Here is a 461,373-nt window from a genome sequence, read left to right on the forward strand (position 1 = left end):
ATCTCGTTGTGTCGCCTTCCGGACTGCGCACGCTCGAAGAAGAAACTGGCATCGGACTCGCGCGCTTGCGTGAGCTCGCCGATGCAACGCATAGCTACAAGGATATTGGCGCTTCACTGTCCAGCGGTTCATTTCACACCTGCGGCATGCTGGTTGCGCCGTGTTCGATTCGCGCACTGAGCGGCATCGCGAACTGTTATGACGCGGACCTCATTACGCGCGCGGCTGACGTTTGTCTGAAAGAGCGTCGGCGCGTCGTGCTGATGCTGCGCGAAACACCTCTTCACGCAGGTCATATCGAACTGATGGCACAAGCGACACGCAATGGCGCAATCATCATGCCGCCGGTTCCCGCGTTCTACGCTCAACCCCAAACACTTGACGACATGGTCAATCAAACCGTATCGAGAGCACTCGATCTGTTCGATATCGATGTCGGTATTGCAAAGCGTTGGCATGGTGGAAATAAGTCCGCCGTGCGATGCGAAGCAACAATGTAAAGCACCAATTGGAGACGGATGATGAGTGCATCAACTACCACTGTCGAACAGTGGCTCGCCGAGCGTCGCCTCGGCGTATTCCAGATCTTTGTGACGGTGCTCTGCGGCCTCGCGGTCTTTCTCGACGGCATTAGTACTCAATTGATCGGCTACGTAGCACCCGCTATTCACAATGCACTGCATCTGGATCACAAGCAGATGGGCGCGGCGTTCGCCGCGGGCCTGATCGGATTGCTGATCGGCGGCCTCGTATGCAGTGTCGTCGCCGACGTGTTCGGCCGGCGCCGCATCCTGGTTGCGTCGACGTTGATTTTCGGCATCTTTACGCTCGTCACCGGCACGGCGACGTCGGGAACGGAATTGCTCGCGTGGCGTTTTCTCGCCGGACTCGGTTTGGGCGGTGCAATGCCGATTGCGATCACGCTGACCGCGGAAATTTCGCCGGCTCGCGCGCGTAGCGCACTGGTGATGGCCATGTTCTGCGGCTTCCCGTTCGGCAGCGCGATTGCCGGTGTGATTGCGTCGGCAATCATGCCGTCTTACGGATGGGGCGCGGTGTTCTACACAGCCGGCGTGATATCGCTGCTCGTGGCCGCGGCGTTGATCATTGCGCTGCCGGAATCGCTGGTGTTCCTCGTGAATCACGACGCCGATCTTTCTCGTATCAACCGGGTACAGCAGCGCATTGCGCCGAATTCCGCGGCTGTCACGTTCATCAAGGACGAAGCAAAGAGCAAAACGCCGATCGCGGGCCTGTTCCGCGACGGACGCGCAGTCGGCACGCTAATCATGTGGGTCATCTATTTCATCAGCCTGATGGAAATCTATTTCCTCGCCAGCTGGTTGCCGACCGTGCTCAACCAGGGAGGACGCTCGCTCGCGAATGCCGCGCTCGGCACATCGCTGCTTCAATTCGGCGGTGTCGCCGGCACGCTGTTCTTCGGCCGCTTTATGGACCGCTTGAATCCGCACCGTGTGCTGTTCGTCGGTTATCTGTGCGCGTGCCTGTTGATCGGGATCATCGGCTACCTGTACAGGAGCGACATCATCCTGCCGATTCTGTTCCTCGCCGGTATGTGCCTGATTGGCTGTCAATCGGGTCTGAGCGCCGTTGCGTCGGTGTTTTATCCGACGAGTGCTCGCGCGACCGGCGTAGGCTGGAATTTGAGTATCGGTCGGCTCGGCTCGATTTCGGGGCCGGTGCTGGGTGCTGTTTTGCTGACGGCGAACTTCGGCGTGCAAGCGATGTTCATGTGGGTCGCCGCGCCGACGTTTATCGCCGGAATTCTTGCCATCGTTCTGCAATACGTTAGCCCGAAGAATGGCTGATCGCATTCGAATTCAACTCAAACGAGGCGCACAGGCTGCGCCACGTACTCTGTCATAAGGAAACTACATGTCCGATACGGCAAACCAGGCCCCTCACGCAGATCTGCGTGAATTTATCGAACGCTGCGAAGCAGCGGGCGAACTCGTGCGCATGAAGGGCGTGCACTGGAATCTGGAAATGGGCGCGCTCGCGGAAATCGTCAACCACAAGCGCGCGGAAGCTCCCGCGATCCTGTTCGAAAATATTCCAGGCTATCCGGCCGGTATGCGCGTGCTGTCCGGCGCGACCAATTCGTCGAAGCGTCTGGCGCTGACGCTCGGTTTTCCGGAGCCGAAACATCCGCTCGACGTCGTGCGCGCGTACCGCAACCGCATGAAGACGTTCGCGCCGATTGCGCCGCGTGAAGTCGAAAGCGGTCCGATCTTCGACGTGATCGATCGGGATGACGATGTGAACGTGCTGAAATTTCCGGTGCCGTTTCTGCATGAGCTGGACGGTGGACGCTATATCGGTACGCACGATCAGGTCATCATGCGCGAGCCGGACGAAGGCTGGATCAACCTCGGCACGTATCGCGTGATGGTGCACGACGAAAAGAGCGTTGGTCTGTGGATGTCGCCAGGCAAGCAAGGCCGGCAGATTCGCCAGAAGCACGCGGATCGCGGCGAGCCGACACCGGTTCTGATCTGCTGCGGCATGGACCCGCTGATGTTCCTCGCTTCCGGCAATGAATTGAAATGGGGGCTGTCCGAATACGACTATGCAGGCGGTCATCGTGGCGCACCGTTCGAAACGGTGAAGAGCGAACTGTACGGCCTGCCGATGCCGGCACACGCGGAAATCGTACTCGAAGGCGAAATCCTGCCGGGCGACGACAAACTGGAAGGTCCGTTCGGTGAGTTCACCGGCTATTACGCAAGCGAGCCGAGCAATCAGCCGGTCGTGCGCATTCGCCGCGTCTACCATCGCAAGGACCCGATTCTGACGATGGCTTCGCCGATGCGCCCGCCGTCGGATTTCAACTTCAGCAAATGCGTGACGAAGTCCGGCATGATCTGGGACGAGGTCGAACGCGCGGGCCTGTCGGGCGTGCAGGGCGTGTGGTGCCATGAAGCGGGCGCCGCGCGCATGTTCAACGTGATCTCCATCAAGCAGGCCTTCGCCGGGCACGCGAAGCAGGCGGGTTTGCTCGCTGCCGGTTGCCAGTCGGGTTCGTACCTGGGGCGCTATGTCGTGGTTGTCGATGACGACGTCGATCCTAGCGATATGTTCGACGTGCTGTGGGCGATCAGCACGCGCGCCGATCCCGCGCAGGACATCGACATTATTCGCCGTGCGTGGAGCGGTCCGCTCGATCCGATTGTCGATTCGGCTTCGTCCACGAATTCCCGCGCGATCATCGATGCATGTCGTCCGTTCGAACGCATCAAGAACAAATCTTTCCCGCCGGTCGCACGTGGCAGCAAGGAGCTGATCGCGCAAGTGGAAGCGAAATTCGCGGATGTGCTGAAGAATATCTAAACCTTCTTCCGCGTTGAAACAAAAACGCCTGCTGGTTTAGCAGGCGTTCTTTTGTCCATTGAGCGCTTGAATCGCTCATTGATCACGCGGCAAATCAGGCACACACGTCGGGCACACACGTGGCCGCTTTTTCGACAGCCCGGTGCAGCGCATACCGGTGCATCGGCCATGGTTCAACAGGCAATGGGGTGGGAGATGGGGTTTAGTCTTAACGGCATGCGCATCGGCGCGCGGCTAGGCGCGGGTTTTGGCGTGCTGCTCGTGTTGCTGTGTCTGCTCGGCGGCTTCGGTGCGTATCAGGCGTCGTCGATCAATGCCAGCACGGTCGATATCGCGGATAACTGGCTCGTCGCATTGCGTACGCTCGGCGAAGTTCGCGCGGCCGCGAATTCGGTGCGTAGCGCCACCTTGCATTCGGTACTCGAAAGCAGCGCCGACGGTAAGCAGCGGCAACATGCGGAGCACGACCGGCAACTCGCTCTGTTCGATGTCTCGATGGGCAAATACGAAAAGGCGGTCACGACCTCTGACGAGGCCGCGATCTTGCAAAGCATCAAGGCGGCCTGGACCGGCAATCAGGTGTTCGACAAGCAATTGCTCGCGTTGTCCGAGGCGAACAGCGATGCGGATGCTCACACATTGGCCGTGGGTGAGTCGGCCGCCGCGTTCGCGAAAGTGATGGATGCAATCACCAAAGATATCGTATTTCAGCTGAAAGGCTCACAGGCCGCCCGACGCACGGCCGCGTCGAACTATCATGCCGCGCTGTGGGCTACCGGGGCGCTGATCGGTTTGTCGATCGTGCTGGGTATCGGCACGGCGATCGTTATCACCCGGTCGATTACGGAACCGTTGAATAAAGCGGTGTCGGTTGCACAAACGGTTGCCGGCGGCGACCTGACATCGCGGATCGTCGTGCAAGGCCGTGACGAGCCGGCGCAACTACTCGATGCGTTGCGCACGATGAACGAAAACCTGGCCGCGCTGATCGGCCGCGTGCGCAGCAGCGGTGACAGCATCGCGACGGGGGCTTCGCAGATTGCCGCGGGCAACACCGATCTGAGCGCGCGGACCGAAGAGCAGGCTGCATCGCTCGAGCAAACCGCGTCGAGCATGGAAGAGCTGAACGCCACCGTGCGCCAGAATGCGGATAGCGCGAAGCAGGGCAACATGCTGGCCGCGAATGCATCGGAAGTCGCGGTTCGCGGCGGAGAGGCGGTCGGGCGCGTCGTGCACACGATGCAGGAAATCTCCGAGAGTTCGGTGAAGGTAGCCGACATCATCGGGACGATCGAAAGCATTGCATTCCAGACCAATATCCTCGCGCTCAATGCCGCGGTCGAAGCGGCTCGCGCGGGCGAGCAGGGGCGCGGTTTCGCGGTGGTCGCGAGCGAGGTGCGCGCGCTGGCGCAGCGCTCGGCGACGGCCGCGAAAGAGATCAAGGATCTGATCGGCGAGTCGGTGGATCGCGTGCGAACGGGCACGGCCCAGGTCGATGAAGCGGGGCAGACGATTCAGGAAGTGGTGTCGGCGGTGCGTCGCGTGACGGATTTGATGGGCGAAATTTCCGCGGCGTCGCAGGAACAGCACGACGGTATCGAACAGGTCGGGCGCGCCGTCGTACAGATCGATCAGGTGACGCAGCAGAACGCGGCGCTAGTCGAGCAGGCGACGGCTGCCGCGCAATCGATGGCCGAACAGGCGCACGGGCTGCGCGATGCCGTTTCCGTGTTCAAGATCGCGGATGAACATGTTGCGGGAGCGTTGGCACGTTGATGGTCGTGCCGGGTTGACCGCGGCGCAGCAGATCATTTACCTGCCGCATTCGCCCCCGGTTGATCCTCGTAGTGCGCGCGCTTTTCCTCGTACATCAGCAGGTCGGCGCGCTGCACACCTGCTTCCAGTCGCTCGCCACGCTGGCAGGTTGCCGCGCCCATCGAAAAGCTCAGCGGCGAGCCCGGATAAAACTGGTTGTTCATCTCCACCAGTTGGCGGATCGCGTCGATCATCGCGGCGCCGCCGCGCTCGTCGGTGTCCGGCATCAGGACCGCGAATTCGTCGCCGCCGATACGCGCGGCGTGGAACGGCGTTTCCATCGCCTTCGCGAGCACTTCGCCGGCGCGGCGCAGCAGCGCGTCGCCGGCCGCGTGGCCGAGTTGATCGTTGACGCGCTTCAGCCCGTTCAGATCGGCCATGATGATCGTCACCGGCCACGGGCCCTTGCGTTCGAGGCGGTTCAGTTCATCCACATAGAACGAGCGGTTGCGCAGCTTGGTCAGCACGTCGTGCTTGCCGAGGAATTCGAGGTACGCCTCGGCTTTCTTGCGCGCGGTGATGTCGGTGAGCGCGACCAGGACCAGGTCCCAATTGTCTTCGTGACCGGGCAACACGGAGAACTGCAGGTGCACATACACCTCGTTGCCGTCGAGCGAATAGTTGAGTACCTCGCGCTGCTGGAACAGCTTGTTGTCCCACAGATCGATCAACTGCTCGCGGAAATGCGGGCGCATATCGTCGCGGAATACGTCGGGCAGGCGCGCGAGCAGCGTTTTCTTGTCTTTCGCGGCGAACATCCCGAGCGTGTGATGGTTCACGTCGAGTACGTGAATTTCCGCCATGCAGCGTTCGACGAACTCGGGGTGCACATCGGTAAACACGCGGAAATCGTTGATACCCGCCGCGCGCGCGCCGTCGAGCAGGCGTTTGACCGCGCTGAAATCCTCGACCCACAGCGATACCGGCGAATGCTCGAACAGGCCGCGCGCGTATTGCTCCGCGAGCGTGACGCGGTGCCGCGCGCCTTCGAGTTCGGTAATGTCTTCGGTCGATACCAGCACGCGGTCCCAGCGCTCTTCGTGGCCGGGCAGCACCGAGCCCTTGAGCAGCACGTCGAGCCGCCTGCCGCCGAGCGTGTAGTTGACCGTATGGCTGGTGAAGTTCGATTGCCCCGCCCACAACTGGCACAACTCCTCCAGATGCGTCTTCAGCATGTCGTCGCGGAACACGGAGGCGAGGTTGTTCGTCAGCGTATCGAAGTCGGCGGCTTCGAACTGCGCGAGCGTCTGGCGATTGACCTTGATCACGCGGATGCTGTGCGCGCACTCGGCCACCCGGTTCAAATCTTCGGCGAACCAGGCGCGCAGATCGGTCACGCCTTCGGCCCGCCACGTGTCGAATAGCGCGCGGACGCCGCTGAAGTCCTCGAGCCACAGCGAAACGGGCGCGAGTTCGAACATCCCGGAATCGTCGTTGATAGGGGTTGAGCCGCTCTTCAGGGTATCCAGCATGAGGTTCTCAGGGGCGAAGTTGTGGCTATTTTATGACGGGTTGCCGCCGTCCGAAAATGAAAGACTTTTGGCGTGTGGTTTTTGCGCAGGCACGGCGGATCAAGCAGCGGCCGTGTACGGGTCGCATCGAGCGCGGCTTTCTGCGTGGAATGCGCAGCCTTGCTACACTCGATCGCCGAACATTTCGTCCAGAACCCTTTCATTGATGCCATCGGGCACAACGCCTTTATGAAGCCATCCCTGCTGGTCCTGATTCATCTGAGCGACGCAAGCCGCGCGAGTGTCGATGCCGCTTTCGACGTGATTTACGCGCCCGATCCGTCGCGGCGCGAAGCCGCAATCGCCACGCACGGCGCGGCGATCCGCGCCGTGCTGACCAATGGCACGACCGGTCTGACGGCCGCCGAAATCGACCGTATGCCGCAGCTCGAACTGGTCAGCGCACTTGGCGCCGGCTATGAAAACCTGCCGCTCGATCACGCGCGCTCGCGCGGTATCGTGCTCGTCAACGGCGCGGGCACCAACGATCAGTGCGTCGCCGATCACGCGTTCGCGTTGCTGCTGGCCGTGGTGCGCGACGTGCCGCAACTCGACCGCGCGACGCGCGAGGGCGTGTGGCGCGATCACTTGCCGTTTCAACCGCAAGTGTCGAACAAGCGTCTGGGAATCGTCGGGCTCGGCCATATCGGCATGCAGGTTGCGCGGCGCGCGGCCGGCTTCGACATGGAAGTCGGCTATCACAACCGTAAGCCGCGTGAAGATGCGCCGCTGCTGCGCTATTTCGATGGCGTCGAAGCACTCGCGCGCTGGAGCGACTTTCTCGTCGTCGCAACGCCGGGCGGCGCGGGCACCCGGCATCTGATCGATGAAAAGGTGCTGGCGGCGCTCGGCCCGCACGGATTCGTGGTCAACGTGTCGCGCGGCAGTGTCGTCGATACCGCCGCGCTGGCTCGTGCACTGGCGGCAGGAACGATCGCGGGCGCCGCGCTCGACGTCTACGAAGGCGAACCGGAACCGCCGCAAGCGCTGCTCGAACTGCGCAACGTGGTGTTGACGCCGCACGTGGGCGGCCGCTCGCCGGAGGCGATCACCGCGTCGGTCGATAACTTCCTCGACAACGCACGCCGGCATTTCGCCGGCGAGGCGGTGCTGACACCGATCTGAAGCGCTGAAACAGTGAGACAGTGAAGCAGCGCAACGCTGTTTCACCGTCACTTTTCCCCATCGCGCACCGCGCGTGCGCCGATGTACTCGTATTCCTCGGTATTGAGCCGCGAGATCCGCAGTTCGACCGTGCTGCGGTGGTACGAATACGCAATGCGGCGAATCTCGAGCAACGGCGCGCCTGCTTCGACGCCGAGCTGCTCGCTTTCGAGTTGATTCGCGAGCGCGACGTGCACGCGCTCGTCGGTATCGACGACGTTGATGCCGAAACCGTCCTGATAGAAGTTGTATAGCGTATTCGGCCGATTGCGCAGTTTGCTTTCCGTCAGGCCAGGAAACAGCGCTTCGGGCACGGTGATATGTTCGATCAGCACCGTCTTGCCGTGCAGCGCGAGTCCGTTGACGAATTGCAGTACGCGCGCGCCGGTCTCGATGCCGAGCGCGGCGGCGACCTCGCGCGACGCCCGCGCTTTGCGGAATTCGATCAGCGTGACGACCGGGTAGGCCTTGTCGCCGTCGCGCCGCACGACCCGGAAGAAGCGAAAGAAGTGCCGGTCGCGCTGATGCATTGCCACGAACGTGCCGAGGCCCTGATGACGGATCAGGATGTTCTCCGCGCATAGTTCGTCGATGGCCTTGCGCAGCGTGCCGATCGATACGCCGAAACGCTCGGCCAGGCGCTTTTCCGACGGAATGCATTCGCCGCCTTTCCATTCGCCGGCCGCGAGCGCGGCAAGAATTGCGCTCTTGACCTCCTTGTAGCGAGTGCCGCCCAGCGAGGGCGCATTGATCGCGAGCGTGCTCATGAAAACCTCTGCGATACGCGGGCATCCTGCCCGCGATGGTTGAACCTGGCCCGATTCTAAACGACTGGATCATCTGGCACATCTGGATGAATCCCGATGCGTCGGCTCGACGCGACAGCACATACGAGTCTTCTAACACATATAGATGACCTAGTTGACATTGGAAAAATCGCCGCCTAATATCAGTTCACCGCGGCGCACTTCGCTGCGCTGCCCCGGCGGCCCCACGCCGCATTCAAAATCATGAACGGAGACGCGAATGAGCAATCCCACGGCAGACATTAACGACACCGCAGCAGGCGCGTCGGCTGAGCGCAGGACGATCCACATCGTTTTGCACGAGGCGAAAGACACGGTCGGCGTGGCGGTCGTCGAGGGCATCAAGGCGGGCACGCTACTGAACGCATGGATCATGGACGACGACGAAATCGTCACCGTGCCGGCGAAGCAGGACATCCCGATCGGCCACAAGGTCGCGCTGAAAGACATGGCCGTCGGCGACACGGTGTTCAAGTACGGCGTCGACATCGGCAAGGTGGTCGCGTCGATCAAGGCGGGTGAGCACGCTCACGTGCACAACATCAAGACGAAGCGCTGGTAAGCCACGGCACCGCACAACGGCAACGCGCAATGCGCGCTTTTGCGTGCACCACCGCATGCTTGCACGCGCATCCCAGCTTCGCGGCACCGAGCCGCCCCTCACTGCACTATTCGAACGAGAGAGACACCATGAGCGTGATTGACCTGGATACGACTTTCCGCGGCTATCGTCGCGACAACGGCCGCGTCGGCGTACGCAACCACGTGATCATCCTGCCGGTCGACGACCTGTCCAATGCCGCGGCGCAGGCAGTCGAACACAACATCAAAGGCACGATGGCGCTGCCCCATCCGTATGGGCGGCTGCAGTTCGGCGCCGACCTGGATCTGCATTTCCGCACGTTGATCGGCGCGGGCAGCAATCCGAACGTCGCGGCGGTCGTCGTGATCGGCATCGAGGAAGGCTGGACCAAGCGCGTGGTCGACGGTATTGCGAAAACCGGCAAGCCGGTGATGGGCTTCGGCATCGAGCTGCACGGCGATCACGACACGATCATGCGGGCATCGAAGGCGGCGAGAGAAATGGTGCAGTACGCGACGTCGCTCGACCGCGAAGAATGCCCGATCTCGGATCTGTGGGTGTCCACCAAGTGCGGCGAATCGGATACCACGTCGGGCTGCGGCGCGAATCCGACCGTCGGCAACGCCTTCGACAAGCTCTATGGGCTCGGCACCACGCTCGTATTCGGCGAGACCTCCGAGCTGACCGGCGGCGAGCAGATCGTTGCCGCGCGCTGCGCGAACGATGGCGTGCGCGAGCGCTTCCAGTTCATGTTCGATCGCTATCAGGACATGATCAATCGCTGGAAAACGGATGACCTTTCCGAGTCGCAGCCGACCAAGGGCAATATCGCGGGCGGTCTGACCACGATCGAGGAGAAGGCGCTCGGCAATATCCAGAAGATCGGCAAGAAGTGCATGGTCGACGGTGTGCTCGATAAAGCCGAGGAGCCGACGCATGCGGGCCTGTGGTTTATGGACTCGTCGTCGGCGGCCGCGGAGATGGTCACGTTATGCGCGGCCTCCGGCTTCGCGGTGCATTTCTTTCCGACGGGCCAGGGCAACGTAATCGGCAATCCGATCGTGCCGGTCATCAAGATCTGCGCGAATCCGCGCACGGTGCGCACGATGGGCGAGCATATCGACGTCGACGTGACCGGCATTCTGCAGCGCGAGCAGAATCTCGACCAGAGCGGCGACAAGCTGCTGCAATGCATGATGGCGACGATCAACGGCCGTTTCACCGCGGCCGAAGTGCTCGGTCATCGCGAGTTCGTGCTGACGCGTCTGTTCGAAAGCGCCTGACGCAAGCGGCTCGACCGCTCCGCCAGCCCACGCGGCGCGCGGAGCGGTTCTCACATTCCCGGCGCATGCCGGCACGGACAGGCAGCTCGAAGAAGCGGCCGAGACACCCACCGTGACCGGCACATCATGCGGCAGGGCGCCGGCTCGACATCTGGCAGCAGCGAGTGGAGGAGACACCATCTTGCGCGTGCTCAAACATCTCTACGTGCAGGTCCTGATCGGACTTGCGGCTGGCATTATCGTTGGTCATTTCGCGCCCGCGTTCGGCGTGCAGATGAAACCGCTGGGCGATACCTTCATCCGCCTCATCAAGATGCTGATCACGCTGGTGATCTTCTGCACGGTTTCCGTGGGCATCGCGCGGATGGAGAGCCTGAAACAGGTCGGCCGCGTCGGCTTCAAGACGTTGCTGTACTTCGAGGTCGTGACGACGATCGCGCTCGTGCTCGGACTCGTCGTTGCGAACCTGCTGCGTCCTGGCGCGGGGCTGAATATCGACCCCGCGTCGCTCGACGCGCATGCGGTCACGCATTACGTCGAGACCGCGCACAGTGCGTCGTCGAGTTTCATCGACATGATCGTGCCGAACTCGGTGGTCGGCGCGTTCGCGCGCGGCGATCTGTTGCAGGTGCTGCTGTTCTCGGTGTTGTTCGGCATTGCGCTGTCGATCATGTCGCAGCGCAGCCGGCTGTTGATGCGCGGCATCGAGCAGTTCGGCGACACGCTGATGCGCATCGTCGAAATGATCATGCGGCTTGCGCCGCTCGGCGCGTTCGGCGCGATCGCCTTCACGGTCGGCAAATACGGAATCGGTACGTTGCAGCAGCTCGGTCTGTTGATCCTGTGCTTTTACATCACGAGCATCCTGTTCGTCGCGATCGTGCTCGGCTCGGCCGCGCGTTGGGCAGGGGTCGGGCTGTGGCCGCTGCTCAAGTATTTCCGCGAAGAACTGCTGATCGTGCTCGGCACGTCCACCACCGAATCCGTGCTGCCGCGTCTGATGGAAAAGCTCGAACGCATGGGTTGCCCGCGCGCGATCGTCGGGCTCGTGCTGCCCACCGGCTATTCGTTCAACCTCGACGGCGCGGCGATCTATCTGACGATGACGTCGCTGTTCATCGCGCAGGCCACCAATATCCATTTGACGCTGATGCAACAACTGGGTTTGCTGGCGATCCTGATGCTGACGTCGAAGGGTGGAGCGGGAGTGGCGGGCGCCGCGCTGGTGGCGCTGACGGCGACGCTGTCGACGCACAACATCATTCCGGTCGCGGGCATCACGCTGATTCTCGGCGTCGACCGGGTGTTGAACGAAATCCGCGCGCTGACCAATATGATCGGCAACGTGGTCGCGACACTGGTGGTCGCGCGCTGGGAAGGCGCGTTCGATGCGAAAGCGGCGCGTGAATTCCTTGCCGCGCCGCGCGAGGTGCAGGAACAGGTGGCGGCACAGCCGGCGCGCAAACCGCAACCGGCGCAAACGGGTGAGCCCGGTCTCGAAGAACGCGGCACGCCGGTCATGACAAAGTGATGCGCTGACTGATGTGCCGACTGATGCGCTGACAACGACACAACCCGAGGAATGTAGATGGCTCGACTGTATCCCGACGCACTCACCACGCTAGCGATCGACGCGCTGCGCCGCGCGGGCGCGTTGCCGGCGACCGCCGCATCGACCGCGCGCGCGCTCGTCTATGCGGACGTGCGCGGCTTGTCGTCTCACGGCGTATCGCGTCTGCCGATGTATTGCGCGCAGTTGCGCAACGGCCGCGTCGATCCCGCCGCGCAACCGGTGATCGTTGCGGATCGCGGCGCGGCGGTGTTGATCGACGGCGCGGACGGCCTCGCGTTTCCGGCCTGCGATCTCGCGATCGAGACACTTGCCGGGCGAGCGCGGCAATTCGGCAGCGCGGTCGCCGGGATCCGGCGCAGCCATCATTTCGGTGCCGGCGCCGCGCATCTGGCTGCGCTCGGCGAAGCGGGGATGGTCGCACTCGCGTTCAGCAATTCGCCGGCCGCGATGCCCGCCTGGGGCGGGCGCCGCGCGCTGTTCGGCACGAACCCGATTGCGGCCGTGTTTCCGCGGCGCAACGGCGCGCCGCTCGTGATCGACCTCGCGTTGTCGCAGATCGCGCGCGGCAAGATCGCACTCGCCGCGCGTGACGGCAAACCGATTCCGCAAGGCTGGGCGACCACGGCCGACGGCACGCCGACGACCGACGCGCGCGCCGCGCTGGACGGAATGATGCTGCCGTTCGGCGGCGCGAAAGGCGCGATGCTCGCGCTGGTCGTCGAACTGCTCGCTGCCGCGCTGACGGGCGCGAACTTCGGCTACGAAGCGGGTTCGTTTCTCACCGAGGACGGCGAGCGCTCGCGCATCGGCCATCTGTTCTGGGCGATCGATCCGGGTGCGCTCGCGGGTGACGATGCGTATCTGTCGCGCGTCGAAGCGTTGATCGAGATGATGCTGATGGACGACGACGTGCGTCTGCCCGGCTATCGGCGAGACCATCTCGCGCAAATGGCGGGCAAGGAGGGCGTCGAGATTCCGGATGCGTTGATCGCACAACTCGAAGGACCCGTTCGGGTAAACGCTTGAGCAAGGCGATTGGGTAAGCCCCACCAACTGTAACGAAGCACACACAACGAATCACGCGCCACTAGACACGCGCGCGACAAAAGCGCATAGCTGAAAGCCAAACGGAAACTATCGGAAGGCCAGATAGTTTCTGTCGAAAATCGCGATTTCCCTTGTGACGCCGACGCGCATACGATGGTCGATAGCGCATGACCAGTGCGCATGACCAGCGCGTATCGACAGCGGGCATCGGCAACGTGCATCGAGCACCGCGTTGCGCGCGCGTCGGTCCAACCGCAGCAGCGACGGAGATTGCCCATGGAGCACCGCGCCCGCACGCAGAACGAACGGCTCGACGTCAAAACCACCACCTGCTACATGTGCGCGTGCCGGTGCGGCATCCGCGTGCATCTGCGCGACGGCGAGGTCCGCTATATCGATGGCAATCCGGAACATCCGCTGAACCAGGGCGTGATCTGCGCGAAGGGCGCGTCCGGCATCATGAAGCAGTACTCGCCCGCGCGTCTGACCCAGCCGCTGATGCGCAAGGCCGGCGCGGAGCGCGGCAGCGCGCAGTTCGAGCCGGTATCGTGGGAAGTCGCGTTCGACGTGCTCGAAAAGCGCCTCGCGGCGATTCGCTCGACCGACCCGAAGAAGTTCGCGCTCTTCACCGGCCGCGACCAGATGCAGGCGCTCACCGGGCTCTTCGCGAAGCAGTTCGGTACCCCCAACTACGCGGCGCATGGCGGCTTCTGCTCGGCGAATATGGCGGCCGGCATGATCTATACGATCGGCGGCTCGTTCTGGGAATTCGGCGGCCCCGATCTCGACAACGCCAAGCTGTTCTTCATGATCGGCACCGCCGAAGATCATCATTCGAATCCGCTGAAAATCGCGATCTCGAAGTTCAAACGCGCGGGCGGGCGCTTCATCGCGATCAATCCGATTCGCACCGGCTACGCGGCGATTGCCGACGAATGGGTGCCGATCAAGCCCGGCACCGATGGCGCGCTCTTCATGGCGTTCCTGCACGAACTGATCGCCGCCGATGCGTGGGATCACGAATTCGTGCAGCGCTACACGAATGCGGCGGAATTAATCGATCTCGCCGAAGGCAGCGAAACCTTCGGCCTGTTCGTGCAAGATCCCGATCGGCCCGTCGGCAATCCGCTGTTTCCGCAGAATCATCTGTGGTGGGATTCGCGGGCCGCGCGCGCGGTGCCGCATCACACACCGGACGTGACACCGGCGCTCGACGGCCGCTATACGCTCGCTAACGGCAAGCCGGTCACGCCGTCGTTTGCGTTGCTGCGCGAGCGCGTGGCCGCCTGCACGCCCGAATGGGCGGCGGCGATCACCGGTATCGCCGCCGGCACGATTCGCCGCCTCGCCGCCGAGATGATCGATACGAACCGCCGGCATCGCATCACGTTGCCGGTGCGCTGGACCGATGCGTGGGGCGAGACGCACGACACGGTCACCGGCAATCCGGTCGCCTTCCATGCGATGCGCGGCCTCGCCGCGCATTCGAACGGCTTCCAGTCGATTCGTGCGCTGGCCGTGCTGATGTCGCTGCTCGGCACGATCGACCGTCCCGGCGGTTTCCGTCACAAGTCGCCGTTTCCGCGCGCGGTGCCGCCGTCGGCGAAACCGCCGAATAGTCCCGACGCGGTCAAGCCGAATACGCCGCTCGCAACCGGCCCGCTAGGCTGGCCCGCCGCGCCCGAGGATCTGTTTATCGACGAACACGGCGGCCCGGTGCGCATCGACAAAGCGTTCTCGTGGGAATACCCGCTCGCGGTGCACGGCGTCATGCACAGCGTGATTACCAACGCGTGGCGCGGCGATCCGTATCCGATCGACACGTTGATGATTTTCATGGCCAACATGGCGTGGAATTCGTCGATGAATACGATGAAGGTGCGCGAGATGCTTGCCGACAAGCATCCGAACGGCGAGTACAAGATTCCGTTTCTCGTTGTGTGCGATGCGTTCCAGTCGGAGATGACCGCGTTTGCCGATCTGATCCTGCCCGATACGACCTATCTCGAACGCCATGACGCGATGTCGATGCTCGACCGGCCGATCTCCGAGTTCGATGGTCCGGTCGATTCGGTGCGGGTGCCGGTCGTGCCGCCAACCGGCGAATGCAAGCCGTTCCAGGAAGTGCTGATCGAACTGGCGTCGCGCCTGAAGTTTCCCGCGTTCACGAGCGCCGACGGCACGCGGCGCTTTCGCGACTATCCGGACTTCATCGTCAATCACACGACGACACCCGATTCCGGCGTCGGCTTTCTGATCGGCTGGCGCGGCAAGGATGGCGACAAGGCGCTGGTTGGCGAGCCGAATCCGAAGCAGTGGGAGCAGTACGCGCAAAACAACTGCGTGTTCCATTACCGCCTGCCCGAGACCCTGCAGTACATGCGCAACTGCAACGGGCCGTATCTCGACTGGGCGGTCAAGAACGGCTTTCGCAAGTTCAGCGAGCCGATCCTGATCCAGCTTTACTCGGACGTGATGCAGAAATTCCGGCTTGCCGCGCAAGGGCGCAGCAGCGGCAGACAGCCGCCCGAACATCTGCGCGCGCGGGTCGAACGGTATTTCGATCCGCTGCCGTTCTGGTATGCGCCGCTCGAAAGCACGGCGACGGATCTGCAGCAATTTCCGCTTGCCGCGGTCACGCAACGGCCGATGGCGATGTATCACTCGTGGGATTCGCAGAACGCGTGGCTGCGGCAGATTCACGGCGAGAACTATCTGTATGTGAATCCGCAAACGGCGCTCGCGAGCGGAATTGAAGACGGCGGCTGGATCTACATCGAATCGCAATGGGGCAAGGTGCGTTGCCTCGCGCGTTTCAGCGAAACCGTTGAGCCCGGAACGGTATGGACGTGGAACGCGATCGGCAAGGCGGCGGGCGCGTGGAATCTCGGTCCGAACGCGAACGAATCGCAGCGCGGCTTCCTGCTCAATCACCTGATCACCGACGAACTGCCCGGCCACGACGAAGCGGATGCGCGTCTGTCGAACTCCGATCCGGTCACGGGGCAGGCCGCGTGGTACGACGTGCGGGTACGCATTTATCCGGCTGAAGCCGATGCGCGGCACACGCTGCCGCAATTCGCCGCGATGCCCGCATTGCCGGGCGCGCTCGCGCAGCAGGGCATCGTGTCGCGCGTCGTGCAGACCTATTTCGCGGGGCGCGGTGAATTCGCGGCACGCCTGCGCGGCGCGGCCCGGCGCAAGTCGCGTGACGGTAACGATGGCTAAAGCAACGGCGAGGAGCTGGCGATGACCCAGATGGCGTTGGTGATCGATCTGAACGTATGCGTGGGATGCCAGGCGTGCGTGACGAGCTGCAAGGAATGGAATACGTCGGGCGAATCGGGCAGTCTCGCCGACTTCAATCCGTACGATGCAGACCCGTCCGGCACGTTCTTCAACCGCGTGCAGAGTTTCGAGGCCGGCAGTTTCCCCGACACGGAGATGATCCATTTTCCGAAGTCGTGTCTGCACTGCGAGGACCCGCCGTGCGTGCCGGTCTGTCCGACCGGCGCGAGCTATAAGCGCAAGGAAGATGGCCTCGTGCTGGTCGACTTCGATCGCTGTATCGGCTGCAAGTATTGCGCGTGGGCGTGTCCGTACGGCGCGCGCGAGCTCGACGAAGGGCGCAAGGAGATGACCAAGTGCACGTTGTGCGTCGATCGCATCCATGACGAGAATCTGTCGGAGCGCGATCGCCAGCCGGCCTGTGTGCTCGCCTGTCCGACTTCGGCGCGGCTCTTTGGCGACATCCACGATCCCGAATCGGTGGTGTCGCGCGCGATCAAGGAGCGCGGCGGCTATCAGCTGATGCCCGAATGGAACACGCGGCCGGCCAATCACTATCTGCCGCGCGTGCCGACGACGACCACTGGTTGCGGCGGCGATAGCTGTTCATGCAAATCGGCCGGCTCGGGCGCTGATGATTTTGCTGGCGATGCGGCGCAATCCTCTGGCTCGCCGGATTCGCGGCTCGAAGCGCAGCTCGAACGCGGCGAACTGCATCTCGCGTCGATCGCGACGCGTGTTTAAACGAGCAGCGTGAACAGGTAGCGTGAGCAACCAGTGAGCAACCGATCACCGACCCAGCACGGAGCCTCGCGATGAATCCGGCATTTTCCGTAGTGTTCTTGACGACGTTGAGCGGCGCCGCGCAAGGCTTGCTGATTGCGCTCGTCGGTGTGGAGAGCGCGGCGCGGCTCGGCTTCGTTACGCCGCCCACGGCTGCGTTTTATGTGGTGGGTGCCGTGCTCGCGCTGGTGCTCGGCGGGCTTGGCCTGATCGCGTCGTTTTTCCATCTCGGCCATCCGGAACGCGCATGGCGCGCGATCGCGATGTGGCGGACTTCGTGGCTGTCGCGCGAATGTCTGTGCCTGCCCGCGTTTCTTGCCTGCACGTTCCTGTACGGCATCGCGCATTGGTTCGGCTCGCCGTGGTCGCTCGCGCTCGGCTGGCTCGGCATCCTGGCGAGCGCCGCGCTGTTCGTCTGTACCGCAATGATCTATGCGTGCCTGCGCTTTTTGCAGGAATGGGCGACGCCGCTGACGCTCGTGAACTTCGTGCTGCTCGGCTGCGCGTCGGGCTTCACGCTGGCGACCGCACTGAGTGCGTGGCTGGTCCCGGCGCTGACCGGAGGACTCGCGATCTGCGCCTGCGTGCTGACGCTCGCCGGTTGCGCGAGCCGTTGCGCGTCGCTCGTGCGCAATGCGCGCTTGCGGCCGAAGTCGACCGTGCAAAGCGCGACCGGTATCCGCAATCCGAAGCTCGTGCAGGTGACGCGTGGTTTCACCGCGGGCGCGTTCAATCTGCGCGAGTTCTTTCACGGCAAATCGGCGCGCACGTTGCGCGGCGTCAAGTGGGGGTTTCTCGCGGCGGCGTTCGTCGCGCCGGTCGTGTTGATCGTGCTCGGCGCGGGGCTGCAGCCTATCGGCGCATCGTTCGCGTTGCTGGCGGTGGCGTGTCTGGTGCAGTATGCGGGGCTTGTCGCCGAGCGCTGGTTTTTCTTCGCGGAAGCGAAGCATCCGCAGAACCTTTATTACGCGCGAGTGGGGTGACGTCCTGCTGGCTATCGCAGGTCCTTTCCGCGCGTGGCAGCGAGATGGACCGTCGCGGCTTTGCGGTGCGCACGGCGCAGAGCGAGCCTGTTACTCGCTGCAAAAACGGCCTCGGAATGCGAAAGCGGCGGCTCGTGACCAAGGCCACGAAGCCGCCGCTAGAACTGCCTTTAGTGCGGTTACGTCAGCGCACCGACACCCAGCGCGAGCCGATACCGTCGATGATCTGCTGCGCGTCGAAGCGGTACGCCATCAATGCGGCCAGGCCGCGCCGTCCGTCGATCGATGCCGGCGCGCTCGTGAAGCCATGTTTGGCGATCAATGCGGCTTCGATCGCATCGGCGGCGGCCTTGCCGGTTTCCAGCGCGCCCATCGCGTGCGATACGTTGTGCGCGAGACCCGCAGCCTGCGTGGCCGCGACGCCGAGCGCATGACGCGCCTGCGTCGCATCGAGCCGGTACAGGCGCGCGGCGGCCAGCACCGCGCCGACCACACCGATCGCAGAAGCCACGTTCCAGCGCGCGCGGAATTCGCTGCTGTCGACGGCGGCGAGCAGCCGCGCCGCCGCTTCGATACCGATCGCCGCGGCTTGCGCGATTTCGTCATCGGAGGCGCCGATTGCCGCGCCGATCGTCACGGCGGCGGCCAGTACCGGTGCATCGGGCGTTGCGGTGGCGGCGTCGCTGGCGAGCGCAGCGCCGAGCGTCCATGCGCGCACGCGCGCATCGCCCGACGAACTGCCTTGCGATTGCAGCAGCGCGGCCAGTTGCGAGGCGACAGCGTGATCGCCCTGCGCCAGCGCGCGCGCATCGGCCACGCGGGCGCGGACCGCATCGACCGCGACGGCGGCGGACGCGTCGAGCGGACCGCACGCGAAGGCGGTCAGCGCGTCGGAGACAGCGGAATGTTGAGCGGTTTCATGCATGGTTCTATTACTCCTGCGGCGCGCACAGCGCGAACAGCGTGTCGAGCGAAGGCGCGCTATCGATCGATTCGACGGCGGCGGCAAGTTGGGCGGTGCGTCCGTCGCCGAGCAGCGGGTCGATCAGCAGGCGCATTTTTTCCATCAGTTCGGCGTCCGTGAGCGGCCGCGCGAGGCTGCCGCGCGCATGTTCGACGTGATGTTCGAGTGTTGAGCCGTCCTTCAGCGTCACGCTGATGAACACCTCGTCGCGATTGACCGTTGCATCCGGCACGAGCCTGGTCAGCGCGCGAAGCTGGCGCACATCGTCCTGCACCACGCGCGCGTCTTCGTACTGCGCGAGTCCGACACGCTTGTCGCACAGCGCCGCGGCCACGCCGTGGATCGCGCTGAAGCGTGCCTGCAGGCCGTCTTTCGGTTGCGGATTGCCCATCAGTTCAGGCACCAGCGGGTGGCAGCGCAGCGCAATCGATTCGATCGCCGCGACATCGGTGACGCGCGGCGCGATCGCAAGGCCCGCGTCGATCGCCGGATGCGCGACGATACCGCACGGGTACGGCTTGTACGTGTTGAACAGCAATTCCCAGCGCTCGCCCATCGCGCCGTTCATCTGCTCGAAGTCGACGCGCGTGGACATCGAATGCGAATAGCCGCCTTGCGCTTCGAAGATATCGGCGGCGGCCTGCTGACCCGCGAGCGCGAGACGCGCGGCCGCAATGCCGTTCGATGCCGCCTTGCCCGGGTGATACGGCTTGGTCATCGTGCCGAACGCTTCGCGCTGGCCGACGAACATCGATGCCGCGATCGCCACCGTTTGTGCGAGTTGCGCTTCGTTCAGACCGAGCAGCAGCGCGGCGGTCGTCGCGCAGCCGATCACGCCGCAGGTGCCGGTGATGTGCCAGCCGCGGTCGTAGTGTTCCGGCGAGATCGACACGCCCACGCGCAATTGCGCTTCGCAGCCGAGCGCGAAAGCGCTGAGTGCCGCGTGGCCCGACGGTTTCGTTTCGGGCGCGAGCGCCGTGATGACCGCGAGAATCGATGCGGCCGGATGGATCACCGTGGCCAGATGCGTGTCGTCGAAATCGTCGAGATGGCCGGCGAAGCCGGTAGCGAGCGCGGAAAAATGCACGTCCACGCGTTCGGCGCGGCCCGGCACCGGCGCGAGTGCCGCGACGCCGAGTTCTTGCGCGGCGGCGAGAATCGCGTCCACGCCCGGGTGACGCGACGCACCGATCGACGTGCCGATCACATTGATGAACGAACGTTGCGCTTCCCGCGCAACGTTTTCGGGCAGCGGACGCTGCGCGAGGGCATACAGGCCGTGCGCGAAGGCGGCGGCAATCGAACTCATTGAGACAACTCCTCAAGGCGAACGCCGTTGGTGCGCGGCCCAAGCACACCCACCATAACGACGATAACCAGCATCGCTGACGAAATCAGCATGAACACGGCAGGCACGCCCGAATACTTGAGCAGTGCCGCCACCCAGAAGCCGACGAAGATCGAACTCACGCGGCTCCAGCTAAACACAAAACCGACCGCCCGTGCACGGATACGCGTCGGATACAGCTCGGCCTGATAGGTATGGAAAATACCGATCAGCCAGTTGTTGGCGATCGTCACGGCTGCGCCGCACAGCAGAATCGGCAGCGGCTCGCGCGCTGCGCCGAACAGCAAGCCCGCCACCGCGACGACCAGCGCGCAGCCCACCAGCTGCCATTTGCGCTGCACGCGCTCCGCGAAATACATCGCGCCGATCGCGCCGAGCGGCGTCGTGAACGCGATGACCATCGTATAGAGCAGCGAATGCGTGAGCGTGATGCCTTTCGTGTACAGCAGTACCGGCACCCACGCACCGAAGCCATAGACGCCGAAGGTCTGAAAGAAGTTGAAGCACGACAGCATGATCGTGCGCGACAGATAGCGGCCTTGCCACATTTCGAACCACGAGCCCGAGCCTTCGCCGGCGGCGCGCGGCGTGCCCAGCGCGGGCGCGGCGAGCGGCTGGCCGGTCTCGGCAATCACACGCCGCTCGATCTCGTCGACGATCGCGCGCGCCTCCGCATCACGGCCTTTGCTTTCGAGCCAGCGCGGCGATTCAGGCAGCCCGCGGCGCATGAACCAGATCAGCACGGCGCCCGCCGAGCCGATGATCATCACCCAGCGCCAGCCTTCGATACCGAAGATCGTCTGCGGCACCAGCAGATAGGACAGCACGGCGACCGTCGGCACCGACGTCAGGATCACCAGCATGCTGAAGGCCGAATAACGGCCGCGCGCATGGTTCGGTGTCAGCTCGGAGATGTAGGTGTCGACAGTGATCAGTTGCACGCCGATGCCCAAGCCCGCGACGAAACGCCAGGCGTTCATGCCGACCGGCGTAACCTGCAGCGCCGCGGCGAACGTCGCGACCGAATAGATCAGCATCGCCGCGGTGAACACCGCGCGGCGGCCGAGTCGATCGGTGAAGCCGCCCAACGCGACCGTGCCGACGAACATCCCGGCGAAGAACGAGCCGAGAAAGCTCGCGAAGCCGTTGACGTCGAACATGCTCGCCGTGGTGGCGCGGTACAGGCCGCTATGAATCAGGCCGAGCGAAATATAGGCCGCCATGAACATTTCATAAAACTCGAACCAGCCGCCGATCGCGATGCGCGCGACAAGGCCGCGGAAATAGCGCGTGGGCGGCAGCCGGTCCAGCCGGGCTGACACGGTCGGCTCGACAGCGTTTGCCGTCGCGACCTCTTTCTCCAGATACATCGACGTCTCCTGTAGTTTGTATATGTACCGCTGTAGTGTCGACACTTTGCGTAGTGTATGCCTTGAAAAGTGCTTGAATCAAGTAAACTGAACAGAAGTGGACACACTTCATTCGTCGACTCGTGTTTTGCGGTTTGGGCGGGAAGGGTGCTTGGTAGAATCGCCGCGGTGCGCGAACAGCGCTTTTCGGGCAGATCGAAGGAAGCGGAATGAAGGACAGTGACGCGGTGCCGATGGACGCCGAGGACGTGGAAGACGCAGGCAGCGAAGGGTCGCGAGTCGCGGAGATCGTGGACTGGGTGGCGCGCAGCATCATCGAGGGCCGGCTGCAGCCTGGGGCCGACCTCAATTCGGTCGAGCTTGCGCGGCGCTTCAACGTCAGCCGCACGCCGGTGCGCGAGGCGCTGTTCGTGCTGCATCGCGAACGTATGATCGACTGGTCGCCGCGGCGGCGCCCGCGCGTCGCGGCGATGAGCCTGAAGGATGCGCAGGAGATCTATCACCTGCGTGCGCTGCTCTATGCGCAGGTGTCGCTGGCTATCGTCGAGCATGCGACGCAGCAGGACATCGCATCGCTGTGGGCGCTCTATGAAACGCTGGCTCAAGCGGCCGCGCGGGGTGACGTCGATGCGTACTTCTGGGCCAATGTCGCGTTTCGCGACGAAGAGTTACGCGTGAGCCGCAATGCGATCTTCAAGGAAGTGCTGGACTCGCTGCGCATGCGCACCAACCGCATGCGGCATCTGAGCACGTCGCTGCCGGGCCGGATGCAGCGCTCGTGCACCGATCATCGACGCCTGTGCGAGGCCTATGAGGAGCGTGACGGCACGCTCGCGGCGGCGCTCAACCGGTCGATCGTGATGGGGGCGTTGAAGTCGATCGAGAGTGTGTGGCCTGCGTGATTTATGGCTGTAGCACACCCCGGTCACCGATGCGGTGACCGGGGTGTGCTACAGCCGCCGTGCTTCTTCAAGCGTCTTCAGTAAGCATCGGCGGCTGCCGCATAACCGCCGGCTTCTTCCGTCGTCGTTTCCGGTTCGCCGAGATACGGACGGTCCGGGCGAATCCAGTTGGCCGCGATCGGGCCGAGCACGAGGAACACCATCGACAGCCCGAACACCGGCTGCCATGAGTGCGTCGTGTCGACGAGCCAGCCGACCAGCGGCGGCGACACCGACGCGGCAATACCGAGCCCTGTGTTCATGATGCTGCTCGACGTCGCCGCATGATTCGGCGCGAGATCCATCGCGACCGCCCACAACGGCGCGGTCACCAGTTCGGACAGAAACAGCGCGGCAGCAAGGGAGAGCGCGGCCATCGTCGACGACACGTGCATGAACATCGGCACGAAGAACACGATCGGCGCGAGAAAACCGACCGTGATCAGCGTTTGACGCGAGCGGCGGATGTCGCCGGTTTTCTTCAGCATCAGATCGCTGAGCGAACCGCCGAGCGTCGTGCCCACCACACCGCTCAGAAAAATCCCCGAGCTGAAAATCGCGGAATGCCGGATGTTCAGGTGATAGGCCTGGGCGAAGAACGACGGCATCCAGTTCAGAAAGAACCACAGAATCCAGCCGTGGCAAAAGCTCACGACGGTGGCGGGCCACAGTGCCCGCAGCAACGGCCGCCAGCGCATCGGTATGCGTGCCTTGCCGGCCTTGACGGGCAGGCGGGCGATTTCCTCAGGCGTGATGCGCGGATGATCGGTTGGATTGTCGCGGTAGTACCAGAGCCACAATCCGACCCACGCGAGACTCGCCGCGCCGAGCACGATAAACGCGATGTGCCATGAAAACGCGGCAATCAGGCCGGCGACGAGTAGCGGCGTCGACGCGTTGCCGAGTCTTGCGCACGCATGCGTGATGCCTTGTGAAAAGCCGCGCCGCTCCGGTTCCATCCACGCGGTCAGCGCGCGTGCCGAGGCCGGCACGATCGGACTTTCACCGAGTCCGACGACAAAGCGCGCAAGCAGCAATGTCGCGATGCCGCCAGCAAGGCCGGTCAACAGCGTGCCTACGCCCCACAGCACGCCGCACAGCGCGAGCATCTTGCGCGCGCCGAGCCGGTCGCCGATAAAGCCGCCGGGGATCATCGCCAGCGCGTAGGTCATCGCGAACGCGGAAAACACGAGCCCAAGCTGCGAATTGTTCAGATTCAGATCGCGGCGGATCGCAAGCGCCGCGGTGGAAATATTCGTCCGGTCCACGTACATCAGGAACGACATGATGCACAGGATGACCAGTACGCCTGTCGTCGCGGAAAAACGGCTCTGACCGCGGGTCGATACCATCGTGTCTCCTCCAGGCGACGACGCAACGGCAGCGGCCGTTGCGTTCGAGGTCGCGGCATTGGCGGCGCGAAGCAGATCGCGCCGGCAACGCCTAGGTCGAACAGCTCGTTATGAATAAGTAGAGTGCGAGCTGACGCGTATTACTCGAGTACTTCTCCGTGCACGCCGGCGGCGAGCGTGTCTTTCTCCCAGCGCTGCATCGGCACGACTTCCGCGACCGGGCCGTTCGGCGAACGGAATTTAACTGGCAGATGACCCGGTGCCGTCAGGATTTCACCACCGTTTTCCTTGATCTGCGCGATGAACGCGTCGAGGTCTTCCACTTCCATGCCGATGTGATGGATACACGGCGCGGGACCCGCGAAATCGGCTTCATCCGAATTGGACGACTCGTAATGGATCAGCGTCAGGTCCATGTAACCGTCGGTCAGGTGATGCGAAATATGATCGCCGTTCTTGCCTTTACGACGCACCGTGTTCACGTGCTTGTAGCCGAACACGTTTTCATAGAACGCGCGTTCCTTCTCGACGTCTTCAACCTTGAATGCAATGTGCTTGATGAAATTCGGCATGGGGTTATCTCCTCGGACGTTAGTGCGCGTCGTTGCGCAATGGAGAAGAGTCTATGCGGGCATGTCGTCACCGTCAATCGAATCATTCGAATGATTCGATTGGTCGATAGGTTAGGGTTGGTCCGCATCGCATTGCTTCGTGTCGCGTGATGTTGGGCGATGTTGGGTGATGTAGGCGGTTGTCGCGATCGCCATGGTCGCGGTAACGTATCGGGGTACCGATCCTGTATCCTTCGGGCAATTTCATTTCTTTCAGACACAGACCAGAATGCCAGGACTTCGTATTCAGGGAGAGCAGCCGCTCTATGAGATCGTCCGTGCCGGTATTCTCGAGCGCCTTCGCACCGGCCATTGGTCCGCGGGCGACAAGATTCCGACCGAGCCGCAACTGGCTCAGGAATTCGGCGTGGGCATCGGCACGATTCGCCGCGCCGTTGAAGAACTCGTGGCCGAGCGTCTGCTGATTCGTCGCGCGGGGCGCGGCACGATCGTCGCGAAGTTCGCCGACGAACACGCGTTCGACCACTACTTCAGCTTCGTCGATAGCAACGGCGAATTATTGAAAGTGACCGCGCGCCTGCTGAAGTTCGGCAAGGAACGCGCGAGTCCGGAACTCGCGTCGACGCTGAGGCTCGCGCGCGGCGCGCGCGTCGCGACCGCGGACAATCTGCGCCTCTCTGGCGATGTTCCGGTGATGCTCGATCGTTTGTGGTTTCCACTCGATGTGTTCCCCGATCTCGATGCCGACACGTTCAAGGCACGGCGCGGTTCCATCTACGGCTTTTACCAGGAGCACTTCGGGATTTCGGTGGTGCGCGTGGTGGAAGATCTGGGTGGCGCGGTCGCCGATGAAGAGGTGGCGGCCGCGCTCAATATCGAAACCGGTGCGCCGGTCCTGCGTATCGAGCGCACGGCTTATACGTTCAAGGACCAGCCCGTGGAATTTCGCGTGCGCTTCGTCGATACGAGCCGCTGTTCCTACCGGAACGTGCTCGGTTTGCAGGACTGACCGGCGCGGCGCACGCGCCGGTTCGTCTTATTGACGGAACTGCGTGAGCGCGCCGAGGGCCGGCTCGTCGAACACGGTTTCGCACCATGTGCGCGCCTGTTCGGCGAGCGTGGCGTTCCAGCCGCCGTGCAATGCGTTGTCGGTGAACTTGGCCGCGAGTTCGGCATGCGACAGCGGTTCACGCGCGCCACCGCGCATATGCGGCTGACGCACTTCCTCGACCGTGCCGTCGACGAGCGTGGCGCGCAGATGGCCGGTGAAATTGCTCGGGTACTCGTTGTCCGGATCGATCACGTAGCGGATCTTGCCGGCCAGCGCGAGCACGGCCGGATCGTGGATGCGCTCTTCGGTGAACTGGCTGAAGCCGGCTTTGCGATCGAAGAAACCCACGGCCATGCAGAACGGCGTGCTGAATTTAGCCGCATACGCGGTCGGCGGCCGATGCTTGACGGCCAGCTCTTCCCACAGACGATGCACGGTGCCTTCGCCGACTTCACAGACGATGTCGCGAATCTGCTCCGCTTGTACGCCACGTTCCGCGAGCGCGATCGCGCAGTCGATAAACGGTTGGGTCATCGTGCCGCACGCATACGGCTTGAACGCGATCGTCTCCATGATCCACGCGTTGCCGAGCGTATCGAGCACCGGCGAAAAATCAGGCGCGCGCGACGGTGCGAACGCCTTGAAGAAACCATGCTTGCCTTCGAGCACGGTGCGCGGGCCATCGAAGCCGCCGCGCGCCATCAACGCCGCGCGAATGCCGGACTGCGCCGACCAGCCGGCGTGCATGCGCTTGGTCGACGTGCCTTCGGCCAGATACTCGATGATCCCGGCCGCCATGCTGCCCGCGATGCCGAGTGCCGACGTGGCCTGCTGCGCGTTCAGCCGCAGCGCGGCCGCGACGCCGCCGGCCGCGGCGAGTGCGCCGATCACGGCGGTCGGGTGGAAGCCGGCGCTGTGAATCGCGCGCGGCGCGACGAGGCTGAGCCGGCACATCAGTTCGGTACCGACCGCGATGCCGCGCAACAGCGCATCGCCACCGAGACCTTCACGCTCGCACGCCGCGAGTACCGCGGGGACGACGACCGCGCCCGAATGCACGGGGCCGCCCTCGAAGGTGTCGTCGTAATCTTCGCCATGCGCGGCCGTGCCGTTGATCAGCGCCGCGTCGAACGCACTAAAGCTGCCCGCGTGACCGAGCGCGGTGCAGGCGGCGCCTGCATCGGTGGCTTGCAGCGTCGCGCGGATATAGTTTTCCGAGCGACCGGCGATGCACAAGCCGGTCACATCGAGCAACAGCAGACGGGCAATATCGACGGTCCGTTCGGGCAACGCCGATGCGTTCGTATCGGCAATCCAGGCACCGAGCTTCTCGGCAACGATTCCGTATCCTTCGGGTTTTGCAACGCTCATACGAGGTGACCACTCCAAGTCAGTGATGAAATGCGGACGCCGTCGTACCGCGCTTGCAAAGCCCAAGGCTTGCTAGTGCGGATCGTCGGCGAGGGTAGAGGGGGTTGTTTTGCCGGCGGGCACGCCCGCTGCCAGCGCGGCTTCTTCGGCGGCATGCGCGCTGATCGCGCGCTGGAAACCGGCCTGCACGTGCTGGCGCATCGCGAGCGCGACCGCTTCGGGGTCGCGGCTCGCGAGCGCGGCGAGAATCGCGCGGTGTTCGTTATGCGATGCCTGCGAGCTGCCGGCAATCGAAAAGCCGCGCCGCCGCAGCAGATGCATGCGGTTGACCACCTGACGGTAGAACTGCAGCATCGTCGCGTTGCCCGACAGTTCGACCAGCCGGTCATGGAACGCAATGTTCAGCGTGAAGTAATTGTTCAGCTCGCCGTGGATCGAACTGGCTTCGAGCTGGTCGAGCATCGCGTGCAGTTCCTGCAACTGCGCCTCGGTGATTTTCGATGCGAGGCGGCGACCGGCCATCTCGTCGAGTCCCGCGCGCACTTCATATAGCTCGGCGGTCTCGGCATCGGAAATCTCGCGAATATAGACGCCGCGATTCTTTTCCAGCACCACGAGACCCGCTTCCTCGAGCGCGCGAAATGCCTCGCGCACCGGACTTCGGCTGATTTTCAGATGCTCGGCGAGATCCATCTCGTTGAGCTTGGCGCCCGCCTCGAACTCGCCGGTTCGGATGCGCCGCAGGATTTCCTCCTGCACCAGACCGGATAGCGTGACGGAACGAAGCAGTTCGAGCGAAGTAGTAGGGCGGGCCATAACAGACTTATGTTTTGAAAATCAGCAGTCTACTACGTGAATCGTGCATTGAGGATTGTCGACAAAATACTATGTTCGCGATCGAGGTGCAATCAGCGTTTGCATTAATTTGCGTATTGTCGACAATATGTAGAATCGTAACCCTGTCTCAACCAGCGCGTTTTCACTCTTACTTATTGCCTACGATCCGATGAGCCAAGCCGACCGCGTCACCCAAACCCTCGCGCACTATCTCGTGAACGCGCGCGCCGACAGCCTGCCGCAAGCGGTTCGCGACCACGCTGTGCGTACCTTCGTCAACTGGATGGGATGTGCCGTCGGTGCATCGCGGCATGAGGCGGTCGAGATCGCGATCTCGGCGCTGGCGCCGTTCGGCGGCCCGCAACAGGCGACCGTGCTCGGCCGCGCGCAAAAGGTCGACGTGCTGAACGCGGCGCTCTTCAACGGCATCAGCTCGCATGTGTTCGATTTCGACGATACGCATCTGAAGACGGTGATTCATCCGGCGGGTCCGGTCGCGTCGGCGATTCTTGCGCTCGCCGAATATCGTCCGGTCAGCGGCAAGGAGTTCATTCATGCGCTCGCGCTCGGTATCGAAACCGAATGCCGGATCGGTAATGCGGTCTATCCGGACCACTACGACATCGGCTGGCACATCACCGGTACGGCGGGCGTGTTCGGCGCCGCCGCGGCAGCGGGCAAGCTGCTCGGTCTCGACGAGCAGCAGATGATCTGGGCACTCGGCCTCGCGGCCACGCAGCCGGTCGGTCTGCGCGAGATGTTCGGCACGATGACCAAGAGCTTCCATCCGGGGCGCGCCGCGCAAAATGGTTTGCTGTCCGCGTTGCTGGCGGCGCGCGGCTACACGAGTTCGGAGCAGGCGATCGAAGCCAAGCGCGGGTGGGCGAACGTGACCAGCACGCATCGCAACTACGCTGAAATCACCGAAGGCCTCGGCGAGCGTCATGAAAGCCTGCTCAATTCGTACAAGCCGTTTGCATGCGGCATCGTGATTCATCCGGCCATCGACGGCTGCATCCAGCTGCGCAACGAACATGCGCTGAAGGCGGATGCGATCGAGTCGGTGCTGCTGAAGGTGCATCCGCTGGTGCTCGAACTGACCGGCAAGCGCACGCCGCAAACCGGCCTCGACGGCAAATTCAGCGTCTATCACTCGGCGGCGGTCGCGATCATCGACGGACGGGCCGGCGAGCATCAGTACAGCGATGCCGCCGTACACGACGCCGCGACCGTGCGTCTGCGCGACAAGGTGAGCGCCGAGATCGATCCGGCGATGCCGGCCGACGCGGTGCACATCACGATCACGCTGACGAACGGCGAGCGTCTCGAGAAGCACGTCGAGCACGCGATCGGCAGCGTCGCGCGGCCGATGAACAACGACGACCTGGCCGCCAAGTTCATCGATCTCGTCGAACCGATTCTGGGCGGCGCGCAGACCGCGAAGCTGCTCGACGCGGGATGGCGGATGGAGTCGCTGGACAACGTCGCGACGCTGGTCGAGTTGACGCGCCCGGCCGACAACGCGGCATAAGCACCATAAGCACCATAAGCACCACTTGCAGTACCGACGACGCGCGCGCCGTGCAAGCGGCGCGCGACCGACGTCACCGTAAGCAGCAGGCAACGAAGCCAACGAGCGCGCCGACAGCCAACCGGCGCACCTCACCGCTCACGTTGCCGCGATAAAACAAGCCGCGATATCCCTACACGCGGCGGATGGTGGATTCAGGAGCAGACATGTCGAGTACCGCCGGTGTGGTAAGCACAGCAGCGCGCCCGTCTCGCGTTTTTATCGCGACATGGGCGGGCTGGATGCTGGACGGTTTCGACAACGCGATCTACATCTACGTGATCGTGCCCGCGCTGACGGAGTTGCTGCCGAAGAGCGGTTTCGTCGCCGATCACGCGCATATCGCGCGGATCGGCGGTCTGATGTTCAGCCTCTTCATGCTGGGCTGGGCCTGTTCGATGTTCTGGGGCTGGTGCGCGGACCGCTTCGGCCGCGTGCCGACGATGTGCGCGACGATCCTGATCTACTCGATCTTCACGGGCGCTTGTGGACTTGCGCCCGGCATCGTGTCGTTTGCGATTTTCCGTTTTCTGACGGGGTTCGGCATCGGCGGCGAATGGGCTGCCGGCGCGCCGCTGTTGCAGGAGTCCGTCCCCGAGCATTTGCGTGAGCGTCTGTCCGGCTGGCTGCACACCGGCACGCCGATCGGCTTTCTGCTCGCTTCCGTGGCCGCGCTCGTGATCCTGCCGCTCGCCGGCTGGCGCGTGCTGTTTCTGATCGGCAGCGCCCCCGCATTGCTGACGATCTGGCTGCGGCTCGGCGTGCCCGAGTCGCGCCGCTGGCAGGAACAGAAGCGCCTCAGCGGCCCGCGCGCACGCGTGCGTGACCTGTTCGCACGCGGCCAGGCGAGGACCACATGGTCGGCCGCGCTGATGATGACGTGCCTGATTTTCGGCCTGTGGTCATCGACATTCTGGATTCCGACGCTCGTCAATACCTGGCAGCGCACGGGCGGCGCGTCGGTTGCGCATGCCCAGTATCTCGGCTCGCTGAGCGGGCTGATCCTGAGTCTCGGCACGCTGGCCGGATGTGGACTGATGCCATGGATCGTGCGCTGGATTCCGCGCCGCAAGTCCGTCGCCGCCGTGTTCTTTTCCGGCGCGCTGATCTGCAATCTCGCCGCGTACCTCGGCATCGTGGTGCTGCTCAAAAGCCTGCCTCTATTTCTGCTCACGCTGCCGCTATTGGGCTTTTTCACCAGCGGCGTGTTTTCGCTGTTCACGATCTGGCTGCCTGAAATGTTTCCGACGCTACAGCGCGCGCTCGGCTCCGGCTTCGCGTTCAGTTTTGGCCGCGTGCTCGGCGCGGCGGGGCCGTCGATCGTCGGCGCGCTCGCGGCGATGTTCGGCTCGTATCCGCTCGCCATCAGCGCCGTCTCGCTGATCTATCTGGCCGGTCTGTTGTGCGTGAGCTGGGCGCCGGAAACCGCGAACCAGGCGCTGCAGACATAAAGCTACGTATTCCGGATCTATTCGCCGCGTGCTGTGCGCGTATCGCGGCAGCGCATCGGCGGTAATCGCAACCCAAGGAGAGAACCATGCAGCAACGTAACCGGCAGAGTGCTCCACGATGAAGTCGATAGCAGGCATGTTCAGGGGCACAACGGGCAGAGTTTTTCTGCTGATCTGCGCGATGTACTTCATCGAGTACATCGACCGGGTCAACCTTTCCATCGCGGCGCCGCTGCTGAAATCGGAGATGCATCTTTCGAATACGCAGCTCGGCCTCGCACTGTCCGCGTTCGGCTATTGCTACGCGATCTTCCAGGTGATCAACGGCTATCTGGGCGACCGCATCGGACCGCGCCGGATGCTGGCGATCTCGGGCGTGCTGTGGGCGCTCGGCACGCTGACGACCGGCGTGACAGGCGGCCTGATGACGTTGATCATGTCGCGCGCGCTGGTCGGTCTCGGCGAAGCCGGCACGATTCCGAACGCGACGCGGGCGATGACCAACTGGGTGCCGGTCGCGAAGCGCGGTTTCGCGCAGGGCTTTACGCACTCGTCGGCGCGTGCCGCCGCGGCCATCACGCCGCCGTTGATCGTGCTGATGATTCCGCTGCTCGGCTGGCGCGGCGCGTTTATCGCGCTCGGTTGCGTGAGCGCGGTCTGGGTGGCTGTGTGGCTGCTGTATTTCCGCGACGATCCGCGCAAGCATCCTTCGATCACCGCTGCCGAAGTCGAATCGCTGCCTGCATATGCAGGGCCGAGCCATCGCACGGCGGTGCCGTGGTCGCCGCTGATCCGGCGCATTCTGCCGGTCACGCTGGTGTTCTTCTGCCACGCATGGACGTTGTGGCTGTATCTGAGCTGGCTGCCCAGTTTCTTCGTTGGCGTGTACGGCATCGATCTGAAGAGCACCGCGCTGTTCACATCGGGCGTGTTTCTCGCGGGCGTGGTCGGCGATACGGCCGGCGGCTTGTTGACTGATGCGCTGTACCGGCGCACCGGCAATCTGAACACCGCGCGCCGCAACGTGATCATCATGGGCTTCGGCGGCTCGCTGCTGTTTCTCTCCTGCGTGCTGTTTGTGCACGACCGCACGACGATCGCGTTGTGTCTGGCCGCGGCGCTGTTTTGCCTCGAATCGACCGAAGGTCCGATCTGGGCGGTGCCGATGGACGTCGCGCCCGCCTATGCCGGTGTCGCGAGCGGCTTCATCAGCACGGCGGCGGGTATCGCGGCGGTCGTCTCGCCGATCGCATTCGGCGTGATCACCGACTGGACGGGCAGCTATCGCGTGCCATTCGTGATGTCGATTGCGCTGTTGCTGGTCGGCATCGTGCTGTCGTTCTGGATTCGCCCGGACCGGCCGCTGCAAAGCAATACGAAAACGAATCTATCAACGAACTCAATCGAGGTGCATTCATGAACGCGCAAGTCAGCGGGGTCGCTGTCGTCACCGGGGCAGCCCGCAATATCGGTCGCGAAATTGCGCTGGAACTGGCGGCGGCCGGCAATGCGGTGGTCGTCAATGCGCGTAGCTCCGCCGCCGAGGCGGCCGAGGTCGTACGCGCGATCGAAGCGGCGGGTGGGCGCGCGGTCGCGCATCTGGCCGACGTCGGCGAACCGGCCGGCGCGCAGAGTCTGATGGAAGCCGCGGTTCATCATTTCGGGCAGATCGACATTCTCGTCAACAACGCCGCCGTGCGTCGCGAAGTGCCGTTTGCGGAACTGGATTTCGCGCGCTGGCGCGAAGTGATGTCGGTGATTCTCGATGGCGCCTATCTGTGCGCGCACGCGGCATTGCCGTATCTGCGGCAATCGAAGGCCGGCGCGATCGTCAATATCGGCGGCATGTCGGCTCACTCGGGTTCGGCGGGACGCGCGCATGTGATCGCCGCGAAAGCGGGGCTCGTCGGTTTGACGCGCGCGCTCGCACACGACCTCGGCCCGGACGGCATCACCGTCAATTGCGTGGTACCCGGCCTGATCGCAACGGTGCGCGGCGGCGCGGCCGGTCATACGACACCGGCGCATCACGCGGAACGGACCACCTTGCTCGGCAGACGCGGCCAGCCCGATGAAGTCGCAAGCCTCGTGCAATTTCTGTGCGGCCCGACCGCGCGCTATCTGACCGGGCAGACCATTCACGCCAATGGCGGTGCTTTTCTAGGCTAGCCGTTGCAGCAGCGGCACGTGGACGAGGTCCGCGTGCCGCTGTCGACCCCCATCGAACTCGAACCGGATGCCTCGGTGCCGATAGGAGGAGTGCATATGCACGTATAAAAGAAACGACAACTGGTAGTCCCATCCTTGCAATTCGAGAAATGAACAAAGAGAACTGGTGGAGATAAGGAATGAGGAGGTTTTTCGTTGCAGTTTCAATCCTGGGCACCGTCGCCGGAACGGCGCATGCGCAAAGCTCAGTGACGTTGTACGGTCTTCTTGATGAAGGCCTGCTGTTCAATACGAACGCCAAGAACATCGTGAATGGCAAGAACGTCGGCGGCCGGCAATGGTCGGTCGATTCCAACACAGGCACGCTGGGCAGCCGCTGGGGCATCCGGGTCATCGAGGATCTCGGCGGCGGGATGAACGCTGTTGCGGTGCTGGAGTCCGGTATCAACGTCAGCACGGGTCAGTTCGGCCAGGGCGGTACGGCATTCGGCCGGCAAGCTTATGTGGGTCTTGGCAGCAAGAGTTACGGCACGGTCACGTTGGGTCGCCAGTACGACAGTGTCAACGATTACGTCGGCCGCTATGGTTTCGCCGCGGCGTTCGGCGGTTCGGCAACCGAGCATCCGGGCGACATCGATAACGTGAACCACACGTATCGCCTGAACAACACGATCAAATATACGAGCCCGAATTTCAGCGGCCTGACCTTCGGCGGTACCGCGAGCCTCGGCGGCGTGGCAGGCAACATTTCGCAATCGAGCGGCTACACGTTCGGCGGCAACTACGCACGCGGTCCGCTCGGCATTGCCGTTGCGTACGTGTTCTTCAAGGATCCGGCCGCGCTGGGCTCGATCCTGAACAGCAATGCAAGCGCGTCGACATTCGGCTCGCTGAACTCGGGCTATCTGGGCGCGAAGCCGGCGAACTCGCTGCAGATCATTACGGCGGGCGGCTCGTACCAGATCGGCAGTGCGCTGATCGGCGCGGTGTATTCGAACACGAAGTACATGAATATCGGCGCGTTCAACGGTGCGACCGCAACCTTCAACAGTTTCGAGTTGAACGCGATGTATCGCATTACGCCGTCGTTCGCGATTGCCGGCGAATACAACTACACGAAGGGCAATGCGGTGAAGGGCGACATCGGCGATCAGACTTACAACCAGTACTCGCTGCTGTTCGACTACACGTTGTCCAAGCGCACCGATCTGCTTCTGCTCGGCACGTTCCAGAGCGCAAGCGGTATCAACTCGACGGGCACGGCGGCGGTTGCCAATATCGGCAATCTCGGCGATTCGTCGAACAATCATCAGGCCGTGGCACGCGTCGAGATCCGCCACAAGTTCTAGACGCACCGCCTGGGTTGGGTGAAGGCGAGGACATCGGCCGATGTCCTCGCCTTTTTTACTTCGGGGTCGCAGGCCGCGGAGTACCGGCATCGGACACACAACGACGATTTCCGGACGATCGGCGATAGCTGCTACTCCCTATAGCTCGTATCCAGCCGATCAAGCATCCGCAGCATGGCCGGCCATTCGAGCTCCCCGTAACGCCGCGTGACGTTCGGTTGCCATTGCGCATTGGCTTTCGCGACGATCTCAGGCGAGGGAATCACGAGTTCCGTGTTGCATGCCATCGCATCGATCTGTGTTTTGCACGCCAGTTCCAGCCGGTACATGGAATTGAACGCCTCTGGAATCGACGGCCCGACCGCGAGCAGGCCGTGGTTGCGCAACACCATGACTTCCGCGTCGCCCAGATCGTCGACCAGACTCTGTTGCTCGGCGAGATCGATCGAAATGCCTTCGAAGTCGTGATAGGCAACGCGCGCGAAGCGGGTCGCCGTTTGTGTGAGCGGCAGCAATCCGCACTTCAATGCCGACAGTGCCATTCCCGCGCGCGAATGCGTATGGATGACGCACTTCGCGTCTGGCCGGCCCCGATGAATCGCGCCGTGAATGACAAAACCCGGCCGGTTGAACCCGTATTCGAGTTCCGGTTTCGCGAGCACATTGCCGTCGAGATCGATCTTCATCAGATTCGACGCGGTGATTTCCGGATACAGGAGGCCATACGCGTTGATCAGAAAGTGATGCGGCTCATCGGGCACCGCTACCGAAATATGGTTGGCAATCATGTCCGTCATTCCATACACCGCGACCAGCCTGTAGCAGGCGGCCAACTCGACGCGCGCGTCCCACTCGGCACCTGAAACCTTGTCTCTCACCGAAGCGACCGTCACACCCGTTCTCAGCATCATGTTCTCCTGTCTGGCGATCCACCGCGTTGTGAGTGCGCAAAACTCACATCGCATTCAAAAAAATGCTGCCCGATCGAACTCGCGAGGCCGTTCTGCAGATAGACGCATTTCTTCAGTTTCGTGATTTAGCTGCTTCTGCGTCCGTCCTCTTGCGTGTCAGCGAGGCGACGCCGCAATCAATGACGCGTCGACTTCGTCGAACGAACACCGCCCGACGAGCGCCAACGTACGATCTATCTCATCCCGAAACACGCTGAGCGCGTGGCTCACGCCCGCCTCACCGCCAGCACCGAGGCCATAGAGCGCCGCCTTGCCGATGATGACCGCGTCGGCGCCAAGCGCGATCGCCTTGACGACATCCGAGCCACGCCGGATCCCGCTATCGACGATTAGCGTGGTGGACTTCGACAGCGCAGCCCTGAATTCGGGCAACAGATCGATTGGCGCCATCGCCGAATCGAGATTGCGTCCGCCATGATTCGACAGCACCACGCCATCGACGCCATGTTGCTGCGCTGTCACCGCGTCCTGTGCGGACAGCAGACCTTTGACCAGAAGCTTGCGCGGCCAGCGCTCACGCAATACCTCGACGTCGCGCCAGGTGACCGATGCCGCATTGGCGAGCCGCACGGGCGCGCCGGTAATCTTGCCGCCCATTCCGTCGGGATAGTTCGCGTAGCGTGGTACGCCGCCGTTCAGCATGTAGCGCCCCATCACACCGAACAGCCAGCGCGGATGCACGGCGATGTCGCGCGTCATACGCGGTGTCAGCCGGAACGGATTCGTAAAGCCATTGCGGGCATTGAATTCGCGGTTCGGCATCACCGCAGTGTCGACCGTCAGCATCAGCGTTTCGACGCCGGCCTCGCGCGCGCGTTCGATAACCGCATATGACAACTCGCGCTGTTCCCACAGATACGTTTGCATCCACATCGTGCCGTTGGTCGCATCGAATATCTTCTCGAGCGGTGTGGTCGAACTGGTGGAGAGCGTGAATGGAATGCCGGCCCGAGTCGCTGCTTTTGCCAATGAGAGTTCGCCCTCGTACCACAGGATATCGGCGACACCCGTCGGTCCGATGATCAACGGCATGCTTTGCTGGTGACCGAATACGGTCCGTTGCAAATTCCGGTTCGACACGTCCACCAGATGACATGGCCTCAACTTGATGCGCTGGTAGCGTTCCAGATTGTTGGCGAGCGCAACGTCATCTTCGGTGCCGCGGTCGATGAAATCGAATACACCGCGCGGCAGACGACGCTTCGCCAGTTCACGGAGATCGTTGATGTTATAGGCACGGTGCTGCACGTTGGTCATAGGGTGCATCCGACGTTCTACGATCCTGATCGATTTTGAAAGTATGAATAACTGCAGTGCACGTATCGCAATCAGTATCGACAATGCAGATCGGCGCGCTCCAGGCACAACGGGGTGTCCCGCTATTCGATCGTGGCCGACGCAAAGCGCGCCTGACCTTCATCGGCGAAAATCCGACCGATATCGCCGGGCGCGTTGCCGAACGCATCGACGAGTTCGGCTCCGCCGCGCGCGAGTGCGCCGGTCTGCGTCGCTGCGTCCGCAGGCCTGCATGTTCATGGTGTAGTGCGTATCCATGATGGTCTTCCGGGCCTATAGATGCACGAGGTTGAGGAGCGGCTCTTCCGCCTGAAGACGCCGAAGATTTTCCCGGCAAAGCAAAGCCAGCTTTTCGAAGGCGGGGCCATCGTCGAAGGCGGCGAGGTGGGGCGACATGATGACCTGTTCGATGCCCCAGAGCGGATGATTCGCCGGCAGCGGCTCCGGCTCCGTCACGTCGAGGCCGGCGCCGGCCAGCTTGCCGGCAGTCAAGGCCAGGATAAGTGCTGCCTGGTCGATCACCTCGCCACGGGAGACGTTGACGAGGACCGCGGTCGGCTTCATTGCCGCGAGAGCCGCCGTGTCGATCAGATGCCGGGTGTCTGGTGTGAGCGGCACGCACAGGACGACGACATCCGCCTCGGCGAGAGCAGTCTTCAGCCGGCCGACAGGTTCTATGCGTTCCACAGGCAGGCTGTCCGCACCGGAAGGCAGTGTCCGGCAGACAGCGATGACGCGCATGTCGAAGGCCCTGGCTCGACGCGCTACCGCTCGTCCGATATTGCCGAGCCCGACAACGAGGATCGTGCGACCGGAAATGCCGCCAAGGGCTTGCACCGCGTAATTCCGGTCCCATCGTGCGTACTGGCGCAGACGCTCATAGGTCGGCAAAGCTCGCAAAAGTCCCAATAGCAGGGCCATCGCGTGATCCGCGACGGAGGCCGCCCAAACGTCACCGGCACTTGTCAGGACGACATTCTTCGGCACACCGAGAGCCCGGAATGCGTCGATGCCAGCCGCGCTGGCCTGCACCAGTTGCATCCGCGGGGAGCGGGCGATCGCGGCCACCATCTCGGGTGTGTAGGAGCCGTTCTGCATGATCGCCACATTCAGATCGCCGACCGCGTCAGCGAGTGCGGCTGCGTTGTGAAATGCCCTGGCCTCGACACCTTCCAGTGCGTTGCAGATTTCTACGACCGTTGCCATACCGTTGGTGAGATAGACACCGACATTCAACATCGCGACGACCCTCAAGGAAAAATGCGAACCACCGCGTTCGGCGACACCGAGTCGATATCGCCGACGCCCAGCAGTGCCATATCCCGGTCTACCTCCTCCCTCAGTAGTCCAATCGCGTGCCGGACGAAGGGATCGCCGCCTGCGACGGCCGCATAGAGAAACGGCCGGCCGACCAGCACGAAGTCGGCACCCAGTGCCAACGCTTTGAGGACATCGGTGCCGCGTCGGATGCCGCCGTCGAGGATCACCTTCATTGCTTTTGCCTCGGCGACAATCTGCGGTAGAACGCGCAGCGCCGCCGTGGCCGTGTCGAGCTGCCGGCCGCCGTGATTGGACACGATGATGCCGTCCACACCGGATTCGCGGGCGATTCGCGCGTCCTCGCTCGACAGGATGCCTTTCAGAAGGAAGTTGCCGTTCCAGCGCCGCCGTATCAGTTCCACGCTTTTCCAGCTGAGCGCATCGCGCCGGCCCAGTACGCGGGTCGAAAGACGCGAGAAGAACGGCGGGCCAGGGGTCGCGTCCATGTTTTCGAAATGCGGCATGCCGTGATTTGCGACCGTCCTCAGCGCCGTGCCGAACAACCAGGCCGGATGGGTCGCGCCTTGCCATACCAGCCTGACACTGGGACGGACCGGGATGCTGAAGCCGCTGCGAATATAGTGTTCACGATTGGAGCCGACCGGCACGTCGGCGGTCAGAATCAGCGTGCGGAAATTGGCGGCGGCGACACGATCGACCATGGGCTCGATGCGCTCGTGATCGGCCGGCAGATAGGCCTGGAACCAGGCGTGTGGGCAGGCTCGCTGAATGTCCTCGAGCGGAATGACGGACGCGGCACTGACCACCATCGGGATGTTGGCCGCGGCGGCGGCACGTCCTAGCGCCAGATCTCCGCGATAGGCACAGACGGCAGCGCCCCCCATCGGGGCGATCCCGAAGGGGGACGCATAGCGATGTTCAAACAGTGTCACGGCCTGGCTGCGCGCCGACACGTCCGTCAATACGCGAGGCACCAACGCGTAGTCGGAGAACACCGTCCGATTGTGTCGCAGCGACGCGTTGGTCTCGACCCCCTCGCGGATGTAGCTGTAGAGCATCGGCGGCAACCGGCGACGCGCCGCCGCTTCGAAGTCATTCAACGACAGGTAGCGCCGGCGTTCCGCGGCGCTCAGCTGTTTTACGGCCGGCATCTCAACAGGATTCGACGAAATCTCGGTGGTCGACATCTAAACGTCCTTTAAGGTCGGTCGGGGCGGATCAGGCACGCGCCTGGGTACCCAGGCTGCGTCGATGACGATCGCAATCGCCCGGCAAGACTTCTGGATTCGGGAGGCTCGCGGATCTCTCTCAACCCGGGATTCCGGGCATCCGCTCACCGGCGATGCAGGCTATGTCGTCCAGCATTCACCGGTGACGACGGCCATATGCGGACAGCCCTCACGTTATGGCGCGCCATCAGACGATGATCGTGCGGCGAGGGCGTCGCGGTCTGTCCGTCAGTGCAGTCGGCCGGCGCCGCGGCGGCTTGTGCAGATGCGTTGCCGCAGTCATGTCCTCGTTTCGATGCCGGCCGTGAGCGGCGGCCGGCGATACTGCGAGACGCGTATCTGCGAAGCGAACGCCGCGGCGACCAGCAGACATAAGCCCATCACCCACAGCCCGGCTGAGAATGATCCGGTGGCGCTTCGAGCGACGCCCACGATATAGGGGCCGAGGAACGAGCCAATCGAACTGATCCCGTTCATGGCGCCCATCACGGCGCCCGCCACGCTTCCCGGCAGCATGTCCGCCGGGATCGACCACAACACCGGCTGTGACGCGTACAACAACGATCCGGCAACGATCATCAAGGCGACGTTGACCAGTAGTGAATTCGTCTCGAACGTGAGGCCGCCGATCACGAGCGACAAGCCGCAGATCGTGATTGCACAGGCCGCGAGCGTCCGGCGATTCTGCGTCTTGTCGGAAATGAACGTCATGCATTGCATCACCACGATTGCCACCACGAACGGGGCGGCGCTGAGCCAGCCGACCGAGGCGGGACTCAGCGACCGCCCCTGGGCCAGCACGCTCGGCAACCAGATGGAGAAGCCCAGGAAGCCGATGTTCCACAACACGACGACGATCGAGAAGAAGATCACCGGCAAACGGCGCATCTGTGCACCCAGCGTGGCTTTACCTTTGCTGGTGTCGTTGGGCGAAGGTGCTTGCAATGCCAGATGATGGACCAGTTCCCTTCGGTCCTCCGGCGTCAGCCATTTCGCCACGGCTGGCGAGTCGGCGGCGCCCCAGTACCAGACCGCGGCCCAGGCGATGGGGACGATGCCCTCGATAATGAAGAGGTCGTGCCAGCTGCCGAAGGTCAGGATATAGCCGGCGGCGGGGCCGCTCAGAATGGCCGCAAGCGGATAGCAAAGCTGCCACACGCCGTTCGCGCGTGCCCGTTCTTCCGCCCCGAACCAGTTCCTCACGAATAGCAGGAAGGTAGGAAAGATACCGCCTTCGAGCACGCCGAGGAAAAAACGTATCACGACGAGCTGTGTGGCCGTGGTCACGAAGGCCTGGAGCAGTTCTGTGATGCCCCAGAGCACGAGTAGCCAGGTAATGAGAACGCGGCCGTACCCCTTATCGGCAAAGCGGCCGCCGAAGACCTGGGATACGCCGTAGCCGAGAAAAAGAGCCCCGGAAGCGAAGCCGAGTACGGATGCACTGAGGGCGAGCTCGGTGCCCATCGTGGGGATGGCGAAACTGATGTTCGTGCGATCCATGAAAGCGATGATGAACGTGATCATCATCAGCGGCAGCAATCTGTACCATCTCTTGTGCATGATCATCTCCTCCTATGTAGGTTCTATTTTTTTGTCGTTGTCTGCTTCATGCCCGGGTTCATGGCGAGCCCGGGCGTCACCTTTCGAAGAACGGCTCAGGAGCATCGGATTGGTTGAGCATCGCCGGTGCTTCGAATATGCCGTGGCGGCGCATGCGCCGCGCGATATCGTCTGCTGTCGTGACCTGTTCCGGACTGCCGGTCATCGCCATTAACTGCTTCCAGCAGACCAGGTCCAGCAGACGAATACTTTTGAATGCTCCCGCGGCGCACGGGCAGACAAACTTAAGCGGCCCATGATTACGCAGGCTCACGCGCTTCACATTCATCACGCCACCGAGCGGCACCCACCGATACGCGGTCGGCAAAACAATGCGCGCCTGCCATTCATCAGGCGTTATCTGATCGCGCATTGGGCTTTGGTGTTTCGAGCTCGACAGTGACATCGCATTACTCCTCTTTCGTCAGGGGTTGGGTCTGCAAACCGTTCTCGAAAGGGCCTGATTTCTGTCGTTCAATATAGATGAGGCGCCGCAAGCCGAACGCTTCCAATTTGCGCCAATCGAGTTTCCAATCGCGAAACAATCCTCGAAAGTCCCCGGTGGTAACGTTCGCACAATATGTTACGGTCTGGACATACCAGCTTTGGGTACGCTACCTCCAGACCGGAACGAGCAGATGAACACGGCAAAGACCGTGTTCCAGCCAATCGTGCCTGGATGAACTGGAGGGAACAGGACCATGTCTACGCAACCACACCCGCGTGGCTTCGCGGAACTTCTCGCCTGGCAAGCCTCCCGCGTCGAGGACGTATTGGATCCGGAGCTTCCGGTTATCGACGCGCACCATCATCTGTGGCGACGGCCGCCTCATACGTATCTCTCGGACGCTTTTGCAGAAGATATTGGGAGCGGGCACAACATACGCGCGACGGTCTTCATCGAGTGCGACGCGATGTACAAGCCATCGGGTCCACCCGAATTACGTTCGCTCGGCGAAACGGAATTTGCGAATGGTGTCGCGGCGATGAGTCTTGCTGGAGCCTTCGATGGCCGGCAGGTTTGCGCCGGCATCGTCGGCAGGGTTGAACTGGCGCTGGGCGATGCCGTTCGCCCGCTTCTGGAAGCGCATATCGTTGCGGGTGGAGGGCGTTTCCGTGGCGTGCGGAACCACGCCAACTACGCACCCGGCGTCACGATCGGCGCCCGGCAAGCACCGGCGGGTGTTCTTCTGGCAAAGGATTTCCGCCGGGGTTTCGCTCATTTAGCCCCGCTTGGGCTGAGCTACGACTCCTGGCAATTCTTCGAACAGATTCCTGACCTGACAGACTTGGCGCGCGCCTTTCCCGATACGCGGATCATTCTTAACCACGTGGGCGGCATTCTCGGCATTGGACCTTACCGGCGCGAAAACTATTTCGGCGCCTGGCGCAAGATGGTCGCAGAACTCGCGACTTGTCCGAACGTCTTCATGAAGCTCGGCGGGTTGGGCATGGAGACCAGCGGTTTCGATCATTTTCACCGGGATGCTCCGGTATCCTCAGCGGAACTCGCCGCGGACTGGCAGCCTTATATCGACACATGCATCGAAATGTTCGGAACGGCGCGCTGCCTTTTCGAAAGCAATTTTCCCGCTGACAAGCAGTGCGGCAGTTATCGCACTCTGTGGAACGCTTTCAAACGCGTGGCCGCGGGTTATTCGTCCACCGAAAAACACGATCTTTTCTACGGAACAGCCGCATCGGCTTATCGGCTGGAGATTTGATACTGTCATGGACCGGCTCAAGCAGATCAGGATATTTACGGAGGTCGCCCGCGCCCAGAGCTTTTCCGCGACGGCGAGGCGGTTCGGTATGTCGCGCGCAAGTGTGACCAAGCATATCGCCGCGTTGGAGCAGGCCTTTTCCGTACTGCTGCTGAACCGGACGACGCAGCACGTCGTCCTGACCGAGACGGGGCGGCAGCTGATGGAGGGCGGTACGCGGCTTCTCGATGATTTCGATCTTCTCGAAGCACGGATCCGCAATGCGGAGAGCGAACCCCGTGGGACCATCCGCGTCGGCACGCCGCCCACTTTCGGCGCCACCCGTCTGATGCCAGCCGTCGTCGCTTTTACGAAGAAATATCCAGACATTCGCGTGGCTCTGCACCTCGACGACGGATCCGCCGATCTCGTTCGCGATAGTCTCGACGTCTCCCTGCGCATTACGAATTTCTTGAGGGATTCGAGCCATGTTGCCCGGTTCCTGGTCCATGTCCCCCAGGTGCTGGTTGCCGCGCAATCCTACATAGACGCTCACGGCTCACCACAGGTGCCGTCTGATCTGCTGCAGCACAATTGCCTGGTTCATCGTATGAACGCTCCCGTTGACACCTGGCGATTCGGTAAAGATGGCGGCGGCCAGATTGCCATCCAGGTCTCTGGCTCGATCAGCTCCAATTTCGGCGAGGTTCTCCGGACATCGGCATTGCTCGGTGCCGGAATTTCTTTGCATGCGAGCTACATGGTCGAGGAAGACATCCGCTTGGGGCGGTTGAAGGTCGTGATGCCGGATTTCGAGCCGCTTGGCTTCGTTGTCAATGCCATCTATTCGCGCCGGAATCCTCCCGCCAGGGTGTCGATGTTTCTCGACTTCCTGCGGGAATGGTTTCCGTGTAACGCGAGCGGCCCGGATAAAAACAGGATGGCTGGCGGGGCGGATGACCCCGGTCTTTCCACTATCGATAGCAGCGGTCTGGCGCCGGTTCGTCCGGAAGATCGCGATCGTGAATGCTAGTTGTGCACGCGCTTCACTACCCGCAAGCCCCGACCTCTCCACACGCGGTGCAAAAATCGCAACCATCCTTGCGAATCACCGCATTCGCGCCGCACGAACCGCATTTGCGGCCGAGCATCGTATGCAGCCCTTGCGTGGTATTGGGTTGCATCAACGTGTCCGCATGGTCGTCGGGATTCGGACGGATGCCAAAGTCAGCCGATAACGCCGTTTCCGTTTTCATCTGCCCGCGCGGCAGACGCGCGAGCATCCGCGACGCGACCTGATTGCCTTCGGCATCGAGAAAACCGCGCCGATACAGAATCTGCTGGATCGCGAACGCGAGCGCCGCGACTTCCGAATCGTGCCAGCGCGGTGCGCGATGACCATCGAGCCGCTGCACGTCACCAAGACGCACCTGGCCGCGATCCCACGACACCTTGCGCATGTCCTGCAGATTGCGCGCGACGAAGCCGCCGCGCGCGGCAAGCGACAGCGAACGCATCGTCGCGGTGATCCACTGCTGCGATTCGTCGCGCTGACCGGTGGGGATAAAGAACTCGATCGGCCGCTCGATCGTCACATCCTCGCCGTTAAGACGTCCGGTTACTTCGATGAACGACGCCGCCACATACAGCGATTTCTTGCCCGCCTGGGTCAGATACTCGACCTTCTCGATGATCGCCGGCAGTTCGCCTCTCGGCCGATGATCGATCGCGATACGCAGCGGATCCAGGTCCGCGTCGGCGAGCGTGTCGTCGGCCTGCGCCGGTGTCACGCTCAGCACCGCGCCGAGCGTGTCGTTCGGCCGGTAGGTGGCGAGACCCTTCAGGCCGCTTTTCCATGCATCGAAATAGAGGCTTTCGAACGCGTCGAACGGATAGTCGGCCGGCACGTTGACGGTCTTCGAAATCGACGTATCGACGTAGGGCTGCACCGCCGCCATCATGTCGAGATGATCGCGCGCCGACATCTGCAGCGCGCTGACGAAATAGTCCGGCAAGCGGTTCACGTCGCCGCCCATCTCGCGATAGAGCCGGTATGCGTAGTCCTCGACGTCGAACGATTCGCGCCCGCCGTCGGCCATCATCTTCATGCGCTTGTAGGTCCACGAGAACGCCGGCTCGATGCCGTTCGACGCGTTGTCCGCGAATGCGAGGCTCACGGTGCCGGTCGGCGCGATCGACAGCAGATGGCTATTGCGGATGCCGTCGCGGCGGATCGCCTGCTGGATGTCGTCGGGCAGCCGCGACGCGAACGTGCCGGCCTCCAGATAGCGCGCGGCGTCGAATAGCGCGAATGCACCGCGCTCCTTCGCGAGTTCGACCGAAGCGCGATACGCTTCGTCGCGCATCAGCCGCGCGATGCGCACCGCGAAGTCGCGGCCTTCCTGCGAGTTGTAGCGCAGTCCCAGCATCACGAGCGTGTCGCCGAGGCCGGTGAAGCCAACGCCGATGCGCCGTTTCGCGCGCGATTCGTCGTATTGCTGCGGCAGCGGCCACAGCGTGACGTCGAGCACGTTGTCGAGGAAACGCACCTGGGTACGCGTGCGTTGCGCGAGCGCATCCCAGTCGAACGATGGCTTGCGGCCCTGTAGCTGCGCGAACGGATCGATCACGAAGCGCGTCAGATTCAGCGGGCCGAGATTGCAGCAGCCGTACGCGGGCAGCGGCTGCTCGCCGCATGGATTGGTCGCGCGGATCGTTTCGACCGCGCGCAGATTGTTGTCCTCGTTCATCCGCGAGATGAACACGATGCCGGGCTCGGCGATGTCGTACGTCGAGCGCATGATGCGGTCCCAGATCGCGCGCGCCGGATGTTCGCTGTAGACCCACAGACCATCGTCACGCTGCTGCACGTCGCCGGCCGCGCGCAACGCGGGCGATGGTTCCGCGCGATGCACCAGTTGCCATGGCTCGTCGTTTTCGACCGCGCGCATGAATTCGTCGGTGACGCCGACCGATACATTGAAGTTGTTCCAGCGCCCCTTCGAATGCTTGGCCTCGATGAATTCGAGCAGGTCGGGGTGGTTGCAGTCGAGCACGGCCATCTGCGCGCCGCGCCGCGAGCCCGCGCTTTCGACGGTACGGCACGATGCGTCGAACACGTCCATATAGCTGCAGGGCCCCGACGCCGACGAACTGGTCGTGTGAACCCGGGCGCCTTTTGGCCGGATCGCGGAGAAGTTGTAGCCGACGCCGCCGCCGCGGCGCATCGTTTCGGCAGCCTGCAGCAGCGCGACGTAGATGCCCGGCAGTCCTTGCTCGTCGACACCTTGTATCGAGTCGCCGACCGGCTGCACGAAGCAGTTGATCAGCGTCGCGGCGATGCCGCTTCCCGCCGCGCTCATGATGCGGCCCGCGCCGAGCGCGCCGTGCCGCAGGTTGTCGACGAACAGCGCCTCGACCGACGCGCGCAGCTCCGGCGGCTCGGCTTCGGCGACGCCGCGCGCGACGCGCCGGAATACGTCGTCGGCCGACTGTTCGTCGCCCTTCGCGTATTTCTCGAGCAGCACGTCGAGCGAGAATTGCTGCGGCGCGATTAGCGGGGCAGGCGGTGTGGAAGAAATGGGGGAAGCTGAGGATGCGGAGGTGGCGCGGGTTTGCGGCGTGTCTTCTGCCATGATGGGCCCTCAAACGGCGTCGCGGCGGGCGCGGCGCGGTGGATGGGCGCGGCGCTCTTATGCCGGGTGGTACGCGGGCGGGTAGCGGGCCTCCCGGCATAAGAGCGGGCGCAACGAGTCCACCTTAGCGCACGGAGAGAGGGGCGGCAACCGGCGCGCTCGGCTGGCGGTGTCGTGCGTCGGGCGAGGCCGGAGAGCGGCATACCTGTGCCGCGGCGGGGCGCGCGGGTGATCAGAAAATCAAGGCGGGATCAACGCGGGGTCAAAAGCGGTATCGAGGCGGCAACACGAGCGCGAATCGCAACGCGCAACGACGGGTAACAACAAACAACGACCCGCGTGGAACATCACGGCGGACGGGACCGGCCCGTCAGCGTCAGGCGGCTTCGAGAAGCGGTTCAAGGATTTCAGCGCAGATCATCGCGGATGCATTCGATGGCGCCGGGCGTTCCGCCGGCTTGAACACCGCGTCGCCGCGGCGGATCTTGCGGCGCGATACCGCGCAGGTGCCCGACGTATGCGCCGAGCGGCGGCGCCAGCGCTGCTCGCCATAGTGACAGCGGCCGGGCTCGACCCAGCGGATCACCAGCGTCGTGTCGGAGCGCTCGAGAATTTCGATGCGTACACCATTGGTACCGTCGAGTGGGATGGACTCCAGGGTCATCATCATCGGCTCCGTATTGTGGACAGCCGAATTTAGTACCGCGCGCGACGAAGTGCCATTGTGCCGCCGTTGAAACACTGTTCTGCAAACAGCAATAATCACGCGCGCCGCGTGCGATTGGCTGAAATGGCGACGGATGAGCGCTTTTTATGTGATTTTTTAATAAGGCGCATTTTTGCAACGCTGTGTTGCCGGCAGTGAGACAAGGAGTGCCGCCTATAAAGGGTTCCGGCGCTTCCTTTAAGATGTGTCGATCGCAAACCGAAGCGCAAGTGTAGCGGGTTTGATATTTTCAGGTCGGCTCGCGCGCACCTTCTCGAAGAATCAAGGCTTTATATGATTTCACGCCCTCCGTCCGTTCCTCCCGCGGCTCCGCCGCCGTCCGCCGCGGCGGAGCGCCTGACCAAACAGAAAGCGGCGTCGCTCGCGCTGTATATCGGGCTCGTGCTGCTCGCGCTGTGGGTGGTGCGCGATTTCATCGTGGTGGTCGCGTGGGCGGGCGTCGTCGCGATCGCCTTGTGGCCGCTGTTGCACAAGGTGGAGGGCGTGCGCTGGTTCAACGGTCGCACGACCTTGATCGCCGCGGTGTTCACGTTGCTGATCGCGCTGCTGGTCGTGCTGCCGGTCGCGCTCGGCATCGCACAGGCGCTGCATGAGGCACACGAGCTCAACGACTGGTTCAGGAGCGCGCAGGAAAACGGTATTGCGCTGCCGGGCTTTATCGAGCGTCTGCCGTTCGGCGTGCCGCAGATCAGCGCATGGTGGCAGGCCAATCTCGCGCAGCCGCTGCGCGATTCGGCGGCGATCAAGGGCTTGCATAGCGAGACCGTGATGACGCTCGGCCGCCATTTCGGCGCGCGGGCAGCGCGCGCGGCGGTGGTGTTCGCGTTCATGCTGGTCACGCTGTTCGTGATTTTCCAGGCGGGCCCGCGCCTGTCCGGCTCGCTGCTGCGTGCCGCACGGCGCGGTTTCGGCGACAGCGGCGCGGAACTGGTTCAGCGTATGGCGGTGGCGGTGCGCGGCACGGTGTCCGGACTGGTCGTGGTCGGTGTCGGCGAGGGCGTGCTGCTCGGCATTGCCTATGTCGTGACCGGCTTGCCGCATGCGGCGCTGCTTGGCCTCGTTACGGCGATCGCCGCGATGCTGCCGTTCTGCGCGCCGATCACGTTTGGTCTCGCGGCACTGTGGCTGCTCGCGCAGGGCTCGGTGGCCGCGGCGATCGGGCTCGTGGTGTTCGGCTCGATCGTCGTGTTTGTCGCCGAGCATTTCGTGCGGCCGGTGTTGATCGGCAACTCGACGCGCCTGCCGTTTCTGCTCGTGCTGTTCGGTATCCTCGGCGGCGCGGAGACGTTCGGCCTGCTCGGCATCTTCATTGGCCCGGCGCTGATGACCGTGCTGATGGTGCTGTGGACCGATCTCGTGCGGTAGCGCGCCCCTAGTCCCGCGATGCGAGCGGGTTCGCGACCGGCGCGCGAGGTGCCGGTCAGTCAGATCACGGCCGCTGATTCGACGGATGCTCCTGCGCCGGCGGCTTCACGCAGCCGAGCGTGTATTTGAGCGCGGCGGGCAGCAGCGCGCTCCACACGTCCCACGTATGGCCGCCATCGATAATGCGCAGCGCCGCCGGATTGCCCGCGAGCCGCAGATGCGTGTACAGCAGTGACGCGTCGGCCTGGATATCGAGGTCGTCGTCGCCGGATGCGATGAACATCGGCAAGCGATACGGCCCGCTCATATAGCGATCCCACTGCGCCGGATAGTTGAGTTCGTGCCAGACGCGCGGATCGAACTGGCGCTCGCCGAATACGCCGACGCGCCGCGCCGCCGACGCGCGCGGCGGCTCGTTCGCGTAGATCGCCGGGCTCAGCAGCAGCGCGCCGCAGAACAGATCCGGCTGGGTCAGCGCATAGCGCAGCGCACCGAAGCCGCCCATCGACACTCCGCCGATCATCCGGCCGCCACGTTGCGTCGCCACCGCGTAGTGCGCTTCGATCTCGGGCAGCAGATCGTCGAAGAACGCGGTCTCCATCTTTTCCTTGCGGTCGACGTACCAGTCCGTGCCGCCTTGCGGCATCACGATCACGACGGGCGGGATTTCCTTGCGCTCGATCAGCGCGTCGGCGGTGCTTTGCAGATGGCCTTGCGTGATCCAGTCGTTGGCGTCGCCGTTATTGCCGTGCAGCAGGTAGAGCACCGGCAGGCGCGGGCCGTCCGGGCGGTAGCCGTTTGGCAGATAGATCGTGTAATTCCAGTCGCGGCCAAGCGCATCGGAATGAAAGCCGCGGCTTGCGACCGTGCTTGCGAACGCGGGCGCGCCAGCGGCGACGGCGAGCAGAACCAGGGCGAATTGGAGGAATCGACGCATGTCAGTATGGAAGGCCGGCGCGGGGTTCGCGCGCGGCCGTCATGCTATCAGTATTGGTGCCGGATTTGACTCGGGTGGAGGCCGGAGCGGGTGGGGTTTGCTGCCGTTCACGTCGGCTTATGGGGAAGAAGCCGCGCGTGAAGCCTCCGACATGCTTGAGCGCGCTTCGACTTCAGCGCGCTTCAACTTCACCTTCAACGTCAATGCGCGTCACGCACTCCGACGCATTCGGCGTACTCAGGCCGACGTCCCAAGCCGCGCGGTCACGAAGCGCCCGACGAAGCGTTTGCACGGCTCGACGCCGAGCGCAACCGCGAACAACGCGCCGACTGCCGCCGCATCCGCGAGCAGCCCGAGCGGATAGTTCAGGTAACCGTCGGTGGCCGCGTACAGCACCGAATCGATCACCAGCGAAATGACCGCGCCGGCGATAAAGCACAGCAGCCCCTGACGCCCGATCAGTCCAACCCACGGCAGCCGCCGCGCGATTTTCTTCGCCCAGCCGAGTTCGATCAGATTCGCGGTCAGCCACGCGATCGCGAGGAAGTTGCCCGCGCGCAGATACGACAGATTCTGCTTGAGGTCCGGGGCCAGCGGCGCATGCATCAGAACCAGCTTGTAGTACGCGGCGCTTGCGACCACCGCGAACGCGAGCACGCTGACGAGCCAGCCGAGCCGATGCGCGCTGATGCGCTGATAAACCGGCTGACAGCGCGCGAGCACGCCGAGCACGAACAGCAACTGCCATGCGAACGGGTTGAAGTCCCAGTGCATGTCCGGCGCGGCGGGCAGATAGCTGCCGATCGCCGGCGCGCCCGCCCACAGCGCGACGCTGCCGGCAAGCAGCAGCCACGGCTTGCGGCGCGCGAGCGGCAGGATCGCCGGCACCAGCAGTGCGAAGAATGCGTACATCGGCAGCACCGACGCGAGATACGGCTGGCGGCGCAACAGCACGATGTCGCGCAGCGCGGCAAGCGGCGTGTCGAGCAGATCGTCGAGATCGGTGGTGGCGAGATTCGGCCCGTCGATGCTGAGTGCCGTCAGCACCGCGCTGACCAGCAGCATCAGGCCGGCAGTCACGAGAAACGCGCGGTAGATTTCGAACGAACGCCGCAGGAAGCGGCTGCGCGCGATGGTTTCGTTGCGCCGTTCGGCGAGCGCCGCGTAGGCGGTGGCGGTCGCGAAGCCGCCGAGGAACACGAAGACTTCGGCGGCATCGCACAGCGCGTACGCATGCAGCGTGACGCGCGACAGAATGCTGCCGCCGATGTGATCGACAACGATGATCAACAGAACCAGTCCGCGAAAAAAGTCGAGTTCGATCAGACGGGAAGACGATTGTTGCATTGTTCGAGCCAAAAGAAAGCCATGTGTGACGGCGCGCTGATCCAGCGCGGCGGGCGTCTCACAAGGCTTTTTTATAGGGGATTGGGTGCTGCCGCGGGCAGGCGATCCGTGCTGGCATCGTCCGCGCCTCGCGTCGCCGCATTCGGCCGGCTGTGCAACACGCGGCGTCAACGGGTGTAAAGATGACCCTTTGGGTGATGCGGAGTTCCGTTGCATCGCAGCAAAGGGCGCACGATTATATTTCTTTTTGTGACGAATCCGCTGCGGGCGTCGCAGCGCCGTGGCCCGTTTACCCGAAGCCGGCCTGCGAAAGAAGGGGGAGCTGCACGCAGTGGAGAATTAGCAACATTCTGGATGATCGGCGCATCCTCTCATGGACGGCCAGCCGATGGCGTGTGACGATTTCTGGAACACGGAACGGCAACGAAGCAGTCTCCAGAACTGCGGAAAATGTCGACAAGAAAGCGCATCAAGAACAAAACGGCAGGATCGAGTTATCGAACTACTCGAGGTGCAGGGAGATCATCATGAACAAGCAAGTGTTCGCGCTGGCTGTCTCCGTTGCTGCGTCCGCCGTTCTGGTCGTGCCTGCCCGCGCGCAGACCAGCGTCACGCTGTATGGCGTGATCGATGAAGGGATCAACTATACGAACAATGTCGGCCGCGGCCATGTGTATGAACTCGCCAGCGGTCTCGCGCAAGGCAGCCGCTGGGGCCTGAAAGGCTCGGAAGATCTGGGCGGCGGGCTCAAGGCGATCTTCCAGCTCGAAAGCGGCTTCGATGTCAATTCCGGACGGCTCGCGCAGGGCGGGCGCCTGTTCGGCCGCCAGGCGTTCGTCGGTCTCAGTTCGCAACCGTATGGCACGCTGACGTTCGGGCGTCAGTACGATTCGGTCGTCGACTATCTGGCGCAGACCACCGCCAACGGCAGTTGGGGCGGCGAGCTGCTCTCGCATCCGTACGACAACGACAACACCGACAACACGTTCCGCCTCGACAACACGGTCAAGTACGCGAGCCCGTCGATCTCGGGCTTCCAGTTCGGCGGCACTTACAGCTTCAGCAACGACACCAGCTTCGCGAACAATCGAGCGTACAGCTTCGGCGCACAGTACGCGTACGGCGGACTGCTGGTCGCCGCCGCCTATCTGCAGGCCGACAATCCGGGCAACGGTTCGAACGGCGCGATCACCGCGAACGACGCCGGCTTCGTCGCGACCCGCATGCGCGTATTCGGCGGCGGCATCACCTATACGATCGGGCCGGCGACGGCCGGCTTCGTCTACAGCAACTCGAACTATCTGCAGCCGACCGCCAACGGCTACCTCGGCATCGAGCCGCTGGTGCCGCTCGTGCCGGCCACCCCGCCCGGCATATTGCTGAATTCGCTGAAGTATCAGAACTTCGAGGTGAACGGCAAATATCAGATTTCGCCGGTGCTGTTCGTCGGCGCGCAGTATGTGTACACGATGGAAACCTACGATGCGTCGAACGGCGGCGTAAAGCCGCGCATTCATACGTTCGGGCTGATGGCGGATTACAACCTGTCCAAGCGCACCGACGTCTATCTGCAGGGCGCGTATCAGCAGGTCACTGGTGACTCGACGCTGTCGATTCTCGACTACGCGTTTATCCCCGGCACGCAGTCGCCTTCGTCGACGTCGAAGCAGGTCGTGGTGCGCGCGGCGATCCGGCATAAGTTTTAGTTTTTCGCGCGCGCTGGTGCTTGTCGGTTAGCGCTGGTGTGGCCGGTTCGACGCTAGCTCAGGCGTCCTGCTCCATACGCTTGCCGGTGCTCCAGGCTGACGTTCGCTTCACGCGCTTCCCCAGCGCGGCTGTCTTTCCCGCACTCCCATCCCGATTCAACACCAGGCGGCCCGCCGGCCAAGCCGCGACGCCGCGCGGATAGACGTCGGGCGCTCGCCAGCTCCTGACGCCGCGTCCTTAACCTCGCCCTTCGCCGTTATTGCCACCTACCGCATCCCACCGCGATTCAAGTTCCGCTGGTGTTTGCCGATAAGGCAATGGTCAATGATTGTGAATTGTCATCGGAATGCAACGTTTTTGCCGCTTTTCGCGTCGGCAACCCGCTGTGCCGTAACCGCTGAAATGCGGTTGGTAAGGTTTGTATCAGTGTGTGTGGCGCGAGATTTTTTTATTAAAGGGCACTTTACAATTCCGCGAGATTTTTGATCAGTCATCTGGCCTTCATCCGGCCAGTCCATGAATACAAGCAGGAGTCGAACAGGATGAGAAAACGCTTCGACAAAAAGATGCAGGCCAGTCTCGCCGGCGTGTGGCTCGCGCTGGCACTCGGCGGTTGCGCGAACTTCGGGCAACAGAACGCGCAGAATGGTGCGGCAACGGGCACCACCGCCACAGCGGGCGTGCCGGCGACGGATACGGACGCCGCGACCGACGCCACCGCGGCATCCGCGCAACTGACGATCGATGCCCACCAGCACGGGTCGCTGAAGAAGTCGCCGCCGCTCGTCTATCGCGTCAGGCGCGGCGACACGCTTGCGCGCGTCGCGCAGCGTCATCACTGCAGCGTCAAACAGTTGCAGGCATGGAATGGGCTGAAGGCATCGGCGCGGCTCAAGCCAGGACAGGTACTGCATGTCGTGTCGCCGGAAACGGCGCGGCAGGTGAAGCTGGCCAATGCCAATGCAGCGGCCGCCGCGAAAGCCGCGGTGGGTTCCACGCCGACGCCGGCGCCAGCATCGGCGGCACCACAGACGCCGGCCCAGGCTTCGTCACAAGCCGCGCCAGCGCCCAACGCCGCCACGGTCCACGAAGTGACGCAGGAAACCAACCGGCACGCGAACAGCGTGACGCTCGCGTGGCCCGCGTCGGGCAGCGTGGTCGAAGCATTCCAGCCGGGCGAAACACGCGGTATCGAAATCGGCGGCAAGCCCGGCGATCCGGTGCGGGCCGCCGCCGACGGCAAGGTGATGTACGCGGGCACCGGTCTGAATGGTTACGGCAGCCTGATCATCGTGCAGCACAACAAGGATTTTCTGACCGCGTATTCGCATAACCGCAAGCTGCTGGTCAAGATGGGCGACGTCGTGCGTCAAGGGCAGCAGATCGCGGAGATGGGCGACGAAAATAACTCGCGCGTGTCGGTCGGCTTCGAGGTCCGTCGCGACGGCAAGCCGGTCGATCCGATGCCGTATCTGCCGCAGGGGCGTGGCTAGTTCCGGCGTCGCCCAGTCCTTTCCTCCAAACATCCCGCAAAAGCTCACCGTTGTTTTAATCAGCAAAGCCAGGAGATCCGTTCGGCGACGCATTCGCGTCGCCGTTCTATCGATGAAAGCGCAACGCCGCGCGCCCGCATTCTTACGAACCAGGTACGAAATACCTTCAAATAAGGGGGATTCGTGCTGACGACGAAAGTAAAGCTCAGCGATTGCCACGCAATTCATCGATCGTGAGAAATAAAGCTTGCGTCGATCAATCGCGTATCGCGGCGTGAAGCCGCTTTCTGAACGGTGAGGAGATTCGGGAGCCGGCGGCGTATCTATCGATCGTTCAGCCGAACGATTCGAACATACGCCGCCTCGCCGCGATTCGTGTGCGCTTCCGACTACACCGCCTGCGCACCGCGCAACAGCCGCGATACTTCGCCGTGGTAATGCAGGATCGCGGGGTCGGCCTGCAACAGCGGCAGATAACGCGGCAGGAAACTATTGTTCGGCTGATCCGCCGAAAACAGCCCGACGACGGCCTCTGCGGTCGCGAGCCGATCGCCGGCATCGGCTTCCGCATCGTCGAGAATTTCGTCGACGCTCGCGATCACCGTCGATAGCGGCGCGAGCCAGCGAAATCCCGAACCGTTGATCAACACCTGCAGAAACGCCGCCGGCGTCACCGGGCCGAATTCCTTTTCGTACGACGCGCGCTCGTGATCGAGAATCGCCTTGTGCAGTGCGAGCAGTGGTCTGCGAATGTCCGAGAGGAATTGAGTACATTGCGGGTCGTTCATCGGCGGCTCCTGCGGCTGAGGTGACTCGACGTAATCGTGCGTCGCAATGCGATGCCTTGCGCGATGCATGGCGGCGTATCGACCGGCGTCCGTCACGCTGACGGGTCGATGCGTCGATGGTAACGCATAGATTCGCGTCCAGGTTCGATGGACTATGCGGCGAGCATCGGCGGCGGCCACGGTCCTTTTTTCTTCCGTCGTTGCGCTGCATCGCGTGCTGCGCAGCCGCACGGCGAAGTTTCTTTTCCACGACTACAATCGGCCGGTCTATCAGCGACGCCTGCTCAGCCGCTGCCCGCCTTGCGCCGCGCATTAGCGCGACGTGCCGAACAAACAGGGTGAGTTCTCGCGATCTGGCGCGGCGTTGCGATCTAAAACCGCCTGACCACAATCCACCTCGACCGGAGCCGCCCATGACAACGTTCAATATCAACGGCCAAACCCACACCGTCGACGCGCCGCCCGACATGCCCCTGTTATGGGTGCTGCGCGATCTCGTCGGCCTCACCGGCACCAAGTTCGGTTGCGGCATCGCTCAATGCGGCGCCTGCACCGTGCATCTCGACGGCGTCGCGGTGCGCTCGTGCGTACTGCCCGCGGCAGCCGTCGGCGAGCGCAAGATCGTCACGATCGAAGCGGTCGGCGACACGCCCACGGGGCAGAAAGTGCAGCAGGCATGGCGCGAACTCGACGTCGTGCAATGTGGCTACTGTCAGTCCGGGCAGGTGATGTCGGCGGCCTCGCTGCTTGCGCGCAACCCCGATCCGAGCGACGCGGACATCGATGCCGCGATGGCCGGCAACATCTGCCGCTGCGGCACCTACAACCGCATTCGCGTGGCGATCAAGCATGCCGCGAAGGGGGCCTGACATGTCCCAGCGATGGTTCGATACAGACAACGGCACGCGGCGCCCGAACGCGCGGCTGCATGACGACACACTCAGCGACCCGCACAACGCCCCCGGTATCTCGCGGCGCGGCTTCCTGAAGCTCGGCGTCGCGGTGGGTACGGCGGCGAGCGGCGCTCTGCTGCTCGGCTTCAGCGTGCCTGCCGTGAGTCAGGACCAGAAGACCGGCAAGACCGTGATCGGCGGCGATGCGAACGAGGCGCCGCAAAGCGGCGTGTTCGAACCGAATGCGTTCATCCAGATCGATACCGCCGGCAAGGTCACGCTGGTGATGCCGAAGGTCGAAATGGGCCAGGGCGTGTACACGTCGATTCCGATGCTGATCGCCGAAGAACTCGAAGTGCCGCTCGATGCGGTCACGCTTGATCACGCGCCGCCGAACGAAAAGCTCTTCAAGGATCCGCTGCTCGGCGGCCAGTTGACCGGCGGCTCGACATCGATCCGCTACGCGTGGGAGCCGATGCGTCGCGCGGGCGCGACCGCGCGCGCGATGCTGATCAATGCGGCCGCCGCGCAATGGCAGGTCGATCCGGCCAGTTGTCACGCGCAGGCCGGGCAGGTGATTCACGCGGCCAGCAACCGCACGGCGAGCTACGGTCAACTCGTGCAGGCCGCGGCGACGCAGACGGTGCCGCAGAACGTGCCGCTGAAAGACCCGAAGGATTTCAAGCTGATCGGCACGCCCGCGAAGCGTCTCGATTCGCCGGAAAAAGTGGACGGCACCGCGATGTTCGGGCTCGACGTGCGTCTGCCCGACATGGTCTACGCGGCGATCTCGACCTGTCCGGTATTCGGCGGCACGCTCGCGAGCGTCGACGATACGCATGCGAAAACGATCCCCGGCGTGCGCCAGATCATCAAGGCCGACAACGCGGTTGCGGTGATCGGCGATCACACCTGGGCCGCGAAACGCGGCTTGCAGGCGCTCGATATCAAATGGAACGAAGGAGCGGGCGCGCAGGTATCGATGAAGACGATCGTCGACGATCTCGCCGCCGCGTCACAACGCAACGGCGCGGTCGCGCGCAAGGAAGGCGACGTGCAACGCGCGTTCGGCGACGCGAAGACGCGCGTCGACGCGGTGTACCAGCAGCCGTTCCTCGCGCACGCGACGATGGAGCCGGTCAACTGCACGGTCCATGTGCGCGCCGACGCGTGCGAAGTGTGGCTCGGCTCGCAGGTGCCGACGCGCGTCGTCGATGCGGCCGCGGCGGTCACGGGCCTGCCAGCGGACAAGATCATCGTGCACAACCATCTGCTCGGCGGCGGCTTTGGCCGGCGGCTCGAAATCGATATGGTCACACAGGCGGTCAAGGTCGCCAAACAGCTGTCGACGCCGGTCAAGGTGGTCTGGACGCGCGAGGAAGACATCCAGCACGACATGTACCGGCCGTACTACTACGACACGATCTCCGCCGGGCTCGACGCGAACGGCAAGCCGATCGCGTGGCAGCATCGGATCGCCGGTTCGTCGATCCTCGCGCGCTTCGCGCCGCCCGCGTTCCAGAACGGGCTCGACCGCGACGCGGTGGAAGTGGCCTCCGATCTGCCGTACGACCTGCCGAACCAGTTGGTCGATTACGTACGCCAGGAGCCGCGCACGATTCCGACCGCGTTCTGGCGCGGCGTCGGGCCGACGCGCGGCACGTTCGTTGTCGAGAGCTTCGTCGACGAACTCGCCGCGCACGCGAAGATCGATCCGGTGCAATACCGGCGCAGTCTGCTCGGCAAATCGCCGCGCGCGCTGAACGTACTCAACGTGGCCGCGCAGGCCGGCAACTGGGGCAGCGCGCTGCCGCAGGGGCAGGGGCGCGGCGTATCGGTGATGCACGCGTTCGGCAGCTTCTTCGCGATCGTGCTCGACGTGGCGGTCGAAGACGGCGAGGTGACGGTCAAGCGCATCAACTGCGCGGTCGATTGCGGGATGGTCGTCAATCCGAACACGATCGAGGCGCAAGTGCAGGGCGGCATCATCTTCGGCATCACGGCGGCGCTTTATAGCGAGATCACGATCAAGGACGGCCGCGTGCAGCAGAACAATTTCACCGACTACCGGATGCTGCGTATCAACCAGACGCCGCCGATCGACGTGCATATCGTGAAGAGCGGCGAGGCGCCGGGCGGCATCGGCGAGCCGGGCACCGCGGCGCTCGCGCCCGCGTTGACCAATGCGATCTACGCGGCGACCGGCAAGCGGCTGCGGCAATTGCCGGTCGGTCGTCAACTGCACACCGCATGACGCGAAGGAGCCCTGCGATGAAAAACACTCTGAAGGGGTTGGGCGCGGCGCTGGCCGTCGCGTTACCGTTGTTCGTGCAAACACCGGCCAATGCGGCAACCTCGGCGGCAACGCCGGCAGCGGCTGGCGCTGCCGATCAGGCGCTCGTGCAACGCGGCGCCTATCTCGCCCAGCTCGGCGATTGCGCGGCCTGTCACACGGTGCCCAAAGGCAGGCCGTTCGCCGGTGGCCTGCCGATGAACACGCCGCTCGGCCGCATCTACGTGACCAACATCACGCCGGATGTGCAAACCGGCATCGGCGGCTATACGGAGCAGGACTTCGCGCGGGCACTGCGCGAAGGCGTCGCGAAAGACGGCCACAACCTGTACCCGGCGATGCCGTATCCGTCCTACGCGAAGGTTAGCGACGACGACATGAAGGCGCTCTACGCGTTCTTCATGCATGGCGTCGCGCCGGTGCCGCAGGCGAATCGCGAGTCCGATATCAAATGGCCGATGAACATGCGCTGGCCGCTCAAGTTCTGGAACATGGCGTTCCTCGACAACGGCGCGTATCGCGACAAGCCGGGCAAGGATGTCGCCTGGAATCGCGGCGCGTATCTGGTGCAGGGACTCGGCCATTGCGGCTCGTGCCATACGCCGCGCGGCGTCGCGTTTCAGGAGAGCGCGCTCGATGAAAGCGGCAGTGGCTTCCTGAGCGGCGCGCTGCTCGACGGCTGGTTCGCATCGAATCTGACCGGCGAACACAATGCCGGGCTCGGCCGATGGAGCGAGCAGGATCTGCAGGCGTTCCTGAAGACCGGTGCGAACCGTCATGCGTCGGCGTTCGGCTCGATGACCGACGTGATCAACAACAGCACGCAGCACATGAGCGACGCGGACGTCGCGGCGGTGTCGACGTATCTGAAGTCGCTGGCGCCGGTGGGCGGCAACGGCGCGCAGCCCTATACGTACGATCCGCAGGCGACCAGGGTCTCGCTCGATCGCCCCGCGAACGATGCCGGCGCGCGCCTCTATGCCGCGTATTGCATGCACTGCCACGGCGTCGACGGACGCGGTTTCGCGCCGATGCTCGCGCCGCTCGCCGGCAATCCGAACGTGCTCGCGAAGAATCCGGCGTCGCTGATCAACGTGACGCTGAACGGTACCGGTGATCTGGTAATCAACGGTGTGCCGTCGCCGTTCCCGATGCCGGGCTTCGCGGCGGTGCTCGACGACCGGCAGATCGCCGATGTGTTGAGCTTCGTGCGCGCGGGCTGGAACAACGGCGCGCCGGCGGTGGGCGCAGCGGAAGTCGCGAAGTTGCGCAAGTCGACCGAGGCGGCGCGGTAGGCGCGCCCGTTCAGGGTGGGACGGCAGTTACCGGTGTTGTCCCACCTTCTGCCGCTTCTCCAGCACCCGCGCATACCAGGTCAGCGGAAAGCACATCGCGAAGTAGATCAGCGCGACCATCCCGTAGATCGGAAACGGCCGGAACGCGGCATTGGTGATCATCGTGCCGGTCTTCGTCAGTTCGACGAAGCCGATGATCGACGCGAGCGCGGTGCTTTTGACGACCTGCACGAGAAAACCGACCGTCGGCGCGACCGCGATTTTCAGCGCCTGCGGCCACACGATATAGCGCAACTGCTGGCCGAAGGTCATGCCGAGACTTGCGCCCGCCGACCACTGGCCGCGCGGCACCGCCTCGACGCAGCCGCGCCAGATATCGACCAGATACGCGCTCGTATAGAGCGTCAGCGTGACTGCCGCCGCGGCCCATGGCGACACGTCGACGCCAAGCAACGGCAAACCGAAGAACGTCAGAAACAGCTGCATCAGCAGCGGTGTGCCCTGAAACAGCTCGACGTACAGCACGACGATGCGGCGCAGCCAGCCGATCGGCGACACGCGCATCGCGAGCAGCAGCAAGCCGACGATGCCGCCGCCGACGAATGCGATCACCGACAGCAGCACGGTCCAGCGCGCGGCGATCAGCAGATTGCGGGCAATGTCCCACAGCGTGAATTCGACCATGATCAGCGCTCCGTTGGCAGTGTGCGCGCGCCGCGCCAGAACAGTCGGCCGCGCCCGTTGCCGGGCTTGCCGCCGCTATCGTTGCGGCTGCCGCGCGCGGCGCGGCCCGCGAACAGGTTGCGGCCGAAACGGTTCAGCAGTTGCCGCAACGCGATCGACATCAGCAGATAAGTCGCGGTGATGATCAGATAGCTCTCGAACGAGCGGAAGTTGCGCGACTGGATGAAGTTCGCCGCGTAGGTCAGGTCCGGCACCGAGATCTGCGATACGACGGCCGAGCCGAGCATCACGATCAGCACCTGGCCGAGTAGCGCGGGAAACACATTGGCGAGCGCCTGCGGCAGCACTACGTGACGGAACACCTGGCGTGAGCGCAGACCGAGCGCCTCTGCCGCCTGCACCTGGCCACGCGAAATCGAATCGATGCCGGCGCGCACGATCTCGGTGGCGTACGCGCCGAGATTGACGGTCATCGCCAGCACGGCGGCCTGCATTTCGTCGATATGCAAGCCGAGACTGGGCAAGCCGAAGAACACGAAGAACAGTTGCACGAGAAATGGCGTATTGCGGATCAGCTCGACGTAGCTCGCGACCAGCCAGCGCGCCCATTTGGGCCCGGCCGCCGCGATGCTCGCGCCGGCGACGCCGACGAGTCCGCCGAGCACCGTCGACACGGCCGTGAGCCCGAGTGTCACGGCGGCGCCGCGAACGAGCATGTCGGCATAGAGGCCGAAGCCGCTGAAATCGAACGCATAAGTCATCGCTTGATACTCGTCGTTGATCAGAATCCAATCGCTGCCGGGTTCACGACGCAAGGCCCCGTGAGAGGCCCAGCGTCAACGCGGCTCAGCGCGAGTCAGCACAGGCAAGTCAGAACTCGGCCGGCAGCGGCGCGCGCAGCCACTTCTCGGAAATCGCGTTCATCGTGCCGTCCTTGCGAGCCTTCGCAATCGTTTCGTCGACCTTGGCCTTCAGGCGCGGCTCGTTCTTGTTCAGCCCGACGTGATCGGGCGAGCTGAACAGCGAAAACTTCTGCTCCGGATCGTTGGCCGGATGACGCGCGAGAATCGTTGCACCAACGTCGTTGCCGACCACCATCAACTGCGCCTGGCCGGACAGAAACGCCGAGATGGCGCCGTTCGGATCGTCGAAACGCTTGATGTTCGCGCTGGGCGGCGCGATCTTCGTGACGCTCAGGTCTTCGAGCGTGCCGCGCGCGACCGCGATCGACTTGCCGGCGAGATCGGCGGCGTTTTTCACATGCAGCGATTTCGGGCCGAACACCGCGAGGTAGTACGGCGCGTACGGCATCGAGAAATCGATGACCTTCTCGCGCTCCGGCGTCTGGCCGACCGACAGCAGCATGTCGGCTTTGCGGTCGGCGAGATAGGCCATGCGGTTGTCGCCGGTCACCGCGACCAGTTCGACCTTCGCGTTGAGTGCCTTGCCGATCAGATTGGCGACGTCGATGTCATAGCCGACCGGCTTCATATCCGGGCCGATCGAGCCGAATGGCGGATAGTCCTCGAACACGCCGATGCGTACGGTGCCCGATTTGGCGATGTCGTCGAGTGCATCGGCATGCGCGGCCGACGGCAGCGCGCACAACACGCCGAGTGCGGTCATCGCCAGCGTCGCGACGAGTGTGGCGAACACGCGGCGCGGCTGCGCGCGGCGGGGCGATTGCGGAGCGGAGTGCTGATTCATGGTCTCTTCCTTTGTCGAAAAACGTCGTTATTGAATGGATTCGGGCGCGTGCGGCGACTCAGATGGCTCACGCGGCGCGTGCGGCGATCAGCTTGCACGCATGTGGCGGCAGTTCGGCGAGCACCGGCATGCCGAGCGCGAGTCCCGGCGTTTCGCGTGGCGTGGTCGCGGCGGTCAGCGTGAAGCCGCTGCAATCGATCGTCGCTTCCAGCGAAGCACCCACGTCGCGAATGAACGTAACGGTGCCCGGCAGCCGGTTCGGACCGGCGGTGTCGGAAGCCGCCTTCGCCGTCTTCAGGCAGATGTCCTCGGGCCGGATCAATAGACGGATCGCGTCGCCGGCCCGCGCGTTCGCGGCGAGCGGCGCGCGTGGGTTCGGCGCGACCGTGATGGACTGACCGCCCGGCAGGCTCACGCCGCCTGCGCCATCGTGCTGAACCGGCAGGATATTGCCGAGGCCGATGAAGTCCGCGACGAATTCGCTGACCGGATCGCGATAGATATCGAGCGGCTTGCCGACCTGTGCAATGCGGCCTTTTTCCATCACGACGATTTCGTCGGCCATCGTCATCGCTTCGCGCTGATCGTGCGTGACCATGATCGTCGTGATGCCGAGGCGTTGCTGCAGCAGACGGATCTCGACCTGCATCGCTTCGCGCAGCTTCGCGTCGAGCGCGGACAGCGGTTCGTCGAGCAGCAGCAGTTGCGGCTCCGATGCGATCGCGCGCGCAATCGCGACGCGCTGGCGCTGACCGCCCGACAATTGCGTGACCGGCCGGTTCGCCATGTGCGGCAACTGGATCAGTTCCAGCAGTTCGGCGACGCGGCGGCTCTGCTGGTCTTTCGCGACCCGGCGCAGCTTCAGCGGATACGCGATGTTTTGCGCGACCGTCATATGCGGAAACAGCGCGAGCGACTGGAACACCATGCCGAAGTCGCGCCGGTTCGCGCTCAGATGCGTGATGTCGCGGCCGGCGAAATGCAGGCTGCCCGAGGTGGGCGTCTCCAGCCCGGCAATCATGCGCAGCAGCGTGGTCTTGCCGCAGCCGGACGGGCCGAGAAAGCACACGAGCTTGCCGTCGGGCACGCTCAGATCGACGTTGTCGACGGCATGCACCGCGCCGAAGCGCCGCGTCACGGCCTGCAAGGTCAGATGGGTCATCGAAGGCTCCAGCGCGGGGGAACTCAAAGTGCAACCCCTTCGTCGCCGATCAGCTTTTCGAGCAGCCAGATCAGCGCGAAGTCGATCGCGACGATAAATACGGCGAAACAGAACACGGTCGGATCGAGCGACGACACCGTGCGGCTATACAGCCAGACCGGCAGCGTCATCGTGTCGATGCTGTACAGGAAGAATGTGACGGTGAACTCGTTGAACGACACGATGAACGCGAACAGCATGCCGGCGAGAATGCCGGGGCGCATCAGCGGCAGCACCACGTCGATCAGCGCGCGGGTGGGGCTCGCGCCCATCACGCAGGCCGCTTCCTCGAACTCCGGGCCGATCGACGCGACCGACGCCGCGCAGTTCTTCACGGTGAACGGCAGCGCCAGAATCACGTGCGCGATGATCAGCCGGCCGACGCCGAGTTCGACCGGCAGCACGTTGAACACCAGCAGCAGCGACAGGCCGAGCATCACGAGCGGATAGACGAGCGGCAGCGCGACCAGTTGCTCGACCGCCGGCTTGCCGCGAAAGCGGTAGCGCGACAGCGCATAGGCGGCGGGCACCGACACCAGCGTCGCGATCAGCATCGTCGAGAACGCGACGATGAGGCTGGTGGTAAGCGCCGCGCCCATCGACAGCGTATCGGTCGCCTCGGGCGACACGAAGCTTTGCCAGGCGGCGCGATACCAGTGCAGGCTGTACGCGTGCGGCGGAAATTCGAGCGTGTCCGCCGCGCTGAACGACATCACGATCATCGTCAGGATCGGCAGCGCGGCCAGAAACAGCACGACGCCGGCGGTGAGCGCAGTCGCGCGCCCGAGCTGGCCAGGCATCGTGTGCGGCAGGCGCAGCCAGCGCGGCGTGGATCCAGGCAGACCCGAAGTGGGCAGTGGCGTGCTCATGCGTGAGACTCTCCGCTCAGACGTTGGGTGCGGCGCACCAGACGTTGCGATAGCGCCATCACGGTCAGCGTCGTGATCATCAGTACGACGCCGGAAGCGGACGCGGCCGGCCAGTTCAGCAGCGGCGCGACCTGATCGTGGACCAGCACCGCGAGCATCGGCACGCGCCGGCCGCCGAGCAGCAACGGCACCGCGAACGCGCTCGCGTTGTAAGCGAACACCAGCAACGCGCCCGACACGAGGCCGGGCATCGCGAGCGGCAACAGCACATGACGCAGCGTTTGCCAGCGCGTCGCACCGAGCGTCGCGGCGGCTTCCTCGTACGAGATCGACACCGCGCGCATCGCACTGGCGAGCGGCAGCACCGCGAGCGGAAACGCGGTCTGGATCAGCCCGAGCAGCACGCCATGCTCGCGATACAGCCACATCACCGGACGCTCGACGAGGCCACTGCCGAGCAGCGCGTGATTGAGCAGCCCGGCCGGGCCGAGAATCACGAGCCAGCCGTAGCCTTGCAGCAGCAGATTGACGAGCAGCGGCAGCAGCACGCCTGCAAGCAGCAGCCGCCGCGCGAGCCGCGACTTCGTGCGCGCCATCGCCAGCGCGACCGGAATCGCCAGCAGCACCGCGAAGATCATGCTCTGGAATGCGAGCCGCAGCGTTAGCCACAACGATCTGATGAAGTAGCCGTCGACGAGGTCCGCGTAGTTCTGCAGCGTATAGCTGCGCCATTCGTTGCCGGCGCTGCCGAAGCTCATGCGCAGCACGACCAGCGCCGCCGCGCCGAGCACCGCGAGAAACAGCAGGATCGGCGCGAGCAGCAACCAGGGGCGCGCGTTGGCGAGCATGCTCGCGGCGGCGGGTTCAGTCACGGCGGCAGCGGCGCCGGATGCCGGACCCGGTGCCGCCTCGTCCGGCACCATCGCGGCACGTCGTGAGAAGCGCGCGAGCATCGTGTTCATGCCGAGAAGATTTCGGTGTAGCGCTTGATCCATGCCGGCTGCACGACGGCGAGCGCCTTGTCGTCATGCAGCACCGCTTTCTCGGCGATCTGCTGCGGGCTCGGCACGAACGCGCGGCTCTCGGCCGGGATCACCGCTTTCGAATTGACCGGGCCGTTCAGCACGTCGGCGGCCATGCGGCCTTGCACGCCCGCATCGAGCGAATGGTTGATGAATGCGTGGATCAGATCGGCATCGCCCGGATGCGCTTTCGGGATCACCGTGAACATCAGCTGCGTCGCGAAGCCTTCCTTCATGCCGTAGGTCACGCCCATCTTGTACTCGGGCTTGCGGATCTGGTCGGGGAAAAACGCTGGCGAGTAGATGCCGCCGATATCGAGCGAGCCGGTGCGGAACAGATCGGCCACCTGGTTCGGGTTCTCGCCGAGCGTCATCACGTGGTCCTTCAGTTGCGCGAGTTTCTTGAAGCCGGGCTCGATGTTCTGCTGCGAGCCGCCGTTCATCTTCGCGGCGATGATCGCGAGGTCGACCGCCTCGGCCCATTCGGGCGGCGGCAGGAACACGCGGCCCGAGTACTTCGGGTCCCACAGTGCTTCGTAAGACGACGGCGGCGTTTTCACCGTCGCGGTGTTGTAGATCAGTCCGTCCGACCACAGCAGATAGCCGACGCCGAAGCCGTTCGCGCCGGTGCGGTATTGCGGCGCGACGTCCTTCAGGTTCGGCAGGCGGTCCAGATCCGGCTTCATCAGCAGGCCGGCGTCCGCGAGCCCCGACGCGCCGACGCCCGCGAGCGTGATCACATCGTAGGTCGGACGGTCGCCGCTCGCCTTCAGCTTGGCGACCATGCCCGAGGTGCCGTCGGCGCGATCGGCGACCACTTTGGCGCCGGTCTTCGCGGTAAACGTCGCAGCGATGTTGCGCAGCGCGGCCGTGCCGGTATCGTCCGACCACGTCAGGATGCGCAGCGTCTTGCCGCTGAAGTTGTGTTCCTGCGCGCGCAGATTGAGGAACGGCATCGGCAGCGCGGATGCCGCGAGCGCCGTGCCGAGCGTCTTGATGACCTGTCTTCTACCCCGTTTGATCTGTTGCATGGCGGTCTCCTGTGTTGAACGCCTGTTGCCGATGAATCGCCGTGACCGCAGCGGGATATAACCGCGCGTGAATGCACTGTAGGTTTGCCAAAATCCATCAACAATCGAAATATGCGCATGGACGGCATGACGTACGCTCATGGCACCGGGTGCGAGGATGCAGCGACGCGCGCCGCGGCGATTCGGCCGGAACCGGCGGATGAGCGCGCCTCCGGGTTAACGTCCATATCCGGTGGGTTGGCGTGTGGCGGCGTCGCGGTATGAGGAAAGCTGGGTGCTGGCGCACCGGTTGGCGGCTTTTGCGCACCATGCCGGTGCGGCACGGTGTGAACGGCGCCGTTTCGCGGCGTGCATGAGCCGAACGCATACGGATTTGCCTGTGGTCCGGCTCGTGCAGAGACAGCCGATCGCGTATTCTGTCGGCATGACGGGCACGGCGGCGAAGGGCGCCGCCGCGGCCGCGCATGATTTTTTCTGATCGTGGATACACCGATGCGACGCCTTCCGCCGCTCAACGCGCTGCACATTTTTGAGACCGTCGCACGCCATCGCAGCTTCACGCGCGCCGCCGACCACCTATGCCTGACGCAAGGCGCGGTCAGCCGGCAGATCATCGCGCTCGAGGAGTATTACAAGTTCCCGCTGTTCAAGCGGCACGCGAAGGGCCTGACGCTGACCGCCGAAGGCGAAATGCTGCTGCCGGCCGTCAAGGAGAGCTTTGCGCGCATCGAGGAAATGTCGCTGCGGCTGACGAGACAACGCACCGATCTCGCGCTGAAGGTGCCGACCTGCGTGATGCGCTGGATGCTGCCGAAAATCATGCGCTTCCAGTCCGAATATCCGGATCTGCATGTGCAGATCACAACGACGTGGCAGCACGACATCGACTTTCAGAGCGAACCGTTCGATGCGGCGATCATCTACGGACCGTCGCCGGGCGCGGACGTGCAGGCGGTGTCGCTGTTCGAGGAGCGTCTGACGCCGGTCTGCACGCCCGAGCTGCTGAAAAGCAAGCCGCTCGATCAGGTGGGCGACCTCGTGCGCCATACGCTGCTGCATCCGACGCGCGATCATCGGGACTGGAAGAGCTGGCTCGCGAAAGTGGCGGAAACGGATGCCGCCGGCGCGGGCGCGATCGATGCCGAACTCGGGCCCAGCTTCGACACGCTCGACATGGCGACCAATGCGGCCGCGCAGGGCTTCGGCGTGGCGATCAGCGATCTCGCGCTGATCGACGAGGACGTTGCGGCGAGGCGTCTGGTGCGGCCATTCGATACGGTGCTGAAAACCGGCTGGCGATACTACTTCGTCTATCCGGATTCAGTCGCGCAGCAGCAGAAGCTGAATCTGTTTCGCGACTGGATCGTCGAGCATTGGGAAGAGTGACGCCTTCTGTGGCGTTCTACGTATCGCCTAACGTGAGCCGTTAAGGCGCAAACGACAGAAACAGATACGCGGCGAACAGCGACAGATGCACCGCGCCTTGCAGGATCGTCGTGCGTCCGGTGCTGAGCGTCAGCGTGCCGACCACCAGCGTGAGCGCGAGCAGCACCATCTCCTTGCCGTTGATGCCGAGCACGATCGGCTGGCCGATATACAGGAACACGCCGGCGACGGTAGGAATGGTCAGGCCGATACTGGCGAGTGCCGAGCCGAGCGCGAGATTGAGGCTGGTCTGCAGCCGGTTGCCGCGCGCGGCGCGCAACGCGGCGAGCCCTTCGGGCAACAGCACCAGCGCCGCAATGATGATACCGACCACCGCCGGCGGCGCGCCCGCGTTCAGCACCGCGCTTTCGACCACCGGCGACAACACTTTCGCGAGCAGCACCACCGCGACGAGGCTCACCAGCAGCAGCGCGCCGCTGATCATCGCATCGCGGCTGCTGGGCGGATCGGCGTGAACGTCTTCATCGGGCACATCGGCGAGAAAGTAATCGCGATGGCGCACGGTCTGCACGAACACGAACACGCAATACAGCACCAGCGATGAAATCCCCGCGAATGCCAGTTGCGAGCTCGACAGGATCGGGCCGGCGTTGGTGGTGGTGAAGTTCGGCATCACGAGCGTCAGCACCGACAGCGACGCGAGCACCGCCAGCGCCGCCGCCGCGCCGCGACTCTGAAAATCCTGTTCGAGATGGTGGATGCCGCCCACCAGCAGACACAGCCCGACGATCCCGTTACAGACGATCATCACCGCGGCGAACACGGTGTCGCGCGCGAGACCGGCTTTTTCGGGACCGGACGTCAGCATCACCGAGACGATCAGCGCGACCTCGATGACCGTGACGGCGACCGCGAGCACCAGCGTGCCGAACGGCTCGCCGATGCGATGCGCGACCACTTCCGCATGGTGGACGGCGGCGAACACCACCGCGCACAGCGCCACGCCGACCAGCGAAAGCAGTAGCGCGTTGCCCGGCACCGCGTAGCCGGCGGCGAGCACGATCCAGCCGACGAACGGCACGGCGAGAGTCCAGCGGGGTAATACGGCCGTGGTCGAGGTCATTCGGAGATCCTTTGCATGCGTGGGGATGACGGGACGAAGCCGCCGGTTTTCGAAAGTGTGTGAATCTGCGTGTTCACTTTAAGAACCAATGCTAAATATTTAAATTATAAGAAATAAATGTGACACGAAAAGGGCGCTACCGGATCTTTTCAACAGACGCAACACGCGGCGCGAAGCCGTGGGCTCGAGATATTGAGGGCTCGTCCGGTGGGGAATCATTGTGCAACGGAAGGATCGGTGATGCGCGGGGCGACGTGCCCGCTGCGTTTAAAACTCGTAGTGCCGGTGCGCCGGCATGCGGCACGGGTTCTGGCGCAGTGCCTGCTCTCGTATGAAGCCATCGACTGGCGCCGCTATCGTTTATCCGGATACCGGCGCCAGCCTGTTTCCCTACAGCAACTTCAGCGGCCGATTTACTGGCCGATCGCGCGGATCGTCAGCGCATTGCGCACCGACGTCACGCCCTGCACGTTCTGTGCGGCCGTGGTCGCGAGTTCGATCATCTGCTGTTCCGGCACCGAGCCAGCCAGCGTCACGGCGCCATCGCGCGCGCGCACGGTGATGTTCGAGACCGTCAGGCCCTTCGTCTTCGAGAGTGCGCCGCGCACCTTGCGCTGCAGTGCGCGGTTAGCCGCGCGGACCTGCTTGGCGTTCGGTGCGGAGGCCGCCGGCGCAGCCGTGGTGGCCGCATCGTTGTTTTGCGCGTACGCGTTCAGGGATGCGAAAACGATCAGAGCGCCGCCGATCATCTTGATTGCCGGGAATGCTTTCATTCGACTTCTCCTGTTGTCATAGGTACATCAGTTCCCCGGATGGGGCCGATGGTCACACCAGCGGGTACAGCGGGATTCGATACGAATGTTACGGGTATAGCAGCCCTGCGAATACGCCTGGAATCGATCCAGCCATGCGACGCGAGGCTGGAAAGCCGAGCGGCCACAGGGCACATGTTGGGACGTGTTGCGGGCCGGTGACACACAATACAACAATTAGTGCCATGTCGACCCGGGGTGGCATGAAAGTGAGGCTTCGGTACAACGCAATAGGCTGGATGAGACCGGGCGATGGCGTCGAATCACGATGCCCGGGACCACGACACGAAAAAAGCGGATGACGTATGAGAAATGAGCTTCTTCCGATCCGGCCGCTGCGCCGCGACGATCTGCCGGTCGACACTGTCGAGCTGGCGCGTTTCATGGTAGGCAAATACCTCGTGCACGATTTGCCCGAAGGCCGTATCAGTGGACGTATCGTCGAGACCGAGGCATATCCGCTCGGCGATTCGACGAGCCATGCGTTTATTGGCCGCCGCCCGTACAACGGTTCGATGTTTCTCGCACCTGGGCACGCGTATGTGCGGCTGACCTATGGCGTGTCGTACATGCTGAACATGTCGGCCGAAGCGGAGGAGGTCGGCGCCGGTATTCTGCTGCGCGCGGTCGAGCCGCTCGAAGGACTTCCATTGATCGAAGCGCGCCGCCCCGGCGTGCCGCTGCGCGATCTCGCGCGCGGGCCGGGCCGGTTGACGGTCGCGTTCGGTATCGATCAGGCGTTCGATGGGCGCGATCTGTGCACCGGCCGCGGACTCTGGATCGGTGTGATCGAGACCGGCGACGCGCCGCTCGGCGTGACCACGCGGATTGGTCTGTCGCGTGAGATGCATCAGCCGCTGCGTTTTTTCGAGCCGGGCAGTGTCTTCGTCAGCGGGCCGCGCAAGCTGTTGCTGATTCCGCCGTCGGAGGCGTGAAAGTGTGAAGGCTCAGCGGGTTGCAAGGGCATCGATCAAGGCAATTATCACTACATGCTTCATGCATTACGGCAGGCCTCTATTTATTCCCATTCATTATTGCGACGAAAACAATTATCTATCTCGAAATTAAGGGTTTTCCCTTGAAGGGACGATGACTAGACTGAATTCAATCGCTTACGCAACAGTGCGAAAAGCGATGCAACAGACAAAATCAGATTGGAGGTAAGTCATCATGAAATCGCTCTTCAAGGCAGTTGCCATTGCAGCAGTTCTCGCCGCACCGGTCGTCTCCTTCGCGCAGTCGAGCCAGCAGCCTGTCACCCGCGCGGAAGTGCGCAATCAATTGATCCAGCTCGAACAGGCCGGCTATAGCCCGGCGACGTCGAGCGACGCGGATTACCCGGGTAACCTCCAGGCCGCGCAACGCCGCGTGGACGCGCAGAACTCCGCCGTCGCGCAGACCAATCCCGTTGCTGATACGAGCGGCTACGGCGCGCCGATGGGCGGCACCTCGCAGTCCGGTGGCGTGGTCCAGCCGATGAGCGGCGCACACGGCGTCTATTTCGGTAACTGATCCGCGGCGTGCAGCGTATGGAAGCGGTGCGTGCGATGACTATCCGCACGCATCGCTTCAGATCACCTGACGAACCCATCCGGCGCGACGCGCGAATGCGCTGTCAGCGTGTCGTCCGCGCGCGCGTTGTGTTCCTGTTTAAAGGAACCTCCGCTGCCGCAAGGTGGCTTGGCCCAAGCTTTTCGAGGTTTGGGCTTTTTTTGCTTCGATTGACTGGCGCCGCTGCGGAGCGCGTGCGCGCTAAGGCCGTTCGCCGTGAATATAGAACTCGAGTTGTTGAATGGTGAACTGCTGTTCCGCGATGATGTTCTTCACGAGGTCCCCGATCGATACCATGCCGACAAGCCGCTCGTTTTCGATGACCGGCAGATGACGCATGCGCCGCTCGGTCATCAGCGCCATGCAGTCTTCAGTGGTCTGGTCGGGGCGAACGAAGCGCACCGCCTTGCTCATGATGTCGCGCACGGGCGTCGCTTTCGACGAGCGGTCCATCAGCACCACCTTGCGCGCATAGTCGCGTTCGGTGACGATCCCGGCAATGCTGTCGCCGTCCGTGACCACCAGCGCGCCGATGCCTTTTTCGGCCATCAGCCGGATAGCCTCGTACACGGAATCATCGGCGCCGATCGTGTAGACGCCGGACGGGTTCGGTTTTGTTTTGAGAAGCTGCGCAACGCTTGTCATGGAGCGGCTCCGTTTCGCAATGCAGCACGCCGACATGGCGCGCCGTCGTGAGGGACAGGACAGGCCATTGCAGTATAGGCGTGCGATGGCCCGCCGGTACACCCGAATACGTGCGGCGCTGCACACGCCCGGCATCGATCGGCAGGCCGCGCCGATGCGTGTGTCCGCGCGTTTTGAGGCACACGAAGTTTTGCGCCGCTTTCCGTAGCCACGAAGGGGCATCCGCGTGCGGCACGCGGATTAGCGGTAAACTCGCAGTCCACACCTTATCCCCGGCTTGACCGGGTTCATGTCAGCACCACTGTTTAACGCCATGCTCACGTCTCAGGATTCATCGCCCGCAGCGGACGGCGCCGTCACCGGCGAATGCGTCGCACTCGACGCCACCGCCACACTCCCCACGCGCTACGGCACGTTCACCTCTTATGTGTTTCGCGTGGTCGACAGCGGCGCCGAACATCTCGCGCTCGTGATGGGCGATGTCGCCAACCAGTCGTCCGTGCTGACCCGCCTGCACTCGGAGTGCCTGACGGGCGACGTGCTCGGTTCGTATCGCTGCGACTGCGGCGAACAACTCGATCTCGCGCTGCGCTATATCGCGGCCGAAGGCTGCGGCGTGCTGCTCTATCTGCGCGGGCACGAGGGGCGCGGTATCGGCCTGTCGAACAAGATTCGCGCCTATGCGCTGCAGGAGCAGGGGCGCGATACCGTCGAGGCCAATCTCGATCTCGGTCTGCCCGACGATTCACGCGAATACGATTCGGCCGCGGGCATTTTGCGCACGCTCAAAGTGACATCGGTGCGGCTGATGAGCAACAACCCGGAGAAGTTTCATACGCTGTCGAAGCACGGTATTCCGGTGTGCGAGCGCGTCGCGCTCGCGATTCCGATGCGCGAGGAAAACGAGCGCTATATCCGTACCAAACAGGTCAAGTTCGGGCACTACTTCGACGAGAACGAGTAGGCCCTTCTAAACGCTCAGAACAGCCCGAAATCGTCATTGCTATCGGGAATCGCATCGAGCAGACGAGTTAGCGCGTGATAGCCGAGCGGGCTCGAAAGTGTGGTCGCGATATGCAGGCAGCGGCGGGCACTATCGTTCGCGTGTGTTTGCGGCGCTAATTCGGTTGCTGGTGTTTCCGGCGTTGCCGGCGTTTGTGATGTTCGGCGAGACGGGCAGGGTTGCGAGCGAGGCTCGCCGAATGCGCGCCGCAATGGGCAGGTGTACATGCTCTCTCCTGTGTCGAATATCCGGTGACGCGCACGAGCGATTTGTGCGTGTGCCGTCGATCAACCGGTACGGTTCAATGCGCCGCGACCTGCGCGCCGGTCACGCGCGGCAACAACTCCGCCAACACTTCCTTCAACGTCGTTGCGCCGAAGCGTCGCTCGCTGACATTCGCTTCGACGTCGATACGGCCCGCGTTGTGCGCGTCGTACAGATCGACGATCAGCCGCGCATGCCGCTCACCGATCCCGGCACCGTGCATCACCGCAGGCCAGTCGTCGCGCGGCACTTCCCAGTCCACTACCGGCCGTCCCGAGAGCTGCTCCAGGGTACGCGCCACATCGAGTGCGCTGACCCTCTCACTCGCTTCTACACTGACGATTCGCGGCATCGCGCGCGATGGCTGAGTGTCGAGCAACAACTCGGCCGCGAACTGGCCGACGTCCCGCGCGGCCACAGTCGGGAACAGCTTGTCGAGCGGATGATGCAAGCTTGGCAGCACGCCCCGCTCAAGCGCGGCCGGCAACACGCGTGCCCAGTTGTGCATGTGTTCCGCGCTGCGCAGAAACGTCAGCGACGAATCGATCGAGCGCAGTTGCGTTTCGAAGTAGTGGAACAGCGTCGTGATGCCCGTGCCGTCCGCGTGCTCGGCGCCATAGTCGGAAAGCACGAGCACATGTGGTGGAGGAGCCTCGCGTAACGCAGCAACGCTTGCGTCGATCGTGCGCCGCATCCCGGCCTCTGGATCGTCATGCGCGCGCGGCACCGGACACAGCACCTGCACCGCTTGCGCGCCTTTGATCGCGCGTGCGACCGATTCCGCGTCGTTCAGATCCGCGAGCGCAATTTCACAGCCGATTGCCGCGAGCGCTTCGCCTTGTTTTGCGTCGCGAAACACCGCGCGTACCTCGCGTCCCGCGCGACGCAATGCGCTTGCACATGCATGGCCGACCGGACCCGCTGCTCCAAAAATAACGAACACGTTGCGCTCCTTTGAGATCGATACAGGCTCGATCGTACGGACGTGTTGCCAGCAAAGCGCGCAGATATGGATGATGTTGCGCGGATCCGGATGATTTCTTGCAGCGACATAGCGCGATACCGCCGTATGGAGAACCGCCAGCGAATCGCATCGCCACCGTCCAGCACACGAAATCCCGTCGCCTCAGCGAAATCGCGGAAAACGCCGCACAATGCACGAACCTCGCCGCCACTCAGGAGAACCGCGATGAACGCCGTCACCCCGATCCCCGCGCTCGCGCCGCACAGTGGCTCGCGCATGACCTTGCGCTCGAGCCGCGCGCTTGGCTGGCAGGATTTCGGCGCGGAACTGGTCGGCGTGTCGGCTGGTTTGCATCGGATACCCGCGTTCCGGCATCACCGCGTGGGCGTGCATGTCGGCGCGCCGGTGACGGCGCACTGCCGGACCGACTCGCGCCGTCTGTCGCGGATTCAGGCGCACGGCGACGCCGATGTGATCCCCGCGGGGCTCGAAGGTCAGTGGACCGATGAAGCCGCCTGCACGATCTTCAGCGTATGGTTCGCCGCCGAATTCGCGCAGCGGACCGTCGAGCAACTGGCGCTGAAATCGTCCGATGCGCAATTGCGGCCGCGCTTCCAGATGCGCGATCCGCGCTTTCAGCATCTCGCGTGGGCGCTGCAAGCTGAACTCGAAGCGGACGACGCGTCCGATCCGCTGTATGCCGAGAGTCTGTGCACGGCGATGGTGGTGCGGCTGATCGGCGGCTCGCCGGAATCAGGCAAGCTGCGGCGCACACTTGCGCCACGCACGGCGGCGCGCGTGATCGAATTCATCGACGCGCATCTGGACCAGCGTCTGACGCTCGACGATCTTGCCGCGCAGGCGCAACTCAGCGTGCCGCATTTCAAGCTACTGTTTCGCGAAACGCTGGGCGTGCCCGTGCATCAGTACGTGGTGCGGCGACGGGTGGAGCGCGCGAAGGCGCTATTGCTGGAAGGCCGGCTTAGCGCGAGCCAGATTGCGCTTGATGCCGGCTTTGCGCATCAGAGCCATATGGCTCACTGGATCGGGCGTTTGCTGGGCGTGACGCCGCGCGAGCTGCGCGGCGCCGCACGGGATGAGGCGGTGTCAGTGGAGCAGCGGAACTCCGGGCATTAATGCGGTCAGCGGTGCCGCGATCAGCCCGGCCCGACCCCGGTCAACTGCGCATACACATCATGCGCGAGCTGCAATAGCTGCTTGCGATCGATGCCGCCCGACACCGCATAGCCGAAATCGCCGTCGATCCAGTAGAACACATTGACGGGCCCCGACTGATACAGCTTGAACGCGGTCGTGTTCGCGTTCTCCTTGCGATGCGAGATGCACAGCGTCACGCGCTCGCCGTTCGGACCGCGATACATGAACTGCGCGGTCGGGCCGTCGGTGCCCGGCAGCAGACGGCCGCCCGATAGCATGAAGCCGCTCTTCGACAGCATCGGCGGATGCACCTGGGTGCCGAGCCGGTTCGCGAGCCATTGCACGAATTCCTGCTCGTGCTCGGCGCTCATATCGCTTGGCCGGTCGATCGCCGGCATGTAGACCACGTGCGCGAGCGCCGCCTGGCGCGCGAAACCTTCGGCGCTATCCGCGCTGACCGCACGCACGCTGGTGTGATCGAGCGCGACCGGCGGGATCAGATCGCCGCGATGCATGCCGATGCCGAGCCCCAGCACCAGCGCCGCCGCCATGCCGCCGAACTGCGCGGCGTAGCGCGGCCAGTTCGCGGCCACTCGCGAGTGGCGCGGCGCGGGCGCCTGCAGCCGCTTCGGCACCGGCTCGCTGAGCACGCGGTCGTAGCGCTCATGAAACATGCTGTTGAGCGAAAAATAATCGCTGATACGCGCGGCCAGCTCCGGGTTCTGTTCGAGCGCGCGTTCCACCTCGACACGGCGCTCGCCCGACAGCGTGCCGTCCACGTACGCGTGCAAATCTTCTTCGCCGATCGGCATTTGCGGCTCGCTCATCGCACCACCTGTAATTTCGCACCGGGCTGGCTGCCCGCCATCAATGCCCGCAGCCGTTCGCGGCCGCGCGACAGCCGCGACATCACCGTGCCGATCGGGATGTTTAACGCCAGCGCGACATCGGCATAGCTCATTTCTTCGAGACCGACCAGCAGCACCACCTCGCGCTGCTCGAGCGGCAGCCGCTGCAAGGCGTAATCGAGATCGCGCATTTCCAGTGAACGGGTCTGCGACGACGGCACGGCGAGTTCGCTTTCGGGGATGCTGTCGTCGTCGACCGCGACGTGGACCGCGCGCGCCGACGCCTTGCGCGCCTGGTTCGCAAACACGTTGTGCATGATCGTAAACAGCCACGCGCGCAGATCGGTGCCCGGCTGGAACAGGCCGGTGCGGCCGAGCGCGCGTTCGAGCGTGTCCTGCACGAGATCGTCGGCGAGTTCGCGATTGTTGATCAGCGCTCGCGCATAGCGCCGCAGACGCGGCACATGCTCCATCAGCTCGTCACGGACATCCATGATGGGTCACAGTTGTGGGGCTTGGGGTCGGCATCGGATTCACCTGCTTCGGTATCGGTGCGCGCCGCATCGTTCGCGGTTGCTTTCGGCGCCTTGCGGGCACCACGCGCATTCGATCTGTAAACAGCCATGGGCGGATTTTATTCCGCTGGCTTCGTGGTGTTGATGTTTCGTTCGCACGCGGGGCTGCGTTGTGTGGGCATGGTGGGGCGTGCAGGGGGGCGTCGCACATTTATCGCGGCGCTCGCCGGGCGCTGGCATCCATCAGTGCCCATCAACGCGCAGTCATCACATCGGCGACGCGCATCAGCCCGTGAGCGCGCGCGTTGCCCGCCACGACGAAGCGCTGCCGCTGCGCGGTCCACGTCAACAGCCGCATCTCGCCGACCCGGCGCGCGGACCACTGCGGCTGCTCGCGCGCAAACGGTGCCGCGGCCGTCAGTATCACGACCGGCTGCTGGTCGCCGTTCAGGTAGACGAATTCGTTGGCGCGCTGCAACGGACCGAGCTGCAACACGCGTTGTTCGACGACGCGCATGCCGAGCGCGCTCAGGTCCGGCGCGCTTGCGTCCGTGCTTGCATCCGCGCGGGTCGGCGACGCGGCCGAAAAGCCTTGCGCGGTGGCTTCGGCCAACGCCATCACCGCCGCGTTATCTAGTGCCTGCGCGGACACCTGGGCCGCCGCGAGCCAGCCGCTGACGATCGCCAGCGTCACCACCAGCGCCGCGAGCACGTTGAGCGTGCGGCGCACGGAGCGGCGCGCTCGCGTGCGCGCGAACGACGCGCGCAAACCGCTGGGGCGCGGCGGCACGGGCTCGTCGGTGGCCCGAAACGCCGCCTGGATCTGCGCGTTCAGCCGGTCGTAAAACGCGACGCGGCGCGCTTCCGCCGGATGCTTGCTCAGATAGTCGCGCAGCGCCGCCGTGCGTTCGGGCGTCAGCGTGCCGTCGGCATAGGCCTGAATGTCGGCTTCGGACGGCGGCGTGCTGTGCCGGTTGTCGGTCGAGGTCATGGCAGTGATGCAAAGGTGGCGTGAGATTGCGGCTATCGGAAGGTGAACACGGATGCTTACGCATTTATTCCGCGCGGTCCACATTGGCTTGCGATGCGCAGCCAAATCGTCGTTTGAATCGTCGCTTGAATAGTCGCCTGATCAGCGAGCGGGAATGCAGGCAAACCGCGCCGCGCCGCCGTTTATTCCCTTCGCCGACGATCTTTTTGTCGAGGCTGAAACTCAGGAATAAAAGCTCGTCACCTGTGGTTTCCCCTGATGCGAACCCGCACAATTCTCCACAGGAGTCGATCATGAAAAAGCTTTCTTTGGCTGTTTTGTCCGTTGTCGTGCTTGCCGTTTCGTCGAGCGCGTTTGCCGAGGGTAAGACTCGTGCGCAGGTGTATCAGGAGCTGATCGAGGCACAGCAGAACGGCCTCGATTACATCACCGATTCGTCGTACCCCGACGTCAATCCCGCGTTCGTGCGTCAGGTCGAGCAGCGCAAGCAGGCGCTCGCCGCCGCCAAAGCGGCGGCTGCCGCGAGCAGCGTCGCGAATGCCGGCGCAGCGAGCATGGGCGCTCATTGAACGTGGCCGTTGAAGCCGTGCAGGCAACCGGCGCGCGAACTGAACGGACGCGCGCCGGTTGCCGGATGGAATAGATCATCGCGTGGCGTGTTAGCCACTGCATCGACCCCATCCGGCAAGGAGTTTTCGTGACCCAACCTTCCGTTCCCAATCCCCGGCCCGGACCTCGGCCGATCTGCGTGCCGTGCCGGCTCGCCGCGATCGGCGCGGCCGTGCTCGCGCTCGCGGGCGGCTTCGCCTATACGGCCGGCTGGCTCACGCCCTCGCGTTTGAGCGCACCGCGCATCATCAACACGTTCGAGGCCGTGGCGGGCCAGCATCCCGGCTATCGACGCAATCACGCGAAAGGCCTGTGCGTCGAAGGCTATTTCGATAGCAACGGCAACGGCGCGGCGCTTTCTCGCGCGGCCGTGTTCGCGCCCGGCCGCACGCCGGTGTCCGGACGCTTCGCGGTGCCGGGCGGCAATCCGTCGGCGCCGGATACGAGCTCGCCAGTGCGCAGCTTCGCATTGCAATTCAGGCTGGCCGACGGCGAGCAGTGGCGCACCGGCATGAATTCGACGCCGGTGTTCGCCGTGCATACGCCCGAACAGTTCTATCAGCAACTGCTGGCCGCGAAGCCCGATCCTACGACCGGCAAACCGGATCCGGCGAAACTGAAGGCGTTTTACGCGGCCAATCCCGAGACGCAGCCGTTCCAGAACTGGGTCAAAGCGCATCCGCCGTCGTCGAGTCTCGCCAACGCCGCGTACTACAGCATCAACGCGTTTCTGTTTACCGACGCGAGCGGCACGACGCGCGCGGTCCGCTGGGCCGTCGAGCCCGACATGCCGTACGCGCCGATCACCGCCGCGCAGCAGGCCGAGAAGAATTTCCTCGCCGCCGATCTGAACGAGCGTCTGCAACAGGGACCGTTGCGCTGGCATCTGATTCTGAACGTTGCGCAGCCGGGCGATCCGGTCGACGACGCCACGCTGCAATGGCCCGCTGATCGCCAACGCGTCGATGCCGGCACGCTGGTGATCGAGCGCGCGACATCGCAGGAAAACGGCGAGTGCCGCGATATCAACTTCGATCCGACGATCCTGCCCGCGGGCATCGCGCCTTCGGACGATCCGCTGCTGGCCGCGCGTTCGGCCGCGTATGCGTTGTCGTTCAAGCGCCGCACGCGCGAGGAAGCGCTGCATCCCGACGTGCATCAAGCGCAGCCGAGCCCGCAACAGGCCCCACAACAGGGCTCGCAGCAGGGCGAGCAAAAAGGAGAGCATTCATGACGCGCGCACGTACTCATTTCAGTCCGCTCGCGCGGCTGCTGCATTGGACGATGGCGCCGCTGATCATCGCGATGCTGTTTATCGGCGTGGGGATGGTTGCGACGGTGTCGCACGCGCATGACACGTTGATCGCGCTGCATCGGCCGCTCGGCATCGCGTTGCTGGTGCTGGTGGTGTTGCGGCTCGCGGTGCGGATCACGCACGGCGCTCCGCCGTTGCCGGAGAACATGTCGAACGCGCAGCGCTTCGCGGCCAAGGCTTCGCACATCGTGCTGTACGCGCTGATGGCGGCGATGCCGCTGATCGGCTGGGCGATGGTGTCCGCGGCGGGCTATCCGGTCACGCCGGCCGGCTCGCTGCATCTGCCGCCGATCGCGCCGCACGACGCCGCGCTGTTCGCGCTGCTGCGCGCGCTGCATACGTGGCTCGCGTTGGCGCTGTTCGCGACCGTGCTGCTGCATCTGGCGGCGGCGCTGTTGCATGCGCTGATTCTGCGCGATGGCGTGTGGCAGAGCATGACGCGCGGCGGGCGCTGAGTCAGCGCCGTTTGCACGACCTGTGCGTTCGGTCTCGTAGCAGCGTAACGGGGTAGCCCCGTAGCCCCGGAGCGAGGCACGACAGTGCCGCCTCACTCGGTGTGCCTGCCTCGCGCGAAGCATCCACGCACAGCCTCAATCCTGTCCTCTGCCGCCGGCACAGCCATTTTCGTCCAACGCGTAAAATGGCCGGTTATCACAGGCAGATCGAAGCCGGACAGAATGCGCCGGGCGTCGCGACAGCGCGGCGTCCGGCGCGCCGTTTTGTCCGCGCGCAACTGCCTTCGCCGGTTTGAACAGGAATGCACGCGGATGTCGTCAGTTTTCTTCGATCGGGACAGGATTACGGAATGGCTCGGTGAGTGGGCCGTCGCCAAAGCGCGCTCGGTGGGCGCGGTCAGCAACGTGAAATGGCAGGGCGCGACGCTGTCCGGCGACGTGCAGGGCTCGCGGCCGCAACCGTACCGAACGCGCGTGCGTTTCCGTACCGATGGCGGTTTGCCATGGGCGCAAAGCGACTGCACCTGTCCGGTCGGCCGCGATTGCAAGCACGTCGCGGCGCTACTGCTCGCGGAACTCGACTACCACGACGAGATGGACCACATCACGCCCGTGGACGACGAGGACGGCACGCAAAGGCCGGACATTTCCGGCGCGCGACCGGCGCTGTCACCCCTTACGCAACCTCCGCCGCCGTCGCCGGGCGTACGCCCGGAACTGGTCAGCTGGCTTGAACGCTTTCGCGCCCGCGCGGCGGATGCCGCCGACGCGACGGCCAACCAGGCCGCTGCGCGCAACGCCGGCGCCGCTCGTGGCGAAACGCTCGCGTATCGGCTCACCTGGTCGAGTTTCCATTTGCGCCACGAAGTCGTGCTGCACCGCGCGCGCTGCGATGCGAACGGCGCGATCGTCGAAGTCGGGCAGAGCTGGGGCGATGTCGAAGCGGCGCTGCTGAAGCAGCCTCGCTTCGTTTCCGACGCGGATCTGTCGATCCTGCGCGGGCTGTGGCTCGGACGCTCGCGCGAGGATTTCGGCCAGTTCGTGCTGCGCGGTACGAGTGGCGCCGAGACCTTGCAGAAGCTGATCGCCACCGGGCGCCTGTTCTTCGGCTTCAACACCGCGCCCGGCAAGGCGGGGCCGACACCGTTGACGCGCGCCGCCGACCGGCCCGGCAGCATCGAATGGGAACCGCTCGCCGACCAGCGTTTGCGTCCGGTGCTGCGTACCGAACCGCGCGCAAGCATGGTGCTGCCGACCGAGCCCGTCTGGTATGTCGACGGCGTCGCGAACGAGGCCGGCATCGTGCCGCTTTCGCTGCCGTTCCAGCAATTGCCCGACTACCTCGCGATGCCGCCGATCTCGCTCGCCGAGGCGCCGCTCGTCGCATCGGTGTTGCGCGAGATCGCGCCCGAGCTGCCGCCGCCGCCCACTCACGACGCGTCCGCGATCCGCGTGATCGATGTCGATCCGGTGCCGGTGCTGCTGCTCAACAGCCACGCGCCGGCCAACGCGGCGCGGGGCGCCGGCAGGGTCGCGAAGGCCGCGAAGCCGGCGGAGCGCAAGGCCATCGCGATCGAACTGGCGGCCGTGAGCTTCGACTACGACGGTGTCAGCATCAATGCCGACAGCAGCGTGACGCTGGTGCCGCTGCCGGGCGGCGACGTGATCCATATCCGCCGCCGCTACGACGTCGAGAAAAGGCGTCTGCTCGAATTGCGCAAGACGGGGCTGCAGAAAGTGCCGACGCACAGCGTCCACGCGTCGCGGCTCGTGCCCGACACGATGCTCGGCCTGCCTGACGCCGAAGCATGGTCCGAGTTCGTCAACGACGCGGTGCCGAAGCTCGTCGCCAACGGCTGGCGCGTGACGATGGCGCCGGAGTTCCGCTACAACGTGATCGAAATCGATGCGATCGACGGCACCGCGCATCAGGCCGGCGACGGCTGGTTCGATCTGGAAATGGGCATCCGCGTCGGCGAGCGCAACGTGCGGCTCGAACCGCTGCTCGCCGATCTGTTCCGGCGCGACCGGCGCTGGCTGTCGGGCGCGCTCGACAGCATCGGCGACAACGAGCCGATCGAGCTGAAGACCGAGGAAAACAAGCGGCTGCGGTTGCGCGCCGATCGTCTGAAGCCGGTCGTGCGCGTGCTGGTCGATCTGTTCGATTCGCTCGGCGGAGCGCTCGCCGATGGCGCGCCGCTGCGCGTGGCGGCGCTCGATGCCGGCCGTCTCGACGCGCTCAACGACACCGGCCGCTGGCAATTCAGCGGCGATGCGTCGATCCGCGAGCTGGCGCGCCGTCTGCAGGCCGGTCCCGGCTTGCGCGAGGTGCCGGTGCCGCGCGGGCTGACGGCCGAGCTGCGCGCCTATCAGCAGCAAGGTTTGAACTGGATGCAATTCCTGCGTGAGCAGGATCTGGCGGGCGTGCTCGCCGACGATATGGGGCTCGGCAAGACCGTGCAGACGCTCGCGCATATTCTTGCCGAGAAGGAAGCGGGGCGGCTCGTGCGTCCCGCGCTGATCGTCGTGCCGACCACGCTGGTGCACAACTGGCGCGAGGAAGCCCGCCGTTTCGCGCCGGAACTGAAAGTGCTGGTGCTGAACGGACCGCAGCGCAAGGAGCGGTTCGAGCTGATCGGCGCGCATGAGCTGGTGCTGACGACTTATGCGCTGCTGTGGCGCGATCAGAAGGTGCTCGCCGAACACGATTACCACCTGCTGATCCTCGACGAGGCGCAGTACGTGAAGAACGCGAGCACCAAGGCCGCGCAGGCGATCCGCAATTTGCGCGCGCGGCATCGGCTGTGTCTGACCGGCACGCCGCTCGAAAATCACCTCGGCGAGCTGTGGTCGCAATTCGATTTTCTGCTGCCGGGCTTTCTCGGCAACCAGAAGGATTTCACGCGCCGCTGGCGCAATCCGATCGAGAAGAACGGCGACGACGTGCGCCGCGCGCTGCTCGCGCGCCGCATCCGGCCGTTCATGCTGCGCCGTCGCAAGGACGAAGTCGCGAAAGAGTTGCCGCCGAAGACGACGATCATGTGTCCGGTCGATCTCGAAGGCGCGCAGCGCGATCTGTACGAAACGGTGCGCACCGCGATGCAGGCGAAGGTGCGCGCGGCGATCAGCGCGCAGGGGCTCGCGCGCAGTCATATCGTCGTGCTCGACGCGCTGTTGAAACTGCGTCAGGTGTGTTGCGATCCGCGGCTGGTCAGGACGCATGGCGCGCGCGAGGAATCTGACGACGACGCGCATGGGCAGCCGCCGACCGATTTGCAGGCTGGTGTGCCGCGCGCTGACGCGCCGAAGCCCGACAAGGACAAGCCCGCGAAAGCCGAGCGGACGATGCGCTCGGCCAAGCTCGATCTGTTGCTGTCGATGCTGCCCGAACTGATCGAGGAAGGACGCCGTGTGCTGCTGTTCTCGCAGTTCACCGGCATGCTCGCGCTGATCGCCGAGGCGCTCGACGAAGCCGCGATTCCGTATCTGATGCTGACCGGCGACACCACCGATCGCGTGACGCCGGTCGAGCGCTTCCAGCGCGGCGAGGTGCCGCTGTTCCTGATCAGCCTGAAGGCGGGCGGCGTGGGTCTGAATCTGACCGCGGCCGACACGGTGATCCACTACGACCCGTGGTGGAACCCGGCCGCCGAGAATCAGGCCACCGACCGCGCGCACCGGCTGGGGCAGGACAAGCCGGTGTTCGTCTACAAGCTGATCGCCGCGGGCAGCATCGAGGAAAAGATCGTCGAATTGCAGGAGCAGAAGGCTGGCCTCGCCGACAGCATCCTTGCGGAAGACGCCGCGGGTGCGACGAAGTTTTCCGACGACGATCTCGATGCGCTGTTCGCGCCGATGCCGGCGCTCGAAGGCACGCGCTGAGCAGGCGACCTGGTAGCCTGGGAACACGAACAGGAATCGTGGAAGACGTGTAACAAAACGTCGCGTGTGTAAATCGCCGCGCGAGGCGGCGCCACCTCATACCAATTGGGGACATAGATGGCGCGGGACTTGTGCGCTAACGGCTTATGCATGGCGCGTAAGAACTACCTCGGTAACCGTTACAAACGAAGTTCTTTCATCTTGAGCGAGTGTGGCGTCCCGGCTAACGTGTCACTACTCGTGTGGCTAGACCCCGGCGAGTGTGTGTAGTGTTTTTGAGCGGCGTTGCCCTGAACGGGGCAACGCCATTTTTTTTTTGCGCTCTTCCTGCATCCTCGTCCCACATTTTGAAATCGCCGGGAAGGTGGGCATCCGCACCGACAACGCCGCGAGTTCATGCAAAGCGCATCAAGTGACAAAAATGTTGCTTTGAAATCTGACAATGTTTAAACGATTTATTTTGAGACTATTCCTATACTAGCCTCCAATTGTTAAATCAGAGTTCTCCTGGGAACTTCCTGAAACGGGATGCGCAGATGGAGCCAAACGCCATCCCGGCAACAAATCGCCATTTGAAATACGACTGGCTCCAAGGCCGCCCAGCAAGGCTCGCGGACCTCGGAGAGCCTAAGAAAACGCGTAAGCCGCTTTCAGACAGGGTTGCTCGCGACGGATTGCCGAACACGGCAACCGGGAGAAAAGAATGTTTTCGATTATGATGATCTGCCCCGCATAATCGTTTATGTCAATTTAAGATGTGCGCTGATTTCGAGATGACGCGAAAGCAGCGTGAAACGGGGTAAGGCGAGGGACCATCAGCAAAATAGCAGCCGCAGTTTTATGGGAAACCGGATCGACGGTCGAGGCCGTCTCATCCCGGTGGTTAGTCGGTTCATCGGCGGCCAGTTACAAAATGCGCAGTTGCGTTGTGGGGTGTTATGAGAATTGCAGTCCTGGATGACGATTCGGCGCAGGCCGATCTTGTTTGTCAAACGCTGTCGGCAGCGGGGCATGTCTGTCACGCATACGGCGCTGGGCGAGAACTGGTGCGCCAGTTGCGGCGCCAGACCTTCGATCTGCTCGTGCTCGACTGGAACGTTCCCGACATGTCAGGCGAAGAGGTGCTGCGCTGGGTGCGCGAAAGCCTCTCCGAGCGTCTGCCGGTGCTATTCATGACGAGCCGGGGTCGCGAAACCGACATCACCTCGATCCTGAATACCGGCGCGGACGACTATCTCGTCAAGCCCGTGTCCGCCGCGGTGCTGCTCGCGCGCGTCGGCTCGCTGCTGCGCCGCGCCTATTACCTGAAGCCGCCCGCCACGAAGGAAGTGTTCGGCGAGTTCGAGTTCGATCTGAGCGCGAAGCACGTCGTCGTGCGCGGCACCGCAGTCGCGGTCACGCAGAAGGAATTCGAACTCGCACTGCTGCTGTTCCAGCATCTGAGCCGGCCGCTGTCGCGCGCGCATATTCTCGACGTGATCTGGAAGCAGGCCACCGACATCCCGTCGCGCACGATGGACACGCATGTGTCGATGCTGCGCAGCAAGCTCGGTCTGCGCCCCGAGCAGGGCTACCGGCTCACGCCGATCTACGGCTACGGCTACCGTCTGGAACGGATCGAGTCGGATACGCCGCCGTCCGCTGCCGACGAACCTTCCGAAGCGGGTGAGGCGTGACGGTGCGCGTGGATGTGGCAATGCGCGGCCGCGCTTCGGTACCCGGCCGCAAGGCCGCTGCATGGCTCACGATGGCCTGCCTGATTACCACGGCCGCCACGAGCTGGAACACGGCGGCGCTTGCGCAGGCGGCTCGCCCCAAACACGGCGCGAAAGCGCAGCCGGTCTACGTTTCGTATACGACGCGCGATGGCGACACGCTGTACGACATCGCCGGCCGCTATATGGCCGATCCTACTGACTGGGCGCTTCTGAGCCGTCTGAATCACGTGCCCGCGCCGCGCCGTATGCCGGCCGGCATCGTGCTGCGTCTGCCGTCCGACAAGCTCAGGCAGGACCAGGACGCGGCCCGCGTGGTCGCGACGAGCGGTCCGGTCGAGCATGCGTTCGGCACCAGCCCTTATCTGCCGCTGAAGACCGGCGAGACGCTGGTCGAAGGCGATCGCGTGCGAACCGGTCCGAATGGCTTTGCGACGCTGGAGCTGCCAGACGGCTCGTATGTGACGATCGCACAGGACGGCGAACTCGATATCGACAAACTGCGGCACGTCGTGCTGACCGGCGTCGGAGATCGCGTGTTCGATCTGCGTCACGGTGAGGTCGAGAGTCAGGTCACGCATGCGCCGCGGCGCGACGATCGCTTCCAGATCCGCTCGCCGTCGGTGGTCGCGGGCGTGCGCGGTACGCGTTTTCGCGTCGACTACGACGGCGGCACGCAGACCACCGCGGTGGCGGTGCTCGACGGCGCGGTCGGCGTCGATCCGGCCATCGAGGCTAACGGAGGCGGTCGGCGCGCTGCGCCGGCGCCGGGCGTGCCGCTGCAGGCCTCCGAGCAACTGGTCAAGGCAAGTTTCGGCAACGTCACGCGTTCGGGCGGCTCGGTCGGCAGTCCGGTCGAGCTGCTGCCGGCACCGGCGCTCGCGCAACCGGCGCGGGTGCAGGACGGCAAGACGGTCGCATTCGACATCAAGCCGGCCAGCGACGCAGTCGGCTATCGGCTGCAAATCTCGCACGATGCCGACCAGCTCGATCTCGTGCGCGACATGCGGGTGAGCACGCCGCGCGCGGACTTCGGCGATCTGCCCGACGGCACCTATTTCGTACGGGTTGCATCGACCGACAGCCACGGCCTCGACGGCCTGCCGAACGTGTACGCATTCGAGCGTCGTCAGCTCGGGCTCGACGCGTCGGCGTCACAGCGCGCCGGTAGCCGCGACTACGACTTCCGCTGGTTCGTCAGTCACAGCAAGGTGCCGACGAGCTTCCGCTTCGTGCTGGGCCGAACCGCCGATCTGAGCCATCCGGTCGTCGATCGCACCGATCTGCCGGGCGGTGAGCTGGTAATCAGCGATCTGCCCGCGGGCGTCTACTACTGGACGATCGTCGCCGAGCAGTTCGAAAACGGCCGCTTCTATGAAAAGAGCAGCCCGGTGCGCTCCTTTACTCTGGCGCGCTGACGCTGGTAGATTCTCCGGGCCGGTCCATGGGCTGCTCCATCGGCCGGCCCATCTTCCCATTCCGGATTACATCCTCTCTTGCTCAACACTTCTACGCGACTGAGCCTCGATCCGCGCGCGCGTCTCGGACGGCGTGCCGGCCGGCGCTTTCTGATCGAGTGGATGGGCGTGGGCTGCCTCGGCATCGTGGTGATCCTGCTGAGTTCGTTCGGGCGCTTTAGCGCCGGCATCGATCAACTCGTGTACGACCGCTTCCTGAACCAGCGCGAGCAGCCTTTGCTGTCCGATATCGTCGTGGTCGAGATCGACAACGCGAGCATCGCGCAGATCGGCCGCTGGCCGTGGCCGCGCAGCGTGCATGCGCGGCTGCTCGAACAGATCGCGGTGGCCAAGCCCGCGGCGGTCGTGTTCGACGTGCTGTTCACCGAGCCGAGCGCGGACGACGCGCAACTCGCCCATGCGATCGCACTGAGCCCGACCTATCTGCCCGTGCTGCTGACGCCGCCCGACGACACCGGGCGGCGCGTCGCGGTCCAGCCGGTCGCGCCGCTCGCGCAAGCCGCGGCCGGACTCGGCCATATCAACTTCGAAGTGGATAGCGACGGCATCGCGCGCAGCGTCGCGCGTTTCCAGAGCGATGGAGGCGCACGCTGGCCGCAGTTGATGGTGGGCGTCGCCGACGCGGTCGAACACGGCAAGCTGCATCTGCGCAACGGGTTGCCGGCGCGGCATTCGAACGTGCCCGCGCGCGGTGACGACGAACCTGACGAAGACCGCGGCGCAGACCACAGCGAAGACCGCTTCCTGATCCCGTTCGGCCGTGACGCCGAAGACTACACAAGATTCAGCTACGCCGACGTGCTCGCGGGCAAGGTGCCGGCCGATCAGTTGCGCGGACGCATCGTCGTGATCGGCGTGACCGCGTCGGGCCTCTACGACCGCTTCGCGACGCCGGTGTCGGGTGAGCTGGGGCCGCTGCCCGGCGTCTATATCCACGCGAACGTGCTCGACACGCTGTTGACCGGCCGCGAGATTCAACCGCTCGCGCGCTGGGTCATGTTCGTGTCGTCGCTCGCGCCGCTCGCCGCGCTGCTGGCCGGCTTCCTCGTGTTGTCGCCGCGTCGCTCGCTGCTACTGACCGGCGCGCTGGTACTGCTCGCGGCGGCCGGCAGCGCGGCGCTGCTATACGTCGGGCGGCTGTGGATGTCGCCGGTGCCGGCGATTCTCGGCCTCGTGATCGTGTATCCGATCTGGAACTGGCGCCGCCTCGAAATGACGATGGCGTATTTGCGCGGCGAGCTGCAGCGCCTAGCCGACGAACCGCATCTGTTGCCGGAAGCGCCGCAGCGCCGCCGCGAGTTCGGCGGCGACGTGCTGGAGCAGCATATGGCGCTGATGGCCCAGGCCGCGCAGCGCGTGCAGGACATGAAGCGCTTCGTGTGGGACAGCCTCGACAGCGTGCCGGAGCCGATTCTCGTCAGCGATCTGCGCGGTGTCGTGCTGATCGCGAACCATGCGGCCAAGGCGCACTTCGCGCGGCTGCGCGCGCCGATGCCCGAGGGCCAGCCGATGCAGACCGTGCTCGGCGGTCTGACGCTCGTGAAGACGATCGATAGCGACGCCGCGTCCGATCCCGAACGCAACCTGTTCGCGCGCGCGCATTGGCCGGCGCTGCTCGATCCGACGCGCGACGAGTTTGCCGCCTTGATCGCGCAGGGCGTCGAAGTGCGCGATGCCAACGAGCGCGATCATCTGCTGCGCTACGCGACCTGTACCAACGCGCAAGGCGAAACGACCGGCTGGATCGCGGGCCTCGTCGACGTGTCCGCATTGCATGCGGCCGAGGCGCAGCGCGAGGACGCGCTGCGGCTGCTGTCGCACGACATGCGTTCGCCGCAGGCGTCGATTCTGGCGCTGGTCGAGATCGAACGCGCACGCACCGAGCCGGTGCTCGCGCGCAGCCTGCTCGAACGCATCGAGCGCTACGCGCAACGCGCGCTGACGCTCGCCGACGATTTCGTGCAGCTCGCGCGCGCCGAATCGCAGGTGTACGTGCTCGAACCGCTGAGTCTGACCGAGCTGGTGATCGACGCAACCGACGAGGTCTGGCCGCAGGCCCACGCGAAGCGCATCGCGCTGCACACGGAGACCGGCGACGACGCCGACGAAGGCCACTGGATTTGCGCCGACCGCTCGCTGGTCACGCGCGCACTGGTCAACATCCTGAACAACGCGGTCAAGTACAGCCCGCCGGATACACGTATCGTGTGCAGCTTCGCGAGCCAGCCCGCCGCGTCGCGCTCGGTGGCGCGCGTGTCGTGCACGATCCGCGATCAGGGCTACGGCATTCCGAAGGAGCAGCAGGCGGGGCTGTTCGAGCGCTTCAGGCGCTTTCACGAGGCCGAGCGGCCGGAAGTCGGCGGCGCGGGCCTCGGCATGGCATTCGTGAAAACGGTGGTGACGCGGCACGGCGGCGATGTCGATGTCGTCAGCGCGCCGGGCGAGGGCACTGCATTTACGATCTGGCTGCCCGCGCTTGATGATGCGCAGTCGGAGGAGCCGGTCGCGCCGCGCTTCTGAGCAGAGGGTTCAGCGTTGCGCCGCGCAGTTCGAAGCCGTGCAGTTCGAAGCCGTGCAGGTGCGTGTGGATGTGCGTGTGTGGTTTTACGCGCCCGTCCGGATTGCCGGAGCGGGCACGTACACGCTGCTCACTGCTTCGCGTTGGCGGCAACCAGCACCGGTGCCGCGCTTACTTTAGCCAGCTCATCGCTCGACCATCCACCGCCTAATGCGTGCAGCAGTTGCACATTCGCGCTCAACTGGCGCGTCTGGACATCGAGTACGCCGCGCTGTGCATCGAGTTCGGCGGTCTGTGCCTGCACCACGTCGAGATAGCTGACGGTGCCCTGCTTGTACTGGCTCGTCGACAGATCGACAGCTTCTTTGGCCGCCGTGGCCGCGTCGCGTTGCTGATCGAGCGCGGTACCCAGATACGACAGCAGCGCGAGATTGTCTTCGACCTGCTGGAACGCGGACAGCACCACGCCGCGATAAAGCTCGCCGGCTTCGTCGGTCGCCGCCTTCGCGGAATCGAGCGTGGCGCGACGATAGCCGCCGTCGAACAGGTATTGCACCAGTTGCGGCCCGATCGCCCAGAACGTATTGGGCGCGCTAATCAGCCCCGCGTAGGCCGCGCTTTCCACGCCACCCGTCACGCCGAGCACGATGTCCGGGAAGTAGGCGGCGCGTGCTACGCCGATTTTGGCATTGGCCTCGGCGACCCGGCGCTCGGCCGCGGCGACGTCGGGCCGACGCTGCAACAGCGTGGAGGGCACACCGGTGGGAATGGCCGGCAATGCCAGGTTCGCGGTCTGCTGCGGCAGACTGAATGTCGACGCGGACGCACCTACCAGCACCGCGATCGCGTGTTCGAGCAACGCCCGTTGCGCGAGGTTCTGCGACAACTGCGATTGCGTCGACGACAACTGCGTGCGCGCACGCGACACGTCGAGGCCGGACACGATGCCGCTATCGTGCAGCGTCTGCGTGAGTCGCAGCGCCTTCGTATAGGCCGCGACGGTGTCGTTCAGCAGCGCGGTCTGCTGGTCGAGCCCGCGCAGACGGATGTAGCTGTCCGCGAGCTGGACTTCCAGGCTGAGCCGCACGGATGCCAGATCGGCTTTGGTTGCCTGCGCTTCGTCTTTGCCGGCTCCGACCGAGTCGCGCACGCGGCCCCACAGATCGACGTCGTATTTGACGGTGGCGCCGAGCGTGATCGAGTTGTAGTTGCTCGGACCGTTGCCGCGCAACGGTGCCGTGTCGGACTGGCGCTGCCGCAACGGCACCGCGCTCGCGGTCACGGTCGGATATAGCTCCGACTGAACCTGCGCGACGAACGCCTGCGCTTCGCGGTAGTGATCGTAGGCCGCGCGCAGATCCGTATTGCTGGCGAGCAGGCGGGCTTCCAGATCGTCGAGCTGCGGGTCGCCATACATCGTCCACCAGCCGTTACGATCGATCTGGTCGGCGGGTTTGGCATTGGTCCACGGCCCGAGCGTCTTGTACTGCGCCGCGATCGGCATGGCGGGCACGTGGTAGTCCGGCGCGAGCGAGCACGCCGATAGCACGGCGACGCACGGCAGCAGAGCCGCGGCAAATCCAGACTTAGCCATGGGCCGCCGCCTTCGCGCCAGTTGTCGTGGCGACTTCGACGTGGTCGCCGTCCGCGAGCCCGTCGGGCGGCGTGTCGATCACGCGATCGGTCGGCGACAGTCCCGCGCCAATCTCCACCGAGTCGCCGAAGTCGCGGCTGATCTTCACCTGCTTGAACAGCACCTGACCGTTCGCGCCGAGCGTGGCGACCACCGTGCCGCGGCTGTCGAACACCAGCGCGCTCGCCGGAATCCTGATCGCGTTGGCGGAGACCGGCAGGTTGAATTTCAGACTCGCATAGCCGCCGGGCAGCAGCTTGCCGTTGGCGTTGTCGACCAGCAACTGGACCAGCGTCGTGCCGGAACTCGAATTGACCGAATCGGCCGCCGCGATCACGCGCGCGGTGAACTGCTGATCGGGGTACGCGGGCACGCTCAGCGTCGCGTTGGTGCCGTCGTGAATGGCCGGCGCGTAATTCTGCGGGACCTGCACGTAGACGCGCAGTTGCTTGACGTCGGACACTTCGAACAGCTCCTGGCCGACGCCGCCGGCGCCGGCATTGACCAGCGCGCCGACGTCGGTATCGCGGGCCGTCACCACGCCGTTGAACGGCGCGACGATCCGCGCGAACGCCTTGGTCGCGATCAGCCGGTCGACATTGGCCTTCGCCGCGGCGGCGATGGCGGCTTTCGCGGTGTAGTCCGCGGTGCGCTGATCGACGTCCTGCTGGGCGACGGAATCGCTGCCGCGCAGCGCCTCCCAGCGCTTCGCCGTGGTGCCGGCCACCAGCGCATTGGCCTGCGCGCTTTGCAGATCGGCGCGCGCCTGGACCAGCTGCTGATCGAGTTCGGGCGTTTCGATTTCAGCGAGCACCTGGCCTGCTTTGACGCGCGCGCCGATATCGACATTCCACGACTTCAGATAGCCGCTCACCTGCGCGAAGATCGGCGCGCGCGTATAGGCTTCGAGCCGTCCCGGCAGTTGCAGAGCCGGGCCTTGGGTATCGCGCATCGGCTGGATCAGGCTGACGGTCTGCACCGACTGGGCGTCGGTCCAGGCTTTCAGTTTGCGGGCTTCCATCGCGCGCAGCGTGATCCCGGTGGCGACGATGCCGAGGACGATCAGCAGGCCGACGATGCCGGCGGTGCGCAGCGGACGGCGCGAGGGCGGATTAGCGGGGAAAGTGGATTCAGACGACATGAGCGGGACCTCCCGAGACGGATGCCGGGGTAGCCGCGCGCCCGGGGCGCGCGTGGACGATGCAGAAAATAGCGGGGACGAGGAACAGCGAGGCCGTGGTGGCGAACATCAGGCCGCCGATCACGGCGCGGCCAAGCGGCGCGTTCTGCTCGCCGCCTTCGCCGAGAGCAAGCGCCATCGGCGCCATGCCGATGATCATCGACAGCGCCGTCATCAGAACCGGACGGAAGCGCGTGAAGCCCGCTTCGAGCGCCGCCTTGAACGGATCGCCGTGAACCGCGAGACGCTCGCGGCAGAAGCTGACCACCAGAATCGAGTTGGCCGTCGCCACCCCCATGCACATGATCGCGCCGGTCAGCGCCGGCACCGACAGGGTCGTCTGGGTCGCGAACAGCATCCACACGATGCCGGCCAACGCGGCGGGCAATGCGCTGACGATCACGAACGGATCGGCCCACGACTGGAAGTTGACCACGATCAGCAGATAGATCAGCACGACCGCGCCGAGCAGGCCGAACAGCATGCCGGAAAACGCGCTGTTCATCGTCTGAACCTGGCCCAGCAGCGCCACGGTCGAGCCCTTCGGCAACGCATGGGCGTTGTCGTGCACGATGCGCTGGATGTCGGATGCCACCGCGCCCAGGTCGCGGCCTTGCGTGGTCGCGAAGATCTCGACCATCGGCTGGATGTTGTACTGGCTGACCACCTCATTGCTGCTTACGCGCTGTGTTGTTGCCAGCCCGCCGAGGATTTGCGGGGTGTGGCTGCCGCTCGCGGTAATCGGCAGGTTCTGCAGCGCCGACAGCGAATCGAGCGAGTACTGCGGCGTTTGCATCACGATCGGATAGGACACGCCATTGGCATTGTTCAGCCAGAACGTCGGCGCGACCTGGCTCGAACCCGCCAGATTGACCACCAGACTGTTCGTCACATCGCGCTCGGTGATGCCCAGCAATTGCGCGCGCGTGCGGTCGACGTCGACGTTGAAAGTCGGGTTGGCGTGCGACTGCGCGATTCGCGCGTCGACCACGCCGGGCACGTCGCGCACCTGGCGCAGCAGACGATCCGCGTATGCGTAATTGGCCGTCAGGTTGTTGCCGCGGACCTGCAGGTCGATCGGCGCGGGCGAGCCGAAGTTCAGGATCTGACTGATGATGTCGGCCGGCGGGAACGAGAACGTCACGCCCGGAAACTTGCGCGGCAACTGTTCGCGCATCTCGCGCACGTACTCGGCGGTCGGGCGATGGCCTTCGTTCAGCGCGATCTGGATGTCGCCGTCCTGTGAACCGACCGTGCCGGTATTGTTGTACGCGGTGTTGATGCCGCTCACCGGCAAGCCCATGTTGTCCACCACGGTGCCGAGGTCGGCTGGCGGAATGATCTCGCGAATCGCGCCTTCCACGTTTGCGAAGATCTGCGCGGTCTTCTCGACGCGAACCCCGACCGGTGCGCGCACATGCATCAGGATCTGGCCGGCGTCGACCGCCGGAAAGAAGTCGCGGCCGAGGAACGGCACCAGTGCGAACGACAGCAGGACGAAACCGAGAAAGCCGGTGACGAACACGCGCCGGCGCGTCAGCGCCAGTTCGAGCAGATCGCGATACCCGGCGCGGACTTTTTCGAAACGCGCTTCGAAACCGCGTTGAAAGCGTCCGAGCGGTCCTGGGGATTTACTGTCGTGCGCGTGTCCGGGTTCGCTCGGTGCATGTGCTTTCAGCAGGAACTTGGCCATCGTCGGCACGAGGGTTCTCGACAGGATGAACGACGAGATCATCGCGAAGATCACCGCTTCGGCCATCGGTACGAACAGGAAGCGTGCGACACCGTCGAGGAAGAACATCGGCACGAACACGATACAGATACACAGCAGCGACACGAACGCCGGTGTGACGATCTGCGCGGCGCCGTCGAGAATCGCGTCCTCCACCTGCTTGCCGTGCTCCAGGTGCCAGTTGATGTTTTCGATCGTGACCGTCGCGTCGTCCACCAGAATCCCCACCGCGAGCGCGAGGCCGCCCAGCGTCATGATGTTCAGCGTCTCGCCGAGCGCGGACAGTGTCGCGATCGAGCCGAGAATCGCCAACGGGATCGACGTGGCGATGATGATGGTCGAGCGCCAGCTACCGAGGAACAGCAGGATCATCAGGCTGGTCAGCACGGCCGCGATCACGCCTTCGCGGGCCACGCCGGTAATCGCGGCGCGCACGAACAGCGACTGGTCGCCGATCGGCTTGATCTCGAGATTGTCGGGCCATGAGGCTTTCGCGGCGGCGATACGATCCTTGACGCCGGAAATGATGCCGAGCGTCGATACCGAGCCGTTCTTCAGCACCGACATCAGCACCGAGCGCTTACCGTCGACGTGCACGATATTGGTTTGAGGCGCGCTGCCGTCGCGGACGTTGGCGATGTCGCGGATATAGACGGTCGTGCCGTTGGCCGCCTTGATCGGCAGATCGCCGAGCGCCTTGATCTGCGACGGCGCATCGTTCAGTTGCAGCGTGTACTCGTAGTCGCCGATCTTTTCCGTGCCGACCGGCGTGATCAGGTTCTGGCCCGCCAGCGCGTTGGCGACGTCCTGCGCGGACAGACCGCGCGCCTGCATGGCCGCCGGGTCGACGTCGATCTGCACCTGGCGCGACTTGCCGCCGAACGGATAGGGGATGGATGCGCCGGCAACCGTCGTCAGAACTGGCCGCACCGCGTTCAACCCGAGGTCGCCGAGGTTCTGCTCGGAGAGCCCCTTGCCGGACAACGCCAGCTGGATGATCGGCACCGTCGACGCGTTGTAGTTCAGGATCAGCGGCGGCGTCGTTCCCGGCGGCAACTGCTTCAACTGGGTTTGCGAGACCGCGGTCACCTGCGCGTTGGCGTTACTGATGTTGACGCCCGGCTGGAAGAAGATCTTGATGATCCCGAAGCCGGCCACCGACTCGGCCTCGATATGTTCGACGTCATTGACGGTCGTGGTCAGCGAGCGTTCGAACGGCGACGTGATGCGGCCGACCATCTGGTCCGGCGGCAGTCCCGTGTACTGCCACACCACGCTGATGACTGGAATCTTGATGTCGGGAAAGATGTCGGTCGGCGTTCTGACCGCGGACAGCGGACCGATGATGAGGATGAAGATCGCCAGAACGACGAAGGTGTAGGGTCGCCGGAGGGCTATACGGACTAGGCCAAGCATGACGGTTCCAGGGCTTTGATGAGAACGTGGCGCGCGTGCCGCGCACAAGGGGCCATGCGGCGAACGTTAGCGATGTGCCTGTTCCATCCAGGCGCGGTGGTGGATTGACAATCGGGGCAGCCTGCATCGAGCGCCTGAATGCGGCTGGCTTGTTTCCACGACGGAATTCACAACGCTTACGCTGAACTTGCAAATGGCGAGCATCAGCCAGATGTAAAGTCGAAGTCGTTGTTTTAGCCACGTCGCATCGGAGCGACGGAGAATAGCGGGGGGGGACGCTTTGGGAAAAGTGGCTTTTGCACAATACTGTTGTGTGGAAACAAAATATGAATCCGTCTCTGAGAGAAAACAGAACAATGGCAAGAATCTTTCACCTCTGTACCGCGCTGGCCGCGGCGAGCCTCGCCGGTTGCACGGGCCTGAGCGCCGATGTGCACACCGGCCAGACCGACCATGCCGCCGTCGCGCTGCAAGGCGAGCAAACCTATGCGATCGCGCGCACGCAGCCGCAGCAGGACAGCGCCGATTTTCCGCAAGCCGAGAAGCTGCTGCGCGATGAGCTGACCCAACACGGTTTCGTCGATACGGCGGGCAAGCCCGCGCATTACCTGGTGTCGATGGCGTATAGCACGCGGCCGGCGTCGATCGGCATCGGCGGCAGCGAATGCGCGCCGGCCGATTGCGCGCGCGGCAGTGACGGGCTCGGTGCGATGCTGTTCGGGCGCGAGTATCAGCATGCGCTGACGCTGCGCTTCTTCGAAAACGCGAGCGGCGCGGAGCGCTACAAGGTCAGCTCGGTGTTCGTCGATCGCAACGCGGACCCGGTGCATGCGATCCCATTGCTGGTGAAGACTGCGCTGGCCAAATTACCGTTTGATGAACCGGCCGACTGGCGTGTGAAGTTCAGTGTCGACAAGGTGAGCGGCGCGACCAATGTCGAATCGATGAAGCCGCTGCAACGTTAGAACGGAACTCCGGGGTGGTCACGCGGGCGTTAGCCGTCGTCCCGTGGCCAGTGGTTTTCGAACACGCAATCGGCGAGCGGCAGACGGCTCGCCCAGCGCTCGGTTTCAAGCATCGGCTCGCTATAGAACTGGTCGACGTGGCCGAGGCACAGAATCGCGACCGGCCGCGCGCCTTCCGGCATATGCAGTAACTGGCGCACCGCGTCGACGTCGAACAGCGAGACCCAGCCGAGCCCGAGACCTTCCGCGCGCGCGGCGAGCCACATGTTCTGGATCGCGCACGCGACCGACGCCAGATCCATCTCCGGCAGCGTGCGGCGTCCGAATACATGCCGTTCGCGGCCGTCCATCAGCGCGATCACCAGCAGCTCCGCGCATTCGAGCATGCCTTCCACTTTCAGCTTCATGAACTCGTCGCGGCGCTTGCCGAGCGCATCGGCGGTGGCGAGCCGTTCGCGTTCGACGATCTCGTGTAAGACCGTGCGCAGCGCCGCCTCGGTGATGCGTACGATGCGCCACGGCTGCATATAGCCGACGCTCGGTGCATGGTGCGCCGCGTCGAGCAGACGCCGCAGCACCGCGGGATCGACCGGATCGGACACGAAATGCCGCATGTCGCGCCGTTCGTAGATCGCGCGATAGACCGCGTCGCGCTCGGAGTCGTCAAAAGGCTTCGCCATGGAAGAGTGCGGCCGTGAAAGCCGGGTTGGAGGGCCAATAAGCGTGCATATAGGTTGCCACAATCGGGCCCACGCGATAAACCGCTTCGCCGGGTGTGTCACTGTGTGCGCGCGTGGCCGAGCGCAGCGGCGTGAGTGGCGTGTCGAGCTTCGAGTAATGAAACGTATGGCCGGTCAGCGGCCCATGCGGGCCGTCGATCTGTTGCATGCCGAGCGACGTGAAGCGCCTTTGCATCGTCGCGTGACCGGGCACCAGACCGAGCATCGGTGTGCTCGCGCCGTGCGCGTCGGTCAGCGTGTCGAGCAGATACAGCATGCCGCCGCATTCGGCGACGACCGGTTTGCCGGCCGCCACGTGCGCGCGGATCGACGCGGCGCTTTGTGAGTTATTCGCGAGTGTCGCTGCATGCAGTTCGGGGTAGCCGCCCGGCAGATAGAGCGCGTCCGTCGCGTCGGGCAACGGCTCGTCGGCGAGCGGTGAGAACTCGTGCACCCCGGCGCCGAGCGCTTCGAGCAATGCGACGTTGGCCGGATAGATGAACGAGAACGCGGCATCGCGGGCCATCGCAATGCGCTTGCCTTGCAGCAGTTGCGGCAAAACTTCGGGCGACGGTGCACCGAATTCGACCGTGGGCGGCAATTCGGCAAGAGATGTGGTCGCGAGCGTATCGGCGGCACGTTCGAGCCGCGCTTCGAGATCGCCGATTTCGTCGGCCTGGTGCAGGCCGAGGTGACGATCGGGCAACGCGATTTCGTCGCTCGCGGCGATGTGTCCGCACCAGCGCAGATCGGCCGGTAACGCTTGTTCGAGCATCTGTGCATGGCGTGCCGAACCGGCGCGGTTCGCGAGCACGCCGTGAAACGGCAACTCCGGTTTGAAGTGCGCGAGGCCGAACGCGAGCGCGCCGAAGGTCTGCGCCATCGCCTGCGCGGAAATCACCGCGAGCACCGGCACGCCAAAAACGGTCGCGAGATCGGCGCTGCTCGGCGTGCCGTCGAACAGACCCATCACGCCTTCGATCAGGATCAGATCCGCTTCGGCCGCCGCCTGCGCGAGCAGGTTGCGACACGCGGTCTCACCGACCATCCATAGGTCGAGCGACAGCACCGGCGCGCCGCTCGCGCGCGCGAGGATCATCGGATCGAGAAAGTCCGGACCGGTCTTGAACACGCGCACACGCCGGCCGAGCCGCCGGTGATAGCGCGCGAGACCCGCGGTGATCGTGGTCTTGCCCTGACCCGACGCCGGGGCGCTAATAAATAGCGCGGGGCACGCGGACATTGCTCAGAACTCCACGCCGCGTTGCGCCTTCACGCCCTGCTCGCGATACGGATGCTTGATCGCGCGCATTTCGGTGACGAGGTCGGCGGCTTCGATCAGCGCATCGGGCGCATGGCGGCCGGTGACGACGACGTGCAGCATCGGCGCGCGTGCATTGATCACCGACAGCACTTCGTCGAGCGGCAGATATTCGTACTTCAACACGGTGTTCAGCTCGTCGAGGATCACCATCTGGTAATCGCCGCTTTCGATCATCCGGCGCGCTTCGTCCCAGCCTTTGCGCGCGGTCGCCATATCGGCTTCGCGGTTCTGCGTATTCCACGTGTAGCCGTCGCCCATCGTGACGAAATCGCACTGCGCGATGGCGCCGAGAAAGTCACGCTCCGACGTATGCAGCGCGCCCTTGATGAACTGCACGACGCCCAGGCGCATGCCGTGGCCGAGCACCCGCACGGCCATGCCGAACGCGGCCGTGCTTTTGCCCTTGCCGGTGCCGGTGTTGACGATCAGCAGGCCTTTTTCGACGGTCGCGCCGGCCTGCTTTTTCTCATGGCCTTCACGGCGGCGTTCGGTCATGCGCTGATGCGATTCGGGATCGGTTTTCATCGAAGGTCCTGATTGTTGGAAGCTGTTGATATAGAGGCTGCGTGAGTATCGGCATCGTCACCGGACGATGCGATCGCGACGGTGACGCCGGCGTGCACGGTCTTGCGTACGACGAGCCGGGCGAGCTGCGATGCAGTGGCAGGGTTGAGGGTTTGCGCTGCCAGCAGCGCGCAAGGCTCGCAGACGCCGTCCACGCCGAGATGCATCTGCGTGGCCGCCGACACTGAATACAGCGGCACCGCGGCGATCTGCTCGCGAGTGAATAGCCGCAGCGGCAGCGCATGACGCGCGCAGAAATCGAGCAGGCCGGCTTCGTTCGCCTTGATGTCAATCGTCGCGATCGCGCCGATCTGTTCGAACGCATGCGGCCCGAGCGCGTGGCGTACGGCGGCTTCGATATCCGCTGCGGGGGTGTGCAGGCGGCAACCGATGCCTACGCTTAGCGTTTTTGTTGAACGCTGGTGTTGTTGGGTTGGGTCGCTGAGATGACCTGCTGCTGGATCACTGGCGTCAGCAGCATGCTCGCGTTGAGCGACATCGCGTGCGAGCGCGAGCGACGCCACTGCGCCGATCACGACGATCGCAGGCGAGCCGAGCCCCGCGCGTTCGACCACGTCGGCAAGCTCACCGAGTGAAGCGAGCGCGTGACGCTGCTCGGGCCGCGTTGCCGCTTCGATCGCCGCGCAGCGCGTATCGGCGCCCATGCCGGCCGCCAGCAACGCGTCGGCGATCTCGCCGAGACGCCGCATCCCCATATAGATCACGAGTGTCATGCGCGTCGCGGCGAGCGCGGCCCAGTCCGGCTCGTCGCTGCCGGCGCCGTGGCCGGTGACGAACACCACACCCTGCGAATAGCCGCGCTGCGTGACTGGAATACCGAGCGCCGCGGGCGCGGCGATGCCCGCGGTGATGCCGTTGATCACTTCGGCATCGATACCGGCGGCCTGCAGCGCCTGCAATTCCTCGCCGCCGCGTCCGAATACGAACGGGTCGCCGCCTTTGAGGCGCGCGACGTTGCGCCCGGCCCGCAGATGCGCGAGCATTTGCGCGACGATATCGGCCTGCGGCGTCGACGGATGCCCGCCGCGCTTGCCGACATGCACGACCAGCGCATCGGCGTGCGCGAACTGCAATACGTCCGGATTCACGAGGTCGTCGACGAGCACGACATCGGCTTGCGCGAGCGCGCGGGTCGCCTTCAGCGTCATCAGTTCGACGTCGCCGGGGCCGGCGCCGATCAGCCAGGCGCGGGTCATCGCAGCGAGCATGGCGTGCGCCATGCGATGGTGGGACGAGAGAAGCGCTGCGCGATAGCGCGCGCGATGGTGCAGATCGAGTTCATGCGGTACTGCGAATCCGGGCGCGGCAACACACGTGATGGGCGGCGCTTTCCTCTGAAGTTCGGAAAACGCCACGGACGCGCGATGCCATGCTTGAACGCCTTCACATCCGTTCCCCGCGGATTCCGGCGGCCGGCGGCGCGATCGGTGCAGGTGCTGCACGCGGCGCCGCCACCGCGTCTGGCCGGTATCCGGGCTGGCGACCTCACGCGCTTTGCCTTCCCGTCCTTGACGTGGAATGACGAAGATACGCGCGAGATCGCGCGGATTCGTCGATTCACAGGACAGTGGCATCAAAAAACGCATGCGCGGCGCGCCAGAATCGAGGCGCGCGCCGCAGGTTGCTTACCGTTGCGGGGACAGCACAGGTTGAACGCATGATGCGTTGCCTGTTTCCCGTTTAACTGCACATGCGAGCGCATATGCGGGCACCAAACGCGCGCATACGATAGCACACGGGGCCTTGCCGGATAAGCGTCGGCGGCGGTTTTCATCGCGCGTGCTTTCTTGACTGGGCAAGGCTGCGGGCCTACACTCGCACGCACTTCTGGTGCTCGCCCGCGCGCTCGTGCGCGGGCAGTTAAACGGGAAACAGGGGGCCCATCTGCTCTGGAGCGGGCTAACCTGTGCTGTCCCCGCAACGGTAAGCGAAAAGCGGTGCAGGCCTTACGGCCGTGCGCCGCGGAGCCGGCTTCGATGTCCACGCGCAAGGCCGCGTCGGCATATCACCACTGGGCGAGAAACCACTCGGCCGGGAAGGGGAAGCGGCGCTTTCGCCAGCCCGGATACCGGCCCGAAGATGCAGGACGTACGCCGCGGGGATGCGGCGGCGCGTTCATGACTTCACTTTGCTTTCTGTGTTTCCGGGCGTTTTTGCGCGTGTCGTGTCTCCGGGCGTTTTCCGTGCGCTTTCCATGTCGCGGACAACGCCGTTGCTGCTGGACCGACACGCGAACCGACCGGCGCACCCATGCAACGTCTACCGATGGACCTCACGATGCAAACTCAATTGCGCAAGATTCCCGTCACGATCGTCACGGGCTTTCTCGGCAGCGGCAAGACCACGCTGTTGCGGCACATTCTTCAGCATGCGGAGGGCAAGCGCATTGCGGTGATCGTCAACGAGTTCGGCGAACTCGGCATCGACGGCGAGATCCTGAAGGGCTGCGGTATCGGCTGCGATGAAAACGGCGTCGAAACCGAAGGGCAATTGTATGAACTGGCGAACGGATGCCTGTGCTGCACCGTGCAGGAAGAGTTTTTCCCGGTGATGGAAAAGCTCGCCGAGCGTCGCGGCGAGATCGATCACGTGCTGATCGAAACATCCGGCCTCGCATTGCCGAAGCCGCTGGTGCAGGCATTCAACTGGCCGCAGATCAGAAACGGCTTCACCGTCGACGCGGTGGTAACCGTGGTCGATGGACCGGCCACCGCCAGCGGCCAATTCGCCGACAATCCGCTCGAAGTCGATGCGCAGCGCAAGGCCGATCCGAATCTCGATCATGAATCGCCGTTGCATGAGCTGTTCGAAGACCAGTTATCCGCCGCGGATCTGGTGATTCTGAACAAGACCGACCTGCTCGACGATGCGCAGCAAAGCGCCGTGGAAACGTTGATCCGTGACGAGATTCCGCCGCAGGTCAAGATCGTGCGCGCGCATAGGGGTGAGCTGGATCTGCACACGCTGCTGGGTCTCGAAGCCGCGTCCGAGGAAACCATCCATCTGCGCCACGATCATCACGGTTCCGCCGACGATCCCGATCATCATCACGACGAGTTCGATTCGGTCGTCGTGCAAGCGAGCGTGCCGTCGCGCGAAGCCGCACTCGCCGCGTTGCAGACGCTGGTCGAAAACCACACGATCTACCGCGTCAAAGGTTTTGCGGCGTTGCCGGGCGCGGCGATGCGGCTCGTGATCCAGGGCGTGGGCCGCCGTTTCGACAGCTATTTCGACCGGCGCTGGCAGGCCGGCGAAGGCGGCGACGGCTATTCGAGCCGCTTCGTGCTGATCGGCGAAGACCTCGATCAGTCCACCTTGCAGCAGGCATTCGACGCGGCGCTCGGCGCGACGTCGAACGCTGCCGCGTAACGGGCGCGCGACCATGCATCTGTTGCGCACGACGCCGGGCGGCTTCGTCGACGATACGCAGGGCGTGATCCGTATCGATCAGCAGCCCGCCGATATCGTCGTGCTCAGTTCCGCGGATACCACACTGTCGCTGCTCGCGAGCGTCGTGCCGCGTCTCGGGGATGGTTTCCCGAGCGTGCGGCTCGCGAACGTCACGTATCTGCGGCAGCCGGCCTCGGTCGATTTCTATGTCGACGACGTGCTGCAGCATGCGCGCGTCGTGGTGGTCGATCATCTTGGCGGCGAAGCGTACTGGCCGTACGGCATCGAGCAGGTCGTCGCGCTCGCGCAGCGCAAGCAGCAAACGCTCGCGATGTTTTCCGGCGACTTGCAGGAAGATCCGAATCTGCTCGCGCGCAGCACCGCGAGCGCGGAGTTGTGCCAGCAGTTGTGGCGTTATCTGCGCGAGGGCGGCCCGCAAAATGCGGAGGCATTCCTGCGCTGCATCGCGTATCGCGCGCTCGACTGGGGACGCGAGCCGGAGCCGCCGCGCGCATTGCCCGCCGCGTCGCTATATCACCCCGAGCGCGATATGCCGACCATCGCTGACTGGCAGGCGCGCTGGCGGCAGGATGCGCCGGTGGTCGCGATTCTTTTCTACAAGGCCCATCTTCAGGCCGCCAATACCGCGGTGTTCGATGCGTTGATCGACGCACTCGATGCGCAAGGGCTCAATCCGCTGCCGCTCGCGATTACGTCGCTCAAAGATGCGATGAGCCGCGAAGTCGTGCAATCGCTGTGCGCGCAACATCAGGCGGCGTTGGTGCTCAATACGACCGCGTTCGCGGCGTCCGCGATCGATGACCCGGAACCGCTCGCGCTGGCCGGCGACGCGCCGGTGCTGCAGGTGATCCTGAGCGGCGGCAATCGCGAAGACTGGCTCAAGGACAACCACGGCCTCAATTCGCGCGACATCGCGATGCATATCGCGCTGCCGGAGGTGGATGGCCGCATCATCACGCGCGCGATCAGCTTCAAGGGGCTTGCGTATCGTTGTCCGCACACCGAGGTCGACGTGGTGCGCTATCAGCCGGACCTCGAACGTGTGCGTTTTCTCGCCGAGCTGAGCGGCCGCTGGTGCCGTCTGCGTTCGCTCGATAACGCGGACAAGAAACTCGCGCTGATCCTCGCGAACTATCCGATGAGCGAGGGTCGTATCGGCAATGGTGTCGGGCTCGATACACCGGCGTCGGTGGTCGGCATTCTGTCGATGCTGCGCGACGAAGGCTATCGCGTGGCCGAGTTGCCTGAAGACAGCGATGCGCTGCTGAAGAAGCTCACCGAGGGCGTGACCAACGACCCCGTCGTGCGCGATCTGCGGCCGGCGTTGCAAAGCCTCGCGCTCGACGACTATCTCGCTCATTTCAATGCATTGCCCGCGAGCGTGCGCGATGCGCTGAACGCGCGTTGGGGCCGTCCCGAGCAGGAACCGACGCTGCGACGCGGCCGCTTCATGATCGCGGGCTGGCGCTGCGGGCAGGTGTTCGTCGGGATTCAGCCTTCGCGTTCGCGCGAGCAGGGCGATTACGCGAGCTATCACGACGCGGAACTGGTGCCGCCGCATGCGTATCTGGCGTTTTACTTCTGGCTGCGTCACCAGTTCGGTATCGACGCGGTCGTGCACGTCGGCAAACACGGCAATCTCGAATGGCTGCCGGGCAAGAGCGTCGCGTTGAGCGACACATGCTGGCCCGATCTGATTCTGGGACCGCTGCCGCATCTGTATCCGTTCATCGTCAACGATCCGGGCGAGGGCAGCCAGGCCAAGCGGCGCGCGCAGGCGGTCATCATCGATCATCTGATGCCGCCGCTGACGCGCGCCGAAAACTATGGGCCGTTGCAGGACCTCGAATGCCAGGTCGACGAATATTACGAAGCGCTGATGGTCGATCCGCGTCGCGCGAAGTTGCTGCGTCGCACGATCCTCGCGACGATCGTCGAGCATCGCTTGCACGAGGAACTGAGCCTCGCGGCGCCGAACGGTCAGGACGACGAGGACGCGCTGCTCACGCGCGTCGATGCATGGCTGTGCGAGCTGAAGGAAGCGCAGATTCGCGATGGGCTGCATACGTTCGGGCAGTCGCCGCGCGGCGTGCAGCGGCGCGATACGCTGCTCGCGCTCGGCCGCTTTCCGATCGGCGACGGACAGGGCGGCAGAGCCGGTTTGACCGATGCGCTGGCGCGCGATCTGCGCCTCGACTATCTGTTCGATCCGTTGACCGTGGATTGGGCGGCGCCGTGGGATGGGCCGCGTCCCGACGTGCTACAGCAGGTGAGCGATGCGCCGTGGCGGCACTATGGCGATACGCGTGAGCGGCTGGAACTGCTCGCGGCGCGGCTGTTGGTCGGTGTGTGCGGTGAAGACATGGATGGTGTGGACAGCGTGCAAGCGTCGCCGGGGTGGGTCGATAATCTGCTGCAAGCAGAACAGGTGATCGCGCGTTTGCGTGACGACGTGTTGCCGCGTCTCGACGCCTGCGGTCCGCAGGAAATCACGCAACTGAAACGCGGTCTCGAAGGACGCTTCGTGCCACCGGGACCGAGTGGTTCGCCGTCGCGCGGACGGCCCGACGTGCTGCCTACCGGGCGCAACTTCTATTCGGTCGACACGCGCGCGGTGCCCACGCAAGCCGCGTGGGCACTCGGCTTGAAATCGGCGCAGCAACTGATCGAGCGGCATCTGCAGGAGCACGGCGACTATCCGCGTGCGATCGGCCTGTCGGTCTGGGGCACGGCGACAATGCGCACCGGCGGCGACGATATCGCGCAGGCGCTCGCGCTGCTCGGCGTGCGGCCGAAGTGGGCGCCGGGCAGCCATCGCGTGACGGATTTCGAAATCATGCCGATCGAAGTTTTCGATCGCCCGCGTATCGACGTCACGCTGCGCGTGTCCGGCTTCTTCCGCGATGCGTTCGCCAACGTGATGCATCTGTTCGATGCGGCGGTGCAGGCCGTCGCCGAACTCGACGAACCCGCCGATCTGAATCCGATCCGCGCGCGCGTGCTGCGCGAACGCGATGCGCTGATCGCGCGCGGGATGGACCCCGCCGAAGCGCGCAAGCGCGCCGGCTGGCGCGTGTTCAGCGCGCGGCCCGGCGCGTACGGCGCGGGTCTGCAGCAGATGATCGACTCGCGCCAATGGCAGACCGACGCCGATCTCGCGAACGCCTATCAAGCGTGGGGCGGCTACGCATACGCGCAGAAGAGCGCGGGCGAGGAAGCGCATCACGCGTTTGGCGCGCGTCTGGCCGCGATGGACGTGGTGCTGCAGAACCAGGACAACCGCGAGCACGACCTGCTCGATTCGAACGACTACTACCAGTTTCAGGGCGGCATGGTCGCGGCAGTGCGACATCTGGGCGGCGAGCAGCCACGCGTTTATCACGCCGATCACAGCAATCCGGCCGCGCCTCGCGTACGTACGCTGCAGGAGGAGATCGCGCGCGTGATCCGCTCGCGCGTGGTCAATCCGAAGTGGCTCGATGGTGTAAAGCGCCATGGCTACAAGGGCGCGGCCGAGATCGCGGCGACCGTCGATTATCTCTACGGCTACGACGCGACCGCGCGCGTGATCGCGGATCATCAATATGCGCTCGTCGCCGATGCTTATCTGAATGACGCCGATACCCGCGCGTTCATGCAGCGGCACAACGTGCACGCGCTGCATTCGATCTGCGAGCGCCTGCTCGAAGCGATGCAGCGCGGGCTGTGGCAGGAGCCGGGCGACTATCGCGCGCAGGTTGAGCAGCATCTGCTCGCGAGTGAACAGCAGATCGAAGGAACACGGACATGAATGGCGCGACGCGAGAAGCGGGCGATTTGAACGGCGGCGAAGCAGGCGTGCGCGCGAGTTCGGGCACGGCTTCGCGGCCGGTTTTTCCATTCGCCGCGCTAATCGGCCAGGCGCCGTTGCAGCAGGCGCTGCTGCTCGCCGCGATCGATCCGGGTCTCGGCGGCGTGCTGATCAGCGGGCCGCGCGGCACCGCGAAGTCGACCGCGGCGCGCGCGCTCGCCGAGTTGCTACCGGAAGGGCAACTGGTCAATCTGCCGCTCGGCGCCAGCGAGGATCGTCTGATCGGCACGCTCGATATCGAAACCGTGCTGCGCGACGGCTCGGTGCGCTTTTCGCCGGGGCTGCTCGCAAAGGCGCATCGCGGTGTGCTGTATGTCGACGAGGTCAATCTGCTACCCGACGCGCTCGTCGATGCGCTGCTCGACGCGGCGGCGAGCGGTGTCAATACCGTCGAACGCGATGGCGTTTCTCATAGTCATGACGCGAGCTTCGTGCTGATCGGCACGATGAATCCCGAGGAGGGAGAGTTGCGGCCGCAACTGATCGACCGCTTCGGGCTGATGGTCGAGTTGGAGAATGCGTTCGAGCCGCGCACGCGCGAGGCGATCGTCAAGGCCCGGCTCGCGTTCGATCATGATCCGGTTGGCTTTCGCGCGGCCTATGTTCAACAACAGACTGCTTACGCGCAGCGGATTCGCGCGGCACGCGCGACGCTCCCACAACTGGCATTCGACGATGCCGTGCATGCGCACGTTAGCGCGCTGTGCATCGCCGCCGCTGTCGATGGACTGCGCGCCGATCTGGTGATGCTGCGCGCGGCGCGTGCGCTGGCTGCGCTCGAACAGGCCTCCGAGGTGACGACGCGACATGTGGATCGTGTGGCGGAGTCGGTGCTGATTCATCGGCGACGGCAGCGTGATCCGCAAGCTTCGTCTTCGGGGCAGTCCGAGAGTGCGGCGCCGCCGTCGCAGCAAGGCGCTGGCAATGAAGCGCCTCAGGCGTCCGCGTCGCCACCATCTTCTACCGACACCGATTGGGGCTACCTGCCGCCTGAGCCGACTGCGACGGTGCAGGTCAAAAGCGTCATCCCGCTCGGCGCAAAAAAACGCTGAGCCATCGGAAGGGTGCCGCCGCTGACTCGCACAGCGGTTTTCGATGGCGACAAGGCATGCACGCAAGTTCGCAAGGCGCTTTGCGCGGCGAGCGAGGCACACGCATTGCCTGGCCACCGACGCTCGCCGCGATGCGCGAGCGCGGGCTACGTCGCGAGCATCTGCGCTTCGTGCGCGAGACACCGCGTGGCGGCGTGCTGCATTGCTTCGTGCTCGATTGTTCGGGATCGATGCTCGCGGGGCAGCGTCTTGCGCTGGCGAAAGGCTTGCTCATTGCACTGTTCGACCATGCCAGCGCGCAACGCGCCGAGGCCGCGCTGATCTGTTTCGGCGGTGCGGGCGCGGACCTGCGCTTCGGTCCGGCCGTGCCGCGTTGGTGGAACGAACGCTGGCTGCAGCCGGTGGGCGGCGGCGGAGGCTCGCCGCTTGAGTCAGGGGTGCGGCGCGCGGCGGAATTGCTCGGGCGCAGCGCGCGCCGGCGTCCGGCGCAACAACGCTGGCTGTGGATTCTGACCGATGGCCGCACGCGTGATATACCGGCACGCCCGCTCGATGCCGATGAAGTGGTGGTTGTCGATTTCGAACGCGGTGCGCTGCGGCTTGGGCGCTGCGAGGCGCTCGCCGACGCGTGGGGCGCGCGGTGTGTGGCGCCGGAAGAATTGATCGGCTGACCGTTGTGCGGCGACGCCGCGCGTCCACTTCGATGCGGGCGCGAGGCGTGCCGCCGTGCCGCTTACTTGAAACCGTTCGACCAGTACAGCACGTCGTCGTGACGATCGAACACGAAGACTTTCATTGCCATCTGCTGCGCGGCGTCGAGCTGATCGAGCTCTAGTCCATGATTGGTCGGCTCGCCGGGCGCGCTGCCTTTCTGCACGTTGCGGATGATGGCAGTGGTCTCGATTTCCGTGTCGAGTTCCGCGGACCGCAGGCGAAACGCAATACGCAGGCGATCGCCGACGGCGCCGAGCGTCCACGATGCGCTCAACGACATGCCGAGCGCGCTGACGCCCTTCGCGAGTCCCAGACCTTCATAGGCCTCACCCGTTTCGCCGATGCCGAACCGCACCGGCAGATGCGCATGCACGCGAATCGATTTGCGCTCGCGCAGGCGGCGAATGACGCCGGGCTTCGACAGCACGATGTAGTCGAATGGCTGGCGGCAGACCGCCTCGATCGTGCAGACGAAGCGGAACACGGCCTGGCTGGCGATCGCGACGAGTTCGACGTTTTCGCCGGGCGTGAGTGGCATCGGCCGGCCGTCTTGCAACGGCGGCGTGACGAAGATCGAATGATTCGGCGCGAAGCCGATGATGCGGCACGGGTGCATCGGCGAGCCGCTGCCGACCAGCGAGCGCATGCCGATCAATGCACCGATCTCCAGATGCATATCCTTGACCGTCAACTCGACGGGGGATTCGGCGTGCGGCGCGGGCTTCGGCGGCTGCTCCGCGTTCAGATCCAGCAGATCGCCACGTTGCGGAGAAAAGTGAGTGAACAGGAACGTGCGCTCGTCCGTGGTCGCGAGGATCGTACCGCTCGCGAAGAGCAGCGTGCCGTCGGCATCGACGATCGACCAGGGAAGCGGCGTGCCGACTGGCACGGCATCCAGGACGAGCGACGACGATGAGGAAGGGGCGTTGTTTGCGTCGATGTGTTCCTCGACAGGTTGGTCCATGGTCGGTGGCTAGTTTGGGTTGCGAGATTATCGGATGACGGCGACGGACGGTAGAAGTTTTAATTGAATCTTATAGGGAGAGCGCGTCGCTGCGGCATGGCGTGAAGGCATTTGTATTCACACTGAATTGAACTCGTTAGGACGAGATAATCAGGTTGGTTTTGTTCGGATTTTTTTGCGTTCTCAATCAGTGTATTCGTGTTGGTGATCTTTAGAAATGCCGCGTTGTAGCGGACGTTGCTGTCGCAAGAAAAATTCGCGGCGGGGGGTTGACGCGATGTCACCCGCTCTCCATAATCTCGCTTCTCTGCTGCAGACGCAGCGACGTGAAACGAAGCGGTGCCGGAGGTTGCGGTGCTGTGATTCACGAACGATCTTTAAAAACTAACAGCCGATAAGTGTGGGCGCTTGATGCGGAATGCGCAGCCGGTTCTTCGGAGCCGGTATGGCAAAAGTATCAGAAGCCTCACACAGTAATTGAAGGAAGGTTTGCCTGTTGAAAGACAGGCTGATCATCGTCAGTACGTTGAGTGAGCGACCGGGTTCGAGAGAACCCGAAAACAGTAACAGGTTTGAACTGAAGAGTTTGATCCTGGCTCAGATTGAACGCTGGCGGCATGCCTTACACATGCAAGTCGGACGGCAGCACGGGGGCAACCCTGGTGGCGAGTGGCGAACGGGTGAGTAATACATCGGAACGTGTCCTGGAGTGGGGGATAGCCCGGCGAAAGCCGGATTAATACCGCATACGCTCTGTGGAGGAAAGCGGGGGATCTTCGGACCTCGCGCTCAAGGGGCGGCCGATGGCAGATTAGGTAGTTGGTGGGGTAAAGGCCTACCAAGCCGACGATCTGTAGCTGGTCTGAGAGGACGACCAGCCACACTGGGACTGAGACACGGCCCAGACTCCTACGGGAGGCAGCAGTGGGGAATTTTGGACAATGGGGGCAACCCTGATCCAGCAATGCCGCGTGTGTGAAGAAGGCCTTCGGGTTGTAAAGCACTTTTGTCCGGAAAGAAAACTTCGGGGTTAATACCTCTGGAGGATGACGGTACCGGAAGAATAAGCACCGGCTAACTACGTGCCAGCAGCCGCGGTAATACGTAGGGTGCGAGCGTTAATCGGAATTACTGGGCGTAAAGCGTGCGCAGGCGGTTCGTTAAGACAGATGTGAAATCCCCGGGCTTAACCTGGGAACTGCATTTGTGACTGGCGGGCTTGAGTATGGCAGAGGGGGGTAGAATTCCACGTGTAGCAGTGAAATGCGTAGAGATGTGGAGGAATACCGATGGCGAAGGCAGCCCCCTGGGCCAATACTGACGCTCATGCACGAAAGCGTGGGGAGCAAACAGGATTAGATACCCTGGTAGTCCACGCCCTAAACGATGTCAACTGGTTGTCGGGCCTTCATTGGCTTGGTAACGTAGCTAACGCGTGAAGTTGACCGCCTGGGGAGTACGGTCGCAAGATTAAAACTCAAAGGAATTGACGGGGACCCGCACAAGCGGTGGATGATGTGGATTAATTCGATGCAACGCGAAAAACCTTACCTACCCTTGACATGTACGGAAGTCCGCTGAGAGGTGGATGTGCCCGAAAGGGAGCCGTAACACAGGTGCTGCATGGCTGTCGTCAGCTCGTGTCGTGAGATGTTGGGTTAAGTCCCGCAACGAGCGCAACCCTTGTCCCTAGTTGCTACGCAAGAGCACTCCAGGGAGACTGCCGGTGACAAACCGGAGGAAGGTGGGGATGACGTCAAGTCCTCATGGCCCTTATGGGTAGGGCTTCACACGTCATACAATGGTCGGAACAGAGGGTTGCCAAGCCGCGAGGTGGAGCCAATCCCAGAAAACCGATCGTAGTCCGGATCGCACTCTGCAACTCGAGTGCGTGAAGCTGGAATCGCTAGTAATCGCGGATCAGCATGCCGCGGTGAATACGTTCCCGGGTCTTGTACACACCGCCCGTCACACCATGGGAGTGGGTTTTACCAGAAGTGGCTAGTCTAACCGCAAGGAGGACGGTCACCACGGTAGGATTCATGACTGGGGTGAAGTCGTAACAAGGTAGCCGTATCGGAAGGTGCGGCTGGATCACCTCCTTTCCAGAGCCCGCGTGTTCTGACATCGAAGCGCTCACGCTTATCGGCTGTAGTTAGAAGAAGATCAGACAGACTCAGGGGTCTGTAGCTCAGTCGGTTAGAGCACCGTCTTGATAAGGCGGGGGTCGATGGTTCGAATCCATCCAGACCCACCAGTGCCTGTCTGTGGTGCTGGCTGAAGACCCGCTGGGGCTGAACGGATGAGGTATCTGTCTGTTGCATGACTGGGGGATTAGCTCAGCTGGGAGAGCACCTGCTTTGCAAGCAGGGGGTCGTCGGTTCGATCCCGTCATCCTCCACCAATCCTCAATGCCAAGGGTTCAGCATGAAGCGATGCTGAGTACTTCGCATTGGCGATTGAGCCAGTCAGAGCGATATGAGGCAACTCATAATCGGCTGTCGTTCTTTAACAATCAGGAAGAAGTAGTAAAGAGATTCACGAAAGCGTACTTAGAGATGGGTGCGTGAGTAGGTGAATCAGGGTTGTGATTGTATCGATGTATTTTTAAGTGATCGAAAGATCGCTTTGGAATACGGCGCAACACGAATACTCAACCTGTAGCGAGTGCGTCTCGAGATGAGACATACCCGTTATAGGGTCAAGCGAACAAGTGCATGTGGTGGATGCCTTGGCGATCACAGGCGATGAAGGACGCGGTAGCCTGCGAAAAGCTCCGGGGAGCTGGCAAACGAGCATTGATCCGGAGATGTCCGAATGGGGAAACCCACCTCTTATGAGGTATCCGTAGCTGAATACATAGGCTACGTGAAGCGAACGCGGTGAACTGAAACATCTAAGTAACCGCAGGAAAAGAAATCAACCGAGATTCCCAAAGTAGTGGCGAGCGAAATGGGATCAGCCTGTACTCTTTATTCTCATTGTTAGTCGAACGCTCTGGAAAGTGCGGCCATAGCAGGTGATAGCCCTGTAGACGAAAACAGCGGGAAAGAACTGGGTGTACGACAAGTAGGGCGGGACACGTGAAATCCTGTCTGAAGATGGGGGGACCATCCTCCAAGGCTAAATACTCGTGATCGACCGATAGTGAACCAGTACCGTGAGGGAAAGGCGAAAAGAACCCCGGGAGGGGAGTGAAACAGATCCTGAAACCGCATGCATACAAACAGTCGGAGCCTCGCAAGGGGTGACGGCGTACCTTTTGTATAATGGGTCAGCGACTTACATTCAGTGGCAAGCTTAACCGATTAGGGCAGGCGTAGCGAAAGCGAGTCCGAACAGGGCGTCCAGTCGCTGGGTGTAGACCCGAAACCAGGTGATCTATCCATGGCCAGGTTGAAGGCACGGTAACACGTGCTGGAGGACCGAACCCACTAACGTTGAAAAGTTAGGGGATGAGCTGTGGATAGGGGTGAAAGGCTAAACAAACCTGGAAATAGCTGGTTCTCTCCGAAAACTATTTAGGTAGTGCCTCGTGTATCACCTTCGGGGGTAGAGCACTGTCATGGTTGTGGGGTCCATTGCGGATTACTACGCCATAGCAAACTCCGAATACCGAAGAGTGCAATCACGGGAGACAGACATCGGGTGCTAACGTCCGGTGTCAAGAGGGAAACAACCCAGACCGCCAGCTAAGGTCCCCAAATATGACTAAGTGGGAAACGAAGTGGGAAGGCTAAAACAGTCAGGAGGTTGGCTTAGAAGCAGCCATCCTTTAAAGAAAGCGTAATAGCTCACTGATCGAGTCGTCCTGCGCGGAAGATGTAACGGGGCTAAGTCATATACCGAAGCTGCGGATGCATATTTATATGCATGGTAGGAGAGCGTTCCGTAAGCCTGCGAAGGTGCACTGGAAAGTGTGCTGGAGGTATCGGAAGTGCGAATGCTGACATGAGTAGCGATAAAGGGGGTGAAAGGCCCCCTCGCCGTAAGCCCAAGGTTTCCTACGCAACGTTCATCGGCGTAGGGTGAGTCGGCCCCTAAGGCGAGGCAGAAATGCGTAGCTGATGGGAAGCAGATTAATATTTCTGCACCATTGTGAAATGCGATGGGGGGACGGATCGCGGAAGGTTGTCCGGGTGTTGGAAGTCCCGGTCGCTGCATTGGAGAAGGCGCTTTGGCAAATCCGGGCGCAGGATTCAAGGGTGTGGCGCGAGCGACTTAGGTCGCGAAGCAACTGGAAGGGGTTCCAGGAAAAGCCTCTAAGCTTCAGTTTCACAGTGACCGTACCGCAAACCGACACAGGTGGGCGAGATGAGTATTCTAAGGCGCTTGAGAGAACTCGGGAGAAGGAACTCGGCAAATTGGTACCGTAACTTCGGGATAAGGTACGCCCTTGTAGCTTGACTGGCCTGCGCCAGAAGGGTGAAAGGGTTGCAATAAACTGGTGGCTGCGACTGTTTAATAAAAACACAGCACTCTGCAAACACGAAAGTGGACGTATAGGGTGTGACGCCTGCCCGGTGCCGGAAGATTAAATGATGGGGTGCAAGCTCCTGATTGAAGTCCCGGTAAACGGCGGCCGTAACTATAACGGTCCTAAGGTAGCGAAATTCCTTGTCGGGTAAGTTCCGACCTGCACGAATGGCGTAACGATGGCCACACTGTCTCCTCCCGAGACTCAGCGAAGTTGAAGTGTTTGTGATGATGCAATCTCCCCGCGGCTAGACGGAAAGACCCCATGAACCTTTACTGTAGCTTTGCATTGGACTTTGAACCGGTCTGTGTAGGATAGGTGGGAGGCTTTGAAGCTGGGACGCTAGTCTCAGTGGAGCCGTCCTTGAAATACCACCCTGATCTGTTTGAGGTTCTAACCTTGGTCCGTAATCCGGATCGGGGACAGTGCATGGTAGGCAGTTTGACTGGGGCGGTCTCCTCCCAAAGTGTAACGGAGGAGTACGAAGGTACGCTAGGTACGGTCGGAAATCGTGCTGATAGTGCAATGGCATAAGCGTGCTTGACTGTGAGACTGACAAGTCGAACAGGTGCGAAAGCAGGTCATAGTGATCCGGTGGTTCTGTATGGAAGGGCCATCGCTCAACGGATAAAAGGTACTCTGGGGATAACAGGCTGATACCGCCCAAGAGTTCATATCGACGGCGGTGTTTGGCACCTCGATGTCGGCTCATCTCATCCTGGGGCTGTAGCCGGTCCCAAGGGTATGGCTGTTCGCCATTTAAAGAGGTACGTGAGCTGGGTTTAAAACGTCGTGAGACAGTTTGGTCCCTATCTGCCGTGGGCGCTGGATATTTGAAGGGACCTGCTCCTAGTACGAGAGGACCGGAGTGGACGAACCTCTGGTGTACCGGTTGTCACGCCAGTGGCATCGCCGGGTAGCTATGTTCGGAAGAGATAACCGCTGAAAGCATCTAAGCGGGAAACTCGCCTTGAGATGAGATATCCCCGGGGCTTTAAGCCCCTTGAAGGGTCGTTCAAGACCAGGACGTTGATAGGTCAGGTGTGCACGTACAGTAATGTACTGAGCTAACTGATACTAATTGCCCGTAAGGCTTGATCCTATAACAGGTGTGTCTCGACAACCGTTAGTGCTTCAGCACTTACGGATGTCCGATCCCCGAAGGGGATACGAACCTCCACAGGAGGTGACAGGACGCACGGTTGAGATCAGTGTTGTGCCAGAACCAACACAACCCCCCAACACGATTCACACACGAATCCTTTACGCTTCTTCCCGATTGGCTGTGGCGCTCACCGGTTGACTCCAACCCCCAGCGACGCAGCAACCCGTCATGCCTGATGACCATAGCGAGTCGGTCCCACCCCTTCCCATCCCGAACAGGACCGTGAAACGACTCCACGCCGATGATAGTGCGGATTGCCCGTGTGAAAGTAGGTAATCGTCAGGCTCCCCTCAAGACAGAAACCCCACCCAATGCGGTGGGGTTTCTGCGTTTACGGGCCACTACTCAGTTCCTCCCTTCATCTCTTCCCGTGCGCAGCGCGTCCGCATATCCCGTCAGCTCCAGATAGGCTCGGCCGACGTCCGCACCCGCACGGCTTACCCGCGCCGCGCCTTCCCAATACACCGCGCCGGTCGATTGCCGTGAATCGAGTTCCTGGTCATCCATCAGTGGTTCGACTTGCCACGTCACAGTCCCTGTCCTGACCGTCATCGAAACCGGATAGGATGCACCTGTGCGAGGTGAGCGCCACGTGCGAACCGGCGTGAATTCCACCTGATCGCGGTCGAAATTCGTCACCTGTCCATCGGCATTGCGTAGCGTCGCGTGTGCCCATACTGCCTGGCCATCGCTGCGACGTACCTTGAATGCCATTAGCGCCGAGCCGTCCTTCAAATTAGCGCCGAGCCAGTCCCATCCGACAGCGTCAGCATCGAGCAACGTGCTCGACCATTCGTGATCCAGCCACGCGATACCCGTTACGGCAGCAGTGCGCTGCGCCGTGCGTTCGGCCGTCGCCGGCCGCACCACGGTACCCGTGACGCGCAGTTGCGGTTCGCTGTAGTAATAGCTCGCCTGTTCTGGTCGCGGCCCTTTGCGTGAATAGCCGCGCTCGCCCTGGAGCAACGGCGCTTGTGTCGGCGTCAACGTGAGATGTAGCGAGAACCCGGCAGCGTCGACAGTAACGTCATAGTGTCCATCCGCGTTACGAATCATTTTCCACGCGTCGAGTTTGACATTGGTATTGGCCAGCTTCGCATACGCGAGTCCGAAGCCTTCGCGGGCGATGCGCTGGTCGTGAACGAGATGTCCGACTGTCGGATCGCTCAACGCGGCGTGCGCGATGATCAACTGCGAAGGCGCGAAAGCGCTCGGGTCGGCGGCATCGTGACCCGTCGCTGAGCGAAAAAACGTAATCTGAAATCCGAGAGGCTGCTTATCCGGTGTATTGAGCCAGCCTGTCGCGTACCACCACTCGGTACGAAAAGCGGGGTGCGCACCGCTGTCTTGCGACAGCGCGATTGGATGATCCGGGGTGACAGCTGAGAACGAGGCCGGCACGGCAGCCGGCAAATCGACGCCCGCGGCAAACGCCGGCGACACCGTGGTCATACCGATACATAGCCAGCCTCGCAAGCGAAGAAAAAGAGAGCAGGGGTATCGTCGCCTCACGTTACATCGGCCAGTAATAACGGTCGATATCCGGAACACCGTTGCATACGCACAAATCATCGCGCGCATAACAGCTGGCCGCATCGATACACCCCACATGCGTGCGATCCGCGTTGCCCATCCACGCAACGCGGCGCAACGCTCACGAATGGACTCTGCGCTCATCGCCCGCTCCACATCGAGCGCTGATTCCGCTCACACCGCACGGCCTGCATCACCAGTCCTCCTTCACCGCGCGCAGCGCATCCACGGAAACCGCGCCGCGGCCGGCGACTACCGCTGTCGAACACGACAGAATCAGCATCACCAGCGCGACGGTGTTCAATATCGTCCACGGTACGTGCAGCGACATGCTCCAATGAAACGACTGCGGATTGACGACGAACACGAGAATCAGGCTAATCGCAAAGCCGAGAGCGAAACCGAATGCAATGCCGCAAGCCGTAAGCAGCCCACCTTCGGACGCGAAGATGCCGAGGATCTGCGCACGCGTCGCGCCGACGTGCCGCAGCATCCCGAACTCGCGGGCTCGCGCGAGCGTCTGCGCGGAAAACGTTGCAGCGACACCGAACAGTCCGATCACGATCGCGACCGCCTCGAGCAGATAAGTGACCGCGAAGCTGCGATCGAAGATCATCAGCGTGCGCGCACGGATCTCACCGGGTTGCGACATCTGCAGCGCTGCACCGAAGGGCAGTGTCCGCAATTCGTCGATCACGTGTTCGACACTGACACCTCGCTCGACGCTCACCGCGACATCGGTCGCATTGGTGTCGCCGCTCAGACGTCGGTAGTCGGCAAGCCGCATCTGAATCGCGCCGCTCTGTCGTGCGTAATCGCGCCATACGCCGGCGACGACGAAAACCTGGCCGGCCTCGCCAAGCGGCAGATGCACGCGCTGCCCCGCCTTGTACCCGTATATATCGACCATCGCCTCGGACACCCACACGGGTATTTCTTCAGCGCGAAACGCGGACGGCGCCAGCACTGTGCCGGTCATTTGCAGAGTCGCGCCTGGATCGGCCGCGTCGATGTCGCGCGCGAGCACTGCGACGTCCGGCCGAGCGGGATCGAGCGTCAGATGTGTGCTCCGTGCAAACGCGGCGCGCCTGATACCGGGGAGCGCCGCAATCCGCGCCTGTTCGTCCGGCCGCAGGCCGCCCGCGTCGCCGCTATTGCCAGCCGATGTCGCGCGCACGTACAGATCGGCGGACAGCAGATGCATGAGCCAGTCGTCGACCGACACGCGGAAGCTGGCCACCATGATTGCCATCGCAACGATGAGCGCGAAGCTCGACAGCACGCCTCCCATCGCAATCGATGCCTGGCCCGGCGCGTTCGCGAGACGTGCGAGCGCGAGCGTACCGGTCACGCCCGGATGCCGTCGCATCGCGCAGACGCGGCTCGCGATGCCGAAGATGAACGCCGTCACGCGCGGCATCAGCGCGATGCCGCCGACGAGCAACAACGCAACGGCGAGATAGCCGGCAATCGGTGCATCGAACCACGGCGGCAAGCGCGTGAGAACGGCAGCGGCCAGCAGGCAACCCAACGCGGGCCATGGCGTCGCGAGCCGCGCCAACGCGCCTTCCTCGGCCCCCGCCTTGAGCGCCACCGCCGGCCGCGCGCGCGCCGCATCGAGCGCGGGCGCCATGCTGCCCAGCACCGCTACCGCAACACCGAGCACCAGAAACACCGCGCTTGCCAGTGGCTGGAAATTCGCACGCGGCTGCACGCCTGGAAAATAGCCGCCGCCCAGATCGCTGCCAAACAGATGCAACACAGCGCTCGCCATCGCATAGCCGAGCGCAAGACCGCATAACGAACCGATCAGTCCGAGCAACGCGCCTTCGACGAGGATCTGTCGCATCAACTGAGTCCGAGTGAGACCGAGCACGCGCAGCATCGCGAACTGCGCGCGCCGTCGCACGACGCCGAGCGCCTGTGTCGAGAACACGAGGAATGCGCCGGTGAAAAGCGCCACCAGTGCGAGCACGTTCATATTGATTCGATACGCGCGCGAAAGGCGATCGGTGCGGCTGTCGGTGTCGCGCGCCTCGGCGATGACCCACATGTTGCCCAGCCGCGCCTGCAGATCGTGCTTGAAGCGTTGCCGGTCGACCCCGCGCTCGAGTCGGACGTCGACACGTGACAGCTTGCCCACCTTGCCGAACCTCCACTGCGCGGCGGCGATATCCATGACAGCGAGCCGCTGACCCGGCCGCGTTCGCACGAGCCCGCCCGCAACGCGCAGACGCACGCTCGACGTGCCATTGAGAAACGTCACGTGGTCGCCGGTCTTGACGTTCAACCATTGCTGCGCGGCGGCCGACAGAAACACCGCATCGGACGCGAGCGTATCGAGTTGCCGGTCCGGCGCCGGCACGCCGATCAGATCAGGGGTGATCCGGCTGGCCTGAAATACATCGATACCGAGCATCGGCAACGCACTATTGCGCTCCCGGACAGCGACATCGAATGCGAGCACCGGGCTCGCGAGTGACACGCCGGGCTCGTTCGCCAGACGCGGATAGATGGCCTCGTCGACGAAAGGCTGCGCGCCGCGCACCTGCAGATCGGCTTCGCCGGACAGGCTGCGCGTGGCCGCGGAGAATTCATTGAAGGCCGCGCCGTTGATCAGTTGCACCGCGTAGCCAAGCGCGACACCGAGCGCGATCGTTGCAATGGCGACCAGCGCCCGCCCGCGATGACTGCGCCATTCCGCGCCCAGCAGCCAGCGCGCGAGAACGCGATGTCCGGGCGCGCGCGCGTGGGGACGAGGGTCAGTGCGCATCGTCATTCGAGCGTGGGGAGGAGGCTCGCGCAGGTGGGTCGACACAGCGCGAAGCATTCGCTGCATCCGCAACTTTCTCCGCCTTCGCGGCTGCAGCATGCAGCCCGCCATCACTCAGGATCAGCACGCGATCGGCCACGGCGGCCGCGGCTTCGGAATGCGTGACCATGATCGTCGCCGCGCCAGTCGCCTTGCTTTGCGCGCGAAACAGGCCGAGCACATCATGCGCGGTCGCGGGGTCGAGGTTGCCGGTCGGTTCGTCGGCGAGAATCAGCGTCGGCCGATGCACGAGCGCACGCGCGATCGCGACGCGTTGCAGTTCACCGCCGGAGAGATCGCGCGGAAAGTCGCCGCCGCGCCCATCCAGTCCGACCGCCGCGAGCATGTCGAGCGCGCCGGCGGGCGGCAGATCGTTGAGCAGCAGCGGCAGCGCGACGTTCTGCACGAGCGTCAGATGCGGCAGCACGTGAAACGCCTGAAAGACGAAGCCGAGCTTTTGCCGCCGCAAGCGGGTTGCCGCCTTGTCGTCGAGTTGTTCGATCGCACGACCGTCGAGCATCACGCTACCGCTATCCGCGCGATCGAGCCCGGCGATCAGGTTGAGCAGCGTCGACTTGCCGACGCCCGAGTCGCCCATGATCGCGACGAACTCACCCGCCGCGAGCGTGAAATCGAGCTGCGCGAGCACGATGCGGCCGGCGCCATACCGTTTGCTCAGTCCGCGGCATTCGAGAGCGGGAACGACGGCATCGTGACGAAGCGCCATGCGGGAAGATCCGGAAAAATAGATGGGCGGCAACGGCGCCGTCGATGAAATCAGTGTGCCTTGCCGCGCGAATTTTCGCAGCGATTCGCGCGATATCCGTGTCGCGCTGTAAGGAGTATGGAGGCTTCGCGAAGTCTTTCGCAGGCGGTTTGGGCATTCGAACAGCGGGTCGTATCGTGCATGGGCGGACCTAACCCAGAGAAAAATTCAGAGCCGCACACAAAATATTTTTTTGCCTGTTATTACGCAAAATTCTTCGCTTCGATGTGGCCCCGCGCAGGTTGAGCGACGCAGCGCAGCACGATCCATTCCAGCCGCACTCGCGCTCAAAAAAGTAAACGCTTAAAAGCTGCCAACTCACCTCTAATTGCCAGCTTTTGCGGGCAAGTTTTCAGTGCCTTCGCCGCGATCTGTAACAATGTGCAAGCGCACATTTTCATGCGTTTTGCAAGGGCACGCCCGGTAACAATTAATTGTGGCGAGGATTTCGCCGCTGCTGCGATGCAAAATTATTCTTTACTTGGTAATCTCCCACCCTTGGTCAGCCGACTGCGGGTAAACGTGTAGCGGAAAACCCGCTCCGCACGCCAATTCCAGCGAAGAAAGCTTACATATCGGTTTCATTGTCAGTTGTTCTGGCGGCGTTGACGCGGCGTTTCGTACTCATGTTTTGACAGCACATGCCATTGCCTCTTCTTAGTCTTCTCATCTGGATTCCCATCGTCGCCGGATTCGTGGTTCTGCGAGTCGGATCGGACGCAGCGCGCAATCGCACGCGCTGGCTTGCGCTGATCGGCGCGGTCGCGGGTTTCCTGCCGGTGATTCCGCTCGTGGCAAACTTCCGTAACGACGTGACTTCGATGCAGTTCGTCGAAAACGTCCGCTGGTCGCCGACGTTCGATATCGCATGGCATGTGGGCATCGACGGGATTTCGCTGTGGCTCGTCGCGCTGACCGCGCTGACGACGATCATCATCGTGATCGCGTCGTGGGAGTCGATCACACAGCGCACCGCGCAGTACTTCGGCGCGTTCCTGCTGCTGTCAGGCTTCATGCAGGGCGTGTTCACGTCGCTCGACGGCATGATGTTCTTTATCGCGTTCGAGGCGACGCTGATTCCGTTGTATCTGCTGATCGGCACTTACGGAAACAGGAACCGCACGTATGCAGCGGTGAAGTTCTTCTTCGTGTCGTTCCTCGGCTCGCTGATGATGCTGATGTCGCTGCTCTATCTGTATAGCCAGACACACAGCTTCGATCTTGCCGTGTGGCGCGACACGCATCTCGACATGGTCCCGCAGGCACTGATCTTCCTCGGCTTTCTCGCCGCGTTCGGCGTGAAGGTGCCGATGTGGCCGCTGCATACGTGGCTGCCCGATGTCCACCTCGATGGCCCCACGGGTGCAGCCGTGATGATCGGCATGCTGAAAATCGGCGGCTATGGCCTGCTGCGTTTCGCGCTGCCGATTGCGCCGCAAGCGAGCCACTTCTTCGCGCCGATGATGATCACGCTGTCGCTCGTCGCGGTGATCTACTCGAGCCTGCTCGCGCTCGTGCAAACCGATATGCGCCGTCTGCTCGCGTATTCGACGGTTGCGCACATGGGCCTCGTTACGCTCGGTCTGTTCGTGTTCAACCGCTTCGGCCAGTCCGGCGCGATCGTGCAGATGATCTCGTACGGCGTGGTGTCCGGCGCGATGCTGTTGTGCACCGGCATGCTGTACGACCGCACGAAGAGCGCGTCGATCGCCGAATACGGCGGCGTCGCCAACACGATGCCGCGCTTCGCCGCCTTCGTGATGCTGTTCTCGATGGCCAATATCGGCTTGCCCGGCACGTCGGGATTCGTCGGCGAATTCATGGTGCTGATGGGCGCGATCCGCTTCAACTTCTGGATCGGCGCGCTCGCCGCGAGCACGCTGATCCTGAGCGCGGCCTACACGTTGTGGATGTATAAGCGCGTGATTTTCGGCGCGATCGCCAATGCACGCGTCGCCAAACTGAAAGACCTGGGCAAGCGCGAATTCGTGCTGCTCGGCGCGATGTCGCTGCTGGTGCTCGCGATCGGTCTCGATCCGAAGCCGTTCACCGATGCAATCGATCCGTCGGTCGGCACGCTGCTCGCGCAGTCGGAACGTTCCGCGCTGCCTTCGGATTCGGCGCCGGCGGGCGGCCACGAACATCTGCAAGCCGCGGCACCGACGCCGGCATCCGCAGCGGTACGCACTCCGGGCTGACAGAACGAAGCGCATCAAGTGTTGTGGCATCCACGCATCAGCGGTGCCGCAATGTTGATGCGCTTTTGCGCGTCGCCATCGATCCCTTGCGAACCGCACACGCGATGTAGTTCAGTCAAGCCGCACCGTGTCCAGCGAATTTCGAGTGCTTTTTTCAGGGGCTTTTGTGATGCGTCAACTTTTCGATGCTTCGTCAGGGAGCATTGCAAATGCCGCTGATTGATAGGGCGCGCGACAGTATGCGGCAACGTGCCGCACTGTGTCGCGACGCAATAGATCGTTGTGAAATCGAGTGTTTATCGGCACTCGATGCGCCCCTATGATCCGTGCGCTTATTAATGGAGAGCCGTCGAATGACGTTCGTTGAAGTCAAAAAGAAGAGGCAGGGCATATGAAAGGACGGGCTCTGACCAGGCCGGCAAGTTTTCTTTCAGCCGGCCTCATGTTGCTGCTGTCGGGTTGCAGCAACCTCGATATTCTGAATCCGAAGGGGAGTGTGGGACTCGCGGAGCGTGATCTGATCGCGACGTCCACGTGGGCCATGCTGATCGTGGTGGTTCCCGTCATCGCGCTGACGCTGTTTTTCGCCTGGCGTTATCGCGCGTCGAACCGGAACGCCGAATACCGCCCGGGATGGACGCATTCGACCGGTGTCGAAATCGCTGTGTGGACGATTCCGACGCTGATCATTCTGTTCCTCGCCGTGTTGACGTGGAAGAGCACGCATGAGCTCGATCCGTATCGTCCGCTCGAATCGCAGGTCAAGCCGATCAACGTCGAAGTCGTCGCACTCGACTGGAAGTGGCTCTTCATCTATCCGGATCTCGGCATTGCTTCGGTGAACCAGCTCGCGATCCCGGTCGGCACGCCGGTGAACTTCCTGATCACGTCCGACACGGTGATGAATTCGTTCTTCATCCCGCAGCTCGGCGGCCAGATCTACGCGATGGCAGGCATGCAAACGCGCCTGCATCTGATCGCCGATCACGCCGGCGACTACGCGGGCCTCGCGGCGAATTTCAGCGGCAAAGGCTTCTCGGACATGAAGTTCCGTACGCTCGCGACCTCGCCTGAAGAGTTCAACGCATGGGTTGCGAAGGTGCGCGCGTCGTCGGATCGGCTCGATATGGACCGCTACCACGCGGTGTCCACGCCGAGCGAGAAGGATCCGGTGCGCTACTTCTCGACCGTCGATCCGAAGCTCTTCAACAACATCATTGCGCGATACAACAACGGCAACGTCCTCGACAACATGAAGGACGCCAACTGTGCGCCTAAGGGGTAACGCATGTTCGGAAAACTAACGCTCGATGCGATTCCGTATCACGAGCCAATCATCGTTGTCGCGGGCGCCGGCATGGTGCTCGCCGCGCTGGCGGTGCTCGGCGGAATCACGTATCTCGGCAAATGGCGCTACCTGTGGAGCGAGTGGCTGACGTCCGTCGACCACAAGAAGATCGGCGTGATGTACATCGTCGTCGCGTTCATCATGCTGCTGCGCGGCTTCGCCGACGCAATCATGATGCGCATGCAACTGGCGCTGTCGTATCTGAGCCCGGGCTTCCTGCCGCCGCATCATTACGACCAGATCTTCACCGCGCACGGCGTCATCATGATCTTCTTCATGGCGATGACGTTCATGGTCGGTCTGATGAACCTCGTCGTGCCGCTGCAGATCGGCGCGCGCGACGTCGCGTTCCCGTTCATCAACTCGCTGAGCTTCTGGATGACGGCGGTCAGTGCGATCCTGATCAACATCTCGCTGGTGGTCGGTGAATTCGGGCAGACCGGTTGGCTCGCTTATCCGCCGCTGTCCGAACTGCAATTCAGCCCAGGCGTCGGCGTCGACTATTACCTGTGGAGCTTGCAGCTCTCCGGTATCGGCACGTTGCTGACTGGCGTGAACTTCTTCGTAACGATCGTGAAGATGCGCGCTCCGGGCATGTCGTTCATGAAGATGCCGGTGTTCACGTGGACCGCGCTGTGCACGAACGTGCTGATCATGGCGTCGTTCCCGATCCTGACCGTCACGCTCGCGCTGCTCGGTCTGGACCGCTACCTCGGCATGCACTTCTTCACGAACGAAGCCGGCGGCAACGCGATGCTGTACCTGAACCTGATCTGGGCATGGGGTCACCCCGAGGTGTACATCCTGATCCTGCCGGCGTTCGGTATCTTCTCGGAAGTGGTCGCGACGTTTGCGAAGAAGCCGCTGTTCGGCTACAAGACGATGGTGTGGGCGACCTGCGCGATCATGGTGCTGTCGTTCCTCGTGTGGCTGCACCACTTCTTCACGATGGGTTCGGGCGCTGACGTGAATGCGTTCTTCGGTATCGCGACGATGGTGATTGCGATTCCGACCGGCGTCAAAGTGTTCAACTGGCTGTTCACGATCTACAAGGGCCGTCTGCAGTTCACGACGCCGATTCTGTGGACGCTCGGCTTCATGGTCACGTTCACGATCGGCGGTATGACCGGCGTGATGATGGCGATTCCGGGCGCGGACTTCGTGCTGCACAACAGCCTGTTCCTGATCGCTCACTTCCACAACGTGATTATCGGTGGCGTGCTGTTCGGCTATCTGGCCGGCTTCAACTACTGGTTCCCGAAGGCGTTCGGCTTCAAGCTGAACGAGAAGCTCGGCAAGGCTGCGTTCTGGTTCTGGCAGATCGGCTTCTGGGTTGCGTTCACGCCGCTGTACGTGCTCGGCTTCATGGGCATGACGCGCCGTCTGAATCACTATGACAACCCGGCATGGCATCCGTGGCTGATCGCCGCCGCGTTCGGCGCGGTGCTGATCGCAATCGGTATCGCTTTCCAGTTGCTGCAGCTGTTCGTCAGCATTCGCGATCGCAATTTGCCGGAAAACCGCGACCTCACGGGCGATCCGTGGGATGGTCATACGCTGGAATGGGCGACCAGCTCGCCGCCGCCGGCGTACAACTTCGCGCACATTCCGACGGTCCGCAAGCTGGATGCGTTCGCCGACATGAAGTCGCAGAAGGGCGCGCAGGTCGTGCCGCCGTATCGCGACATTCATATGCCGTCGAATACGTCCGCCGGTTTGCTGGTGGGTCTGTTCTCGCTGGTGCTCGGTTTTGCTGGTGTGTGGCACATCTGGTGGCTTGCGATCGTCGGCTTCGTCGGCGCGATTGGTACCGTGATCGTCTACAGCTTCCAGGACAACGACGGCTATTACATCCCGGCCGACACTGTCGCGCTGATTGAAGAGAAACGCAGCGGCGGTGCTGCCGCCGTGGCCGACGCCGGCGCGCGTGCTGGCGCACAGGCCGCGCTGGAGGTGGACTGATGTTACAGAAGACTATTGCGGTTGACCCGCAACTCGCGCCGGACCACGTGCCGTCGCACTCGGTGTTCGGTTTCTGGCTGTATCTGATGACCGACTGCATCATCTTCGCGGCGCTGTTCGCCGTGTTCGCGGTGATGAGCCACCAGTTCGCGGGCGGTCCGAGCGGCAAGGACCTGTTCGAGATTCCGGGCGTCGCGCTCGAAACGGCGATGCTGCTGCTGTCGAGCATCACGTATGGTTTCGCGATGCTCGGCGCGCACAAGAACCGCAAGGGCGTGCTGCAGTCGTGGCTCGCCGTGACGTTCCTGCTCGGCGTCGCGTTCCTGGTGCTGGAAATGCGTGAGTTTTCGCATCTGATCGCCGAAGGCGCGGGTCCGGGCCGCAGCGCGTTCCTGTCGTCGTTCTTCACGCTGGTCGGCACGCACGGTTTGCACGTGACGTTCGGCCTGATCTGGATGATCGTGCTGTCCATCCAGGTGATGCGTCATCGCGATCTGACCGAGCGCGACATGATCCGCCTGACGTGCCTGAGCCTGTTCTGGCACTTCCTCGACGTCGTGTGGATCGGCGTCTTCACCTTTGTCTATCTTGCGAGCGTGATCTAAATGGACCATAGCCATAGCCATCATGGACACTCGGGCGAAAGCCATGGCAGCTTCGGCAGCTATACGATTGGCTTCGTGCTCGCCGTCATCCTGACCGTCGCGGCGTTCGCGCTCGTGATGACCGGAACGCTGACAGGCTCGAACGCGCTGTTTGCGATCTCGGGTCTCGCGCTCGTGCAGATCATCGTGCACCTCGTTTTCTTCCTGCACATGAACGGATCGTCGGCGCAGCGCTGGAACGTCACGGCGTTTGCATTTACCGTGCTGACCGCGGTTATCGTGGTTGGCGGCACGTTGTGGGTGATGCACAACGTGAGCATGCATATGATGTCGCGCTAAGCGGATAACGCGTTAGCTGGAATAAAAGCCCCGTGGGATGGAAGTCTCGCGGGGCTTTTTTATGTGCTGCCGGTTGCGGTGACGCGTGCCGCGGCTCACGTTGACAAGAAGGCTGAGCGGGCCAGCTCGGTTCGTGTGCGTCACGACTCGTGGCCTGAATTTTGCGACTTCCGCGAGTGTGCGAGCGTCGGCGAGGTACCTTCGCTTCGTTCGACCTAATTTCGTGCTGTTCGGTGGGATATCATCCAGAACTTTGGCGGGCATTGGCGCCAAGCGCATTGGAACCGGCAGGTGGCCGGGAAATCGCCGTCACGGGCTGGGCGAGACCGGTGTAGCTAGGAATATCGCTTGATGTACAAGGAGAATTTGCGGATGACTGCTTTACTCGACTGGTTCGCGGCGGCGAGATGGCGAATGTCTTTGTCTCACTGCCTTGAAGGATTGCTGATCCAGGTGCCGGTCGGGCTGCTGTTCAATTTTCGAATTGGTGCTCTTGCTGTAATCGTTTGGTATTGGTCGCGTAAGAAACTCGAATGCGAGCTTGAAACCCTGGATGCCGGAGAAGTGCTCGCTTTCGAGAAGCATGCTTATACATGGGCGATCGGCTGGCTCCCATGGCATTGGGATATCTACAAAGTACTGGATCTGGTGCTGCCGGCGCTGTCTGCAATACTGATCGCGATGCTCGCGCACGGATACAAAGCGCCATTCCCCGTATTTTAGCGGCGGCACCAAGAAGAATTTGTGACGCAGTACTGCGAGTCGAGCGTGGATCTCCGCAGCGAGCTGTTCAGGCAGACATGGGGAACGCTTCCCGGCCGGCGCGGAGTTCCGACTGCTTCAATCGTCGAACGGCTCATCCTCTTTTAGTCGAACTCCGTATTTATTTTTTAACCTGCTATTTGCGTAGGCACAGAGCATTGGCGCTCTGCTTTCGGATGACGTATTAAATCGATACACCGACCTTTGTGTGGGAAATATCACTCAACCCGGTTGTCCATCGATTTCACGAATTGTGATATTTCCCCATTCATTCTGCATATGAACTGTAATGTCTAGCATATCGTGAGTTAAAAAAGTAAAAAAACATCATGAAAAAAATTCGCTAGACCATAAGTATTTTCATACTCACGAAAAAAGCGGAAATTGAATGGCTCGCGTACGCGCCCACGGTGCGCAGAGCCTGGCCGAGTCTATCCAGAAGATCTGTGCAGGTTCTTGCAAATGTGGTTTTGATGTTTATTGGCACGGAGCGTATAGAAGGGTAACTTCCCGCGTGTCGCATTGCGTGCACAGCGTCGTTCTGCCGTGGCGATGTTACGGCGCGTCTGAACATGGAAGGAGGGCGCAGCGCAACCCTGGCTCTTTGCGCGATGAGGCTACGCGCCAGACAGGACGAAGTAACGGGCGACCAATCGCTTCGATCTACCGCTGTGTCCGGCTGGTTCACGAGCGCTGTAGATGATCGATCTCTGCGGCGACGTACACGCGAAATCCTTGCCTCGCGCGCACCGCGTCGCCATGGTTTGTTCCAGCGATACCCGGTGAGGGTATTCGGCTGTCAACAAATGTCACGATTCAGATATTTTGTCTTTAGGGATAAACCATTGTGATGCAAGCGTGGTTAACGGCAAATACCCGGCATCACTTTAAAGAATAACTTCTGACTCAACCGCTTCCCGCCGCTGACGCTCAACCACGCGGAAGCGAACAAAAGCAGAAGAAACCCTGGTTCCCTTGCAATGGCGGCGATTGTGCATGTAATAGTTGGTAAATTGGCCGGCTGTTGCGAAAGCGCGAATCTCATAAAATTTGCCCGTTGTAATGACCTGAAAGAATTCTCTTGCGGTATCATTGCCCCGGCCCTGAGCAGGCTTATCATTTCGCCTCTCTCAGCGCGTCTTATGTGCGGGACTAGTCGTATTGCGCTGGATTCCTTGTTCCCCGCCTTGACCGAAGACCCTGAAGGACCGGCGCTGCAAGCGCGAACTTTGCGACTTCAAAGCTTTGATCGATGCAAATCGATGTTAGCGGTAGCAGCGGATGCTGCTACCTTTGCATGTTTTTCACTGGCAGCCGCGCGTCTTATTTGACATTTGACGTGTAGCTGCTGCGAAAGAAACGAATAACTTTATTTACAGGCCATGCAAAAAATGACATCGCTTGAGTTCGGGGGGGGATTGAGCGTGAATGGCCCGCGTGTAGTGGTTATTACTGGTGGTAGTGCCGGACTCGGGCGTGCGCTCGCGTTAAGCTATTGCGCGCCTGGTATCACGTTGGGTTTAATCGGAAGAAACACCGAGCGCCTCGAGTCGGTTGCAGCGGAGTGCCGCGAGCGTGGCGCCGAAATCGTGATCGGTTGTATGGACGTGCGCGATGCGGCGGCGCTTCGGGCATGGATTCTCGATTTCGACACGCAACACCCGATCGACCTGTTGATAGCCAATGCCGGCGTGGCCAGCACGCTGCGCTCGTCGGATGACTGGGAAGGCGTCGAGCGCACGGCCGAAGTCGTCGATATCAATCTCTACGGTGCGCTGCACGCGGTGCTGCCTGCCATCGACTGCATGCGCAATCGGCGGCGTGGGCAGATCGCGGTCGTCAGCTCGCTGGCCGGCTTGCGGGGGATGGCCATCTCGCCGGCCTACTGCGTAAGCAAGGCCGCGCTCGTCGCGTACTGCGACTCCGTGCGTCCGGTTCTCGCACGCGACCATATCGGCATTTCAGTGGTGATGCCCGGTTTCGTGCGAACCGCGATGAGCGACGTTTTTCCTGGTAACAAGCCGTTCATGTGGAGCGCCGAAAAGGCCGCCTCGTTTATCAAGCAGCGCCTGAACCGGCGCCGTGTGGAAATCGCGTTTCCCTTCAGTTTGACGCTCGGCCTCAAATTGCTACGTCTGTTGCCCGCGGCGATTGCCGACGCAATTCTGGGTCTCCTGTTTCAGATACCTCGCCGGAATATGTGAAGTGCTGCTCGGTTTTACAATCGCGGTCGCCATGGTCGCATGCTCCTTCGTCGTTGAAGCGATCGCTGTTACGCGATCGTCGCTGCGTCGACCACCCGTTGCGCTGATGTTGCATCTGGCGGCGCTCGCGGTCGTGACGACGGTTTGCGGCGCACTGACGGGACGGCCATTGTTTTCGGCGGGCGTCGCGCTGGTGCTGATTGGTCTGCTCGCGGTTATCGGCAACGCCAAGTACGCGTCGTTGCGCGAACCGCTGGTGTTCAGCGACCTGAGTCTTTTCAGTCAGGTCTTCTCGCATCCACGCCTGTATTTGCCGTTCCTCGGTCTCGGCAAGCTGATCATCGTGCTCGCCGGCATCACGGCAGCGGCGGCAGCGTTCATTGCCGAAAGGTCCGAGGCACCCGCACCGCGATTTGCTGAAGCCGTCGTTGCATTGATTTGCCTGCCGGTGTGCATCGCGCTTTCGCGTCGCGTGCCGGTTACGCTGCAACCGTTTTCCGACCAACGCCGGCTCGGTTTCTTCTCCGCGTTCGTTGCCTATCTGGTCAACGGGTTGAGCCGTGCGCAACGGCGTGCATTCGATCGCGCCACCGCCGCCGGCCCGTTTTCGGCCGGTCGGCCTGACGTTCATCCGGACGTCATCGTCATCCAGAGCGAGTCGTACTTCGACGCCCGCCGCCTCGGCGAATGCGTGTCCGGCGCACCCTATGCGCATTTCGATCAGGCCAGACGCGAGTCGTTCGAGCAAGGCGAGTTGGCCGTGCCGGCCTGGGGCGCCAATACGATGCGCAGCGAATTCGCGATGCTCACCGGCATGAGTTCCGCCGAACTGGGCTATGCGCGCTTTTATCCGTATATGTTCGTGCGCCGCGCGTGCGCGTCGCTGGCGGCTTATTTCAGCCGCGGCGGATATCGCACGGTTGCCGTGCACCCGTACGACGCGAGCTTCTTCGGCCGTCGCCGGGCATTTGCGCACATGCATTTCGACCGCTTTCTGGACATCGACGATTTCGCCGATGCGTCTCGCGTGGGACCGTACGTTGGGGATCTCGCGGTTGCGGACAAGCTCATCGCGCTGCTGCGGGCGAGCGATGACAAGCCGATGTTCGCGTTTGCGATCACGATGGAAAACCACGGCCCTCTGCATCTGGAGACTGTTGCCAGCGGGGAATCCACATCGCGGCACACGCTGGGAGACGACGCGCGCTGGCGCGACCTGACGGCTTATCTGCGGCATGTGGAAAACGCGGACGCGATGATCGGCAGACTGACCAGCTATCTGCGCGAGCGTAGCCGGCCCACGGTTCTGTGTTTTTACGGTGACCACGTTCCCGCGATGTCATCCGTATTCAATGCGCTCGACACGGAACCGACTCACAGTGATTACTTTATTTGGCGTAATTTCGGCAGCGACATTGGCACGCGCCGGGACGTTGGCGTGGAGGCCCTCGGCTCCACGCTACAGCGCGCGATGATCGATGCGGATGTCGCCGCCGATTCGCGAAACGATTTGCAGCAAATGCCGGCATGAAGATGGAAAGGAAAATCGCAATTATCGGGATGGCGTGTCGCTTTCCCGGCGGGGTGACTGGGCCCGAGGAATTCTGGCAACTGCTGTGTGACGAGCGTGACGCGGTAACCGTCGTGCCGGCCGATCGATTCGGCACGGCCTTCTACCAGCATCCGTCCAAAAAAGAAGCAGGGAAGAGCTACACGTTCTCGGCCGGCGTGCTCGATGACGTGGCCGGTTTCGATGCCGCGTTCTTCGGCATTTCGCCGCGCGAGGCGAGCCAGATGGACCCGCAGCAGCGCCTGATGCTCGAACTCGCATGGGAGGCGTTCGAGGACGCGGGCGTGCGTCCGACCCAGATGCGCGGCCGCAACTGCGGCGTGTACGTCGGTGCGGCGAGCATGGACTACGGCAACCGCAGCATGGACGATCTGAACTGGATCGATCCCTATTCGGCCACGGGCAACGCGCTCAGCATCGCGTCGAACCGCGTGTCCTATCTGTTCGATCTGCGCGGTCCGAGCATGTCGGTGGATACCGCGTGCTCGTCGTCGATCGTCGCGCTGCATCAGGCAGTGCAGGCACTGCAGTCCGGTGAAACCGAAATGGCGCTCGCGGGCGGCGTCAATCTGCTGCTCCATCCGTTTGGTTTCGTCAGCTTTGCGAAGGCGTCGATGCTGTCGCCGCGCGGCCGCTGCCGTGCCTTCGATGCAACCGGCGACGGCTACGTGCGCGCCGAAGGCGGCGCTTTCGTGTTGCTCAAGCCGCTCGAGCGCGCACTCGCGGACGGCGACACCATTCACGCGGTGATCGCCGGCACGGGCGTGAACTCCGACGGCCATTCGCACGGTGGTATCAGTGTGCCGACGGCGACCATGCAGGCCGAACTGCTGCGTTCGGTGTATCGCCGCGCGGGTGTCGACCCGCGCTCGCTTGCGTATCTCGAAGCTCACGGCACCGGTACCGCGGTCGGCGATCCGATCGAGGCGCGCGCGCTGATGGAAGCAGTTTCGAGCGGCCGTGCGACCGACGATCCGCTGCTGATCGGCTCGGTCAAAACCAACCTCGGCCACCTCGAAACTGCGTCGGGTATGGCAGGTCTGTTCAAGGCGATCCTGTGCCTGAAGCACGGCGCGGTGCCGCGCTCGTTGCATTTTCAAACGCCTAATCCGGCCATCGATTTCGAAGGCGGTCGTCTGCGCGTCGTCGACCGCTTCACGCCGCTGTCGCGCCGCGAAGGCGCGCCGCTGACGATCGGCGTCAATTCGTTCGGCTTCGGCGGCACGAACGCCCACGTCGTACTCGCCGAAGCGGAGTGTGCGACCGCGCCGGTGGCAGCGGTCACGGCTCATGCGCCGTCTGCGGACGCCGGCCTCGCGCCGCTCGTGCTGACGGCGCGCTCGCAGGCCGCGCTTGCCGCACTCGCGCAGCGTTACCACGCGCTGCTGCAGAACGGCGCCGATTGGGGCGTGCTCGCGGCCAGCGCCGCGCGCCGTCGCGAATGGCTCGAACAGCGCGCGGTTATCGCACCGCCAGATTTGCAAGCAGGCTGCGCCGCGCTTCTGATGCTTGCGGATACACCCGATCACGCGTTGCCGGCTTACGTCGCACGCGGCGAAGCGCTGGCGGCAGGCATCAAGGTGGCGTTCGTCTATGCGGGCAACGGCTGCCAGTGGGCCGGCATGGGCAAGCAACTGTATGCGGAAGATGCAGTGTTCCGCGCGGCGCTCGACGAAGTCGACGCGCTGTGGCGCGCCGACGGCAGCGGTTCGCTCGTCGACGTGCTGTACGCCGGCGCGAGCGCCGAATGGCTCGCGGCAACCGAGAACGCGCAGCCGCTGTTGTTCGCGATTCAGGTTGGCATCACGCGCGTACTCGAAGCGCGCGGCATCGGTTTCGATGCGGCGGTCGGCCATAGCGTCGGCGAAATCGCGGCCGCTTGGGCGTCTGGCGCGCTGACGCTTGCCGAAGCCGTGCGCGTGATCCGCATTCGTAGCGGCGCGCAGGGCCTCACGCGCGGCACCGGCAAGATGGCCGCGGTCGGCATCGGCGAAGCCGATGCGCGGGAGTTGATCGCACGTCTCGGTCTCGCGGAGACCGTCGAGCTGGCCGGCACCAACAGCCCCGAAGCCGTCACGCTCGCCGGGTCGCCCGAAGGGCTCGAAGCAATCGGCGCGTCGCTCGCCGCGAGCGGCAGCTTTTTCCAGCTACTCGATCTCGATTACGCGTTCCATAGCAGCCGCATGGACGCGATCGAGCCGGTCGTACGTACAGGTTTGGCCGATCTGGCGCCGCGCGAAGGCACGAAGCGCTACGTGTCGACCGTCACCGGCGACACGCTTTCCGGCACCGCACTCGACGCCGGCTACTGGTGGCGCAACATCCGCGAGCCGGTGCGGTTCGATGCAGCGCTTGCGCGTCTCGCCGAGAGCGGCGTGCGCATGTTCATCGAAATCGCGCCGCACTCGATTCTGCGCCACTACGTGAAGCAGACGCTCGCGAGTCTGAATCTGGCCGGTGCCGTCGTGCCGACGCTGAAGCGCCATCACGACAGCGCGCAGATGCTGGCCCATTCGATACTGTCGGCAGTCGCGCACGGCGCGCGCGTCGATCTCGATCGCTTCGTGCCATTCGCATCGCAGCACTCGAATACGACACTGCCGACTTATCCGTGGCAGCGCGAACGGCACTGGCAAACGGCCACCGTCGAGGGCTACAACCTGGTAAATCGCCGCGTCGATCATCCGCTGCTCGGCTACCGTCTGCATGAACATGCGTTCGGCTGGGAAAACCAGCTCGATCCGCAACGCGTGCCGATGCTTGCTGATCACGTCGTCGATGGCGGTGTTGCGTTCCCGGGCGCGGGCTATGTGGAAATGGCGCTGGCCGCGGCACGTGTGTTCTTTCGCACATCGGATGTCGCGATCGAGAACCTCGAGATCCGGATGCCGGTCGTGTTCCAGCCACAGCACGCGAAGCTGTTCCGCTTCGTGATCGACGCACGCACTGCATCGTTCACGATCGAGACGCGCGAGCGTATGAGCGACGGCGCGTGGAATCTCAACGTGACCGGCCGTTTGCTCGAAAGCGGTGCGACGCTAGACGCGCGCAGCGCGGCCGACGAGTCGGTGCTGGCGCGCCTCGAAGCGAGCCCGGTGATGCATGGAGACGACCTCTATGCCAGCGCGACCGCGATCGGTTTGAGCTACGGTCCGGCGTTCCGCTGGGTGCGTACGGTACAGGTGCAAGGCGATGCCGCGCTTGCCTACTTCGAAGTGCCGCAGGCGCTCGGCGGTGCGCAGGCGCTGGCCGGCTGGCTGCTGCATCCGGCGCTGATGGACAGCGGTTTTCATCCGCTTTTCGCCGTGCTCGGTCAGGCGGGTGCCGCGGCTGGTGATGCGCGTGCGGCTTTCGTGCCGGTGCAGATCGGCCGCGTCGATTTTCTGCGTGGCGACTCGGTGCGCCGCGTGCTTGCGCGCGTGCTGCGCCGCAGCCCACATTCGATCGTTGCATCGTTCGAATTCCTCGATGCCGACAATGCGATCGTCGCGCGTCTTTCAGCGTGCCGTTTCCGCCGCGTCGATCTGACGAACCGACGCCACGCCGCACCGGCGCGCTTTGTCTACGCGCTCGAAGCGCGTCCGCTGCCGGCGGGCTTCACTGCCGCCGCGCTGCCCGCGCCGGCGGTGCTCGTCGAACGCGCGAGCGCGCGTGTCGCCTCGCATGAGGACGGCGCGCAACGCACGCTTCATTTGACTGAAACGCTGCCGTTGCTCGACGTGCTGGCTGGCCTGTACGCAGTGAGTGCGCTGGAAGCGATCGGTGCGTTCGCGCAGCCGCGGCTGCCGATGTCTGCTGCCAATGCGCAACTGTTCGAGCGCCTCGTGCAGATCGTCGTTGAGGACGGTCTCGCACGCTTCGAGGGCGAACGTCTCGTGCGCGACGATGCGGCCTGTGCAGCAATGCCTGCGCTCGACGAGTTGTGGCGTGATGTGTTGGCGGGTTCGCCGGCGCACGTCGCAGAACTGACGCTGCTTGCCCACATCGGCGCGGCGCTGCCGCGCGCGCTGCGCGACGGAGCATCTGTCGATGCGCCCGCGCTGCTGTCGCCGACAGGACGAAGCCTCGTCGAGCAGTTTTTCGATGCGTCGCCCACGTGGTCGCATGCCCGCGCCATGCTCGCTGCCTGCGCGAAGGAAGCGTTGGCCGCGTGGCCGCGCACACGCCGCCTGCGCGTGCTGGAAATCGGTGCGACGCGTGGTGAAGTGCTTCAGCCGCTCGACCTCGGCATGCTGGCGTCGCAATGCGAGCACGTGCTTGCGGGCACCCAGCAGCAACTCGCCGCACTCGATGCGGAAACCTACGCGCACGTTCAGACGCTGCTGCTCGGAGAAAACGAAGCGCTGTTCACGCATTGCCGTGACAGCGCACCGTTCGACGTGATCGTCGTCAACCGCATGATCGGTGAACAGGCCGATCCGTTCGTCGCGCTGCAAGCGCTTGCCGAACGGCTTGCACCGAGCGGCATCGTCGTGCTCGCCGATGCTCGCGGCAGCCGTTTCGCCGACATCGTGTTCGGCGCGGCAGGTCATGAGGTGGCCGCACAAACATATGGCGCGCTCACGCCGGCCGCGCTTCACTCGCTTTGCGAACGCGCCGGTTTGCAGGACATCACGCGTCACACGGAGCAGGGCCTCGATCTCGAAGGTGCGCCGACGCTGTTGATCGCGCGCAAGGCCGCGGCCGCGCAGCAGATGCCGTCCGGTCTGATCGACGCACCGCGTTGCCTGATCGTGCAGACCGGCAATGACGCGTTCGGCTTCGCGCTCGCGCAAGAACTCGCGCGTGATGACTGCGAAGTCGAATTAACGAGCGTGCACGAAGTGGCTGCATCGCTCAAACGCAACAACGCGCCAGCGCAGATCGTGTTCGTCGCACCGGCCGCACGACTCGCCGACGCCAGCGGCGCCGATGTGATGCAAGCGCAGCGGCGCGGTGTGCTCGCACTCGCGACGCTCGCTCGCGAACTCGACGCAGCCGGCGTGGCCGCGCAGGCGCGCTTGTGCGTCGTGACGCGCGGCGGCGCACCGTTCAGTCACGGCGCGGTCACGGCGGCGCAACCCGAGCAGTCGAGCCTATGGGGTCTCGTCCGCGTCATGGCGAACGAATATCCGGCGCTTGCATTGCGTCTGATCGACTTCACGTGCGCCGATGACAAAGCTGTATCGCAACTGGTGCGCGAGCTTATCGACAGCGACAGCGAAGAAGAGGTGCTGCTGACGACGCAAGGCCGCTACGTGCCGCGCATGCTGCCGGCGCACACCGCAGAACAGCAGACGCCGCTCGACGAATCCACGGCCCAGCAGGTAGCGGCTCCCGCGCCCGCCGTACTCGCATTCGACATGCCCGGCTCGCTGCGCAACCTCGAATGGTTTGCGTTGCCCGCGCGCGAATTGAAGCCTGGTGAAGTCGAGATCGCACCGGTGGCGACCGGTCTGAATTTCCGCGACGTGATGTATTCGATGGGCCTGCTCTCCGACGAGGCAGTCGAGACCGGCTTTGCGGGCGCGACGATCGGCATGGAACTCGCCGGCCGCATCGTGCGCGTCGGCGCAGACGTCGAAGGCTGGGCGCCCGGCGATGCGGTGCTCGGCTTCGCACCGGCTTCGTTCGCGACGCACGTGGTCACGCGTGCGAGCGCGATCGCGCGCAAACCCGAAACGATTTCCTTCGAAGCAGCCGCGACGATTCCCACCACGTTCTTCACCGCGTACTACGCGCTGTGTGAACTCGCACGGCTGCGCCGCGGCGAACGCGTATTGATTCACGGTGGTGCGGGTGGTGTCGGCATCGCGGCGATCCAGATCGCTCGCCATCTCGGCGCCGAAGTGTTCGCCACCGCGGGTGCCGACGAGAAGCGCGAATTCGTGCGCCTGCTTGGCGTCGATCGTGTGTTCGACTCGCGCAGCCTCGCGTTCGCCGACGACGTGCGTGCCTGCACGAACGGCGAGGGCGTCGATATCGTGCTCAACTCGCTCGCGGGCGAGGCAATGGTGCGCGGCATCGATACGCTGCGCCCGTTCGGCCGCTTCCTCGAACTGGGCAAGCGCGACTTCTACGAAAACAGCCAGATCGGCTTGCGGCCGTTCCGCAACAACATCAGCTATTTCGGCATCGACGCCGATCAACTGATGGGTGTGCTGCCGGAACTCACCACGCGCCTGTTCGAGGAAGTGATGGCGCTGTTCGTCAGCGGCGTGCTGCACCCGCTGCCGTATCGCGCGTTCCCCGCCGCGCGCGCGGAAGAGGCGTTCCGCTACATGCAGCAGGCGCGTCAGATCGGCAAGGTGCTGATCACCTATGCGTCGGGGACGCCCGCGCCCGCGCGCGTTGAAGCGCAGCCCGCGCTGAGTCTCGATCCGAACGCGGCGTATCTGATCGTCGGTGGCACCGGTGGTCTCGGTTACGCAAGCGCACGCTGGATGATCGCGCGCGGCGCGCGGCATCTGACGCTCGCGAGCCGCGGTGGTGCGCTCGACGCCGCGAAGCAGGCAGAGCTCGAACGCCTGCAAGCCGAGCATGGCGTGAGCGTGACCGTAGCGCGGTGCGACGTGACGGATGCCGCGGCGCTCGATCGCCTGGTCGACGCTATCGAGGCGCGCGGTACGCCGCTCAAGGGTGTGCTGCACTCGGCGATGCGCATCGCCGACGGCCTGCTGCGCAATATCGACGACGCGCGGATGCTCGCCGTGCTCGAACCGAAGATCGGCGGCGCATGGAACCTGCATCGCGCGACGCGGCGCTGCACGCTCGACTTCTTCGTGCTGTATTCGTCGGCCACGACCTATCTCGGCAATCCGGGCCAGGGCGCCTATGTAGCGGCCAACAGCTTCCTCGAAGCGCTCGTCGCGCATCGTCGCGCCAGCGGATTGCCCGGCACGTTCATGGCGTGGGGGCCGATCGAGGACGTCGGTTTCCTCGCCCGCAACAACGCGACGCGTGAAGCGCTGCAGGCCCGCATCGGCGGTGCGTCGATTACCTCCGACGAGGCGATGACCGCACTCGAGCGCGCGCTCGCAAACGGCGCGGCCGGCGAGGCGCTGGTGCGTCTCGACTGGGCCGCCATCGCGCGCGGCATGCCGGCGGCGCAGGCGCGGCGCTACATGGCGCTGCAAGGCGGCGCGGCAACCGAGACGACGACTGAAGACGGCGCCTTGCTCGAACAGTTGCGCGCACTGCCGAGAGCAGAAGCGATCGCGCTGGTCGAGACCGCGCTGCGCGGCCATATCGCGCGCATTCTGCACATGTCGCCGGAGCGCGTCGCGCTCGACCGCTCCGTGCTCGACCTCGGCATGGACTCGCTGATGGGCATGGAACTCGGCATGGCGGTCGAGGAATCGTTTGGCGTGAAGCTGTCGATCATGGCGATCGCCGAAGGCGCCACCGTGCCGATGCTCGCCGCGCGCATCGTCGACATGCTCGATAACGAGAGTCGCAAAAGCGCACCTGGTGCGCAGTGCGCGGCGAACGGCGCGCAACAGGAACTCGCGGCACTAGCCGAACGACACGCGCTCGACGAGAACGAGGCGCGCGCGCTGCTCGAACGCAATCGAAACACGAGCGGCAACGATCAGGATCAACAGGGAGACGAGCCATGTCAGTCGACGCCGGCATTAGCGGAGTGAAGCTCCCCGCGGGCTGGCAGGCGAGCGAAGGGACGCTCGCGCGTCCGCTCGAACTGTCGGGACACGGCTTGCACACCGGGCGGCGCGTGAACGTGCGCATCCTGCCTGTTGCAAACGCGGAGAGCGCGGGCGAGCGGCACGGCATCGTGTTTCGCCGCATGCACAAGGGGCGCGCGCTCGGCACGGTGGCCGCCGATCCTGCGTTGCGCCGCGGTCAGCCGCTGTGCACGATGCTGAACGGCAACGATGGGCTCGGCGTACGGACGGTCGAGCATCTGCTGGCGTCGCTGCTCGCGTGCGAGATCGATCACGCGATCGTCGAACTCGACGCTGAAGAGGTGCCGATTCTCGATGGCAGCGCCCAGCCGTGGATCGACGCGATCCTCGCGTGCGGGCGCACTGCGCTGCCACGGCCGAAGCGCTTCCTGCGCGTGCTGAAGACCGTCAGCGTCGCCGACGGCGAAGGCGCCGCAAGGCGCGAAATGCGTGTGGAACCCGCCGACGAGTATGCTCTCAGCGTTCACAACAACGACCTGAAGGGTTTCGGCGATATGGAGTGGCACGGCAAGCTTACGCCGCGCGCGTTCGCCGAAGAGATCGCGTCGTCGCGTTCGTATGGGCAGATCAAGTGGGCGGTGCCCGCAATCGTTGTCGGCTATCTGCGCGGCTGGCCGATTCTGCGCGGCGCGCGGCTGTCGTGCACGGCGGCGGTCGTCGGCAAGCGGGTGGTCGGCGGACTGCGTCAGCCCGACGAGTTCGTCCGGCATCGCGTGCTCGATATGGTCGGCGACCTTGCGCTCGCCGGTGCGCCGTTGCTCGGTCACGTGAGCGCGCGACGGCCAACGCATGAAATGAATTACAGACTGCTCGCGGCGCTGCTCGGCACGCCGGGTGGGTACGAGTGGGTCGACGCGCACGCGTAGAGCGGAGCGCGCAGGACAGAAAGGCTAGATCGGATACATGGGACTCGGGGAAACATTACGGCAGCAGTTGGCGGCCAAGGCATTGAAGCGGCAACTGGAGCGTGTGACCGATGCGGTCGCGGCGCCCGGCATGCCGGATGGTCAGGAGGTACAGGCCGCGCAGACGTTGTCCGCGCGCAGCCGCTTCGAAGCAATGCCGCAATTCCAGCAGGTCAAGCTGATGCGCGCGATGGGCGAGACGCTGCGCGTCGAATCGCCGTTCTTTCGCGTGCACGACGGTATGGCGGGCGCGACGACGCAGATTGGTGGCCGCGAGTATGTCAATTTCGCGAATTACAGCTATCTGGGTTTGGCGGGAGATCCGATCGTCGCAGAGCGCGCGAAGGCGGCGATCGATCGTTACGGCACGTCGACTTCGGCAAGCCGCATCGTGGCCGGAGAGCGGCCCGTGCATCGCGCGCTGGAGCGGGCGCTTGCCGAGTTCTATGAGACCGACGACTGCGTCGCGTTCGTCAGCGGTCATGCGACCAACGTGACGGTGATCGGCTCGTTGTTCGGACCGGGGGATTTGGTCGTGCACGATGCGCTCGCGCACAACAGCATCGTGCAAGGTGCGCAGCTGAGTGGCGCGAAGCGCTTGAGTTTCGCCCACAACGACTGGCAGGCGCTCGACGAACTGCTGACGCGTGTGCGTCGCGAATACCGCAACGTGCTGGTCGCGATTGAAGGTCTGTACAGCATGGATGGTGACCTTCCAGACCTGGAGCGTTTTTGCGAGGTGAAGGAACGGCACGGTGCGTTTCTGCTGGTCGACGAAGCGCATTCGCTGGGTGTGCTCGGCGCGACAGGTAGGGGCATTCGCGAGCACTGTGGTGTGGCGTCGGACCGTGTCGATTTGTGGATGGGCACGATGAGCAAGACGTTGGCGGGCTGCGGTGGCTTTATCGCGGGCTGTCAGCCGCTTGCGGATATGTTGCGCAATCTCGCGCCAGGGTTTCTGTATAGCGTGGGGCTTGCGCCGGCACTTGCGGAGGCTTCGCTTGCTGCGCTGGAGTGTTTGATTGCGCAGCCGGAGCGAGTTGCGAAGTTGCAGGCGCGGGGGCAGCAGTTTTTGAGTGAGGCGCGTGCGGCGGGGCTTGATGTTGGGACGAGTGCTGGGTATGCGGTTGTGCCTGTGATCACTGGCAGTTCACTGAAAGCCGCGCAGTGGGCGAATGCGCTGTTCGAGGAAGGTATCAACGTGCAGCCGATTTTTTATCCTGCTGTTGAAGAGAAAGCGGCGCGGTTGCGGTTTTTTATTTGTTCGACGCATGAGGCGGAGCAGGTTAGTCGGACGGTGGCGGCGGTGGCGAGGTTGGCGGGTAATTCGTGATCGGATTTGAGCATTCATGAAGAAGAAATTTTTGGCAGTTTGCCTTCCTGCAGTTTTGATGCTTACTGGATGCGGGACGTTTCCGGACTGGTTGCCGACATCGGGTCCGAGCCGTCAACAGGTTCGGGAGCAGAGTGATTCGGAGCGCGTCAAGGGTATCCAGGTGGTGGATGTCGACGACGGACTGGCGCGCAAGCTCGCCGACGCAAAACGGCTGGACCAGTTCTCGAGCACCTTTACGAGCAAGAAGACCAGCAACTACGTGATCGGACCTGGCGACGTCATCGAAGTGACGATCTGGGAGACGCCACCCGCCATGCTGTTCAACGCGGGCGTGCCGGTTTCCCTGCCGTCGCTCGGCTCGGGCTCATCGAGCAGTGTTACTCTGCCGACGCAAATGGTGGCCGCTGACGGTACCGTCTCCATTCCCTTCGCGGGCCGCATCTCAGTGGCTGATCACACCACTGAGCAGATCGAAACTAGTATCGTCAACCATCTCAAGGGCAAAGCGAACCAGCCGCAGGTGCTCGTGAGCGTGGTGAAGAACAACGCTTCAAACGTCACGGTCGTTGGCGAAGTCAACACCAGCACAATGATGCCGCTCACGCCGAAGGGCGAGCGCCTTCTGGACGCGCTCGCCTTTGCAGGCGGGTTTAAACAGCCGGTCAGCCATATGGCGGTGCAATTGTCCCGGGGTGATACGACAGCCACCATGTCACTCGAATCTGTGATTCGCGACCCGAAGCAGAACGTGCTGCTCAAGCCGGGGGATGTGGTCACGGCGCTTTTCCAGCCGCTGACGTATTCGGTGCTCGGTGCGACAGGCAAGAACGACGAAATTCCGTTTGAGGCGCAAGGAATTTCGCTCGCCCAGGCGCTGGCTCGATCGGGCGGTTTGAATGACAGCCGTGCGGATGCGCGCGGTATCTTCGTGTTCCGCTTTGAAGACGCGAAGCTGGTGAGCGACATGGACCCGTCGGTCAAGGTTAGCAACGGCAAAGTGCCGGTGGTGTACGAAATCAATTTGCGTGATCCTGCTGCGTTCTTTGTTACGCAGAATTTTCCGATTCAAAACCACGACGTGATCTATGTTTCGAACTCGCCCGGTGCGGAATTCCGTAAGTTCCTTACGTATATCGTGATGGTGGCGGATCCGACGGTGGCCTTTACTCATGATTTTCAGTAGCGTGCTATGACGAAAAGAATTCGTACGCCATTTGAGATCACATTCTCTGTCTGGTGCGCGATGTTTCTGCGCGAGGCGCTTGATCGACTGTTCGAAGCCCGTGCTGCGTGGCTATGGCTTTTGGCTGAGCCCGTAATTTACATATCGGTGCATGCGTTCGGCTATGAGACTTTTCGCATCCATGAAGTGAATGGGATGGCGATCAATATGTGGATCATTGCTGGATTCATTGGGTTCCTACTTTGGCGTCGCACTTGGATACAGGTGCTGCACGGAATCGATAGTAATAAGGCATTTTTCGCATATCGACAGGTCAAGCCCTTCGATGTTGCCATCGTAAGAGCAACTCTGGAGCTGTTTCTGATGGTGCCGATATCCATTGTCATCGTGGGAGTTGCCATTGCGACAGGGCATGCGATGACACCTGATGTTGTGGATCCCCGCTGGTTTCCGGCGGACCCTCTCCTGGTGATGGCAGGCATCATTGGGCTATGGCTGTTTGGACTGGGGTTAGGGCTTATTACATCTGTTGCCATGTGCTTTATTCCCGAGCTAGATCATATTTTCAAGCTGTTATATTTGCCGCTCTATTACCTTTCGGGGGCATTGCTTCCCATCGCACTTTTTGTGCCTATACCTTATCAGTATCTTTTCGTCGCGAATCCAGTGGTTAATGGGATAGAGTTGGTAAGAATCGGTTTTCTGCCTGAGTACCATTCTTTAGATGGAGTGAGGCTTAGTTTTCTTTACGCGTGCGCACTGGGATCTATATTTGTGGGGCTCGTACTGTACAAACGTTTTTCGAGAAAGCTGGTGATGCGATGATACTGGTTGAGGATGTCCACAAGCGATACATGACGGAGCATGGCGTTGGTAAGTGGATCCTGCGCGGCGTCACCATGAAGATTCCGACGGACAGGAGCATCGCTTTAATTGGTCATAACGGGGCCGGAAAATCAACTCTGTTACGGATTATCGGTGGGATCGATTTTCCAACTAAAGGCCGAGTGGAGCGACGTTGCCGGGTTTCATGGCCAATGGGCGGGGGCGGACTGGAAGGGACTTTGACGGGCCGTCAGAATGCGAAATTTGTCTGCCGGGTACATGGCCATCAGGATGAACTCGACGAACGCCTTGACTTCATTCAAGGATTTGCCGAGATCGGCGAAGCTTTTGACGAGCCCATTGAAACCTACTCATCGGGCATGCGGTCTCGGCTGCAGTTCGCACTATCATTGGCCTTTGATTTTGACGTTTACATCTCCGATGAGGTCACTTCTGCTGGGGATGTCAAATTCAGGAAAAAGGCTGCGGATGCCTTTAAAAGTAAAGCAAACGATGCAAGCGTAATCATGGTCTCTCATGATGAAGGCACACTTAGGCAATTTTGTCAGTGTGGAATATGGATTGATGAAGGTAAGGCGCACTGGTTCGACGAACTTGAAGATGCGCTAACGGCATATAAAAGCAAAATTCTGGTATGAAAGACCTGTCAGCAAGCAAAAAATGGCGTATGGCTGCGAGAGTCGGGGTGGCGTACGAATGGGGGAGGGACACCGTTCTTTCCATTAAGGCGTTTAATCTGGTTGTCCGATTGGTTATCGTGTGGATGGTGCTATCAATTCCATATTGGTCGCTGATTGCTTCCGATCGTTACGTTTCCCAGGCCACGGTCGTCATCCAGCGAACAGACCAGGTAGACGGGCCAAGTGCGGGTATCACTGCAGCGCTCGTGGGCGCTGCAGGACCCAATAGTGCTGATCAGCTCCTGTTGCGCGAGTACCTCCTTTCGCTTGACATGCTCAAGAAGCTCGACGCGGCGCTCGATCTGCGTTCGCATTTTAGCAACTGGCATCGGGATCCGATCTCGCGCATGTGGTTCAAGAACGCACCGATCGAATGGTTTTATCAATTCTGGTTGTCTCGCGTCGATGTCGAATACGACAGCTATAGCGGGGTGCTTCGCATCCAGGTTGAGGCCTATGATCCAGAAACTGCCCAAACCATAGTCAAACTGATGGTTCAAGACGGCGAAGCGCATATGAACCAGATGGGGCACGAGCTAGCACAGTCACAAGTTGATTTTCTGGCAAAGCAAGTCACGCTGTCGCATGATCGCCTTCTGGATGCGACTCGCACACTCATTGACTACCAAAACGCGAAAGGGCTGTTGGCCCCGCAGACGACTGCGGATAGCCTCAACGTTTTGATAGCGAAACTTGAGGCCCAAAAGACCGATATCCAGACACAGTTGGCTTCGCTGCCTTTGACGCTGAGCCCGAATCAACCCACAATTGTCATGCTTAAAAGCAGTCTTAAAGCTATAGAGCAACAGATTGCCCAGAAGCGTGCGGAGTTGGCCTCGCCATCCAGCGGCACACTCAACTACGTGGTCGAGGAGTTTCAACGTCTGCAGATGCAGGTCGGCTTTGCGCAGGACTTGTACAAAACGGCCTTGTCCGCACTGGAAACCGGCCGCATGGATGCCGCTCGCACCCTGAAGATGGTTTCGATTATTCAGGCACCAACGAAGCCGAGCTATCCAGTGGAACCGCAGCGGTTCTATAACATCATCGTAACCCTGTTGATTGGCTCTGCCCTTGTTGGTGTCTTGAAGCTTCTCGAAAGTATCATTCGCGATCATGTGGATTGAATCGATTAGAGTTCTGACAGTCTTTGGCAGCAGGCCGGCAGTGGCATATATGGCGCCCTTGGTTCGCGCCTTCAAAAGCAAATCCAAGATTGAGGCGCAGGCTTACGTGACAGTGCAGCGCGAGGTTGGCCTGTACACACGAGATCATTTCGCTCGCTGGCTTAAAGAAGGCCGCTGCTGGTGAAGCGGGCCATACTGTTGATTACGGATTCAGGCGGGAATATAGGAAGAAGGTGCTGCCCTTGCAGGCCGGTGCTCTCGGCGCGTGAAAGGACTGAACGATCGGAAGCCGTTGCCGCGGGTACGGTTCGGCTTGTTGGTACAGATCAGGCAACGATCATTTGCGAAGCGGCTTGGCTTCGCAATGGTCCGTCAGTCCGCACAGAGACGTCCCGGGCCGCAAACCCTTATGGAGACGGGACTGCTACCCTAAGAATCCGCGATATTCTGGTGAATGCATGTTGAATAAAATTTCGATAGTTGGTCTTGGCTATATAGGCTTGCCCACTGCGACGCTGTTTGCTTCACGCAAGCGGCGAGTAATTGGTGTTGATGTGTCGTCTCGTGTTGTCGATACGATCAACCGCGGAGAAATCCACATTGTCGAACCGGAGTTGGACATTCTTGTCCAGGCAGCCGTTGGTGCTGGCTATTTGCGAGCAACGACTCGTGCGGAACCCGCCGATGCCTTTGTCATTGCAGTGCCGACACCACTGACGGATGAGCGGAAGCCGGATTTGAGTTATATCGACTCTGCGATTATGTCGATAGCCCCAGTGCTTGCTAAGGGCAACCTGGTCGTTCTCGAATCTACTTCGCCCGTTGGTACCACGGAACTGTTAGCGAAGCGACTGGCTGAGGTCCGACCAGACTTGAGCTTCCCTCAGCAGGCAGGTGACGCATCCGATATCCGGATTGCTTATTGTCCAGAGCGTGTTCTTCCCGGACGCATTGTTCATGAGTTGGTTGCCAACGATCGCGTAATTGGCGGCATGACGCCTAGGTGCTCTGAGGCCGCAGTTGCGCTCTATCGCTTGTTCGTTCAGGGGAATTGTATAGTCACGCAGGTGCGCACCGCCGAGATGTGCAAGCTTGCCGAAAACAGTTTTCGTGATGTTAACATCGCTTTCGCTAACGAACTTTCGATGATTTGCGACAAGCAAGGTATCAACGTGTGGGAATTGATTGGTCTAGCTAATCGACATCCACGCGTCGATATTCTGGAGCCGGGTTGCGGCGTTGGTGGGCACTGCCTCGCTGTCGATCCGTGGTTTATAGTAGATCGCGCACCTGAAGAAGCAAAGTTGATCCGAACTGCGCGTAACGTCAATGACGCGAAGCCAAATTGGATAGTCCAACAGGTCGATCAAGCTATAGCCGAGGTCTCCGGATCAGGAGTGCCCGTTGACGAAATTTGTATCGCGTGTTTGGGCATTACATACAAGGCCGATATTGACGACCTGCGTGAAAGTCCTGCACTTCAAATAGCGCAAACTCTAGCGTTGCGTCGTCAAGGCAAAGTCTTGATAGTTGAACCTAACTTTCAAACTTTGCCTGAGGAAATCGACGGTGCCGCACAAATGACGCAGATGACATTAGACGAAGCAGTTGCTCAAGCGCACATACTTGTGCTTCTTGTCGGACATGCGGAATTCCGAGACGTTAAGCCCGAGCTCAATAGCAGGCAGGTACTCATCGACACACGTGGTGTCTGGAAAGGCGCGAAATGATTCTAGATCTAGAAAATCAGCCAGATATGGCATCTCGTCTCAAGGAAATGAGCGAGGAAAACGAACTGCTGATCAATCAGCTGCTTCAAGTGCAGGACGAGCTCGAACGCTACCATATAGAGAGTCAACGACCTATTGAAAGCGGGCAGCCGGCAATTTCATCGGATAACGTCAGTCTCAACAAGGGTTGGGTGGACGATGAACTATGTGGCGTTCTCGCAGAGAATCAACGTTTACGTGCGTTGGTAGCAGTTCAACGGCGCAATCGTCAGATTGAGATGGAAAGCGCGCTGAATGTGAAGCTTGGGAATGTGTTGATTGATGGAACGGATTCACCTAAAGCGTTACTGCTCATCCCGAGCAAGCTCGGCCGGATATGGCGCAGCTATAGTCGGCAGACCCCGCCGCCAGCGCTTGGCGGTAAGAAGTTTGACAAAGTCATCGCGTCGTATGGTGAAGGCGGATTCGACGCGATAGAAAAGTTGATGGAGCCAACTTCGATTTCGCCCACCATGCGAGCCAACGCGTACACCGCGCTGGCTAGGCATATGATGAAAAGCGATCGCACCAACGCGTCCGAAGCGGCGCGGCGCGCGTACGCAGTAGATCCTAAGCCGTACCGGCTGAAATGGCTCGCCTTTCGCTTGCACGAGGCTGGTGAGGTGATCGAGGCGGAAGCGATGTTGGAAATTCTGCCGGTGGGAACGCAGTTCAGTGAGTCTGAGGCTCGTCAGGCGAGCCAAGTGCGCTATGAATCGAAGCAGGCACGACAACGGGAAGCGAAGCAGGAAGCGCAATTGTCGGGATGGCGTGCGGGGATTGAAAAGCAATTGAACCATTTAGCGCAGCAACGGGATGAGCAATCGCGGTTAGCCTCTGAATATGGCACGGAGATCGCCGTCCTAAGTCAGACTAGGGCACAACTGGAAGGGCGAAATTTGGCACTGACGGAACAGCTTCACGAAGCGGAAAAGCGGCTCTCGGAGTGCGTCCGTGAGATCGAAGCGCTGAAGGAGGGACGTACGCAGACGGAGAAGGAAAAAATTGCGATTGTGCAGCAATATGAAGAGCTTACGATGCTCGTTGTTGATCGTAACCGTGATGTCGAAGCGCTAACGCAAGCGAAAGTTGAATTGGAACGGGAAAAGCTGTCGCAGTTAGGCCAATACGACGACACGATCAAACTGCTAGCCGATCGCACCCATGAGATCGAAACGCTAAAACAGAACTCGATGCAGCTTGAGCAAGACATGCGCGCGCTAGCAGAGCAGCACGGGGAAGCGATGAGACGGATATCTCATTACACAGATGAGGTCGAAACACTGACGCAAGCCCGGGCTTTATTCGAGCAGCAAAACCTGGCACTCGAGGAACAGCGCGATGATGTCGCGAAGCGGCTTGCCGAGTGCACCCGTGATGTCGACTCCTTAAAGCAGGCGGAAGCGCAACTTAAACAGGAAAAGCAGGCGCTGAATGAGAGACACGACGAAGTCGTCGCGCAAATGTCCGATAGCGTTCGCGAGATCGACGCTCTGAGACAGGCTAAGAATACAGCAGAGCAAGAGAGGCTTACGTTGGCGGAGAAGTTTGGTGCCTCCACTAAACTGTCCGCAGTCTATCTTGAACAAATAAGCGCGTTGAAACAGCAAATCGAAACGGCTCAAATTCGGGATACGGAGTTGGGAACTCGTCAGAAAGTTATGCAAGAGGAAATGATGCGGGCTGAAGCTCAACTCGACCTGATTAAGGACCTCCTCCTGCGAGAGTTCGAGCGATGAATAGAAAGCCATCTAACCTCCTTCGCGGTGTTGCTTTTGAAAGCCTGAATCGGTCCGTCGGTTTAGGGGGGGGCGATACAGGGAAACTCGTCGTCCCTGAGGACGAAACATTGCTTGAGCGCACCATTACGCAATGGCAATTTGGCGATTGGCATAGCCTCGTGCGGCTCCAACGCTCTAGTCTGCAGGATCACTCGGAGCGTGCCACGCTGTCCCTGTTTGCAGCCGCGGGTAGACTGCAAGTCGGCATGGTCCACGAAGCTAAAGAATTTATTCAATGTGCACGAGATTGGGGGGCGAACGACAAGCTCATTTGTCGGATACTGGCCTCGAATGTTCACAACAGTTTGGCTCGTGCTGCCGCAATTACGGGCGACATCCCTCGAGCACTTGAGCATTTCGAGTCCGCCGTTGAGTTGGCTGCTCCTCCCGCGTGTACGCCGCTTCTGCTAAGGGCGCGTCTCAATCACCAACTCAGCGAACTAGGCTTGAACCCAACCCATTTCGAAAATGTATTGAGCGTCGCGTCTTCGGTTCGAGCTCATCGTTCAGCTCGGGGTTTCAGTGTTGCAAAATTGGCGGATATTCATCTTGGTGATGCTTGGGCAGGCAACACGATTAATACCGTTATCTTTCGTCACCACGGTATTCTTACTTGCCAAGGCAAACAAATCACTGCTTTTTATGTAGATAAGCATACTCTGCGACTTGCGCGGCGTGAGCTGGATACCAATGTCGTCCAAACATATGACATGATGGGTGAGTACAACCTTGTTGACGCCCATAACAGCATTAGTCTTGGCATTGATCGCGAAAACTATATACATATCTGTTACGACCATCATGCCACGCAACTCCGTTATCGGCGGAGCGCCTTACCGGATGACATTACGAAGTGGACTGATGAACTACCCATGACCGGTAACGCAGAACAGAGGGTGACGTATCCGACGTTCATTTTACCGCACCATGGGTTTCCACTTACTTTGCTTTATCGCGATGGCGTGCACGACAAGGGGGTCGCACGTATCAAAACGTACGACGAAGCTCTCGAAGGTTGGAAGGATCATCCGCGGCCGACGCTCAGTGGCAGCGAATCAAGGCCTTGGACGAGTAACGCGTACTGGAATCATCCGGTAACTGATAAAAAAGGCGATCTTCACCTTAGTTTCGTCTGGCGTACTCATACGCTGGGAGCAGGTGCGGACGGTCTCATCAATAACATCAACATCGGATACGCTTGCTCGCCGGACAATGGAAGCAATTGGGTAACCTCTAGGGGGAGGGAGTACCAACTTCCGATTACTCAAGTGAATGCTGAAACTGTACATGCCGTTTCACCGGGAAGCAATCTCATCAATCAATGCAGCATGGCGGTTGATAGCGCTAATCGACCACATATTGTGTTTTACTCCGATGATCCAAACGGAGTGCCACAATATCAGCACCTTCGTTACGACGGCCAACAGTGGCATCATCAAATTGTGTCGAGGCGTGCGGAGTCGTTTTCCTTGCGAGGCGCCGGGACGCTGCAGATTCCAATAAGCAGGCCGGAGATCGTAGTCGATCGGCAGGATAACGTTTACATAATCAGCCGCGGGGACCACAGTGATGGAAGAATGGTTGCGACCCTGCTTGCCGCACCTGACTATAGATACCGCTCTCACAATACCCAGATCCTCTGGGACGAGGACGTCGGCTTCGCTGAGCCAGTAATCGACCGAGTAAGGTGGGAGCAGGAAAATATACTTAGCCTGCTGTTGCAACATAATCAGCAACCCAATTCCGACATTGGCCATCGGGCAGTAATTGCGCCGATCAGGGTGGTGGACATTCAGTTCCTTTTGAAATATTAAGATTAATGCAGAATACATCGAACACGCCAATTGCGCTTGGCAACGCATCTATGCGTGCGGGAAGTTACGAGGACGCTATTCGTAGCTACGCCAGCGTGTTAGTCAAGAGTCCGCGGTTGGCCAGAATCATCTCGGCAAACCTTGTTTTGGCAAAAAAAAAATATGTAAAGAGTCGTCGGGGTTTAGATCGAAAGCGTGTGGGTGTTTGTTGCTGGGAACTCGCTCACAATCCTGCAGGCCGTGCGTACACTCTGGCAACGCTGTACCAGACATTTGCTGACGTAGAAATAATCGGCAGTTTTTTCCCTAAATTTGGAAAGGAAATTTGGGAGCCAATTAGGGGGACGTCAATTTCCAAGCACGGCTTCGTAGTGAGTGATGAGTCACGCTTTGTCGAGCAAGCGATCGAGCTCGTTGCAGCGCATCCTTACGATATCGTTCATCTCTCTAAGCCACGCGCTCCAAATATTTTATTCGGTATTCTGTACAAGCTATTATGGGGCGCAAAAGTCATCGTCGATATCGATGACGAGGAACTTGCGATCGTTGATGCAGATTCGCCAATCAGTATTAGCGAATTTCTACAGAAAAATCAACGTCTGCCAGATCTCCACGATCTTCCAGGCAAGAGCTGGACGCGCATCGCCGTGGGCATGGCTGACGCCTTTGACGGAATTACCGTTTCAAACCCGGCGCTCCGCCGACGTTATGGTGGCGAAATCATCCGTCATGCACGTGATGAGAAGGCTTTCGTTCCATCTACCGGACTAAAGGAAAGGAACCGCGCACGTTACGACCTGCCACGAGACGACAAGATTGTGCTCTTCTTCGGTACCCCGCGAGCACACAAGGGATTGATTGAGGTCGCTGAAACGATCGCTGCGCTCGAGCGCAGTGACGTGCTTTTCGTTGTCGTTGGTGATTTTTCCGATATGGAGCTCAAGAAGAAGTTGCAGCAGGTTCGTGGTTGCCGAACCGTCTTCTTGCCCAATCAGCCGTTTAGGGATGCGCCTCAGGTCGTTTCGATCGCAGATGTCTGCGTCTTGCTCCAAGATGGAGGTGCTGTCTCGAACTTCCAGGTGCCGGCCAAATTGTCGGATGCTTTGGGAATGCGCGTGCCGGTGCTGGCGAACTTTTCGCCAGCAATCGAGGACCTTATTGCCTGTGGAGCAGTCGAAGAAGCATCGTCTAGTGCACTGAAGCAACAGCTTGAGGCTCTGCTTTCTTCCACAGTTCAAGACGAGCAGAAGGCTGCAAAGCGCAACTCCGCATTCTTGGATTTGCTGTCAGTGAAGGCATGTGCCCAGAACTTGAAAGACTGGCTGGACAAGCTACCGACGGGTCATCGAGAACTGGAAACACGCATCTACGATAGTTTTGTATTTTCTGCAGTCACTTCGAAGGCCAATTATGTTGGCGCTACGCGTGCGGTCGGGCAGACGGAACACGCTTTGTTGGAAGAGTACCGCTCGGGCCAACGATTCAAGCCGTTATTTAGGCTGGGAGCCGATGCATTTATGCTGCGCGGTCTACGGCCAACTGCTCCGATCGCCGTGGTGGTAAATGCCATAAACGAGGAATCGTGGGAGAAGGCACTGCGCCTCTTGGTTCAACTGGGACAGCGTCATGACTTGTTCATCCTCGGCTCTGTGGACGTGGAACATACGCGGTTTCATGAGTCGACAGTCTCCGTCACTAACGTTGGTGCGGCTGATAGCGAGGGTAACGCTCAGAATTTCCTCCGAGTGGCGAGTTCTCATGTCTTCGACGAATACCAAGCGGTCTTGTGGCTAACCCCGGGATTGGCGCACGGTAAAACGCTCCAGACGACGATCGGCTTTGCAGCGGCGTTCTTGGAAGATCCGGCGTGGGGTATCTGTGCGAGTACCGTCGATCCTTTGACGGATGACGGCGCTCAACCAGGGCTCACCAACGGAGTAAAAGTTGCACTGTCCCGACTCGGCGTGAATTGGCCGTCTGCGGGTGTGCAATTGCCGATAGGCGGTGAAGTATGGATCAAGCCGCTCTTGATGCGAGCGCTGGCTTCGACGCTTTGGGCGAACGAGTTGACGGGCAAAAGTAACAGCAACGGATTCCCGGGCCGGCCCACCGTACTGGGTTTGATGTCAGCTATGGCGGAACTCGGAGGCTTTTCTGTCCGCAATAAACCCATTGAGCCGCCCCTCGAACCAGCGGATGCGCGGCGTCGAGTAGTGAAGACAATTGCCTTTTATTTGCCTCAATTCCATCCGATACCAGAGAACGACTTGTGGTGGGGGAAAGGTTTTACGGAATGGAGTAACGTTACACGTGCTCGCCAGTTGTTCCGAGGCCACTATCAGCCTCGCGTGCCGAGTGAACTGGGATACTACGATTTGCGGCTCGAAGATACGCAGATTGCCCAAGCTCATTTGGCGAGCGAGTTTGGAATCCATGGTTTCTGTTACTACTATTATTGGTTCGATGGGAAGAAACTGCTCAATCAACCGATAGAGCAAATGGCCCGCTCGACGAAGATTGATACAGGCTTCTGTGTTTGCTGGGCCAACGAGAACTGGTCACGGAACTGGGATGGTCAGAACCGCCACATTCTGATGGAGCAAACATATACCCTTGAAAGCAACATCGCCTTGATTCGGGAATTAATTCCCATGATGAAGGATCCGCGCTGGATTCGTCATGCTGGCAAGCCAGTGATGATGGTGTATCGCATTTCGATCATCCCAAATTGGCTGGAAACGGCGGCTGCCTGGCGCGAAGAATGCCGCAGAGCCGGTGTCGGCGAGATTCACCTGTGCGCGGTGCGATTTGGCCTCGAAACGTTGCAGGGATCCCCACAGGAGCACGCGCTGGACAGCTACGTGTTGTTTCCACCACATGAAGCCGAAAGGGTCGACCTACGTGACAAGGTACATGATCTCAACAAGAACTTCGGTGGTCAGATTTTCGACTATACGTCGGTGATTGACGCGGATCTCGAAAGGTTCAAGGACGGTTACGAATCCCGAATCCATCGCGGTGCGATGCTTGGGTGGGACAATACCGCTCGCCGTCTGACCGATGCAAGGGTGTTCCATGGCGCCACACCATATGGCTTCCGTCGCTGGATGAACGGGATTCTCGAACAGGAGCAGCGTTTCAACGACGGTGACGAGTCTCTCGTTTTCGTGAACGCATGGAACGAGTGGGCAGAGGGCACTTATCTTGAGCCGGATCAGCGCTGGGGGCGTGCATATCTAAAAGCATTCGCATCGGCAGTAGGATCCACTCCCGGAGTAACAGCCGCGATTCTGCCTGAGGGCGTAGCGTCGCAACCTCGCGTATTGACTGCAGTCGCGCAACCGGAAGTATTATTCGATGACAAGATAGTTTCCGCGAGTGTCGACTGGCACAGTGGAGAGAAAGAATCGAATCCGGCTTGGCCGACGATCATGATCTGTGCCCACGTTTCCGGGCATCAATTGTTCGGCGGTGAGCGAAGCCTGCTGGACGTCCTGAGTGCCTTGACTGAAATGAATGTCAACGTCGTGACGACGTTGCCTTCCGGGCGAAACGCGGCCTATATCCGCGAGGTTTGTGCGCGTAGCCTCGGAGTCTATGCGTTTCCCTATACTCAATGGAAGAACAATCGAGGCGTTGATACTTGGCTGGTTGCCACCTTTTCCGACATCATTGCCCGACATGCGGTTGACGTGGTGCATGCCAATACGATCGTTTTGATGGAGCCTCTGGAGGCGGCTGCACGAATGCGTCGCGTTCGAGTGGTTCACGCTCGTGAGTTGATCTCTCTGGACGATAACCTGCGGCAACAGATTGGGCTTGACGTCGGTGAGATTATCAGTCGGGTCTTTGAGCGCTCAGATTGGGTAATCGGAAACAGCGTCGCCACCTGTCAGTTGTTCTCTCGCCCGGAGAAGACGCTCTACGTCCCAAACGCAGTAACGATTGAGGATTTCGACTTAGGAAACAAATTTGGCAACACAATCAAGTTCGGCATTGTCAGTTCCAACCTCCCCAAAAAAGGCGTGACGGATTTTGTTGAGGTGGCGCGGCGTGTTGCGGATCGGGCGCCAAGGGCGCGCTTCGTCATTGTTGGACCAGTAACCAAACAGGTAACGCAGTGGCAGGAGGAGGTGGCTTCGGGCCGGCGTCCGAATAACCTGATCATTGCTGGATATGCCGAGCATCCCCGTAAAGCGATGTCGGAATTAAACGTGTTGCTTAACCTTTCACATTTTGCCGAAAGCTTCGGACGAACAGTCGCGGAGGGAATGGCGGCACGCCGACCGATTATCGCCTATGACTGGGGCGCGCTCACTGAGTTGATTCAGCACGGCGAAACTGGCTTTCTCGTTCCCTATAGGAACGTCGAAGCTGTCGCGGATGCTGTTGTGCAGATCTGTGAAGATGACACACTGATTTCTCGGATGGGCGAGGCAGGGCGCGAATACGTCAGTCGGAAATTTACGCAGGACACGCTGCGCAGCGGGCTCTCGGATGCGTATGGCAAGATTCTTCACGGCTCTAATCTGCTACCAAGCGAAAATGCGCCTGCGCCAACCGCCGCTCAAGTCATTGGCTATGCGCCTCGGACTAGTATCATCGTCCCGGTTTATAACGCAGCGTCGGCCGTGCGCGATTGTCTGGAATCTGTGCTAAAGCACACTGATTTGAAGCGCGATCGTCTGATTGTGATTGATGACGGTAGTACCGATCCGTCCATCGCGCCGTTGCTGGCGGAATTTAAAGACATCCTAGGGGTGACCATTCAAAAAAACGATTCAAACTTGGGCTACACCAAGACGATTAATCGAGGAATACGTTTGGCGGAAAACGACGATGTGGTCCTTTTGAATTCCGACACTGTCGTGACTCCGCGCTGGCTTGAAGGGCTCCGTGCCGCAGCATATGCTCGCGCTAAGGTGGCCACGGTTACCGCCATGAGTGACAACGCCGGAGCATTTTCCTTTCCGACGTTCAATGAATACTGCCCACGCCCGTCTTATCTGAGCCACGAGGAATATGCCTTGCGCGTTACGCGAGAGACGTGGAACTGTAACGCGCCAGAAGTCCCGACAGGATCTGGGTTCTGCATGTATATCCGCCGCCTGATGATGGAAGAATGCGGGCTCTTTGACGAGGAGGGCTTTCCGCGCGGCTACGGAGAGGAGAATGACTTTTGCATGCGAGCCGTCAAAGCCGGTTGGCGAAATGTCATTTCGCCATGGTCGTTCGTCTACCACATCCGAACAGCAAGCTTCAAGGGTGAGAAGGCGGCGCTAGTTAGCGCTGGGGTTGACGTCGTGACCCGACGGTATCCGGACTATTCGGGGCTTGTGAAGGCTGCATTTGCAGGAGCGGACATGAAGTGCCTACGCGAGGCAGCGGCACGGGCGCTAAACGATTGAGGGAGTGAGCAATCAAGAGTCGGGAACCGTCCCGCTCTTGACTCAGTCTGTATTCCGATTAGTCGCTTGCGTCGTGAGTTCGTCTTATGCAGATGCTAGTGGCTAGCCGAATCTTGCATTTTCGATGCGCGATAAGCCCACCGAGGGATTACCGTACCATCCGGAAGAAAAAGTTGTGCATGCCAGACCTATCGATTGTCGACGGAGTCATGTTGCCACCTTCGGACCGCGTCTCTGTATGCAATCAGTGTATGCGCAGAGCTGCACTAGAAATTACGAACTTTGTAAGCTCTTAAGAATCCATCGATTTCTGTTGAGAGGCAATGGCATTGAAAATTCGAACTCACCTTTTTAGCTATCTTGCCCTCCTCGGTGCTTTCATATCTCCTCACGCGAGCGCCAGGGTGACCGACATAGGTCTAAAATGCAATGATATTCCTAAGGCATTGACAGTCGACCATGTTTGGGGCGGAACTCGAGTAGCGTTTGATGCATTGGAAAACAAGGGCTTTATCTATATCGCGTACTACGACGCTGACCGCTGGCTGTCGGTGGCGCAAGTTGATAAGTGCTCTGGAACGGAGAAGAAGATACGAATTCCATCGCGCTTTGAGGGCTGGGATGCGCACAACTCAATTACTCTAGCTTTCGATAATTTAAATCGCCTGCATGTTTCTGGAAATATGCATGTGTCCCCCTTGGTGTATGCGCGCATGGATACGTCAGATCAACTGTCCGGTCTTGATCGGGTGCGCTCTATGGTGGGACAGGATGAGACGCAAGCCACCTATCCCTATTTTTTCCGCTTTGGCGACGGATCCCTTGGATTTGCATACAGATCGGGGCACAGCGGCGACGGTGTAGAGCTCATCAATCGTCTGGTTGGATCGGGCTGGGTTCGCTGGACGAGTACGCCAGTGTTTGCACCGGCATCGGAAAAGAATCATGTAAATGCATACCATACTGAGTTTCTGCTAGGGCCGGATGGGTTCTTTCATGTTGCATGGGTTTGGCGAGAAGATTACGCGGTCGAAACGAATTTCAACGTAAATTACGCAAAGAGTAAAGATTTGAGGACGTGGGAGAATAGTTCTGGAAAAATACTTCCGCTTCCGATTACGCCTAAATCTGCCGAGGTGGTCGATTTTATTCCTGAGCGAAGTGGGCTGCTCAATAATATTCGGCTAGGCTTTGACGGGGCAGGTCGTCCTGTCATTTCTTATTTGAAATTTGATGCGTCGGGCGCGACCCAGCTATTTCATGCGCGTCGGGATGAAGCCGGATGGAAGTCAGTTGCCGCCACTCGTTGGACTTATCGTTGGGATCCAAGAGGCGGTGGGACGATTGTCGGTGAAATCGGCTTCTCGGGAGTGAGGCAGCACGACGGCCAGTTGATTGAACAGGTCCATCAACCTGAAATCAATTCGAAGACTTTCGTATATGATACCGACTCGCTAAAGCTGATGGAAGTACGTGATCCGGTTCACGATGACGTTACATCAACTATCGCACACCGCCAGGGGCCTGCCGGAATGGTGCTGAGCCTACGAAACGTCCGAACTGGCGGCACGGCCGCCGGTCCCAGTGATAGCCATGTGATTTCATGGTTCAGTCGCCCAGCCGATAACAGGGATAAATCCCGAAAGTGCACGACAGCAGCGGAACCATGCAACTACGTATCGGAGCTTATTCTGAGTACCATTCGAAGTTCATCCGAAAGTCGAAACTAGAAAGGTACGCAAATATTTTGAACGGGACGTAAGCCGTCGTATAGAGTCGTTACGTGTAGTGTATACGTTCCGTTTTCCTGGGAATAGAGCTGTCGATAAGAGCGGGCGCGATTGCGATACCGCAATTCGAATTCCGTTATCTGTTTTGAGGCATTTGCATGAAAATCGCCATTGCGGGTACTGGCTACGTTGGCCTATCCAATGCTTTACTACTGTCTCAGCACAATGAGGTTGTCGCCGTCGACATAGTCGCTGAAAAAGTCGCAATGCTCAACCGCAAACAATCCCCGATCGAAGACGCCGAGATCGAGGAATTCCTTACGCACAAGCGGCTCAACTTCCGCGCCACGCTCGACAAGTTCGAAGCCTACGCGAACGCCGACTACGTGATCATCGCCACACCGACCGACTACGACCCGGAAACGAACTATTTCAATACCCGTTCGATCGAAAGCGTTATTCGCGACGTGAAGGAAATTAATCCGCAAGCGGTAATGGTCATCAAGTCAACCATCCCGGTGGGCTACACGGAGCGCACGCGCGAAACGTTAGTCACGCAAAACCTCATCTTTTCGCCAGAATTCCTGCGTGAAGGTAAGGCGCTGTACGATAACCTGTACCCGTCACGTATCGTTGTCGGCGAGCGCTCGGAGCGCGCTGAAGTCTTTGCCGAACTGCTGACACAAGGCGCCGTCAAGCGGGACATCCCAACGCTCTTCACCGGCAGCACCGAGGCCGAGGCGATCAAACTTTTCGCGAATACATATCTCGCGATGCGGGTCGCGTATTTCAATGAACTCGATACGTATGCTGCGCAGCACGGCCTCGATACTCATCAGATCATCGAAGGCGTATGCCTCGACCCCCGCATCGGCGCGCACTACAACAATCCAAGCTTCGGCTACGGCGGCTATTGCCTGCCGAAGGACACAAAGCAGTTGCTCGCAAATTACCGCGATGTACCGCAAAATCTGATTCACGCGATCGTCGAGTCGAACGGAACGCGCAAGGATTTCATTGCAGACAGCGTGCTTGCAAGCAAGCCTAAAACCGTCGGTATTTACCGGCTGGTTATGAAGGCTGGCTCCGACAATTTCCGCGCGTCGAGCATTCAGGGTGTCATGAAACGCATCAAGGCAAAGGGCGTGGAAGTGATCGTCTATGAACCCGCGATGCACGAGACGATTTTTTTCAATTCGGCGGTCGTAAGCGATCTAGCTGAATTCAAACGCTGCGCGGACGTGATCGTCGCTAATCGCATGACGGCCGATCTGGAGGACGTTGTGCAGAAGGTATACACGCGGGATTTATTCGGCGGCGACGCATGAGTGATCCGAAGCGATCTCGCGACGATTCGTCCGATTCGCAGCTTCCTCGCATCGTGTTCTTCAACGTGAATGGCTCAGGCATGGGCCATCTGAACCGCTGCATTGCGTACGCACGTCGATTGCGCGGGCGCGCTCGGCCGGTGTTCTTTTCATTGGCGTCCGCGATCGAACTCATTGAGGAAATGGGTTTCGAGGCGGACTATTTCGTTTCGCCATACTGGTCAACGAGTTCTACTTTCGCCTGGAACAGCGAATTGGCTGTGCGCTTTGGCATGTTGCTTGAACGCGTACGGCCCGATGTGATCGTCTTCGACGGCACGTGGCCTTTTCAGGGTTTTCTCGCTGCGTGCAAAGAATACGGATCGCCCGCGCTCGTGTGGTCCAATCGTGGATTGCTGAAAGAAGGCGGCAAGACTGTAACGGTAGATGAGACGTTGTTCGATCTCGTCATTCAACCGGGGGAGCTTGGCGCACGCGAAAGCGAAACTATGCTTGACGGAGGAGGAACGCGTGCAGTCGTTCCGCCAGTCTGTGTGCTGGAATATGATGAGTTGCTCGATCGCGCTGCAGCGCGAGAAGCACTAGGTCTCCCGCAGGAGGAGCGCATTGTTCTATTCGCGCTCGGTCCGGGCAATCTGAAGGACGTTGCCGGAATCGGGCATGGTCTGATTCGTGTTTTTGAAGCGGCTGGCTTCAGGATTGTATGGGCGCGTGCGCCTATTTCGGTTCGTGACGTGGAATTGCCGCAGAGCGTAACGCCGCTCACGGTTTATCCATTGGCGCGCTACTTACGCGCTTTTGACGTTTTTGTCGGTGCTGCCGGTTATAACACCTGCTGCGAACTGGTCCAGGCGAATGTTCCGGCACTATTGGTACCGAATACGCAATTGGCTGACGACCAGGTTCGTCGGGCGAATATGGTGGCCGAGGCAATCCCCGCAGTCGTTTGTGCATGCGAAACGGAAGAAGAGCGCCAAACTGCGGTTGCGCAATTGCTCGAGATGATGGGCGCGACATCTGAAAGGCGGGTGGATATCCCCATGAACGGCGCATCGCTAGCGGCAGAGAAAATCCTCGCTTTAGCGGAGCTGAAGGGGGCACAGCGATGAACGTAATCGCTGAAACGAAAATGTTGCGTCGGCGGTTGAAGGCTGTTGCTCGCAGACCTGAATGGAGTTTGTTGCAACGCTACGATTTGTTAGGGAAAAAGCCGCCAGCTTCCACGAAAGAGCGCGTATGGCGCTGCGTGCGGCATCTGCTGGCGTCGGTGAAACTAATTTCACCTCACGTCACGCAATATCCTTGGCTTACCACCCTCAAGCATAGGCCGAGTTCGGCCGAAGTACAGACTGTAATGATCTGGGCTGTGGGAACGGATCTCCATCAGGTACGTCGTGCTTGCGAGGGTTTTTCGAACAAGCTACAAGACAGGGAAGACGTAGCGCCCGTTCTTGTCACGGACATCGCCGACTTCGCCTTTTACTCCCGCCTTGGCTGGCTCGTCGAATATGTGCCGTCCTTAAGCGGAGAAGGCCCATCATTGCATGAAAGAAAGCAGGCGTATCTCGCATGGCGTTATCGCGATGCATGCATCGTGCCGTTGAGCGCTGGATTGGCCAGCGATCCGGAGTGGCATGCATTGTTGAAATTGGATTGAGAACAATGGACAGAAATCGCTACGCGATGTTGACGGTCGATACGGAGGCGCTTCCCAAGCGCGCGCCGCACGATCACGTCAAGCGGCTCATGTGGGGTGTGCACGACCGTGGTACGGCGGGGATTCGTGAGATGGCCGAGATCGGCGATGAGTTCGGCGTCAAGCACGTCTACTTCGTCGATCAATGCGGCCCCTGGTCGTATCTCGACGAAACGCGCGAGGTCGTACGCTGGCTCGACTCGGTTGGGCAGGACGTGCAACTGCACACGCATCCGGAGTATTTGCCCGATTCGTTCTGGGCCGAGCACGGGCTAGATCGTCGGCCGCAATACATGAACCAATATACCGACGATGCGCGCGCCGAATTCGTCATCAAGTATTTTGGCAATCTGATTTCCGAACAGACTGGCAAGCCGGTGCTCGCGCATCGCGCAGGTTCATTCCGGTGGAATGCGTGCACGATACGTGCGCTGGAGGCAGCGGGCATACCGTTGTCGTTCAATAACTCGATGTGCGCTGTTCATGCGACTCAGTGCTTATTCAGCGAGCCCACGAATCATCCGTTTGCCTGGTCCAATGGTGTCATCGAAGTACCGATGACGGAAAAGAAGATTTTGCCAAAGGTGGCGGCCAAGCAGGAGTGGTGGGCGCGCCTCACGTATCCGGAATCACCGTATTTCCGGTTTCGTCCGTGGTGGGGGAAATTGCTTCTCGATGCATTCAGCGGCAGCCCGACGTTCTCGATTTTCCTGCTGCATTCGTGGTCGCTGCTCTACTGGGACGAAAAAGGCTACGCGACGTATCGCGATGACCAGCGCGTCGAGGGCTACCGCAAACTGGTTGCGCGCCTGACGAAAGACTACGACGTAATTACGACCGCCGAGTTTCTCGATCTGCATGCACGCGGTCGCATCAAAACGGCGAAGACGGTCGATCTCGCTCATGCAGAGCCCAAGCTGCAAGGGAAAGCGCGGGCATGAACGGCGTACTCGATTCTCTGCAAACGCTCGTGACCGAGCCGTATCTCGGTTTGAGCCGATGGCTCACCGTGCGAGCGCTGGAGCACAAACTCAAGCGCCCCACCCGTACACAGGCATTCCAGGTTGCTTCGCCAAACCTGCTGTACGTGGCCGCAAGCGCGTTGCCGTATCACACGAGCGGTTACACCACGCGTACGCACGAGATCATCCGCGCAATGCGATCGGCTGGCGGCAGCGTGCATGCGTTGACGCGGCCGGGCTATCCGTTTGATCGTATCGACCGTTTGCGCGATGCCGAGGGCGACGAAACACAGGTCGGAGAAGTGCGCTATCGGCACGCGGCCGGACCGGCCAACAATCGTCCGGTGCTGTTTTATGCGTTGCAAGCCGCACGCGTGATTGCGCAGTGGGCGAAACACCATCGAGTGTCGGTGATTCACGCGGCGTCGAATCACGTCAATGCGTTGCCTGCACTATTGGCGGCGCGGCAACTGGGCATCCCATTCCAATACGAAATGCGTGGCTTGTGGGAACTCACGCGTATTTCGCGTCTGCCTCATTTCGAGGGGCGTCAGGGCTTCAGGCAAGGCCTGGAACTGGAAGGCCTGGTCGCACGGCACGCTGATCGTGTTTTCGTGATTTCAGAGCAACTGGGCCGCTTCGCGCGCGAGCGTTGGGGCATTGCCGAAGAACGCATGTTTCTGCTGCCCAATTGCGTGGAGCCCGAGCGGTTTGCAATGATTACGCCACGCGAAATCGAACCGAACACGATAGGCTATGCGGGTTCGTTGATGGGCTACGAAGGCCTCGATACGCTGATCGACGCAGTAGCGCAACTACGTGCACGCGGCACGCAACCGAACGTGATGATCATCGGGCACGGCGAAGCGCATGCTGCACTCGAAGCACAGGTGCAGCGCCTTGGTCTGTCGGAGCAGATCCGCTTTTTGGGCCGCATGTCGCCGCAACAGGCGCATGAGACCTTGAGCCGTTGCGCACTCGTATGCATCCCACGCAAGCCGTTCAAGGTTTGCGAGATCGTGCCGCCTATCAAACTCGTCGAAGCGATGGCGATGGGCAAGCCGGTCATCGTGCCCGACCTGCCGGTGTTTCGCGACGAAATGGGCACACGCCCCGCAGGCTGGTTCTTCAAAGCAGCCGACTCGGAGGATCTCGCGCGCGTAATCGAAACGGCATTGGCCGATCGCACGGCGCTCGCCGCGCTCGGCGAGCGAGCAAAAGAATACGCGACCACGCAACGCAGCTGGAGCGATTTTGTCATCGAGGCACTACCCAAAAGTGCGAGGTGAGGGGAATGGTTGGCAGGGTCATTAGAAGACTGGGTTCACTGGTCTACGACTATCCGAAAGTTTCGGAAGATGTCGAAAGTGCCGGACGCTTTGGCCGGCTGAAGATTGCGCTCGTCACGGATTACTTCACGGCGGACTGTCTGTCCGCCGAATGCCGTGTGCGCGTGATGACGCCCTCGAACTATCGCGACATCATCAGCCACTGGAAGCCGGATCTGGTGCTCGCCGAATCGGCTTTTCACGGCGTGGATGGAAGCTGGCGCTATGAATTGGCGAAGCAGCCAAAGATGCTGCGCCTTACGAAGCCGAAAGCGATTTTTCGTCTGGTCGACTTTGCGCGCAAGGCCGGGATTCCCACGGTGTTCTGGAACAAGGATGACGGTCCGTTTTTCGAAGCGTTCATCGATGTAGCGAAGGCGTTCGATTACGTCTTCACGACAGACGAGGAATGCGTCGAGCGCTATCGCCAGCAAGTGCCCGCGCACGTGCCCGTGAACACGCTGATCATGCCGTTTCAACCGGCTTTTCACAGCTTCACGGGTTTCAATTTCACGCGCAACGAAGTGTGTTTTACGGGCAGCTATTACCGCCGCATTCTGAATGAGCGGCGCCGTTTTCTCGACATGGTGTTCGAGATTTGCGAACACAACCAGATGCCGCTCAACGTGTTCGATCGGAACCACGATCGCCTGTCGCGCCATCTCGAGTTCCGCTTTCCGAAGACGAGTCAGATGCGCCTGCACGGCAAGGTGCCGCACCATGAAACAGCGAACGTCTACAAGTCGCACACAGTTTCCCTCAACGTGAATTCGGTCACGAGTTCGGAAACGATGTTTTCTCGCCGTCTGCTCGAGATTCTTGCGTGCGGGGGCATTGCGGTGACGAATCCGAGCCGGGCGGTGGATCGCCATTTCCGCGACTTCTGCCACGTCGTGAATACTTACGAAGAGACGCGTGATCTATTCGCGCGGCTGCGTCACGGACCTTCGCGGGAAGATCTGGATCGTGCCGAAGCCGGTGCGAAATATGTGCGAGAGCACCACACCTGGGGGCAGAGGTTGGAGCAAATCGGTGCGGTCGTGAACCTGTGAGGAATTGATCACGATGCCCGCGTTGCTGTCCTGGCTTTGCCAGGCCATATTCCTCCTCGTAGTCGGCTACTTCGCGCTGTACGTGCTCCTTGAATTGCGGGTCTTTCTGATTTCGCGCAAGGTGGAACGGCGCAAACTCACCGAACTCGCGAATTCAGCGGCCGAAGCCGAGGTCGAGCGCTGGCCGTTGGTGAGCGTGCTGCTGCCGATCTACAACGAGTCCGAGGTGGTGGAGCGGCTGATCGACGCTGCCTGCCGTCTGCGCTATCCGTCGGAACTGATCGAGATTCTGGTGCTGGACGATTCGTCGGATAGCACCACCGAACTCGCGCGCGCGAAAGTCGAGCGTTACGCTGCGCAAGGCGTCGATATTCGCCTGCTTAGGCGACGCAATCGCAAGGGCTACAAGGCCGGCAATCTGGTCAGCGGTATTCAGCAGTCGCGTGGTGAATTCTTCGCCATTTTCGACGCGGATTTCGTGCCGCCCGATGACTTCCTACTGAAGACGATTCCGTGTTTCAGAGATCCCGGCTTGGGATTTTTGCAAACGGGCATCGGTTACGAAAATCACGACGTGTCATTTCTCACACGCTTCCAGGCGATGGAGATGGGGCATCAGCAATACGTGACGGTCGGCCTGAGTGAAGATGGTGACATGGCATCGCTTAGCGGCAGTTCGTGCGTATGGCGCAAGGCGTGTGTTGATGCGCTGGGTGGCTGGAATGCGTCGACGGTGACGGAAGATGTCGATCTCGGCTACCGCGCGCAATTCGGCGAATGGAAGTACGCTTATTTGCGCGATGTAGTGTCGATGTCGGTACTGCCCGAGACCATCAGCGCATATCGCATTCAGCGCGAGCGTTGGGGGCGCGGCCTGATTCATAGTGCGTTCAAACACCTCAAGCAGATGCTGTTGCAGCGTATGCCGTTGATGAAGCGCATGCATGCGGTTTCTGTGATGTTTTCGTCGGTGTTGCTTGCATCGATCTATGTGCTGATCCTGCTGAGCTTGCCGCTCATGTACCTCGCGCATTTCGACAGTATGAGCATGCGTTGGGGCGCAATCGCGTTCTTCAGCCTCGTTGCGCTCTGGGGGCTGGAAAACGCGTTTGCCGCGCGCAAAGGCGCGCGACTGGATAGCAAGCCGAATCTCCTGAAAGCACTGTGGGATACCTACCGGTACATCGCGATGTTCCTGCCGATGGCTTGGTATTACTTTGTCGGCGGCGTGCGCGCAATGCTTGGCGTACACGGTGATTTTCACCGTACGCCGAAGGGCAAGGATGGTTATCGCGCCATCGTGCCGCGCATCAACTCCGTGTTGATTGTGGGCGAGATGTTCACGTTCCTCTACTCGGCATTCGCGGTTTGGGTGGGATTTCAACGGGGGAATTACTTCCTCATTCCACTGAACGTGACCGTGTGCGTTGGCTTTGGGATGGTGATCTATTGGTCGTGGCAGGAGAGACAGGCGCACGAGCGCATGTAGGCGGGCAAAGTCCCATATCACTACGGTCGACGTGACGCGAAGGCGGCGCGGTCGAATAGGCATATCAAATATGACGATGAATTCCGTCCCCGCAAATACGAAACCGGACGCAATGCTGGGCGCGGTGACGACCGCCGTCGGCCTGTCGTTTCGACCCGCGCGCGCGAGTGATGCTGCCGCGTGCGCTCCGCTCGTGTTCGCGTCGGGGGAGCATGAGTTCGAGTTTTTTCTCGGCGTACCGGCTCGTGAATGCACTGCGTTTCTGGAGCACGCGTTTGCGCTATCAGGCGGACGCTTTTCGTGGCGGCGCCACGAAGTCGCCGTTGACGCGCATGGCCGGATCGTTGCGGTTCTCGCGGCCCACGATGGGCGGCGCATTTTGAGTGACGATCCGCACATCGTCTGGACACTGCTTCGCTATTTTGGCCCGTTGCGCACGGTACCGATGCTGTTGCGCGGACTCGTGCTCGAAACCGAACTGCCGAAGCCGAAGCGTGCGCAGACGCTCATTGCACATTGCGCGACGTTAGACGAAGCGCGCGGCACGGGCGTTTTCTCCGCGTTGTTCGAGCATGCGATCCGCGGTGAAAACGCACAGCAGCGAGGGCTGAAAACGGGAGATCGCGAGATCGTGCTCGACGTGCTCGTGAGCAATCCGCGTGCGGCAGCGCTTTATCGTCGGCTTGGCTTTGTCGATTTGCCGCGCCGCAAGCCGCGTGCGTGGCGCCTGCCTGCGGACCTCGAATCGGTGCGCATGCGTTTCGATGCGGGCGCACAGATAGCGCGCATCGCGGCACCCGGCGGGAAGTCAACAGCGTCGTGATCGCGATGCGGCCCGATCGTATCAACCCGGGCCGCACACCTGCTTGACCCGCTCACAGCGGCACAATATGCCCCGGCTGCGGATAACACCCCGGCGGCGTATACACCGGCCCGCACCCAAAATGCAGCGGCGGCCACGGCGTGTAGTGCGGCGGCTCGCAACCCGACGGTTTGCCGCCATGGCACGACGGCGGGAATCCGCGCTTAAGACAATCGCTACCGCCGCGCACGGACAGCGCATCGGCATGTTCAAGTTCGTCGCAGCGCGACAGGTCACTAAGGATGAGGCTGGTCATGATGGATCTCCGGCAAGGGTGGAAGGCAACGAACACGCTTATATGGCGCGCTCGTGCGTTTCAGTTGCACGCACCATGCCATCTGCCGTCAAACGGCGTGCAGTCGGGATAGAGCGGAAATTCACCGCATCGGCGAACTCGCAAACTGACCGCCATCGACCAACTCCTGCCCGCCGAGTGGCGTTCAACCGCCAACACCTCTGCATATCAGCCAGTCAGCCGCGAACCCACTCCGCCAACACCCCCGGCAACTCCGCCATCTCCCGAAACACCTTAACGACTCCCGCGCCATGCAACGCAGTCGCGCTGCTATGCCCCAGATGCGCCGGGCAATACCCAAACACCGTCGCACCCGCCGCGACACCCGCCGTCGCGCCCGTCACCGTATCCTCGATCACCGCGCAGCGTCGAGGGTCCACGCCGAGCCCCGCGGCCGCGGCCAGATAAACATCGGGAAACGGCTTGCTGCGCGGCATCTCATGACCGCTGAAAATGCGTCCATCGAAGCAGTCGAGCATGCCGGCTTTCACCAGTTGCAATTCGATCTTGACTCGATCGGCGCCCGACGCGACCGCAATGCGTCCGTTCAGCGTTCGATGGAGCGCGCGCACCGCGGCGGACGCCCCATCGATCGCCGTCAGTTCGCTATCGAGCGCGATATTGCGCCGCTCGCGAAACTTCGTGAGCCACTCGTCGGTGATTGCAAAACCGGTGCGCGCTTCGATCAGCGCAGCTTCGTCCTTGACCATCTTGCCGACGAAAATGCGCATCGTCTCTTCGACGCTCAAATGCCAGCCAAGCTCGCCGAGCATGTCGGTGAGCACGCGGTTCGTGATGGGTTCGGAGTCGACGAGCACGCCGTCGCAATCGAAGAGCACGGCGTCGAAAGGAAGATCAGCCATTGTTGGGCAAAGGTACAGATAAGGTTCGCGAAGCGAAACAGCATACCGCATCGGGCTGAACCGTCATCGGAAGGAAATCGAACGGAAATCGGGAGGAGGCCGGCAATGCGCTCGTGCATTTTTTTTCTCCAACCCAGCGCCGGATTTTTCCCGCTGCCGCGTTCAAGTAGAAACGGCGCCGTTCGAGGCGCCGATTCGTTGCGGCTTTAAAGGGAGAATCCGATATGAGCAACAGCAACAACCGCGTGATTCGTCTGCTGGGTTCCACGCTTGCCGCCGCGCTGTGCTGCGCGGCCACGTTGACATCCGCGCCGGCCTCCGCGCAGGTGGTGATTGCGCCGATGGCGCCGCCGCCACCGCGCGTCGAGGTGGTGCCCGCGCCGAGGCCCGGCTATGTGTGGGACCAGGGCCGCTGGCGTTGGGACCATGGGCGCTACGTATGGGTGGGGGGCCACTGGCAGCCGGTGCGTGTCGGCTATCACTGGGTGCCCGGGCACTGGGCGCAACGCGGCCCGCACTGGCGCTGGATCGAAGGCCATTGGGCTTGAACGGGGGGCGCAATGAAAACACTCGTGATGATTTTGCTGGCGGCGTCGCTCGCCGGCTGTGTGGTCTATCCGGCACGTCCGGCCGTCTACCGGCCGGCGGTCGTCGTATATTGATCGCGTACGTGATATCCGGGCGGACAGCGGCGCGAAATCACAACGACAGCACAACACCACCACGGCCTAAGGAGCGGCGGCAAGTGAACGACGTTGATCTCGTGATGCAGTCTTCTCGCACACGCACGCATACGCACCCGATGCCCCATCGGAGCCGCGCGCCTTGAGCGACCCGCCACCCGATCCGGACGCCGAACTGATCGCGCGGGTGGGCCGCGAGGAGCCCGGCGCGATCCGTTCGCTGGTCGCGCGCAAACTGCCGCGGCTGCTCGCGCTCGCCACGCGCATGCTCGGCGACCGGATGGAAGCGGAAGACGTCGCGCAGGAGGTGTTCGTGCGAATCTGGAAACAGGCCGCGCGCTGGCGCGAAGGCGAAGCGAAGTTCGACACGTGGATGCATCGGGTCGCGCTCAACCTTTGCTATGACCGTCTGCGCGGCCAACGCGAAGACACGAGCGACGATCCTCCCGATTCGATCGATCCCGCCGCGCTACCGGACGCGCGGCTCGAAGCGCGCGCCGACGAGGCACGCCTGCGCGCGGCGCTCGCCGCGTTGCCGTCGCGACAGCGCGAAGCGCTCGTGCTGAGCTATTACCAGGAGATGTCGAACGTCGACGCTGCCGCCCTGATGGGCGTCAGCGTCGACGCGCTTGAAAGTCTGCTGACCCGCGCGCGCCGCAATCTGCGCGCTCAACTGGCCGGCAGCGGCCTTAGCAAGGACAAGTCATGACGCCCGAAAGATTCCATCAGATCGTTGCAGCTTACGGCGCCGATGCGCGTCGCTGGCCGGAGCGCGAACGCGAGGCCGCGCAGGCGTGGGCGCGCGCGCATCGGGGCGAAGCCGATGCGGCGCTAGACGACGCGGCCGGCCTCGACGCATGGCTCGCCGCCAGCCAGCTCGAGCCGCCGAGCCTCGAGCTGCAATGCCGCGTCATCGATGCGGCGCCTGACGAGAACAGACGCCGGCGCCCGGCAGCGCGTCGGCGTTTGTGGTGGTCGGGCGCGGCGGTCGCCGGTGTCGGGCTGCTCGGCGGCGTGGCAGGCGCGTTCGCGGTGTCGTTCTTCGTGCTGACCGAAAACCCGCCGCCGATCGTGCACGACTCCTCTTACCTGACTTCGAGCTTCGGCGGCAGCACCGCCGATTGGAGCGGCGAATGAACGGACGCTCGTGGAAGTTTGCGCTGCTGGGTTCCGCGGTGCTCAACGTGTTCCTGCTCGGCGCGATTGCCGGCGGCGCGTATCAATGGTTCGCCGCGCACGGTGCGAATCGGCCGGCAGCGCAGGAGCCGCGCGCGCTGCGTTTTGCCGCCGAGCCGCTGTCGGCCGAGCAGCGCCAGGCATTCGTGGACGGCCTGAAGAACGCGCGTCGCGAAGGGCGCGAGTATGCGCGCGAGGGGCGCGAAGGGCGTCGCGACGTGCTGCGTTTGCTGGCGGCGCCGCAGCTCGATCGCGCGGCGCTCGATGCCGCGCTCGCACGCACGCGCGCGGCCGACAGCAGCCTGCGCGCGATGGTCGAAGCCAGTGTCGCCGATTTCGCGGCGACGCTGACGCCCGAGCAGCGCATCGAGTTCGCCAACAGTCTGAGGCTACGCGGGCAATGGCGCGAAGCGCAGCCGGCGCCGAACGCGAAGAAGCCGGCTGCCAATGCCGGCTCGGGCGAATAAAAAATACGCGTGACGGCGCCGGGTTTCGACGTATCGGCCGTTTAAAGAACAGGCAAGTGTCTGACACGCCGATGAGGATCGTATGGCCAATTCACCGAACCTGAATGCCGCGGCGATCGCGCTGAATCGCTTCGGCCTCGGCGCGCGCGCCGACGAAACACCGCCCGCCGATCCGAAGGGTTGGCTGCTCGCGCAATTCGAGCAGTATCAGCCGCGACCGGCTGCGTGGGCGAACCAGCCCGATTCGATTGCGTTGTCTGCGGAGTTATTGCAGCAGCGCATGCAGTTGCAACAGCATGCGAAACAGACGGCGGGCGAGGGGACGAACGCAAGTCCGCGTGCGCTCAACAACGCGATCAACAGCGGGCTCAACGCATCAACCAACGCAACGGCTAATGCAACAACCAACGCCGCCAGCCAGCCCATCGCTCAAACCGCGAAGCAAGCAGAACGCAAAGCACTGCGCGTCGAAGTCCGCGACATGTACCGCGCGTCGGTCAATGCGCGCGTCGCGAGCGCGCTGACCACGCCGACACCGTTCATCGAACGGCTCGTGCATTTTTGGGCGAATCATTTCGCGGTGTCGAGCGAAAAGCCCGGTGTCGCGGCGCTCGCCGGATCGTTCGAAGCGGAGGCGATCCGCCCGCACGTGCTCGGCCGCTTCGAGGACATGCTGGTAGCTGTCGAGCGTCATCCGGCGATGCAGCTGTTTCTCGATCAGACGCGCTCGGTCGGACCTGACAGCATGGCCGCGTTGCGCGCTGCGCAGCGCAATCCGGACAACAAGCGCGGGCTCAACGAGAACCTCGCGCGCGAGATCATGGAGCTGCATACGCTCGGTGTGCGCAGCGGCTATAGCCAGGACGACGTGACCGAGTTCGCGCGCGCGTTGACCGGCTGGAGCCTCGTCGGCAATCCGGGTAATGGTGGCGGCAACGCGAACCGCCGCGCGTTGGAGCCGGGCGGCGAACCGGGCAGCTTTGTGTTTCGCCCCGCCCTGCACGAGCCCGGCGCGCGCACGATCATCGGACATCGCTACGATCAGGCCGGCGAACAGCAGGCGCTCGCGGTATTGCACGATCTCGCGCACGCGCCGGCCACTGCGCAGCATATCGGCACGAAGCTCGCCCGTCATTTCGTCGCCGACGATCCGCCTGCCGGTGTCAGCGAACATCTTGCCGATGCATTCACACGCAGCGGCGGTGATCTGCCGACCGTCTATCGCGCGTTGATCGATACGCCGCAAGCGTGGTCGTCGACTGCGGTGAAGTTCAAGACGCCGTGGGAGTGGACCATTTCATCGATGCGCGGGCTCGGCTGGCACGACCTCGGCAATCTGCAGAGCGCGCCGATTCTCACGCAGCTCGGCCAGCCCGTCTGGCGCCCCGGTTCGCCCGCCGGCTATGACGATATCGCCGCGAGCTGGGCCGCGCCCGATGCGCTCGTGCGCCGCGTCGAAGTCGCGCAACGTTTCGCATCGCGCGTCGGCGACCGGCTCGATGCGCGCTCGCTCGGCCAGACCTTGCTGGCCGGTTCGCTCAGCGAGCCGACGGCGAGCGCGGTGTCGCGCGCGGAAAGCGCGTCGACGGCGATCGCGCTGCTGCTGGTATCGCCCGATTTTCAACGCAGATGATTGACGCAAATAATCAACGGAGATGACTGCCATGCTGTCACGCCGCCAGTTTCTGAGTGTCGCCGCCGCGGGTGCCGGCGCGCTGCTCGTGTCGCCGCGTATTGCGTTCGCGCATGTCGCGACCGAGCGCCGCTTCGTGTTCGTGATCCAGCGTGGCGCGGCCGATGGCCTGAACATCGTCGTGCCATACGCGGACCCCGCGTATGCGACGCTGCGCGGGTCGCTCGCGATCGATGCGTCGAACGCGCCGCATCTGGACGGCACCTTTGCGTTGCATCCGTCGCTCGCGCAGATCGCGAAGCTGTACGCGAATCGCGAGGCGCTATTCGTGCACGCGATCGCGTCGCCGTATCGCGACCGCTCGCATTTCGACGGACAGAACGTGCTGGAGACGGGCGGCACGTCGCCGTATCAGATCAAGGACGGCTGGCTCAACCGGCTCGCCGCGCAATTGCCCGCCGCGCGCGAAAACGCGATTGCGTTCGCGCCGACCGTGCCGATGGCGCTGCGCGGTTCGGCCGAGGTCACGTCGTACGCGCCGTCGGCTTTGCCGCAAGCTCCCGACGATCTGCTCACCCGCGTTTCCCAACTCTATGAGCAGGACGCGCAGTTGCGCCCGCTATGGGAATCGGCGATGGCGGCACGCGGCCTCGCGAGCGATGCCGGCGCGCGTCAGGATCCAGCGAGCGTCGGCAAGCTCGCCGCGAGTTTTCTGGTGCGCGACGACGGTCCGCGCATCGCAATGATCGAGACCGGCGGCTGGGACACGCACAGCGCGCAGAACGCGCGGCTGGCGAATCAGCTGAAGGCGCTCGACACGATGCTCGCAGCGTTGAAGGAGGGCATGGGATCGTCGTGGACCAACACTACGGTGTTGGTTGCAACGGAGTTCGGCAGGACCGCGGCCGCGAACGGCACCGGCGGCACCGATCACGGCACCGGCTCGGTCGCGATGGTATTGGGCGGGTCGGTGCAGGGCGGACGTGTGATCGCGGATTGGCCGGGCCTCGCGCCGCATCAGCTGTATCAGGCACGTGACCTGAGGCCGACCGCTTCGCTCGACGCGTTGATTACCGGTACCGCGAGTGAAGCTCTCGGTCTCGATCCCGAACGCACGGCGGCCGCGCTGTTTGGCAAGAATGTGGCGGGCAGACCGATGACGGGCATCGTGCGGGCGTGATGTGCCAATCGAATACACGCGCCGAATAACGACGGCGTGGCGCGGGGGTATCGCGCTCCGTCCCGAATGCACGGCGGCTGCGCGATTCTTTAGGCCGATCGGGACACGGTTGCTAGCGGGATAGTGCGGGGTTGGTGAAACGAATGACGGCCGTCGTAATGACGTCCGCCGATCTCAGGCAGTGCGGACCCGGCGCAGCGGGGCCGGCGCTTCGCACTGGCTCGCCGCCTCTGCATGCGCTGCATGTGCCTCATGAACCGAGCCCTCGCCGACACAGTGATAGCGCCGGCCATAGTAGATCAATGCATCACCCGCGCCGCGCGTGCGCGCTGCTTTGACCGCGCAGAAGAACACCGTGTGCGTGCCGACTTCGGTAATCGACTCGATCTCGCAATCGAGCGAGGCAAGCGCGCCGCGCAACACCGGCGCACCGGTCTCGAGATAGTCCCATTGCGCGGCGGCGAAGCGCTCGACGAGCGCGAGCGTGCTGGTCGAGAAATGCGCGGCGAGTGCCTGCTGCTCCGCGCTCAGCACGTTCACGCACAGCTTGCCGTTCGCGCGGAATGCCGCGTTGTTGCGGCTGCTGCGATTGATGCACACGAGCAGCGTGGGCGGTTCGTCGCTGACGCCGCAGACCGCCGACGCGGTGCAGCCCGCGAGGCCGGCTTCGCCGTCGCTGGTGATGATGTTGACGGCGGCGCCAAGGCCGGCCATCGCGTCGCGGTAGGTGCTCTTGTCAAGCATGGGTGCCTCTGTTGTAAATCCGCGCGCCGCCGTATCAGTGTGGGCGGCGCGCAATCAAACCTTGCTTGCCGAGCAGGCGTTCATTAACGTCGCTCAGCTTTGCGCGTCGCCTGCCGGCGCCGCCGCGCAAGCGGGCGACCGGAAGCGCGCCGCCGTGTGGCGGTCGGGCAGGCGTGCATGGCCGAACAGCTTTTCGCGCAACGTGCCGTCGCGATACGCGCGCTTGTACGCGCCGCGCTCCTGCAACAACGGCACGACCAGTTCGATGAAGTCATCGAAGCACTCGGGCACGACGGTGCGCGACAGATTGAACCCATCGACGCCGGCTTCCTCAGTCCACGCAATCAACTCGTTGGCGACCTTGTCGGCCGAACCGACGAGCGGCTGCTGGCGGCTGCCGAGCACCATCTGTTCGAGCAGCTTGCGCTTGGTCCATTGCGGGCCGGCCGCGCGCGTCATCGCTTCGACGTTCGATACGATCGCCTGGCTCTTGCCGGGTTCGATCGGCTCGTCGAGATCGTAGCGCGCGAAGTCGATACCGAGCGACGCCGCCGCATGCACGAGCGCCGCCTCCGAACTCACATAGCGACGGTACTCGTCGTACTTTTCCTCGGCTTCGCGATCGGTGCGGCCCGTGATGATGGTCTGGCCGAGCAGCACCTTGATGTCGTCCGCGCGACGGCCACCGGCTACCGCGTGCGCGCGAATATCGTCGACGATCGCCTTGACCGCGGGCTTCGCCTGGCCGTTGACGAACACGCATTCCGCGTGCGCCGCCGCGAACTGCTTGCCGCGCGCGGACGAGCCGGCCTGATACAGCACCGGCGTGCGCTGCGGCGACGGCTCGGCGAGATGCATCGCATCGACGCGATACTGCTTGCCGTGGTGATGGATCACATGGACCTTCGACGCATCCGCATAGACACCACGCTCGCGGTCGCGCAGCACCGAATCGTCTTGCCAGCTGCATTCCCACAGCTTGTAGACCAGTTCCATATATTCGTCGGCGAGGTCGTAGCGGTCGTCGTGCGCCATCTGGCCGGTCAGACCGATCGCGCGCGACGCGCTGTCCAGATAGCCGGTCACGATGTTCCAGCCGACCCGGCCGCGCGTCAGATGATCGAGCGTCGACATGCGCCGCGCGAACAGATACGGCTGCTCGACCGACAGATTCGACGTGACGCCGAACGACAGATGGCGGGTGACCGCGGCCATCGCCGGAATCAGCAGCGTCGGGTCGTTGACCGGCACCTGCACGGCGCCGCGGATCGCCGCGTCGGGATTGCCGCCGTAGACGTCGTAGACGCCCACCACGTCGGCGAAAAAGATGCCGTCGAACAGGCCCGCTTCGAGCTTGCGCGCATAGTCGGTCCAGTACTGCAGATCGGTGTAGCGCGTGGACTGGTCGCGCGGATGCGTCCATAGGCCTTGCTGGATGTGGCCTACGCAGTTCATGTCAAAAGCGTTGAGAACGATTTCCTTCGGCATGGCGGGTTCCGGCTGATGGGGGGGCAAAAAAGGCGTTCGAGCGATGCAGGCAGGCATGGGCGAGAATTCGCGAACCCTGCTGCAGCCGATTTTGTTCAATATAGTGGACGAAGAATTACTATGCAAGACATTCCCGGCCGCTGGTGTGGGGCGGTGCCCGGATGCCGGCCACGGCGGCGCGTCGATATAATTTCGCGAATCTCCACTTCCACCCATACGAATCCGCCATGTCCGAATCCACCGCCATCGATCTGACCCAGGCGATTTCCGCGCGCGTGAAGACCGAACGCGAGGCGCGCAACTGGTCGCTGAGCGAGCTGGCGGAACGCTCCGGCGTATCGAAGGCGATGATCAGCAAGATCGAGCGCGGCGAGGCCAGCCCCACGGCCACCGTGCTCGGACGGCTATCGGGCGCATTCGGTCTGACGCTATCGACCTTGCTCGCGCTGGCCGAGCAGACCGGCGAGCGGCTGGTGCGCCGCGCCGATCAGGCGCTCTGGCAGGACCCCGAAACCGGCTATACGCGGCGGCGCGTGTCCCCGCCGACCGGCGGCGTGCTGGAATTGCTCGAGATCGAACTGCCGGCGGGCGTCAGGGTGCCTTATCCATCGGATGCGTTCGTGTTTCAGCATCAGCAGATCTGGGTCACGCAAGGGGTGCTGACGTTCCGCGAGGGGACGCAGACTTACCGGCTCGAAGCGGGGGATTGTCTGCAGCTTGGCGCGCCGGTCGAGTGTGAGTTCTTTAACGCCGGCGATGACGTGTGCCGCTATGTGGTGGGGCTGGTGCGGCGCTGAGCGTTGCCGATAGAAGACAACGGGGGCGCCGCGTGCTGGTTGCGCGCGGCGCCCCTTAGGTCAGTCGAATGGATTTCGCACCGGCAGTTACGCGAAGCGAATGAACTGAGCAAAGTGCGAACCATGCCGCCGTCGACTGGTGGTCAACTCCCGCCGCCGCCACCGCCCCGCACGCCGAGCGTGATTTTGTTGCTCACCGAGGTGACACCCGGTACGCCTTTCGCGACATCCGCGGCCTGCTGGATCATGCTGCCCTGAGGCACCGTACCGGTCAGCGTCACCGCGCCGCTGCGCGCCCGCACGAATACGTTCGACACGTTGAAGCCCTGCGCTCTGCCGAGCGCGCGCCGCACATCGCGGCCGAGCTTGCGATCCGCCTGATGCATGGACTTGCTGTTCGCGGCGGGGGCCGCTGCCGTGTCGGCGGGCGCCATCGCATCGCTCGCCTGCGCATAGGCGCTGGATGCGGTTGCCACGCAGACGGCAATACCGAGCGCCTTCAAGAGATTGACTGTTTTCACGTTTTCACCATCCTCGATAAGTTGATTGATGTCGCTTCGTTGCATGTCAAAAATGGTGCGCTTTGTCGAGCAGGTCCGGACTCATTGAGAAACGCCTGTCTTATAGAAGAGTGGCTGCAGTGGCGCTTCCGGCGCGCTTAAACAATAGTTCAGTCGCCGCAGCTATGCTGAAAAAAGTGATGCGAAGAGACATCGTATAATTTCGCATCCCGGATCGCCCCCGATCCATTTCACGCTGGTTTGTTCGCCTGTTCGTCAGATATCCAGCCGTTCGCGGGAGCCTGTTTCGTCTTGAGCAAAATCAATTACAACCCGGCTGACGATTCCGCCGACGACCTCGGCGCAGGCGATCCGGCCTCTCTATCCAGTTCCGCCGCGAAAGCCCCTGTATCGCTCGCGATGCGCACCGCGCATGAATTGCACAAGGACGACCGCCACTTCGTCACGGCGCTCGCGCGGGGACTCGAAGTACTCGCGTGTTTCCGTTCCGGCGATAAATCGCTGAGCAATCAGGAGCTGGCTGCGCGTTGCCGGCTGCCCAAATCGACGGTGTCGCGTCTGACGCATACGCTGACCTTGCTCGGCTATCTGATCCATCTGAAGGAGAGCGGCAAGTATCGGCTCGGCACCGCGTCGCTCGCACTCGGCAGCGCGATGCTCGCGCGTCTGGACGTGCGCAAGATCGCGCGGCCCGTGATGCAGGAACTCGCCGACGTATCCGGCGCGACCGTTTCGCTCGGCACACGCGACCGGCTGTCGATGATCTACGTCGAAAACTGCCGTGGTTCGGTCGCACTGACGCTGACGCTCGAAGTCGGCTCGCGCATTCCGGTCGCGACCTCCGCGATCGGCCGCGCATGGTTGGCGGCGATTCCCGAGCACGACCGCCTCAGCTTCATGGAGCAGGTGCGCGAACTCGATCACGTCGCATGGCCGAAAACACGCCGTGGTATCGAGAAAGCGCTCGACGATTACCACACGCTCGGTGTGACCACATCGTTCGGCGACTGGCAGAAGGATGTGAATGGCATCGCGCGCGCGTTTCAGCCGGGCGGCGAATTGCCGATCATGGCGATCAACGTGGGCGGGCCGTCGTTCAAGCTATCGAAAGAGTTTCTGCTCGAAGAGGTACGGCCGCGTCTGATCGATGTGGTCATGCAACTGGAAATCGCGCTGTCGCATTGAACGGCGGCGCGACTTATTGTTCGTACGCGTTTGTCGCTGTGTTGGATTAGAACCACGTCGGCGACATGCTGAGCGTCGTATCGTCGAGCGTGCGCAACGGCGCCAGCATCGACGCGACGCGCGGCAATTCACAGCGGAAGAACCACTGGCACGCGTGCAGCTTGCCGCGATAGAAATCCTGATCCGCTTCGCTGCTTGCACGAGGCAGCGCGGCCTGCGCGACGATCGCCTGGCGCAGCCATGTCCACGCAACCACGAGATGGCCGAATGCTTCCAGAAACGCGTTCGCATTGGCGAGCGCGAGTTCGGTATCGCCTGTCAGCACGGGCAATAATGCGTCGAGCGTGCCGCTGACATCGCACCATGCGATGTCGAGTGCGTTGGCATGAGCCTGTAGCGGCGCGTACTCGCGCGCGCTATCGATGGTTCGTTGCAGCTCGCGAGCAAACAGCTTCAACGCGGCACCCTGTTTCATCGTGACCTTGCGGCCGAGCAGATCGATCGCCTGAATGCCGTGCGTGCCTTCGTGAATCATGTTCAGGCGATTGTCGCGATAGAACTGCTCGACCGGATATTCGCGCGTATAGCCGTAGCCGCCGTGAATCTGGATCGCGAGGCTGTTCGCTTCGAGACACCATTGCGACGGCCACGACTTGACGATTGGCGTCAGCAGATCGAGCAACAGCGCCGCTTCCGCGCGCGCGGTGTCGTTCTCGCCGGTGTTCTGTTCGTCGACGAGGCGCGCCGCGTACAGGCACAGTGCGTAAGCACCTTCTACATAGGCCTTTTGCGCGAGCAGCATGCGGCGCACGTCCGCGTGTTCGATCAGCGGCAATTGAGGATCGAGCGGATTCTTGTTGCTGGGGTGACGTCCTTGCGGCCGTTCACGCGCGTAGTCGAGCGAGGCCAGATAGCCGCGATAGCCAAGCATCACCGCGCCGAGTCCAACGCCGATGCGCGCCTCGTTCATCATATGGAACATAGTGGCGAGCCCGTGATGCGGCTCGCCGACCAGTTCGCCGATGCATTCGCCGTGCTCGCCGAACGACAGCATCGTCGACGTCGTGCCGCGCCAGCCCATCTTGTGAATCAGACCCGCGAGCGCGACATCGTTGCGCGCGCCTCGACTGCCGTCGTCGTTGACGTGGAATTTCGGCACCGTGAACAGCGAAATGCCTTTGACGCCGGGCGGCGCGCCTGGAATGCGCGCGAGCACCAGGTGCACGATGTTCTCGCTCAATTCATGGTCGCCGCCTGAAATAAAGATCTTGTTGCCGCGCAGCGAGTAGGTGCCGTCCGCATTCGGCGTCGCGGTGGTGGCGAGATCGGACAGGCTCGAACCCGCCTGCGGTTCGGTCAGCGCCATCGTGCCGAATGCGCGGCCTTCGAGCAGTGCGCGCAGATATTTGCGCTTCTGCGCATCGGAGCCGAAGCGCTCGATGACGTTTGCATTCGCGCTGGTCAGCATCGCGTACGACGAGGTCGCGATGTTCGCGCTCTTGAACAACGACAGACACGCGAACGAAATCACCGCCGGCAATTGCATGCCGCCCCATTCGTAATCTTTGCCCGCGGCGAGAAAGCCGGTCGCGCGCAATGCGTCGAGCGCGTCTTTCACTTCGTGCGGGATCGTCACGCGCTGGCCGTCGAATTGCGGCTCGTGCTCATCGGAGAGCCGGTTGTGCGGCGCGAATTTCTCGACGGCGACCGCATGCGCTGTATCGAGCGCCGCGTTGAAGGTCTCGCGGCTGTGATCCGCGTAGCGCGCGCGATGGGTCAGCGTCTCGGCTTCGAGTACCTCGAATAGCTGGAATTCCAGATCCCGCGTATTGATGATCAGTGCATCCTGCATCGATGAGAGCCCTTCTCAGGTTAAGCCACTGTGCGGAACAACATCGACAAACGCCGGCTTCGACGCTCGACTATGCATGCCGCTTCGACGGCCAGAATCGATTGAAGATTGCGGTATGCGGGTAAGTCCCGAGGAACCGCCGATCGTTGATGCACGCCAGTTTATAACTTAAAAAGAATGATCGTGCTTTTATTTACATGCCGAATTTCGGCACGTATGATGGTCGGAAAAATCCGGAATCAAAATCCGCATAGCAGAACAATTGGAGGAGCGACGCATGTCAGTGAAGGACCTGTTTCAACTCGACGGCAAGGTTGCCTTGATCACCGGCGGCTCGCGCGGGCTCGGTCTGCAAATGGCCGAAGCGCTGGGCGAGATGGGTTGCCGTGTCGCGATCACCGCTCGCAAGGCCGATGAACTTGCCGAGGCGAAAGCCCATCTGCAAGGCCGCGGTATCGATGTGCGCACCGTCGTCAACGATCTGCAGCAGTTCGACGGCATTCCGGGCCTCGTCGATGACGTGATCAGCGCGCATGGCCGCATCGATATTCTCGTCAACAACGCGGGCGCGACGTGGGGCGCACCGGCCGAGGACTATCCCGACGAAGCGTGGAACAAGGTGATGAACTTGAACGTCAATGCGCCGTTCTTTCTGGCGCGTGAAGTCGGCAAACGCAGCATGATTCCCCGGCGCGCGGGCAAGATCATCAATGTCGCATCGGTGGCCGGGCTGAAGGGCTCGCCACCGGGCATGAATACGATTGCGTACAACACGTCGAAGGCTGCGGCGATCAATTTCACGCGCGCGCTCGCGGCCGAATGGGGCAAGTACAACATCAACGTCAACGCGATCTGTCCGGGCTTCTTCCCATCGAAGATGTCGGCGGGATTGCTCGACCGGCTCGAAGATTCGATCGTTGCACGCACACCGTTGCGGCGCCTGGGCGGCGACGAGGATCTGATGGGACCGGTCGTGTTTCTCGCGAGCGAAGCATCGCGGCACGTCACCGGCCAGTATCTGGCGGTGGACGGCGGGTCGATCATCGTCTGAAGTCAATGCAGCGTTTCAACGCACTGTTTCGCGGATGCCGCGAGCGGTGCGTGCGCACGAAACCCTATGGAGGCGTTGCATGGATTTCCAGTACTCGCACAAGGTCAGGGATTTGCAGCAGCGTCTGACCGCGTTCATGGACGAATACGTCTATCCCGCCGAGGCGGTGTTCGAAGCGCAGATGGATGCGGCGCGCGATGCGGGCAATCGCTGGCAGCCGGCGCCGGTCATCGAGGACTTGAAGCACAAGGCGAAAGCGGCCGGCTTGTGGAATCTGTTCCTGCCCGAATCGAAATATGGTGCAGGGCTCACGAATCTCGAATACGCGCCGCTGTGCGAAATCATGGGGCGCTCGCATATCGGCGCGGAGCCGTTCAATTGCTCGGCGCCCGACACCGGCAATATGGAAACGCTGGTGCGCTATGCGACGCCCGAGCAGCAACAGCAATGGCTGCTGCCGCTGCTCGACGGCACGATCCGTTCCGCGTTCGCGATGACGGAGCCGGACGTGGCGTCTTCGGATGCGACCAATATCGAGGCGAGCATCGAGCGCGACGGCGATCACTACGTGCTGAACGGCCGCAAATGGTGGACGTCGGGCGCGAACGATCCGCGCTGCAAGATCCTGATCTTCATGGGCAAGTCGAATCCCGATCACACGAACCGGCATCAGCAGCAGTCGATGATTCTCGTGCCGCGGGACACGCCCGGCGTCAACGTGCTGCGTCATCTGCCGGTGTTCGGTTACGACGACGCGCCACACGGTCACGCCGAAATCCTGTTCGATAACGTGCGCGTGCCGGCGAGCAATATGCTGCTCGGCGAAGGGCGCGGTTTCGAAATCGCGCAGGGCCGTCTCGGGCCGGGCCGCATTCATCACTGCATGCGGCTGATTGGGCGCGCCGAACGCGCGCTCGAAGCAATGTGCCGACGCTCGCTCGATCGCGTTGCGTTCGGCAAGCCGATCGCGGAGCAGGGCGTCACGCGCGAACGGATCGCCAATGCACGCATCATGATCGATCAGACGCGTTTTCTCGTGCTCAATGCCGCGCACAAGATGGACACGGTCGGCAACAAGGACGCGCGTCAGGAGATTGCGATGATCAAAGTCGCCGCGCCGAGCATGGCCTGCCAGGTGATCGACTGGGCGATGCAGGCGCATGGCGGCGGCGCGGTCAGCGACGACTTCGGCCTCGCGCGCGCGTACGCCAGTTCGCGCACGCTGCGATTCGCCGATGGCCCCGACGAAGTGCATCGCAATGCAATCGCGAGTATGGAGCTTGGGCGCTATCTCGCGTGCTGAGCGCGGACTTGCCTCCAAACTCGTCGCTTCGAAACCCGTCGCCTCTAAAAAATCCGGAGACGCCTATGAACGAACGCCATTACCCGCATTGGCCGCCGCAAGTGCCGTTGCATCTGACGCTGCCGCAAACCAACCTGTTCTATAACGCCGAAGTCGCGGCGGCGCGGTTTCCCGACAAGCCGTTCATCATCTATTACGGCACGCCGGTCACGTTCGCGCGCTTCAAGGACGAAGCGGAGCGCGTTGCGGGCTATTTGCAGCACGAGTGCGGTGTGAAAGCAGGGGACCGCGTGCTGCTCTATATGCAGAACAGTCCGCAATGGATCATCGCGTACTACGGCATTCTGCGCGCGAATGCGGTGGTGGTGCCCGTCAATCCGATGAACATGAGCGCGGAACTCGCGCACTATGTCGAGGACAGCGAGGCGCGCACGATCATCGCGCCGCAGTGTCTGTTCGATAACGTCGCGCCGCTGATCGGCGCTGGTCCAGGGCAGGGCATCGAGCATGTGATCGTTGCGACGTATAGCGATTATTTGCAGCAAGCGTCGCCGGTGACGGTGCCCGAATTCGTCGCCGCGCCGCGCAGAGCATTCGATTGCGTGGGTGTCACGTCATGGCAGAACGTGCTCGATCGGCATCTGATGCCGGGGCCGCTCACCATGGGTCCCGACGATCTGTGCGTGATGCCGTACACGTCCGGCACGACCGGTCGCCCGAAAGGCTGCATGCATACGCATCGCAGCGTGATGAGTACGTTGCTCGGCGGCTGCGTGTGGTTCGGTTCGGCGGCCGACGGCGTGCATCTGTCGGTGCTGCCGTTCTTTCACGTGACCGGCATGCAGGGCGGTATGAATAGCGCGGTGTTCTCGGGCGCAACGATCGTCGTGATGTCGCGCTGGGATCGAGATGCGGCCGCGCAGAGCATGCAGAAATACCGCATCAGCGCATGGCAGTCGATCTCGACGATGATGGTCGATTTCCTGTCGAACCCGCGGCTCGGCGAATACGATCTGTCGAGCCTCACCGGCACGCGCGGCGGCGGCGCGGCGATGCCCGATGCGATCGCGAAGAAGCTGAAGGCGCTGACCGGGCTCGATTATGTCGAAGGCTATGGGATGTCGGAGACGATCGCGGGTACGCATATTAATCCGCCGCATCGGCCGAAGCCGCAATGCCTCGGCATTCCGGTGTTCGATGTCGACTCGCGCGTGATCGATCCGGTCACGTTGCGGGAGTTGCCGCAAGGCGAGACCGGCGAGATCGTCGTCAACGCGCCGCAGGTGATGCGCGGCTACTGGCGCAATCAGAAGGCCACCGACGAGGCCTTTATCGAACTCGACGGCAAGCGTTTCCTGCGCACCGGCGACCTCGGGCATATCGACGCGGACGGCTATTTCTTCATGACCGACCGGCTCAAGCGCATGATCAATGCGTCGGGCTACAAGGTGTGGCCGGCCGAAGTCGAAGCGCTGATGTATCGCCATCCGGCGATTCACGAGGTGTGCGTGATCGGCGTGAAAGACGAAAAGCGTGGTGAGAGCGTCAAGGCTCTGGTGGTGCTGGACGCCGCGCATATGGGCAAGATTAGCGAGCAGGAAATCATCGACTGGGCGCGTGAACAGATGGCTGTGTACAAGGCACCGCGTATCGTCGAATTCGTCGCGTCGTTGCCGAAGTCGGGTAGCGGGAAGATTCTGTGGCGCAAGTTGCAGGAAGAGGACGCGGCGCGTGCGAGGACCGACGTATGAAGCGTTTCGCGGCATAGGTCTCAACGCATAAAAAAAGCGCCGTCAAAACTCACGGCGCTTCTCCTCATACCAAGCTCTTAGCGAATCACTTCGACGCAGTCAGTGAACTCAGCGTCGCCTCCTTCAACTGCCCACCCTGAATCACCGCCGCGAGCGGATTGCCGATCACGAAGCCGCCATGATCGTCGACACCCGTCACGCTTTGCGGATTGTTCTGCGGCGGCAGCGCCTTGACGGCCTTGTCGAACTGATTGCGAATCGCGGTGGCATCGCTGGTGGTGCCGGCGAGTTTCATCGCGAGCGCGGTCGCATAGACGGCCGTGTAGTTCAGCGACACTTCCTGGCTCGGATCACGCCCGCCGTGGGTCTTGCGGAACCGCTCGACGAAGGCCTTTGCGTTAGGCGTCGAATCGTCGGCGAGCGGTAGCACGCCGATGGCGCCATTCAGCGGCGCATAGCCGTTGGTGACCTTCGCGACTTCGTCGAGCTTGGCCTGATCCATCACGATGAAGCCGCCCTTGAAGCCCAGCTCGCGCGCCTGCTGCGCGACCAGACCGGTCGGCTCCGACGGCCCGCCGATAAACATCACGTCCGGCTTCGCGGCGAGCACGCGGCTCACGCCGCTGTAGAAATCGGTCGCACGGTTATACGACATGGCGTTGTCGGCGACGATCGTGCCGCCGGCCGCTTCCCACGCGGGCTTGAACGCGGCGACCCAGACCTTGCCGTAATCGGTGTCGGTCGCGGCCAGCGCGACCTTCTTGCCATAGGTCTTCATTTCATACTGGATGAACGAGTCCAGATACGACGTGAACGCGGGCGGGATACGCACGGTCAGCTTGTTGCCGCGATCGCTGATCTGCGGAACGCTGGTGTACGACAGCAGCAACAGCTTCTGCTGCTCGTTGCTGGTCTGCACCGCGAAGCCGCCGCCCGAATGCGGGACCAGCACGACCACCGCCTGCTGTTCCTGCGCGAGACGCCGCGCGTTGATCGCGGTTTCGCTCGGGTTGTATTTGTCGTCGAGCGGGACGATCTCCAGTTTGATCTTCTTGCCGGCCACCTCGATGCCGGCCTGGTTCGCATCGGCGGCGGCCATCTGCATGCCGTCCAGTACTTCCTGCCCGTATTTCGCCGCACCGCCGCTGAGCGGACCGGAAAAGCCGATATGCACGACCTGCTGCGCGAACGTGCTACCGGTGCCGAGTAAAGCGGTGGCGGCGGCGATCGCAAGCAAGCCGGCGCGGGCGCGCGAGCGTGTGTTCGTCATACCTGTCTCCTTGTGAATGTTGTTGGTGATGGCGGAATAGGGCCGTACTCAACCGCGGCAATAGCGGCAATAGCGGCAACTGAAGCAACAGCAACGCTAGGCGCCGACATACGCGCGCCGCACCGCCTCGTTGTTCATCAGACTCGCGTGATCGCCTTCGAGCACGATGCGGCCGTTTTCGATCACATACGCGCGATGCGCGATCTTCAGCGCCGCGAACGCGTTCTGTTCAGCGAGCAGCACCGTCGTGCCCGCGCGGTTGATCTGCTGGATCACGTCGAAGACCTGCCTGACGACGAGCGGTGCGAGTCCGAGCGACGGTTCGTCGAGCAACAGTACCTTGGGCCGCGCCATCAACGCGCGGCCGATCGCGACCATCTGCTGCTGACCGCCAGAGAGCGAACCGGCCAGATGATCCTTGCGCTCGGCAAGCAGTGGAAACAGGCTGAATACGTGCTCAAGATTGCGCCGGTTGCCGGCCTTGTCGCCGCGATGCACGTACGCGCCAAGCGTCAGGTTTTTCAGCACCGACATGCCCGGAAACAGCTTGCGTCCCTCCGGGCACTGGATCACCCCGCTGCGCACGATCTGCGCGGGCCTCATGCCGAGCAGCTCGCGATTGCCGAAGCGCAGGCTGCCGCCGGCCGCGCGCCGCAGTCCGCTGGTGGCGAGAAAGATCGAGCTTTTACCCGCGCCGTTCGCGCCGAGCAGCACGACGAGTTCGCCGTCGTCCGCATGCAGGTTGATGCCGTCGAGCGCGCGAAAGCCGCCGTAATCGAGCGACACGTTGTCAAACTTCAGCATGCTCGCTCCCGAGGTAGGCATCGATCACGGCCGGGTTCGCGCGGATTTCCGCGGGCGTGCCTTCGGCGATCTTGCGGCCGTAGTTCAGCACCATGATGTGGTCCGCGAGCTTCATGATCATGTTCATCTTGTGTTCGACGAGGCACACCGTGATGCCGTGCTTCACGAGCTTGCGGATCAATTCGGCGAGACCTTCGGTTTCCTCCGGATTCACGCCGCCGGCGGGTTCGTCGAGCAGCATCAGGCTCGGTTCGGTGGCGAGCGCCAGCGCGAACGCGACGCGCTTGCGCTCCTCCTGCGAGATATCGCCCGCAAGGCGATCGGCCAGCGCGGAGAGGCCGACGAAATCGAGTGCCGCGCGCGCCTTGTCGCGGCACAGGCGTTCCTCGTGCTTCAGGCGCCGCGAATGCAGCAGCACGTCCCACAGCCCCGACTGCGTGCGCAGACGATGGCCGACGATCAGGTTGTCGAGCACGCTCGCGCGATCGAACAGCGCGGTCGACTGGAACGTGCGCGCGATGCCGAGCCGCGCCATCCGATCGGCGCCGAGCTTCGTCACGTCGTCGCCGTTGAATACGATGCGTCCCGAACTCGGCAGATGCGTGCCGCTGATCAGATTGAAGAACGTGGTTTTGCCCGCGCCGTTCGGCCCGATGATCGCGTTGATCTTGCCCGCTTCGATGCGCGTGTTTACGCTGTCGACCGCGACGAGACCGCCGAAGCGTTTGCTCAGCGACACGATTTCAAGCATGGCCATCTCCGTGCGAAGCCTGCGGATGACGTGCCGATTGCGCGGTGTTGCTATCGCCGCTGCCCACCAGCAGCGCACGCCGCCGCGCGCGTCGATGCTTGCGCGACAGATACAGACCGACCACGCCGTCCGGCAGAAAGATCACCAGCAGAATCAGAATCGGGCCGAACACGACGAAGCGATACTCCTGCAGGAATTGCAGATACTGCGTGAGCCATGGAACGATCAGCGCGCCGAGCAGCGGACCCGCGAGCGTGCCGATGCCGCCCACCAGCATGTACATCGTCATATCGAACGTATGCTCGACGCCCGCGAGATCCGGGCCGAGAAAACGCACGGCGCCCGCATAGAGACCACCGGCAAGCCCCGCGTAAATCACCGACAGCACGAACGCGAGCACCTTGTTGCGCATCAGGTTGATACCGAGCGATTGCGCAAGACCGTCGCTATTGCGAATCGCCATGAACGTGCGGCCGAGCAGCGAGTTGACGATGCGATGCATCAGCCACACGCCGAGCAGCAGGAAGGCGAACGTCAAGTAGTAGAGCGCGCGCGGACTCTCGAACGACACCAGCCCGAAACCCGACGGCGCCGGAATGCCGATGATGTCGGTCACACCATGCGTCAGCGAATCCCATTTCTCGATCACGAGAAACATGATGTAGCCAACGCACAGCGTGAAAATCGAAAAGTAATGGCCGCGCAGACGCAGCGAGACGAAGCCGATCAATGCGCCCACGATTGCAACCACGATGCCGGCCGCGATGAACGCAAGCCAGAACGGCACCTGATGATCGACGGTCAGAATGCCCACCGTATACGCGCCGAGCGCCATGAAGCTGCCGTGCGCGAGATTGAACTGGCCGGTGTAGCCGGTGATCAGATTCAGCCCGACGGTGGCCAGCGCGAAGATATACGCGGTGGACATCACGGTCAGCATGTAGTCGTTGCTCGCGGCGAACGGGAAGATCACGCCGAGTGCGAACAGCAACGTCCAGCCGGTCCTGCCTTCGAAAACTCTCATGATGCGCGCAGTTCCCTCGAAAAAATCCCCTGCGGACGTACCGACAGAATCACCACGAGCAGCACGAACGCGATGATGTCCTTGTAGTCGGTCGAGATATAGAAAGCGCCGAAGCTCTCCGCCATGCCGATGATCAGTCCGCCCGCGATCGCGCCCGGCACGCTGCCCATGCCGCCGAGAATGATGATCACGAACGCCTTCAGGATCACCAGTTGACCCATCGCCGGATAGACGAGATTGATCGGCGCATACAGCGTCGCGGCAACGGCCGCGAGCAGGCCCGAGATGCCGAACGTGAGCATCGTCACGCGGTTCGCGTCGATACCCATCAGCGATGCACCTTCGCGGTCCTGCGCCATCGCGACGATGCTCGAGCCGATCACGGTGAAGCGTAAAAACAGTTGCAGCAGCACGACGAGTGCGAACGCGGCGCCGATGATCAGCAGCCGCTGCAGCGGCGCGCTGACGCCGCCGATGTCGATGATGCCGGTATAAGGCGTCGGCATCCGATGAAAATCCGCGCCCCACAATGCCTGCGCGCCGGCTTCGAGAAACAGCAGCAGGCCGATCGCGGCGATCATCGGATGCAGTTCGGAGGACTTGCGCAGCGGATCAAACACGAGCCGTTCGGCGAGAATCGCGAGTACCGCGACCGCGAGACCGGAGCCGATCATCGCGAGCCAGTAGTTCAGGCCGAGCCGGCTCATCAGATAGAACGACACGAATGCGCCGACCATATAGAACGCGCCGTGCGCGAAGTTCGGCACCGCGAGAATGCCGTAGACCAGCGTGAGCCCGAGTGCTACGAGGCTATACACACCGCCTAACGTCAAGCCGTTGAGGACCTGCTGCAAGAACATATCCACGCTTCGACATCCTCCGATTGAACACACGGGGTGCGGTTTGCATTGGCTTTGGCGCATGTCGCGCCGCGAGAGAAATTTGGCACGAGCGTTCGCTTTGCGTCAACCGCTTTTTGGGGCTGCTTGTTCTGCATTGCGGATTCTTAGGGAAGTCACTTAGGCTTGCTCGCAGACTCGGTTGCCGCCTTGCTTGAGGCCCTTGCTAAGGCCGTTGAATTCCTGTTGCACGAAGCGATGTCGCGGCGATAAACGACTATGCTTGTGGTGACTTTTGTCACGCTGCAATTCTGCAATGCAGATGGCGTCACGTGCGATCGCATCGACGATACTTCGCGTATTCAACTCTGCCCGGAGAGCCCTGATGAACCCCACGCTCGAGATTCCCAGCATCCGTCACAAGGTGTCGCCAGAAGAGTGGCAGGTCCGCGTCGATCTCGCGGCCGCGTATCGGCTCGTTGCGTTGTTCGACTGGGACGATCTGGTGTTCACGCATATTTCAGCGCGCGTGCCGGGACATCACGATGAGTTTCTGATCAATCCGTATGGGCTGTTCTTCGATGAAATCACTGCATCGAGTCTCGTCAAGGTGAACCATCTGGGGCAGCCGGTGATGTCGACGCCATTCGACGTCAATCCCGCCGGCTTCGTGATTCATAGCGCCGTGCACGAGGCTAGGCCCAACGTCAATTGCGTGCTTCATACGCATTCACCGTATGGCGTCGCGGTTGCCGTGCAGCAGGACGGTCTGCGTCCGCTATCGCAGCAAGCGGGCTTCGTGCTGACGAGCCTCGCGTATCACGACTACGAAGGCGTTGCATTGCGCGACGACGAGAAAGCGCGTCTCACCGCCGATCTCGGCAACGCCAATTACCTGATGCTGCGCAACCATGGACTGCTGACTTGCGGCCGTTCGGTTGCCGAAGCATTCGAGGCGATGTATCTGTTCGAAACGTCATGCCGTATCCAGATACTCGCGCAGGCAGGCGGCAAGCTGATCGAGGTGCCGCAATCGATCATCGCGACGATGGACGAGCAGGCACGCGAAGTCACCAAAGGCAAGGGCGCCAGCCTCGTGTGGCCGGGACTGCTGCGCCGGCTCGCGCGGCGTAGTCCCGGCTACGACATGTAGGCGTGCGTGACGATGTCTGTCGCTCCGCGGTGCGCGGCGCAGCCACTTGAGGCTCTTAAACTACGTGAACCGCTTAAGCCGCGCACCGATCTCATCCCACTTCGTCTAGAACGTATGGCGGATCCCAACGTTCGCGCCGGCCGTCGTGCCGGTCGGCAGATTTAGCGCGTTATTGACCGACAGCCCGGTATGCATCGCGCCGTGATTGGTCACGAAGCCGGCCTGTGCATACGCAACGGTCGCCTTCGACAGCGAATACTCGAGCCCGGCCGACGCGAGAATTGAATTGTTCGACGAGTCGTTGCCATCGCGCGTGACCCAGACACCGGCGTCTACATTCAAGGCCGGTGTGATGCCATAACTCGCGCCGCCCGCGTACACGCGATTGTTGAATGAGCCCGCAACCTTGTATTGCGTGTATGACAGCTTCACGGTCAGATTGCTGAACGTATAGCGCGCGCCGATCGCGCGGCCCATGAATTCGACCGCGCTTGGAATCGCAATCGTGCCGGCGCTGCCGCCCGCATTGCCGCTGTATAACGCAGCGTCGACAGTCAGGCCGCCGAGGTGATAACGCAGACTCGCCGAATACTGACGCCCCGCCTGGAAGTCGCCCGCGGCGCCGCCGAGCGCCAGCATGCCGCTCGCCTGCAAGCCGGCGATTTCCGGCGACGTGTATGAAATGCCGTTGGGATTGAACAGACCCGTGACGAACACGTTATTCAGATAGGTGACGAGACCGCTGCCGAAGTAATCCATCTCGCGCGGATCGAAGTCGTACACCGCGAGGAAAAACGGCGAAAACTGCAGGCCCGCCTTCACCGTACCGAAGCGGCTGTCGACGCCGACCCACGCCTGGCGGCCGAACAGATTGCCGTTCGAATTGTTCAGCGAACCATTGGCGACGCTAAAGCCGCTTTCGAGCTGGAAGATCGCCCGCATGCCGCCGCCGAGATCTTCGACGCCGCGCATCCCGAAGCGCGAGCCGGAGAGGCCGCTGTCGGTGAACGAATATTGATGACCGGCGTTCTGGCCGGTGGCGGGGTCGAGTGTCTTGCTGGTATAGAGCAGCGACGCATCGACGATACCGTATAGCGTGACGCTGCTTTGCGCGTGAGCGGCGGGCGCCGCACCGAGCGCGCATGCGCCCATCAACCCGAGAACGACTCCCACCCTGTTGCGATGACTTGCCGGCATGCTGCGTGTCTCCTTGTTTTACGTTATCGAATGAACGGCGAACAGATGGTGAAACAGGCGCTGAAGCGAATTCGTGCGGCGTAATCCGGTTTCGACGGGCAATAGCACGCCCTTGCAGTCCGATAAGGAATGCGCGGATATAAAAAAGACAGGGCTTGGACTGAAGTCCGGATTGGAACGAATCGGATGTGCTTGTTGCTGTTTTTTGCTGATCTCCTGATAGCGGACTATTCAAGCGCGACGAAAAAACCGCATCGATCTGATTGTCTTGCACACACAATGCACGCGAAATTTCGCACGATCGTTCGCACTATGTCAACGTGGTAAACCGTCAGATGTTCTGCATAGCAGTTCAAAATAGGGAAAACACCTGGCGTTTTTCACATGTTTATCATGCGTCGTAAGTGCCTGTAATAAAGGACTAATTGTTAAACAGGTGGATTTGATCCCTTTGCTAAGGCGGATTTTATGGTTCTGCATTGCAGAATTATGAAATGGCCAGGAAGGCAGGGCGTCGAATGTGAAATCGCGGCCGGTATAACAGCGGCTGCGGCCATCGGCTGGCGCGGTCCCAGTATTTGCTGTTTGCCTGTAAGCTGTGCCGACGGGTGCATGAAGGCTTATGCATCCGTGTTGGTGAATCAGGATTCGCAGATGGGCTTCAACACTATTGCCAATTCTCAGGAGGGGATGTCAGTTATGAAGAGCTTCGCCATTAAACGAATCATGCTCGGGGTCTCGGCCGCCGCCATGCTGGCCGGCAGCATTCCACTCGCGCTCGCGCAGGACAACAACAACGCCGCCGCCACTACCACCCAGCCGGACACCAGCACCGCGAAGCCGACCAAGGCCGAGCGCAAGGCGGCCCGCAAACAGGCTCGTGCAAAGAAGAATGCCGAGCTGAAGAAGCTCGAGGACGCGGGTTATCAGCCTGGCAGGAACGACCCGAACTATCCGACCAATCTGCAGAACGCTCAGAAAAAGGCTGGCATTGGCACGGGGGCCAGCCAGTAACTGACGTTGGATACGCCCGGCGCGAAATATCGGTGACGATTAAAAGCGCGTTGGGCGTTTGTTTGTCATGTGGTCATTACCGAAGCGTGAAAACGGGCCCCCGTGTCTTGTCGAAACGGAGCGACACAGAGCGACACGAAGGCCCATCGTGTTCAGGCTCGCGCCATGTTGACCAGTTGGCTGCCGAAGGTGGCCGCCTCCACATGGCTTTGACGCTCCTTGTTGAGACCCTGGGCGTGGACCAGGTAACCGGCCATGACCTTGTCGCCGGGCGTCATCAACTTGCCGGACTCGAGGTGGGTGATCTTGAACCCGCTCTTCTTCATATAGGTGGCCGAATACCGCTTCAGGCGAGTGAAGTAGTCGTTGCCGATATCGAATTCGTTGCGCTTGCCCGACATCGCGGTGGACTGCGCGCCGTTGGCATCGAACAGGTCGATCATCGTCATCAGGCTGCCGCCAAGCCCGGAGTTGAGCGTCACCATGGGGATCAGCGGGCTGGCCTTGCAGCCTTCGATGAAGAAGTCGGTGAAAGCCTTGGTGTCCGTGATCAGCGAGCCCTTTTCGGTGTTGGGTTGATATACCCCGTCGATCAGGCGTGAGCGCTGCTGTTCGGCCTTGTAGAAGTGACGTGCTCGTTCGAGGAACTGGTCGATCGCGATCTTTTCGCTGAGGCGGCTCAAAAACCGGATCAGCCAGTCGATCACCGACATCGCCACCGTCACGAGGCTGCCGAGCCCCGGCAGGAACACGCTCACCGCCATCTTGCCGACGCCCTTCAGAATATCGACCAGTCCCTGGCAGAAGCCCGTCACCATCTGATGCTCGATCGCTTTGGCAATCTCTTGCGGATGGCCGGCCCGGATGCGGATGTGGCGCCGATCGGACCACGAGGCGACGCGGCTGCAGGCCTCGCCGACCGTGCGCGCGAGACCCGTGCCGACATCGATGGCGCCGCCGAGGAAGGGCACGGCGTTTTTCATGATCATGTCGACCGCGACGGTCGTGGCTTTCTTGAGAACCTGGGCCAGGATCCCCATCGTGGTCACGTCGTAGCGCAGGCGCCAGGCTCGCATGAGCAGATCACCCAGTGCCTCGAACGCGGGCTTCAACGTCTGCCACAGCTTCTGCGCCGCCTGCATGATCACGGGTATCGGCGTTCCGGCGGCAAAGGCAGTCGCGACCGTACCGATGTAACTGAGCGCATTCCCGTGTGCCGGCAATTTGACCGCGGCAATCTCGAGCGCCTCCAGCGTGACGGGCAACGTGTATGGCGCTGGACGAGGGAGGGGCGGCGGCGGTGGTGGTGGCGGCGCGGGAGCCCGGGGACGAGGAGGCAGCGGGGGCGCGGCAGCGCGGGCCTGAGCCTGGGCCGCGGTGGCGGCGGCCTGCAGGCGGGCGATCCGCGCGGTCGGGGATTCGGCCGCGATCTTTTGAACGATCTTCGGCACGAGGGCGCCCCCGGATGCGATCGCAGGTGCCGTGATGCCCTTGCCCGAGATGGTCACGACGTTGCGCACCGCGTCCGCGCTGCCGAGATTGCTGTAGTCGGTCGTCATGCCAGCCCCGATCACGCCGCCGACCGCGCCGGCGCCCGTGATGAACGTCGTCATCGCATCGATCTCGATCTTGATGCCGGAGAGCAGATAGAGCACACCGAAACGGGCATGGGGAATCTCCACGTCGCGAATCTGTTTGGCCGCTTTCTGGTCCATCGTGAGCGCTGCCGACGGACTCAAGGCTCCGGGGGCGAGCGAATTGTGGAGATACTCGAGCAGGCCGCCGCTTACTGTATTGCGGTCGCATTTGCTCCACGCGTTGCCGTGATCTGCCCGGTATTGGGTGAGCCACGCATACAGCAAGCGGGCGGCATCGGGTGTGCGGTTGGCGTAGTAGTTGTCGTAAGCGGCATCCATTGCCAGCGTGGAGCCGCTGCGACTGCTCATCGTCAGCGACGTGCGCTTTCTGAATTCGGCCGGTGTGACGATCCCCAGCGGTCCTTTGTAGCCCATACCCGTTCCTTTTTTATCGTGTTTCGGGCCGGCGTTGGTCTGTCGCTGCTGTTTCCCGAGACAACTGCGAAGCATCGCATCGTTTTCTCCGACGACTTGTCTGGGTGTCTCACTTTGGTGAAGAAATCACGGATCTGCGCGCCCGCGCGAGGCAAACTGGCCGACAGCCTCAGCTTCAGATCGCCTGCGCGCGACCCGGAAAGATTTCGTCGTAGCCCGAGCCGTCGTCGGCTTGCGCGGCCGTGCCGCGCTGCTCGCGATACATCATCGGCGGCAGGCCGAACTGCTTGCGGAATTCGCGGCCCAGATGCGACGCATCGGAAAAGCCGCAGCTCGATGCGATATCGGCGACGGTCTTGTCCGAACTCGTCAGCAGCCAGGCGGCGGTACGTAGCCGTACCTGCTTCGCGTAGGCGAGCGGCGCCTTGCCGGTCTGTGCCTTGAACAGCCGTTCGAGCTGACGCGGCGACAGGTCGAGCTTGCGCGCGAGTTCGTCGAGCGGCAGCGCACGGCCGATGTGCTGCTCCATCAGCAGGATCGCGCGCTTGACCTTCGGATGCGCGGCGGGCGCGAGGCCCGGCGGATGCGGCTGCGGCGCGTTGCCCTTTTGCAGGTCGTCGACCAGCAGGATGCGCAGCGCTTTTTGCACCGTCGCGGTTTCGAAATGACGCAAAAGGATCGCGGCGGCGACATCGATCGATGCGCGGCCGCCGGAGCACGTAATGCGCCGGCGGTCGATCGTGAACAGCCGATCGGCGACCAGCATCTGTTCGTCGACCGACGGAAAACGTTCGATGAAATCCCAGTAGTGAAACCAGCTTACGCAGATCCGATGGCCGTCGAGCACGCCCGCGCGCATCAGCGAAAACACGCCGGTACACATGCCCACCAGCGTTGCGTCGGTCGCGGCGGCGCGGCGGATGAACGCGAGCGTCGCCTCGCTCGCGGCCGGCCCCGAGTGCAGCAGCCCGCCGACCACCACCACGTAATCGAACGGCGCGGCCTGCTCGAAGGTTTCCCATGGCGTGATCTGAATCCCGCAACTGGCGCGCACCGGAGCGAGGGTTTCCCCGATTACGCTCCACGAACAGCGCACCGGCTTGCTGAAATCACCTTCGTCGGCGGACAGGCGCAGCAGGTCGACGAAACCCGAGAACGCGGTCAGCGTGAAGTTCGGCAGCAGGATGATGCCGAAGCGGATGCGCTGCTTCGACGCGCCGTCGAGCGATGAACGGCAAGGAGGGGTGGGGGATTTCATGCGCGCGGCGAGTCGGTGCAAAAGAGTCGAACGAAGCGGAATAAAGCGGCCTTGAAACGAAATGGAAAGCTTCGCCGCCAGCATAGCACCGCGGTTTCGCGGCACTTTCAGCGCTTCCTTAAGTGCCTATGGTGCCAGCGGCGGCCGCGCTGACGCAGCCATCCTGGTGCGATGCCGTTTTTATTCTATCGGTTGGCGCGTCACCTAAGATGCAATAGCGGTGCGTGCATCCAGTCGTGTGACCGGATCGACACGCAAGCAACGAAACATCAGGGACCGACGATGAGCCGCTATTCGATATTCAGCCTGCTGCGCAACGGAATGTCGTATCACGAGAACTGGGAGCGGCAGTGGCGAAGTCCGGAGCCTAGCAGCGAATACGACGTCGTGATCGTCGGCGGCGGCGGGCATGGCCTCGCGACCGCGTACTACCTCGCGAAAGAGCACGGCGTGCGCAATGTCGCGGTGCTCGAGAAAGGCTGGATCGGCGGCGGCAATACCGCGCGCAATACGACGATCGTGCGCTCGAACTATCTGTGGGACGAGTCCGCCGCGCTGTACGAAAAAGCGATGAAGCTGTGGGAAGGGCTCGCGCAGGATCTGAACTACAACGTGATGTTCAGCCAGCGCGGTGTGATGAATCTCGCGCATACGTTGCAGGACGTGCGCGACACGCAACGCCGCGTGAATGCGAACCGCCTGAACGGCGTCGACGCCGAATTTCTCACGCCCGCGCAGATCAAGGAAATCGAACCGACCATCAATCTGAACTGCCGCTACCCGGTGCTCGGCGCATCGATCCAGCGGCGCGGCGGCGTGGCCCGGCATGATGCGGTGGCCTGGGGCTTCGCGCGTGGCGCGGATCAGGCGGGTGTCGATATCGTGCAGAACTGCCAGGTCGTCGGCATTCGGCGCAACGGCAGCCAGGTGACCGGCGTCGATACGACGAAGGGCTTTATCCGGGCGAAGAAAGTCGCGATCGTGACGGCGGGCAATACGTCGACGCTCGCCGATATGGCCGGCGTGCGCTTGCCGCTCGAAAGCCATCCGTTGCAGGCGCTGGTGTCCGAGCCGATCAAGCCGGTCGTCAATACGGTCGTGATGTCGAACGCGGTGCATGCGTATATCAGCCAGTCCGATAAGGGCGATCTGGTGATCGGCGCGGGCATCGATCAGTACACCGGCTTCGGCCAGCGCGGCAGCTTTCAGATCATCGAAAGCACGCTGCAGGCGATCGTCGAAATGTTCCCGGTGTTCTCGCGCGTGCGGATGAACCGGCAGTGGGGTGGCATCGTCGATGTATCGCCGGATGCCTGTCCGATCATCAGCAAGACCGATGTAAAGGGGCTGTATTTCAACTGCGGCTGGGGCACCGGCGGCTTCAAGGCGACGCCTGGCTCGGGCTGGGTGTTTGCGCACACGATCGCGAGGGACGAGCCGCATCCGTTGAATGCGCCTTTCTCGCTGGACCGTTTCTATTCCGGGCACCTGATCGACGAGCATGGTGCGGCCGCGGTGGCTCACTAAGGCTACACGGCGCAACGAGAGGAGACACACAACATGCTATTGATCGAATGCCCGTGGTGCGGTCCGCGCGCCGAAACGGAATTCGCCTGCGGCGGCGAAGCGGGTATCGCCCGTCCGTTCGATACCGACACGCTCACCGATGAAGCATGGGGCGACTATCTGTTCATGCGCAAGAACCCGCGCGGTGTGCACCATGAGCAGTGGTTGCACGCGCAAGGTTGCCGCCGCTGGTTCAAGGCGCAACGCGACACGGTCAGCTACGCGTTTCAGGGCTACGAGACGTTCGAACGTCCGTTGCTGTCGCTGAGCACCGACAGCAAAGATAGCAACTTAGGCACTCAGCCGGACGGCAGCACACGCGAGGGCAACGCATCATGAGCCAGCAAGACCGACTCCCGACCGGCGGCCGCATCAACCGCTCGATCGTGCTGAGCTTCACATTCAACGGCGTCAGATATCAGGGCTACCAGGGCGATACGCTCGCGTCCGCATTGCTCGCGAACGGCGTGCATTTCGTCGCGCGTAGCTGGAAATATCACCGGCCGCGCGGCGTCGTGACCGCGGGTGTCGAAGAGCCGAACGCGGTCGTGCAACTCGAAACCGGCGCGTACACGGTGCCGAACGCGCGGGCCACCGAGGTCGAACTGTACGAGGGACTCGTTGCCAGCAGCGTGAACGCGAAGCCGAGCATCGAGAAAGACCGCATGGCGATCAACCAGAAGTTCGCGCGCTTCATTCCGGCGGGCTTCTACTACAAGACCTTCATGTGGCCGCGCAAATTCTGGCCGAAGTACGAGGAAGTGATCCGCGACGCGGCCGGTCTCGGCAAGGCGCCCGAGCAGCGCGACGCGGATCGCTACGACAAGTGCTTCGCGCATTGCGACGTGCTGGTGGTCGGCGGCGGCCCGACCGGGCTCGCGGCCGCGCATGCGGCGGCCTTGTCCGGCGCGCGGGTCACGCTGGTCGACGATCAGCCGGAACTGGGCGGCTCGCTGCTGTCGTGCCGCGCGGAAATCGACGGCAAGCCCGGGCTGCAATGGGTATGGAAAATCGAGGACGAATTGCGGCGGATGCCCGACGTGACGATCCTGAACCGCAGCACCGCGTTCGGCTATCAGGACCATAACCTCGTCACAGTGACGCAGCGTCTGACCGATCATCTGCCGCTGTCGCAACGCCGGGGCACGCGCGAGCTGCTGTGGAAAATCCGCGCGAAACGCGTGATTCTCGCGACCGGCGCGCACGAGCGGCCGATCGTGTTCGGCAACAACGATCTGCCCGGCGTGATGCTGGCTTCGGCGGTGTCGACCTATCTGCATCGCTATGCGGTGCTGCCTGGGCGCAACGCAATCGTGTTCACGAATAACGACGACGGCTATCAATGCGCGCTCGATCTGAAGTCGGCCGGCGCGCAGGTGACGCTCGTCGATCCGCGCGCTGGCGAGTCGAGGGGCACGCTGCCCGCGCTCGCGCGCCGCCTCGGCATCAAGGTGTTGAACGGCACTGTCGTGACCGCGGCGCACGGCAAGCTGCGCGTCGCGTCGGTGGAGATTGCTTCTTACGCGCAAGGACAGGGCGGCGCGAAGCAGGGCGAGCTGCCGTGCGATCTGCTCGCGATGTCGGGTGGCTGGAGCCCGGTGCTGCATCTGTTCGCACAGTCGGGCGGCAAGGCGCACTGGCACGACGACAAGGCCTGCTTCGTGCCCGGCAAGGCGATGCAGCCGGAGACGAGCGTCGGTGCTTGCGCGGGTGACTTCGCGCTCGGCCGGGGCATCCGCTTTGCGGTCGATGCCGGCATCGAGGCGGCGCGCGCGTGCGGCTATCTGGTCGCGCGGCCGAATCCGCTGCAGGTCGCCGAGCTGACCGAGACGAAGCTGCAGCCGCTGTGGCTGGTCGGAGGACGCGAGCTGGCCACACGCGGACCGAAGCAGTTCGTCGACTTCCAGAACGATGTGTCGGCGGCCGATATCTTCCTTGCCGCGCGCGAAGGCTTCGAATCGGTCGAACACGTGAAGCGCTATACCGCAATGGGCTTCGGCACCGATCAGGGCAAGCTCGGCAATATCAACGGCATGGCGATTCTCGCGCAGGCGCTCGGCAAGACGATCGCCGAAACCGGCACGACGACGTTCCGGCCGAACTACACCCCGGTCACGTTCGGCACGTTTGCCGGCCGCGAACTCGGTGAATTTCTCGACCCGGTGCGCAAGACCGCGGTGCACGAGTGGCACGTCGAACACGGCGCGGCATTCGAGGACGTCGGCAACTGGAAGCGTCCGTGGTATTACCCGAAGGCGGGTGAGGACATGCATGCGGCGGTCGCGCGCGAAGCGCTCGCGGTGCGCACGAGCGTCGGCATTCTCGATGCGTCGACGCTCGGCAAGATCGATCTACAGGGCCCCGACGCGGCGAAGCTGCTGAACTGGGTCTATACGAATCCGTGGAGCAAGCTCGAAGTCGGCAAATGCCGCTACGGGCTGATGCTCGACGAAAACGGCATGATCTTCGACGACGGCGTGACCGTGCGTCTCGCCGAGCATCACTACCTGATGACGACCACCACCGGCGGCGCCGCGCGCGTGCTCACCTGGCTCGAACGCTGGCTGCAAACCGAGTGGCCGGATCTGCGGGTGCGGCTCGCGTCGGTCACCGATCACTGGGCGACCTTCGCGGTGGTTGGGCCGAACAGTCGCAAGGTGTTGCAGAAAGTGTGCGGCGGCATCGACGTCGCGAATGCGGCGTTCCCGTTTATGACGTATCGCGAAGGCACCGTTGCGGGCGTGGCGGCGCGCGTGATGCGCATCAGCTTCTCGGGCGAACTCGCGTATGAGGTGAACGTGCCGGCGAATATCGGGCGCGCGGTGTGGGAAGCGTTGATGGCCGCGGGCGCGGAGTTCGACATTACGCCATACGGCACCGAGACGATGCACGTGCTGCGCGCGGAGAAGGGCTACATCATCGTCGGTCAGGATACCGACGGTTCTATGACGCCGCACGACATCGGCATGGGCGGGCTGGTCGCGAAGTCGAAAGACTTTCTCGGCAAGCGTTCGCTCAGCCGCTCTGACACCGCGAAGGCCGATCGCAAGCAACTGGTCGGACTGTTGGCGGAGGATGCGTCGTTCGTGATACCCGAAGGTTCGCAGATCGTCGCCGGTCCGTTCCACGGTAATGTCGAGGGCAATGTCGCGCCGATGCTCGGACACGTGACGTCGAGCTATTTCAGCCCTATCCTGAAGCGTTCGATCGCAATGGCGGTCGTCAAGGGCGGCCTCGACCGGATCGGCGACACGATCACGATTGCGCTCGCGAACGGCAGGCAGGTTGCGGCGAAGATCGCGAGTCCGGTGTTCTACGACAGCGAAGGAGCACGTCAACATGTGGAATGAAAGTGGTGCAACGGTGTCGATCGTGGACCGCACGGTGGGCCGGCCGACCGGCGTATGGCAGGAGTCGCCGCTCGTCGGCGTGGACGCGCTGCTCAGGCAGCATCAGGCCAGCGCGAGTGCCGCGTTCAGGCTCGGCGAGCGGCCCTTTCTCGAACTCGTGAACGTGCGCGGCGATACGCGCGAGCCGGTGTTTATCCGCGCGGTCGAAGCGGTGATCGGTTGCAGGCCGCCGGAGCGGCCGAATACCGTCGCGCGCGGCAACGGTTACGACATGGTGTGGCTCGGCCCGGACGAGTGGCTGGTGCGCTCGGCGAGCGCCCATGACGCGACGCGCAGCGCGCCGCTGCAGGCTGCGCTCGGCACGGCGTTCGGTGGCGTGTTCGCGTCGGCGGTCGATATCGGTAGCGGTTATACGGTGCTTGAAATCAGCGGTACGCGCACGCGCGATGTGCTCGCGCGCGGTTGTCCGCTCGATTTGCATCCGAAGCTGTTCGGCGCGGGGCAGTGCGCGCAGAGCCACTATTTCAAGGCTCCGATCACGTTGCTGAAGGCATCGGTCACGTTGCTGCCGACCGGCGCGGACAGCTTCGAGATCATCGTGCGGCGTAGCTTCGCGGACTATCTCGTTAGGATCATGCTCGATGCTGCCGAGCCGTTGATGTACTGAGCGTGATTTCAACTTGCGGTGGACGGTGGTTGGCTGCAGTGCCTGCTGTTGCACTGTTTCGCTGTTCCACCGTTTTCATCGCGCGATGCGTAGTGGCCTATTGCGTCCCGCTAGCCAGCGCCGTCACGATCTGATGCGCGGCGCTCACGCGCGCTTCGTTCGGAAAATTGCGATTCGCGAGCATCACGACCCCGATCCGCTGTGCCGGCACGAACGCGACATACGCGCCGAATCCGTTGGTCGAACCGGTCTTGTTGATCCACACGTTTTGCTGCGGTGGCAGCGGCGGTTTGATCTCGGTCGCGGGCGTCGCGTTCAGAACCATCTGCGCCGAATTGCCGTTAAGCAGCGTCTTCAGCTCGACCGGATACGGGTACTGCTCCCAGATCAGATCCTGCGTCAGCACGCCGGCCTGAAAGTAGCCGGTGTGCGTCGCGGTGATCGCGCGCTGGAACGTGTCGTCGATCGGGATCAGGTTCATGTTCTCCTGCACGAAGCGCAGCATGTCGGCGGCGGTCGTCCTGACACCGTACGCCTCGGCGGACAGCACGCCGGGGCTCACGCGGATCGGCGCGCCGTCTTTCGTATAGCCCTGCGCGTAATCCGGCATCTTCGCCGCGGGCACCTCGAGATAGGTGTTCTTCAGGCCGAGCGCGGGAAATACGCGTTGCTGCATCAACGCGGTGAAATCCTGCCCCATGCTCTTCGCGGTGATCAGCCCGAGTGTGCCGATGCCCGGGTTCGCATACGTGCGGTACGTGCCGGGCGGATGCGCGGGCTGCCAGTCGCGGAAGTACTGCAGCAATTGCGCGTTGTCATGGATTTCATCAGGAACCTGCAGCGGCAGGCCGCCGGGTGTGTGCGTGCCGAGGTTCAGCAGACTGACCTTGCCGAACGGATGACCGCGCAGCGTCGGCAGATACTGCGCGGTGCCGTCCGCGAGCGACAGCTTGCCGTTCAGTTGCGCATACGACGCGAGCGTCGCCGTGAAGGTCTTGCTGACCGAGCCGATTTCGAACAGCGTGTCGCGCGTGACCGGCTTGCCGGTCTGCGTCGACGCGACGCCGTAGTCGAACACATACGGCTTGCCGTCGACGATCACACCGACTGCCATGCCGGCCACGTGATATTTCGCGATCAGCGGCTGGATCGCGGCATTGACGGTGGATTTGATACGCGCGGGGTTGTCGCCGGCCGCATCGCTCGCAGGTGAAATCGCGCACAGCGTGAACAGGGCGAATGCGGCGGTCGTAAAGCGTGTGAGCGTGTTGCGTTTCATCGGCAATGGGTCCTCGTTCATGGTTCAGTTTATCGTTCAGCTCATGGTCCAGCCGGTGTCGGCAGGCTGGGTCCGCGGCTTGGCTGAGGCCGAACTATCCGGCTTTTGCGCAGCGCTGACAAACGAGGATAAATTGCGTGAGGGTAAAGAAAAAGTTGTGGGACGGTACGCGCAGCGCTTCTGCAATGCGCGATTAGCGGTGACGTGCGCGTTGCCGCTTCAAGTCAGGCTTGTTTCTGTGCGGCGCGAATGTTCGTTCGCGCGGACGCAAGCTAGCCTGCAACGCGCGGCAAACGAAAAGTACCGCCGAATATAAAACCGCCGCGCGGTTACAGCCTATTCCACCTTGTCCACGGCGAGCCGGCGCTTCAGCGTATCGATCAACGCGCGCACTTTCGCCGGCGGATGGCTGGTCGGCGGAAACACCGCCTGAATGTTCGCGGGCGGCCCAGCCCATTGCGGCAACAACCGGATCAGCCGGCCGGCCGCGACGTCGTCGCCGATCGAAAAGTCCGTCAACAGACCGAAGCCGCCGCCGGCGAGCGTCGCGGCGCGGCACGCATCGGCGGTGTTGACGAGCAACGCGGCTTCGCAACGCACGCTGGCGCTCTTGCCGTCGGCGTGCCGCAGATCGAGCCTGAGTGGGTGCGGCAACACCGACAACGCGCAGTAGGGCAGCGCGGCGAGATCGGCCGGCGCGCGCGGCATGCCCCACGTCTGCACGAATTCCGGACTCGCGACGAGCCACTTGCCGAAGCTGCCGAGCTTGACCGCGCGATAGTTGGAATCCGCGAGACGCCCGAGCCGGATCGCGACGTCGATGCCATCGGCAATCAGATCGACGAGCTGGTCGCTGCTGATCAGTTCGATGTCGAGTTGCGGATGCGCGCGCCGCAATTCGACCAGCGCGGGCGCGACGACGAGCGCGCCGTAATCGATCGGTGTGCTGACGCGCAGCGTGCCGCGTACCGGCGAGGTTTCGCCGCTGAGCGCATTGAGCGCTTCCTCGGTGGCATGCAGGATTTTCACGCTCGCTTCGTAAAACGCGCGGCCCGCTTCGGTCACGCCGAGCCGCCGCGTCGTGCGCACCAGCAGGCTCGCGCCGACTTCGGCCTCGAGCCGCTGCATATGCGTGCTGACCATCGTCTTAGCGAGCCCGAGCCGCGCCGCGGCGGCGCTCAGCGAGCCCGCGTCGACGACCGCGACGAACACTGCGAGGCGATTCAGATTGACGTTGCGCACATCGGCCATGGTCGATTGTCCATCCTTGCTTGACTGTGTTTCCCGGATTATCGGGCTTCCGGGCCAATGCGCCTACGCCTATGCTGGCGATGTCCGGAATCGCCATTTCATTGCGCATTCCATTATTTACGGAGCCACGACATGCCAGCCGCCCAACCCGCCCAGCCCATCAAGCTGTTTACGTCGCTACTGTCAGGGCACGGTCATCGCGTGAGGCTGTTTTTGACCTTGCTCGATCTGCCGTTCGAAATCGTCGCGCTGAACATGAAAGCTGGTGACAATCGCCAGCCCGAATACTTGGAACTGAATCCGTTCGGACAAGTGCCGACGATTCAGGACGGCGACGTGACGCTGTTCGATTCGAACGCGATCCTGGTCTATCTGGCCAAGCGCTACGGCGACCCGTCGTGGCTGCCGGACGATCCGCTCGGCGCCGCCGCGGTGCAGCGCTGGTTGTCGCTGTGCGCCGGCCAGATCGCGTACGGGCCGTGCGCCGCGCGGCTCGTGACGGTATTCGGCGCGCCGCTCGATCATCAGACCGCTAAGAACATCGCCGTGAAGCTGTTCGACGTGATCGACCGCGAACTCGCCGGCAAGCAGTTCGTCGCCGGCGAGCACGTGACGATCGCCGATATCGCCGCGCACACGTATATCGCCCACGCGCCGGAAGGCGGTGTGTCGCTGGAGCCGTATCCGCACATTCGCGCGTGGCTGCGCCGGGTCGAGGCATTGCCGCGTTTCATCGCGATGCAGTCGACGAAAGCAGGGCTGTTGGCCGACTGAGGGTTGGCTTGCCGTCTAGTGGCGACGTCTTTGCACGAGGAGTCCGATCATGTCCGAATTTGTTCCGTTCAATGGCTGGGGCCTCGATGCTTCGCCGTTTCATGCCGGCGAGCAGGCCGTGCAGGAGCGCGCCGGCGTAAGCGGCGTGGCGGATTCGATGGGGCGTCGTGGGATTCGCCGCTTCATGCCCGAGCAGCATCGCGAGTTCTTTGCCGCGCAGCCGTTTTTCGTGATCGGCGGCGTGGACGCGAGTGGTCAGCCGTGGGCGACGCTGCGGGTCGGGGCGGCGGGATTCGTGTCGTCGCCGGATGACCATACGCTGCGTATCGAAGGCGGCGCGTTACCCGCCGATCCGCTTGCCGATAGCTGGCACGAAGGCGCCATGTTCGGCGGCCTCGGCATCGAGCCGCGCGTGCGGCGGCGCAATCGCGTCAATGGCGTGGTCAAGGCGATGGAAGGCGACGCGCTGCTGATCGAGGTGACGCAGAGCTTCGGCAACTGCCCGAAGTACATTCAGAGCCGCACGCCATTCGCGATTGCACCGGACGTTGCCGCGCCGCATGCGCAGCCTGAGATTGCGACGCAGTTTGGTAGCGCCGATCGCGAGCTGATTGCAGGCGCGGACACGTTTTTTATCGCCAGCGCGAATCTGAGCGATGATGCGGCGCTTGCGCGCGGCGTCGACGTATCGCATCGCGGCGGTGCGCCGGGCTTTGTGCGTGTCGATGATGCGAACACGCTGACCGCGCCCGACTATAGCGGCAATCGCTTTTTCAATACGATCGGCAACCTCGTGCAGGATCCGCGCGCGGGGCTGCTGTTTATCGACTTCGCAACGGGCGATCTGCTGTATGTTGCGGCGCGGGCGGAAATCATCTGGGAAGGCGACGAGTTGGCCGCGTTTGCCGGCGCGCAACGACTGGTGCGGTTTCATGTGGATGAAGTGCGGCGCAGTCGTGGTGTGTTGCCGTTGCGGTGGTCGGAAGCTGAACTGGCGCCGCAGTTTCTGCCGAAGGTGAAGGAGGGTGTATGAGCATGTATGAGCGTGTGTGAAAGCTAATCCTCATTGAATGGCTTCCAACCAGCACGTCTTTGCTACCCATTCCTGATGAGCCGGTAAGACACGCCAAGCCGCGTCGCGAGTTGCCACGCGTAGACTCGCGAATACGAAATACCGAACTGCCGGTTTATCAGCTCCCGCATCCTCGCATTGCTCCAGCCGTCGGCATCGAAGCCGTAGTCGCGCGGCGAGCCTCTCAGCGCTTGCGCGATCCATTCGAGATCGCTCAGATCGAGCGCGGAATGCCGGCCGCCGACACTCATGTTTCTCAGCGCTTCGAGCCCACCTTCGTCCAGTAACTTGCGATAGCGCTCGACTGTCGTTTTCGCCATGCCCATTTCCTGGGCGACCTGCGCGGGCGGCACGCCGTCGAGCAACTTCCGTCCGGCAGCGACGCGCCGTGCGACGGTCGGCAAATCGTCATTCGGTCGAGACATTGCAGAACTCCGCGGTTGGGTTCGCTTACCGGTATGCAATGGATTTCAGCGGTCTATCGAGCGTTGTCGAGCAACTTACAGATAATCGAAAAAGCCTGAATTGTGGCCGGGATAATGAAAAATCAATCGAATCTTTCGTGTGATAGAAAATTACGGGATTTTAGATTTGAACGGCATCAGCAAAGGGCGGCAATTTTTTATTGCCGGGTCGTTGAAGATTTTCTTGCGATAGTAAATAACGTTTGCTAACCTCGTTAGAGCAATTTAAACATTGATATACCGAGCTTGCCGCGATTGCACCGGTATGTTCGCTGCCGGCAAGTAGCGTGGATCCCTGCGTATGGCGCTTTTGCAGCCTCGCAGCAAAACTGGCATCAGGCCGCGTCAACGCCTTGCTTTCTGATTTGCGAATTTCTTCGAATGTGTTTTCGATCCGGAACCATATTGCCTGATGGCTTGCATAAAGGTACGGAACATGAAAAAGCATTTTAGTGTGTTTGCTGTTCTGGAATCTTCGCTAATCCGGGTGCGCTCGTGGTGCGCAGGCGAAAATAGTCTGCAGAGTAACAAACAGCTTAATTTAATCTCGTTAATTGATATCCAAAACTACTGTAAATCAGGCATTTTTAAATTCGAAACGCATATTAACGGGTTCCTGTTGCGTTTCAACTCGCCGCCTGATCCGAATACGCGGATTTCCTCTCTAAACGCGATGATCGGTTTTCCTGCCCGCGCGCCGTCAGAGGCACCGAAACGCGGGACGGGATACGTCGCTTTGCATCGCCTGATCGGCCGCCATTGGGGCGCTAATCGTACGGCAAGGATAACGACATGAACATCGACAGGACACGGAATATCGCTGCGATGCTGTTGCGTGCCGCGCGGCGCAGGAAGCTCGTTACCTATCAGGAACTGCACGCGCTTTTCGGTCCCGGCGAGCCGTTGGATTGCCGCTATCGCGCATTGGAAGACGCCGCGCGCTCGCTGAGCGATTGCGCGGCGCTCGACTATGGTTGCCTGATGCGGCTCGACAACGGGCTGCCAGGCGACGATTTTTTCAACCGCTTCAGACGCGGCCGGCCGGGTGAATACGAAAAGGTCATGGGCTTCGCGTCGGCGGGGCGCTCGACGACGAAGAAACGTCTGATTGCCGAAGCGGAGCGCGAACGCGTTTTCGAACATGCGTCGCGGACGGCGCCAAGCGTGAACCCCCGCGACTGGACTGGCGAGAGGGCCGATGGTTTACGTGCTGCCGCTACCCGCTTTGGCGCTATTGATACGTCATCGTGAAAGTCATTACCGCGTTCGCCGTACCCGGCATGACCGACGCCGCGGTCTGGTAGTACGCGGCTTTCAGCGGAACCGTGTACGAACCACTGGAGAGCGCCGCATCTGTGCGGACGAAAAGATCCGCGGGCAGTTGTGCCTGCCGCAGCAGTGCTTCGGACGAGATACCCATGTCCACCAGCAGAATTCTCCAGCCTGGATCGATAGCGAACGGGTTCATCGGCGCGCGTGTGTCGTTTCCACGTATTGCTGGAAAAAGTCGTTCATCGACTCCTGCAGCGAACGATAGTGCATTCCCAATTCGTTTCGGCTGCGGCTATTGTCGGCTCGCCACGGACGATTGACGTTCAACCGCACCATTTTTCGAGTGACCGATTTATCGGCCACAGGCCCCGCCAGCCAGACCAGCCACTTAGGCAGCGTGCGCCGCGGAATAGGGTGGGTTTTGCCATATCGGTCCAGCAATGCCGCTGCCATTTCCAGCAGGCTCGAGTTATGGCCCGACGTAATGTAGCGGCCATTGGCTTCAGCGGTGAATGCCGCGCGCAAATGCGCTTCGGCGACGTCGCGCACATCGACCACGCCGAGTCCCATATCGGGCAAACCGGCCTTCGCGGTGCCGTCGCCCATGCGGCGAATGATATTGAAGCTCTCGGACGTACCATTCGGATTGATGCCGGGGCCAATCACCAGCGACGGATTGATGGTGATCAGATCCCAGCGATCCTGTGCCGCCGCGATTTTCCAGGCCTCTCTCTCCGCAAGCGTCTTCGAGTACGAGTACGGTTGATGCTCCAGCGACGAGGTGGTGTTCCAGATCGCCTCGGTGATTATCCCGCCTGGCGTATCGTCGAGATCCGCATTGTCACCGTAGATTGCCGCGCAACTGCTCGTGAGCACAACGCGTGTGACCGACGGTGTTCTATTGACCGTTTCAAGAACGTTTCGGGTACCGGATAGCGCGGGTTCAATCAGCTCGCTCTGTGCATCCGTGACGTTGAGGATGAACGGCGATGCGGTATGGAAAACGACCTGGCAACCGGCAATGGCTTCCTGATAGGAGCCGGGATGCATCAAGTCCGCGCGAAAGTACCGGATTTTCCCCGGTGCTTTTGCCGCGATTTCATTCAGGTATTTGAGTTTGACCGGATCATCCGGATCTCTGACCGCTGCGTGAACGGTGAAACCTTCTTCCAGAAGTCGCCTGACCAGCCAGCCGGCCACGTAGCCCGTCGCGCCGCTCACCATGACTGGACGGCTGGTGTCTATATGCATGTGTTCTCAACCTTCGGTGATAGCAAAGTGACGAGCATGATCGCACCAGAATCACGCTGTGTAACTAGCAAAGGGTGCCAATAGGTATTCCGTGCGCGTCATCGGAAGTTGAGGCGGCGGGAAACTTACTGCATCAAACGCTGATACCGATCGGTTCAACGACGGCCGCCATACGCTTGATGACAGGATCGTCACTGAGCGCGAAATTGATCCGTTCCTCTTCGAAGCATTCGAGAAAAATCTGCGCCGGCTTGCTCAATATGTCGTCTTTGCGCGTGACCAGACATTGTGTAATGGGCGCTTCGTCTTCGTGGAGATTCAGCGCGAACACGATCGCTCGCACACCGGGCATCTCGACGACCGGCCACGGAGCCAACGTGAGCATGTCGGTCGTGCGGAGCATCGACAGGCAGCACAGTCCCGAATCGGCATAGTGAATTCGCTGCACGCCATCATCCTGACTCTCGATCAACTGCTTGAGCAGCGGTGACATGTCACGATATTCGATCGTCATGATCCAGTCATAACCGCGTAACTCGTCCCACGTTGTCGCGTTTTCGGCCGGATGCCCTTTGCGGCCCATCACCGCATGGGTCTGAAAATAGATGGGTGTCGCCTCCACGTATTGCAGTTCTTCGGCGCTCGGCATCGGCCCAAACGACAGATCGACCTGCCCTTCGCGCAATGGCCGATAGACGTGCCCCAGATGCTCGTCCATATGAATCTGCACGCCCGGGCAGCGCTTGCGAAAACGCGACAGGGCAGGGCCGATAATCGAGCCTGTCATCCACGGAGTGACCGTCAGTCCAAGCCGACCGTTTTTGGCATCGTTGATTTCGACGAGATCGTTTTTGGCCTGCTCCATCTGGTGGATGATCAGGCGGGCGTGTGCCGCGAACGCTCGTCCGGCATCCGTCAGGATGACGCCATCCGGCGTTCGATCGATCAGTGCGCAGCCGAGTTCGCGTTCGAGTTCACGCAGCGCATTGCTGACGGCCGTTGGGGATCGCCCGAGTTTCAATGCGGCCATGCGCACGCTGCCGTGTTCGGCAGCCGCCACGAGGCAGCTCAATTGTTGGGTCTTCATGGTTCTTCTTTATTCGTAGACGTCAATCAAACATCGATTTCAATCGGGTCGACGAGCACGGCAATACGCTTTGCGATGGGGTCATCCGTCGTGCCGAATTCCGCGCGTACGGCGTCGAAACATTCGAGAAAGTCCGTCGATGCAGTGCTCAGCACATCGTCCTTGCGCGTGATGAGGCACATTTCCGTGGTGCCGGGATGATTGATCTGCAATGCGGTGAATGTCATCCGCACGCCGGGGATTTCGACGACCGGCCATGGAACGATCGCCAGCATGTCGGTCGATCGGAGCATCGAAAGAAGGCTGAACGTCGAGCCTGCGCGATGTACGCGCTGCACGCCCGACTTGATGTCGCGGTTGATCGCATCCGATAGCGCCGCCGGCACGCCGAGAAATTCGTTTGTCGCTATCCAGTCGTACGGAGCGAGTTCGGCCCATGTGGTTGCATGCTCAGCCGGATGACCGTTGCGCGCAAGCACCGCGCATTCATGGGAAAACAGCGGTGTGATGTCGAAGTACTGCGCTTCATCGTTGGCGGGCGTGGGTCCAAACGCCAGATCCGCGCGGCCATCGCGTAGAGCAGGGTAGCGGTCGCCAAGATGTTCGGTGATCGAGATCTGTACATCGGGCCGCTTGACGTTTAGCCGACGCAACGCCGGGCCAATGAGCGGTGCGACCAGCCAGGGCGTCGAAACGATCGCGACATGGCCGCCGATCATGCCGTGCTGGATGACGGCCAGTTCATCGCGCGCCGTCTGCACGCTGCGCATGATCAGACGCGCGTGTTCCGCGAGCTTCTTTCCGGCCTCATTGAGCAATACGCCGTCGCGCGTGCGCTCGAGCAGTACCGAGCCAACCTCGCGCTCGAGTTCGCGCAGGGTCTTGCTGATGGCGGTGGCCGATCTTCCCAGCCTGATTGCCGCCGTGCGAATGCTGCCCGATTCGGCGATCGCAACGAGGCAATTTAATTGATGAATCTTCATGAGGCACTCTGTTGCCACCTGCGCAGCGATGATGGTTGAAGCGGGCTACCCATTCCAGCGTTCAGCTGAAAACTCGTTCGACTTGTTCATGGCGCCATTCTCTCAAGAGTCGGAGCCGCCACCAAACTCCGGGCGGTTCATCACGATGCCGGCGCTATGCGGAAATCGTCATTGTGATTGGGTCGCTGGCATCACAGGGCGCCTGACGTAGGTGCTTCTGTTTATTTATCGCAAGTGCAAAGAAGACGCTAAACAGATAGATCGGCCCGCTCCCCGTCAGGCAAAGGATGACGCGCGTCGAAGACTATGCAGATTTCTGCTTCGTAGCTGTCGATTTTCCTCAAGACCCTTCGATTTTTGGAATCTTATATTGCTGCAGCCAGGCACCGGTTAAACCGAGAACGCGAAAGGCAGGTGGCCGTCGGTCCAGCAAGGACGCGGGCACCGCAGTAATCCACTATCGAGGAGCACGAGAACAATGCATTTCCAGAGAACGGCCATCTCCACCGCTTTAGTCATGGGCCTGGCTGTAGCCGGCGCACAAAGTTCGTATGCCGCGGCGCCGGTTGACGTCAAGATCGGCTTTGCCGCGCCTCTTACCGGCGGTCAGGCTCACTATGGCGCGGATTTCCGCAGCGGCGTGCAGCTCGCGATCGACGATATGAACGCCACGAATCCGGTCATCGGCGGCAAGTCCGTACATTTCGTGCTCGACGCGCAGGATGATCAGGCCGATCCCCGCACCGGCACCACAGTCGCGCAAAAGCTGGTGGACGACGGCGTAGTCGCCGTGATCGGCCACTACAACTCGGGCACCAGCATTCCGGCCGCGCCGATCTACGCCAAAGCGGGCATCCCGGAAATCGCGATGGCCACGGCGCCGAACTACACGCGCCTCGGCCTGCCTACCACGTTCCGTCTGCTGACTTCGGACACTCAGCTGGGCAGTGTGCTCGGCGACTACGCTGTGAAGGGACTCAAGTTCAAGCGCCTTGCGATCGTCGACGACCGTACCGCGTACGGGCAGGGCGTGGCCGAAGAGTTCAGCAAGGCCGCGAAGGCGGCGGGCGCGACGGTGGTCGATGAGGAATACACGAACGACAAGGCCGTGGACTTCCGCGCGATCCTCACCAAGATCAAGCAGGCGAATGTCGATGCGGTGTTCTACGGCGGTGCCGATACTCAGGCTGCGCCGATGCTGAAGCAGATGCGTTCGCTCGCGATCAAGTCGTCACTGCTCGGTCCCGACATGCTCCAGTCGGATAACCTGATCAAGATCGCCGGCGAGGCGTCCGAAGGCACGCTGGCCGCGTCGGAGGGCAGCCCGCTCGCGCAGATGCCGGGCGGCAAGGCATTTGCCGAGCATTACACGAAGCGCTTCAACCAGCCGGTGGAGCTGTACGCACCGTATGCCTACGACGGCACGATGGCCGTGTTCAACGCGATGAAGAAAGCGGATTCGACCGATCCGCATGTGTTCCTTGCCGCGCTGAAGGCTACGAATATGAAGGGCGTCACGACCAGTGAACTCTCCTACGATCAGTATGGCGATCTGAAGTATGGCGGAGTGACGGTGTACAAGGTGGTCAACGGCGCGTGGAAGCCGTTGCAAACGGTGGGTACGAAGTAAGTCACCTAAAAGATCGAAGGTGCCGTGAGGCACTGCTCACGCATATTGTTCACTAGAGGAGCGGTATGCGTGAGCGCTTTCTGTTCTGATATTTTGACCGGCGCTCACCGGGATTTTTCTGCGAATTCCTCTTCGCGCCGGGCTCGCGTGGCTGAGTTTCTGCGTGCACTTGCTGAAGGAACGCCAGCCTGGCGATCGAAGGTGCGATCGGTCACGACAACAGTGACGATGACGACTGAAAACTACTGTGCGCTTCAATCGAGGCGCATGGATACAAGAACGTAGTAATGGCGGTGTCGAAACCGCCTGGTTCTGATCTCTACCAGCGTCTGGCCTCGGAGCGCAAACTTCAGCTGCCGAGAGCCGTGCCGGCGACCAAAGGGCTGGCGCGGTCGTCGCCTACGACATCCCCATCAAGACGACTCGCGACGGCCAGCAGGACGTACTCCGCCTCGTTGTATCCGCTTTGCCTCAATGAGCAAGGCGTCGATGCGCCTCGTCCCGTACTGCCGCAGCCTCGACGATCAGTTCAGCAATCCAGCGTAGCGCACTTCTGACCATCGAAAATGCGCGAACAACAAGGGGGGCTGGCTCAGCGGCGAAAGTGTTGGGGGCAGCAGACATTATTGACTCCGGGTTTATTTCTAAGTGAAAACCCTAATATCGTACCATTTTTGTCTGGCGCTTGCCAACGCTGCGATCCTCAAAATGTCAGTGCATGAGGCCGTGAGGGATGTTGCGATCCGACTCGCTCTGGAAGATGAACTTTCTCGGGTGCGGTCTGGTAAGCGGGTCGCGGTATTGCCGTCTGTTGTCATCACTGCTCGTGCTTCGATGAGCGTGCGATGCCTGGAACAAATCGCAAAATAGGTCGGCGCACTTAGGTCGCAAGTTGCGGCGCCGGTTGGATTTTCACGGTGGTCTGCGACGAGGGCGTCGTCCGGTCCGTCTCGCGCCGGATTGCTTGAGTCCAAACCCTGAAGCAGGCTCGCGTTGCTCCGGGAATTCCGGGCTAACTATATTTGACATAATATAAATTATCAACAGTTTGTCTGTAGTGGCTATATCCTAATGTCGTGTTCTGGCCATTTAGAAATGTCGTGTTTTGACCTCGGTATGCTTGCCGGTTCCTCATGGCGCTATGGAGACGGCGATGCATCCCGCGACCCTGGTGACATTGAACATGCGCGAACTCGACCGGCTGAAGGTCATTGAGGCCGTTGCCGACATGGGCCTCAAGCCTGGTCGCGCGGCCGAACGCCTGGGCTTGACCGTACGTCAGGTTGAGCGCCTTGTGATCCGCTACTAGGAATCCGGTGCAGCGGGACTGGCCTCGCGCAGACGTGGCCAGTCCGGCAACCGGAAGCTGGACGAAGGACTGGCCCAGCAGGCGCTGGCGATCATCCGTGAACGCTACGCCGATTTTGGGCCGACACTGACCTGCGAGAAGCTGCGGGAATGCCACGGCATCCGGATGGCCAGGGAAACGGTCAGGCGGCTGATGACAGACGCCGCTCTGTGGATACCACGCCGGCAGCGGCCGCCGAAGATCTATCAGCCGCGGGCGCGTCGTGCGTGTCTGGGCGAACTGATCCAGATTGATGGCAGCGATCACCGGTGGTTCGAGGAACGGGCGCCGGCCTGCACACTGCTGGTTTACGTCGACGATGCGGCCAGCCGGCTGATGCATCTGCACTTCACGGCGAGCGAATCGACCTTCAGCTATTTCGAGGCGACGCGGGCGTACATCGAATGCCACGGCAAGCCTGGCGCGTTTTACAGCGACAAGGCGAGCGTGTTTCGCAGTGGCAAGGCCCATGAAACGGGAAGCAGCTTGACACATTTCGGCCGGGCGATGTTCGAGCTGAACATTGACACGTTCTGCGCGAACAGCAGCTCAGCGAAGGGTCGCGTCGAGCGCGCCCACCTGACGCTGCAGGACCGACTGGTGAAGGAATTGCGACTGCGCGCAATCAGCACGATCGTCGAAGCCAATGCGTATGCGCCCTCCTTCGTGGCGGCCTACAACGCACGCTTCGCGAAGCCGCCGAAGAACGATTTCGACGCGCACCGGCTGCTGCGGGGTGACGAGAATCTCGACCTGCTGATGACGTGGCGCGAGACGCGACGTGTGACGAAATCACTGACCATTCAGTACGACCGCGTAATGTACCTGCTGGATGACACGCCGGAGAACCGGAAACTGATCCACCGCTACATCGACGTGTGGGAGTACGCGGACGGGCGCATCGAGATCCGCGCAGATGGCCGGGTGTTGCCGAACCGGCAATACGACAGGCTGGCCGAAATCGACCAGGGCGCGATCGTTGAACATAAACACCTGAGTCACGCGCTGCAGGTCGCGCAGGCGATCCAGGCGCAACGCGATAACCGGCGTATCTCCGGCTCGCCCTCGCGCACGAACCAGGGACAACCGGTTCGGGCAACGGAACGCGCGCAAGGCACGAAGAAGCAGCGTGAATTCACCCAGGACGACATCAACGGCGTGATCACGGAACTGGCACAACGAAGGCAGCCGAACCAGACACGCAAACCTGGCGGTCGGTCGGCAGGACCTGTCTGAACGGACTGACACGCCCTGCCCGTTCACGCGCTGTCCTTCAACACTACGTGAGATTCAAACCGTTAAAGACTGAGTCAAACTCAACGTCAAAACCCGACATTTCTAAATAGCTGCCGCTACGACATCTTGAAATGGCCCCGACATTGTCTGTAGCGGCTATTTAGATGGAATGGTCGCCTCCCGCCTTAACAGGCTAGCCGACGCCGCAGGATCGCGTCCGGGACATGCGACATTGCTGGTTCGGCATTCCTGCCGTCAAGGAGAACCAGATGGAACCCACGATCATTGCCATCGACCTGGCCAAGCGCGTTTCCAGCTTCACTATGTCGAACCTGAAACCGGCGCGATTCACAGCAAGGTGCTCAAACGCGCGCAGCTTGTGCCGTTCTTTGCTAACCGGTCATCGAGCCGTGTCGTCATGCTCTGCACTGCGGACGAACCGGTCCCGACGATTCCGATGCGTTTGCCGCTCAGGGAAAGCTCAAGATCCCATTGGGCGGAGTGCACGACAGGGCCGGCGAACTCGTCTAGCCCTTCGATCACAGGGAAGCGTGGGACGCGCAATCGCTCAACCGCCCCAATAACAATATCTGCGTGAATTTCCTCGCCATCCGCTGTGTTGAGCAGCCACTCCCTTCCGACCAATTCCGCAGCGATGACGTCAACCCCTAACCGAATGTGATTGTCGATCTCGAATCGCGTCGCGATGTTCCGGAAGTAGTCCGACGGCTGAGCACCTGTCGCGAAGGTGCTCGTCACAGTGGTGTTAGGAGCAAAAGGATAGCAATAATATTGCGTCGGCACGTCGCACGCTACGCCGGGATATCGATTGTCCCGCCAGATCCCGTCGACGGACTGCGCTTTCTCCAAAATCTGAAACGTCGAAATGCCCATTTTCCCTGAGCCGGATGCCCATCCGGATCCCGGCTGCCCCTGAGCCAATGATGACAATTCTCTTGTTAGTCATTCGATTTGTTTTGCTAATAGTATGTGAAGAGAATATTCGTTTAACTAAGGGTTGTGCAACGGCTTCAGTTCTTCTCAATGCTGATAGCCCACACCAGCGCAGACCGATAGCATGGGTGCGAGAACGGGACTGCCACAAACGCTTTGCAGGGGTCCTGCAGCTCATCCCGGAGAAAGTTTTGATGCCTTAAGCGATGCGTAGAACAATTTTTCCGACGTGTTTGCCTGCATCCATTCGGACATGGGCTTTCGCGGCTTCCGATAACGGGAAAGTCGTGTCGACAATCGGCCTCAATCGCCCTTCGATCAAGTGAAGCCAGACACGGTCCAGCAGCGTGTCTGCAACATGCGCCTTAAAAGCGGCCGACCGAGCTCGCAGTGTCGAGCCTGTGAGCGTGAGTCGCCGAGTCATCACCGACGCCATGTTGATCTCGGCTTGCATGCCGCCCTGAACGGCGATGGTGACATGTCGGCCGCCCTCAGCGAGGCACTGTAGATTGCGCGACACATAGCTACCCGCGACCATGTCAAGAACCACGTTGACGCCCCGACCATCCGTGATGCGCTTCACTTCTTCGACAAAATCGTGAGTCCTGTAGTTGATCGCGTGGGCAGCTCCGATCTCCAGCGCACGCGCACACTTTTGATCCGACCCACAGGTGACAATTACAGTCAGACCGAACACGCGACCAAGCGAAATAGCCATTGTCCCGATGCCAGACGTACCGCCGTGTACTAGCACAACGCTGCCTTCGGTCACATGCGCGCTATCGAACAGGTTGCTCCATACGGTGAATAGTGTTTCGGGCAAAGCCGCTGCTTCGATCATGGAAAGTCCCGCGGGCACGGGCAAGCATTGGCCAGAGGGGGCACAACAATATTCGGCGTAAGCGCCGCCCGCGACAAGCGCGCAAACTGTCTGCCCTACGCGCACCGGGTCGGCGCCTGCGCCCGCCCCGACGATCTTCCCGGAAAGCTCCAGGCCGAGAATACGCGGCGCGCCAGCGGGTGGTGGATATTGGCCGAGGCGCTGAATCACGTCCGGGCGATTGACGCCGGCCGCAGCGACCTGGATAAGATATTCTCCAGGCCCCGGTGTGGGTATCGGGCGGGCGACGGGCTTCAAGACCTCGGGGCCGCCCGGTTCGTCCGGGTCGATCGCTATCATGGTCTTGGGCAAGGTGGTTACAAACTGTTCATTCATCGTTTTCTGGCCGCTGGCTTATTGATCTGCCCGATGCTTGATGAGAAACGCGTCGATCGCTGTATTGACAGCCGCAGGGTTCTCGCGCGCAGCAAGATGTCCTGTGTCTGGCAGAAGAATCAATTCGCTGCCAGCGATCGCATCGACCATTCTCTGCGTCTGCACGGTATCGAAGACGCGATCCTCGGCGCCTGCGATAACCAGAACCGGCACGTCGCGGATCCGTCGCATCGTTTCATGAAGATCCTCGCGGGCGAGCAGGATGCCTTTTATCGCAAAAGCGAGCGAGACGGGATCTTCGCGCAACACCTGGCCAAGATAGGCGAGAAATTCAGGATTGCGGGCTTCGGCGGCATGGCTTCCGAAGCCCTGTTGTACTGCCGGCAGTAGCCAGTCGGGAGCGGTTTCGCATTGTTCCAGGCCGGCGGCGACCCCGGTCATCTGCTCGATCAGCTCTGGTGTCGATGGCGAAGCCGTGCCATTGGTGATGATTGCCGCGAGAATCCGCTCAGGCAAGTCGGCTGCGGCAACACCCGCTACCAGGGAGCCCCAGGAGTTGCCAACGACAATGCACTTTTCGATGCTGAGGGTGTCGAGAATCGCCTTGAGGCACGCAACAGATTCTTCAACGGAAATCGGGCGCCGCAAAGCATCCGACTCACCGATCCCCGGCGGATTGATCAATACGACTCGGTAATCGGGTGCAAAATGATCGAACTGGTAGCTCCACATGGACGCATCCAGCATGAGACTGGGCCAGAAAATCATGTCTCGACCGTTTTCGTTACCTCCAGTACGAATACTAACCTGACCGAATTCGGTGAGTACCTTCCGCTCCTGAGTTTGAGTCTTCCAGTTATCCGTCGGTGGGTTCGGTTTTTCGTAGTTGGTAGTACTCACAGTATGGCTCGACATTTAAAGCTCCAATTCGGTTCGCAGTGGTGTTGCCAACCGGAAAGTAGGTTGGCATGGGTGAAATCAGTTTTCGCCCGGGACCATTCATAGGCTGGCCGGAATGGCTGATGGTGCCGCTCCGTCAGCCCGCTCCCAGGCTGTCTCCAGACGCCGGCTGCTGTCGTGTGCAAAAGAATCGCGCCTCTAGCCAAACAATCTGAACAACGATAAGATTCGATTCTATGCCACCATCTTAACAGCGTCAAGATGATTTCTGATCGACCTGCATTAGTCCCGCCAAAGGGTTCTTACCATCACGGCGATCTCCGTTCCGCTCTTGTCGGAGCTGGCGAAGCTGTGCTCGAAGAGCAAGGCGTCGGCGGTTTTACGCTGGCCGAATGTGCCCGGCGTGCCGGCGTCTCCAAGGCCGCGCCGGCACACCACTTCGGAAATGTGCACGGTCTGCTCGCCGCGATCGCCAAGAAAGGTGTGGACGAGCTTGCCGAGCGCCTTGAGGAAGCTCTCGCGCTGGTCAAAGAAGGGCCCGCGCAGCGATTGCGCTGCGTCGCACGGGTATATGTAGATTTCGCCTTGGAGCGCCCAGAGCGGTTCCGGCTTATGTTCGGCCCGGCACGCCCAAACGATCAGCGTGGCGAAACGCTTGTCGCCTCAACGGACTGTGCCCTGTTTATTCTCGAGCGAGAGGTTGCTGCTGTGCGTCCGGATTTGAAGAATCGCCGGGCCATCACCGTGTTCACATGGTCGTTCGTACATGGCCTTGCAATGCTGTTGCTCGATCGCCGACTCGCCAGGTTGATGGATGGCGACCATGCAGATCGCGAGGCGTTAATCTCCGACGCCGTGCGACTGCTATCCTTTTAGAGGCGTTAACACAATGAGTTCTGCAGTTTTCGCAAACAGATAGTGCAGCAGGCGAGTTTCATAAAGGCTTCGTGGATAAACGCAAGGCGTTCGAAGCGGATGCGCAGTCGTCGGCAGTTGTGAAGCCACGAAATGGTTCACTCGACGACCAAGCGGGTTTTGCCAAGGCCGCTGCCATGGGGCTGGCCACGTCGGGCGATTTCGGCGGACGGCGGTATTTGTCGTGATCGTAGTATCGATCGCCCTGAACGATGCGGGGTTTGGAAAGCGACCGGCCGCGCATGCCGCCAATGGGCAGGGTCGCATCAGGTAATCCTCACGGGCGCCAACCGCCACGATGTCACCCCGCTTCACGCGCCGGTTGGAGCGGAATGCCCTGCGCATCGGTAGTCAGGTGGCGCTTTGAACCAGGTCGCGCGCGGTCGGTGGGATTCGGTCCCGTTTTTGACCTGCACCCACCGCGCGGAACGAAAAGGAATCGACGACGAGACGGGGCCAGTCAATCCGGTCGGACTCGCGTAGCTTCGCGAATTAGAGGGTAGCCACGTTCCCTTCCGGAAACGCGGCCCCCGAAGAACCGTACGCCCCGCATACGGCTCGAGCACGGCAAGAAGTATCCCACTGATGCCGGTTCTGCCTGCAGCGACGCAACATTCGCTGACGTCGGATCGTCGATTCATCCCGCTAACGCGGGATAAGGGCGCTGAACCGTAGTGCCACCTGTCTCTCTCAAGCCCCCCTTTCGCGAACCTTTGATGCAGGCCAACGACCGCCGCACCACGCGCACGTCAGCACTCTTTCAGGCTGAGGCAAATATTGAACCCCTATGCACTCCCGGGCCTATCCGTTTAGCACCTGTCTATTCCCCGACGTCGCTTCGACGACGTGCATCCATAACAAAGGGATGCAACCGGCCGTTCACCATTTTGTTCAGAGCCTCTCAGCAGCTTTGGCTCTTTGAAGCTGACGAAGTTTGCAACAGTTCACTTACGTTGCGCATGCGGATCTTGCCTGGCCCCCACACCGCACGGCTGCTGGCCGTGTCGCCCGCTTTCCGGTCACCCGGATGAGTCGTCCATAAGGAGGGTACGTTGTCCCCGAAGCTTCGAACCCGACCGTTACCGGTCGCGTGTTCAGGTAGGCAACTGCTGGTCGTACAGCAGGTCACGGCTTCACATCTCCGATGTTCCAGGTAGCTTAATGTGACAAGGCACAGAAGAGCTTTGCCATCCACTACTTACCGATTTACGTCCGGCGGACGGCGACACGCGTCGCACTTGTTAAGGCTTCTTAGTCTGGATCGAGCTTTCGCAACACCGCGCGTTGTTTAACGCATGACTCATGCGGAAAGTCGCGGACGAATTGACAGTCACGAGTCGCAGATAATTCGCTATCTGTACTCATTCCGTCAAACGGTAGTCAATGAATATCTAACCGAGGCCGTCAGACTGTCGCAATCGGCGTGACCGGAGAGCCCATTGCGCCTGAAAGTCTCAAAGGAGGCGCAGTCAACATGAAACGAGATCGCCCATGCCCTCGCAACCACTCTGCCAGATCGCGCAGATACCAGAGCTCGCCGAGCGGCAGCCCGAGCTTAAAAAGACAGTGATGATGCAGTGGCATCAGTGGCGATTCACCTGACTTCGGCGGGGTGCGAGCTGGATAGCGTTCAACCGCGTAGTTGTCAGCAGCAAGGGCTGCGATACCCGAGTCCGTGATCCATTGAAGGAGCCTTTGGTCCCGGCCGTCCAGCGCTCCACAGTGACTGTCCAGTACGGCTTGGTCCGGTCGTCGGTTCATCTGCATGATGAGATCGGAAAAGCCCGTGCGAAGTAGCAGCATGTCACCGCGCTCGACCTCGATCCTGTCTTTGTCAAGGATGCGCATAAGCGCGTCGTACCCGATATCGATGCGGTCGTATTCGTGATGCTCGACAAAGTCCACTAGGATCCCGCGACCTTGCATACCCTTGACCGCCAGGTTCTCGATGCCAAGGGCATGGGCGTGGCTATGGAAGCCGTCACAGGGACGGGCCGTTAGACCGTCTTGGTTCGAGTAAATAACGGGCCCGACGATGTCGTGATCTGCCCTGTAGCCGTTGTAATACACGCTTTCCGCGATACCGTCACCGTCGGCGTCAAACTTCGCACCCACATGCGCGAGAGAGTCCCACTGGGTCGAATACTGCAGCGAAAGAAGCACCTGATCGTCGCTCACGACGTCCGTCGCATGTTCGTCGTTTCGCGAGAACGGGAAGTTCACATAGGGAAGTCCGTCGCCAAAAGTCGGGCGCAACACCGGCGGATGTCGTCTCGAGTTGAGCTTGCTCTCCCCCGGATAGTCCAGGGGCATCGATAGCGAGAAGCTCAGTCCCGCTTGCACCTCAAACGCACCTTTGCGTACCTGCTCGGGGCCAATGAGGTTGACCCTTCCCAACTGGTCGTCTTCTCCGAATTCACCCCAGTTGGAGCCTTCCGGTCTGTGCATCCACCGCATCGCTATACCTCTATTTCTGATGAACTGCGTACCATTGTCCTGAGCATGTTCCACAAGGTTAGCCCGCGAGACCGCACCTGATCTATAGCCGGTGAGCGCTGGACCGCGGCCCTGGGTTGGGACCGATCGCTATGCGCAGCGACCGTCGGCTGACGAGCGGACCTCTAGTCGAGTTACCGCAGAAATGAGCGCGCCATCTCGAGGTGATCAAGCAGGTCGACGACGTTGCCGCACGACGTCTGACTGGAATGCGAATTCGCCGGCGGTATGACTGCTCGTGCCCATCGTGTCGTACGGCAATAAACGATACCGCCAGGAGAATGCTCCGCTCCGGGCATCCCACATCGACAGGTCGGGGGCAATCGATTTGGAAAGAATTATTTTGTCAGATCCCCAGCGACCCGGTAGCGGACTTGGGTTTGCTTCAAGGCAGCGTATTGCACGGTTGTACCCTTTTGTACTAGCAAAGTTAAGACAGTCAGAGCCGTTGCGCACGATCAGAGAAAGCAGACGTTCGCAAGGTATGCCTTACGCCACCTGACGATACTTATATGCTCGAAGAGTCCCGCTTTGAAAAACGGATCGGCTTCGATGAAAGCGGTCGCTTCGTTTCGTGAATCGGTATCCACGATATAGATTCCGCCACCGACATCCTTTCCATCATCATTGAGCTTCGCACCCGAAGCCAGCAGCAGGCTCGCGTTGTTCGCGAGGTACTCGAGGTGATCCGGCCGATGCTTCATGCGAAGCGGAATACTGTCCGGCTTATCCCAAGTTTCGATCAGGTAAGGAATTTTCGTCTCCGGTTAGAGCGCACGACGCGCAGCCGACAGGGCATGAGACGAACGTCTGCTCGTCACTTGATGGTTACGCGTCATGCAGATGGCTCACATGCACGACTCAACGTGGCCGTGCGCAAAAAATAATGTGGGAGACCGCTCGCCGTAAGCGCTGGCGTTATGGCCGGTTCTGGTCACTCTGCCAGGGTTAGAGTTTCACCAGTGAGATCGGCTATCAGGCCCGTCTTCATGCTGCAGAGGCACGCAAGTTCGTCTCCCTGTAGACCTCCATCTCGAACTCCATAAAAGTGTCGACGACAGCCGTATCGAAAAATGGGAGCAACTGCGTCATTAATACGCCGCCAACTCCCTTTTTACGGTCCATCCAGAAGTAAGAGTTGAAAACGCCCGCCCAATCGGCAGACTTGGCGCTGCGCAGCCCTGGGATATCAGCTAGCGTCAGGTGAAAACCAAGACCCCAGCCCTGCTCCACGGGTGCGGCCGGCACGTCGTTCGACAGGATCGGAGCCGACGATTGCATAAGATCTGGCAGCGTGACTGAGCCCAGATGGTTCTCCAATGCCAAGTCAAGCGTTGCAGGCTCGAGGACACCTGGCGTTATGGCCAGCCATGCCTGAACCAGACGTCCGAAATCCTGCACGGTTCCGTAGGAACCATGCCCCCCTGCATCCCATTCAGGTGCAGGCGCGAGGTCAACTTCGGAGGGCGCGAGAGCACCATCCGTCCGACGCTGCATCACGCGCAGCAACTGCGCGCGCTGTACGTCGCTAGGCGCGAAGGTGGTGTCTTTCATGCCAAGCGGCCCGTAGACGTTTTCCTGCAAGTATTCGCTAAGGCGCTTTCCTGTGATGTTTTCGATAACGAGCCCGAGCCAGTCGGTGCTGACGCCGTAGGTCCACGCCGTACCGGGGTCGTTCACGAGCGGAGACATCAGACTGCGTCGTAGGCCCGTCATCGGTGTGGGCTCGCCCGTCACACCGTGATAATGCAGAAGCTTCTCGTTGAAGAAGAAGTACGCGAGGCCCGCGGTGTGCGTCATCAGATGGCGCACAGTGGCGGCGATCGCCGGATCGCGCAGGCGTGGCTTGTCACCGTCAAAGCCGTCCAAAACCTGCAACTTGCCAAACTCCGGAAGGATGGATTCAACGGTCGTATCAAGTGCGAGAAGTCCTCGCTCCACAAGTTGCAGGGCACCCATCGTCACTGACGCCTTTGTCAGCGACGCGTTGCGAAACATCGAGCGCTCGCTTGCTTCGCCAGCGGCATGGTGAAAGATCTGACCATTACGGTCAACGACGACTGCCGCTATGCCGTGCACCGATCCGTTTGATGCGACTCTGTCGAGCAGGTTTCTGATTTTTGATCCGTCAAATGCCATGATGTCTCCTATTGCCTTCCGCAGTGCGCTGAGCGTAAATCTGCGGTATTGGCCTTGCGAGCCCACGAACCGACGATTGATCCGAGAGGTCATCGCCCGATGTGGTCGGCGGTCGCCCATCTAACAGGGAGTACCTGACAAACCTACGGGAAGGTCAGGGGCCGTTAATGGCAAAGCTACGTTGGATGAAAGCGGGGCGGACATATCCACGTGCTGATATGCCCGGCCCAACCTTGGCAGCAACTATTCAATGGCAGCTGCAACAACCCGATACAACGAGAGTGCCTCTTTATCGCCATGCAAGGCGACCAGCTCAACCGCGCCTCTTCCCGGTGATATCGAAACCTCTATAGTTTGCCTCGACGACATCCGCGCAAATCTTGCGGTACGCTGGCGCGCCACCGACGTAGATCATCAGTACGCGTGGTTTGCCAGGAATGTTTGCGCCGTTGTATGCAGACTGCGTCGTCGGGAAAAGGGTGTGGCTTGCCACTTCCTGGATGTGCGCACCCCACTCCGCTTCCGCATTAGCACTCACTTCGAATGTCGTGAAGGCGTTCTTCTGCATGTGCTCGATCAGGTCCGATGCAAACTCAACGTGATCCTCGATCGCAAGCGGGTTGTTGTAGATTGCAGCTGCGCTCTGAGGGCCCATCAGCATGAAGAGGTTCGGGAAACCATGGGCGGCCAATCCCAAATAGGTCTTCGGGCCATCCGACCAGCGCTCCGACAGTTTCAGGCCGTCTCGCCCTTCAATACCCAGGTTCAGCAGCGGACCCGTGAAGGCGTCGAACCCGGTCGCCAGGACGATGACGTCGAACTCGTACTCCGCGTCTTCCGTGCAAACGCCCTTTTCCGTGATGCATTGGATCGGGTTTTTCTTGACGTCGACGAGCTTGACGTTGTCACGGTTGAATGCCTCGTAGTAGTTGCTTTCGAACGGCGGGCGCTTCGTGCCGTAGGCATGGTCACGTGGCGAGAGGAGTTCCGCAACCGCCGGATCCTGTACGCGCTCGGCGATGCGCTCGCGAAGGTAGTCCGCCACCGTGTCGTTGGCTGCGCGATCAATGAGCAGATCTTGGAAGGTCGACGCGAGCATGCGGAAGCCGCCACCATCGTAGTAACGGTCGTAGACCGCACGACGCTCCTCAGCGCTCAGGGCCATCGCGGACTCCTGGGGCGGCTCATACGGTGCACCGATGAAGTTGTTGCGTGAAGCGTCGCGCAGTTCGTCGTAGCGACTGCGCACGTCGTCCATTTCCTCGTCGGTCATCGGAACGTTGCGCAGCGGCGCGGCAAAGTTCGGCGTGCGCTGGAACACGGTCAGATGCTTCGCCCGCTTGGCGATCATCGGAATCGCCTGAATGCCGCTTGCGCCGGTGCCAATGATGCCCACGCGCTTGCCAGTGAAGTCCACCGGGGTATGCGGCCAGCGGCCGGTGTTGTATATATCTCCCTTGAATACTTCGGCACCCGGGAAGTCCTGCTCCTTCGGTACGGAGAGATTGCCCACACCTGAGATCACGAAGCGCGCCGTGCAGGTCTTCCCGTCGTCCGTCTCGACCGTCCAGTAATTGTTGACGTCGTTCCAGCGCATCGCGGTAACCTGTGTATTGAACTGGAAGCTGCGCTCCAGATCGAAGCGGGTCGCAACGTGCTGCAGATACTCCAGAATTTCCGGCTGCGAAGCGAAGCGCTCGCTCCACTTCCATTCCTGCTGAAGTTCCTTGGAGAACGAAAACGAATAATGAATGCTCTCGAAGTCACAGCGTGCGCCCGGGTAACGATTCCAGAACCACGTGCCGCCGACGCCCGAACCTGATTCGAAGGCCTGAACACGCATGTTCAGCTTGTCGCGCAACCGGTGGACGGCGTACAGCCCCGTAAATCCCGCGCCAATGATCACGACATCGTGATCGGTTGCGGCCGAGCGCGAAGCGCTCTTTGTGTTGAATTCGCTGCCCATCATGTCTCCTTGCGTTACTGAGAATTAGCGTCCGGCGGACCGTTTGCTGAGTTTGTCCTTGCGGAATCGTTGGAGATACCGTGACGGGATTCTGCCTCGGCAGTCGGCTTTTAGATTGACTTAAGGCGCAATAAGGTTGACATTACGCGCAACTCGCTGCCGATGGCTTTGGTTCAGATTGAGGTTGGAAGAGAGACCCGTAGGGAATGCGAGCTATCTGAAGTGAGAACGCACGGACCGCCTGATAAATCGGTCAGCCGGCGCCAGAAATGCCGCTCCAGATTTATCCGGTGTCGAGGGGAAACAAAGATGCACAACAGATGCAACTAGAACTTCATGGATGTGAGTTTGGGCCGAACCCAGACCTATACTCTTAGGCCACGTGTTTTCCAACGATCGAACAGTTGTGCGTGCGACACATAGAGCCCGCGCGGCAGCCCGTAAATTACGTGTACCTGCTGGTCAGCGCTCTTCAAAGGGGTTGTCTCGATGTCATCGAGGTCGGGTGTCTGTCATCACCAACGCGCCCGTCAGTAGACGGTTCAGCTTGCGAGGCAACGCGTTCGATCTTTGTGTCACTGTAACTCTCACTTAGGTGAGCAGCTATGCAGCAGGCTAACGCGTTTCACTCATATCAAGATCGAAAGAAAACTCTCGATTGTCTCGCCGCGAATGAACGGATCGCCAATGTCGATCACGTCATCCTTATCCGGAGGTGGTCCCCGCTGACAACCCAAACCCAAAGCTTCTTGATCTCAACCTAAGCGGCCCTGAGACAGAGCGGAAACCGATTCTGACGCCATCTATCTGACACTCGTTGGCGACTTTCCGTACCAACGACGAAACGAACGACTCAGCGCACTTGTCTCCGAATAACCCAGGATCTCTGCAATCTCAGACACGTCGAGGCTCGAATCCCGCAGATACTTCATTGCCAGATCCGCGCGCACGGCATCCTTGAGCTCCTTGAAACCCGCGCCAAGAGACTGCAGATGCAACTGCAACGTACGTGGCGCCATGCCCATGGCCTGACTAACGTCTGCCAACGTGCACGGCCCGTATGGAATCATTACCCGCATAGTGGCGTCGACCTGATCGATGAGCCCGGCATCGGGAGATCCCTCCTCGCTTCGAAGGATACGGGCCAGCAGAGTGCGTGTTCGAGACCCCGCGGAGCGTAGCCGAGTGTCAAGAACCGCATTTTCAAGGAAGATCCCGTTGAACTCCTGATCGAACAGAACATTCGGGCCGAATACCTTCTGATGTGTCTTGATATCCCGCGGCTTGGAATGCCGAAAGTAGACCCGCTTGGGCTCCCACTGGCTCGGTGCATGCGACCTGAGATCCGTGCATGTCACCGCGAGTGAGTACTCCGCAACCTGAACGTCACGGCCTCCTGCTCCTGGCAACGCTGTCCACGTCAGCAACTGACCGCCCGGCTGCCGAGTGAGCGACATATCGACATCTCGCGTGTAGATGTTGAAGTGGTTCACCAGGTCTTCAACCATCTGCCCGATCGTCTGCGCCTGCCGAAGCAGGATCCACAAGGGGCCAAGCACGGCCATGTTCGCCCGGCTTGCCATGAGTAGCCCGAAATTTCGACATCGGAACTCCGCGGCAACATACTCATAGAACTCGAATATCTGTGAAACGAGTACGGGCAGATCGGGATCAGTCAATGTGCGGAAATCGAGTCCGACAGCGTTCGCCACTTCTTTCGCGTCGCCGCCGAGACCCTCGATCAGAGGAATTGACCCCACAAGGGCTGAACTTCTGACGTAGTGACCGGGCATGACGCTCTCCGCAGGAATTGCGCGTAATGTCAACAAAAATGCGCGTAAAGTCAATCCGTAATTTTACGATCGATGCAGAATCCAGCCCAGAGTACCCTTGTCATGCAGTGACTTCGGGCTTTATATCTTTCCGAAATCGCCCGCACTTGCCATTGCTGCCCTAGTCCGCGCACTCGTGTACTACGCGGTGATGGTCATGTACGCGACACGGCCTGCCATTAAAAGCACATTGCGGGTTTGGAACCAGGAGATCTATGCCGTTCGTCCATGCTTCAGCCTGGCGCTGTGAGCCTCCGGCTCGTTATCTGAATTCTCGTCGATTCACCGCTTGCCGTCTGATCCTGTCGATTCAACGAGGTGGCTGCATCCTAACGTCCGGTATGCGCACGAGCAAATGCTTTGCGAGCAGAGTCCGTGACACGAGATGCCCAAGCTATCTACAGTCAAACGGTTTCTCCAAAATTCGCCATCTTATTAACGTCATGCCATCGAGCACTGGACCATGTTCAAGAACAACCTGAAAGCTGTCATGACGCACCTTCCGGGTCTCAGTCTGAAGCAGCGATTGAGCTTGGTGTTTGTGCTGCTCGCATTGATGACAATCGTCACAGCAGGGATTGGAATCCAGGGGATCCTGCAGGCAAATGAGCACAGCCAGTACACGTTCGAGAAACTTACGAAGCCAGGTCAGGCGATCGAAAGCTCGTACATCACGACGCTGGTCGAGGTAATCCAGTTGATGGAGGCCATCAGTGCTTCGGATGCGGCGACGCGCAATGATCGACTCGATCTCATTGAAAAACTCCAGAAGGACAGTGATGAAGAATTCAACCGATTCGTTGCGAACGAGAAGGCGATCACCATCCAGCCAATTGTCAATGATGTACTACGTGATCACGAGAAATTCCGGCAGGCTTTCCTGAAAGCAGTGCAACTGTTTCAGGCGGGCAATGTAGATGCAGCGCTGTCCGCTGAAACGGATGAGGTCCGCCCGTACGGTGTCTCGCTCTTCCAAAGTGTCGTGAAGCTAAGTGCGATGCTCCGCTCCGAGGCCGAGATTGCCAACGAACGCAACGTGCAGTCGTACTATCGTATGATGACGATGATGGTGTCCGTTGTTGTCGGCGGCCTTCTGATCGTGGGTACATATGGTTGGAAGCAGCTGCAGACGACCGGTCGAAACATATCCGGCATCGAGGACACCCTTCAATCCATCGCCCATACGCTTGATCTAACCAAACGCGCGCCAGTTGAGCGTATGGACGAAATCGGCCGCGCGGCCACGGCATTCAACGAGTTGATCCACCAGTTCACCGGATTGATCTCACAGGTCAAAACGACTGCAAGCGCGGTGGGCACTGCCACGCAGGAAATTGCGACTGGTAACCTCGATCTATCTGCACGCACCGAACAGCAAGCGGCGTCGCTCGAAGAAACGTCGGCAAGTATGCGCGAACTGCTCGATCGCGTGAAACAGAATACAGAGAACGCACAACAGGCCAACGAACTTGCAATCACGGCGTCTGAGGTCGCGATGAAAGGCGGACAGGCTGTGTTCCAGGTCGTAAGCACGATGTCGGCGATCACCGCTTCGTCCGGCAAAGTTGTGAACATCATTAGCCTGATCGAGAGCATTGCCTTCCAGACTAACATCCTCGCGCTGAATGCAGCAGTCGAAGCCGCTAGAGCCGGCGAACATGGCAGAGGTTTCGCCGTTGTGGCGGGAGAAGTGCGCTCGCTCGCGCAGCGCTGTGCCACTGCTGCGAAAGACATCAAAACGCTCATCGATGATTCGGCCGAGCAGGTCGGCCGCGGAAGTGCTCTCGTGGACAATGCAGGAAAGACTATCGACGAAGTTGTGTCACGCGTTCGACACGTCGCTTCGATTATGGGTGAGATCAGTCTTTCGTCCCAAGAGCAAACATTAAGCCTCGATCAAATCGGCACAGCAATGTCACAGATCGATGGCGTCACACAACAGAACGCGGCATTGGTTGAAGAAGCAGCCGCCGCAGCGAACGCGCTGAACGATCAGGTCACCGAGCTTGATCATGCAGTGGAAGTATTTAGATTGACATAGGTGACGGTTGACTATCAGCAGCAGCACTCGCACCGAATCACTCGTAGTCAACGGATCTCCTGGATTTTTTTCTCAGATCGAGATTTTTTGGAGTTACAGACACATTTACAGATTAAGTGCCCCCCAAATATCCCGCGCTCGCGGCGGAATTTAGCGATCTTTCATCTGGATAGGCCCAGCCCACATCATGTATTTCGGGTCGCCCGACAGTACACGTACTCATCAGGAAGCATGCCACACGCGTGCCACGGCGGCCAGAAGCTCAGGAAGGCCGCTGTTAAAGCAGGTGATCGTACGCGTAATCTGCGAGACGGGGCACACGGGTGAGCCGGTCATCCGGAATGCTGTTTGTGAAATGCAATCGCGGACATGCACGGTGAACTTCCACCAGTTGATCTACCTGTATTCCTGGCATTGACTTACTGCGATAACTGCGAATCTTACCTAAATTGAAAATATTCGAAATTTATTAAGGATGCCAAATGTTATTGATAAATTGCTCTGCGATTTTTCATCCGAACGTCTGGCATCCCCAGCTACGGGGACCGTTCACGCATCCAATGAAGAGCAGACACGACACGGGTTCTGCGCCACGGGATCGCCGACAGATCACGCTCGCTTTTAGACGACGCGCTCGCCCCTACAGGTAAATCAGCACAACCGCTTTTATTGAAAAACCTTAGTAGAAAAAGCTTTTATCACATAGTTTCACACATAGGAGGATGACATGAAGAAGTACTGTATATTTGCAATCCCGGCTTTCATCTCGATGAGCGCCATCGCCCAAAGTAGTGTCACCCTCTATGGGCTGATCGACGAAGGGATCGGTTATACGAACAACGCAAGCGGCAAGTCGTCCTGGAATACGCAGAACGGCTGGGTCGCAGGTGATCGGTGGGGCCTGCTGGGATCGGAAGATCTCGGTGGCGGCATGAAGGCAATTTTCCGCCTGGAAACCGGCTTCCTGCTTGATAACGGACGATCGCTCGTCTCGGGTGAAATGTTTGCGCGTCAGTCGTACGTGGGTCTGCAAAGTGATACGCTTGGTACCCTGACGTTTGGGCGGCAATATGACACCGTCGCGGACATGATTGGACCGCTGACCATGAATGGCTCGTACGCCGGCTGGCCCTTCTCCCACCCGTTTGACAACGACAACACCGATGACACGTTTCGCGTCAACAACTCAGTAAAGTACTTGAGTCCGAGGTTCAATGGGCTTCAATTCAGCGGTCTCTACGGTTTCAGCAATCAGGCCGGCGGATTCGCCAACAATCGTGCCTTCAGCGCGGGCATCACCTATACCACAGGAGCGTTAGACCTCGGCGCAGCGTACTTCCAGGCGAACAATGGGGGGGCGAACCAAGGGGGGGCCATGCCGGGTCTCAATGGCGTAGGTGCGTATGGCGACGTGAACTTTATCGCGAAACGTCAGCGCGTCTATGGAGCAGGTGCGAAATACACATTTAATTCCGTTGCGCTCGGCGTGGTGTACACGCACTCGTCCTTTGACGATCCAGTGTCGTCAATCTATACCGGGCCGTTCGGCGCTAGCGCCCAGTCTCTGAAGTTCGACAATTTCGAAGTCAACGCGAAATACCAGTTCAACCCTGCCCTGTTTGCCGTCGCAATGTATACGTTCACCCGAGGACACTATAGCGCGGGCGCGACGAATGCAAAGCCCGACTGGAACCAGGGCGCTCTCATGCTGAACTATTCCCTCTCGCGGCGCACCAGTGTGTATACGCAAGTAGCCTATCAGCACGTGAGCGGCGGAACGACGGGTACAGGACTCGACAATGCCTTCGTGCTCGGTGCCGCAGGTCCGTCCTCGACCCGTTCACAGGTGCTCACACGCATCGGCCTTTTCCATACGTTCTGACCGAACGCGCCGCCGGGTTTACCCATCGTCGTGTGAAAAATCGTGTGACCGGACAGGAAGCCAACTCCCGTTCGGTCACTTTTCTATTTCCGCTGCTCTGCGCGTCAATCAAAGAAGATGTGCTCGTCACATAAGGCTGCGATTCTCAACTCCTTGCTCCGCCATCATCTTTGGCTGGGCAAGCATCAACTGAGATCAGGCGATCCTTCTCTCGCGCAATCACCCAGCAAAGCCATGGTGCACCGCGTTGTCTGCGCGAAGGTATGGCCCTCGGGGGCACTCGAACGCCGCGCCAATCTGCACCTAAAGCTTGCATGCAATTCGGTCTCGATCACAGTGGCACAAGGATTCTGCGACGAGCGATGTCATATCAACTTTGCGTTGATCCTCTTCCGCTAAATTGAAATGTCGTGTTCGCGGGTTCATGCTGCTTGACCGGCTGAAGGCATCAAAGTGGTAGCCGATCACGCCTGATGAGCTGGCGCGCCGCGGAACGGTTGGGTCTGAGTCCGCGCAGGTCGAATGGCTCGTGATCCGCTACCGCGAAGAAGGCGCCGCCGGCCTCGTTTCTCAGCGGCGCGGTGCACGCAGCAATCACCAGTTGCTGCAGACGCTGCTTGAGCGGGCACCTGATGACGGACGCAGGTCTGTGGGTGCCGCGCCGGCAGCAGCCACCGAAGGTCTACCAGCCGCGCGCGGCGCGCGTTTTTGTGGATATATGTGCTATTTTGTGGCTTTGTGGCAATGGCGATCCGTCCTGCTGTCGCGTGCCGCGCGACATGGCAGCGCGATAACCTCTCCCTGCTTTTTCACCCAACTCACCATGCACCCGTTGCTACGCCGCGCCGAAATCCTGCGGATTGCCCAGTCACCAGGCATCACGTCGACCAGCCGGTTCGCACAACCATCTAGCGTCATTGCACGCGCCTGCGTCGAACATAGCCGCGAAATCACCATCCGCCGGTCACCACAATTAGCATGACGATGACACTGCCGGTCTTTTTCGCGGTGCTGTCGGCTGCACTGCTGCATGCGGGCTGGAACGCGTTGCTCAAGCTGCGGCTCGATCCTTTTCTGGCGATGACCTTGCTATGCATCGCGTGCGGCTTGATAGCGCTGCCGTCGCTGCTGTTCACCGGGCTCGCGCGCCCTGCCGCGTGGCCTTGGGTAGCGGCATCGGTCGCGCTTCATTTCGGCTACTACGTGTGTCTGAGCGAAGCGTACCGTCGCGCCGACATGAGCCAGATCTACCCGATTGCGCGCGGCTGCGCTCCGTTGATGACCACGTTCGTGTCGCTGACGATACTGCGCGAGACGATGAGCGCCGGCAGCATTGCAGGCGTCGTGTTACTCGGCAGCGGCGTGTTGCTGCTGTCACTCCGCGGCCATCATCACAGCGCGGCGGAAAATCGCGTCGCGCTCGGCTTCGCGCTGCTGACGGCGATGACGATTGCGGGATACACGGTCGTCGATGGCGTGGGCGCGCGGGCGGCCGGCAGCCCGAATGCCTATGCGGCGACTCTGTTCGTCTTCGATGCCTTGCCGATGCTGGCGCTGTGTCTGTACCGCCATGGACTCGCCGGCATGGCGCCGATGCGGCGTTTCCTGCTGCCGGGTTTCGCGGGCGGCGCGATGTCGCTGGCGGCCTACTGGATCGTGATCTGGGCGATGACGCTCGCGCCGATCGCGCTCGTCGCAGCGGTCCGCGAGACGAGTGTGGTGTTCGCCGGCTTCATCGCCGTGTACGTGCTGAAGGAGCCTTTCAGCCGCGTGCGTGCCGCGGCTGCCACATTGACGGTGGCCGGCCTCGCGCTGATGCGGCTTTTCTGAGCGCAGGCGCGGGCCTTCGCGACGGCAGTGCGGTCCTCGTCCGCGCTGAGCGGGGCCGCGGGCGGCCGACCCGCTCACCGCTCACCCGCTCCCAGCCGCTCGCCTCCCCCTCCTCCACGCCTGCCCTGAGCAGATTTATCCCAATCACAGACGCCGCTGCCATAACAGTCGCAGCCTTCACCACCACATCGAGCCACCATCTCACAGCCTTCACATATGTGGCAAATAATGGCGTATTGACTGTATTTGTTGCGACCCGTAAAGTGAGCAAAGTGGCTTCAAGCACCGCAAAGCACCCGCACAGCACCAGAATCGCCCTCCAGGAGACATCGATGACCGGTTCCCCCCACGCCTCGCCGGCTAGTTCCGAAACCGGCGATCCGCTATTGCTCACGCCAGGCCCGCTCACGACCTCGCGCACAGTCAAGACCGCGATGATTCACGATTGGGGCTCCCGGGATGCCAACTTCATCGAGATCAATCGCTCCGTGCTGGCGCGCCTCACCGCGATCGCCAATGGCGCGGACGACTGGGTGAGCGTGCCGATGCAAGGCTCGGGTACCTTCGCGGTCGAAGCGATGCTCACGACCCTCGTGCCGCCCGGCGGCGAAGTGCTGGTGCTGATCAACGGCGCCTACGGCAAGCGTGCCAAACGCATTCTCGAGATCGCCGGACGCAAGACCGTTGTGCACGAAACTGCCGAAGATACGCCGCCCGACCTCGCCCATATCGAGAAGGTGCTGGCCGCCACGCCGTCGATCACGCATGTGTTCGTGGTCCACTGCGAAACCACCTCGGGCATCCTGAATCCGATTGCGCAGATCGGCGCAATCGCGGCCCGCCACGGCAAGAGCTATCTGGTCGATTCGATGAGCGCATTCGGCGCGTTGCCTATCGACGTGCGGGCCATGCATATCGATGCCATCGCCGCTTCATCGAACAAATGCATCGAAGGCGTGCCGGGTTTGGGCTTCGTGATCTGCCGGCGCGAAGCGCTGTCGCTCGCCAAGGGCAATGCGACGACGCTCGTGCTCGATCTTCACGACCAATGGACCAACCTCGAAAACACCAGCCAGTACCGCTTCACGCCGCCCACCCACGTGATCGTCGCGTTCCATCAGGCACTGCAGGAATTCGATGCCGAAGGTGGCGTCGCCGGACGTGGTGCGCGCTATCGCAACAACTGCGGGATTCTCGTCGAAGGGATGCGCGCGCTCGGCTTCAAGCCGTTGCTGCCCGAAGCGTTGCAAGCGCCGATCATCGTGACCTTCCACATGCCGGAGGACCCACGCTTCGAATTCCAGCGCTTTTACGACAGCCTGAAAGCGCGCGGCTATGTGATCTATCCGGGCAAGCTGACGGTGGCCGACTCGTTTCGTATCGGCTGCATCGGCCATCTCGGCGAGCGCGAAATGCGCGCCGCGCTCGGCGCGATCGGCGAAGTGCTCGATGAGATGGGCGTGAGCCGGCCCGTCGCCCGAACCGCTTGAAGGGGCAAAGGAGGATCCGATGAGCACGCTGCACGATACCGAACTGAGCGTCAACGGTCGCGATTACCGGTTTCCTTCGGTGCCAGTCGTCGTTATCTGCCTCGACGGTTCGGAGCCCGCCTATATCGAGGAAGCCGCGAAGGCCGGGCGCGCGCCCAATCTCGCGAAACTGCTGCGCACCGGCACGAGCCGCATCGCGCAGTGCGTGATTCCGAGCTTCACGAACCCGAACAATCTATCGATCGTCACGGGCCGGCCGCCGAACGTGCATGGCATCGCCGGCAACTACTTCTACGACCGCGCGAGCGGCGAAGAAGTGATGATGAACGACGCGCGCTTCCTGCGCGCGCCGACACTGTTCGCGGTGTTCCACGATGCCGGTGCCAGGGTCGCGGTGGTCACCGCGAAAGACAAACTGCGTACGCTGCTCGGCAAGGGGCTCGACTTCGCGAGCGGGCACGCGATCGCCTTCTCGGCCGAAAAAGCCAACGAGGCAACGCGCGAGCGCAACGGTCTGGGCGACGTGCTCGCGTATGTCGGCAGGCCGCTGCCCGATGTGTATTCGGCGGACCTGTCCGAGTTCGTATTCGCGGCGGGCGTGAAGCTACTCGACAGCTTCCGGCCCGACCTGATGTACCTGTCGACGACCGATTACGTGCAGCACAAGGCCGCGCCGGGTTCACCGAAAGCCAACGCGTTCTATGCGATGTTCGACCGTTATGTCGGTGCACTTGATGCGGCGGGCTGCGTGCTCGCCATTACCGCCGATCACGGCATGAACGACAAACATCGCGCGGATGGCGCCCCCGACGTGCTGTACCTGCAGGATCTGTTCGACGAATGGACAGGCACCGGACGCTCGCGCGTGATTCTGCCGATCACCGATCCGTACGTCGCGCATCACGGCGCGCTGGGTTCTTTCGCGACGATCTATCTGCCCGACGGTGTCGACGCAGCGCAAGCATCGGAGCTGCTCGAACGGCTGCGCCGGACCGACGGTATCCAGCTCGCGTTGACGAGCGCCGAGGCTTGCGAGCGCTTCGAGTTGCCGCCCGACCGGATCGGCGACATCGTCGTGATCGGCACCCGCGCCAAAGTGTTCGGCACCAGCGCGAAACGTCATGACCTGTCGGGGCTGACCGAACCGCTGCGCTCGCACGGCGGCGTCTCGGAAGAAAACGTGCCGCTGATCGTCAACCGCAAAACCGACTGGCCGGCGGACCGCGCGTTGCGCAACTTCGACATTTTCGACGTTGCGCTGAACCACGTGCTGCAGACCACCGAATAGCACCCTGCTCGCAACGGCCCGTGCGTGTCGCGCGTGTCGCATTAGCACGGCGCCGCGCGGCCCCTACCGTATCACTGGACGAGGTATTCGATGAACGTGATGAGCAAACCCGCAGTCAGGCAGGAAGCGATGCGCATCGCCGGCCGGCACGTGAGCACCGACGAACTGATCGACGTATTGAACCCGTACACCAACGAAGTCGTGGGGACCGTGCCCGCAGGCCGTCCCGAGCATGTACAGGAGGCATTTGCGAAAGCGCACGCATTCAAGCCGCGGCTCTCGCGTTTCGAGCGCCAGCGCATCCTGCAGCGCACGGCCGAATTGCTGAGCGAGCGCAAGGAAGACTTCGCGCGCCTGATCACCGCGGAATCGGGGCTGTGTTGGAAGGATGGTCTCTATGAGGCGAGCCGGGCCTTCGACGTGTGGTCGTTCGCGGCGCAACTCACCTGCAGGGACGACGGTGAGATCTATTCCTGCGATATCAGTCCAAACGGCAAGAACCGCAAGATCTTCACGACGCGGCTGCCGCTGCTCGGCGTGATCTCGGCGATTACGCCGTTCAATCATCCGTTGAACATGGTGAGCCACAAGCTTGCGCCCGCCATCGCGACCAACAACCGCGTCGTGCTCAAGCCCACCGAACTCACACCGCTTACCGCGCTTGCGCTGGCCGACGTGCTCTACGAAGCGGGCCTGCCGCCCGAGATGCTGAGCGTCGTCACCGGCAATCCGCGCACGATGGGCGACGCGATGATCACCGATCCGCACGCGGATCTGATCACGTTCACGGGTTCCGTGCGGGTCGGCAAATACATCGCGCAACACGCCGGCTATCGCCGCACGGTACTGGAACTCGGCGGCAACGATCCGCTGATCGTGATGGAGGATGCCGACCTCGACAAGGCCGCGCAGCTTGCGGTGACCGGTGCAACGAAGAACTCCGGGCAGCGCTGCACGGCGGTCAAGCGGATTCTCGTCGTGCAAAGCGTCGCCGATGAATTCGTCGAACGCGTGCTCGTGCATGCGAAGAAACTGAAGTGCGGCGATCCGATGGACCCATCCGTCGACGTCGGCACCGTGATCAACGAGGCGGCCGCGCAACTGTTCGAGCGTCGGGTTGCCGACGCACAGGCGCGCGGCGCGCGCGTGCTGTACGGCGCGCCGCGCCAGGGCGCGCTGTTTCATCCGACCGTGGTCGACCACGTGCCATACGACTGCGAACTGGTGCACGAAGAGACCTTCGGCCCGGTGATCCCCATCATTCGCGTGCCGGACGTGCTCGATGAAGTGATCCGGATTTCGAACTCGACCGACTATGGTCTTTCGTCGGGCGTCTGCACGAACCGGCTCGACTACATCACGCGCTTCGTGAAGGAACTGGAGGTCGGCACCGTGAACGTGTGGGAAGTGCCCGGCTATCGCACGGAGATGTCGCCGTTCGGCGGCATCAAGGATTCGGGCAATGGCTACAAGGAGGGCATGGTCGAGGCCATGAAAAGCTATACGAACGTGCGGACCTGGTCGATGCCCTGGGAGTGAGCAGCGGGAGAACCGACTGAAGAGCCACGCACGTTGCAATCCGGCGCAAGGGGAGATCCACTGGGCTCAGGCGCTGCTCGTTTCGGGCTCGCCACATGCCGCCGTGCCCTACTCTCGCGGATCGAACAGACTCAGATAAAGCGCTTCGATCGCCCGCCTGCCCGGCATCGCCGGATGCAGCAGCGACGCATCCAGCCATGCTCCGGGCGTGCCGAAACGATAGTCTTCGACATGGCCGAACAGCGGTTGAAGATCGACATGCGCGAGCCCTTCTTCGATTGCAGGCGAACGGTCGGCATCTCGACGAAGATGCTGATCGAGAAGATCCGCAATGGGCGGCTCGATTTCGCGCTGTGCCCGATTGCGCCGCAAGTCAGCGACGTTGATCTGAATATCGAGCGCTTGTACCGCTCGGAAGCCAGCATCATCGCGCGCAAGGGACATCCGCTCGCGCATGTCACGTCCGTGCGCAAGCTGGCGGATTGCGAATGGGTCAGCATCCGTCCGGCGAGGATCGTCGGCGGCGCGGAAAACCGGCTGATCAGCCGCCGTTCATCGCCGTTGACCATGGTCGCGCAGGAACTGGGCAGCATGCTGATTTCGTACTCGCGTCTGTTGCATGGTGCCGGATCGGTGCGAAGCCAAGCCGAAAAAAGCCGAGCGCGGCGGTTCGCTCAAGCATCTGGCTGCATTGGGTGGACCTGTGCCTGTCGTGGTCCGCCCTCGCCTCGATCAGTCCGACAGCGTGCCGTTCAGATCCTCGTGACGCAGCGCGCCGCCGTTGATGTTCACTTCCCGCCGGAACACGAGCCGCGTGCCGTCGAATTCGGCGATGACAGTGTCGCGAAACGCGGTTTCGGCAAAAATCCACGTCATCTGCAAGCGCCGTTCGTCGACCCAGCACGCGCGCGCGACGACCGGGCTGTGGACCAGGTGATAACCGTGATGCAGATCGCTGCCGGGCATGTCGGTACGCGTTTCGATCCAACGGTCGAAGCCCGCGACGATCGTGTGAGGCCCGTGCGCATCGATGAGTCTGAATGTGCAGCGATCGTCCGCGAAACCGAATTCGAGCGTTTGCACGCCGTGCGGGTTCGACGCGATCGTGAAACGCCGCGCGCCGGAATTCATCGGCGCGCGCACCGCGCGATCCGCGAGCTTCCACGGCGCGGGCGCATCGGGGCTCTGCCATGCGGCGAGTCTGGCCGTGAGACGCGCATCGGCCGCGGCGGCTTCGCGTGCGGCGGTGCTGTCCGCCTTCGGATCACGAAATGCCACCGGAAAATAACGGTCGATATGCGGAAACAATCGTCCACTGCCCTTGATTGCGCCGGTGACGGCAAGCGCCGCCCCATGCGCGGGGAACACCGTGACCATCTGCACGAACCGGCCAATTGCGCTGAAGTTGCCGTCGCCGCGGGTCCACCAGTGATAGCCATATTTGAACGGCTCGCCATGCGGCTGGGTCGCCTGCTTCACCCATTGTTCAGGCAACAGACGGCGCCCTTCCCAAACACCGTTTTGCGCGTGCAGAAGGCCGAGCTTCAGCATATCGGCCATCGTGGCCGTCAGACCGTTGCCGCCCGGATTGATGCCGTCGGGCCCGATGTCCCACTTTTCGCCGTGGATGCCGAGCGGCTCGAAGATGCGCGGTTTCAGATAGTCGTGCAGCGTCTCGCCGGTCACGCGGCTCAGGATCGCCGACAGCACGTAGCTCGCCGCGCTGGTGTACATGAACGCGCTGCCCGGTTGATGCACGAGTGGGATCCTGAAAAACTCGGCGATCCAGCTCGACTGCAACGAACGCCATGCCGCGCCGGAGGTCTCCCCTTCGTGACCGGTGCGCATCGTCAGCAGATCTTCGATCGTCATTTGCGCGAGCCAGTCCTGGCCATTGCCGGCTGAGGCGTCCGGCGCGGGACGCGCCTCGGGGAAAAAGTCCACGACCTTGTCGTCGAGCCGGAACAGCCCGTCGGCCAGCGCCAGACCGATCGCGCACGCTGTGAAGCTCTTCGCCACCGAGTGCAGGATGCGCGGGCGGTCCGCGCGATACGGCCAGCGCCATGCCTCGGCGACGACATGGCCGCGGTGATACAGCATCAACGAATGCAGGTCGAGGCCGGCCGCGTCGACGTCGTCGAGAAAAGCGCCGATCGCATCGGCATCGGCGCCGGTAGTGGACGGCGCGGCGCGCGTCAGCCCATCTCGATGCGGCGCGGTGGCCAGGACCGCGGTCGATGTGGTGGCTGGATCGACGGCACGGTCGGACATGAATTCTCCCTATGGAACGCTGGATCGACGATAACGGCGGCAAACAACGCCGGGCACCGCATGCGGCGCCCGGCGCAATGATCGTAGACTGCCCCGCCTTACGAAGGAAGCCAGTTCAACCAGTCATTATCCGGAAATCGGATCGGCGTGAAGCAGGCGCGAGCCGAGCGCGTCGGCGACCCGCGCGCCGAATGCGCGGCAGCTCATCGTGCCGCCCAGATCCGCGGTGCGGGTTGCGCGATCGGCCAGCCCCGTGTCGACGGCGGCGTCGATCGCGTCCGCGGCGGCAATCAAAGCGGCTTGCGCGCGATGTTTGCCGATCCAACGCATCAGCATGCCGACGGACAGGATCATCGAGGTCGGATTGGCCTTGTCCTGATGCTGGATATCCGGCGCCGAGCCGTGTTGCGCCTGCGCGCAGGCCGATTTTTGTCACCAGGCGAGCGGGTACGGCGCGGTCGTTGTCCTTGTTGTTGGTTCGCCGTTGCCGGATTGAACAGCACGGCACGCCCGCCAGCCCTTTTTTCTGACAGGCACGCTTCTTTGATTGCATTTTTCCAGATACAAATGCAAAAATAGCGCAATGGAAAACAACTATTCCCCAACCCAGGCGCGGCTCGTGGTCGACGGCGCCAGCTTTCGCTATGTCGATCTGCCCGGCCTATTCGGCGACACGTTGCGCAAGCTGCCGGTCGTGCTGCGTCTGCTGCTGGAAAACGTGGTCCGCAACACGGATGGCGACGAGCGGCGCGCAGCCGTCGAAGGCATTCTCGGCTGGACCGCGCGCGCGACCAGCGAGACGGAGATCGCATTCCAGCCGAGTCGGGTGCTGATGCACGACACGACCAGCACTCCCGCGCTCGTCGACATCGCCGCGATGCGCGACGCGCTCGCCGAAGCCGGCGTCGATCCCGCAGTGCTCAATCCCGTGCTGCCGGTCGACTCGTCGGTCGACCACTCGCTCGCGGTCGAACATTTCGCGAGGCCGGACGCGGCGCCGCTCAATCTGCAGCTCGAACTTCGCCGCAACGCTGAGCGCTACCGGTTTCTGCGCTGGGCGTCCGGTGCGCTCAAGGGTGTGCGGATCCATCCGCCGGGCACCGGGATCATGCATACGATCAACCTGGAGCAGCTCGCGAGCGTGGTGTCGGTCGTCGATCACGCCGGCGAAACCTGGGCCGTGCCCGATACGCTGATCGGTACGGACAGTCACACGCCGATGATCAACGGCATCGGCGTACTCGGCTGGGGCGTGGGCGGACTCGAAGCGCAGACGGTGATGTTCGGCATGCCGGTGATGCAACGTATTCCCGACGTCATCGGCGTCCGTCTGAGCGGCGCGCTGCGCGCGGGCGTGCTGGCCACCGACCTCGCACTGACCGTCACGCACCGGCTCCGCGAGATCGGCGTGTCGGGCGAGTTCGTCGAGTTCTTCGGGCCGGGCGTCGCGACGCTAAGCGCGGGAGAACGCTCGGTCGTCGCGAACATGGCGCCGGAATACGGCGCGTCGACAGGATTCTTTCCGGTCGATCGGCACACGCTGACTTACCTGCGCTCGACGAATCGTTCCGCCGACGCGATCCGGCTGGTCGAAGCGTTCACCAGACAGACCGGCCTGTGGTTCGATCCGGCCAACGAGCCGCGCTATACGAAAACCATCAGCATCGATCTCGCGAGCATCGGCATGCACGTGGCAGGACCGCGCCGCCCGCAGGATCTGCTCGATTATTCGCAGATGCCGGCCGCGCTGGCGAAGCTCGCATTCCAACCCGCGCGCGTGCACCCCGCGATGCCGCCGCATCCCGTGGCAATCGCCGCGATCACGAGTTGCACGAACACATCCGATCCGGCCTTGCTGATCGCTGCCGGGCTGGTTGCGCGCAACGCGCGCGCGCTGGGGCTCAAGGTGCCCGCATGGATCAAGACCTCGCTCGGCCCCGGTTCGCCTGCTGCCGCCGCGTATCTCGAACGCGCGGGTCTGCTCGACGAACTGGCCGCGGTCGGCTTCGATATCGTCGGATACGGCTGCACGACATGCATCGGCAATTCCGGCGCGCTGACGGAACCGATACGCGCGGCAATGGCCGACCAATCGGTTTATCCGGTGGCGGTGCTGTCGGGCAACCGGAACTTCCCCGGCCGCATCCATCCGGACATGGACCTCGGTTTCATCATGTCGCCGCCGCTCGTGATCGCGTTTGCACTGGCGGGCAACGCGGCGATGGATTTGAGCAGCGAGCCGCTTCAAACAACAGCCGACGGCAAGCCGGTCTATCTCAGCGATCTGTGGCCGACGACGCAGCAAGTTGCGGAACTCGTCAGCGCGGCGGCCGATCCGCTCGACTACCCGCGCGCGTTCGCGCTGGCGAGCCGCAATCCGTCATGGCACGAGCTCGATGCACCCAGCGGCGCGCGGTTTCCGTGGAGTCCGACGTCGACCGCGCTGCGCCGGCCGCCGTTTGCGTCGGTCGCCGAAGGCAGTCAGCTCGGCCGCTACCGTGCTTATCCGTTGCTGGTACTCGGCGACGACATCACGACCGATCACATCTCGCCTGCCAGCGGCATTCCGAAAGACAGCTTCGTCGCCGACTTTCTGGTCTCGCGCGGAGACGACCGCGACGATCTCAACGTGTTCGCGTCGCGCCGTGGCAACTGGGAAGTGATGATGCGTGCGGCGTTCTACAACCGCACGCTGGTGAACCGGCTGCGGGCCGGCATGCCGGTCGCTCATACGTTGCATGTGCCGAGCGGCGACGTGCTGCCGATTTTCGAGGCCGCCACGCGCTATCGGCAAGACGGCGACGCGGTAGTGCTGGTCGCGGGCGAGCGGTACGGCACCGGTTCGTCGCGCGACTGGGCTGCCAAGGGGCAGCGCCTGCTCGGCATTCGCGCGGTACTGGCGGTGAGCTTCGAGCGGATTCATCGCTCGAATCTGATCGGCATGGGTATTCTGCCGATACGCTTCGCACCTGGCATCAGCCCGAACACACTCGATCTGCAAGCTGGCGATATGCTCGAAGTCGATGCAACTGCCGATGCGCTGTCGCCCCGCTGCGCGATTGCCGTGCGTGTCGTGCGCGCGGATGGGCGCGTCGAACCGGTGGCGGCGACTGCCGCTGTCGAGACGCAACTGGAGTGTCGGCTGCTGCGTTCCGGCGGCGTAATTCCTCTGATATTGCAGAACACGCTGGCTGCACAAAAGGCTTGACCGTGACCACCATTGCGCTTGCACGCCGGCAAAAAGGACCATTCCGATGATCGAGCGTTCCATTGCGACCCAGATCATCGAGTTGATCAAGACCGAAGGACTGCAGGCCGGCAGCCATCTGCCCGCGCAGATGCTGGCCGACCGCTTGCGGGTGTCGCGCTCGCCGGTCAATGAGGCGCTCGCGCTGCTGCACGAAAAAGGCATGTTGACGCGCGAAAAGAATCGCGGCTTCTTCGTCGCAAAGCCGGTTGTCGAACCGCTTGCCGAGGTGGTTGGAGAACTGGGCCTCGATGAAACGGACCCCGTCACCCGCGTGTATTTCCAGATCGCCGACGACCTGCTGACGGGCAAGCTGTCCAATGAATTCCCGGAGCAACTGATCCGCAGCCGCTACAGCCTCACGAGCGCGCAACTGGGCGCCGTACTGGGGCGCATCGCTAACGAGGGCTGGGCCGAGCGCAAGCCCGGCTACGGCTGGCGATTCTCGCCGATGCTGACAACCACGGACAGTCTTCTGCAGTCGTACCGTCTGCGCCTCGCACTGGAACCGGCGGCGCTGCTCGAACCCGGCTATCACCTTGCGCCCAGGATTCTGCAGCGCTGCCGTGCCGTCGAACTTCATCTGCTCGCCGGTGGAATCGAAACCGATACCGCGGATCAACTGCACGATCGTGGCGTGCGTTTTCATGAATCGCTAGTCGAAGCGTCGGGCAACAGCTTCTTTATCGACGCGATCAAACGCGTCAACCGGGTTCGCCGGTTGCTGTCCTATCGATCGATGCAGCACCGCGAACGTTATGTGGAACACTGCAAGCAGCATCTGCATGTGCTCGATCTGCTCGAACGCGAGCGCAACGAAGAGGCATCCGAAACGCTCCGTCAGCATCTGTTGCATACGCTCGAGGCGCTGTCGCGCATCAGCGGAATTCTCAAACCTTGAACCGCGCTCGCCGAATGCGGCCAACCCGGAGTATCCATGAACATCGATCAAGCTGTCGTCACCGCGTTCACGCCGACTGGGAAGCTGCGCGCGTCGATCAATCTCGGCAACCCGATTCTCGCCAACCGGGATCCAGTTTCGGGCGAGCCTGTCGGCGTATCGATCGATCTCGCGCGCGCGTTTGCCGAACGCCTCGCGGTCGAACTGGAACTGGTGGTGTTCGACGCGGCGGGCAAATCCGTTGAAGCCGTGGGCGACGAGCGCGCCGATATCGGTTTTTTCGCGGTCGATCCGCTGCGCGGCCAGGCGATCGCCTTTACCGCGCCTTATGTGCTGATAGAGGGCTTCTACCTCGTTCGCGAGAACTCACCGATTCTCTCCAACCAGGATGTCGATCATTCGCACAATCGCGTCGCGGTTGGCAAAGGCAGCGCGTACGACCTGTATCTGTCGCGCGAGCTGAAAGCCGCGCAGATTGTCCGTGCGCCAACCTCACCGACCGTCGTGCAGACTTTCGTCGAACAGAACCTCGAAGTCGCGGCGGGCGTGAAGCAGCAACTCGAGGCGGACGCGCGCAAGCTGCCGGGATTGCGGCTTCTCGATCAGCGCTTCATGGTGATCCAGCAGGCGATGGGCACGCCCAAAACACGCGGTGACGCGGCAGCGGCGGTTCTGCGGCAATTCGTCGAAGAGATGAAAAAGTCCGGCTTCGTTTCGGCCTCGCTCGCGCGGCATGGCATTGCCGGCGCGTCGGTTGCACCTGCTGCCTGATCACCAGGCCCTACCGCGCCATCACCATCCCGAACGTTTTCAGCCTGGCCGCTCGCACCGATCGGCCAGGCTGGCTCATTGTCTGAACGTATCGTTGCATGCACGCATCGACGTGCGAGCCGGATATCGAAATAGTCGATCGCGATCGCTGGATTTGCCCTTCCAGGACGAATTCTGAATAACTACATTCTCCTTATCGATGAGGAAATAAACAGATAACAAGCGGATTTCCACATCAGTGCCCGAGCCACGTCGCGCCATTCAGCGATGCTCCCGGCAACTCGGCCAGTGACCCCTCTCGCCGATCGCATTTTCAGCATCATCTGACGTTCGGTTTGATGTAAAACGACCGCTATCAGAACAATCCGCCGGTGCAGTCGGTCAGTACGCCGCAGAACCTGTTCAACCGAGTCGTGCTGCCCGCACCGGTGCGTACCACGCCGATCGTCGAACTGCCGCAGGACAGCCGGGACACCGGCGTCTATATTTACGGCGCGGTGACGATCGCCAATCGCCTGACGGCCATCGGCGTAACTTTTCTGTTGCGCCCCGATACCTTGATCTACGCGAGTTATATGACTGGGCTGCAGGAAACCGGGCTCGCGCCGACCACGGCCGTCAACGCATTCCAGACGCTGTTGCCGACCACTGCGAAGCAGAAGGAAATCGGTATCCGTTCGACCGCTCTTTACGGCCTCAGTACGACCCTCGCGTACTTCGACATCAACCGCGGTACCGAGCAGCTCAACGAGCAGAATGTGTTCTGGTCGACGGCCGCTCGATCTACTAGGGGGTTGAGGCGTCGCTTGGCGGTGAAGTCAACCGGGGGTGGTCATTCAACGTCGCTGGTCAGTATCTGCATGCAGGCACTTCGGGTGCGTCGAATCCGGCGCTGTCGGGCACCCAACCCGAGAACACGCCCAACTTCACGCTGAGCATGAGCGTTACCTATCACCCGTGTATCCTGCCCGGCAGCAGTCTGAGCGCGGGCATGTTCCGCACCGGCGCGCAAGCGGTCAATAACGCGAATCAGGCGTTCATCCCCGCTTACACGGTGTACACGCTCTGCGCCGGCTACGCAACGCGTATCGCGGGCCATCGCACGACGTTTGCGCTGAACGTCAATCGCCTCACCAACGACCGGCATTATTCCGCCGCAGGTAACGGGTTGCTGATCGTCGGGCCGGCGCGCTCGATCCGCTTTTCGGCCCGGACCGAGTTTTAAGCAAAGGGTTGCGGCGGAGCTTGCCGGATCTGTCTGGCGCGGAGCGGGTCTGCGCGGGTTGGCGGCTGGCTGGCTCCGCGCCGCTTCACTGCGACAAACTCCCCGCGTAAACACTCAAATCCCGATTCTCGCGAAGCACCTGCTGATACAAGCCCTGAAAACCGAGCCACGCGACATAGTCCGACGCCAGATGCCGACGCGTCGCGCGCGCTTCGTCGGCGCTGAGCGGCTGCAACGGTCCGGCTGCCTCGGCGAGCAGTTGCACCTGCGCACAACGCTCCATCGCAATGAAACGGTACAGCGCGGCATCGACGCTCGAGCCGATCGTCAGCAACCCGTGGTTCAACAGGATTGCGGCCTTGCAATCGCCCATCGTCCGCGCGATCCGTTCGCCTTCGTCCGTGGCCAGCACGACGATGTCGCCGCGGAACACCACGTGGTTTTCATAGAACTGGCAGGCCTCCTGGTTGATCGGTTCGAGTAGTCTTTCGCGCGCGGCGAATGCCCGGCCATAGGTCGTATGCGTATGCACCGCCGCCGTCACCGAATGATTGACGCGATGAATGCCGCAATGAATCGCCACCGCCGCCGCGTTGATCGGCCCCGTCCCATAGTGCACGCCGCCATCGCTGTCGATACACATCAGGTCGTCCGGATGAATGGTCGAGAAGTGCTGCGCGTATTGATTGACCCAGTAACGGTCGGCGTGCTCCGGGTCGCGCACCGTCACGTGACCGGCAATACCTTCGGTCAGCCCGAAACGCGCGAGCAGCCGGAACCCGGCCGCGAGCTTCAGCTTGCAGTGACGCCGTTCGTCCTCGATGTTTTCATAGACGCGCGGCACCGGCAGTTTGCCGCCGATGGGAGTCGGGATCTGATAGTCGTCGTTCAAATCGGTCACGCACATACGACACCTTTGCAATGAGAGAAAAAATGCGCTGCTGCCGCGCTCGCGGACAGCGCGCTTTCAGTGCTCATTGTGTGGCGTTGGAATACCGGCGTCGATGGCGGTTTGCTCAATGTCCTGTGAGCTTTTGTCAATGGACTTCCTAAATGTCACAGGAGAGATACTTTTCGTGGATTGCCACGGAAATTCGGCGAGTGCTAAATGTTCTCCTGAACCACGCCCTCCTCTCTTCGTACGACCGGACTTCCGATGCCGAATCCCGCTACCGAGAACGCACTGCCGCCTGACCTGATGAAGCGCATCGTATGGCGCCTCGCCCCACTGATGGTGCTGATGTACGTGGCCAATCAACTCGATCGCGCCAACGTCGGTTACGCGTCGTTGACGATGAACGCGGAACTGGGCATGAACGCCGCGCAATACGGACTGTCGGCGAGTCTGTTCTTTCTCGGCTACATCCTGTGCGAGGTGCCGAGCAATCTGTGCATGCATCGTTACGGCGCGCGGCGCTGGATGACCCGCATCCTCGTGAGCTGGGGGATCATGTCGTCGCTGACGAGTCTCGTGCCCGACGTTCACTGGCTGTACGCGGCGCGCTTCATGCTAGGCGTGCTGGAAGCCGGCCTGTATCCGGGCATGGTGTACTACCTGACGCTGTGGATGCCCGCGCGCAACCGCGTATGGATGATGTCGTTGTTCACGATGTCGATTCCGCTGACCGGCATGCTGGGCGCACCGGTGTCGACGTGGATCATGCAGCACGTGAGCGTGTTTGGCGTCACCGGCTGGCGCGCGATGCTGATGCTCGAAGGGCTGCCGGCCGTCGTGCTCGGCGCCGTCGCGTGGTTCTATCTGCCCGATGGCCCGCATGCGTGGCGAGGTTTGAGCGACGCCGACCGCCAGGCGATTCGCACGGCTTTGTCGCAAGAGCAGCAAGGCGCCGCGACGACGGTGCAACCGCACAACGTGCGCGCCGCGCTGACGAACCCGAAGGTCTGGGGGCTCGGCTTCGTGTACTTCGGCATCAACTCGGGAATCATCGGGCTGCTGTACTTCCTGCCGCAAGTGGTGAAGACGTTCAACGGCGGCGCGCACTATTCGCTGACGCAAATCGGACTGATCACGTCGGCGCCGTTTGCCGTCGCCGTGGTCAGCGTGATCGTGTGGGGCAGGATCGTCAGCCGCACGCGCGTGCATGCGCTCTATGTGGCGGGTCCGCTGCTGGTCTGCGCGGCGGCGCTCGCGAGCGCGCTCTATCTGGGTTCGCCGCTCGTCACGGTGGCGGTGCTAGCCGTCGGCACCTCTGCGTGTTTCTGCAGCATCAGCACGTTCTGGCAGATGCCGAGCCGCATCCTGACCGATCGTGCGGCGGCGGCCGGTATTGCGCTGATCACCAGCATCGGCGTGTCGTCGGGCTTTTTCATGCCGTATCTGATCGGCTGGGTGCGCGATGAAACCGGCTCGTTCCAGTTGGCGTTCATCGGCATTGCGGTCGCGATGATCATCGGCGCGGCGCTCGCGCTGATGCTCGACCCCGAGCGGCGCCGCGCACCGGTGGCGGGCATGGCACTAAAATGACCGGTTTGTCCGTGGAGGGCCAGCCGTGTCATTGCGCCGAGGAATCCCCAGTCTGAGCACGTTGCAGGCATTCGAAGCATCCGCCCGTCATCAAAGCTTTTCGAAGGCCGCCGCCGAATTGAATCAGACGCACGGCGCGGTCTGCAAAAAGGTCAACGAACTCGAAGCGAGCCTCGGCGTCGCGCTATTCGAGCGGGTCAAGCAGCGTCTGGTGCTGACCGAAGCCGGCGCCGACTACGCGCATCGGATCCGTATCAATCTGGAGCAGATCCGCCAGGACACTCATCAACTGCTCGCCGCGAACCGCGAAAGTTCGACGTTGCGCGTCGCCGTCGGCGTCACGTATGGCGCGCAGTGGCTGGTGCCGCGGCTGCCCGGATTTCAGCGCCTCTATCCAGACATCCATGTGCGCCTGACCGGTCGCGATCAGCCCACCTACTTCCATGATCTGAGCTTCGACGTCGCGATTCACTTCGAACAGTCGCCGCTGCCGGGGCTCGCCAGCAAACTTCTGCTGGCGGACGACGAAGTATGGATGGTGGCGGCGCCCGCCGTTGCCGACGAACTTGCGACGCGTGATATCGCGTCGATGCCGTGGATTCACACGCGCGATCTGCCGACGGTATGGATGGCATGGAGCGAAACCGCGGGGCTTGAAGAAACCCGGCACCTGCTGCGCGATGGCAGCGATCATTTCTTCGATTTCTTCATCATGGCGATTCGCGCGGCGGTCGCCGGCCTCGGCGTGGCGCTGCTGCCGCGCGTGCTGATCGAGCAGGAACTGGCGACGCGCCAACTGGTTCGCGTCAGCGACTACGCGGCGATCAACTCGCAGAAGACCTATCTGATGTTTCCGGAGCAGAAGCGCGACTGGGCTCCGCTTGCTGCGTTCGCCGCGTGGATCGAAGCGGAGATGACGCGTTATCGGGCGACGGCCTCATTGCCTCTTAACGCGGCACATCCCCTTTGAGCGTGATCCGCTGCATGACCCGCCTGAAGCCGTGATAGTCGTTGACCGGATTGTGCTGCGCCGAGCGATTGTCCCAGAACGCCAGCGCATTCGGCGTCCACACGAAACGGCAGGTGAACTCCGGCTTCACCTGATGCCGGAACAGAAACTCCAGCAGCGGTGCGCTCTCATCGTTCGTCATGCCGTCGATACCGACCGTATGCGCGATATTCACGTACAGGCTCTTGCGCCCGCTCTCCGGATGCGTGCGCACGATCGGATGCAGCGCGACCAGATCCTCGACCTTGGTGTCCTTGCCATCGGTGCGGATGCGATCCTCGCGCGTGCGCGACACGTCCGCCTTCGCCGACGAATTGATGCCCTTCAAGCCTTCGAGCAACCGCTTCATCGTATCGGACAGCGCCTCGTACGCGAGCTGCTGATTCGCGAACATCGTGTCGCCGCCATAAGGCGGAATTTCGCGCGACAACAGCATCGAGCCCATCGGCGGCACTTGCAGATACGTGGTGTCCGAGTGCCAGATACCGCCAAAATTGCTCCGCTCGTCTTCGAGCTTCTTCACTTCGATGATCGTCGGATAGCCGTCGATGCCCTTCACGAACGGATATTCGATCGGCTCGCCCATCGCGGTGGCGAAGTCGAGAAACTGCCGCGCGTTCAAATCCTGATCGCGCAGGAAGATAACCAGATGATCGTTTAGCGCGCCGCGCAGTTCGGCGGCCAGATCGCGCGATACACCTTTGGACAGATCGACGCCGGAGATTTCCGCGCCCAGCGCGCCGGCCACTTTTCGTATTTGCATGTGAGCTCCTTGATTCGTGGCGCGCGGCTTAGCTCGCGCCGAGCAGCATCGTCGATAGTGAGGGGAACACGCCGATCAGCGCGAGTACGGCCATCATGATGAACACGTACGGCAGCGTGCCGAGCACGATACGCCGCAACGGCACGTCGGGCGCCACGCTCTGAACGACGAACAGGTTCAGGCCGACCGGCGGATGAATCAGCGCCATCTCCATGTTGATCACGACCACCACGCCGAACCAGATCAGATTCCAGTGATACGCCTGCACCACGGGCACCAGCACAGGCATCGTCACGACGATGATCGCGATGGTCTCCATGAAGCAGCCGAGAAAAATCAGCAGCACGTTGATGCAGATAAACAGCACCCACGGCTGCACATGCGCGGCCGCGACGGTCTGCGTCAGCGACTGCGCGACCTGGCTCGTCGTCATCACATAGCCGAACACGATCGCCGATGAGATCACCGCGAGAATCATCACGCTGCTTTGCGCGGCGTTGACGAGAATCTGCCGGAACTTGGTCCACGACAGTTCGCGATATACGACACCCGCGAGCACCAGACTCGCGACGATGCCGAGCGATGCAGCTTCCTGCGGCGTTGCGAGTCCGCGATACAGCGAGCCGAGAATGATCAGGATCAACAGCGCGAACGGGCCGATGTCTTTCAGCGCGACGATCCGTTCACGTACGCTCGCGAGCGGCCGCGTGCGCTGCTTTTTGCCCGCCGCGCCTGCCGCGCCGCCGTGCTCGCGGTCGCGAATCGCGAGAATCATCTGATAGGCACCGAACGAGGCCGCCATGATCGCGCCAGGCACCAGCGTCGCGATGAACAGCTTGCCGATCGATTGCTCGGCGATCACGCTATAGATGATCAGCGGGATGCTCGGCGGCAGCAGGATGCCGAGCGTGCCGCCGGCCGCCACCGCGCCGCACGCGCGTCCTTGCGGCACGCCGTGGCGGCGCATTTCGGCGACCGCGAAGCCGCCGATGGCCGCCGCCGTCGCCACGCTCGATCCGGACACCGCCGCCATCACGCCGCAGGCGAGTGTCGTCGCGACCGCGAGGCCGCCGGGCACGCCGTCGAGAATCTTCGCGAGCGCCGAGTACAGGCGCGCGCCCATGCCCGATGCGGACACGATTGCCCCCATGAACATGAACATCGGCACCGACGTCAGCGCCAGCGTCGCGACCGAGCCCCAGTACGTGCTCGGAATCAGACTGAGCGCGTCCCAGCCGCCGCCCGTGATGTACAGCGACGCGAGCGCGACGAACAACAGCGCGAACGCGATCGGCACGCCGAGCGACAGCGTCGCGAGCAACCCGCCGAACATGCCCGCGCCGATCAGGATCTGGTTCATTCCTTTCTCCCGAGCAGCATGTCGTCCATTGCGACTTCGCGGCCCTTCGGCTCGCTGGCGAAGACGATCGTCAGCAGGCGCGTGATCTGCGCGACGCACAGCAGCAGCATGCCGGCCACGAAGCCGGTGTACGGGATCCACAGCGGCAACGAGAACATCCCCCACGAGCGCTCGCCGCTCGTCCAGGCGTCCCACCAGAAATCGATCGCGAGGCGGGTCATCGCGAGCGCGACCGCCGTCACGATCAACGTCGAGATACACGCGAGCACCTGCTTGCCGCGCTCGCCCAGATGCGCGCTGAGCACATCGACCTTCAGATGCCTTCCCTGCCATGCGAGCGCCGCCATGCCGACGAAGGTCATGTAAGCCATCAGGTAGGTGGTGACTTCGGAGACCCACACGTCGGATAGACGCAGCACCTCGCGCGCGAGCACGCCGTAGGAAATCACGAGCACGGTGACGATCACCGCGGCGCCGACGGACAGCGCGACGCCACGGCAGAGCGCATCGAATGCACGTGAAAAGCGATCGATTACGGCGCGCATCACAGCCTCATTACTTGTAGAGCGCAAGGCTCTGGTCGAGCAGACGGCCGCCGTCCGGCACTTCCGCGCGGAACTTCGGGAAGCTGACTTTCTGGAACAGCGCCTGCCACTGATTCCATTCGTCGAGCGTCATCTTGTGGATCGTCACGCCGTGGCTCGCGAACAGTTGCGCGACACGCTTGTCGTCGGCCTTCGCGCCTTCGAATGCCTGCTGTTCGAGGCTCTGCCCGACGTCCGTCAGAATCTTCTGCTGCGCGGGCGTGAGCTTGTTCCACGTTTTCATGCTGATCGCGATCGGCTCGATCGTGTAGTAGATGCTGTAGTTCTCCGGCGAGTTGTAGTACTTCGCCACTTCGTACATGCGGAACGAGCCGAACGTACCCGACGAGGTCCACAGGCCATCGAGTAGGCCCAACTGCATCGCGCTATAGGTTTCGGACGAGGCCATCGACACCGTGCTCGCGCCCGCGCTTTGCAACGCGGCTTCCATCATCTTGCCGGCGCCGCGCACTTTCATTTTGTCCAGATCGGCGGGCAGATTGATCGGTTTGGATTTCGATGCGGCGCCGCCGGAAATCTGGATCCAGCACAGCGTCTTGAAACCGTACGCTTCGATCTTCGCTTCGAGCTCCTTCCACACCGGCGAGGTGCGGAACTTGTAGACGTCGTCGTGCGTTTTCCACAGACCCGGCAGCAGGATCAGGTTCAACTGCGGAATCGCGCCCGCCGCGTAGATGTACGGATAGATCGCGAGATCCGTGCTGCCGCTGCGCAGCGCGGTGTGCATGTTCAACGACTTGACCAGCGACTCCGCCGGAAAGATGTTGATATGAATCTTGCCGCCCGATTTCTGCTCCACTTCCTGCGCGAATTTCTTGCCGGTCTGTACGACGTAGTCGTTCGGGTCGTCAGGCCATTGATGCGCCATTTTTAGCGTAATGGTGTCGTCCGCGTGAGCAACATTCATCATGCCTGCCAGTGCTCCGGCAGCGATCAGCAGGCTGGCGAGTCGTTGAATCCGCCACTTTCGGGTCAAGCGCAATCCTTGCATCAGCGTCTCCGTGGGTTGTGTCCTTATACGTATTGCTTGTCGTGCGTTGCCTATCTTCTGCTTGCTACGGTGTGCCGCGGCGCGCGTCGGTTTCGATCTGCGCGAGCGCCGCGTGCATTTGCGCCGCGATGTTGTCCAGCGCGTTTTCCATCCGGTAGCGAGGTCCGGCCACTGCAATGCCGAGTACTTCGCGATTCAGGTGCACCGGCATCGCGACGGCGAACACGTCGCTGACGCTCTCGCCGCGCGTCAGGAAGTAACCGCGCCGCTTCGATTCGGCGATGTCGTTCGCGATCGCATCGGCCGCCGTCAGCGTGTGTCCGGTGATCGCATTGAGTTCGGCGCTCGCGAGCCATGCGGCGAGGCTCGCGTCGTCGAGTTCGCCGAGCATCGCCTTGCCGATCGAGGTCGAATGCAGCGGCTTTCTCGCCCCTGCCGGCGCGCTGTAGCGAATCGTCTGCGGCCCCTCGTACACGACCAGATAGACGATCTGATCGCCCTGCCGCTTGCCGACGATCACCGTTTCCGACGTCGCCTCGCGCAGTGCGAGCAGTTGCGGTTCGATCCGTTCGAGAAACGGATCGTGCGCGGCGATCGTCAGCGCCATGTCGACGAGGCGGCGAGTCGGATACAGCTCTTTGCGGCGGCCCGTCACATACAGATAGCCGCGCTCGATCATCACCCGCACGACGCCGTGGCTCGTGCTGACCGGCATATCCGACGCCTCGGCCAGCTCCGACAGCGCGAGCGGCCGGCAGGCGGCTTCAAACGCCTCGAAGATGCTCAGTGCGCGGTCGGTCGGCTTCAATTTCGTAGTTTCGAAAAGTATTTTGGATAGGCGAAACGAGTATAAGAGACAACGCGGCGCGTGCGGGCACCGATTCGATCGGGGAAAACCCTTTGGGAAAGCCGCGGAGCGCGTGAAATCCGCAAGCGGGCAACAGGCCGATGACCGGCCGATAACGGGCAGATAACGGGCAGATCGCACACCCTCTTATTCACTTTGCTTTTGATCCGGCCTAGACTGAATTCAGACTTCCGTCCGCCAATCAAGCTTTTACGCATGACCGTTGCCGTTGCGCGGCAACGGATGCTGTCGCTGTCGTGCTTCGCGAGCCGACGCAATGCGAGCCGGTTCGTGCCCAATCAACAATCGAACGGGACGACTCATCATGGCTGATACGGGTTATATGGCGCGGAAGACAGTTGCCGATATCGTCGGCAGTGCCGACGCGGACGAAGGTCACAAGCTGTCGAAAACGCTTGGCGCGGCCAGCATCACCGCGATGGGCATCGGCGCGATCATCGGTGCCGGCATCTTCGTGCTGACCGGTACGGCCGCCGCGCAGTTCGCGGGACCGAGCATCATGTTGTCGTTCGTGCTGGGCGGTATCGCGTGCGCGTTCGTCGGCCTGTGCTATTCGGAACTCGCGGCGATGCTGCCGGTGTGCGGCAGCAGCTACACGTACACGTATGCGACGCTCGGCGAAATCTTCGCGTGGATCATCGGCTGGGACCTGATCCTCGAATACGCGATGGGCGCGGCGACCGTCGCGGTCGGCTGGTCCGGCTATATCGTGAGCCTGCTGCGCAACGTCGGCATCGACATTCCCGCTACCCTCTCCGCGGCGCCCGGCACGGTCGTCAAGCTCGCCGATGGCAGCACGGTGACCGGCCTTATCAATCTGCCGGCGATCTTTATCGTCGCGGTGCTGACCACGATGCTCGTGCTCGGCACCAAGGAATCGGCGCGGATCAACAACGTGATGGTCGCGGTCAAGCTGGTCGTGGTAGTCGCATTCATCGCGATCGGCTTCTTCTTTATCAAGCCGGAAAACTGGCATCCGTTTATCCCGGCCAATACCGGGGAGTTCGGCAACTACGGCATGAGCGGGATTCTGCGCGGCTCGGCGGTGGTGTTTTTCGCGTTCATCGGTTTCGATGCGGTGTCCACCGCCGCGCAGGAAGCGCGCAAGCCGCAGCGCGACATGCCGATCGGCATTCTCGGCTCGCTCGTGATCTGCACGGTGCTGTATATCCTCGTCGCGGGTGTGCTGACCGGGCTCGTGCCGTACGGCGAACTGAACGTGCCCGATCCGATTGCGAAAGGCGTCGATGCGATCGGGATGAACTGGTTCTCGATTCTGATCAAGATCGGCGCGCTGACCGGGCTAACCACGGTGATTCTCGTGCTGTTGTACGGACAGAGCCGGATCTTCTTCACGATGTCGCAGGACGGCTTGCTACCGCCGTTTTTCGCGCGCGTGCATGACCGTTTGCATACGCCTTATCTGAGCCAGATGCTGATCGGCACGGTCGTTGCCATCGTCGCCGCGTTGACGCCGATCGGCGTGCTTGGCGAGATGGTCAGCATCGGCACGCTGTTCGCGTTCGTGCTCGTGTGCGGCGCGGTGATGTATCTGCGCCGCAGCGATTCCGATGCGATGCGGCCGTTCCGCGTGCCCGGCGTGCCGATCGTGCCGATCCTCGGCATCCTGTTCTGTCTGCTGCTGATGGTCGGCCTGCCGCTCGTCACGTGGCTGCGGCTCGTCGTGTGGCTCGTGATCGGCATGGCGATTTATCTGTCGTATGGCCGCCATCATTCGGTGCTGCGTTATCCGGAGCGCCACAAGAGATGAGCCGAACATGAGCAAAGCGGCAACGCCTTCCGTTACGCGCCCGTCTTCAGCAGCACCGGATCGGTCAGATACAGCTTCGGGTACATGCGCTGCAGTTCCCGCACCTTCGGCAGATCGTTGACGACGATATACGGGTAGTCCGGATGCAGCACGAGGAAATTCTGGTGATAGTTCTCGGCCGGATAAAAGCCCTTGAAGTCCTCCACGCGTGTGACGATCGGCGCTGAAAACACATGCGCGTTGTTCAACTGCGTGATGTAAGACTGCGCGATGCCGCGTTGCTGCGCATTAGCCGGAAAAATCGCCGAGCGATACTGCGTGCCGTGGTCCGGGCCCTGGTAGTTCAGCTCGGTCGGATCCTGCACGACCGAGAAGAAAACCTGCAATAGCTGGCCGTAGCTGATCTGCGTCGGGTCGTACGTGATCTGCACCGACTCGGCGTGACCGGTATCGCCCTCGCTGACGGTCTCGTATTGCGCGGTGCCGGCCGCCCCGCCCGAATAACCGGCGGCAACCTGTTTGACGCCGCGCACGTGTTCGAACACGCCTTGAACTCCCCAGAAGCAGCCGCCGGCGAATACGGCGGTCTCGCTATGGCTTGCGCCGACTTTTTCGTCCTGCGTGGGCGCCGGAATCTTGACCGCCGCTTCGGCCGAGTTCGCGAAGCGCTGCGCGGCGAACACGCTCGCCGCGACAGCGATGCATCCAGCCAGTTTCACGAGGTTTGAACGCCTGCTGCGAGCCGCGTTACGGACAGAGTTCGATTGCATGATCTGATTCCTTGAAAATGATTGAGTCATGACGTCCGGCACGGATCAGCCGAACGTGAACGAGTACGCTTGCACGCCGGGGTCCAGAAACTCGATCGAGAACGTGTGGTCCGCGATATCGCCGCTCTGGCGCACGAGCTGATACAGACGCTGTTCGGTCACGGTGCCGCTGCCGTCGGCGGCGACATCGGTGCCGTGCGCGGCGCCTGGTGCCGCACCATCCACGCTGACGCGGAAACGCACCGGCTTGCCGTCCTTACCCGGACCCAGCACGAGGTGCAGATCGCGCGCATGAAAGCGGTAGACGATGCGTCCCGATGGCGCTTCAAGCGTCGCCGATTCAGCGCCCACCTTCCATGCACCCGCCAGCCCCCAGGCGTTGACGCCGGGCTGTGACGGCGCTGCATAGGTGTGCACCTTGTCTTGCGCTTCGCCGCCGGGCGACGCGAAATTCTCCGCGCGCTCGTAGCCGATATAGGTTTCCGGCGACTGGATGTCGGCATTGTCGGCGGCCGCCTCGACGCCTTGCGCGCTGGCTTTATCGATACCGATCGCGATCTTCGAAGCATCGGCATGGCCTGCTTCGGCGAGCAGTTGTTGGATCACCTTTTCCGACTCCGCGTAGTCGCCCTCACCGAAATGGTGATAACGGATCTGCCCTTTGCCGTCGACGAAGTAATGCGCCGGCCAATACTGATTGTTCAGCGAGCGCCAGATCGCGTAGTTGTTGTCGATCGCGACCGGATAGTCGACCCCGAGGTCGTGCGTGGCCTTCTTCACGTTGTCGATATTGCGTTCGAACGCGAACTCCGGCGCATGCACGCCGATCACCACGAGCCCCTGATCCTTGTATTTCTGCGCCCATGCTTTGACATACGGCAGCGAGCGCAGGCAGTTGATGCACGAATAGGTCCAGAAATCGATCAGCACGACTTTGCCCTTCAGGTCCTGCATCGTCAGCGGCGGCGAATTCAGCCATTGGACGGCGCCGTTGAGCGGCGGCAATACGCCCTCGACCGGCAACGCGGCGGCGGCATCCGGCGTGGGTTGCGCCGCGCGCATCATCGCGCCGTTTGCGGCAGGTTGCGCCGACATCATCATGTCGTTGCCCGCGCCGCTAGCTGCGGCGTCGGCCGTCGCTACCGCGTTGCCGGGTGCCGCATGAGGCGCGAACCTGTCCACCAGTTTTTGCTCGATGCCGCCGGTCGCGACCGTCGATATCCGCGTCAACAGACCGGTATCCAGACCGAGTGCAATCGCCACCACGCCACACAGCATCGCCGCGCCGATGCCGCGGCGAATCCATTCGCCCGCGCCCAGCGAGCGCTTCATCGCCGTAAATACCCGCCCGCCGATCAGCAGCGCGATGGCGAGCGACGTCGCGGCACCCGCCGCATACGCGAGCAGCAACAGCGTGGTGCCGATGCTGGCGCCTTGCAAGGCCGCGCCGGTCAGCACGAGGCCGAGAATCGGACCAGCGCACGGCGCCCACAGCAGACCGGTCGCGATGCCCAGCAGAAACGACGAACCGATGCGAGTCTCGCGGCCGTCCGCCTGCGCGAAGTTCGAAAGGCGATTTCCGACGTTGACCAGCGGACGCATCAAGTGGTCCGCGAAACGTGGAAACAGCAGCGTCAGGCCGAAGATCGCCAGCAACGCGACCGCGAGCCAGCGGCCATACTGGTTAGCCTGGGTGACCCAGCCGCCGCCTACCGCGGCGAGCGTGGCGACGAGCGCGAAAGTCAGCGCCATGCCCGCGAGCAGCGGCAAGCCGCTGCGCACGAAGGGCTGATCGGCGCGCGCGAAAACAAACGGCAGCACGGGCAGAATGCACGGACTGAGAATCGTCAGGGCACCGCCGAGATAGGCGAGAACGATGAGTAGCATGTGGGTTCCGGACGTTGTTGGAAGCGATTCGTTGTATTCGTTGTCATTGCGCCGGCTCAGGCCGCAGCCGGTGTGAAGGTCAAGGCGACGCCATTCATGCAATAGCGCAGGCCAGTCGGCCGCGGACCATCGTCGAACACGTGACCGAGATGGCCGCCGCAGCGCCGGCAGTGAACCTCGGTGCGCGACACGCCGAACGAATGATCCGCGCGCGTGACCACCGCATGGTCGAGCGGCGCCCAGAAGCTCGGCCAGCCGGTGTGGCTGTCGAACTTCCTGCTCGACGCGAAAAGATCCAGCCGGCAGCCGGCGCAGCCGAATACGCCGGTCCGATGTTCGTCGTTCAACGGACTGCTGTAAGGGCGCTCGGTGCCTTCGCGGCGCAGTACCGCATACTGCGACGGGCTCAGCAGCGCCTGCCACTGCTCGTCCGTATGGACGACGTCAAAGTGCTCGCCCGTCTCGCTGGCTTCGACCGGTGCGGCCTCCCCGACACGCCAGCGGCTCGCGGCCGCCAGCGCCGCCACCGCGGCCGCGCCACCCAACAGGAACTGTCTTCTGCCTTTCATGATGTGCGCTCCTTGCGCCGAATTCACGGCAACTGCGGCTATGCTAGGGCGACAGCGGTATCGAAGTCCTCACGAAAAGTTAAATTAAATGTGATAACTCGGCGGCCGGAAATTTTGCACAATGGCGCTACGGCCGGCTTCGTCGCGAAGTCCGCTTTTTTCGACCGCTTTCTTAACTTTTTCCAACCGCATCGACCCCGCCCCCGCGCGCGTCTGAACGCTTCCATGGACCACCCGAAACGTATCCTGATCGTCGAAGACGACGTCGACATCGCCACCGTGCTGAGTATTCATCTGCGCGACGAGCGCTATGAGGTCGTGCATAGCGCCGACGGCAACGAAGGACTTCGACTGCTGGAGCAAGGCGGCTGGGACGCGCTGATCCTCGACCTGATGCTGCCCGCCGTCGACGGCCTCGAAATCTGCCGGCGCGCCCGCGCGATGACCCGCTACACGCCGATCATCATCACCAGCGCGCGGTCGAGCGAAGTGCACCGGATTCTCGGCCTCGAACTGGGCGCCGACGACTATCTGGCGAAGCCGTTCTCGGTACTCGAACTGGTCGCGCGCGTGAAAGCCCTGCTGCGGCGCGTCGAAGCGCTGGCCAGAGATTCGCGGATCGACGCGGGCAGCCTGCGCGTCGCGGGTCTGACGATCGATCCGCTGACACGTGAAGCCACGGTGGACGGCAAGTCTCTCGAACTGACGCCGCGTGAATTCGATCTGCTGTATTTCTTCGCGCGGCATCCCGGCAAGGTGTTTTCGCGGATCGACCTGCTCGACGCGGTGTGGGGCTATCAGCACGAGGGCTACGAGCATACGGTCAACACGCACATCAACCGGCTGCGAGCGAAGATCGAAATCGATCCCGCGCAACCGGAGCGCATCCTGACCGTGTGGGGACGCGGTTACAAACTGGCGGCACCAGGCGACACGCCCGCGCCCGCCGACGCACACAAGGACACCCCGTGAACCTGACCCTGACGCAGCGGCTCTCGCTGGTGTTTTCCGCGCTGCTGCTGGCATGCTGCGGCGCGTCGGCGTGGCTGCAGATCCGCTCCAGCGATCTGCACGAAATGGAAGTCGTGCAAAACCTGTCGCGCGACCTCGCCGATCACATCGCTCATCGCACCACGCTGATGGACGCGAATGGTCTGCGACCCGACGCGGTGCGTCAGTTGTTCGGTCAGTTGATGCGGGTCAATCCGAGCGTCGAGGTGTATCTGCTCGACAGTCAGGGGCATATCCAGGGAGACGATGCGCCCGTGGGCCATGTGAAGCGCGACAAGGTCGATCTCGCGCCGATCCGGCAATTCATTTCCGGCCACGCGTTGCCGATTCTCGGCGACGATCCGCGCAGCGTCGACGGCAAAAAGGTGTTCAGCGCCGCGCCGTTACGGCTGACCGGCGAGCAGCCGTCCGGCTATATCTATGTCGTGCTGCTCGGCGAAGAACACGACGCGCTCGCCGCGCGCGTGGCCGCCAGTTCGGTGCTGCGCACCACGCTGTGGTCGATGGCGCTGGTCGCGCTGCTCGGCCTCGTCGCGGGCCTGTTCGCGTTCGATCTGATCACGCGGCCGCTGCGCAGACTGACCGAAGCGATGCGCCGCTTCGACGCCGATGGTGAGCCCGATACGCAGCCGGCGGTACCGCGTTCGGCAGCGGCCGGCCGGCGTGACGATATCGCGGTGCTCGAAACTACCTTCGCGCAGATGGCGAGCCGCATCGGCGAACAATGGCGCGCACTGACCCGACAGGACCAGCAGCGGCGCGAACTGATCGCCAATATCTCGCACGACCTGCGCACGCCGCTGACCTCGCTGCACGGCTATCTGGAGATGCTGTCGCTGAAGGCGGACACGCTCGGCGAAACGGAACGCAAGCGCTATCTGGCGATCGCGCTCGCGCAAAGCATCAAAGTCGGGCGACTCGCGCAGGCCTTATTCGAACTGGCGCGGCTCGAACACGGCAGCGTACAGCTCGCGCTCGAACAGTTCTCGCTGGCCGATCTGGTGCAGGACGTGTTCCAGAAATTCGAGCTGCCGGCCGCGGCGCGACATATCCGGCTGCGCGCCAACATCCCTGCCCGGCTGCCGAACGTCAGCGCTGACCTCGGCATGATCGAGCGCGTGCTGACGAACCTGCTCGATAACGCGGTTCGCCACACGCCGGCGAACGGTGAGATCACCGTCGATCTCGTGGCTCAGGACGGCAAGGTGTCGGTGACGGTCAGCGACACCGGCCCGGGCATTCCCGCAACACAGCGCGACGGACTGTTCGAACGCCCGCTCAGTTCGGGCGGCGCGCAAGGCGGCGGTCTTGGATTGCTGATCGTGCAGCGCATGCTGCAGTTGCATCACTGCCAGATCCGCCTGCTCGATCGCGCGGAAACCGGCGCCGCATTCCGCTTCGATCTGCCGGCCGCGGAGAAGCTGACGGTTGCGAGTATTGCGCAGTGAGCCGCTGCCCGCTCAACTGAGATGCACGCTTAAACCCGCGCTCAAACCTCATCGGCGAGACACGGCACGAGACTGCGGTCCGGCAACTCGCCAATCCCCTTCAACCGCTGCGCCATGAACTCGCGCAGCACACGAACCTTGGTCGAAAAGCGCCGGTTCGGCAGATACGCCATGTAGATCTGCCGGCCGGTCAACGCGTTGGCGAGCCGGTAATCGGGCAGCACGACTTCGAGTTCGCCAGCGACCAGCAGATCGCGAATCAGCCAGATCTCGAACTCGGCGATGCCGAGCCCCGCGCGGGTCGTTTCGAGCAGCAGTTCCGAGTGATCGGATTGCAGATTGCCCGAAGGCAGAATCGACTGCGCGCTCTGGCCGTTTTTCTTCAGATGCCAACGCGGATCGCCCTCCGGATGCAGATAGCGCAAGCAGTTGTGTTGCGCGAGATCGGCCGGCGTGCGCGGCCGTCCGCGTCGCGCGAGGTACGCGGGCGATGCGCACAGGATGCTGTCGTTGCGCGATAACGGCTGCACGATCAGGTTGTCCAGATAGTTCTCTCCCTCGTGGATATCGAGGTCGAAGCCGCCCATCACCATGTCGTTGTGGTTGTCGGTCAGGCGCAGATCGAGCTGCACGGCCGGATAGAGTTCGAGGAACGGCGCCACCAGCGGCGCCAGATAGCGCCGCCCGAACGCGACCGGCGCGGTCAGCTTCAGCGGCCCGCTCGGCGCCGCATCGAGTTCGGCCACCACGCGCAGCGTGTCGTCGAGGTCCGCGATCATCGATACCGCGCGCGCGTGATACAGGCTGCCGGCCTCGGTCAGCGCGACGTGATGCGTCGAGCGATGCAGCAGCGGCACGCCGAGCATCGCCTCCAGCGCGCCGATCTTGCGCGCGATCGTCGAAGTGGCCACCTTCAGCTCGCGTGCGGCCGCGGAAAAGCTGCCCAGTTCGACGATCCGCACGAGCGCGCGCATCGCGCTCAGATGGTCCAGGCCGACTTCTTTCGCATTTTTCGAAGGCATGTTTGTGTTGCGTCCAGTGCAAAACCATTTTCGAAATTACGTCTAAATGCTTTTTTTTGCAATAATTAAACTCGCCGTTATCTGCTCCAAATCCAAACCAATGCAATGACCTTCCCTTCGCACGTCCCGCTCGTCGTCGCCACCCGTAACGCTCATGTGGAGCGGATCCACTGGGGATCGGTGGCGGTGGTCGATGCCTCCGGCACGTTGCTGGCCCATGCGGGCGATCCGCACGCATGGGTGTTTTCCCGCTCGACGTTAAAGCCCTTCCAGGCGCTGCCGTTCGTACGCGACGGCGGCCCGAATCATTTCGGGTTCACTGCGGCCGAATTGGCGCTGAGCTGCGCGAGCCACGGCGGCGAAGACATTCACGTCGACGCGGTCACGTCGATGCTCGCGAAGATCGGCGTCGCCGAATCCGACCTACGCTGCGGCGTGCATATGCCCGACCACTACGGCGAAAACGATTTGCCGCCGCGCGGCAGCGTATTCGACCAGCGCCATCACAACTGCTCGGGCAAGCATGCGGGTTTTCTCGGCTACTGCTGCATGCACGGCTATGCGCGCGAGAGCTATCTCGAACGCGATCACGAACTGCAGCAGCAGATCAGCGGCGAAGTCGCGCGGCTCGCCGGATTGCCCGCGTCCGAGCTGTGGTTCGGTATCGACGGATGCAGCGCGCCGAATATCGGCATGCCGCTGTCGCGTCTCGCGATGATGTGGGGCAAGCTCGCCACCGGCGTATCCGGCGCCGACGCGCCAACCGACGCGGCGCTCGAACGCATTTTCTCGGCGATGGCCGCGCATCCGAAGATGGTGTCGGGCACCGGCCGCTGCGATCTCGCGCTTGCCGAAGCATCGAACGGCGACTGGGTCGCCAAGGTCGGCGCCGACGGTGTGCACACGATCGGTGTGCGCAGCAGCGGTATCGGCGTCGCGGTGAAGATGGCCGACGGCGACTTCAGCGCGGTGTACGCCACCACGATCGCCGTGCTGCAGCAGCTCGGCCTGCCGCTCGAAACCGAAGGCACGGCGCTCGCGAAATGGGCCGACCCGGTGCTGCGCAACGTGCGCGGCGCGGCGGTCGGCCAACTGAAGGCCACCGTGCAACTGACATGGGCATGAACCGATGGGCATGAACGACAGCGCGAAGCTCGCCAGCGCCGCGGCACTCGTGTCGCTGCGCGGCGTGAACAAATCGTTCGGCGCGCAGCAGGTGCTGTTCGACGTCGATCTCGATGTCGCGCCGGGCGAAGTGGTCGTCGTGATCGGCCCGTCGGGCTCGGGCAAGTCGACGCTGTGTCGCTGCATCAACCGGCTGGAGACGATCGACTCCGGCGAGATTCTGCTGGCGGGCGAACGGCTGCCCGAAGAAGGCCGAGCGCTCGCCGCAATGCGCGCGCAGATCGGCATGGTGTTCCAGTCGTTCAACCTGTTCTCGCACCGCACGGTGCTGGAGAACGTCGCGATGGGGCCGCGCAAGGTGCTGCGCCAGTCGCGCGGCGAAGCCGAGGCGATCGCGCGCCGGCTGCTCGCGCGCGTCGGTCTCGCGCACAAGGCCGATGCGGTGCCGGCCGAGCTATCGGGCGGCCAGCAGCAGCGCGTCGCGTTGGCGCGCGCGCTGGCGATGCAGCCGAAGGTGATGCTGTTCGACGAACCCACCTCCGCGCTCGACCCGGAGATGGTCAGCGAAGTGCTCGCCGTGATGCTCGAACTCGCGCAAAGCGGCATGACGATGGTCGTCGTCACGCATGAGATGGGTTTTGCGCGCCAGGCGGCAGACCGCATCGTCTTTATGGACGGCGGGCGCATCGTCGAAATCGCCGAGCCCGATGCTTTCTTCAGCGCGCCTCGCTCGGAGCGGGCGCGCGATTTTCTGTCCAGGATTCTGGAACACTGATTTTTATCGACAGGCAGAACCACGCTGCCCGTATAACAGAGGAGATACCACCATGCGTTTGAAATCGATTGCGGTGCTGGCTTCGTGCGTCGCCGGCACGCTCTTCGCGGCGATCGCGCCGGCCCACGCGGAAACCTTCCCGGCCGATTCGACGATGGCGAAGATCCAGAAGAAAGGCAAGCTGGTGGTGGGCACGTCGCTCAATACGCTGATGTTCTCGGTGCGCAATCCGATGACCGGGCAGACCGAGGGCTTCGAAGGCGATCTCGCGCGCCTGCTCGCGAAGAAGCTGACCGGCTCGGAGGACAACGTCGAATGGGTCAAGACGACCACTGAAAACCGCTTGCCGTTCGTGCAGAACGGCCGCGTCGACGTGGTGATCGCGACGCTGACGATCAACGACGCGCGCAAGAAGGTGATCGGCTTCGCGGGCCCCTACTACATCGCCGGCCAGGACATCCTGACCCAACGCTCGAACACGTCGATCCGGAGCGTGACCGATCTGAACGGCAAGACTGCCTGCGTGCTGAACGGCACGACTGTCCAGGACAACGTGACGAAGCTCGCGCCGCAGACCAAATTCGTGACGTTCAACGACACGGCCGCGTGCGTCGAAGGTGTCGCCGATGGCCGCTTCGATGCGTACGTCGACGATGGCGCGACACTCGCGGGCGAATCGCTGCGTCAGCCGAACAAATTCCGTATCGTCGGCAAGCCGTTCACGCAGGAGCCGTACGGGATCGGTGTCGCGAAGGATGACGCGGTATTCCGTCAATGGATCGACACGCAGCTCGAGCAGTCGCTCAAGGACGGCACGTGGAACAAGCTGTACGCGAAGGACCTCGAAGGCACGTTCGGCAAGCCGCAAGTGCCGACGATCGAGCGTTGATCCCTGGTTGATTGCCGAGCCGCTGCCTGCATGGACTTTCTGCTTCCGCTGCTACCGTTCGCGTGGCGCTTCATCGAAGCGATGGGCGTCACGATTGAGCTGACCGCGCTGTCGTTCGCGATGGCCTTCGTGCTCGGCATCGCGCTGACCGTGATGGCCGTCGGCCCGCTCGCGCCGTTGCGCTGGTTCGCCGCGACGTATGTCGAGATCATGCGCATGACGCCGCTGCTTGCGTTGCTGCTGCTGTTCGTGTTCGGCTTGCCGAAGCTCGGCTTCATGTATTCGCTGACCACGTCGTCGGTGCTCGTGCTCGGTTTCTACACCGGCGCGTGGGTCGCGGAAGTGCTGAAGGCCGGCGTCAACGCGGTGCCGGCCGGCCAGGTCGAAGCGGCGCGCAGCATCGGGATGCGCTTTGACCAGGTGCTGTCGAACGTAGTGATTCCGCAGGCGATGCGCACGGTGATTCCGCCGCTCGGCAACCTGTTCGTCAATCAGATCAAGGCGTCGTCGATCGCGGCGGCAATCGGCGTGTTCGACATCACCTATACGGCGCAGCGTATCAACTTCGAAACCGCGCAGGCGGTGCCGACTTTCGCCGCCGCGATGGTCGCGTATATGGCGCTGACGATTCCGCTCGGTCTGTTGATGCGGCGGGTCGAACAGAAAATGGCGGTGGCGCGATGAACCGCTCGCATACGCTTTACGAACCGCCGGGGCCGCTCGGACGCAAACGGCAGCGCGTCTTTTCGATCGTCAGCGCGTTGACCGTGTTCGGCCTGCTGATCGCGATCGGCAGGCGGCTCGAAACAACTGGGCAGTTCGACGCCGACAAGTGGGCGATCTTCCTGCATTGGGGCACCGTCAAGTTTCTGTTCGACGGGCTCGTGTCGACGATTACCGCGGCGGCCTGCGCGGCGCTCGCGGCCTTTGCGCTGGCGCTGCCGCTTGCGTTGTGGCGGCTGTCCGCGTGCGGCTGGGTCAGCCGGCTCGCCGGCGCGTACATCGAATTCTTCCGCGCGATTCCGCTACTGCTGCTGATTCTGTTCATGGTGATCGAGCTGCCCGCGCTCGGCTTCGACTGGCCGGCGCTCGGTTTTCTGGTGTTCGCGATGGCGCTGCATCATTCGGCACTGACGGCCGAGGTGGTGCGCGCGGGCATCCTGTCGCTACCGCGCGGCCAGCACGACGCGGCGCGTGCGCTCGGCATGCGGCCATCGCAGGCGATGCTGTATGTGGTGCTGCCGCAGGCGCTGCGCAGCATGCTGCCGGCGCTGATCAGCTCGGTGCTCGCGATCGTGCAGGACACGTCGCTCGGTTATGTGATCCCGTACGACGAGCTGCTGCATCGCTCGCAGGACGTGTCGAGCTATGCGCCGCAGTCGCTGCTGCAGGCGGCGTTTATCGTCACGATGATGTATGGGGTGGTGAGCGCGGCGCTGTTGTATCTGAAGCGCCGGGTGGTGAAGCGGCAGGCGCGGGGCACGGCGAAGCGTGTGGGGGCCGGAGAAGCGGCCGCGGATATCGCGGAAGATGTACCGGATGCGATTGCCGGAGTCGTTCCGCGCAAGTAATGGCTATGCGGGTGCCCGCTACAGCGTGCCGAGTCCTGGATTACTAAAGCACAATGAAAAGAACCGCCATACGGATTCTGATCGTTGTAATCTTCATTGCGATACCCGTGATGAGCGGCTGGCAACTGACCTCTGTCATCGAGATGTTGCCTTTCAATATGCCGGCACCGGTCGAGATGCTTATTCGCCTCTGTTTGTCGGTAACAGGAAATGGCGACCTGGAGAATCCCGACGATATGGAAGTATTTGCGCTGCTTTTCTACTGGATACTGTCCGCGCTGCTGATTAGCGTGCTTCTGTGCGCGAGTGCTCGCCGGCTGCACCCGCTTCACATCAGAAAAAATTCACAAATTTGATTTAAGGCCGTGTTTTGCGCGATACCTCGACTATTACGCGGCTTGCGCCTGTGCTTGCGTTTATTCCACCCGCAACGGCCAAGAACGAATTGACAAGCCTGCCAGACACGGTACGATCAACGGAAATCTTTTCTGGCTATTATTACGCCGTCCATTCAATTTTCATTCAGACCGCAAACCGAAAAACCGTAGACGATCTCACACGCAATTAAGAGTGCCTTGACCAAGGAGTTTCTCTTGCTCTGCTCCGCATCCCGCCTGCGTAGTCGTGCCGTATTGCTTCTGATCACTGGTTTGCCGCTTCTCGTCGCCGCCTGTCACGACCGGCAGGAGACTCCCACCGTGGCATCGATGCCGCCGGTTCCCGTACTGGTCGAAACGGTCTCCACCACGGCCGTGCCCGATGTGGTCGAATTGCCGGGCCGTATCGAGGCCGTGCGTAGCGCGGAGATTCGCGCGCGCGTCGACGGCATCGTCGAGCGCACGCTGTATCAGGAAGGCACCGACCTGCCCGCCAACGCCCCGCTATTCCAGATCGACGCCAGCGACTATCGCGCGCAATTGCAGCAGGCGCAGGCCGCGCTCGCGCGCGCGACCGCGGTGCGCGACAACGCGGCCTCGGTCGTCGAGCGCTTCAAACCGCTGGTCGGCCGCCACGCGGTCAGCGCGCAGGAATACGACGCCGCGCTCGCGACGATGCAGCAGGCCCAGGCCAATGTTGCCGATGCGCACGCCGCCGTGTCGCTCGCGCAGTTGCGGCTCGATCGCTGCATCGTGCGCACGCCGATCGCCGGCCGCGCGGGCCGCGCGCTCGTCACCGAAGGCGCGCTGGTCAGCGCCGGCGCCGCCACGCTGCTCACGCAGGTCAATCAGCTGACGCCGATCAACGCGGTGTTCACGCAGTCGAACACCGCGATGCTCGATGTCGAACAGCAGATCCAGTCGGGTACGCGCAAGCCGACCAGCATGAAGCACGTCGAGGTTCAGCTGATTCTCTCTAACGGTCAGGTCTATAACGAGCGCGGCTTTCTCGATTTCGCGGACCTCGTCGTCGATCCGTCCACCGGTACGCAAACAGTGCGGGCGCAATTCGCAAATCCGGACCGCACGCTGCTGCCGGGACAGTTCGTGCGCGGGCGCATCATCGCGGCCGGCAATCTGCAAGGTATCCGTATTCCGGAGCGCGCCGTGCAGCTCGATAACGGCGTGGCGAGCGTCGCGCTGGTCGCCGACGACGGCACCGTGGTCCACCGCAATATCGATCTCGGCGAGCAAGGCGAAGGACGTTGGACCGTGCGCGATGGCCTGAAGGCCGGCGAGCGCGTGATCGTCGATGGCTGGCAGAAGGTGCAGCCCGGTCAGCGGGTCGACGCGCGGCCAGCGCCTGAAGGGGCGACTGCGGGAGCATCCGCGGAGTCACCTGCAGGCGCATCCGCTGCACCGGCCGCGCCGTCGCAGTCCGCCGCGGCGCAAAGCCCGGCCCCGGCTTCGGCCGCCCGCTGACAGGCTCGCCGATGAATCGCTTTTTCGTCGCCCGTCCGGTCTTTGCGTGGGTCATCGCCCTCTTCACGGTGCTGTTCGGCGCGATCGCGGTCGCGCTGCTGCCGGTCGAACAGTATCCCGATGTCGCGCCGCCGTCGCTCAGTATCACCGCGGCCTTTAGCGGCGCCGACGCGCGCACGCTGGAGCGCACCGTCACGTCGATCATCGAAGACGAGATGAACGGCATCGAGAATTTTCTGTACATGTCGTCGGTGAGCCGCTCGAACGGCACGATGCAGATCACCGTGGTGCTGAAGCCCGGCACCAATCTCGACATCGCGCGCACCCAGGTGCAGGACCGCCTGAGCCGCGTCGAACCGCGCCTGCCGCTCGAAGTGCGGCAGATCGGCGTGCGCGTGACGAAGGCATCGTCCGGCTTTCTGATGCTGCTCGCGCTGCAGGCGACCGACGGCACCACCAACGCGGTCGCGATGGGCAACTTCGCGTCCAACAATATCGTCAACGAGTTGCGCCGGATCGACGGCGTCGGCGACGTGCAACTGTTCGGCTCGTCGTACGCGATGCGGATCTGGCTCGACCCGCGCAAGCTCGCGGGCTTCGGGCTGTCGGCGAGCGAGGTGTTGCAGGCGGTGCAGGAGCAGAACAGCCAGACCGCCGGTGGCGGCCTCGGCGACCAGCCGATTGCGCCGGGCTCCGAATTCACCGCGCAGATCGTCACGCAAAGCCGCTTCTCGACCCCGGAGCAGTTCCGAGAAATCATCGTGCGCGCGAATCCGGACGGCTCGACCGTGCGCCTCGGCGATGTCGCGCGCGTCGAACTCGGCAACGACAGCTACGGCAACCGGCTCACCGTCAACGGCAAGGCATCGGCCGGTATCGCGATCCAACTCGCGAGCGGCGCGAACGCGCTCGCGGTTGCCAGCGCGGTGCGCCAGCGCATGACCGAATTGCAACCGACCTTCCCGCGCGGTGTCACGTGGACCGTGCCGTTCGACACCACGCCGTTCATCACGACGTCGGTGCACGGCGTGATCCAGACGATGATCGAGGCGTTGCTGCTCGTCACGGTCGTCGTGTTCCTGTTCCTTCAGGACTGGCGCGCGACGGTGATCCCCACCATCGTCGTGCCGATCGCGCTGATCGGCACCTGCGCGGGGCTCTATCTGTTCGGGCTATCGATCAACATCCTGTCGCTGTTCGGCATGGTGGTCGCGATCGGTATCCTCAACGACGACGCGATCGTCGTGGTGGAGAACGTCGCGCGGATCATGCGCGAGGAAGGACTCAGCGCGCCGCGCGCGACCGTCAAGGCGGTCGGCCAGATTGCCGGCGCGGCGATCGCGAGTACGCTGGTGCTGGTCGCGGTGTTCATTCCGATGGCGTTCTTCCCCGGCTCGACGGGCGGTATCTACCGGCAGTTCTCGGTCACGCTGGCGGTATCGATCCTGCTGTCGACGCTGCTTGCGCTGACGCTCGGCGCGGCCTTGTGCGCGACGATGCTCAAAAGCGAAAGCGCCGAGCGCAAACAACCTCGGAATGCGGCGTCGCGTCTGATGCATCGCGTGTTCGACGGTTTCAACAACGGGCTCAACGCGGGCACCACGCGTTATATCGGCGGCGTCGATGCGATGCTGCGCTCGCCGCTGCGCTGGCTGCTCGCGTTCGCCGCGGCCTGCGCGATCACGGTGTTTTTCTTCATGCGTCTGCCGAGCGGCTTTCTGCCGACCGAGGACCAGGGGCATATCTTCATCACGTATACCGGCGCGCCCGGTTCGACGGACCAACGCACGCAACATGCGATCGATCAGGTCGAAGCGTTCTTACGGCAGCAGCCGCAGGTGCGCAATGTGGCGTCGGTCACCGGCTTCAGCTTCTTTGGCCAGGGACAATCGGCGGCGCTGTCGTTCGTCGATCTGAAGCCGTGGAACGAACGGCCCGGTGAGGCGAATTCGGCGAGCGCGCTGGTGCGCCGCGCGAATGCCGCCTTCCGGCAGATTCCCGAAGCGTTTATTTTTGCGCTCGATCCGCCGGCGATTCCATCGCTCGGCAACGCGACCGGCTTCACGATGAAGATCCAGGATCGCAGCGGCGTCGGTGGCGAAGCGCTACAACAGGCCGCGCGCCGCATGATGATCGAGGCGTCGCAAAGTCCGGTGCTTGCGGGCGTGCGGGCTGAGGGCATGCCGGAGGCGCCGCAACTCTACGTAGAGATCGACCGCGTGAAGGCGCGCGCGCTGGGCTTGCAGATCGGCCAGGTGAATCAGGCGCTCGCGCTGACGTTCGGCTCGAACTATGTGAACGATTTCGTGTTCGAGGGCAACGTGCTGCGCGTATTGCTGCAAGCCGACGCCGAACAACGGATGCGAGCCGAGGACGTGACCTCGCTGCGGCTGCGCAACAACCGCGGCGAGATGGTGCCGTTCTCGGCATTCACGCGGGTACGCTGGATTTCCGGTCCGCAGCAGCTCGAACGCTATAACGGCTTTCCGTCCGCGACCTTGTCGGGCCAGGCGGCGCCCGGCCGTTCAAGCGGCGCGGCAATCGCGGAGATGGAGCGGATTGCGTCGCACGTGCTGACCGGCAACCTCACCTACGAATGGACCGGTACCGCGTTCGAGGAAAAGCAGGCAAGCGGCCAGATCGGTATGTTGCTTGGGCTTTCGCTGGTGGTCGTGTTCCTGCTGCTCGCCGCGCTGTATGAGAGCTGGGCGATTCCGGTCGCGGTGCTGCTGATCATTCCATTCGGCGTGATCGGCGCGGTGCTGCTGACGATGCTGCGTGGCCTGTCCGCCGACGTGTACTTCAACATCGGCCTCGTGACGATCATCGGGCTTGCGGCAAAGAACGCGATCCTGATCGTTGAATTTGCAATCAAGGAAGAGTCCGAAGGCAAGGACGCGATCACCGCCGCGAAGAACGGCGCGCAGCAACGCCTGCGCCCTATTCTGATGACCAGCGTAACCTTCGTGCTCGGCATGCTGCCGCTGGTGCTCGCCACCGGCGCGGGCGCGGCGAGCCGGCGCGCGGTCGGCACGGGCGTGATGGGCAGTATGCTGACCGCGACGCTGTTCGGGGTCTTCTTTACGCCGCTGTTCTATGTCGCCGCGCGCCGCTGGCTGAGCCGCAAGAAACGCAGCATCGATCTCGACGATCTGCCGCCGCTCGCTCCCGAAGCCGGCGAAACGGGCGGAGGACGGCACGATGCGTAAGCACCTGTTGATTCCGCTGCTCTGCTGTTCGCTCGCCGCGTGCAATTTCGCGCCGCCCTATCGTCAGCCCGAACTGCCGGTCGCCGATCACTTCGATATGACCGAGGCCGGTAATCCGGCGGCCGCGTATCTCGCCAGCGAAATCGACTGGCAGACCTTCTTCGCCGATCCGCAACTGAAATTGCTGATCGAAACGGCGCTCGCGCACAACCGCGATCTTGCGGCGTCGATCGCGCGCATCGAACAGGCTCGCGCGTTCTATCGCATCCAGAACGCCGCGCGTTTTCCGCAGGTCAATGTGAACGCTGGCGCGGCGCGCACCAAGGCGCCGCTCGGCTCGATCGATCCGGAATTCGACAACACCGATATCTCGGTTCAGTTCAACCAGTACAACGTACAGGCCGCGGTGACGTCGTTCGAACTGGATTTCTGGGGCCGGGTGCGCAATACGAGCGAAGCCGCGCGGCGCCGCTATCTCGCGAGCGTCGACGCGCAGCGCGCCTTCCGTTTGTCGCTGATCGGTAATGTCGCGTCGAACTACTACGCGATCCGTTCGGGCGACGAAGGCATCGAACTCGCGCAGCGCACGCTGGAGAGCCGCCGCTATGCACTCGGCGTCGCGAAGGACCGGCTCGACGCGGGTGTTACGTCGATGGTCGATTACGAGCAGGCCGCGATTCTCGTCACGCAGGCGCAGACGCAGCTTGCCGAGTTGAAACGCACGACCGCGCAACAGCGCAATCTGCTGGAGGTGTTGATCGGCGGACCGGCCGACGAGTCGCTGCGGGACACGCTGCATCAGGCGCCGCCGATCGCCGACGCCGCGCAGTTCGGCGCGCTGGACCCCGGCCTGCCGTCCGCGTTGCTGATCAACCGGCCGGATATCCAGCAGGCCGAGCAGCAACTGCGCGCAGCGGATGCCGATATCGGCGCCGCGCGCGCGGACTTCTTTCCGCGCATCGCGCTGACGGGCAGCTTCGGTTATATCTCGCCGGAACTCGGCGATCTGTTCGTGCCGGGCAAGCAGGCGTGGTCGGTTGGCGCGTTGGTTGGCATGCCGATTTTCGATGGCGGTCAGCGACTCGCGCAGCTTGCGCAGGCGCGCGCGCGGCGTGACGAACTGGTCGCCAGTTATCAAAGCACCGTGCAGAACGCGTTTCGTGAAGTGTCCGACGGCCTGGTCGCACGACAACGCTACAAGGAGCAGATCACCGCGCAGGAACAGGCGGTCGAAGCGCAACGGCAGCTCGCCGAAACAGCCGAGCTGCGCTACGAAAACGGGATCTCGATCTATCTGGAAGTGGTGGACGCGCGGCGCAATCTGTTTGCCGCCGAGCAGCAACTGATCCAGTTGCGTGCGACGGCATTGCAGAACGGAGTATCGCTTTATCTCGCGCTAGGTGGCGGACCCGATGTGCCGGACGCGATGTCGCAGAAGACATCGCAAACTACGTCACAGGCAAACGGCGCGCACCCTTCGAATTAAAACGGGGCGCAACATTCGTTGCGCCCCGCTTGCCGCCGGCATTTACACCGGCGAGTTCGACTGATCAACCGAGCGTCACGTCGACCGATGCCCGTTCGCCATCGCGCACCACGGTGACGGACACACTGTCGTCGGCCTGAGCGATCATGCGGCGCAGTTGCTCGACGCCGTGAATCACCTTGCCGTCGACTGCCACGATGATGTCGCCGGGCTGGATACCTGCTTCGGCGGCCGGACCGGTGGCCTGCTGCACGACCACGCCGCCCGGCAGCGATGCTTCCTGCTGCTCGTCCTGGGTCAGCGGACGCACCGCGACGCCGAGACGCGGACGGTTCTGCTGCTGCGGTTGTTCCTGCTGTTGCTCGCGCGGCGAGATCGATGCGACATCGGACGATTGCTGCGCGCCGACCGTGATCGACAGCTTGCGTTCGCCGCCATCGCGCCACACGCTGATCGTCGCTTCGCTGCCCGGCGCCAGTTGCGCGACCTGCCCGACCAGTTCCGTGGCGCTGTTGATGTGCTTGCCGTTCACGCCGACGATCACGTCGCCCTGACGCAAACCGGCTGCTTTTGCGGGGCCGTTCGGATCGACCGAACCGACCAGCGCGCCGTTTGCGGAGTCGAGGCCGAGTGCCTTCGCCTTGTCGGCGCTGACCGGTTGCACGCCCACGCCGATACGGCCGCGAGTCACATGGCCGGTGCGCACCAGTTGGTCTTTTACATGCATGGCTGCGTCGATAGGAATCGCGAACGACAGGCCCTGGAAGCCGCCGGTGCGCGAATAGATCATCGAGTTGATGCCGATCACTTCGCCGTTCAGATTGAACAGCGGGCCGCCGGAATTGCCGGGATTCACCGGCACGTCCGTCTGGATGAACGGGATCGGGCTATCGTCGGAAAACGAGCGCGATTTCGCGCTGATGATGCCCGACGTCACCGTGCTGTCGAAGCCGTACGGCGAGCCGATTGCCACGACCCATTCACCCACTTTGCTGCTGTCGGGATTGCCGATCTTCACGGTCGGCAGATTCGACGCGTCAATCTTTACCACCGCGACGTCGGTGGTCTTGTCCTTGCCGATCACGCGCGCGTGGAATTCGCGGCCGTCGGTGAGCTTGACGCTCACGCTGCTCGCGCCATCGACGACGTGATTGTTGGTCAGAATGTACCCGTCCTGACTGATGATGAAGCCCGAGCCGAGCGCTTCGCCGCCGCTCTTGCGCTGACCGTTTTCATCGACCGACGCGGCTTCTTTCACGCCGATATGCACGACCGCCGGACCATAGCGCGACACGATGCCGGAGAAGTCCGGCGCCGACGAACGCGTGCCGGTGATATCGGCTGTCGCGTGCAGCGCGGATACGGAACCTTGTGATTCGCTCACGGACGCATCGGCGGTGCGGTGGCTGAGCGCGTAAGCGCCGCCGATTGCGATGACAACGCAGGCGGCAGCGCTGCCGCGCCAATATTTTTTGATGGTCATAGTCAGGACTCGTTGCGCAGGTTACGTGATGGATGCGTAATGTAGAGGCCGCCACTTAAAGCACGCTTAAAGAAGGTGTGCGATCAGAAAGTTCATACGAGCCCCTGTTTATAGGGGTTTTCCGCATTGCGCGCGTTGTTCGGGATGTTTGCGCGCGCATCTTTCGCGCCGCTCGATGGTGAACACACCAAGTGCGTCGAGCGTGTATCCGGTGACAGAATGGCAGAGCGAGAGCCATCCAGAAACAACACGGAAGCCACCCCGCGAGCATTCAATCCTCCGTGCCAGGCCGAAACTGCTATTCTTCTTTTCGCGCGGTCGACAAGGCCTCCGCCCCGCCGCGAGCAAGCGGCAGACCCCGACAGCATCGCGCGGCGCTCGCGCGCCCGACTTCCCCCACAACAGGAATACGCATGTTCGGTTTTCTGCGCGGCTACTTCTCCAACGACCTCGCGATCGACCTCGGCACGTCGAATACGCTGATCTACATGCGCGGCAAGGGCATCGTGCTCGACGAGCCGTCAGTGGTGTCGATTCGCCAGGAAGGCGGCCCGAACGGCAAACGGGTCATCCTCGCGGTCGGCCACGAGGCGAAGCAGATGCTCGGCAAGGTGCCGGGCAATATCGACGCGATCCGCCCGATGAAAGACGGCGTGATCGCCGATTTCAACATCACCCAGCAGATGATCAAGCGCTTTATCCAGATGGCGCACGAGTCGCGGCTGTTCGCGCCGTCGCCGCGCATCATCATCTGCGTGCCGTGCGGCTCGACTCAGGTCGAGCGCCGCGCGATCAAGGAAGCCGCGCATAGCGCGGGCGCGTCGCAGGTCTATCTGATCGAGGAACCGATGGCCGCCGCTACCGGCGCCGGCTTGCCGGTCTCGGACCCGACCGGCTCGATGGTCGTCGATATCGGCGGCGGCACCACCGAGGTCGGCGTGATCTCGCTCGGCGGCATCGTGTACAAAGGTTCGGTGCGCGTCGGCGGCGACAAGTTCGACGATGCGATCGTCAACTACATCCGCCGCAACTACGGGATGCTGATCGGCGAGCAGACAGCCGAGGCGATCAAGAAGGAAATCGGCTCCGCATTTCCGGGCTCCGAAGTCAAGGAGATGGAAGTCAAAGGCCGCAACATGTCCGAGGGCATTCCGCGCAGCTTTACGGTGTCGAGCAACGAGATTCTCGAAGCGCTGACCGATCCGCTGAATCAGATCGTGTCGGCGGTGAAGATCGCACTCGAACAGACGCCGCCGGAACTCGGCGCCGATATCGCCGAGCGCGGCATCATGCTCGCCGGCGGCGGTGCGCTGCTACGCGATCTGGACCGCCTGCTCGCCGAGGAAACCGGCCTGCCGGTGTTCGTCGCCGAGGCGCCGCTGACTTGCGTCGTGCGCGGCTCGGGCATGGCGCTCGAACGCATCGAGAAATTCGGCAGCTCGTTTTCCTACGACTAATTCGCGCCGGCCGCATCCGGCTGCACCGAGCGCACCCTGACCCCTGACGAAACCAACGGACCCAACGCGGACAGCCCGCGCAAGCGCCATGACGACCCAGCCTGCCTACGAGCCCCCAGTCGACGAAAACGAACTGCTGCTGAAATGGATTCGCCGCGCGCGCGAATCGCAGATGAGCCATTACGACATGGCGGATCTGCTGTCGGCGCGCGAGCGTCAGATGGGCTGGCTCACGACCGTGTTGACCGCATTCGTCGGCACCGCGGTGTTCGCGTCGCTGAGCATGCCGCCGGTATCGATCGAGATGCACATTTTTGTCGGGCTCGTCAGCGTGGCGGCCACGGTTTCGGCCGCGTTGCACGTGTTTCTGCGCTATGCCGAGCGCGCCGAGAAACATCGCGCAGCGGGCGCGCGTTATGGCGCGGTGCGGCGCCACCTCGAAGCGGTGTTTGCCGGCGATCCGGATGCTCGCGAAGGACACTACCTGAGCACGCTGCGCACCGAACTCGACCGGCTCGGCGAGGATTCGCCGAACGTGCCGCCGCGCGTGTTCTATCGCACGCAGCGGGCGTTGTTCGCGGACACGCCGCGCCGGCGGGATGCGTGAAAACGCTGAATGCGGCGGGTGAAATGCCGCTCTTTGCCTGATCAGCCGGGTGGCGCGGCCCCGCCGCCACTCACACGGCTCACCGCGTTGCCCGCATCACAGATCGTCCGCGCTGATACCCAACTCCGCCGCCATACGCCGCACCACCGTCTGCAAGCGGCTCACCTCGTCTGAGAGCCGCTTCTGCTCTGCCTTCAGCGCTTCGAAGGCGGACAGCGGCACGCTGTCGTCGGTGTCGGCCGCCGGTTGCGCGGACTCGCTGACGCTCACCTCGCCGCACAGCAGATGCATCCAGCGATGCTCGCGCTCGCCCGGCATGCGCGGCAATCTGACGACGCGCGGCGGCTCGTTGGCGGCCAGTTCGTCGAGAAATGCCTCGACCGACGAGATGTCGGCAAAGCCATGCAAACGCGCGCTGTTCAGCCGCAATTCGGCGGCGGTTTGCGGGCCGCGCAGCAACAGCGTGGTCAGCAGCGCGACCGACTGCCCCGGCAGCCCGAGCACGCGGTTCATGTTGTGCTCGAAACGCGGCACGCGGCTGCTGCTGCCTTCCAGCACGAGGCTCAGGCGCTTCAGTCCGTCGACGGCGGTCAGCACCTCGGCCTCGGTCGCGTTGATGACCGGCGCGCGGCCGGTCTTCTGATTGCAGCCAAGCGTCAGCGCGTTCAGCGACAACGGATAACTGTCGGGCACGGTGTGCTGTTTTTCAACGAGCACGCTGAGCACGCGTCCTTCAAGCAACGTCAGTTCGCGGATCGAGGGGCGGGAGGAAGCGTCGGCAATGGTGTTCATGGACGATGAATGCGAGAGGTCTCGTGGATCATGCGCGCGCCGTTTGCGGTCGGACGATCGGACGGCGCGTCGTTCTGTTGTTGGATGGCCACTATGATAAACGGCCCGGCTTGCTACGACGCAACGCGACGCGTCAAATCATGCGTGCTTCGATGCACTACCCGCGCGCCGCTTCTTCACACTCGCACGCGCACTATCCGCGTCATGCGCTCTTCACATACTTGAACGTGCCCTGCGCGCTTGCGATCAACAGTTTGCCGTCCACCCATGCTTCGGCCCGGGAAAAGAAAATCGAGCGGCCCGAGCGTTCGAGAAAGCCCTTCGCGGTCACCGAGCCGCCGAGCCCCTTGTCGAGATAGTTGGTGGTCAACGACAACGTAAAGCCGTGTCGCGCCGGCTGTCCGGCGGGCGCATAGAGGCCCGCGTAGCCGGCGGCCGCGTCGAGCAATGTCGCGATCGCGCCGCCTTGCAGCACGCCCTGGCGATTGAGCTTGCTCGCGTCGATCAGCATCAGCAGTTCCGCGTAGCCGTCGCGCCATTGCGTCAGACGCACGCCGAGCGATTCGAGAAACGGGTTGTCGATGGGAAGGTCGGACATGATTCGGGCTCTCGCTGTTCTGGATGACACGTGAGCATACCCGTGATCACCACGCGGCAGCGGCCAAGCTCGTTTGAATCGTGCTTTTCGCGCACGGTCGTGCGCCTGTGACGCGCTGCACAGCCGTGCGCAAAATTCGCGGCATCTGCTAGTGTTGTCTGCATCGGCATCTGTCACGGAGGATTCATGCGCTCGAAACGCCGGAGGCCACAACACCACGCCGCGCGCCCGGCCGCGCGTTTGAGCGACGCGCAACTCGCCGCCGAAGCCACCCGCCGTCTCGCGTGGGATGCGGCCGTGCCGCCGCACGCCGTCAGCGTGAAAGTCGCGCGCGGCCGTATCACGTTGTCGGGCGAGTTGCAGCGCGAGCAGCAGCGCATCGCGATGCTCGAAGACGTGACCCGGCTGTTCGGCGTGACCGGCGTCTCCGACCACACCGTCATCGGCACGGCCTGACACCGGTTCGCGTCAGCTCACGACGCTTTGCATCAACGCCCGGCAATGCCGCGCGATCTGCTTTTCCTCCTCGGTATGCAGCACCCTCACCTTGCGCGCCGGAAGCCCGAGAAACTCGAGCCCGTCGCATACGAGCCGCCTTATCTGCTCGCTGTTCTCGCCAATGCCGCCGGTTAGCACCAGCAGATCGATCCCACCGAGCAACGCCGCATAGCCGCCGATCGTCTTGCGCACCGCGCTCGCGAATGCATCGAGCGCGAGCGATGCCTGCGCGTCGCCGGCCGCCGCGCGTTTTTCGAGCGCCTGCATGTCGCTTTCGCCATCGGCATAACCAGCAAGACCGCTGTGGCGATTGAGCAGCGTTTCGAGCGCATCGGCATCGAGCCGTTCCGCGCGCATCAGATACAGCAGCACGCCGGGATCGAGGTCGCCAGAGCGTGTGCCCATCGGAATGCCGCCGGTCGGCGTCAATCCCATCGACGTATCGACCGACCGGCCGTCGCGCAGCGCGCACACGCTCGAACCGTTGCCGAGATGCGCAAACACCGCGCGCGGCGGCAACGCGGCGCCCAGTTGCCTGACCAGCGATTCGTACGACAGCCCATGAAAACCGTAGCGAATCACACCGGTTTGCGCGTACCGATGCGGCAATGCGAACTGCGCGGCGCGCGGCGGCAGCGTCGCGTGAAACGCGGTGTCGAAGCACGCGAAGTGCGGCGCGTCGCCGAAGATCTGCACGGCTTCGTCGATCAGCGCGAGCGCGGGCGGGATATGCAGCGGCGCGAAGTGCAGCGCGTCGTGCAACTGGCGCCGCACGTCGTCGGTGATGCGCTGATGCACGCGCAGATGCGGACCGCCATGCACGATTCGATGCCCGATCGCCGCCGGCCGCGCGTGATGCTGTTGCGCCAACACCTGCGAGAGTTTTTGCAGCGCATCGGTCTGCGATTCGAGCGCGTGCGTCCGCTGCAACAGCACGCGGCCATCGGGCGCGCGAATACGCAGGCTGCCGTCGTCGCGGCCGATGCCCTCCGCCGCGCCGGAGAGCAGCAGTGCTTCATCGTCGCCTGAGCTGTCGCTTGCGCTGTCGTTCCCGTCGCCACCCTTCGGCGCAAACAGCCCGAACTTCAGCGACGACGAGCCGCTGTTCAACACCAGAATCGTCTCTTCGTGAGCGTCGTTATGCATGGCGTCCTCGCTCAGCCTTTCCACGTCCAGTTGCGGATTTCCTCCTTGTCGATCCCTTCGGCGTGCGCATACGCGAGGTGCTCGATGATCTGCCCGCGCAGCCATTCCTTCGTATGATCGCCGACGCCGCGCAGCGACGGCACGCGGTCGATCACGTCGATGGCGAGCGTAAAGCGGTCGACGCCGTTGACGATCGCGAGTTCGAGCGGCGTGTTGATATTGCCCTTCTCGCGATAGCCATGCACATGGATGTTCTCGTGATTCTTGCGGTTGTACGTGAGCTTGTGCACGAGCGCTCCATACGCGTGGAAGTTGAAGATCACCGGCTTGCTGGTCGTAAACAGCGAATCGAAATCGCGATCGGACAAGCCATGCGGATGCGCGCGCTCGGGCATCAGCCGGAACAGATCGACCACGTTGACGAAGCGGATCTTCAGGTTCGCGCAGCGCTCCTTCAGGATCTGCACCGCGGCGAGCGCCTCCATCGTCGCGATATCGCCGGCGCACGCAATCACGACGTCCGGCTCGACGCCCTGGTCAGTCGACGCCCAGTCCCAGATGCCGATGCCCTTCGTGCAATGGATGACGGCCGCGTCCATGTCGAGATAGTCCAGGTGCGGCTGCTTGTCGGACACGATCACGTTCACGTAGTCGCGCGAGCGCAGGCAGTGATCGGCGACGCTCAGCAGGCAGTTGCCGTCGGGCGGCAGATAGATGCGCACGACGTCGGGGCTCTTGTTCGTGACCACATCGAGAAAACCGGGGTCCTGATGCGTGAAACCGTTGTGATCCTGGCGCCACACCAGCGACGAAATCAGCAGATTCAGCGACGGCACCGGTTGCCGCCAGCCGAGTTCGCGCTTGGATTTTTCGAGCCATTTCGCGTGCTGGTTGAACATCGAGTCGATCACGTGGACGAACGCTTCGTAGGTCGCGAACAGACCGTGCCGGCCGGTCAGCACATAGCCTTCGAGCCAGCCTTCGAGCGTGTGTTCGCTGAGGATCTCCATCACCCGGCCGTCGGGCGACAGTTCGCCGCCGTCGGCGTCATCCGGTTCGATTTCAGCGAGCCAGGTTTTCGGCGACGCTTCATAGACCGCCTGCAGCTTGTTGCTCGCGGTTTCATCGGGGCCGAACAGGCGGAAGTTCGTCATATTCCGGCGCATCACGTCGCGCAGGAAGGTGCCGAGCACCCCGGTCGGCGACGTGTACGACACCGCCGGCTTCTTCACCGCGACCGCATAGTCGCGAAACGGCGGCATATCGAGCGCCTTGCACAGCAGCCCGCCGTTCGCGTGCGGATTCGCGCTGATGCGGCGCGCGCCTTCGGGTGCGAGCGCGCGTAGTTCGCCGACGAGCCGGCCGTTCGCGTCGAACAGCGTCTCGGGCCCATAACCGCGCAGCCAGTCTTCGACGATCTTCAGGCTCTTGCGATTGGTCGCCGGGTCGAGCACCGGTACCTGATGCGCGCGCCACGAGCCTTCCACTTTGTGACCGTCGACCTCCTTCGGCCCGGTCCAGCCTTTCGGCGAGCGCAGCACGATCATCGGCCAGCGCGGCCGCGTGGTGTCCTTGTTCTTGCGCGCATGCTGCTGGATCGCGCGGATTTCGCCGATGCACTGATCGAGCGTCGCGGCCATCTGCTGATGCATCGTGTTGGGATCGTCGCCCTCGACGAAGTACGGCTTGTGGCCGTAGCCGACCATCAGCGCTTCGAGCTCCTCACGCGGAATGCGCGCGAGCAGCGTCGGATTGGCGATCTTGTAGCCGTTCAGATGCAGCACTGGCAGCACCGCGCCGTCGCGGATCGGATTGAGGAATTTGTTCGAATGCCATGAGGTGGCGAGCGGCCCGGTTTCAGCTTCGCCGTCGCCGATCATCACCGTCACGATCAGGTCGGGATTGTCGAACGCGGCGCCGTAGCCGTGCGACAGGCTGTAGCCGAGTTCCCCGCCTTCGTGAATCGATCCTGGCGTCTCCGGCGTGCAATGCGAACCGATGCCACCCGGGAACGAGAATTGCCGGAAGAAGCGCTGCATGCCGGCTTCGTCCTCGCTGCGGTCGGGATAGACCTCCGAGTAGTGACCTTCCAGATAGCAGTGCGCGAGGCTTGCCGGCGCACCATGCCCCGGTCCGGACAGATAGATCATGTCGAGATCGAGCTTGCGAATCAGCCGGTTCAGATGCACGAGCATGAAGCTCTGCCCGGCGTCCGATCCCCAATGGCCGAGCAGCCGGTTCTTGATGTGCTCGGGCTTCAGCGGTTCGCGCAGCAGCGGGTTGTCGCGCAGATAGATCATGCCGACGGACAGGTAGTTACACGCGCGCCAGTAGCGGTCCATGTTGCGCAGCGTGTCGGGGTCGAGAATTTGCGGCGGGGTGGGATGCGAGGTTGATTCGGCCATGGCTTCACTCCTCGGAAAAAACGGTCAGACAGGTTGGCGGATGCGGCGGATGTCGGGGCGGCGGATGCCGCGGGTGTTGCAGATATTGCGATCGATGACCGGCGGGCGGCCGGCGCGGAATCGGGCGCGAACTCGCGCGAATCGGTGCTGCGGTAAAGCGGCTGCGAGGATGCGGGTGCTGCGGTGGATCGTCGTCATACGCGGGACATGCATGCGGTGACGATGCACGATTACCGCGCGACTACAACGGCTCGCGATGCGGCGCGAGTCGATTCGTGCTGCGGCGCCTGCGTCCGTCAGCGGTTGTGACAGGCCCGGCGTCGCATGGTTCGGTGCAATCGCAGCAATCGATGCAACCGATGCAATCGCGATGTAATCGATATGAAACTGCGGCCCAAACCGGTCGACGCGAAACCGCGTCGCCTACCGCGAATGTATTAAGCTGCTCAAAACTGGATGTGCGTCAGCGAGTCGGCGCCGCTCTTTGCATCGCGACTCATGATGCCTTGCCGCTGGCTCGGCGCCGCATCCGGTGTTCCCTTTTTCGTGTTTCCTTGCCTCAGGTCAACGGCCGCCATGTCGACATCTTCCAGCCCGCTCAAAGTACTCGTGATTGTGATTCTTGCGGCCGTGTTGCCGTGCGCGGCGATTGCCGTGCTGATCGGCGTGTTCGGGTTGCTGGTTAAGCTGTTCGGTCATGGATGACGGGCCGGCGCGTATCGGAATACATCGGCGCATGGCGGTCGCGTCGCGCGCTGGCTGCGCAAAATATCGGTATGCTGGATGAAAGCTGCGGCACGCTTGCCGTGCGCGCGTCGTCCACGTTCCCCTATCCATTGCAAGGAGCTTCCATTGACCGATCACGCCGATAACGCGACACCGTCGCAACCCGATCCCGAACTGCAGGCGCTCGCGCAGGAAGTCTTCGATCTCGCGCGGCGCGGCGACGCGACGATGCTCGCGGCGGTGATCGAAAAAGGCGTGCCGCCGAATCTGCGCAACGAGCGCGGCGACAGCCTCGTGATGCTCGCGAGCTACCACGGTCACGCCGACGCGGTGCGCACGCTGCTCGAACAGGGCGCCGATCCGAACCTGCGCAACGACGCCGGGCAAACGCCGCTCGCGGGCGCCGCATTCAAGGGCTTCGACAACGTGATCGAGACGCTGCTCGCGCACGGCGCGGACGTCGAAGGCGCATCGCCCGATGGCCGCACCGCGTTGATGATCGCGGCGATGTTCAACCGCACCGCGATCGTCGATCTGCTGATCGCGCACGGTGCCGATCCGCACGCGCGCGATGCGAACGGCGTCAGCGCGGCCGACGCCGCCGCGCGCATGGGCGCTGGGGATACGCTGGCGCGGCTGAAAACGCTGGGAAACTGACACCGACGCGCGAGCCGCGCGCCGGTCCGGTGGACTGCCGGATCACTGGGCTGCCGGGCTGGCGGTGGCAGGCCTACGGCACGCTGGGCTTACGGCACGCTGGGCTGCCAGGCTGCGCAGCCGTCAAGCCTACGGCAATCCAGCGGCGGTTCAGCCCAACATCCATCCAACACCCGCCACTACCCCTTCGCGCTGCGCAGCAGCGTATCGATGTCAATATCAGCCAGCTCGCCGATCCGCTCGACCGTCACGTCGGCGGGCGGATTGCTGGCGATCTCCTTGGGATCGAACGCATAGTGGCCCTGGCGCGGAAACACGGTCGTCAACTTCGCGCCCCACACTTTTTTCATCGCGGTCAGAATCCGCAGCTTGTCGTCGACCATCACGTAATGGCGCGCCGGATAGCAGTCCATCACCTGATCGAGCATCAGTTCCTTGTGGATGTAGATCAGCACGCGCCCGTCGACCTCATCCCATAGCCCGGAGCGCGAGATCTTGCGCGGCTGGAACACGACGTCGCCATCGGACAGGATCACCGTCGGTCCGCGCGTTCCAAGGTGCCGCAGCGCATCGAGCGCGCCCGGATAGGCCCGGTTGGCAAACGGGTACTCGATCAGGAACGACGACATCAGCAGCAGCCCCGTGTCGCGCGGATGCTCGGTCCGGTAGCGTTGCAGCGCGCCGAGATAGTCGGCATAGCCGAGTTCGGTGCGCAGGTTCTCGAAAATCTCCCAGTAGCGCGCGCTGTTCTGCTCGCCGAACGCGTGCTCCATGTGCTTGCGCAGATCCTGCAACACGTGATCGTTATCGAGCAGCGTGTTGTCGCAATCGAATAGAAACACGACGTCGTGTGGCGTGGCGGGGGTGGCTGGCATCGTGGCTCCTTATGGCTTGTGGTGGCGGCGCGCGACGGCTTGCCACCACGTGTGGCTCGGTTCGAGTGGGAAGTTTGCCCGATTGACGTGACTTTTAGTGGTGTCCGGCTTTCAGTTCTATCCGCGCGTGGAGAGCCCGCGCAACGCAACGCCGCCATCGTCATATCGTGCCGGCGCGCCCGGCGTATGTCGTCCGCGCTGCGACCGCCGCGCCCGCCTGTCGCAGCGCCTGGCGCCTAGCCCTTCTGCCCACCGTCCGGCGTGGCCGGCTTCTCGGCGTGGCCACCGAAGTCGTACCGCATCGCCGACAGCACGCGGTTCGCGAAATCGGCGTCTCCGCGCGAACTGAAGCGCGCGAACAGCGCCGCGCTCAGCACCGGCGTCGGCACGCCTTCGTCGATCGCCGCGGCGACGGTCCAGCGTCCCTCACCCGAATCCGATACGCGACCCGTGTAGTTCGCCAGTTGCTCATCGCGCGCAAGCGAACCGGCGATCAGATCGAGCAGCCACGAGCCGATCACGCTGCCGCGGCGCCAGACTTCGGCGACATCGGCGAGATTCAGATCGTATTGGTAAAGCTCGGGACGGCGCAGCGGCGAGGTCTCCGCATCGACTTCGCGCGCATGCCGGCCGGCGTCCGCGTGGCGCAGCACGTTCAGCCCCTCGGCGTAGGCCGCCATCAGGCCGTATTCGATGCCGTTGTGGACCATCTTCACGAAATGCCCGGCGCCTTGCGGACCGCAATGCAGGAAGCCCTGCTCGGCGGTGCTTGCGCCGGCGGCGCGGCCGGGCGTCGGCACTGCCGTGCCCGCGCCCGGCGCGAGCGTCGCGAAAACCGGTTCGAGGTGTTTCACGACCTCGGGCTCGCCGCCGATCATCAGGCAGTAGCCGCGCTCGCGGCCCGCGACGCCGCCGCTCGTGCCGACGTCCACATAGTGAAGCTGGCGCGCGCCGAGCTGCTGGCCGCGGCGGATGTCGTCGTGATAGTAGGAATTGCCGCCGTCGATCACGATATCGCCCGGTTCCAGCAGCGGCACGAGTTTGTCGAGCGTCGCGTCGACCACCGCCGCGGGCACCATCAGCCACACGGCGCGCGGTTTCGTGAGTTGCGCGACGAAGTCCTCGAGCGACGCGGCACCCGCCACGCCCTCCTGCTTGAGCCGGTCGACGGCCGCCGGCTGGACGTCATAGACGACGCATTGCTGACCGCCCTTCGTCAGGCGCCGCACCATGTCGGCGCCCATCCGTCCCAATCCAATCATGCCTAGCTGCATAGCTCGCTCCGGAAGATGCTGCGTTGCGCTGCCCGATGCTCGGGTCGTGATGTGGCGGCCGTGGTGGCGAATGCCTGCCCGCTACTGCGTGGCTGCCTTTAAGCATAGGCGCTGTGAAGCGGGGTTCGAGGCACGCGCCGAAAAACACCGCACTCTTTTGCAGAGGCGCGGCGGGCCGTGAAGTTCCGCGCGAGCACGCAGGTTGGGTCGATCGCGCGAGGTTATGTCGGCGCGGAGCGGTTTGTGCTACCTATCGTGCCAGGTGATGGTGCTGCACTGCGGGTGTTGCACCGCGATGTTGACCTCGGTCATGCGCCGCGCGCGCATCCGATGCGCCGGCCTCGTTGCGTTGACCGGGATTCACGTCATTCGCTCCGCTCGGGCATGCGCGCGCCGCGCCTCGCCTGCAGCTTCGCGTATTGCGCAGCCGTGAAACGTTTGAGCGCGGCCCACATCAGCGGATAGCGATACCCCGGCACCGCGAACAGCACCAGCGCGCACAGCGCCAGCAGGCCGCAGAACAGAAACGTGCCGCGAAAGCTGAATGCTTGCACGAGCAGCCCCGACAGCACGCCCGACAGAATCGAGCCGACCCGCGCCGCGTTGAAGAACAGCGCGGTCGCGCGTCCGGGCGAATGCGGCATCAGATCCTGCACATAGGTCATGCCGAGACACGAAGTCACCGCGACCACAAATGCATTGAGCATCTGCATCGGGATCAGCACGCCGACATTGCCCGCCATCGACATCGCGACGAAATACACCGCATGCACCGCCGCGCACGCGGCCAGCCAGTTCGGCTTGTGCAGCGACGACGACTTCGCGCCGAGCGCAAGCATCATCGGAATTTCGGTCAGTGCGCCGAGGCCGAGCATCACCGACACGTCCAGATGCGAGCCGTTCAACCCATGCACGATATACAGCGGCAACACGATCATCGTCGCGTTGGCGGCAAGGCCGAGCAGCGTGAGCGCGGCGACCGCGCGCATGATGTCGTTGGCCGACGCGACCGGCAGCGTTTCGTGCGCGTCCTCGCCGGGTTGCCGCAGCGGCGGCACCGTGATCGACGCGGACGGCTCGGAGGCCGTATCTTCGACCGTGTGATCGCCGAGGTGGCCCTGCGGCTCGCGCATGCGCCAAACGATAAAACCGCAGGTCGCGAAACTCGCGGCCGCGAACAGGAACAATCCATAGAAACTGCTGGCCGCGAGCACCAGCGCACCGACCGACGGCCCGAACACCCACGCCGCCGACAGGATCGTACGCAGCGTCGCGCTGGCGAACACGCGCTCGGCGGGATCGGACGCCGGCAGCGCCGCGCGGCTGAACGAGAACACCATCGAGATCGCCGAACCGCCCGCGCCGATAAAGACGATACCGACCACGAGCAGCAGCCGGTAATCACGCACCACGCATAAAGACAGATAACCGAGCGCGGCCGCGACCAGCGCGGCGAGCAGCAACGGCCGATGCCGGCCGCTTGCGTCGCTCCAACGGCCGGCGAGCGTGCTGGCGACCACGCCGCTGGTGGCGATCAACGTCATGAACACACCGAGCCGCAGCGGCGTCATGCCGGCGCGTTCGATGCCGAACAGCGACAGATAGGGAGCGGTGAACGACATCGCCACACCGAGCATCAGGGTGGCGGCGGCCAGCGGCTTGAAGCCAGGGATGTGAAGCAGGCTGAAAAATCGTGAGGTTTTCAACACGGGGCGGGTCGGTCGGGTCGGGGCCTTCACCTGGTGGGAAGACGCTTTGCGGTTCGGTGCTGCCGGTGGGTTGTTATGCGCTGACGCGCGCGCTCGGAACCATCGGGGGATTATCGACTGCCGTTGGGGGATGCGTAAAGCCGCTGTGCGGTGTCCCAGATTTTTGTCGTTGTTCCGGAGATCCGGGCTTGACGGACGTTGAAGAATCGGCCGCGCTGCCCGAACAAAAACGCCAGCACCAATGAAGCTTGTTCATACCTGCTATGCAAGATAGTGGGTTGTTCGCGATTACCTGTCTCTTTATTGTCACATCAGCCGTTACCTGTGCTGCATATGAACAAAAGGAGATCAAATTGGACATTGAGTCCGCAGTCCTCGACGAGTGGTATCCCGTCGCGATCGCAGAGGATGTCAGAACAGGCGTGGCCTACCGCACGCAAGTTCTCGGCATGGACATCACGTACGGTTGCGCCGACGACGGCGTGTTCAGCGCCAGTTTTGCCGACGGACGTGAACATCCCTGCCATACCCGGACCTCGTTCCACACGCATTGGGTTTGTCTCGGCACACCGCGGGAAGGCTTCTTTGCTATTCCCGAGTTCGACGAAGCGGATCGGCGGATCTTAGGTGCCGGCTCGATGAAGGTGCACGTGTCGGGCTTGCGTGCGATCGAAAACTTTCTCGACATGGCTCACTTCCCCTACGTGCACACGGGGCTATTGGGTGAGGAGCCCCATACGAACGTCGCGCCGTACAGCGTGGAGATCGACGCCGAGCATGACGAGATCTACGCGCGCGATTGCCGGTTCTATCAGCCGGTGTCGTCGTCGGTCGCGACCGACGCTATCGATGCCGAGTATGTCTATCGTGTGCTGCGGCCTTTCTCCGCGATCCTCTACAAGACCAGCGCGCCGCAACCCGCGCGGCGCGATGCCATCTGCCTCTTCATCCAGCCGTTGAATGAAGAGTGGTGCATTGCGCACACCGTACTCGCCTATATCGACGAGACAAGCAGCGCGCGGGATCTACGTTTATTCCAGCAGACCATCTTCGGCCAGGACCTGATGATCCTCGCGAACCATGTTCCGCGAACCCTACCGCTCGATCCGTCGTTCGAGGTGCCGACGCGTGCGGACGCGATGTCGATTGCGTACCGCCGATGGCTGCGCAACAAGGGCATCGCCTACGGAACTCACAAGCCGGTCTGACTGCTGCGCTCGCAACGAGGAGAACACAATGATTGCAGTAAAGAACTCGTGGCATCCGGTCGCGCACGCCGTCGACCTGCCGATGCGCCACGTTTTTCACGGAGAACTACACGGGGTCGAGCTTGCGTTATGGCGCGCGGATGACGGCCGCGTCAATGCGTGGGAGAACCGTTGCCCGCACCGAAGCGTCCGCCTCACGCTCGGCGTCAATACCGGCGGCCAGTTACGGTGCCAATATCACGGCTGGCAATATCGAAGCGACGACGGCCGCTGCACGGTTATTCCGGCCTCCTCGCACATGGCGCCGCCGAATAGCCTGTGTGCCCGTCCGTTCGCGACGGCTGAGGCAGATGGCTTCGTGTGGGTCAGCCTGTTCGATGAACATGTTGGCACCGAGGCGATACCGCGAGTGACGAGGCTGCCCGTATCGCTACGCTGCATGCCGATCAATGCGCCTCTCACGGATGTCAAAGCCGGGTTGATGGAATGCACCGAATACGATCGGACCACTACTGCTGCTGGAGATCGCGACGAGCACGACGGTAATGGCATCGCCCTCGCCTTGCGCTCATCTGGCGGCGTAAGCAACGTCCATTTCTGGCTCCAACCCGCGAACGGGAATCGCACCATCGTTCATGGGTCGGCTGAGCCTGGCGGCATGACGGAGATTGAAGTACAGCGTACGCACAACCGCCTGCTCAATCAGCTGCGTGCACGGATAGAAAACCGTATCGCTTCGATATCGGGTTCTTCCCATACCGCGCCTGTTCGACAACCGGCAATTATTCCGGTTATTCCGGTGCGCTCCAGCGCGTCGTTCAACCATGCACTGTTCCAGGCAACCGTCACACGGCGATGGACCGCAGCACAGGATATCGTCGCGTTCAGCCTCGCTCCGCCTGCCGGGCGACCCATTGCTTTCGACGCGGGCGCACACATCGATGTCTGTACACCGAGCGGTCTGACGCGCCAGTACTCGCTCGTCAACACGCCGGACGAACGCGACCAGTTCGTGATCGGCGTCAAGCTCGAGCCCTCGTCACGCGGAGGATCTCAATCGTTGCACGACTCGGTGCGCGTTGGCGATGTGCTGACCGTGTCCGCACCCAAAAACCACTTCAGGCTGATTCAAGGCAAAGGCGGCATTCTCATTGCGGGCGGAATCGGCATCACGCCTATCCTGGCAATGGGTTCAGCGTTGCAGCATGCTCACCTGCGCTACGCGCTTCATTATTTCGCGCGAGGTGACGAGCACATTGCTTTTCGCGATCGCCTGAGCAACTTGTCCTCTGCACATATCCACACCGGCCTGGATGTGGATGGAACGCGTAACGCGGTCGACGTCGCGCTGAGCAAGGCCACGCCAGGCGCCGACATCTATGTATGCGGCCCCCGGCCGCTCATCGATCTGGTCCGCGAGCGCGCGGCCTGTAACGACGCGTTGGGCCTCAAAGTCCACTTCGAACTGTTCGCCAATCAGGTATCGCACAGCACGGATAAAGCCTTCAAGGTCCGCCTGCGGCGCTCCGCGATGGAGTTCACCGTGCCCGCCGGCGTCACGCTCGCCGACGCGTTGAAAGCCCGTGGCATCCCCACATCGACGTCGTGCGAACAGGGTGTGTGCGGCACGTGTCGCACGGCCGTGTGCGATGGCGAGCCTGATCATCGCGATGTCTATCTCTCCGACCAGGAGCGCAACAGCGGCACGTGCCTGATGCCATGCGTATCCCGCAGCCGTTCCGAGCTGCTCGTTCTCGATCTCTAGGAAAGTACGCATGATCACCCTGTACGACTATGAACTGTCCGGCAACTGCTACAAGCTGCGACTTTTGATGAACATGCTGGGCGTCGAATACCGCAAGGTCGGCGTTGAATTCTTCCCAGCTAAAGAACATAGAAGCGACGCTTTCCTTGCACTCAATCCACTCGGGCAGCTTCCCGTCCTCGACGACGACGGCTTTGTGATTCGCGATGCACAGGCCATCTTGAGCTACGTTGCCGCGCGCTACGACGAGAGCGGTCAGTGGTATCCGACAACGGACCCTCGACGGCTCGCCGAGGTCAACATGTGGCTTGCTTTCGCGGATGGCATGACGGGCACCGCATCCGCCGCGCGATTAGCCGACGTTTTCAATTACGACATCGACGTCGCCAGGGCGCGCGCCGGTGCTCATGTGCTGTTCCGCATTCTGGACGAGCATCTGTGGTTTTCGCTGCGGCACGGCGGGGGTTGGATATGTGGTGGCAATCATCCGACTGTTGCCGACATCGCCTGTTTTCCGTATGTCGCGCTGTCCGATGAGGGCGGGATATCGCTGATCGACTATCCGTCGCTTAGACAATGGACTGACCGCGTCAAGCGCCTGCCGGGATTCATCGTGATGGCCGGCGTATTCGAAGCATCCCCGCTGCAGAAAAATTCGTAAATTCAGGAGGAGACATCGATGTACTCGAAACGCTATATCCCAGCCGATTCCCGTGCTGCTGTCGACGAACTACTGCCGGTCGGCCGGCTGACCTTGCTCGGCATGCAACATGTGATGGTGATGTATGCCGGCGCGATCGCCGTCCCGTTGATCATGGGCATGGCATTGAAGCTGCCTAGAGAACAAGTGGCCTATCTGATCAGCGTCGACCTGTTTGTCTCCGGCCTGATTACGCTGGTTCAGTCCATTGGCGTACGCTGGTTCGGGATAAAGCTGCCGATCATGATGGGCGTGTCCTTCACCGGGGTCGGGCCGATGATTGCGATTGCGACCAATCCGAATCTGGGTCTGTTGGGCATCTATGGATCAATGATCTTTTCCGGCATTTTCGGCATTCTGATGGCACCGGTGATGGCGAAGCTGCTGCGCTTTTTCCCACCCGTTGTGATCGGTACCGAAATTCTGGTCGTCGGTCTGTGCCTGATGGGCGTGAGCGCGAACTGGGCCGCCGGCGGATTGGGTAATCCGCATTTCGGAAGTCCGGACCAGATCGGCATGTCCTTTCTCGTGCTCGCGGTGATTCTCGCGATTACCAAATACTTCAGCGGCTTCGTGCGCAACATCGCGGTGCTTCTGGGTATCGTGTTCGGTATGACGATCGCGGCAACGACAGGCACGATAGATTTTTCATCCGTGCGGGGCGCCGCGTGGTTCGGTGTCGTACTGCCTTTTCACTTCGGCGTTCCGAAGTTCGACTTCTGGGCAATCGCCACGATGTCGATCGTGATGCTGGTGACGTTCATCGAAGCGACGGGCATGTTCGTCGCGGTCGGGGAGATGGTCGGCAAGGAGATCGACGAAAAGCAGATGATCAAGGGTTTCCGCGCGGATGGGCTGGGCACGCTGCTGGGCGCCATTTTCAATATCTTCCCCTACACCTCGTATGCGGAAAACGTCGGGCTCGTCAGTATCACCGGTGTGCGGAGCCGCTGGGTGTGTGCGATGGGCGGCGGCATTCTGATGCTGCTCGGTCTGTTTCCGAAGCTGTCCGCGCTGGTTGCATCGGTACCCGCCAGCGTGCTCGGCGGTGCGGGGCTGATCATGTTCGGCATGATTACCGCGTGCGGCGTGAGGATGCTGGCCAATGTCGATTTTGCGCATAACCATTTCAATGCGTACATCGTCGCCATCAGCGTCAGCGTCGGGATGCTGCCCGTCGTCAATCCCGATTTCTTTGCCAGGTTTCCGTCCCAATTGGCGCCGCTATTGCACAGCAGTATCCTGCTCGCTGCCGTGACTGCCGTGATCCTGAATCTGTTCTTCAATATATTGGCCGGCTCGAAAGCGGAGAAGTCCGCGCTACCCGGTCTCGAAGGATTGCAGCAGTAGCTGCCGACACGCCATCCGTGGTTTCCACCCGCCCCGTGCAATGCGCTCGTCGGGGAAAAGGACAGACTTTGCACAATCTCGATTTGAAATCACTGATGGTGTTTTCGACGTTGCTGAAAGAATGCAACGTTACCCGTGCGGCCGAACAGCTGAACATGACGCAGTCAGCGGTGAGCCACACGCTGGCGAGGCTGCGGGAAATTTTCCGGGACCCGCTGTTCGTACCGATGGGCCGAGGTATTACGCCGACACCTCGTGCCCTCGAACTGGCGGAACCCTTGCAACATGCTCTGCGTGCCATGGACGTGCTGGTGCAACCGGCGGCCGCTTTCAACCCGAAAGATTTCGTGGGTACGTTTCACATCGCCACGACCGACTACATCGGTTTCATTCTTTTGCCGCTGCTGGTCAAACGTCTGGAAGAAGTGGCACCCGGTGTCGAGATGAATATCCGGCCCTTGAAGCCTCACGACGACCTGGAGTTGCTGAAGAGCGGCGAACTCGATCTGATTTTGTGGAACGAGGGAACGGCGCCCGATAACTACTACGTGCAGAAGCTGTTTTCGGACCGCCTGAAGTCGATCGTGCGGGTTGGCCACCCTGCGATCAACGGGAGCCTGTCACTCGAACAGTTCCGCGCCGGCCGGCATCTACGAGTTAACAGCAGCTACGGCGCGGTGAAAGAGGCCATCGATCAACACTACGAAGGCGCCAGTGCAAAAATGGCAGTGACGATTCCGCACTTTTTGCTCGCGCACATTCTCGTGTCGCAGACCAATCTGATCGGGATGATCGCCGAGTTGACGGCCCAGCGCATTGTCGGCGAAATACCGCTGCAGGTGCTCGAACCACCGGTCGACATGAAGCCGTTCACCGTGTCTCAGGTATGGCACGCCCGTCGCAATTCGTCGCCTTCCCATCGCTGGGTGCGCGGCGAGATTGTAGCGATCGCCAGCGAAATCCGCAGTACGCAGCAGACACCGTGAAATTGCGGGGGAACAAAGAGAGCCCCCTATTCCACCCGATAACCCCGCCGCTCCAACGTCAACCGATGCCACCGGTTGCCATAAGCGCCGCAGGCCACGCCAAACACGATAGTCAGCACGAACCCAAGCAGATCGGCCGTCTCGCCCCAAAAGCCGATACCGAACAGAATCAGATTGACCCCGAGCATCACGAATGCGGCAAACCACATCCGCTTCGACAAAGCCCAGATAAAACCCAATAAAAGCGCGCCCCAACTAAAGCCGGTCGCAACAGCAACGGCTTCAGCATCGCCGGGATGCCGCAAATAGATAGGTGCTCCCATTTCTCTTACCGAATCCTTTTCAAGCCAGAAACGCGTCGTCCGCGCAAAAAAACTACCCGCAGCATCAAAACCGTTTGTACCACGCCAGCACGACAATTTCCGTCAAGCCGGGCGCACGGCGCCGGCTGCCATGACGACCCGCATCATAGCTGCTACTCTTGCGAAATCCCGCGCGAGAAACGCCGTGAAAGCAAACGCGGCGCGCGAACCGTCACGATTCGTCACGTATAGCTCCGGAGCACGCATGGCTTCCCCCACCGCCTATTCCTCGCAAGCCCCATCGCGCGCCGAAGTCGATGCGCTAGCCGGTGCCACCGTGGTCGAGTTTGGTACCGACTGGTGCGGTTATTGCCAGGGCGCGCAGGCCTCGATTGCCCAGGCGCTCGCGCCGCACGCCGGGCTGCGGCATCTGAAGATCGAGGATGGCCCCGGCCGGCCGCTCGGCCGGTCATTCAAGGTCAAGCTATGGCCGACGCTGGTGCTGATGCGCGACGGCGCCGAAGTCGCGCGCGTGGTGCGGCCGCGCAGCGCCGAAGATATCGAGGATGCGTTCGCTTCGCTTTGATGCGCCAGGCCATCCATCATCTGATTGTTCGGGCCCGCAATCGCGGGCTGGTCGAATTTACCGACGACGTGCGCCGTTTCGTCGCCGCTCAGGGCATCCGTACCGGGCTGCTGACGCTGTTCTGCCGCCATACCTCGGCGTCGCTGCTGATTCAGGAGAATGCCGACCCGTCGGTGCGCCGCGACCTGGAACACTACTTCGCGAGCATCGCGCCCGAAGACGCCGAACGCTACGAGCACGACACCGAGGGCCTCGACGACATGCCCGCGCATCTGCGCACCGCGCTCACGCAGGTGCAGTTGTCGGTGCCGGTCGAAGACGGGCGGATGGTGCTCGGCACCTGGCAGGGGTTGTACCTGTTCGAGCATCGCCGGCACACGCAGCCTCGCGATATCGTGCTGCATCTGCTTGGCGAATGATCGCGCGCGCACGGTCCCATCGTGACGCACGCCCACACAATCATCGAATCGCGGCGCGGCCCTCGCGCCGCGGCAAAGGCAACAACGAAGCGCCCTTTTCCGCCAACACGTCAACACGCCAACGCTTCAACGCACGAACACGTCACGCAAAGTCACGCCAAGGAACCTGTCACCGAGTCTTCACCGCACACCGGATCGAAGGAAGCCAACCACGGAGCAACCGAAGGGAGCACATCTCATGGACACCCGTAGCGAGCTGCAAGCCACCGTCACCGCGATGGTTCAACCCGGCAAGGGTCTTCTCGCCGCCGACGAAAGCGGCCCGACCATCGCCAAACGCTTCAAGACGATCGGCCTCGAATCGAGTGAGGAAAACCGCCGCGCCTATCGCAATCTGTTGCTGTCGACGCCCGGTCTCGGCGAATTCGTCAGCGGCGTGATCCTGTACGAGGAAACGCTCGGCCAGAAAGCGGACGACGGCACGCCGTTCCCGCAACTCGCCGCCGCCAACGGCGTCGTGCCGGGCATCAAGGTCGACCTCGGCAAGGTGCCGCTCGCGCTGTCGCCCGGCGATGAAATCACCGAAGGGCTCGACGGCCTCGCCAAACGCTTCGTCGATTACAAACGCCAGGGCGCGCGTTTCGCGAAATGGCGAGCGGTGTACAACATCACCGCCAGTCTGCCGGGCTGGGCCGCGATCGAAGCGAACGCCGAATCGCTGGCGCGCTACGCGGCGATCAGCCAGGAAGCCGGCATCGTGCCGATCGTCGAACCGGAGGTGCTGATGGACGGCGAGCACACGATCGGGCGCTGCGCGGAAGTGACCGAGGCGGTGCTGCACGAGGTATTTCACGCGCTGCATCGGCATCGCGTGGTACTCGAACATATTCTGCTGAAGCCGAGCATGGTGCTGGCCGGATCGGAACATCAGCAGCAGTCGACCACCGCCGACATCGCCGCAGCAACCGTGCGGGTGCTGAAGCGCACCGTGCCCGCCGCGGTGCCGGGCATCGTATTTCTGTCCGGCGGACAGTCGCCCGAGGAAGCGACCGCGAATCTCGACGCGATGAACCGGCTCGGCGCGCTGCCGTGGAATCTGAGCTTCTCGTACGGCCGTGCGTTGCAGGAGCCGCCGTTGCAGGCCTGGCGCGGTCAGGCAGGTAACGTGAAGGAAGCGCAGCAGGCGCTGTTGAAGCGCGCGCGGCTCAATGGCGCGGCGGCCTTGGGCAAGTATGAAGCGCAGATGGAGAAAGGCTGATCTGACGGCAACCGCGCGCGGCGTGCGATCACGATGATCGACGCGTCGCGCGGGCTGAGTTGCTGCTGCGTTGATTGCGCTTGCCTTGCGGCAGCTTTCGTGTAGCGCGCTTTCCCCACTCGCTTTACCGCGCTTTTATTACCGCGCCTCCGTCACTGCCCCTTCGTATCACTACTCGCATTAGCTCCCGGCATATTCGTCGTATCGGTCGCGGGTTTCGCCGTCTTCGAATGCTTCTTCATATGGTGCTTGCTCGAATGCGCCATCGCGCCCGACGCTCCCATGTTGCCGCCCTCGCGCGTCGAAGCGCTGGTGCCAGTGCCCGTGCTCGGGTCGTTGCCGGCCGGACCGCCGCCTCCTCCGCCACCCGCGCCTTGGGCCATCGCAAGCGACGAAGCCGCGAGCAACGTGGAAACCAACACTGCGTGTCTGATCTTCATCGTGATTCTCCCGTGTGTCGAACCTATCGAATCTGCCAAAATCGTTGAAAGGAAGCGCGCGTGCGGTCGCGGCCGCACGCGCGTACCCCATACTCTTTTCAGCAAGGGCTATGCCGCGGGAGATCGGGGAGTCTGAATCAGGCATGCGACGCAAGCGCCGCGCGTACAAAGAGTTTCACTGCGAGCTTCACGGCGCGCAAACAACCAGCGCGTGCAACTCATCGATATTGAAAGGCTTCGCGAGAATCGCAATGCCGAGGCGGCGCGCGCGTTCGAGTTCGTCGGCGTAGCCGGTCATCAACGCGATCTTCTGCGACGGCCACGCGCTGCGGACTTTTTCGGCGAGATCGATGCCATTGAGCTTGCCCGGCATCTGGATGTCCGACAGTACGAGTTCGAAGCGTGCGCCGCCGGTGAGCACATCGAGCGCCTGGTCGGCGGTCGGCTCGTGGCGCACTTCGCAGCCGAACGTTTCGAGCACCGCGGCAACGCCGGCCGCGACGTCCTCGTTGTCCTCGACGAGCAGCACCATGCCGGACGATACCGGCGTGGCCGGCAGCGCATCCGTCGCCGCCGCCTCCGCGCCGCGCGCGCGATAACGCGGCAGATAAAGCCGCACCGTCGTGCCGCTGCCGGGCACGCTGTCGATCTTCGCGGTGCCGCCGGCCTGCTCGCACATCGACAGCACCTGCGCGAGGCCGAGCCCGGTGCCCGAGCCGCGCAGCTTGGTCGTGAACAGCGGCTCGAACGCGCGCCGCGCGACCGCCTCGGTCATCCCTTCGCCATCGTCGGAGCAGGCGATCAACACGTATTCGCCGTCGGGCAACTCGGTGTCGCTGCCGACCAGCCGGTTGTTCTGGCAACGGATCACGAAGCGGCCGCCGTGCGGCATCGCATCGCGCGCGTTCATCGCGAGGTTCATGATCGCGAATTCGAGGTCGGTCGGATCGGCCAGCACTTGCCACAGGTTCTCGGCGACGTTCACCGACAGTTCGACGGTGTCGCCGAGCCCGCTGTCGATCAGCGGCGCGGCGGCGGGCAGCCAGCGCGCCAGATCGATCGGCTCCTGCTTCAGCGGCTGCTTGCGCGCGACGCTTAGCAGCCGCCGCGTCAGCGCTTCGGCGCTGGCCGTCGCGCGCTCGACCGCCTGCACTTCCTTCTGGAGGCCGTTGTAATGCTTGAGCCGTGCAAGCTCGACGTTCGCGGAGACCACCATCAGCAGGTTGTTGAAATCGTGCGCGACGTTCGCGACCAGATTGCCGAGCGCGCCCATGCGCTGCAATTGCCGGGTCGACGCTTCGGCCGACAGCCGCATCGCCACTTCGCCCTGCCAGCGCTCCCACGCACGGCGCTCGGCATCGAGCCGGCGCAGCGAATAGAACACCAGCAGCCAGATCGCCACGCACGGCACCGCGGTCAGCAGCACGATCGCCACGAAATGATTGCGCCACGCGGCCGCGATCGCCGATACCGTGTACGCGCTCATCACATAGAGCGGATAGTCGCCGACGCGGCGAAATGCGAGCAGCCGCTCCGCGCCGTCGATGACCGATCTCTGCCGCACGAAGCCGAACAGCTGCTTGTCGCGCAATGCCGCGGCGAACGCGCTGTGCGACGACGGCCGCTTGTTGCCCGGCCACGGCGGATAGCGCACCAGCATCTCGCCGTCCTGGCGAAACAGTGCAAGCGCAACGTCCGGGTCACCGCCGGTCAGCTCGCGATAGAAGCGCGAAAAGTATTCGGTGCGCAATGCGACCGTGACAACGCCGAGAAACTCGCCATTGGTACCCGACCGCCCGATCGCGGTTGTGAATACATTGTTTTTCGATAACGGGCCCATCATCGGCTGCGAGAAATAGGCATGCGGGCGCATTATTTTCGCGGCGCGGAAATCTTCCCGCTCCGCGATCGACATTGCCGGCGCCGGATACGCAAGCGTCGATACCAGCAGGTCGCCGTCCACACCGAGCAGCGCGATCGACGACACTTGCGGGAAATCGCCGTCGATCTCGCGCAGCCGCTGATACAGCTCCGCCTCGCGCGCTCGAATCTGCGCGTCATCCGAATCGCCGAGCAACTCGATGATGCGCGAGCCCATCTGCCGGTTCAGATCGAGTACCTTGACGGCCTGCTCGTCCGCCACGCGCGAGAGCCGCTCGATGGAGTCGTTCGCGTCGGTGATGCGGCGCTGATAGTCGAAATAGCCATAGCCCGTCAGGCACGCGAGCGGAAACAGAATCGACACCGCGAGCACGATCAGCAGCATGCGCCGCGTCGCCGCGAAATCGCGCGACGGCACCGGCAAATCGACTGCGATACGTTCCGCACGATGCACGGTCCGCACTCCATGAAATTGACGTTCGGTCCTGGAAGCCACTGCACGCACGCGCATCCGCGAGGGCGAATTCGCGCACGGCTGTTCGCGTGCTAATTCCCTTATTCCAGAAATTTACCCCAAGTTCGTGCGACTTCCCAACAGTGCTAATAGCACGGTCGATCGGGTCTGCATGATGCCCATGCTCAGGCACGTGGATTGCTCGTTAACCTGCGGCTTTAGCACGGCCTGCGAGCCTGCAATGCGCGCCCGCTTCTGTTACGGCTTCTTACCGGTCGAGCCCATCGACAGAGTCCATCCCTTCGCGAGGAATCATCATGTCCACGACTGCCCGCTGCGTCGCCCGGCTTTCGGAATTGCACGCGGACCACGCGGTTCGCGTGAAGGTGGACGACACATCGATCCTGCTGGTGCGCGACGGCGACACCGTCCACGCATATTCCGCCGATTGCCCGCATGCGGGCGGCCCGCTCGATGAAGGCGCGCTATGCCGTGGCCGCATCATCTGTCCGTGGCACAAGGGCACGTTCGACGCGGCGACCGGCAGCGTGCTCGAACCGCCGGCGCTGATGCCGCTCGATCGCTATCCGGTCACGCTCGACGGCGACGACGTGCTGGTCACGCCACAAAAGATGCCTCCACGCGAGCCCGACACACGCACGCAACCGGCGGATGCCGCGCCCCCGCGGCACTACGTGGTGATCGGCGCGGGCGCAGCCGGCGGCGCCGCCTGCGTCGCGTTGCGCGAAGCCGGCTTCGACGGCCGTATCACGCTGATCGGCGACGAAGCGCACGCGCCGTACGACCGCACCGTGCTCAGCAAATTCGTGCCGTCGTTCGAGATGCCGCCGGCCGACGTGCCACCGCTCGTCGAGCCCGACTGGATGCAGACGCATCGTATCGAGCGCATCGTCGCGAAGGTCGCGCGGCTCGACGTGCCCGCGCGGATGATCCATTTCGAAGCCGGCGCGCAAGGTCATGATCAAAGTATCGAAGCGCTGAAATACGACACCGCGCTGCTCGCCACCGGCAGCACGCCGAGAGTGCCCGACATCCCCGGCTGCGAACTCGGCGGCGTACACGTGCTGCGTCATCTCGACGACGCGGCCGCGTTCGTCGATGCGCTCGGCGAGGATGCTTCGCACACGCGCGTCGCGATTCTCGGCAGCAGCTTTATCGGTCTCGAAGTGGCATCGGCGCTGCGCAAGCACGGCGTAGCGGTCACCGTGATTTCGCCCGACAAGGTGCCGTTCGCGAAGCAGTTCGGTGAGCGCGTGGGTCAGATGTTCCGCGCGCTGCACGAAAGCAACGGTGTGAAGTTTCATCTCGACTCGAAGGTCGCCTCGCTCGAAGGCGAAGAAGGCAGCGTGCACGCGGTGATGCTGGAAAGCGGCGAGCACATCGCGGCCGACCTCGTGCTGTTGGGCACGGGAGTAACGCCCGCCACCGGTTTTATCGAAGGCCTGCCGTTGCAGAAGGACGGCGGTGTCGTCGTCAATGCGGGCATGCAGGCTGCGTGCGGTCTGTATGCGGCGGGCGATATCGCGGTGTTTTCGTTGCACGAGAATCAGGAGCCGGTGCGTATCGAACATTGGCGCGTCGCGCAGCAGCATGCGCGTATCGCCGCGCAAAACATGTGCGGCGCGCGCAATCGCTACACGGGCGTGCCGTTTTTCTGGACCTATCACTATGGCAAGAACTTTGAATATCTCGGCCATGCGAGCGAGTGGGACGAAATCGTCGTCGACGGCAATCTCGACGAGCAACAGTTCATCGCGCTCTATGTGCGCGACGGCAACGTCGACGCGGTGCTTGCCTGCGAGCGCGACGCATTGACCGCGCATCTGATCGACGCGATGCGCGACGGGCTGTCGCGCGCCGACGCGTTGCGGATCATCGGCAGCGCGGCGCGGACAGCGCCCGAGCCGGCCACGCCGGGGGCCTCGCCGGGGGCCTGATACGCGCGTCGAATCCCGCGCCGTGTGTGCAGTTTCGCCCGGCGCGTTGCTTCATGGATCAACCTGGAGGATCGCCATCATGACGACACACAAGGAAAAGCATCCGCACTCTGACAAGAGCGAAAAGCAGATCGACACGCAGGTCGAAGACAGCTTTCCGGCGAGCGATCCGCCGTCCACCGGCGGCACCACGAAGATCGTCCCCGATAAGGACAACGCGAAGAGCGGGCATAAGAGCGGCCACGACAAACCGGCGCAGCGCTAGCCGCGCCGCTTGAGTTTCGAATCACATAACGCCCTCGCCCACGGATATTCGCCGCGATGTCCGTGGGCGGCTTTTCCCTCTGCGTGCATCCGCACGCAAGCGGTACGAAAGAAACGAATCGCCATGTCAGACGAGTCCTGCTTCGTCAGCGACGAGCAGGAAGTCCGTGAATGCGATGCGACGCAAGGCGACGTCCGCTAGTGGAGCGATCAGATGCGGCTATGCCGGCGGCGCGCCACCCGCACGTACATGACCAGAATGAACCTGAGCCGCCCCACTTCACCCCCCTTCCAACGCCGGCTCGCCGAGTTCGGTCCGCGCCGCATCGATGCGCCGGCACGCGGCCAGCATTTCCTGCAACGACGTCGCGTAGCACTCGGCTTCCATCGTGCCTTGCAGATCCGAACTCCATTGCCGCGCATCGTCGGGCGTCCATAACCCGACGACCACCGACGCGTTCGGCAGCCGCGCGCGAATCCGTCTGATCAGATAGCGCAGATGCGACGGAATGCCGTCGATCTGCAGATAGAGAATGCAGACGATGCCGATGTCGTCCGCGTCGAGACGGTCGATCGCCGCCCGCGACACCGACTCGTGCGGCAGCGAACGCGCGGCAAAGCCGTGCTTGCCGAGCAGTTGCAACAGGATCATCGTGCCGAGCGCATCGAGCGGCCCGCGCCCAGGGATGCACAGCGCCCGGCTCGTCGGCGCATGCCATACGGTCACCGGCGCCACCGTTTCATGCAGCGGTATGGCCGGTTGCGGCCCGGCATCGTGGATCTCATCGAACCCTCTGGATTCGCCGGCCGTGGCCAGCGTATTCACACTCGCAGCCACTTCTCGCGGCGTCGCGTGCGCGGCCTCGTTTTCGTCGGGCGGCGTCATCGGTCCCACCGCGGCCCAGTTTTCCTGTTGCGCGAGCGGCTCGGGCTCACGATCCTCGTAAGCTTCGAGGCCGTCGACGAGATCATTGGTCGTCGACTCGATGCGCGCCAGTTGCATGCTCGTGACGCTGCCGCGCGTGACATCCGCGGCGGCAAGCTGCAAGCCCTTGATCGCGACTTCGTCGTAGTAGGCCGATAGCGAGCGTTCCTGCAGCCATAGCTCGGCCTGTTCGAGCGCTTCGTCGGGATCGCCGGCCAGCGCGCGCTGATAAAAGTTCTGGATGGGCGTCAGCGCGGGCTGGTCGCCGAGCATCACATCGAGAAATTCGAGCCGCCGCACGTTGCGGCCGAGCACCAGCAAACACAGCGTCAGCGGCGTGGACAGGATCAACCCGATCGGCCCCCAGATCCAGCTCCAGAAGATCGCCGCCACCACCACCGAAAACGGCGACAAGCCGGTACTGCGACCGTACAACAGCGGCTCGACGACCTGCCCGACCAGCAGCTCGACGATCGCGAACAGCGCGAGCGTCCACAGCGCCATCGGCCAGCCAGGACTGACGGCGGCCGCGAACACGGCCGGCAGCGCCGCGGCGATCCAGATGCCGACATACGGCACGAGCCGCAGCAGCGCAGCGAGAATGCCCCACAGGATCGGATTGGGCACGCCGATCAGGAACAGCCCGGCGCCGATCACGACGCCCATGCCGGTATTCAGGCCGAGCTGCGACACGAAATAGCGGCTCAGGCGCCGCGCAGTTTCGTCCATCACGGTGGTCGTGCGGTGCAGATCACGCGAGCCGAACAGCCGGATCGCGCGGTCGCGCAGATCGTCGCGTTGCAGCAGGATCACGATCGTCACGACGAACACGATGAACGCGGTGGCGAGTGGGCTGATTGCCGGCGACAGCACGCGCCTCGCGAGTTCGATCGGCGTCGGCACCGGTTCGCGCACCTCGACCGGCACCGCCGCCGATGCGTGCGCGCTCGGCGACGCGGCGCCGCTACTCGGCGCCTCCGGCTGCGGCGGTTCGACCGTCGCGCGCTGCAGCGCCTGCCCCGCCGCGGTCGCAATGCGGTTCAGCCTGCCGATCGTCAGGCTGTGCACCGTCTCGAGCTTGTGTTCGATCGTCACCTGATAGCGCGGCATGCCGGCCGCGAGATCGGTCAGTTGCGTGCCGATCAGCGCGCCGAGCAGCGCGATTACCGACACCGAGATCAGCACCGCCGCGAACACCGACGCAACGTGACCGAGCCGCAGCCGCGCCAACGCATCGACGAGCGGCGCAACGAGAAAGCTGAGCAGAATCGCGAGCGTGATCGGAATCAGCACGGCGCTCGCGAAGTACAGGCAGGCGACCGCCGTCACGCCCACGATGAGCGTGACGAGCCCTTCGACACCGAATGCGCCAACCGCTGCCGGAATGCGCGCGGCAGGGCTCGCGCCGCGCGGCTCGGGTGTGTCTTTCATGTCATAGGTCGAGCCTCGGGCCGACGCGGTGCGCGCCGGCTCGACGTTCGATTTCGCTCCGAGGAGGGAGAAGCGGTTATTTCATGGTGTCCCCGGACACCGGCCCGCTTTCGACCGGTGGGGCTTCCTTTTCGATCTCGTCACGCGCCTGCTCCCAGTACTGCTCAGGCGTGCCTTTTGGTTCCGGCGCCTGTTGCCACAGGTAGTAGGCACGCGTGCGGATCTGTTCGTCGACGCTGGATTCCTGTTCCATTTGATCGCCCCCAATTCGAATCGTGAAGGCCGCTGAAGGCCTGATCAGGCTGCATCCGTGCGCGCGTGGCCGGGCCGCAAACGCAAGGCCAGAACGTGCATCGTCGTTCAGTGTCGAGCAAGCGTCATACCCGGGTGGCAGCGCTTCCGATCGATGCCGTGCAAGCGAATAAAGCCGCTCCAGCCAATGCGCGGCATTCAATCGGCATATTAATAATCGTTAAAGAATGTATAAAGAAATGCCGTTATTAAGCAGATCGCTTTAATTTCGGTATGCGGGTGGCAACGTGGTCACCATTCATAAATCCGCCGCCAGGATAATGAATCGTTTTCCGGTCAATTCTGTGCCAATTGCATCAACTCCAGAACCAGAAAGGGGCGAGGTCCATGATTACCCAAAACGCGCTGAATACCATACAGGTTTATAACGATCTATTGCACAATCCTTTAACCGTGCTTAGTCAGTACCACCTGACAGTCAACATACTTCCCGCTGTCAACGGAGCAACGACACGGAATGTCTGGATAGCGGCCTACGGGACCGATATCGGGATCGACCAGTCCGCGGGGATGGCTGCCGCAATACCTGCCGGGCCGCCAGATTGCGCGGTACAGAGGTCGATGATCGTGTCGCCGATGAGAGGTCACCAGTTGCCCGTCGGCGCCGGTATCGGCGGTCGGCATCGTGCCGCCGAGATATTCAACGCGGGGGCGGCGGCCGGAGCGAATCTGTGGGTGACTGAACTTCAAAGTGGATGCACGGTACTCGTGCTCGATTGGGGGGCAAGCCGCTATTCGCTCGTCCATCTGCAACCCAGCACCGATGCGCAATTCAATCCGCTCGGACAGGCCATCGTGCAGTCGAGCTACACCGGCCTCAACGCCTACAAGAACCTGTGGCTCAAACAGGAAATGACCACCGTGGTCAACAATACGGGACTCGGCTCTCCGCAGCGTTACATCATGATTCAGTCGATGTTCGAAACATACCGTGGCGCCGTTACACAGGTGATCGGGATTCGCCAGGGAACCGCATTTCGTTTTTATCGGCAGCGCCAGAATGGCAACGCATTGAGGGCGGAAGAACTTGATTGGAGCACGTGGTATTCGTATGTGCCGTATATGTCCTATTAGCTAGCGGCTCTATTGGCGCGCATTGGATACGCGGGTAAAAAGCAGAAGACTTTTACCCGCGATTTATCGCCGTCGCCGTGATTGCCGCAGTCATGGAGCCTGCCCGCCCCGCTCCGTTCATCATCCGGCCCCGACTTCGCCTTCATCGGACGTCAGCTGTTCTTCGAGGCGGTCGAACACGCGCTGCGTCGCGCGGCTCGGCGCTTCGAGCGCGAACAGCAGCAGCGAGCGGCCAGTCACCTGATACGCGTCGCCCGCGCTGAACTGCGGCAACTCCGCGCGCACCGGCATATTGGTGTCGACGAGGCAGGTCCAGCGCTCGGCCTCCGGAATATCGGGCAGCGTGAAATTGACCATGTCGTGATGCGCGTTTAGTACCAGCAGCAACGTTGCATCGGACGCGAGCCGGCGAATGCCGCTCGCCTGCGCGCGGCCGTCGATCACGAGGCCGAAGCAGCGCATCAACGAGTCGTCCCACTGCTCACCGGAAATGTCGGTGCCGTCCGGCGAGATCCAGCGCGTGTCGGTTACGTCGAGCGCTTCGTTGTATTCGCCGGTCAGAAAGCGGCCGCGCCGCAGCACCGGCAAACGATGCCGCAGCGTGGTCAGATTGCGCACGAACTCGGTCAGCGCACGGCCGTCGTCGTCGATCGCCTGCCAGTCGACCCAGCTGATCTCATTGTCCTGACAGTACGCATTGTTGTTGCCCTGCTGCGTGCGGCCGAATTCGTCGCCGGCCAGCAGCATCGGCGTGCCTTGCGCGAGCAGCAAGGTCGCCAGCAGATTGCGCTTCTGGCGCTCGCGCTGTTGATGGATTTGTGGATCATCGGTCGGTCCTTCGACGCCCATGTTCCATGACTTGTTGTCCGAGTGGCCGTCGCGGTTGTCCTCGCCGTTCGCGTCGTTATGCTTGTCGTTGTACGACACCAGATCGTTCAGCGTGAAGCCGTCGTGCGCGGCGATGAAGTTCACACTCGCCCACGGCCGCCGGCCACGATGATTGAAGCGGTCGCCCGACGCGGTGAGGCGCGTCGCGAGATCGGCGGCCTTGCCCTCGTCGCCCTTCCAGAATTCGCGCACCGTGTCGCGAAAGCGGTCGTTCCACTCGGCCCAGCCCGGCGGAAAACCGCCCACCTGGTAGCCGCCGGGACCGCAATCCCACGGCTCGGCAATCAGCCGCACGCTGGAGAGCACCGGGTCCTGGCGGCAACTGTCGAGAAAGCCGCCGCCTTCGTCGAAGCCGTGATCCTCGCGGCCCAGGATCGTCGCGAGATCGAAGCGAAAGCCGTCCACCTTCATCTCGGTGACCCAGTAGCGCAAGCTGTCGGTCACCATCTGCAGTACGCGCGGATGCGACAGGTTCAGCGTATTGCCGGTGCCGGTGTCGTTGATGTAGTAGCGCGCGTCGTCGGGCATCAGCCGGTAGTACGACGCGTTGTCGATGCCCTTGAACGAGATCGTCGGGCCGCGTTCGTTGCCTTCGGCCGTGTGGTTGTACACGACGTCGAGAATCACTTCGAGATCCGCCAGATGAAAGCGATCGACCATCTCCTTGAATTCGCCGACCGAATCGTTCGACGACGCGAAATATCGCGGATCGGCCGCAAAAAAACCGATCGTGTTGTAGCCCCAGTAGTTCGTCAGGCCCTTGTCGAGCAGATAGCTGTCGTTGACGAAAGTCTGGATCGGCAGCAGTTCGACCGAGGTCACGCCAAGGCTGCGGATATAGTCGACCACCGGCTTCTGGCCGAGCCCCGCGAAGGTGCCGCGCAACCGTGCGGGCACATCAGGATGACACTTCGTAAAACCGCGCACATGGGTCTCGTAGAAAATCACGCGTTCCCACGGCAGCGCATTGCGCTCGGGATGGGTCCACGAAAAGTTTGCGTCGACCACCTTGCATTTCGGCACGAACGCCGCGCTGTCGCGTTCGTCGAACGACAGATCACCCTCTTCCGAATCGAGCGTATAGCCGAAAATTTCCGGCGCCCATTTCAGTTCGCCGATATGGGCTTTCGCGTACGGGTCCAGCAGCAGCTTGTTCGGATTGAAACGATGACCGTTGCCGGGCTCGTATGGACCATGCACACGGTATCCATAGACCGCGCCCGGTTTCAGGTTCGGCACGAACACATGCCATACCTCGTCGGTGTATTCGGGCAATTCGATTCGCTCGATTTCGTGCTCGCCGGTTTCGTCGAACAGACACAGTTCGACCTTGGTCGCATGCGCGGAGAACAGTGCGAAATTGACGCCGTTGCCGTTCCATGTCGCGCCAAGCGGAAACGGCGTGCCTTCCGAAATACGCGTCGAATAATGGGTCTGCGATGACATAGCGGTTCCTGTAGGCGCAACAGAGGTTGGCATGCGTATTCCAGCGTTTTCCAGTGTATGCAGCGAATGCCGGCGATGCGGACTTTCCGCCGCGCGGCGCTCGCAAGCCCGCTGAATTAGCAAATTACGGACCCGGGTTTTCGAACATCGCTGCAAAGGCACCGGCGCGTGCCGCGTTACTTCAGATGAAAAACACGCGGCATGGCTTTTGCAGCCGTACATAGAGCCGCAGTCCGCGCGCGGACGCCGCAACCATCACGGACATAACAGGCACATCTATCAGGGAGAAAACATCATGCACAATATGCAGATCAAACCGCTCGCGGCGGGCGCATCGCTTCTGGCCGCCATTACCTTGACGTCGGCATTAGCGGTATCGGGCGGCGCGTACGCGCAAGGCGCACCGCAAGCGGTTACGGAAAAGCGTACGGACGTGGTGCAACTGGCGAGCGGCTATCGCGCATCGAAGTTGACGGGCGTCAGCGTGTACAACCGCAACAAGGACAGCATCGGCACGCTCGACGACCTGATCGTGTCGCCCGGTGCGGAGCGCACCACGTATGCGATTCTGTCGGTTGGCGGCTTCCTCGGCATGGGCAAGCATCTGGTCGCGGTGCCGTTCAACGATCTGCAAATTGAGAACCGTCGCGTCGTGTTGCCCGATGCGACGAAGCAGTCGCTCGAGACGCTGCCGGAATTCAAGTACGCGCCGGATTGATTCGAGCGAGATTGAATCGATAAGGCGCGCTGGCATCGTCTTTCAAGACGACGCCTTTGACGCTGAGCGGATCGACGATGTCGTCGCGTCGGGCTCGTCGACGAACGGCACGTCGATCGTATGGATGTCGGCATCCACCGGCGTGGGGTATTCGGCGAGATTGTGATTTGTCTAGTGTGCCAGGAGCATGATCGAACTATCCGTGCGAATGGCGCTCACCGCACCGCTTCAGGACGGCCCCACCGCATGCAATGCCGCGGCCGATTCCAGCACGCGCAACAACCGCTCCGGTGTCAACGGCTTCGCGCAGTGCGCGTCAAAACCGGCATCTCTGGCAAGCGCACGGTCCTCACTCGACGCAAACGCAGTACACGCAACCAGCAACATATGGGAAGTCAGTGGATGCGCGCGTAGACGGCGCGCCAGTTCGAGTCCGTCCAGGCCCGGCATCTTGATATCGAGCACCACCGCGAACGGCTGCCATTCGCGCGCCATGTCGCACACGGCAAATGGATCGTCGAGCGCGCGACAGTCGAAGCCATCGGCAATCAGTAGCATTTGCAGCGCTTCGGCCGCTTCGTGGTAATCGTCGACCACCAGCACGCGACGATGCGCGGCCATCGCGTAACGGATCGGCCGCCACACGAGCACGTCGTCGTTGCTGTCAACGTTGTCGTTGAACATCGTCATTTTTCTCGCCTTTTTCCATTTCGCCCTGAAGGGCATCCCGCGCCACGCGCGCAAGATCTGCTCCTATTACGCTTTTTTTAGCGCTTTTTTTTAAAACGTGCTTCATCTGCATCATTTGTTTTGCAATGGGAACGGCACCGCCGGCGCGCGAACGCCGACGTCTCGACTCATATCAACATTCAGCTGGCCCAGTTGCGGCAACGCTTCAATAACAGCGCCCGCGATAGTCGCGTGCGCGGCGTCGCTCCAATACACTGCGGTCGTGCAGCCCGTCCCGCTTAGTGGACGTTGCACGATGTGAGTTTTTAAACGGCGCGGGGGATTTCGAAATGCATGCCGCTTGCGCTTTGATTGGCGCGTCTCGTATGCGCGGTCATAACGACAGGATAAGCGACGATGCCGATAAAGAAACGTCCCGCGTGTTAGGGGTTTGTGCTCTGCGGGTTATCCCGCACGGTTGTCGATAAAGCCTTTGAGCATCGCCAGCGTGTCGGCATCGTCGATATGTTTGTCGGTACGCCAGCGCAGCATGCGTGGAAAACGTACCGCTACGCCGGACTTGTGGCGTGAGCTGCCCTGGATGCCTTCGAAGCCGATTTCGAATACGAGCGTCGGGTTCACGCTGCGCACCGGGCCGAACTTGTCGACGGTGGTCTTGCGCACGATAGCGTCGACCTCGCGCATCTCTTCATCGGTTAGTCCTGAATAAGCCTTCGCAAACGGCACGAGCGTACGCACGCCATCGGCTTCGTCCCACACTGCGAACGTGAAGTCCGTATAAAGACTCGCGCGGCGGCCATGACCGCGCTGCGCGTAAACGAGTACGGCATCGACCGCATAAGGTTCGATCTTCCATTTCCACCACGTGCCCGATGCTTTCGTACGGCCGACGCCATACATCGACGCACGCTCCTTCAGCATCAGCCCTTCGACGCCACGCGCGCGGCTTTCATCGCGTAAGGCGGCAAGCGCCGGCCAGTCCGCGCCGCTGACGAGCGGCGACACGCGCAATAGCCCACGTGCGAGCGTATCGTCGACCGACATCGCCAATGCATCGAGCCGCGCGCGCCGCTCGGCGAGCGGTGTCATGCGCAAATCCTGGCCGTGATATTCGAGCAGGTCGTAAGCAAGCAGCGCGGCCGGCGAATCCGCGAGAATCTTGCGCGTGAGTGTCTTGCGCGCGATGCGCGGTTGCAGCCGCGCGAACGGCAATGGCGCCGCCGCGCCAGGCTCCCACGCGAGAATTTCGCCATCGATCACCGAGCCGTCCGGCAATGCGTCGCCTAATGCCGCGACCTCGGGAAAGCGATCGGTAATCAGATCCTCGCCACGCGACCACAGCCACACGCGGCCGCTGCGTTTGACGAGTTGCGCGCGAATGCCATCCCACTTCCATTCGATCAACCATTGCGATGGTTCGCCGAGCGTCGCCGGATCGGCCTGCAATGGATGCGCGAGAAAGAACGGGTACGGCAGGCCCAGATCGCTGTCGTGCGGCTCGCCGGGCTTCGTGTCGTCGTCGCTGTGAGGTGCGATCAGACGCAGATAACGCGCCGCGTCGGGCTTCTGTTGCGAATCGGTCCAGCCGACCATCCGTTGCGCGATCCGCTTATGGTCCACGCCGGCCACCTGCGCGAGTGCCCTGACCACCAGCTGTCGCGCGACGCCGACGCGAAAGCCGCCGCCAATCAGCTTGGCCAGCAGAAAACGTCCGCTCCAGTCGAGGTCGTCCCAGTAATCGATGAGACGTGTGCGCAACTCGTCGGGCGGCAGGCCACGCAAGGTCAGTATGCGTTGCTCGATCCATTGGGTCAGACCAAGTTCGGAACTGCGTTGCGGCGGCGGCAGGATATGCGCGATCGTCTCCGCGAGATCGCCGACTGCGTGATACGACTCGTCGAACAACCATTCGGGCAGACCCGCGCGCTCGCGTGCGATCTCGGTTAGCACACGTGTCGGCACCAGTTGACGCGGCTTGCCGCCCGCGAGGAAATACGAGGCCCACGCCGCGTCTTCGGGCTCGGCCGCCGCGAAATAACTGGTGAGTGCCGCGAGCTTGTCGTGCGTCGAGGTCGTCGCATCGAGCGCGGTATAGAGGGCCGCGAAGCGTTTCATCGCGCGCTCACGATGGGTCCGGCGCGCGCGGCTCGTCCGGCTGCGCGGATAGTTCAGCGGGTTGTTCCGCCGAGGGTTGCACCGATGCGTCGCCAGCGTTGCCTTCCAGGCTCGCGGCATCCGCTTCGACCGTATCGTCGCCGTATTGCGTGGCGAACTCGCCCGCCTGCAAACCCTGCTCGTTCAGCCAGCGCACCATCGGTTCGACCGATCCATGCGTGACGATCACGCGCGTCGCGCCGCTCTCGCGCACAGCGGTTTGCAAGCTGGGCCAATCCGCGTGATCAGACAGTACGAAGCCGCGATCGACGCCACGCCTGCGGCGCGCGCCGCGCAAACGCATCCAGCCCGACGCGAACGCATCGCTATAGTCGCCGAAGCGCTTGAGCCATGCGCTGCTCTGCGCGGACGGCGGTGCGATCACCAGCGCCTGTTTGAATACCGATTTGTCTTTCGCGGGGATGTCGCCAACCAGGCCGACCGGCGGCAAGCGCACACCCGCGTCGCGATACGCGCGATTCAGCGGTTCGACCGCGCCATGACAGAACAGCGGCCCGATCGCCGCATCGATGCTCGCAAGCACGCGCTGCGCCTTGCCGAACGAATAGCAGAACAGCACCGACGCGCGCCCTTCCGACGCGTTATGGCGCCACCATGAATCGATCGAATCGAACACCGTTTGCGGCGGATCCCAGCGGTAGATCGGCAGCCCGAACGTCGATTCGGTGATGAAGGTATCGCAGCGCACCGGTTCGAATGCCGCGCAGGTCGGATCGGCATCGAGCTTGTAGTCGCCCGACGCGACCCACACGCGCCCCGCATGCTCGATACGCACCTGCGCCGAACCGAGCACATGTCCGGCCGGATGCAAGGACACGCGCACGTCGCCGATCGTCAGCGGCTCGCCATATTCGAGCGTCTGCAACGTGATGCCGGGCAAGCGCGAGTACAGCACGTTCGCGCCCGCGCGCGTCGCCAGATAGTGCCGGTGGCCAAAGCGCGCATGATCGGAATGCGCATGCGTGATCACCGCGCGCTCGACCGGCTGCCACGGGTCGATATAGAAATCGCCCGGCGGGCAATACAGTCCCTCCGGCCGCGCGACGACCAGATCGGCGGCCTGCGTTGCGATATTCACCTGAGTCACCTGAGCTTGCGGCTGATCCATCCGCCCTTTCCTTGCACGATTTGGGACGCGCGATTCAACGTGCGATTTGCAACGTGATTCGTGAAGTGCTTTGCAACGCCGCTAACCAATGCCGCCAACAACACCGCTTGCAATCCCTTCAAACGCGAAAGCTTCCAATGCGCGGCCAAGCAAACTGCATTCCCGGCGCGCGCAGACCAATAGACACAGCCCGCCGAGCGCTCGTACCTGCTATGGCCGCGTTCCTGCTTACGGTATATAAAGCAGACACGCGTGTCGAGGCCGGCCGCCCTCCGGCGGCACCCGGCGCGCACCGCGAGGACTCATGCAGATCACGCTCGACCCGCAGGCGCTATACATCGCGAGGCACCCCGGCCGCTTCGTGCTGCAGACGCTGAAGGCGTTCCGCGCGAACCAGGGCCTGCTGCTGGCCGGCGCGGTCGCGTATTACGCGTTGCTGTCGATCGTGCCGCTGTTGATCCTGATCGTCATCGTGCTGTCGCGCGTGGTGCCGCAGCAACTGGTGCTCGACGCGCTCGCGCATCTGCTGCGCTGGCTCGTGCCGGGACAATCGAATGCGCTGGTGCGCGAGCTGTCCAACTTTCTCGCCCATCGCGCGGTGATCAGCACAGTGCTGCTGCTCACGATGATCTTCTTCAGTTCGCTCGCGTTTACCGTGCTGGAAAACGCGATGTCGTTGATCTTCGTGCATCGCGTCGTCGTCAAGCGACGGCATTTTCTCGTGTCCGCGCTGCTGCCTTATTGCTACATCCTGTTTCTCGGTATCGGGCTGCTGGTCGTCACCGTCGTGTCGAGCGCGCTCGATGCGATCGGCGCCGAGGGTGTCGAACTGTTCGGTCTGCATGTGTCGTTGCATGGCCTGTCGCGCGTGCTGCTGTATCTGCTCGGGCTTGCCGGCGAGATCTTCGTGCTGACGTCGGTTTATCTGGTGATGCCGGTCGGGCGTCCGTCGCTGAAGCATGCGCTGATCGGCGGTGTGGTGGCCGGCGTGCTGTGGGAGATCACGCGGCATGTTCTGGTCTGGTATTTCGCCACGCTGTCGCAGGTCAGCGTCGTGTATGGATCGCTGACGATGGCGATCGTGATCCTGCTGAGCTTCGAATGGCTCGCCACGTTGCTGCTGTTCGGCGCCCAGGTGATTTCGCAATACGAGCGCTTCGGCCACGAACCGCTCGATGCGCCGCAGCCGAAAATCGAAACCGGCTAGCCTGTGGATCCAATCGCAAGGGATAGCCGTTGCTCGCTCGTTTTCCGATGATGCTGTCCACGATGACGGCCGGCCGATCGGCACGCGGGCGTGCAACGGTCTTGCGCTTGAACGTGGCTGCTAAAATGGCGCGCTGATAGCACGCGCCTGTGTTGCTGTTACAGGCCATTCATTGCACGTTCTCACGTCGGCCCGTCATTCGATGCTCGCACCCGCCCTCTCCACCCACGCCACGCCGTCCGTCAGCGGCGCTCGCGCCGATGTCTGATCCCGCCCGTATCACGCGCGCATTGGCCTCGCGTGGCATCACGCCCGATGCCCGTCAACGCGAGGCCATCGATGCACTCGCGGCGCTGCTCGGCTCGCAGCAACGCGCGCGGCACGCATGGTCGAGCGCGGCGTTCGCATCGCAAGGCGTCTACTGCCATGGGCTGCCGGGGCGCGGCAAAAGCCTCGTCGTCGATACCGTATTCGAGCTTGCGTCATGCCGCAAACGTCGGCTGCACTTTCACGAATTTCTGCGCGAGATGAATCGCCGGCTCGTCAACGCGCCGCGCAGCGACGACCGGCTTGGCGACGTAGCGCGGCAATGGCTCGATGGCGTCGAACTGCTGTGCTTCGACGAGTTTCATGTTCACGACATTGCGGATGCGTTTCTGATGGGACGCTTTCTCGATACCGCGATCGGACTCGGCACACGCATCGTGCTGACCTCGAACTACGCACCCGACGATCTGCTGCCCGACCCCGAGTTTCACGAGCGTTTCCTGCCGACCATCGCGCAGATCAAACGCTGCTTTACGGTGATTCATTTCGATGGCGCGCGCGATTACCGTTTCGGCGGTGAGGCGGCCGAGGTGCCGCGCTTTTTCGCGCCGCTCGATACATCGAGCCAGCACGCGCTGCGCGACATCTTCACGAGCCACGAACGCGGCGCGTGCATCGAAGCGCTGACGCTCAGCGCCGCCGGCCGGCCGCTGGCGGCACGCGCGGCCGGCAATGCGCTGCTGTGGGCGGATTTCGAGCCGCTTTGCGTAGCGAGCCGCTCGCATCTCGACTACCTCGATCTCGCCGAGCAATGGCAAGGGCTGATCATCGATAACCTGCATACGTCGGCACTCCAGCAGTCGCATACGCTGCAGCGGCTGATATGGTTGATCGATATCTTCTATGACCGCAAACGCGCGCTGTTCATCGCGTCCGATCAGCCGATCGAGACCGCGTTGATCGGACTCGAAGGCGCGCACGATCTGTCGCGCACGTTGAGCCGGCTGGCGGAGATGCAGTCGCGCGCGTATCGCAGCGCGCTCGATGCGAGTGGCGGCGAACGGGCTGGTGAGACTGAACAGGCTGAAAAAACCGAGGGTTCTTCGTAAGCGCGCTGTAGCGATACGGTTGCATCGTCGCGTCTTCGTACGTCGTCTCTGACTGGGCTATGTGATGAGCACGTTTCGTCACTGCGCCGCGATGTCCCGATGCTGTGCCCCACTCCGCCGCGCGAAAGACCTGATGCAAATCTTGCAAGCCGGCGGCAAATCCTGCCAGCGGCGGCAGGCATTCGAATAAACGCGCAAAGCCGTTCGCCATCGACACAAACACTGTAATTAGCAACCAATGAGCGGCCGATAAACGGACAATAAGCCGCCAACAACCTCACCAACACCACCGCATCCCGCCTGCACGGGAATAGGTCCTGCTACCGCCGACGGCAACTTCGATTCTTCTGCGGATTACACGCCGCTTGCGCCCGTTGCCATGTTCAGAACCGCTCCCCTCGCCGCCGTGCTGTGCGCGGCCTGTCTCGCCACCGGCTGCGCGCATATCGGACCGACGCGCCTGAAAGCCGATCAGGTCGATTACGCGCGTGCGCTCGGCGACGCGAAGAAGCGCGCGATTCTTGCCGCCGTGATCGGTCTGCGCTACGGCGACGCGCCGGCTTTCCTGACCGTCAGCAGCATCATCGCCGCGTATACGTTCGACACGACCGGAGGCGCAACGCTCAACGCCGGTTCGGGCTCGATGCCGAACTATGCGCAGGCAACCGGCACCGTGTCCTACTCGAACCGCCCGACCTTCACGTTCACGCCGACCACCGGCGAGGCGTTCGCATCCGCGTATATTCGCCCGCTCGCGCCATCGCTGGTACTGCCGCTCGCCGAAGGTGGCGTGCCGATCGATCTGTTGTTGCGGATCACCGCGCAATCGATCGGCGGGCTGCAGAACGGCAATGCGCTCGGCGGCGAAAACAGCGCGGGCGCGCCGGGCTTCTTCGAGTTGTTGCAGGCGTTGCGGCGCTTGCAACTGGCCGGAGAGCTGAACATCGAATCGCGCCAGTTCGATACCCAGGCAGGCAATAAGGCTGCGGATAATGCCGCCAGCAAAAGCGGCAACAGCGCAGCCAACACCGCGCAGATGGGCGTGTTCCTCGTGATCGGCGCGACCACCAGCGGTGAGTCGCCGCGCACGGCCGCCGATGTCGCGCTCGTGCGCAAACTGCTGCATCTGTCGGCGAAAACGCGCAGCTACGAGATCGTGTACGGTCCGTCGTCGACGTATCGAACCGGCGACCGGATACCGATGGTCACGCGCTCGGTGCTCGGCATTCTCAGCGATCTCGGCGCACAGGTGCAGGTGCCGCTCGAACGCATCGCCGACGGCTCGACGAAGCCGACGGTCGGCCTGATCGGCGGCGAAACGCGGCCGACGATCATCGTGCATTCGGGCAAGACCGCGCCCGTCGATGCGTATGTATCGATCGCGTACGGACCGTCGATGTATTGGGTCGAGCGCAACGACTTCGATTCGAAATACGCGTTCACGGTGGTGCAGAATCTGATGGCACTCGCCGAGGCCGACACCAGCAACAAGGCGCCAGTGGTGACGATTCCGGCGAATTGAGTGACGCGCAAATGGAAGCGGCGGCCTCAGTGGGCCGCCGCCTTTTGATGGACTGATCGTTTGAGTTGATCGCCCGGTGTCCCCATCAGGCGCGCGTCAGACCCACGCCACTATTCCCCCGCGCCCTTCGCCTTCACCCGCTCGATCTGCTGCTTCGCCGCCTCGTACACGCGATCCGGCGTAAAGCCGAACTTCTTCTTCAGATCGGCGAGCGGCGCCGACGCGCCGAACGTATGCATGACGACCTGCGCGCCGAGCCGCCCGGTATAGCGGTCCCAACCAAGCGACGCAGCCTGCTCGACCGCGACGCGCGCCGCGACATCCGCGGGCAGCACCGACTCCTGATACGCACTGTCCTCGCGCTCGAAGATGTCCCACGACGGCATCGACACGACACGCGCCGCGATGCCCTCGCTCTTCAGCTTCTCGTACACGTCGACGCAGATCGACAACTCGCTGCCGGTCGCCATCAGAATCACCTGCGGCTTCTGGCCCGATGGTGCATCGGCCAGCACATAGGCGCCATGTTTGACGCCGCTAGCGGACGCATAGCGCTTGCGATCGAGCGTCGGCAGCGGCTGGCGCGACACGACGATGCAGGCCGGCCGATGCGGCTGTGTCAGCGCGACGCGCCATGCCTCGGCCGCTTCGTTCGCATCGCCGGGACGCAGCACGGTGAGCCCCGGCACGCCGCGTAGCGACGCAAGCTGCTCGATCGGCTGATGCGTCGGGCCATCCTCGCCGACACCGATCGAATCGTGCGTGAACACGTAAATGGCGGGCACTTCCATGATCGCCGACAGCCGGATCGGCGGCTTCATATAGTCGCTGAAGATCAGGAACGTCGAGCCATACGCGCGCAGATTCGATAATGCGAGCCCGTTGACGACCGCGCCCATCGCATGTTCGCGAATGCCGAAGTGCAGATTGCGGCCGCCATAGCTGTCCGCTTCGAAACTGCCCGCGCCTTCGAACTTCAGATTGGTTTTGGTCGACGGTGACAGGTCCGCCGCGCCGCCGATCATCCATGGCACGCGCGCGGCAATCGCGTTCAGCACCTTGCCCGACGATTCGCGCGTTGCGATGCCCTTCGGGTCCGCGTCGAAGTTCGGGATATCGCTGTCCCAGCCCTGCGGCAACTCATGAGCTTCGATCTGCGCGAATTCACGCGCGAGTTCCGGATACTGCTTCTGATAAGCGTCGAATTTCGTCTGCCATTGCTCGCGCGCAGCCTTGCCGCGCGCGCCGATGCCTTGTGCGAAGCGTTCGTGCACACCGTCCGGCACGTAGAAGAATTTGTCCTCGGGCCAACCGTAGGCCTTTTTCGCCAGCGCGACTTCATCGGCGCCGAGCGGCTCGCCATGCGCGGACGAGGTGTCCTGCTTATGCGGCGCACCCCAGCCGATGATGCTGTGAACCACGATCAGCGTCGGCCGGTCCGTCACGCTCTTCGCTTCGACCAGCGCCTTTTCGAGCGCGGCCGCGTCGTTCGCATCGTCGACGTGCAGCGTATGCCAGTTGTAGCCGCGAAAACGGGTCTCGACATCGTCGCTATACGCGAGGTCCGTATGGCCTTCGATCGTCACGCGATTGCTGTCGTAAATCCAGATCAGATTCGACAGCTTCAGATGGCCCGCTAGCGACGCCGCTTCGTGCGAGATCCCTTCCATCATGTCGCCGTCGCCGCACAGCGTGTAGACGCGGTAATCGAACAGCGGCGCGTCCGCCTGATTGAACCGGCTTTCGTACCAGCGCGCGGCCATCGCCATGCCGACACTGTTGCCGAGCCCCTGGCCGAGCGGCCCGGTGGTGGTCTCGACGCCGGTCGTCATCCGGTATTCGGGGTGGCCCGGCGTCTTGCTGTCGATCTGACGGAAATGCTCGATGTCGTCGAGCGAGACCGCGGGCGCGCCGGTCGGCTTGCCGTGCGCGTCGACGGCCTTTACGTTGGCCAGATGCAGCAGCGAATACAGCAGCATCGACGCATGCCCGACCGACAGCACGAAGCGGTCGCGATTCGGCCATAGCGGCTCATCAGGGTCGTAGCGCAGATGGTTTTGCCACAGGTGATACGCGACCGGCGCGAGCGCCATCGGCGTGCCGGGGTGACCGGAATTGGCTTTCTGCACGGCGTCCATCGACAGCGTGCGGATCGTGTTGATGCACAACTGATCGAGGGCGGGATCGTTTTGCATGAGACGCTCCTTGTTCGGCAATTCGGAAGATAGCCGGGACGCACTGCGCGGCGTTCGCGAGGCGCCGCGCATCGGATCGGCATGGCGTCGCGCGCGGCCATGTACGCGAGCGGCCGCACCGGCACTTCAGCAAGGCGGCAGGTCGGCGGTACAGGAAGCGCGCTGGGGAAATCGCGGCGAAGCCCACAGATGATGCGCCTATCCACGCCACTCTGCACGTCACGGCGCGGTGCTTGGGCAACTGAAGGCAACTGAAGGCGGCTGAAGACGGCCGAAGACAGCTAGCGTCCTTCGGCGTGCAGCCAATGTTCGATCAGCGGACCATGCTTGCCGTCGATCGGGTCGAGCGGCGGAAACGGCAAGGCTTCCATCTGCGCGAGTTCGGCGGGCGTCAGCGCCTCGCGGCGAATATCCCACTGCTGGCCGCGCGGATAGCCGGCCACCACCTGAAAATGCCGCTCGAACGATTGCAGACAATGGCCGGTGCCGGCCGGCAACAGCAGCACGTCGCCCGCATCCAGCGTGACGACGCGCCCGCCTGGCCCACCGACGATCACCTCGGCGCGCGCATCGGTCACGCCGAGCACTTCATGCGCGGTCGCATGGAAGTGATGAAAGTCGAAGACGCTGTCGCGCCATTGCGCCGGCCACGCGTTGCGCTCGAACAGTACTTCGAACGCGGCGGCCAGATTGCCGCCTGCCGGCGACAGCGCGCGCCGGTAGATCACGACCGGCAGCTTGCGATTGTTCGGCACCCAGTCGTGCGGCTCGAGCATGAACGCTTCGTACTCGGTCTGTGCGATGTCGAAACCGTGCTTCGACTCGTTGAACATGGTTGACTCCTGCTTTTCGATGCGGGTAAGGGCTGGTTCGGAGGCTCGCTTGCCGTCGGGTGACCGGCTAGCCGCCGCCAATGCCCTGTTGCACCTTGCCGGTGCCGCTGCACAGCGTGCAGCGTTTGCCTTCGGCCTGGCCGGTGCCGTGGCACGCGCGGCACGCATCCTCGCCGGCACCTGGCGTGTTGGGCGGCACTTCGTCGCCGGGACTCATCGGCTGGGGTTGATTGTCCTGAACCATCGGCTTTCTCCTGTGCTTGCTCCGGCGTGTTGCTGACGGATTGCATACGCATACGGGATTTCCTGGCGGAAGCGGCGCTAAGGGTCTCTGCGCCGCGTGCTCTATCAATGCTCGCCCGGCTCCTTGTGATGCGACGCGCGTCCGCCGCCGCCCGCCGGCTCCGCGTGCTCGCCGGTGCCGAGCGGCACTTCGGCGGTCTGACGAGGCACTTCGTTCGAGCGCGGCGGATTGGTCTGCCGGTCCACACCGGTCTGTTCTACCGGCTCGATACCGAGCGGGCTCGGCTCGACATAGTGGGTACCGCTCGGCTTGTTGCGCGCTTTGACTTCATCGGACATCGCCGATGAATCGCGCTTTTCGCGGCCTTCAGGCTGCTGGCCCGCTGACGCGGCGGTCGGCTCCTGCATCGGTGCGTCGGTCGACTCTCGATCCTGCATGATGCCCTCCTCGTTCTTTCATCCACGTTCTGCCGTTCGGACAGATACCTGCTTTGTGCAGCAACAACCGCGCCTTACGGTACGAGACGTGAGCAGCGTTGAATGCAGTGCATCTCCGTGAAAACAGGCACGGCCATTGCGGCAGCAAACAGAGCAGCATCACACGATCGCTTTGTAAAAAGGAGCACATCAAAGGAGCACGTCATGAGCATCACGACCATCCGCGTATCCGACACCGAACTGCAAGTCGAGCGCACGCTATACACGTTCGCGCAAAAGAGCGACGCCGACGCCTTTCAGTCCTGTCTCGTCAATGGCTCCATCGACACCTGCTATCGCGAGCATCCACCGCTGTCCGCATCCCCGACGGTGCCCGATCAGCATCCGGACGATCCCGCGCGCGGCAGCACGATTTCGCCGTCGCTCGGCGGCATGCCCTGATGGCGAACGCCTTCGCGCAGGCTGTGCGCTTGCTGTCACGCTCAAGCCTCCGGCGCGGCGCGATCGGCCGCGACGATTTCGCGGCCGTAGTCGATCGCCGCACGCCGTGCCTCGTCGGCGGTCGCATACGGTCCGATCTGCGGCGCGCCATCGAACGGGAACAGGATGCGCCGGTCCGCTTTCCTGACCACCTTGAGTCCGCCGATGTAGCGGCCGTCGCCGGTGCCGTGATAGCTGGCGAAAATCTCGAAGTCGTCGTCAGCCACATCGGCCTTGTGTCGCGCCATGTGCGTTCCTTGTCCTGTGCTTTGGGTCATTCATGCAGCGGCAAACGGCGCGCGCTGTCGCCGCTTGCAGCGTCTTCATCGAGCGATCGTTGTGTCGCGCGTGTGATCGCTTCGAGCAATACACGTTCCTCATGCGGTGACGTTCGCCTGCAAGGGAAAGACGGCACCCCTGTGTGACCTGTATGCGACGTGTTGTTCGACGTCGGGGCATGCGCATTGCGCGCCGCATTGTGCGTACTAGCCACAACCTCCAGGGAGACCACGATGTTTTTACCGCACGCCACGCTTCACGCTCGCCGCTTACCGAACCCGTTCAACGCGTCGCCATTGCACGCGCTATCGAGCGCCGCGCACCTGCATACGCAGATACCGCCCGTCAGCGATCCTCAGAAGCCGCCCAAGGGCCCGCCGCCGAGCATCGATCCGGACCCGTTGCCCGATGATCCGATCGACGATTCGCGCGAGGCGCCTGAAGGCGATCCGCCGGACAGGCAGCCGCCCTTGCATACATCGGCCACGCGCCGCTCGATGGCGATGACCGCGCAACGGCAACGACCGCCGCACACAACGGCTGATCACATCCACGCATCCCGCGAACCCAAACCCGGCTTCAGCCGCAGCCTATAGCGACGATCGAAAGGCGCGCAGGATAAGATAAGCGGCAATTTGGCTTCAGCCAGATCGAAGCGCATCGTGCGATTCGATCGTCGACCTTTCTGCCATGAGCGCGCCTGACCCGATTGAACACGAAGACGGAAACACGGACGAGAACCTCGGCCTCTATCGACGCGCGACGCAAAGCGGCGCGCAGTGGTGGCGCGTCAGCGTCGGCGACCGGCCCGAGACCTATCGCCTCGAACATGGCGCCGACGATGAAAACGGCGTCGGTGCGGTCGATATCGATCTGATCGTCGACGCCGAGAATTTGCGTGCGAAGCTGAAGAAGTGGCGCCGCGAAGGCTTTGCGATCGACGGCGGCGACGCGCACGAAGACGATGCGCGCACGCGCGTCGCGTTCATGCCCGAGTTGCAGCGAGCATCGGCGAGCATGCTTGAGCACAAACAGCGGGAGCGCGCCAGCTCAAATGACACCACGCAGGAAGAACCGAACGGGACGGTCCGCATCGGCACAGTCGATGTACCGTGCGGCTCGCCGCATCCGCTCATGCCGCCCATCAACGCCGCTTATCTGTTTTCACCGCGCTTTAACGACATCGTCGAAGACATCGTCGAGAACCGCCGCGTGATGCTGATCGGCCACACAGGTGCCGGCAAGACCAGTCTGATCGAGCAGGTTGCCGCGCGCTCGCGGCATGGTGTGTTGCGCTCGAACATGAACGGCCAGACCACGGTCGGCGATTTCGTCGGCTTCTGGACCGTCAAGGGCGGCGAAACGCTGTGGGTCGACGGCGTGCTGCCGACCGCAATGCGCGAGGGCCTATGGCTGATCGTCGACGAGATCGACTTCGCGGAGCCGTCGATTCTCGCCGCGCTGACCGCCGTGCTCGAACCGCATGGCCGGCTCGTGCTGAAGGAAAAAGGCAACGAAATTGTCGCGCCTCATCCGGCGTTCCGTCTGTTCGCGACGGCGAACGCGGTCGGCGCGATGAGCCAGTTCCGCCATCTGTACCAGGGGGCGAATCTGATGAACGAGGCGTTTCTCGATCGCTGGCGTGTGTATCTGCTCGACTATCTGACGCCCGCCGAGGAAACCGACGTGCTGATGCGCACGCTCGCGCCGCACATGACGCACGCGCTCGCGGCGACGCTCGCCGCGATTGCCGCCGACTGCCGCGCGGCCTTCGCGCGCGAGGATCTGGCGAGCGCGTTCTCGACGAGGCGGCTGCTCGACTGGGCCGAACTGATGCTGCGCACCGGCGACCCGGAACGGGCGGCGAGCCCGGCCATCTACGCGAAGGTGAGCCCGGAAGACGCCGCGCTGATTCGCGGCATCATCCGCCATCACATCGCGCCGGTGGGCTAACGGCATTAACGGAACGATCCGACGAAAAGCCGCGATGAACGCCCGCCACCCCGCTCACCTGCAACGCGACACGCAGGGCTTCGCATTCGAATCGACGCTCGGCAAGGTCGCGCGCGTGCTGACCGGCCAGTACGGCGTGACGGTCGTATTCAGCCCCGATGGCCCACGTGTCGAACCCGGCCGTATCGTGATTCCCGACTATGAAGCGGATGGCGGCGTCGATCGCGACGTGCTGATCGGCTATCTGGATCTGCTGGTCGCGCGCGCGAAGCATGCGTCGCTTGCACAGCTCGATGCGTTGCCACAGGGACCCCATGCGGGCATCACCGCGAAGCTCGCGCAGGTCATCGACGATCGGCGCGTGTGCGCGCAACTGCTCGACGAATATCCCGGCGCGCGCTGGTTTATCGGCAAGCTGCGCGCGCACGCGGCCGAGCGCGTCCGGCAACGCTGGTCGAAGCTGCATTGGCGCGACCGGCTCGCGTGGCTGGTCGAGCGCACGCTGTGGGACGAGACGCCGGCTCGCAACGAAGCGAGTCATTCGCTGCTCGCCGCGTTGCATGCAGCGCAGGATCTGCTGCACAAAGCACGCGCGAGCGATTCGACCGCGCGCAGCATCGCGGTGGCGGCGGAGCTGGTCGCGCGCGTGCGGGCGTTGTCGGCCGGTGACGCGAACAACATGATGTTCACCGCCGGGCCGGCCGAAGATATCGATACGGAAACGGCGGCCGCGTCGTTTGGTGACGACGACACCGCGTTGCCCGCTCGGGATGACGCCGCTGCGGCCTCACCGCCGTCGGAAAAAGACGGCGGTGCACCGTCGGACGACGCGGTCGGCATGGGGCAAACGCTGGCCGATTCCGCCTCGGCATCCACTCGCGATGCAGGTCAACCGGGCGCGGCCGGCACATCGCCGCCACCGATGCGGCTATCGATTCCGCTCGCGACCGAATTCGACGAAATCACCGATGTGACCGGCCACGGCGACAGCGCCGCATGGCGCGCGCTGCGCGCGCAAGCCCGCGCGGACACGGCGCCGCTGAAGGAAAAGCTCGAACGCGCGCTATCCGCCGACGAACGCGTACGCTGGCGCCGCGAACAGGAGCGCGGCGACATCGATCGCACCGCGCTCGCGAAGCTCGCGACGTCGCCGGGCTACCGCACGCCGTTTCGCACGCAACGCGTTACCAAGGGCCGCGACGTCGCGGTGAGCCTGCTGATCGATCGCAGCGGATCGATGGCCGGGCGCAAGATCGAACTCGCGCGCCTGTGCGCGAGCGCGCTATGCGATGCGCTGACGCAGCTGTCGTTCGATTGCGAAGTGCTCGGCTACTGCTCGCTCGAGTCCGCGCCGATGCGGCAGCTCTACGAGCGGCAACTCGCGGCCGGCGCGGATCTGCGCCGCTACAACCGCTGTGTCGAACGGCTCGATCAGAAGATTTACAAGCGCTTTGGCGCGACCGACCTGAGCGGTATCGCCGAGATCGACTGCGGTCATGAAAACCCGGATGGCGAAGCGCTGGCATGGGCCGCGACGCGGCTTGCCGATCACCCGGCCGCGCGCCGCATCCTGATGGTGTTCTCGGACGGCTACCCGTCGACCGGCGACGGCGACCCGCGCGTGTTGCGCAGCGATCTGCGCGAACGCGTCGCGGCGATCGGCAAGCGCGGCATCGAACTCGTCGGTATCGGCGTGCTGACCGATGCGGTGGAGGATTTCTATCCGCGCAACGTGGTGATCAGTCGCCTCGCCGAGTTGCCGGCGACCGCGTTCTCGGTACTCAGCTCGATGTTGCTGACGCGCTAGGCAAAATCGAAGCACACGCGACGTTGAACCCCTCGGCGCGCAACGCGGCTAGCGAGCCGCCGGCGGCAGCGTCGCGATCGGAATCAGGAATTCGGATACGCCGGTCAGTATGATCTGCACGCCAATACACAGCAGCAGAAACGCCGACACCCGCAGCGCGACCTTGGTACCCTCGACGCCCAGGTAGCGCGCGAACACCGTCGCGCGGCTATAGACCAGATACACGGTGACGGCCACCGCCAACGTGATCGCGACCGAGGCGATGCCCGACACGACGAACGCCGACAGCTTGTGCGTGCGATTCGCGGACAGCGCGATCGCGGTCGCAATCGAGCCCGGCCCGGTGGTCAGCGGCACGGTAAGCGGAAAGAAAGCACGGGCCTTCGCGGTGTCCGCGTCGACGCGCTTGACCTCGTTCTGCTCGGCGGGCGTGTCCGGCGCGTTCAGCATCTGCCAGCCGCCCACCGCGAGCGCGAGCCCGCCGCCGATGCGCAGCGCCTCCATCGAAATGCCGAAGAAGTGCAGGACCGGGGTGCCGATGAAGAACGCGACCAGCAGCACGCAGGCGGCGTTGATCGCGATCTTGCGGGCGAGCGCGGTGCGCTCGTCGATGGTCAGCGACGCGGTGCGGTCCAGAAACATAAAAGCGCCGCCGATCGGATTGATGATGCTGATCAGGCCGGTGAAGCCGAACAGAATGTCCGAGATCAGACTTTCGACCATGTGTGTGTCCGTATGTGTGCGGAGATGTCCGTATATGCCCCAGGCCGGTCGATCCGCGCCGCATGACGCGACCCGGAAAATGCTACAACGCTGCCAGATCATATCGCGCCGCGCCACCTGAACCGCGAAAAAGACGTTTCCGCATCAAGCTCGCGCGAGCACGCCGCAGCCCCCTCCCCGCCTTGCAGTGCAGCAATCCTGGCCGAAATGATGCGTTTGCAACTTTCGGAAAACTCACATTTATTTTGATCCCCTTTACTGAACGGAAGTATCCGGCATAAAGTCATCAGCGAAGCTGCACTTTCAACAACATCTATTACAAGTTCGAGGAGCTGCCCTCATGTTGCTTCGTGTACTTGCCGCACTGCCGTTCATCGGCATGCTCGTCGGCATTGCGTTTGTCAATCGTGTCGAGCCGCTCGTGCTCGGCATGCCGTTCGTGCTGGCCTGGATCGTCATGTGGGTGATTCTGAGTTCGATCATCATGGCGATCGTCTACAACATCGACCCGTCCAACCGTCATGCCGCCGAAGGCGAGGAGGTTCGCCCATGAGCGCACTCGTTATCATCGCGGCCGTCACACTGGGCGCGCTATTCCTCGGCATGCGCGCGCGCCGCGGCCATGACATGAGCCTCGAGCAATGGAGCGTCGGCGGCCGCAGCTTCGGCACCGCGTTCGTGTTCCTGCTGATGGCCGGCGAAATCTATACGACCTTCACGTTCCTCGGCGGCAGCGGCTTTGCGTACGGCAAGGGCGCCCCGGTCTACTACATCCTCGCGTACGGCACGCTCGCCTACATCCTGTCGTACTGGATGCTGCCACCGATCTGGCGTTATGCGAAAACGCACCGGCTGGTGTCGCAGCCGCACTTCTTCACGCGCAAATACGACAGCCCCGCGCTCGGCACGCTGGTCGCGCTGGTCGGCGTGGCCGCGCTGATCCCGTATCTCGTGCTGCAGTTGAAGGGCCTCGGCATCATCGTCGCGACCGCTTCGTACGGCGCAATTTCGTCGACCGCGGCAATCTGGATCGGCGCGATCGTCGTCACGTCGTACGTGATCGTGTCGGGCGTGCGCGGCTCCGCGTGGAACTCGGTGGTCAAGGACACGCTGATTCTCGCGATCGTGCTGTTCCTCGGCATCTATCTGCCGCTGCACTATTACGGCGGTGTCGGCGAAATGTTCCGCGCGATCGATGCGGCCAAGCCCGGCTTCCTGACCTTCCCGGCGCATGGTTCGAGCGTGGTGTGGTTCCAGTCGACCGTGCTGTTGACCGCGCTCGGCTTCTTCATGTGGCCGCACACGTTCGGCTCGATCTTCACCGCGAAGGATGAACGCATCTTCCGCCGCAACGCCGCGGTGCTGCCGCTCTATCAGTTGATCCTGCTGTTCGTGTTCTTCGTCGGCTTCGCGGCAACGCTGAAGGTGCCGGGCCTGACGGGCGGCGACATCGACCTGTCGCTGTTCCGCCTGTCGCTGCAGACGTTCGATCCGTGGTTCGTCGGCGTGATCGGCGCGGCCGGTATCCTGACCGCGCTGGTGCCGGGCTCGATGATCCTGACCTCCGCATCCACGCTGCTCGCCAACGACGTCTATCGCGGCATGCTGAACCGCAACGCGTCGGATGCAAGCGTGGCGATGATCGCGCGCACGCTGGTGCCGGTGGTCGCACTGGTCGCGGTCGGCTTCACGCTGAACGGCGGCGAGACGATCGTCGCGCTGCTGCTGATGGGCTACAACTTCGTCACGCAACTGTTCCCGGCCGTGATCTCGAGCCTGATGCCGCGCAACCGCGCGACCAAGCAGGGCGCGTTCTGCGGCATCCTGGCCGGCGTCGCGGTGGTCACGCTGACCACCACGCTGCACTGGAGCGTCGGTCAACTGATGCCGTTCCTGCCGGACACGTTGAAGGACGTCAACATCGGCTTCCTCGCGCTGGCGGTGAACGTGGTCGTGTTCGTGATCGTCAGCGCGGTCACGCAGTCGCATTCGGCCGACCAGAAGTCGCACGCATCGGCGCAATGAGTCGCGCGGCGCTGAGCATGACGGGCTGAGCGCCCGTTCGCGCCGCATCCTGGCAGGGCTGTTCGCTTCGGCGGCAGCCCTTCTTTCATTCTGCTTTCGCTTGCTATGTCCTACGTTCTCTACTACTCGCCAGGCGCGGCCAGCATGCCGGTGCACTGGATGCTGATCGAAATGGGCGTACCGTTCGAAGCGCGCCTCGTCGATATCGACGCGGGCCAGCAGCGCGACGCCGACTACCTGCGTCTGAATCCGGCCGGGCGCGTACCGACGCTGGTCGTCGACGGCACGCCGCGCCATGAATCGGCCGCGCTGCTGATGCTGCTCGCCGAGCGCCATCCCGAGGCCGGCCTCGCCCCCGCACCCGGCTCGGTGGAACGCGCGCCGTGGTTCGAATGGATGATCTATCTGGCGAACACGCTGCTGCCGGCGATGCGCGACTGGTTCTACGCGGATAGTGACGGCGATCCGGCCGGTGCCGGCGCGGTGCGCGCGCTGGCGCAGCGTCGTATCGAGGAGGCATGCACGCGGCTCGACGCGCATTTCGCCGCCGGTCATGCGTATCTCGCCGGCGATCGGCTCAGCACCGCCGATCTGCTCGCGCTCGTGCTGATGCGCTGGACCCGCAACATGCCGCGCCCGGCGACGGCTGGGTGGCCGCATCTGGCGAGCTATATCCGCAGGCTGCGCGCGCTGCCTTCGTTTATCGAATTGAATGAGCGTGAGAAGCTGACTGAGTGGCGCAACCAGGCTGGCTGACGGTCGGATGTAGTGGTTGGCACGGCGCCGTTAAGGGCTGTGCCGTTCAAGTCCCCCGCGATCGCCACGCGCGCAGCACGTCCCGAGTCACATCGCCGCGGTCCGGCTCGTGCGCCCTGCCCGCGCGGCAAATGCATAGCCGTTCTTGCCGTCGCGCTTGACCTGATACATCGCCTCGTCGGCCGCGGCGACCAGACGACGATGGTCGCCGACGGCATCGGGATAGCTTGCAATGCCGACGCTCGCGCGCACGTGGCCGATTTCCATCTGCTCGTCGATGAACACCACGCAGCCGATCAACCGCCGCGCGATGTCGGCCAATTCCATCTCGTTCGAAAATGCCCGCACCAGCACCGCGAATTCGTCTCCGCCAATCCGCGCGACGAGGTCGGTCTTGCGGACCGACGCGCGAAAACACGTCGCGACGCGGGTGAGAAAGGCATCGCCGGCCGGATGCCCGAACGAATCGTTGACCTGCTTGAAGCCGTCGAGATCGACATAGAGCACGGCGATCCGCGATGGCGCCGCGCCGTCGCGCGCGTTCGCGGCGGCTTCGTCGAGCGCGGCCAGCAGCCGGCGGCGGTTCGGCAGACCGGTCAGCGAATCGTGCAGCGACGCATGCTCGAATTCGTGCGACTGCCCGGCCAGTTGCCGGTTGCGTTTCGCGTACATGCCGAGCGCCGTGATCAGCATGCAGAACAACAGCGCGGCGAGCGCAATCAACGTGTGCGCAACATGCGTGACGCGCACCCGCGCATCGGAGCTATATGCGTCGCGCTGCGCGCGCCAGTACGCCGAGACGCTGGCGAGCGCCGCGCCGGCCGCGTCGGGACTGAGATCCGCGTTCAGCTTCGCGGGCGGATCCTGCAGGTCGGCCGATGGGCTCGCGTTCACGAGTGCCGCCAGCGACGCGAAGCGCCGCGTGAATTCGGCGCGCGCGCGGTTGTAGCCATCGATGATGGCCGGGTCGCGACCGGATGCGGCGCCGGCGATCCGTTGCCAGATGTTCAACTGTTCGCGCGCGCTGGCGGCACGGTCGGCGGCTTCGAGCACGAGGCCCGCATATTCCTGTTTCACCTGATCGGAGAACACCGTGCGCACCTGCATCGCCAGATATAGCACGCCGACCAGCAGACACAGCAGCGCGGCCACCGCGATGGTCGCGGGGCCGGGTCTCAGTCCCAGCGTCGGTCCCACTGCGGCTCCCGCTCCCGATGCAGGAGCCGGTCCGGAATTCGGGCGCGGCGCGGGCGCGCCTGCGTGCGCGTCGTCGCCGTGACTCTCCGAGCATCCGCAGCCGCACTCAGGGGTGCGAGTAGATGTCTTGTTGTTGCTGGCGTCCACTGCCATGTTGACGGTAGCTCACTCGTCGAAAGAATTGCCCCACGCGTGCGAACAGACTGTCTTTATGCTTCGCGTTCGACGGCGCGGCACGGCGGTCCTGCTGCGCGAGTTTGCCGTTTTTGGCCGGACGGTTCGACGCGCGCTGCGTTGGGGGATTGGCCGCGTTCGCAGCCTGCCGCGTAACGGCGGGCGACGAGGCAGGCGCGCCATACAGGTCGGGCGTTGTGTTGGGTGCTGCGGCGTTGGACGTGTTGGTCGATCCATCGACTGACGTATCGGCTGATGTGTCGGCCGGCATCATCGACGGTGTCGCGGGCGATGCATCGGCAACCATCGTCGACGGATTTGCGTTGGGATCGTTCGGTTGGATCTGGCCGGACCAGACCGCATGTCCATTGGCCCGTTCGTCGGCGGCTTCCCGCGCCGTTGCCGGCCGCCTGGACATCGCCGCGGGGTCCGGGCCGTCGGGTATCGCCAACGAAGACGGCGGTGCCGCCTGCGGCCACGTCGGCGCGCCCGGATGAGTCGTTGCGTTCGCGACGGATTGCTCCGGCGTTGCGGGCGCAACGGTCGCGGCCATCGAGTCTTCGTCGCTCGCGCGTTGTGTCGGTATCGACGCCGCGGGCCGCGCGGTGGACTGCGCGACGTTGCGCGCACCGTCCGCCTCCGACGAACCCAGGGCGCGGCGTGCGCTGGTGATCGCGTCCGCATACGCCTGTTGATCGTGATTGAACCAGACGCCATACGCGACGGTGCCGATCACGCCGAAGCTCAGCGCCGCCGCGGCGGCGATGCACAGCGCGAGCCGGCCGAAGCGTGGCGGCGAATTTCCCGGCGCGCGCGGGCCGTCGAAATCGGAGTCGGGGTCCAGGTCGTCGGCGTCCGGGGGACGCGGATCGGTATCGTCGATATTCGTAGCCATCGCAAGACGCTCCGCAATACGTGCTACTCGTGCTGCTATGAGGCTGACAGGCCGTGCGCGGAATGCGTGTGCGCCGCTTACGGCATGTGTTGCCGATGAATGTAATCCTGTCGCAAGCCGGCGACAAACAGCGGCGTTGCGTTTTAAACACCCCTCAAGAGAGCGCTCATGAGAGCGCCAATGAAAGCACCAGCGAGGCCGCCAGACGGCAAAAAAGCACACACGACTGTAAAAGCTGCAAGTCGGCCGACCGCCATCCCGCGAAGCCATTTACGTCATGCACGTCGCGCCGGGGTTTCTGCAAAACGCGCCAACGTAGTCGAGGTTCATACGCAACAAGCACGCCTATAGGATAGTCGGCGGGCCGTTGCATCGCGGACGCTTCGAGCGGAGCCGCGTGCCGCCGAGCAGATTGCGTGCCCGGCGTTATTCAGGCTCGAAGCGGGTTCATGCAACGGACAGACGAGATCGCGCGTGATTCGCGCGTCGCCGCTGCGTTGCACAGATTGCCGGCCTCCCGCCGTGCACACGTAGTGGTAAGGTCTCGTGCGCGCCTCGCGCGAATCCGCGCGATGCCGGGCACAACCCAGCGCAACAGCCTCAACTGCCTCAATCAACGTCACCGATCGGCATAAAAAGATCATGTCCAACGTGTATCAGCACAAACCGCTCACGCCATTGCGCCGTGCGCTCGCGCGTTTCTCGCTCTCCGAAACCGCCAAGTACGCGAAGCTGACGCTCGGCCTATGGATCGGTTTCGGCCTGCCCTATCTGCTCGGCTATCCGGATGCGGCCGTGCCACTCGCCGGTTCGGCGATGCTGACGCTGGCGCTCGGAAGCTCGATTTCGGCCGCCCGAAGCTACTTCTACAAACGGGTGTTCTCGAACGTCGTGGCGATGCCGGTCGGCACGCTGCTGATCTGGCTGACCGCGCCGCATCTGTGGCTCGGCGCGGCGCTGCTGCCGGTCGTGATCTTCGGCATCGTCGCGCTGCGGCCATCGCTGTTCCAGATGACCAGCATCACGGTGCCGATCACGCTCGTGCTCTATACCGGCGAACATATTCCGCTGCTCGAACAGCGTCTGATCGGCGTCGTGCTCGGCATGTTTCTCGGCTTCATCCTGCAGCAGATCGCGTTTCCGCCCGATCACGGTTATTGGGCGAACACGCTCGTCAACGACGGCAACGAACAGGCGACCGACGTCCTCGCGCAACTGGCGGCCGGCACACTCGACAAGGCGCGCATCAAACCGGCCGCGACGAAGCTGCGCACGCTGAGCACGAACCTCAAGCAGGCGCATCTGCTGCTGAAGACCGACCTCGAGCAGGCATGGGTGTCCCCGCATCTGAAGCGCAACGCGCCGCGGCTGCCGGTTTTCGCGTGCTATCAGGAGACTTTCGATACGCTGGTCAACTTTCTCGAAACCATCGATACGTTTCATCAACAATTCGCGGCGCTCGACGCCGCGTGGCGCGAGGCGTTTCTCGCGCGGCTCGCCCAACTCGTCGCCACGCACCGGCAACTGGCCGACGCGGCGGACCTGCGAGTCGAACGTCCGCCGCTGGCCGCGCCGCCGCTGCATATGGAAGATCTGCGTCAGTTGACCGAGGCGCTGCCGGCATCCGATGTGTTCACCAGCGTGTACCTCGGCCATCTGACCGGCTACGGCATCCTGCTGTGCCGGCTGAGCGATCTGCATACCGCGTGAGCACCGTGCGTGGGCCGCCTCCGTGCCACGCGCGTTGCATCGCTCATTGCACGGTGATCGTCGCCTTCATGTTCGGATGGATGCCGCAAAAGATCTTGTACACCCCCGGTTTATCGAATTTGAACTGATACGTGTCGTTCTGATCGAGCGCGGCCGAGCGGAACATGCCGGCATCGTTGACGACGGTGTGCGGCTCGCCGTCGAGATTCTTCCAGGTGACCGTCGAACCCGCTTTGACGGTCAACTCCATCGGCGAGAACATGAAGTTCTTGATGACGACAGCGTTCGGGGCCGCTGGAGCCGCCGTGGCCGTCTTCTGCATTTTCATCGGCATCGGCATCTGCATCGACGTTTGCGCAATGCTGAGCCCCGCCGACGCGGCCAGAATCGCGACGCTGCCGAGCAGATTGAACAGCACGCGCGTGTATAGATCAGTTCGCATGAGCGGACTCCTGAGTGTGGGGAAAGTGAGGGTTCATGCGAAAGTCATGCGAGCGTCGTGTCGTCGAGCGTCGCCTTCAGCGGATGGCGCGCGATGCTCACGCTGGTCACGCCCAGCATCTTCGGCAACTGGTCGCTCGCGACTTTCAACGGCCCGGGGCCTTCGCCCTGCCCCGCGCTCGGCTGCGGATAGGCCGTGGAGCGCGCGGTGTGAAACGTGACGTTGCCCTCGACCTTCGACACGATCTGATGAATGTGACCGTTCAACACCGTCACCGAACCGAAGCGTTTCAGATAGCTCATCGCCTGTCCCGCGTCACCGGTGCCCCAGCCCCACGGCTCGTAAATGGTCCACATCGGCATATGCGCGAACACGACGATCGGTGTGCTCGCTGAGCGTCCCTTCAGATCGTTTTCGAGCCATTCGAGCTGGTCGTCGCCGAAACCGCCGAGACCGTTCGGCTTGAAGTGCATCACGTTGACGAGGCCGATGAAATGCACGCCCTGATGATCGAAGCTGTAATAGCCGCGGTTATCCGACGCCTTGCCGAAGCGCTTGAAATACTCGGTGCCGGGACCGTCCGTTACGTCGTGTTCGCCCGGCACGGTATGCAGCTCGGTGATCTTCAATCCCCCCAGCAGTTGTGACGCGAGATCGAACTCCGACGCTTTGGACAGATGCGTGATATCGCCGGTGTGGATCGCGAGCGGAGGTTTCGCCGGCATCGCGTTGACGAATTCGATCGTCTGTTTGAGCGTGCCGGCGACGTCCGGATTCGCTTCCTTGTTGAAGCCGATATGCGTGTCGCTGATCTGCAGGAATAACGGCACGCCCGCCGCGGGAGCGGTTTTCGCGTCGGCGGCGAGCGCGAGCTCCACTGGCGTAAGCACGCCACCCGACAGCATGAAGACGGTGCCCAACCCGCCGAACGCAAGACATTTCAGCGCGCCGCGACGCGCCGGATCGAATGATTGATGTGACGACATGGTGACCTCACGATAAGGATTCGCAGAACCGGCCGCGGGATCGTCCCGCGGCCCTTGCGAGCCGGTTCATGAGGCATGACTGAAGAGTTGCGCGGTTTATTCCCGCGTTTTGTGAGAAGTTGGCCGCTCGTGTGTTGAGCGACGAATCGTGCGATCCGTCAGCCGCCCACCGCCGCGATGATTCGTGCGCGCATCGCATCGTCGGGCAGCGGCCCCGACCCGGCGCGCACGTTGTCGGCCATATATTTCGGCCGCCCGGTACCGGGAATCACGACCGTCACCGCCGGATGCGCGAGCACGAACTTGAGCAGAACCTGCGCCCAGCTCGTGCAGCCGATTTCGGCGGCCCACGCGGGCAGCGGGGTTTTCATCACGCGCGCGAGCAGCCCACCGCCGCCAAACGGCTGGTTGATCACGACGCCGATGCCCAGCTCCGCCGCGAGCGGCAGGATGCGCTGCTCGGCCGCGCGATCGTCGGCGGCATAGTTGATCTGCACGAAGTCGGGCTTTTCGCTGCGCATCACGGCGGCGACCTCGTCGAACGCGCTCGACGTGTAGTGCGTGATGCCGATATAGCGAATCCGCCCGCGTGCTTTCCAGTCGCGCAGCGTCGCGATCTGCGTGCGCCAGTCGAGCAGATTGTGAATCTGCATCAGATCGATATGCGATTGCTGAAAACGTCGCAGCGATTGCTCCATCTGCGCGATGCCGGCTTCCCGTCCTTCGGTCCAGACCTTGGTCGCGACGAACGCTTTGCTGTGCGCGTCGAGCTGCGTAAGCAACGCGCCCGCGACCGCCTCGGACGAGCCGTACATCGGCGACGAATCGATCACGGAGCCGCCCGCCGCGAACAGGATGCGCAGCACGTCGGCGAGTTGCGCGCGGGTGGCGGGATCGTCGCCGACGTCGAACGTGCGCCAGGTCCCGCAGCCGATCACCGGCAGACGTTCGCCGCTGGACGGAATGACACGTTGAGTGATGCGGGGTAAGGCAGTGGTATCGGCTTGCGCCCGCGCGAATGATGGCAATGCCAGCGAGACCGGCACGCCGATCGCGATGCGCAGAAAACGGCGCCGGGTATCGTGGTTCGACGGAGCTGTCATAGCGTCAGAGGTTCTTGCGCGTCCGCTTCACGGGCGCTTCCGGAAGCTCACACGATACGGCAATCCCGGTGCTGCCGCCACGCAAGGGCTGCGACAGCGGCCGCCTTAACTCTCACGCGTGCGCAACCGCCTTTTCCGTACGCGCCGGAAATGGATTACGCCACGCGTCGAACGCATTCAGCTGATCATGCCAACGCCGCACTTCGGGAAATTCATCGAGCGGCATCGCCGCGCCCTGCGCGTACGGCAGCGACACGCCAACGGAAAAATCCGCCACCGAAAGCTCATTGCCGAGCAGCCACTTGCGCTCCTTCAGATGCTGGTCGAGCACCGCCGCATGCTTGCGGAAAAATGACTGCGCTTCAGCGACTTTCCCTGGATCGGGCTCGCCAAGGCCGATCCACGGCTTGATCAGGTACTCGAAGTACAGCGAGCCCGCATGCCGGTACAGATGCTGGCTATTCCAGCTCATCCAGCGCACCACGTCGATCTGCTGCTGCGCGTCGCGCGGCCACAACGCGGATTGCGCGCGTTGCGCGAGATGGCAGATGATCGCGTCGGCTTCCCACAAGCGGCGCTCGCCGTCAACGAGTGCCGGCACCTTGCCGTTCGGATTGATCGCCAGATAGTCCGGCTTCATGTGTTCGCCGCGGCCCATATCGACGAACACGTAATCGACCGGCAGATCCAGGTAGCCGGCCACCGCGCAGGCTTTGCGCGGCGCGAGCGTTTCAGCGTAATAGAGCTTCATGTGCGACCTCGGTATGCGTTGAAGTGATGGCGCGGCCTCGGGTGCGCGCGTTTCAGGCGGCTTCGCTTGCCAACCCGGCCAGCAGTTTCTCCAGCTTGTCGAACGACGTGGTCCAGCCGATCCGATGGCCGTCGCGCGCCGCTTCGTCGGCGAATTGCGAATGCGTGAAATTCAATTCGGTGCCCTCGTCGATCGAGCGCAATACGATCGTCACCAGCGAGCGCCGTTCGGGCATCGTGACCCACTCCCACGTGAAGACCAGCTTGCGATCGGGTTCGACCTCGCGATATTCGCCGCGGCAGTCGTGCGTATCGCCATTCAGCGTCTGAAACACCACGCGAAAGCGCCCGCCTACACGCGGATCGGCTTCGGCGCTCAGCACCGGGCCACCGTCCGGTCCCCACCAGCGCACCATCAGTTCGGGACGCGTCCATGCCGCGTAGACCCGCGCCGGCGGCGCCTTCAAACGCCGAATGATCGTCAGACTGGGCTTCTCGTTGGTCATCCCTCTTCTCCTTCGACAAAATCGGCAAGCCGGTCGAGACTCGCGGACCAGAAGCGCTCATAGCGCCTGAGCCAAGCCATCGCTTCTGCCATCGGACCGGCCACGAGTTCGACCGACACGGTTCGCCCACTCTTCGTGCGCGCGATCAGCCCGGCATCGCTCAATACGTCGAGATGCTTCATCACCGCCGGTAGTTTCACCGGCAACGGACGCGCGATTTCCGTGATCGACAGGCCGGGCTCGCTTTCGAGACGCGCGAGGATGGCGCGCCGCGTGGGGTCCACGAGCGCGGCAAACGTGCGATCGAGTTGACTGACTGGATACTTTGCCATGTGGTGAACTATAGAAGATGAACGCGCGTCGTCAAGGTTTTTTAATCGCTCGCGTTCAAGCGCGATCGATCAAATAAACGCATGTCGAAACCCGTGCCGTGGCATCCGGCGATCATCGCCGGCAAACGGATCGATCCGGACAGCAAACTCAGCGGATCACGAAGGAATAAAGCTGCGATTGCATTCGTTCAATCAGCGCAATGACCTTCGGTCATCAGAGAGGTGCGGTCATGAAATCGGTGCTTAAGGTATTGCGCGCCATGATCGGCGGCGCGGCATTGGCGAGTCTCGTCGCGAGTCTGGCCTCATGTGGCGGCAGTGGCGATAACGGCTCCGGAATGAACACAACGCCGCAGACGTATACCGCCACGGCACTCGTGTCCGACGGCGCGGTTCCGGCGATGCATACCGACCCGAACCTGAAAAACGGCTGGGGCGTCGCGTTCAATCCGAAGGGTTTCGTCTGGGTCGCGGACAACGCGACTTCGCTGGCGACGCTGTATGACGGCAACGGTGTGCCGCAATCACTGGTCGTCGCGATTCCGGGTGGTATTCAAGGAGCGGCTAATCCGACCGGCATCGTCTTCAACGGCACGTCCGACTTTGCGGTCACGCAAGGCGCGAAAACCGGTGTGGCCGCATTTATCTTCGCCGGCGAAGGCGGCACGATCAACGCGTGGGCACCCGCGGTCGCGCCCACGACCGCACTGATCATGTTCGACGGCGGCACCCTCGGCGCGGTGTACAAAGGACTCGCGCTGGCGAGTAACGGCGGCGCCAACTTTCTCTACGCAACCGACTTTCACAACAACCGCATCGACGTGTTCAATCGCAACTTCGTGAGAGTTACGATGCCCGGCAAATTCAACGACCCGCTGCTGCCGGCCGGTTTCGCGCCGTTCGGCATTCAGTTGATCGGCGGCAAGCTGTTCGTGACCTACGCGAAGCAGGATGCGCCCGCGCATGACGACGTCGCGGGCGCCGGCCTCGGTTTCGTCGACATCTACGATACGGCGGGCAATCTGATGCAGCGCTTTGCGTCGGGTGCGCCATTGAATGCACCATGGGGTATCACGCAGGCACCCGGCAATTTCGGCCGCTTTAGCGGTGACATCCTGATCGGCAATTTCGGCGACGGCCGGATTAACGCATTCGATCCGGTGACCGGCCTGACGCTCGGTCCGATCAGTTTGCCCAACGGCAGCGTGTTTGTGCAGGACGGCTTGTGGGGCATCGCGTTCGGCAACGGGCTCAATAATCAGCCGGTCAACACGCTGTTTTTCGCCGCGGGGCCGAACGACGAAAACGATGGCGTGTATGGCCGCCTCGACGTGAAGATGTGAGATGCGCGGCCGCGAATCATGTCAGTGCCGCATTTCGCTTTCTTCGCCGTAGCGCATGCCGTGCGCGGCGATCAAGCGGTACAGCGTCGCGCGTGAAATGCCGAGTTCGCGCGCGGCCTCGGCCGAGCGGCCGCGATGGCGCAGCAGCGCGAGTTCGATCGCCTGCCGTTCGGCGACTTCGCGCGCCTGTGCGAGCGTCGCGGTCGACGTCGCCGCGTAGGCGCCGAGTTCGAGATCGGCGGCGGTGATCGAGCGGCCTTCGGACATCACGATCGCGCGCCGCACGCGATTGATCAGTTCGCGCACGTTGCCGGGCCAGTCGTACGCATGCATCGCCATGATCGCGTCGGCCGCGAAACCATGCAGACGCCGGCTTGCGTCCTTGCGATAGCGTTCGAGCACGTGCAGCGCTAGCAGATCGATGTCCTTGCCGCGCGCGCGCAACGGCGGCTCGTCGATGCGCAGCACACACAGCCGGTGATACAGATCGGAGCGGAAGCGCCCTGCTTCGATCGCGGCATCCATATCGACGTGCGTCGCGCAGATGATGCGTACGTCGACTTCGACCGGGCCTTGGCCGCCGAGTCGATCGATCGTGTTTTCCTGCATGAAGCGCAGCAGGCTCGCCTGACTTTCGTACGGCAGATCGCCGATTTCGTCGAGAAACAATGTACCGCCGTTCGCGCTTTCGACACGGCCGACGCGCCGTTGATTCGCGCCGGTAAACGCGCCGCGCTCATAACCGAACAGTTCCGATTGCAATAGCTGCGGCGGAATCGCGCCGCAATTGATCGCGACGAACGGCGCATCGCGGCGCACCGAACGCGCGTGGATCGCCGCGGCCGTCAGTTCCTTGCCGGTGCCCGATTCGCCGGAAATGAAGACGGGGGCATCGGTTGCCGCCACTTTCTGGATCGAGCGGAACAGTGCGAGCATCGCGTCGCAACCGCCGATCATTTCGCCTTCGGCGCTGGACGTGTCGAGATACGCCGGTTCTCCGAGCGAGATCATCCCGCACGCGTGGCCGATGGTATCGACGATGCGCGTATTCGCGGCCGGCAAGGTGACGTAGTCGAAGCAGTAGTCGCGCACCAGCCGGCGCGTAATGGGGTCGTCGAGTTGCGGGGTTTCGGCGATCGCGACCCAACCGATGTTGGGCAGCGCGAGGCAGCTTTGTAGCGCGGATGCATCGTGCGTTTCGAGCACGCTGGCGAGATCGATGAGACCGCCTGCCGGCGCACCGTCCTGCACCGCCTGCCGCACGTCGCGAACCGAGTCGATGACGTCGACTTGCCAATCGCGGTTCCGGATATCCGCCAAAAGCTGCGCGGCGGGATCGCGCGTGAAATAGATCACGCGCCTCGGATAGGCCTTCACTTTCTGCATTGCTTTTGAATCTCCAGTCGGGCCGATCATACGTGCCGATACTGGAGTTTCAACGCAGCTTGACCATATTTAATGATTGGTTCCGCTATTGGCGAAGTGTGACCTTATCTGGAGCATGTCGATGCAAACGACGGCAGTTCGCAATTTGCCAGGTTTGCCGAAATGTAACTCTGATGGATACCTATTTGGACTCATCTGGCGAGATATTTTCATGCGATTTCTCGAGCAGTGCGACTAGGCTCTTTTCGCGCGCAACGGCCTGAAAAAGCGGCGAATCTCGGCCGCGAGCAACGCCGGTTTTTCCATCGCCGCGAAATGTCCACCGCTGGCCATCTCGCTCCACTGCACGACATTGAAGGTTCTATCGAGCCAACTGCGTGGCGGATGATTGATCTCCTTCGGAAACAGCGCGAAACCGAGCGGCGTGTCGATGCGTTGGCCACCGGTAAAACGCATCGGTTGCAGGCGGTTTTCCCAATACATCTGCATGGCCGGGCCGATGCACTGCGTGAACCAGTACAGCGAGATATTGGTGAGCAGTTCGTCCTGCGAGAACACGGTTTCGATATCGCCGCCGCAATCGCTCCACGCACGAAACTTTTCGCCGATCCACGCAGCGAGCCCGACCGGCGAATCGTTGAGCGACGCGGCTACCGTCAGCGGCCTGGTGGCATGCTGATGCGCGTAGCCGCCTTCGAGCGCGGCCCAGTCGCTTTTCTCGCGCAGATAGTTTTCCTCGGCGGCCGTCAGCGGCTGCTGCGCCGCTCCGATCGCCGGCTCGTACGAACTCGGCAGGAAGTTCAGATGAACGCCGTCGACCGCTTGCGGATGACGCGCGGCAAGCGCGATCGATACGCCCGCGCCGAGATCACCGCCCTGCGCGCCGAAGCGTTCGTAACCGAGCCCGCGCATCAGCGCGGCCCACATGTCCGCGACCTGAAACGCGGACATGCCGGCATGCGCGGGTGCCGGCGAAAACGCGAAGCCCGGCAGCGATGGCGTGACGACGTCGAATGCATCGGCCGGATCGGCGCCGAAAGCAGCCGGGTCGCACAAGTGGTCGAGCAGTTCATGAAACTCGAAGAACGAGCCGGGCCAGCCATGCGTGATCACGAGCGGATAAGGTGCAAAGCCGGGCGTTATCGCGGCGCCGCGCCGATGCGCGAAATGCACGGTCTGGCCGCGTACGTCGGCGAGAAATTGCGGCAGCCGGTTCAGTTTGCGTTCGGCCGCGCGCCAGTCGAACTGGCCGGCCCAATAGTCCGCGAGATCGCGCAGCCACGCCGGATCCACGCCCTGCTGCCACGCAGGCGCGGGCGTGGCCGGCGCCCAGCGGGTCGCGCGAATGCGGCGGCGCAGATCGTCGATGTCCTGTTCGGCAATGGCAATCTCAAACGGTTCTATCTGCATGGCGGTTCATCCGGCAAGGGCAACGGTCGGCGGAAATGCGCGGCGCTGGCGTGATGCGTGATGCGTGCGCTTTATCGCGAAGTGATTCATCGTACGCGCGTTGGACGAAAGCCGGATAATGAGCGTCCTTATTCACCGACAGGAGATTGATGCGATGTCCGCTTACGAATCCAAAGTGCCGCGCGTGCTGTTGACGAACGACGATGGTATCGACGCGCCCGGGCTTGCCGTGCTCGAAGCGGTGGCCGCCGAACTCGCGCACGAAGTGTGGGTCGTCGCGCCGGAGCACGATCAGAGCGGTACGTCGCATTCGATCAGCCTGCACTCGCCGCTGCGCGTGAGCCGCCAGGGCGAGCGCCGTTTCGGTGTGACCGGCACGCCCGGCGACTGCGTGGTGATGGGCGTGCGCCATCTGATGCGCGATACGCCGCCGACGCTCGTGCTCTCCGGTATCAATCGCGGTGCCAATCTCGGTGTCGAAACGATGTTCTCCGGCACCGTCGGCGCGGCGATGACGGGCCTGTTGCTCGGCTTGCCGTCATTCGCGCTGAGCCAGACTTTCCGCGACCGCGAGCAGGTGCGCTGGGATACCGCGCGTACGCTGGCGCCCGGTGTGATCCGCCAGTTGCTTGCGATCGAACATGCGACACCGACCTGCCTGAACATCAATTTCCCGGATGTCGACGCGGCCGATGCCGGTCCCCTCACGCCGTCGCGGCAAGGCGCGGGGCTCGTCGAAGACATCGACGTGCTGCCGCAAGTCGACCCGCGCGGCATCGCGTATCACTGGCTGCGTTTTCAGCGCGGCACGCGCGCCAACAAGCCCGACAGCGAAACGGCGGTCGTTGCGGCGGGCCGTGTGTCGGTCACGCCGCTCGCGTTCGATCGCACCGACGAAACCACGTTCTCGCGACTCACGGCATCATTGCGCTGAAGTTCGTCGCGAACGCAGCGCGTGGCGCCGATCTTTTCCCGCGCTACACCAGCGGCCCCTCTTCCGGTTTGCGGCGCATTGCAACCACGATCGAACTGCCGACGATCAGCGCGATACCGAGCAACGACATCGCGCCGATCGTCTCGCCCCACACCAGATAACCGAACAGCGCAGCCCAGACGATGCTCGTGTAGTTGTACGGCGCGAGCGCGCCGGCATCGGCCTCGCGAAACGCCATCGTCATCAGCAGTTGTCCGGCTGTTGCGAATGCGCCGAGCAAGGCCATGATCGCCAGTGCCTCGAACGACGGCGTGCGCCATGCGAATAACAGCGATGCGCCCATCACGATCGTGCCGACAGCCGTGAAATACAGTACCGTGGTGCCGGAATCGTCGTTGGCGTGGATGCGCTTGATCTGGATGATCGACAGCGCGCCGCATAGCGCGCTCGATATCAGCAGCACCGGGCCGAGCCAACTGGAATGCGAACCGTCCGGGCGCACCACGAACAGCACACCGACGAAACCGACCGCGGCGGCGAGCGCGTCGCGCGGCTTCAGCGTTTCCTTCAGCAGCAGCGGCGCCAGCACGATCACGAGCAAGGTTTCGGAATAAACGATTGCCACCGCCTCGCTGAGCGGCATTTATGGCAATCCGGCGAAAAAGAGACCCGACGCACCGAGCAGCGTCAGGGCGCGAATGGTCTGTCCACGCACATCGAGTTGCCGCAGACGCGCCGTGAGCGGCTTGCCACGCAGGCACAGCGCCACCGCTGGAAACAGCCCGAACAACATGCGGAAAAACGTCACCTCGTTGGCCGGATAGGCGAGCGCGACGGATTTCGCCAATGCGTCGACGAGCGCGAAACAGAACATCGACACGAGAATGAGCGCAACGCTGCGTAGCGGCACGGCGGTCGGGCGGACGGCGGCGAGAGGCGGCATGAAGGGTCCTGTGGGGCACGGCGACGAGTCTGCGCGATGACTGGGCTCGTCGCGCCGATGCGTTCGCGAAGGTTTGATTATGCCCGTGCGTTTTGCGCGACTGCTGGTTTTGCGCGCTGAAATGATGCCCTTACGCCGGGCAAAAAAAACGGCGCGCGGAAAATCCGCTACGCCGCTTTTTCAGATGGGCTCTCAAACCCGCATTACGTCAAACCGCGTAAATCTCCCGGTTATCCGCCAACGACAAAAACTCCCCGCTCTTGCCGTCGAGTGCGAGCATCTCGCCGCTTTCGATATTGAAGATCCAGCCGTGCAGCCGCAGCGTCTTGTTCGCGAGCCCGACGGCAACCGACGGATGCGTGCGGATATTGCCCAACTGCGCGATCACGTTGTCCTTGACCAGCGCCGACAGACGCTCGGCATCCGAGCAGTAGTGGCGCGATGCGTTGATTGCCTTCGCGGCATCCGCGTGACGCAGCCAGCTCGCAACCGCCGGCATATGTTCGAGATTCGTGCACGTCGAAATCGCGGTCATCGCGCCGCAGTTCGAATGGCCGCAAATCACGATGTCCTGCACGCCGAGCACGGCCACCGCGTATTCGACGGTAGCCGACACGCCGCCCGGTTCCGGGCCATACGACGGCACGATATTGCCCGCGTTGCGGATCACGAACAGCGACCCCGGCTCCGTCTGCGTCAGCAGTTCCGGCACCACGCGGCTATCCGAGCAGGTCACGAAAAGCGTGCTGGGGCTCTGCGCGGTCGACAGACGCTTGAACAGCGCGCTTTGCTGCGGAAAGACCTCGCGTTGAAAGCGGATCAAACCATCGATGATTTCCTGCACGATATTCTCCAGAGAAACGGGGCGGCGAATTATAGATTGCCGCGACTATACCGCAGCCATCCGATCGTCGCGCGAATCATCGTGCTAATCGCGAGGCGCGTCAGCGTGCCGGCCGGCACGCATCTGCATGCGCCGATAATGCGCCTTTACCTCGTTTCAACTGTGCAATCGAACGGCGCGGTAACCGGCCGGAAAGCCAACCGCGCCGTCGAAACAGCGCGTCTCAGACCTTGTCGAAATCGCGTGTCTCGAGTTCCACGGACCGTCCGCCGTTTCTTTCGAGCACCCGCCGTGTCGCATTTTCAATGCGCGCACGATTTGCCTCGAAGGTTCCCACCAGATCGTGAGCCGACGGGCCCCCGTTGCCGAAGTGACTATTCAGCGCGTCCAGCGATACGCTGCACCACACATCCGTCCCGTCCACATTGGCTTCGAAGGCGACGCGCGCGGCGGCTATTACTTCACGGCGTCCGGTGAATTCGATCCTCATAATGGTCCTCCATGTGTCGAAAGGGAAACCTGAGTGCGCAACGGCCGTGCCAAACCGGCCGGCCCCGCGGATAGGCAAATCCGCAGCGCGCATTCTCCGCAAGGTGCATACTGCACACCGGCCGCCCCATGCGGCCGCGCCGACGCAGCGTCGCGGCAAGGCCTCCTCCGGGCCGCCGGACGCGCCCAACACAACGATACTACGCCCTTCATGTCCGCCAGCCCCGAAAGCAGCCCACAACCCTCTTCCCCGCGCCGTACCCAGACCTCGCGCGGGCTCGTGATCGCCGCCGTGATGGCATCGATGGCGATGGTCGCGATCGAAGCGACCATCGTCTCCACCGCGATGCCGCAGATCGTCTCCCAACTCGGCGACCTGCATCTATATAGCTGGGTGTTCTCGTCGTTCCTGCTCACGCAGACCGCGACGACCGTGATCTTCGGCAAACTCGCCGATCTGTATGGACGCAAGCCGGTGATCCTCGCCGGCATCGCGGTGTTTCTGCTCGGCTCGGTACTCGCCGGCTTCGCGTGGTCGATGCCGGCGATGATCGCGTTCCGCCTGATCCAGGGTGTCGGCGCGGGCGCGATCCAGCCGGTGACGCTGACGGTCGTCGCCGATCTGTACCCGGCGCGCGAACGCGGCAAGGTGCAGGGCTATCTCGCCAGCGTGTGGGCGATTTCGGCGGTGATCGGGCCGATGGTTGGCGGCTTCATCATTCACAACCTGTCGTGGGCGTGGATCTTCTGGATGAACGTGCCGATCGGCATCGCATCGGCGGCGGGCTTCATTCTGTTCCTGCGCGAATCGGAGCGGCACGCGAGCCCGTCGATCGACTTTGGCGGCGCCGCGCTGTTCATGGCCGCGATCGCCGCGCTGATGATGGCGCTGACCTACGGCGGCGACGACGCGCTGACACCGGCCGCAATCGCCGGCGCTGTGTTCGTGCTGTGCCTGCTGCTGTTCGTGTGGCAGGAGCGCCGCGCGGCCGAGCCGATGATCTCGTTCGCGCTATGGAGCCACCGGCCTATCGCCGCGTGCAACAGCGCAACGGTGCTCGCCGGCATGATCCTGATGGGCGCGACCACGTTCCTGCCGATGTACGTACAGGGCGTGCTGCAACGCTCACCTGTCGTGGCCGGCCTCGCGCTGACGATGATGATGGTCGGCTGGCCGACCGGCGCGACGTTCGCGGCCAAGTCGTTCCATCGCCTCGGGCTGCGGCGCATCCTGATCGGCGGCAGCGCGTTCGTGCCGCTCGGCGCGATACTGCTGCTGTTTCTGTCGCCGGGCGTGTCGCCCGTGGTCGGCGCGCTCGGCTCGCTGGTGATGGGCTTCGGCATGGGCACGTCGAGCGTCAGTTCGCTCGTGCTGATCCAGGAGATCGTGCGGGCGGATGAGCGCGGCAGCGCGACCGCGTCGAACCTGTTCTCGCGCAATCTCGGCAGCACGCTTGGCGCGACGCTGTTCGGCGCGGTGCTGAACTTCGGGCTCACACATTCGCAGAACCTGGCCGTCGTCACGTCGGACCAGTTGAAGGCGCTGTTGCAGAACCGCGCGGCCGATCTCGGCGATAGCGATGTGGTGCGGCTCGTGCTGCATCAGTCGCTGCATCTGACGTTCGTGTCGATCTTCGTGATCGCGCTGTTCGTCGTCGTGCTGCTGGCGCTGGTGCCGCCGATCAAAATCGGCGGGGACAAGGCGGTGCCGATCGAGGCGCTGTCGCCGCTGGAGGATTGAACGGTGTGTGTGCGCGCGGCGAATGCGCGAAGAAAGTGGTTTGCCGCGTCTTCGTTGCCGTTGCCGTTGCGATACGTCCCATGTACGCGCACGAACTTTCGCGTAGGCGTTACGAGCGACCGGCAGGCAACGTCGCCATAAAGAAATCACGCACCCGCGCAGCCGTTTGCGTGTGCACCGCCGCGCGATCGACGCCCGGCCCGTCCTTGCAGATCATCGCCAGATGCTCGACCACCGCGGGCTCGCAGACGTCCATGAAGGTGTAGTGCGACGCACCGGGCACGATCGTGACCGTCGCTTGCGGCATCAGCGTGCCGAAACGGCGGATGTTCGTATCGACCGGCGCGGTCACGTCGGCGCCGCCCGCTAGCAGCGCGACCGGAATCGTCACGTCGGCGAACGAAGCCGCGTCGAATGCTTCGCCCAACGCGGGCGCGATCGCAAATGCCGCCTTGATGCGCGGATCACGATACGAGTCGCCCGAGCGTGCGCGCGAGGCCTTCGCTTCCAGCGACAGCGCGTCGAGCGTGAGCCCGGACGCGCCCGGTTCGCGCGCGAGCCTGGCTGCCTCGGGCGGCTTGCAGATCGCGTCGGCCTCAGGCGACGTGCAGAAGCGTTCGAACGCGGCCAGATCGGTGCGCGCGCCCGCCAGTTCCAGCACCGTATAGCCGCCGAGCGAAAAGCCCAACGCGCCGATTCGCGCTTGATCGATATGGTTGCCGAAGCGCGGATCGGCCAACACGCCGTCGAGCACTTCGCTGACGTCGGTCGCGCGTTCCCACCAGAGCATGAAACCGTCGCGCGTCAGCGGCTCCAGCGCGGTATTGCCCGGATGATTGACGCCCGCGACGATATAACCGTGCGCGGCCAGCGACGCCGCCAGCCAGTCGAGACTGTCCGCGCTGCCGCCCGTGCCGTGCGACAGCAGCAGCAACGGATAGCGCGCGTGCGCATTGGACAGCGGCGCATCGTCGGCGGCTGGATGGCCGGTGAAGATCGGATGATCGGGCTGGCCGAAATCGTGAGCGGTCTCGGGTTGTTCGACATCGGCCGGATACCAGATGCGCGTGATCAACGCATGCGTTTGCGCGCCGCGCCAGTTGCGGTCGATCGTGGGATGGAAGACGCGCATGGTTTCGCCGACGTGCCAACTGGTAGGGTCGGTTTGGGATTGGGCTTGAGTCTGACGTTGAGCCTGAGCCTCCAAAGACGCTTGCTGAGCCACGGCATTCACCGCCACCAGCGCCAGCGCGGCGCACGCCAACGCGCCCCCGATCGACAACGCAAACCCGCGCGAACGCGCGGCACAGCTTCGACGCAGCATGGTCAGTCCTTGCGAATCGGAATCAGCAGATCGGTGATGCAGGTGTGTCGCGGGCTGACATCCGGCGCGCTTCGATACAGTTCGAGCGCCGGACGCTGATCGCGCGCATAGCCGCTGCGCGGTAGCCAGCCGCTATAGAGCGCCCGGAAGGTCGGCGAGATCAGCGCGTAGGGGCCGACCAAACGGTGCACCGCATACAGGCCGCCGGCGAGCCGCAGCGGCTCTACCTGCTGTTGCGCGTACTGTGTGTACTCCGCGTGCCCTTCCGTCTCCGTCTGCGCAGGCGGCGAACGCACATCGTCGAGCCGCGCGTCAGGCACGCCGGCAATCCCCGCGTGATACCGAAAGCCGCCCGGCACGTTGCCATCGCGCACGCAGATGCCAACACGCTGATGCAGCGGTGAATCGTCCGTGCAGCGCAGCATCGTCATCAGCGTGCGGAAGGTCTGGCCGATCGTCGCGACCGGCCCGTCATGGCGAAGACTGAGCACGTCGAGCGGCGCGAGTTCGCTGACTTCGACGGCCGGCAGATCCGGCACGCCACTCGCGTTGCGCGTCGCGGCGCATGCCCGCTTCGCACGCCGCCGCGCGGACGAAGCCGGCGGCGCAGCAAATAGCGAAGACGCGCCGGGCACAGCGGCCTCGCCACCGGGATGCGCCACCAGATGCCGCTGGCGCGCCCTGAACTCGCTCGGCGACACTCCGGCAAAGCCGCGAAACGCCCGCGCAAAAGCCTGCGCGCTGTCATAACCGGCATCATGCGCGACCGCGGTCACCTGCGCGGCATCGGTCAGACGCTGCGCAGCCTCGGCCAGCCGCAGCCGCTTGACGGTCTCGACGACACTTTCCCCCATCACTGCGCGATAAACCCGGTGAAAGTGATACGGCGACAGATGCGCGACCGCCGCGAGGCTTTCGAGCGTATGCGGCGCGCCCGGTTCGAGCAGGATGGTCTCGACCACGCGAGCAATCCGTCTGCGGTAATCACGTTCGGTGCTGGGTTTCATCATCGCGCCAGGATAGCTGGGACTTCGCGGCAATGCGGTGCAGAACTTGCGGATTTTCGCGCGGAGTGCGGAAACCGGCGCTTAGCCAGCGCTTAGCCGGTGCTCAGTCGCCCTTCGCGTACAACGTCGACTCCGCGAACCCCTCGGCGGCCAGCACCTGCCCGACCAGAATCAGCGCGGTCCGCTCGATCGCAGTGCCCGCCACCTTGCCGACGATATCGTCGAGCGTGCCGGTGATCTTTTCCTCGTCGGGCCAGCTCGCGCGATAGATCACCGCGATCGGACAGGCGCCGCCGTAATGCGGCCGCAATTCCTCGACGATACGCGCAAGGTGCCGCACACCGAGATGAATCGCCATCGACGCGCGATGCCGCGCCAGATCGGCCAGTTGCTCGCCGTCGGGCATCGCCGTTTTGCTCGCATAGCGCGTGAGGATCAGCGTCTGCGAAATGCCGGGCAGTGTCAGCTCGCAGCCGAGCGTGGCCGCGCAGGCCGCGGTCGCGGTCACGCCGGGCACGATCTCGTACGGAATGCCCAGCTCGCGCAGCCGGCGGATCTGCTCGCCGATCGCGCCGTACAGCGAAGGATCGCCCGAATGCACGCGCGCGACGTGCTGCCCCTTCGCATGCGCGGCGGCCAGCAGCGCGACGATCTGGTCGAGATCGAGGTCCGCGGTATTGACCACCAGCTCCGCGCGATGCCCTTCGAGCACCGCGGCCGGCACCAGCGAGCCCGCGTACAGGATCACCGGACAACTACGCACGAGGCGCTGCCCCTTCACCGTGATCAGCTCCGGGTCGCCAGGACCCGCGCCGATAAAAAACACCGTCATTCGTGACTCCAGTCTTGATTCAATGGCGCATTTCATTGCCCGCATGCTTCATGGCCGATGCGCGCGCAGGGCGTCGAGCAAAGCGGCAACCGTTGCGAACTCGCGATCGACGTCCGGCAGCACCGGCCGGCGCAACATGACGACCGGCAAACCACGCTCGCGCGCAATGTCGAGCTTGGCCTCGGTCGCGCCGCCGCCACTGTTCTTGCTGACGACGACGTCGAAGCCTTGCAGCGCAAACAGCGCGCGCTCGCCATCGAGCGTGAACGGCCCGCGCGCCGCGATCACCCGTGAGCGCGCAGTATCGGCGTGCGATTCCAGGCAGCGCACGGTCCAGAATTGATGCAGCGGAATGTCGTCGAGATGCGCGAGCGGTTCGCGGCCCAGCGTGAAAAATGGCCGCCGGAACGCGGCAAGCGCAGCGATCAATTCGTGCCAGTCGCCGACGAAGCGCCAGTCGTCGCCGGCTTGCGGCTGCCAGGCCGGGCGGCGCAGCGCCCAGCACTGCACGCCCGCCGCGCGACACGCATGCACGGCGTTCGCGCTGATTTGCGCGGCGTACGGATGCGTCGCGTCGATCACGAGGCCGATCCGTTCGGCGTCGAGATAGCGCGCGAGGCCCTCGCTGCCGCCGAAGCCGCCGACGCGCACCGCGCACGGCAGATCGTCCGGCACCTTGCCGAGTCCCGCGAGACTGTACACGTCGGTGGGCCTGAGCTGACGCGCGATCTTCAACGCGTCGCCGGTGCCGCCGAGCAGCAGCACGCGGGTCATCGCGCGGCTCCGACCAGATTGCCCTGCCGGTCGATCGCGAACGTCTCGACGCTCACCTGCGGCGGCACAATCTCGCGCGCGACAGCCAATGCCCGCTGACAGACGATATCGCCGAGCGGCACCTGCTGCGCGTGGGCCAGCGCAAGCGCCTGCTGGCTCGTGTTGGCCGCGCGCATCGCCGCTTGCAATGCGTCGTCGGCGCCATGTGAAGCAGCCCATCCCGCGAGCTGCTCGAGGTCGATGCTCGAATTGCGGCTGTGCAGATCGAGATGCCCCGCCGCGAGTTTGCTGAGCTTGCCGAAGCCGCCGCAGATGCTCAGCCGTTCGACCGGCGCGCGCTTCATATGCTTGAGCACCGCGCCGACGAAATCGCCCATCTCGATCAGCGCGATATCGGGCAAACCGTAGTGCGCGCGCATCGCATCTTCGCTGGCGTTGCCGGTGCAGGCGGCCACATGCAGGTAGCCGTTCGCGCGCGCGACGTCGATGCCCTGATGGATCGACGCGATATACGCCGAACACGAGAACGGCCGCACGATGCCGGTGGTGCCGAGTATCGACAGTCCGCCGAGAATGCCCAGGCGCGGGTTCATCGTTTTCAGCGCCAGTTCCTCGCCGCCTTCGACACCGACCGTCACTTCGAAACCGCCGCCGTACCCATGCCGCTCCGCGAGTTCGCTCAGGTGCCGGGTCATCATCTGACGGGGGACGGGGTTGATCGCCGGCTCGCCGACCGGCAGCGTCAACCCGGCGCGCGTGACGGTGCCGACACCAGGCCCCGCGCGAAAGATCACGCCCGGCTCGGCCACGAGACGCACGCGCGCGAACACGACCGCGCCGTGAGTCACGTCGGGGTCGTCGCCGGCGTCCTTGATCGTGCCCGCTTCCGCGATTCGCTCGCCTTCTGTGCTGCCCTCAAACAGCCGGCAGAACGTGAGTCGCATCGGCACATGCTGGCCCTTCGGCAACACGATGTCGGCGACCTCGCTGACCTCGCCCGCCAGCAGCAGACGCGCGGCCGCGAGCGACGTCGCGGTTGCGCAACTGCCGGTCGTGTAGCCGCTGCGTAGCGGCGCCGGTTGTTCGGGAGTCTCTTCGCGCATCACGAATCGGCCGATGAAGTCGCCGGCTTCACTACTTCGAGCAGCGTAATCGGCAACGCCTGGCGCCATGTATCGAAGCCGCCGAGCGGTTGTGCATGCGCGAGCGCGATACGCGTCAACGAGCCGCCATGCTGTTCGCGCCACGCGGCCAGCACCGCTTCGCCTTGCAGCGTGACCGCGTTCGCGACGAGCCGGCCGCCGTCGCGCAACTGTTCCCAGCAGGTCTCGAGCACGCCGGGCTCGGTCACCCCGCCGCCGATAAACACCGCATCCGGCGCCGGCAGCCCCTGCAACGCGGCGGGCGCGTGGCCGGCCACCAGTTGCAAACCCGGCACGCCGAGCGCATCGCGATTCTGTTCGATGAAGCGTTGCCGCGCGTCGTTGGCTTCGATTGCGATCGCACGGCAACTCGGGTGCGCGCGCATCCATTCGATGCCGATCGAGCCGCTGCCCGCGCCGACGTCCCACAGCAATTCGCCGGGAGCGGGTGCGAGACGCGCGAGCGTGATCGCGCGCACGTCGCGTTTGGTCAACTGGCCGTCGTGGATAAATGCGTCGTCGGGTAGGCCGCTGGTCAGCGGCAGACGCGGCGCGTCGGCCGCCGCGCGGCAGTCGAGCGCGATCAGATTCAGCGCGGCCAGTTCGCCGGCCGACCATTGATCCGCGCGGCCATCGATGCGCCGTTCGAACTCGCCGCCGAGATGTTCGAGCACGCTCATCCGCGTCGCGCCGAAACCGCGCGCGGCGAGTGCCGCCGCGAGCGCCGCGGGCGTGTGGCCATCCGCGCTTAGCACGAAGATGCGCGCGCCGTCATGCAGATGCGTATTCAGCGCGGCCAGCGGCCGACCCACCAGCGACACGGTCGCGACCTCCTGCAACGGCCAGCCGAGCCGCGCGGCCGCCAGCGATAACGACGACGGCGCCGGCAGCACGCGTAGTTCGCCGACCGGCAACTGCCGCGCGAGCGTCGCGCCGACACCGAACAGCATCGGGTCGCCGCTCGCGAGCACGCACACCGGCTGAGGACGCTCGGCGAGCAGCGGCGCGAGATCGAACGGACGCGGCCACGCGGCGCGGCGCGCGGCCAGACGCGCGGGCAGCATCGCCAGATGCCGCTCGCCGCCATACACGACCGACGCGTCGAGCAAAGCACGCCGCGCAGACCGTCCCAAACCGGCGAAACCGTCGTCACCAATACCCACTACGGTCAGCCAGGGCTGCATGCATTCATCCTCATCGGGGCTCGTCAAAAGTGTGCCGAGCCACGCCAGTCAAAGCGTCCAGCCTCGTGGCGCGGTTCGAAAAAAGGCATAATACAGCCGCCGGTGCCCTTCGGGGCCGAAGAGGGAACACAGCAATGATGTGGCTGCCCCCGCAACTGTATGCAGCGAGTCCGTCTGCTCTACGCGCCACTGGTTTGACCGGGAAGGCTGCGACGGACCATGACCTGCGAGCCAGGAGACCTGCCGGCGAAACTGTTCGTGCCAGCCAACATCGGGCGGGGTGTACCGATGCCGCAGCAAAGTCCGCAATGCGGCTTGCTCGGGCCGTCGCGCGACGCTATATCCGGTGTCCGTCTTGAATCGAGCTTTGCCCTCCACTGCTTTACCCGATGCAGCCACGCCGCCGCGCGCTTCCGCGTGTCCGGGGCTGCTGCGCATCGTCGCCGCGCGCGATGGCGGCATCTGCCGGGTCAAGCTGCCGGGCGGCGTGCTGAGCGCCGCGCAGGCGCGCGCGATCGCCGCCGCGAGCACGCGGCACGCGAGCGGCGTGATCGAGCTGACCAATCGCGCGAATCTGCAAGTGCGCGGTGTGCGTGAAGGGCATGAGGCTGCGTTGAGCGCGGCGTTGATTGACGCGGGGATGGGGCCGGCTTCGGGTGCTGCGTACGCAGGGGCGTCCCCTTCTTCTGCTTCTTCCACGACGGCAAGCGACGCAAACCACGTGAATGCCGCGCTCAGTTCCGCCGACGACGTGCGCAACGTGATGATCAGCCCTGCCGCTGGCCGCGACCGGCACGCGCTGATCGACACCACGCCGCTGTGCACCGAACTGCTCGCGCTATTGCAAAGCGATGCGCGCTTCGCGGCGTTGTCGCCGAAATTCGCGCTGCTCGTCGATGGTGGAGAACGGCTCGCGCGCGTCGATCATCCGCACGACGTGTGGCTTGCGGCATCGGTTGACGAAGATGGGGTGCGCTTCGTGTTCGGCCTCGCTGGATGCCCAGGGCCGGCAACAAACACCAACGAATCGCCTGATGACAACGCGAACGGCACCGGCGCACTCGCCGCGATTGCTCCGTCACAGGTGCCCGCGCTCGTGCGCGCGTTGCTGCACACGTTCCTCGATCTCGCCGCCGCCGACACGACCCGCATGCGCGACCTGCTCGCCATGCATTCCGCCGACACCTTGCTGTTGCACGCGCAACGCTACGTCAACTTCCCGCTCACGCGCGACGCAACGCTGCGCGACTGGCGACGAGAAAATCCCGCCGACGCATCGCTGCGCCTCGGCGCCCATGCGCAACACAACGCGAACCTATCGCACGTCGGCGGCCAGCCACCGCTCGGCCGTCTTGACGCGACCACGCTGAACCGCCTCGCCGACCTCGCGCAACGAAATGGCAACGGCACGCTACACGTCACGCCGTGGCAAAGCGTGCTGCTGCCCGATATCCCGACGCAAGCCGCCACCGCCGTGCTAACGGAATTGATCTCGCTCGGCCTCGCCTGCGATGCCGCACAACCGATCGCGCATCTGATCGCATGCGCCGGTTCGAGCGGCTGCGCGAAAGGCCTCGCCGACACCAAGAACGACGCACTGCAACTCGCCGCGCAACTGCCCGCCGATGTCGACGTGCATCTGAGCGGCTGCGCGCGTTCGTGCGCGGCTGCCCATTGCGCGCCGTACACGCTGCTCGCGGTCGAACCCGACCGCTACGACCTGTATCGCCGCGACGGCTGCGCCGGATTCGGCCGGCGCGTCGCGTCCCAACTGACCATCGACGAGGCCGCCGCCCTGCTCGCGCGCCTCGCCCGGAGCTACCCCGATGCTTGATTACATTCGCGACGGTCAGGAGATCTATCGCCAATCTTTCGCGACGATCCGCGCGGAAGCCAACCTGTCGCGCATTCCGGCCGACCTCGAAAAACTCGCGGTGCGCGTGATTCACGCGTGCGGCATGGTCGACGTGATCGACGACCTCGCGTTTTCCGACGGCGCCGGCAGTGCCGGCCGCCATGCGCTCGCGTTCGGCGCGCCGATCCTGTGCGATGCCGGCATGGTCGCGCAGGGCATCACGCGCGCGCGGCTGCCCGCGAATAACGACGTGATCTGTACGCTCACTCACGCGGACGTGCCCGCGCTCGCACGCGACATCGGCAATACCCGCTCGGCTGCCGCGCTCGAATTGTGGCGTCCGCGTCTGGCCGGCAGCGTCGTCGTGATCGGCAATGCGCCGACCGCGCTGTTCCATCTGCTCGACCTGCTCGACGCCGGCGCGCCGAGGCCCGCGCTGATTCTCGGCTTTCCGGTCGGCTTCGTCGGCGCGGCCGAATCGAAGGCGGCGCTCGCCGACAATAGCCGCGGCGTGCCCTATGTGGTCGTGCATGGCCGGCGTGGCGGCAGCGCGATGGCCGCCGCCGCGGTCAACGCGCTTGCGACGGAGGTCGAATAAATGACGCGGCACATGACGCCCGCAGGGCGGCTGTTCGGACTCGGCGTCGGCCCCGGCGACCCGGAGTTGATCACGGTGAAGGCGCTGCGTTTGCTGAAGGCGGCGCCGGTGGTAGCGTACTTCGTCGCGAAGGGCAAGAAGGGCAACGCGTTCGGCATCATCGAAGCGCATCTGCACGACGCGCAGCAGCATCTGCCGCTCGTCTATCCGGTCACAACCGAAGCGCTCGAGCCGCCGCTGTCGTATGAGGCGATCATCGCCGACTTCTACGACACCGCCGCCGAGGTCGTCGCGGGCCATCTCGACGCGGGCCGCGACGTCGCGGTGATCTGCGAGGGCGATCCGTTCTTTTACGGCTCGTACATGTACCTGCACGACCGGCTGGCCGCGCGCTACGAAAGCGAAGTGGTGCCCGGCGTGTGCTCGATGCTCGGCGGCGCGGCGGTGCTCGGCGCGCCGCTCGTGTATCGCAACCAGAGTCTGTCGGTGCTGTCCGGCGTGCTGCCGGAGGACGAACTGCGCCGCCGTCTCGCCGACGCGGATGCCGCCGTCGTGATGAAGCTCGGCCGCAATTTCGACAAGGTGCGGCGCGTGCTCGACGAACTTGGTCTCGCCGGGCGCGCGCTATACGTCGAACGCGCGACGATGGGCAATCAGCGCATCGTGCCGCTGGCCGACGTCGATCCGATGGCGTCGCCGTATTTTTCGCTGCTCGTCGTGCCGGGGCAAAAATGGCAAGGATGATTGCGCCGGCCATCGTGATTCTCGGAGCGGGAGCGCTGGAGACCGCGCGGCGGATTCAGGCGTTGTATGTCGGGCGAGGCGCGCCTGGCGATCGAACGCGCTGCGACATCCATGCGCTGCAAGGCCGCGTCGATGCCGATATCGCGTACACCGAACTCGGCGCGCATCTGCGTGAACTCTATGCGCGCGGCACGCCGATCGTCGCGTTGTGCGCGGCCGGCATCGTGATCCGCTGCCTCGCGCCGCTGCTGTCGAACAAGGGCGCGGAGCCGCAGGTGCTCGCGGTCGCCGAGGACGGCAGCGCGGTCGTGCCGCTGCTCGGCGGGCTCGCGGGCGTCAACGTGATGGCACGCGAGATCGCGGCGGCGCTCGCCGTCGCGCCGGCGATCACGACGAGCGGCGAGTTGCGCTTCGGCACCTGCGTGCTTAATCCTCCCGATGGCTATGTACTCGCCGACATTGGCCAGGGCAAGCGCTTCGTGTCGGATCTGCTTGCTGGGGAAAGCACACGCGTTGAAGGAGACGCGCCGTGGCTCGATGATGCACAACTGCCGCGTTCCGAGTCCGCGCGTCTTGCGATTCGTGTGACGCCGCATGCGTGGGATGGTCGCGCGGATCAGTTGGTGATTCATCCGCGCAGTGTGGTGGCGGCGATGACGAATCGTGTCGCCCGCGACGCGCGCGCCGACGATGACGCAAGCGCCGTGGACGATGCGAATACGCGTGACGATGCTGGCACGGATACAGCCACCTCAACTGCCACGCGCATTGCCACCCGCATCGCCACGCAAGTGCGCGCGGCGCTGCACGCACACGATCTTTCGCCGCTTTCGCTCGCGGCCTTGCTCGCGCCATCCACGAGCATGACCGACTCGTCGCTCGCCCAAGCCGCCGCGCTGCTCGACGTACCGCTGCGCTTCGCGCATGCAGGCACCGAAGGCAGCGAACCGGATGCAGCCACCCTGCTCCACGCCGCGCTACACGTCCCGCACGAAACGCTTCCGGCCACCGCCGAAAGCGACATCGCCCTCGCCGTCTCCCCACTCGCGATCGATCCCGCGACGATCGGCCGGGCGCGCGGTCGCCTGACCGTGATCGGGCTCGGCCCGGGCAGCGCCGAACTGATGGCGCCCGCCGCGCGCACCGCGTTGAACGAAGCCACCGATATCCTCGGCTACGACACCTACGTGAAAATGGCCGGCCCGTTGCGTGCGGACCAGCGCGTGCACGGCACCGACAATCGCGAGGAAATGCAGCGCGCGCGGCACGCATTCGAACTCGCGAGCGAGGGCCGTGCGGTCGTGATGGTGTCGTCCGGTGACCCTGGTGTGTTCGCGATGGCGGCCGCGGTGCTCGAAGCGCTCGAAGCGTCGCGCGACGACGCCTGGGCCGCCGTCGAACTATCGATCGTGCCAGGCGTGTCGGCCGCGCTCGCCACCGCCGCGCAAGCCGGCGCGCCGCTCGGCCACGACTTCTGCATGCTGTCGCTGTCCGACAACCTGAAGCCGTGGACGATCATCGAAAAGCGCCTGCGTCACGCGGCCGAAGCCGATCTCGTGATGGCGTTCTACAACCCGATCTCGCGCGCGCGGCCGTGGCAGCTCGACAAGGCGCTCGATATCGTGCGGGAATATCGCGCGGCGTCGACCGAGGTGGTGCTCGGCCGCGACATCGGCCGGCCCGGCGGCACGCTGCGCACACTGACGCTCGGTGAAATCCGTTCGTCCGATGTGGATATGCGCACGATGGTGATCGTCGGTTCATCGCTGACGCGGCGGTTTGCTTGCGGCGACAACGGTACGCAATGGGTCTATACCCCGCGCTGGTACAAATGAACGCGTGAGCACACGGTAGCGTGCTCACGCGCAATAAGCGCAATGCCCACGCATGCGCTCACGCCACCTTCAGATCCTCCACCGCCCGCTGCCTGACACCAAGGTCGTCCCACAACTCCGGATGACAGGTGAACACCAGAATCTGATGGCGCGTGGCCGCGTCGATCAGCGCGCGCTTGATCGCGTCGCGCCGCGCGGCATCGGTATGCACCGCCGCATCGTCGAGCATCAGCAGCGTCGGCCGGCCTGACGCCTGCAACAGATCGGCGTACGCGAGCCGCGTCAGGATGCCGAGCTGCTCGCGCGTGCCGAAGCTCAGCGCATCGAGCAGTTCGGCGCGGCCGCCGCGATCGAGCGTCGCGGGGCTCAGATCGTCGCCGAGCGCAATGCTCGATTGCGGAAAAATCCGCTTCAGGTAGTGGCCCAGCCGCTCGGTCAGCGGCGCGCGCAACTGCGCGAGCGCGGCATCCCGCTCGTCGACGAGCACTTCGTCGAGCAGACTCAGCGCGCTCGCTCGCAGGCTCAGTTCGTCCTTGCGGCGCGTCGCCTGTTCGATCTGCGCTTCGAGCGCGGCGAGCCGTTCGCCGAGACCGGACGCGCCCATCGTCTCCAGCTGGCTGCGCAGTTCCGCGATCCTTAGCTGACGCTCGCGCTGCTCGCCGCGCGCGAGTTCAGCCGACGCGAGATAGCGCTTCGCCTCCGCCGCCGGATCGTCCAGACGCGCGGCTTCCAGTTCGCGCTCGCGTTCACCGCGCTGATTCTTCAACGCATCGACCTTCACGCGCTGTTCGACGATATTCGCCTGCCATTGCGCGCGGTTGCGACGATACGCGTCGTCGGCGAGCTGCGCTTCCTTGCGCTGCAACTGCGCGGCCAGCGACTCGGCCTTCGCAAGCCCGCTCGATTGCGTCGCGGCCGCCTGCTCGCGCACCTTGCGCGCGGCGTCCAATGCATCGCGCGCGATATCGGCGTTGCGGCGCGCATCGTCGAGCGGCAGCGCGGCGGACACGTCGGGCAGACTCGCGAGCCGCTCGCTCGACGCTTGCACACGCGCTACCGTCGACGCCAGCGCCGCGCGCAATGCGTCGATGCCCTGTGGCGCATGCACGCCGAGAATCTGCGCGTACTGCTTCTGTTGCGCGACGAGGCTTCTCCATTGCTCGTGGCGCGCCTGCGCATCGCCCGCCGATGCAACCCCGAGCATCTGCAACGCCTGCGCATGCCGCGCTTCGAGCGTCGCGAGTTCCGACAATTGCGCAGCCAGATCGGAGACGCCCGGAACGATCCGCAACTCGCCAAGCTCGCCGAGACCGATGCGCTTCTCTTCATCGACACGCAGCACGCCGGTGCCGCTGATCCGCTGATCGCCGACGCTGACCTCGCCGTTCAAGCGGTATTCGATGCGCGTCATTGCCGCTTCGGTGCGCGCGCGCAACACGGTCAATTCAGCATCGAGTTTGACGAGCCGCTTTAGTTGCGCCTCGTCGATTTCAAGCGCTGCCGCATCGCGCGTGGCCTGCAATACCGCCGCATTGGCCTTGTCCGCGTCGGCGATCGACGCGTCCAGCCGCTTGCTCTCCGTGCGATAAAACTCGATCTGATTGCGCAGATCAGCGGCCGTGACGGCCGCGTTCGCGAGTTCGAGCGCGCGGTTCGCATCGGCGGAAGCCTGCTCGAATTGCGCGACGCTGTTGTCCGCTTGCGCATGCGCGCTCTGTGCGGCAGCGACTTCGGCACGTAGAACGTCGAGCTGTTCGCGATCGCGCGCAACCGCGGCTTCCAGTTCGAGCGCGCTTTGCTCCTGCTGCACGGATAGTGCCAATTCAGCCTCGCTCGCAAGTAACGATTGCGCGAGCCCCTGCACACCGCGCTCAAGCTCCGCGACCGTTACCGCGCGCTGCTGTGCAAGCGCGGCCTTCTGCTCGTGAAGCTCCCACGGACGTCGGCGCTCGGCGTCGTCGAACGCTTCCTGCTGCGTAGCAAGCCTCGCGATGTTGTCATCGAACTGTTGCCGCTGCTGTTGCAGTTCGTCGCGGCTCGCGCTCAGCTCGGCGAGGTTTTGTTCGGCTTGCGCGAGCGGCCCGGTCGATTTCTGCGTGCGCGCAGTCAACAGTTGCCGCAATTCGCGCTGCACGGCCGCGATCAATGCGTCTTCGCCGGCTGCTTCGCGGCCACCCGACAGTTGCGTAAGCGCCTCACGCAGATACTGCGCCGCATGTCCGGTCGAATCGCGCAGATCCTGCGTGCCGCCCTGTTGCACCCACAACAGACCCGGCACGCCGGCATTCTCGGCCTTCATCGGCCCGCGCGCGGCGCGCGAAAAGCCAAGCAGCGCGGCGAGCCTGTCTTCCGCTTCGTCCTCGCTGAACACGCTCTGACCGATGCGCAGTTCGCAGCGCTGACGCGACACGAACTGCTTGGACAGACGGCACATCAGCCCATCCAGCTCGAAGCTCACATCGACCGACGGCTGGCCGCTCGCGAGCCCCCATGGCAGCAGGTCTTTCAGATGCGACGCCTTATAGCGTTCGAGAAACACCACGCGCACCGCTTCGGCGATCGTGCTCTTGCCGGCCTCGTTCGGTCCGGTGAACAGATTGAGGCCCGGCTGCAGATCGTCGATGACGATCTGTCCGCTGAACTGCCTGAATTCCTGAATCGCAATACGTTGCAGCTTCATGCGGACCTCGCTTCGCGCGCAAGCTCGCTGTGTTGGGTCGACTGAGGATCACGTTGCCGTTGCTCGCGTTGCAGCCGCGCGAGCAGCAGCAACGCCTCGGCCGCGCGCTTCACCTGCAACGGGTCGGCCTGCGCATCCTCCTGCAAGCCACGCAGCCGCGCGACCACCTTGGCCAGATAACCGCTTTGCGCGCCGAGTTCGGCGAGATCGTCGGCGGTGGGCAGCACCTGCAATGCGCTCAGATCGGCGCGTAACGCCCGCACGCGTGCGCGGGCTTCTTCGACCGCGACGTGCAGCGCCTCGGCGTCGGCAAGCGCCACGCTGCCACTGACCTCGATACGCAGCACGTCGTCGCTGCCTAGATCGGCCAAGCGCGCCTTCAGCGCATCGACGTCGGTCGCCACCGAGATCGTTTCGTCCCAGCGATGCCAGCGGTATTGCCCAACGCGCAACGCGTCGACCTGCGGCGTCGCGCCCGGCTCGCTCAGCGTGACGTCGAGCACGAAGCCCGGTTCGTTCGCGCGGAAACGGTCCTGCTCGTGCGTGCCTGCATACCAGGTACGCTCGTCGACACGCAGATGACCATGCCAGTCGCCGAGCGCGAGATAGTCGAGACGCGCGCTCGCGGCCCGAGTCGGCGCGATCGGATTCGACGAATCGATGCCGTCCTGCAGGATGCCGCCGACGCTGCCATGCGCGAGCCCGACGCGGTGATAGCCGGACGGCGTGTCGGTCGAATCGAAGAAGGCGGTCGTGTCGTCGTAGGTGATGCGCTGCGTGAGCGGCGCGCACAGCAGCGCGCAGCGGCACGCGTCGAGCAGCACGACGCCGGCTTCGAGCACGACGCGCACGTTCGGCGTAATGCAATTGAGCCGTCGCGCGCGGGTCCATACGCTTTCGACGAGCGCCGCGTCGTGATTGCCCGGCAGCATGATCCACGGTCCCGGGAACGGCTGCAGCGCGGCGAACAGGCGCCGGATCACCGTGTCGGACACCGTTTGCAGATCGAATACGTCGCCCGCGACGAGTACCGCATCGACATTGCGCGCGGCCGCCGTCTCGGCGATGCGGCGCACCGTGTCGAAGCGCGCCTGCGCGAGATGGGCGGCCTCGTCCGGCTCGAACTGGCCGAATTGCGTGCCGATCTGCCAGTCCGCGGTGTGCAGAAACCTGATCACTGTGCCTCCATGGCGCGTTGTGTTGTGCTGCCCGGCGTCGTGTTTCGTGGCGGCGGGTGTCGGGCCACATTGGGCCACATCGGGCCGCGCCCGATCACGCATTCACCGGTGAATTCAACCGCGAATGTTACCTTGCCGAAGCCGCGGCGCGTAGGCGGACTGGACGCGCGCGCACGCCGTACCGCATCATGGCAGGCGAGCCGGACCCGCGGTCCCGCTGCACAGTCCAACCGAAAAGCGCCGCGCCGATGAACCCGACACCCGCGCCAATGAATAAAACCACCGAACTGAAGAAGGCCAAGCGCACGCCGTTACTGCTGCTGCTCGCGGCCGCCTGCGTTTTCGTCGTTACCGCGTTCATGCCGCGCGGCCTGTGGGTCGACGGCATCAAGGCGGTCGCCGAAGCCGCGATGGTCGGCGCGCTCGCCGACTGGTTCGCGGTCGCCGCGCTGTTCCGGCGCGTGCCGATCCCGATCGTCTCCGCGCATACCGCGATCATCCCGCGCAACAAGCACAAGATCGCCGATAACCTCGCGCGCTTCGTGCAGGACAAGTTTCTCGACGTGCCGTCGCTGGTCGGTCTGATCCGCCGGTACGATCCCGCGCACAGCATCACCGGATGGCTGAGCGAGCCGGCCAACACCGAGCGCCTCGGCGGCTACGTGGTGCGGCTGACCGGCGGCATTCTCGACGTGGCCGACGACGCGCGCATCCAGAGCTTTATCAAGGACGCGCTGCGCGACGTGCTCGCGAAGGTCGATCTGTCGCAATCGCTCGGTGCAATTCTCGACACGCTGACGCGCGACGGCCGTCATCAGGAACTGCTCGACACCGCGATCGATCAGTTGATCGCGCTGCTGCGCGAGAAGCCGGCGCGCGAATTCATCGCCGCGCGCATCGTCGATTGGGTCAAGAGCGAGTACCCGACGATGGAGAAGATTTTGCCCACCGCGATGCTCGGCGACAAAGGCGCCGACGCGATCGCACGAGCGACCCACCGCATACTCGAACAGATCGCCGAGAACCCGACCCACGAACTGCGCGAGCGCTTCGACGAAGCGGCACAAAAGCTGATCGTGAAACTGAAGACCGACCCCGCGTTCCTCGCGCAGGGCGAAGCGCTGAAGCGCTACCTGGTCGAAGGCGATGCGTTCAGCACGTACGTGAGGGACATGTGGGGCGATCTGCGCGCGTGGCTCAAGCGCGATCTGCAGAGCGCCGACTCGGTGCTGCACGCGCGCGTTGCCGCGGTGGGCCAGTGGATCGGCCGCGAACTCGCGAACGATCCCGCGCTGCGGCAATCGCTGAACGATCATCTGGAGGACGCCGCGCGCGCGATGGCGCCGGACTTCGCGCAATTCCTCACGCGCCATATCAGCGATACCGTGAAGAACTGGGACTCGCACGAGATGTCGCGGCAGATCGAGCTGAACATCGGCAAGGACCTGCAATACATCCGCATTAACGGGACGATCGTCGGCGGCTTTATCGGCTTGCTGCTGTACGTGAGTTCGCAACTGCTGGAACTGTTGCGCGTTCATGCGGGTTGAAAGGCCGGCGGAAAGGCCCACTGAAAGGCCGGCCCACGCGCGGCCAGAACGCCTACAATCCAGGCATCAGTCTTGCTGCTACCTGTGCCACCCAACGACTGGCAGGTGTCGCGGCGCATCGCAACCGGAAAGTCTGTTCAGATGAAAATATCGCTCCCACCACCGCAAGCGCGGCCGAACCGCGTCTACCCGCCGGGCACACCGGGCCTGCATGGCCTCGTGTCGCTGATTACCGGCGTGGTGGTCGTGTGCGGGCTCTATTTCGGCCGGGCGGTGCTGATTCCGATCACGTTGTCGGTGCTGCTGAGCTTTCTGCTCGCGCCGCTCGTGCAGATGCTGCGGCGTCTGCATATGGGCCAGTTGCCGTCGATCTTCATCGCGGTGCTGTTCGCGCTCGCGTCATTGCTCGCGGTCGGCGCGCTGATCGGCGCGCAGCTCGTGCAGCTCGCCGGCGACCTGCCGCAGTATCAGGAAGCGATCGAACAGAAGATCGAAACGGTGCAGGAAAAAACCGTGGGCCGCGCCGACTCGCTGATGAGCAGCGCGGCCGGCGCGCTGCAGCGCATGGCGCCGTCGCGGCCCGCTCCGCCGCGCCCGACCGGCCGTGCCGCGCGCAACGCGCCGCAGGTGCCGCAACAGGTTGAGGTGCACCAGCCCGCGCCGACCCCGGTGGAACTCGCACAGCGCGCGCTATCGCCCGCAATCGCGCCGCTCGAGACGACCTTTATCGTGCTGGTCGTGACGATCTTCATTCTTCTGCAGCGCGAGGATTTGCGCGACCGGCTGATCAGCCTGTTCGGCTCGCGCGATCTGCACCGCACGACTACCGCGATCAACGACGCCGCCGGGCGCCTGTCGCGCTACTTCGTCGCGCAGCTCGGCGTGAATCTCAGCGCGGGCGGCGCGATTGCGATCGGGCTCGCGATCATCGGCGTGCCAGGCGCGCTGCTGTTCGGCGTAATCGCCGCGCTGCTGCGCTTCGTACCGTATATCGGCATCTGGATCGCCGCGATCCTCGCGGTCTTTCTCGCGGCCGCGATCCAGCCGCAATGGACGATGGCCGTCTATACGCTGATCCTGTTCATCGTCGTCGACGTGGTGGCCGGGCAGATCGCCGAACCGGTGCTGTACGGGCATCGCTCGGGGCTGTCGCCGCTCGCGGTGGTGGTCGCGGCGATCTTCTGGAGCTGGCTGTGGGGGCCGATCGGGCTGGTGCTGTCGACACCGCTGACGCTGTGCGTGGTCACGCTCGGGCGCTACGCCGATCGTCTGAACTTTCTGACCGTGCTGCTCGGCGACCAGCCGGCGCTCACGCCCGCGCAGAACTTCTATCAACGGCTGCTCGCCGACGATCCGCACGAGGCGATCGTGCAGGCCGAGCGGCTGCTGCGCGACATGTCGCTGCTCGACTACTACGATCAGGTCGTGCTCGAAGGCCTGCGGCTCGCGCGCAACGACGCGCTGCGCGGCGTGCTGATGCCGGACCAGTTGCAGCGGATCAACAACGCGCTCGTCGATATCGTCGAAAACCTCGAAATCGCGGATGGGCTCGACGATTCGTTCACGCGCGTCGAAACGGCCAATACCGGCGGCGCGCTGCTGGCTTCGGAGCCGCTATCGATGTCCACGGGTTCGTCGGAGCGTCACGACAGCCATGTGCTCGCGCGCTCGCAGCAATCCGGCGACGGCCACGCCACGGCGGTGCTGTGCGTGCCGGGCCGCGGCGCGTTCGACGAAGTGACCACCGCGATTGCCGCGCAACTGCTCGGCCGCCACGGCTTCGCACCGCTGACGGCCACGCACTCCGGCTATCGCAGCGCGAGCGCCGACGAACCGAGCTTCAAGGACGCGCCGATCATCTGCATCGTGTCGCTCGACGCGCCCGAGTCGCCGCCGTATCTGCGCAACATGCTGCGGCGCACCCGCGAATGGCGGCCGCGCGCGACGCTCGTCGTGGGTGTCGGTGTCGGCGATGTGCCGGATAGCGGCGCGGAACTGGATCCGAACGGCGCCTTGCACGCCGCGCCGACGTTTCGCGCGATGATTCAGGAATGCCGGGCGGAGACCGGCGCGGTGCCGGCGCGACAGGCGACGTATACGGCGGGAGCGGATTGACGGCGGGCTCGGAGCCGGTTGTAGATGCGCCTCACAGTTAGCCGGGAGCCGGATCGAGTCCGGCGCGAATCGAGCCGCCATCACCACAACGAAGCCGCGAGGATGCGCACAGCGCCTCGCGGCTTTTTTGCGCCGGTGCGCCGGGTTGTACCCAAAATGAGGACAGCGGCAAGCGGGTGCTGCTGCATACTGCATCGATCGATTGGCCTGCCTGCACGGCTTCGGGCAGCTGCGGCCAGCCGCGGAAGCGCGAAGCCGCGTCCCGCCCCAACGCATGCCAGCTAGAAGCACAAAAAGATTCCGGAGACGCGTATGACCCGCCCGTTCAAACCCTATCCGTTCGAGCCGCGCCGCTATCCGGCCCGTGTGCCGCCGCTCGCCGACGGCCGCGAACCGGCCGAGCACGCGGTCGCGATCGTCGGCGGCGGCCCGGTCGGCATGACGCTCGCGCTCGCGCTGGCGCGTCAGGGCGTGCGCTCGGTCCTGATCGAAGCCGACGACAGCGTCTGCACCGGCAGCCGCGCGATCTGCATCTCGCGGCGCAGCCTCGAAATCTTCAAGCGGCTCGGCATCGTCGACGGCTTCCTGCACAAGGGCCTCGCGTGGACCGGCGGACGCAGCTTCTATCGCGACACCGAGGTGTTCCGCTTCGCGATGCATCAGGACGACGAGCAATCGCTGCCGCCGATGATCAACATCGCGCAGTATCAGATCGAGCAGTTGCTGCTCGACGAGATCGAACGGCACGCCGATCTGATCGATGTGCGCTGGCAGACGCGCGTCACGGCGATCGAGCAACGGCCGCAAGGCGGCGCGACGCTGACGTTGCGCACCACCGCTGCAAATGCCGAGGCCGAGGCCACGAGCTGGAAAATGGACGCCGCATGGGTCGTCGCCTGCGACGGCGGACGCAGCACGATGCGCGAGCTGCTCGGCCTGAAGCTGACCGGCACGACCTACGAAGGCCGCTACGTGATCGTCGATATCGAACTGGACAGCACGCGTGCGACCGAGCGGCTTGCCTACTTCGACCCTCCGTCCAATCCCGGCTCGACCGTGCTGGTGCACAAGCAGCCCGACAACGTGTGGCGCATCGACTACCAGCTACGCGACGACGAGGATGCCGACGCGGCCGTGCTGCCCGACAACGTGATGCCGCGCGTGCAGAGCGTGCTCGATTCGATGGGCGAAACGGGCGTGTGGTCGCCGATCTGGATCACGATCTACAAGGCCAATGCGCTGACGCTCGAACGCTATCGCCACGGCGCGGTGCTATTCGCGGGCGACGCCGCGCACCTGGTGCCGATCTTCGGCGTGCGCGGCGCGAATTCGGGCATCGACGACGCCGACAATCTCGGCTGGAAACTGGCATGCGTGGTCAACGGCATCGCGTCACCGGCGCTGCTCGACAGCTATAGCGACGAGCGCGTGTATGCGGCGCGCGAGAATCTGAGCTACGGCATGAAGAGCACCGAATTCATGGCACCGCCGACCTTCGCGTTCGACCTGCTTCGCACTGCCGTGCTGGGGCTTGCCGAACAGCATGCTGCGGTGCGCCCGTTGATCAATCCGCGCCAGACGCATGCGATTGCCTACCGGCAGTCGCCGCTCAATTACGCCGCCGCGGAGTGCGGGGAATTCAGCGGCGGCCCGGCGCCGGGCACGGTACTGCCCGAATGCAGGCTAGTGCGAACCACTGATGACGGCGCAATCGCCGATATTCATCTGACCGATCTGCTCAGCCCCTGCTTCACCGCGCTGCGCTTTTCTCCGGACCACTCAACCGAAGAAACCTGGCAGCAACTACAAGCAACGCTAGCCAGCAAGGGCATTCCATTCGAGACGATCGACATCGTCGCGAACGACGCGCCCCACGCCAGCGGCCCGCATGCGATCGATCAAACCGGCCGCCTGCACGACATGTTCGACGCACAACCCGGCACCGTCTATCTGATCCGCCCGGACGGCCACGTACTCGCGCGCTGGCGCAACGGCAGCGCGGCGGCCGTGTGCGACGCGCTCGATGCAACGCTCACGATCTAACGCGCAAGGACGTCCCTCATCATGACCGATAGCGATCTCGACCTCATCTATACGACACTGTGCAATACGCTGACGAACGAAGGCGAAGCGCAGGCGCCGCTCTATCTGGCGCGCCTCGCGCTGCTGTGCCTGACTGAAATCGACGACCCGCGGCGCGCGTTGTCGTTGATCGAAGCGGCAAAACTGGCCGGCGGTTCGGCGGTAGCAGCGGCTGTTTAGCGAGTAAAAAAAAACCGCCGTGCGATGGATGCACGGCGGCTCTACGGCTTGTCCTCTGCTTATCGTCCGACGTTCAGGTCACGGCCCGAACGCTTCGCAAGCTCAGCTCACTGCTTCGGATACAGCCCCAACGTGCTCGCATGCAGCCGCGCGAGCCCAAGCAATGCATCGGTATAGGGCGTCGGCACACGCGTCAGTTGCCCCAGCTCGCGCACCGCGCCGACCAGCGCGTCGAGTTCGACTGCCTTGCCGGCCTGCACGTCCTGCAGCATCGACGTCTTCATCGCGCCGAGTTTCAGCGTGACCGCGTGGCGATCGTCGGGTGCCTGCTCGATCGGAATGCCGAAGCGCTCACCGATCTCCTTCGCCTCCAGCATGATGTTCGTGACGAAGCCGCGCACCAGTTCGTCGCCGAGAATCCGGTCGGTAGTCGCGCCGGTGATGGCGCTGACCGGGTTCATCGTCATGTTGCCCCACAGCTTGAACCACACGTCGCACTGGATCCGCGCGGACATCGTCGCGTTGAAACCGGCCGCGCGCAGCATCGCCGTCAACTGCTCGACGCGCGCGCTCGGCTGCCCCGACGCCTCGCCGATGATCAGCCCATTGCCCTGGTGATGCCGGATCACGCCGGGTCCGTCGATCAGACAGCTCGCATGCACGACGCAGCCGACCGTTTGCGCGCTCGGAATCGCGGCGGCGATCGCGCCGTCCGGATCGATCGATTTCAGCCGCTGACCGGCGAAGTCGCCGTCGAGGCCGTCGCAGAACCACCACGGCACACCGTTCATCGCCGTCAGCACGATCGTGTCCGGCCCGATCAGCGGCCTGATGTGCGCGGCCACCGACGCCATCGCCGGCCCCTTCACCGCGATCACGACCAGCTCCTGCACGCCGAGATCGGCGGGCTTGTCGCTGGCCTTGACCTGCTCAGCGTAGATCACACCGCCTTCGATCAGACGCAGGCCGTGCTGGCGCACTGCATCGAGCGTCGCACCACGCGCGACCACGCTGACGTCGTGGCCCGCCTGCGCCAGCTTCATTCCCATCCAACCGCCGATCGCACCGGCGCCGTAGATCGCTACTTTCATCGCTTCAGTCCTTGCCTGTGCTCGCGTTTATTATTGCGTTTGTTGCTGCGCTTATTACTGTGTTTACCAAGGTGTTCGCTCAAGGTGCTCTTTCAGAGCACGCCTTGATCCGCTCATTGGCGATAGCTCGCGTCGATACGATCGACACGCCGCACCAGCGCATCGAACACGTCCTGCCCGGCACCGTGGCGCGGGTCGAACTGCAGCGCGTCGCGCGTGCAGCGAATCGCTACCTCTTCCGGCACCGGCCGCGCGGCGCCCATCGAGAACGTCGCCATCTGGATTTCGCAGGCACGATTGAGCGTCCACAGAATCGCGAAGGTCTGCGCCAACGTGTGGCCCCACGCGAGCAGACCATGGTTGCGCAGAATCACCGCCTGTTTGTCGCCGATATGCGCGAGCAGCCGCGGCCCCTCTTCCGCGTGAATCGTGATGCCCTCGAAATCGTGATACGCGATGCGATCGTGCAACTGCGCGCTGTAGAAGTTGGTCTGCTGCAAGCCCGCTTCGAGGCTGGCGACCGCGACGCCCGCCGTCGTATGCGTGTGCATCACGCAGTGCGCGTCCGGCAGGCCCTCGTGAATCGCCGCATGCACGACGAAGCCGGCCGGGTTGACCGGATACGGCGAGCCGTCGAGCACCCGCCCCTGCGCGTCGATTTTCACCAGATTGCTCGCGGTCACTTCACTGTAGTGCAGCCCGAACGGGTTGATCAGGAAATGACGCTCGTCGCCGCTGACACTGGCGGGCACGCGCAGCGTGATGTGGTTGTAGATCATCTCGGTCCAGCCGAGCAGATCGAAGATGCGGTAGCACGCGGCGAGCTGCACGCGCGCCTGCCATTCGTCCGGATGCATCGCGGCGGATGCGCACGCGCGCGCCGGCTGTGTTTCGAGCGTGATCGTCGTCATTCGTGTCTCCATGATTGTCGTTATGGCGGTGTATCGGTGTGCACTGCTGACGCGCACAGCGGACATCCACCGCGTATCCGGGCTTACCGCATCTGCCCGACTCGTCCGCCGTGCTACGCGGGCGTGCTCAGGCGCCCGACACCACCGCCGCGATCGATGCCGCGACGTACTCCGCGTTGCGCTCGTTGAGGCCGGCGACGCACATGCGCCCCGAGCGCAGCACGTACACCGCGTATTCGTTGCGCAGCCGCTCGACCTGGCTTTCGGAGAGCCCGGTGTAGGTGAACATGCCGCGCTGCGCGACGTAACGCGCGCGCATCACTTCGCTAACTCGGCCTTCGAGTCCCGCGTGAATCACGTTGCGCATCGCCAGAATGCGCTCGCGCATCGTGCTGAGTTCGGTTTCCCACGACGCGCGCAGCGACGCGTCGGCGAGCACGTTGGCGACGAGCCGCGCGCCATGCGTCGGCGGATTGCTGTAGTTCGCGCGCACCGCGGACATCAGTTGCCCAGCCACGCGCGCCGCTTCGTCCGCGCTCCGGCAGACGACGCTCAACGCGCCGACGCGCTCGCCGTACAGCGAGAAATTCTTCGAGAACGAATTGGCGACGATCAACGGGATGTCCGCATCGGCGAGCAGCCGTACGCACGCGGCGTCGTCTTCGAGACCCGCGCCGAAGCCCTGGTAGGCCATGTCGACGAACGCGATCAGCTTGCGGCGCTGCAATACCGGCACCAGTTCGGCCCATTGCGCGGGGCTCAGATCGACGCCGGTCGGGTTGTGACAGCATGCGTGCAGCAGCACGACGCTCTTCTCCGGCAACGCGTCGATCGCGGCGAGCATCTCGGCGAAACGCAGGCCGCCCGTTTGCGGATCGTAGTACGGATAAGTGTTGACGGTGAGCCCCGCCGCTTCGAACACGACGCGATGGTTTTCCCAGCTCGGATCGCTGATCCACATCTGCGAGCCGGGGAAGTAACGCTTCAGGAAATCGGCACCGACCTTCAGCGCGCCCGAGCCGCCGATCGTTTGCAGCGTCGCGATCCGGCCGGCCGCGCGCGCCGCGCTGTTCGCGCCGAACACCAGCACCTGGGCGGTATCGCGATACAGCGGCAGACCCGCCATCGGCAGATACGAACGCGGGCCGATCGCCTCGAGCAGCGCGCTCTCGGCGCGGCGCACCGCGTCGATCACCGGCAGCTTGCCGGCGTCGTCGAAATAGATGCCGATGCTCAGATTGACCTTGTTCGGCCTGGGGTCCAGTTGAAAGTCTTCGTTCAGGCTCAGAATCGGGTCGCCCGGATAGGCGGGAATGTGGTCGAACATGGCAGATCCTTGAATACGGCCTCGAAAGGCCTGGTGTAGCAGCGGTGCGCGCGGATGACGGCTGGCGCGGCGGCCGATGATGGGGCAAACCTCAAGTCTAAGCCAAGCGGGTTTGCCGGGCTACGTCGACCCGCACGAGTGTCCGCTGTCGGCGTGCACCGCACAATCAATCGATTTTTCACGATTCGTAAGTTTTTCTTTAGAATCGACCGCATGCCCCTTACCCGCGTCACGATCCGTCAGTTCGAAGCGTTTCTCGCCATCGTCGATCTTCACAGCATCGGCGCGGCGGCGCAGCGGCTCGGGCTGACTTCGTCGGCGGTCAGCCAGTTGCTCGCCGAGCTCGAAACGGAACTGGGTTTCCGGCTATTCGATCGCACCACGCGGCGCGTCACGCTGTCCAGCGCGGGGCAGGATTTCCTCGCCTCCGCCGATTCGGTGCTGCGTCATGTGCGCGCAGCCGCCCAATCCGCCGACGATATCCGCAACCGCGCGGCCGGCATCGTGCGCGTCGGCGCGCCACTCGTGATCGCCGCAACCGCGCTGCCCGCCGCGATCGCCGAATATGCGCACGACAAGCCGAAGGTCGTCGTGCGCATCTGCGATACCGTGGTCGAGCAACTGGTGACGCGGGTCGAAAGCGGCGACATCGATCTGGCGATCGGGCCAGATCTGCAAAGCGGTGCGCGGGTGCGCCGCGAACCGGCGTTCGCAAGCCCATGGGTCATGTGGTGCGCGGCCGCGCATCCACTCGCCGCGCGGCGCCGCGTGCAGTGGCAGCATCTGCGCGACGTGCCGATCGTCGCGACCGGTCGCGATCACGAGCGCGCGGTCGGGCAGATGCTCGCGAATCTGCCGGCGGAAGCGCGCATCATTCCCGTCGACGTCGTCGATAACGTGACGACCGCGTTCGGCCTCGCCGCGCAAGGGCTCGCGGTCACGCTCGCGCCGGCCTACGTCGCGCCGCTCGCGCGCACCTTTGGGCTGGTAATGAAGCGCATCGTCGATCCCGAAACGATTCGCGAGGTGTGCGTGTATCGCTCGACCGAGCGCGCGTTGTCGCCCTCCGCCGATGGTTTCGCCGATTTCGTGATGCCGTGGCTCAAACGCTGGGATCGGGACACTCAGGTGGAGGAGCGACGGGCCAGGCGCGGATAAAACCCGGCTCGGTGCCTGATTGACGGAGTGACTGCGTAAAAGCACGCGCGAACCGCGCTGAATGAAATCAGACTGCGGCGGCGCTGCAAGCAAATGCGACGTCCGCCCTTCGCGGCTACGGCTGCATGCACAGCGCGAACAACTGCCTCTGAGTCGACACGCCGAGCCGCGCATACGCGCGTTTCTGGTACGTGACCACGCTCGCGGGCTTCACACCCATGCGCTCGGCGATTTCGGCGGCACTCGCGCCTTCGAGCGTGCCGCGCAACACGTCGAGTTCGCGCGGTGTCAGCGTCGGGCAAACGCGCCGCGCGCGTGCCAGCATCGCCGCGGCCGTGCCCTGCTGGTGCTGACCGTTCAACGCGTAGTGGCCTTTCGCCGCATGCGCGAACAGTGGCGCGATGTTCTCTATCCGTTCGAGTTCGCCGGGCGCGAACACGCCGTACGCGCGATCTCGATACAGGTTGATCGACAACCACACGCTATCCATCGGTTGCACCAGCAACGACAACCGGTCGGACACGTTCGGCTGCGCATAGCAGGCCGCGCGATAGGCGTCGTTTTCGATTTCGTCGCCGCGCTGCTGATGCAGCATCAGCGCATCGCGAGCGTGGGACTCGCGCGTGTCGGCGATGATCGCGCGATTGCCGTCGAGCGCGTAGAAATGCGCGGTATAACGCTCGGCGACGTCGCGCAGAAAACGCCCGCCGCGATGATCGGCCGCCGACACCGTGCGCGGCCGCGCGTCGAATTCATAGGCGAAGATCGTGCACTGCGACACCGGCAGCGACTCGTCGACCGTGCGCAGAATGCTCGCGGCGAGCGTATCGGCGTCCGGGTGCGAGATCGCCATGACGAGATCGGTGGCGCGCGCGGTACTGATCTGCCCGCTGCGCGGCGGTGAGGCGAGGCGCCATGAACGCATGATGGAAGTCGGGGCTCGGCGTGGATCGGCCGGGCGGGCTGTAGGGGTCCGGCAAGCGTAGCACAGCGGCAATATCGCGAGGCCGCGCCGCTGACCACTGCTGACCGCCAATCAGCGATGCTTCATCGATGTAACTTCACCGATGAGTAAACGACCCCCGCGCGCCCTGCTGCAACGTCACCGTCCGCGGCAATTCGATCGTAAACACCGTACCGGCCGCATCGTCCGATGCGACGCTGACCCCGCCGCCATGCATCCGCGCGATCTCCTGCACGATATGCAGACCCAGCCCAAGCCCTTCGCGCGAGCGTGAACCGTTGCCGTTCGGGCCGAACGCCTTGAACAGATGCGGAAAGACTTCAGCCGGAATCGTGCCGCGATTGGATACCCTGAGCCGCACGGAGTCCTCGGCGTCGCCATCGACCGCGACGCCGATATCGCCGTCCGGCGCGCCATGGTGCAGCGCATTGCTGACGAGATTCGACACCGCCTGCCACACCAGATCCGTATCCCACGCGCCGGTCGTGTTGCCCGAGCAGGCGAACACGATGCGCTTGCCGCTTTTCTGCGACGCGAATTCGTCGATCACCGAACGGCATAGCGTCGCGAGTTCGATCGAGCGCGGCTGCAACGGCAGGCGTCCGCCCTGCAGACGCGCGAGGTTCAGCAGTTGATCGACCATCCGTGCCATGCGCAGCGAGCTGTTTTTCACGCGCGTGGCGACGGTCACCGACTGTTCGTCGGCGGCCGTACGCATCAGATATTCCGCCGATGCAAGCACCGCGCCGAGCGGCGTGCGCAGATCATGGCTCAGCACCGCCATCAGCATTTCATTCGCTTCGAGCATCTGGCGCGTCGTCACGAGCTGCGCGGCGAGCTGACGCTTCTGCTGTTCGAGTTGCACGAACACGTCGACCTTCGATTGCAGGATGCGCGGATCGAACGGCTTGTACAGGAAGTCGACCGCGCCCGCCTCGTAGCCGCGAAACGTGCGCGACGCGTCCTGCGCGGTGGCGGTCAGAAAGATGATCGGCACGTGCGACGTGCGCGGACTGCCGCGCATCAGCGCGGCCAGCTCGAAGCCGTTCATGCCCGGCATGTTGACGTCGAGAATCGCCAGCGCGACCTCGTGCTTGAGCAGCAGATCGAGCGCGGCGGTGCCGGAATCGGCGACCAGCACCGCGATGTCGGGCCGCGCGAGCAACGCCTCGAGCGCGGTGATGTTGTGGACGATGTCGTCGACGATCAGGATGTTCACGGGTGAGTTCGTCATGGCACCGGATTACAGAGAGGCAGGCAGCGCGGCGAGCTGCCTGGCCATGGTTACGGGAGAGTAGATAGCGTCGGCCGCGCCGCGCGCGATCGCGGCAAGCGGCATTTCAGGCGAGCTGGCGGTTTCCGGCGTCTGCACCCATGCGGTGCCGCCGAACGCGCGCACCTGTTCGAGCCCGTGCGCGCCGTCGTCGTTGGAACCGGACAGCAGGATACCGAGCAGCCGCGCGCCGTACACGGCGGCGGCCGATTCGAACAGCACGTCGATCGATGGACGCGAGAAGCGCACCGCCGCATCGGTCGACAACGCCACCGTGCGGTCCACTTCGACCAGCATGTGATAGCCCGGCGGCGCAACATGCACGCGGCCCGGCAGAATCTGCTCGCCGGCATCGGGTTCGAGCAGCGGCAGCGCGCAGCGATGCGCGAGCGCCTGCACCAGATAGCTCGGCGAAGCCGGCGGCAGATGCGTGACGATCATCACAGCCGGCGCGAAGCGCGCGGGTAACGCGCTGATCAGGACGTTCAGCGCTTCGAGCCCGCCCGCCGAGCCACCGATCACGACGAGGTCGTAGGCGCGCGGGGCGGCCATCCGCGGCGCGGCCGTGCGCGCTTCGGCGTCGGCGGCCTGGGTGACTGCGGTGTGGAAGGTCGAGCGTGGCATCGGCGGACCTCGCTAGCGCTTCTGGTAAATGCGTTCGGCCGCGCGGAATTCGTCGAAGGCCGGGTAATGACGCGAAAAACGCAGGCTTTCCTTGCTGCCCAGCCCGAGAAAACCGCGCCGCACGAGCGCGTTTTCAAACAGCCCGAGCGCGCGATCCTGCAAGCCGCGATCGAAATAGATCAGCACGTTGCGGCACGACACCAGATGCGCTTCGAGAAAGACTTCGTCGGTCGACAGGCTGTGATCGGCGAATACCACGCGCTCCTTCAGCGAACCGGCGAAGCGCGCGCCGCCATAAGCAGCATGGTAGTAGTCGGACAACGAGCGCGTGCCGCCCGCGGCCTGGTAGTTCTGCGTAAAGCCCTGAATCCGTTCGAGCGCGTAGATGCCCGCTTCGGCGCGCGCGAGTGCGTCCGGGTTGATATCGGTGGCGTAGAACAGCGTGCGCTCGGTCAGCCCTTCCTCGTCGAACAGGATTTTCAGCGACCACAGTTCCTCGCCGGTGCTGCATCCGGCGACCCACACCTTGATCGACGGATAGGTGCGCAGCCGCGGCAGCACATGTTCGCGTAGCGCGAGGAAATACGCGGGGTCGCGAAACATGTCGCTGACCTGCACCGTCAGATACTGGAACAGCCGCGAGAACGCGTCGCCGTCGCGCATGATGCGATCCTGCAGCTGCGATAGCGTTTGCACACCGAATTCGTCGAGTGCCTGCGTGAGCCGGCGGCGCAGCGACGACATCGCATAGTGGCGAAAGTCGTGCTGATACTTCAGGTAGATCGCATCGAGCAGCAGCTTCAGCTCGATGTCGAAATCGCTGATCCGGTGCGGCGCGTCGGCGGCGGACTGGCTCATCGCGGGGTCCGTTCCGTCCTGCGTTCCGGTTTTCGCTTCTGTTTTCACCTGATCCGCCATCATCGTTGCCGCAGCCACACCCGGCACAGCGCGACGAGCTTGTCGACGTCGATCGGCTTCGACACGTAGTCGTCGGCACCCGCTTCGAGGCAGCGCGTGCGGTCGTTTGCCATGGCCTTCGCGGTCAGCGCGATGATCGGCAGATGCGCAAAACGCGCATTGCGGCGAATCTCACCCATTGCGGTCAGGCCGTCCATCTCCGGCATCATGATATCCATCAGCACCAGATGCACTTCGGGGCCGTTTTCGAGTTCGTCGAGCGCTTCGCGGCCGTTACGCGCGATCAGCAACTTTGCGCCGAGCGGTTCGAGCACGTGCGACAGCGCGAAGATATTGCGCACGTCGTCTTCGGCAAGCAGGATCGTGCGGCCTTCGAACGCATTGTCGCGCTGACGCACGGTGCGCAGCATGCGCTGCTGCTCCGGCGCGAGCGACGACTCGACGCTGTGCAAAAACAGCGTGACTTCGTCGAGCAGCCGCTCGGGCGACTTCGCGCCCTTGATAATGATCGACTTCGAATAGCGGCGCAGCCGATGCTCTTCTTCGTCGGACAGCATGCGGCCGGTGTAAACGATCACCGGCAGCGCCGCGTGTTCGGTGTTCGCGGCGAGCCGTTCGAGCAGGTCGTAGCCGGTGCCGTCGGGCAGCGCGAGATCGGTGACCACGCAATCGAAGCTGATTTCCGCCAGTTGCCGGAGCGCGTCGGCGAGTGTCGCGACCGCGACGATCTCGGTGTTCTCGCTTTGCAGCAGCGCGCGAATGCTCTCGCGCATCGGTGCATCGTCCTCGATCACGAGCACGCGCTTCAGACGCTGCTGCAGGCGCGCTTCGAGCCGGCGGATCGCCGCTTCCATTGTCGAGCGCGCGGTCGGTTTCAGCGTATAGCCGATCGCGCCGAGGTGCAGCGCCTTGTCGGCATGGTCGGTGGCCGACACGATATGAATCGGAATATGGCGTGTAAGCGGATCGCTCTTCAGCCATTCGAGCACGGTCAGGCCCGAACGGTCCGGCAGACCGACATCGAGCAGCACCGCGGCCGGGCGCATGTCGCGCACCAGCGCGAGGCCGCTCGTCGCATTGCTCGCATGGATGAAATCGAAGTCGAGCTCATGCACGAGATCGCGCAGGATTTCGGCGAAGGCGAGATCGTCTTCGACCGCGACGATCAGACGGCCCGCGCGGGTGCGATGGTCGCGATCGTCGGCGATCGACGCCGAGCTTCGCACGATGTCAGGCTGCGCGATCGTGCGTGGCGCCGCGGCCGACTGTGAGTTCGGTACCTCGGCTGAAGCTCCGCCGGCGACCACATGGCCCGCTGTGATCCCGACGGACTGAACGCTGCTGGTCGGCGTGCGCATCAGCGGTGTTTCGCCCGCGGCCGCGACCGCCAGCGCTTCGCGCGCATCGAGCGGCAGCCAGAGCGTAAACACACTGCCCTTGCCCACTTCGCTCCACACAGTGATGCGGCCGCCGAGCAGATGCGAAAACTCGCGCGAAATCGACAAGCCCAAACCACTGCCGCCATATTGACGGCTCGTCGAACCATCGGCCTGCTGGAATGCCTCGAAGATCATCTCCAGCTTGTCGGCGGCAATGCCGATGCCGGAATCGCGCACGTCGAAGCGCAGCGTATTGCCTTCGGCCGGTGCCACCGACAGCGTCACCTCGCCGTGCTCGGTGAACTTCAGCGCGTTCGACAGCAGGTTGCGCAGAATCTGCGTGAGACGCTGGCCGTCGGTGATGAGGCTGTCCGGCGTGCCCGGCAGACGATCGAACGCCATCCGCAGATGTTTGGTCGCGGCGAGCGGCTGGAACATTTCTTCGAGCGATTGCAGCGTCGCGTCGATCGACACCGTTTCGGCCTCGACCGTCACCTGCCCCGCCTCGACCTTCGACAGATCGAGAATGTCGTTGATCAGCACCAGCAGATCGCTATTGGACGCATGAATCGTCTCGGCGTAGCGCACCTGCTCTTCGGTCAGATTGCCGGTGCGGTTCTGCTGCAGCAGCTTCGCGAGAATCAGCGAGCTGTTCAGCGGCGTGCGCAATTCGTGCGACATGTTGGCCAGAAACTCGGACTTGTAGCGGCTCGACTGTTCGAGACGCTCCGCGTTGGCGGCGAGATCGTCCTGCGCGCGCAGCAGATCCGACTTCTGCCGCTCGAGACGCTGCGCGTATTCCTCCAGCTGCACGTTGGTCTGTTCGAGTTCGGCCTGCTGCGCTTCGAGGCGCCGTTGCGAATCCAGCAGCGCGCGGCCGCGTTCTTCGAGCCCTTCGTTGGAGACCCGCAATTCCTCCTGCTGGACCTGCAACTCCTCGTTCAGCTGCTGCGTTTCCGCCAGCGCGTCCTGCAGGCGTTCGCGATACAGCGCGGCTTCGACGAAATCGCCCATCGCGTTGCGGATCAGCTCCATGAACTCTTCGTCGCGCGGCGTCACGTCGCGCAGAAAGCCCATTTCGATCACGCCGTTGACCTCGCCGTCGTTGTCGATCGGCATGATCATCAGATTGCGCGGCACGCTGTCGCCGGTGGCCGATGCGACCCGCACGTAATCGGCCGGCACGTCGCGTAGCACCAGCGTGCGGCGCGAGCGCGCCGCCTGGCCGACGAGGGTTTCGCCTTCCTCGAAGCTCAACGCGGATACCTGGTCGCTTTCGCGGCTGAAGCCATAGGTCGCGATGCGGCGCAACGTGCCGTGCTGCCGGTCGCGCACATACAGCGCCGCGACGGTGACGTCCAGATACTGGGCAAGAAAATCGAGCATCGCGCGGCCGACAAGCGGCGCGCTGGTCTGGCCGACCACCTTGTCCGCGAGCAGCCGCTGCCCCGAGCGCAGCCACACCTGCTGCTCCAGCACGCCGGTCTGCTCGGCCTGCCGGCGTAACGCATCGTCATAGGTCACCGACAGGCCCAGCAGTTCGCGGCGGCCCATCCATGCAAGCAGGCTGCTGACGCCGAGGCTGAACAGCAGGAACAGGCCGACGAGCGTCGCGGTCACGCTACGCGTCGCGTCCGAGCGCTCCTGCCGCAGACGCAGCTCGACATCGAGAAAATCGCCGAATTCACGGCGTGTTTCGTCGAATTCGACCTTGCCGCGTCCGGCCGCGAGCGCGCTTTCGAAATCCTGATTGCGCCGGCGCGCATCGATCAAGTCTTCGGCGACCTGACCCCAGCGCTGCTGCAACGCCTGAATCTCATTGAGCCGTTCGACCTGCGGCGGATTGTCGGCAACCATCTTGCGCAACTCTTCGAGTTGCGCGCGAAATCTCGGGCCACCGCTTTCGTACTGCGCGAGGAAGCTCTCGTTGCCGGTGATCAGAAAGCCGCGCATCGACGATTCGCGGCCCACCGCGAGCCGCAGCATTTCGTTGGCCTCGCCGATCACGCGCTCGGAATGGTCGACCCAGCTCATCGTCGAGACGAGGTACGCAATCAGGCCGACGAACAGCGCCATCGTGACGAGTCCGACGCCGAGCGGCAGTGCGATGTTGCGACGGAGAATGCGGCGAAAGCTGAGTTGATCGACAGCCGGTGATGCGGTCATTTTTTCTGTCTTTGGCATGGCGAATCGAATCGATGCGGAATATTTTTCAGATTCAGACGGGGTGCTTTTTCACCGCGATGTGACCGCCGTCATCATACAGGATGAGCTTAATTATGAGATGGATGTTCCGGCGCCGAGGCTTGCTGGGCTTGGCTTGCGTGGGGGCTTGCGGGTGCGGTGGCAGGATCGGGGGATGGCGGGACGCGCGCTGAGGCGGGCCGCTGATGCGGCGTCCCGACTCGTTGCATCGGCATCGGACGCGGCATTGAGCGGCGCGCGCGGTGACGCGTGGCGAAGGTGTTGAGCGATGCGCGAGCCGAAGCATCGACCGGGGCTGGCCGATGCTTCGGCTGGTCCCGGCCATTGCATCGGCCATTACAACGACCGTTGCGTCGGCAACGTCAGACCGCCGCAACGGCCAGGCCCCGCGCAACCAATGTCAGGCCGGCACCGACTCCACCTGTACCGCCCGCGACCACACGCGATGCTGCTCCGCCGCCTTGATAAACGCCTTCAGGACGTCGGCATGCTGCTTGTCGTCGCCAGTCGCAAGCCCGTCCGCGTGATCGGGCAACTGCGCGGCGGCGAGCACGTCGCGTCCCGCGCCGAGAGCCGCGATCGCCTTCAGATGCTTGAACGCCTCGAGCACGAAATGCCGCGCGTCGCCCAACTGCGCGAGGACCTTCGCGCCCGCCGCGCCGCCGACGACGATCACCGCGTCGAACATCACCGACGGCAAGCCGGCAATCGTCGCGTCCGGCGCGAGGCCGTCGATTTCGGCGAGCGTCGGCGCGATCAGCATCGGGTTCGCGCCTTCACTGCTCAACGCCTGCCGCAACTGTTTGATCGCCGCGCCATCGGAACCGGGCGCCGCCAGTAGCGCGATCTTGCGCGTTTTAATGCCGGGCTTCACGCGATTGAGCAGACTGAGCGCAGGCGAGCTCTTCGGTCCGACGAGCTTGGCGGTGCCCTTCTTCGGCGCCGGCAGACCGAGCCCTTCGGCGACCTTCGCCGCGAGTCCCGCATCGAAGTTGGCCAGGATCTCGTTGACCACGCGCGCGCGAATGTCCGGCTTCGTCACCTTGCCGAGTTCGAACTGATAGGCTGCCGCGATATGGTCCTGCTCCGGCTGCGACATGCTGTTGTAAAACAGCGCGGCCTGCGAGAAATGATCGGCGAACGATTCGCTGCGCACTCGAATCTTGGTGTGCTCGACGCGTTCCTGATAGCTGTCGAAGCCACCGTCTTTCGCGGCCGGATCGGTTTCCTTCGGCCAGCCGCCATTCAGCGAGTTCGGTTCATACGAGGCCTGGCCGACGTGAATCGCCTGACGATGCATCGCGTCGCGCTGATTGTTGACGGACGGGCACACCGGCCGGTTGATCGGAATCTCGTGGAAATTCGGCCCGCCGAGCCGGCTGATCTGCGTATCGGTGTACGAGAACAAACGCCCCTGCAATAGCGGGTCGTTGGTGAAATCGATGCCCGGCACGACATGGCCCGGATGGAACGCGACCTGTTCGGTCTCGGCAAAGAAGTTGTCCGGATTGCGATTGAGCGTCATCTTGCCGACGATCTTCACCGGCACCAGTTCTTCTGGAATCAGCTTGGTCGGATCGAGCAGATCGAAATCGAATTTGTGTTCGTCCGCTTCCTCGACGATCTGCACGCCCAGCTCGAACTCCGGAAAATCGCCGCGCTCGATCGCTTCCCACAGATCGCGCCGGTGAAAATCCGGATCCTTGCCGGCGAGCTTCTGCGCCTCGTCCCACAGCAGCGAATACGAGCCGAGCACCGGACGCCAGTGAAACTTGACGAAGCGCGCGTCGCCCTGCGCATTCACGAAGCGGAACGTGTGAACGCCGAAGCCCTCCATCGTGCGCAGGCTGCGTGGAATCGCGCGGTCCGACATCGTCCACAGCACCATATGGGTCGATTCGGGCACCAGCGACACGAAATCCCAGAACGTGTCGTGCGCGGAACCGCCGGTCGGCATTTCATTCGGCGCCTCCGGTTTGACCGCATGCACGAAGTCCGGAAACTTGATCGCGTCCTGAATGAAGAACACCGGCATGTTGTTGCCGACCAGGTCGTAATTGCCTTCCTGCGTGTAGAACTTCACCGCGAAGCCGCGCACGTCGCGCACGGTATCGGCTGAACCGCGCGGTCCCTGCACCGTCGAAAAGCGCACGTAGACCGGTGTCTCGACAGCCGGGTCCTGCAAAAACGCGGCCTTCGTGTATTCGCCGAGCGACTCGTAGAGCCGGAATACGCCATGCGCGGCCGAGCCGCGTGCATGCACGATGCGCTCGGGAATGCGTTCATGGTCGAAGTGCGTGATCTTTTCACGCATGATGAAATCTTCGAGCAACGACGGGCCGCGCGGACCCGCGCGCAGCGTGTTCTGATTGTCGGCGATCTTGACGCCCTGATTGGTCCGTAGCGCTTCGCCTTGCGGCTTGATGCGATTGCGTTCGAGATCCTTCGATTTCGGATCGCTCGCATCGCCCGCCTGCGCCGCGGGCTTCTGGGTACTCGCTTTACCTGCCATGAGAATGGACTCCTTGGGTTCGGACACGCGATGCGGATACGCATCGGCACGCCGTCAAGGGGCAGCAAGCGATGTTCCAGTGGAAGTGAGGTGCGCGGGTTGCGGCAGAAGTCGCGGCATGATTGCGGCACGAGTTGCGCGTGAAGCGTCGGCGTCGGCCGCGTTCGAGCACGCGCGGGCAGAACCGCGCGAGCGCCGCCGCCCGGCGCCCTCGTGGTCCCGTCTACATGCGCGGCCGGCCAGGCCTCAAAAAGCCTCAGAACCGGTAGTTGATCGACACGTCGGCGACACCGGTCGCGCGACTGCGTGTGATCGGACTGTTGCCCGCGCCGCCGACCAGTTGTTCGAACGCGCCATCGGCGGTCGCGAACCAGTGCTTGTTGAACAGCCAGATCGCGCTGATGCCGAAGCCGACCGACTTGAAACCCGCGCTCGCGTGGTACTGCGAATACTGCGAGTGCGCGGCCTGCTCCTGGTTGACGCCCCACCACGCGTTCATATATTTGGAATCGGCGAGCGATACGTTCGGGCCGGCGAACCAGAAGAACTTTTTCGTGCTGCCCGGCATCGGCATATAGGCGCCGAAGTCGCCGATCCAGCCATTCGAGCCGCCGAAATAGCGGCGGATATCGGCGCGCAGCACGAGCGGAAAGTCTTTCGACACCACGTATTCGCCCGACAGCTTCAGGCCCGGTGCGAAATTGATGTTGCCGAGTCCGTTCAGCTCCTGCGGATCGTCCTGCCCGCGCCGCCCGAGATCGTAGACGGCCGCGAGCGTCATGCGCCAGTTCTCGCCGCGGGCAAAGTTGACGCCCAAACCCTCGCCGCTCGACAGGAAGAACAGATCCTTGTAGCGCACGTCGATGCTCGGTCCGGCCACGACGTGATAACGATCCGATCCCTCGAAGCGCGGCTGGAACGAAGTCGCCGCGCCGAGCCGCACCTGCCAGTCGGGAATGTTCTCCTGATACATCTTCTGCAACGGAACGCCGACCGAGTATTGCCACTCGCCGAGTGGCGATGGCGTCTGCGCGAGTGCGGACGCCGGTAGACAGGCGATCCCGCCAAGAGTCGCGGCGATAAACGAATGCGCCACGATGCCGGTTTGTTTATTGCGAGGTTTGGCGCCCCGCTTATTTCTACGGCTGTTCAACACCAGAAGCCTCCGATCTCATCTATCGCGAAGAGGTTAGGTTTCTCGCCCGGGGCCCATCGCAGGCCCGCAAGCTCGGGCGACTGACGCACTGCTACTTTCGTTATGTAATTTTTCCAGTAAACGCTCCACGCTGCAGCGAACACGCCAGGTACCGCATCGGCGCGCCGGTGATAACGGGCAGCAGGGCCAGCCGGCAGCTTTCATGTGCAGCGCAGCAACGCGGAAAGCCGACCGGCGCAACGGACGTGCGCAAGATATGCGCCACCTGTGTGGAAGATTGATGAATGGAGCGTCGGACGACGCGGATTGATGGGTCGAATGACCGGCGGCGTAATGGGGATCAGCAAGGGATCAACAGGGATCGCGTGGAGGGATGGCGATCCCGGCCCGCGGCTCTCGGCGCCGCCAGCAGCGTGGCGCCGAGAGCCGGTCGCGCCTTACTGTGCGGCCTGGACCAACACCGGCTTGTCGCGATACAGGTTCGGAAACAGACGCTTCAGATTGGTGATTTTCGGCATGTCGTTGAACACGATATAAGCCGAATCCGGATGCAGCGTCAGGTAATTCTGGTGATACCACTCGGCGGGATAGAAGCCCTTGTACACCTCCGCTTTCGTGACGATCGGCGCGGGGAACGCGTGCGATCTGTCAAGCTGCGCGATGTAACTTTGCGCGACGCGCCGCTGCGCATCGCTGAGCGGAAACACCGCCGAACGGTATTGGGTGCCGCTGTCGGGGCCCTGCCGGTTCAGTTCGGTCGGATCCTGAATCACCGAGAAATAGACCTGCAGCAACTGGCCATAGGTGACCTTGGCGGGATCGAAGGTGACCTGCACCGATTCCGCATGCCCGGTCTCTCCGCCGCTGACGGTCTCGTACACCGCGGTATCGCGCGCGCCGCCCGAATAGCCGGACACCGCTTTTTCGACGCCGCGCACGTGCTGGAACACGCCCTGCACGCCCCAGAAACAGCCGCCCGCGAATACCGCGGTTTCCTCGTGCGCAGTGCTCGCGGCGACCGGTTCGTCGAGCGCCGGCGGCGCAATCACGACCCCGTTCTCCGCGGATACCGCCGTGCGTTGCGCGAACAGCAACGCGAGCGCGCCGGTGCCGAGCAGTAACGACAACGCGACGATGCGCGAGCGCGGGCGGCGCGCCGTGCTGCCCATAGTGCTTGCACTGCGATTGCTGGCGATATGTTTGCCGCTATCCATGCGATCTCTCCTGATTTGATCCGCGTTGATCCGCGTTGGCGCCGTCGATGCGAGCGCGAATTCCTATGCTTGATCTGTAAACACTAGTCGGGCCGCGCGTCATCCCGAGCGTTGTAAAAAAAGTCCGTGCCGTGGCCCCGCTGCTGTGCGAGGAAGGTCCAAAGCGGAGCCGAAGCCAGGCGTTCCGTGCGCACGCCGTTTGCAACAGCATGCGCGTGTTTTCTTACCGCAGCACGGCCCCGCGTGAACTCAAAGCGGGAATTGCGTCGTCGACAGGATTTCCTTCAGCACCATAAACGAGCGGATCTGCCGCACGCCTGGCAGATACAGCAGTTGCTCGGCATGCAGACGGTTGAAGCTGTCGCTGTCGCGCGTGCGGATCACCATGAAATAGTCGAACTCGCCGGTCACCACGTGGCACTCCATGCAGCCGGCCACCTTCTGCGCGGCTTTCTCGAACTCGGCAAACGACTCCGGCGTCGAGCGGTCGAGCACCACGCCGATGATCACGAGCATCCCCGCGCCGGCCGCCTTCGGGTCGAGCAGCGCGACCACGCCACGAATCAGCCCCGACTCCTTCAGACGTTCGACGCGCCGCAAACAGGCCGGCGCACTCAGCCTGACCTTGGCGGCCAGCGCGACATTCGAAATCGACGCGTCGGCTTGCAACTGCCGCAGGATCGCGCGATCGATGCGATCGAGCGCGGGCAGCGGATCGGCGCGGGCCGAGGACGCGGAAGATGCAGAAGACGGCGAGGACCTGGCCGCGGAGCGTGAACTCGCGCGAATTTTTGTTGCGTTCATAAGCGTCTACACGAAGTTTTATTAAAAATAAAACGATCTGATCTTTTCCAAAGTACGTGCAGCGGATTTTTTTCGCAAGCTCATTTCGCGCGCCTTTTTCTACCATGGACTCACCGCTTTTCACCCCACTGGAGCCGCGATGAACCTGCAACGATTCCCCCGCTACCCGCTCACCTTCGGCCCGACGCCGATCCAGCCGCTCAAGCGTCTGAGCGATCATCTGGGCGGCAAGGTACAGCTCTACGCCAAGCGCGAGGACTGCAACAGCGGCCTCGCGTTCGGCGGCAACAAGACCCGCAAGCTCGAATATCTGATCCCCGAGGCGCTCGCGCAGGGTTGCGACACGCTCGTGTCGATCGGCGGCATTCAGTCGAACCAGACCCGTCAGGTGGCGGCCGTCGCCGCGCATCTCGGCATGAAGTGCGTGCTCGTGCAGGAGAACTGGGTCAACTATTCGGATGCCGTGTATGACCGCGTCGGCAATATCCAGATGTCGCGGATGATGGGCGCCGACGTGCGGCTCGTGCCGGACGGCTTCGACATCGGCTTTCGCAAGAGCTGGGAAGACGCGCTCGACAGCGTGCGCGCGGCCGGCGGCAAGCCGTACGCGATTCCGGCGGGCTGCTCGGATCATCCGTTGGGCGGCCTCGGCTTTGTCGGTTTCGCGGAAGAAGTGCGGCAGCAGGAAGCCGAACTCGGGTTCAAATTCGACTACGTGGTCGTATGCTCGGTGACGGGCAGCACGCAGGCCGGCATGATCGTCGGCTTTGCCGCCGATGGCCGCGCCGATCGCGTGATCGGCATCGATGCGTCGGCGAAACCCGCGCAGACGCGCGAGCAGATCACGCGGATCGCGAAGCAGACCGCCGAGCGCGTCGAACTCGGCCGCGACATCACGGCGAACGATGTCGTGCTCGACGAGCGCTACGGTGGCCCCGAATACGGTCTGCCGAACGACGGCACATTGGAGGCGATCCGCTTATGCGCGAGGCTGGAGGGCGTGTTGACCGATCCGGTCTACGAGGGCAAGTCGATGCACGGGATGATCGACAAGGTGCGCAATGGCGAGTTTCCGGAAGGCTCGCGCGTGTTGTACGCGCACCTGGGCGGCGTGCCGGCGTTGAGTGCGTATAGCTTTATTTTCCGCGACGGTTGAGCGTCGATCGAGCGTGGTTTGAACGTAGCCAACGGCGGCTGGCGCGGCCGATTGGCCGCTACCCCGCCAGCCTTTTCTTCAGATGCCTGCGCAGGAATTCGACGAACGCGCGGATCGTCAGCGAGCTTTGCCGATGCCGCGGATAAACCGCATACACGCCCGTCGCGGCCGGCAGAAATGCTTCGAGCACGGGCACCAGCTGACCGCCGCGCAGCGCATCGGCGACGATAAAGTCCGGCAGCCGCACGATCCCCAGCCCTGCAACAGCCGCATCGCGAATCAGATCACCGTTATTGGCGCGCAGCGGCCCGCGCACCTCGACGTTCTTCACCGCGCCGTCGATGCTAAATTCCCAGTTCACCGCGCCGCCATGGCCGTACAGCAGGCACTCGTGGCGCGCGAGATCGGCGGGCGTGGCCGGCGTGCCGCGCCGCCGCAGATACGCGGGGCTGCCACACGCGACCATCTTCACGTCGACCAGCTTCTGCGCGATCAGCGACGAATCGGGCAGCGTGCCGATGCGGATCGCCATATCGAAGCCCTCGCCGACCACATCGACGGTGCGGTCGCTCAGTTCCATATCGAACCGCACGTCGCGATGCTCGCGCAGAAACGATGCGACCAGTGGCGACAGATGCATCATGCCGAACGACATCGGCGCACTGACGCGTAGCAGCCCGCGCGGACCGGCGCGGCGCAGTGACATCGCCTGCTCGGCCTCCTCGACTTCGCCGAGTATCCGCCTCGCCCGCTCGTAGAACTCCTGGCCGAGATCGGTCACGGCCAGCTTGCGCGTATTGCGGATCAGCAATTGCACGCCGAGCGCTTCTTCGAGCGCCATCACGCGGCGGCTCACGAACTGCTTGGACAGCGACAGCCGGCTCGCCGCTGCGGTGAAGTTATGGGCGTCGACAGTCGCGACGAAGATCCGCATGTCATCGAGTTGCATCTTATTGTCCACTCATAGGTGACAGTGTTTCGGCTTTCACGCTGATTATAGCCATCTGGATTGACCTACACTGTCATTCATGGATCGCAGCCAAACATCTGGCCCGGATCGCACGACAACTCAAGGAGAAAACAGCATGCTCGAAATCAGACACGCCAATCAACGTGGCCGCGCGGAACACGGCTGGCTCAGCTCGCGTCACACGTTTTCGTTCGCGCACTATCACGATCCGAAGCAGAACGGCTTCTCCGACCTGCTGGTGATCAACGACGATCGCGTCGCGCCGGCGCAAGGGTTCGGCAAGCATCCGCATCGCGACATGGAAATCTTTTCGTACGTGCTCGAAGGCGCGCTCGAACACAAGGACACGATGGGCACCGGCTCGGTGATCGTGCCCGGCGATATCCAGTTGATGAGCGCCGGCACCGGCGTCGCGCATAGCGAATACAACCATTCGAAGAGCGAGCCAGTGCACTTCCTGCAGATCTGGATTGCGCCGGCCAAACAGGGCAGCGCGCCGCGTTATCAGCAGCGGCACTTCAGCGCGGATGACAAGCGCGGTGTGTTGCGGCTCGTGCTGTCACCGGACGGCGCCGGCGATTCGCTGCAGTTGCAACAGGATGCTCGCGTGTACGCGGGGCTGTTCGACGGCGACGAAACCGCGCGGCTCGAACTCGCCAGCGACCGCTATGCGTATATCCATGTGGCGCGCGGCAGCATCACGGTGAATGGCGTCGAACTTGGCGAAGGCGACGGCGCGCGGGTGCGGGGCGAGGAAGCGTTGAGCCTGTCGCAAGGCCATGATGCGGAAGTGCTGGTGTTCGATTTGCGGAACATCGAGACTTCGGCGCTGTGGGCTTGAGCGCAAATAAAAACGGCGGCCCACAGGCCGCCGTCCTTCATCACAACAACGTCGAACTACAGCATCAAGCCACTGCTTCGGCTTCAGCCTCGACTTCTTCGTCCGCGCTGGTGCGGATCAGGTGATCGAACGCGGACAGCGATGCCTTCGCACCCTCGCCCACCGCGATCACGATCTGCTTGAACGGCACCGTGGTCACGTCGCCAGCCGCGAACACACCCGGCACCGACGTCGCACCGCGTGCATCGACGACGATCTCGCCATGCTTCGACAGTTCGACCGTGCCCTTCAGCCACTCGGTGTTCGGCACCAGACCGATCTGCACGAACACGCCTTCGAGCTCGATCTTCTTCACTTCGCCCGAAGCGAGGTCCTTGTACACGAGGCCATTCACCTTGTTACCGTCGCCGGTGATTTCGGTGGTCTGCGCTTGCGTGACGACCGTCACGTTCGGCAGACTGCGCAGCTTGCGTTGCAGCACTTCGTCGGCACGCAGCGTCGCGCCGAATTCGAGCAGCGTGACTTCACGCACGATACCCGCGAGGTCGATCGCCGCTTCGACGCCCGAATTGCCGCCGCCGATCACCGCGACGCGCTTGCCCTTGAACAGCGGGCCATCGCAGTGCGGGCAGTACGCGACACCGTGATTGCGGTATTCGTCCTCGCCCGGCACGTTGATCTGGCGCCAGCGCGCGCCGGTCGCGAGAATGATCGTCTTCGCTTTCAGCACCGCGCCGTTGGCGAGGCGCACTTCGTTGATGCGCCCCGGAATCAGCGCTTCGGCGCGCTGCACATCCATGATGTCGACTTCATAGCTCTTCACGTGCTGTTCGAGCGCGGTCGCGAACTTCGGTCCTTCGGTTTCCGTCACCGACACGAAGTTTTCGATCGCCAGCGTGTCCAGCACCTGGCCGCCGAAGCGCTCGGCCACGACGCCCGTCGCGATGCCCTTGCGCGCCGAGTAGATTGCGGCCGCGGCACCGGCGGGACCGCCGCCGACGATCAGCGTGTCGAACACCGGCTTCTTTTCCAGTTCCTTCGCGGCCCGCGCGCCGGCATTGGTGTCGAGCTTCGCGAGGATTTCCTTCACGCCGCTGCGGCCCTGGCCGAATACGTCGCCGTTCATGAACATCGTCGGTACCGCCATGATCTGGCGCGCTTCGACTTCGTTCTGGAACAGCGCGCCGTCGATTGCGACGTGACGGATGCGCGGGTTGATCAGCGCCATCACGTTCAGTGCCTGCACGACTTCCGGGCAGTTCTGGCATGACAGCGAGAAATACGTTTCGAATTGATAGTCGCCGTCGAGATTGCGGATCTGTTCGATCACCGCATCGTCGAGTTTGACCGGATGGCCGCCCACCTGCAGCAATGCCAGCACGAGCGACGTGAATTCATGTCCCATCGGGATGCCGGCAAAACGGATGCCGGAGTTCTTGCCCGCTTCGCCGATCGAAAACGACGGCTTGCGCTCGTTGTCGCCGCGGCGCTCGATCACCGTGACGCGTTCCGACAACGTCGCGATATCGTTCAGCAGAGCCAGCAGCTCCTGCGATTTCGCGCTGTCGTCGACCGACGCGACCAGCTCGATCGGCTTGCTGACTTTTTCGAGGTACGTTTTCAGTTGAGTCTTAAGATTAGCGTCGAGCATGGCGTTGCGTGTTCCGTGACGAGGGTGGAGATTCCCGGTGCGACACCGCGCTCGGATAAAACGCGGGCGACCGGGGACACGCGAAGCGCCGTATCAGGCGCCTCGCGTCGTAATGCACCGGGGCGTTCCCGGTCGATTCAGACTTTGAATCCAGCAGCCAGAACGGCTGCCGAAGACCTTAGATCTTGCCGATCAGGTCGAGCGACGGGGTCAGCGTTTCAGCGCCCGGGGTCCACTTGGCGGGGCACACTTCACCCGGGTGAGCCGCGATGTACTGAGCAGCTTGCACCTTGCGCAGCAGTTCGCCCGCGTCACGGCCGATGCCGTTGTCGTGCACTTCGCACAGCTTGATCTCGCCTTCCGGGTTGATCACGAACGTGCCGCGCAGCGCCAGACCTTCTTCTTCGATCAACACGTCGAAGTTGCGCGAGATGGCGAGCGTCGGGTCAGCCAGCATCGGGTACTTGATCTTCTGGATCGTGTCCGACGTGTCGTGCCATGCCTTGTGCGTGAAGTGCGTATCGGTCGAAACGCTGTAGATTTCAACGCCGAGCTTCTTGAAATCTTCGTAGCGATCTGCCAGGTCGCCCAGTTCGGTCGGGCACACGAACGTGAAGTCGGCCGGATAGAACACGAAAACCGACCACTTGCCCTTCAGGTCTTCTTCAGTAACGGTCTGGAAATCGCCGTTGTGATAAGCCTGTGCTTTGAACGGTTTGACTTGACTGTTGATGATCGGCATTTGCTGAGTCCTCTTTCAGGGTGGTTGGAAAGTGGAGTCAGTATGTCAGACTACGCTTAATAGGTAAAGCGGATTGTTTTAATTATATTGATAGCCTTACGCTATTTATTTTTCCTCCACTGGCTATTGGATTGTCCGGCGGGCCCGTGATCCGGATGTGTCAGGTTTTCAGCAGACGCCACAACGTAGTTCGGCCGATTCCGAGCGCGCGGCTCGCGGCGGCGCGATTGCCGCCCGAGCGTTCGAGGGCGCGCAATGCATCCGCGCGGGTGGGCGTCGCACGGGCCGGTGTGCTCGTTGCCGTGCTCGCCTCTGCACTTCCCGGCACGTTATTGGCCGCATCGAGCGCCGCCGGGCCAATCCGGCCGAACTCCGGAAACACCGCTTTCCAGTCGGGCAACGCATCGGCGGGCGAGTTCCCCGCCAAATCGTCTGCCGAATGGGCGCTCAGATCGCCGACATAAATCGCCGCGCGCGCCAGCAGATTTTCCAGTTCTCGAACATTGCCTGGCCACGCGTAAGCCGCGAAAAGCGGTCCAAGCAGCACCAGCACCTGTTCGAGCGCCGCGTCCGACAACCCGTACTGCAGCGCCGCGCGGGCCAGCAAATGACGCGCAAGCGGCGCGATATCGGCACGCCGCTCCCGCAGCGGCGGCAATTTTATCTGAAGCAGATTCAGGCGGAAGTACAGGTCCGCGCGAAACGCGCCCTGCTCGACGAGCGCCTGCAAGTCGCGATGCGTCGCCGCGATCACGCGCACGTCGACTGGTATCGCGCGGCCCGCGCCGAGCTTCATCACCTCGCGTTCCTGCAGCACGCGCAGCAGCCGGCTCTGCAGCGCGGCCGGCATTTCACCGATTTCGTCCAGAAAGATCGTGCCGGTATGCGCGATTTCAAACAGCCCTGGCTTGCCGCCGCGCCGCGCGCCGGTAAACGCGCCCTCCTCGTGGCCGAACAGCTCGCTTTCGATCAGCCCCTCGGGCAGCGCCGCGCAGTTGAACGCGACGAACGGATTGCCGCGCCGCCGGCTCGCGTTATGGATGCCCTGCGCGACCAGTTCCTTGCCGGTGCCGCTTTCGCCGCTCAGCAGCACGGTCGCGTCGTGCGCCGCGCCGGCGCGCGCGAGCCGGCGCACTTGCGTGAGCGCGGCCGATTCGCCGATCAGATCGTCGAGCCGATGACGCGCGACCAGATGCCTCGGCCGCTGACTGGTGCGCAGCGACCGGTCGATCCGCTGCGCGACGAGCGCATCCTGCGCGGTCACGACGAAGCCGGCGCGACCGCCCTGCTCGACGATCGGCACGCAGTTGACGATCAGCGCGCGGCCGCCGATCTGCTCGATGCGCTCGTCGACGGGCTGCTCCGCGGTGCGCATTTCGCGCAGCAGCGGCGCGAGCGCGCGCGTCACCTGCAGCCGCGCCCGGCCGGGCTGCGGCTCGTCGGCGAGGCCCAGCAGATTGAGCATCGCCGGATTGACGGCTTCGAGCTGACCGGCATCGTCGAACGCGGCGACGCCGTCGCGCAGATGCGCGACGATCGTATTCAGCCGCATCCGCCGCGATTCCTGCTGACGGCTCACCCGAGCGAGTTCGACCGAACGCTCGAACGCCTCTTCGACCGCGCCGAGCGAATACAGAAACACGCTCTCCATGCCGGCCTGCTGCGCCAGATCGCAAGCCATGCCCGGCCCGATGATCACGCCGCAGCCCGCCTCGACGAGCTGATTGACGACACGCCGCACGTCGTCGATCGAGCGGTACGCGCGCTGGATCAGATCGACGTTGATCCATGGGCCTAGCTCGTCGAGTTCGTGCGAGACAGCTTCGTGCAGCACGAGGCCGATCCGGGCGCCCGGCCATGTGGCCGTCGCGTGCGTGATCGCGTTCAACACGTCGAAGCCGTTCACCTTGACCATCACGACCGGCACGTTCAGATGCGCCTGCAGATACGCGCCGTTCGATCCGGCGGCCAGCACGACGTCGATGGAACCGGCCTCCACATAGGCCTGCAGCGCGGCAACGGCCGCCCCATAGCCCTCGCGGACCGGGAAACATCTTGCGCGCGCCGCATAGCGCGGCGCGACGGTCTCGCAAAGCGACTGCAGCCGGCTGATACTGACGAATGCGACGCCCGGCAGGCCGGCGGCTGGATTGGCAGCGAAGGACGTGAGCGTGGACATGGCGGCTCTCCTGCGTCGAAGCCTGGACTTAAAGAAAGCGCAGCTTCGAGGGTTTCAATGGTCGATTCTGAAACGTTCCACGAAACGTTTCATGGAACACTCCGCGGTATTCTGCCACCAACGCCGCACCCGGCCTGTCCGTCGCAACCCTTTGACGGAAAAGGACTAGCGCCAGGCCCGCGGCGCATCGCCGGCCGTGGCACGCTTCCTGCACAATGAAGCCCGCGCTTCACTACCGATTCCTCTTCTGGAGATCCGCACCATGACCACCACTTCCGCCACCCGTCGCGCCGCGTTCCGCGCCAAGGTCAACCAGCGTCAGGGCCTGCTCGTGCCCGGCGCGTTCAATGCGATGAGCGCGCGCGTGATCGAGGAGGCCGGTTTCGAGGCCTGCTATATCACCGGTGCGGGCGTCACCAATATGTCGCTCGGGCTGCCCGATCTCGGCTTCATCGGTCTCGCCGAGGTCGCCGAACACTGCGCGCGGATTCGCGATGCGGTCGCGCTGCCGCTGATCGTCGATGCCGACACCGGCTTCGGCAACGCGCTGAACGTGCGCCAGACCGTGCGCGTGCTCGAGCGCAGCGGCGCGGACGTGATCCAGTTCGAAGACCAGGTGATGCCGAAGAAATGCGGCCATTTTTCCGGTAAGGAGGTGGTCACCGCCAGTGAGATGGTCGGCAAGATCCGCGCGGCCGTCGATGCGCGCGAAGACGCGAACCTGCAGATCATGGCGCGCACCGACGCGGCGGCCGTGCACGGCATCGAGGACGCGATCGAGCGCGGTCATCGCTTCATCGAGGCGGGCGCCGACATTCTGTTTATCGAAGCGACCGAGTCGCTTGCCGATATCGAGCGTCTGCCATCGCTGTTCGACACGCCGCAGTTGATCAATATCGTGATCGGCGGCAAGACGCCGGTGCAGTCGCGCGATGCGCTCGCGAAGCTCGGCTACGGCATCGTGCTGTACGCGAACGCGGCGCTGCAGGGCGCGGTGCTCGGCATGCAGCGCGCGCTCGGCACGCTGAAAAGCAACGGACGCCTCGACGAGGACCCGACGATCGTCGCGCCGTTCAGCGAGCGCCAGCGGATCGTCAACAAGCCGCTGTACGACCGGCTGGACAAGGAGTACGCGGCGAAGGACTGACCCGCGCACGCGGTTCGACACCCGGTTGGGCATCGGGTCGAACACTGACTCAGGCGCGCGTGGCCGGCACGACGCGCGCCACGCACGAAGGTGCGGCGCGATTGATTGCGTTACGATTCGGGGCTGGAAATCAGACACGCCGACGGTGTCGCGAGCCAGCATCGCGGCTTGCGGCGAGTCACGGCCATTCACGGTCATTCCAGGCTCCGGATCCGCCCGATGTCCCGCCCGAGCGGGCCCCGGCCACACACAATCAAAAAAAGGCAGTCGCACGCACCATGACGTCCCCCTCCTCGCGCGTACCGCGCCGACCCGCCCACAGTCTTATCACGCGCACGCACACGCGCACCGCGGCGGAGCCCACGCGATGAGCGGCGCCACCCGCAGCGCGCGCGTCGGCTGGCTGCCTTATATCGTCGCGGCCACCTTCTTCATGGAGTACCTCGACACCACGGTGATCGCCACCGCGCTGCCGCAGATGGCGCGCTCGTTCGGCGTCGGCCCGAACAGCCTGAGCCTCGGCATGACCGCCTATATGCTGGCGCTCGCGATCTTCATCCCGGCGAGCGGCTGGGTCGCCGACCGCTGCGGCAGCCGCACCGTATTCGTCAGCGCGATCAGCGTGTTCACGGTGGCATCGGTGCTGTGCGGCATGTCGCAGACGGTGCCCGAGTTCATCGCGGCGCGGCTGCTGCAAGGCATCGGCGGCGCGATGATGGTGCCGGTCGGGCGCCTGATCGTGGTCCGCAGCACCGAGAAAAGCCGCATGATGCAGGCGATCTCGACGATCACCTGGCCGGCGGTCGCGGCGCCGGTGGTCGGCCCGCCGATCGGCGGCTTCATCACGACCTATGCGTCGTGGCGCTGGATCTTCCTGCTCAACGTACCGTTCGGCATCGCGGCGATCGCCGTCGCAATGGCGATCGTGCCGAACCTGCGCGGCACCGAGCGCAAGCCGCTCGACGGCGTCGGCCTGCTGCTGAGCGCGATCTCGCTGACCGGGCTGCTGTACGGCGCCGAACTCGCGAGCCAGCCGGCTACGGACCCGTGGGTCGCGGGCGCCGTCGTGCTCGGCGGTATGGTCGTCGGCGTGATCGCGTTTTTCCATGCGAAGCGCCATCCGTATCCGCTGATCGATGTTTCCACACTGAAGGTGCCGACGTTCTCGGTGACGGTCGTCACCGGGTCGTTCACGCGCATCGGCATCGGCGCGGTGCCTTATCTGATGCCGCTGCTGTTCCAGCTCGGTTTCGGGCTGTCGGCATTTCGTTCGGGTCTGCTGCTGCTCGCGAGCGCGGTGGGCAATCTCGGCATGAAGGCGCTGACCACGCCGATCCTGAAGCGCTACGGCTTTCGCATGGTGTCGATCGTCGATGTGACGATCGCCGGCGTCTTCACGATCGCGTGCGGACTGCTGACGCCCGACGTGCCGCTCGTCTTCGTGCTGATCGTCGTGTTCGTGTACGGCGTCGCGCGCTCGATGCAGTTTTCGACGCTCGCCACGCTCGCCTACGCCGATATCGCGCAGCCGCAGATGAGCGCGGCCAGCACGCTGTGGAGCGCGGCCGCGCAGATGACGGTCGGCCTCGGCATCGCGTTCGGCGCGGTGTCGCTGCGCGTCGCCGCGCATCTGAACGGCGAGATGACCGGCCACGTGTTCACGCTCGACGACTTCCGCCTCGCGTTCCTGTTCGCCGGCGTGCTGACGCTGGTGTCGGTGATCGGCTACCGGGGGCTCGCGCGCAATGCCGGACAGAGCGTCGGCGGCGGCACGCGCGGCGAGAATACGGCGAAAAGCTGAGCGGCGAAAAGCTGACTGGGAGACCCGCGATGCAAACAGGCGAACTGACGATTTCGAACCGTCACGACGATCTCGACCTCGACATGGTCTACGCATTCCTGTCGCAGGAAACGGCGTGGGCACAGGGTATGCCGCGCGACACCTTCGAGCGGGCCGTCGCCGGCTCGCTGTGCTTCGGCGGTTATGTCGATGGCCGGCAGATCGCGTTCGCGCGCGTCATCACCGATGAAGCCACCTTCGCGTACCTATGCGATGTTTTCGTGCTGCCGGCGTATCGCGGCAACGGCTATGCGTCCGCGTTGATGAAGCACATTTTCGCGAGCCCTGCGCTCGCGAGTCTGCGCAGGATCGTGCTGGTCACGACGGATGCGCATCATGTGTACGCGCCGCATGGGTTCACGGCGCTAGCGAATCCGGAGCGATATATGGAGCTGCATCGGCCGGATGTTTATAAAACGGCCTGATGGCCGTTGCGGGTTGCGTCGATGTTTAACGCCCTAATTGCCCGCGATACATCAGCAGCCCCCGGCGCGCCTGCTGCCTGAGCAGACGCCGCACGAACGGCGACCAGCCGAGCAGCGTGCCACGAAGGCCCATTGCCTGACGCATCCATAGCCATAGATCGAAACTGTCGCGGTGCTCGACGATCAGCCCGTCGCGGAACACGAAACGCGCGTCGATCCGGTTGACCACGTCGCGGCCCGTCTGACTGAAGCGATAGCTGGCCACCCATTGCGCGCGGCCGTCGTGATCGTCCGCCTCGATATCGCTGAAGGTCAGCGAGAAGTCCTGCGCATGTTTGACGAGCATGCGCCACATGTCGTGGACTTCCTCGCCGACGAGTTCGCCGAAGGCCGGATCGCTGAAGACGACGTCGTTGGCATAGCAGGCGACCATGGTTTCGGCGTCGCGTTGCTGGAAGGCGGTGTAGAAACGTTCGATCAGCTCGATGTTGGGATGGCTCATTGATGTCGTGTCGTGCGTGGCGGGAGCGCGATCCGTCGCGCTCCGGGAAACCGCCCGCGCGGGGTCCGCGGCGGGCATCGCGCACACGATATCGGAAAACGGCGTCGATGGGGGAGCGAAGGATTGCGAAGCGGCTTCGCGGTTGAGTTCGCCGCAATGCCCCTTGTCGTTAGTTACCCTTCCGACACCACGCCCCTCACCCGCGCAACCTCTTCCCGGCCCGCGAGCAGCCACACGCCCGCTGCCACCAACGCGGCCACGATCGCCGCCACGCCCAACGCCGCGGCGAAGCCGTCGGCGAAACTCGCACGGGCGGCCGTCGTCAGCATGACCCGCAGCGCCGGCGCCAGGTGCTCGGTGGCCTGCGCGGCATCACCCGCCATCACGCGCGACAGGAAACCCGCATCGAGCGCGGCCCGCACCGGCAGTGTCAGCGGCGTGCCGGTCAGAAACGCGGTCTGCGTGCGCGCGGCGAGTACGGCGCCGAGCACGCCGACCGACGTGACGATCGCGGTGAAACGCGTCGTCGTGCTGATGCCCGATGCCATGCCGGTCCGCTCCGGCGGCACGCACGCCATGATCGCCTTCTGCGTGTCGCCGTTCAGCACGCCCGCGCCGAGCCCTGTCACGATCATCCCGCACGCGACCCATGCGTAACGCTCGCCGCTGGCGACAAGCGCGGTCAGCAGATTGCCGAGCGCGATCAGCAGCAGGCCGATGCTGAGCAGAATCATCGGCGGGATCCGCCTGCCGAGCGCCGCGCCGATATACGGCCCCACCACCATCGCGAGCGCGAACGGCAGCATGCCGAGCCCGGCGGCCACGGCCGGCAGGCCGAAGGCGTTCTGCAGATACAGCGGCAGGAACGTCATCATCACTTGCGCGCACGCGGCGTAGCCGAACATCGCAAGCACCGCGGCGACGAAACGCGGCTGGCGGAACAACGCGAGATCGACCATCGCATGCGCGCGGCGCCGTTGCAGTCCAACGAACACACCGCTCAACAGCACGCATGTCGCGAGCCGCGCGCCGGTTGCCCAACTGACGAGACCATTCGACGGCACCTCGATCAACGCCCAGATGCCCGATGCGAGCGCGAGCCCGAACAGCAGGCTGCCGGCCGCATCGAGCGGACCGGGCGCCGGATTGCGCGACTCGACGAACTCGCGCGACGCGCACCAGCCGAGCACCGCGCACACCGGCAGATTGAGCAGAAAGATCCAGCGCCAGCCGAGCCATTGCGTGATCACACCGCCCACCAGCGGCGCGATGGTCGTCGCGACACCCATGCAGGTGCCCCACACGGCCCACGCGCGCACGCGCGCCGGGCCGTCGTGAAAGGTGTTCGCGATCACCGCGAGCGCGGCGGTCAGCAGCATCGCGGCGCCGACGCCCTTGACCGCGCGCGCGACGTTCAACGCCAGCGCCGTCGGCGCGACACCGCAACCGAGTGACGCGAGAAAGAACACCGCGAGCCCGGCGAGCAGCATGCGCTTGCGGCCGACGCGGTCGGCCAGCGCGCCAGCCGGCAGCAGGCACGACGCGAACGCGACCATATACGCGCTGACCACCCATTCGACCTCGGCGAAACTCGCCTGAAACGAGCGCGCGATCGACGGCAGCGAGACGGCGACGACATTGGTATCGAGCACGATCAGCGCACAGGTGGCCGACGCGATGGCCAGCACGAACGCAGGTCGTGCTCGGGCGGTTTGCGCGGCTCGCGCGCGATGGCTAACGGGGGATGACATACGCAGGGATCGCTATGAGAAGGCAGACGGGACAAGGCGGATCGGGGAGTGACGCCATCGTAGCGATCCCTGTATTGTCTGTCATTCACATAGAATCACAGAATAATTAGCGATTGAAGCAATACTGGAAAATCATGCGGCAACTTGAATTGCGCCATATCCGCGCCTTCGTCTGCGTCGCGCAGCAGTTACACTTCGCGCACGCGGCCGATGAACTGGGCATCGCCGCGCCGTCGCTGACGCGGCTGATCCAGGAGGCCGAACGGCTGCTCGGCGTGCGGCTCTTTTACCGCACGAAACGCTCGGTCGCGCTGAGCGCGGCGGGCAGCGCGTATCTGAGCGAAGCCCTCGTCGCGCTCGATCATCTCGCGCGCGCCGAACAACACGCGACACTCGCCGAACGCGGCGAACTGGGGCACATCGAGATCGGCTATGTCGCGTCGGCGGTGTATGCCGGCGTGTTGCAGACGGCGGTCGGCGGCTTTCGCGACACGCATCCGGGCGTCGACGTATCGATCCGCGAAGTGCCGATGGACGCGGTCGCCGCGATGCTCGCCGATGGTCAGCTCGACGCCGCCTACATTCGTCCGCCGATGCCGCTCGCGAGCGGCATTCAGGCCGCGACCGTGCACCGCGACCGCTTCGTGCTCGCGCTGCCGGCCGCGTCGCCGCTCGCGGCTTGCGAAAACGTGCGGCCCGCGCAGCTGCGCGATCAGTGTTTCGTGCTGCCCGAACAGGAATCGGGCACGTTCGAACTGGCGCGACGCGGGCGTTTCTCGCCGCGGCTCGGACCGCGCCCCGGCACGCTCGCGGCGGTGCTCGCGTGTGTGTCGCTCGGCGGCAATGTGGCGGTCGTGCCTCATACGCTCGCCGGTTGCATCGCGCTGCCGGGTGTCGTGTACCGCGACGTGACCGGTCAACCGATCCCGTCTGAAATCGCGCTCGCGTTCCGTCAGTACGAGCGCGCGCCGGCCGTGAAGGCATTTCTGCGCGTCGCGCGCGCCACTAAAGGCCAAGGCTGACTCCGTCGGCGCCGCGCTAGCCGGCGCCCCCAAAACGCACGATCGTCAGGTTCCGGATCAACACGCATTGGGCCTTTCGTTATATCCTCTCGGATATTACGGTGGCTTTGCCGCTCACACGACGTAGTGAAATGAACCAGCAGGAGCCATTAGCGGTGCGCAGTCGATCCAACCCGTCAGCAGCCGGCCAGCGCGCGGCGAGCGAGATTTCGTCGGCCATCGTCGCGGTCAGGTCGGCCTCCGAGCGCGGCCGGGCCGAATCGATCCGCGACGTCGTCGACGCCTATCGGCGGCTATACGGCAGCGTGCAGCGCTTCGTCACGATGCTGGGCGGCGACCAGTCGAGCTTCAAACCGATCGGCACCGCGGGTTCACATTCGCTGGACCAGTTGCTGTCGATCCTTGCCGAGCACGCGCGCACGGCCTCGTTCGCCCGTCTGCGCGAACTGAAAACGACGATCGAAGAAGCACGCCGCGCGCAGCCGCTGCGCGACATGATCTTCTCCGACGCGTTCAGCAACGATCCGCCCGCGTTACGCCGGGTCGTCGCGGAACTCGAACGGCTCGACGCCACGATGGTCGGGCTGTGCGTCGGACATGTGCTGGAACAGCATGCGTGGCCGGTTGGCGAAACGACCTCGGCGCCGAGGGCCAACACCGGCGCCAGCACAGGGATCGCGCCCGTTGCACGCCGCCCACGCGCGACGAGGACCACCACGGTGCGTGCCGAGCCGCTGCCCGCGCATGCCGAACCCGCGCTCGCGCACCCTGCCGACTGACAGACCGATGAGCGCTTTTTTTTGCCCGACGCTGTATCTCGCCGAATACGCCGCAGCCGATAGTCGCGTGATCGACACGCCTCACGCAAGCATTCGCCACGACTGACACGAACCGGACCCAAGACCTTCATGTATACGCCTCCGTTCCCTCTTGCCCAGCCTTCGCGTCTGAAACTATCCGGCGACGAGTTCGCAAGCACCGGCATCCGGGCGGTCGACGCGTGCTGCTCGCCCGTCAAGCTCAGCCTGCCGCGCGCCAAACGGCGCGCGCGTCTGTCCGAACTCGACCACCATCTGCATTGCTCGATCATCGGCACATGCCTGAGCACGCATGAATTGCGCAAGCTGGTGCCGAAATTCACGGACCTCGATCGCCGTGACGCGAGCGATCTCGAGATTCATCACTCGGCGGTGGAACTGGCGATCGAAGGTGGCGCGGCGGCGAAGGCGCTGCACAAGCTGCTCGACGAACGTTACTCGGGTGCGATCCGCCGCTTCGACAAGGCCGCCGACGATGCCGAGCTGCTGAAGCTGTGGGACGAAGCGCTGAAAAGCGGCGACATCCCGCCCGCGTACTGGGCGCTGATGACGCACCCGTTCGCGACGATGCCGGTGCGCCAGAAGGCGTTCGGCGATCTGCACATGCTGTCGCATCTGGTCGGCGCGGCCAATCGGGCCGATATCCGGCGGCTCGTCGCGCTGGAGGAGGAAAACGCCGCGCTGAAGGAAAAAATCGAGCGGCAGCAAAGCCGCTTGCAGGAACTCAGCATCGAGCGCGATGCGTCGGCCGCGGCCTTCGACGAACAGCTCGCCCAGCTTCAGGCACGTCAGTTGCCCGCCGATGCGGCCGGTCTCCAAGCCGAACTGGAGCATCTGCGCGAACGGCTCGCCGACGCCGATCAACGCGTCGCGCTGCACACGAGCCGCCGCGAGGCAGCCGAACAGCGCATGCAGCAGGAACAGGAAGCCGCGTTGGCGCTGCGCCGCAGCCACGACCAGGCGCTGGCGTTGCTGAAGCTCGTGCAGAGCGAATGCGATGCGCTGGAACGCGCGACCGTCGATGCCGCGAGCGCGTCGCACGGCTCAGAGGCCCGGCGCGCGAGCCTCGATGGCGTGCACGGCAAACGGATCGTCTACGTTGGCGGCCGGCCCGGCTCGAACGCCGCGCTCAAGCGGCTCGTCGAAGCCGCGGGCGGTGAACTGGTCGTGCATGACGGCGGTGTCGAGGATCGCAAGGGACTGCTGGCGGCCGCGCTGCCCGGTGCGGATATCGTCGTGTTTCCGGTGGACTGCGTGGACCACGATTCAATGAATACGCTCAAGCGGATTTGCGAGCGTCACTCGATCGACTATCACCCGCTGCGTACCGCCAGTGTCGCGAGCTTCGTCGAATTGATCGCGCGGCTGCATCCCGAGCATGTCGCGCAGCTTCGCAATCCGCCGCCGCCCGCATTCTGTCTGCGGCACGGCTGAGCGCGGCTGGTTGCGCGATTTGCGTCACAACCGGCAGCACGAGCTGCCGCCCGCCTACGAACGGATCAGGTTCACCAGCTCGGCGATCTGCGCCGCGCAGCTCCGTTGCGCTTGTTCCTCGACGTCGCGATACAGCCGGATGATGGTTTCGCCGACCGGCGTCAGCGTGCAGCCGCCGCCGCTCTGACCGCCCTGCTCCGAGCGCGTCGCTGGCGACTTCAACGAGCGGTTCAGTTCGTCGATCAGCAGCCACGCGCGCCGGTACGACATGTCGAGACTGCGCGCCGCCGCCGAGATCGAACCGTAGTCGCGCACCGCCTCCAGCAGATCGACCTTGCCCGGCCCAAGCGCGACCGCCTCGCCATGGCGGATGCGCATTCTGAAGCGCACTTCGGGGCGCGTGCTGGTGGATTCGGGCGCCGGCTCGGCGTGCGGTTTAGCGGTTTTTGCGGTGTCAGCCATGCGCGCAAGCATACACGAACGGTTTCGCGCCGCTACCCGTGCGAGCACTGCTCAGCGGGCTTGCGGGAAACAGTACCCGTAGTCTTCGCAGCCGGGGCAGCCGGGTGCCGGACCGGGTTGCAAACCTAACGACAGCGCGTATTGCGCGGCGAGAAATTTCTTCCAGCGCAGGTTATCGACATTGCGTGCGATCAGCGCCGGGAAATAGCGCGTCAACATCCACGTGACTTCGTCGCGGCCCGCAAGACCCAAGTCGCGCCACAGATGATCCGGGCGCAGGCACGCATGCGCGATGATCGTGGCGAGATCGTGCGCGTCGGCGGCATCGACATGCGGGTCGGCATGGGCAACGAGCAGCGCGTGGAGCCCGCGAACGAATTCCGCATGCTCGCTGGACACCACCGATAACGGCAACGGCACCGCGGCGACGCTCGTGCGACTGAAATGCCGTTCGACCAGCCGCCGCCATTGCGGCGCTTGCAGCCCCAACAGCGCGAGTTCGCCAACGGCATCGCGCGCGGCGATCAGTTTGGCGAACAGCCAGCTATCCGCGCTGGCCGGATTCGCGGCGTGGCCGAGCCACTCGCGCATGCACGCGGCGACGCGCGGCTCGGACGGCAACTGCAACGGTTGAACGCCGCTCGCGGCGGCGGTGGCACTCGCGTCGGCACCCGTTCCAGCACGCATAGGTGGATCTTCAGACATAGCTCAATCCCATTGCACCGTGGTTCATCACGCTTCGTCGGCGTGCGCGCGGCTTCGGATATCGGCCAGCGACAGATCCGCCAGCAACTTGCCGGAATCGAACACCGTGATCAGCGCGTCATCCCATTCACCGGCAAGCGTGTGGTCATCCCATACGACCGGCAACGTCACCGTTCGATACTCGCCGGTGCGGCGATGGCGCAGCAGCGTGAGCCGCCCTTTCATCGAGCGCTTGCCGTGATCCGTGACCGGGTCTTTCGCAACGTCGTGCCACGTGTCGCCGATCCGGATCGCCGAGCACTTCATCGCGAAGCGCTGCGTATCGCGGTTGATCTGCTGCAGCAGCGCACCGCCCATACCGAACACGATGTTGTCGGCGGCGAAACCGGCTTCGTCGATCGCGGCAAGAATCTCGGCGATCGAATCCGGATTGACGCCGTCGCCCTGAATCACGCGCACGTTGTTCAGCACGCGCCGCCCCTTGCCGTTGGCCACCGAGCCGAACGACGCGTCGAGCGCGCGCAGCGTCTGCAGGACGATCGTACGCGGATCGCCGGAGTCCGGCCGGATCACCAACGTGCCGCCCGAATCGAGCACGGCCTGCTTCAGCTCCGTGCCCCATGCGTCGAGCGCGGCGAACAGATCGTAGGAGTCGGACACCACCGACACGATCGCCCCCGGCTTGCCGAAGCGTTCGATCATGTTGCGGTACGCATCGACCTCGTGCTCGCGGCCCCACGCGGTGATCGTGCTGTGCTCGGCGGCCGGCACCGAAAACGCCGCCATGCTTTCGTTGTAGTAATGATTCGCCGCGACGACGCCGAGCACCGTATCTGATCCCATGAAACTGACCAGATGCGCGGCGCCGCCGATCGCCGCCGATTCCGCGCTCGACACGCCGCGCGCGCCGAAATCGTGCAGCTTGAACGGCAACTGGCTGAGATCGTCGCTGCTCTTCAGCAGCCAGGCGCGGATCAGCTTGCGCAGATGCCAGCTCTGCGTCGCGACCGTGATCGGATACCAGACGCGCAGCAGCATCGTCTCCAGATAAGACGCGAGCCAGAACACCTGCGGATCGTCGCATTCGACGGTGACGAGCACGTTGTGCGTCGGCACGACCGAGCCTTCTGGCACCGCGCGAATCCGCACCGGCAGATAGCCGCCGCAGTGGTCGACCACATGACGCCAGCCGGCCTCGTTGAACGGCTCGCCGTGCGCGCTGAAGAACGCGCGGGCTTCGTCGATCATCGCCGCCGTGATCGGCCGGCACAGATACTCCTTCAGCAGCATCTGCAAGCCGAAAAACAGCGTGCGGTCGTAACGGCCGCCGCGCGATTCGATATACGAGAACATCGCCGACGCGCCGGGCGGATATTGCAGATAGTGCGATGCCTTGTACGAATCCGTATTCAGGATCGGGTTGGACAGGATCGACGCAAGGTGGCTGAAACCCTGCGCGTTGTGCATGGACGGTGCTGCGTTCACGTGATGTTCTCGCTGAAGTGGCCGGACGGCGCGGGCCGGGCGGTGCATTTTATGGCCGCGGGGTCGGCTTGTGCCACCGGCCTGTACCCGTGGCTTGTACCGCCGGCTCGTTACCCCTCTACCCTACACCGTCAGAATCCGGCGGGTCGAGAAGCCCGCCGCGTCACATCCCCGGCTTCAGTTGCTGCTGCAGCTTCGGCCACGTCTCCAGCAGGCGGACGAACTTGCTCTTGCGGCGCTCGGCGCCGGCCGGCCACAGCATGTTCGCGAGCAGGCCGATGCCGTGTGCAAGCGCGCTGTCGCGCGCGGAGGTCATCAGCGGCACGCCACGGATCAGCGCGTCATTGACGTGCTGGTCGTCGCGCGGCAGTTGATGCGCGATCCTCGTGCCGAGCGTGCGTTCGAGCGTCTGCAGATTGATCGACGCGTCCTTGTCGTACTGGTTGACGACCACGCGCACCTTGCCGGCCGGCTGCCCCAACTCGCGGAAAATATCGAGCATGCGGCGCGCGCCGTGCAGATACAGCGGGTGTTGCCGCACGACCATGCAGATCGCGTCGCTGTGATCGAGCGCCCGGATCGTCAACGGATTGAGACTCTGGCCGACGTCGATCAACACCGCGTCGTAGCGATCACGCACCAGCGCGATAACCCGCTCCAGTTGCGCGGGCAACAGTTCCGCGGCTTTCAGCGGATCGCCGGCGCCGGCCAGCAGATCGAGGTTCGCACGCACGTGCATCGCGCAGGCATCGACTAGCGTCGCGTCGAGCTGTTCGTTGCGCGAGCACAGGTCGGCGAGCGTCATCGGCGGCGGCCGGTTCGCCATCAGCAGGCTGGCGTCGGCGAACTGCTGGCTCAGATCGATCATCAGCACGCGCCGGTCGCGCTGCGCGGCGAGCGCGCAGGCGAGATTGACCGCGATCAGCGTCGTGCCGCTGCCGCCCTTGCTCGATACCAGCGACACGACCCGGCCGCTGCGGCGCTCGGGCGCGCGGCTGGTCGCGTCGATCTGGATCAACGCGGCGGCGACGGTCTGCGGATCGAGCGGCCATGCCAGCACGTGCCGCACACCGACGCGCGTAGCCGCGCCGACCAACGCGGCGGACGGCGCCGGCGTCACCAATATGCAATTGAGCGCCGGCGTGGCGGCCAGCGTTTCCTCGACGCTGTCGAGTCCGCGTGCGTTCAGATTGGCGTCGTCGACGATCAGCAAATCGGCATCGCGAATCACGCGCGCATGCGTGCGCAGTTGCCGGACCGAACCGTACGCGGTGCGCAGGCGATAACGCACGCCGCTGTCCTCGAGTCGAGCCACGATGCACTGCGCGTTTTCGATGCTGGCGGCAATCAGGAAGATGTCGATCATTGGGTCCGCGGGGCGCTGAGCGCATTGCCCGGAAATTATTATTTGAAAGTTCTTATTCGACGCGTTGATTCGAAGCATTGATTCGCGACGCGTTAGCCGCGAGCGACTAGTTGAAAGCCACTTGCAGGCGAGGCGGACATCGGCGTAGAACCGCCGACACTCGCCGTACCGCGCGCAGCGCGGGCCGGTTGCGCTCACCCGAAGCGCGCGCCGGCCCGCGGCGTCATTCGTCCTGGTCCGGGTCCTCGTCCTGCTCGACGTCAGCCTCGGAGTCGCCATAGGCCGGACGACGAACGCCCTCGCGCTCGCGGCCGGGCCCAGCCGGCATCTCATAGAGCGCGTCGCGCAGCACCTCGCGGCGAATCTCCGCCTGGGCCTTGCGCTTCAGCGCTTCGGCAACCACCAGCGTCAGCAGATCGACCGACGACGTATTGGCGCCCGCGAAGAAACGCGCCCGCGACGCGACCCGATGCCGCCGATAGTTCAGCTCCGGTGCGCTGGAACCGCTGGAAAGACCGCTCGCTTGCGCGGCGGCCGGTTTGCAGACTGGTTGTTTCATGACATCCCCCGATATCGAGCAGGATTGCGAGGCAGAGCCACCGCGGCCGCTGTAGCCGCCGCGCGACGCCGCCCCGGCCGTCAAGTCCAGGTTGCCGTGCCCGTGACGATCCACGGACACGGCACCCGGTTCACCTCTTACCTTCGTCTCTCTATGGAGACTATGGCCTCTCTCTCCCCGCTTCCTTGCGCCAGTGGTCCCCGGCTGGCGCTGCCCCATCGTTTGTCGTCGGTGCGTCGCGCGCAAACGTTACGCACGCGTCACCTGTCGTTTTCGTCACTCCTTGTCACCCTTTCCGCGTCCCTGAGACAAAAATGCGAAAAGGCAAAACGGCGAAGTCGCAGCCCGTTGTCGTCCGGTTATGAATGGCCGATAACGCCATCGCGCCATTCATCCGGTTTTTTCGACATATATGCATTGGCCCCGCCGTGCTCCCGCAAACACTTATTGGCCTCCCCGACCATGCCCGCGAGTGAGCTTTTTGCCGCCGGCTCTTTTTTAAACCCGGCTTTCCCCGTACCGTCGACCAGGCGGCAAACTGTTTTTCTGCGCACCCCTTATTGCAATGCTTATGCCAATGCGCGTGGAAATCCCGCGAATGCCGTCAAAGCCTTGCGGATGCGTTCAGTTGCGTTAAGCGGATGCAGTTTTCGTCAGACCTGGCGGGGGTCGCGCATGGCATGCAGCACGCTTTGATTCGTCCGTGAGACGTCCATTACGCGCATCGCAGTCGCGGCACTGTCACATCGCCATGATTCGCCCGCATGCAGCCTCGCGCCGCCTGCCGCCGAAGCCCGGCTGGACAGGGATCGGCCGATCCACCCGGTCAAATCTGCCGGTCGCGGCAGGCGTCGAAACCGGCTTCGCACGGCCTGCCCGATCTGTCGCAAGCATGAAACACCGCTTTGCGCATGCCGAAGTTTTTATGCCGCCTTTTAACGCGCGACGGATTGCCATCCAATGTTGGACGCCGCGCATAAGCGGGCTTGACTGCTTATTCTTTAGTGATCCCCGACAATCCGATAACGGCAAAATTGCTTCTTTATCCATATTTGTTTGTATGGCGCTTTGATCCGCTTTCGCTTATCTTTAGCCCATGCGCCATTCAGAGCGTCTGTATCAGGTCAACGAGGCAACTCACGGTTCCAGCTGTTTTAGCAATTCGGGGATAAAGTCGCCGGGCAGTTTCAGCAATGAACGCTATTGCGTCGTTATTGCATGATTTGCCTGAAGCGCACCACGTTGCGGCGGTGGCGTTCCCGGTTTTGCATGGCCGCCGTTGCCGCATACGTGTCGCAGCCGGGCTGCCGCAGGCTCTGGCCCGCGACGCAACCGAGGCCGAATCCGCGCAAGCGGACCGTGCTGAGCGCTGGCTTACGGTGGCCAACCGGCTGCCGGTCCGTCCAGTACGTCGCACAGCAGTCCTGTGAGCAGTATCGAACCGGGGGTTACATGACTACGACCTGCATGCCTGCCGACACGGAACGCACCGTTCTCTACGTGGCGAACTCGCCTGACCAGAAGCTCGTCGATTTTCTGTCCGCCGCCGGATGGCAGGCCGTGCACGCGAAAAGCACGGCCGTCGCCGAACGCATGATCGAACGCGGCAACATCAAGGTCGGCCTCGTTCAGTTGCCCGAAAACTGCACGTCGCAGCAACTGTCCGCGCTCGCGCTATGCATGCGGCGCGTCGAAACCAACTGGGTCGCGCAGATCGTGCCGGGCCAGACCGAAAACGAGCTGGTCAGCCGTTTCATCCTCGATTACTGCTTCGACTTCGTCACCCAGCCATGGCTCAACGAGCGGCTCATGTTCGCGCTCGGACACGCGCACGGTTTGTCGAGCCTGCGTCAGCCGCGCGTCGCGCCGGAGCCGTCGCTCGGCCGCCACGGCATGGTCGGCCAGTGCGAGCCGATGCAGCAGCTCTACCGGCGCATCGACAAATGCGGCGTGACCGATGCCCCGGTGTTCATCGCCGGCGAATCGGGCACCGGCAAGGAGCTGACCGCACGCGCCATTCACGATCGCTCGCCGCGCGCCGGCCGGACCTTCGTCGCGATCAATTGCGCGGCGATTCCGCCGAGCCTGTTGCAGGCCGAGCTGTTCGGCCACGAGCGCGGCGCATTTACCGGCGCGCTACAACGCAAGATTGGCCGGATCGAAAGCGCGCACGAAGGCACGCTCTTTCTCGATGAAATCGGCGACATGCCGCACGAATGCCAGGCGGTGCTGCTGCGCTTCCTGCAGGAAGGCACAATCGAGCGGCTCGGCGGCAACGGCCCGATCAGCGTCGACGTCCGGGTTATTTCGGCGACGCACGTCGATCTGGACCGCGCGGTCGAAGACGGGCGCTTCCGCTCCGACCTGTACCACCGGCTGTGCGTGCTGCGCCTCATCGAGCCGCCGCTGCGCGAGCGCGGCGGCGACATCAAGCTGCTCGCCAACTACGCGCTGAGCATGTACAAGCAGGACGGCGCGCGCAAACTGCGCGGGCTGTCGAGCGACGCGATCGTCGCGATGTCGAACTATCCGTGGCCGGGCAACGTGCGCGAGTTGATCAACTGCGTACGGCGCGCGGTCGTGATGAGCGAGGGCCGTTTCATCACCGCGAACGACCTCGGTCTGCCGGAAGCGGACAACGCACCGGCGGTCACGCTCGCGGAAATCCGCAGCAAGGCCGAGAAGGATGCGATCGAGCACGCGCTGCTGCGGCACGGCTACAAGCTGTCCGACGCGGCCGCCGAACTCGGCATTTCGCGCGCGACGCTGTACCGGCTGATGCATGCGAACCGGCTGCATCAGGACGTGGCCGGACGCGGCGCAAACGGCGCTATCGATGCCGACGACGAGGCGGAGCGGCATACGTCATCGCCGTCGCCGGTATATTGAGGCTGGGTTCTGAGTCCGGGTGTTGAGGCTCGGCTTTGAATCTGGGCTTTGGGTCCGGATTCCGAACCGGAATTTGACGCAGCAAATCCAGCGGATTTTTATCAACCGCCTTAGCGATTGGCCTGTGGTTACCTGATAGTTGCCCTGGCGGCTGCGGCTCATTCCCAACCGCAGCCGCCGCATTCACATTCCCGCGAACACACGGCTTTCCACCCGGCCCCGATCCCAGCCTTGAACGGTCCCGGGCAGGCTTTGTGCTACCTTCGACGAAACCGCCGGCCGCCATCCGCCCTTTTCGCGCGATGCGTCCGGTTTCCATCCGGCCCTGTCGATGCGGCGCATCCGCCGCCCGGCAGGCCGCCTCAGGAACTTGCGCGCGTGCAACCGGGTCCGTTCCGGGACACGGTGCTGAAACACTTCGCGCGTTCCGGCACAATCGTCCGCTTTCGCTGCATCCCGCTTTACACCCTATGCAAAAACTATTGCGTGTCTGGTTCTTCGTCCTCCTGCTGGCCTGCGCCGCACCGGTCTTCGCCGCCGCGCCGCAGGCCAGCTCCAGTGCCGCGCCCACGCCCGCGTCGGCGCCCGTGTCGCTGACACCCCAGCAGGCCCACGATGCCCTCGCCGTTCTGAACGACCCCAAACGCCGCGCCCAGGTCTCCGACACGCTGCAAGCGATTGCCGCCGCCGGCGCGCTGAGCGCGCCGCCCGCGTCCGCGCCAGTGGCCGCGTCGGCGCCGCCACCAGCCAGCGGAGTCGCCGCGCTCGTACCCGACGCGTTCAAGTCGAACGGGCTCGCGTCGCAGATCGCCCGTCAGGGTGCGCATTGGGCCCGTTATCTCGGCACGTCGCTACGCGGCTCGATCGCCGCGCTGCTCGATGTCGCATCGGTACGCGCGTGGTGGCATAAGCAGATTCACAATCCGCAAGCGCGCGGAGTGCTGTTCAATGTGGTGTGGTCGCTGCTCGCCGCGCTGCTTCCCGCGTTGCTTATCGAATGGCTAACGCGGCGGCTGCTGCAGCGCGTGTACAGGGCGATCGCCGCGCGCCGTGAACTGACGCCGCCGGACGAACACGATGATGAGCACGACAGCGGCCCCAACGACGCCGACCTGCCCACCACGGCGCGCCGCGCGGCGCCGGCGGCCCCCGTGTCGACCAGCACGCCGCCACTTCCCGCTTCGCCGCTGCCGCCAGTGCTCGAAGCGGAAGCGCAAGCGGTCGCCACCGGGCCGGCCGTGCCCGACATGACGCGCTACGCGACGCCATCCGAGAAAGGCCGCGCGATCGAAGCCGAGGGCAAACGCAACGCGACGCACCACTGGACACTGCTGCAACGTCTGCCGCGCGCGCTGCTGATCACCGTGGTGCGGTTGCTGCCGGTCATCGTGTTCGTCGGCGTGGCGGGCGCGCTGATGTCGATCTTCACCGACGACGGCACGCCGCAGGACCGCGCGCTCGATTCGCTGGTCGACATCTATGTGCTGTGCCGCGTGATCGTGATCATCGGTGCGTTTTTCCTGCAACCGAACGCGCCACGTCTGCGGCTGCTACGGATGGGCGACAGGTGGGCGGCGTTCGTGCTCGGCTGGATCGAGCGGATCGTCGGCGTGGTCGGTGCCGGCGTTGCGCTCGCGGAGGTCGCGCAGGCGCTCGGCATGAGCGATGCCGCGCATCTCGCGCTGCTGAAGGTGGTTGCGCTCGTCGGCCACGTGATGATCTCGATCCTGATCCTGCGTTGCGCGAAGCCGGTCGGCAACCGGATCCGCAAGCGCTTCGCCGCGCGTGAATCGCTCGAGGTACTGGGCAGCGCGCTCGCGGACGCCTGGGCATGGGTCGCGGCGGCCATCGTGATGGCGCTGTGGTTCATCTGGGCCTTCGACGTGCAGAACGGCTATCACGCGCTCGTGAATATCGGCGGCATGACGCTCGCGATTCTGGTCGGCGCGCGGCTCGTGTCCATCGTGATCTTCGGCGCGCTCGCGCGCATCTTCGATGTGCAGGACGAATCGCGCTCGCTCGTGCATCAGCATGCGTACCGTTACTACCCGCTGCTGCGACGCGTGGTCAGCTGGATCATCGGCATCGTCACCGCGCTTGCGTTGTTGCAGGCGTGGGGCGTCGACGTCATCGATCTGTTCCGCGCCGGCACGATCGGCGGCCGGCTGGCGTCCGCGCTCGTGACGATCGGCGTAGCGGCGGTCGTCGCGCTGGTCGTATGGGAGGTCGTCAACGTCGCGGCCGAACGGCGACTCGACGACTGGACGACTCGCGGAGACCTGGTGCGCGCGGCGCGGCTGCGCACGCTGATGCCGATGCTGCGCACGGCGCTCTTTTGCGTGATCGCGCTCGTCGTTGTGCTGACCGGCCTGAGTGAACTCGGTGTGAACATCGGGCCGCTGCTCGCGGGCGCGAGCATCTTCGGCGTCGCCCTCGGCTTCGGTTCGCAAAAGCTCGTGCAGGATTTCATTACCGGCATCTTCCTGCTGATGGAAAACGCGATGCAGGTCGGCGACTGGGTCACGCTCGCCGGCGTGTCGGGCACCGTCGAATATCTGTCGATCCGCACGGTGCGGCTGCGCGGCAGCGACGGCTCGTTGTTTACGGTGCCGTTCAGTTCGGTATCGACCGTCAACAACACCAATCGCGGCCTCGGCAATGCGGCGGTGCGGGTCAATATCGTGTTTGGCCAGGATGTCGAGCGCGCTATCGACACGCTGAAGGAAATCGGCGCGTCGCTGCGCGAGGACGACAAGTTCAAGGACGGCATCCTGTCGGACTTCGCGTTCTGGGGCGTCGATGCGCTCGACGGTTCGGCCGTGACGCTGGCCGGCCAGATCCAATGCCGCGATACCGCGCGCTGGGGCGTGCAGCGCGAATTCAACCGGCGCATCTTCGAACGCTTTAGCGAACGCGGTATCGAGATCGCGAATCCGCAGCGTCAGTTGCTGACATGGGATCCGCAAAGCAACGCGGTAAAAACCGCTTCGGGCATGGAGCCCGGGCGTGATGGCGGTCAAGCGGATGACGATGCTTCGGCGAACACGAAGCCGCACGACAAAGGCGACGCGCCGGTCGAAGTTCAGATACCGGTCGATTCGAATCCGGCTGGCGGACCCGGCACGCCGTCGAATCCGGGCTCCACGTCGCCGCATGCGTGATGGGCGCGTGCGTGGCGGGTTCAATGCCACGCACCGTGCAGCGTGCATGATGCGATCGCGGCTGCGTGAACATCGCCGCTGCGCGGCAACCCCATCAGCAGCGTGTTCGACGTCCGCTACCGCACCTGCCACCAGCGTGGCAACAGCCGCCGCACCTCGGGCCGGCGATAGCGGTCATCGATCAGATGCACGACGCCGCGATCCTCCTCGGTGCGAATCACGCGGCCGGCCGCCTGCACCACCTTCTGCAGACCGGGGTACAGGTACGTGTAATCGTAACCATCGCCGAATCGAGCATCGAGCGTGCGCCGGATCTGTTCGTTGACATCGTTCATTTGCGGCAGACCTAGCGTCGCGATGAACGCGCCGATCAATTGCTCGCCGGCCAGATCGACGCCTTCCGAAAACGCGCCGCCGAGCACCGCGAAGCCGACGCCCTGGTTCATCGTTCTGAAACGCGCGAGAAACGCGTCGCGCGCGGCTTCGTCCATGCCAGGTTCCTGGGCCCAAACCGGCAAGCCAGGATGCCGCTCACGCATCAGCGTGACCACCCGTTGCAGATACTCGAAACTGCTCAGGAAGCCGAGGTAATTGCCCGGCTTCGCCTGATACTGCCGCGCGATCAACTCGACGATCGGCGCAAGCGAATGTTCGCGATCACGCCAGCGAGTCGATACATGGCTAGCGACATGCACCTGCAGTTGTTCAGCGCGAAACGGCCCTTCGACATCGAGCCACCGCGTGTCGTCGGGCAAGCCGAGCATGTCGCGATAGAAATGCTGCGGATGCAGCGTGCCGGAAAACATCACCGTGACGTGCGCGGCCACATAGCGCGGCGTGAGAAACGGCGCCGGAATCACGTTGCGCACACAAAGGGTCGCGCTGGTTTTATCGCGCGACGCGTAGCGGTTGGCATTCAAGCGATCGGCGTTCAACGTGACATCGAAAATCGAATGCTCGCCGAACTGCTCGGCGAGCGCGACGAAATGCATCGCGTCGAAGAAGAACCGCAGTGTGTTTTCGTCGATCGACAACGGCGCGTCGGCCAGTTGATCGGTGACCGTGCCGATCAGATTCTGCGCGACCGACAGCAATTTGCCCGGCACCTCCGCGTAGACCCGATAGCTGTCCGTCTGCGCGCGTTTGACCGCGTTCCATTCGCGCTGCACGCGTTCGAGCGGCTTGCGCAACGCGGCCGGCGTGCTCTTGCGCGCGAGCCTGAACGCCGCCTGATCGAGCGACGCGGTGTACATGCGCCGCGCGCGTTCGACCAGGTTGTGCGCCTCGTCGACCAGCACGCCGACGCGCCATTGATTGATCTGCGTCAGCGCGTAAAGCATCGCGCTGCTGTCGTAGTAGTAGTTGTAGTCGCCGACCACGACGTCGGCCCAGCGCGCGAGTTCCTGCGCGAGGTAATACGGACAGACTTCGTGGGCCAGCGCCGCGTCGCGCACTGCCGCGCGATCGAGCCGCGGCGCTGTCAGTGCCGCCGCGCGCGCCGCATCCAGCCGATCGTAAAAGCCGCGCGCCAGCGGACAGGATTCGCCGTTGCAGGCCTTGTCGGGATGCTCGCAGGCTTTGTCGCGCGCCACCAGTTCCAGCGTTCTCAACGGCAGCGCTGCATGGCTTGCTCGTAGCGTATCGATCGCATCGAGCGCGAGCGCGCGGCCAGGCGTCTTCGCGGTCAGAAAAAAGATGCGGTCGATGCGCTCTTCCGCGCAGGCCTTCAGCAAAGGGAAAATCGTCGCGAGCGTTTTGCCGATGCCGGTGGGTGCTTGCGCGATCAACGGCTTGCCGTCTCGCGCCGCGCGATACACGGCGATCGCGAGTTCGCGCTGGCCGACGCGAAACGCGCGATGCGGAAACTGCAACGCGGCAAGCGCCGCATTGCGCGCGGCGCGATGCGCGTCTTCCTGCACGGCCCAATCGAGAAACCGCTCGCATTGCTCGACAAAGAAGATCTCCAGTTCGCGCGCGGTGTGCTGTTGCGTCAGCACCGTTTCTTTCTGACTGCCGATATCGAAGTACACGAGCGCGACCGTCAATCCGGCGAGCCCGCGCGCGCGGCACAGCAAATGACCGTACACGAGCGCCTGCGCCCAATGCAGCGTGCGATGGTTCGCGGGCATGCGCGCGAGTTCGCCACGATAGGTCTTCACTTCTTCCAACCGGTTCGCCGCCGGATCGTAACCGTCCGCGCGGCCGCGCACGGTCAGGCCGCGATGCGTGCCGGTCAGCGTGATCTCGCTTTCGTAACCGCTCGCGCGCCGCGCGGCGACCGCTAGATGACCTGCCATGCCTTCAAGCGATGTCGGCGCGGGCGTGAAGCGCAGATCGAGATCGCCGCGCCGCGCGGTGAATTCGCACATCGCGCGCACGGCTACCACGTAGGTCATACGGTGCGCTCCGCTTCGATCAGCGATTGGGTCTGCGCTTCGATCGCTGCTGCATCCTCCACGTCCTCGCCAGCCCAACGCACGTCGACCACGCGCACCGGCATGCCGTGCTGCGCGCAATACGCGAGCCAGCGAATCTGGTTGTCCTGCAACCGATCGCCGGGCCCCTTCACTTCGATCAGCTCGTAACGCTTGTCGGCCGGCCAGAAACGGATCAGATCAGGCAAGCCCGAACGATTGCCGCGAACGTCACGCAACAGACGCTCGAACCAGAGCTTCAGATGCGCGGCCGGCAGACAGTCGAGCGCCAGTTCGACAAGCTCCGGGCTCAGCAGCCCCCAGAACACGAACGGCGACTGCACGCCCGCCTTGGTGTGCCAATGCCGCAAAATCGTCTCGCGATAGATGCCGCTATCGAGTTCAGCCAGACACGCGGCGAACTGATCGGCGCGGCGCGCATGGAAATCCGGCGCATGCAGATCGGCCGGACCACGCTGGAACGGATGGAAAAAAGCGCCGGGCAACGCCGCGAATATCGGCTCCCAGCACAGCAAACCAAACAGAGAATTGATCAGCGCATTTTCGACGTAATGCACCGGCGCGGCGTCGCGGCTCAGATAATCGCGCACCACGTACTCGACCGCTTGCGGCGCGGCGGGCTTCGGCAACACCAGCGTGCTGCGCGCGACGGGTCGCGCCGCCTGCGCACGCGGTGCCGGCGCGCCGCACTTGCGCCGCAGCCGCGGCAACATGCGCGCGACGCGCTGCGCCTCCTCTTCGCTCTCCGGCGCCGCAACCGCCTGCACAGCGAGCGCCAATGCTTCGTCGCAACGCTCGCTGCGTTCGAGCACGCGAATACGCCGATGTCGCGCGCCGGGCCACGCGCACGCGTCGTACACCGAAAGCGCCATACTCCACTGCTGGTGTCGCTCGCAATCCTGGCCGATCCGGAACAGCAGCTTCGCGCGACGCGTTTCCAGCCACGGGTTCGCGGTTTGAATTGCGCCGACGCCTGCAATCAGTTCGCGCAATGCCGAATCGTCAGCGTTGATCGGCAGCCATTCCAGCGCCTCGCGGCATGCGTGCAGCGCAAGATAGACATCGACGTCCGCGCGCTCCCGGAACGCCCGCGACGACGGCCCGAACGCCACCTTCTCGTACTGGAAGATGCCGAGATCCGCGAGCACGAACTCCGACCAGTCCTGCTGCAGGTTGCCGAAGAACATCAGCCGCAGGCGGTCGCACAGCGGCGCAATCGCCACATGCAGCACATGGTCCGCAGTTTCGCCATGCCATGCGGCGAGCGGGCGTGGTGTGCTGAAAGCCTCGCCAGCGCCATCGCCGTCATCAAACGCGCGCAGCGTTTCCAGTAGCTCCGGCTTGCGCAACGTCTTCGCGCCGGGAATCAGCGCAATCGCGTGGCTGAACATGTCCAGCAATTGCGCCCGCGTGCTGAGCGCGAACAGGTCGTCGAGCGATAGCGGCGGCTCGGCGTCGACCCAGCCATGCGCGGTCATCGGCTGCGCGGCCTGCAACGGACAACCGATCTCGTCGTAGTCGAGGCGGCTCGCGCGAAACAGCGCGCCCTTGCGCATCAGCATGCGCACCAGCAGCGCGCGCGAGGCTTGCGGCAAGCTCGCGAAAACCGTCAGAAACGTGTGTTCTTCGTCGTCGAGCAGATCGTCGTAACGCGCGGCGAGCCACTCGAGTGCGCGTTCGAAATTGAGCAGGTAATAAGGAACGCCGGAGCGGATCTCCGGCTGGGCAGCGGTTACCACGGGCTTTTTGCATCACCTGTATGTTTATACAGTGATGATAGCAAAGTCCGCTTTGGCAACCGGGCGCTATCGCGCTGCGTTGCCGCCGTGCGACGCCTCCGGGCTAACCCTAATATTTACTATCGTCAGACGAATACCCATTCGAATTATTTATGCACCTAAAAGTTAAACGTTTGCGGCCGTAAACGCACCAGTCGCCTTGCTCCAGTTGGGCCGTCTTCGCGTGCCGGGGCAACGTCGAGCGACTACTTCAAGGGGAGACCTGGTGGCTTTTCAAGATCTTAAAATCGGCACGCGCCTGGCCGTCGGCTTTGGCTCGGTCTTTGTGCTGCTGCTCGTACTCGTCGGACTTGCGCTGCTGCGTTTCGGCTCGGTCCATGCAATCACCGCCGCCAACACCGATGCCTGGGACGGCGCGGATGCCGCTTACACACTCGAAGTGGCAACCCAGGAAACCGCCAGCTACGTCAAGCAGTTGTTCCTTTCGTCCGATCAGGAGCGCGTCGACGCGATCCATAAGGCGATCCAGGGCGAGGCCGAGTTGACGGTCGCTGCGCTCGCAACGATGGATTCGAAGGTCCTCGACAGCGAGGGTAAGGACCTGATCGCGAAAATGCGCGCGCTCCGCGCGCCGTGGGTTGCGGCCCGCACCCAGGTTGACAAGCTGCTGGCCGCCGGACAACGCGACGAGGCAACGCGCGTGATGCTCGAACAAGGCATTCCGGCGATGCAGACGTTCCTGCAGAGCCAGAAGGATCTCGTGACTCACGAACGCAAGATGATGGAAGCCGGCAACGCCGCGGCGTCCGCGAGTACCAATTCCGCGCGTCTTTTCATCAGCACGCTGGCGGCACTGATCATCGTCGTGGGGATCGGCTTCGCGTTGATGGTGACGCGCAGCATCACGCAGCCGATCGCGCAGGCAGTCGAGGTTGCGCGCACGGTGGCGAGCGGCAATCTGACCAGCACGATCGTCGTCAGCTCGAAAGATCAGATGGGCGACCTGATGCGCTCGCTGAAGGAAATGAACGATACGTTGAGGCAGACGGTCGCGGGCGTGCAGAGCGCGGCCGGCGCGATCACGTCGGCGACCGTGGAGATCGCCGCGGGTAATACCGATCTGTCGCAGCGTACCGAGCAGCAGGCGGCGTCGCTCGAAGAAACGGCGTCGAGCATGGAAGAGCTGACAGCCACGGTCAAACAGAACGCGGACAACGCGAAGCAGGCCAGCCAGCTCGCGATGGATGCATCGACCGAAGCGGCCCGCGGCGGCGAAGTCGTTAGAGACGTCGTCGCGACCATGCATGCGATCTCCGATGGTTCGAAGAAGATGGCGGACATCATCGGCATCATCGAAGGCATCGCGTTCCAGACCAACATTCTCGCGCTGAACGCGGCGGTGGAAGCCGCTCGCGCGGGCGAACAGGGACGCGGCTTTGCCGTCGTCGCATCGGAAGTGCGCAGTCTCGCGCAGCGTTCGGGATCGGCGGCCAAGGAAATCAAGGATCTGATCGATGCGTCCGGCAGCAAGGTCGACTACGGCTCCGAGCAGGCCGATCGCGCCGGTCACGCGATGACGCAGATCGTCGAAGCGATCAACCGCGTCACCAGTGTGATGGGTGAAATCTCGGCCGCCTCCGACGAGCAAAGCTCGGGCATCGAACAGGTCGGGCACGCGGTCGAGCAGATGGACCAGGTCACCCAACAGAACGCGGCGCTCGTCGAGCAGGCGGCCGCCGCGGCGACCTCGCTGCAGGACCAGGCTCATCAGCTGCAGCAGGTGGTGTCGGTGTTTCGTGTCGATGCGGCTGCGCACAGCACCGCCGCAACGCGCCGCGAAGCGGGCACCGCCCAGTATCGCGCTGCACTCACCTGAACGGACAGTCTCTCCCACGGGAGCGCGCCGATGAACCGCGCTCCCGTTCCCGATCGTCTTGATGAACCCGCGTCATCCCCCGTCTGCCGCGTGCCACGCACCGCGGGAAAAGCAGACAACGCTGCTGCCTTCCCGGGCTGTCACACGGCATTTTTCCTGCTCTTCACTTCCTATCCATGAAGCCCAATTCTTCGATCGTCCACCCGATTTCCGATTCCGCTCCCGAGTCCGTTCCTGAGTCCTTCTCACGGCGCCGTCTGCTTCGCAACACGGCGGTGATGGGCGCGGCCGCCGCCCTGCTCCCTCCGCTGGCGGGCTGCGCGGCACTCTCCACTTCCGGGCAAAAGCCTGGCAGCGTGTCAGCCGGCGATCTGCCGCAAAGTATTGCTGACGCCGGGCAAGCGCTGCGCAGCGGCAAGTACTCGTCGGAGGAACTGACGAGAGCCTATTTGCAGGCTATCGCACAGTTTCAGCCGAAGCTGAACGCCTTCATCACGATCACCGGCGAACAGGCGCTTGCCGACGCGCGCCGGCTCGACCAGGAACTGAAGGCCGGCAAGGACCGCGGTCCGCTGCACGGCGTGCCGATCGTCCACAAGGACCTCTACGATACGAAGGGCGTGCGCACGACCGTCGGCAGTGGTTTCTTCCGCAACCGTATTCCGACCGACGACGCCGCGGTGGTCACGCGTCTTGCCGCCGCCGGCGCCATCACGCTCGGCAAGACCAACATGAACGAATTCGCCGCCGGCATTACCGGCACGAACGAGTTCTTCGGCGACATTCATAACCCGTGGGATCTGACGCGCTCGCCGGGCGGTTCGTCGAGCGGCACGGGCGCGGCCATCGCCGCCGGACTGTGCCTCGCCGGCACCGGCTCCGACACGGGTGGCTCGATCCGCGTGCCGTCGGCATGGGACAACCTGACCGGCATTCGTCCGAGCTTCGGCCGCGTCAGTCTGACGGGTGTGTTCCCGCGTTCGTATAGCCTCGACTGCGCCGGCCCGCTTGCTCGCAGCGCGCAGGACGCGGCGGTGATGCTGTCGGCAATGGCCGGCTACGATGCCAGCTACAAGTATTCGGTCAACGCGCCGGCCGAAGACTTCAGCAAGAACCTGCATCAGGGCGTGAAGGGTCTGAAGGTCGGCATCATCAATCAGTACACGTTCCGCGACGTGGATGCCGATGTCGCGCACGCCGTCGAGCAGGCCGCGCGAACGCTCGAAGCGCAGGGTGCGCAGATCGTGCCGGTGGATATTCCGCTGCTCGCGAAGCCGCTCGATCTGTCGGCGCTGTTCACGATTCTGCTGTACGAGTTCAACCAGATTCTCGGCGACCAGTTCCGCGCGGCACCCGACAAGAACCAGTTCGGCAAGATCGTTCAGAGCGATATCGCGAAGGGAGAGAAGATCTCGCGTGACAGCTACGAACATGCATTGACCGCGCGCAAGCAACTGCTCGCGCAGTTCAATCACGCGTTCACGCAGGTCGATGTGCTGATCACGCCGACGATGCCGACCACCGCGCCGATCCTCGCGCCGAGCGGGCCGGCTTATGATCGCGGCCGTCAGTTCATGTTGCCGATCAGTTGGACCGGCTTGCCGGCGATGTCGGCGCCGTGCGGTTTCGATTCGCAGGGTTTGCCGATCGGTATGCAACTGATCGGCCCGGCGTTGCGCGAAAGCCTGTTGTTGCAGGTGGCTAATGCGCACCAGAAGGTGACGGACTTCTATCTGAAGCATCCGCCGATTTACGCTTGATCGCGTTGACCGCGGTCTGATCACGCGGCGTTTGTGCGCGGTACTCCCATGCACAAACGCCGTGTCCATTCGCGATTCAGGCCGCGAGCCACACGACCGTCAGAGAACGCACGCCCTGTGCGCCGCGAATCAATACACCCTCGATATCGGCGGTTGCCGAAGGGCCAGTGACGAGTGCCGCGTAACGCGCGCTGCGGAAGTCATCGCGGCGATAAACGTCCTGCAATCCATCGAGCAATTGCGCTGGGTCGAGCAGCACGACCAGATGCTGGACGATATAGCCCAGCGCATTCACCACGTACTCGCGCTCGCTGAACCACACCGAACCCGTTTCAGCAACACCAAAGCGTGCGCGCACCACACCGACGTCGATGTCTTGCAACGAAATCGGCTCCGTGTTCGCGGAGATCGCGCGCGTGCCCGGCACCTCGGCCGTCGCCGATGCAATCGATGCGTCTGCACCAAAGCGTTCGCGAATCAATTCGCTGACCTCGCTTGCACTCGCCGCGTCGACGGAGGTGCCGCCCATCGTTTGCAGCGCCGCGGTGAAGCGTGCACGCGGATCGCCGCCCGGCGAATCGAAAAGCGGCACTTCGGGGCGAGTCGTCGCGGCCGGCTGCGCGGCGCGCACTTTCGCGAGAAAAGCCTCACGCGTTGCCATCGCCACCTCCGCGATTCTTTTTGTACCACGCATGAAAAGTCATCTTCGGTGCATCCGGCAATTCACGTTGCTTGCCCCAGATATTCAGCGGGTTATACAGCACGAAATTAGGCAGTCGCCGTAATGCGCTGCCCATCGACGACACCGTCGCGCGATACAAGGTCGGACTCGACAGCAAGCGCCCCGCCATCTTCAGCACTTCCTGCTTCACGAACGGGACTTCATGTTTGTCGGCAATCACCGTGCGCCATTTATAGATCTGCTCGTGAATATTGATCCTGACCGGACACACATTCGTGCAACTGCCGTTGAGCGTCGACGCAAACGGCAATGCGCTATAGCGCTTCAGATCGAAGGTCGGATTGATGATCGCGCCGATCGGCCCCGAATAGGTGCCGCCATACGAGAGCCCGCCGCTGCGCCGATACACGGGACAGGTATTCATACACGCGCCGCAGCGAATGCATTTGAGCGAGTACCAGAAGTCCTCCATCGCGAGCCGTTCCGAGCGGCCATGATCGACCAGGATGAAATGCATCTCGGTGCCGGGGCGCGGTGCGCGAAAATGCGACGTGTACTGGGTAATCGGCGAACCCAACGCACTGCGCGACAGCATGCGGATAAACACGCCGAGATCCGACACCTTCGGAATCAGCTTCTCGATACCAATCGACGCAATATGCAGTGGCGGTACGTTCGCGGACAGATCCGCATTGCCCTCGTTCGTGCACACGACAACGGTGCCCGTCTCCGCAACCGCGAAATTGCAGCCGGTCATGCCGGCCGTTTTCTCGCGCACGAAATACGGCCGCGTATTCATGCGCTGGCTTTCGGCGAGATAGTGAATGTCGCTATTCTTGGGATCGGTGCCGATCGTGCGGCCGAACAGTTCGGCCACGTCCGCGCGCAACTTGTGCACGGCAGGCACGACCATATGGCTCGGGTCCTGATGATCCAGTTGCTGGATGCGCTCGCCGAGATCCGTTTCCATCACGGTAATGCCGCGCGGTTCGAGGTATTCGCGCATCTTGCATTCGTCGGTCAGCATCGACTTGCTCTTCACGAGCGTGGTCATGCCGCGTTCGGACATCACCTGATGGACGATCGCGTTGTGCTCTTCCGCTGTTGCGGCCCAATGCACGACCACGCCATTGGCCTCGGCCGCCGCCGCGAACTGTTCCAGATAGTCCGCCAGATGCGACAGCGTATGTTCCTTGATACCCGACGCGAGGGTTCGCAGCGTTTCCCATTCGGCAATGCCATGAGCCTGGGCATCGCGCTTCTCGCGCAAATCCCACAGACGCCGGTCGTGAAACGCGACGTGCTCGGTCTTCTGGATAAACGCGCCCGCCGCCTTCGCGTGGTCAATACGTTGATCGCCGCGGCTCATGCGCGCGCTCCATTGAGAACCTGCGCGATGTGAATGAAACGCGCGTCGGCCTTCATGCGTTCCGCGCAACCCTGCTGATGCATCAGGCACGACATGTCGCCGGACACGATGTATTCGGCGCCGGCATTCAGATGATCACGCACCTTGTCCTGGCCCATGCGTACCGACACCGCCTCTTCGGTGACCGAGAACGTACCGCCGAAGCCGCAGCACTCGTCGGGCCTCGTCGGCTTGACGAACTCGATGCCTTTGACGCCCTCCAGCAACGTACGCGGCTTCGAAAACGGCGTAGCCGCGATTTCCGACACCGATGCTTCTTTCAGATGTCGCAACGCGCTGCAGCTATTGTGCAGACCGACCCGATGCGGAAATTCGGCCCATGGAAATTCGCGCGCGCCGACCACGTCGTGCAGGAACTCGACCAGCTCATACGCGCTCGCGCGAACCTTCTTCACCTCGTCGGTCTGCTCGATCGCGGTCAGGTGCGCGCGCACGTGATGAATGCAACTCGCGGACGGCCCGACGATATAGTCGTAGCCCGCGAAGTTGCGCGCGAACAGCCGCTCGGTGGCCGCCGCATCGGCATGCGCGCCGCTATTGCCCATCGGCTGGCCGCAACAGGTTTGCTCCTGCGGATAGTCGACGTCGATACCGAAGCGTTCGAGCAGTTCGAGCGTGGCAATGCCGACCTCGGGATAGAACGCATCGATAAAACACGGGATAAACAGCGCGACTTTCATAGTCTCTTTGGAAAAAACGGCGGGGGATGAGAACAGTTCCGGCCTGCCGGCCAGTCTGGTCATGTTGGTCTGACCAAGACTATAAAAAAGTCCCGCGACGGTGTCAATCAGGGGCTTGGGGGCCTGCCGCCGCGCGCTAAACGCGCGCCGCGCAGGCTCAGGAATTCACGGTTGCGGACGGCTTCGCCGCATCGTCCTTGTAGATTTCGCGCACGAAAGCCAGATGCCTTTCGGCGGCCTTGCGTGCCTTTTGCGCGTCGCGCGCGACGACCGCGTCGTAAATCGCGCGATGCTGGCTCATCAACTGCTTTTCCATCGAGTCGTCGTAATCGATCAGCCGATGATATTGCCGCATCCCCTCGCGAATCAGCGTATGAATGCCGTGCATCACGTGCGCGAGCGCGACGTTGTGCGTCGAATCGGCAATGGCAAGGTGAAACGCGGCGTCCAGTTCGGCGAGATTCACACGATCTCCCGACTGCGAAGCGGCTTGCAATGCGTCGAACGCAACGCGGATTTTCTTCAGATCCGCGGCGGTCGCGCGTTGCGCGGCATAGACCGTCGAAATCGCTTCGAGACCCTGGCGCAATTCCAGAATATCGGCACTGGTACGCGGATTCTGCAGCAGCAGTTCGGCGAGCGGCTTCGAGATAATCGGCGCGGTCACATCGACGACCGTAAAGCCGCCGCGCCCCGACGTTTCGATATACCCATCCGCTTCCAGCCGGATCAGCGCCTCACGCAACGACGGTCGCGACACGCCGAGTTGCGCCGCCAGATCACGCTCCGCCGGCAGCCGGTCGCCGGGCATCAGCGTGCCCTCCGAGATCAGTTGTTTGATCTGTTCGGACACCACGTCGGAAATACGCTTGCGGGTAAAGGACGGGATCGGGGTGAATGGCATAGGGCTGCGATCGGTAAAGCCGGTTGACGAAGCAGCCGGCAACGGCTGCTTCACAGTGCGTGGAATTATACCGTTCGATACCGTCCGCCTCGCGCATCAATCCTTCGAGCGCGGCGCGGTATAGAAGCTCACCAGATCGCGCTTGAGCGCATGCAACGCGGCATCGTCGAGATAGATCATATGACCGGTCGGATAGTAAGCGAGCCGTACATTTTCGCGCAGCGGCCCGTCGATGCCCAGGTGCGCGAGCGCATATTCGGTTGCATAGAACGGCGTGGCCAGATCGAAATAACCGTTCAGCGACATCACACGCAACTGCGGATTCTGCCGCATCGCTTCGGCCAGGTCGCCGGCCGCATAAGGCAACTGCAAACGCTCGCCCCACCATTCGCGGTGCTTCCAGTCCCATTGCGTCAGCGCTTCGTCATTGAAGACCTTGTACGGCTCCGTGGGGATAAAGTGCAGATCCTCCGCGAGATACTGATGAAGCGACGCGTTGAACGCGTTCGACACGCTGTTCACCGATGCATCGAAGTCGGGATGTTCGGACGAGTCGTCGTAATCGATCCCTTCGAAACGCGCGTCGTAACGGCCGACGCTGCGCGACTGATCGCGCAGCAACTCGCTGCGAAAACGTCCTGGATAAAGACGCAGCCGGTTGCGCTTCACGAACCCCACGTCGAGACCGGTGAAATACGCAATACGCGCGGCGATCGCATCGCGTTGATCGGCGGGCAACGCATCGCCCTGCGCGAGTGCCTGTGCATAGGGTCCGCGCGCGAACGCACGCGCGTCGTCGAGAAACGCAGCCAGGTTCGCGGGCTTCGGCGTGATCTTGTCGTGGTACCACGCAATCGCCGCGAAGCTCGGCAGATAGCTTTCGCTCTTGAAATCGGAGCCAGGTGAGAACGCGGAAGAATCGAGTACCGACGACATCAGAATCACGCCGTTGAGCGCGATATTGCGCTGCCCCAGTTCGTACGCGAGCATCGCGGCGCGCGCGGTGCCATACGATTCACCGAGCAGATACTTCGGCGAATTCCAGCGCTGGTTCATCGTCAGATAACGATCGATGAATTGCGCAAATGCGCGCAGATCCTGATCGACACCCCAGAAGTCCTTGCCGGTGCCATGGCCGACCGGCTTCGACAGGCCCGCGCCGACCGCATCGATGAACACGAGGTCGGTCGTGTCGAGCAGGCTGTCGGGATTGTCGTCGAGCGTATACGGCGCGGGGGGCGTGTTCGCGGGACTCGATGTGCGCACGCGCTTCGGCCCGAACGAACCCATCATCAGAAACACACTGCCGGCACCGGGGCCGCCGTTGAACAGAAACGTGATGGGACGCGTCGATGGCGTTTTAGTCGGCACCGTATAGGCGACATAGAAAACGCTCGCATTGGCCGCGCCGGTCTTGCCGTCGTGCAGCAGCAGGTTGCCGGCGGTCGCCGTGTAGTCGAGCTTGCGGCCGTCAAGACGCAGCGAATGCGACGTGACGCTGGCGGTTTCCGGCGGCACCGGCACGGCGGGTGTCGAAGAGTTGTCGCTGTGTGGCGGGGTGTCGGCTGCCTCGGTTCTGGCTTTGGTATCCGATGCTGGCTGCGTGTCGCCGCGCGAAGCCGTACGCTTGCGCGGTTCGCCCTGCACGGCGGGCGTGGATGCGGCGCTATCCGTACCCGTCGCCGCGCTCGGCGGATCCGCCGCCACACTACGTTCACTGAACGACGCCAGACTGGCGGCAGCAAGCGTTACCGCCAGCGCAGCCATAGGCAATCGCGCCGACAGCAGCCGGCGCAATGAAGGATGAAAGCCGACGATCATAAAGATTCCGCCACGAGTCGAAACGTGCTGATGTCCCCGGATACCGGCTTCGGGAACGAAGCCGGCGCTCGATTCTTGACGCAAGTCCGCACTACGTCAACCATCGGCACCGCTGCAGCTCAACATTACAAACGGCTTTTGTCGCGGCGCGGCATCGGCACGTCTCCGGCGCATGCTCGCACAAACCACTCGTGGCAAAATCGTGAACGTCTCCGTCGCTTTGTCGAGACCCGCCATGGACCAACCGGTACTGGATGCATTCGACGCAGCCGCGCTGATCCCCGGATTTCGCGCGCCGCAGTTGCCGCAAGGGCAGCCCGACGCGCAGGCCATCGAAGCCGCCGAACACGCGATGCGGCACTGGACGAGCGGCGTCGCCGGCCCTCTGAGGGTTGGCTCCGATACGCACCGCAGCGAAATGTGCCGCATGTTCCGCGAAACCTTCAATCCGTATCGCCCTTCGGTACTCGCATGGCCGCCACTCGAAGCCGCGACGCTCAAGCGCATCGTCGAGTTGCCGATCTGGGACATTGCCGTGCAGACCGAAGGCCGGGCCCGCTTGCGCATGGCTGCCTACGCGGCAACGCTCAGCGACCCGGAGCTACGCGACGCGCTGGCGCTGAATGCGTGGGAAGAAAATCGTCATAAGGAAGTGCTGTCGCGCATGGTGCACGCCTACGGCATCGCACTCGCGAGCGAGCCGCCGTATATCTATCCGAAAGACACCGAATGGGCTTATCTGGTGACCGGCTATAGCGAATGCATCGACAGCTTCTTTGCGTTCGGCCTCTTCGAAGTCGCGCGACGCTCGGGGCTCTTTCCGCCTGAACTGATCGAGACGTTCGAGCCGGTGATGCAGGAGGAGTGCCGCCATATTCTGCTGTTTGCGAACTGGGTCGCGTGGCATCGCGCGCAGCTTTCATGGTGGCGGCGCCTTCGCTTCGAGATCAAGGTCGCGGCCGTATGGGGGTTTCTCGGCTGGGAGCGTGTCGGACTCGCGCGCGCGATGGATGCCGAGGGCAATGTGCACGAGCACGACAACAACTTCACGGTGAACGGCGCGCAGTCGGTGTCGGATGTGGACATCAGCGTGCCGCGGTTGATGCGCCTGTGCATCGAAGAGAACGATCGGCGCTTTGCCGGCTACGACACGAGGCTGGTGCGGCCGCTGACGATGCCGGGACTGGTGCGGTTCGGACTACGGTTCGTCAAGGAGAAACAATGACGTCAAAACAGAAACTCGCCATTTTGCTGCTTGGGGCACTTGCGTGGATCGTCGTCGATCAGCTCACCAAGGCGCTATTCAAAGCGATGCTGACACCCGGTGACGTGGTATCGCTTCTCGCGGGCAGCTTTCTGCTTATCCCCATCTATAACCACGGTGCGTTCCTGAGCCTTGGCGCCGGCATGTCCGAGGCGAGCCGCAACGCCGTTTTCATTTTCGGTGTTCTGGTGATAATCGTCGGCCTCGTCGGATGGGTGGTGCGCTCGCGCCGGATTCGTCGTCTCGAAGTTGTCGCGGTCGCCTGCATCGTGGGCGGCGGCATCAGCAATCTGCTCGATCGATGCTTCTACGGCGGCGGCGTTTTCGATTTTCTGAACCTCGGCATCGGCTATGTGCGTACCGGCGTATTCAACGTCGCGGATGTCGGCATCATGCTCGGCGTCGTGCTGCTTTTGCTCAACGGCATGAAACGTAAGCCGGTTCTGCCGGACGCCGCGACCAGTTGACGCCCGCCAGACGGTTGGTCACTAGCGCGAAACCCTTCACGCAGTCAGCGCCTCAACCCGTCGACAAACTGCGCGATCCGCTCACACGCGTCAATCAGTCTCGCCTCGTCGACCACCAGCCCGAGCCGTACGAACCCTTTCGCCGTGTCCCCAAACGCGCTTGCATCGAGCACTGCTACGCCCTTCGCGCGGAACAGCTGCCACGTGAAATCGACGGTATCGAGCCCGGTGCCGCTCACGTCGACCATCATGAACATACCGGCCTCGGGCAACAGACAACGCAAGCCCGGCACCTGGTGCAAGCGCTCGAACACCACGTCGCGCCGCCGCCGGTAAGTCTCGCGGATCTCCGCGACGATCTCCGCCTTATGCTGCAACGCGGTCAACGCAGCCTGCTGGATAAAGCCCGGCAAGCCGTAAAGCATCGCGAGCGCGAGCCGCCCCATATGTTCGATCAACTCGGCGGGGCCGATCGCCCAGCCGACCCGCCACCCGGCCATTGCATGCGACTTCGACAGACTGCCGAGCGTCACCGTGCGCTCCGCCATGCCGGGCAGCGACGCGATGCTCACGTGCTCACGCTCGAACGTCAATTCCGCGTAGACCTCGTCGGACAGCACCCACAGGTCATGCTCACACGCCAGCCGTCCGATACGTTCGAGGTCGGCGTGCGGCATCACGACGCCGGTCGGATTGCAGGGTGTCGCGAAGAAAATCGCCTTCGTGCGCGGCGTCAGCGCCGCTTCGAGTGCATCGCAGTCGACATGAAACGCGCGAGCGGCGTCGACCGGCACCGCCACCAGCGTCGCGCCCGCCGTGCGTACGCAAGCCTCGTACGTCAGGTACATCGGCTCGGGGACGATCACTTCATCGCCCGCTTCGAGCAGGCACAGCGACGCCGCGAATACGCCGTTCTGCGCGCCGGCGGTCAGTATCACATTGGCCGAAGCGGTGTCGCAGCCGGTCGCGCGCGCATGTTCGGCGGCGATCGCCGCGCGCAGCGGCTCGCGGCCGGCCATCGCGGTGTAGTGGGTGTCGCCGGCGCGTAGCGCGTCGACCGCGCTGTCGACGATCGGCGCGGGCGTCGCGAACTCGGGGTCGCCGACGCTCAGCACGATCACGTCTTCGCCGCGCGTGGCCGCCTGCTGCGCGACACGATGAATTTCCCACGCCGACGTGCGGCGCCCTTGCAGACGTTCGACCAGATTCGAATACTTCATTGCGCTGTCCCGTTTCGCCGATCTGTTTCTATTGATCTATTTCTCTTTGACCCGCCAATGTAATGGCAGGCCGGCAAAACGTCCAGATACGGTCCAGATGCGAAAAAGGGCCATGCGAGCGGACAGTCTCGCATGGCCCTTCACCCACCTTCACCCAATCAATCTTCGTTTGCGCCCCGCCACGGGCGCCCTGCATTAAAGCTGCCGACGCAATTCCGCCGGCGGCACCTTCATCAGATGCCGGTATTTCGCTACCGTGCGCCGCGCGACCAGCACGCCCTGATCCGCGAGCATCTTCGCGAGCGTCACGTCCGACAGCGGATCGCGCGTATTCTCCGCGGCGATCATCTCCTTCAGCAGCGCGCGCACCGCGGCGGCCGAGCAGGTGCCACCGCTTTCGGTACCGAGTTCGCGCGGGAAGAAATGCTTGAATTCGAAAATGCCGCGCGGCGTCGCCATATATTTGTTGCCCGTCGCGCGCGAAATCGTCGATTCGTGCAAGCCGAGTTCGTCGGCCACATCGCGCAGCACCATCGGCTTCAGCGCGATTTCGCCATACTGGAAGAATGCTTTCTGGTGCGCGACGATGCACTCGGCGACGCGCTGAATCGTATCGAAGCGCTGCTGTGCATTGCGGATCAACCAGCGAGCTTCCTGCAACTGCTGCGCGAGCGGCGAACGGCTCGCGCCGGCGGACTGCGCGAACAGTTGCGCATACATGCGATGAATGCGCGCGCGCGGCTGCACCGCGGGATTGATCGACACGGCCCATTTGTTGCGCACCTGACGCACGATCACGTCGGGCACCACGTAGTTGTCCTCGGCGCGGCCATAGCAGTTGCCCGGCTTCGGATCGAGCTTGCGCACGAGCGCGCAGGCGATCCGCAATGCTTCCGGGCTGCAGCCAATCTGCTTTTGCAATTCGGCCTGCTCGCGGCGTGCCAGCCGCTCCAGATGATGCTCGGCAATCTGCAATGCGACGTCGCGTCCCGGCGTATCGTCGGGCAGCGCATGAATCTGCAGCGCCAGACATTCCGACAGCGAACGCGCGCCGAGCCCCGGCCGGTCGAGCGATTGCACGAGACGCAGCGCGACCAGCAACTCTTCCTCGGTCAGCTCGGGTTCGAGATCGACGCTGTCGGCCAGATCGGCGAGCGATTGACGCAAATAGCCGTCGTCATCGAGTGCTTCGATGATGAAGCGCGCCACCGCGCGGTCGCGATCATCGAGACGGTACAGACGCAGTGCGTCGTGAAGTTGCTCGCGCAACGTCGGCTGCGAGCGCGCCCATTCGGCTGGATCGCTGCCGTCCGCGTCGCCCGATTGACGGGTCGAATTGCGCGAGCCGTAGTCGCCCGAAAAGTCGGCCGGCATATCGTCCGGTCCGGCGCTTTCGAGTGCCTCGCTGCCGACACTTTCCGCGGGCAACGTATCGGGCTCGGCGGCGGCCAGCGTATCGGTGGCGGGCAGCGCGCTCGCCTCTTCTCCCGGCGACGTGGTGGACAGCGCGACGTCCTCCGTCTCCGAGGAGTCGTATTCAAGGAACGGATTGGTATCGAGCGCCGTGCGCAGTTCCTGCTGGAACTCTAGCGCCGACAATTGCAGAAGACGCACCGATTGTTGAAGACGAGGCGTGAGTGCAAGCGACTGTCTTGCGCGCAGTTCGATTGAAGGCATTGGAGGAAATCCCGTTCGTTGGTAGCTGAAAGCTCGAAAGCCGTGTGCATTCTTCAGAGCAACAGTCGTACCAGTTCGCACAAGCCGCTGTTTTTCTTACGCTTTGTGCTGTCAGGCGCGCGAATTGCGCAGCGCCCGGACGCCCGTTTTTACAACGTCCCGGCAATTTCCGGTCCATTTCTTTACACCGCCGGCGATGTGGCGCTGTCCGTGTGGCCGTGCCGCTTCTCGTCCGCCTCTGCATCCGCTTCCGCGTTATTCATCAGGTCAAATCCCCCGCTGCAGTGGTTCGGGCGCGGCTCGCGCGTCCAGCCAATTCCATCATCGATCGGCACCCGGGTACGCTGCTTGCAACTCCCCGGGTGTGGACGGACGTTGGCTAGTGCAGGCACGGCATGCGCGTCTTGCAGAAGCCTTCGCCCGGTGTCGAGAAACGGGCCCCTGACGGTACCGTAGCGGCAACGACCCCACGTGTGTCATCAGCGGTTTCGACCGCGATCGGCCACCGGCAACAAGACCGCCATTTTGTTCAACACCCGAAGGAGAAACCATGAAGACGATCCAGCTTCTGAAGACCGCGGGCAGCATTGCTGCCGTCGCTTTTGCCCTGAACGCAACTGCGCAGACGACCGCGCCGCCTCCGGCGGCTTCGTCCGAATCGGTCGGCCAGCATATCGACGACGGCACGATCACGACCAAGGCCAAGGCCGATCTGCTGGCGGCGAAGAACGTCAAGTCGACGCATATCCATGTCAAGACCCGTAAGGGCGTCGTGTGGCTCACGGGTTCGGTGCCTTCGGCCGATGACAAATCGGCGGCGGGAGAAGTTGTTCAGAACGTCAAGGGCGTAGAGAGCGTGAAGAACCATCTGAAGATCGTCGCCGATTAATCGCGACTCATAGGGTTTGCGTGCATTCGGTGTAGTGGCGTAACGAAGAGAGCCGGCTCATGCCGGCTCTTCTTTTATAAGCTTTATATAAGCGATAAAACGACGGCCCGTGTCATCACAACACGGGCCGTCTTCTGCTGCGCTAACGCGTTAGCGCTTGTTAGTGCTTCATCGCCGCATACTGATCCCGCAGATCGCGCACCCGGTCATGCGTTTGCAGCACGCCGTGATATTGCCGCTCGACGATTGCGCGCACATCGGCCGGCAGGTCCTTTTCGAGCGCGTCGTGATAGTGCTTCTTCGCGACGTCCTCGCCCTTTTCGCACTCGGCGAGAATGGCATGGTCGCTGCGATCGGCCACGGCCGATCTGACGTCGACCCAGCCGCGATGCAGCGCGCCGGTCATGCTGCCGCCAGTTTCGGGCTTGCCGCCCATCGCCTGAACCGCGTCCTGCAACTCGCGCGCGCCGCGCGAGCAGTCTTCGGCATTGGAGCGAAACATCGCCTTCAGCTGTTCGTCGTGCGCATCCTCGGCTGCCTTGAGAAAGCCTTTTTCGCCGTCCTTCGACGTTTCGACCAGATCGTTCAGCACGGAAACAACGTTGGTAGTCATTCAATACCTCCAATGGTTTCGTTCACAGCGAATCCACCGTGCGGAGTTCGTTAGCGCATTGCGATCCAACGACCTCGCAAGCGGTGGGGTTCGGTGAATACGTCGCATGGGCCGTGCCTGGTGTATCGCGATGCGGGGCTTCCGGTGCAGCGCCGCACCGCACGATTCACGACTCGAATCACGCCCGCTTCTCGGCAAACTCGTTAAGCGGCTGCGGCGTCCGCAACGGATCGAAGTCGGCCCAGCGTCCCTGTTGCCAGCGGCCCGTCGCTTTCTCGATCGACACGCCGCCCGCGTCGCGCAGCACCCGCGCGGCGTCGAGCTGATTGTCCGGTGACACGTGCACCGCGACCAGCACGCCGGAGTCGCGCGACTCTTCGTGAAACGGAACCCGGTGACCGGCTGGGTCATGCTTGCGCGTGCGCGACATCGCGCCCACCAGCGAGCCGACATAAGCGCCCACGCCGGCTGCGATTAACGACACGAGCAATGGCGCGGAAAACGCCGCGAAAATGGCGACGCCGATTACCGCGCCGATCACCGCGCCAATGGTCACGCCCATTCCCGCGCCCTTCGGCGCGTCGCGCGCGCCGGGATCGGTACCGGTGTCGCCGCCGATCGGATAACGGGCATGCTGACCGCGCGGATTGACGAAAAACAGCGTGACGTCCTCCTCGACGAAACCTGCGTCGAAGAGCTTTTGGGCCGCGCTTTCCGCGGCTGGAAAGGTCGTAAAGCGTGCTGCGACGATGAGTGACATATGGCCTCCTTGCATCGTTGAACGGCGTTCGCGGACCCTGCTGCCGCCGCCCGTGCAGTTCGCCTGAGCGAGCGCGTTGCGGCGCGGCATACGGCGGCGCTAAGCGGTAGCGCCGCGATCCGGCTCCATGCCTTCGACTCTGAACAGTCCGCTATGCAACACTACGCCCTCTCCGTTGTTCTGGTCGAGTGCTTCCGCGCAGACCGAACGGATGCGCTGGCGGCCCTTGTCGTAGGCGGCGATCAACGCCGCTTCGAGCGCCGACTCGGCGCCGAAATGATCTTCCAGTGCTTCGGCGGTAATCGCGCACTCGACCGGTTCGCCGTCCACGCGCGCGATAAAACGAACCGTCAGGTTTGCGCCGTCGAACGCCGGTGTGTCGTCGGGAAAATTGATCTGCATAAGAGAGTCCTCATAGGCAGGGCGCGGAGCGATCGCGTTCATGACGAACCCTTCATCTGGCCGGCGAGTTGCTGCGCCATCTCGAGGTGATGTTTGATGATCGGCAATGCCTGCTTTGCCGCGGCCTTCAACTGCGCGTCGGTACCGCTTTCGCTTTGCTGCTGGAACAGATCGACCGCGCGCTGATGCGCTTCCACCCCCACCTGCTCCACATAGGCCTGATCGAACGCAGTGCCCTTCAACGTCTGCAGCTTGCCGACCAACGCGGAGTCCGCTGAAGGCGTCGGCTTAAAGCCCTTCTTCGACACCAGCTCGGCCATGCCGTGAGACAGCTTCGTGTGGTCCTTGATCATCTGCTGCGCGAATTTCTTCACGTGCGGATCCTGCGAGTTTTTCAGCGCGATCTTGCTGGCGGCGATTTCGGTTGCATCGGACTTCGACGCTTCCAGCACGAACTGCTGATCCGCCGGCGACAGCTTCGTCTCATGGGCCGGCGCGGCACTCGCAGGGGCATCGCTCGCCTGCGCGCGGGCGCTGTCGATCGCCGCGGCGCTCAGCCCGAAAGCGGCTAGCGCTGCAGTCAATACTTGTAGGGAATACCGGAATTTCATGCATTTTCTCCCTGTTGATCCCTGTCGATTCAGCGCGACGTCAGCGCTCGGAAAGCGTCGGCGCGCCGCGCCGGATCCACCACTTCACCACTGCTTCTATGCCGCCTTGCGTTTGCCCAGTTGCGCAATCAAGGTCTTGTTGAAAGCGGGAATGTCGTCGGGCTTGCGGCTCGAAATCAGATTGCCGTCCTCGACCACTTCCTGATCCACCCATGTGCCGCCCGCGTTGCGGATGTCATCCTGCAGGCTGGGCCAGCTCGTCACCGTGCGTCCCTTGATGATCCCCGCCGATACCGGCAGCCACGTGCCGTGGCAGATCACCGCGATCGGCTTCTTCGCATTGTTCGCGGCCTGCACGAAAGCCTGCGCGCGCGGCAGCAGACGAATCGCATCGCCATTGACGACGCCGCCGGGCAGCACGACCGCGTCGTAGTCGTCGGGGTTCGCCTGATCGAAGGTCGTGTCGACCGCGACCGCGTCACCCTTGTCGACGTGTTTGAAGCCCTGGATTTTGCCGGGCTTCGCCGAAATCACGTGCACGGTGGCACCCGCGTCGGCGAGCGCGCGTTTCGGCTCGACCAGTTCGGCCTGCTCGAAGCCATCCATCGCCAGTACTGCCACCTTGTAGCCGTTCAGTGCATCAGTCATGCGTACTCTCCTTCGTGCGCTTCGCGCGGCGGCGCGTGGGCGTTGCTGTTGCCTTTGCCTTTGCTTGTCGCTTGTCATGGGTAGGCATGGCATAAGCAGGGCGCGGCGCCGTTAAAACGGTGGTCAGCAAAACACGTGCCTATCTGTGCGTGCCCTACGCCCAGCGTGTGCACGGTGTTTCACCGGGTTGGATTGGTCGAAATGCGGCTTTCCCGCGTTCGTCGTCTCTACTGCTTCGCTTATGAGCCGGCTCAGGCGCCGCTTTCGTCTTCGCTCGAAAGGTCTTCGCCGGGCGGCACGCGCGGATCGACCACGTGGTCCGTATCGATGTCGCGGTCCGGTTCCAGCGTCGAATCGCCATCGGCCGATGCGCGCTCGCCGGTGCCGGCGCGGTCGGTGTCGCTGCCGAGTTCGGAGTCGCCGGTTTCGAGTGCGTGATTGTCGAGTTCCGAATCGACATCGAATTCGTGACGCTTCGCGCCGGCGACATCGCTGCCGCTGTCGGACGAATCGCTGGGGCCGAGCGCGCCGGTCGTGCCGGCCGTCTGCTTGACGATGTGCTGCGGCTCTTCATCGGGATTCAATGTGCTGCTCATGGAAGCTCCCTGTTCGGTTGATCACCATCACGGTGGCGCAAGGACCGTTCCGCTGGGTGTATTCGATGGCTGCGCAACGACGTTGCACCGGCAGCGCATCGACGCCCCATTGGCATCCCACTTGCTTCCCGCCGATCCATCACCGCGCGCTCGCCTTGTGCGGGCTGACGCGAACCGAACAGGCTTGAAACTTCTACCTGCAACGATGGCCACAGCAACGCATTCCACCGGCGCGACCAGCGCATCGCGCAGCCCCGCCATGACGAACGGCACGCCACCTCCGGCGCCGATGCCAGCGGGTCTGCGCCATGCCGACGACACCCGACCCGGCTACACACGCAAGCGCGGAAAGGAAAAGGACGGCTTCGTCTATTTCGACGCGAACGGCAAGCGCATCGTCGATGCGGACGAAATTCAACGCATCAACGCGCTGGCGATTCCGCCCGCCTACGAGGACGTATGGATCTGCGCCGATCCGCGCGGCCATCTGCAGGCGACCGGCCGCGATGCGCGCGGCCGCAAGCAGTACCGCTATCACCCGCGCTGGCGCGAAACGCGCGATGCCGACAAGTACGAGCGCATGGCCGAATTCGGCCGCGCGTTGCCGAGGATTCGCGCCCGTGTCGCGCGCGATCTGAAACTGCCGGGCATGCCGGCCGACAAGGTCGTCGCGACGATCGTGCAGTTGCTCGACACGACGCTGGTACGCATCGGCAACGCAGAATACGCACGCGACAACCAGTCGTACGGACTGACGACGCTGCGCAAGAAGCATGTGAAGATCGAAGCCGGCCAGTTGCGCTTCCGGTTTCGCGGCAAAAGCGGCATCGAACACGACGTGACGATCGACAATCCGCGCATCATGCGTATCGTGCGGCGCTGCGCGGAATTGCCGGGACACGACCTGTTCCAGTATCTCGACGACGACGGCATGCGCCACACGGTCGGCTCGGCCGATATCAACGACTACCTGCGGCGCGCGAGCGGCGCGGATTTCACCGCGAAGGACTACCGCACGTGGGCCGGCAGCGTGTATGCGCTCGCCGCGCTGCGGCGCCTGATGTGCGAGAGCGCCGCGCAGGCGCGCCGTCATCTCGTCGCGACGGTGAAGGACGTCGCGGCGTTGCTGCGCAATACGCCCGCGGTATGCCGGCGCTGCTATATCCACCCGGCGATCATCCGTGCGTTCGAGGCCGATGAACTGCAGAGCCTCGTGCCTCATCCGTCACGCCGCGGCCTGAAGGTCGACGAAGTCGCGTTGGCGGCGCTGCTCGCGCAGGCGGAAAAACGCGCGGCGAAACTCGCACGCGAAGCGGGTGCGAAAGGCCGCAAGACCCGCAAGTCGTCGATCGACGACAGCATCGATGGCGCGTTGACCAGCTTGCTGAAGAAATCGCGCGCGGTGCGGAAGAAAGCTGCCGGCGCGAAAGAGAACGGCACTACGCGACGCGCGCGGAGCGCTGCCGGTGCTCGCTCGCGCGATGTTGCGCGGGCGGTGAGCGCGGAGGCGAAGTCCGCCGTTCAGCGGTAGCGCTGGGAATGCGATGCATGGGCGCGATACGACCGCGATACGTCTGCGTGCTACGACACGCGTAGCGACCTTCGTTGCGATACCCGCGGTTCGGGGAGCGACGGCTGTCACACGCTCGCGAATCATTCGCGGCCTTCGGCTTCGTTCACGGCATTCGCTCAGACTTCTTCCTCGAACGCAGCCATCACGAGCCACACGTCGCGCTCGCCGTCGCGTATCTCCGCCGCGAGCGCGTAAGCATCGCGGGGACTGCATACGCTCGCCAATGCGTCATGCGCGATTTCGCCGTTGTCGAATACACGCTCCGACAGCGGCCTCACTTCCTGCTTGCCCTCGAACATCCGCTGTTGCTTGCGATACACGAGCGTCTCGGATTTCCAGTGACGAAAACATTCACGCACGTGTGCAAAATCACCACCACAGACATTCGCCTGGTAATGCACTTTTTTCACCACAATCAATCTCCCGCGATGCAGGCGTGGGCCGCCGCGACGATGCGCACGGCAACGAAGCATCGTTGCCGCATCGCCTGGGGCCACTCCCTGCATCGATCCAGCGCTACTGCCCCTTCGTGTCGCTGCTCGCGTTCGCGCCGGGCATATTCGTCGAATCATTCATCGGCTTCTTCTTCGACTTCGACATGGGATGCTGCTTCATCGTCGAGCCCGAACCCGCGGCCGCACCGGCTGCGTTCGATGACGGCTCGTTGCCGGCGGTAGGTGCCGCGGTCGCCGCGCCGTGCGCGTTGCCCGAGCCGGTGCCGCCATTGCCGTTACCGCCGCCGGTCTGCGCAAGCGCCGCACCTGATGCTGCCGAAGCGATGAGACACGCCGCGAGCAGCCACGTCTTTGGATAGGGGTGCATCGATATTCTCCCTGGTGTACGCACGATCATCTACGCGCGAGTTGACTTCGCAGTTCCGCACTGCCGTCAGTGAAGTTCGAGCAAGGCCTATGCCGCGCTGCACGTGCGCGGCATGTCCCGCGGCATGTCCAATACCCTGGCACTGCGGGGCTATGGCTCGCACGCGCCCCCCTATTTGCAGTAGTCGCGACGAAAAAATTTCAAACGGCCTTGCATGCGTGCACATTCCGATCGCCTCCGTCAAAAATCCGTTGCCCGTTGCACAACGAACGCACGACATGCACAGCACATTAGCTATCCGGAACAATCGAAGGAACGGCCGTTGCTCAAACGTCGATACCCCTAACCTTTGACAGGAGTCACATCATGGTCAACCCGACCCAGACGCAAGGCGCGAACATCGTCGGCAAGGGCAGCGCAACCGCGGAAGGCCCCGGCCCGGATGTGATGGCCGCGGACACGCTCGACGGCAACAAGGTGATCAGCAGCGACGGCGAGGACATCGGCAAGGTCAAGGACATCATGCTCGACGTCCGCTCGGGCCGCATCGCTTATGCGGTGTTGTCGAGCGGCGGCTTCCTCGGCATCGGCGACAAACTGCTCGCCATTCCATGGCATGCGCTGACGCTGGATACGGAGCAGAAATGCTTCGTGCTGAATATGACGGCCGAGCGCGTGAAAAATGCTCCGGGCTTCGACAAGGATCACTGGCCGTCGATGGCGGATCAGACGTGGGCCACCTCCGTGCATCAGTACTACGGCAGCGAACCGTACTGGGGCGACGATGTGTATAGAGGCCGCGACGACCTCGGCGCCGGCGCGATTGCCCCAGGATCGTCGGATGCGCCCGAGGCCGGTGGCTTGAAGCTGTGATTTCGCCCACCTTTCGCCCACAGATCCGCGCCGCCGCTGAGGAAAGCGGCAGCGCGGCAACGCGAAAACCCGTCAACTCTGGAGACGACACGATGGCCACCCGTAAGCGCAGTAGCAAATCGAAGCGCCCGGTTTCGCGGGGCAAATCGGGACGGCCACCGCGTCAGCGTCATGCTCAGGCACACGCCGCTCATCGCGCGAAAACCGCGAAATCGGGCGGCTCGCACAGCGGGCAAAAATGGTCGCATTACGTGATGGAAACAAGCGACGCGATGGACATTCAGAAAGATATTTTCAAAACCGGCACCGCGGAATCGATCGCGCAATCGTTGAAGCGTTCGTCGAGCACGAGCCGCCGTCGTAAAGGCACGCCGTTTCAATCGGCGATGTCGATGTTGAATTTTTATATCAACCGCGCCGGCAGGAATCTGCCGAAGGAGCGTCGTGATACGCTGCAGCGGGCCAAGCGTGAGTTGCGGGAGGCGTTTGGGCGTGGGCCTCGGTGAGGGTGGCGCGACAGCTTCAACGCTTCAAATACCTTGAAACCCATCACCGCATGAACCCGGCCAAAACCGGGTCCATGCATTTCTACGCGACGCAAAACCGCGCTCCAAGCGACCGAACACGCTCGCGAACACGGCATGAAGCAATCAACCAAACCCAACCTCAAACCCCACTCCCCCCCACCGTACGCTGACTCTTCCACTGCCCCTGCTGCACCTCGAACAACGTATAAGGCGGCTTGATCAGATCCCCATGCGGGTCGAACGCGATCTTCCCCGTCACCCCCGTCACGTTCACCTTCGGGAAAGCCGCGACGATCTTCGCGCGATCGAGCGAGTCCGCGCTCTGGATCGCCGCGATCATCGCCAGCGCCGCGTCATACGCGAACGGCGCGTACAGCTCGACATCCTGGTTGAAGCGCGCCTTGTAGCGCTTGCCGAACTCCTGCGCGGAGGGCAGCTTGTCGAGCGCCGGCCCCGGTTCGAGATCGCGCGTGCCCTCGCCCGCGTTGCCCGCGATCTGCAGGAACGCATTGCTCTTTAACGCGCCCGCGCCGAACAGCTGCGCCGGCATGCCGAGCGAGCGCATCTGCTTGACCAGCATCGCGCCCTGTTCGTCGAGCCCGCCGAAGAAAATCAGGTCGACGTTCTTCTGCTTCAGCGAAGTCAGGATCGCGCGCAGATCGACGGCCTTGTCGTTGGTGAATTCGCGATCGACGACATTACCGTTCGCCTGCTTCGCGCCTTTCTCGAACGCATCCGCGAGACCCTGGCCGAACGCGGTGCGATCGTCGATGATGCCGATGCGCTTCGCCTTCAACTGCTGCACCGCGAACTCGCCCGCGATCACACCGCCCACGCCGTCATGGCCCATCGTGCGAAACACGTTCGTGAAACCTTGCGCGGTCAGAGCGGGATTGGTCGAGCCCGGCGTGATCATCGCGACGTTCGCGCTGTGATACACGGCCGAGGCCGGAATGCTGCAGCCGGAGTTGTAATGGCCGATCACGCCGACCACGCCGTCGTCGACCAGCTTCTGCGCGACCTGAATCGCGATGCGCGGGTCGGCCTGATCGTCCTGCACGTCGAGCACGTACTTGACGGGTTTGCCGCCGATCATCGGATGCTTCGCGTTGGCTTCGTCGATCGCGAGCTGCGCACCATTCTGCAGATCCTTGCCGACCCGCGCGACCGGTCCGGTCAGCGGTCCGACAAAACCGATCTTGACGATTTGCGGCTCGGCGCCGTACGACGGCGCATGCGCGCACAAGACCCCAAGGGCGAGTGCGACAACCAGATTTCTGCGTTTCATGATGTCCGTCCTCTTCCGAGCAGAAGTTGCGGTGGTTAAAAACGACGCGGGCTATAAGGCGCGAGATCGACTGGCGGCACGCGCCCCGCCACCAGATCGGCGACGACGCTGCCCGTCACGCCGCCCAGCGTGACGCCCAGATGCTGATGTCCGAATGCATAGACGACGCGCGGCGACGCGCTCGACGCTCCGACGACCGGCAGGCCGTCGGGCAGGCTCGGCCGGAACCCGAGCCATTGGCTGTCCGGTTGCGGCAATTGCGGCAGCGCGCGTTGCGCGGAGCGCGTGATCAGATCCAGCAGCGCCGCGTTGCGCTGTGTGCCATAGCCGCCGAGTTCGACCGTGCCCGCCGCGCGGATGCCGCCGTCCATCGGCACCATGTAGAAGCCGCGTTCGGCCCAGCCGCACGGCCGCGAAATCAGCGCCGACGTGTCCGGAAAACGCACGTGATAGCCGCGCTCGGTATCGAGCGGCACGCGGTCGCCGCATTGGCGCGCGAAGCGCCCCGAAAACGCGCCGGTGCAGACGATCGCCTTTTCCGCGTCGTACGTGCTCCCAGCTTCGTCGACGATGCGCACGCTCGCGCTGCTCGGCTCCAGCGAGCGAACCGCAATGCGCTCGTGCCTCAGACCACGCGTGAGCAGCGCTGCGTGCAGCGCCTGCAGAAAACCGCGTGGGTCGCTCAGAAACCAGCTGTCGTTGAACAGCGTGCCGTGCGCGAAGATCGGCGCGAAATTCGGTTCGAGCGCGGCGATACCCGCGCGGTCGAAGTGCTCGAAGCGCACGCCGAGCGAACGGCGCAACGCGAGCGATGGCTGCGCGGCGTCGAACGACGCCTCGTTCGAATACAGGTACAGACATTCGCGTGGCCGCACGAAGCGCGACAGATCATCAGTGGCGAGCATCTCGCGATAGCCGTCGAACGCCCGCGACAGCAGGCTCGCGAGCGACCGCGCGCTGTGCTCGTAGCGACTCGGCATCGATGCGCACAGAAAGCGCGCGAGCCACGGCGCGAGCTGCGGCAGATAGCGCCAGCGAATCCGCAGTGGGCTGGTCGGCGAAAACAGGAAGCGCGGCAGATTGCGGAACACGTCCGGGTTGTTCACCGGAATGCAGCCGTAGTTCGCGAACGTGCCGGCGTTGCCGTATGACGTCGCTTCGCCGGGACCGAGCGCGTCGAACAGCGTGACGCGATGGCCGTCGCGCATCAGCCAGTAGGCGCTCGACAGGCCGACGAAGCCCGCGCCGAGAACGGCGACTTCGCTCATGGCCGTGACCCGCAGGCTGAAGGCGAAGGGACCGGAGCTGCGGCGAATGCATCGACCATTGCAAACGTGCTGTGCTGCTCTGTCACAACCGTGTCCTCCTGTACTACAGTTCGGGGGCGCCTTTTGATGCAGCACCGTACAAAGCCCGCATCAATACTCACACAAAGATTTTTTGTGTGCAATTAATTTACCTTTGTGTGGACTTAGGGACTTTCCCCGAGCTATCGGCCGCGGCGCTGGAAAATATCTAAACAATCGCTTGCCGAATCGGCTTAAAACCGGTTTAGTATCGGCTATGCGAGCACCGTGCAGCGCGCCACACAGCCAGCTTTGTACGGTCGACCACGTTTTTTGTATGGAGATTTACGCTGGTGAAGATCGCAACTGACCACACAAATGGGGAAGAAATCCTCCAGACAAAGGGGCGGCAAGCGACCTATCTCGAAGTGTCACGCAGCCTCGAGGAAAAGGTCCGCAGCGGCCTCTATCCGCCGGGCAGCCGCCTGCCGCCGCAGCGCGAGCTTGCGTCGGAACTCGGCCTGAACGTGTCGACCGTGTCGCGCGCTTACAAGGAGTTGCAGGCGCGCGGGCTGATCGTCGCCAGTAAGCGGCGCGGCTCGATCGTCACCGGCGGTGCGATGCCGGCCGTGCATACGCGCAACAACGGTGCGCCGGCAACCGGTGAGTCCGGCGCGCAGGCCAATGCGAACGCGGTGCTCGACCTGACCGTCAACCGTCCCGCGACCGGCGAATTCCTGACGCAGCTCGCGCGCACGATGGCGCACATCGCGCACGATCCGCGTTATCCGGAGACCCAGGAATATCAGCCGCCGCAAGGGCCCGACTGGGCGCGCGCGGCGGGCGCCGAATGGCTCGCGGCGCCCGGCTTCACGCCCGGCGCGGAGAACGTGGTCGTCACCAGCGGCGCGCAGCATGGGCTCTATGCGGTGCTGAGCAGCCTGATGGGTCACGAAGGCGTGATTCTGTCCGACCAGTTGACCTACTACGGTTTGAAAGCGCTCGCGCCGGTGTTCCAGTTCGAACTGGTCGGCATTCCGAGCGACGACGAAGGACTGCTGCCCGATCGTCTCGAAGACGCGTGCCGGCGTATGCGCGTGAAGGCGATCTTCACGGTGCCGAATCTGCAGAATCCGACCGTCGTCACGATGAGCCTCGAGCGACGCGTAGCGCTTGCCGATATCGCGCGCCGGCATCACATCGCGATTATCGAAGACGACGTGTACGGCGCGCTGCTGCAAGCGCGGCTGCCGACGATCGCGAGCCTGTGTCCGGAGCTGACGTTTCACATTACGTCGACCTCGAAGATTCTCGCGCCGGGGCTGCGTATCGGCTATCTGTGCACGCCGGCGCATGGCGCGGCGCTCGCGGCCGAAGCGGTGCGCACGACCGCGTGGATGCCCGCGCCGCTGTCGACGCTGATCGCCACGCGCTGGATCGAGGACGGCACCGCGCGCACGATCCTCGACGCACAGCGCGACGAGTTGCGCGCGCGCCAGCAGATCGCGCGCGAACTGCTGCCCGCCGAGCATCTGAATAGCGATCCCGCCTGCATGTTCGTGTGGCTGCGCGTGCCGCCGCCGTGGCGCTCGGATGACTTCGCGGCCAATGCGCTCGCGCGCGGCGTCAATACGATGCCGGCGTCCGCGTTTGCCGTCGATCGTTCGACGGTCGAGCACGGCGTGCGCATCAACCTGGCCTGCGCGGCCTCGCGCGAGCAGTTGACGCGCGGTCTGCAGATTCTCGCGCACACGCTGCGCGATCGGCCGCGCGCGCTGTTCGGCACGATCTAGCGCGCCCTTTCGTGCGATGCCGCGAGCGCGTGCACGTTGAGTGCACGCCGTGCGCACCCCTCTGCATGCGCCCCATGCGCGATCCGTTGAGCGGCACGAAGCGGAGTCGCTAGAATTGGGCTCCTTGATGCGACACGGCGACGAGCCGCCTTGATCCGATGACTCCGTCCGACGATTCCCGGCGTGCCACGCGCACGCACGCCACCGATGCGCTGTTCGCGTTCCTCAAAACGCTGCCGCTGGGCGACCGGCTGATCGAGGGCGGCTTCATGGCCGTGCAGGCCGTCGCGGGCGCGAGTCTCGCATTCGGTATCGCTCGCGCGCTGCATACCGAGCAGGCGTTCTGGGCCGCGATTACCGCGATCGCGGTGAGCCAGCACAGCTATATCGACACTCGCAAGCTGTCGCGCGATCAGTTCATCGGCGCGATGGTGGGCGGCTTGTGCGGCCTCGTCGGCACCCTTGCGGGCGGCGGCCATTTTGCTGCTTATGCGGCGACGGTGGCCAGCGCGATCCTGATCTGCTGGATCGTCAATGTGGGCAGCGCGGCGCGCCTCGGCGGCATCACCGCGACGATCATGCTGCTGGTGCCGGGCATCGGGCCGGTGTGGGACAAAGCGTTTTTACGGCTTGCCGAAGTCACGCTCGGTACGGTGTGCGCGCTGCTGGTCGCGCGGCTGATGGCGTCGATCGAGCAGCGCGCGTTCAGCAAGCCGAAGCAGCCTGAATAGAGGATGCTTCCGATAGCGGTGCATTTCTTCGGTGGGTGTTGCTGAGCCTCGTGTGGGTCTGCCAGGCATCGGCAGTCAACACTACGCACGAGTCGCTGCCGCCGCGCGCCAAACTACTAAAGCGCGGCCGAACCACAATTTCACGCAGACCCGATTGCCGCGCAGGCCGCCGCCAGGTCTTCCAGTGCAGTTCCAACCGCCTTGAACACGGTAATCTCGTCAGCGGAGCGCCGGCCATCATGCTGCTTGCGGCACAGCTGCGCGAGACGCGCCTTGACCGACTCCGCGGCGAAAACGCCCGCATTGATCGGTTCGAGCAGATCCCCCGCTTTCAGCAGCGCCTCATCGGTATCGATGAAAACCGACGTGCCGACATAGCAATCGTTGTCGCTCTCGCGCATCGTCGGCGTGAAGCCGCCGATCAGATCCAGGTGCGTGCCCGGTCGAAGCCACTTGCCGTGAATCAGCGGACTCGTCGACAACGTTGCACACGAAACGATATCCGCTTGCGCGACCGATGCTTCGAGGTCCGTTGCCACGGTCGCCACGATGCCGGCACGGTTGAGGTTTTCCGCCAGCGTCGCCGCGCCTTCGGGATTGATATTCCAGACCATCACCTTCTGGATCGGACGAACGGCCCGGTACGCTTCCGGAATCAGCGAACCGACACGTCCACTGCCGAGCACAAGCAGCGTGGTCGAATCGGGCCGGCTCAGAAAGCGCGCGGCGAGCGCCGACGCCGCCGCGGTACGCCGCGATGTAATGGTGTCGCCGTCGAGCATCGCGAGCGGCGCGCCGGTATTCGCGTCGTACAGCATGTAGGTCGAATGAAGTCCCGGCAAACCCGACGTTGCGCGATTGTTCGGATAGATCGCGACCGTCTTCACACCAAGCTTTCCGCCTTTCTGCCAGGCCGGCATCAGTAGAAGCGTGCCATCGGAGTCGCCCGCGGGCGACTCGATTTTGTGCACATGTCGCAGCGGTACTTCGCAACCCTCGATAAACATCGCTTCAAGCGCGTCGATAAGTTCGGGGGCCGGCAGACGGGCGCTCGTTTCACGTTGGTCGATGATCTGCATCAATGTTCCTGGGCAATGTTGCTGTGTAGCGAATGCGTTGTGTTCAGTTGAATTCAGTTGAATCGTGCCGGAGAAAAGGCACCAAGGTCGATCGGTGCCGGCCGGTCCGCCAGTTGCGTCGCGATGAGTTTTCCGGTGACGGGCCCCAAGGTCAGCCCGAGGTGACCGTGGCCGAACGCGAACAGGCAATTTCGATGTTGGGCCGACCGGCCGATAACCGGCACCGAATCGGGAACCGATGGCCGGAACCCAAGCCAACGGCTATTGATACGCGCGTCGGCGAGCGACGGCACCGTATTGCGTACCGCCGCCAAAGTCCGTTCGATTTTTTCGTAGCGGGGCAACGCGTGCAGGCCGGCAAATTCCACGCTGCTGGTCATGCGCAGGCCGTCTTCCATCTGCGATAGCACGATCGACTTTTCCTGCCACAGCAAAGGCGCACGCAGCACGGGGGCGGCGCCAACATCGAGCATCAGATGATAGCCACGCTCGGTATCGAGCGGCACGGTGTCGCCGAGGGCGGCAGCGAGACGTTTCGACCAGGCGCCGCCGGCAACGATAAAGTCGTCCGCGTCGATGCGACTGCCTGCTTCGGTCAGCACGCCACGCACTGCCCCGCGCTCCTGCCGGAACTCGCTCACGACTCCGTCCACGAAGCGAACGCCGCTTGCCTGGCATTGCGCCGCGATGCTGGCGATATAGCGTCCGGGGCTCGACACGTGATAGCAGTCGCTAAACAGCGTCGCGGCTTCGAAAACGCCGTCGAAACCCGGTGCAAGGTCGGCCAGCTCGGCGCTCGACAGCTCGCGCATACCGATGCCGAGATCAGCCAACATGTCCCGCTCGCTCGAACCTGTGCGCGACGGAGCCTTCTGCCATGCTTTTATCCAGCCGGTGTGCGTCAGCATGTCCGCCGTGCCGCAAGCGTGCGCGATGTCCTGGTGTGCCGCCAGCGCGCCGGACATCAGCGCATGCAGCCCCTGCATCGCCCGATGCACGCTTGCCGATGAACTGGACAACGCGAATCGGATGAGCCAAGGCAGCAGCGCGGGAAAATAGCGCCAGCGCACCGTCAGCGGACTCTCGCGGGACAGCAGCAGCCTGGGCAGTTCGCGAATCAGTTCGGGCGTCGCGAGCGGAAGCTGCTCGCAAAAAGCGAGCACGCCTGCGTTACCGAAGCTGGCCCGGCCCTCGGCGACACCCGGATCGACGATCGTCACGTCGAAGCCTTCGCGCCGCGCATAGAACGCGCAGCTCAACCCGACCACTCCGCCGCCGATCACGACCACCCGTCGTTGCATGCTTACGTCTCGCGAAATGCGCTGCCGCGCTATTTAAGCTCGGCTTTAGCCGTTTCTTCCAGCGTCAGGATAAAGACGCCGCCAACCACCGCCGCCGCGATCACGTAGTACGTCGGCGCGAGCGGCGACTGAAATGTCTTGATGAGCCACGTCGCGATAAACGGCGTGAAGCCGCCGAACACCGCCACCGACACGCCATAGCCGATGCCGAGCCATTGCGAGCGGATCCGCGTCGGAAACAGTTCGGCGACGGTCGCGCCCGCCGCGCCCGAGTACATCGCGAGCAGGCAGGTAAACAGGAAGATCGTCGCGACATACACCGGGGTCGTCACGCCGCCGAGCAGCATCGTGAACAACGGGTATGTCAGCACGGCGGTGCCGGCGCAACTCGCCAGCAACACCGGCTTGCGTCCGATCCGGTCGGACACGTAGCCGAAGGTCGGAATCAGCAGCACGTACAGCACCAGCGCGACTGTATTGGTCTTGAACACGATCGGCGCTGGCATATGCAGGTAGCGCTGCGCGAACGTCGTCATGTACGTGAGGAAGATGTAGTACGCGACGGACCAGAAAATCAGGAAGATGCCCGCTTTCGTCGCGAGCTTCCAGGCCGGCGGATGGTCGAGCATCACCGCTTCGACGCTGGTCGTCTTGATCGCCTCTCGAAACGCCGGCGTCTCGTCGACACCGCGCCGCAGCCAGTAACCGATCGGTCCAACCAGCATGCCGAGCAGGAACGGAATGCGCCAGCCCCATGCCTGCAGCTCCGCGGGCGTCAGCGTCGTCGCGATCAGCGTCACGCTGCTCGAACCGAGCAGCAGCCCGCATCCGCTCGCGACCGACTGCAGGCTGCCGACGAGGCCGCGCTTGCCGCGCGGCGCCCATTCCACCAGATACGACAGCGCGGTGGTGCCCTCGCCGCCCGCGGACAAGCCTTGCACCAGACGCGCCAGCACCAGCAGCGCCGGCGCCAGCGTGCCCCACGTCGCGTAGGTGGGCATGATGCCGACGAGGCCGGTCACGGTCGCCATCACGAGCATGGTCAGTGTCAGCGATGCCTTGCGGCCGTGGCGATCCGCGTACGCGCCGAACACGAGGCCGCCGAGCGGCCGCGCGAGAAAGCCCACGCCGAAGGTCGCGAACGCCGCGAGCAGCGACGTGGTGGCGTTGTCGCCCGGAAAGAACGCCTCGCCCAGGTACTTCGCGAGATAGCCGTACGTGACCAGGTCGTACCACTCCAGCGTGCTGCCGATGCCCGCGGCGATCGCCGCGCGGCGCACCGTGTTGCGCGAGACGGCCGGCGCGGCCCCGTCGATCGAAATCGCTTCCATGACGCTTCTCCGGATCGTGTGATCAGCCCCACACCGCGCGATACACGCGCAGCCAGTTTTCGCCGAGGATCTTGCGGATCTCGGCCTCGTGGAAACCGCGCCTCACCAAAGCTGCCGTGAGCGCCTGCATCGTCGCGGGGGTTTCGATGCCCTCGGGGTAGTAGTACGGCGGCGGCGGATACGATTCGCCGGTCCAGTTGCCGACCGCGACCTGGCGCTCGTACAGCGCGAGCGCGACGTCGTCCGGACAGATCGGCGCCTGGCCCGCGTAGTAGTCGATGCCGAGCCCGACGTGATCGATGCCGATGTGCTCGGCGATGTACGCGATATGGTCGATGAACTGATCGAGCGTGGGCCGCTTGGTCTTCGCGACGAAGGCCGGGAAGCCGACCACGCCGATCACGCCGCCGCTCGCGGCAATCGCCTTGTACAGGTCGTCACCTGCGTTGCGCGGCACCGAATGCACGCCGCGCGCATTGGCGTGCGACAGGATCACCGGCGCGCTCGAATGTTCGATTGCATCGAACGACGTGCGAACGCCGGTATGCGCGACGTCGACGATGATGTTCAGTTCGTTCAGCCGCCGCACGACGGCCTTGCCGAAGCGGCTCAGGCCGCCGTCGACTTCTTCCTCGCAGCCGTCGCCGACGTGGCAGCGCTTGTTGTACGTGAGCTGCACGACGCGCAGACCGAGCGCGTGATACGCATCGAGAATGTCGACGCTGCGATCGAGCGGCTCGGTGCCCTGGAAGTGCATGATCAGGCCGAGTTTGCCGCTGCGCTTGGCCTCGACGATGTCGTCGGCGCGCAGCACCATCATCAGATCGTCGAGTTCGCGGCACAGCTTGCGCCACATCGCAAATTTGAGGATGGCTTCCGCGCTCGTGCTCGACTTCGCGGGAACCGTGGGCGCGACCGCCGTGAAACCGCCCTGCCGGTAAAGCTCCAGATGCTTCGGCTCTTCCGACAGCAACGGACAGGTCGCATCAATGACGATTGCATCAGCGTGCAGTTTCTCGACGTCCGGACTCATTCGAACCTTCCCTTTTTAGCAAAGTACGAAGCCCATACTACATGAACAAATTTCGTATACGCAAAAATGTTTCATGCTTTATGAGTTCGGCGATACCAGCGGACAGGCAAACAAAAAGCCCGTCGAAACGGGCTTTGGCAATGCATGGAACTGATTGACGCGTGGCTGGCGATCAGAGCACGGCGTGAGAGCAGACCCATAAAACCTTCGCATCTTCCGGACCGCCGGACACGCATGCGTGACCCATCGTGCTGTCGAAGTAGACGGAGTCGCCTTTGTGCAGGTTCGTCGGCGCGTAGAACTCGGTGTTGAGGATCACCGAACCCTCGAGCACATAGATGAATTCCTCGCCATCGTGACGCAGCAGTCCCCGAAATTCGCCGATGCTGTGCGCTTTGACGACGGTCACGAGCGGCACGAAACGCTTGTCGGAGATATCCGCGTTCAGCAGTTCGTAGCGGTACTGAGGCGACTCGTGCGTGACCCCTTCGCCATTGCGCGTGATGCTTCTGCGTCCGACCGGAATTAGCCGTGGGGCCTGCGCGAACAGTTCGCTGACATCGACGTTCAAGCCTAAAGCGAGCGCCGCGATCTTTTCGTACGTCGGCGAAAGCTGGCCGTTTTCGATCTTGGACAACGTGGAAGCGGAGATGCCGACGCGCTCGCTGAGTTGCTGCAACGTCAGACTGGCGCGCGTGCGCAGGCGTTTGAGCGTGGTCGGAAGCACACTGGTTTGAGCGGCTTGGGCGCTGGCTTCCTGGCGCTCCTGCACATCGGTAATCTGCTCGCTCACCATTTCCCCCTCACGCTAACGCAGCTTGCCAATACGAAAATTCGTGTCGTATATGATAACACCGGGTCTTGGTGGGAAATTGCCGCATGTGCCCGCCTCAAGCCTCCACTGCATCATCCGCCTCCGTACGGCGCCGGTAACGCCCCGGCGTCACGCCGACACTCTGCGCAAACGCCTTGCCGAATGCCGCCTCCGACTGATAGCCGACCGTTTCGCCGATCTCCGCGGCACTGCGTTGCGTTCGCAACAGCAGATCGCAGGCGATCGTCATGCGGATCTGCGTCAGAAACTCCATCACGGTGACGCCCGCGCGCTCGTTGAAATGACGCGCGTATGTCGCGCGCGACATCGCCGCACGCTCGCCGAGTTCGGCGATCGTCCATGCGCGCTCGGGCGCGTCGAGCATCGCCTGCACCGACGCGCCGAGGCGCGCGTCGGTCAGCAACGCAAGCACGCCGGCGCCATTCGCACTGCCCTCGCCGTGCACGCGCAGCGCCATCGCGAACAGCGCCTGGCTCAGCGCGGTGACGATCGCCAATGCGCCCGCCTGACGCCGCTCCGCTTCGCCGCGCATCAGCGCGATCAGCGTTTGCAACGCGCCGAGCGTCTGCGCGCCGCCGAGCGATACGTGCAGCGGATCGGGCAGCGCATTGAGCAGCAGCGCCGATGAACCGGGTGCGTAGACGAAACGCCCGCACAGCAGATCGACATCGGTGTGGATGGACGCCGGCACGGCGCTGCCGTCGCTGCCTGATTTACCGTCAGCGTCAGCGCCACCGCCGTCGTTGCGCCGCAGGGGCAGCATGCCGTCGTGGCCGACTGTCATCACCGCGCCGCCGGTCGAGCGCTTCACGTCGCGCACCCGATGCGCGGCGCCGCGCGGAAACAGCATGAAGTCGCCGGCTCGCAATTCTACTTGCGCGCCGTCGGCGGTTTCGATCACGCAGCCGCCGTCGAGCACGAGATGAAATGGCGCAATGCCCACTTCCATCGGCGCATGGTCGATATCGAAAGCACCTGAAAGCAGGCAGCGGAGATCGAGGCTAGCCTGCGGACGGGCAAGGTCGATCAATCGGCTGAGCGTGTCCATGAGACGTTTGCGCTAGAAGTTGAGTCGAACGAGTATTCAGGATATCGCGGCAGCGCGCAATACTGCTTTCACGACGCCGGCACCCGCCGACGCGCAACAGCAAGGAGCACTGTCATGTTGAACTGGGTCGATTACCGCAAAGAACTGTTTGGCCGTATCGGCGAAATCTCGAAGCTCGCGCCGGACAGCGTGAAGGCTTATCAGGCGATGTCGAGCGCCGGGCAAAAAACCGACCTGCTCGGCGCGAAAACGCGTGAACTGATCGCGCTCGCGGTTGCGGTGAGCCTGCGTTGTGACGGCTGTATTACGGTCCACACGGCCGAGGCGCTGAAGCACGGCGCGACCCGCGAGGAAATTGCCGAAGCGCTCGGCGTCGCGATGGCGATCAATGCGGGCGCGGCGCTCGTCTACTCGGCGCGCACGATGGATGCGGTTGCCGCGCATAGCGAAGCGGGCACGAAGTAACTGAGTTGAATGGTCGCGAAGAACGCGAGCACAACGGCTGGTGGAAAGTGGTGAGCGCAGGCCACGCCCGTTGGGGCGAGGCCTGCGTTTTGCCTTCAATGACCAACGATCAACGATCAGCGATTGGTAGCTGGCGACTGATGATCAGCGCTGCGACTGCGTATCGTGGCGCATCCCATCGAGCTGCTGGCGGCGCTGCTCACCCTGGCGCTCCAGCATCCAGCCCGGATACTCGGACGGCAACGCGCTGACTTCGGCGAGCTTCGCGAGTTCGTCTGCGCTGAGCGTCACATTGGTCGCCGCGATGTTGTCGTCGAGTTGCTCGACCTTCTTTGCGCCGACGATCACCGTCGTCACCACGCGTTGATGCAGCAACCAAGCGAGCGCGATTTGCGCGACCGACACGTTTTTCGCCGCGGCAATCTCGCGCATCACGTCGATACAGTCATACGCGCGCTCGCGATTGACCGGCGGGAAGTCGAAGCTGACGCGGCGGCTGCCCGCTTCGGCCTGCTGCTCGCGTCCATACTTGCCGCTCAGCAAACCACCGGCTAGCGGACTCCACACCATCAGCCCGAGACCTTCGCTTTGCAGCATTGGCGCGATTTCGCGTTCGAGATCGCGGCCCGCAAGCGTGTAATACGCCTGCAGCGTTTCGAAGCGCGCAGTGCCGAGCCGTTCGGCGATGCCGAGCGCCTTCGCGATCTGCCACGCGGCCCAGTTCGACACGCCGACATAGCGCACATGGCCGTGCTGCACGAGCGTATCGAGCGCGCGGACGGTTTCCTCGATCGGCGTGGCCGGATCGAAACCGTGGATCTGATACAGATCGACGTGATCGAGTTGCAGCCGCTTCAGGCTCGCCTTGATGCCGTCGAGAATGTGATAACGCGACGCACCGCGCGCATTCGCGAATTCGCCGGTCTGGCCGAACACCTTGGTCGCGACCACGACCTTGTCGCGCGGCACCTTCAGGTTCTTCAGCGCCTGACCGGTGATTTCCTCGGACAGGCCGCCCGCATAGACGTCGGCCGTGTCGATGAAATTGATGCCCGCGTCGAGCGCCCGGCCGACCAGGCGCTCCGCGTCGTTCTGCTGCAAGTCACCGATCTGCCGCCAGATGCCTTCGCCACCGCCGAAGGTCATCGTGCCCAGACATAACTCTGAAACAAAAACTCCGGTACGGCCCAACTGGTTGTATCGCATCGCTGATGCTCCATCGTGGGTAAATGCAGAGGCGTCAAGCGTACTGCAATCGACGAAGTCCGGCAGCGAGCGTCACGGCGTCTGGCTGTTCATGAATGCGCGCGTATTTCAGGTTGCTTACGGGTTGCGGCGGAGCTTGCCGAACGTGTGCGGAAAACGCATGCGCGGCAAACGCGTTGCGGCAAAAATTTCCAGCACGTGAAACGACTGCGTAAATTACGCCCAACACTACGGATTCCAGCAGCAACGCACCGCTCAACACGTCGCGCAAAACCGGCAAAAACCTGCCAGACTCACCGATACCGCGCGAAGCTCGCCACGGCGCATCGCCGTCGCGGCCATTGCCATCGCTATTGGCATTACCCAAGCCTTTTCGCGCGGCCACTGGATATGGCAGGCGTCGTCCCCACTTACACGAGCATGACTTCGGCCAAGACTTCCGCCGCACTCGATGCGGCGCCTCGTTCACGCAAGGCCCGCGCCACGGCAAGCGCCGGGCAAGCCGGTACGCCGACCGCGCATCGCGCGCTGGACGGTTTTCATCCGGCGGTCGCGGGCTGGTTCCTGAAAACGTTCGCCGCGCCGACGGATGCGCAGATCGCCGCATGGCCGCACATCCGTAGCGGGCGCTCGACGCTCGTCGCCGCGCCGACCGGCTCCGGCAAGACGCTCACGGCGTTCCTGTCCGCGCTCGACGATCTGGTGTCGCAAGGTGTCGCGAACGGCGGCACGCTGCCCGACGAAACCCTGATGGTCTACATATCGCCGCTGAAGGCGCTGTCGAACGATATCCGTCTGAATCTGCAGATGCCGCTGCAAGGCATTGCCGCCGAACTCGATGCGCTCGGCCTGCCGCCGCTCGACATCCGCACCGCCGTGCGCACCGGCGATACCACGCCGCAGGAACGCAACGCGCTGAAAAAGCGCGCGCCGCACATCCTCGTGACCACGCCCGAATCGCTGTACGTGCTGCTCGGCTCCGATTCGGGGCGCCGCATGCTGGCGACGGTGCGCACGGTGATCGTCGATGAGATTCACGCGCTTGCCGGCAGCAAGCGCGGCAGCCATCTCGCGCTCAGCCTCGAACGGCTCGATGCGTTGTGCGGCCGGCGCTTGCCTCGCATCGGCCTGTCGGCGACACAGAAGCCGGTGAGCGCGGTCGCGCGGTTTCTGGTCGGCGGCGCGAGCCTCGACGACGCCACGCCTGCCGACTGCGCGATCATCGACGTCGGTCATGTCCGCGCCCGCGATCTCGCGCTCGAAATTCCGCCCGTGCCGCTCGAAGCGGTGATGGCCAACGAGGTGTGGGAGCGTGTCTACGATCGCCTCGCCGAGCTGGTCGCGCAGCACCGCACGACGCTGGTGTTCGTCAATACGCGCCGGATGGCCGAGCGCGCCGCGCGTCATCTGACCGAGCGGCTCGGCAAGGATGCGGTCGCCGCGCACCACGGCAGTCTCGCCAAGGAACATCGCTTCGATGCCGAACAGCGGCTCAAGCGCGGCGATCTGCGCGTGCTGATCGCGACCGCGTCGCTGGAACTCGGCATCGATATCGGCGACGTCGATCTGGTCTGCCAGATGGGTTCGCCGCGCGCGATCGCGCCGTTTCTGCAGCGGGTCGGCCGCTCGGGCCACCAGGTCGGCGGCATGCCGAAGGGCCGGCTCTTTCCGGCGTCGCGCGACGATCTGCTCGAATGCGCGGCGCTGCTCGATTGCGTGCGGCGCGGCGAACTCGACGCGCTGCGGATTCCGCGCGCGCCGCTCGACGTGCTCGCGCAGCAGATCGTCGCCGAAGTATCGAGCACTGAATGGAACGAGGATGCGCTGTTCGACATGATCCGGCGCGCCGCGCCCTATTCCGCGCTCGAACGCGAACAGTACGACGCGGTGCTGCGCATGCTCGCCGAAGGCTATACGAGCCGCCACGGTCCGCGCGCCGCGTACGTGCATCGCGACGCGGTGAGCGGCACGCTGCGCGGCCGGCGCGGCGGCAAGCTGGTCGCCGTCACGTCGGGCGGCACGATTCCGGAGAACGCCGATTACGCGGTCGTGCTCGAACCGCAGGCGCTCAATATCGGCACCGTCAACGAGGATTTCGCGGTCGAGAGTCTGGCCGGCGACGTGTTTCAGCTCGGCAATGCGTCGTACCGGATTCTGCGTGTCGAGAGCGGGCGCGTGCGCGTCGAGGATGCGCAGGGCCAGCCGCCGAATATTCCGTTCTGGCTCGGTGAAGCGCCGGGACGCAGTGACGAGTTGTCGTTTGCTGTGGGGCGGCTGCGTGAGCAGGTGGAGCGGCTGTTGATGGAGCCGGAGGCTGTGGTTTCTTCGCGGCCTTCGGTGCTTTCAGTATCTTCTGAGCCTGAGCTGTTAGCGCCTGCATCGAGTGCTGAGACTGTGACAAACGGCGTAGCTGCTTCGGTGAATAGCACGGCGAAAAAAGGACGCAAAACCGGCACGGCGGCTGCACGCACAAAGCGAGCCGTTGAAACGCAAGCGGATGTGCCCGGTGGTGCAACCGCACTCGCGCTCGCGGATGCAACCGTTGAAGCTTCAGCGCCTGCCTCAACTTCAGTCGCAACCGCTGCCGCGACAACGGCAGCAGCCGCCACACCGCTACGCATCAACCACGCAATCACCTGGCTCGTCGATCACCTGTCGCTCGAAGAACCCGCCGCCCGCCAGATCGTCGAATACCTCGCGCGCGCCCGCGCGGCGCTCGGCGTGCTGCCGACGCAGAACACGCTCGTGATGGAGCGCTTCTTCGACGAATCGGGCGGCACCCAGCTCGTGATCCACTCGCCGTTCGGCAGCCGCGTGAACCGTGCGTGGGGGCTCGCGCTGCGCAAGCGTTTCTGTCGCAGCTTCAATTTCGAATTGCAGGCGGCCGCCACCGAAGACGCGATCGTACTGTCGCTGACCGGCAGCCACTCGTTCGTGCTCGCTGATGTATGGCGCTATCTGCATTCGAACAGCGCCGAGCATCTGCTGATCCAGGCGCTGCTCGACGCGCCGCTGTTCGGCGTGCGCTGGCGCTGGAACGCGACGACGTCGCTCGGCTTGCCGCGTTACACCGGCGGACGTAAAACCGCGCCGCAACTGCAGCGGATGCGCAGCGAAGATCTGCTCGTGAGCGTGTTTCCCGAGCAGGCGGCGTGTCTGGAGAACATCGTCGGCGAGCGCGAAGTGCCGCGCCATCCGCTGGTCGATCAGACCATCGACGACTGCCTGCACGACGCGATGGACAGCGTTCGCTGGCTCGCGCTGTTGCGTCAGATCGAGCAAGGCGGCGTGCAACTCGTCGCGCGCGATCTGCCGGCGCCGTCGCCGCTCGCCGCCGAAATCCTGACCGCGAAACCCTACGCGTATCTCGACGACGCGCCGATCGAGGAGCGCCGCACCCAGGCGGTGCTGAACCGCCGCTGGACCGATCCGTCGAGCACCGACGATCTCGGCGCGCTCGACGCCGCGGCGATCGATAGCGTGCGCGACGAAGCGTGGCCGCAGACGCGCAATACCGACGAAATGCACGAGGCGCTGACGGGCCTCGCGTGTATCACGCAGGCGGAAGCCAACGCACACGAAGGCTGGCCGGCAATGCTGGCGGCGCTCGCGAAGGCTGGGCGGGCGACGAGGTTGCCGCTGGGGGCGAGCGTGGAGGCGAACGGCGTCGCTGCGGCAAACGCGAATGCAGACGCAGGCTCACGCGCAAGCTCAAACTCAAGCGCGAAAAACAAGGCCAAAGCCAACTCCATCGCCGACGCCAATTCCAACGCAGCCAACTCCACCGCAAATATCGCGAACAGCACCGACGCCACGCTCTGGCTACCCGCCGAACGTCTCACCTGCTTCGAAGCGCTGTACCCCGCGATTGCGCGCGCGAGCTACCTGCCGCCACTGAACGCGCCGAAGGGCTACACCGACAGCTGGAGCGCCGGCGACGCACTCGTCGACGTACTGCGCGCGCGTCTGACCGGCTTCGGCCCGCAGACCGTCGATGCGATCGCACAGCCGCTCGGCCTTCCGTCCGCGCAGATCGAACAGGCACTGATCCGGCTCGAAACCGAAGGCTATTTATTACGTGGCCGCTTCACGCCGCACACGGTCAGCGAGGAATGGTGCGAGCGGCACCTGCTCGCGCGCATCCATCGCTACACGGTCAAGCGTCTACGGCGCGAGATCGAGCCGGTCGAGCGGCACGACTTCATGCGCTTCCTGTTCGAATGGCAGCATCTGACGCCGGACACGCGCGCCGAAGGCCGCGACGCGCTCGCCGCCGTGCTCGATCAGCTGGAGGGTTTCCAGGCCGCGGCGGGCGCGTGGGAGGACGACATCCTGCCGGCACGCGTGCGAGCGTACTCGAATGGTTCGCTCGACGAATTATGCCGGGCCGGCAAGATCGTCTGGACCCGCCTGACCGAGCGCTCGCGCGGCGCCGCCGGGCCGATCCGTAGCACGCCGATCGTGCTGCTGCCGCGCGCGCAGTTGCGCTCATGGCGCGCGCTGCTCGATCCCGCGCGACAGGCGGAACTGTCGGCGCTCGCGCAAAGCGTGTACGACACGCTGGCCACGCACGGCGCGATGTTCTTCGACGAGCTGCTCGCCGAAGTGCGAGTGCTGCCGATGGAACTCGAAAACGCGCTGGGCGAGCTGGTCGCGGCGGGGCTGGCGAACTCCGACAGCTTCGCGGGCCTGCGTGCGCTGCTGAAACCCGTCGCCAAACGCAACGCGTTTTCGAGTAGCCGGCGCGCGCGCTCGAGCGCGCTGATCGGCGGCATGGACGACGCCGGGCGCTGGGCGCTGGTCAACCGCCCCGCCGCCGCGCCCGGAAATGCGGCGGACAAGATACCGGAGCGCCGCCAGTTGCCGCCCGAAGTACTCGAACACGTTGCGATGGCGTTGTTGCGCCGCTACGGCGTGGTGTGCTGGCGCGTGCTCGAACGCGAAGCGGAATGGCTGCCGCCGTGGCGCGATCTGCTGCGCGTTCTGCAACGGCTCGAAGCGCGCGGGGTGATCCGCGGCGGCCGTTTTATCAACGGGCTTGCGGGCGAGCAGTTTGCGTTGCCCGAAGCAATTCCGCTGCTGCGCGAAACGCGACGGCATGCGAACGATGGTGCTTTTATTTGCGTCGCCGGCACCGATCCGCTGAATCTGGTGGGCACGCTGCTGGTCGGTGAGCGGGTGCCGGCCGTCGCGGGCAATCGCGTGCTGTATCGCGACGGCGTGGCCGCGGCAACGCTCGTGGCCGGCAAGTTCTGGTTCGACGCCGCGCTCGACGCCAATCCGGCCGAACGCGAACGGGCGCGCGCCCTGCTCGCGCGGCGGTTCTAGCGCGCCGGAGAATGCGCTTTTTGTCGTCCGCGGGCAAACGTATAGGACTCGCTCGCACGGACTATTGACGATCGTTAATGTTTATACGCCCGAGTCCATTTGCTTCGATACAATGGGGCAGATTCACTTTGGTATGAGGAAGACTGTCTGCCGTCACCCGCCCTGACTGGGACTGCCGGCATACTGCCCGGGGACTTCATGAGCGACGAGCAACTCGACGACGTGCTTTACGCGCAGTTCGGCACAAGCAGCCCATGCTGGCGTCTGTCGGCATGCAGCGACACGCTCGAACTCTTGCCGCTCGACGGCGAGGCGCCCGCCAGCCCTCCCATCCCGCTCGATCCATCACAAGCCGCGCTGATCCGCGGGCTGACCGGCGTGACTTCGCACGTGGTCGTCGACGTGCAACTGGCCGGCCAACCGTTGCGTCTGCATCTGATCGGCAAGAAGCTCGATAACGATAGCTGGGGCGGCACCGCATCGGCGGATAACGACACTGAATCTGTCGCCCGCGCGCTGCTGCACGGTCTTTCGTTCGCCGAACAGGTGGTCTCCGAAGTAAATTCGGTTGTCGTGATCATCGACCGCCATGGCCGGATACAGCGTTTTAACCGGCTCGCCGAGGAACTGACCGGCGTCCACGAAGAAGACATCATCGGCCGCGATGTGTCGACACTTTTCATCCCGTCCGAAGACGATGCCGCGTCGAACCAGACTCGCGCGAGCTATTTCAATCGCGGCGAATCGTACGAGATCGAACGGCGCATCGCGACGGTGCACGGCGAACGGCTCTTTCTGTTTCGCAACAAGTTCGTGCGGCGCGGCAGCGGTATCGAAGACCAGTTCCTGATCTGCTCGGGTTCCGACATCACCGAACAGCGCTTCGCGCAGAACCGGCTGATCGAGCAGGCCACCACCGACCCACTCACCGGCCTCGCGAATCGCAACGCGATCCAGGAAAAGATCCAGCTCGCAATCGAGCGCGCCGCGCCGGGCGAAAAAGTCGGCGTGCTGTTTCTCGATCTCGACAACTTCAAGAAGGTCAACGATCACTACGGCCACGTGTTCGGCGACCGGCTGATCTGCGACGTGTCGGATGCGATCCGCGCATGCCTGAACCCGGGCGATTCGCTCGCGCGGCTCGGCGGCGACGAATTCATCGTGCTCGCCGCCAAGGGCACCGCGCACGAACTCGAACACACCGCGCAACGCATTCTCGATCGCATGCGCAAGCCGTTCGCGGTTGGGCTCGTCGAGGTCTACACCGGCTGCTCGATCGGTATTGCACGCTTTCCGGAACACGGCGACAGCCTGGAATCGCTGATCCGCTCGGCCGATACCGCGATGTACGTCGCGAAGGACGAAGGCAAACGCACGCACCGGGTGTTTTCGCCGGACATGAACCGGCGCGTCGCCGAATTCATGTGGCTCGACACGAATCTGCGGCGCGGTCTGGAGGAAGGCCAGTTCGCACTGCACTACCAGCCGAAGCTCGCCCTCGACACGGGCGCGGTGCAAGGCGCCGAAGCGCTGGTGCGCTGGAATTCACCGGAACGCGGCCAGATCATGCCGGTGGAGTTCATTCGCTATGCGGAAGAATCGGGGCTGATCGGCGTGCTCGGCCGCTGGGTCATGGAAACCGCCGCGAAACAGGCGGCCCGCTGGAAAGCGGCCGGCTACGATCTGCGTATCGCGATCAACCTGTCGGCACGGCAGCTCACCGATACGGCGGTCGTCAGGCATTTCAGCGAGGCATTGCAACATGCGAGCCTCGATCCCTGCCTGCTCGACCTCGAACTGACCGAAAGCTGCCTGATCGAGAACGAAGCGGCCGCGATCGAACTGATCAAGCAGTTCCGCCAGATCGGCGCGCAGGTTCATCTGGACGATTTCGGCACCGGCTACTCGTCGCTGTCGCAACTGGGCCGTATTCCGCTCGACGTGATCAAGCTCGACCGTAGTTTCGTGCGCTCGATTCACGCGGATATGAAGGCGCAGGCGTTGGTGCGCTCGATGGTCGCGGTCGCTCAGGAACTGGATTTCCAGGTGGTGGCGGAAGGCATCGAAACCGAAGCGGAAGAAGCGTTCATGAAGGGGCTCGGTGTCGACTACGTGCAGGGTTTCCTGTACGGCAAGCCGATGGCCGCCGCCGACTTCGAACGCTGGCTGCTCGACAGGCGCAGGTTCCGGTTGATTGCCTGATTAGCTGATTGCCTGATCGTCATTATCAGGCTTCGAGGGATGCGCTTGCGGCCCCTCATCGCGAGGGGCGGCAAGGCCCTTAAAGAAAAATCGAATAAAACCGCGCCGCTGAAACAGCGAGGCCGGACAACACCCGAGCCCCGCTCCCGCTTAGCGGGACCTCAAGGCGCCTTCGCGATCACCTCGGCAACCGCTGCCGTCAACTTCTTGCCATACGGCACGTGCAAGAATTCATTCGGCCCGTGCGCGTTCGACTTCGGCCCGAGCACGCCGCACACCATGAACTGCGATTTCGGGAAGCCTGCCTTCAGCACGTTCATCAACGGGATCGTGCCGCCCAAGCCCATATAGGCGGCATCGGCGCCGAAATGCTGCTGCGATGCATCGCTGAGCGCGCTTGCCAGCCACGGCGCGACTTCGGGCGCGTTCCAGCCGCTTGCCGCGCCTGCGTCCGGCTTGAAGGTCACCTTCGCGTTGTACGGCGGATCGAGTTCGAGCAGCGCCTTCAGTTCGGCGACAGCCTTCTCCGCTTCGATTGTCGGCGGCAGGCGCAGCGACAGCTTGAACGCGGTGCGCGGACGCAGCACGTTGCCGGCATCCGCCAGCGCGGGCAGACCGGCCGCGCCTGTGACCGACAGCGACGGACGCCATGTCGAATTGATCAGCGCCTCCCGCGGATCGGTCGTGGTGGGCAGTACCTGACGGCCGTCCTGGCCGCACGCCCATGGCATTTTCTTCCACACGTCGTCGCCGAGAATCTGTGCGGCGGCTTCTGCTTCGCGCAGGCGATCCGCCGGGATCGGGCAATGGAAGCCCTTCGGCAGCAGCGTACCGTTCGCCGAATCTTCGAGACGGTCGAACAGCTGCCGCATGATGCGGAAGCTCGACGGCACGATGCCGCCGTAGACACCCGAGTGGATGCCTTCATCGAGCACCTGCACTTCGAGATCGCCGGCAACCAGGCCGCGCAGCGACGTGGTGAGCCACAACTGATCGTAATTGCCGGCGCCCGAATCGAGACACACGACCAGCCCGACGTTGCCGAGCCGCTCGCGCAGCGCATCGACGTACGGCAGCAGATCGTAGCTGCCCGACTCCTCGCAGGTTTCGATCAGACCGACGCAGCGCGGGCGCTCGACTCCTTGAGCATCGAGTGCGGCGAGCGCCGTCAGGCTTGCGTAGATCGCATAGCCGTCGTCCGCGCCGCCGCGGCCGTACAGCTTGCCGTTCTCGAACTTCGGCGTCCACGGGCCGAGATCGTTGCGCCAGCCGTCGAATTCGGGCTGCTTGTCGAGGTGGCCGTACAGCACGATGGTTTCGTCGCTGCCCGAGCGCGTCGCGGCGGTTTCGAAAAAGATCACCGGGGTGCGGCCCGGCAGACGGATCACTTCGAGCTTCAGACCGCGCACCGGCTGCTGCTCGGCCCATTGCGCGGCGTCGGTAATCACGCGCTCCAGATAGCCGTGCCGGGCCCAGTCCGGATCGAACGCCGGGCTTTTGGCCGGCACCGCGATGTAGTCGGTCAGCGCGGGCACGATCTCGTCGTTCCACTTGCGCTCGACGAATTCGCGCAGCATGTCCGGGTTCAGGCGTTGGGCCTGCAGGGTCGTGTCGTCGGTGCTCATGATGGGGTCCGTGGCGGTTCCGTTCGGGGAAACGATCATCATAGTCCCGATGCGCGCCGGGCTGAACCCCCGGCCGCCTTCCCCCTGCCCTCACGATCCCAGTTGCCGGCAACTACGCCGAAGCTGCGCGAAGCTTTCATACGCGCGACAATCGCTGATCAATCGGCTAATACATAAACATGGCCGAGCATCATCGGGAGCAGTTATGAGTAGCAATGTGGCCATTCAGGCCATCGCCGCGGTGTTGGCGCTGGCGCTGTATTTTCTGCCGGCGATTCTCGCGGACCGCCGCAAGCGCCGCGACGTGCTGACGCTTGCGCTTTTCAATGCCTGTCTCGGCTGGACCGTACTCGGCTGGCTACTCGCGCTGTATTGGTCGCTGCAGCCGAACCCGCCGGAAAACCTCGCGGGCGAAGTCATGCAAACGCGCAAAACACTCAGCCTGCGCGCGTTTTCGTCGGCACTGATGCAGCGCGTGCAGCGACGCGCGGCGGAGCGTAATCGCCAGCAGCGATGAGCTGTTTCGAACGGGACGAGCTGCGGTTTGTTTGAACGGCTTGCACACGCCAACGTACGAGCGCCGACGTGCAAGCGCTAGGCAAGCACAGGCAGGCAGAAAACCAAACTGATGAACGATGAGACGGAAAGCTGAGGTGGCGGTAATCAGGCCGGATTTGCGGTCTGATCAGCCGCCGGTCACGACGTGTGAATCAGAATGGAGTTCACACAGGTCATCGCTCGAACACCTGTCACGACAGAGCGCGCTCACGCCGCGCGTCCGATGCGCTTCCACTGCACGGAGCCGGCCGGAATCGAGCGCGGTTCGGTGCGTACGTTCTGAGGCGCAAACATTTCCCGGCGCAGTTCGCCGTGATCGTCGAACCACTCGCAGATCAGCCAGTCGCCGGGATTGAGCGCGACCGGACCTGCGTATGTGACGGTCATGCGCGGTCCACCTTCTTTCAATTTAACGACGTCGCCGATGCTGAAAACGGCGGATGGTGTCTGGAATGCGTCAATGGTAGCGGTCAGCATATTGGGTCCCCTATGTTGAGCGTTATTAAGTCATTGCGCCGGGCTTATCGACATCGACCTCTGAATGAACACTCTAAAAGTGGACAGAGATTAACAATTGAATTTAAAACCAGCAAGCGCTTTTTATTTCTTCTCTTTTCAGCATGCGCGGAAAATCTTTTGAACGATCGTTAGTTCCCGGCAAATTGGGAAAATCCCCAAATACCTTGCCGCTCGTCAATCTGTTCGTTACCGCACATACGCAACAGTTACTGAACGGGGTCTCAAGCGCCGGTAGAAAATGCGGTGCGGATTCCTCAGATTAAAAACCGTGACGCGATGCCGCATCCGCGCTGTTTCACCTTGATACAAATAAGACTTACCTGTGAACGGCCAAATCACCGGTGAATAAAGGAATTTTTATTCAGTCGTTGTTTCAAATCTGGTGATTTTTACGACTCGCCGACACATGAAAACGATTACTACACAGATATTTTTCAAAAGGCAGTTGTGTCGCTTTTTGTGCTCGCGTTAACCCGGCACAACGCTGATTACCGATAGCGAGATGACTGACACATTCAGTCAATAACACAATCGACAACACATTAATGCCGAGGCTCGTCCAAACCAGTTTTTGCGGAATAAGCTCTTCCGTAAGACAGCAGGAATGCGCTGTTGCAATACAGCAGGAATGGCAGCACAGACCGAGCGCGACTAGCGGATAGTGCAGCGCCGGCCAGCGCTCCCCTGCTGTGAAACCTATGCCCCACCAAAGAAAAGCTGGCGGCGGTTCACATCGCCGCCAGCTTCGTTGTCAGTTATGACGCGCGGCATATCCGCGGCTCGCGAACTCAGGTTTCGAGCTTCGCATCCATCGTGATCGTCGCGTTCAGCACCTTCGACACCGGGCAACCGGCCTTCGCATCGGCGGTGGCCTTGTCGAATGCCGCCTTGTTGCCACCAGGAATCTTCACGGCCACGTCGAGATGCACGGCGGTGATCGAAAAGCCACCGCCGTCCTTGTCGAGCGTGACGGTAGCCGTCGTGCCGATCCGCTCGGGCGTGATGCCCGCCTTGCCGAGTTCCGCCGATAGCGCCATCGAGAAACATCCCGCGTGCGCGGCCGCAATCAACTCTTCCGGATTCGTGCCGATGCCGTCCGCGAAGCGCGTCGAAAACGAATACTGCGTGTCCTTCAGGACGCCGCTGTCGGTGGAAATCGAGCCCTTGCCTTGTTGCAGGTCGCCTTGCCAGACTGCCGATGCCTTGCGCTTCATCGCTCTCTCCTGTTGTGCCCGCCGTGCGCGCTTCGCGACCGAAGATGATGCCCGCCGCGGCGGTCCGCCCGGATGTGTCCGTGCACAGGCATCGGCCGCGGATGCCGCGCGACCATGCAGGCGCGGGTGTGGACCGGTTTTCATCATAGGCGCTTCCTGGTGCCGGCGTCGTGACAGCGCCGCGAAACATAAGCGACCCGCCGACGCGCGAACCATCGCCGCACTATTTCAAAACGAGCAACGATCTTTCACCGGCAAGCCGCTTTTTTACCGACCGCGCAGCAAATAGACTTCGCTTCAACAGATCGGCACACGAGCTTCACCGCCGATCCAGCCCAAAATCGAAACTGGAGGTCATCATGAAATCGCTTCTTTCGGCAGTCGTTATTGCATCCGCTCTCATCGTTCCGGCGGTGTCGTTCGCCCAGCAGGCCAACGCTCCGGTCACGCGCGCTCAGGTGCGCGCCGAACTGGTGGCCGCGCAAAAAGCCGGGCTCCTGAATCAGAACGACATCAACTATCCGAAGGCTATGCCGCAAGATTCGACGACCGTGGTTGCTTCGGCGCAAGGTGCGCAAGATATCGGCGGCGTGAAGGCTAGCTCGTCGGACGCGGGTGCGCCGACTTCGGTGCAACAACGCCTGTTCTCGACGTATCGCGGTAACTAAGCGCGATAGCGATACGTCATGGCCGCGCCGCCCGCGGCCTGACAGCAGAACGCGGTTGATGTTACGGCAGGACGTAAAAGAGCCCCGGTTGCGAAGTGCACAACCGGGGCTCTTCATTTGCGCGGCGCGGTTTGCGTGGCATGCCGAAGCAGCACCGCGCACGATGCATCGACGTTATTCGGGAAACGGCAGACTCTGCTGCCCCAGCGCGCGCATGTCGAACACGTTCAGCGTCATGGCGACCAGCGCGTAATAACCGAGCAGGCCCACCAGGTTGATGACGACCTGATGCCCGAAACGCTCGACCGCTCTCGCATACGTCGCCTCCGACACGCGCTTCGTGTCATACAGTTCGCTCGCGAAATCGTAGATCAGCGCGTCGTCGGCATCGGCGAAATCGGGGCGGCGCCCGACGCGTATCGTCTCGGCATCCGCTTCGCCGACGCCCGCCTGCAACGCGATCGGATAGTGGATATGCCACTCGGCCTGTGCCTGCCAGCGCACCGCTGTCACCAGAATCGCCAGCTCCGATAGCCGCAGCGGCAGGCCGGTGCTGTAGCGGCAAAACGCGCCGAGCCGCTGCGCGTGCTGGGCCAGTTCCGGGCTATGAATCCAGCCAAGAAACGGTCCGTCCAGATTGCCGCGCGGGCCGGACAGGATGTCGTCGAGCACGATCTTCTGTTCGGGCGTCGCGGTGGAAAGGTCGAAATGAGGCAAACGCTCGGTCATCTTGGTTCTCGCGGATTTCTGGCGAACAGGGATTTTTGATAGCTTGAATGCAATTGCTCAGGCGGCAGCGGGTACGGCGGCAAGCGCGGCGCCGATCGCATCGCTCAGACGGCTGACGATCTCGTCGATGTCGCGTGCCGTGCAGATGAACGGCGGCGCGAGCAGCACATGGTCGCCGCTCTTGCCGTCGACAGTCCCGCCCATCGGATACACCATCAGACCGCGCGCGAACGCTTCACGCTTGATCGCCGCGTTCAGTTTCAGCTTCGCGTCGAACGGTGCCTTGCTCGCGCGATCCTTCACCAGTTCAACGCCGACGAACAGCCCCCGCCCGCGCACGTCGCCGATATGCGGATGCTGCGCGTAGTGCTCGCGCAGCCGGCCGCGCAACTGCTCGCCGCGCGCCTGCACGTTCGACAATAGCTGTTCTTCGGCGATCACGCGCTGCACTTCGAGCGCCGCCGCACAGGCGGTGGCATGACCGATATAGGTGTGGCCATGCTGAAAGAAGCCCGAGCCGTTGACGATCGTCTGATAGAT

The 461,373-nt window shown here is 63.1% G+C and carries 373 protein-coding genes, 2 tRNA genes, 3 rRNA genes, 10 pseudogenes and 3 riboswitches (2 of these 391 running past the window's edge); of the genes and pseudogenes, 197 read left to right on the plus strand and 191 right to left on the minus strand.

Going from position 1 to position 461,373, the window contains the following annotated elements; translation table 11 throughout:
- The 4 genes from L0U82_RS24410 to L0U82_RS24425 form a co-directional block, all read left to right on the plus strand.
- Positions 1–500, plus strand: partial view of a UbiX family flavin prenyltransferase gene (locus tag L0U82_RS24410; RefSeq protein ID WP_233835260.1) — the 3' portion only. Its footprint begins 97 nt before the window's first position; the window shows 500 of its 597 coding nt (coding positions 98–597); its start codon lies off the left edge, out of view; the stop codon is at positions 498–500.
- A gap of 21 nt (positions 501–521) precedes the next feature.
- A complete protein-coding gene (locus L0U82_RS24415) occupies positions 522–1,829 on the plus strand; it encodes an MFS transporter (protein WP_233835261.1) in 1,308 nt (435 codons plus the stop codon).
- A gap of 67 nt (positions 1,830–1,896) precedes the next feature.
- The gene (locus L0U82_RS24420) at positions 1,897–3,351 is read left to right on the plus strand and encodes a UbiD family decarboxylase (protein WP_233835263.1); all 1,455 of its coding nucleotides are present in this window, start codon (positions 1,897–1,899) and stop codon (positions 3,349–3,351) included.
- 195 nt (positions 3,352–3,546) lie between these two features.
- A complete protein-coding gene (locus tag L0U82_RS24425) occupies positions 3,547–5,127 on the plus strand; it encodes a methyl-accepting chemotaxis protein (RefSeq protein WP_233835265.1) in 1,581 nt (526 codons plus the stop codon).
- Positions 5,128–5,159: 32 nt separating this feature from the next.
- Here the strand turns inward: L0U82_RS24425 and L0U82_RS24430 are convergent, their stop codons facing one another.
- Positions 5,160–6,638, minus strand: coding sequence for a sensor domain-containing diguanylate cyclase (locus L0U82_RS24430; protein ID WP_233835267.1), 1,479 nt, complete (start codon positions 6,636–6,638; stop codon positions 5,160–5,162).
- Positions 6,639–6,866: 228 nt separating this feature from the next.
- Between L0U82_RS24430 and L0U82_RS24435 the strand changes: the two genes are divergently transcribed.
- Positions 6,867–7,802 carry a 2-hydroxyacid dehydrogenase gene (locus L0U82_RS24435; protein ID WP_233835268.1) on the plus strand — a complete coding sequence of 312 codons (936 nt, stop codon included), beginning with the start codon at positions 6,867–6,869 and terminating at the stop codon, positions 7,800–7,802.
- A gap of 47 nt (positions 7,803–7,849) precedes the next feature.
- On the opposite strand, the gene L0U82_RS24440 is transcribed toward L0U82_RS24435, so the two are convergent.
- Positions 7,850–8,608, minus strand: coding sequence for a GntR family transcriptional regulator (locus L0U82_RS24440; protein WP_233835269.1), 759 nt, complete (start codon positions 8,606–8,608; stop codon positions 7,850–7,852).
- Between the two features lie 259 nt (positions 8,609–8,867).
- Between L0U82_RS24440 and L0U82_RS24445 the strand changes: the two genes are divergently transcribed.
- The 7 genes from L0U82_RS24445 to L0U82_RS24475 all read left to right on the plus strand — a co-directional run bounded on the left by L0U82_RS24445 (position 8,868) and on the right by L0U82_RS24475 (position 18,187).
- On the plus strand, positions 8,868–9,209 hold the full coding sequence (locus tag L0U82_RS24445) for a UxaA family hydrolase (RefSeq protein WP_233835270.1): 342 nt from the start codon (positions 8,868–8,870) through the stop codon (positions 9,207–9,209).
- Positions 9,210–9,337: 128 nt separating this feature from the next.
- On the plus strand, positions 9,338–10,513 hold the full coding sequence (locus L0U82_RS24450; RefSeq protein WP_267929679.1) for a UxaA family hydrolase: 1,176 nt from the start codon (positions 9,338–9,340) through the stop codon (positions 10,511–10,513).
- Between the two features lie 181 nt (positions 10,514–10,694).
- Positions 10,695–12,044 carry a C4-dicarboxylate transporter DctA gene (dctA, locus tag L0U82_RS24455; RefSeq protein WP_233835271.1) on the plus strand — a complete coding sequence of 450 codons (1,350 nt, stop codon included), beginning with the start codon at positions 10,695–10,697 and terminating at the stop codon, positions 12,042–12,044.
- 57 nt (positions 12,045–12,101) lie between these two features.
- Positions 12,102–13,112 carry an Ldh family oxidoreductase gene (locus tag L0U82_RS24460; protein ID WP_233835272.1) on the plus strand — a complete coding sequence of 337 codons (1,011 nt, stop codon included), beginning with the start codon at positions 12,102–12,104 and terminating at the stop codon, positions 13,110–13,112.
- Between the two features lie 297 nt (positions 13,113–13,409).
- The gene (locus tag L0U82_RS24465) at positions 13,410–16,361 is read left to right on the plus strand and encodes a molybdopterin oxidoreductase family protein (RefSeq protein WP_233835273.1); all 2,952 of its coding nucleotides are present in this window, start codon (positions 13,410–13,412) and stop codon (positions 16,359–16,361) included.
- A 21-nt stretch (positions 16,362–16,382) separates the two neighbouring features.
- The gene (locus tag L0U82_RS24470) at positions 16,383–17,165 is read left to right on the plus strand and encodes a 4Fe-4S dicluster domain-containing protein (RefSeq protein ID WP_233835275.1); all 783 of its coding nucleotides are present in this window, start codon (positions 16,383–16,385) and stop codon (positions 17,163–17,165) included.
- A 71-nt stretch (positions 17,166–17,236) separates the two neighbouring features.
- Positions 17,237–18,187 (plus strand): dimethyl sulfoxide reductase anchor subunit family protein, encoded by a 951-nt coding sequence (locus tag L0U82_RS24475; protein ID WP_233835277.1) that lies wholly within the window; start codon positions 17,237–17,239, stop codon positions 18,185–18,187.
- A 184-nt stretch (positions 18,188–18,371) separates the two neighbouring features.
- On the opposite strand, the gene L0U82_RS24480 is transcribed toward L0U82_RS24475, so the two are convergent.
- Genes L0U82_RS24480 through L0U82_RS24490 form a run of 3 tightly spaced genes read right to left on the minus strand, consistent with a single transcriptional unit; the run spans position 18,372 to position 21,869 of the window.
- On the minus strand, positions 18,372–19,112 hold the full coding sequence (locus tag L0U82_RS24480; RefSeq protein WP_233835279.1) for an MmgE/PrpD family protein: 741 nt from the start codon (positions 19,110–19,112) through the stop codon (positions 18,372–18,374).
- A 7-nt stretch (positions 19,113–19,119) separates the two neighbouring features.
- Positions 19,120–20,460 carry an MmgE/PrpD family protein gene (locus tag L0U82_RS24485; RefSeq protein ID WP_233835281.1) on the minus strand — a complete coding sequence of 447 codons (1,341 nt, stop codon included), beginning with the start codon at positions 20,458–20,460 and terminating at the stop codon, positions 19,120–19,122.
- Positions 20,457–21,869 carry an MFS transporter gene (locus L0U82_RS24490; RefSeq protein WP_233835283.1) on the minus strand — a complete coding sequence of 471 codons (1,413 nt, stop codon included), beginning with the start codon at positions 21,867–21,869 and terminating at the stop codon, positions 20,457–20,459. The genes L0U82_RS24485 and L0U82_RS24490 overlap by 4 nt, the downstream gene beginning before the upstream one ends.
- Positions 21,870–22,102: 233 nt before the next feature.
- Here L0U82_RS24490 and L0U82_RS24495 point away from each other — a divergent pair, with 233 nt between their 5' ends.
- Positions 22,103–22,771, plus strand: a complete 669-nt coding sequence (locus L0U82_RS24495; RefSeq protein ID WP_233837476.1) for a GntR family transcriptional regulator — start codon at positions 22,103–22,105, stop codon at positions 22,769–22,771.
- Positions 22,772–22,848: 77 nt separating this feature from the next.
- On the opposite strand, the gene L0U82_RS24500 is transcribed toward L0U82_RS24495, so the two are convergent.
- Positions 22,849–24,162, minus strand: a complete 1,314-nt coding sequence (locus tag L0U82_RS24500) for an MFS transporter (RefSeq protein WP_233835285.1) — start codon at positions 24,160–24,162, stop codon at positions 22,849–22,851.
- A gap of 140 nt (positions 24,163–24,302) precedes the next feature.
- Positions 24,303–24,734: a VOC family protein gene (locus tag L0U82_RS24505; RefSeq protein WP_233835287.1), complete on the minus strand. Its 432-nt coding sequence runs from the start codon at positions 24,732–24,734 to the stop codon at positions 24,303–24,305.
- Positions 24,735–25,002: 268 nt separating this feature from the next.
- Between L0U82_RS24505 and L0U82_RS24510 the strand changes: the two genes are divergently transcribed.
- The gene (locus tag L0U82_RS24510) at positions 25,003–25,743 is read left to right on the plus strand and encodes a GntR family transcriptional regulator (RefSeq protein ID WP_233835289.1); all 741 of its coding nucleotides are present in this window, start codon (positions 25,003–25,005) and stop codon (positions 25,741–25,743) included.
- Positions 25,744–25,770: 27 nt separating this feature from the next.
- Here the strand turns inward: L0U82_RS24510 and L0U82_RS24515 are convergent, their stop codons facing one another.
- Together L0U82_RS24515 and L0U82_RS24520 are read right to left on the minus strand one after the other, a co-directional pair.
- Entirely contained in the window at positions 25,771–27,156 is a 1,386-nt protein-coding gene (locus L0U82_RS24515; protein WP_233835291.1) for an MmgE/PrpD family protein, read from the minus strand.
- 72 nt (positions 27,157–27,228) lie between these two features.
- Positions 27,229–27,972 (minus strand): FCD domain-containing protein, encoded by a 744-nt coding sequence (locus L0U82_RS24520; RefSeq protein ID WP_233835293.1) that lies wholly within the window; start codon positions 27,970–27,972, stop codon positions 27,229–27,231.
- 190 nt (positions 27,973–28,162) lie between these two features.
- Here L0U82_RS24520 and L0U82_RS24525 point away from each other — a divergent pair, with 190 nt between their 5' ends.
- From L0U82_RS24525 to L0U82_RS24545, 5 genes are all read left to right on the plus strand, one after another.
- Positions 28,163–29,524, plus strand: a complete 1,362-nt coding sequence (locus L0U82_RS24525) for an MmgE/PrpD family protein (protein WP_233835295.1) — start codon at positions 28,163–28,165, stop codon at positions 29,522–29,524.
- Between the two features lie 206 nt (positions 29,525–29,730).
- Positions 29,731–31,014 carry an MFS transporter gene (locus L0U82_RS24530; protein WP_233835297.1) on the plus strand — a complete coding sequence of 428 codons (1,284 nt, stop codon included), beginning with the start codon at positions 29,731–29,733 and terminating at the stop codon, positions 31,012–31,014.
- Positions 31,015–31,132: 118 nt separating this feature from the next.
- The gene (locus L0U82_RS24535) at positions 31,133–32,434 is read left to right on the plus strand and encodes an MFS transporter (RefSeq protein WP_233835299.1); all 1,302 of its coding nucleotides are present in this window, start codon (positions 31,133–31,135) and stop codon (positions 32,432–32,434) included.
- Complete coding sequence (locus L0U82_RS24540) at positions 32,431–33,183, plus strand: SDR family NAD(P)-dependent oxidoreductase (RefSeq protein ID WP_233835301.1); 753 nt, start codon at positions 32,431–32,433, stop codon at positions 33,181–33,183. The genes L0U82_RS24535 and L0U82_RS24540 overlap by 4 nt, the downstream gene beginning before the upstream one ends.
- A 179-nt stretch (positions 33,184–33,362) precedes the next feature.
- A complete protein-coding gene (locus L0U82_RS24545; RefSeq protein ID WP_233835303.1) occupies positions 33,363–34,532 on the plus strand; it encodes a porin in 1,170 nt (389 codons plus the stop codon).
- Between the two features lie 131 nt (positions 34,533–34,663).
- On the opposite strand, the gene L0U82_RS24550 is transcribed toward L0U82_RS24545, so the two are convergent.
- Together L0U82_RS24550 and L0U82_RS24555 are read right to left on the minus strand one after the other, a co-directional pair.
- Entirely contained in the window at positions 34,664–35,440 is a 777-nt protein-coding gene (locus L0U82_RS24550; RefSeq protein WP_233837477.1) for a class II aldolase/adducin family protein, read from the minus strand.
- A 159-nt stretch (positions 35,441–35,599) separates the two neighbouring features.
- The gene (locus tag L0U82_RS24555; RefSeq protein WP_233835305.1) at positions 35,600–36,760 is read right to left on the minus strand and encodes an alpha-hydroxy acid oxidase; all 1,161 of its coding nucleotides are present in this window, start codon (positions 36,758–36,760) and stop codon (positions 35,600–35,602) included.
- Between the two features lie 56 nt (positions 36,761–36,816).
- Here L0U82_RS24555 and L0U82_RS39995 point away from each other — a divergent pair, with 56 nt between their 5' ends.
- A complete protein-coding gene (locus tag L0U82_RS39995) occupies positions 36,817–37,059 on the plus strand; it encodes a helix-turn-helix domain-containing protein (protein WP_442793659.1) in 243 nt (80 codons plus the stop codon).
- Between the two features lie 13 nt (positions 37,060–37,072).
- Here the strand turns inward: L0U82_RS39995 and L0U82_RS24560 are convergent, their stop codons facing one another.
- The 4 genes from L0U82_RS24560 to L0U82_RS24575 all read right to left on the minus strand — a co-directional run bounded on the left by L0U82_RS24560 (position 37,073) and on the right by L0U82_RS24575 (position 41,314).
- Positions 37,073–38,038 carry an NAD(P)-dependent oxidoreductase gene (locus L0U82_RS24560; RefSeq protein WP_233835307.1) on the minus strand — a complete coding sequence of 322 codons (966 nt, stop codon included), beginning with the start codon at positions 38,036–38,038 and terminating at the stop codon, positions 37,073–37,075.
- Between the two features lie 11 nt (positions 38,039–38,049).
- Positions 38,050–39,267, minus strand: a complete 1,218-nt coding sequence (locus tag L0U82_RS24565; protein ID WP_233835309.1) for an alpha-hydroxy acid oxidase — start codon at positions 39,265–39,267, stop codon at positions 38,050–38,052.
- Positions 39,268–39,588: 321 nt separating this feature from the next.
- Positions 39,589–40,869 (minus strand): MFS transporter, encoded by a 1,281-nt coding sequence (locus tag L0U82_RS24570; RefSeq protein WP_233835311.1) that lies wholly within the window; start codon positions 40,867–40,869, stop codon positions 39,589–39,591.
- A 76-nt stretch (positions 40,870–40,945) separates the two neighbouring features.
- The gene (locus L0U82_RS24575; protein WP_233835314.1) at positions 40,946–41,314 is read right to left on the minus strand and encodes a hypothetical protein; all 369 of its coding nucleotides are present in this window, start codon (positions 41,312–41,314) and stop codon (positions 40,946–40,948) included.
- Between the two features lie 295 nt (positions 41,315–41,609).
- Here L0U82_RS24575 and L0U82_RS24580 point away from each other — a divergent pair, with 295 nt between their 5' ends.
- Positions 41,610–42,632, plus strand: a complete 1,023-nt coding sequence (locus L0U82_RS24580) for an amidohydrolase family protein (protein ID WP_233835316.1) — start codon at positions 41,610–41,612, stop codon at positions 42,630–42,632.
- 7 nt (positions 42,633–42,639) lie between these two features.
- A complete protein-coding gene (locus L0U82_RS24585; protein WP_233835318.1) occupies positions 42,640–43,644 on the plus strand; it encodes a LysR family transcriptional regulator in 1,005 nt (334 codons plus the stop codon).
- Positions 43,645–43,660: 16 nt separating this feature from the next.
- Here the strand turns inward: L0U82_RS24585 and L0U82_RS24590 are convergent, their stop codons facing one another.
- Positions 43,661–46,246 carry an adenosylcobalamin-dependent ribonucleoside-diphosphate reductase gene (locus L0U82_RS24590; protein ID WP_233835319.1) on the minus strand — a complete coding sequence of 862 codons (2,586 nt, stop codon included), beginning with the start codon at positions 46,244–46,246 and terminating at the stop codon, positions 43,661–43,663.
- 376 nt (positions 46,247–46,622) lie between these two features.
- The gene (locus L0U82_RS24595) at positions 46,623–46,910 is read right to left on the minus strand and encodes a DUF3331 domain-containing protein (RefSeq protein ID WP_233835320.1); all 288 of its coding nucleotides are present in this window, start codon (positions 46,908–46,910) and stop codon (positions 46,623–46,625) included.
- Between the two features lie 336 nt (positions 46,911–47,246).
- On the opposite strand from L0U82_RS24595, the gene L0U82_RS24600 reads away from it, so the two are divergent.
- On the plus strand, positions 47,247–48,338 hold the full coding sequence (locus tag L0U82_RS24600; RefSeq protein WP_233835321.1) for an AI-2E family transporter: 1,092 nt from the start codon (positions 47,247–47,249) through the stop codon (positions 48,336–48,338).
- Positions 48,339–48,402: 64 nt separating this feature from the next.
- Here L0U82_RS24600 and L0U82_RS24605 read toward each other — a convergent pair whose 3' ends face one another.
- Entirely contained in the window at positions 48,403–49,275 is an 873-nt protein-coding gene (locus tag L0U82_RS24605) for an alpha/beta hydrolase (protein WP_233835322.1), read from the minus strand.
- Between the two features lie 237 nt (positions 49,276–49,512).
- On the minus strand, positions 49,513–50,622 hold the full coding sequence (locus L0U82_RS24610; RefSeq protein ID WP_233835323.1) for an OpgC domain-containing protein: 1,110 nt from the start codon (positions 50,620–50,622) through the stop codon (positions 49,513–49,515).
- 527 nt (positions 50,623–51,149) lie between these two features.
- On the opposite strand from L0U82_RS24610, the gene L0U82_RS24615 reads away from it, so the two are divergent.
- Both L0U82_RS24615 and L0U82_RS24620 read left to right on the plus strand, forming a co-directional pair.
- Positions 51,150–52,328: a porin gene (locus L0U82_RS24615; protein ID WP_233835324.1), complete on the plus strand. Its 1,179-nt coding sequence runs from the start codon at positions 51,150–51,152 to the stop codon at positions 52,326–52,328.
- Positions 52,329–52,871: 543 nt separating this feature from the next.
- A complete protein-coding gene (locus L0U82_RS24620; RefSeq protein WP_233835325.1) occupies positions 52,872–53,822 on the plus strand; it encodes a peptidoglycan DD-metalloendopeptidase family protein in 951 nt (316 codons plus the stop codon).
- Between the two features lie 389 nt (positions 53,823–54,211).
- Here L0U82_RS24620 and L0U82_RS24625 read toward each other — a convergent pair whose 3' ends face one another.
- Positions 54,212–54,610: a hypothetical protein gene (locus L0U82_RS24625; RefSeq protein WP_233835326.1), complete on the minus strand. Its 399-nt coding sequence runs from the start codon at positions 54,608–54,610 to the stop codon at positions 54,212–54,214.
- A gap of 413 nt (positions 54,611–55,023) precedes the next feature.
- Between L0U82_RS24625 and L0U82_RS24630 the strand changes: the two genes are divergently transcribed.
- From L0U82_RS24630 to L0U82_RS24640, 3 genes are read left to right on the plus strand one after another with little or no spacing between them, the layout of a single operon-like run.
- Entirely contained in the window at positions 55,024–55,479 is a 456-nt protein-coding gene (locus L0U82_RS24630) for a (2Fe-2S)-binding protein (protein WP_233835328.1), read from the plus strand.
- Between the two features lies 1 nt (position 55,480).
- On the plus strand, positions 55,481–57,757 hold the full coding sequence (locus L0U82_RS24635; protein ID WP_233835330.1) for a xanthine dehydrogenase family protein molybdopterin-binding subunit: 2,277 nt from the start codon (positions 55,481–55,483) through the stop codon (positions 57,755–57,757).
- A gap of 17 nt (positions 57,758–57,774) precedes the next feature.
- Positions 57,775–59,091: a c-type cytochrome gene (locus L0U82_RS24640; protein ID WP_233835332.1), complete on the plus strand. Its 1,317-nt coding sequence runs from the start codon at positions 57,775–57,777 to the stop codon at positions 59,089–59,091.
- A gap of 27 nt (positions 59,092–59,118) precedes the next feature.
- Here L0U82_RS24640 and L0U82_RS24645 read toward each other — a convergent pair whose 3' ends face one another.
- The 7 genes from L0U82_RS24645 to L0U82_RS24675 form a co-directional block, all read right to left on the minus strand.
- On the minus strand, positions 59,119–59,775 hold the full coding sequence (locus L0U82_RS24645) for an amino acid ABC transporter permease (RefSeq protein ID WP_233835333.1): 657 nt from the start codon (positions 59,773–59,775) through the stop codon (positions 59,119–59,121).
- Between the two features lie 2 nt (positions 59,776–59,777).
- The gene (locus L0U82_RS24650; protein WP_233835334.1) at positions 59,778–60,536 is read right to left on the minus strand and encodes an amino acid ABC transporter permease; all 759 of its coding nucleotides are present in this window, start codon (positions 60,534–60,536) and stop codon (positions 59,778–59,780) included.
- A gap of 109 nt (positions 60,537–60,645) precedes the next feature.
- Complete coding sequence (locus L0U82_RS24655) at positions 60,646–61,482, minus strand: transporter substrate-binding domain-containing protein (protein WP_233835335.1); 837 nt, start codon at positions 61,480–61,482, stop codon at positions 60,646–60,648.
- Positions 61,483–61,549: 67 nt separating this feature from the next.
- The gene (locus tag L0U82_RS24660) at positions 61,550–62,644 is read right to left on the minus strand and encodes an ABC transporter ATP-binding protein (RefSeq protein WP_233835336.1); all 1,095 of its coding nucleotides are present in this window, start codon (positions 62,642–62,644) and stop codon (positions 61,550–61,552) included.
- Positions 62,645–62,667: 23 nt separating this feature from the next.
- Positions 62,668–63,552 (minus strand): ABC transporter permease, encoded by an 885-nt coding sequence (locus L0U82_RS24665; RefSeq protein ID WP_233835337.1) that lies wholly within the window; start codon positions 63,550–63,552, stop codon positions 62,668–62,670.
- Entirely contained in the window at positions 63,549–64,514 is a 966-nt protein-coding gene (locus L0U82_RS24670) for an ABC transporter permease (RefSeq protein ID WP_233835338.1), read from the minus strand. Before L0U82_RS24670 ends, L0U82_RS24665 begins: the two co-directional genes overlap by 4 nt.
- A complete protein-coding gene (locus tag L0U82_RS24675) occupies positions 64,511–65,605 on the minus strand; it encodes an ABC transporter substrate-binding protein (protein WP_233835340.1) in 1,095 nt (364 codons plus the stop codon). The genes L0U82_RS24670 and L0U82_RS24675 overlap by 4 nt, the downstream gene beginning before the upstream one ends.
- Before the next feature lie 492 nt (positions 65,606–66,097).
- Here L0U82_RS24675 and L0U82_RS24680 point away from each other — a divergent pair, with 492 nt between their 5' ends.
- On the plus strand, positions 66,098–66,991 hold the full coding sequence (locus tag L0U82_RS24680; RefSeq protein WP_233835341.1) for a LysR substrate-binding domain-containing protein: 894 nt from the start codon (positions 66,098–66,100) through the stop codon (positions 66,989–66,991).
- Between the two features lie 40 nt (positions 66,992–67,031).
- Here the strand turns inward: L0U82_RS24680 and L0U82_RS24685 are convergent, their stop codons facing one another.
- Both L0U82_RS24685 and L0U82_RS24690 read right to left on the minus strand, forming a co-directional pair.
- On the minus strand, positions 67,032–68,114 hold the full coding sequence (locus L0U82_RS24685; RefSeq protein ID WP_233835342.1) for a calcium:proton antiporter: 1,083 nt from the start codon (positions 68,112–68,114) through the stop codon (positions 67,032–67,034).
- Between the two features lie 413 nt (positions 68,115–68,527).
- A complete protein-coding gene (locus L0U82_RS24690; protein WP_233835343.1) occupies positions 68,528–68,887 on the minus strand; it encodes a BON domain-containing protein in 360 nt (119 codons plus the stop codon).
- Between the two features lie 344 nt (positions 68,888–69,231).
- On the opposite strand from L0U82_RS24690, the gene L0U82_RS24695 reads away from it, so the two are divergent.
- Both L0U82_RS24695 and L0U82_RS24700 read left to right on the plus strand, forming a co-directional pair.
- Positions 69,232–69,861, plus strand: coding sequence for a DNA-3-methyladenine glycosylase (locus L0U82_RS24695; protein WP_233835344.1), 630 nt, complete (start codon positions 69,232–69,234; stop codon positions 69,859–69,861).
- Positions 69,862–70,096: 235 nt separating this feature from the next.
- On the plus strand, positions 70,097–70,438 hold the full coding sequence (locus L0U82_RS24700; RefSeq protein ID WP_233835345.1) for a DUF4148 domain-containing protein: 342 nt from the start codon (positions 70,097–70,099) through the stop codon (positions 70,436–70,438).
- Positions 70,439–70,678: 240 nt separating this feature from the next.
- Here the strand turns inward: L0U82_RS24700 and L0U82_RS24705 are convergent, their stop codons facing one another.
- On the minus strand, positions 70,679–71,122 hold the full coding sequence (locus L0U82_RS24705; protein ID WP_233835346.1) for a CBS domain-containing protein: 444 nt from the start codon (positions 71,120–71,122) through the stop codon (positions 70,679–70,681).
- 313 nt (positions 71,123–71,435) lie between these two features.
- Between L0U82_RS24705 and ribA the strand changes: the two genes are divergently transcribed.
- Positions 71,436–72,086 (plus strand): GTP cyclohydrolase II, encoded by a 651-nt coding sequence (gene ribA / locus L0U82_RS24710; RefSeq protein ID WP_233835347.1) that lies wholly within the window; start codon positions 71,436–71,438, stop codon positions 72,084–72,086.
- Between the two features lie 340 nt (positions 72,087–72,426).
- Here the strand turns inward: ribA and L0U82_RS24715 are convergent, their stop codons facing one another.
- Complete coding sequence (locus L0U82_RS24715) at positions 72,427–73,332, minus strand: NmrA family NAD(P)-binding protein (RefSeq protein ID WP_233835348.1); 906 nt, start codon at positions 73,330–73,332, stop codon at positions 72,427–72,429.
- Positions 73,333–73,578: 246 nt separating this feature from the next.
- Here L0U82_RS24715 and L0U82_RS24720 point away from each other — a divergent pair, with 246 nt between their 5' ends.
- Positions 73,579–74,490 carry a helix-turn-helix domain-containing protein gene (locus L0U82_RS24720; protein WP_233835350.1) on the plus strand — a complete coding sequence of 304 codons (912 nt, stop codon included), beginning with the start codon at positions 73,579–73,581 and terminating at the stop codon, positions 74,488–74,490.
- Positions 74,491–74,510: 20 nt separating this feature from the next.
- Here L0U82_RS24720 and L0U82_RS24725 read toward each other — a convergent pair whose 3' ends face one another.
- The 4 genes from L0U82_RS24725 to L0U82_RS24740 all read right to left on the minus strand — a co-directional run bounded on the left by L0U82_RS24725 (position 74,511) and on the right by L0U82_RS24740 (position 77,160).
- Positions 74,511–75,338 carry an anti-sigma factor family protein gene (locus tag L0U82_RS24725; protein ID WP_233835352.1) on the minus strand — a complete coding sequence of 276 codons (828 nt, stop codon included), beginning with the start codon at positions 75,336–75,338 and terminating at the stop codon, positions 74,511–74,513.
- Entirely contained in the window at positions 75,335–75,853 is a 519-nt protein-coding gene (locus L0U82_RS24730) for an RNA polymerase sigma factor (protein WP_233835353.1), read from the minus strand. Before L0U82_RS24730 ends, L0U82_RS24725 begins: the two co-directional genes overlap by 4 nt.
- Positions 75,854–76,127: 274 nt before the next feature.
- Complete coding sequence (locus L0U82_RS24735) at positions 76,128–76,865, minus strand: anti-sigma factor family protein (protein WP_233835354.1); 738 nt, start codon at positions 76,863–76,865, stop codon at positions 76,128–76,130.
- Between the two features lie 64 nt (positions 76,866–76,929).
- The gene (locus L0U82_RS24740) at positions 76,930–77,160 is read right to left on the minus strand and encodes a hypothetical protein (RefSeq protein ID WP_233835355.1); all 231 of its coding nucleotides are present in this window, start codon (positions 77,158–77,160) and stop codon (positions 76,930–76,932) included.
- On the opposite strand from L0U82_RS24740, the gene L0U82_RS24745 reads away from it, so the two are divergent.
- From L0U82_RS24745 to L0U82_RS24775, 7 genes are all read left to right on the plus strand, one after another.
- The gene (locus L0U82_RS24745) at positions 77,159–77,434 is read left to right on the plus strand and encodes a DUF4148 domain-containing protein (RefSeq protein ID WP_233835356.1); all 276 of its coding nucleotides are present in this window, start codon (positions 77,159–77,161) and stop codon (positions 77,432–77,434) included. The two genes, L0U82_RS24740 and L0U82_RS24745, sit on opposite strands and share 2 nt — an antisense overlap.
- A 128-nt stretch (positions 77,435–77,562) precedes the next feature.
- A complete protein-coding gene (locus tag L0U82_RS24750) occupies positions 77,563–78,708 on the plus strand; it encodes a catalase family peroxidase (protein WP_233835357.1) in 1,146 nt (381 codons plus the stop codon).
- A complete protein-coding gene (locus L0U82_RS24755; RefSeq protein WP_233835358.1) occupies positions 78,705–79,244 on the plus strand; it encodes a cytochrome b in 540 nt (179 codons plus the stop codon). Before L0U82_RS24750 ends, L0U82_RS24755 begins: the two co-directional genes overlap by 4 nt.
- Positions 79,245–79,556: 312 nt before the next feature.
- Positions 79,557–83,126, plus strand: a complete 3,570-nt coding sequence (locus L0U82_RS24760; RefSeq protein WP_233835360.1) for a DEAD/DEAH box helicase — start codon at positions 79,557–79,559, stop codon at positions 83,124–83,126.
- A gap of 938 nt (positions 83,127–84,064) precedes the next feature.
- The gene (locus tag L0U82_RS24765) at positions 84,065–84,802 is read left to right on the plus strand and encodes a response regulator transcription factor (protein WP_233835362.1); all 738 of its coding nucleotides are present in this window, start codon (positions 84,065–84,067) and stop codon (positions 84,800–84,802) included.
- Between the two features lie 20 nt (positions 84,803–84,822).
- Positions 84,823–86,259, plus strand: coding sequence for a FecR domain-containing protein (locus L0U82_RS24770; RefSeq protein WP_233835364.1), 1,437 nt, complete (start codon positions 84,823–84,825; stop codon positions 86,257–86,259).
- 78 nt (positions 86,260–86,337) lie between these two features.
- Complete coding sequence (locus tag L0U82_RS24775; protein WP_233835366.1) at positions 86,338–88,839, plus strand: CHASE2 domain-containing protein; 2,502 nt, start codon at positions 86,338–86,340, stop codon at positions 88,837–88,839.
- A gap of 128 nt (positions 88,840–88,967) precedes the next feature.
- Here the strand turns inward: L0U82_RS24775 and L0U82_RS24780 are convergent, their stop codons facing one another.
- The 3 genes from L0U82_RS24780 to L0U82_RS24790 are packed head-to-tail and all read right to left on the minus strand — an operon-like array spanning position 88,968 to position 94,798.
- On the minus strand, positions 88,968–90,431 hold the full coding sequence (locus tag L0U82_RS24780) for an efflux transporter outer membrane subunit (RefSeq protein WP_233835367.1): 1,464 nt from the start codon (positions 90,429–90,431) through the stop codon (positions 88,968–88,970).
- Positions 90,424–91,611, minus strand: a complete 1,188-nt coding sequence (locus L0U82_RS24785; protein WP_233835368.1) for an efflux RND transporter periplasmic adaptor subunit — start codon at positions 91,609–91,611, stop codon at positions 90,424–90,426. The genes L0U82_RS24780 and L0U82_RS24785 overlap by 8 nt, the downstream gene beginning before the upstream one ends.
- Positions 91,601–94,798: an efflux RND transporter permease subunit gene (locus L0U82_RS24790; RefSeq protein ID WP_233835369.1), complete on the minus strand. Its 3,198-nt coding sequence runs from the start codon at positions 94,796–94,798 to the stop codon at positions 91,601–91,603. The genes L0U82_RS24785 and L0U82_RS24790 overlap by 11 nt, the downstream gene beginning before the upstream one ends.
- 356 nt (positions 94,799–95,154) lie before the next feature.
- Between L0U82_RS24790 and L0U82_RS24795 the strand changes: the two genes are divergently transcribed.
- The gene (locus L0U82_RS24795; protein ID WP_233835370.1) at positions 95,155–95,763 is read left to right on the plus strand and encodes a DUF4136 domain-containing protein; all 609 of its coding nucleotides are present in this window, start codon (positions 95,155–95,157) and stop codon (positions 95,761–95,763) included.
- Between the two features lie 29 nt (positions 95,764–95,792).
- Here L0U82_RS24795 and bluB read toward each other — a convergent pair whose 3' ends face one another.
- From bluB to cobA, 5 genes and pseudogenes are all read right to left on the minus strand, one after another.
- On the minus strand, positions 95,793–96,443 hold the full coding sequence (bluB, locus tag L0U82_RS24800) for a 5,6-dimethylbenzimidazole synthase (protein ID WP_233835371.1): 651 nt from the start codon (positions 96,441–96,443) through the stop codon (positions 95,793–95,795).
- Positions 96,427–97,725 carry a cobyrinate a,c-diamide synthase gene (locus tag L0U82_RS24805; RefSeq protein WP_233835372.1) on the minus strand — a complete coding sequence of 433 codons (1,299 nt, stop codon included), beginning with the start codon at positions 97,723–97,725 and terminating at the stop codon, positions 96,427–96,429. Before L0U82_RS24805 ends, bluB begins: the two co-directional genes overlap by 17 nt.
- Positions 97,726–97,728: 3 nt before the next feature.
- On the minus strand, positions 97,729–98,331 hold the full coding sequence (cobO, locus tag L0U82_RS24810) for a cob(I)yrinic acid a,c-diamide adenosyltransferase (RefSeq protein WP_233835373.1): 603 nt from the start codon (positions 98,329–98,331) through the stop codon (positions 97,729–97,731).
- Positions 98,328–98,762: a cobalamin biosynthesis protein gene (locus L0U82_RS24815; RefSeq protein ID WP_442793694.1), complete on the minus strand. Its 435-nt coding sequence runs from the start codon at positions 98,760–98,762 to the stop codon at positions 98,328–98,330. Before L0U82_RS24815 ends, cobO begins: the two co-directional genes overlap by 4 nt.
- A gap of 60 nt (positions 98,763–98,822) precedes the next feature.
- A pseudogene (cobA, locus tag L0U82_RS24820) lies at positions 98,823–99,587 on the minus strand (uroporphyrinogen-III C-methyltransferase); the annotation flags it as partial.
- A 249-nt stretch (positions 99,588–99,836) separates the two neighbouring features.
- A riboswitch (cobalamin riboswitch) is annotated at positions 99,837–100,122 on the minus strand.
- Positions 100,123–100,203: 81 nt separating this feature from the next.
- A riboswitch (cobalamin riboswitch) is annotated at positions 100,204–100,482 on the plus strand.
- A gap of 186 nt (positions 100,483–100,668) precedes the next feature.
- Between cobA and cobW the strand changes: the two are divergent.
- From cobW to L0U82_RS24840, 4 genes are read left to right on the plus strand one after another with little or no spacing between them, the layout of a single operon-like run.
- Positions 100,669–101,760, plus strand: coding sequence for a cobalamin biosynthesis protein CobW (cobW, locus tag L0U82_RS24825; protein WP_326489777.1), 1,092 nt, complete (start codon positions 100,669–100,671; stop codon positions 101,758–101,760).
- Between the two features lie 13 nt (positions 101,761–101,773).
- The gene (cobN, locus tag L0U82_RS24830; RefSeq protein WP_233835375.1) at positions 101,774–105,592 is read left to right on the plus strand and encodes a cobaltochelatase subunit CobN; all 3,819 of its coding nucleotides are present in this window, start codon (positions 101,774–101,776) and stop codon (positions 105,590–105,592) included.
- Complete coding sequence (locus tag L0U82_RS24835; protein WP_233835376.1) at positions 105,589–106,704, plus strand: ATP-binding protein; 1,116 nt, start codon at positions 105,589–105,591, stop codon at positions 106,702–106,704. Before cobN ends, L0U82_RS24835 begins: the two co-directional genes overlap by 4 nt.
- A 56-nt stretch (positions 106,705–106,760) precedes the next feature.
- On the plus strand, positions 106,761–107,375 hold the full coding sequence (locus L0U82_RS24840) for a vWA domain-containing protein (RefSeq protein WP_233835377.1): 615 nt from the start codon (positions 106,761–106,763) through the stop codon (positions 107,373–107,375).
- 62 nt (positions 107,376–107,437) lie between these two features.
- On the opposite strand, the gene L0U82_RS24845 is transcribed toward L0U82_RS24840, so the two are convergent.
- The gene (locus tag L0U82_RS24845; RefSeq protein ID WP_233835378.1) at positions 107,438–108,382 is read right to left on the minus strand and encodes a flagellar brake protein; all 945 of its coding nucleotides are present in this window, start codon (positions 108,380–108,382) and stop codon (positions 107,438–107,440) included.
- A 574-nt stretch (positions 108,383–108,956) separates the two neighbouring features.
- On the opposite strand from L0U82_RS24845, the gene L0U82_RS24850 reads away from it, so the two are divergent.
- From L0U82_RS24850 to rrf, 5 genes are all read left to right on the plus strand, one after another.
- Positions 108,957–110,487 (plus strand): 16S ribosomal RNA (locus L0U82_RS24850).
- Between the two features lie 75 nt (positions 110,488–110,562).
- Positions 110,563–110,639, plus strand: a tRNA-Ile gene (locus tag L0U82_RS24855).
- A 71-nt stretch (positions 110,640–110,710) separates the two neighbouring features.
- Positions 110,711–110,786, plus strand: a tRNA-Ala gene (locus L0U82_RS24860).
- 295 nt (positions 110,787–111,081) lie between these two features.
- Positions 111,082–113,961: ribosomal RNA gene (locus L0U82_RS24865) — 23S ribosomal RNA — on the plus strand.
- 234 nt (positions 113,962–114,195) lie between these two features.
- Positions 114,196–114,309, plus strand: a 5S ribosomal RNA gene (gene rrf, locus L0U82_RS24870).
- Together the 16S, 23S and 5S rRNA genes with 2 tRNA genes alongside form the textbook arrangement of a ribosomal RNA operon.
- 60 nt (positions 114,310–114,369) lie before the next feature.
- Here rrf and L0U82_RS24875 read toward each other — a convergent pair.
- The 3 genes from L0U82_RS24875 to L0U82_RS24885 all read right to left on the minus strand — a co-directional run bounded on the left by L0U82_RS24875 (position 114,370) and on the right by L0U82_RS24885 (position 119,096).
- Complete coding sequence (locus L0U82_RS24875) at positions 114,370–115,476, minus strand: lipocalin-like domain-containing protein (RefSeq protein ID WP_233835379.1); 1,107 nt, start codon at positions 115,474–115,476, stop codon at positions 114,370–114,372.
- A 274-nt stretch (positions 115,477–115,750) separates the two neighbouring features.
- On the minus strand, positions 115,751–118,330 hold the full coding sequence (locus tag L0U82_RS24880; protein WP_233835380.1) for an FtsX-like permease family protein: 2,580 nt from the start codon (positions 118,328–118,330) through the stop codon (positions 115,751–115,753).
- Positions 118,320–119,096 carry an ABC transporter ATP-binding protein gene (locus L0U82_RS24885; RefSeq protein ID WP_233835381.1) on the minus strand — a complete coding sequence of 259 codons (777 nt, stop codon included), beginning with the start codon at positions 119,094–119,096 and terminating at the stop codon, positions 118,320–118,322. The genes L0U82_RS24880 and L0U82_RS24885 overlap by 11 nt, the downstream gene beginning before the upstream one ends.
- 680 nt (positions 119,097–119,776) lie before the next feature.
- Between L0U82_RS24885 and L0U82_RS24890 the strand changes: the two genes are divergently transcribed.
- The 29 genes from L0U82_RS24890 (at position 119,777) to L0U82_RS25025 (ending at position 165,062) form a co-directional block, all read left to right on the plus strand.
- Positions 119,777–121,333, plus strand: a complete 1,557-nt coding sequence (locus L0U82_RS24890; protein ID WP_233835382.1) for a complex I subunit 4 family protein — start codon at positions 119,777–119,779, stop codon at positions 121,331–121,333.
- A gap of 391 nt (positions 121,334–121,724) precedes the next feature.
- Positions 121,725–122,618 carry a ubiquinol oxidase subunit II gene (cyoA, locus tag L0U82_RS24895; protein ID WP_233835384.1) on the plus strand — a complete coding sequence of 298 codons (894 nt, stop codon included), beginning with the start codon at positions 121,725–121,727 and terminating at the stop codon, positions 122,616–122,618.
- 3 nt (positions 122,619–122,621) lie between these two features.
- Positions 122,622–124,643, plus strand: coding sequence for a cytochrome o ubiquinol oxidase subunit I (gene cyoB, locus L0U82_RS24900; RefSeq protein WP_233835386.1), 2,022 nt, complete (start codon positions 122,622–122,624; stop codon positions 124,641–124,643).
- Positions 124,643–125,248: a cytochrome o ubiquinol oxidase subunit III gene (gene cyoC, locus L0U82_RS24905; protein WP_233835388.1), complete on the plus strand. Its 606-nt coding sequence runs from the start codon at positions 124,643–124,645 to the stop codon at positions 125,246–125,248. The genes cyoB and cyoC overlap by 1 nt, the downstream gene beginning before the upstream one ends.
- Positions 125,249–125,587: a cytochrome o ubiquinol oxidase subunit IV gene (gene cyoD / locus L0U82_RS24910; RefSeq protein WP_233835391.1), complete on the plus strand. Its 339-nt coding sequence runs from the start codon at positions 125,249–125,251 to the stop codon at positions 125,585–125,587.
- 372 nt (positions 125,588–125,959) lie between these two features.
- A complete protein-coding gene (locus L0U82_RS24915) occupies positions 125,960–126,310 on the plus strand; it encodes a hypothetical protein (protein ID WP_233835393.1) in 351 nt (116 codons plus the stop codon).
- Positions 126,311–127,740: 1,430 nt separating this feature from the next.
- Positions 127,741–128,553 (plus strand): SDR family NAD(P)-dependent oxidoreductase, encoded by an 813-nt coding sequence (locus L0U82_RS24920; RefSeq protein WP_233835395.1) that lies wholly within the window; start codon positions 127,741–127,743, stop codon positions 128,551–128,553.
- A 31-nt stretch (positions 128,554–128,584) separates the two neighbouring features.
- Positions 128,585–130,084 (plus strand): LTA synthase family protein, encoded by a 1,500-nt coding sequence (locus tag L0U82_RS24925; protein ID WP_233835396.1) that lies wholly within the window; start codon positions 128,585–128,587, stop codon positions 130,082–130,084.
- Between the two features lie 2 nt (positions 130,085–130,086).
- Entirely contained in the window at positions 130,087–137,748 is a 7,662-nt protein-coding gene (locus L0U82_RS24930; protein WP_233835397.1) for a type I polyketide synthase, read from the plus strand.
- Positions 137,745–138,671, plus strand: a complete 927-nt coding sequence (locus L0U82_RS24935; RefSeq protein ID WP_233837481.1) for a UDP-3-O-acyl N-acetylglycosamine deacetylase — start codon at positions 137,745–137,747, stop codon at positions 138,669–138,671. The genes L0U82_RS24930 and L0U82_RS24935 overlap by 4 nt, the downstream gene beginning before the upstream one ends.
- A 37-nt stretch (positions 138,672–138,708) precedes the next feature.
- Positions 138,709–140,043 carry an aminotransferase class I/II-fold pyridoxal phosphate-dependent enzyme gene (locus L0U82_RS24940; protein ID WP_233835398.1) on the plus strand — a complete coding sequence of 445 codons (1,335 nt, stop codon included), beginning with the start codon at positions 138,709–138,711 and terminating at the stop codon, positions 140,041–140,043.
- Between the two features lie 16 nt (positions 140,044–140,059).
- Positions 140,060–141,229 (plus strand): polysaccharide biosynthesis/export family protein, encoded by a 1,170-nt coding sequence (locus tag L0U82_RS24945; protein WP_233835399.1) that lies wholly within the window; start codon positions 140,060–140,062, stop codon positions 141,227–141,229.
- 6 nt (positions 141,230–141,235) lie between these two features.
- On the plus strand, positions 141,236–142,054 hold the full coding sequence (locus tag L0U82_RS24950; protein ID WP_233835400.1) for an ABC transporter permease: 819 nt from the start codon (positions 141,236–141,238) through the stop codon (positions 142,052–142,054).
- Positions 142,051–142,713 (plus strand): ABC transporter ATP-binding protein, encoded by a 663-nt coding sequence (locus tag L0U82_RS24955; protein WP_233835401.1) that lies wholly within the window; start codon positions 142,051–142,053, stop codon positions 142,711–142,713. The genes L0U82_RS24950 and L0U82_RS24955 overlap by 4 nt, the downstream gene beginning before the upstream one ends.
- Positions 142,710–143,882 (plus strand): chain-length determining protein, encoded by a 1,173-nt coding sequence (locus L0U82_RS24960; RefSeq protein WP_233835403.1) that lies wholly within the window; start codon positions 142,710–142,712, stop codon positions 143,880–143,882. The genes L0U82_RS24955 and L0U82_RS24960 overlap by 4 nt, the downstream gene beginning before the upstream one ends.
- 180 nt (positions 143,883–144,062) lie before the next feature.
- Complete coding sequence (locus L0U82_RS40000) at positions 144,063–144,347, plus strand: UDP-N-acetylglucosamine 2-epimerase (protein WP_442793660.1); 285 nt, start codon at positions 144,063–144,065, stop codon at positions 144,345–144,347.
- Entirely contained in the window at positions 144,341–145,612 is a 1,272-nt protein-coding gene (gene wecC, locus L0U82_RS24965) for a UDP-N-acetyl-D-mannosamine dehydrogenase (protein WP_233835405.1), read from the plus strand. The genes L0U82_RS40000 and wecC overlap by 7 nt, the downstream gene beginning before the upstream one ends.
- Complete coding sequence (locus tag L0U82_RS24970) at positions 145,609–147,390, plus strand: hypothetical protein (RefSeq protein WP_233835406.1); 1,782 nt, start codon at positions 145,609–145,611, stop codon at positions 147,388–147,390. Before wecC ends, L0U82_RS24970 begins: the two co-directional genes overlap by 4 nt.
- Before the next feature lie 110 nt (positions 147,391–147,500).
- Positions 147,501–149,246: a BNR repeat-containing protein gene (locus tag L0U82_RS24975; RefSeq protein WP_233835407.1), complete on the plus strand. Its 1,746-nt coding sequence runs from the start codon at positions 147,501–147,503 to the stop codon at positions 149,244–149,246.
- Between the two features lie 116 nt (positions 149,247–149,362).
- On the plus strand, positions 149,363–154,654 hold the full coding sequence (locus L0U82_RS24980; protein WP_233835408.1) for a glycoside hydrolase family 99-like domain-containing protein: 5,292 nt from the start codon (positions 149,363–149,365) through the stop codon (positions 154,652–154,654).
- Positions 154,655–154,977: 323 nt separating this feature from the next.
- A complete protein-coding gene (locus L0U82_RS24985) occupies positions 154,978–156,384 on the plus strand; it encodes a BNR repeat-containing protein (RefSeq protein WP_233835409.1) in 1,407 nt (468 codons plus the stop codon).
- Positions 156,385–156,542: 158 nt separating this feature from the next.
- A complete protein-coding gene (locus tag L0U82_RS24990; RefSeq protein ID WP_233835410.1) occupies positions 156,543–157,712 on the plus strand; it encodes a nucleotide sugar dehydrogenase in 1,170 nt (389 codons plus the stop codon).
- Positions 157,709–158,821, plus strand: coding sequence for a glycosyltransferase (locus L0U82_RS24995; RefSeq protein WP_233835411.1), 1,113 nt, complete (start codon positions 157,709–157,711; stop codon positions 158,819–158,821). The genes L0U82_RS24990 and L0U82_RS24995 overlap by 4 nt, the downstream gene beginning before the upstream one ends.
- Positions 158,818–159,369, plus strand: coding sequence for a hypothetical protein (locus L0U82_RS25000; RefSeq protein ID WP_233835413.1), 552 nt, complete (start codon positions 158,818–158,820; stop codon positions 159,367–159,369). The genes L0U82_RS24995 and L0U82_RS25000 overlap by 4 nt, the downstream gene beginning before the upstream one ends.
- A 5-nt stretch (positions 159,370–159,374) precedes the next feature.
- The gene (locus tag L0U82_RS25005; RefSeq protein WP_233835414.1) at positions 159,375–160,349 is read left to right on the plus strand and encodes a polysaccharide deacetylase; all 975 of its coding nucleotides are present in this window, start codon (positions 159,375–159,377) and stop codon (positions 160,347–160,349) included.
- Positions 160,346–161,659, plus strand: coding sequence for a glycosyltransferase family 4 protein (locus tag L0U82_RS25010; protein WP_233835415.1), 1,314 nt, complete (start codon positions 160,346–160,348; stop codon positions 161,657–161,659). Before L0U82_RS25005 ends, L0U82_RS25010 begins: the two co-directional genes overlap by 4 nt.
- A gap of 5 nt (positions 161,660–161,664) precedes the next feature.
- Complete coding sequence (locus tag L0U82_RS25015; RefSeq protein WP_233835416.1) at positions 161,665–162,750, plus strand: CgeB family protein; 1,086 nt, start codon at positions 161,665–161,667, stop codon at positions 162,748–162,750.
- A 13-nt stretch (positions 162,751–162,763) separates the two neighbouring features.
- Complete coding sequence (locus L0U82_RS25020; protein ID WP_233835418.1) at positions 162,764–164,239, plus strand: glycosyltransferase; 1,476 nt, start codon at positions 162,764–162,766, stop codon at positions 164,237–164,239.
- 76 nt (positions 164,240–164,315) lie between these two features.
- Entirely contained in the window at positions 164,316–165,062 is a 747-nt protein-coding gene (locus tag L0U82_RS25025; protein WP_442793661.1) for a GNAT family N-acetyltransferase, read from the plus strand.
- 52 nt (positions 165,063–165,114) lie between these two features.
- Here the strand turns inward: L0U82_RS25025 and L0U82_RS25030 are convergent, their stop codons facing one another.
- Positions 165,115–165,357 (minus strand): hypothetical protein, encoded by a 243-nt coding sequence (locus L0U82_RS25030; RefSeq protein WP_233835420.1) that lies wholly within the window; start codon positions 165,355–165,357, stop codon positions 165,115–165,117.
- A 215-nt stretch (positions 165,358–165,572) separates the two neighbouring features.
- The gene (locus L0U82_RS25035) at positions 165,573–166,259 is read right to left on the minus strand and encodes an HAD family hydrolase (RefSeq protein ID WP_233835422.1); all 687 of its coding nucleotides are present in this window, start codon (positions 166,257–166,259) and stop codon (positions 165,573–165,575) included.
- A gap of 224 nt (positions 166,260–166,483) precedes the next feature.
- On the opposite strand from L0U82_RS25035, the gene L0U82_RS25040 reads away from it, so the two are divergent.
- The 6 genes from L0U82_RS25040 to L0U82_RS25065 all read left to right on the plus strand — a co-directional run bounded on the left by L0U82_RS25040 (position 166,484) and on the right by L0U82_RS25065 (position 171,398).
- A complete protein-coding gene (locus L0U82_RS25040) occupies positions 166,484–166,807 on the plus strand; it encodes a YXWGXW repeat-containing protein (RefSeq protein ID WP_233835424.1) in 324 nt (107 codons plus the stop codon).
- Between the two features lie 277 nt (positions 166,808–167,084).
- Complete coding sequence (locus L0U82_RS25045; protein WP_233835426.1) at positions 167,085–167,651, plus strand: RNA polymerase sigma factor; 567 nt, start codon at positions 167,085–167,087, stop codon at positions 167,649–167,651.
- Entirely contained in the window at positions 167,648–168,079 is a 432-nt protein-coding gene (locus tag L0U82_RS25050) for a hypothetical protein (protein WP_233835427.1), read from the plus strand. Before L0U82_RS25045 ends, L0U82_RS25050 begins: the two co-directional genes overlap by 4 nt.
- Positions 168,076–168,585 (plus strand): periplasmic heavy metal sensor, encoded by a 510-nt coding sequence (locus L0U82_RS25055; RefSeq protein WP_233835428.1) that lies wholly within the window; start codon positions 168,076–168,078, stop codon positions 168,583–168,585. Before L0U82_RS25050 ends, L0U82_RS25055 begins: the two co-directional genes overlap by 4 nt.
- An 82-nt stretch (positions 168,586–168,667) precedes the next feature.
- Positions 168,668–170,218 (plus strand): DUF1800 domain-containing protein, encoded by a 1,551-nt coding sequence (locus L0U82_RS25060; RefSeq protein ID WP_233835429.1) that lies wholly within the window; start codon positions 168,668–168,670, stop codon positions 170,216–170,218.
- Positions 170,219–170,249: 31 nt separating this feature from the next.
- A complete protein-coding gene (locus L0U82_RS25065) occupies positions 170,250–171,398 on the plus strand; it encodes a DUF1501 domain-containing protein (RefSeq protein ID WP_233835430.1) in 1,149 nt (382 codons plus the stop codon).
- A gap of 174 nt (positions 171,399–171,572) precedes the next feature.
- On the opposite strand, the gene L0U82_RS25070 is transcribed toward L0U82_RS25065, so the two are convergent.
- Both L0U82_RS25070 and L0U82_RS25075 read right to left on the minus strand, forming a co-directional pair.
- Entirely contained in the window at positions 171,573–172,142 is a 570-nt protein-coding gene (locus L0U82_RS25070) for a flavin reductase (RefSeq protein ID WP_233835431.1), read from the minus strand.
- A gap of 93 nt (positions 172,143–172,235) precedes the next feature.
- Positions 172,236–173,630, minus strand: coding sequence for an LLM class flavin-dependent oxidoreductase (locus tag L0U82_RS25075; protein ID WP_233835432.1), 1,395 nt, complete (start codon positions 173,628–173,630; stop codon positions 172,236–172,238).
- Between the two features lie 227 nt (positions 173,631–173,857).
- On the opposite strand from L0U82_RS25075, the gene L0U82_RS25080 reads away from it, so the two are divergent.
- Positions 173,858–174,427: a helix-turn-helix domain-containing protein gene (locus L0U82_RS25080; protein WP_233835433.1), complete on the plus strand. Its 570-nt coding sequence runs from the start codon at positions 173,858–173,860 to the stop codon at positions 174,425–174,427.
- A gap of 143 nt (positions 174,428–174,570) precedes the next feature.
- On the opposite strand, the gene L0U82_RS25085 is transcribed toward L0U82_RS25080, so the two are convergent.
- Positions 174,571–174,948 (minus strand): BON domain-containing protein, encoded by a 378-nt coding sequence (locus L0U82_RS25085; protein WP_233835434.1) that lies wholly within the window; start codon positions 174,946–174,948, stop codon positions 174,571–174,573.
- Positions 174,949–175,347: 399 nt separating this feature from the next.
- Between L0U82_RS25085 and L0U82_RS25090 the strand changes: the two genes are divergently transcribed.
- Positions 175,348–176,133 carry an IclR family transcriptional regulator gene (locus tag L0U82_RS25090; protein ID WP_233837484.1) on the plus strand — a complete coding sequence of 262 codons (786 nt, stop codon included), beginning with the start codon at positions 175,348–175,350 and terminating at the stop codon, positions 176,131–176,133.
- A gap of 46 nt (positions 176,134–176,179) precedes the next feature.
- Here the strand turns inward: L0U82_RS25090 and L0U82_RS25095 are convergent, their stop codons facing one another.
- Positions 176,180–177,985, minus strand: a complete 1,806-nt coding sequence (locus tag L0U82_RS25095) for an acyl-CoA dehydrogenase (protein ID WP_233835435.1) — start codon at positions 177,983–177,985, stop codon at positions 176,180–176,182.
- Positions 177,986–178,262: 277 nt separating this feature from the next.
- Here L0U82_RS25095 and L0U82_RS25100 point away from each other — a divergent pair, with 277 nt between their 5' ends.
- The 3 genes from L0U82_RS25100 to L0U82_RS25110 all read left to right on the plus strand — a co-directional run bounded on the left by L0U82_RS25100 (position 178,263) and on the right by L0U82_RS25110 (position 182,090).
- Positions 178,263–179,036: an SDR family oxidoreductase gene (locus tag L0U82_RS25100; protein WP_233835437.1), complete on the plus strand. Its 774-nt coding sequence runs from the start codon at positions 178,263–178,265 to the stop codon at positions 179,034–179,036.
- Positions 179,037–179,115: 79 nt separating this feature from the next.
- Positions 179,116–180,339: an acyl-CoA dehydrogenase family protein gene (locus L0U82_RS25105; protein WP_233835439.1), complete on the plus strand. Its 1,224-nt coding sequence runs from the start codon at positions 179,116–179,118 to the stop codon at positions 180,337–180,339.
- Between the two features lie 65 nt (positions 180,340–180,404).
- On the plus strand, positions 180,405–182,090 hold the full coding sequence (locus L0U82_RS25110) for a long-chain fatty acid--CoA ligase (protein ID WP_233835440.1): 1,686 nt from the start codon (positions 180,405–180,407) through the stop codon (positions 182,088–182,090).
- An 85-nt stretch (positions 182,091–182,175) separates the two neighbouring features.
- Here the strand turns inward: L0U82_RS25110 and L0U82_RS25115 are convergent, their stop codons facing one another.
- The 5 genes from L0U82_RS25115 to L0U82_RS25135 form a co-directional block, all read right to left on the minus strand.
- A complete protein-coding gene (locus tag L0U82_RS25115) occupies positions 182,176–183,360 on the minus strand; it encodes an ABC transporter substrate-binding protein (protein ID WP_233835441.1) in 1,185 nt (394 codons plus the stop codon).
- A 96-nt stretch (positions 183,361–183,456) separates the two neighbouring features.
- On the minus strand, positions 183,457–184,164 hold the full coding sequence (locus L0U82_RS25120) for an ABC transporter ATP-binding protein (RefSeq protein WP_233835442.1): 708 nt from the start codon (positions 184,162–184,164) through the stop codon (positions 183,457–183,459).
- The gene (locus tag L0U82_RS25125) at positions 184,151–184,915 is read right to left on the minus strand and encodes an ABC transporter ATP-binding protein (RefSeq protein WP_233835443.1); all 765 of its coding nucleotides are present in this window, start codon (positions 184,913–184,915) and stop codon (positions 184,151–184,153) included. The genes L0U82_RS25120 and L0U82_RS25125 overlap by 14 nt, the downstream gene beginning before the upstream one ends.
- Positions 184,908–185,939, minus strand: a complete 1,032-nt coding sequence (locus L0U82_RS25130; RefSeq protein ID WP_233835444.1) for a branched-chain amino acid ABC transporter permease — start codon at positions 185,937–185,939, stop codon at positions 184,908–184,910. The genes L0U82_RS25125 and L0U82_RS25130 overlap by 8 nt, the downstream gene beginning before the upstream one ends.
- Positions 185,936–186,799 (minus strand): branched-chain amino acid ABC transporter permease, encoded by an 864-nt coding sequence (locus L0U82_RS25135; RefSeq protein ID WP_267929804.1) that lies wholly within the window; start codon positions 186,797–186,799, stop codon positions 185,936–185,938. Before L0U82_RS25135 ends, L0U82_RS25130 begins: the two co-directional genes overlap by 4 nt.
- A gap of 364 nt (positions 186,800–187,163) precedes the next feature.
- On the opposite strand from L0U82_RS25135, the gene L0U82_RS25140 reads away from it, so the two are divergent.
- Entirely contained in the window at positions 187,164–187,931 is a 768-nt protein-coding gene (locus L0U82_RS25140; RefSeq protein WP_233835446.1) for a class II aldolase/adducin family protein, read from the plus strand.
- Between the two features lie 105 nt (positions 187,932–188,036).
- Here the strand turns inward: L0U82_RS25140 and L0U82_RS25145 are convergent, their stop codons facing one another.
- On the minus strand, positions 188,037–189,128 hold the full coding sequence (locus L0U82_RS25145) for a porin (RefSeq protein ID WP_442793662.1): 1,092 nt from the start codon (positions 189,126–189,128) through the stop codon (positions 188,037–188,039).
- Positions 189,129–189,827: 699 nt separating this feature from the next.
- Here L0U82_RS25145 and L0U82_RS25150 point away from each other — a divergent pair.
- The gene (locus tag L0U82_RS25150; protein WP_233837488.1) at positions 189,828–190,142 is read left to right on the plus strand and encodes a DUF4148 domain-containing protein; all 315 of its coding nucleotides are present in this window, start codon (positions 189,828–189,830) and stop codon (positions 190,140–190,142) included.
- A gap of 152 nt (positions 190,143–190,294) precedes the next feature.
- On the opposite strand, the gene L0U82_RS25155 is transcribed toward L0U82_RS25150, so the two are convergent.
- Positions 190,295–192,154, minus strand: coding sequence for a hypothetical protein (locus L0U82_RS25155; protein WP_233835447.1), 1,860 nt, complete (start codon positions 192,152–192,154; stop codon positions 190,295–190,297).
- 175 nt (positions 192,155–192,329) lie between these two features.
- On the minus strand, positions 192,330–193,412 hold the full coding sequence (locus L0U82_RS25160; protein ID WP_233835449.1) for a GlxA family transcriptional regulator: 1,083 nt from the start codon (positions 193,410–193,412) through the stop codon (positions 192,330–192,332).
- Between the two features lie 282 nt (positions 193,413–193,694).
- Between L0U82_RS25160 and L0U82_RS25165 the strand changes: the two genes are divergently transcribed.
- Genes L0U82_RS25165 through L0U82_RS25180 form a run of 4 tightly spaced genes read left to right on the plus strand, consistent with a single transcriptional unit; the run spans position 193,695 to position 198,995 of the window.
- The gene (locus L0U82_RS25165; protein WP_233835451.1) at positions 193,695–194,939 is read left to right on the plus strand and encodes a sarcosine oxidase subunit beta family protein; all 1,245 of its coding nucleotides are present in this window, start codon (positions 193,695–193,697) and stop codon (positions 194,937–194,939) included.
- 33 nt (positions 194,940–194,972) lie between these two features.
- Positions 194,973–195,317 carry a sarcosine oxidase subunit delta gene (locus tag L0U82_RS25170; protein ID WP_233835452.1) on the plus strand — a complete coding sequence of 115 codons (345 nt, stop codon included), beginning with the start codon at positions 194,973–194,975 and terminating at the stop codon, positions 195,315–195,317.
- A complete protein-coding gene (locus L0U82_RS25175; RefSeq protein ID WP_233835453.1) occupies positions 195,314–198,328 on the plus strand; it encodes a sarcosine oxidase subunit alpha family protein in 3,015 nt (1,004 codons plus the stop codon). Before L0U82_RS25170 ends, L0U82_RS25175 begins: the two co-directional genes overlap by 4 nt.
- Positions 198,318–198,995 (plus strand): sarcosine oxidase subunit gamma, encoded by a 678-nt coding sequence (locus tag L0U82_RS25180; protein ID WP_233835454.1) that lies wholly within the window; start codon positions 198,318–198,320, stop codon positions 198,993–198,995. The genes L0U82_RS25175 and L0U82_RS25180 overlap by 11 nt, the downstream gene beginning before the upstream one ends.
- A 97-nt stretch (positions 198,996–199,092) precedes the next feature.
- Here the strand turns inward: L0U82_RS25180 and ampC are convergent, their stop codons facing one another.
- Entirely contained in the window at positions 199,093–200,274 is a 1,182-nt protein-coding gene (gene ampC, locus L0U82_RS25185; protein ID WP_233835455.1) for a class C beta-lactamase, read from the minus strand.
- Here ampC and L0U82_RS25190 point away from each other — a divergent pair.
- Positions 200,261–200,590: a hypothetical protein gene (locus L0U82_RS25190; protein WP_233835456.1), complete on the plus strand. Its 330-nt coding sequence runs from the start codon at positions 200,261–200,263 to the stop codon at positions 200,588–200,590. The genes ampC and L0U82_RS25190 overlap by 14 nt on opposite strands.
- A gap of 20 nt (positions 200,591–200,610) precedes the next feature.
- Here L0U82_RS25190 and L0U82_RS25195 read toward each other — a convergent pair whose 3' ends face one another.
- Positions 200,611–201,525 (minus strand): LysR family transcriptional regulator, encoded by a 915-nt coding sequence (locus tag L0U82_RS25195; RefSeq protein WP_233835457.1) that lies wholly within the window; start codon positions 201,523–201,525, stop codon positions 200,611–200,613.
- Between the two features lie 132 nt (positions 201,526–201,657).
- Here L0U82_RS25195 and L0U82_RS25200 point away from each other — a divergent pair, with 132 nt between their 5' ends.
- Entirely contained in the window at positions 201,658–202,299 is a 642-nt protein-coding gene (locus tag L0U82_RS25200; RefSeq protein WP_233835458.1) for a glutathione S-transferase family protein, read from the plus strand.
- A 49-nt stretch (positions 202,300–202,348) separates the two neighbouring features.
- Positions 202,349–203,305: pseudogene (locus tag L0U82_RS25205) on the plus strand (pyridoxamine 5'-phosphate oxidase family protein); the annotation flags it as partial.
- Positions 203,306–203,394: 89 nt separating this feature from the next.
- Here L0U82_RS25205 and L0U82_RS25210 read toward each other — a convergent pair.
- Positions 203,395–203,796, minus strand: a complete 402-nt coding sequence (locus L0U82_RS25210; RefSeq protein ID WP_233835461.1) for a helix-turn-helix domain-containing protein — start codon at positions 203,794–203,796, stop codon at positions 203,395–203,397.
- A gap of 160 nt (positions 203,797–203,956) precedes the next feature.
- A complete protein-coding gene (locus L0U82_RS25215) occupies positions 203,957–204,283 on the minus strand; it encodes a hypothetical protein (protein WP_233835462.1) in 327 nt (108 codons plus the stop codon).
- Between L0U82_RS25215 and L0U82_RS25220 the strand changes: the two genes are divergently transcribed.
- Both L0U82_RS25220 and L0U82_RS25225 read left to right on the plus strand, forming a co-directional pair.
- The gene (locus L0U82_RS25220) at positions 204,272–204,631 is read left to right on the plus strand and encodes a hypothetical protein (protein ID WP_233835463.1); all 360 of its coding nucleotides are present in this window, start codon (positions 204,272–204,274) and stop codon (positions 204,629–204,631) included. The two genes, L0U82_RS25215 and L0U82_RS25220, sit on opposite strands and share 12 nt — an antisense overlap.
- Entirely contained in the window at positions 204,628–205,086 is a 459-nt protein-coding gene (locus L0U82_RS25225; protein WP_233835464.1) for a hypothetical protein, read from the plus strand. Before L0U82_RS25220 ends, L0U82_RS25225 begins: the two co-directional genes overlap by 4 nt.
- On the opposite strand, the gene L0U82_RS25230 is transcribed toward L0U82_RS25225, so the two are convergent.
- The 4 genes from L0U82_RS25230 to L0U82_RS25245 form a co-directional block, all read right to left on the minus strand.
- Complete coding sequence (locus L0U82_RS25230; protein WP_233835465.1) at positions 205,067–205,303, minus strand: fimbrial protein; 237 nt, start codon at positions 205,301–205,303, stop codon at positions 205,067–205,069. The two genes, L0U82_RS25225 and L0U82_RS25230, sit on opposite strands and share 20 nt — an antisense overlap.
- Positions 205,300–206,358 carry an NAD-dependent epimerase/dehydratase family protein gene (locus tag L0U82_RS25235; protein WP_233835466.1) on the minus strand — a complete coding sequence of 353 codons (1,059 nt, stop codon included), beginning with the start codon at positions 206,356–206,358 and terminating at the stop codon, positions 205,300–205,302. Before L0U82_RS25235 ends, L0U82_RS25230 begins: the two co-directional genes overlap by 4 nt.
- A gap of 133 nt (positions 206,359–206,491) precedes the next feature.
- The gene (locus tag L0U82_RS25240) at positions 206,492–207,445 is read right to left on the minus strand and encodes a LysR family transcriptional regulator (protein ID WP_233835467.1); all 954 of its coding nucleotides are present in this window, start codon (positions 207,443–207,445) and stop codon (positions 206,492–206,494) included.
- Between the two features lie 26 nt (positions 207,446–207,471).
- Positions 207,472–208,428: a LysR family transcriptional regulator gene (locus tag L0U82_RS25245; RefSeq protein ID WP_233835469.1), complete on the minus strand. Its 957-nt coding sequence runs from the start codon at positions 208,426–208,428 to the stop codon at positions 207,472–207,474.
- Between the two features lie 478 nt (positions 208,429–208,906).
- On the opposite strand from L0U82_RS25245, the gene L0U82_RS25250 reads away from it, so the two are divergent.
- From L0U82_RS25250 to L0U82_RS25260, 3 genes and pseudogenes are all read left to right on the plus strand, one after another.
- Positions 208,907–210,058 (plus strand): branched-chain amino acid ABC transporter substrate-binding protein, encoded by a 1,152-nt coding sequence (locus tag L0U82_RS25250; protein ID WP_442793663.1) that lies wholly within the window; start codon positions 208,907–208,909, stop codon positions 210,056–210,058.
- A 1,153-nt stretch (positions 210,059–211,211) separates the two neighbouring features.
- A pseudogene (locus L0U82_RS25255) lies at positions 211,212–212,642 on the plus strand (ISNCY family transposase).
- A 269-nt stretch (positions 212,643–212,911) separates the two neighbouring features.
- Positions 212,912–213,063: pseudogene (locus L0U82_RS25260) on the plus strand (IS110 family transposase); the annotation flags it as partial.
- Here L0U82_RS25260 and L0U82_RS25265 read toward each other — a convergent pair.
- From L0U82_RS25265 to L0U82_RS25275, 3 genes are all read right to left on the minus strand, one after another.
- Positions 212,991–213,536 carry a flavin-containing monooxygenase gene (locus tag L0U82_RS25265; RefSeq protein WP_233837593.1) on the minus strand — a complete coding sequence of 182 codons (546 nt, stop codon included), beginning with the start codon at positions 213,534–213,536 and terminating at the stop codon, positions 212,991–212,993. The pseudogene L0U82_RS25260 and the gene L0U82_RS25265 sit on opposite strands and share 73 nt — an antisense overlap.
- A gap of 259 nt (positions 213,537–213,795) precedes the next feature.
- Positions 213,796–214,776 (minus strand): NAD(P)H-quinone oxidoreductase, encoded by a 981-nt coding sequence (locus L0U82_RS25270; RefSeq protein WP_233837490.1) that lies wholly within the window; start codon positions 214,774–214,776, stop codon positions 213,796–213,798.
- A 54-nt stretch (positions 214,777–214,830) separates the two neighbouring features.
- Positions 214,831–215,727: an alpha/beta fold hydrolase gene (locus L0U82_RS25275; RefSeq protein WP_233835471.1), complete on the minus strand. Its 897-nt coding sequence runs from the start codon at positions 215,725–215,727 to the stop codon at positions 214,831–214,833.
- Positions 215,728–216,063: 336 nt separating this feature from the next.
- On the opposite strand from L0U82_RS25275, the gene L0U82_RS25280 reads away from it, so the two are divergent.
- A complete protein-coding gene (locus L0U82_RS25280) occupies positions 216,064–216,588 on the plus strand; it encodes a TetR/AcrR family transcriptional regulator (RefSeq protein WP_233835472.1) in 525 nt (174 codons plus the stop codon).
- A 5-nt stretch (positions 216,589–216,593) separates the two neighbouring features.
- Here L0U82_RS25280 and L0U82_RS25285 read toward each other — a convergent pair.
- From L0U82_RS25285 to L0U82_RS25310, 6 genes and pseudogenes are all read right to left on the minus strand, one after another.
- A pseudogene (locus tag L0U82_RS25285) lies at positions 216,594–217,116 on the minus strand (transposase); the annotation flags it as partial.
- A gap of 915 nt (positions 217,117–218,031) precedes the next feature.
- Positions 218,032–219,084, minus strand: coding sequence for a cyclase family protein (locus L0U82_RS25290; protein WP_233835473.1), 1,053 nt, complete (start codon positions 219,082–219,084; stop codon positions 218,032–218,034).
- A gap of 497 nt (positions 219,085–219,581) precedes the next feature.
- Positions 219,582–219,878: a YciI family protein gene (locus L0U82_RS25295; protein WP_233837492.1), complete on the minus strand. Its 297-nt coding sequence runs from the start codon at positions 219,876–219,878 to the stop codon at positions 219,582–219,584.
- A 232-nt stretch (positions 219,879–220,110) separates the two neighbouring features.
- Positions 220,111–221,262, minus strand: a complete 1,152-nt coding sequence (locus tag L0U82_RS25300) for a serine hydrolase domain-containing protein (protein WP_233835474.1) — start codon at positions 221,260–221,262, stop codon at positions 220,111–220,113.
- 313 nt (positions 221,263–221,575) lie between these two features.
- Positions 221,576–223,228: a flavin-containing monooxygenase gene (locus tag L0U82_RS25305; protein WP_233835475.1), complete on the minus strand. Its 1,653-nt coding sequence runs from the start codon at positions 223,226–223,228 to the stop codon at positions 221,576–221,578.
- Between the two features lie 803 nt (positions 223,229–224,031).
- Positions 224,032–225,021 carry an AraC family transcriptional regulator gene (locus tag L0U82_RS25310; protein ID WP_233835476.1) on the minus strand — a complete coding sequence of 330 codons (990 nt, stop codon included), beginning with the start codon at positions 225,019–225,021 and terminating at the stop codon, positions 224,032–224,034.
- A gap of 502 nt (positions 225,022–225,523) precedes the next feature.
- Here L0U82_RS25310 and L0U82_RS25315 point away from each other — a divergent pair.
- The 8 genes and pseudogenes from L0U82_RS25315 to L0U82_RS40005 form a co-directional block, all read left to right on the plus strand.
- Positions 225,524–227,101 (plus strand): methyl-accepting chemotaxis protein, encoded by a 1,578-nt coding sequence (locus tag L0U82_RS25315; RefSeq protein ID WP_233835477.1) that lies wholly within the window; start codon positions 225,524–225,526, stop codon positions 227,099–227,101.
- A 727-nt stretch (positions 227,102–227,828) separates the two neighbouring features.
- Entirely contained in the window at positions 227,829–228,983 is a 1,155-nt protein-coding gene (locus tag L0U82_RS25320; protein WP_233835479.1) for a porin, read from the plus strand.
- Positions 228,984–229,456: 473 nt separating this feature from the next.
- Positions 229,457–229,687, plus strand: a pseudogene (locus tag L0U82_RS25325) (ISNCY family transposase); the annotation flags it as partial.
- Between the two features lie 274 nt (positions 229,688–229,961).
- Positions 229,962–230,813, plus strand: a complete 852-nt coding sequence (locus L0U82_RS25330; protein ID WP_233835481.1) for an EamA family transporter — start codon at positions 229,962–229,964, stop codon at positions 230,811–230,813.
- Positions 230,814–231,145: 332 nt separating this feature from the next.
- Positions 231,146–232,303, plus strand: a complete 1,158-nt coding sequence (locus L0U82_RS25335) for a 2-aminoethylphosphonate--pyruvate transaminase (RefSeq protein ID WP_233835483.1) — start codon at positions 231,146–231,148, stop codon at positions 232,301–232,303.
- Between the two features lie 19 nt (positions 232,304–232,322).
- Entirely contained in the window at positions 232,323–233,591 is a 1,269-nt protein-coding gene (gene phnA, locus L0U82_RS25340; protein WP_233835485.1) for a phosphonoacetate hydrolase, read from the plus strand.
- Between the two features lie 90 nt (positions 233,592–233,681).
- Positions 233,682–235,130 (plus strand): phosphonoacetaldehyde dehydrogenase, encoded by a 1,449-nt coding sequence (phnY, locus tag L0U82_RS25345; RefSeq protein ID WP_233835487.1) that lies wholly within the window; start codon positions 233,682–233,684, stop codon positions 235,128–235,130.
- Between the two features lie 309 nt (positions 235,131–235,439).
- A pseudogene (locus L0U82_RS40005) lies at positions 235,440–235,577 on the plus strand (LysR family transcriptional regulator); the annotation flags it as partial.
- Positions 235,578–235,862: 285 nt separating this feature from the next.
- On the opposite strand, the gene L0U82_RS25355 reads toward L0U82_RS40005, so the two are convergent.
- Positions 235,863–237,401: a serine hydrolase domain-containing protein gene (locus tag L0U82_RS25355; RefSeq protein ID WP_233835491.1), complete on the minus strand. Its 1,539-nt coding sequence runs from the start codon at positions 237,399–237,401 to the stop codon at positions 235,863–235,865.
- A gap of 126 nt (positions 237,402–237,527) precedes the next feature.
- Positions 237,528–237,815, minus strand: a pseudogene (locus L0U82_RS25360) (isocitrate/isopropylmalate family dehydrogenase); the annotation flags it as partial.
- Between the two features lie 169 nt (positions 237,816–237,984).
- On the opposite strand from L0U82_RS25360, the gene acnA reads away from it, so the two are divergent.
- From acnA to L0U82_RS39765, 5 genes and pseudogenes are all read left to right on the plus strand, one after another.
- Complete coding sequence (gene acnA, locus L0U82_RS25365) at positions 237,985–240,609, plus strand: aconitate hydratase AcnA (protein ID WP_233835493.1); 2,625 nt, start codon at positions 237,985–237,987, stop codon at positions 240,607–240,609.
- Positions 240,610–240,655: 46 nt separating this feature from the next.
- Positions 240,656–241,549: a GntR family transcriptional regulator gene (locus L0U82_RS25370; protein WP_233835495.1), complete on the plus strand. Its 894-nt coding sequence runs from the start codon at positions 240,656–240,658 to the stop codon at positions 241,547–241,549.
- A 36-nt stretch (positions 241,550–241,585) separates the two neighbouring features.
- On the plus strand, positions 241,586–242,320 hold the full coding sequence (locus tag L0U82_RS25375; RefSeq protein WP_233835497.1) for an ABC transporter substrate-binding protein: 735 nt from the start codon (positions 241,586–241,588) through the stop codon (positions 242,318–242,320).
- Positions 242,321–242,817: 497 nt separating this feature from the next.
- On the plus strand, positions 242,818–243,255 hold the full coding sequence (locus L0U82_RS39760; protein ID WP_326489778.1) for a TonB-dependent receptor domain-containing protein: 438 nt from the start codon (positions 242,818–242,820) through the stop codon (positions 243,253–243,255).
- Positions 243,171–243,545, plus strand: a pseudogene (locus tag L0U82_RS39765) (TonB-dependent siderophore receptor); the annotation flags it as partial. The gene L0U82_RS39760 and the pseudogene L0U82_RS39765, both read left to right, overlap by 85 nt.
- An 85-nt stretch (positions 243,546–243,630) precedes the next feature.
- Here L0U82_RS39765 and L0U82_RS25385 read toward each other — a convergent pair.
- A complete protein-coding gene (locus L0U82_RS25385; RefSeq protein WP_233835499.1) occupies positions 243,631–244,452 on the minus strand; it encodes a class II aldolase/adducin family protein in 822 nt (273 codons plus the stop codon).
- Positions 244,453–244,701: 249 nt separating this feature from the next.
- Here L0U82_RS25385 and L0U82_RS25390 point away from each other — a divergent pair, with 249 nt between their 5' ends.
- Positions 244,702–246,030 carry an MFS transporter gene (locus L0U82_RS25390; protein WP_233835501.1) on the plus strand — a complete coding sequence of 443 codons (1,329 nt, stop codon included), beginning with the start codon at positions 244,702–244,704 and terminating at the stop codon, positions 246,028–246,030.
- Positions 246,031–246,055: 25 nt separating this feature from the next.
- Positions 246,056–247,000, plus strand: a complete 945-nt coding sequence (locus tag L0U82_RS25395) for a LysR substrate-binding domain-containing protein (protein ID WP_233835503.1) — start codon at positions 246,056–246,058, stop codon at positions 246,998–247,000.
- Here L0U82_RS25395 and L0U82_RS25400 read toward each other — a convergent pair.
- From L0U82_RS25400 to L0U82_RS25420, 5 genes are all read right to left on the minus strand, one after another.
- Positions 246,978–247,802: a TauD/TfdA dioxygenase family protein gene (locus tag L0U82_RS25400; protein ID WP_233835504.1), complete on the minus strand. Its 825-nt coding sequence runs from the start codon at positions 247,800–247,802 to the stop codon at positions 246,978–246,980. The two genes, L0U82_RS25395 and L0U82_RS25400, sit on opposite strands and share 23 nt — an antisense overlap.
- A 28-nt stretch (positions 247,803–247,830) precedes the next feature.
- Positions 247,831–249,162 (minus strand): TRAP transporter large permease, encoded by a 1,332-nt coding sequence (locus L0U82_RS25405; protein WP_233835505.1) that lies wholly within the window; start codon positions 249,160–249,162, stop codon positions 247,831–247,833.
- On the minus strand, positions 249,159–249,707 hold the full coding sequence (locus L0U82_RS25410) for a TRAP transporter small permease subunit (RefSeq protein WP_233835506.1): 549 nt from the start codon (positions 249,705–249,707) through the stop codon (positions 249,159–249,161). The genes L0U82_RS25405 and L0U82_RS25410 overlap by 4 nt, the downstream gene beginning before the upstream one ends.
- 10 nt (positions 249,708–249,717) lie before the next feature.
- Complete coding sequence (gene dctP / locus L0U82_RS25415; RefSeq protein ID WP_233835507.1) at positions 249,718–250,743, minus strand: TRAP transporter substrate-binding protein DctP; 1,026 nt, start codon at positions 250,741–250,743, stop codon at positions 249,718–249,720.
- Between the two features lie 79 nt (positions 250,744–250,822).
- Positions 250,823–251,566, minus strand: a complete 744-nt coding sequence (locus L0U82_RS25420) for an IclR family transcriptional regulator (RefSeq protein ID WP_233835508.1) — start codon at positions 251,564–251,566, stop codon at positions 250,823–250,825.
- Between the two features lie 364 nt (positions 251,567–251,930).
- Between L0U82_RS25420 and L0U82_RS25425 the strand changes: the two genes are divergently transcribed.
- Entirely contained in the window at positions 251,931–253,397 is a 1,467-nt protein-coding gene (locus L0U82_RS25425; protein WP_233835509.1) for an amino acid permease, read from the plus strand.
- A 32-nt stretch (positions 253,398–253,429) separates the two neighbouring features.
- Here the strand turns inward: L0U82_RS25425 and msrA (L0U82_RS25430) are convergent, their stop codons facing one another.
- The 3 genes from msrA (L0U82_RS25430) to msrB are packed head-to-tail and all read right to left on the minus strand — an operon-like array spanning position 253,430 to position 256,623.
- Positions 253,430–254,167: a peptide-methionine (S)-S-oxide reductase MsrA gene (gene msrA / locus L0U82_RS25430; protein ID WP_233835510.1), complete on the minus strand. Its 738-nt coding sequence runs from the start codon at positions 254,165–254,167 to the stop codon at positions 253,430–253,432.
- Between the two features lie 45 nt (positions 254,168–254,212).
- Positions 254,213–256,054, minus strand: coding sequence for a cytochrome c biogenesis protein DipZ (locus tag L0U82_RS25435; RefSeq protein ID WP_233835511.1), 1,842 nt, complete (start codon positions 256,052–256,054; stop codon positions 254,213–254,215).
- A gap of 56 nt (positions 256,055–256,110) precedes the next feature.
- Positions 256,111–256,623: a peptide-methionine (R)-S-oxide reductase MsrB gene (msrB, locus tag L0U82_RS25440; protein ID WP_233835513.1), complete on the minus strand. Its 513-nt coding sequence runs from the start codon at positions 256,621–256,623 to the stop codon at positions 256,111–256,113.
- Positions 256,624–256,848: 225 nt separating this feature from the next.
- Here msrB and L0U82_RS25445 point away from each other — a divergent pair, with 225 nt between their 5' ends.
- Positions 256,849–257,595 carry a response regulator transcription factor gene (locus tag L0U82_RS25445; protein WP_233835515.1) on the plus strand — a complete coding sequence of 249 codons (747 nt, stop codon included), beginning with the start codon at positions 256,849–256,851 and terminating at the stop codon, positions 257,593–257,595.
- Positions 257,592–259,082: a sensor histidine kinase gene (locus L0U82_RS25450; protein ID WP_233835516.1), complete on the plus strand. Its 1,491-nt coding sequence runs from the start codon at positions 257,592–257,594 to the stop codon at positions 259,080–259,082. The genes L0U82_RS25445 and L0U82_RS25450 overlap by 4 nt, the downstream gene beginning before the upstream one ends.
- A 41-nt stretch (positions 259,083–259,123) precedes the next feature.
- Here L0U82_RS25450 and L0U82_RS25455 read toward each other — a convergent pair whose 3' ends face one another.
- Positions 259,124–260,104, minus strand: a complete 981-nt coding sequence (locus L0U82_RS25455; protein WP_233835517.1) for a LysR family transcriptional regulator — start codon at positions 260,102–260,104, stop codon at positions 259,124–259,126.
- Between the two features lie 105 nt (positions 260,105–260,209).
- Between L0U82_RS25455 and L0U82_RS25460 the strand changes: the two genes are divergently transcribed.
- The 9 genes from L0U82_RS25460 to L0U82_RS25500 all read left to right on the plus strand — a co-directional run bounded on the left by L0U82_RS25460 (position 260,210) and on the right by L0U82_RS25500 (position 271,018).
- Positions 260,210–261,229, plus strand: a complete 1,020-nt coding sequence (locus L0U82_RS25460) for an asparaginase (protein ID WP_233835518.1) — start codon at positions 260,210–260,212, stop codon at positions 261,227–261,229.
- 10 nt (positions 261,230–261,239) lie between these two features.
- A complete protein-coding gene (locus tag L0U82_RS25465; protein ID WP_233835519.1) occupies positions 261,240–262,004 on the plus strand; it encodes an amino acid ABC transporter ATP-binding protein in 765 nt (254 codons plus the stop codon).
- A 52-nt stretch (positions 262,005–262,056) separates the two neighbouring features.
- Positions 262,057–262,893, plus strand: a complete 837-nt coding sequence (locus tag L0U82_RS25470) for a glutamate ABC transporter substrate-binding protein (protein ID WP_233835520.1) — start codon at positions 262,057–262,059, stop codon at positions 262,891–262,893.
- A gap of 30 nt (positions 262,894–262,923) precedes the next feature.
- Complete coding sequence (locus tag L0U82_RS25475; protein ID WP_233835521.1) at positions 262,924–263,577, plus strand: amino acid ABC transporter permease; 654 nt, start codon at positions 262,924–262,926, stop codon at positions 263,575–263,577.
- Complete coding sequence (locus tag L0U82_RS25480) at positions 263,574–264,464, plus strand: amino acid ABC transporter permease (protein WP_233835522.1); 891 nt, start codon at positions 263,574–263,576, stop codon at positions 264,462–264,464. Before L0U82_RS25475 ends, L0U82_RS25480 begins: the two co-directional genes overlap by 4 nt.
- Positions 264,465–264,517: 53 nt before the next feature.
- Entirely contained in the window at positions 264,518–264,820 is a 303-nt protein-coding gene (locus L0U82_RS25485; RefSeq protein WP_233835524.1) for a hypothetical protein, read from the plus strand.
- 351 nt (positions 264,821–265,171) lie between these two features.
- A complete protein-coding gene (locus L0U82_RS25490) occupies positions 265,172–266,323 on the plus strand; it encodes an efflux RND transporter periplasmic adaptor subunit (RefSeq protein WP_233837494.1) in 1,152 nt (383 codons plus the stop codon).
- A gap of 11 nt (positions 266,324–266,334) precedes the next feature.
- Positions 266,335–269,532, plus strand: coding sequence for a multidrug efflux RND transporter permease subunit (locus L0U82_RS25495; protein WP_233835526.1), 3,198 nt, complete (start codon positions 266,335–266,337; stop codon positions 269,530–269,532).
- The gene (locus tag L0U82_RS25500) at positions 269,525–271,018 is read left to right on the plus strand and encodes an efflux transporter outer membrane subunit (protein ID WP_233835528.1); all 1,494 of its coding nucleotides are present in this window, start codon (positions 269,525–269,527) and stop codon (positions 271,016–271,018) included. Before L0U82_RS25495 ends, L0U82_RS25500 begins: the two co-directional genes overlap by 8 nt.
- 64 nt (positions 271,019–271,082) lie before the next feature.
- On the opposite strand, the gene L0U82_RS25505 is transcribed toward L0U82_RS25500, so the two are convergent.
- Positions 271,083–272,501 carry a trypsin-like peptidase domain-containing protein gene (locus L0U82_RS25505; RefSeq protein ID WP_233835530.1) on the minus strand — a complete coding sequence of 473 codons (1,419 nt, stop codon included), beginning with the start codon at positions 272,499–272,501 and terminating at the stop codon, positions 271,083–271,085.
- A 413-nt stretch (positions 272,502–272,914) separates the two neighbouring features.
- On the opposite strand from L0U82_RS25505, the gene L0U82_RS25510 reads away from it, so the two are divergent.
- Together L0U82_RS25510 and L0U82_RS25515 are read left to right on the plus strand one after the other, a co-directional pair.
- Positions 272,915–273,958, plus strand: coding sequence for a rod shape-determining protein (locus L0U82_RS25510; protein WP_233835532.1), 1,044 nt, complete (start codon positions 272,915–272,917; stop codon positions 273,956–273,958).
- 88 nt (positions 273,959–274,046) lie between these two features.
- Positions 274,047–274,565 carry an SLATT domain-containing protein gene (locus tag L0U82_RS25515; RefSeq protein WP_233835534.1) on the plus strand — a complete coding sequence of 173 codons (519 nt, stop codon included), beginning with the start codon at positions 274,047–274,049 and terminating at the stop codon, positions 274,563–274,565.
- Positions 274,566–274,661: 96 nt separating this feature from the next.
- Here the strand turns inward: L0U82_RS25515 and L0U82_RS25520 are convergent, their stop codons facing one another.
- Positions 274,662–275,357: a YceH family protein gene (locus tag L0U82_RS25520; protein WP_233835536.1), complete on the minus strand. Its 696-nt coding sequence runs from the start codon at positions 275,355–275,357 to the stop codon at positions 274,662–274,664.
- Between the two features lie 202 nt (positions 275,358–275,559).
- Entirely contained in the window at positions 275,560–275,955 is a 396-nt protein-coding gene (locus L0U82_RS25525; protein WP_233835538.1) for a PaaI family thioesterase, read from the minus strand.
- 186 nt (positions 275,956–276,141) lie between these two features.
- Here L0U82_RS25525 and L0U82_RS25530 point away from each other — a divergent pair, with 186 nt between their 5' ends.
- Positions 276,142–276,411, plus strand: coding sequence for a BON domain-containing protein (locus tag L0U82_RS25530; protein WP_233835540.1), 270 nt, complete (start codon positions 276,142–276,144; stop codon positions 276,409–276,411).
- A gap of 12 nt (positions 276,412–276,423) precedes the next feature.
- Here the strand turns inward: L0U82_RS25530 and L0U82_RS25535 are convergent, their stop codons facing one another.
- The 3 genes from L0U82_RS25535 to L0U82_RS25545 are packed head-to-tail and all read right to left on the minus strand — an operon-like array spanning position 276,424 to position 280,202.
- Positions 276,424–277,599: an acetate/propionate family kinase gene (locus tag L0U82_RS25535; RefSeq protein ID WP_233835542.1), complete on the minus strand. Its 1,176-nt coding sequence runs from the start codon at positions 277,597–277,599 to the stop codon at positions 276,424–276,426.
- An 11-nt stretch (positions 277,600–277,610) separates the two neighbouring features.
- Entirely contained in the window at positions 277,611–280,004 is a 2,394-nt protein-coding gene (locus tag L0U82_RS25540; RefSeq protein ID WP_233835544.1) for a phosphoketolase family protein, read from the minus strand.
- A 24-nt stretch (positions 280,005–280,028) separates the two neighbouring features.
- Entirely contained in the window at positions 280,029–280,202 is a 174-nt protein-coding gene (locus L0U82_RS25545; protein ID WP_233835546.1) for a hypothetical protein, read from the minus strand.
- A gap of 378 nt (positions 280,203–280,580) precedes the next feature.
- Between L0U82_RS25545 and L0U82_RS39770 the strand changes: the two genes are divergently transcribed.
- Positions 280,581–280,709 (plus strand): hypothetical protein, encoded by a 129-nt coding sequence (locus L0U82_RS39770; RefSeq protein ID WP_267929685.1) that lies wholly within the window; start codon positions 280,581–280,583, stop codon positions 280,707–280,709.
- Positions 280,710–280,856: 147 nt separating this feature from the next.
- Positions 280,857–281,387 carry an ankyrin repeat domain-containing protein gene (locus tag L0U82_RS25550; RefSeq protein WP_233835548.1) on the plus strand — a complete coding sequence of 177 codons (531 nt, stop codon included), beginning with the start codon at positions 280,857–280,859 and terminating at the stop codon, positions 281,385–281,387.
- Between the two features lie 179 nt (positions 281,388–281,566).
- On the opposite strand, the gene L0U82_RS25555 is transcribed toward L0U82_RS25550, so the two are convergent.
- The 3 genes from L0U82_RS25555 to L0U82_RS25565 all read right to left on the minus strand — a co-directional run bounded on the left by L0U82_RS25555 (position 281,567) and on the right by L0U82_RS25565 (position 285,245).
- Positions 281,567–282,262, minus strand: a complete 696-nt coding sequence (locus L0U82_RS25555) for an HAD family hydrolase (RefSeq protein WP_233835549.1) — start codon at positions 282,260–282,262, stop codon at positions 281,567–281,569.
- 236 nt (positions 282,263–282,498) lie between these two features.
- Complete coding sequence (gnd, locus tag L0U82_RS25560) at positions 282,499–283,536, minus strand: phosphogluconate dehydrogenase (NAD(+)-dependent, decarboxylating) (RefSeq protein WP_233835550.1); 1,038 nt, start codon at positions 283,534–283,536, stop codon at positions 282,499–282,501.
- Between the two features lie 365 nt (positions 283,537–283,901).
- Complete coding sequence (locus L0U82_RS25565; protein WP_233835551.1) at positions 283,902–285,245, minus strand: sugar efflux transporter; 1,344 nt, start codon at positions 285,243–285,245, stop codon at positions 283,902–283,904.
- A gap of 353 nt (positions 285,246–285,598) precedes the next feature.
- On the opposite strand from L0U82_RS25565, the gene L0U82_RS25570 reads away from it, so the two are divergent.
- From L0U82_RS25570 to L0U82_RS25590, 5 genes are all read left to right on the plus strand, one after another.
- Positions 285,599–286,453 (plus strand): aromatic ring-hydroxylating oxygenase subunit alpha, encoded by an 855-nt coding sequence (locus tag L0U82_RS25570; RefSeq protein ID WP_233835552.1) that lies wholly within the window; start codon positions 285,599–285,601, stop codon positions 286,451–286,453.
- 28 nt (positions 286,454–286,481) lie between these two features.
- On the plus strand, positions 286,482–288,218 hold the full coding sequence (locus L0U82_RS25575; RefSeq protein WP_233835553.1) for a Rieske 2Fe-2S domain-containing protein: 1,737 nt from the start codon (positions 286,482–286,484) through the stop codon (positions 288,216–288,218).
- A gap of 10 nt (positions 288,219–288,228) precedes the next feature.
- Positions 288,229–288,879 carry a glutathione S-transferase family protein gene (locus tag L0U82_RS25580; protein ID WP_233835554.1) on the plus strand — a complete coding sequence of 217 codons (651 nt, stop codon included), beginning with the start codon at positions 288,229–288,231 and terminating at the stop codon, positions 288,877–288,879.
- Between the two features lie 36 nt (positions 288,880–288,915).
- On the plus strand, positions 288,916–290,268 hold the full coding sequence (locus L0U82_RS25585) for a nucleobase:cation symporter-2 family protein (RefSeq protein ID WP_442793695.1): 1,353 nt from the start codon (positions 288,916–288,918) through the stop codon (positions 290,266–290,268).
- A gap of 68 nt (positions 290,269–290,336) precedes the next feature.
- Positions 290,337–291,254 carry a LysR family transcriptional regulator gene (locus L0U82_RS25590; RefSeq protein WP_233835557.1) on the plus strand — a complete coding sequence of 306 codons (918 nt, stop codon included), beginning with the start codon at positions 290,337–290,339 and terminating at the stop codon, positions 291,252–291,254.
- 26 nt (positions 291,255–291,280) lie between these two features.
- On the opposite strand, the gene L0U82_RS25595 is transcribed toward L0U82_RS25590, so the two are convergent.
- A complete protein-coding gene (locus L0U82_RS25595; RefSeq protein ID WP_233835559.1) occupies positions 291,281–291,577 on the minus strand; it encodes a DUF2628 domain-containing protein in 297 nt (98 codons plus the stop codon).
- A 244-nt stretch (positions 291,578–291,821) separates the two neighbouring features.
- On the opposite strand from L0U82_RS25595, the gene L0U82_RS25600 reads away from it, so the two are divergent.
- The 3 genes from L0U82_RS25600 (at position 291,822) to L0U82_RS25610 (ending at position 293,819) form a co-directional block, all read left to right on the plus strand.
- Positions 291,822–292,142, plus strand: coding sequence for a thioredoxin family protein (locus L0U82_RS25600; RefSeq protein WP_233835560.1), 321 nt, complete (start codon positions 291,822–291,824; stop codon positions 292,140–292,142).
- Positions 292,142–292,561 (plus strand): secondary thiamine-phosphate synthase enzyme YjbQ, encoded by a 420-nt coding sequence (locus L0U82_RS25605; RefSeq protein ID WP_233835562.1) that lies wholly within the window; start codon positions 292,142–292,144, stop codon positions 292,559–292,561. Before L0U82_RS25600 ends, L0U82_RS25605 begins: the two co-directional genes overlap by 1 nt.
- Before the next feature lie 238 nt (positions 292,562–292,799).
- On the plus strand, positions 292,800–293,819 hold the full coding sequence (locus tag L0U82_RS25610; RefSeq protein WP_233835564.1) for a class I fructose-bisphosphate aldolase: 1,020 nt from the start codon (positions 292,800–292,802) through the stop codon (positions 293,817–293,819).
- Positions 293,820–293,971: 152 nt separating this feature from the next.
- Here L0U82_RS25610 and L0U82_RS25615 read toward each other — a convergent pair whose 3' ends face one another.
- Positions 293,972–294,259 carry a hypothetical protein gene (locus tag L0U82_RS25615; RefSeq protein WP_233835566.1) on the minus strand — a complete coding sequence of 96 codons (288 nt, stop codon included), beginning with the start codon at positions 294,257–294,259 and terminating at the stop codon, positions 293,972–293,974.
- A gap of 187 nt (positions 294,260–294,446) precedes the next feature.
- Entirely contained in the window at positions 294,447–296,594 is a 2,148-nt protein-coding gene (locus tag L0U82_RS25620; protein WP_233835568.1) for a hybrid sensor histidine kinase/response regulator, read from the minus strand.
- A gap of 317 nt (positions 296,595–296,911) precedes the next feature.
- Here L0U82_RS25620 and L0U82_RS25625 point away from each other — a divergent pair, with 317 nt between their 5' ends.
- On the plus strand, positions 296,912–298,552 hold the full coding sequence (locus tag L0U82_RS25625) for an FAD-dependent oxidoreductase (protein WP_233835570.1): 1,641 nt from the start codon (positions 296,912–296,914) through the stop codon (positions 298,550–298,552).
- A gap of 79 nt (positions 298,553–298,631) precedes the next feature.
- Positions 298,632–298,817 (plus strand): hypothetical protein, encoded by a 186-nt coding sequence (locus L0U82_RS25630; protein WP_233835572.1) that lies wholly within the window; start codon positions 298,632–298,634, stop codon positions 298,815–298,817.
- 279 nt (positions 298,818–299,096) lie between these two features.
- Here the strand turns inward: L0U82_RS25630 and L0U82_RS25635 are convergent, their stop codons facing one another.
- Complete coding sequence (locus L0U82_RS25635; protein WP_233835574.1) at positions 299,097–301,172, minus strand: AI-2E family transporter; 2,076 nt, start codon at positions 301,170–301,172, stop codon at positions 299,097–299,099.
- Between the two features lie 76 nt (positions 301,173–301,248).
- Entirely contained in the window at positions 301,249–301,425 is a 177-nt protein-coding gene (locus L0U82_RS25640) for a DUF2934 domain-containing protein (RefSeq protein WP_233835576.1), read from the minus strand.
- 386 nt (positions 301,426–301,811) lie between these two features.
- On the opposite strand from L0U82_RS25640, the gene L0U82_RS25645 reads away from it, so the two are divergent.
- On the plus strand, positions 301,812–302,558 hold the full coding sequence (locus tag L0U82_RS25645; protein ID WP_233835578.1) for a hypothetical protein: 747 nt from the start codon (positions 301,812–301,814) through the stop codon (positions 302,556–302,558).
- A gap of 120 nt (positions 302,559–302,678) precedes the next feature.
- Here the strand turns inward: L0U82_RS25645 and glgX are convergent, their stop codons facing one another.
- The gene (gene glgX, locus L0U82_RS25650) at positions 302,679–304,892 is read right to left on the minus strand and encodes a glycogen debranching protein GlgX (protein ID WP_233835580.1); all 2,214 of its coding nucleotides are present in this window, start codon (positions 304,890–304,892) and stop codon (positions 302,679–302,681) included.
- Between the two features lie 295 nt (positions 304,893–305,187).
- Here glgX and L0U82_RS25655 point away from each other — a divergent pair, with 295 nt between their 5' ends.
- A complete protein-coding gene (locus L0U82_RS25655; protein WP_233835582.1) occupies positions 305,188–305,610 on the plus strand; it encodes a PRC-barrel domain-containing protein in 423 nt (140 codons plus the stop codon).
- A gap of 228 nt (positions 305,611–305,838) precedes the next feature.
- Here L0U82_RS25655 and L0U82_RS25660 read toward each other — a convergent pair whose 3' ends face one another.
- The 4 genes from L0U82_RS25660 to L0U82_RS25675 all read right to left on the minus strand — a co-directional run bounded on the left by L0U82_RS25660 (position 305,839) and on the right by L0U82_RS25675 (position 309,583).
- Positions 305,839–306,300 carry a response regulator gene (locus L0U82_RS25660; protein ID WP_233835584.1) on the minus strand — a complete coding sequence of 154 codons (462 nt, stop codon included), beginning with the start codon at positions 306,298–306,300 and terminating at the stop codon, positions 305,839–305,841.
- On the minus strand, positions 306,275–306,415 hold the full coding sequence (locus tag L0U82_RS25665) for a hypothetical protein (RefSeq protein ID WP_233835586.1): 141 nt from the start codon (positions 306,413–306,415) through the stop codon (positions 306,275–306,277). The genes L0U82_RS25660 and L0U82_RS25665 overlap by 26 nt, the downstream gene beginning before the upstream one ends.
- Positions 306,416–306,744: 329 nt before the next feature.
- Positions 306,745–308,415 carry an ATP-dependent DNA ligase gene (locus L0U82_RS25670; RefSeq protein ID WP_233835587.1) on the minus strand — a complete coding sequence of 557 codons (1,671 nt, stop codon included), beginning with the start codon at positions 308,413–308,415 and terminating at the stop codon, positions 306,745–306,747.
- Between the two features lie 7 nt (positions 308,416–308,422).
- A complete protein-coding gene (locus tag L0U82_RS25675) occupies positions 308,423–309,583 on the minus strand; it encodes a ligase-associated DNA damage response exonuclease (RefSeq protein WP_233835588.1) in 1,161 nt (386 codons plus the stop codon).
- Between the two features lie 304 nt (positions 309,584–309,887).
- Here L0U82_RS25675 and L0U82_RS25680 point away from each other — a divergent pair, with 304 nt between their 5' ends.
- From L0U82_RS25680 to L0U82_RS25690, 3 genes are all read left to right on the plus strand, one after another.
- On the plus strand, positions 309,888–310,790 hold the full coding sequence (locus L0U82_RS25680) for a YihY/virulence factor BrkB family protein (RefSeq protein WP_233835589.1): 903 nt from the start codon (positions 309,888–309,890) through the stop codon (positions 310,788–310,790).
- Between the two features lie 260 nt (positions 310,791–311,050).
- Entirely contained in the window at positions 311,051–312,166 is a 1,116-nt protein-coding gene (zapE, locus tag L0U82_RS25685; protein WP_233835590.1) for a cell division protein ZapE, read from the plus strand.
- 379 nt (positions 312,167–312,545) lie between these two features.
- Positions 312,546–313,688 (plus strand): hypothetical protein, encoded by a 1,143-nt coding sequence (locus tag L0U82_RS25690; RefSeq protein WP_233835591.1) that lies wholly within the window; start codon positions 312,546–312,548, stop codon positions 313,686–313,688.
- A 110-nt stretch (positions 313,689–313,798) separates the two neighbouring features.
- Here the strand turns inward: L0U82_RS25690 and tkt are convergent, their stop codons facing one another.
- The 4 genes from tkt to L0U82_RS25710 all read right to left on the minus strand — a co-directional run bounded on the left by tkt (position 313,799) and on the right by L0U82_RS25710 (position 317,298).
- Positions 313,799–315,883: a transketolase gene (gene tkt, locus L0U82_RS25695; RefSeq protein ID WP_233835592.1), complete on the minus strand. Its 2,085-nt coding sequence runs from the start codon at positions 315,881–315,883 to the stop codon at positions 313,799–313,801.
- A 281-nt stretch (positions 315,884–316,164) separates the two neighbouring features.
- Positions 316,165–316,716: a cupin gene (locus L0U82_RS25700; protein ID WP_233835593.1), complete on the minus strand. Its 552-nt coding sequence runs from the start codon at positions 316,714–316,716 to the stop codon at positions 316,165–316,167.
- A gap of 67 nt (positions 316,717–316,783) precedes the next feature.
- Positions 316,784–316,960, minus strand: coding sequence for a hypothetical protein (locus L0U82_RS25705; protein ID WP_233835594.1), 177 nt, complete (start codon positions 316,958–316,960; stop codon positions 316,784–316,786).
- Positions 316,961–317,064: 104 nt separating this feature from the next.
- Positions 317,065–317,298 carry a hypothetical protein gene (locus L0U82_RS25710; protein ID WP_442793696.1) on the minus strand — a complete coding sequence of 78 codons (234 nt, stop codon included), beginning with the start codon at positions 317,296–317,298 and terminating at the stop codon, positions 317,065–317,067.
- A gap of 303 nt (positions 317,299–317,601) precedes the next feature.
- On the opposite strand from L0U82_RS25710, the gene L0U82_RS25715 reads away from it, so the two are divergent.
- Entirely contained in the window at positions 317,602–317,838 is a 237-nt protein-coding gene (locus L0U82_RS25715) for a hypothetical protein (RefSeq protein WP_233835598.1), read from the plus strand.
- Positions 317,839–317,879: 41 nt separating this feature from the next.
- Here L0U82_RS25715 and L0U82_RS25720 read toward each other — a convergent pair whose 3' ends face one another.
- Complete coding sequence (locus tag L0U82_RS25720; protein WP_233835599.1) at positions 317,880–318,125, minus strand: DUF6723 family protein; 246 nt, start codon at positions 318,123–318,125, stop codon at positions 317,880–317,882.
- Between the two features lie 264 nt (positions 318,126–318,389).
- On the opposite strand from L0U82_RS25720, the gene L0U82_RS25725 reads away from it, so the two are divergent.
- The 3 genes from L0U82_RS25725 (at position 318,390) to L0U82_RS25735 (ending at position 321,916) form a co-directional block, all read left to right on the plus strand.
- On the plus strand, positions 318,390–318,752 hold the full coding sequence (locus L0U82_RS25725) for a hypothetical protein (RefSeq protein ID WP_233835600.1): 363 nt from the start codon (positions 318,390–318,392) through the stop codon (positions 318,750–318,752).
- Between the two features lie 94 nt (positions 318,753–318,846).
- The gene (locus L0U82_RS25730; protein WP_233835601.1) at positions 318,847–320,109 is read left to right on the plus strand and encodes an AAA family ATPase; all 1,263 of its coding nucleotides are present in this window, start codon (positions 318,847–318,849) and stop codon (positions 320,107–320,109) included.
- Between the two features lie 34 nt (positions 320,110–320,143).
- Entirely contained in the window at positions 320,144–321,916 is a 1,773-nt protein-coding gene (locus L0U82_RS25735) for a cobaltochelatase CobT-related protein (protein ID WP_233835602.1), read from the plus strand.
- Between the two features lie 48 nt (positions 321,917–321,964).
- Here L0U82_RS25735 and L0U82_RS25740 read toward each other — a convergent pair whose 3' ends face one another.
- A complete protein-coding gene (locus L0U82_RS25740; RefSeq protein ID WP_233835603.1) occupies positions 321,965–322,639 on the minus strand; it encodes a MarC family protein in 675 nt (224 codons plus the stop codon).
- A gap of 340 nt (positions 322,640–322,979) precedes the next feature.
- Here L0U82_RS25740 and L0U82_RS25745 point away from each other — a divergent pair, with 340 nt between their 5' ends.
- The 3 genes from L0U82_RS25745 (at position 322,980) to L0U82_RS25755 (ending at position 325,420) form a co-directional block, all read left to right on the plus strand.
- A complete protein-coding gene (locus tag L0U82_RS25745; protein ID WP_233835604.1) occupies positions 322,980–323,192 on the plus strand; it encodes a DUF3311 domain-containing protein in 213 nt (70 codons plus the stop codon).
- Positions 323,189–324,664 carry a sodium:solute symporter family protein gene (locus tag L0U82_RS25750; RefSeq protein WP_233835605.1) on the plus strand — a complete coding sequence of 492 codons (1,476 nt, stop codon included), beginning with the start codon at positions 323,189–323,191 and terminating at the stop codon, positions 324,662–324,664. The genes L0U82_RS25745 and L0U82_RS25750 overlap by 4 nt, the downstream gene beginning before the upstream one ends.
- A gap of 105 nt (positions 324,665–324,769) precedes the next feature.
- A complete protein-coding gene (locus L0U82_RS25755) occupies positions 324,770–325,420 on the plus strand; it encodes a glutathione S-transferase family protein (RefSeq protein ID WP_233835606.1) in 651 nt (216 codons plus the stop codon).
- 87 nt (positions 325,421–325,507) lie between these two features.
- On the opposite strand, the gene L0U82_RS25760 is transcribed toward L0U82_RS25755, so the two are convergent.
- Together L0U82_RS25760 and L0U82_RS25765 are read right to left on the minus strand one after the other, a co-directional pair.
- Positions 325,508–326,617: a diguanylate cyclase domain-containing protein gene (locus L0U82_RS25760; protein WP_233835607.1), complete on the minus strand. Its 1,110-nt coding sequence runs from the start codon at positions 326,615–326,617 to the stop codon at positions 325,508–325,510.
- A 106-nt stretch (positions 326,618–326,723) separates the two neighbouring features.
- The gene (locus L0U82_RS25765) at positions 326,724–327,686 is read right to left on the minus strand and encodes a hypothetical protein (RefSeq protein ID WP_233835608.1); all 963 of its coding nucleotides are present in this window, start codon (positions 327,684–327,686) and stop codon (positions 326,724–326,726) included.
- Positions 327,687–328,328: 642 nt separating this feature from the next.
- On the opposite strand from L0U82_RS25765, the gene L0U82_RS25770 reads away from it, so the two are divergent.
- A complete protein-coding gene (locus L0U82_RS25770) occupies positions 328,329–329,396 on the plus strand; it encodes an FUSC family protein (protein WP_233835610.1) in 1,068 nt (355 codons plus the stop codon).
- 43 nt (positions 329,397–329,439) lie between these two features.
- Here L0U82_RS25770 and L0U82_RS25775 read toward each other — a convergent pair whose 3' ends face one another.
- The 6 genes from L0U82_RS25775 to L0U82_RS25800 all read right to left on the minus strand — a co-directional run bounded on the left by L0U82_RS25775 (position 329,440) and on the right by L0U82_RS25800 (position 333,515).
- The gene (locus L0U82_RS25775; protein WP_442793664.1) at positions 329,440–329,838 is read right to left on the minus strand and encodes a cupredoxin domain-containing protein; all 399 of its coding nucleotides are present in this window, start codon (positions 329,836–329,838) and stop codon (positions 329,440–329,442) included.
- A 44-nt stretch (positions 329,839–329,882) separates the two neighbouring features.
- Positions 329,883–330,824, minus strand: a complete 942-nt coding sequence (locus tag L0U82_RS25780) for a metallophosphoesterase family protein (RefSeq protein ID WP_233835612.1) — start codon at positions 330,822–330,824, stop codon at positions 329,883–329,885.
- Between the two features lie 158 nt (positions 330,825–330,982).
- Entirely contained in the window at positions 330,983–331,927 is a 945-nt protein-coding gene (locus tag L0U82_RS25785) for an aldo/keto reductase (RefSeq protein WP_233835614.1), read from the minus strand.
- 112 nt (positions 331,928–332,039) lie between these two features.
- Positions 332,040–332,678: a glutathione S-transferase family protein gene (locus L0U82_RS25790; RefSeq protein ID WP_233835615.1), complete on the minus strand. Its 639-nt coding sequence runs from the start codon at positions 332,676–332,678 to the stop codon at positions 332,040–332,042.
- Between the two features lie 52 nt (positions 332,679–332,730).
- Positions 332,731–333,183, minus strand: coding sequence for an SRPBCC family protein (locus L0U82_RS25795; RefSeq protein WP_233835616.1), 453 nt, complete (start codon positions 333,181–333,183; stop codon positions 332,731–332,733).
- Complete coding sequence (locus L0U82_RS25800) at positions 333,180–333,515, minus strand: ArsR/SmtB family transcription factor (protein ID WP_233835617.1); 336 nt, start codon at positions 333,513–333,515, stop codon at positions 333,180–333,182. The genes L0U82_RS25795 and L0U82_RS25800 overlap by 4 nt, the downstream gene beginning before the upstream one ends.
- Before the next feature lie 230 nt (positions 333,516–333,745).
- Here L0U82_RS25800 and L0U82_RS25805 point away from each other — a divergent pair, with 230 nt between their 5' ends.
- Positions 333,746–334,858: a TIGR03118 family protein gene (locus tag L0U82_RS25805; RefSeq protein ID WP_233835618.1), complete on the plus strand. Its 1,113-nt coding sequence runs from the start codon at positions 333,746–333,748 to the stop codon at positions 334,856–334,858.
- Positions 334,859–334,879: 21 nt separating this feature from the next.
- On the opposite strand, the gene L0U82_RS25810 is transcribed toward L0U82_RS25805, so the two are convergent.
- Positions 334,880–336,244, minus strand: coding sequence for a sigma-54-dependent transcriptional regulator (locus tag L0U82_RS25810; RefSeq protein ID WP_267929687.1), 1,365 nt, complete (start codon positions 336,242–336,244; stop codon positions 334,880–334,882).
- Between the two features lie 234 nt (positions 336,245–336,478).
- Entirely contained in the window at positions 336,479–337,654 is a 1,176-nt protein-coding gene (locus L0U82_RS25815) for an epoxide hydrolase family protein (RefSeq protein ID WP_233835619.1), read from the minus strand.
- 154 nt (positions 337,655–337,808) lie between these two features.
- Between L0U82_RS25815 and surE the strand changes: the two genes are divergently transcribed.
- A complete protein-coding gene (surE, locus tag L0U82_RS25820) occupies positions 337,809–338,588 on the plus strand; it encodes a 5'/3'-nucleotidase SurE (protein WP_233835620.1) in 780 nt (259 codons plus the stop codon).
- 43 nt (positions 338,589–338,631) lie between these two features.
- Here the strand turns inward: surE and L0U82_RS25825 are convergent.
- The 3 genes and pseudogenes from L0U82_RS25825 to L0U82_RS25835 all read right to left on the minus strand — a co-directional run bounded on the left by L0U82_RS25825 (position 338,632) and on the right by L0U82_RS25835 (position 340,865).
- A pseudogene (locus L0U82_RS25825) lies at positions 338,632–339,531 on the minus strand (DMT family transporter).
- 208 nt (positions 339,532–339,739) lie between these two features.
- A complete protein-coding gene (locus L0U82_RS25830) occupies positions 339,740–340,375 on the minus strand; it encodes a carbonic anhydrase (RefSeq protein WP_233835621.1) in 636 nt (211 codons plus the stop codon).
- Between the two features lie 223 nt (positions 340,376–340,598).
- On the minus strand, positions 340,599–340,865 hold the full coding sequence (locus tag L0U82_RS25835; RefSeq protein WP_233835623.1) for a DUF1488 domain-containing protein: 267 nt from the start codon (positions 340,863–340,865) through the stop codon (positions 340,599–340,601).
- Positions 340,866–341,075: 210 nt separating this feature from the next.
- Here L0U82_RS25835 and L0U82_RS25840 point away from each other — a divergent pair, with 210 nt between their 5' ends.
- On the plus strand, positions 341,076–342,605 hold the full coding sequence (locus tag L0U82_RS25840) for an MDR family MFS transporter (protein WP_233835625.1): 1,530 nt from the start codon (positions 341,076–341,078) through the stop codon (positions 342,603–342,605).
- Between the two features lie 109 nt (positions 342,606–342,714).
- On the opposite strand, the gene L0U82_RS25845 is transcribed toward L0U82_RS25840, so the two are convergent.
- The 6 genes from L0U82_RS25845 to cbiE all read right to left on the minus strand — a co-directional run bounded on the left by L0U82_RS25845 (position 342,715) and on the right by cbiE (position 348,868).
- Positions 342,715–343,929 (minus strand): alpha/beta hydrolase family protein, encoded by a 1,215-nt coding sequence (locus L0U82_RS25845; protein WP_233835627.1) that lies wholly within the window; start codon positions 343,927–343,929, stop codon positions 342,715–342,717.
- A gap of 2 nt (positions 343,930–343,931) precedes the next feature.
- Entirely contained in the window at positions 343,932–344,939 is a 1,008-nt protein-coding gene (locus L0U82_RS25850; protein ID WP_442793665.1) for an AraC family transcriptional regulator, read from the minus strand.
- A 100-nt stretch (positions 344,940–345,039) separates the two neighbouring features.
- The gene (gene cobM / locus L0U82_RS25855; protein WP_233835631.1) at positions 345,040–345,768 is read right to left on the minus strand and encodes a precorrin-4 C(11)-methyltransferase; all 729 of its coding nucleotides are present in this window, start codon (positions 345,766–345,768) and stop codon (positions 345,040–345,042) included.
- 48 nt (positions 345,769–345,816) lie between these two features.
- Positions 345,817–346,542 (minus strand): cobalt-precorrin-6A reductase, encoded by a 726-nt coding sequence (locus tag L0U82_RS25860; RefSeq protein ID WP_233835633.1) that lies wholly within the window; start codon positions 346,540–346,542, stop codon positions 345,817–345,819.
- Entirely contained in the window at positions 346,539–347,645 is a 1,107-nt protein-coding gene (locus L0U82_RS25865) for a cobalt-precorrin-5B (C(1))-methyltransferase (RefSeq protein WP_233835635.1), read from the minus strand. The genes L0U82_RS25860 and L0U82_RS25865 overlap by 4 nt, the downstream gene beginning before the upstream one ends.
- A complete protein-coding gene (cbiE, locus tag L0U82_RS25870; RefSeq protein WP_233835637.1) occupies positions 347,645–348,868 on the minus strand; it encodes a precorrin-6y C5,15-methyltransferase (decarboxylating) subunit CbiE in 1,224 nt (407 codons plus the stop codon). Before cbiE ends, L0U82_RS25865 begins: the two co-directional genes overlap by 1 nt.
- An 83-nt stretch (positions 348,869–348,951) precedes the next feature.
- Positions 348,952–349,130: riboswitch (cobalamin riboswitch) on the plus strand.
- Between the two features lie 93 nt (positions 349,131–349,223).
- On the opposite strand from cbiE, the gene cobG reads away from it, so the two are divergent.
- Genes cobG through cobJ form a run of 4 tightly spaced genes read left to right on the plus strand, consistent with a single transcriptional unit; the run spans position 349,224 to position 353,900 of the window.
- Entirely contained in the window at positions 349,224–350,702 is a 1,479-nt protein-coding gene (gene cobG, locus L0U82_RS25875; protein ID WP_267929688.1) for a precorrin-3B synthase, read from the plus strand.
- Positions 350,695–351,321: a precorrin-8X methylmutase gene (locus tag L0U82_RS25880; protein WP_233835640.1), complete on the plus strand. Its 627-nt coding sequence runs from the start codon at positions 350,695–350,697 to the stop codon at positions 351,319–351,321. Before cobG ends, L0U82_RS25880 begins: the two co-directional genes overlap by 8 nt.
- A 12-nt stretch (positions 351,322–351,333) precedes the next feature.
- Positions 351,334–352,065, plus strand: a complete 732-nt coding sequence (locus L0U82_RS25885) for a precorrin-2 C(20)-methyltransferase (RefSeq protein WP_233837499.1) — start codon at positions 351,334–351,336, stop codon at positions 352,063–352,065.
- Positions 352,062–353,900: a precorrin-3B C(17)-methyltransferase gene (gene cobJ / locus L0U82_RS25890; RefSeq protein ID WP_233837500.1), complete on the plus strand. Its 1,839-nt coding sequence runs from the start codon at positions 352,062–352,064 to the stop codon at positions 353,898–353,900. The genes L0U82_RS25885 and cobJ overlap by 4 nt, the downstream gene beginning before the upstream one ends.
- 58 nt (positions 353,901–353,958) lie before the next feature.
- Here cobJ and L0U82_RS25895 read toward each other — a convergent pair whose 3' ends face one another.
- Both L0U82_RS25895 and L0U82_RS25900 read right to left on the minus strand, forming a co-directional pair.
- Entirely contained in the window at positions 353,959–356,580 is a 2,622-nt protein-coding gene (locus L0U82_RS25895; protein WP_233835641.1) for an AAA family ATPase, read from the minus strand.
- Entirely contained in the window at positions 356,577–357,758 is a 1,182-nt protein-coding gene (locus tag L0U82_RS25900) for a metallophosphoesterase family protein (protein ID WP_233835642.1), read from the minus strand. Before L0U82_RS25900 ends, L0U82_RS25895 begins: the two co-directional genes overlap by 4 nt.
- Before the next feature lie 269 nt (positions 357,759–358,027).
- On the opposite strand from L0U82_RS25900, the gene L0U82_RS25905 reads away from it, so the two are divergent.
- The 4 genes from L0U82_RS25905 (at position 358,028) to L0U82_RS25920 (ending at position 363,685) form a co-directional block, all read left to right on the plus strand.
- Complete coding sequence (locus tag L0U82_RS25905) at positions 358,028–359,308, plus strand: DUF445 domain-containing protein (RefSeq protein ID WP_233835643.1); 1,281 nt, start codon at positions 358,028–358,030, stop codon at positions 359,306–359,308.
- Between the two features lie 141 nt (positions 359,309–359,449).
- Positions 359,450–361,423 (plus strand): AI-2E family transporter, encoded by a 1,974-nt coding sequence (locus tag L0U82_RS25910; RefSeq protein WP_233835644.1) that lies wholly within the window; start codon positions 359,450–359,452, stop codon positions 361,421–361,423.
- 312 nt (positions 361,424–361,735) lie between these two features.
- Positions 361,736–363,466 (plus strand): FAD-dependent oxidoreductase, encoded by a 1,731-nt coding sequence (locus L0U82_RS25915; protein WP_233835645.1) that lies wholly within the window; start codon positions 361,736–361,738, stop codon positions 363,464–363,466.
- A gap of 21 nt (positions 363,467–363,487) precedes the next feature.
- A complete protein-coding gene (locus L0U82_RS25920) occupies positions 363,488–363,685 on the plus strand; it encodes a hypothetical protein (RefSeq protein ID WP_233835647.1) in 198 nt (65 codons plus the stop codon).
- A 107-nt stretch (positions 363,686–363,792) separates the two neighbouring features.
- On the opposite strand, the gene L0U82_RS25925 is transcribed toward L0U82_RS25920, so the two are convergent.
- From L0U82_RS25925 to L0U82_RS25935, 3 genes are all read right to left on the minus strand, one after another.
- Positions 363,793–364,776: a 2-dehydropantoate 2-reductase gene (locus L0U82_RS25925; RefSeq protein WP_233835649.1), complete on the minus strand. Its 984-nt coding sequence runs from the start codon at positions 364,774–364,776 to the stop codon at positions 363,793–363,795.
- A 113-nt stretch (positions 364,777–364,889) separates the two neighbouring features.
- The gene (locus L0U82_RS25930; RefSeq protein WP_233835651.1) at positions 364,890–365,687 is read right to left on the minus strand and encodes a class II aldolase/adducin family protein; all 798 of its coding nucleotides are present in this window, start codon (positions 365,685–365,687) and stop codon (positions 364,890–364,892) included.
- 127 nt (positions 365,688–365,814) lie between these two features.
- Positions 365,815–367,014, minus strand: coding sequence for an amino acid aminotransferase (locus L0U82_RS25935; protein WP_233835653.1), 1,200 nt, complete (start codon positions 367,012–367,014; stop codon positions 365,815–365,817).
- Between the two features lie 213 nt (positions 367,015–367,227).
- Here L0U82_RS25935 and L0U82_RS25940 point away from each other — a divergent pair, with 213 nt between their 5' ends.
- Positions 367,228–368,172, plus strand: coding sequence for a LysR family transcriptional regulator (locus L0U82_RS25940; protein WP_233835655.1), 945 nt, complete (start codon positions 367,228–367,230; stop codon positions 368,170–368,172).
- Between the two features lie 115 nt (positions 368,173–368,287).
- Here L0U82_RS25940 and L0U82_RS25945 read toward each other — a convergent pair whose 3' ends face one another.
- The 9 genes from L0U82_RS25945 to L0U82_RS25985 all read right to left on the minus strand — a co-directional run bounded on the left by L0U82_RS25945 (position 368,288) and on the right by L0U82_RS25985 (position 381,221).
- The gene (locus L0U82_RS25945; protein WP_233835657.1) at positions 368,288–369,097 is read right to left on the minus strand and encodes a helix-turn-helix transcriptional regulator; all 810 of its coding nucleotides are present in this window, start codon (positions 369,095–369,097) and stop codon (positions 368,288–368,290) included.
- 136 nt (positions 369,098–369,233) lie between these two features.
- The gene (locus L0U82_RS25950; protein ID WP_233835659.1) at positions 369,234–370,370 is read right to left on the minus strand and encodes a hybrid sensor histidine kinase/response regulator; all 1,137 of its coding nucleotides are present in this window, start codon (positions 370,368–370,370) and stop codon (positions 369,234–369,236) included.
- Between the two features lie 9 nt (positions 370,371–370,379).
- A complete protein-coding gene (locus tag L0U82_RS25955) occupies positions 370,380–371,033 on the minus strand; it encodes a chemotaxis protein CheB (protein WP_442793666.1) in 654 nt (217 codons plus the stop codon).
- A gap of 12 nt (positions 371,034–371,045) precedes the next feature.
- On the minus strand, positions 371,046–371,891 hold the full coding sequence (locus L0U82_RS25960; protein ID WP_233835660.1) for a CheR family methyltransferase: 846 nt from the start codon (positions 371,889–371,891) through the stop codon (positions 371,046–371,048).
- 59 nt (positions 371,892–371,950) lie between these two features.
- Complete coding sequence (locus tag L0U82_RS25965; RefSeq protein ID WP_233835662.1) at positions 371,951–375,496, minus strand: response regulator; 3,546 nt, start codon at positions 375,494–375,496, stop codon at positions 371,951–371,953.
- Between the two features lie 439 nt (positions 375,497–375,935).
- Positions 375,936–378,047 (minus strand): catalase HPII, encoded by a 2,112-nt coding sequence (katE, locus tag L0U82_RS25970; protein WP_233835664.1) that lies wholly within the window; start codon positions 378,045–378,047, stop codon positions 375,936–375,938.
- Positions 378,048–378,303: 256 nt separating this feature from the next.
- Positions 378,304–379,203: a MipA/OmpV family protein gene (locus L0U82_RS25975; RefSeq protein ID WP_233835665.1), complete on the minus strand. Its 900-nt coding sequence runs from the start codon at positions 379,201–379,203 to the stop codon at positions 378,304–378,306.
- A gap of 437 nt (positions 379,204–379,640) precedes the next feature.
- Positions 379,641–380,372, minus strand: a complete 732-nt coding sequence (gene msrA / locus L0U82_RS25980; protein ID WP_233837502.1) for a peptide-methionine (S)-S-oxide reductase MsrA — start codon at positions 380,370–380,372, stop codon at positions 379,641–379,643.
- A gap of 294 nt (positions 380,373–380,666) precedes the next feature.
- Positions 380,667–381,221, minus strand: coding sequence for an Lrp/AsnC family transcriptional regulator (locus L0U82_RS25985; protein ID WP_233835666.1), 555 nt, complete (start codon positions 381,219–381,221; stop codon positions 380,667–380,669).
- A gap of 139 nt (positions 381,222–381,360) precedes the next feature.
- On the opposite strand from L0U82_RS25985, the gene L0U82_RS25990 reads away from it, so the two are divergent.
- Positions 381,361–382,377 carry a 1-aminocyclopropane-1-carboxylate deaminase gene (locus L0U82_RS25990; RefSeq protein WP_233835667.1) on the plus strand — a complete coding sequence of 339 codons (1,017 nt, stop codon included), beginning with the start codon at positions 381,361–381,363 and terminating at the stop codon, positions 382,375–382,377.
- Between the two features lie 58 nt (positions 382,378–382,435).
- Here the strand turns inward: L0U82_RS25990 and L0U82_RS25995 are convergent, their stop codons facing one another.
- Positions 382,436–383,326 (minus strand): LysR family transcriptional regulator, encoded by an 891-nt coding sequence (locus tag L0U82_RS25995; RefSeq protein WP_233835668.1) that lies wholly within the window; start codon positions 383,324–383,326, stop codon positions 382,436–382,438.
- Between the two features lie 136 nt (positions 383,327–383,462).
- Here L0U82_RS25995 and L0U82_RS26000 point away from each other — a divergent pair, with 136 nt between their 5' ends.
- Positions 383,463–384,188, plus strand: a complete 726-nt coding sequence (locus tag L0U82_RS26000; protein ID WP_233835669.1) for a pirin family protein — start codon at positions 383,463–383,465, stop codon at positions 384,186–384,188.
- A 64-nt stretch (positions 384,189–384,252) separates the two neighbouring features.
- Here the strand turns inward: L0U82_RS26000 and ahpF are convergent, their stop codons facing one another.
- From ahpF to prpR, 3 genes are all read right to left on the minus strand, one after another.
- On the minus strand, positions 384,253–385,839 hold the full coding sequence (gene ahpF / locus L0U82_RS26005; protein WP_233835670.1) for an alkyl hydroperoxide reductase subunit F: 1,587 nt from the start codon (positions 385,837–385,839) through the stop codon (positions 384,253–384,255).
- Between the two features lie 178 nt (positions 385,840–386,017).
- Complete coding sequence (gene ahpC / locus L0U82_RS26010) at positions 386,018–386,581, minus strand: alkyl hydroperoxide reductase subunit C (protein ID WP_233835671.1); 564 nt, start codon at positions 386,579–386,581, stop codon at positions 386,018–386,020.
- Between the two features lie 160 nt (positions 386,582–386,741).
- Positions 386,742–388,760 carry a propionate catabolism operon regulatory protein PrpR gene (prpR, locus tag L0U82_RS26015; RefSeq protein ID WP_233835672.1) on the minus strand — a complete coding sequence of 673 codons (2,019 nt, stop codon included), beginning with the start codon at positions 388,758–388,760 and terminating at the stop codon, positions 386,742–386,744.
- 262 nt (positions 388,761–389,022) lie between these two features.
- Between prpR and L0U82_RS26020 the strand changes: the two genes are divergently transcribed.
- From L0U82_RS26020 to L0U82_RS26030, 3 genes are all read left to right on the plus strand, one after another.
- The gene (locus L0U82_RS26020; RefSeq protein ID WP_233835674.1) at positions 389,023–389,907 is read left to right on the plus strand and encodes an isocitrate lyase/PEP mutase family protein; all 885 of its coding nucleotides are present in this window, start codon (positions 389,023–389,025) and stop codon (positions 389,905–389,907) included.
- Positions 389,908–390,274: 367 nt separating this feature from the next.
- On the plus strand, positions 390,275–391,708 hold the full coding sequence (locus tag L0U82_RS26025; protein WP_233835676.1) for an MFS transporter: 1,434 nt from the start codon (positions 390,275–390,277) through the stop codon (positions 391,706–391,708).
- A 29-nt stretch (positions 391,709–391,737) separates the two neighbouring features.
- Entirely contained in the window at positions 391,738–392,172 is a 435-nt protein-coding gene (locus L0U82_RS26030) for a GNAT family N-acetyltransferase (RefSeq protein ID WP_233835678.1), read from the plus strand.
- Positions 392,173–392,197: 25 nt separating this feature from the next.
- Here L0U82_RS26030 and L0U82_RS26035 read toward each other — a convergent pair whose 3' ends face one another.
- Positions 392,198–392,674 (minus strand): nuclear transport factor 2 family protein, encoded by a 477-nt coding sequence (locus tag L0U82_RS26035; RefSeq protein ID WP_233835680.1) that lies wholly within the window; start codon positions 392,672–392,674, stop codon positions 392,198–392,200.
- A gap of 173 nt (positions 392,675–392,847) precedes the next feature.
- Positions 392,848–394,425, minus strand: a complete 1,578-nt coding sequence (locus L0U82_RS26040) for an MFS transporter (protein ID WP_233835682.1) — start codon at positions 394,423–394,425, stop codon at positions 392,848–392,850.
- Between the two features lie 134 nt (positions 394,426–394,559).
- Between L0U82_RS26040 and L0U82_RS26045 the strand changes: the two genes are divergently transcribed.
- From L0U82_RS26045 to L0U82_RS26055, 3 genes are all read left to right on the plus strand, one after another.
- Entirely contained in the window at positions 394,560–395,447 is an 888-nt protein-coding gene (locus tag L0U82_RS26045) for a LysR family transcriptional regulator (protein WP_233835684.1), read from the plus strand.
- A 155-nt stretch (positions 395,448–395,602) separates the two neighbouring features.
- On the plus strand, positions 395,603–396,226 hold the full coding sequence (locus L0U82_RS26050; RefSeq protein ID WP_233835685.1) for a hypothetical protein: 624 nt from the start codon (positions 395,603–395,605) through the stop codon (positions 396,224–396,226).
- A gap of 129 nt (positions 396,227–396,355) precedes the next feature.
- The gene (locus L0U82_RS26055) at positions 396,356–397,699 is read left to right on the plus strand and encodes a DUF2325 domain-containing protein (RefSeq protein ID WP_233835686.1); all 1,344 of its coding nucleotides are present in this window, start codon (positions 396,356–396,358) and stop codon (positions 397,697–397,699) included.
- A 54-nt stretch (positions 397,700–397,753) separates the two neighbouring features.
- On the opposite strand, the gene L0U82_RS26060 is transcribed toward L0U82_RS26055, so the two are convergent.
- From L0U82_RS26060 to L0U82_RS26080, 5 genes are all read right to left on the minus strand, one after another.
- Positions 397,754–398,161, minus strand: coding sequence for a winged helix-turn-helix domain-containing protein (locus L0U82_RS26060; RefSeq protein ID WP_233835687.1), 408 nt, complete (start codon positions 398,159–398,161; stop codon positions 397,754–397,756).
- Between the two features lie 51 nt (positions 398,162–398,212).
- Positions 398,213–398,752 (minus strand): nitrogen fixation protein NifQ, encoded by a 540-nt coding sequence (locus L0U82_RS26065; RefSeq protein ID WP_442793697.1) that lies wholly within the window; start codon positions 398,750–398,752, stop codon positions 398,213–398,215.
- Positions 398,753–398,893: 141 nt separating this feature from the next.
- Positions 398,894–400,333 (minus strand): nicotinate phosphoribosyltransferase, encoded by a 1,440-nt coding sequence (locus L0U82_RS26070; RefSeq protein WP_233835689.1) that lies wholly within the window; start codon positions 400,331–400,333, stop codon positions 398,894–398,896.
- A 181-nt stretch (positions 400,334–400,514) separates the two neighbouring features.
- Entirely contained in the window at positions 400,515–401,717 is a 1,203-nt protein-coding gene (locus tag L0U82_RS26075) for an AAA family ATPase (protein ID WP_233835690.1), read from the minus strand.
- A 223-nt stretch (positions 401,718–401,940) separates the two neighbouring features.
- Entirely contained in the window at positions 401,941–402,276 is a 336-nt protein-coding gene (locus L0U82_RS26080) for a hypothetical protein (RefSeq protein ID WP_233835692.1), read from the minus strand.
- A gap of 1,452 nt (positions 402,277–403,728) precedes the next feature.
- Here L0U82_RS26080 and L0U82_RS26085 point away from each other — a divergent pair.
- A complete protein-coding gene (locus L0U82_RS26085; RefSeq protein WP_233835694.1) occupies positions 403,729–405,165 on the plus strand; it encodes a sigma-54-dependent transcriptional regulator in 1,437 nt (478 codons plus the stop codon).
- A 470-nt stretch (positions 405,166–405,635) separates the two neighbouring features.
- Positions 405,636–408,326: a mechanosensitive ion channel family protein gene (locus L0U82_RS26090; RefSeq protein WP_233835695.1), complete on the plus strand. Its 2,691-nt coding sequence runs from the start codon at positions 405,636–405,638 to the stop codon at positions 408,324–408,326.
- Between the two features lie 116 nt (positions 408,327–408,442).
- Here the strand turns inward: L0U82_RS26090 and L0U82_RS26095 are convergent, their stop codons facing one another.
- Together L0U82_RS26095 and L0U82_RS26100 are read right to left on the minus strand one after the other, a co-directional pair.
- Positions 408,443–410,722, minus strand: coding sequence for an ATP-dependent DNA helicase (locus tag L0U82_RS26095; protein WP_233835696.1), 2,280 nt, complete (start codon positions 410,720–410,722; stop codon positions 408,443–408,445).
- A complete protein-coding gene (locus L0U82_RS26100) occupies positions 410,719–412,500 on the minus strand; it encodes a VRR-NUC domain-containing protein (RefSeq protein WP_233835697.1) in 1,782 nt (593 codons plus the stop codon). Before L0U82_RS26100 ends, L0U82_RS26095 begins: the two co-directional genes overlap by 4 nt.
- 265 nt (positions 412,501–412,765) lie before the next feature.
- Here L0U82_RS26100 and L0U82_RS39910 point away from each other — a divergent pair, with 265 nt between their 5' ends.
- Both L0U82_RS39910 and L0U82_RS26115 read left to right on the plus strand, forming a co-directional pair.
- Complete coding sequence (locus L0U82_RS39910; protein WP_326489760.1) at positions 412,766–414,376, plus strand: methyl-accepting chemotaxis protein; 1,611 nt, start codon at positions 412,766–412,768, stop codon at positions 414,374–414,376.
- A gap of 176 nt (positions 414,377–414,552) precedes the next feature.
- Positions 414,553–416,136, plus strand: coding sequence for an amidase (locus tag L0U82_RS26115; protein WP_233835698.1), 1,584 nt, complete (start codon positions 414,553–414,555; stop codon positions 416,134–416,136).
- A gap of 76 nt (positions 416,137–416,212) precedes the next feature.
- On the opposite strand, the gene L0U82_RS26120 is transcribed toward L0U82_RS26115, so the two are convergent.
- The 5 genes from L0U82_RS26120 to L0U82_RS26140 form a co-directional block, all read right to left on the minus strand.
- Positions 416,213–416,797 (minus strand): LutC/YkgG family protein, encoded by a 585-nt coding sequence (locus tag L0U82_RS26120; protein WP_233835699.1) that lies wholly within the window; start codon positions 416,795–416,797, stop codon positions 416,213–416,215.
- Positions 416,784–418,187, minus strand: coding sequence for a lactate utilization protein B (locus L0U82_RS26125; protein ID WP_233835700.1), 1,404 nt, complete (start codon positions 418,185–418,187; stop codon positions 416,784–416,786). The genes L0U82_RS26120 and L0U82_RS26125 overlap by 14 nt, the downstream gene beginning before the upstream one ends.
- The gene (locus tag L0U82_RS26130) at positions 418,184–418,927 is read right to left on the minus strand and encodes a (Fe-S)-binding protein (protein ID WP_233835701.1); all 744 of its coding nucleotides are present in this window, start codon (positions 418,925–418,927) and stop codon (positions 418,184–418,186) included. Before L0U82_RS26130 ends, L0U82_RS26125 begins: the two co-directional genes overlap by 4 nt.
- Before the next feature lie 157 nt (positions 418,928–419,084).
- A complete protein-coding gene (locus L0U82_RS26135; protein WP_233835703.1) occupies positions 419,085–419,831 on the minus strand; it encodes a FadR/GntR family transcriptional regulator in 747 nt (248 codons plus the stop codon).
- Positions 419,832–419,927: 96 nt separating this feature from the next.
- Positions 419,928–421,652 carry a S10 family peptidase gene (locus L0U82_RS26140; protein WP_233835704.1) on the minus strand — a complete coding sequence of 575 codons (1,725 nt, stop codon included), beginning with the start codon at positions 421,650–421,652 and terminating at the stop codon, positions 419,928–419,930.
- 235 nt (positions 421,653–421,887) lie between these two features.
- On the opposite strand from L0U82_RS26140, the gene L0U82_RS26145 reads away from it, so the two are divergent.
- Together L0U82_RS26145 and lspA are read left to right on the plus strand one after the other, a co-directional pair.
- Positions 421,888–422,877 (plus strand): ferritin-like domain-containing protein, encoded by a 990-nt coding sequence (locus L0U82_RS26145; protein ID WP_233835706.1) that lies wholly within the window; start codon positions 421,888–421,890, stop codon positions 422,875–422,877.
- Entirely contained in the window at positions 422,874–423,383 is a 510-nt protein-coding gene (gene lspA / locus L0U82_RS26150) for a signal peptidase II (protein WP_233835708.1), read from the plus strand. Before L0U82_RS26145 ends, lspA begins: the two co-directional genes overlap by 4 nt.
- A gap of 44 nt (positions 423,384–423,427) precedes the next feature.
- Here the strand turns inward: lspA and L0U82_RS26155 are convergent, their stop codons facing one another.
- Together L0U82_RS26155 and L0U82_RS26160 are read right to left on the minus strand one after the other, a co-directional pair.
- Positions 423,428–424,603, minus strand: coding sequence for a pyridoxal phosphate-dependent aminotransferase (locus L0U82_RS26155; RefSeq protein WP_233835709.1), 1,176 nt, complete (start codon positions 424,601–424,603; stop codon positions 423,428–423,430).
- Between the two features lie 195 nt (positions 424,604–424,798).
- Positions 424,799–426,280: an RNA polymerase factor sigma-54 gene (locus L0U82_RS26160; protein ID WP_233835710.1), complete on the minus strand. Its 1,482-nt coding sequence runs from the start codon at positions 426,278–426,280 to the stop codon at positions 424,799–424,801.
- Between the two features lie 550 nt (positions 426,281–426,830).
- On the opposite strand from L0U82_RS26160, the gene L0U82_RS26165 reads away from it, so the two are divergent.
- On the plus strand, positions 426,831–427,169 hold the full coding sequence (locus L0U82_RS26165) for a BON domain-containing protein (RefSeq protein WP_233835711.1): 339 nt from the start codon (positions 426,831–426,833) through the stop codon (positions 427,167–427,169).
- A 160-nt stretch (positions 427,170–427,329) separates the two neighbouring features.
- Here the strand turns inward: L0U82_RS26165 and L0U82_RS26170 are convergent, their stop codons facing one another.
- The 6 genes from L0U82_RS26170 to L0U82_RS26195 form a co-directional block, all read right to left on the minus strand.
- On the minus strand, positions 427,330–427,782 hold the full coding sequence (locus tag L0U82_RS26170; RefSeq protein WP_233835712.1) for a PA2169 family four-helix-bundle protein: 453 nt from the start codon (positions 427,780–427,782) through the stop codon (positions 427,330–427,332).
- 178 nt (positions 427,783–427,960) lie between these two features.
- Complete coding sequence (locus tag L0U82_RS26175; RefSeq protein WP_233835713.1) at positions 427,961–428,542, minus strand: hypothetical protein; 582 nt, start codon at positions 428,540–428,542, stop codon at positions 427,961–427,963.
- Between the two features lie 99 nt (positions 428,543–428,641).
- The gene (locus tag L0U82_RS26180; protein WP_233835714.1) at positions 428,642–428,986 is read right to left on the minus strand and encodes a DUF1488 domain-containing protein; all 345 of its coding nucleotides are present in this window, start codon (positions 428,984–428,986) and stop codon (positions 428,642–428,644) included.
- Positions 428,983–429,555 (minus strand): DUF4142 domain-containing protein, encoded by a 573-nt coding sequence (locus tag L0U82_RS26185; protein ID WP_233835715.1) that lies wholly within the window; start codon positions 429,553–429,555, stop codon positions 428,983–428,985. Before L0U82_RS26185 ends, L0U82_RS26180 begins: the two co-directional genes overlap by 4 nt.
- A 96-nt stretch (positions 429,556–429,651) precedes the next feature.
- Complete coding sequence (locus L0U82_RS26190) at positions 429,652–430,203, minus strand: type 1 glutamine amidotransferase domain-containing protein (RefSeq protein ID WP_233835716.1); 552 nt, start codon at positions 430,201–430,203, stop codon at positions 429,652–429,654.
- A 251-nt stretch (positions 430,204–430,454) separates the two neighbouring features.
- On the minus strand, positions 430,455–430,799 hold the full coding sequence (locus L0U82_RS26195) for a chemotaxis protein (RefSeq protein ID WP_233835718.1): 345 nt from the start codon (positions 430,797–430,799) through the stop codon (positions 430,455–430,457).
- 205 nt (positions 430,800–431,004) lie between these two features.
- Between L0U82_RS26195 and L0U82_RS26200 the strand changes: the two genes are divergently transcribed.
- Positions 431,005–432,330, plus strand: a complete 1,326-nt coding sequence (locus L0U82_RS26200) for a DNA topoisomerase IB (protein WP_442793698.1) — start codon at positions 431,005–431,007, stop codon at positions 432,328–432,330.
- Positions 432,331–432,488: 158 nt separating this feature from the next.
- Here the strand turns inward: L0U82_RS26200 and L0U82_RS26205 are convergent, their stop codons facing one another.
- On the minus strand, positions 432,489–432,785 hold the full coding sequence (locus tag L0U82_RS26205) for a hypothetical protein (protein WP_233835720.1): 297 nt from the start codon (positions 432,783–432,785) through the stop codon (positions 432,489–432,491).
- 103 nt (positions 432,786–432,888) lie between these two features.
- Positions 432,889–433,194, minus strand: coding sequence for a hypothetical protein (locus tag L0U82_RS26210; RefSeq protein ID WP_233835722.1), 306 nt, complete (start codon positions 433,192–433,194; stop codon positions 432,889–432,891).
- Between the two features lie 366 nt (positions 433,195–433,560).
- Here L0U82_RS26210 and L0U82_RS26215 point away from each other — a divergent pair, with 366 nt between their 5' ends.
- Positions 433,561–434,067, plus strand: a complete 507-nt coding sequence (locus L0U82_RS26215; RefSeq protein ID WP_233835724.1) for a PRC-barrel domain-containing protein — start codon at positions 433,561–433,563, stop codon at positions 434,065–434,067.
- Positions 434,068–434,159: 92 nt separating this feature from the next.
- Positions 434,160–434,573 carry a DUF3175 domain-containing protein gene (locus tag L0U82_RS26220; RefSeq protein ID WP_233835725.1) on the plus strand — a complete coding sequence of 138 codons (414 nt, stop codon included), beginning with the start codon at positions 434,160–434,162 and terminating at the stop codon, positions 434,571–434,573.
- Positions 434,574–434,733: 160 nt separating this feature from the next.
- Here the strand turns inward: L0U82_RS26220 and L0U82_RS26225 are convergent, their stop codons facing one another.
- Both L0U82_RS26225 and L0U82_RS26230 read right to left on the minus strand, forming a co-directional pair.
- The gene (locus L0U82_RS26225) at positions 434,734–435,882 is read right to left on the minus strand and encodes a branched-chain amino acid ABC transporter substrate-binding protein (protein WP_233835727.1); all 1,149 of its coding nucleotides are present in this window, start codon (positions 435,880–435,882) and stop codon (positions 434,734–434,736) included.
- 35 nt (positions 435,883–435,917) lie between these two features.
- Complete coding sequence (locus tag L0U82_RS26230) at positions 435,918–437,150, minus strand: NAD(P)/FAD-dependent oxidoreductase (protein ID WP_233835728.1); 1,233 nt, start codon at positions 437,148–437,150, stop codon at positions 435,918–435,920.
- A gap of 371 nt (positions 437,151–437,521) precedes the next feature.
- Between L0U82_RS26230 and L0U82_RS26235 the strand changes: the two genes are divergently transcribed.
- A complete protein-coding gene (locus L0U82_RS26235) occupies positions 437,522–438,961 on the plus strand; it encodes an aminotransferase-like domain-containing protein (RefSeq protein ID WP_233835729.1) in 1,440 nt (479 codons plus the stop codon).
- A gap of 158 nt (positions 438,962–439,119) precedes the next feature.
- The gene (locus L0U82_RS26240) at positions 439,120–439,692 is read left to right on the plus strand and encodes an FUSC family protein (RefSeq protein WP_233835730.1); all 573 of its coding nucleotides are present in this window, start codon (positions 439,120–439,122) and stop codon (positions 439,690–439,692) included.
- Positions 439,693–439,832: 140 nt separating this feature from the next.
- Here L0U82_RS26240 and L0U82_RS26245 read toward each other — a convergent pair whose 3' ends face one another.
- The 6 genes from L0U82_RS26245 to L0U82_RS26270 form a co-directional block, all read right to left on the minus strand.
- Positions 439,833–440,771 (minus strand): ornithine cyclodeaminase family protein, encoded by a 939-nt coding sequence (locus tag L0U82_RS26245; protein WP_233835731.1) that lies wholly within the window; start codon positions 440,769–440,771, stop codon positions 439,833–439,835.
- A gap of 53 nt (positions 440,772–440,824) precedes the next feature.
- Positions 440,825–442,072, minus strand: a complete 1,248-nt coding sequence (locus L0U82_RS26250; RefSeq protein ID WP_233835732.1) for an NAD(P)/FAD-dependent oxidoreductase — start codon at positions 442,070–442,072, stop codon at positions 440,825–440,827.
- Between the two features lie 29 nt (positions 442,073–442,101).
- A complete protein-coding gene (locus L0U82_RS26255; protein WP_233835733.1) occupies positions 442,102–443,403 on the minus strand; it encodes an MFS transporter in 1,302 nt (433 codons plus the stop codon).
- A 22-nt stretch (positions 443,404–443,425) separates the two neighbouring features.
- Positions 443,426–444,436 (minus strand): dipeptidase, encoded by a 1,011-nt coding sequence (locus tag L0U82_RS26260; RefSeq protein WP_233835735.1) that lies wholly within the window; start codon positions 444,434–444,436, stop codon positions 443,426–443,428.
- Positions 444,437–444,608: 172 nt separating this feature from the next.
- Positions 444,609–445,229 carry a helix-turn-helix domain-containing protein gene (locus tag L0U82_RS26265; RefSeq protein WP_233835736.1) on the minus strand — a complete coding sequence of 207 codons (621 nt, stop codon included), beginning with the start codon at positions 445,227–445,229 and terminating at the stop codon, positions 444,609–444,611.
- 97 nt (positions 445,230–445,326) lie between these two features.
- Positions 445,327–446,319 carry a cupin domain-containing protein gene (locus L0U82_RS26270; protein WP_233835737.1) on the minus strand — a complete coding sequence of 331 codons (993 nt, stop codon included), beginning with the start codon at positions 446,317–446,319 and terminating at the stop codon, positions 445,327–445,329.
- A gap of 114 nt (positions 446,320–446,433) precedes the next feature.
- On the opposite strand from L0U82_RS26270, the gene L0U82_RS26275 reads away from it, so the two are divergent.
- Positions 446,434–446,784, plus strand: coding sequence for a carboxymuconolactone decarboxylase family protein (locus tag L0U82_RS26275; RefSeq protein ID WP_233835738.1), 351 nt, complete (start codon positions 446,434–446,436; stop codon positions 446,782–446,784).
- Between the two features lie 144 nt (positions 446,785–446,928).
- Here the strand turns inward: L0U82_RS26275 and L0U82_RS26280 are convergent, their stop codons facing one another.
- Both L0U82_RS26280 and L0U82_RS26285 read right to left on the minus strand, forming a co-directional pair.
- Positions 446,929–447,990, minus strand: coding sequence for an aldo/keto reductase (locus tag L0U82_RS26280; protein ID WP_233835739.1), 1,062 nt, complete (start codon positions 447,988–447,990; stop codon positions 446,929–446,931).
- Between the two features lie 34 nt (positions 447,991–448,024).
- Complete coding sequence (locus tag L0U82_RS26285) at positions 448,025–448,357, minus strand: hypothetical protein (protein WP_233835740.1); 333 nt, start codon at positions 448,355–448,357, stop codon at positions 448,025–448,027.
- Positions 448,358–448,410: 53 nt separating this feature from the next.
- On the opposite strand from L0U82_RS26285, the gene L0U82_RS26290 reads away from it, so the two are divergent.
- Positions 448,411–453,318 (plus strand): DEAD/DEAH box helicase, encoded by a 4,908-nt coding sequence (locus L0U82_RS26290; protein ID WP_442793699.1) that lies wholly within the window; start codon positions 448,411–448,413, stop codon positions 453,316–453,318.
- A 198-nt stretch (positions 453,319–453,516) separates the two neighbouring features.
- Positions 453,517–455,520: a cyclic di-GMP phosphodiesterase gene (pdeR, locus tag L0U82_RS26295; RefSeq protein WP_233835743.1), complete on the plus strand. Its 2,004-nt coding sequence runs from the start codon at positions 453,517–453,519 to the stop codon at positions 455,518–455,520.
- Positions 455,521–455,681: 161 nt separating this feature from the next.
- Here pdeR and L0U82_RS26300 read toward each other — a convergent pair whose 3' ends face one another.
- Positions 455,682–457,145, minus strand: coding sequence for a M20 family metallopeptidase (locus L0U82_RS26300; protein WP_233835745.1), 1,464 nt, complete (start codon positions 457,143–457,145; stop codon positions 455,682–455,684).
- A gap of 205 nt (positions 457,146–457,350) precedes the next feature.
- On the opposite strand from L0U82_RS26300, the gene L0U82_RS26305 reads away from it, so the two are divergent.
- Positions 457,351–457,662: a superinfection immunity protein gene (locus tag L0U82_RS26305; protein ID WP_233835747.1), complete on the plus strand. Its 312-nt coding sequence runs from the start codon at positions 457,351–457,353 to the stop codon at positions 457,660–457,662.
- 248 nt (positions 457,663–457,910) lie between these two features.
- Here L0U82_RS26305 and L0U82_RS26310 read toward each other — a convergent pair whose 3' ends face one another.
- Both L0U82_RS26310 and L0U82_RS26315 read right to left on the minus strand, forming a co-directional pair.
- Positions 457,911–458,180, minus strand: a complete 270-nt coding sequence (locus L0U82_RS26310) for a YodC family protein (protein ID WP_233835749.1) — start codon at positions 458,178–458,180, stop codon at positions 457,911–457,913.
- A gap of 830 nt (positions 458,181–459,010) precedes the next feature.
- Positions 459,011–459,436, minus strand: coding sequence for an OsmC family protein (locus L0U82_RS26315; RefSeq protein ID WP_233835751.1), 426 nt, complete (start codon positions 459,434–459,436; stop codon positions 459,011–459,013).
- Between the two features lie 170 nt (positions 459,437–459,606).
- On the opposite strand from L0U82_RS26315, the gene L0U82_RS40010 reads away from it, so the two are divergent.
- Positions 459,607–460,104: a DUF4148 domain-containing protein gene (locus tag L0U82_RS40010; protein WP_442793667.1), complete on the plus strand. Its 498-nt coding sequence runs from the start codon at positions 459,607–459,609 to the stop codon at positions 460,102–460,104.
- Positions 460,105–460,278: 174 nt separating this feature from the next.
- On the opposite strand, the gene L0U82_RS26325 is transcribed toward L0U82_RS40010, so the two are convergent.
- Both L0U82_RS26325 and L0U82_RS26330 read right to left on the minus strand, forming a co-directional pair.
- Entirely contained in the window at positions 460,279–460,833 is a 555-nt protein-coding gene (locus L0U82_RS26325; protein WP_233835753.1) for a carboxymuconolactone decarboxylase family protein, read from the minus strand.
- Positions 460,834–460,890: 57 nt separating this feature from the next.
- Positions 460,891–461,373: the 3' portion of an aspartate aminotransferase family protein gene (locus L0U82_RS26330; RefSeq protein WP_233835755.1), read on the minus strand. It continues 858 nt past the right edge of the window; only the last 483 of its 1,341 coding nucleotides appear in the window; the start codon falls outside the window, past its right edge; it ends in the stop codon at positions 460,891–460,893.

The organism is Paraburkholderia sp. ZP32-5, from assembly GCF_021390495.1.
GTDB lineage: Bacteria > Pseudomonadota > Gammaproteobacteria > Burkholderiales > Burkholderiaceae > Paraburkholderia.

Excerpts from the sequence above, each read along its gene's own strand:
- L0U82_RS25425 (WP_233835509.1), top strand. The coding sequence starts at position 251,931 with ATGGCTGATACGGGTTATATGGCGCGGAAGACAGTTGCCGATATCGTC.
- L0U82_RS25355 (WP_233835491.1), bottom strand. The coding sequence starts at position 237,401 with ATGTCCGACCGTGCCGTCGATCCAGCCACCACATCGACCGCGGTCCTG.
- L0U82_RS25575 (WP_233835553.1), top strand. The coding sequence starts at position 286,482 with ATGATTGCAGTAAAGAACTCGTGGCATCCGGTCGCGCACGCCGTCGAC.
- L0U82_RS24725 (WP_233835352.1), bottom strand. The coding sequence starts at position 75,338 with ATGAGCGAGCCGCAAATGCCGATCGGCGAAGAAGATTTGCACGCGTAC.
- L0U82_RS25125 (WP_233835443.1), bottom strand. The coding sequence starts at position 184,915 with ATGCTTGAAATCGTGTCGCTGAGCAAACGCTTCGGCGGTCTCGTCGCG.
- L0U82_RS25800 (WP_233835617.1), bottom strand. The coding sequence starts at position 333,515 with ATGGCAAAGTATCCAGTCAGTCAACTCGATCGCACGTTTGCCGCGCTC.
- L0U82_RS25370 (WP_233835495.1), top strand. The coding sequence starts at position 240,656 with ATGATCGAGCGTTCCATTGCGACCCAGATCATCGAGTTGATCAAGACC.
- L0U82_RS24955 (WP_233835401.1), top strand. The coding sequence starts at position 142,051 with ATGATACTGGTTGAGGATGTCCACAAGCGATACATGACGGAGCATGGC.
- L0U82_RS26275 (WP_233835738.1), top strand. The coding sequence starts at position 446,434 with ATGTTGAACTGGGTCGATTACCGCAAAGAACTGTTTGGCCGTATCGGC.
- L0U82_RS24440 (WP_233835269.1), bottom strand. The coding sequence starts at position 8,608 with ATGAGCACGCTCGCGATCAATGCGCCCTCGCTGGGCGGCACTCGCTAC.
- L0U82_RS25765 (WP_233835608.1), bottom strand. The coding sequence starts at position 327,686 with ATGGCTACGAATATCGACGATACCGATCCGCGTCCCCCGGACGCCGAC.
- L0U82_RS25335 (WP_233835483.1), top strand. The coding sequence starts at position 231,146 with ATGACCGGTTCCCCCCACGCCTCGCCGGCTAGTTCCGAAACCGGCGAT.
- cobN (WP_233835375.1), top strand. The coding sequence starts at position 101,774 with ATGCATCTGTTGCGCACGACGCCGGGCGGCTTCGTCGACGATACGCAG.
- L0U82_RS25060 (WP_233835429.1), top strand. The coding sequence starts at position 168,668 with ATGGCCAATTCACCGAACCTGAATGCCGCGGCGATCGCGCTGAATCGC.
- L0U82_RS25880 (WP_233835640.1), top strand. The coding sequence starts at position 350,695 with ATGCTTGATTACATTCGCGACGGTCAGGAGATCTATCGCCAATCTTTC.
- L0U82_RS25910 (WP_233835644.1), top strand. The coding sequence starts at position 359,450 with ATGAAAATATCGCTCCCACCACCGCAAGCGCGGCCGAACCGCGTCTAC.
- L0U82_RS24940 (WP_233835398.1), top strand. The coding sequence starts at position 138,709 with ATGGGACTCGGGGAAACATTACGGCAGCAGTTGGCGGCCAAGGCATTG.
- L0U82_RS25790 (WP_233835615.1), bottom strand. The coding sequence starts at position 332,678 with ATGAAGCTCTATTACGCTGAAACGCTCGCGCCGCGCAAAGCCTGCGCG.
- L0U82_RS26195 (WP_233835718.1), bottom strand. The coding sequence starts at position 430,799 with ATGAGCAGCACATTGAATCCCGATGAAGAGCCGCAGCACATCGTCAAG.
- L0U82_RS24485 (WP_233835281.1), bottom strand. The coding sequence starts at position 20,460 with ATGAGTTCGATTGCCGCCGCCTTCGCGCACGGCCTGTATGCCCTCGCG.
- L0U82_RS25265 (WP_233837593.1), bottom strand. The coding sequence starts at position 213,536 with ATGGGCATTTCGACGTTTCAGATTTTGGAGAAAGCGCAGTCCGTCGAC.
- L0U82_RS24495 (WP_233837476.1), top strand. The coding sequence starts at position 22,103 with ATGGACGCCGAGGACGTGGAAGACGCAGGCAGCGAAGGGTCGCGAGTC.
- L0U82_RS25445 (WP_233835515.1), top strand. The coding sequence starts at position 256,849 with ATGGACCACCCGAAACGTATCCTGATCGTCGAAGACGACGTCGACATC.
- L0U82_RS26135 (WP_233835703.1), bottom strand. The coding sequence starts at position 419,831 with ATGCCATTCACCCCGATCCCGTCCTTTACCCGCAAGCGTATTTCCGAC.
- L0U82_RS25175 (WP_233835453.1), top strand. The coding sequence starts at position 195,314 with ATGAGCCAGCAAGACCGACTCCCGACCGGCGGCCGCATCAACCGCTCG.
- L0U82_RS26025 (WP_233835676.1), top strand. The coding sequence starts at position 390,275 with ATGAGCGGCGCCACCCGCAGCGCGCGCGTCGGCTGGCTGCCTTATATC.
- cyoC (WP_233835388.1), top strand. The coding sequence starts at position 124,643 with ATGTTACAGAAGACTATTGCGGTTGACCCGCAACTCGCGCCGGACCAC.
- cobM (WP_233835631.1), bottom strand. The coding sequence starts at position 345,768 with ATGACGGTGTTTTTTATCGGCGCGGGTCCTGGCGACCCGGAGCTGATC.
- L0U82_RS24520 (WP_233835293.1), bottom strand. The coding sequence starts at position 27,972 with ATGGCCCGCCCTACTACTTCGCTCGAACTGCTTCGTTCCGTCACGCTA.
- cbiE (WP_233835637.1), bottom strand. The coding sequence starts at position 348,868 with ATGCAGCCCTGGCTGACCGTAGTGGGTATTGGTGACGACGGTTTCGCC.
- L0U82_RS24835 (WP_233835376.1), top strand. The coding sequence starts at position 105,589 with ATGAATGGCGCGACGCGAGAAGCGGGCGATTTGAACGGCGGCGAAGCA.
- L0U82_RS24470 (WP_233835275.1), top strand. The coding sequence starts at position 16,383 with ATGACCCAGATGGCGTTGGTGATCGATCTGAACGTATGCGTGGGATGC.
- L0U82_RS25505 (WP_233835530.1), bottom strand. The coding sequence starts at position 272,501 with ATGACCATCAAAAAATATTGGCGCGGCAGCGCTGCCGCCTGCGTTGTC.
- L0U82_RS26075 (WP_233835690.1), bottom strand. The coding sequence starts at position 401,717 with ATGATCGACATCTTCCTGATTGCCGCCAGCATCGAAAACGCGCAGTGC.
- L0U82_RS25075 (WP_233835432.1), bottom strand. The coding sequence starts at position 173,630 with ATGCCGAAGGAAATCGTTCTCAACGCTTTTGACATGAACTGCGTAGGC.
- L0U82_RS25385 (WP_233835499.1), bottom strand. The coding sequence starts at position 244,452 with ATGTGCGTGACCGATTTGAACGACGACTATCAGATCCCGACTCCCATC.
- L0U82_RS25720 (WP_233835599.1), bottom strand. The coding sequence starts at position 318,125 with ATGGCGCGACACAAGGCCGATGTGGCTGACGACGACTTCGAGATTTTC.
- L0U82_RS24590 (WP_233835319.1), bottom strand. The coding sequence starts at position 46,246 with ATGGCAGAAGACACGCCGCAAACCCGCGCCACCTCCGCATCCTCAGCT.
- L0U82_RS26065 (WP_442793697.1), bottom strand. The coding sequence starts at position 398,752 with ATGCGCGAGTGGCTCGGCCACGCCGCGAATCCGGCCAGCGCGGATAGC.
- L0U82_RS25510 (WP_233835532.1), top strand. The coding sequence starts at position 272,915 with ATGTTCGGTTTTCTGCGCGGCTACTTCTCCAACGACCTCGCGATCGAC.
- L0U82_RS24890 (WP_233835382.1), top strand. The coding sequence starts at position 119,777 with ATGCCATTGCCTCTTCTTAGTCTTCTCATCTGGATTCCCATCGTCGCC.
- L0U82_RS25455 (WP_233835517.1), bottom strand. The coding sequence starts at position 260,104 with ATGCCTTCGAAAAATGCGAAAGAAGTCGGCCTGGACCATCTGAGCGCG.
- msrA (WP_233837502.1), bottom strand. The coding sequence starts at position 380,372 with ATGGGCAGCACGGCGCGCCGCCCGCGCTCGCGCATCGTCGCGTTGTCG.
- L0U82_RS25250 (WP_442793663.1), top strand. The coding sequence starts at position 208,907 with ATGCATTTCCAGAGAACGGCCATCTCCACCGCTTTAGTCATGGGCCTG.
- L0U82_RS26185 (WP_233835715.1), bottom strand. The coding sequence starts at position 429,555 with ATGAAATTCCGGTATTCCCTACAAGTATTGACTGCAGCGCTAGCCGCT.
- L0U82_RS25930 (WP_233835651.1), bottom strand. The coding sequence starts at position 365,687 with ATGACGACGATCACGCTCGAAACACAGCCGGCGCGCGCGTGCGCATCC.
- L0U82_RS25735 (WP_233835602.1), top strand. The coding sequence starts at position 320,144 with ATGAACGCCCGCCACCCCGCTCACCTGCAACGCGACACGCAGGGCTTC.
- katE (WP_233835664.1), bottom strand. The coding sequence starts at position 378,047 with ATGGCAGGTAAAGCGAGTACCCAGAAGCCCGCGGCGCAGGCGGGCGAT.
- L0U82_RS25785 (WP_233835614.1), bottom strand. The coding sequence starts at position 331,927 with ATGACAGCTCCGTCGAACCACGATACCCGGCGCCGTTTTCTGCGCATC.
- L0U82_RS25130 (WP_233835444.1), bottom strand. The coding sequence starts at position 185,939 with ATGAGAGTTTTCGAAGGCAGGACCGGCTGGACGTTGCTGTTCGCACTC.
- ahpF (WP_233835670.1), bottom strand. The coding sequence starts at position 385,839 with ATGCTCGACGCTAATCTTAAGACTCAACTGAAAACGTACCTCGAAAAA.
- L0U82_RS25610 (WP_233835564.1), top strand. The coding sequence starts at position 292,800 with ATGGACACCCGTAGCGAGCTGCAAGCCACCGTCACCGCGATGGTTCAA.
- L0U82_RS24420 (WP_233835263.1), top strand. The coding sequence starts at position 1,897 with ATGTCCGATACGGCAAACCAGGCCCCTCACGCAGATCTGCGTGAATTT.
- L0U82_RS24550 (WP_233837477.1), bottom strand. The coding sequence starts at position 35,440 with ATGCTGAGAACGGGTGTGACGGTCGCTTCGGTGAGAGACAAGGTTTCA.
- L0U82_RS26215 (WP_233835724.1), top strand. The coding sequence starts at position 433,561 with ATGGTCAACCCGACCCAGACGCAAGGCGCGAACATCGTCGGCAAGGGC.
- L0U82_RS25940 (WP_233835655.1), top strand. The coding sequence starts at position 367,228 with ATGCCCCTTACCCGCGTCACGATCCGTCAGTTCGAAGCGTTTCTCGCC.
- L0U82_RS24645 (WP_233835333.1), bottom strand. The coding sequence starts at position 59,775 with ATGGTCGAATTCACGCTGTGGGACATTGCCCGCAATCTGCTGATCGCC.
- L0U82_RS24960 (WP_233835403.1), top strand. The coding sequence starts at position 142,710 with ATGAAAGACCTGTCAGCAAGCAAAAAATGGCGTATGGCTGCGAGAGTC.
- L0U82_RS24770 (WP_233835364.1), top strand. The coding sequence starts at position 84,823 with ATGCGCGGCCGCGCTTCGGTACCCGGCCGCAAGGCCGCTGCATGGCTC.
- phnY (WP_233835487.1), top strand. The coding sequence starts at position 233,682 with ATGAACGTGATGAGCAAACCCGCAGTCAGGCAGGAAGCGATGCGCATC.
- L0U82_RS25745 (WP_233835604.1), top strand. The coding sequence starts at position 322,980 with ATGTTGCTTCGTGTACTTGCCGCACTGCCGTTCATCGGCATGCTCGTC.
- L0U82_RS24885 (WP_233835381.1), bottom strand. The coding sequence starts at position 119,096 with ATGGCGCTTCGTCACGATGCCGTCGTTCCCGCTCTCGAATGCCGCGGA.
- L0U82_RS25670 (WP_233835587.1), bottom strand. The coding sequence starts at position 308,415 with ATGAAACGCTTCGCGGCCCTCTATACCGCGCTCGATGCGACGACCTCG.
- L0U82_RS26260 (WP_233835735.1), bottom strand. The coding sequence starts at position 444,436 with ATGAGTCCGGACGTCGAGAAACTGCACGCTGATGCAATCGTCATTGAT.
- L0U82_RS24540 (WP_233835301.1), top strand. The coding sequence starts at position 32,431 with ATGAACGCGCAAGTCAGCGGGGTCGCTGTCGTCACCGGGGCAGCCCGC.
- L0U82_RS25700 (WP_233835593.1), bottom strand. The coding sequence starts at position 316,716 with ATGTTCAACGAGTCGAAGCACGGTTTCGACATCGCACAGACCGAGTAC.
- L0U82_RS25070 (WP_233835431.1), bottom strand. The coding sequence starts at position 172,142 with ATGCTTGACAAGAGCACCTACCGCGACGCGATGGCCGGCCTTGGCGCC.
- L0U82_RS24500 (WP_233835285.1), bottom strand. The coding sequence starts at position 24,162 with ATGGTATCGACCCGCGGTCAGAGCCGTTTTTCCGCGACGACAGGCGTA.
- L0U82_RS24480 (WP_233835279.1), bottom strand. The coding sequence starts at position 19,112 with ATGCATGAAACCGCTCAACATTCCGCTGTCTCCGACGCGCTGACCGCC.
- L0U82_RS26030 (WP_233835678.1), top strand. The coding sequence starts at position 391,738 with ATGCAAACAGGCGAACTGACGATTTCGAACCGTCACGACGATCTCGAC.
- L0U82_RS25915 (WP_233835645.1), top strand. The coding sequence starts at position 361,736 with ATGACCCGCCCGTTCAAACCCTATCCGTTCGAGCCGCGCCGCTATCCG.
- L0U82_RS25725 (WP_233835600.1), top strand. The coding sequence starts at position 318,390 with ATGTTTTTACCGCACGCCACGCTTCACGCTCGCCGCTTACCGAACCCG.
- L0U82_RS25145 (WP_442793662.1), bottom strand. The coding sequence starts at position 189,128 with ATGCCGGCAAGTCATCGCAACAGGGTGGGAGTCGTTCTCGGGTTGATG.
- L0U82_RS24525 (WP_233835295.1), top strand. The coding sequence starts at position 28,163 with ATGAGCCAAGCCGACCGCGTCACCCAAACCCTCGCGCACTATCTCGTG.
- cyoB (WP_233835386.1), top strand. The coding sequence starts at position 122,622 with ATGTTCGGAAAACTAACGCTCGATGCGATTCCGTATCACGAGCCAATC.
- L0U82_RS25935 (WP_233835653.1), bottom strand. The coding sequence starts at position 367,014 with ATGTTCGACCACATTCCCGCCTATCCGGGCGACCCGATTCTGAGCCTG.
- L0U82_RS25690 (WP_233835591.1), top strand. The coding sequence starts at position 312,546 with ATGTTCAGAACCGCTCCCCTCGCCGCCGTGCTGTGCGCGGCCTGTCTC.
- L0U82_RS24690 (WP_233835343.1), bottom strand. The coding sequence starts at position 68,887 with ATGAAAGCATTCCCGGCAATCAAGATGATCGGCGGCGCTCTGATCGTT.
- L0U82_RS24680 (WP_233835341.1), top strand. The coding sequence starts at position 66,098 with ATGCGACGCCTTCCGCCGCTCAACGCGCTGCACATTTTTGAGACCGTC.
- L0U82_RS25105 (WP_233835439.1), top strand. The coding sequence starts at position 179,116 with ATGGATTTCCAGTACTCGCACAAGGTCAGGGATTTGCAGCAGCGTCTG.
- L0U82_RS25985 (WP_233835666.1), bottom strand. The coding sequence starts at position 381,221 with ATGAACGCAACAAAAATTCGCGCGAGTTCACGCTCCGCGGCCAGGTCC.
- msrB (WP_233835513.1), bottom strand. The coding sequence starts at position 256,623 with ATGAAAGGCAGAAGACAGTTCCTGTTGGGTGGCGCGGCCGCGGTGGCG.
- L0U82_RS24580 (WP_233835316.1), top strand. The coding sequence starts at position 41,610 with ATGTCTACGCAACCACACCCGCGTGGCTTCGCGGAACTTCTCGCCTGG.
- L0U82_RS25400 (WP_233835504.1), bottom strand. The coding sequence starts at position 247,802 with ATGCAAATACGAAAAGTGGCCGGCGCGCTGGGCGCGGAAATCTCCGGC.
- L0U82_RS24925 (WP_233835396.1), top strand. The coding sequence starts at position 128,585 with ATGGTCGCATGCTCCTTCGTCGTTGAAGCGATCGCTGTTACGCGATCG.
- L0U82_RS25165 (WP_233835451.1), top strand. The coding sequence starts at position 193,695 with ATGAGCCGCTATTCGATATTCAGCCTGCTGCGCAACGGAATGTCGTAT.
- L0U82_RS24670 (WP_233835338.1), bottom strand. The coding sequence starts at position 64,514 with ATGAACACGATGCTCGCGCGCTTCTCACGACGTGCCGCGATGGTGCCG.
- L0U82_RS25120 (WP_233835442.1), bottom strand. The coding sequence starts at position 184,164 with ATGCTGAAGTTTGACAACGTGTCGCTCGATTACGGCGGCTTTCGCGCG.
- L0U82_RS26155 (WP_233835709.1), bottom strand. The coding sequence starts at position 424,603 with ATGAAGTATTCGAATCTGGTCGAACGTCTGCAAGGGCGCCGCACGTCG.
- L0U82_RS25710 (WP_442793696.1), bottom strand. The coding sequence starts at position 317,298 with ATGTCCGATGAAGTCAAAGCGCGCAACAAGCCGAGCGGTACCCACTAT.
- L0U82_RS25115 (WP_233835441.1), bottom strand. The coding sequence starts at position 183,360 with ATGACGAACACACGCTCGCGCGCCCGCGCCGGCTTGCTTGCGATCGCC.
- cyoD (WP_233835391.1), top strand. The coding sequence starts at position 125,249 with ATGGACCATAGCCATAGCCATCATGGACACTCGGGCGAAAGCCATGGC.
- L0U82_RS24490 (WP_233835283.1), bottom strand. The coding sequence starts at position 21,869 with ATGTATCTGGAGAAAGAGGTCGCGACGGCAAACGCTGTCGAGCCGACC.
- L0U82_RS26180 (WP_233835714.1), bottom strand. The coding sequence starts at position 428,986 with ATGAACGCGATCGCTCCGCGCCCTGCCTATGAGGACTCTCTTATGCAG.
- L0U82_RS24610 (WP_233835323.1), bottom strand. The coding sequence starts at position 50,622 with ATGCAACAATCGTCTTCCCGTCTGATCGAACTCGACTTTTTTCGCGGA.
- L0U82_RS24595 (WP_233835320.1), bottom strand. The coding sequence starts at position 46,910 with ATGACCCTGGAGTCCATCCCACTCGACGGTACCAATGGTGTACGCATC.
- L0U82_RS26315 (WP_233835751.1), bottom strand. The coding sequence starts at position 459,436 with ATGAAGCGCAAGGCATCGGCAGTCTGGCAAGGCGACCTGCAACAAGGC.
- L0U82_RS24605 (WP_233835322.1), bottom strand. The coding sequence starts at position 49,275 with ATGCGTCGATTCCTCCAATTCGCCCTGGTTCTGCTCGCCGTCGCCGCT.
- L0U82_RS25795 (WP_233835616.1), bottom strand. The coding sequence starts at position 333,183 with ATGACCAACGAGAAGCCCAGTCTGACGATCATTCGGCGTTTGAAGGCG.
- L0U82_RS24705 (WP_233835346.1), bottom strand. The coding sequence starts at position 71,122 with ATGACAAGCGTTGCGCAGCTTCTCAAAACAAAACCGAACCCGTCCGGC.
- L0U82_RS25580 (WP_233835554.1), top strand. The coding sequence starts at position 288,229 with ATGATCACCCTGTACGACTATGAACTGTCCGGCAACTGCTACAAGCTG.
- L0U82_RS24735 (WP_233835354.1), bottom strand. The coding sequence starts at position 76,865 with ATGACCTCGACCGACAACCGGCACAGCACGCCGCCGTCCGAAGCCGAC.
- L0U82_RS25170 (WP_233835452.1), top strand. The coding sequence starts at position 194,973 with ATGCTATTGATCGAATGCCCGTGGTGCGGTCCGCGCGCCGAAACGGAA.
- L0U82_RS25850 (WP_442793665.1), bottom strand. The coding sequence starts at position 344,939 with ATGATGAAACCCAGCACCGAACGTGATTACCGCAGACGGATTGCTCGC.
- L0U82_RS25490 (WP_233837494.1), top strand. The coding sequence starts at position 265,172 with ATGCCGCCGGTTCCCGTACTGGTCGAAACGGTCTCCACCACGGCCGTG.
- L0U82_RS25020 (WP_233835418.1), top strand. The coding sequence starts at position 162,764 with ATGCCCGCGTTGCTGTCCTGGCTTTGCCAGGCCATATTCCTCCTCGTA.
- L0U82_RS26130 (WP_233835701.1), bottom strand. The coding sequence starts at position 418,927 with ATGAAAGTCGCGCTGTTTATCCCGTGTTTTATCGATGCGTTCTATCCC.
- L0U82_RS25150 (WP_233837488.1), top strand. The coding sequence starts at position 189,828 with ATGAAGAGCTTCGCCATTAAACGAATCATGCTCGGGGTCTCGGCCGCC.
- zapE (WP_233835590.1), top strand. The coding sequence starts at position 311,051 with ATGTCTGATCCCGCCCGTATCACGCGCGCATTGGCCTCGCGTGGCATC.
- L0U82_RS24655 (WP_233835335.1), bottom strand. The coding sequence starts at position 61,482 with ATGAATCAGCACTCCGCTCCGCAATCGCCCCGCCGCGCGCAGCCGCGC.
- L0U82_RS24510 (WP_233835289.1), top strand. The coding sequence starts at position 25,003 with ATGCCAGGACTTCGTATTCAGGGAGAGCAGCCGCTCTATGAGATCGTC.
- L0U82_RS24760 (WP_233835360.1), top strand. The coding sequence starts at position 79,557 with ATGTCGTCAGTTTTCTTCGATCGGGACAGGATTACGGAATGGCTCGGT.
- L0U82_RS25990 (WP_233835667.1), top strand. The coding sequence starts at position 381,361 with ATGAACCTGCAACGATTCCCCCGCTACCCGCTCACCTTCGGCCCGACG.
- L0U82_RS25035 (WP_233835422.1), bottom strand. The coding sequence starts at position 166,259 with ATGGCTGATCTTCCTTTCGACGCCGTGCTCTTCGATTGCGACGGCGTG.
- L0U82_RS25605 (WP_233835562.1), top strand. The coding sequence starts at position 292,142 with ATGCGCCAGGCCATCCATCATCTGATTGTTCGGGCCCGCAATCGCGGG.
- glgX (WP_233835580.1), bottom strand. The coding sequence starts at position 304,892 with ATGTCATCGCAGACCCATTATTCGACGCGTATTTCGGAAGGCACGCCG.
- L0U82_RS25140 (WP_233835446.1), top strand. The coding sequence starts at position 187,164 with ATGAACCCCACGCTCGAGATTCCCAGCATCCGTCACAAGGTGTCGCCA.
- L0U82_RS25645 (WP_233835578.1), top strand. The coding sequence starts at position 301,812 with ATGATTACCCAAAACGCGCTGAATACCATACAGGTTTATAACGATCTA.
- L0U82_RS25475 (WP_233835521.1), top strand. The coding sequence starts at position 262,924 with ATGGACTTTCTGCTTCCGCTGCTACCGTTCGCGTGGCGCTTCATCGAA.
- L0U82_RS25275 (WP_233835471.1), bottom strand. The coding sequence starts at position 215,727 with ATGTCGAGCCATACTGTGAGTACTACCAACTACGAAAAACCGAACCCA.
- L0U82_RS26310 (WP_233835749.1), bottom strand. The coding sequence starts at position 458,180 with ATGCTGACCGCTACCATTGACGCATTCCAGACACCATCCGCCGTTTTC.
- cobJ (WP_233837500.1), top strand. The coding sequence starts at position 352,062 with ATGATTGCGCCGGCCATCGTGATTCTCGGAGCGGGAGCGCTGGAGACC.
- L0U82_RS25635 (WP_233835574.1), bottom strand. The coding sequence starts at position 301,172 with ATGAAAGACACACCCGAGCCGCGCGGCGCGAGCCCTGCCGCGCGCATT.
- L0U82_RS24875 (WP_233835379.1), bottom strand. The coding sequence starts at position 115,476 with ATGACCACGGTGTCGCCGGCGTTTGCCGCGGGCGTCGATTTGCCGGCT.
- L0U82_RS26290 (WP_442793699.1), top strand. The coding sequence starts at position 448,411 with ATGACTTCGGCCAAGACTTCCGCCGCACTCGATGCGGCGCCTCGTTCA.
- L0U82_RS25960 (WP_233835660.1), bottom strand. The coding sequence starts at position 371,891 with ATGAGCCAGTCCGCCGCCGACGCGCCGCACCGGATCAGCGATTTCGAC.
- L0U82_RS25730 (WP_233835601.1), top strand. The coding sequence starts at position 318,847 with ATGAGCGCGCCTGACCCGATTGAACACGAAGACGGAAACACGGACGAG.
- L0U82_RS26170 (WP_233835712.1), bottom strand. The coding sequence starts at position 427,782 with ATGACTACCAACGTTGTTTCCGTGCTGAACGATCTGGTCGAAACGTCG.
- L0U82_RS24450 (WP_267929679.1), top strand. The coding sequence starts at position 9,338 with ATGAGCGTGATTGACCTGGATACGACTTTCCGCGGCTATCGTCGCGAC.
- L0U82_RS25840 (WP_233835625.1), top strand. The coding sequence starts at position 341,076 with ATGTCCGCCAGCCCCGAAAGCAGCCCACAACCCTCTTCCCCGCGCCGT.
- L0U82_RS24970 (WP_233835406.1), top strand. The coding sequence starts at position 145,609 with ATGATTCTAGATCTAGAAAATCAGCCAGATATGGCATCTCGTCTCAAG.
- L0U82_RS24945 (WP_233835399.1), top strand. The coding sequence starts at position 140,060 with ATGAAGAAGAAATTTTTGGCAGTTTGCCTTCCTGCAGTTTTGATGCTT.
- L0U82_RS24565 (WP_233835309.1), bottom strand. The coding sequence starts at position 39,267 with ATGTCGACCACCGAGATTTCGTCGAATCCTGTTGAGATGCCGGCCGTA.
- L0U82_RS24465 (WP_233835273.1), top strand. The coding sequence starts at position 13,410 with ATGGAGCACCGCGCCCGCACGCAGAACGAACGGCTCGACGTCAAAACC.
- L0U82_RS26125 (WP_233835700.1), bottom strand. The coding sequence starts at position 418,187 with ATGAGCCGCGGCGATCAACGTATTGACCACGCGAAGGCGGCGGGCGCG.
- L0U82_RS26120 (WP_233835699.1), bottom strand. The coding sequence starts at position 416,797 with ATGGCAACGCGTGAGGCTTTTCTCGCGAAAGTGCGCGCCGCGCAGCCG.
- L0U82_RS26070 (WP_233835689.1), bottom strand. The coding sequence starts at position 400,333 with ATGCACAACGCGCAGGGTTTCAGCCACCTTGCGTCGATCCTGTCCAAC.
- bluB (WP_233835371.1), bottom strand. The coding sequence starts at position 96,443 with ATGGCGAAGCCTTTTGACGACTCCGAGCGCGACGCGGTCTATCGCGCG.
- L0U82_RS24615 (WP_233835324.1), top strand. The coding sequence starts at position 51,150 with ATGAACAAGCAAGTGTTCGCGCTGGCTGTCTCCGTTGCTGCGTCCGCC.
- L0U82_RS25495 (WP_233835526.1), top strand. The coding sequence starts at position 266,335 with ATGAATCGCTTTTTCGTCGCCCGTCCGGTCTTTGCGTGGGTCATCGCC.
- L0U82_RS26200 (WP_442793698.1), top strand. The coding sequence starts at position 431,005 with ATGGCCACAGCAACGCATTCCACCGGCGCGACCAGCGCATCGCGCAGC.
- L0U82_RS25480 (WP_233835522.1), top strand. The coding sequence starts at position 263,574 with ATGAACCGCTCGCATACGCTTTACGAACCGCCGGGGCCGCTCGGACGC.
- L0U82_RS24430 (WP_233835267.1), bottom strand. The coding sequence starts at position 6,638 with ATGCTGGATACCCTGAAGAGCGGCTCAACCCCTATCAACGACGATTCC.
- L0U82_RS24570 (WP_233835311.1), bottom strand. The coding sequence starts at position 40,869 with ATGCACAAGAGATGGTACAGATTGCTGCCGCTGATGATGATCACGTTC.
- L0U82_RS25465 (WP_233835519.1), top strand. The coding sequence starts at position 261,240 with ATGAACGACAGCGCGAAGCTCGCCAGCGCCGCGGCACTCGTGTCGCTG.
- L0U82_RS26280 (WP_233835739.1), bottom strand. The coding sequence starts at position 447,990 with ATGCGATACAACCAGTTGGGCCGTACCGGAGTTTTTGTTTCAGAGTTA.
- L0U82_RS25040 (WP_233835424.1), top strand. The coding sequence starts at position 166,484 with ATGAGCAACAGCAACAACCGCGTGATTCGTCTGCTGGGTTCCACGCTT.
- L0U82_RS26140 (WP_233835704.1), bottom strand. The coding sequence starts at position 421,652 with ATGATCGTCGGCTTTCATCCTTCATTGCGCCGGCTGCTGTCGGCGCGA.
- L0U82_RS24665 (WP_233835337.1), bottom strand. The coding sequence starts at position 63,552 with ATGAGCACGCCACTGCCCACTTCGGGTCTGCCTGGATCCACGCCGCGC.
- L0U82_RS25220 (WP_233835463.1), top strand. The coding sequence starts at position 204,272 with ATGAAAAAGCATTTTAGTGTGTTTGCTGTTCTGGAATCTTCGCTAATC.
- L0U82_RS24730 (WP_233835353.1), bottom strand. The coding sequence starts at position 75,853 with ATGGATGTCCGTGACGAGCTGATGGAGCATGTGCCGCGTCTGCGGCGC.
- L0U82_RS26055 (WP_233835686.1), top strand. The coding sequence starts at position 396,356 with ATGTATACGCCTCCGTTCCCTCTTGCCCAGCCTTCGCGTCTGAAACTA.
- L0U82_RS26325 (WP_233835753.1), bottom strand. The coding sequence starts at position 460,833 with ATGACCGAGCGTTTGCCTCATTTCGACCTTTCCACCGCGACGCCCGAA.
- L0U82_RS24635 (WP_233835330.1), top strand. The coding sequence starts at position 55,481 with ATGTCCCAGCGATGGTTCGATACAGACAACGGCACGCGGCGCCCGAAC.
- L0U82_RS25065 (WP_233835430.1), top strand. The coding sequence starts at position 170,250 with ATGCTGTCACGCCGCCAGTTTCTGAGTGTCGCCGCCGCGGGTGCCGGC.
- L0U82_RS24675 (WP_233835340.1), bottom strand. The coding sequence starts at position 65,605 with ATGCAACAGATCAAACGGGGTAGAAGACAGGTCATCAAGACGCTCGGC.
- L0U82_RS24765 (WP_233835362.1), top strand. The coding sequence starts at position 84,065 with ATGAGAATTGCAGTCCTGGATGACGATTCGGCGCAGGCCGATCTTGTT.
- L0U82_RS25860 (WP_233835633.1), bottom strand. The coding sequence starts at position 346,542 with ATGACCCGCGTGCTGCTGCTCGGCGGCACCGGCGACGCGTTGAAGATC.
- L0U82_RS24515 (WP_233835291.1), bottom strand. The coding sequence starts at position 27,156 with ATGAGCGTTGCAAAACCCGAAGGATACGGAATCGTTGCCGAGAAGCTC.
- L0U82_RS25270 (WP_233837490.1), bottom strand. The coding sequence starts at position 214,776 with ATGATAGCGATCGACCCGGACGAACCGGGCGGCCCCGAGGTCTTGAAG.
- L0U82_RS24915 (WP_233835393.1), top strand. The coding sequence starts at position 125,960 with ATGACTGCTTTACTCGACTGGTTCGCGGCGGCGAGATGGCGAATGTCT.
- L0U82_RS26225 (WP_233835727.1), bottom strand. The coding sequence starts at position 435,882 with ATGAAACGCAGAAATCTGGTTGTCGCACTCGCCCTTGGGGTCTTGTGC.
- L0U82_RS26255 (WP_233835733.1), bottom strand. The coding sequence starts at position 443,403 with ATGGAAGCGATTTCGATCGACGGGGCCGCGCCGGCCGTCTCGCGCAAC.
- L0U82_RS25755 (WP_233835606.1), top strand. The coding sequence starts at position 324,770 with ATGTCCTACGTTCTCTACTACTCGCCAGGCGCGGCCAGCATGCCGGTG.
- L0U82_RS26270 (WP_233835737.1), bottom strand. The coding sequence starts at position 446,319 with ATGGACACGCTCAGCCGATTGATCGACCTTGCCCGTCCGCAGGCTAGC.
- L0U82_RS25470 (WP_233835520.1), top strand. The coding sequence starts at position 262,057 with ATGCGTTTGAAATCGATTGCGGTGCTGGCTTCGTGCGTCGCCGGCACG.
- L0U82_RS26035 (WP_233835680.1), bottom strand. The coding sequence starts at position 392,674 with ATGAGCCATCCCAACATCGAGCTGATCGAACGTTTCTACACCGCCTTC.
- L0U82_RS25000 (WP_233835413.1), top strand. The coding sequence starts at position 158,818 with ATGAACGTAATCGCTGAAACGAAAATGTTGCGTCGGCGGTTGAAGGCT.
- L0U82_RS25135 (WP_267929804.1), bottom strand. The coding sequence starts at position 186,799 with ATGTTCTTGCAGCAGGTCCTCAACGGCTTGACGTTAGGCGGTGTGTAT.
- L0U82_RS25195 (WP_233835457.1), bottom strand. The coding sequence starts at position 201,525 with ATGGCCGATGTGCGCAACGTCAATCTGAATCGCCTCGCAGTGTTCGTC.
- L0U82_RS25615 (WP_233835566.1), bottom strand. The coding sequence starts at position 294,259 with ATGAAGATCAGACACGCAGTGTTGGTTTCCACGTTGCTCGCGGCTTCG.
- lspA (WP_233835708.1), top strand. The coding sequence starts at position 422,874 with ATGACGTCAAAACAGAAACTCGCCATTTTGCTGCTTGGGGCACTTGCG.
- cyoA (WP_233835384.1), top strand. The coding sequence starts at position 121,725 with ATGAAAGGACGGGCTCTGACCAGGCCGGCAAGTTTTCTTTCAGCCGGC.
- L0U82_RS25665 (WP_233835586.1), bottom strand. The coding sequence starts at position 306,415 with ATGATGCAGATGAAGCACGTTTTAAAAAAAAGCGCTAAAAAAAGCGTA.
- L0U82_RS25080 (WP_233835433.1), top strand. The coding sequence starts at position 173,858 with ATGTCCGAATCCACCGCCATCGATCTGACCCAGGCGATTTCCGCGCGC.
- L0U82_RS25025 (WP_442793661.1), top strand. The coding sequence starts at position 164,316 with ATGAATTCCGTCCCCGCAAATACGAAACCGGACGCAATGCTGGGCGCG.
- cobO (WP_233835373.1), bottom strand. The coding sequence starts at position 98,331 with ATGAAAACCGATCCCGAATCGCATCAGCGCATGACCGAACGCCGCCGT.
- L0U82_RS26190 (WP_233835716.1), bottom strand. The coding sequence starts at position 430,203 with ATGACTGATGCACTGAACGGCTACAAGGTGGCAGTACTGGCGATGGAT.
- L0U82_RS25780 (WP_233835612.1), bottom strand. The coding sequence starts at position 330,824 with ATGTCGTCACATCAATCATTCGATCCGGCGCGTCGCGGCGCGCTGAAA.
- L0U82_RS25095 (WP_233835435.1), bottom strand. The coding sequence starts at position 177,985 with ATGCAGGATGCACTGATCATCAATACGCGGGATCTGGAATTCCAGCTA.
- L0U82_RS25595 (WP_233835559.1), bottom strand. The coding sequence starts at position 291,577 with ATGGGAGCACCTATCTATTTGCGGCATCCCGGCGATGCTGAAGCCGTT.
- ahpC (WP_233835671.1), bottom strand. The coding sequence starts at position 386,581 with ATGCCGATCATCAACAGTCAAGTCAAACCGTTCAAAGCACAGGCTTAT.
- L0U82_RS24755 (WP_233835358.1), top strand. The coding sequence starts at position 78,705 with ATGACGCGCGCACGTACTCATTTCAGTCCGCTCGCGCGGCTGCTGCAT.
- L0U82_RS25410 (WP_233835506.1), bottom strand. The coding sequence starts at position 249,707 with ATGCGCGCCGTAATCGATCGCTTTTCACGTGCATTCGATGCGCTCTGC.
- L0U82_RS25240 (WP_233835467.1), bottom strand. The coding sequence starts at position 207,445 with ATGAAGACCCAACAATTGAGCTGCCTCGTGGCGGCTGCCGAACACGGC.
- L0U82_RS25555 (WP_233835549.1), bottom strand. The coding sequence starts at position 282,262 with ATGCCAGCCACCCCCGCCACGCCACACGACGTCGTGTTTCTATTCGAT.
- L0U82_RS24650 (WP_233835334.1), bottom strand. The coding sequence starts at position 60,536 with ATGACTTATGCGTTCGATTTCAGCGGCTTCGGCCTCTATGCCGACATG.
- L0U82_RS25545 (WP_233835546.1), bottom strand. The coding sequence starts at position 280,202 with ATGACGACGATCCACCGCAGCACCCGCATCCTCGCAGCCGCTTTACCG.
- L0U82_RS25705 (WP_233835594.1), bottom strand. The coding sequence starts at position 316,960 with ATGGTTCAGGACAATCAACCCCAGCCGATGAGTCCCGGCGACGAAGTG.
- L0U82_RS25535 (WP_233835542.1), bottom strand. The coding sequence starts at position 277,599 with ATGCATAACGACGCTCACGAAGAGACGATTCTGGTGTTGAACAGCGGC.
- L0U82_RS25330 (WP_233835481.1), top strand. The coding sequence starts at position 229,962 with ATGACGATGACACTGCCGGTCTTTTTCGCGGTGCTGTCGGCTGCACTG.
- L0U82_RS24700 (WP_233835345.1), top strand. The coding sequence starts at position 70,097 with ATGAAATCGCTCTTCAAGGCAGTTGCCATTGCAGCAGTTCTCGCCGCA.
- L0U82_RS25905 (WP_233835643.1), top strand. The coding sequence starts at position 358,028 with ATGAATAAAACCACCGAACTGAAGAAGGCCAAGCGCACGCCGTTACTG.
- L0U82_RS26040 (WP_233835682.1), bottom strand. The coding sequence starts at position 394,425 with ATGTCATCCCCCGTTAGCCATCGCGCGCGAGCCGCGCAAACCGCCCGA.
- L0U82_RS25950 (WP_233835659.1), bottom strand. The coding sequence starts at position 370,370 with ATGACGAACTCACCCGTGAACATCCTGATCGTCGACGACATCGTCCAC.
- L0U82_RS25300 (WP_233835474.1), bottom strand. The coding sequence starts at position 221,262 with ATGGCATTTGACGGATCAAAAATCAGAAACCTGCTCGACAGAGTCGCA.
- L0U82_RS26220 (WP_233835725.1), top strand. The coding sequence starts at position 434,160 with ATGGCCACCCGTAAGCGCAGTAGCAAATCGAAGCGCCCGGTTTCGCGG.
- L0U82_RS25680 (WP_233835589.1), top strand. The coding sequence starts at position 309,888 with ATGCAGATCACGCTCGACCCGCAGGCGCTATACATCGCGAGGCACCCC.
- L0U82_RS24985 (WP_233835409.1), top strand. The coding sequence starts at position 154,978 with ATGGCATTGAAAATTCGAACTCACCTTTTTAGCTATCTTGCCCTCCTC.
- L0U82_RS24475 (WP_233835277.1), top strand. The coding sequence starts at position 17,237 with ATGAATCCGGCATTTTCCGTAGTGTTCTTGACGACGTTGAGCGGCGCC.
- L0U82_RS26175 (WP_233835713.1), bottom strand. The coding sequence starts at position 428,542 with ATGTCACTCATCGTCGCAGCACGCTTTACGACCTTTCCAGCCGCGGAA.
- L0U82_RS24930 (WP_233835397.1), top strand. The coding sequence starts at position 130,087 with ATGGAAAGGAAAATCGCAATTATCGGGATGGCGTGTCGCTTTCCCGGC.
- L0U82_RS25050 (WP_233835427.1), top strand. The coding sequence starts at position 167,648 with ATGACGCCCGAAAGATTCCATCAGATCGTTGCAGCTTACGGCGCCGAT.
- L0U82_RS25215 (WP_233835462.1), bottom strand. The coding sequence starts at position 204,283 with ATGCTTTTTCATGTTCCGTACCTTTATGCAAGCCATCAGGCAATATGG.
- L0U82_RS25375 (WP_233835497.1), top strand. The coding sequence starts at position 241,586 with ATGAACATCGATCAAGCTGTCGTCACCGCGTTCACGCCGACTGGGAAG.
- L0U82_RS24600 (WP_233835321.1), top strand. The coding sequence starts at position 47,247 with ATGATTTCACGCCCTCCGTCCGTTCCTCCCGCGGCTCCGCCGCCGTCC.
- L0U82_RS26045 (WP_233835684.1), top strand. The coding sequence starts at position 394,560 with ATGCGGCAACTTGAATTGCGCCATATCCGCGCCTTCGTCTGCGTCGCG.
- L0U82_RS26060 (WP_233835687.1), bottom strand. The coding sequence starts at position 398,161 with ATGGCTGACACCGCAAAAACCGCTAAACCGCACGCCGAGCCGGCGCCC.
- L0U82_RS26305 (WP_233835747.1), top strand. The coding sequence starts at position 457,351 with ATGAGTAGCAATGTGGCCATTCAGGCCATCGCCGCGGTGTTGGCGCTG.
- L0U82_RS26020 (WP_233835674.1), top strand. The coding sequence starts at position 389,023 with ATGACCACCACTTCCGCCACCCGTCGCGCCGCGTTCCGCGCCAAGGTC.
- L0U82_RS25945 (WP_233835657.1), bottom strand. The coding sequence starts at position 369,097 with ATGCGTTCATGGCGCCTCGCCTCACCGCCGCGCAGCGGGCAGATCAGT.
- L0U82_RS24620 (WP_233835325.1), top strand. The coding sequence starts at position 52,872 with ATGAGAAAACGCTTCGACAAAAAGATGCAGGCCAGTCTCGCCGGCGTG.
- phnA (WP_233835485.1), top strand. The coding sequence starts at position 232,323 with ATGAGCACGCTGCACGATACCGAACTGAGCGTCAACGGTCGCGATTAC.
- L0U82_RS25625 (WP_233835570.1), top strand. The coding sequence starts at position 296,912 with ATGTCCACGACTGCCCGCTGCGTCGCCCGGCTTTCGGAATTGCACGCG.
- L0U82_RS24785 (WP_233835368.1), bottom strand. The coding sequence starts at position 91,611 with ATGTCGTCTGAATCCACTTTCCCCGCTAATCCGCCCTCGCGCCGTCCG.
- L0U82_RS25290 (WP_233835473.1), bottom strand. The coding sequence starts at position 219,084 with ATGCGGTGGATGCACAGACCGGAAGGCTCCAACTGGGGTGAATTCGGA.
- L0U82_RS24920 (WP_233835395.1), top strand. The coding sequence starts at position 127,741 with ATGACATCGCTTGAGTTCGGGGGGGGATTGAGCGTGAATGGCCCGCGT.
- L0U82_RS25155 (WP_233835447.1), bottom strand. The coding sequence starts at position 192,154 with ATGGGCTACAAAGGACCGCTGGGGATCGTCACACCGGCCGAATTCAGA.
- L0U82_RS25770 (WP_233835610.1), top strand. The coding sequence starts at position 328,329 with ATGTCCAACGTGTATCAGCACAAACCGCTCACGCCATTGCGCCGTGCG.
- L0U82_RS39770 (WP_267929685.1), top strand. The coding sequence starts at position 280,581 with ATGTCGACATCTTCCAGCCCGCTCAAAGTACTCGTGATTGTGATTCTT.
- L0U82_RS25210 (WP_233835461.1), bottom strand. The coding sequence starts at position 203,796 with ATGTCTCGACCGAATGACGATTTGCCGACCGTCGCACGGCGCGTCGCT.
- L0U82_RS24880 (WP_233835380.1), bottom strand. The coding sequence starts at position 118,330 with ATGCGCACTGACCCTCGTCCCCACGCGCGCGCGCCCGGACATCGCGTT.
- L0U82_RS24780 (WP_233835367.1), bottom strand. The coding sequence starts at position 90,431 with ATGGCTAAGTCTGGATTTGCCGCGGCTCTGCTGCCGTGCGTCGCCGTG.
- L0U82_RS25655 (WP_233835582.1), top strand. The coding sequence starts at position 305,188 with ATGCACAATATGCAGATCAAACCGCTCGCGGCGGGCGCATCGCTTCTG.
- L0U82_RS25030 (WP_233835420.1), bottom strand. The coding sequence starts at position 165,357 with ATGACCAGCCTCATCCTTAGTGACCTGTCGCGCTGCGACGAACTTGAA.
- ampC (WP_233835455.1), bottom strand. The coding sequence starts at position 200,274 with ATGAAACGCAACACGCTCACACGCTTTACGACCGCCGCATTCGCCCTG.
- pdeR (WP_233835743.1), top strand. The coding sequence starts at position 453,517 with ATGAGCGACGAGCAACTCGACGACGTGCTTTACGCGCAGTTCGGCACA.
- L0U82_RS25320 (WP_233835479.1), top strand. The coding sequence starts at position 227,829 with ATGAAGAAGTACTGTATATTTGCAATCCCGGCTTTCATCTCGATGAGC.
- L0U82_RS24445 (WP_233835270.1), top strand. The coding sequence starts at position 8,868 with ATGAGCAATCCCACGGCAGACATTAACGACACCGCAGCAGGCGCGTCG.
- L0U82_RS26240 (WP_233835730.1), top strand. The coding sequence starts at position 439,120 with ATGACTCCGTCCGACGATTCCCGGCGTGCCACGCGCACGCACGCCACC.
- L0U82_RS25460 (WP_233835518.1), top strand. The coding sequence starts at position 260,210 with ATGACCTTCCCTTCGCACGTCCCGCTCGTCGTCGCCACCCGTAACGCT.
- L0U82_RS25305 (WP_233835475.1), bottom strand. The coding sequence starts at position 223,228 with ATGGGCAGCGAATTCAACACAAAGAGCGCTTCGCGCTCGGCCGCAACC.
- L0U82_RS26230 (WP_233835728.1), bottom strand. The coding sequence starts at position 437,150 with ATGAGCGAAGTCGCCGTTCTCGGCGCGGGCTTCGTCGGCCTGTCGAGC.
- L0U82_RS25520 (WP_233835536.1), bottom strand. The coding sequence starts at position 275,357 with ATGAACACCATTGCCGACGCTTCCTCCCGCCCCTCGATCCGCGAACTG.
- L0U82_RS26160 (WP_233835710.1), bottom strand. The coding sequence starts at position 426,280 with ATGCCTTCAATCGAACTGCGCGCAAGACAGTCGCTTGCACTCACGCCT.
- L0U82_RS25540 (WP_233835544.1), bottom strand. The coding sequence starts at position 280,004 with ATGGCCGAATCAACCTCGCATCCCACCCCGCCGCAAATTCTCGACCCC.
- tkt (WP_233835592.1), bottom strand. The coding sequence starts at position 315,883 with ATGCAAAACGATCCCGCCCTCGATCAGTTGTGCATCAACACGATCCGC.
- L0U82_RS24555 (WP_233835305.1), bottom strand. The coding sequence starts at position 36,760 with ATGACCAACGTGCAGCACCGTGCCTATAACATCAACGATCTCCGTGAA.
- L0U82_RS26095 (WP_233835696.1), bottom strand. The coding sequence starts at position 410,722 with ATGACCTACGTGGTAGCCGTGCGCGCGATGTGCGAATTCACCGCGCGG.
- prpR (WP_233835672.1), bottom strand. The coding sequence starts at position 388,760 with ATGTCCACGCTCACGTCCTTCGCTGCCAATCCAGCCGCCGGCCTGCCG.
- L0U82_RS25955 (WP_442793666.1), bottom strand. The coding sequence starts at position 371,033 with ATGCCACGCTCGACCTTCCACACCGCAGTCACCCAGGCCGCCGACGCC.
- L0U82_RS26300 (WP_233835745.1), bottom strand. The coding sequence starts at position 457,145 with ATGAGCACCGACGACACGACCCTGCAGGCCCAACGCCTGAACCCGGAC.
- L0U82_RS24845 (WP_233835378.1), bottom strand. The coding sequence starts at position 108,382 with ATGGACCAACCTGTCGAGGAACACATCGACGCAAACAACGCCCCTTCC.
- L0U82_RS25390 (WP_233835501.1), top strand. The coding sequence starts at position 244,702 with ATGCCGAATCCCGCTACCGAGAACGCACTGCCGCCTGACCTGATGAAG.
- msrA (WP_233835510.1), bottom strand. The coding sequence starts at position 254,167 with ATGCAATCGAACTCTGTCCGTAACGCGGCTCGCAGCAGGCGTTCAAAC.
- L0U82_RS25110 (WP_233835440.1), top strand. The coding sequence starts at position 180,405 with ATGAACGAACGCCATTACCCGCATTGGCCGCCGCAAGTGCCGTTGCAT.
- L0U82_RS26080 (WP_233835692.1), bottom strand. The coding sequence starts at position 402,276 with ATGAAACAACCAGTCTGCAAACCGGCCGCCGCGCAAGCGAGCGGTCTT.
- L0U82_RS24460 (WP_233835272.1), top strand. The coding sequence starts at position 12,102 with ATGGCTCGACTGTATCCCGACGCACTCACCACGCTAGCGATCGACGCG.
- L0U82_RS24795 (WP_233835370.1), top strand. The coding sequence starts at position 95,155 with ATGGCAAGAATCTTTCACCTCTGTACCGCGCTGGCCGCGGCGAGCCTC.
- L0U82_RS24415 (WP_233835261.1), top strand. The coding sequence starts at position 522 with ATGAGTGCATCAACTACCACTGTCGAACAGTGGCTCGCCGAGCGTCGC.
- L0U82_RS25225 (WP_233835464.1), top strand. The coding sequence starts at position 204,628 with ATGAACATCGACAGGACACGGAATATCGCTGCGATGCTGTTGCGTGCC.
- L0U82_RS25630 (WP_233835572.1), top strand. The coding sequence starts at position 298,632 with ATGACGACACACAAGGAAAAGCATCCGCACTCTGACAAGAGCGAAAAG.
- L0U82_RS26145 (WP_233835706.1), top strand. The coding sequence starts at position 421,888 with ATGGACCAACCGGTACTGGATGCATTCGACGCAGCCGCGCTGATCCCC.
- L0U82_RS24660 (WP_233835336.1), bottom strand. The coding sequence starts at position 62,644 with ATGACCCATCTGACCTTGCAGGCCGTGACGCGGCGCTTCGGCGCGGTG.
- wecC (WP_233835405.1), top strand. The coding sequence starts at position 144,341 with ATGTTGAATAAAATTTCGATAGTTGGTCTTGGCTATATAGGCTTGCCC.
- L0U82_RS26210 (WP_233835722.1), bottom strand. The coding sequence starts at position 433,194 with ATGCACCCCTATCCAAAGACGTGGCTGCTCGCGGCGTGTCTCATCGCT.
- L0U82_RS25015 (WP_233835416.1), top strand. The coding sequence starts at position 161,665 with ATGGTTGGCAGGGTCATTAGAAGACTGGGTTCACTGGTCTACGACTAT.
- L0U82_RS25200 (WP_233835458.1), top strand. The coding sequence starts at position 201,658 with ATGCCAGCCGCCCAACCCGCCCAGCCCATCAAGCTGTTTACGTCGCTA.
- L0U82_RS25775 (WP_442793664.1), bottom strand. The coding sequence starts at position 329,838 with ATGCGAACTGATCTATACACGCGCGTGCTGTTCAATCTGCTCGGCAGC.
- L0U82_RS24695 (WP_233835344.1), top strand. The coding sequence starts at position 69,232 with ATGAGAAATGAGCTTCTTCCGATCCGGCCGCTGCGCCGCGACGATCTG.
- L0U82_RS25525 (WP_233835538.1), bottom strand. The coding sequence starts at position 275,955 with ATGTCCGACCTTCCCATCGACAACCCGTTTCTCGAATCGCTCGGCGTG.
- L0U82_RS26115 (WP_233835698.1), top strand. The coding sequence starts at position 414,553 with ATGAAGCCCAATTCTTCGATCGTCCACCCGATTTCCGATTCCGCTCCC.
- L0U82_RS24585 (WP_233835318.1), top strand. The coding sequence starts at position 42,640 with ATGGACCGGCTCAAGCAGATCAGGATATTTACGGAGGTCGCCCGCGCC.
- L0U82_RS26090 (WP_233835695.1), top strand. The coding sequence starts at position 405,636 with ATGCAAAAACTATTGCGTGTCTGGTTCTTCGTCCTCCTGCTGGCCTGC.
- L0U82_RS26245 (WP_233835731.1), bottom strand. The coding sequence starts at position 440,771 with ATGCAGATCATCGACCAACGTGAAACGAGCGCCCGTCTGCCGGCCCCC.
- L0U82_RS25640 (WP_233835576.1), bottom strand. The coding sequence starts at position 301,425 with ATGGAACAGGAATCCAGCGTCGACGAACAGATCCGCACGCGTGCCTAC.
- ribA (WP_233835347.1), top strand. The coding sequence starts at position 71,436 with ATGCTCACGTCTCAGGATTCATCGCCCGCAGCGGACGGCGCCGTCACC.
- L0U82_RS24950 (WP_233835400.1), top strand. The coding sequence starts at position 141,236 with ATGACGAAAAGAATTCGTACGCCATTTGAGATCACATTCTCTGTCTGG.
- L0U82_RS24530 (WP_233835297.1), top strand. The coding sequence starts at position 29,731 with ATGTCGAGTACCGCCGGTGTGGTAAGCACAGCAGCGCGCCCGTCTCGC.
- L0U82_RS25230 (WP_233835465.1), bottom strand. The coding sequence starts at position 205,303 with ATGAACCCGTTCGCTATCGATCCAGGCTGGAGAATTCTGCTGGTGGAC.
- L0U82_RS25750 (WP_233835605.1), top strand. The coding sequence starts at position 323,189 with ATGAGCGCACTCGTTATCATCGCGGCCGTCACACTGGGCGCGCTATTC.
- L0U82_RS24740 (WP_233835355.1), bottom strand. The coding sequence starts at position 77,160 with ATGATCGACTCCTGTGGAGAATTGTGCGGGTTCGCATCAGGGGAAACC.
- L0U82_RS25005 (WP_233835414.1), top strand. The coding sequence starts at position 159,375 with ATGGACAGAAATCGCTACGCGATGTTGACGGTCGATACGGAGGCGCTT.
- L0U82_RS25675 (WP_233835588.1), bottom strand. The coding sequence starts at position 309,583 with ATGGATCAGCCGCAAGCTCAGGTGACTCAGGTGAATATCGCAACGCAG.
- L0U82_RS26250 (WP_233835732.1), bottom strand. The coding sequence starts at position 442,072 with ATGCAACGACGGGTGGTCGTGATCGGCGGCGGAGTGGTCGGGTTGAGC.
- L0U82_RS24840 (WP_233835377.1), top strand. The coding sequence starts at position 106,761 with ATGCACGCAAGTTCGCAAGGCGCTTTGCGCGGCGAGCGAGGCACACGC.
- cobW (WP_326489777.1), top strand. The coding sequence starts at position 100,669 with ATGCAAACTCAATTGCGCAAGATTCCCGTCACGATCGTCACGGGCTTT.
- L0U82_RS25600 (WP_233835560.1), top strand. The coding sequence starts at position 291,822 with ATGGCTTCCCCCACCGCCTATTCCTCGCAAGCCCCATCGCGCGCCGAA.
- L0U82_RS25530 (WP_233835540.1), top strand. The coding sequence starts at position 276,142 with ATGCGCTCGAAACGCCGGAGGCCACAACACCACGCCGCGCGCCCGGCC.
- L0U82_RS24505 (WP_233835287.1), bottom strand. The coding sequence starts at position 24,734 with ATGCCGAATTTCATCAAGCACATTGCATTCAAGGTTGAAGACGTCGAG.
- L0U82_RS24805 (WP_233835372.1), bottom strand. The coding sequence starts at position 97,725 with ATGTCCGCGTGCCCCGCGCTATTTATTAGCGCCCCGGCGTCGGGTCAG.
- L0U82_RS25500 (WP_233835528.1), top strand. The coding sequence starts at position 269,525 with ATGCGTAAGCACCTGTTGATTCCGCTGCTCTGCTGTTCGCTCGCCGCG.
- L0U82_RS25895 (WP_233835641.1), bottom strand. The coding sequence starts at position 356,580 with ATGAAGCTGCAACGTATTGCGATTCAGGAATTCAGGCAGTTCAGCGGA.
- L0U82_RS24575 (WP_233835314.1), bottom strand. The coding sequence starts at position 41,314 with ATGTCACTGTCGAGCTCGAAACACCAAAGCCCAATGCGCGATCAGATA.
- L0U82_RS24435 (WP_233835268.1), top strand. The coding sequence starts at position 6,867 with ATGAAGCCATCCCTGCTGGTCCTGATTCATCTGAGCGACGCAAGCCGC.
- L0U82_RS25920 (WP_233835647.1), top strand. The coding sequence starts at position 363,488 with ATGACCGATAGCGATCTCGACCTCATCTATACGACACTGTGCAATACG.
- acnA (WP_233835493.1), top strand. The coding sequence starts at position 237,985 with ATGGAAAACAACTATTCCCCAACCCAGGCGCGGCTCGTGGTCGACGGC.
- L0U82_RS25245 (WP_233835469.1), bottom strand. The coding sequence starts at position 208,428 with ATGAAGATTCATCAATTAAATTGCCTCGTTGCGATCGCCGAATCGGGC.
- L0U82_RS24560 (WP_233835307.1), bottom strand. The coding sequence starts at position 38,038 with ATGTTGAATGTCGGTGTCTATCTCACCAACGGTATGGCAACGGTCGTA.
- L0U82_RS25965 (WP_233835662.1), bottom strand. The coding sequence starts at position 375,496 with ATGACCGCATCACCGGCTGTCGATCAACTCAGCTTTCGCCGCATTCTC.
- L0U82_RS25160 (WP_233835449.1), bottom strand. The coding sequence starts at position 193,412 with ATGAAATCCCCCACCCCTCCTTGCCGTTCATCGCTCGACGGCGCGTCG.
- L0U82_RS25435 (WP_233835511.1), bottom strand. The coding sequence starts at position 256,054 with ATGCTACTCATCGTTCTCGCCTATCTCGGCGGTGCCCTGACGATTCTC.
- L0U82_RS25405 (WP_233835505.1), bottom strand. The coding sequence starts at position 249,162 with ATGAACCAGATCCTGATCGGCGCGGGCATGTTCGGCGGGTTGCTCGCG.
- L0U82_RS25740 (WP_233835603.1), bottom strand. The coding sequence starts at position 322,639 with ATGGTCGAAAGTCTGATCTCGGACATTCTGTTCGGCTTCACCGGCCTG.
- L0U82_RS25715 (WP_233835598.1), top strand. The coding sequence starts at position 317,602 with ATGAGCATCACGACCATCCGCGTATCCGACACCGAACTGCAAGTCGAG.
- L0U82_RS25485 (WP_233835524.1), top strand. The coding sequence starts at position 264,518 with ATGAAAAGAACCGCCATACGGATTCTGATCGTTGTAATCTTCATTGCG.
- L0U82_RS26165 (WP_233835711.1), top strand. The coding sequence starts at position 426,831 with ATGAAGACGATCCAGCTTCTGAAGACCGCGGGCAGCATTGCTGCCGTC.
- L0U82_RS26085 (WP_233835694.1), top strand. The coding sequence starts at position 403,729 with ATGACTACGACCTGCATGCCTGCCGACACGGAACGCACCGTTCTCTAC.
- L0U82_RS24990 (WP_233835410.1), top strand. The coding sequence starts at position 156,543 with ATGAAAATCGCCATTGCGGGTACTGGCTACGTTGGCCTATCCAATGCT.
- L0U82_RS24630 (WP_233835328.1), top strand. The coding sequence starts at position 55,024 with ATGACAACGTTCAATATCAACGGCCAAACCCACACCGTCGACGCGCCG.
- L0U82_RS25090 (WP_233837484.1), top strand. The coding sequence starts at position 175,348 with ATGCGCACCGCGCATGAATTGCACAAGGACGACCGCCACTTCGTCACG.
- L0U82_RS24425 (WP_233835265.1), top strand. The coding sequence starts at position 3,547 with ATGGGGTTTAGTCTTAACGGCATGCGCATCGGCGCGCGGCTAGGCGCG.
- L0U82_RS24720 (WP_233835350.1), top strand. The coding sequence starts at position 73,579 with ATGAACGCCGTCACCCCGATCCCCGCGCTCGCGCCGCACAGTGGCTCG.
- L0U82_RS25865 (WP_233835635.1), bottom strand. The coding sequence starts at position 347,645 with ATGCGCGAAGAGACTCCCGAACAACCGGCGCCGCTACGCAGCGGCTAC.
- L0U82_RS24745 (WP_233835356.1), top strand. The coding sequence starts at position 77,159 with ATGAAAAAGCTTTCTTTGGCTGTTTTGTCCGTTGTCGTGCTTGCCGTT.
- L0U82_RS25810 (WP_267929687.1), bottom strand. The coding sequence starts at position 336,244 with ATGCAGAAAGTGAAGGCCTATCCGAGGCGCGTGATCTATTTCACGCGC.
- L0U82_RS24625 (WP_233835326.1), bottom strand. The coding sequence starts at position 54,610 with ATGAACGACCCGCAATGTACTCAATTCCTCTCGGACATTCGCAGACCA.
- L0U82_RS26000 (WP_233835669.1), top strand. The coding sequence starts at position 383,463 with ATGCTCGAAATCAGACACGCCAATCAACGTGGCCGCGCGGAACACGGC.
- L0U82_RS24790 (WP_233835369.1), bottom strand. The coding sequence starts at position 94,798 with ATGCTTGGCCTAGTCCGTATAGCCCTCCGGCGACCCTACACCTTCGTC.
- L0U82_RS25835 (WP_233835623.1), bottom strand. The coding sequence starts at position 340,865 with ATGAGGATCGAATTCACCGGACGCCGTGAAGTAATAGCCGCCGCGCGC.
- L0U82_RS25515 (WP_233835534.1), top strand. The coding sequence starts at position 274,047 with ATGACGACCCAGCCTGCCTACGAGCCCCCAGTCGACGAAAACGAACTG.
- L0U82_RS25660 (WP_233835584.1), bottom strand. The coding sequence starts at position 306,300 with ATGACGATGTTCAACGACAACGTTGACAGCAACGACGACGTGCTCGTG.
- L0U82_RS25055 (WP_233835428.1), top strand. The coding sequence starts at position 168,076 with ATGAACGGACGCTCGTGGAAGTTTGCGCTGCTGGGTTCCGCGGTGCTC.
- L0U82_RS25925 (WP_233835649.1), bottom strand. The coding sequence starts at position 364,776 with ATGAAAGTAGCGATCTACGGCGCCGGTGCGATCGGCGGTTGGATGGGA.
- L0U82_RS25235 (WP_233835466.1), bottom strand. The coding sequence starts at position 206,358 with ATGCATATAGACACCAGCCGTCCAGTCATGGTGAGCGGCGCGACGGGC.
- L0U82_RS24545 (WP_233835303.1), top strand. The coding sequence starts at position 33,363 with ATGAGGAGGTTTTTCGTTGCAGTTTCAATCCTGGGCACCGTCGCCGGA.
- L0U82_RS25815 (WP_233835619.1), bottom strand. The coding sequence starts at position 337,654 with ATGCAGATAGAACCGTTTGAGATTGCCATTGCCGAACAGGACATCGAC.
- L0U82_RS24995 (WP_233835411.1), top strand. The coding sequence starts at position 157,709 with ATGAGTGATCCGAAGCGATCTCGCGACGATTCGTCCGATTCGCAGCTT.
- L0U82_RS25995 (WP_233835668.1), bottom strand. The coding sequence starts at position 383,326 with ATGCAACTCGATGACATGCGGATCTTCGTCGCGACTGTCGACGCCCAT.
- L0U82_RS24535 (WP_233835299.1), top strand. The coding sequence starts at position 31,133 with ATGAAGTCGATAGCAGGCATGTTCAGGGGCACAACGGGCAGAGTTTTT.
- L0U82_RS24640 (WP_233835332.1), top strand. The coding sequence starts at position 57,775 with ATGAAAAACACTCTGAAGGGGTTGGGCGCGGCGCTGGCCGTCGCGTTA.
- L0U82_RS25885 (WP_233837499.1), top strand. The coding sequence starts at position 351,334 with ATGACGCCCGCAGGGCGGCTGTTCGGACTCGGCGTCGGCCCCGGCGAC.
- gnd (WP_233835550.1), bottom strand. The coding sequence starts at position 283,536 with ATGCAGCTAGGCATGATTGGATTGGGACGGATGGGCGCCGACATGGTG.
- L0U82_RS25310 (WP_233835476.1), bottom strand. The coding sequence starts at position 225,021 with ATGCCCGGTCACTACGTCAGAAGTTCAGCCCTTGTGGGGTCAATTCCT.
- L0U82_RS25845 (WP_233835627.1), bottom strand. The coding sequence starts at position 343,929 with ATGCTGCGTCGAAGCTGTGCCGCGCGTTCGCGCGGGTTTGCGTTGTCG.
- surE (WP_233835620.1), top strand. The coding sequence starts at position 337,809 with ATGTCCGCTTACGAATCCAAAGTGCCGCGCGTGCTGTTGACGAACGAC.
- L0U82_RS25010 (WP_233835415.1), top strand. The coding sequence starts at position 160,346 with ATGAACGGCGTACTCGATTCTCTGCAAACGCTCGTGACCGAGCCGTAT.
- L0U82_RS25805 (WP_233835618.1), top strand. The coding sequence starts at position 333,746 with ATGAAATCGGTGCTTAAGGTATTGCGCGCCATGATCGGCGGCGCGGCA.
- L0U82_RS25315 (WP_233835477.1), top strand. The coding sequence starts at position 225,524 with ATGTTCAAGAACAACCTGAAAGCTGTCATGACGCACCTTCCGGGTCTC.
- L0U82_RS25180 (WP_233835454.1), top strand. The coding sequence starts at position 198,318 with ATGTGGAATGAAAGTGGTGCAACGGTGTCGATCGTGGACCGCACGGTG.
- L0U82_RS24685 (WP_233835342.1), bottom strand. The coding sequence starts at position 68,114 with ATGACCTCGACCACGGCCGTATTACCCCGCTGGACTCTCGCCGTGCCG.
- L0U82_RS25100 (WP_233835437.1), top strand. The coding sequence starts at position 178,263 with ATGTCAGTGAAGGACCTGTTTCAACTCGACGGCAAGGTTGCCTTGATC.